General features: G+C 53.9%; 343 protein-coding genes, 3 tRNA genes, 1 rRNA gene, 1 pseudogene and 1 riboswitch (1 of these 349 running past the window's edge). Of the genes and pseudogenes, 136 read left to right on the forward strand and 212 right to left on the reverse strand.

Annotated elements, in window-relative coordinates; genetic code table 11:
- The 5 genes from C7433_RS08065 to C7433_RS08085 form a co-directional block, all read right to left on the reverse strand.
- A protein-coding gene (locus C7433_RS08065; RefSeq protein WP_110267938.1) for a methyl-accepting chemotaxis protein crosses the window boundary here: on the reverse strand, positions 1 to 1,489 show its 5' portion. 161 nt of this gene lie to the left of the window's left edge; 1,489 of the gene's 1,650 nt are visible here — the first part of the coding sequence; it begins with the start codon at positions 1,487 to 1,489; its stop codon lies beyond the left edge, outside the window.
- A 307-nt stretch (positions 1,490 to 1,796) separates the two neighbouring features.
- Entirely contained in the window at positions 1,797 to 2,990 is a 1,194-nt protein-coding gene (gene lplT / locus C7433_RS08070; protein ID WP_110267939.1) for a lysophospholipid transporter LplT, read from the reverse strand.
- Complete coding sequence (gene aas, locus C7433_RS08075; RefSeq protein WP_110267940.1) at positions 2,987 to 5,137, reverse strand: bifunctional acyl-ACP--phospholipid O-acyltransferase/long-chain-fatty-acid--ACP ligase; 2,151 nt, start codon at positions 5,135 to 5,137, stop codon at positions 2,987 to 2,989. The genes lplT and aas overlap by 4 nt, the downstream gene beginning before the upstream one ends.
- 334 nt (positions 5,138 to 5,471) lie before the next feature.
- Positions 5,472 to 7,211 carry a penicillin-binding transpeptidase domain-containing protein gene (locus C7433_RS08080; RefSeq protein ID WP_039338881.1) on the reverse strand — a complete coding sequence of 580 codons (1,740 nt, stop codon included), beginning with the start codon at positions 7,209 to 7,211 and terminating at the stop codon, positions 5,472 to 5,474.
- 274 nt (positions 7,212 to 7,485) lie between these two features.
- Positions 7,486 to 9,759 (reverse strand): molybdopterin guanine dinucleotide-containing S/N-oxide reductase, encoded by a 2,274-nt coding sequence (locus tag C7433_RS08085; protein ID WP_039339105.1) that lies wholly within the window; start codon positions 9,757 to 9,759, stop codon positions 7,486 to 7,488.
- 187 nt (positions 9,760 to 9,946) lie between these two features.
- Between C7433_RS08085 and galR the strand changes: the two genes are divergently transcribed.
- Together galR and C7433_RS08095 are read left to right on the forward strand one after the other, a co-directional pair.
- Positions 9,947 to 10,957, forward strand: a complete 1,011-nt coding sequence (galR, locus tag C7433_RS08090) for an HTH-type transcriptional regulator GalR (protein ID WP_033739212.1) — start codon at positions 9,947 to 9,949, stop codon at positions 10,955 to 10,957.
- A gap of 21 nt (positions 10,958 to 10,978) precedes the next feature.
- Positions 10,979 to 11,173: a hypothetical protein gene (locus C7433_RS08095; RefSeq protein WP_146212555.1), complete on the forward strand. Its 195-nt coding sequence runs from the start codon at positions 10,979 to 10,981 to the stop codon at positions 11,171 to 11,173.
- Here C7433_RS08095 and C7433_RS08100 read toward each other — a convergent pair.
- Entirely contained in the window at positions 11,166 to 13,541 is a 2,376-nt protein-coding gene (locus C7433_RS08100) for a beta-N-acetylhexosaminidase (RefSeq protein ID WP_110267942.1), read from the reverse strand. The genes C7433_RS08095 and C7433_RS08100 overlap by 8 nt on opposite strands.
- 247 nt (positions 13,542 to 13,788) lie before the next feature.
- Here C7433_RS08100 and nrdD point away from each other — a divergent pair, with 247 nt between their 5' ends.
- On the forward strand, positions 13,789 to 15,927 hold the full coding sequence (gene nrdD, locus C7433_RS08105) for an anaerobic ribonucleoside-triphosphate reductase (RefSeq protein ID WP_110267943.1): 2,139 nt from the start codon (positions 13,789 to 13,791) through the stop codon (positions 15,925 to 15,927).
- Positions 15,924 to 16,391, forward strand: a complete 468-nt coding sequence (nrdG, locus tag C7433_RS08110; protein ID WP_033739209.1) for an anaerobic ribonucleoside-triphosphate reductase-activating protein — start codon at positions 15,924 to 15,926, stop codon at positions 16,389 to 16,391. Before nrdD ends, nrdG begins: the two co-directional genes overlap by 4 nt.
- Here nrdG and C7433_RS08115 read toward each other — a convergent pair.
- A complete protein-coding gene (locus tag C7433_RS08115; protein ID WP_110267944.1) occupies positions 16,383 to 17,015 on the reverse strand; it encodes an NAD-dependent epimerase/dehydratase family protein in 633 nt (210 codons plus the stop codon). The genes nrdG and C7433_RS08115 overlap by 9 nt on opposite strands.
- Before the next feature lie 145 nt (positions 17,016 to 17,160).
- On the opposite strand from C7433_RS08115, the gene C7433_RS08120 reads away from it, so the two are divergent.
- A complete protein-coding gene (locus C7433_RS08120) occupies positions 17,161 to 17,682 on the forward strand; it encodes a type 1 glutamine amidotransferase domain-containing protein (protein ID WP_006121777.1) in 522 nt (173 codons plus the stop codon).
- A gap of 37 nt (positions 17,683 to 17,719) precedes the next feature.
- On the opposite strand, the gene C7433_RS08125 is transcribed toward C7433_RS08120, so the two are convergent.
- Positions 17,720 to 18,148: a YhbP family protein gene (locus C7433_RS08125; RefSeq protein WP_110267945.1), complete on the reverse strand. Its 429-nt coding sequence runs from the start codon at positions 18,146 to 18,148 to the stop codon at positions 17,720 to 17,722.
- An 82-nt stretch (positions 18,149 to 18,230) separates the two neighbouring features.
- Here C7433_RS08125 and C7433_RS08130 point away from each other — a divergent pair, with 82 nt between their 5' ends.
- Positions 18,231 to 18,518 (forward strand): GIY-YIG nuclease family protein, encoded by a 288-nt coding sequence (locus tag C7433_RS08130; protein WP_006121775.1) that lies wholly within the window; start codon positions 18,231 to 18,233, stop codon positions 18,516 to 18,518.
- Here C7433_RS08130 and C7433_RS08135 read toward each other — a convergent pair.
- Positions 18,502 to 19,008, reverse strand: a complete 507-nt coding sequence (locus tag C7433_RS08135; RefSeq protein WP_058702611.1) for a GNAT family N-acetyltransferase — start codon at positions 19,006 to 19,008, stop codon at positions 18,502 to 18,504. The genes C7433_RS08130 and C7433_RS08135 overlap by 17 nt on opposite strands.
- Positions 19,002 to 19,526 carry an SCP2 domain-containing protein gene (locus C7433_RS08140; RefSeq protein ID WP_006121773.1) on the reverse strand — a complete coding sequence of 175 codons (525 nt, stop codon included), beginning with the start codon at positions 19,524 to 19,526 and terminating at the stop codon, positions 19,002 to 19,004. The genes C7433_RS08135 and C7433_RS08140 overlap by 7 nt, the downstream gene beginning before the upstream one ends.
- A gap of 206 nt (positions 19,527 to 19,732) precedes the next feature.
- Here C7433_RS08140 and C7433_RS08145 point away from each other — a divergent pair, with 206 nt between their 5' ends.
- From C7433_RS08145 to C7433_RS08155, 3 genes are all read left to right on the forward strand, one after another.
- Positions 19,733 to 20,728: a peptidase U32 family protein gene (locus C7433_RS08145; protein ID WP_110267946.1), complete on the forward strand. Its 996-nt coding sequence runs from the start codon at positions 19,733 to 19,735 to the stop codon at positions 20,726 to 20,728.
- A 9-nt stretch (positions 20,729 to 20,737) separates the two neighbouring features.
- Entirely contained in the window at positions 20,738 to 21,622 is an 885-nt protein-coding gene (locus tag C7433_RS08150; protein WP_110267947.1) for a U32 family peptidase, read from the forward strand.
- A 112-nt stretch (positions 21,623 to 21,734) separates the two neighbouring features.
- Complete coding sequence (locus C7433_RS08155; protein WP_006121770.1) at positions 21,735 to 22,745, forward strand: luciferase-like monooxygenase; 1,011 nt, start codon at positions 21,735 to 21,737, stop codon at positions 22,743 to 22,745.
- A 181-nt stretch (positions 22,746 to 22,926) separates the two neighbouring features.
- Here C7433_RS08155 and C7433_RS08160 read toward each other — a convergent pair whose 3' ends face one another.
- The 17 genes from C7433_RS08160 to rlmE all read right to left on the reverse strand — a co-directional run bounded on the left by C7433_RS08160 (position 22,927) and on the right by rlmE (position 40,858).
- Positions 22,927 to 24,795 carry a DEAD/DEAH family ATP-dependent RNA helicase gene (locus tag C7433_RS08160; RefSeq protein WP_058702613.1) on the reverse strand — a complete coding sequence of 623 codons (1,869 nt, stop codon included), beginning with the start codon at positions 24,793 to 24,795 and terminating at the stop codon, positions 22,927 to 22,929.
- Positions 24,788 to 24,868, reverse strand: a complete 81-nt coding sequence (gene yrbN / locus C7433_RS24110) for a protein YrbN (RefSeq protein ID WP_100208641.1) — start codon at positions 24,866 to 24,868, stop codon at positions 24,788 to 24,790. The genes C7433_RS08160 and yrbN overlap by 8 nt, the downstream gene beginning before the upstream one ends.
- Before the next feature lie 103 nt (positions 24,869 to 24,971).
- The gene (gene nlpI, locus C7433_RS08170) at positions 24,972 to 25,856 is read right to left on the reverse strand and encodes a lipoprotein NlpI (RefSeq protein ID WP_033739194.1); all 885 of its coding nucleotides are present in this window, start codon (positions 25,854 to 25,856) and stop codon (positions 24,972 to 24,974) included.
- A gap of 129 nt (positions 25,857 to 25,985) precedes the next feature.
- Positions 25,986 to 28,115, reverse strand: a complete 2,130-nt coding sequence (gene pnp, locus C7433_RS08175; RefSeq protein ID WP_006121767.1) for a polyribonucleotide nucleotidyltransferase — start codon at positions 28,113 to 28,115, stop codon at positions 25,986 to 25,988.
- Between the two features lie 304 nt (positions 28,116 to 28,419).
- The gene (rpsO, locus tag C7433_RS08180; RefSeq protein WP_006121766.1) at positions 28,420 to 28,689 is read right to left on the reverse strand and encodes a 30S ribosomal protein S15; all 270 of its coding nucleotides are present in this window, start codon (positions 28,687 to 28,689) and stop codon (positions 28,420 to 28,422) included.
- 123 nt (positions 28,690 to 28,812) lie between these two features.
- Positions 28,813 to 29,757: a tRNA pseudouridine(55) synthase TruB gene (gene truB, locus C7433_RS08185; protein WP_006121765.1), complete on the reverse strand. Its 945-nt coding sequence runs from the start codon at positions 29,755 to 29,757 to the stop codon at positions 28,813 to 28,815.
- Complete coding sequence (rbfA, locus tag C7433_RS08190) at positions 29,757 to 30,164, reverse strand: 30S ribosome-binding factor RbfA (protein WP_006121764.1); 408 nt, start codon at positions 30,162 to 30,164, stop codon at positions 29,757 to 29,759. The genes truB and rbfA overlap by 1 nt, the downstream gene beginning before the upstream one ends.
- Before the next feature lie 65 nt (positions 30,165 to 30,229).
- Complete coding sequence (gene infB, locus C7433_RS08195) at positions 30,230 to 32,914, reverse strand: translation initiation factor IF-2 (RefSeq protein ID WP_028723648.1); 2,685 nt, start codon at positions 32,912 to 32,914, stop codon at positions 30,230 to 30,232.
- Between the two features lie 17 nt (positions 32,915 to 32,931).
- Positions 32,932 to 34,419, reverse strand: coding sequence for a transcription termination factor NusA (nusA, locus tag C7433_RS08200; RefSeq protein ID WP_006121762.1), 1,488 nt, complete (start codon positions 34,417 to 34,419; stop codon positions 32,932 to 32,934).
- Positions 34,420 to 34,443: 24 nt separating this feature from the next.
- Positions 34,444 to 34,896, reverse strand: a complete 453-nt coding sequence (rimP, locus tag C7433_RS08205; protein WP_006121761.1) for a ribosome maturation factor RimP — start codon at positions 34,894 to 34,896, stop codon at positions 34,444 to 34,446.
- A gap of 211 nt (positions 34,897 to 35,107) precedes the next feature.
- Positions 35,108 to 35,184: transfer RNA gene (locus tag C7433_RS08210), tRNA-Met, on the reverse strand.
- Positions 35,185 to 35,243: 59 nt separating this feature from the next.
- Positions 35,244 to 35,330: transfer RNA gene (locus C7433_RS08215), tRNA-Leu, on the reverse strand.
- Between the two features lie 48 nt (positions 35,331 to 35,378).
- Positions 35,379 to 35,714, reverse strand: a complete 336-nt coding sequence (secG, locus tag C7433_RS08220) for a preprotein translocase subunit SecG (protein ID WP_006121760.1) — start codon at positions 35,712 to 35,714, stop codon at positions 35,379 to 35,381.
- A gap of 218 nt (positions 35,715 to 35,932) precedes the next feature.
- Positions 35,933 to 37,267, reverse strand: coding sequence for a phosphoglucosamine mutase (gene glmM, locus C7433_RS08225; RefSeq protein WP_033739188.1), 1,335 nt, complete (start codon positions 37,265 to 37,267; stop codon positions 35,933 to 35,935).
- Positions 37,268 to 37,272: 5 nt separating this feature from the next.
- A complete protein-coding gene (folP, locus tag C7433_RS08230; protein WP_006121758.1) occupies positions 37,273 to 38,106 on the reverse strand; it encodes a dihydropteroate synthase in 834 nt (277 codons plus the stop codon).
- 80 nt (positions 38,107 to 38,186) lie between these two features.
- Positions 38,187 to 40,115 (reverse strand): ATP-dependent zinc metalloprotease FtsH, encoded by a 1,929-nt coding sequence (gene ftsH, locus C7433_RS08235; RefSeq protein ID WP_033739186.1) that lies wholly within the window; start codon positions 40,113 to 40,115, stop codon positions 38,187 to 38,189.
- A 113-nt stretch (positions 40,116 to 40,228) separates the two neighbouring features.
- On the reverse strand, positions 40,229 to 40,858 hold the full coding sequence (gene rlmE, locus C7433_RS08240) for a 23S rRNA (uridine(2552)-2'-O)-methyltransferase RlmE (protein ID WP_006121756.1): 630 nt from the start codon (positions 40,856 to 40,858) through the stop codon (positions 40,229 to 40,231).
- Between the two features lie 126 nt (positions 40,859 to 40,984).
- On the opposite strand from rlmE, the gene yhbY reads away from it, so the two are divergent.
- Complete coding sequence (yhbY, locus tag C7433_RS08245; RefSeq protein ID WP_006121755.1) at positions 40,985 to 41,278, forward strand: ribosome assembly RNA-binding protein YhbY; 294 nt, start codon at positions 40,985 to 40,987, stop codon at positions 41,276 to 41,278.
- Positions 41,279 to 41,384: 106 nt separating this feature from the next.
- On the opposite strand, the gene greA is transcribed toward yhbY, so the two are convergent.
- Complete coding sequence (greA, locus tag C7433_RS08250; protein WP_006121754.1) at positions 41,385 to 41,861, reverse strand: transcription elongation factor GreA; 477 nt, start codon at positions 41,859 to 41,861, stop codon at positions 41,385 to 41,387.
- A 245-nt stretch (positions 41,862 to 42,106) separates the two neighbouring features.
- Here greA and dacB point away from each other — a divergent pair, with 245 nt between their 5' ends.
- Positions 42,107 to 43,540 (forward strand): serine-type D-Ala-D-Ala carboxypeptidase, encoded by a 1,434-nt coding sequence (dacB, locus tag C7433_RS08260; protein WP_033739262.1) that lies wholly within the window; start codon positions 42,107 to 42,109, stop codon positions 43,538 to 43,540.
- 444 nt (positions 43,541 to 43,984) lie between these two features.
- Here the strand turns inward: dacB and cgtA are convergent, their stop codons facing one another.
- The 3 genes from cgtA to rplU form a co-directional block, all read right to left on the reverse strand.
- On the reverse strand, positions 43,985 to 45,157 hold the full coding sequence (gene cgtA / locus C7433_RS08270) for an Obg family GTPase CgtA (protein ID WP_110267948.1): 1,173 nt from the start codon (positions 45,155 to 45,157) through the stop codon (positions 43,985 to 43,987).
- 243 nt (positions 45,158 to 45,400) lie between these two features.
- Entirely contained in the window at positions 45,401 to 45,658 is a 258-nt protein-coding gene (rpmA, locus tag C7433_RS08275; protein WP_006121751.1) for a 50S ribosomal protein L27, read from the reverse strand.
- Between the two features lie 15 nt (positions 45,659 to 45,673).
- Entirely contained in the window at positions 45,674 to 45,985 is a 312-nt protein-coding gene (rplU, locus tag C7433_RS08280) for a 50S ribosomal protein L21 (protein WP_006121750.1), read from the reverse strand.
- A gap of 255 nt (positions 45,986 to 46,240) precedes the next feature.
- Between rplU and ispB the strand changes: the two genes are divergently transcribed.
- Positions 46,241 to 47,212: an octaprenyl diphosphate synthase gene (gene ispB / locus C7433_RS08285; RefSeq protein WP_006121749.1), complete on the forward strand. Its 972-nt coding sequence runs from the start codon at positions 46,241 to 46,243 to the stop codon at positions 47,210 to 47,212.
- A gap of 221 nt (positions 47,213 to 47,433) precedes the next feature.
- On the forward strand, positions 47,434 to 47,715 hold the full coding sequence (locus C7433_RS08290; RefSeq protein ID WP_006121748.1) for a helix-turn-helix transcriptional regulator: 282 nt from the start codon (positions 47,434 to 47,436) through the stop codon (positions 47,713 to 47,715).
- Between the two features lie 73 nt (positions 47,716 to 47,788).
- Here the strand turns inward: C7433_RS08290 and murA are convergent, their stop codons facing one another.
- The 7 genes from murA to mlaF form a co-directional block, all read right to left on the reverse strand.
- Positions 47,789 to 49,048 (reverse strand): UDP-N-acetylglucosamine 1-carboxyvinyltransferase, encoded by a 1,260-nt coding sequence (gene murA / locus C7433_RS08295; protein WP_006121747.1) that lies wholly within the window; start codon positions 49,046 to 49,048, stop codon positions 47,789 to 47,791.
- Positions 49,049 to 49,111: 63 nt separating this feature from the next.
- The gene (gene ibaG, locus C7433_RS08300) at positions 49,112 to 49,369 is read right to left on the reverse strand and encodes a BolA family iron metabolism protein IbaG (RefSeq protein ID WP_006121746.1); all 258 of its coding nucleotides are present in this window, start codon (positions 49,367 to 49,369) and stop codon (positions 49,112 to 49,114) included.
- 122 nt (positions 49,370 to 49,491) lie between these two features.
- Positions 49,492 to 49,788, reverse strand: coding sequence for a lipid asymmetry maintenance protein MlaB (mlaB, locus tag C7433_RS08305; protein WP_006121745.1), 297 nt, complete (start codon positions 49,786 to 49,788; stop codon positions 49,492 to 49,494).
- Entirely contained in the window at positions 49,788 to 50,420 is a 633-nt protein-coding gene (gene mlaC, locus C7433_RS08310) for a phospholipid-binding protein MlaC (RefSeq protein ID WP_006121744.1), read from the reverse strand. Before mlaC ends, mlaB begins: the two co-directional genes overlap by 1 nt.
- Before the next feature lie 15 nt (positions 50,421 to 50,435).
- On the reverse strand, positions 50,436 to 50,987 hold the full coding sequence (mlaD, locus tag C7433_RS08315) for an outer membrane lipid asymmetry maintenance protein MlaD (protein ID WP_006121743.1): 552 nt from the start codon (positions 50,985 to 50,987) through the stop codon (positions 50,436 to 50,438).
- 4 nt (positions 50,988 to 50,991) lie between these two features.
- Entirely contained in the window at positions 50,992 to 51,774 is a 783-nt protein-coding gene (gene mlaE / locus C7433_RS08320) for a lipid asymmetry maintenance ABC transporter permease subunit MlaE (protein WP_006121742.1), read from the reverse strand.
- Between the two features lie 4 nt (positions 51,775 to 51,778).
- Positions 51,779 to 52,594 (reverse strand): phospholipid ABC transporter ATP-binding protein MlaF, encoded by an 816-nt coding sequence (mlaF, locus tag C7433_RS08325; RefSeq protein WP_006121741.1) that lies wholly within the window; start codon positions 52,592 to 52,594, stop codon positions 51,779 to 51,781.
- 212 nt (positions 52,595 to 52,806) lie between these two features.
- Between mlaF and C7433_RS08330 the strand changes: the two genes are divergently transcribed.
- The 11 genes from C7433_RS08330 to npr all read left to right on the forward strand — a co-directional run bounded on the left by C7433_RS08330 (position 52,807) and on the right by npr (position 60,798).
- Positions 52,807 to 53,787: a calcium/sodium antiporter gene (locus tag C7433_RS08330; RefSeq protein WP_006121740.1), complete on the forward strand. Its 981-nt coding sequence runs from the start codon at positions 52,807 to 52,809 to the stop codon at positions 53,785 to 53,787.
- A gap of 16 nt (positions 53,788 to 53,803) precedes the next feature.
- The gene (kdsD, locus tag C7433_RS08335; protein WP_006121739.1) at positions 53,804 to 54,790 is read left to right on the forward strand and encodes an arabinose-5-phosphate isomerase KdsD; all 987 of its coding nucleotides are present in this window, start codon (positions 53,804 to 53,806) and stop codon (positions 54,788 to 54,790) included.
- A gap of 13 nt (positions 54,791 to 54,803) precedes the next feature.
- On the forward strand, positions 54,804 to 55,370 hold the full coding sequence (kdsC, locus tag C7433_RS08340; RefSeq protein WP_039338895.1) for a 3-deoxy-manno-octulosonate-8-phosphatase KdsC: 567 nt from the start codon (positions 54,804 to 54,806) through the stop codon (positions 55,368 to 55,370).
- Positions 55,367 to 55,948, forward strand: coding sequence for an LPS export ABC transporter periplasmic protein LptC (gene lptC / locus C7433_RS08345; protein WP_006121737.1), 582 nt, complete (start codon positions 55,367 to 55,369; stop codon positions 55,946 to 55,948). The genes kdsC and lptC overlap by 4 nt, the downstream gene beginning before the upstream one ends.
- A complete protein-coding gene (gene lptA / locus C7433_RS08350; RefSeq protein ID WP_033739170.1) occupies positions 55,917 to 56,471 on the forward strand; it encodes a lipopolysaccharide ABC transporter substrate-binding protein LptA in 555 nt (184 codons plus the stop codon). Before lptC ends, lptA begins: the two co-directional genes overlap by 32 nt.
- A gap of 5 nt (positions 56,472 to 56,476) precedes the next feature.
- The gene (lptB, locus tag C7433_RS08355; RefSeq protein ID WP_006121735.1) at positions 56,477 to 57,202 is read left to right on the forward strand and encodes an LPS export ABC transporter ATP-binding protein; all 726 of its coding nucleotides are present in this window, start codon (positions 56,477 to 56,479) and stop codon (positions 57,200 to 57,202) included.
- Positions 57,203 to 57,250: 48 nt separating this feature from the next.
- Positions 57,251 to 58,687 (forward strand): RNA polymerase factor sigma-54, encoded by a 1,437-nt coding sequence (gene rpoN, locus C7433_RS08360; RefSeq protein WP_033739167.1) that lies wholly within the window; start codon positions 57,251 to 57,253, stop codon positions 58,685 to 58,687.
- Positions 58,688 to 58,705: 18 nt separating this feature from the next.
- Positions 58,706 to 58,993, forward strand: coding sequence for a ribosome hibernation promoting factor (gene hpf, locus C7433_RS08365; protein WP_006121733.1), 288 nt, complete (start codon positions 58,706 to 58,708; stop codon positions 58,991 to 58,993).
- 152 nt (positions 58,994 to 59,145) lie between these two features.
- On the forward strand, positions 59,146 to 59,625 hold the full coding sequence (gene ptsN / locus C7433_RS08370; RefSeq protein WP_033739256.1) for a PTS IIA-like nitrogen regulatory protein PtsN: 480 nt from the start codon (positions 59,146 to 59,148) through the stop codon (positions 59,623 to 59,625).
- Between the two features lie 49 nt (positions 59,626 to 59,674).
- Positions 59,675 to 60,529: an RNase adapter RapZ gene (gene rapZ / locus C7433_RS08375; RefSeq protein WP_006121731.1), complete on the forward strand. Its 855-nt coding sequence runs from the start codon at positions 59,675 to 59,677 to the stop codon at positions 60,527 to 60,529.
- On the forward strand, positions 60,526 to 60,798 hold the full coding sequence (npr, locus tag C7433_RS08380) for a PTS phosphocarrier protein NPr (RefSeq protein WP_006121730.1): 273 nt from the start codon (positions 60,526 to 60,528) through the stop codon (positions 60,796 to 60,798). Before rapZ ends, npr begins: the two co-directional genes overlap by 4 nt.
- Positions 60,799 to 60,800: 2 nt before the next feature.
- Here the strand turns inward: npr and mtgA are convergent, their stop codons facing one another.
- Positions 60,801 to 61,520 (reverse strand): monofunctional biosynthetic peptidoglycan transglycosylase, encoded by a 720-nt coding sequence (mtgA, locus tag C7433_RS08385; RefSeq protein ID WP_058707934.1) that lies wholly within the window; start codon positions 61,518 to 61,520, stop codon positions 60,801 to 60,803.
- 873 nt (positions 61,521 to 62,393) lie between these two features.
- Positions 62,394 to 64,730 (reverse strand): aerobic respiration two-component sensor histidine kinase ArcB, encoded by a 2,337-nt coding sequence (gene arcB / locus C7433_RS08390; protein WP_039338901.1) that lies wholly within the window; start codon positions 64,728 to 64,730, stop codon positions 62,394 to 62,396.
- An 892-nt stretch (positions 64,731 to 65,622) separates the two neighbouring features.
- On the opposite strand from arcB, the gene C7433_RS08395 reads away from it, so the two are divergent.
- Both C7433_RS08395 and C7433_RS08400 read left to right on the forward strand, forming a co-directional pair.
- The gene (locus C7433_RS08395; RefSeq protein ID WP_039338902.1) at positions 65,623 to 71,154 is read left to right on the forward strand and encodes a glutamate synthase-related protein; all 5,532 of its coding nucleotides are present in this window, start codon (positions 65,623 to 65,625) and stop codon (positions 71,152 to 71,154) included.
- Between the two features lie 178 nt (positions 71,155 to 71,332).
- A complete protein-coding gene (locus C7433_RS08400; RefSeq protein ID WP_110267949.1) occupies positions 71,333 to 73,090 on the forward strand; it encodes a sulfite reductase subunit alpha in 1,758 nt (585 codons plus the stop codon).
- 107 nt (positions 73,091 to 73,197) lie between these two features.
- Here the strand turns inward: C7433_RS08400 and sspB are convergent, their stop codons facing one another.
- The 5 genes from sspB to zapE all read right to left on the reverse strand — a co-directional run bounded on the left by sspB (position 73,198) and on the right by zapE (position 76,834).
- A complete protein-coding gene (sspB, locus tag C7433_RS08405) occupies positions 73,198 to 73,683 on the reverse strand; it encodes a ClpXP protease specificity-enhancing factor (protein ID WP_006121725.1) in 486 nt (161 codons plus the stop codon).
- Positions 73,684 to 73,686: 3 nt separating this feature from the next.
- The gene (gene sspA, locus C7433_RS08410; protein ID WP_033739161.1) at positions 73,687 to 74,328 is read right to left on the reverse strand and encodes a stringent starvation protein SspA; all 642 of its coding nucleotides are present in this window, start codon (positions 74,326 to 74,328) and stop codon (positions 73,687 to 73,689) included.
- A 316-nt stretch (positions 74,329 to 74,644) separates the two neighbouring features.
- Positions 74,645 to 75,037 carry a 30S ribosomal protein S9 gene (gene rpsI, locus C7433_RS08415; RefSeq protein WP_006121723.1) on the reverse strand — a complete coding sequence of 131 codons (393 nt, stop codon included), beginning with the start codon at positions 75,035 to 75,037 and terminating at the stop codon, positions 74,645 to 74,647.
- 15 nt (positions 75,038 to 75,052) lie between these two features.
- Positions 75,053 to 75,481 carry a 50S ribosomal protein L13 gene (rplM, locus tag C7433_RS08420; RefSeq protein ID WP_006121722.1) on the reverse strand — a complete coding sequence of 143 codons (429 nt, stop codon included), beginning with the start codon at positions 75,479 to 75,481 and terminating at the stop codon, positions 75,053 to 75,055.
- A 225-nt stretch (positions 75,482 to 75,706) separates the two neighbouring features.
- The gene (gene zapE / locus C7433_RS08425; RefSeq protein WP_033739160.1) at positions 75,707 to 76,834 is read right to left on the reverse strand and encodes a cell division protein ZapE; all 1,128 of its coding nucleotides are present in this window, start codon (positions 76,832 to 76,834) and stop codon (positions 75,707 to 75,709) included.
- Positions 76,835 to 77,011: 177 nt separating this feature from the next.
- Here zapE and zapG point away from each other — a divergent pair, with 177 nt between their 5' ends.
- From zapG to degS, 3 genes are all read left to right on the forward strand, one after another.
- Positions 77,012 to 77,413 carry a Z-ring associated protein ZapG gene (gene zapG / locus C7433_RS08430; protein WP_006121720.1) on the forward strand — a complete coding sequence of 134 codons (402 nt, stop codon included), beginning with the start codon at positions 77,012 to 77,014 and terminating at the stop codon, positions 77,411 to 77,413.
- Between the two features lie 109 nt (positions 77,414 to 77,522).
- Positions 77,523 to 78,899, forward strand: coding sequence for a serine endoprotease DegQ (gene degQ, locus C7433_RS08435; RefSeq protein WP_006121719.1), 1,377 nt, complete (start codon positions 77,523 to 77,525; stop codon positions 78,897 to 78,899).
- Positions 78,900 to 78,988: 89 nt separating this feature from the next.
- Positions 78,989 to 80,050: an outer membrane-stress sensor serine endopeptidase DegS gene (degS, locus tag C7433_RS08440; RefSeq protein WP_033739158.1), complete on the forward strand. Its 1,062-nt coding sequence runs from the start codon at positions 78,989 to 78,991 to the stop codon at positions 80,048 to 80,050.
- A gap of 120 nt (positions 80,051 to 80,170) precedes the next feature.
- Here the strand turns inward: degS and epmA are convergent, their stop codons facing one another.
- Positions 80,171 to 81,148, reverse strand: coding sequence for an elongation factor P--(R)-beta-lysine ligase (epmA, locus tag C7433_RS08445; protein WP_033739156.1), 978 nt, complete (start codon positions 81,146 to 81,148; stop codon positions 80,171 to 80,173).
- 134 nt (positions 81,149 to 81,282) lie between these two features.
- Between epmA and C7433_RS08450 the strand changes: the two genes are divergently transcribed.
- A complete protein-coding gene (locus tag C7433_RS08450) occupies positions 81,283 to 81,807 on the forward strand; it encodes a lipocalin family protein (RefSeq protein ID WP_054634606.1) in 525 nt (174 codons plus the stop codon).
- A 49-nt stretch (positions 81,808 to 81,856) separates the two neighbouring features.
- On the opposite strand, the gene C7433_RS08455 is transcribed toward C7433_RS08450, so the two are convergent.
- The 3 genes from C7433_RS08455 to efp all read right to left on the reverse strand — a co-directional run bounded on the left by C7433_RS08455 (position 81,857) and on the right by efp (position 82,845).
- Positions 81,857 to 81,991, reverse strand: coding sequence for an entericidin A/B family lipoprotein (locus tag C7433_RS08455; protein ID WP_006121715.1), 135 nt, complete (start codon positions 81,989 to 81,991; stop codon positions 81,857 to 81,859).
- Between the two features lie 106 nt (positions 81,992 to 82,097).
- A complete protein-coding gene (locus C7433_RS08460) occupies positions 82,098 to 82,229 on the reverse strand; it encodes an entericidin A/B family lipoprotein (protein WP_110267950.1) in 132 nt (43 codons plus the stop codon).
- Between the two features lie 49 nt (positions 82,230 to 82,278).
- Positions 82,279 to 82,845, reverse strand: a complete 567-nt coding sequence (gene efp, locus C7433_RS08465; protein WP_006121713.1) for an elongation factor P — start codon at positions 82,843 to 82,845, stop codon at positions 82,279 to 82,281.
- Between the two features lie 40 nt (positions 82,846 to 82,885).
- Between efp and epmB the strand changes: the two genes are divergently transcribed.
- On the forward strand, positions 82,886 to 83,914 hold the full coding sequence (epmB, locus tag C7433_RS08470; protein WP_033739151.1) for an EF-P beta-lysylation protein EpmB: 1,029 nt from the start codon (positions 82,886 to 82,888) through the stop codon (positions 83,912 to 83,914).
- A gap of 155 nt (positions 83,915 to 84,069) precedes the next feature.
- On the opposite strand, the gene C7433_RS08475 is transcribed toward epmB, so the two are convergent.
- The 4 genes from C7433_RS08475 to C7433_RS08490 form a co-directional block, all read right to left on the reverse strand.
- Positions 84,070 to 84,420 (reverse strand): DUF4156 domain-containing protein, encoded by a 351-nt coding sequence (locus C7433_RS08475; RefSeq protein ID WP_110267951.1) that lies wholly within the window; start codon positions 84,418 to 84,420, stop codon positions 84,070 to 84,072.
- A 193-nt stretch (positions 84,421 to 84,613) separates the two neighbouring features.
- The gene (gene groL, locus C7433_RS08480) at positions 84,614 to 86,263 is read right to left on the reverse strand and encodes a chaperonin GroEL (protein ID WP_006121710.1); all 1,650 of its coding nucleotides are present in this window, start codon (positions 86,261 to 86,263) and stop codon (positions 84,614 to 84,616) included.
- Positions 86,264 to 86,311: 48 nt separating this feature from the next.
- On the reverse strand, positions 86,312 to 86,605 hold the full coding sequence (locus tag C7433_RS08485) for a co-chaperone GroES (RefSeq protein ID WP_006121709.1): 294 nt from the start codon (positions 86,603 to 86,605) through the stop codon (positions 86,312 to 86,314).
- Positions 86,606 to 86,834: 229 nt separating this feature from the next.
- On the reverse strand, positions 86,835 to 87,296 hold the full coding sequence (locus C7433_RS08490; RefSeq protein ID WP_006121708.1) for an FxsA family protein: 462 nt from the start codon (positions 87,294 to 87,296) through the stop codon (positions 86,835 to 86,837).
- Positions 87,297 to 87,624: 328 nt separating this feature from the next.
- Here C7433_RS08490 and aspA point away from each other — a divergent pair, with 328 nt between their 5' ends.
- The 6 genes from aspA to C7433_RS08520 all read left to right on the forward strand — a co-directional run bounded on the left by aspA (position 87,625) and on the right by C7433_RS08520 (position 93,350).
- Positions 87,625 to 89,061: an aspartate ammonia-lyase gene (gene aspA / locus C7433_RS08495; RefSeq protein WP_033739147.1), complete on the forward strand. Its 1,437-nt coding sequence runs from the start codon at positions 87,625 to 87,627 to the stop codon at positions 89,059 to 89,061.
- Between the two features lie 114 nt (positions 89,062 to 89,175).
- Positions 89,176 to 90,477 (forward strand): anaerobic C4-dicarboxylate transporter, encoded by a 1,302-nt coding sequence (locus C7433_RS08500; RefSeq protein WP_110267952.1) that lies wholly within the window; start codon positions 89,176 to 89,178, stop codon positions 90,475 to 90,477.
- Between the two features lie 57 nt (positions 90,478 to 90,534).
- Positions 90,535 to 90,849: a divalent cation tolerance protein CutA gene (gene cutA, locus C7433_RS08505; RefSeq protein ID WP_006121705.1), complete on the forward strand. Its 315-nt coding sequence runs from the start codon at positions 90,535 to 90,537 to the stop codon at positions 90,847 to 90,849.
- Entirely contained in the window at positions 90,825 to 92,525 is a 1,701-nt protein-coding gene (locus C7433_RS08510; protein ID WP_110267953.1) for a protein-disulfide reductase DsbD, read from the forward strand. The genes cutA and C7433_RS08510 overlap by 25 nt, the downstream gene beginning before the upstream one ends.
- 64 nt (positions 92,526 to 92,589) lie before the next feature.
- The gene (locus tag C7433_RS08515; RefSeq protein WP_006121703.1) at positions 92,590 to 93,168 is read left to right on the forward strand and encodes a transcriptional regulator; all 579 of its coding nucleotides are present in this window, start codon (positions 92,590 to 92,592) and stop codon (positions 93,166 to 93,168) included.
- A gap of 106 nt (positions 93,169 to 93,274) precedes the next feature.
- Positions 93,275 to 93,350, forward strand: a tRNA-Phe gene (locus tag C7433_RS08520).
- Positions 93,351 to 93,631: 281 nt separating this feature from the next.
- Here the strand turns inward: C7433_RS08520 and C7433_RS08525 are convergent.
- Positions 93,632 to 94,597: a site-specific integrase gene (locus tag C7433_RS08525; RefSeq protein WP_110267954.1), complete on the reverse strand. Its 966-nt coding sequence runs from the start codon at positions 94,595 to 94,597 to the stop codon at positions 93,632 to 93,634.
- A gap of 29 nt (positions 94,598 to 94,626) precedes the next feature.
- The gene (locus C7433_RS08530; RefSeq protein WP_233255766.1) at positions 94,627 to 96,168 is read right to left on the reverse strand and encodes a TraI domain-containing protein; all 1,542 of its coding nucleotides are present in this window, start codon (positions 96,166 to 96,168) and stop codon (positions 94,627 to 94,629) included.
- Positions 96,169 to 96,375: 207 nt separating this feature from the next.
- Between C7433_RS08530 and C7433_RS08535 the strand changes: the two genes are divergently transcribed.
- The 16 genes from C7433_RS08535 to C7433_RS08610 all read left to right on the forward strand — a co-directional run bounded on the left by C7433_RS08535 (position 96,376) and on the right by C7433_RS08610 (position 112,132).
- Complete coding sequence (locus C7433_RS08535) at positions 96,376 to 96,924, forward strand: pili assembly chaperone (protein WP_199227850.1); 549 nt, start codon at positions 96,376 to 96,378, stop codon at positions 96,922 to 96,924.
- A 173-nt stretch (positions 96,925 to 97,097) separates the two neighbouring features.
- A complete protein-coding gene (locus C7433_RS08540; protein ID WP_110267957.1) occupies positions 97,098 to 98,087 on the forward strand; it encodes a conjugal transfer protein TraE in 990 nt (329 codons plus the stop codon).
- A 95-nt stretch (positions 98,088 to 98,182) separates the two neighbouring features.
- The gene (locus tag C7433_RS08545; RefSeq protein WP_369974376.1) at positions 98,183 to 99,388 is read left to right on the forward strand and encodes a conjugal transfer protein TraF; all 1,206 of its coding nucleotides are present in this window, start codon (positions 98,183 to 98,185) and stop codon (positions 99,386 to 99,388) included.
- Positions 99,389 to 99,511: 123 nt separating this feature from the next.
- Positions 99,512 to 99,994: a hypothetical protein gene (locus C7433_RS08550; protein WP_233255767.1), complete on the forward strand. Its 483-nt coding sequence runs from the start codon at positions 99,512 to 99,514 to the stop codon at positions 99,992 to 99,994.
- A gap of 1,331 nt (positions 99,995 to 101,325) precedes the next feature.
- Positions 101,326 to 102,180, forward strand: coding sequence for a phosphoenolpyruvate mutase (gene aepX, locus C7433_RS08555; protein WP_110267959.1), 855 nt, complete (start codon positions 101,326 to 101,328; stop codon positions 102,178 to 102,180).
- 11 nt (positions 102,181 to 102,191) lie between these two features.
- The gene (locus C7433_RS08560; protein WP_110268097.1) at positions 102,192 to 103,520 is read left to right on the forward strand and encodes an LLM class flavin-dependent oxidoreductase; all 1,329 of its coding nucleotides are present in this window, start codon (positions 102,192 to 102,194) and stop codon (positions 103,518 to 103,520) included.
- Between the two features lie 21 nt (positions 103,521 to 103,541).
- Positions 103,542 to 104,663 (forward strand): hypothetical protein, encoded by a 1,122-nt coding sequence (locus C7433_RS08565; protein WP_110267960.1) that lies wholly within the window; start codon positions 103,542 to 103,544, stop codon positions 104,661 to 104,663.
- Between the two features lie 6 nt (positions 104,664 to 104,669).
- Entirely contained in the window at positions 104,670 to 105,917 is a 1,248-nt protein-coding gene (locus tag C7433_RS08570; protein WP_110267961.1) for an aconitase/3-isopropylmalate dehydratase large subunit family protein, read from the forward strand.
- A complete protein-coding gene (locus C7433_RS08575) occupies positions 105,901 to 106,434 on the forward strand; it encodes a hypothetical protein (protein ID WP_110267962.1) in 534 nt (177 codons plus the stop codon). The genes C7433_RS08570 and C7433_RS08575 overlap by 17 nt, the downstream gene beginning before the upstream one ends.
- A complete protein-coding gene (locus tag C7433_RS08580) occupies positions 106,424 to 107,191 on the forward strand; it encodes a trans-aconitate 2-methyltransferase (RefSeq protein WP_110267963.1) in 768 nt (255 codons plus the stop codon). The genes C7433_RS08575 and C7433_RS08580 overlap by 11 nt, the downstream gene beginning before the upstream one ends.
- A 1-nt stretch (position 107,192) precedes the next feature.
- Positions 107,193 to 107,654, forward strand: a complete 462-nt coding sequence (locus tag C7433_RS08585) for a GNAT family N-acetyltransferase (RefSeq protein WP_233255768.1) — start codon at positions 107,193 to 107,195, stop codon at positions 107,652 to 107,654.
- Positions 107,654 to 108,751 carry an acetyl-CoA carboxylase biotin carboxylase subunit family protein gene (locus C7433_RS08590; RefSeq protein WP_110267965.1) on the forward strand — a complete coding sequence of 366 codons (1,098 nt, stop codon included), beginning with the start codon at positions 107,654 to 107,656 and terminating at the stop codon, positions 108,749 to 108,751. The genes C7433_RS08585 and C7433_RS08590 overlap by 1 nt, the downstream gene beginning before the upstream one ends.
- Before the next feature lie 14 nt (positions 108,752 to 108,765).
- Positions 108,766 to 110,004: an MFS transporter gene (locus tag C7433_RS08595; RefSeq protein WP_110267966.1), complete on the forward strand. Its 1,239-nt coding sequence runs from the start codon at positions 108,766 to 108,768 to the stop codon at positions 110,002 to 110,004.
- Positions 109,985 to 110,992 carry a hypothetical protein gene (locus tag C7433_RS08600; protein ID WP_233255769.1) on the forward strand — a complete coding sequence of 336 codons (1,008 nt, stop codon included), beginning with the start codon at positions 109,985 to 109,987 and terminating at the stop codon, positions 110,990 to 110,992. The genes C7433_RS08595 and C7433_RS08600 overlap by 20 nt, the downstream gene beginning before the upstream one ends.
- 189 nt (positions 110,993 to 111,181) lie before the next feature.
- Complete coding sequence (locus tag C7433_RS08605) at positions 111,182 to 111,631, forward strand: flavin reductase family protein (RefSeq protein WP_233255771.1); 450 nt, start codon at positions 111,182 to 111,184, stop codon at positions 111,629 to 111,631.
- Between the two features lie 258 nt (positions 111,632 to 111,889).
- Complete coding sequence (locus C7433_RS08610; RefSeq protein ID WP_110267968.1) at positions 111,890 to 112,132, forward strand: DNA polymerase III subunit theta; 243 nt, start codon at positions 111,890 to 111,892, stop codon at positions 112,130 to 112,132.
- 178 nt (positions 112,133 to 112,310) lie between these two features.
- Here C7433_RS08610 and umuC read toward each other — a convergent pair whose 3' ends face one another.
- A complete protein-coding gene (umuC, locus tag C7433_RS08615; RefSeq protein ID WP_110267969.1) occupies positions 112,311 to 113,573 on the reverse strand; it encodes a translesion error-prone DNA polymerase V subunit UmuC in 1,263 nt (420 codons plus the stop codon).
- Positions 113,573 to 113,998 carry a translesion error-prone DNA polymerase V autoproteolytic subunit gene (gene umuD / locus C7433_RS08620; RefSeq protein ID WP_022622231.1) on the reverse strand — a complete coding sequence of 142 codons (426 nt, stop codon included), beginning with the start codon at positions 113,996 to 113,998 and terminating at the stop codon, positions 113,573 to 113,575. The genes umuC and umuD overlap by 1 nt, the downstream gene beginning before the upstream one ends.
- A 201-nt stretch (positions 113,999 to 114,199) precedes the next feature.
- Between umuD and C7433_RS08625 the strand changes: the two genes are divergently transcribed.
- A complete protein-coding gene (locus tag C7433_RS08625) occupies positions 114,200 to 114,952 on the forward strand; it encodes a hypothetical protein (protein WP_110267970.1) in 753 nt (250 codons plus the stop codon).
- A gap of 80 nt (positions 114,953 to 115,032) precedes the next feature.
- On the opposite strand, the gene C7433_RS08630 is transcribed toward C7433_RS08625, so the two are convergent.
- The 11 genes from C7433_RS08630 to C7433_RS08680 all read right to left on the reverse strand — a co-directional run bounded on the left by C7433_RS08630 (position 115,033) and on the right by C7433_RS08680 (position 123,947).
- Positions 115,033 to 115,740 (reverse strand): type I restriction-modification system subunit M, encoded by a 708-nt coding sequence (locus tag C7433_RS08630; RefSeq protein ID WP_110267971.1) that lies wholly within the window; start codon positions 115,738 to 115,740, stop codon positions 115,033 to 115,035.
- Positions 115,741 to 115,874: 134 nt separating this feature from the next.
- The gene (locus C7433_RS08635; RefSeq protein ID WP_110267972.1) at positions 115,875 to 116,819 is read right to left on the reverse strand and encodes a DUF1281 domain-containing protein; all 945 of its coding nucleotides are present in this window, start codon (positions 116,817 to 116,819) and stop codon (positions 115,875 to 115,877) included.
- Between the two features lie 93 nt (positions 116,820 to 116,912).
- On the reverse strand, positions 116,913 to 117,893 hold the full coding sequence (locus C7433_RS08640; RefSeq protein ID WP_110267973.1) for an ArdC family protein: 981 nt from the start codon (positions 117,891 to 117,893) through the stop codon (positions 116,913 to 116,915).
- Positions 117,894 to 117,966: 73 nt separating this feature from the next.
- On the reverse strand, positions 117,967 to 118,578 hold the full coding sequence (locus C7433_RS08645; RefSeq protein WP_110267974.1) for a hypothetical protein: 612 nt from the start codon (positions 118,576 to 118,578) through the stop codon (positions 117,967 to 117,969).
- Between the two features lie 72 nt (positions 118,579 to 118,650).
- Positions 118,651 to 118,959, reverse strand: a complete 309-nt coding sequence (locus C7433_RS08650) for a hypothetical protein (RefSeq protein WP_110267975.1) — start codon at positions 118,957 to 118,959, stop codon at positions 118,651 to 118,653.
- A gap of 110 nt (positions 118,960 to 119,069) precedes the next feature.
- Positions 119,070 to 119,387: a hypothetical protein gene (locus tag C7433_RS08655; protein WP_110267976.1), complete on the reverse strand. Its 318-nt coding sequence runs from the start codon at positions 119,385 to 119,387 to the stop codon at positions 119,070 to 119,072.
- A 117-nt stretch (positions 119,388 to 119,504) separates the two neighbouring features.
- Positions 119,505 to 119,939, reverse strand: a complete 435-nt coding sequence (locus C7433_RS08660) for a hypothetical protein (protein ID WP_233255770.1) — start codon at positions 119,937 to 119,939, stop codon at positions 119,505 to 119,507.
- Positions 119,940 to 120,027: 88 nt separating this feature from the next.
- Positions 120,028 to 120,444, reverse strand: a complete 417-nt coding sequence (locus tag C7433_RS08665) for a hypothetical protein (protein ID WP_110267977.1) — start codon at positions 120,442 to 120,444, stop codon at positions 120,028 to 120,030.
- A 300-nt stretch (positions 120,445 to 120,744) separates the two neighbouring features.
- Positions 120,745 to 121,233, reverse strand: a complete 489-nt coding sequence (locus C7433_RS08670) for a hypothetical protein (protein WP_110267978.1) — start codon at positions 121,231 to 121,233, stop codon at positions 120,745 to 120,747.
- Complete coding sequence (locus C7433_RS08675; protein WP_110267979.1) at positions 121,230 to 122,150, reverse strand: integrase domain-containing protein; 921 nt, start codon at positions 122,148 to 122,150, stop codon at positions 121,230 to 121,232. Before C7433_RS08675 ends, C7433_RS08670 begins: the two co-directional genes overlap by 4 nt.
- Positions 122,151 to 123,116: 966 nt before the next feature.
- On the reverse strand, positions 123,117 to 123,947 hold the full coding sequence (locus C7433_RS08680; protein WP_110267980.1) for a hypothetical protein: 831 nt from the start codon (positions 123,945 to 123,947) through the stop codon (positions 123,117 to 123,119).
- 236 nt (positions 123,948 to 124,183) lie between these two features.
- Between C7433_RS08680 and C7433_RS08685 the strand changes: the two genes are divergently transcribed.
- Positions 124,184 to 124,402 carry a hypothetical protein gene (locus tag C7433_RS08685; RefSeq protein ID WP_110267981.1) on the forward strand — a complete coding sequence of 73 codons (219 nt, stop codon included), beginning with the start codon at positions 124,184 to 124,186 and terminating at the stop codon, positions 124,400 to 124,402.
- Between the two features lie 25 nt (positions 124,403 to 124,427).
- Here C7433_RS08685 and C7433_RS08690 read toward each other — a convergent pair whose 3' ends face one another.
- From C7433_RS08690 to C7433_RS08710, 5 genes are all read right to left on the reverse strand, one after another.
- Positions 124,428 to 125,951, reverse strand: a complete 1,524-nt coding sequence (locus C7433_RS08690; protein ID WP_110267982.1) for a conjugal transfer protein TraG N-terminal domain-containing protein — start codon at positions 125,949 to 125,951, stop codon at positions 124,428 to 124,430.
- Position 125,952: 1 nt separating this feature from the next.
- Complete coding sequence (locus C7433_RS08695) at positions 125,953 to 126,300, reverse strand: hypothetical protein (protein WP_110267983.1); 348 nt, start codon at positions 126,298 to 126,300, stop codon at positions 125,953 to 125,955.
- A gap of 1 nt (position 126,301) precedes the next feature.
- The gene (locus tag C7433_RS08700) at positions 126,302 to 127,654 is read right to left on the reverse strand and encodes an integrating conjugative element protein (protein ID WP_369974377.1); all 1,353 of its coding nucleotides are present in this window, start codon (positions 127,652 to 127,654) and stop codon (positions 126,302 to 126,304) included.
- A 74-nt stretch (positions 127,655 to 127,728) separates the two neighbouring features.
- Positions 127,729 to 128,694, reverse strand: a complete 966-nt coding sequence (locus tag C7433_RS08705; protein ID WP_110267985.1) for a TIGR03756 family integrating conjugative element protein — start codon at positions 128,692 to 128,694, stop codon at positions 127,729 to 127,731.
- Between the two features lie 2 nt (positions 128,695 to 128,696).
- Positions 128,697 to 129,104 carry a TIGR03757 family integrating conjugative element protein gene (locus C7433_RS08710; protein ID WP_110267986.1) on the reverse strand — a complete coding sequence of 136 codons (408 nt, stop codon included), beginning with the start codon at positions 129,102 to 129,104 and terminating at the stop codon, positions 128,697 to 128,699.
- A gap of 220 nt (positions 129,105 to 129,324) precedes the next feature.
- Here C7433_RS08710 and C7433_RS08715 point away from each other — a divergent pair, with 220 nt between their 5' ends.
- Complete coding sequence (locus C7433_RS08715) at positions 129,325 to 129,744, forward strand: hypothetical protein (protein WP_110267987.1); 420 nt, start codon at positions 129,325 to 129,327, stop codon at positions 129,742 to 129,744.
- Between the two features lie 206 nt (positions 129,745 to 129,950).
- On the opposite strand, the gene C7433_RS08720 is transcribed toward C7433_RS08715, so the two are convergent.
- Together C7433_RS08720 and C7433_RS08725 are read right to left on the reverse strand one after the other, a co-directional pair.
- Positions 129,951 to 131,936, reverse strand: a complete 1,986-nt coding sequence (locus C7433_RS08720; RefSeq protein ID WP_110267988.1) for an acyltransferase family protein — start codon at positions 131,934 to 131,936, stop codon at positions 129,951 to 129,953.
- A 301-nt stretch (positions 131,937 to 132,237) separates the two neighbouring features.
- Complete coding sequence (locus tag C7433_RS08725; protein WP_110267989.1) at positions 132,238 to 134,673, reverse strand: ATP-binding protein; 2,436 nt, start codon at positions 134,671 to 134,673, stop codon at positions 132,238 to 132,240.
- 128 nt (positions 134,674 to 134,801) lie between these two features.
- On the opposite strand from C7433_RS08725, the gene C7433_RS08730 reads away from it, so the two are divergent.
- Positions 134,802 to 135,035, forward strand: coding sequence for a PerC family transcriptional regulator (locus tag C7433_RS08730; RefSeq protein WP_110267990.1), 234 nt, complete (start codon positions 134,802 to 134,804; stop codon positions 135,033 to 135,035).
- Between the two features lie 95 nt (positions 135,036 to 135,130).
- Here C7433_RS08730 and C7433_RS08735 read toward each other — a convergent pair whose 3' ends face one another.
- From C7433_RS08735 to C7433_RS08785, 11 genes are read right to left on the reverse strand one after another with little or no spacing between them, the layout of a single operon-like run.
- The gene (locus C7433_RS08735) at positions 135,131 to 135,535 is read right to left on the reverse strand and encodes a hypothetical protein (RefSeq protein ID WP_110267991.1); all 405 of its coding nucleotides are present in this window, start codon (positions 135,533 to 135,535) and stop codon (positions 135,131 to 135,133) included.
- A gap of 11 nt (positions 135,536 to 135,546) precedes the next feature.
- Positions 135,547 to 138,351 carry a conjugative transfer ATPase gene (locus C7433_RS08740; RefSeq protein ID WP_110267992.1) on the reverse strand — a complete coding sequence of 935 codons (2,805 nt, stop codon included), beginning with the start codon at positions 138,349 to 138,351 and terminating at the stop codon, positions 135,547 to 135,549.
- The gene (locus C7433_RS08745; protein ID WP_110267993.1) at positions 138,352 to 138,768 is read right to left on the reverse strand and encodes a TIGR03751 family conjugal transfer lipoprotein; all 417 of its coding nucleotides are present in this window, start codon (positions 138,766 to 138,768) and stop codon (positions 138,352 to 138,354) included. It lies immediately after the preceding gene.
- A complete protein-coding gene (locus tag C7433_RS08750) occupies positions 138,755 to 138,982 on the reverse strand; it encodes a hypothetical protein (protein ID WP_110267994.1) in 228 nt (75 codons plus the stop codon). Before C7433_RS08750 ends, C7433_RS08745 begins: the two co-directional genes overlap by 14 nt.
- Complete coding sequence (locus tag C7433_RS08755; RefSeq protein WP_110267995.1) at positions 138,982 to 140,505, reverse strand: TIGR03752 family integrating conjugative element protein; 1,524 nt, start codon at positions 140,503 to 140,505, stop codon at positions 138,982 to 138,984. The genes C7433_RS08750 and C7433_RS08755 overlap by 1 nt, the downstream gene beginning before the upstream one ends.
- Positions 140,502 to 141,389 (reverse strand): TIGR03749 family integrating conjugative element protein, encoded by an 888-nt coding sequence (locus C7433_RS08760; RefSeq protein ID WP_110267996.1) that lies wholly within the window; start codon positions 141,387 to 141,389, stop codon positions 140,502 to 140,504. Before C7433_RS08760 ends, C7433_RS08755 begins: the two co-directional genes overlap by 4 nt.
- Entirely contained in the window at positions 141,389 to 142,048 is a 660-nt protein-coding gene (locus tag C7433_RS08765; protein ID WP_110267997.1) for a PFL_4703 family integrating conjugative element protein, read from the reverse strand. The genes C7433_RS08760 and C7433_RS08765 overlap by 1 nt, the downstream gene beginning before the upstream one ends.
- Positions 142,045 to 142,419: a TIGR03750 family conjugal transfer protein gene (locus tag C7433_RS08770; protein WP_110267998.1), complete on the reverse strand. Its 375-nt coding sequence runs from the start codon at positions 142,417 to 142,419 to the stop codon at positions 142,045 to 142,047. Before C7433_RS08770 ends, C7433_RS08765 begins: the two co-directional genes overlap by 4 nt.
- Before the next feature lie 9 nt (positions 142,420 to 142,428).
- Positions 142,429 to 142,794 (reverse strand): TIGR03745 family integrating conjugative element membrane protein, encoded by a 366-nt coding sequence (locus C7433_RS08775; protein WP_110267999.1) that lies wholly within the window; start codon positions 142,792 to 142,794, stop codon positions 142,429 to 142,431.
- Positions 142,795 to 142,806: 12 nt separating this feature from the next.
- Positions 142,807 to 143,046, reverse strand: coding sequence for a TIGR03758 family integrating conjugative element protein (locus tag C7433_RS08780; RefSeq protein ID WP_105091853.1), 240 nt, complete (start codon positions 143,044 to 143,046; stop codon positions 142,807 to 142,809).
- Positions 143,043 to 143,360 (reverse strand): RAQPRD family integrative conjugative element protein, encoded by a 318-nt coding sequence (locus C7433_RS08785; protein WP_110268000.1) that lies wholly within the window; start codon positions 143,358 to 143,360, stop codon positions 143,043 to 143,045. Before C7433_RS08785 ends, C7433_RS08780 begins: the two co-directional genes overlap by 4 nt.
- Positions 143,361 to 143,533: 173 nt before the next feature.
- Here C7433_RS08785 and C7433_RS08790 point away from each other — a divergent pair, with 173 nt between their 5' ends.
- The 3 genes from C7433_RS08790 to C7433_RS08800 are packed head-to-tail and all read left to right on the forward strand — an operon-like array spanning position 143,534 to position 144,859.
- The gene (locus tag C7433_RS08790; RefSeq protein WP_110268001.1) at positions 143,534 to 143,995 is read left to right on the forward strand and encodes an STM2901 family protein; all 462 of its coding nucleotides are present in this window, start codon (positions 143,534 to 143,536) and stop codon (positions 143,993 to 143,995) included.
- Positions 143,980 to 144,312: a DUF1493 family protein gene (locus C7433_RS08795; RefSeq protein ID WP_226374780.1), complete on the forward strand. Its 333-nt coding sequence runs from the start codon at positions 143,980 to 143,982 to the stop codon at positions 144,310 to 144,312. The genes C7433_RS08790 and C7433_RS08795 overlap by 16 nt, the downstream gene beginning before the upstream one ends.
- A 34-nt stretch (positions 144,313 to 144,346) precedes the next feature.
- Entirely contained in the window at positions 144,347 to 144,859 is a 513-nt protein-coding gene (locus C7433_RS08800) for a GNAT family N-acetyltransferase (protein ID WP_110268003.1), read from the forward strand.
- Between the two features lie 73 nt (positions 144,860 to 144,932).
- On the opposite strand, the gene C7433_RS08805 is transcribed toward C7433_RS08800, so the two are convergent.
- Genes C7433_RS08805 through C7433_RS08845 form a run of 9 tightly spaced genes read right to left on the reverse strand, consistent with a single transcriptional unit; the run spans position 144,933 to position 152,387 of the window.
- Positions 144,933 to 145,694, reverse strand: a complete 762-nt coding sequence (locus C7433_RS08805) for a TIGR03747 family integrating conjugative element membrane protein (protein WP_110268004.1) — start codon at positions 145,692 to 145,694, stop codon at positions 144,933 to 144,935.
- Positions 145,681 to 147,795, reverse strand: a complete 2,115-nt coding sequence (gene traD, locus C7433_RS08810; RefSeq protein WP_110268005.1) for a type IV conjugative transfer system coupling protein TraD — start codon at positions 147,793 to 147,795, stop codon at positions 145,681 to 145,683. Before traD ends, C7433_RS08805 begins: the two co-directional genes overlap by 14 nt.
- Positions 147,796 to 147,814: 19 nt before the next feature.
- The gene (locus C7433_RS08815; protein WP_110268006.1) at positions 147,815 to 148,582 is read right to left on the reverse strand and encodes a hypothetical protein; all 768 of its coding nucleotides are present in this window, start codon (positions 148,580 to 148,582) and stop codon (positions 147,815 to 147,817) included.
- 3 nt (positions 148,583 to 148,585) lie between these two features.
- Positions 148,586 to 149,056, reverse strand: a complete 471-nt coding sequence (locus C7433_RS08820) for a hypothetical protein (RefSeq protein WP_110268007.1) — start codon at positions 149,054 to 149,056, stop codon at positions 148,586 to 148,588.
- An 11-nt stretch (positions 149,057 to 149,067) separates the two neighbouring features.
- Entirely contained in the window at positions 149,068 to 149,700 is a 633-nt protein-coding gene (locus C7433_RS08825) for a restriction endonuclease (RefSeq protein ID WP_110268008.1), read from the reverse strand.
- The gene (locus C7433_RS08830; RefSeq protein ID WP_110268009.1) at positions 149,700 to 150,230 is read right to left on the reverse strand and encodes an integrating conjugative element protein; all 531 of its coding nucleotides are present in this window, start codon (positions 150,228 to 150,230) and stop codon (positions 149,700 to 149,702) included. Before C7433_RS08830 ends, C7433_RS08825 begins: the two co-directional genes overlap by 1 nt.
- Complete coding sequence (locus C7433_RS08835) at positions 150,227 to 150,844, reverse strand: transglycosylase SLT domain-containing protein (RefSeq protein WP_058707886.1); 618 nt, start codon at positions 150,842 to 150,844, stop codon at positions 150,227 to 150,229. The genes C7433_RS08830 and C7433_RS08835 overlap by 4 nt, the downstream gene beginning before the upstream one ends.
- Positions 150,823 to 151,536, reverse strand: a complete 714-nt coding sequence (locus C7433_RS08840) for a TIGR03759 family integrating conjugative element protein (RefSeq protein ID WP_110268010.1) — start codon at positions 151,534 to 151,536, stop codon at positions 150,823 to 150,825. Before C7433_RS08840 ends, C7433_RS08835 begins: the two co-directional genes overlap by 22 nt.
- An 11-nt stretch (positions 151,537 to 151,547) precedes the next feature.
- Positions 151,548 to 152,387, reverse strand: coding sequence for a plasmid transfer protein (locus C7433_RS08845; RefSeq protein WP_199227851.1), 840 nt, complete (start codon positions 152,385 to 152,387; stop codon positions 151,548 to 151,550).
- A gap of 202 nt (positions 152,388 to 152,589) precedes the next feature.
- Between C7433_RS08845 and C7433_RS08850 the strand changes: the two genes are divergently transcribed.
- The gene (locus C7433_RS08850; protein ID WP_110268011.1) at positions 152,590 to 152,787 is read left to right on the forward strand and encodes a hypothetical protein; all 198 of its coding nucleotides are present in this window, start codon (positions 152,590 to 152,592) and stop codon (positions 152,785 to 152,787) included.
- 55 nt (positions 152,788 to 152,842) lie between these two features.
- On the opposite strand, the gene pilV is transcribed toward C7433_RS08850, so the two are convergent.
- From pilV to C7433_RS08905, 11 genes are read right to left on the reverse strand one after another with little or no spacing between them, the layout of a single operon-like run.
- Positions 152,843 to 154,273 (reverse strand): shufflon system plasmid conjugative transfer pilus tip adhesin PilV, encoded by a 1,431-nt coding sequence (gene pilV, locus C7433_RS08855; RefSeq protein ID WP_110268012.1) that lies wholly within the window; start codon positions 154,271 to 154,273, stop codon positions 152,843 to 152,845.
- A 5-nt stretch (positions 154,274 to 154,278) separates the two neighbouring features.
- A complete protein-coding gene (locus C7433_RS08860) occupies positions 154,279 to 154,965 on the reverse strand; it encodes a potassium transporter TrkH (RefSeq protein WP_110268013.1) in 687 nt (228 codons plus the stop codon).
- On the reverse strand, positions 154,962 to 155,447 hold the full coding sequence (locus tag C7433_RS08865) for a lytic transglycosylase domain-containing protein (protein WP_110268014.1): 486 nt from the start codon (positions 155,445 to 155,447) through the stop codon (positions 154,962 to 154,964). The genes C7433_RS08860 and C7433_RS08865 overlap by 4 nt, the downstream gene beginning before the upstream one ends.
- Positions 155,448 to 155,451: 4 nt before the next feature.
- The gene (locus tag C7433_RS08870; RefSeq protein WP_028724175.1) at positions 155,452 to 156,036 is read right to left on the reverse strand and encodes a type 4 pilus major pilin; all 585 of its coding nucleotides are present in this window, start codon (positions 156,034 to 156,036) and stop codon (positions 155,452 to 155,454) included.
- Between the two features lie 9 nt (positions 156,037 to 156,045).
- The gene (locus C7433_RS08875; protein ID WP_110268015.1) at positions 156,046 to 157,161 is read right to left on the reverse strand and encodes a type II secretion system F family protein; all 1,116 of its coding nucleotides are present in this window, start codon (positions 157,159 to 157,161) and stop codon (positions 156,046 to 156,048) included.
- Positions 157,151 to 158,713: a GspE/PulE family protein gene (locus C7433_RS08880; RefSeq protein ID WP_110268016.1), complete on the reverse strand. Its 1,563-nt coding sequence runs from the start codon at positions 158,711 to 158,713 to the stop codon at positions 157,151 to 157,153. Before C7433_RS08880 ends, C7433_RS08875 begins: the two co-directional genes overlap by 11 nt.
- 7 nt (positions 158,714 to 158,720) lie before the next feature.
- A complete protein-coding gene (gene pilP / locus C7433_RS08885; RefSeq protein ID WP_110268017.1) occupies positions 158,721 to 159,224 on the reverse strand; it encodes a type IV pilus biogenesis protein PilP in 504 nt (167 codons plus the stop codon).
- Complete coding sequence (gene pilO2 / locus C7433_RS08890) at positions 159,211 to 160,500, reverse strand: type 4b pilus protein PilO2 (protein ID WP_110268018.1); 1,290 nt, start codon at positions 160,498 to 160,500, stop codon at positions 159,211 to 159,213. The genes pilP and pilO2 overlap by 14 nt, the downstream gene beginning before the upstream one ends.
- 2 nt (positions 160,501 to 160,502) lie before the next feature.
- Positions 160,503 to 162,176, reverse strand: a complete 1,674-nt coding sequence (locus C7433_RS08895; RefSeq protein WP_110268019.1) for a PilN family type IVB pilus formation outer membrane protein — start codon at positions 162,174 to 162,176, stop codon at positions 160,503 to 160,505.
- Positions 162,177 to 162,186: 10 nt separating this feature from the next.
- On the reverse strand, positions 162,187 to 162,630 hold the full coding sequence (pilM, locus tag C7433_RS08900) for a type IV pilus biogenesis protein PilM (RefSeq protein ID WP_110268020.1): 444 nt from the start codon (positions 162,628 to 162,630) through the stop codon (positions 162,187 to 162,189).
- A gap of 1 nt (position 162,631) precedes the next feature.
- Positions 162,632 to 163,927, reverse strand: coding sequence for a TcpQ domain-containing protein (locus tag C7433_RS08905; RefSeq protein WP_110268021.1), 1,296 nt, complete (start codon positions 163,925 to 163,927; stop codon positions 162,632 to 162,634).
- 563 nt (positions 163,928 to 164,490) lie between these two features.
- Here C7433_RS08905 and C7433_RS08910 point away from each other — a divergent pair.
- On the forward strand, positions 164,491 to 164,766 hold the full coding sequence (locus tag C7433_RS08910; protein ID WP_110268022.1) for a hypothetical protein: 276 nt from the start codon (positions 164,491 to 164,493) through the stop codon (positions 164,764 to 164,766).
- Between the two features lie 702 nt (positions 164,767 to 165,468).
- Here C7433_RS08910 and C7433_RS08920 read toward each other — a convergent pair.
- Positions 165,469 to 167,013 carry a methyl-accepting chemotaxis protein gene (locus C7433_RS08920; RefSeq protein WP_110268024.1) on the reverse strand — a complete coding sequence of 515 codons (1,545 nt, stop codon included), beginning with the start codon at positions 167,011 to 167,013 and terminating at the stop codon, positions 165,469 to 165,471.
- Between the two features lie 216 nt (positions 167,014 to 167,229).
- On the opposite strand from C7433_RS08920, the gene C7433_RS08925 reads away from it, so the two are divergent.
- Both C7433_RS08925 and iraP read left to right on the forward strand, forming a co-directional pair.
- Positions 167,230 to 167,724 carry a MarR family winged helix-turn-helix transcriptional regulator gene (locus C7433_RS08925; protein ID WP_110268101.1) on the forward strand — a complete coding sequence of 165 codons (495 nt, stop codon included), beginning with the start codon at positions 167,230 to 167,232 and terminating at the stop codon, positions 167,722 to 167,724.
- 189 nt (positions 167,725 to 167,913) lie between these two features.
- Positions 167,914 to 168,264, forward strand: a complete 351-nt coding sequence (gene iraP / locus C7433_RS08930; RefSeq protein WP_110268025.1) for an anti-adapter protein IraP — start codon at positions 167,914 to 167,916, stop codon at positions 168,262 to 168,264.
- Positions 168,265 to 168,319: 55 nt separating this feature from the next.
- Here iraP and C7433_RS08935 read toward each other — a convergent pair whose 3' ends face one another.
- From C7433_RS08935 to C7433_RS08950, 4 genes and pseudogenes are all read right to left on the reverse strand, one after another.
- Positions 168,320 to 169,981 carry a methyl-accepting chemotaxis protein gene (locus tag C7433_RS08935; protein WP_110268026.1) on the reverse strand — a complete coding sequence of 554 codons (1,662 nt, stop codon included), beginning with the start codon at positions 169,979 to 169,981 and terminating at the stop codon, positions 168,320 to 168,322.
- A 779-nt stretch (positions 169,982 to 170,760) separates the two neighbouring features.
- Positions 170,761 to 171,063 carry a biofilm development regulator YmgB/AriR family protein gene (locus tag C7433_RS08940; RefSeq protein WP_110268027.1) on the reverse strand — a complete coding sequence of 101 codons (303 nt, stop codon included), beginning with the start codon at positions 171,061 to 171,063 and terminating at the stop codon, positions 170,761 to 170,763.
- Positions 171,064 to 171,460: 397 nt separating this feature from the next.
- Positions 171,461 to 171,702 (reverse strand): annotated as a pseudogene (ycgZ, locus tag C7433_RS23845) (regulatory protein YcgZ).
- A 294-nt stretch (positions 171,703 to 171,996) separates the two neighbouring features.
- Complete coding sequence (locus C7433_RS08950) at positions 171,997 to 172,251, reverse strand: hypothetical protein (RefSeq protein ID WP_110268028.1); 255 nt, start codon at positions 172,249 to 172,251, stop codon at positions 171,997 to 171,999.
- 712 nt (positions 172,252 to 172,963) lie between these two features.
- Between C7433_RS08950 and C7433_RS08955 the strand changes: the two genes are divergently transcribed.
- On the forward strand, positions 172,964 to 174,211 hold the full coding sequence (locus C7433_RS08955; protein ID WP_110268029.1) for a DUF2254 domain-containing protein: 1,248 nt from the start codon (positions 172,964 to 172,966) through the stop codon (positions 174,209 to 174,211).
- A 142-nt stretch (positions 174,212 to 174,353) separates the two neighbouring features.
- Positions 174,354 to 176,348, forward strand: coding sequence for a choline BCCT transporter BetT (locus tag C7433_RS08960; protein ID WP_110268030.1), 1,995 nt, complete (start codon positions 174,354 to 174,356; stop codon positions 176,346 to 176,348).
- A gap of 405 nt (positions 176,349 to 176,753) precedes the next feature.
- On the opposite strand, the gene C7433_RS08965 is transcribed toward C7433_RS08960, so the two are convergent.
- The 12 genes from C7433_RS08965 to C7433_RS09020 form a co-directional block, all read right to left on the reverse strand.
- Complete coding sequence (locus C7433_RS08965; protein ID WP_014606856.1) at positions 176,754 to 177,191, reverse strand: DUF29 domain-containing protein; 438 nt, start codon at positions 177,189 to 177,191, stop codon at positions 176,754 to 176,756.
- A 99-nt stretch (positions 177,192 to 177,290) separates the two neighbouring features.
- Positions 177,291 to 177,845, reverse strand: a complete 555-nt coding sequence (locus tag C7433_RS08970; protein ID WP_110268031.1) for a single-stranded DNA-binding protein — start codon at positions 177,843 to 177,845, stop codon at positions 177,291 to 177,293.
- A gap of 75 nt (positions 177,846 to 177,920) precedes the next feature.
- Positions 177,921 to 178,430: an STY4534 family ICE replication protein gene (locus C7433_RS08975; RefSeq protein WP_110268032.1), complete on the reverse strand. Its 510-nt coding sequence runs from the start codon at positions 178,428 to 178,430 to the stop codon at positions 177,921 to 177,923.
- Between the two features lie 630 nt (positions 178,431 to 179,060).
- Entirely contained in the window at positions 179,061 to 181,079 is a 2,019-nt protein-coding gene (locus C7433_RS08980) for a DNA topoisomerase III (protein ID WP_110268033.1), read from the reverse strand.
- Between the two features lie 12 nt (positions 181,080 to 181,091).
- On the reverse strand, positions 181,092 to 181,814 hold the full coding sequence (locus C7433_RS08985; protein ID WP_110268034.1) for a PFL_4669 family integrating conjugative element protein: 723 nt from the start codon (positions 181,812 to 181,814) through the stop codon (positions 181,092 to 181,094).
- A gap of 373 nt (positions 181,815 to 182,187) precedes the next feature.
- Complete coding sequence (locus tag C7433_RS08990; protein WP_110268035.1) at positions 182,188 to 182,628, reverse strand: bifunctional diaminohydroxyphosphoribosylaminopyrimidine deaminase/5-amino-6-(5-phosphoribosylamino)uracil reductase RibD; 441 nt, start codon at positions 182,626 to 182,628, stop codon at positions 182,188 to 182,190.
- Positions 182,629 to 182,896: 268 nt separating this feature from the next.
- On the reverse strand, positions 182,897 to 183,484 hold the full coding sequence (locus C7433_RS08995; RefSeq protein ID WP_110268036.1) for a non-canonical purine NTP pyrophosphatase: 588 nt from the start codon (positions 183,482 to 183,484) through the stop codon (positions 182,897 to 182,899).
- Entirely contained in the window at positions 183,481 to 184,374 is an 894-nt protein-coding gene (locus C7433_RS09000; protein ID WP_110268037.1) for a DMT family transporter, read from the reverse strand. Before C7433_RS09000 ends, C7433_RS08995 begins: the two co-directional genes overlap by 4 nt.
- Positions 184,349 to 184,879 (reverse strand): TIGR00730 family Rossman fold protein, encoded by a 531-nt coding sequence (locus C7433_RS09005; protein WP_110268038.1) that lies wholly within the window; start codon positions 184,877 to 184,879, stop codon positions 184,349 to 184,351. Before C7433_RS09005 ends, C7433_RS09000 begins: the two co-directional genes overlap by 26 nt.
- Position 184,880: 1 nt before the next feature.
- A complete protein-coding gene (locus C7433_RS09010) occupies positions 184,881 to 185,957 on the reverse strand; it encodes a hypothetical protein (protein WP_146212556.1) in 1,077 nt (358 codons plus the stop codon).
- Entirely contained in the window at positions 185,954 to 186,676 is a 723-nt protein-coding gene (locus C7433_RS09015) for a hypothetical protein (RefSeq protein ID WP_110268040.1), read from the reverse strand. Before C7433_RS09015 ends, C7433_RS09010 begins: the two co-directional genes overlap by 4 nt.
- Before the next feature lie 378 nt (positions 186,677 to 187,054).
- On the reverse strand, positions 187,055 to 188,512 hold the full coding sequence (locus C7433_RS09020) for an efflux transporter outer membrane subunit (protein WP_110268041.1): 1,458 nt from the start codon (positions 188,510 to 188,512) through the stop codon (positions 187,055 to 187,057).
- An 89-nt stretch (positions 188,513 to 188,601) separates the two neighbouring features.
- Between C7433_RS09020 and C7433_RS09025 the strand changes: the two genes are divergently transcribed.
- The 4 genes from C7433_RS09025 (at position 188,602) to fabF (ending at position 194,857) form a co-directional block, all read left to right on the forward strand.
- Positions 188,602 to 189,216, forward strand: a complete 615-nt coding sequence (locus C7433_RS09025) for a TetR/AcrR family transcriptional regulator (RefSeq protein WP_110268042.1) — start codon at positions 188,602 to 188,604, stop codon at positions 189,214 to 189,216.
- A 74-nt stretch (positions 189,217 to 189,290) separates the two neighbouring features.
- The gene (locus C7433_RS09030; RefSeq protein WP_110268043.1) at positions 189,291 to 190,406 is read left to right on the forward strand and encodes an efflux RND transporter periplasmic adaptor subunit; all 1,116 of its coding nucleotides are present in this window, start codon (positions 189,291 to 189,293) and stop codon (positions 190,404 to 190,406) included.
- Positions 190,399 to 193,485, forward strand: a complete 3,087-nt coding sequence (locus C7433_RS09035) for an efflux RND transporter permease subunit (RefSeq protein WP_110268044.1) — start codon at positions 190,399 to 190,401, stop codon at positions 193,483 to 193,485. Before C7433_RS09030 ends, C7433_RS09035 begins: the two co-directional genes overlap by 8 nt.
- A gap of 85 nt (positions 193,486 to 193,570) precedes the next feature.
- Positions 193,571 to 194,857, forward strand: a complete 1,287-nt coding sequence (gene fabF / locus C7433_RS09040; protein WP_110268102.1) for a beta-ketoacyl-ACP synthase II — start codon at positions 193,571 to 193,573, stop codon at positions 194,855 to 194,857.
- A gap of 675 nt (positions 194,858 to 195,532) precedes the next feature.
- Here the strand turns inward: fabF and C7433_RS09045 are convergent.
- The 13 genes from C7433_RS09045 to C7433_RS09110 all read right to left on the reverse strand — a co-directional run bounded on the left by C7433_RS09045 (position 195,533) and on the right by C7433_RS09110 (position 211,034).
- Positions 195,533 to 196,762, reverse strand: coding sequence for an STY4528 family pathogenicity island replication protein (locus C7433_RS09045; RefSeq protein WP_110268045.1), 1,230 nt, complete (start codon positions 196,760 to 196,762; stop codon positions 195,533 to 195,535).
- A 78-nt stretch (positions 196,763 to 196,840) separates the two neighbouring features.
- Entirely contained in the window at positions 196,841 to 197,071 is a 231-nt protein-coding gene (locus tag C7433_RS09050) for a hypothetical protein (RefSeq protein WP_110268046.1), read from the reverse strand.
- Positions 197,071 to 197,667, reverse strand: a complete 597-nt coding sequence (locus C7433_RS09055; RefSeq protein WP_110268047.1) for a DUF2857 domain-containing protein — start codon at positions 197,665 to 197,667, stop codon at positions 197,071 to 197,073. Before C7433_RS09055 ends, C7433_RS09050 begins: the two co-directional genes overlap by 1 nt.
- Before the next feature lie 84 nt (positions 197,668 to 197,751).
- Positions 197,752 to 198,495, reverse strand: coding sequence for a DUF2786 domain-containing protein (locus C7433_RS09060; RefSeq protein ID WP_110268048.1), 744 nt, complete (start codon positions 198,493 to 198,495; stop codon positions 197,752 to 197,754).
- Positions 198,485 to 198,742 (reverse strand): TraR/DksA C4-type zinc finger protein, encoded by a 258-nt coding sequence (locus C7433_RS09065; RefSeq protein ID WP_110268049.1) that lies wholly within the window; start codon positions 198,740 to 198,742, stop codon positions 198,485 to 198,487. The genes C7433_RS09060 and C7433_RS09065 overlap by 11 nt, the downstream gene beginning before the upstream one ends.
- A complete protein-coding gene (locus tag C7433_RS09070) occupies positions 198,735 to 200,447 on the reverse strand; it encodes a ParB family protein (RefSeq protein ID WP_110268050.1) in 1,713 nt (570 codons plus the stop codon). The genes C7433_RS09065 and C7433_RS09070 overlap by 8 nt, the downstream gene beginning before the upstream one ends.
- Positions 200,444 to 201,808: an SPI-7-type island replicative DNA helicase gene (gene dnaB-PI / locus C7433_RS09075; protein WP_110268051.1), complete on the reverse strand. Its 1,365-nt coding sequence runs from the start codon at positions 201,806 to 201,808 to the stop codon at positions 200,444 to 200,446. Before dnaB-PI ends, C7433_RS09070 begins: the two co-directional genes overlap by 4 nt.
- A complete protein-coding gene (locus C7433_RS09080; protein ID WP_110268052.1) occupies positions 201,801 to 202,715 on the reverse strand; it encodes a ParA family protein in 915 nt (304 codons plus the stop codon). Before C7433_RS09080 ends, dnaB-PI begins: the two co-directional genes overlap by 8 nt.
- A gap of 1,321 nt (positions 202,716 to 204,036) precedes the next feature.
- Positions 204,037 to 205,032, reverse strand: a complete 996-nt coding sequence (locus C7433_RS09085) for a glycosyltransferase (RefSeq protein ID WP_110268053.1) — start codon at positions 205,030 to 205,032, stop codon at positions 204,037 to 204,039.
- 371 nt (positions 205,033 to 205,403) lie between these two features.
- Positions 205,404 to 206,708, reverse strand: a complete 1,305-nt coding sequence (locus C7433_RS09090; protein ID WP_039338998.1) for an oligosaccharide flippase family protein — start codon at positions 206,706 to 206,708, stop codon at positions 205,404 to 205,406.
- Positions 206,705 to 207,703: a glycosyltransferase gene (locus C7433_RS09095; protein WP_039338999.1), complete on the reverse strand. Its 999-nt coding sequence runs from the start codon at positions 207,701 to 207,703 to the stop codon at positions 206,705 to 206,707. Before C7433_RS09095 ends, C7433_RS09090 begins: the two co-directional genes overlap by 4 nt.
- A gap of 773 nt (positions 207,704 to 208,476) precedes the next feature.
- The gene (feoB, locus tag C7433_RS09105; RefSeq protein WP_110268054.1) at positions 208,477 to 210,810 is read right to left on the reverse strand and encodes a Fe(2+) transporter permease subunit FeoB; all 2,334 of its coding nucleotides are present in this window, start codon (positions 210,808 to 210,810) and stop codon (positions 208,477 to 208,479) included.
- Positions 210,810 to 211,034 carry a FeoA domain-containing protein gene (locus C7433_RS09110; RefSeq protein WP_110268055.1) on the reverse strand — a complete coding sequence of 75 codons (225 nt, stop codon included), beginning with the start codon at positions 211,032 to 211,034 and terminating at the stop codon, positions 210,810 to 210,812. The genes feoB and C7433_RS09110 overlap by 1 nt, the downstream gene beginning before the upstream one ends.
- A 607-nt stretch (positions 211,035 to 211,641) precedes the next feature.
- On the opposite strand from C7433_RS09110, the gene C7433_RS09115 reads away from it, so the two are divergent.
- Entirely contained in the window at positions 211,642 to 213,303 is a 1,662-nt protein-coding gene (locus tag C7433_RS09115) for a methyl-accepting chemotaxis protein (RefSeq protein ID WP_033739125.1), read from the forward strand.
- A 43-nt stretch (positions 213,304 to 213,346) separates the two neighbouring features.
- On the opposite strand, the gene C7433_RS09120 is transcribed toward C7433_RS09115, so the two are convergent.
- From C7433_RS09120 to C7433_RS09130, 3 genes are read right to left on the reverse strand one after another with little or no spacing between them, the layout of a single operon-like run.
- Positions 213,347 to 213,673, reverse strand: a complete 327-nt coding sequence (locus tag C7433_RS09120; RefSeq protein ID WP_058702368.1) for a YciI family protein — start codon at positions 213,671 to 213,673, stop codon at positions 213,347 to 213,349.
- 16 nt (positions 213,674 to 213,689) lie between these two features.
- On the reverse strand, positions 213,690 to 214,316 hold the full coding sequence (locus tag C7433_RS09125; RefSeq protein ID WP_033739123.1) for an FMN-dependent NADH-azoreductase: 627 nt from the start codon (positions 214,314 to 214,316) through the stop codon (positions 213,690 to 213,692).
- Between the two features lie 24 nt (positions 214,317 to 214,340).
- Positions 214,341 to 215,117, reverse strand: coding sequence for an alpha/beta fold hydrolase (locus tag C7433_RS09130; protein WP_110268056.1), 777 nt, complete (start codon positions 215,115 to 215,117; stop codon positions 214,341 to 214,343).
- Between the two features lie 116 nt (positions 215,118 to 215,233).
- Between C7433_RS09130 and C7433_RS09135 the strand changes: the two genes are divergently transcribed.
- Positions 215,234 to 216,238 carry a GlxA family transcriptional regulator gene (locus C7433_RS09135; RefSeq protein ID WP_054634619.1) on the forward strand — a complete coding sequence of 335 codons (1,005 nt, stop codon included), beginning with the start codon at positions 215,234 to 215,236 and terminating at the stop codon, positions 216,236 to 216,238.
- Here the strand turns inward: C7433_RS09135 and C7433_RS09140 are convergent, their stop codons facing one another.
- Entirely contained in the window at positions 216,239 to 217,345 is a 1,107-nt protein-coding gene (locus C7433_RS09140; RefSeq protein ID WP_058707853.1) for an endo-1,4-beta-xylanase, read from the reverse strand. It lies immediately after the preceding gene.
- 348 nt (positions 217,346 to 217,693) lie between these two features.
- Between C7433_RS09140 and C7433_RS09145 the strand changes: the two genes are divergently transcribed.
- The 5 genes from C7433_RS09145 to C7433_RS09165 all read left to right on the forward strand — a co-directional run bounded on the left by C7433_RS09145 (position 217,694) and on the right by C7433_RS09165 (position 221,940).
- Positions 217,694 to 218,656, forward strand: a complete 963-nt coding sequence (locus C7433_RS09145) for an aldo/keto reductase (RefSeq protein WP_054688372.1) — start codon at positions 217,694 to 217,696, stop codon at positions 218,654 to 218,656.
- Between the two features lie 211 nt (positions 218,657 to 218,867).
- The gene (locus tag C7433_RS09150) at positions 218,868 to 220,202 is read left to right on the forward strand and encodes a carbohydrate porin (protein WP_110268057.1); all 1,335 of its coding nucleotides are present in this window, start codon (positions 218,868 to 218,870) and stop codon (positions 220,200 to 220,202) included.
- 175 nt (positions 220,203 to 220,377) lie between these two features.
- Complete coding sequence (locus C7433_RS09155; protein ID WP_006121617.1) at positions 220,378 to 220,689, forward strand: cupin; 312 nt, start codon at positions 220,378 to 220,380, stop codon at positions 220,687 to 220,689.
- Between the two features lie 87 nt (positions 220,690 to 220,776).
- Entirely contained in the window at positions 220,777 to 221,355 is a 579-nt protein-coding gene (locus C7433_RS09160; protein ID WP_033739110.1) for an ATPase AAA, read from the forward strand.
- A gap of 60 nt (positions 221,356 to 221,415) precedes the next feature.
- Complete coding sequence (locus tag C7433_RS09165) at positions 221,416 to 221,940, forward strand: GNAT family N-acetyltransferase (RefSeq protein ID WP_033739108.1); 525 nt, start codon at positions 221,416 to 221,418, stop codon at positions 221,938 to 221,940.
- Between the two features lie 36 nt (positions 221,941 to 221,976).
- Here C7433_RS09165 and C7433_RS09170 read toward each other — a convergent pair whose 3' ends face one another.
- Positions 221,977 to 222,789 carry an IclR family transcriptional regulator gene (locus tag C7433_RS09170; protein ID WP_006121620.1) on the reverse strand — a complete coding sequence of 271 codons (813 nt, stop codon included), beginning with the start codon at positions 222,787 to 222,789 and terminating at the stop codon, positions 221,977 to 221,979.
- Between the two features lie 319 nt (positions 222,790 to 223,108).
- On the opposite strand from C7433_RS09170, the gene C7433_RS09175 reads away from it, so the two are divergent.
- The 13 genes from C7433_RS09175 to C7433_RS09235 all read left to right on the forward strand — a co-directional run bounded on the left by C7433_RS09175 (position 223,109) and on the right by C7433_RS09235 (position 236,306).
- A complete protein-coding gene (locus tag C7433_RS09175; protein ID WP_039339008.1) occupies positions 223,109 to 224,635 on the forward strand; it encodes a sugar ABC transporter ATP-binding protein in 1,527 nt (508 codons plus the stop codon).
- A gap of 22 nt (positions 224,636 to 224,657) precedes the next feature.
- A complete protein-coding gene (locus C7433_RS09180; RefSeq protein ID WP_006121622.1) occupies positions 224,658 to 225,758 on the forward strand; it encodes an ABC transporter permease in 1,101 nt (366 codons plus the stop codon).
- Complete coding sequence (locus C7433_RS09185; protein WP_033739103.1) at positions 225,755 to 226,855, forward strand: substrate-binding domain-containing protein; 1,101 nt, start codon at positions 225,755 to 225,757, stop codon at positions 226,853 to 226,855. Before C7433_RS09180 ends, C7433_RS09185 begins: the two co-directional genes overlap by 4 nt.
- A 14-nt stretch (positions 226,856 to 226,869) precedes the next feature.
- Entirely contained in the window at positions 226,870 to 227,700 is an 831-nt protein-coding gene (locus C7433_RS09190) for an SMP-30/gluconolactonase/LRE family protein (RefSeq protein WP_006121624.1), read from the forward strand.
- A 246-nt stretch (positions 227,701 to 227,946) separates the two neighbouring features.
- Positions 227,947 to 228,960, forward strand: coding sequence for a 3-dehydro-L-gulonate 2-dehydrogenase (gene yiaK / locus C7433_RS09195; RefSeq protein WP_006121625.1), 1,014 nt, complete (start codon positions 227,947 to 227,949; stop codon positions 228,958 to 228,960).
- Complete coding sequence (locus C7433_RS09200; RefSeq protein WP_006121626.1) at positions 228,957 to 229,424, forward strand: YhcH/YjgK/YiaL family protein; 468 nt, start codon at positions 228,957 to 228,959, stop codon at positions 229,422 to 229,424. The genes yiaK and C7433_RS09200 overlap by 4 nt, the downstream gene beginning before the upstream one ends.
- Positions 229,425 to 229,438: 14 nt before the next feature.
- Positions 229,439 to 230,734, forward strand: a complete 1,296-nt coding sequence (locus C7433_RS09205; protein ID WP_006121627.1) for an MFS transporter — start codon at positions 229,439 to 229,441, stop codon at positions 230,732 to 230,734.
- Positions 230,731 to 232,212 carry an FGGY-family carbohydrate kinase gene (locus C7433_RS09210; protein ID WP_110268058.1) on the forward strand — a complete coding sequence of 494 codons (1,482 nt, stop codon included), beginning with the start codon at positions 230,731 to 230,733 and terminating at the stop codon, positions 232,210 to 232,212. Before C7433_RS09205 ends, C7433_RS09210 begins: the two co-directional genes overlap by 4 nt.
- The gene (gene ulaD / locus C7433_RS09215; RefSeq protein WP_110268059.1) at positions 232,209 to 232,865 is read left to right on the forward strand and encodes a 3-keto-L-gulonate-6-phosphate decarboxylase UlaD; all 657 of its coding nucleotides are present in this window, start codon (positions 232,209 to 232,211) and stop codon (positions 232,863 to 232,865) included. The genes C7433_RS09210 and ulaD overlap by 4 nt, the downstream gene beginning before the upstream one ends.
- The gene (locus C7433_RS09220; protein ID WP_006121631.1) at positions 232,862 to 233,722 is read left to right on the forward strand and encodes an L-ribulose-5-phosphate 3-epimerase; all 861 of its coding nucleotides are present in this window, start codon (positions 232,862 to 232,864) and stop codon (positions 233,720 to 233,722) included. Before ulaD ends, C7433_RS09220 begins: the two co-directional genes overlap by 4 nt.
- Positions 233,719 to 234,417, forward strand: a complete 699-nt coding sequence (gene araD, locus C7433_RS09225; protein WP_110268060.1) for an L-ribulose-5-phosphate 4-epimerase — start codon at positions 233,719 to 233,721, stop codon at positions 234,415 to 234,417. The genes C7433_RS09220 and araD overlap by 4 nt, the downstream gene beginning before the upstream one ends.
- 34 nt (positions 234,418 to 234,451) lie before the next feature.
- Positions 234,452 to 234,970, forward strand: coding sequence for a DUF1440 domain-containing protein (locus C7433_RS09230; protein WP_110268061.1), 519 nt, complete (start codon positions 234,452 to 234,454; stop codon positions 234,968 to 234,970).
- A 262-nt stretch (positions 234,971 to 235,232) separates the two neighbouring features.
- On the forward strand, positions 235,233 to 236,306 hold the full coding sequence (locus C7433_RS09235; protein WP_033739089.1) for an acyltransferase: 1,074 nt from the start codon (positions 235,233 to 235,235) through the stop codon (positions 236,304 to 236,306).
- A 110-nt stretch (positions 236,307 to 236,416) separates the two neighbouring features.
- Here the strand turns inward: C7433_RS09235 and iutA are convergent, their stop codons facing one another.
- From iutA to iucA, 5 genes are read right to left on the reverse strand one after another with little or no spacing between them, the layout of a single operon-like run.
- A complete protein-coding gene (gene iutA, locus C7433_RS09240; protein ID WP_039339017.1) occupies positions 236,417 to 238,612 on the reverse strand; it encodes a ferric aerobactin receptor IutA in 2,196 nt (731 codons plus the stop codon).
- A gap of 27 nt (positions 238,613 to 238,639) precedes the next feature.
- Positions 238,640 to 239,974, reverse strand: coding sequence for an NADPH-dependent L-lysine N(6)-monooxygenase (iucD, locus tag C7433_RS09245; protein ID WP_039339019.1), 1,335 nt, complete (start codon positions 239,972 to 239,974; stop codon positions 238,640 to 238,642).
- 3 nt (positions 239,975 to 239,977) lie between these two features.
- Positions 239,978 to 241,711: an aerobactin synthase IucC gene (iucC, locus tag C7433_RS09250; protein WP_033739082.1), complete on the reverse strand. Its 1,734-nt coding sequence runs from the start codon at positions 241,709 to 241,711 to the stop codon at positions 239,978 to 239,980.
- Positions 241,711 to 242,658, reverse strand: coding sequence for a GNAT family N-acetyltransferase (iucB, locus tag C7433_RS09255; protein WP_110268062.1), 948 nt, complete (start codon positions 242,656 to 242,658; stop codon positions 241,711 to 241,713). Before iucB ends, iucC begins: the two co-directional genes overlap by 1 nt.
- Entirely contained in the window at positions 242,659 to 244,383 is a 1,725-nt protein-coding gene (gene iucA / locus C7433_RS09260; protein WP_146212557.1) for an aerobactin synthase IucA, read from the reverse strand. It abuts the gene before it with no gap.
- Positions 244,384 to 244,515: 132 nt separating this feature from the next.
- Between iucA and C7433_RS09265 the strand changes: the two genes are divergently transcribed.
- Genes C7433_RS09265 through C7433_RS09275 form a run of 3 tightly spaced genes read left to right on the forward strand, consistent with a single transcriptional unit; the run spans position 244,516 to position 247,096 of the window.
- Positions 244,516 to 245,721, forward strand: a complete 1,206-nt coding sequence (locus tag C7433_RS09265; protein WP_110268063.1) for an MFS transporter — start codon at positions 244,516 to 244,518, stop codon at positions 245,719 to 245,721.
- Between the two features lie 15 nt (positions 245,722 to 245,736).
- Positions 245,737 to 246,627 carry a siderophore-interacting protein gene (locus tag C7433_RS09270; RefSeq protein WP_110268064.1) on the forward strand — a complete coding sequence of 297 codons (891 nt, stop codon included), beginning with the start codon at positions 245,737 to 245,739 and terminating at the stop codon, positions 246,625 to 246,627.
- A gap of 37 nt (positions 246,628 to 246,664) precedes the next feature.
- Complete coding sequence (locus C7433_RS09275) at positions 246,665 to 247,096, forward strand: GFA family protein (RefSeq protein ID WP_039339024.1); 432 nt, start codon at positions 246,665 to 246,667, stop codon at positions 247,094 to 247,096.
- A gap of 72 nt (positions 247,097 to 247,168) precedes the next feature.
- Here the strand turns inward: C7433_RS09275 and C7433_RS09280 are convergent, their stop codons facing one another.
- Positions 247,169 to 248,047, reverse strand: a complete 879-nt coding sequence (locus tag C7433_RS09280) for a LysR family transcriptional regulator (protein WP_033739074.1) — start codon at positions 248,045 to 248,047, stop codon at positions 247,169 to 247,171.
- 98 nt (positions 248,048 to 248,145) lie between these two features.
- Here C7433_RS09280 and C7433_RS09285 point away from each other — a divergent pair, with 98 nt between their 5' ends.
- From C7433_RS09285 to C7433_RS09295, 3 genes are all read left to right on the forward strand, one after another.
- Positions 248,146 to 248,652: a phenolic acid decarboxylase gene (locus C7433_RS09285; RefSeq protein ID WP_033739073.1), complete on the forward strand. Its 507-nt coding sequence runs from the start codon at positions 248,146 to 248,148 to the stop codon at positions 248,650 to 248,652.
- Between the two features lie 502 nt (positions 248,653 to 249,154).
- Positions 249,155 to 249,580 (forward strand): YeeE/YedE family protein, encoded by a 426-nt coding sequence (locus C7433_RS09290; protein ID WP_110268065.1) that lies wholly within the window; start codon positions 249,155 to 249,157, stop codon positions 249,578 to 249,580.
- Positions 249,581 to 249,595: 15 nt separating this feature from the next.
- Positions 249,596 to 250,024, forward strand: coding sequence for a DUF6691 family protein (locus C7433_RS09295; protein WP_054634639.1), 429 nt, complete (start codon positions 249,596 to 249,598; stop codon positions 250,022 to 250,024).
- Positions 250,025 to 250,194: 170 nt separating this feature from the next.
- Here C7433_RS09295 and C7433_RS09300 read toward each other — a convergent pair whose 3' ends face one another.
- The 7 genes from C7433_RS09300 to C7433_RS09330 all read right to left on the reverse strand — a co-directional run bounded on the left by C7433_RS09300 (position 250,195) and on the right by C7433_RS09330 (position 261,562).
- A complete protein-coding gene (locus C7433_RS09300) occupies positions 250,195 to 251,211 on the reverse strand; it encodes a substrate-binding domain-containing protein (RefSeq protein ID WP_033739070.1) in 1,017 nt (338 codons plus the stop codon).
- A 29-nt stretch (positions 251,212 to 251,240) separates the two neighbouring features.
- Positions 251,241 to 252,650: a sucrose-6-phosphate hydrolase gene (locus C7433_RS09305; protein ID WP_110268104.1), complete on the reverse strand. Its 1,410-nt coding sequence runs from the start codon at positions 252,648 to 252,650 to the stop codon at positions 251,241 to 251,243.
- The gene (locus C7433_RS09310; RefSeq protein WP_110268066.1) at positions 252,650 to 254,020 is read right to left on the reverse strand and encodes a sucrose-specific PTS transporter subunit IIBC; all 1,371 of its coding nucleotides are present in this window, start codon (positions 254,018 to 254,020) and stop codon (positions 252,650 to 252,652) included. The genes C7433_RS09305 and C7433_RS09310 overlap by 1 nt, the downstream gene beginning before the upstream one ends.
- 66 nt (positions 254,021 to 254,086) lie before the next feature.
- On the reverse strand, positions 254,087 to 255,625 hold the full coding sequence (locus C7433_RS09315) for a carbohydrate porin (protein ID WP_033739066.1): 1,539 nt from the start codon (positions 255,623 to 255,625) through the stop codon (positions 254,087 to 254,089).
- 238 nt (positions 255,626 to 255,863) lie between these two features.
- Positions 255,864 to 257,108 carry an MFS transporter gene (locus tag C7433_RS09320; RefSeq protein WP_110268067.1) on the reverse strand — a complete coding sequence of 415 codons (1,245 nt, stop codon included), beginning with the start codon at positions 257,106 to 257,108 and terminating at the stop codon, positions 255,864 to 255,866.
- Between the two features lie 50 nt (positions 257,109 to 257,158).
- Complete coding sequence (locus C7433_RS09325) at positions 257,159 to 260,245, reverse strand: beta-galactosidase (RefSeq protein ID WP_110268068.1); 3,087 nt, start codon at positions 260,243 to 260,245, stop codon at positions 257,159 to 257,161.
- Between the two features lie 399 nt (positions 260,246 to 260,644).
- Entirely contained in the window at positions 260,645 to 261,562 is a 918-nt protein-coding gene (locus C7433_RS09330) for an aminoimidazole riboside kinase (RefSeq protein ID WP_033739058.1), read from the reverse strand.
- Positions 261,563 to 261,789: 227 nt separating this feature from the next.
- On the opposite strand from C7433_RS09330, the gene yghU reads away from it, so the two are divergent.
- Both yghU and C7433_RS09340 read left to right on the forward strand, forming a co-directional pair.
- On the forward strand, positions 261,790 to 262,653 hold the full coding sequence (gene yghU, locus C7433_RS09335) for a glutathione-dependent disulfide-bond oxidoreductase (protein ID WP_006121666.1): 864 nt from the start codon (positions 261,790 to 261,792) through the stop codon (positions 262,651 to 262,653).
- Between the two features lie 11 nt (positions 262,654 to 262,664).
- Positions 262,665 to 262,958, forward strand: a complete 294-nt coding sequence (locus C7433_RS09340) for a DUF1330 domain-containing protein (RefSeq protein WP_006121667.1) — start codon at positions 262,665 to 262,667, stop codon at positions 262,956 to 262,958.
- 136 nt (positions 262,959 to 263,094) lie between these two features.
- On the opposite strand, the gene C7433_RS09345 is transcribed toward C7433_RS09340, so the two are convergent.
- Together C7433_RS09345 and C7433_RS09350 are read right to left on the reverse strand one after the other, a co-directional pair.
- Positions 263,095 to 264,531, reverse strand: a complete 1,437-nt coding sequence (locus tag C7433_RS09345; RefSeq protein WP_033739053.1) for a methyl-accepting chemotaxis protein — start codon at positions 264,529 to 264,531, stop codon at positions 263,095 to 263,097.
- Between the two features lie 156 nt (positions 264,532 to 264,687).
- Complete coding sequence (locus C7433_RS09350; RefSeq protein ID WP_054634645.1) at positions 264,688 to 265,620, reverse strand: LysR family transcriptional regulator; 933 nt, start codon at positions 265,618 to 265,620, stop codon at positions 264,688 to 264,690.
- 136 nt (positions 265,621 to 265,756) lie between these two features.
- Between C7433_RS09350 and C7433_RS09355 the strand changes: the two genes are divergently transcribed.
- Positions 265,757 to 266,827, forward strand: coding sequence for a tartrate dehydrogenase (locus C7433_RS09355; RefSeq protein ID WP_033739048.1), 1,071 nt, complete (start codon positions 265,757 to 265,759; stop codon positions 266,825 to 266,827).
- A gap of 1 nt (position 266,828) precedes the next feature.
- On the opposite strand, the gene C7433_RS09360 is transcribed toward C7433_RS09355, so the two are convergent.
- The 4 genes from C7433_RS09360 to C7433_RS09375 form a co-directional block, all read right to left on the reverse strand.
- Positions 266,829 to 268,160: a glycoside hydrolase family 28 protein gene (locus C7433_RS09360; RefSeq protein WP_110268069.1), complete on the reverse strand. Its 1,332-nt coding sequence runs from the start codon at positions 268,158 to 268,160 to the stop codon at positions 266,829 to 266,831.
- A 36-nt stretch (positions 268,161 to 268,196) separates the two neighbouring features.
- Positions 268,197 to 269,012 (reverse strand): carbohydrate ABC transporter permease, encoded by an 816-nt coding sequence (locus C7433_RS09365; protein WP_039339038.1) that lies wholly within the window; start codon positions 269,010 to 269,012, stop codon positions 268,197 to 268,199.
- Entirely contained in the window at positions 269,012 to 269,884 is an 873-nt protein-coding gene (locus C7433_RS09370; protein WP_033739042.1) for a carbohydrate ABC transporter permease, read from the reverse strand. The genes C7433_RS09365 and C7433_RS09370 overlap by 1 nt, the downstream gene beginning before the upstream one ends.
- A 63-nt stretch (positions 269,885 to 269,947) precedes the next feature.
- Positions 269,948 to 271,279 (reverse strand): ABC transporter substrate-binding protein, encoded by a 1,332-nt coding sequence (locus tag C7433_RS09375; RefSeq protein ID WP_054688500.1) that lies wholly within the window; start codon positions 271,277 to 271,279, stop codon positions 269,948 to 269,950.
- Positions 271,280 to 271,805: 526 nt separating this feature from the next.
- On the opposite strand from C7433_RS09375, the gene C7433_RS09385 reads away from it, so the two are divergent.
- The gene (locus tag C7433_RS09385; RefSeq protein WP_110268070.1) at positions 271,806 to 272,405 is read left to right on the forward strand and encodes a GNAT family N-acetyltransferase; all 600 of its coding nucleotides are present in this window, start codon (positions 271,806 to 271,808) and stop codon (positions 272,403 to 272,405) included.
- A gap of 13 nt (positions 272,406 to 272,418) precedes the next feature.
- The gene (locus C7433_RS09390) at positions 272,419 to 273,510 is read left to right on the forward strand and encodes an ABC transporter ATP-binding protein (protein ID WP_033739035.1); all 1,092 of its coding nucleotides are present in this window, start codon (positions 272,419 to 272,421) and stop codon (positions 273,508 to 273,510) included.
- Between the two features lie 89 nt (positions 273,511 to 273,599).
- Here C7433_RS09390 and C7433_RS09395 read toward each other — a convergent pair whose 3' ends face one another.
- Complete coding sequence (locus C7433_RS09395; protein ID WP_033739033.1) at positions 273,600 to 274,718, reverse strand: ROK family transcriptional regulator; 1,119 nt, start codon at positions 274,716 to 274,718, stop codon at positions 273,600 to 273,602.
- A complete protein-coding gene (locus C7433_RS09400) occupies positions 274,715 to 275,590 on the reverse strand; it encodes a BadF/BadG/BcrA/BcrD ATPase family protein (RefSeq protein ID WP_039339041.1) in 876 nt (291 codons plus the stop codon). The genes C7433_RS09395 and C7433_RS09400 overlap by 4 nt, the downstream gene beginning before the upstream one ends.
- A 273-nt stretch (positions 275,591 to 275,863) precedes the next feature.
- Here C7433_RS09400 and C7433_RS09405 point away from each other — a divergent pair, with 273 nt between their 5' ends.
- From C7433_RS09405 to C7433_RS09420, 3 genes are all read left to right on the forward strand, one after another.
- A complete protein-coding gene (locus C7433_RS09405) occupies positions 275,864 to 277,024 on the forward strand; it encodes a Gfo/Idh/MocA family protein (protein WP_006121682.1) in 1,161 nt (386 codons plus the stop codon).
- Positions 277,025 to 277,851: 827 nt separating this feature from the next.
- Positions 277,852 to 278,457 (forward strand): hypothetical protein, encoded by a 606-nt coding sequence (locus C7433_RS09415; RefSeq protein ID WP_033739027.1) that lies wholly within the window; start codon positions 277,852 to 277,854, stop codon positions 278,455 to 278,457.
- A gap of 266 nt (positions 278,458 to 278,723) precedes the next feature.
- Positions 278,724 to 281,114: a glucose/quinate/shikimate family membrane-bound PQQ-dependent dehydrogenase gene (locus C7433_RS09420; protein WP_039339042.1), complete on the forward strand. Its 2,391-nt coding sequence runs from the start codon at positions 278,724 to 278,726 to the stop codon at positions 281,112 to 281,114.
- 41 nt (positions 281,115 to 281,155) lie between these two features.
- Here C7433_RS09420 and C7433_RS09425 read toward each other — a convergent pair whose 3' ends face one another.
- From C7433_RS09425 to C7433_RS09435, 3 genes are all read right to left on the reverse strand, one after another.
- Positions 281,156 to 282,376 carry an MFS transporter gene (locus tag C7433_RS09425; RefSeq protein ID WP_058707830.1) on the reverse strand — a complete coding sequence of 407 codons (1,221 nt, stop codon included), beginning with the start codon at positions 282,374 to 282,376 and terminating at the stop codon, positions 281,156 to 281,158.
- Between the two features lie 109 nt (positions 282,377 to 282,485).
- Positions 282,486 to 283,382: a LysR family transcriptional regulator gene (locus tag C7433_RS09430; protein ID WP_110268072.1), complete on the reverse strand. Its 897-nt coding sequence runs from the start codon at positions 283,380 to 283,382 to the stop codon at positions 282,486 to 282,488.
- Positions 283,383 to 283,571: 189 nt separating this feature from the next.
- Entirely contained in the window at positions 283,572 to 283,940 is a 369-nt protein-coding gene (locus C7433_RS09435; protein WP_006121688.1) for a helix-turn-helix domain-containing protein, read from the reverse strand.
- A 233-nt stretch (positions 283,941 to 284,173) separates the two neighbouring features.
- On the opposite strand from C7433_RS09435, the gene C7433_RS09440 reads away from it, so the two are divergent.
- The 3 genes from C7433_RS09440 to C7433_RS09450 all read left to right on the forward strand — a co-directional run bounded on the left by C7433_RS09440 (position 284,174) and on the right by C7433_RS09450 (position 287,320).
- Positions 284,174 to 284,833, forward strand: a complete 660-nt coding sequence (locus tag C7433_RS09440; RefSeq protein WP_033739018.1) for a response regulator — start codon at positions 284,174 to 284,176, stop codon at positions 284,831 to 284,833.
- Positions 284,830 to 286,179, forward strand: coding sequence for a HAMP domain-containing sensor histidine kinase (locus tag C7433_RS09445; RefSeq protein WP_110268073.1), 1,350 nt, complete (start codon positions 284,830 to 284,832; stop codon positions 286,177 to 286,179). The genes C7433_RS09440 and C7433_RS09445 overlap by 4 nt, the downstream gene beginning before the upstream one ends.
- Positions 286,180 to 286,453: 274 nt before the next feature.
- A complete protein-coding gene (locus C7433_RS09450) occupies positions 286,454 to 287,320 on the forward strand; it encodes a nucleoside-specific channel-forming protein Tsx (RefSeq protein WP_006121691.1) in 867 nt (288 codons plus the stop codon).
- 104 nt (positions 287,321 to 287,424) lie between these two features.
- Here C7433_RS09450 and yjdN read toward each other — a convergent pair whose 3' ends face one another.
- Entirely contained in the window at positions 287,425 to 287,862 is a 438-nt protein-coding gene (yjdN, locus tag C7433_RS09455; RefSeq protein ID WP_039339045.1) for a VOC family metalloprotein YjdN, read from the reverse strand.
- A 572-nt stretch (positions 287,863 to 288,434) separates the two neighbouring features.
- Here yjdN and C7433_RS09460 point away from each other — a divergent pair.
- Together C7433_RS09460 and C7433_RS09465 are read left to right on the forward strand one after the other, a co-directional pair.
- Positions 288,435 to 289,979 (forward strand): methyl-accepting chemotaxis protein, encoded by a 1,545-nt coding sequence (locus tag C7433_RS09460; RefSeq protein WP_033739011.1) that lies wholly within the window; start codon positions 288,435 to 288,437, stop codon positions 289,977 to 289,979.
- A gap of 307 nt (positions 289,980 to 290,286) precedes the next feature.
- Entirely contained in the window at positions 290,287 to 291,699 is a 1,413-nt protein-coding gene (locus C7433_RS09465) for an MFS transporter (RefSeq protein ID WP_033739010.1), read from the forward strand.
- A 42-nt stretch (positions 291,700 to 291,741) separates the two neighbouring features.
- On the opposite strand, the gene C7433_RS09470 is transcribed toward C7433_RS09465, so the two are convergent.
- From C7433_RS09470 to C7433_RS09480, 3 genes are read right to left on the reverse strand one after another with little or no spacing between them, the layout of a single operon-like run.
- Positions 291,742 to 293,052 carry a cytochrome c gene (locus C7433_RS09470; protein WP_110268105.1) on the reverse strand — a complete coding sequence of 437 codons (1,311 nt, stop codon included), beginning with the start codon at positions 293,050 to 293,052 and terminating at the stop codon, positions 291,742 to 291,744.
- Between the two features lie 11 nt (positions 293,053 to 293,063).
- Positions 293,064 to 294,848: a GMC family oxidoreductase gene (locus tag C7433_RS09475; protein WP_006121596.1), complete on the reverse strand. Its 1,785-nt coding sequence runs from the start codon at positions 294,846 to 294,848 to the stop codon at positions 293,064 to 293,066.
- A gap of 2 nt (positions 294,849 to 294,850) precedes the next feature.
- Entirely contained in the window at positions 294,851 to 295,582 is a 732-nt protein-coding gene (locus C7433_RS09480; protein WP_058707829.1) for a gluconate 2-dehydrogenase subunit 3 family protein, read from the reverse strand.
- A gap of 275 nt (positions 295,583 to 295,857) precedes the next feature.
- Here C7433_RS09480 and sbmA point away from each other — a divergent pair, with 275 nt between their 5' ends.
- A complete protein-coding gene (gene sbmA / locus C7433_RS09485; protein ID WP_110268075.1) occupies positions 295,858 to 297,105 on the forward strand; it encodes a peptide antibiotic transporter SbmA in 1,248 nt (415 codons plus the stop codon).
- A 368-nt stretch (positions 297,106 to 297,473) separates the two neighbouring features.
- Here the strand turns inward: sbmA and C7433_RS09490 are convergent, their stop codons facing one another.
- From C7433_RS09490 to gltP, 5 genes are all read right to left on the reverse strand, one after another.
- Positions 297,474 to 297,683, reverse strand: a complete 210-nt coding sequence (locus C7433_RS09490) for a DUF1471 domain-containing protein (RefSeq protein ID WP_110268076.1) — start codon at positions 297,681 to 297,683, stop codon at positions 297,474 to 297,476.
- A 476-nt stretch (positions 297,684 to 298,159) separates the two neighbouring features.
- Positions 298,160 to 299,704 (reverse strand): PAS domain-containing methyl-accepting chemotaxis protein, encoded by a 1,545-nt coding sequence (locus C7433_RS09495; protein ID WP_039339049.1) that lies wholly within the window; start codon positions 299,702 to 299,704, stop codon positions 298,160 to 298,162.
- A 324-nt stretch (positions 299,705 to 300,028) separates the two neighbouring features.
- The gene (gene murP / locus C7433_RS09500) at positions 300,029 to 301,453 is read right to left on the reverse strand and encodes a PTS N-acetylmuramic acid transporter subunit IIBC (RefSeq protein ID WP_039339050.1); all 1,425 of its coding nucleotides are present in this window, start codon (positions 301,451 to 301,453) and stop codon (positions 300,029 to 300,031) included.
- Positions 301,453 to 302,364, reverse strand: a complete 912-nt coding sequence (gene murQ / locus C7433_RS09505; RefSeq protein ID WP_110268106.1) for an N-acetylmuramic acid 6-phosphate etherase — start codon at positions 302,362 to 302,364, stop codon at positions 301,453 to 301,455. Before murQ ends, murP begins: the two co-directional genes overlap by 1 nt.
- A gap of 160 nt (positions 302,365 to 302,524) precedes the next feature.
- Entirely contained in the window at positions 302,525 to 303,826 is a 1,302-nt protein-coding gene (gene gltP / locus C7433_RS09510; protein ID WP_006121589.1) for a glutamate/aspartate:proton symporter GltP, read from the reverse strand.
- Between the two features lie 583 nt (positions 303,827 to 304,409).
- On the opposite strand from gltP, the gene acs reads away from it, so the two are divergent.
- From acs to actP, 3 genes are all read left to right on the forward strand, one after another.
- Entirely contained in the window at positions 304,410 to 306,365 is a 1,956-nt protein-coding gene (gene acs / locus C7433_RS09515; RefSeq protein ID WP_110268077.1) for an acetate--CoA ligase, read from the forward strand.
- Between the two features lie 133 nt (positions 306,366 to 306,498).
- Complete coding sequence (locus C7433_RS09520; RefSeq protein WP_054688417.1) at positions 306,499 to 306,828, forward strand: DUF485 domain-containing protein; 330 nt, start codon at positions 306,499 to 306,501, stop codon at positions 306,826 to 306,828.
- The gene (actP, locus tag C7433_RS09525) at positions 306,825 to 308,480 is read left to right on the forward strand and encodes a cation/acetate symporter ActP (RefSeq protein ID WP_369974375.1); all 1,656 of its coding nucleotides are present in this window, start codon (positions 306,825 to 306,827) and stop codon (positions 308,478 to 308,480) included. Before C7433_RS09520 ends, actP begins: the two co-directional genes overlap by 4 nt.
- A 67-nt stretch (positions 308,481 to 308,547) precedes the next feature.
- Here the strand turns inward: actP and C7433_RS09530 are convergent, their stop codons facing one another.
- The 3 genes from C7433_RS09530 to C7433_RS09540 all read right to left on the reverse strand — a co-directional run bounded on the left by C7433_RS09530 (position 308,548) and on the right by C7433_RS09540 (position 310,371).
- Positions 308,548 to 309,093, reverse strand: a complete 546-nt coding sequence (locus C7433_RS09530) for a YfaZ family outer membrane protein (protein WP_006121584.1) — start codon at positions 309,091 to 309,093, stop codon at positions 308,548 to 308,550.
- Between the two features lie 164 nt (positions 309,094 to 309,257).
- Complete coding sequence (locus C7433_RS09535; protein ID WP_033738999.1) at positions 309,258 to 309,953, reverse strand: LrgB family protein; 696 nt, start codon at positions 309,951 to 309,953, stop codon at positions 309,258 to 309,260.
- Positions 309,946 to 310,371 (reverse strand): CidA/LrgA family protein, encoded by a 426-nt coding sequence (locus C7433_RS09540; RefSeq protein WP_039339056.1) that lies wholly within the window; start codon positions 310,369 to 310,371, stop codon positions 309,946 to 309,948. The genes C7433_RS09535 and C7433_RS09540 overlap by 8 nt, the downstream gene beginning before the upstream one ends.
- A 101-nt stretch (positions 310,372 to 310,472) precedes the next feature.
- On the opposite strand from C7433_RS09540, the gene C7433_RS09545 reads away from it, so the two are divergent.
- Positions 310,473 to 311,375: a LysR family transcriptional regulator gene (locus C7433_RS09545; protein ID WP_039339057.1), complete on the forward strand. Its 903-nt coding sequence runs from the start codon at positions 310,473 to 310,475 to the stop codon at positions 311,373 to 311,375.
- Positions 311,376 to 311,433: 58 nt separating this feature from the next.
- Here C7433_RS09545 and C7433_RS09550 read toward each other — a convergent pair whose 3' ends face one another.
- The 4 genes from C7433_RS09550 to soxR all read right to left on the reverse strand — a co-directional run bounded on the left by C7433_RS09550 (position 311,434) and on the right by soxR (position 316,116).
- A complete protein-coding gene (locus C7433_RS09550; RefSeq protein WP_033738994.1) occupies positions 311,434 to 313,086 on the reverse strand; it encodes a Na+/H+ antiporter in 1,653 nt (550 codons plus the stop codon).
- A gap of 144 nt (positions 313,087 to 313,230) precedes the next feature.
- Entirely contained in the window at positions 313,231 to 314,580 is a 1,350-nt protein-coding gene (locus C7433_RS09555) for an NCS2 family permease (RefSeq protein WP_033738992.1), read from the reverse strand.
- 345 nt (positions 314,581 to 314,925) lie between these two features.
- Positions 314,926 to 315,591 (reverse strand): glutathione S-transferase family protein, encoded by a 666-nt coding sequence (locus C7433_RS09560; RefSeq protein ID WP_033738991.1) that lies wholly within the window; start codon positions 315,589 to 315,591, stop codon positions 314,926 to 314,928.
- A gap of 39 nt (positions 315,592 to 315,630) precedes the next feature.
- Positions 315,631 to 316,116: a redox-sensitive transcriptional activator SoxR gene (soxR, locus tag C7433_RS09565; RefSeq protein ID WP_006121571.1), complete on the reverse strand. Its 486-nt coding sequence runs from the start codon at positions 316,114 to 316,116 to the stop codon at positions 315,631 to 315,633.
- A gap of 155 nt (positions 316,117 to 316,271) precedes the next feature.
- Between soxR and soxS the strand changes: the two genes are divergently transcribed.
- Both soxS and C7433_RS09575 read left to right on the forward strand, forming a co-directional pair.
- Complete coding sequence (gene soxS / locus C7433_RS09570; protein ID WP_006121570.1) at positions 316,272 to 316,697, forward strand: superoxide response transcriptional regulator SoxS; 426 nt, start codon at positions 316,272 to 316,274, stop codon at positions 316,695 to 316,697.
- Positions 316,698 to 316,941: 244 nt separating this feature from the next.
- A complete protein-coding gene (locus tag C7433_RS09575; RefSeq protein ID WP_006121568.1) occupies positions 316,942 to 317,223 on the forward strand; it encodes a YjcB family protein in 282 nt (93 codons plus the stop codon).
- A gap of 52 nt (positions 317,224 to 317,275) precedes the next feature.
- On the opposite strand, the gene C7433_RS09580 is transcribed toward C7433_RS09575, so the two are convergent.
- Positions 317,276 to 318,226: an ATP-grasp fold amidoligase family protein gene (locus tag C7433_RS09580; protein ID WP_110268078.1), complete on the reverse strand. Its 951-nt coding sequence runs from the start codon at positions 318,224 to 318,226 to the stop codon at positions 317,276 to 317,278.
- An 8-nt stretch (positions 318,227 to 318,234) separates the two neighbouring features.
- Positions 318,235 to 319,491: an oligosaccharide flippase family protein gene (locus C7433_RS09585; protein WP_033738990.1), complete on the reverse strand. Its 1,257-nt coding sequence runs from the start codon at positions 319,489 to 319,491 to the stop codon at positions 318,235 to 318,237.
- Between the two features lie 523 nt (positions 319,492 to 320,014).
- Between C7433_RS09585 and C7433_RS09590 the strand changes: the two genes are divergently transcribed.
- The gene (locus tag C7433_RS09590) at positions 320,015 to 320,410 is read left to right on the forward strand and encodes a transposase (RefSeq protein ID WP_033738988.1); all 396 of its coding nucleotides are present in this window, start codon (positions 320,015 to 320,017) and stop codon (positions 320,408 to 320,410) included.
- Between the two features lie 902 nt (positions 320,411 to 321,312).
- Here the strand turns inward: C7433_RS09590 and C7433_RS09595 are convergent.
- Positions 321,313 to 322,293, reverse strand: a complete 981-nt coding sequence (locus C7433_RS09595; RefSeq protein ID WP_039339063.1) for a DMT family transporter — start codon at positions 322,291 to 322,293, stop codon at positions 321,313 to 321,315.
- 71 nt (positions 322,294 to 322,364) lie between these two features.
- On the reverse strand, positions 322,365 to 323,198 hold the full coding sequence (locus C7433_RS09600; protein ID WP_054634663.1) for an AraC family transcriptional regulator: 834 nt from the start codon (positions 323,196 to 323,198) through the stop codon (positions 322,365 to 322,367).
- A 126-nt stretch (positions 323,199 to 323,324) separates the two neighbouring features.
- On the opposite strand from C7433_RS09600, the gene C7433_RS09605 reads away from it, so the two are divergent.
- Positions 323,325 to 323,843, forward strand: a complete 519-nt coding sequence (locus C7433_RS09605; RefSeq protein WP_110268079.1) for an isochorismatase family protein — start codon at positions 323,325 to 323,327, stop codon at positions 323,841 to 323,843.
- A 93-nt stretch (positions 323,844 to 323,936) separates the two neighbouring features.
- Complete coding sequence (locus C7433_RS09610) at positions 323,937 to 324,509, forward strand: DUF1349 domain-containing protein (protein ID WP_110268107.1); 573 nt, start codon at positions 323,937 to 323,939, stop codon at positions 324,507 to 324,509.
- A gap of 257 nt (positions 324,510 to 324,766) precedes the next feature.
- Here the strand turns inward: C7433_RS09610 and ssb1 are convergent, their stop codons facing one another.
- Entirely contained in the window at positions 324,767 to 325,309 is a 543-nt protein-coding gene (gene ssb1 / locus C7433_RS09615) for a single-stranded DNA-binding protein SSB1 (protein WP_110268080.1), read from the reverse strand.
- 224 nt (positions 325,310 to 325,533) lie between these two features.
- Here ssb1 and uvrA point away from each other — a divergent pair, with 224 nt between their 5' ends.
- On the forward strand, positions 325,534 to 328,362 hold the full coding sequence (gene uvrA / locus C7433_RS09620; protein ID WP_033738980.1) for an excinuclease ABC subunit UvrA: 2,829 nt from the start codon (positions 325,534 to 325,536) through the stop codon (positions 328,360 to 328,362).
- A gap of 227 nt (positions 328,363 to 328,589) precedes the next feature.
- Positions 328,590 to 329,654, forward strand: a complete 1,065-nt coding sequence (locus C7433_RS09625) for an NAD(P)-dependent alcohol dehydrogenase (RefSeq protein WP_033738979.1) — start codon at positions 328,590 to 328,592, stop codon at positions 329,652 to 329,654.
- 38 nt (positions 329,655 to 329,692) lie between these two features.
- Here C7433_RS09625 and C7433_RS09630 read toward each other — a convergent pair whose 3' ends face one another.
- The 6 genes from C7433_RS09630 to dnaB form a co-directional block, all read right to left on the reverse strand.
- Complete coding sequence (locus tag C7433_RS09630) at positions 329,693 to 330,016, reverse strand: MmcQ/YjbR family DNA-binding protein (RefSeq protein ID WP_006121520.1); 324 nt, start codon at positions 330,014 to 330,016, stop codon at positions 329,693 to 329,695.
- 2 nt (positions 330,017 to 330,018) lie between these two features.
- The gene (locus C7433_RS09635; RefSeq protein WP_033738976.1) at positions 330,019 to 330,435 is read right to left on the reverse strand and encodes a secondary thiamine-phosphate synthase enzyme YjbQ; all 417 of its coding nucleotides are present in this window, start codon (positions 330,433 to 330,435) and stop codon (positions 330,019 to 330,021) included.
- A 124-nt stretch (positions 330,436 to 330,559) separates the two neighbouring features.
- The gene (locus C7433_RS09640; RefSeq protein ID WP_110268108.1) at positions 330,560 to 331,753 is read right to left on the reverse strand and encodes an amino acid aminotransferase; all 1,194 of its coding nucleotides are present in this window, start codon (positions 331,751 to 331,753) and stop codon (positions 330,560 to 330,562) included.
- A 42-nt stretch (positions 331,754 to 331,795) separates the two neighbouring features.
- Positions 331,796 to 332,410: a YitT family protein gene (locus C7433_RS09645; protein ID WP_033738971.1), complete on the reverse strand. Its 615-nt coding sequence runs from the start codon at positions 332,408 to 332,410 to the stop codon at positions 331,796 to 331,798.
- A 182-nt stretch (positions 332,411 to 332,592) separates the two neighbouring features.
- A complete protein-coding gene (locus C7433_RS09650; protein ID WP_039339069.1) occupies positions 332,593 to 333,084 on the reverse strand; it encodes an Lrp/AsnC family transcriptional regulator in 492 nt (163 codons plus the stop codon).
- Between the two features lie 126 nt (positions 333,085 to 333,210).
- Positions 333,211 to 334,617 (reverse strand): replicative DNA helicase, encoded by a 1,407-nt coding sequence (gene dnaB / locus C7433_RS09655; protein WP_006121562.1) that lies wholly within the window; start codon positions 334,615 to 334,617, stop codon positions 333,211 to 333,213.
- Positions 334,618 to 334,713: 96 nt separating this feature from the next.
- Between dnaB and C7433_RS09660 the strand changes: the two genes are divergently transcribed.
- Positions 334,714 to 335,697: a quinone oxidoreductase gene (locus tag C7433_RS09660; protein ID WP_110268081.1), complete on the forward strand. Its 984-nt coding sequence runs from the start codon at positions 334,714 to 334,716 to the stop codon at positions 335,695 to 335,697.
- 181 nt (positions 335,698 to 335,878) lie between these two features.
- Here C7433_RS09660 and pspG read toward each other — a convergent pair whose 3' ends face one another.
- The 3 genes from pspG to C7433_RS09675 all read right to left on the reverse strand — a co-directional run bounded on the left by pspG (position 335,879) and on the right by C7433_RS09675 (position 338,673).
- Positions 335,879 to 336,145, reverse strand: a complete 267-nt coding sequence (pspG, locus tag C7433_RS09665) for an envelope stress response protein PspG (protein WP_110268082.1) — start codon at positions 336,143 to 336,145, stop codon at positions 335,879 to 335,881.
- 161 nt (positions 336,146 to 336,306) lie between these two features.
- Entirely contained in the window at positions 336,307 to 337,302 is a 996-nt protein-coding gene (gene dusA, locus C7433_RS09670; protein WP_058702334.1) for a tRNA dihydrouridine(20/20a) synthase DusA, read from the reverse strand.
- Positions 337,303 to 337,401: 99 nt separating this feature from the next.
- The gene (locus tag C7433_RS09675; protein ID WP_033738961.1) at positions 337,402 to 338,673 is read right to left on the reverse strand and encodes a conjugal transfer protein TraF; all 1,272 of its coding nucleotides are present in this window, start codon (positions 338,671 to 338,673) and stop codon (positions 337,402 to 337,404) included.
- A 423-nt stretch (positions 338,674 to 339,096) separates the two neighbouring features.
- Between C7433_RS09675 and zur the strand changes: the two genes are divergently transcribed.
- Positions 339,097 to 339,618, forward strand: a complete 522-nt coding sequence (gene zur, locus C7433_RS09680) for a zinc uptake transcriptional repressor Zur (RefSeq protein WP_033738958.1) — start codon at positions 339,097 to 339,099, stop codon at positions 339,616 to 339,618.
- A gap of 71 nt (positions 339,619 to 339,689) precedes the next feature.
- Here zur and C7433_RS09685 read toward each other — a convergent pair whose 3' ends face one another.
- From C7433_RS09685 to C7433_RS09700, 4 genes are all read right to left on the reverse strand, one after another.
- Positions 339,690 to 339,902 carry a CsbD family protein gene (locus C7433_RS09685; protein WP_006121556.1) on the reverse strand — a complete coding sequence of 71 codons (213 nt, stop codon included), beginning with the start codon at positions 339,900 to 339,902 and terminating at the stop codon, positions 339,690 to 339,692.
- 171 nt (positions 339,903 to 340,073) lie between these two features.
- Positions 340,074 to 341,396, reverse strand: a complete 1,323-nt coding sequence (gene dinF, locus C7433_RS09690) for an MATE family efflux transporter DinF (RefSeq protein ID WP_054688437.1) — start codon at positions 341,394 to 341,396, stop codon at positions 340,074 to 340,076.
- Between the two features lie 109 nt (positions 341,397 to 341,505).
- Positions 341,506 to 342,120: a transcriptional repressor LexA gene (gene lexA / locus C7433_RS09695; RefSeq protein ID WP_006121554.1), complete on the reverse strand. Its 615-nt coding sequence runs from the start codon at positions 342,118 to 342,120 to the stop codon at positions 341,506 to 341,508.
- Between the two features lie 106 nt (positions 342,121 to 342,226).
- A complete protein-coding gene (locus C7433_RS09700; RefSeq protein ID WP_006121553.1) occupies positions 342,227 to 342,595 on the reverse strand; it encodes a diacylglycerol kinase in 369 nt (122 codons plus the stop codon).
- 128 nt (positions 342,596 to 342,723) lie between these two features.
- On the opposite strand from C7433_RS09700, the gene plsB reads away from it, so the two are divergent.
- Positions 342,724 to 345,150 (forward strand): glycerol-3-phosphate 1-O-acyltransferase PlsB, encoded by a 2,427-nt coding sequence (gene plsB / locus C7433_RS09705; RefSeq protein ID WP_039339074.1) that lies wholly within the window; start codon positions 342,724 to 342,726, stop codon positions 345,148 to 345,150.
- Between the two features lie 101 nt (positions 345,151 to 345,251).
- Here the strand turns inward: plsB and ubiA are convergent, their stop codons facing one another.
- From ubiA to psiE, 3 genes are all read right to left on the reverse strand, one after another.
- Entirely contained in the window at positions 345,252 to 346,118 is an 867-nt protein-coding gene (gene ubiA, locus C7433_RS09710; RefSeq protein WP_369974378.1) for a 4-hydroxybenzoate octaprenyltransferase, read from the reverse strand.
- A 29-nt stretch (positions 346,119 to 346,147) separates the two neighbouring features.
- Positions 346,148 to 346,660: a chorismate lyase gene (ubiC, locus tag C7433_RS09715; protein WP_006121550.1), complete on the reverse strand. Its 513-nt coding sequence runs from the start codon at positions 346,658 to 346,660 to the stop codon at positions 346,148 to 346,150.
- Between the two features lie 83 nt (positions 346,661 to 346,743).
- A complete protein-coding gene (gene psiE, locus C7433_RS09720; RefSeq protein WP_006121549.1) occupies positions 346,744 to 347,154 on the reverse strand; it encodes a phosphate-starvation-inducible protein PsiE in 411 nt (136 codons plus the stop codon).
- A gap of 574 nt (positions 347,155 to 347,728) precedes the next feature.
- On the opposite strand from psiE, the gene C7433_RS09725 reads away from it, so the two are divergent.
- Positions 347,729 to 348,541 carry an alkaline phosphatase family protein gene (locus C7433_RS09725; RefSeq protein WP_054688506.1) on the forward strand — a complete coding sequence of 271 codons (813 nt, stop codon included), beginning with the start codon at positions 347,729 to 347,731 and terminating at the stop codon, positions 348,539 to 348,541.
- Between the two features lie 380 nt (positions 348,542 to 348,921).
- Positions 348,922 to 350,547 carry a Na/Pi cotransporter family protein gene (locus C7433_RS09730; protein WP_110268109.1) on the forward strand — a complete coding sequence of 542 codons (1,626 nt, stop codon included), beginning with the start codon at positions 348,922 to 348,924 and terminating at the stop codon, positions 350,545 to 350,547.
- A 39-nt stretch (positions 350,548 to 350,586) separates the two neighbouring features.
- On the opposite strand, the gene panS is transcribed toward C7433_RS09730, so the two are convergent.
- Both panS and lysC read right to left on the reverse strand, forming a co-directional pair.
- Entirely contained in the window at positions 350,587 to 351,519 is a 933-nt protein-coding gene (gene panS, locus C7433_RS09735; RefSeq protein ID WP_033738950.1) for a ketopantoate/pantoate/pantothenate transporter PanS, read from the reverse strand.
- Between the two features lie 115 nt (positions 351,520 to 351,634).
- Positions 351,635 to 352,987 carry a lysine-sensitive aspartokinase 3 gene (gene lysC / locus C7433_RS09740; protein ID WP_006121545.1) on the reverse strand — a complete coding sequence of 451 codons (1,353 nt, stop codon included), beginning with the start codon at positions 352,985 to 352,987 and terminating at the stop codon, positions 351,635 to 351,637.
- A 110-nt stretch (positions 352,988 to 353,097) separates the two neighbouring features.
- A riboswitch (Lysine riboswitch) is annotated at positions 353,098 to 353,291 on the reverse strand.
- Positions 353,292 to 353,690: 399 nt separating this feature from the next.
- On the opposite strand from lysC, the gene pgi reads away from it, so the two are divergent.
- From pgi to iclR, 6 genes are all read left to right on the forward strand, one after another.
- A complete protein-coding gene (pgi, locus tag C7433_RS09745; protein WP_006121544.1) occupies positions 353,691 to 355,337 on the forward strand; it encodes a glucose-6-phosphate isomerase in 1,647 nt (548 codons plus the stop codon).
- A 558-nt stretch (positions 355,338 to 355,895) separates the two neighbouring features.
- Complete coding sequence (gene yjbE / locus C7433_RS09750) at positions 355,896 to 356,141, forward strand: exopolysaccharide production protein YjbE (RefSeq protein ID WP_006121543.1); 246 nt, start codon at positions 355,896 to 355,898, stop codon at positions 356,139 to 356,141.
- A 192-nt stretch (positions 356,142 to 356,333) separates the two neighbouring features.
- The gene (locus C7433_RS09755; RefSeq protein ID WP_006121542.1) at positions 356,334 to 356,981 is read left to right on the forward strand and encodes a YjbF family lipoprotein; all 648 of its coding nucleotides are present in this window, start codon (positions 356,334 to 356,336) and stop codon (positions 356,979 to 356,981) included.
- On the forward strand, positions 356,978 to 357,721 hold the full coding sequence (locus C7433_RS09760; protein ID WP_110268084.1) for a capsule biosynthesis GfcC family protein: 744 nt from the start codon (positions 356,978 to 356,980) through the stop codon (positions 357,719 to 357,721). Before C7433_RS09755 ends, C7433_RS09760 begins: the two co-directional genes overlap by 4 nt.
- Positions 357,721 to 359,811 carry a YjbH domain-containing protein gene (locus C7433_RS09765; RefSeq protein WP_110268085.1) on the forward strand — a complete coding sequence of 697 codons (2,091 nt, stop codon included), beginning with the start codon at positions 357,721 to 357,723 and terminating at the stop codon, positions 359,809 to 359,811. The genes C7433_RS09760 and C7433_RS09765 overlap by 1 nt, the downstream gene beginning before the upstream one ends.
- Positions 359,812 to 360,170: 359 nt before the next feature.
- Positions 360,171 to 361,001, forward strand: a complete 831-nt coding sequence (iclR, locus tag C7433_RS09775; protein ID WP_039339083.1) for a glyoxylate bypass operon transcriptional repressor IclR — start codon at positions 360,171 to 360,173, stop codon at positions 360,999 to 361,001.
- A 90-nt stretch (positions 361,002 to 361,091) separates the two neighbouring features.
- On the opposite strand, the gene C7433_RS09780 is transcribed toward iclR, so the two are convergent.
- Positions 361,092 to 362,270, reverse strand: a complete 1,179-nt coding sequence (locus tag C7433_RS09780; protein WP_033738936.1) for a serine hydrolase — start codon at positions 362,268 to 362,270, stop codon at positions 361,092 to 361,094.
- Between the two features lie 586 nt (positions 362,271 to 362,856).
- On the opposite strand from C7433_RS09780, the gene C7433_RS09785 reads away from it, so the two are divergent.
- From C7433_RS09785 to uxuR, 3 genes are all read left to right on the forward strand, one after another.
- Complete coding sequence (locus tag C7433_RS09785; RefSeq protein WP_054634679.1) at positions 362,857 to 364,386, forward strand: MFS transporter; 1,530 nt, start codon at positions 362,857 to 362,859, stop codon at positions 364,384 to 364,386.
- Positions 364,387 to 364,490: 104 nt separating this feature from the next.
- Positions 364,491 to 365,753, forward strand: a complete 1,263-nt coding sequence (gene uidC, locus C7433_RS09790) for a glucuronide uptake porin UidC (RefSeq protein ID WP_110268086.1) — start codon at positions 364,491 to 364,493, stop codon at positions 365,751 to 365,753.
- Positions 365,754 to 365,960: 207 nt separating this feature from the next.
- A complete protein-coding gene (gene uxuR, locus C7433_RS09795; protein ID WP_033738931.1) occupies positions 365,961 to 366,731 on the forward strand; it encodes a Uxu operon transcriptional regulator in 771 nt (256 codons plus the stop codon).
- Here the strand turns inward: uxuR and aceK are convergent.
- The 6 genes from aceK to C7433_RS09825 form a co-directional block, all read right to left on the reverse strand.
- Complete coding sequence (gene aceK, locus C7433_RS09800; protein WP_110268087.1) at positions 366,689 to 368,509, reverse strand: bifunctional isocitrate dehydrogenase kinase/phosphatase; 1,821 nt, start codon at positions 368,507 to 368,509, stop codon at positions 366,689 to 366,691. The genes uxuR and aceK overlap by 43 nt on opposite strands.
- Before the next feature lie 58 nt (positions 368,510 to 368,567).
- A complete protein-coding gene (gene aceA / locus C7433_RS09805) occupies positions 368,568 to 369,869 on the reverse strand; it encodes an isocitrate lyase (protein WP_058702324.1) in 1,302 nt (433 codons plus the stop codon).
- A 17-nt stretch (positions 369,870 to 369,886) separates the two neighbouring features.
- Positions 369,887 to 371,485, reverse strand: coding sequence for a malate synthase A (aceB, locus tag C7433_RS09810; RefSeq protein WP_039339090.1), 1,599 nt, complete (start codon positions 371,483 to 371,485; stop codon positions 369,887 to 369,889).
- Between the two features lie 262 nt (positions 371,486 to 371,747).
- The gene (gene metA / locus C7433_RS09815; protein WP_033738928.1) at positions 371,748 to 372,677 is read right to left on the reverse strand and encodes a homoserine O-succinyltransferase; all 930 of its coding nucleotides are present in this window, start codon (positions 372,675 to 372,677) and stop codon (positions 371,748 to 371,750) included.
- A gap of 107 nt (positions 372,678 to 372,784) precedes the next feature.
- A complete protein-coding gene (locus C7433_RS09820) occupies positions 372,785 to 373,564 on the reverse strand; it encodes a substrate-binding domain-containing protein (protein ID WP_110268088.1) in 780 nt (259 codons plus the stop codon).
- Entirely contained in the window at positions 373,533 to 374,603 is a 1,071-nt protein-coding gene (locus tag C7433_RS09825; RefSeq protein WP_110268089.1) for an ABC transporter substrate-binding protein, read from the reverse strand. The genes C7433_RS09820 and C7433_RS09825 overlap by 32 nt, the downstream gene beginning before the upstream one ends.
- A gap of 584 nt (positions 374,604 to 375,187) precedes the next feature.
- Between C7433_RS09825 and C7433_RS09830 the strand changes: the two genes are divergently transcribed.
- On the forward strand, positions 375,188 to 375,406 hold the full coding sequence (locus C7433_RS09830; RefSeq protein ID WP_006122329.1) for a YdgH/BhsA/McbA-like domain containing protein: 219 nt from the start codon (positions 375,188 to 375,190) through the stop codon (positions 375,404 to 375,406).
- Positions 375,407 to 375,976: 570 nt separating this feature from the next.
- Here C7433_RS09830 and rrf read toward each other — a convergent pair.
- Positions 375,977 to 376,092, reverse strand: a 5S ribosomal RNA gene (gene rrf, locus C7433_RS09835).
- Positions 376,093 to 376,228 lie beyond the last annotated feature (136 nt).

The raw sequence follows: 376,228 nt of genomic DNA on the forward strand, positions 1-376,228 counted from the left end.
GTAGTGAGAGCGATGCGGCCGAGGCTTCTTCCACCAGGGCTGCATTCTGCTGGGTCATATCGTCCATCTGATTGACCGCCTGATGCACCTGCGCGATCCCCTGGCTCTGCTCTGTGGCCGCAGCGGCGATTTCGTTAACCAGATCGGTAACCTGACTGACCGCACCGCGCATCGTCTCCATATTCTGATTCACGTTATCCGCCTGCGACGTTCCCGATTCAATCAATGCATTCGACGACTGAATCAGCGTTTTGATTTCACGGGCGGCGGTGGTGGAACGCTGCGACAAATTGCGCACTTCCCCTGCCACGACCGCAAAGCCGCGCCCGTGTTCGCCGGCTCGCGCCGCTTCAACCGCCGCGTTCAACGCCAGAATATTGGTCTGAAACGCAATGCCTTCAATCAGGGTGATAATGTCGCCCACCTTGCCCGCGCTGTCACGGATCGACGTCATGGTATCCAGCATGGTAGTGAGTGCCGCAGAGCTGGTTTCGGAGAGGTTACGCGTATTTTCGGCCAGATTGCTCGCCTGACGCGTGTTGTCGGCGGTCTGTCTGACGGTTTCGCTGATTTGCGTCATGCTGGCAGCCGTTTGCTCCAGCGAGGCAGCCTGCTCTTCTGTACGGGCAGACAAATCCTCATTCCCTGCCGCAATCTGTGCCGACGCACTGCTGACGGACTGTGAGGCACTGCTGACCGCATGCATAGCGGACGAAATGCTTGTCATCAGACGATTATAAGAGCGTGCCATGATACCGACTTCATCACGGCGGCTGTCATCGGCCTTCAGGGAAAGATCAAGCGTATTGCTGGCGCGTTCCATCAGCCCACCCATGGCATTCAGGCTGCGGCGGACGCGCATGATGGTCAGTATCGTCAGCATCCCCAGGCCAGTAATCGCCAGGGCAATACCGGCGGCCATGCCCCATTTGGTCAGCCGATAAATATGTTGGTTTTGCAGGCGTAACGCTTCACCCATTTTGCTGTTAAATTCAAACTGATCGCGGTAACTGTTTTTTAGCTGGGTGATGGCACCGCCAATGCCTTCATCATCACTTAACAATGCCAGGCTGCGTTCATTCTGATGTGCCCGGGAAGCCGTGAGAAATGCCGGAAGATTTTGTTTAACGGCATCGATTAGCCGGAATGACTTTTCTGTCATCACCCGATCGTCGTCGTTGGTAATATCGTTATCGAAATAATATTTCGTCAGTGTCGAAATGTCCTCAATGCGTTTTTGAATAACCGCTTCGAGACTGGCCAGCTTGCCGCTCTCATCCTCTGTCTGATGACGATATAACGCCACAGAGAGGCGATTACTTTCATCCACCAACCGGTTTAATACCTTAAGCGAATCAATCGTGTTTACCTGCACATATTCAAATCTCGCCTGAAAACCGGCGAGAAGTGAAAGCGTTACGATCCCCAGAATAATCAACGAACCTGCTAAAAGCGAAAAAGCCAGAGAAAGTCTTTGCGTCATATTCATTAAACCGAGCTCCTTTCTTTCCTCCGAGCCTATTCCCGAAGGAAGCCATAAATTAATCGGCAATAATAAATAAAAATTTATTTCAATTTTTTTAAACCTGAATTCGATTTCAAGTTTAAATTAATTATTCATTGCAAAAACTTATCGAAATTAAATAAATAACCGGAAAAAAACAATAACAAAACAAACTATATTTTTTTGAATAATAAATTTCTGGTGATACGTCAAAAAAAGGCGTAATACCCTCGGGGCCAGCATAAAGGAGAAAAGCGGAACCGCGGGGACAGCGCGCCCCGCGGTTGTTGCATCAGGCTCGGGAGGACGGACGCCACAGCCACAGGAAGGTAATCGCCAGCGCGAACAATGCACCAAAGCCAATGCCGGTCGCCACGGCGGGCGCACCGGCGCGAATGGCCAGCGTATACAGCCCCAACATGATGAGCATGGCGGTGTTTTCAATCAGGTTCTGCACTGCAATCGCATTGCCCGCGCCGACGCTCTGTTGACCGCGTTCCTGAAGCAGCGCGTTGAGGGGTACAACAAAGAAACCGCCCAGTACGCCGATGATCATCAGCAGCAGGTAAGCATTCAGCAGGGTATGTTGCAGGGCGAAAATCACCACCATCACGCCGATCAGAACGCCCGCGGGCATACAGCGGCGCACGGTTTCCAGCGTCACCAGCTTTGCCGCCAGTGCCGCGCCCACCACAATCCCTACCGCGACCATAGCATTCAGCATGGTCGGCGTTTTGTTATCGCTGATGCCCAGCGCCACGGGTACCCACAGCACCAGCAGAAAACGCAGCGTTACACCTGCGCCCCAAAACAGACTGGTACCGAGCAGAGAAAATCGGGTTTCGGCATTGTTCCACAGCAGGCGCGTCGCGCGGAGAAAACGGCCCAGCATGGCCGCCACATTCCAGCTCTGCCCCGGACGCGCGGCGCGCAGTCTGGGAATAAACAGGTTCGCCACCACCGCCACCGCATAGGTCAGAGCACAGGCGGCCAGTGCGGCAACCAGATTCCAGTCCGACAGGATGCCGCCCGCCACCGAGCCCAGCAGAATAGCTGCAATGGTGGAGGCTTCCATCAGCCCGTTGGCTTTAACCAGCTTTTCGCCATGCGCAATTTCAACCAGAATGCCGTACTTCGCCGGGGAGTACGCGGCAGCCCCGATTCCCACCAGGGTGTAACCCAGGAAAGGATTAAAACCGAAGCAGATCACCATCGCACCGAGCAACTTCAGGCTGTTGGCAAACATCATGGCCCGGCCTTTGGCAATGCTGTCTGCCATCTGGCCGACAAAGGGCGCAAGCAGAATATAAGTGGCAACAAACAGCATCTGCAGTACCGGCTGGCTCCAGTCGGGATAGAACTGGTTTTTCAGCAACGCCAGCGTGGCAAACAGCAGGGCGTTATCGCCGAACGCGGAGAAAAACTGCGCCACGATTACCGCTATCATGCCGCGCGACAGTAACGGCGCATCACGTTCTGGGATCATGCCTGGTCCTCTTCCGCCATTTTCTTAAGGGTGACATAGTCAGGTTTGCCACTGCCCAGCAGCGGCAGCTGTTTGACCACGCGGATATCGCGCGGTACGGCCAGATCCGCGGCACCCAGCGACCGGGCCGCCTTTTGCAAATCCTCACGCGCTAAGGCGCTGTCGGTAGTAAACAGCACTAATGCTTCACCCCGATTACCGTCGGGCCGCAGCGAGGCCGCGTGCTGTTTCTCCGGCGACGCGCTCAGGGCGATCTGCTCGACCACTTCCAGCGAGACCATTTCCCCGGCAATTTTGGCAAAGCGCTTCGCCCGGCCCTGGATCTGGCAGAAACCGCCGTCATCAAAGCTGACGATATCGCCGGTATCGTACCAGCCCGCTTCCATCTGCCCTTCCCCGTTGTCCGCAGCCGGGGTTTCCAGTACGCCGGGATTCTCCACCCGCAGGTAGCCTTTCATGATATTTGGACCACGCAGTTGCAGCCGCCCGCCCTGTTCAATGCCCGGCACGGACATCAGGCGCGAATCCATTCCCGGCAGAATACGACCTACCGTGTGCGCTTTGGCGGCCATGGGCACGTTGATGGCGACAACAGGCGCGCATTCGGTGACGCCATAGCCTTCCAGAATCCGGATGCCGTATTTTTCCATGTAAAGCTGGCGCGTGTTCTCCTGCAGTTTTTCTGCCCCCGCGACCACATAGCGCAGACGGGCAAAGTCATAAGGTTGCGCAAAACGGGCGTAATTCCCCAGGAAGGTTGAAGTGCCAAACAGCACGGTACAGTTGCGGTCGTACACCAACTCAGGCACCACGCGGTAGTGCAGCGGACTGGGATACAGAAAGACCTGCGCCCCGGTCATCAGCGGCGTAAACAGCCCCACAGTCAAGCCGAAGGCATGGAACAGCGGCAACGCTGACATAAAGCGATCGCGTGGCGTAAAGTCGGCCACCGTGCGAATCTGCTCAACGTTCGCCAGCAGGCTTTTATGAGAATGCACCACGCCTTTCGGATGCCCTTCGGAGCCAGAGGTAAACAGCACCATCGCGGCATCTTCCGGCTGTTGCGTCACCTGCGCCTGACGCGGCGCCAGCAAATGCGCCAGTATCCAGAGCTTATCCTGCAACGTGACGGTATCTTTCAGATCTTCCAGATAGATCCACCGCACCTCGGTCAGCGCCTGCGGCAGATGCCACAGGTTGCCTTTATCCAGGAACTGCCGCGACGTGAACACGGTCTTTACCTGTGACGCAGTCAGCGCCGCACGCAGGCCCGTTACGCCCGCAGAGTAGTTCAGCATGGCGGGCACGCGCCCACGTAATGATGCGCCCAGGATCGCCGCCGCCGTGACCGTGGCGTTGGGCAGCAGCAACCCGACGTAATCGCCAGGCTGGCTGTACCGTTCCAGAATGCGTCCAACGCCCAGCGCTTTTTTCAGCAGGCCGGTATAGCTGTCGGGTTTGAAATTCACGTCTTCGATGCATCGCTTAAACGCGCCATAGCGCTGACGGGCACTCAGGAAAGCCTCATACAGGGTTTCCCTGGGTCGCACCGCCATGCGTGCTTCCATCATAATATGGTGCAGGTGCTCACCGGCCAGCACGCGACGGTCGCGGGCGCGCTTCGCCTCGGGCATCGGAATGTGTGTGCCGGGTAAAATGCTCAGGGTAATACGGGGAAACAGGCGACGCTTGAAAACGCCCGCCAGGCGACCGAACGGCGTAAATTCTGCCCCTTCAATGCGCATCGGCACCACGGTCGCGCCAGATTTTGCTGCGACAAAGCCCGCGCCGCTGTAAATCTTCATCAGCGATCCGGTCACGGTAATGCGGCCTTCGGGGAAAATAACCACCGGGCGGCCGCTGTCGATGAGCCGCACCAGCTGCTTCAGCGCCATCGGCTTCATAGGATCGAGCGGCACGAAATCCGCATAGGGTTTTATCAGGCGTAAAAACCAGTGTTCGCTAATAGACGAGTAGATTGCAAATACTGGCTTAACGGGCAGAAACAGCGCCAGTAGCGCGCCATCCAGGAATGAGGTGTGATTGGGCGTAATCAACACTTTCTGCTTGCGCAGCTCAGCGGTATCGCCCCGCAGTTCAACCCGCCACAGCAGGCGAAAAAGCAGACGGAAAAAAGTGAATAACATGCCGGCTCCTTAGCATGGTGAAAACAGCCACTCACGATGCAGGATTTAGCGGTAATCGACAACTGATTATTGGCGGATGCGCGGGAGAAAGCTGATGCAGATCATGACAAGACCAGGCCAGATTTCAGGCAAAAAAAACCCACGCATCTGCGTGGGTCGGTGTAATAACGACTGGCCTTGCCGGAGCAGTGCCCGTTTTCACACCCATCAATACCTCTGGGATTTCTATCCTCTCACCCTTTAGTCGGTCAGAGACAGGTGAAAAAAGAAAATGAATTCGCCGAAATGAAACGAGGTGTAAAAACATCCACACCTCGCTTACAGTTTGATTTGATTAGGATTTATCTGAACCGTTATCCACAGGCTTACTGTAGATAGCATCGGGGGCGATATTCATGTGCTTCAGCACCGGCCCCATGATGTTGCCGAATACCGGCGCGGCCACGGAGCCACCAAAGTGATCGCCAGCGGTCGGGTGGTTAATCATGACGACCAGCGCCACTTCAGGATGGCTGGCGGGAGCAATGCCAGCGGTGTAGTTCACATAGCCGCCGTCATATTTACCGCTGCTGCCCATTTTCTCCGCTGTCCCGGTTTTGGTAGCCAGACGATAGCCGGGTACCGCCGCCTTCACCCCGGTCCCGCCCGGTAAGACGTCACTTTCCAGCATATGCACCACTTCTTTCACCGTTTCAGGATTGGCCACCTGCTTGCCCAGCACGGGTGGCGTGACCTTGGTGATCGACAGCGGACGATAAACCCCATAGGAACCCAGCGTGGCATATTCCCGGGCAATCTGTAGCGGCGTCACGCGTAAACCATAGCCGAAGGAGAAGGTCGCGCGTTCGATATCGGCCCAGCGCGTGCGGTGCAGCGGGAAGTAGCCGACGCTTTCGCCGGTTAAGCCCAGTCCGGTGGGTTTACCGAGGCCAAAGGCATAGTAGGTGTTCACCAGGGCTTCCGCAGGCATTGCCAGGGCAATATGCGAGACGCCGATATCGCTCGATTTTTGCAGGATGCCGGTCATCGTCAGACGCGGCCAGTGCCCGACGTCACGGATCAGGTGGCCGTTCACGCGATAAGGCGTGGTATCCAGTACAGAATCCGGTCGCACCAGGTGGCGCTCCAGCCCTTCCATCACTACCAGCGGTTTCACTGTCGAACCCGGTTCATAACTGTCGTTGATGGCGGTATTGCGCATCTGTGCCGGTGTGGCACCCTGATAGTTGTTGGGGTTGAACGACGGATAAGAGGCCATCGCCAGAATCTCGCCGGTATCAATTTTGACCAGCACCGCCGCACCGGAGTCGGCCTTGTTGAGCAACACGCCGTCACGCAGTTTGCTGTACAGTGTGTACTGGCTGAATTTATCAATGCTGAGCTGTACCGTCGGCGGCTGCGTCGGCGGCTGATAGCTAATCATCGAAATGATATTGCCGGCCGCATCCTGGCGATACACTTCTTTGCCCGGCTGACCCTGCAGCACTTTATCGAAGCCTTTTTCCAGGCCATTCAGTCCGGTATTGTCAGCACCGACGATGCCGATAAGCGGTGCCGAGGCTTCACTCATCGGATAGAAGCGGCTGTCGTCATAGACCTCACTGATGCCCTTCAGCTTGAGATCTTTGATGTCTTTGGCGATCCCCAGCTCCACTTTACGTCCCAGATAGAGAAAACGACGTTTAGGATTGGCGGTGATCTGTGACGCGACCTCTTCGGGCCGCATACCCAGCGCCGCCGCCAGATAGGCCCATTTGGCGCTGGTAAAGTCGGGGTTACTTTCCAGTACGCGCTGCGGATCGGCGATCACGTCACGCGAGGGCACACTGAGTGCCAGTGCCTCACCATTGCGATCCAGTAAGGTGCCCCGGCTGGTGGGCAGCGTCACGGTACGCAGAGAGCGCTGATCCGCCTCATGCTCCAGCATCGGCTGATTCAGGAACTGCAAATCGGCCACGCGCGCCAGTAAAACGACCATGCAGGCCAATACGCCCAGACAAATCAGGCGAAAACGAAACGGGTTAAACGGGGCTTTTATCTGGTCTTTACCCAGTAATTTTTTTATCCGGGGCATAGCAATCCGCTGCGCTTAAAAAAAAGAGGTCAATCCAGCAGTTATAATCAAAGCGCGGGTGAAAACACAGGAAAACTGTGTATCAGTTCGTTATTGATCGTTTTCCTCGGGGCAAAAAAAACCTGCGTATCTACGCAGGTTGGTGTAATCAAAAAAATCAGTTGATGTTCACCCATCAATACCTCTGGGATCCTGACTGTAGCAAGCGGCGATCCCGTTCTGCCACGACAGAAACGCAACAGTTACCTGCAAAATGTAACCAGCCGTGTGATCCTTACGTATTTGTGCAAACGACATGTTTTTTGATGTCCACGAGGCAACTCATGGCGTTCGGCCCCTGGGTCAGTGACGAGGTGCCGATATCCAGCGTTAAGACATTGGGATTGCCCGCCCGATCAAACGGCTGCCAGGCGTTGCCAAAGCCGGGATCAAACCAGGCACCGGTAGAGATGATCACCACGCCCTGCTTCAGGCCGTCGGTTAAACGCACCCCAGCCAGAATCCTGCCGCGCGCATTGCTGACTTCAATCTCGTCACCATCGACAATGCCGCGCGCGTTCGCATCCTCAGGATGCATGTACAGCGTTTCGTGGCCGGCGGTTTTATTGCCCTGCACGGTGGCGGTGGCATCCAGCTGACTGTGCAAGCGATCCGAGGGCTGAATGGAGATCATATGCAGTGGATAGTCCTGACTTGCCGGCGCTCCCAGCCATTCCCGCGGCTCACGCCATTCCGGGTGACCGGCCATATCCTCCAGCTGATAATCCGCAATGGTCTGGCAGAACAGCTCAATTTTGCCGCTGGCGGTCTGGATCGGATGCGCGAGGGGATCGGCGCGGAAGTCCGCCATAAAGACGTAGGGTTTACCGCCTTCGGGGATTTCAACGAAGCCGCGCTGCCAGAACGCCTCAAATTCGGGGAAAGCAATGCCGCGACGACCATGGGCGACGGCGCATTGTTGGTAAAGATGCGCGATCCACTGCATCTCGTTGCGCCCTTCCGTGAAGGTATCCCGATAGCCCAGTCGCTCGGCCAGATCCGCAAAGATATCAAAGTCGTTACGTGCCTGATGCTGGGGTTTAATCGCCTGATGCATCGCCAGCACAAAGCGATCGCGCGACGAGCCCCCGATATCATTGCGCTCCAGCGTGGTGGTTGCCGGCAGTACGATATCGGCCATCTGTGCGGCCGGTGTCCAGACGATATCCTGCACCACGACGGTATCCGGCTTTTGCCAGCCTTCCACCAGCCGGTTCAACTGCTGATGATGGTGGAACGGGTTGCCGCCCGCCCAGTGCACCATGTGAATGTCCGGGTAGTGCAGGGTTTCGCCCTGGAAGCTATAGGGCTGGCCGGGGTTAAGCAACATGTCACTGATGCGCGCCACGGGAATAGAGAGGCCCGACGGATTGGGTCCGGTACTCATCATCGGCGCGGGCCCTTCCTGGCGCGGATTGCCCACGCTGTTCATGGAGCCGTGACCAAATGAGAAGCCCGCGCCCGGCAGGCCTGGCTGTCCGAGCATGGAGGACAGCGCGATCATCATCCAGTAGGGCTGTTCGCCGCGATGAGCACGCTGGACAGAGTAGGAGCAGGTGATAAAACTGCGTTTGCCGATCAGCTGCTGCGCCAGTTGCACAATGCGCTCCGCCGGGACCGCGGTGATCCGGCTCGCCCAACCCGCCGTTTTGGCGATGCCATCGCTTTCGCCCAGCAGATAAGCACGCAGCTGCGGCCAGCCGGTGCAGTGACGGGCAAGGAAATCCTCGTCGGTCGCACCGCGCTGATAAATTTCATAACCGAGCGCCAGCATCAGCGCCACATCGGTATTCGGCCGGATCGGGATCCAGTCGGCGCGAACAAATTCAGGGCAGTCGTCGCGCATGGGGCTGATGTTGATGACGGGCGTGCCTTTCGCGGCCAGCTGTTCCAGCGCCGGTTTCAGGCTGTGCTGACCTGCGCCGCCGGAAGCCACCTGGGCATTTTTTAGCGCCAGTCCGCCAAAGGCGACAAAAATCTCGGCGTGTTCCACCACCTGCGGCCAGTCGGTGACGCGCCCGGTGAGCGGCATGTAGGTGCCCATAACATAAGGGAGGAAAAACTGCGCTGCGCCCCAGCTGTAGTTGCCTTGCTGATCGACCCCGCCGCCGCCCTGAAAATAGAAACGCCGTACCAGCGTGCGCGCATGGTTGACGCGCCCTGCCGATGACCAGCCGTAAGAGCCATTAAAAATGCCGGAGGCACCGTAGCGTTCACGAATGCGGCGATTTTCCTCAGCCACCAGATCCAGCGCCGTATCCCAGTCAACGGCGACAAAATCTTCGCGTCCACGCAAGGTGCGATCGCTGTTCTCGCGGGAGGTTAACCACGAACGCCGCACCATAGGCTGGCGGATGCGTTTATCCGAGTAGACCAGTTCAGGAATGGTGTTGAGCATGGGCGACGGATCGGCGTCGGCAAAAAAAGGTTCGCAACCGATGAGACGGTCGTTTTCGCTTACCGCGGTAAAGGCGCCCCAGTGCGCCAGATGTGGCACTTTTATTTTCATGGTCATCGCTTCGGCAGGTGTTGGGATAAGCAGCATACCATGGGCTGTGACCGTAGCAGAAGGCATCACCCATCGTCTGATTTTGCCCTGTTTGCGACCGCACTGGCATTCTGTTGGCTTGATGTACGTGCGCTTTTCCGTAACACTGGAGCGATGTGTAAACGTTTCCCCAAAATCAGGTAAACCCATGGCTACCATTAAGGATGTTGCCCGGCTGGCGGGTGTTTCTGTCGCCACGGTTTCCCGCGTGATCAACAATTCGCCTAAGGCCAGTGACAGTTCGCGCCAGGCGGTGAATCAGGCCATGGAATCGCTCCAGTACCATCCAAACGCCAATGCACGGGCGCTGGCACAGCAGTCAACCGAAACCCTGGGGCTGGTGGTGGGCGATGTATCCGACCCGTTCTTTGGCGCGATGGTGAAAGCGGTAGATGAAGTGGCAGGCCAGACAGGCAACTTTTTGCTGATTGGTAACGGTTACCATAATGAGCAAAAAGAGCGCCAGGCTATCGAACAACTGATGCGTCATCGCTGCGCGGCGCTGGTGGTTCACGCCAAGAAAATCCCCGACAGCGAGCTGGAAGTGTTGATGAAGCAGATGCCCGGCATGGTATTAGTAAATCGCCTGCTAAAGGGGTTTGAACAACGCTGTATTGCGCTTGATGACCGCTACGGTGCCTGGCTGGCCACGCGCCATCTGATTCAACTGGGCCATCAAAATATCGCGTTTATCTGTTCCACTCACACCATTTCGGATGCGGAAGACCGCCTGCAGGGCTATTACGATGCCCTGGAAGAGCACGGCCTGCCCTGCAATGACAGGCTGGTCGCCTGGGGCGAACCGGATGAAGTCGGCGGCGAGCAGGCGATGACGGAATTACTGGGACGCGGCAGAAACTTTACTGCCGTAGCCTGCTATAACGACTCCATGGCCGCCGGGGCACTGGCGGTCTTAAGCGATAATGGCGTACAGGTTCCCGAAGCGATGTCCCTGATCGGTTTTGATGACGTGCTGGTTTCCCGCTACGTTCGCCCGCGCCTGACGACGGTGCGTTATCCCATCGTCACTATGGCGCAGCAAGCCGCCGAACTGGCGCTGGCGCTGGCTCACCACCAGCCCGTTCCTGAAGTGACCAATATGTTCAGCCCGACGTTAGTCCGCCGCCACTCGGTCAGCGGCCCGGCCCCCTCATCCTGAGTTCCTGCTTTGGCGCGGCATATGTTGATGGTGCAGGATGATACCCACCATTTTTTGCATCTTTTCTCTCTCTGTCTGTTCTGCGAAATAAGCCGGGCATTCGCGCTGCAGGAAGGCGGCAAGATGAGCCATCCCCGGGAACTTACTGTTGTCAGTGACCGTGATGGCGAACCGCAGACAATGCGCCTGCTGCGCGCAGGACGCCAGCTTATTTGAAAGCATGAAGGAGGCGTTCAAGCGGCCGTACGAGTGCAATGACCGTCTCATCCTGCACCTGTGCCGCGGCATCCAGCTTCGCCTGCATCTGCGCCACCTCGCCCGCCCCAAAGGCCTGGTTACGTACATAGGCATCCACCATCGCCATGCCCATCACGCTTAGTGCATCAACCTGCCTGGCGCTGCCCGCCAGCGCATGGAGCGGCTGGGTGGCATTCAGTAGCGGCTGAACCTGCGAATAATTTTCGTGCCAGCGTTGTAACTGTGCACGAATCGCCGTCGCGGCGGCAGGATCGGTCCGGTCTTCAATCAGCAGGGCAACCTGCTTCTCCAGCGCCCGGACGGTATCACTTTCAGCCGGTAAGACGTCCGCCAGGCGATTCAGCGGTTCAAAGTAGTTGTAATGCCCGGCCTGAAACTTGAGATGCTGACGCGTATAGTACTGTGCCGGTTCCAGCGCCTGGGCCAGCACGCGCAGCGGCTCGATATGGGTACTGTTGGCCAGCCGCATCATCTGTCGTTCCGTCTGATCGTGCTGTTGCAGGCCGACGGAGATCGTTGTCCAGCGATCCATCGCCGCCAGCCGTTGATACATGCTGTCTGGATCGGTCACGTTCTGCGCTGACCATAACCGTTCGGCCACCACAAAAGCGCGCGGCCAGAGTTTGGTATCAATGATCGTGCTGTTGACGTTTTCAGCCCACAGCGCGGCCTCGCCGCCCAGCAGGTTTTGCTGCTTCTGCCGCGCATCGGGCAGCACCGGCTGAATACCGGCTGGCACGGCATCAAGGCGTCGGCCTTCGGTGGCATAGCGTACGTTCCCCACCCGCATATACCCGCTGAGCTGGTTACCGGTCAGCGTCACCACGGGCTGGAACGGTCCCATCCACGTATCGACCTCGAACGTCAGACGATCGGGTGCCAGCCACGCAATCCCTTTCACCAGACGGCGCGACTTACCCGCGAAATCAATAAACCCGCGCCAGCCGTCACGACCTTTAATCAGCGTAAAGCTGCCCGTCACCGGACTGCCTTTTAACCGCGGCATAGAGAACGACCAGCTCTGCGCCTGGTCACCCGGCTGAATGACATCTTTGCCCTCAAGCCCCTGGGGATAGATTTCATTGCGATAGTGATAGCTGGCCGGTTGCGGCTGATCCAGATAGAAACCGGTGGAGAGAATGCCGCGATAGCCATTTTTGGCGACGGTACCCAGCGCATCCTGGCCCTGCCAGGACTGGATCAGGATGCTGTGGGGCAGATCCGGATGGGCGATCTCATCCCAGCCCACCATGTGTCGTTGATGTTTTTCGAGAATTTTTTCAAGGCGCTGATTAAAGTACGCCTGAAGCGCGTGACTGTCGGCAAGACCACGATCGTGCATAAATTGCTGAATGCGGGATGATGCCTGCCACTGGCTGGGATCGACCTCATCGCCGCCAATATGCACATACGGATCGGGAAAAATGGCGGCGACCTCCCCGATTAGCGCATCAATGACCTGGTAAACCTGCTCATTACTGGGATCCAGCAGCGGCTTAAAGACGCCCCAGCCGCGCTCCATCCGATAAGGACCGGGGGCGCTGATCAGTTCCGGCATCGCCACTGCCAGCGCAGAGGCATGTCCGGGAAAATCGAGTTCCGGCACTACGCGCACGCCACGTTCCGCCGCATACTGCACCACGTCGCGCATCTCTTCCTGGGTATAGAAAAGGCCGTCGCTGGCGTTTTGTTGTAGCTGAGGATAGCGGCTGGAGGCGAAACGCCAGCCCTGATCGTCCGTCAGATGCCAGTGCAGCACGTTCATCCGTGCCGCCGCAATGCCATCAATCTGCCGCTTAATCGTTCTGATCGGCATGAAATGACGGGCACTGTCGATCAGGATGCCGCGCCACGCAAAGCGCGGTTTATCCTGGATCGTCACCCAGGGAATGCGGGTGCCTTCGGGCGTGTTTTCAATCAGTTGCAGCAGTGTTTCCATGCCGCGCATCGCGCCAAAACGGGTAGTAGCCCGTAGCAGAACGCCATCACTGTTGACGTTAAGCTGGTAGCTTTCATCGCTGTCTGGCTGCGGAATGGGATCGGTGGCTCTGGCAATCTGAACGCGAATCGTAGGCGGGGTCACGGCCTGATCGATGGGCAGTAAAGGCCAGCCGGTTTGTCGGGCAATGCGTGACAACCAGCGCGTTTCGGCACCGGGTAACCTGTCCCCCTCGATGCGCAAGGTGAGCTGTGGCGTCAACGTCAGCCAGCCTGCGTTGGCAGGTTGCTCTACCTGCTGTGGCCATGGCATTAACGGCAACGTGTCCGCTACGGCAGAAAAGGACAAAGCACAACAACAGATAAGCACATTTCGGCGTAGCGACATTGGCACGGTACCCTGCAAGTCGATGGCAAAAAAGGTCGGTCACCAGAGTAATGTCATTTTGCGTGGCTGATCAAATCAGTCCGTCCGAAAAGGCGACCCCGGGGCGATTTTTTTGTCGTGCTGATTTTCTGCGCGTGTTTACGGCTTCTTTGTTTCAGGTCAAAACGAGACGAATTAATTCGCTGCAGTCACTACATGTTGAGCCTAAAATCCGAAACAACACCTATATGTAGTTAACGGAGAGAGCATGGCAACGGTGGTGATAAAGCGCGACGGATGCCGCGTAAGCTTTGATGCACAACGTATCGCAGCGGCCGTTATGGCGGCTGCGCGGGCAGCGAACGTCGACGATGCCGCATGGTGCGACGCGGTGGCCGGACAGGTTAGCGCACAACTGGTTGATCGTCAGGACGTCGACATTCAGGATATTCAGTGTGCGGTGGAAGAGACGCTGATGGCCGGACCTTATCCACAACTGGCACGGGCTTATATTGCCTATCGTCACGATCGTGACGTCGAGCGCGAACGCCGCAGCCAGCTGCATCATGCCATCCGTGGCCTGGTCGATCAGACCAATGCCGCCCTGCTTCATGAAAATGCCAATAAAGACAGCAAAGTGATCCCGACCCAGCGCGATTTGCTGGCCGGGATTGTGGCGAAACATTACGCCCAGCAGCAAATCCTGCCTCGTGATGTGGTTCAGGCGCATGAGCGCGGCGAGATCCATTATCACGATCTCGATTACTCGCCTTTCTTCCCCATGTTTAACTGCATGCTGATCGATTTGAAAGGCATGCTGACCAACGGTTTTAAAATGGGTAACGCGGAGATCGAGCCGCCCAGGTCGATTGCTACCGCCACTGCGGTGACCGCGCAAATCATTGCCCAGGTTGCCAGCCATATCTATGGCGGAACCACGCTGAATCGAATTGACGAGGTGCTGGCACCCTATGTTGAAAAAAGTTTTGCCCGGCATAAAGAGGTAGCGCAGCACTGGGATATCCCGCAGGCGGAAGCCTATGCCCGCCAGCGTACCGAAAAAGAGTGTTATGACGCCTTTCAGTCGCTGGAATATGAGGTGAACACGCTGCATACGGCAAATGGCCAGACACCGTTTGTCACGTTTGGGTTCGGGTTGGGGACAAGCTGGGCCGCCCGTATGGTGCAGACATCCATCTTGCGTAACCGTCTGGCAGGACTGGGTAAAAATCGCAAAACGGCCGTCTTCCCGAAGCTGGTGTTTGCGATTCGGGAAGGCGTTAACCGTCGTCCCGGCGATGTGAACTATGACATTAAGCAACTGGCGCTGGCCTGTGCCAGCAAACGAATGTATCCCGATATTCTCAATTATGATCAGGTCGTTAAGGTTACCGGCTCCTTTAAAACGCCGATGGGCTGTCGCAGTTTTCTGGGCGTTTACGAAGAAAATGGCGAGCAGATTCATGAAGGGCGCAACAATATCGGCGTCATCAGTCTGAATCTGCCACGTATCGCGCTGGAAGCACGGGGTGATGAGGCGCGTTTCTGGGCGTTACTGGATGACAGGCTGATGCTGGCGAAACGGGCATTGATGACGCGTGTTGCCCGGCTGGAAAAAACCAAAGCCCGGGTTGCGCCCATTCTTTATATGGAAGGTGCCTGCGGCGTGCGTTTGCAGGCAGACGATGAGGTGGGGTCGATTTTCCGCAATGGCCGCGCCTCCTTGTCTCTCGGTTTCATCGGCTTGCACGAAACACTGAATGCACTGAGCGGCGCCTCAGTCCATCCTTTTGATGATGCAACCCTGCGCGCCAAAGGCGTGGCCATCGTGGCACGTCTGCGCGCGGCGACCGACGCCTGGAAAGCGGAAACGGGCTATGGCTTTAGCCTCTACAGTACCCCCAGCGAAAACTTATGTGACCGTTTCTGCCGTCTGGATGCGGCTGAATTTGGTGTGATAAAAGGCGTGACCGACAAAGGTTATTACACCAACAGCTTCCATCTGGACGTTGAGAAGAAGGTGAATCCTTACGAAAAAATCGATTTTGAAGCCCCCTATCCGCCACTCTCCAATGGCGGTTTTATCTGTTACGGCGAATATCCCAATGTGCAGCACAACCTTAAGGCGCTGGAAGACGTCTGGGATTACAGCTACGACCGCGTGCCTTACTACGGCACCAACACGCCAATTGACGAATGTTACGACTGTGGCTTCAACGGTGAATTCACCTGTACCAGCCGCGGATTTACCTGCCCGAACTGCGGCAATCACGATCCTGCACGGGTTTCGGTCACACGGCGGGTTTGTGGCTATCTGGGCAGTCCGGACGCGCGCCCGTTTAATGCGGGAAAACAACAGGAAGTGCAGCGTCGGGTGAAACATCTTACTAGCGGCCAGCTGGAATGATGCGCATCCATCGTTACTACGATGTCGATATCGTGAACGGCCCCGGCACCCGCTGTACCCTGTTTGTCTCTGGCTGCGAGCACCAGTGCCGCGGCTGTTACAATCAACGTACCTGGCGGCTGGATTCCGGGGTGCCGTTTACCCTGGCGATGGAAGAACAACTGCTGGCCGATCTGAACGACACGCGCATCCCACGACAGGGCTTATCGTTAAGCGGCGGCGATCCCCTGCATCCACAGAATGTGCCGCATATTCGTCGTCTGGTGAAACGCGTCAAACAGACCTGCCCGGGCAAAGATATCTGGCTATGGACCGGCTATGAAATGGCGTCACTGACGTCCGCGCAGCGTGAAGTGCTGCCCTGGATTGACGTTCTGATCGACGGGCGCTTTGAAGAGGCCGAAAAAGACGCCACCCTCTTATGGCGCGGCAGTCGTAATCAGCACATCTGGTATTTACGCTGAAGAGCGGGGAATCGCCCCGGATTCAATGAGGGTTACGCCGGCTTTATCCATGAAGGCCTGCTGATGCAGACAGCGGGCCACATCCTGTGCTGACACTGCACGCCAGTTGCCGGGCAACCAGGAAAACAACGGTGCCATCAGGCTTTCTCCGCGGCGTTTCTCTTTTCTTTCACCGAGCAATAAAGATGGCCGGACGAAAACCAGGCGTGCCCAGTTCTGGTGGCGCAGCGTATTCTCCATCTCACCTTTTACGCGGCTGTATAAAAAGGGCGAATGGCGATGCGCGCCGTGCGCACTCACCACCAGCATCTGCGTGGCACCCAGTCGTAAGCCATTCAAGGCGGTGTCCACCACCAGCGTGTAATCCACATGAATAAAGGCCGCTTTACTGCCTGCCTGTTTGCGCGTGGTGCCCAGACAGCAAAATACTGTGGTCAGTGGCCCATCCAGGGGTTGAAGCACATCGGTCAGATCGTCCTCAACCGGATTGATCACCTTGTTCATAACAGGCAACGCGCGGCGCGTCGGGGCGATAATCTCATCGATGCGAGGATCATCAACCAGTAAACGCAGCAGATATGACCCGACTAATCCGGTTGCGCCGGTCACTAATACGCGATTCATCTCAGAATTGTCCCTGTTTCATCACCAGCCGTGCAAAATCTGGTCAATGTGCGCCGTCTGGCTTGCTTTCCTGATGTCGGCAGCCAGGCTTAATGCGTATCAGGATAGCGCATTAAGCGCCTAACATGCCTACAGGAGGGTAAAGATGAGCACCAAAATTGCGGTATTGATCACCGATGAATTTGAAGACTCTGAGTTTACCTCGCCAGCGGAAGTGTATAAACGTGCTGGCTACGAGGTGGTGACCATTGAGGAGCAGGCGGGTAAAACCGTTAAAGGCAAACAGGGTGATGCGGAAGTGAAGATTGACCGCAGTATCGACGATGTCAGTGCGGCTGAGTTTGACGCGCTGCTGCTGCCTGGCGGCCATTCACCTGACGCCCTGCGCGGCGACGACCGCTTCGTCGCTTTCACCAAAGACTTCGTGGCAAGCGGCAAACCGGTGTTTGCGATCTGCCACGGACCACAGTTGCTGATCAGTGCCAATGGCGTCCGCGGCCGAAAAATGACCAGCGTAAAAGCCATTGCGGTCGACCTGATTAATGCCGGGGCTGATTTCCGCGATGAAGAAGTGGTGGTGGACAGTGACAAGCTGGTAACCAGCCGCACCCCGGCTGACCTGCCTGCTTTTAACCGTGAGTCCCTGCGCATTCTGGAAGCGCTGTAACGCGTTGGCGCCCTTTTCCGTCAGGGATCAGGGCGCACTACTCTTCCCGCAGCCAGGCAATCTTTTTGCCAAATCCCAGCGCGTTATCGGTCATTTTCAGCTCATCGAGCGTGATTTCCCACAGCGGTGCAGACACGCTGCGTGACATCGGGAAACGGCGCTGATAGGCATGGCGAGCTTCAACCGCCACCTCCTCACGCAGTTGCCTGATGTGACCACGATACTGCACCCCTTTTATCAGTAAGACCGTTTTCGGCTGACCATTGATCGTTCCGGCCACGTGAGGATTTTTGCTGGCCAGAAGGCCATGACGTGTATCCGGTTCCGTCATCAACCAGAATGCCATACGTGCCTCATCAAACACGTAGTAACAGTTTGCACACCACAGTTCATTTCCGGCACTGCAGCACAGTGACAGGACATGTTGCTTCTTCAGGTAGCGAATAAGATGGGAAAGATCAGACACAATCAACTCCGGATAAGGGCAACGGATAGCGCACGATAGGGAAGCGCGTTACACTGCCGGGCAGGCATTTCTGGGACAGATTATGAGTCAGCACTGGCAACTTTACCTGATAAAAACGGCCGCCGGTCTGTTATATACCGGCATCACGACCGACGTCACGCGCCGCCTTGCGCAACATGAGTGTGGTCGTGGAGCCCGGGCCCTGCGCGGAAAAGGCCCACTGGCGCTGGTTTATGCCTGCGCGGCAGGTGACCGCGCGCAGGCATCCAGGCTGGAATATCAGGTCAAGCAACTTCCCCGGCAACGCAAACTGCAACTGGTTGCCGAGCAACCGCAGAGTCTCGAAACCTGGCTTAGCGCAGTGCGTTAAAGGGGGCTGAATACTCAATGCGCCCTTCCGCGTCGTCGAAGGCATTATCGGCCAGACGGTAAACCTGGAAAGCGGCTTCACTGTCCGGCCAGCGACAGTGCAATCCCCGGCGCGCCGCAGGTTCAAATCCCAGCGGATGAAACAGCGCTGGCTCGCCAAGTACGACTACCGCGCTGTAACCAAACTCATTGAGCGTATCCAGACCTTCGTAAATGAGGCGTTTCGCAATGCCCTGTCCCCGTAAAGGTTCATCAACGGCCAGCGGCGCAAGGCCGACCCAGCCGCGATCCTCGCCCTGCATCGTGACCGGACTAAAGGCAGCATAACCCAGCACTTGTCCTTCATCATCGGTTGCCACGACGCCAAGCGTTAACAGGCCATCTTCGCGCAGTGCCTGTGTCAGTTCCGCCTCGGCCGATGTAGGGAAACAACGTCGGAGCAGTGCATCGATTCCGGCGGCGTCAACGCCAATTTCCGTTCGTATTAACATGAAACACCTGCGCGTGCCTGTGCGGCGTTCGCGTCCTGTTGCATCGTTGTTTCCACAATCGCAGCCATGTGCTGAATGGCGGTACGTAACCCTACGGGCATGGTGTCGAGTTCTATTGCATCCATTACGTTCTTAACCTCCAGTCCCAGTTCAGTATCCCCTTCAATCAGCAATCGACGCTGAAAGAAAAGCATATCAGGATCCGCTTTACGCGCGGCTACCAGCAACAAATCATTGGCATTGCCCCGGAACCAGACATCTGCTTCGGCATGCTGCAACACCTTCAGTCGGCCATCCTCTAGCGTGGTCATCCAGGTGAGATGCATATCAAGGATCTCAATGCCTAAAAAGCGTCCCTGAAGGAAGTCTAACTCACCTTCAGCCAAAACATGACGAAATTGCCAGTTTAAGAGTTGCTGCAAGAGGGGCTTCTTCAAGGTAAACGGGGCAATCTTCGCCGGTAAACCAATAATTTTAGGGCCATTTTTCACTAAACTGGCTGAAAACCGCTGAAGCACGCTCGTCACTCCTGTTAAAAAAAATTTTAGCTATATTGCCACAGACACCGGTTATCGCTGTCGGTGAGATCAATAAAACCAACAGCTGACCGATTAAAAATACGCCAGCCTCACGCATCAAAATGGCTTTCACTGCCCCAAATCAAGATTTGCGCAACGCGGCATGACTAGACTCGGGCTCCATCTGTATGTCGAGAGGATTGTGTATGGAGTTGCTGTGTCCGGCCGGGAGCCTGCCAGCCCTGCGCGCCGCCGTTGAGAATGGGGCCGATGCGGTCTATGTCGGGCTAAAAGACGATACCAATGCGCGTCATTTTGCCGGGCTAAACTTTACGGATAAGAAATTACGTGAAGCAGCCTGTTACTTACATCAGCATCGTCGCAAACTGCACGTTGCCATTAATACCTTTGCACACCCTGATAGCGTGCATCGCTGGCAGCGGGCCATTGATGTGGCGGTGGACTGTGGAGCGGATGCGCTGATACTGGCCGATATCGCCACGCTGGCCTATGCCCGCGAACGCTATCCACACATAGCGCGACATTTGTCCGTTCAGGCCTCGGCCACCAATCTGGAAGCCATCCGTTTTTATCACCGTCATTTCACTTTGCATCGCGTAGTGCTGCCCCGTGTTTTATCCCTCCATCAGGTAAAACAACTGGCGCGCAGTACGCCAGTCCCGCTGGAAGTATTTGCCTTTGGCAGCCTGTGTATTATGGCCGAAGGTCGCTGCTATCTGTCCTCCTGGCTCACAGGGGAATCGCCAAACAGCAAAGGCGCCTGCTCGCCGGCGAAGTTTGTGCGCTGGCAGCAAACGCCTGCCGGGATGGAGGTGCGCCTGAATGACGTATTGGTTGACCGTTACGGTGCGGATGAAAGCGCGGGTTATCCCACCTTGTGTAAAGGGCGTTACGAGATTGACGAACAGCGCTACCACGTGCTGGAAGAGCCCACCAGCCTGAATACCCTGGAACTGCTGCCTGAGCTGCTGCAGGCGGGCATTGCCTCTGTGAAGATTGAAGGCCGTCAGCGCAGCCCCGCCTATATTTCTGAGGTGGCGCGCGTCTGGCGTCAGGCGATCAATCGCTGTCAGGCCGCGCCGGATAGCTTTGATGTCAGCGAGAAATGGATGCAGACATTAGGGGCGCTGTCTGAAGGAACGCAAACCACGTTAGGTGCTTACCATCGTGACTGGCAATAAGGAGGCAGCATGAAATATTCCCTTGGCCCGGTGCTGTGGTACTGGCCTGGCGACACACTGCAACGCTTTTACCACCTCGCCGCCCAAAGCAGTGCCGACATCATTTACCTGGGCGAAACCGTATGCAGCAAGCGCCGCGCAACCTCGTTTGCCGCCTGGATGGATTTAGCGCGTGAGCTGGCTGCCAGCGGCAAGCAGGTTGTGGTGAGCACGCTGGCGCTGCTGCAATCCCCATCCGAACTGAAAGAGTTACAGCGTTATGTCGAAAATGGCGAGTTTCTTATCGAGGCCAACGACATGGGGACGGTCAACATGGCGGCGGAGCGCAAGCTGCCCTTTGTCGCCGGTCCTACCCTGAACGTTTATAACGCTGACACCTTACATCTGCTGGTGAAAGAAGGTATGACGCGCTGGTGCCTGCCCGTTGAAATGCCACGAGACTGGTTGTTAACTCTGCTGGCGCAGTGCGAAACGCGCGGTATTCGCGAACAGTTTGAAGTGGAGGTGCTGGGCTATGGGCATTTACCGCTAGCCCTGTCAGCGCGATGCTTTACGGCCCGCTCGGAGAATCGTGCTAAAGATGACTGCGAAACCTGCTGCCGTCATTATCCGAACGGACGCAGGGTGCTTTCGCAGGAGCAACAACAGGTTTTCGTTCTGAACGGTATTCAGACGCTGAGTGGCTACTGTTACAACCTGGGCAACGATCTGGTAAGCATGCACAACTGTGTCGATATTGTGCGACTTTCACCACAAAGCGTGGAAACCTTAAGCCTTGTTGACCGTTTTCGCGACAACGAAGCGGGCCAGGCCCCGTTAGCGATCGAGAAAAACCGGGACTGCAATGGCTACTGGCGTAAACTGCCGGGGATGGTTTTACAGACCACCGACTGAAACGCACATACAGGCAACAGAGAGTGGGCGTAAAGCGTTTTAATATAGCGAATGTTGCGCAATACTTAATAGTGCAGGGTATGAAACCTGCGCTATAACCTCTGGAGTACCCATGTCTGAGAAAAAAAACGTTCGCCTCTCTGTACTCGATCTTGCCCCTGTTCCTCAGGGCGCTACGCCACGTGATGCGTTTCAGAATTCACTTGCGCTGGCACGTCAGGCCGAAGCCCTGGGATTTGAACGTTACTGGTTAGCTGAGCACCATAATATGACCGGCATCGCCAGCGCCGCCACAGCCGTGTTAATCGGCTATCTGGCCGCAAACACCACGACGCTGCGTCTGGGCTCTGGCGGCATTATGTTGCCCAATCACGCGCCGCTGGTGATCGCAGAACAGTTCGGCACCCTGGCATCGCTGTATCCCGATCGCATCGATCTGGGATTAGGCCGTGCGCCAGGATCGGATCAGCGCACGATGCTGGCTTTACGTCGCAACCTGTCAGGCATGCAGGCCGATACGTTTCCGGATGATGTGGCCGAGCTGATTCACTGGTTTGATGCAGAAGCTGGCGCACAGCCGCCTGTTCAGCCGGTACCTGGTTTAGGGATGAAAATTCCCGTCTGGTTACTGGGTTCCAGCCTGTACAGCGCCCAGCTCTCGGCCAAAATGGGGCTGCCGTTTGCGTTTGCCTCGCATTTCGCACCGGACCAGCTGTTCCAGGCTCTGCATGTTTATCGTGAAAACTTTACACCGTCAGCCCGCCTTGCTGAACCTTATGCTACCGTCTGCATTAACATCGTGGCGGCGGACACGGAAAGCGACGCCCGTTTTCTGTTTACCTCGATGCAGCAGCAGTTTATTAATTTGCGTCGCGGCAAGCCTGGTCCGTTACCTGCCCCGGTGCAGAACATGGACAGTCTCTGGTCGCCGTCAGAACAGTATGGCGTCCAGCAGGCTCTGAGCATGTCGCTGGTCGGGGACGTGGATAAAGTGCGTCACGGTCTGGCCTCGCTGCTGCGTGAAACGCAGGCCGATGAGATCATGGTTAACGGTCAGATTTACGATACCGATGCACGTCTGCACTCCTTTAAGCTGGCGATGGAGGCGGCACGCGGGCTGTAAACGCCTCGTTCTGTTTCGCGCCAGGTAAAAGACAAAGACAAAAAGGGAAGCCTGCTGGCTTCCCTTTACTTATCTTGCTTCCCCGCTGTCTCAGCCGGTCTGCCCTGACATGGATTTACCGCAAGGGCAAAAAAAAGGGAAGCCCGCAGGCTTCCCTTTTTATCATGCGAAATCGTCTCGCTTATGCGTCACGACGACGAGGTGCAGCAGCACCGTCTTCACGACGTGGACCACGACCGCCTTCACGGTTAAAGCTGCGTCCACCTTCACGACCACCTTCACGGCGCTCAGAAGAGAAACGACGGCCCTGACCTTCAGGACGAGGACCACGACGCTCGCCAGAACCTGAACGACGCTCACCACGGCCACCTTCATGCGGCTGTGCATCACCCAGCAGTTGCATATTCATCGGCTTGTTGAGAATACGCGTACGGGTAAAGTGCTGCAGGACATCGCCCGGCATGCCTTTCGGCAGTTCGATCGTCGAGTGCGTACCAAACAGTTTGATGTTACCGATGTAACGGCTGCTGATGTCGCCTTCGTTAGCAATCGCGCCAACGATGTGACGAACTTCAACACCGTCATCACGGCCCACTTCAATGCGATACAGCTGCATGTCGCCAACATCGCGACGCTCACGACGTGGACGATCGCCATCACGGCTGTCACGTGGACCACGGCTGTCGCGACGATCATCACGCTCACGGAATTCGCGGCGCGGAGGACGCGGTGCGTCAGCAGGTACGATCAGCGGACGCTCACCCTGTGCCATTTTCAGCAGGGCGGCCGCCAGCGTTTCGATATCCAGCTCTTCTTCAGGCTGCATTTTGGTCAGCAGTGCACGGTACTGTTCCAGATCGCTGCTTTCCAGCTGCTGCTGAACTTTCGCGGCAAACTTAGCCAGACGACGCTGACCCAGCAGCTCTGCGTTTGGCAGCTCAACTTCCGGAATAGTCAGCTTCATGGTGCGTTCGATGTTGCGCAGCAGACGACGCTCGCGGTTCTCAACGAACAGCAGTGCGCGACCCGCACGACCCGCACGACCCGTACGGCCAATGCGGTGAACGTAAGATTCGGCGTCCATCGGGATATCGTAGTTAACAACCAGGCTGATACGCTCAACGTCCAGGCCACGAGCCGCAACGTCAGTCGCGATCAGGATGTCCAGACGACCATCTTTCAAACGCTCCAGCGTCTGCTCACGCAGGGCCTGGTTCATATCACCGTTCAGGGCCGCGCTGTTGTAACCGCTACGCTCCAGCGCTTCAGCGACTTCCAGAGTGGCATTTTTGGTACGAACGAAGATGATCGCCGCATCAAAATCTTCTGCTTCCAGGAAGCGAACCAGTGCATCGGTTTTACGGCCGTAAGCCGTCCAGTAGCTCTGGCTGATGTCAGGACGCGTTGTCAGGCTCGACTGAATACGCACTTCCTGCGGATCTTTCATGAAACGCTTGGTGATGCGACGAATCGCTTCTGGCATGGTGGCAGAGAACAGCGCGGTCTGATGACCTTCGGGGATCTGCGCCATGATGGTTTCAACGTCTTCGATGAAGCCCATACGTAACATTTCATCTGCTTCGTCCAGCACCAGACCACGCAGATTAGACAGATCTAACGTGCCACGCTTCAGGTGATCCAGCAGACGACCTGGGGTTCCCACAACAACCTGGGGTCCCTGGCGCAGAGCACGCAGCTGCACGTCATAACGCTGGCCGCCGTAAAGGGCAACTACGTTCAGACCGCGCATGTGCTTAGAGAATTCGGTCATCGCTTCAGCAACCTGAACCGCCAGTTCGCGGGTCGGAGCCAGCACCAAAATTTGCGGTGCTTTAATAGTCGGATCAATGTTGTTTAACAGCGGCAGAGAGAACGCTGCCGTTTTACCACTCCCGGTCTGCGCCATGCCTAACACGTCACGGCCCGCCAACAAGTGAGGAATACACTCAGCCTGGATTGGGGATGGCTTTACGTAGCCCATGCCGTTCAGTGATTCAAGGATGTCGGCGTTCAGGCCAAGGTCTGCAAAAGTGGTTTGAATATCAGTCATGTAGTACACGTGCCTCGTTGATTGCGGCGGCCAGTCTACATAACTCGTCGTGAAAACTTTCAGTCATTTTCATCAAAAAGTGTGAACCGGCTCAAATTAGAAGTTTTGACGAACAGAAAAGCCCTCATCCCTGAAGATGATGACTTGACAGGTTTACAGGCAAAAAAGTTCGTCAGCTATTGCTGGTCAGATTCTGATAAATCGTCTTGTGCCTGGCCGAGTAGCGCCAGTTCCAACAATGCGTATCGGTGTTCAACAAAGTTATTCACGTTGTTGGCGACCGCCAGTTTGAACAACGCTTCTGCGTTGTCCTTCTCCCCCAGACTTAGGTAATACTTACCTAAATAGAAGTTGGTTTCACTGAGATGTTCAGCGAGCGAGGTGTTATCCGTTGCATCCGCCTTGAGACGTTCCATCAGTGTTGCTTCGCTGATGTCGCCCAGGTAGAACTCGACAATATTCCATCCCCATTGGTCCTTAACCGCTTTGTCGTAACGCTGTTTAAGCGCCACTTTTGCTTTGGCTGCGTCCATCTTGCTTTCAACAAGATAGAGCCACAAGCTACGGAAAGGATCGTTAGGATCGTCTTGATAAAACGCCAGCAGATCATCTTGCGCTAACTTGTATCGACCACCGTAATAGAGGGCGATACCACGATTTAAATGCGCATAGTTGTAAGTTGGATCAAGCTCAAGTACAGAATCAAACGCTTCATAGGCGGCATCATAGTTGCCCGCCTGCGTTAAGTATATACCAAGATAGTTAAACACTTCTGGCATATCAGGTCTTATAGACAGCGCTTGCGAAAAATCGTTCCGCGCTAATGCCCTCAGACCCAGACTATCATACAACACTCCGCGCTCATATAACAGCTGTGCGCGTTCATCATCGGTAAGGGCTCGACTGGCAAGAATTTGTTCCATGCGAGCCAGAATCACTTCCTGCTGCAGTGTGGGCTGTAAAGGTACTGCAAGAACTTCGTTCTTACGCCAATTGGAGTTGCTGCATCCTGCCAGCGTCAAAGCTGTCGCAACAAAACACCAGCGCAAAAAAGGCTTCATTTCCCACTCCCGAATACAAACATTGGGACAACCGTCCTGTCATCCGCCTGCTGTGCACAAGGATTCCTGCCCTCGCGATGACACAAAAGCCTCCCCCTGCCAGGCAAGGAGAGGCAAATCAGGAAAGACTTATTCAGCGTCAGGTGCGCTCTCAGCTGCAACAGCCTCAGGCTTGGTTTCTGTCGCTTCTTTGATGCTCAGACGGACACGGCCCTGGCGATCCACTTCCATCACCTTCACCGGTACTTCCTGACCCATCTGCAGATAATCCGTCACTTTCTCAACGCGCTTATCAGCGATTTGTGAAATGTGCACCAGACCTTCTTTACCGCCGCCGATAGCAACGAAAGCACCGAAATCGACAATGCGCGTGACTTTACCGCTGTAAATGCGGCCCACTTCGATTTCAGCGGTGATCTCTTCGATGCGACGAATCGCTTCTTTCGCTTTCAGGCCATCAGTTGCCGCGATTTTCACCGTACCGTCATCTTCGATTTCGATGGTGGTGCCGGTTTCTTCGGTCAGCGCACGGATAACAGAACCGCCTTTACCGATCACATCTTTGATCTTATCTGAACTGATCTTGATGGTGTAAATGCGCGGTGCGAACTCAGAGATTTCCTGACGCGGCGTGCTGATAGCCTGCTCCATCACGCCCAGAATGTGCAGACGTGCACCTTTGGCCTGATTCAGCGCTACCTGCATGATCTCGCGGGTGATGCCTTCAATTTTGATGTCCATCTGCAGCGCGGTGATACCGTCACGGCTACCCGCCACTTTGAAGTCCATATCACCCAGGTGATCTTCATCACCCAGAATGTCAGACAGAACAACAAATTTGTCGTCTTCTTTTACCAGGCCCATCGCGATACCGGCAACAGACGCTTTAATAGGTACGCCCGCGTCCATCAGCGCCAGAGAAGCACCACAGACGGAAGCCATAGAAGATGAACCGTTTGATTCAGTGATTTCAGACACGACACGAACGGTGTAAGGGAAATCTTCCACTTTTGGCATTACGGCCAACACGCCGCGCTTCGCCAGACGACCGTGACCAATTTCACGACGCTTAGGCGAGCCCACCATACCGGTTTCACCTACTGAGTAGGGAGGGAAGTTGTAGTGGAACAGGAAGCTGTCGGTACGCTCACCCATCAGTTCATCCAGGTTCTGCGCATCGCGGGTGGTACCCAGCGTTGCGGTCACCAGCGCCTGTGTTTCACCACGGGTGAACAGGGCTGAACCATGGGTACGCGGCAGTACGCCGGTCCGCACGTCCAGACCACGAATCATGTCTTTTTCACGGCCATCGATACGCGGCTCGCCGTTCAGAATACGGGTACGAACAACCGTCTTCTCCAGGCTGTGCACGATATCACCGATTTCAGCCGCATCCAGGGATTCGTCTTCCGCCAGCAGCGCCGCGATGGTTTCGTCTTTGATGGCATCAACCTGGGCATAACGCGCTTGCTTGTCAGTGATACGGTACGCATCGCTGATACGCGCTTCAGCCAGGGCCGCGACACGTGAAATCAGTGCAGTATTGGCCGCTTCTGGCTGCCAGTCCCAACGCGGCTTGCCCGCTTCAGCGACCAGTGCATTAATGTTTTCAATCACCACCTGCTGCTGATCGTGGCCGAACACCACAGCACCCAGCATTTGTTCTTCAGACAGGATTTCTGCTTCAGATTCCACCATCAGAACGGCGTTCTGCGTACCTGCAACCACCAGATCCAGACGTGACGTTTTCAGTTCGTCAGCCGTTGGGTTCAGTACGTACTGGTCATTGATATAACCCACACGCGCCGCACCGATTGGGCCATTGAAAGGCAGACCCGACAGCGCCAGCGCGGCAGAGGCACCGATCATCGCAACGATGTCTGGGTGAACCTGTGGGTTGACCGAAACAACGGTCGCAATCACCTGAACTTCGTTAACGAACCCTTCCGGGAACAGAGGACGCACCGGACGGTCAATCAGACGTGAAATCAGCGTTTCACCTTCGCTTGGACGACCTTCGCGACGGAAGAAGCTGCCCGGGATACGACCAGCAGCGTAAGTACGCTCCTGATAGTTAACGGTCAGTGGGAAGAAGTCCTGGCCTGGTTTGGTTTTTTTCTGGCCAACAACGGTGACAAAAACAGCGGTGTCATCCATGCTCACCATAACGGCGGCAGTCGCCTGGCGAGCCATCATGCCGGTTTCCAGCGTGACGGTATGTTGACCATATTGGAATTTGCGTACGATCGGATTAAGCAAAATCAAAGTCCTTAACATCGGGGCAGTGCTATCTTGGCCTGCCATTAATTACCGATCTCCGTTGCATCCTCGCGACTAATGACAACCCTTAACCGCCCCTGCGGTAAAGCCTCTCATTAGCCGCGCGAACCTCTGCAAACAAAGATCACACCCAACAACAATACATGAGTTTGCTCAGGATTGCTGCGCATTGCTCGAAAAAAGGGGCCATAAAGGCCCCCTTTTCATGAAACTCGCACAAATCTGATCGCCAAAGGGGTTTTAGCACACATTTGTGGCATCCCAGACGATCCGATTTTAAGACTTAGCGACGCAGACCGAGGCTTTCGATCAGGCTGCTGTAGCGTGCAACGTCTTTACGCTTCAGGTAGTCCAGCAGCTTACGACGCTGAGATACCATGCGCAGCAGACCGCGGCGGCTGTGGTGGTCTTTTTTGTGCTCAGAGAAGTGGCCCTGCAGATGGCTGATCTGCGCGGTCAACAGTGCAACCTGAACTTCAGTTGAACCGCTGTCGTTAGCACCACGACCATATTTAGCAACGATCTCTGCTTTAGCTTCTACGCTTAGAGACATAATAAACTCCAGTTAAATGAATGTATGGGCGCCGATCTCTAATTCAGCATCCCGCTTTAAAGCCGCGCTATTCTACTCTTCGCCAGAAGGCAACGCAAATGCCCTTAATGAAAAGCGCACAACTTAATTCTGATACTCAACCACTAAACGGCGTGGAGCAATCCGGCCATCGTCGGCCACTTCTGCCATACCGATAAACTTGCGTGTTTCACCTTCGGTGACCCGAACCAGCCCCTGGTCAGGTGCCTGACTTGCATGCACCGGCTGGCCCTGTTTAAAGTAGGCCGCCACATCCGCTGAGAGGTTGACCGCAGGAAAATCCGCAGCCGGACTGTCCATGGGCAGCAGCAGAGGATCGAGCTGTAACGCCAGATCGTCGCCTGAGGCGTTCGCCTCTGCCTGCAACGCCTGAAGCTGCTCCAGCGTGACCATTCTTTCGAAGGGATAACGTGCTACCTGCAAACGACGCAGCATGATGACATGCGCACCGCAGCCCAGCTTTTCACCCAAATCGTCAATAATGGTACGGATGTAGGTACCTTTAGAGCAGTGAATTTCCAGCTCAAGCTCACTGCCCTGCCAGCGAATAAACTGCAAGTCATACACGGTGATCGGCCGGGGCTCACGTTCGATAGTGATGCCTTCGCGGGCATATTCATACAGTTTCCGGCCCTGATGTTTCAATGCTGAAAACATCGACGGCACCTGCATAATGTCACCACGAAAACTGTCCAGTGCGGTATCCAGATCGGCCTGGGTAAAGGTCACGGGACGGGTTTGTACCCGGTTCCCGTCCGCATCGGAGGTATCGGTACGTTCACCTAACCGGGCAATCACGCGATAACGCTTATCGGAATCCAGCAGATACTGCGAGAACTTGGTGGCTTCACCCAGACAGATCGGCAACATGCCGGTTGCCAGCGGATCAAGTGCACCGGTGTGTCCTGCACGGTTAGCGTTAAAAATGCGCTTCACCTTCTGCAGAACATCGTTAGACGACATGCCTTGTGGCTTATCCAGCAACAAAACGCCATGGACGTCGCGACCGCGACGACGAGGACGACTCATTACGCCTCCTCGTCATCATCCGTGGTTTCTGGACCACGACGCTCAACGTCTTTTTTCACCACGTTAGTCACGAGGTTGGACATGCGCATCCCTTCAATCAACGAGTTATCGTAGAAGAAGGTCAGTTCAGGCACGATACGCAGGCGCATGGCTTTACCCAGCAGCGTACGGATATAACCCGAGGCTTCTTTCAACGCTTTCAGGCCATTTTTTACGGCTTCTTCATCTTGATCGTTGAGGAATGTCACAAACACTTTGGCGTAAGCGAGGTCACGTGATACCTCAACACCCGAAACGGTCACCATCATGCCAAGGCGTGGATCTTTAATCTCACGCTGCAGAATCATCGCAATCTCTTTTTGCAGCTCCTGTGATACACGCTGCGGACGGCCAAATTCTTTCGCCATTTTTATTTCTCCCAAATAATTCGGGAGGCCAGCGGCCTCCCAAATTGCATCATCAACGCCAGGACTTAAGCGATGGTGCGTTTAACTTCAATCACTTCGAAGACTTCGATCATATCGCCGACACGAACGTCATTATAGTTCTTCACGCCGATACCGCACTCCATGCCGTTACGCACTTCGTTAACGTCATCTTTAAAGCGACGCAGTGATTCAAGCTCACCTTCGTAGATCACCACGTTATCGCGCAGGACGCGGATTGGGTTGTGACGCTTGATGTTACCTTCCGTCACCATACAACCTGCGATAGCACCAAATTTCGGTGATTTGAACACGTCACGCACTTCAGCCAGACCGATGATCTGCTGTTTGTACTCTGGTGCCAGCATACCGCTCATTGCGGCTTTCACTTCGTCAATCAGGTTATAGATGACGGAGTAGTAACGCAGATCCAGGCTTTCAGCGTCGATGACGCGACGCGCAGATGCGTCAGCACGGACGTTAAAGCCAAGGATAATCGCGTTAGATGCGGCTGCCAGCGTCGCGTCGGTTTCGGTGATACCACCTACGCCTGAACCCACAATCTTCACCTTCACTTCGTCGGTGGAGAGTTTGAGCAGGGAGTCGGAGATCGCTTCCACAGAGCCCTGAACGTCGGCTTTCAGCACGATGTTCAGTTCAGATACTTCGCCTTCGGTCATGTTAGCAAACATGTTTTCCAGCTTAGATTTCTGCTGACGTGCCAGTTTCACTTCGCGGAATTTGCCCTGACGATACAGTGCCACTTCACGGGCTTTCTTCTCGTCACGCACCACGGTCGCTTCATCACCTGCCGCCGGAACACCGGACAAGCCGAGGATCTCAACCGGGATAGACGGGCCCGCTTCCATGACTTCACGTCCCAGTTCGTCACGCATTGCACGAACACGGCCGTATTCAAAGCCACACAGAACGATATCGCCTTTGTTCAGCGTACCTTCGCGTACCAGAACGGTCGCAACCGGACCACGACCTTTGTCGAGGAACGATTCGATCACAACGCCGCTGGCCATACCGGCACGAATGGCCGTCAGCTCAAGCACTTCTGCCTGCAGCAGAATCGCGTTCAGCAGATCGTCAATACCGGTACCCGCTTTCGCAGAGACGTTGACGAACATGTTTTCGCCGCCCCACTCTTCCGGAATGATGCCGTACTGTGTCAGTTCATTTTTAACACGATCCGGATCGGCTTCTGGCTTATCGCACTTGTTGACAGCTACCACAACCGGCACTTTCGCGGCTTTGGCGTGCTGAATCGCTTCGATGGTTTGTGGCATCACACCATCATCTGCCGCCACCACGAGGATAACGATATCCGTTGCCTGCGCACCACGTGCACGCATCGCGGTAAACGCGGCGTGGCCCGGGGTATCCAGGAAGGTGATCATACCGTTGTCGGTTTCGACGTGGTATGCACCGATGTGCTGTGTAATCCCGCCCGCTTCGCCAGAGGCGATTTTGGTCGAGCGGATGTAATCCAGCAGTGAGGTTTTACCGTGGTCAACGTGGCCCATAATGGTCACAACCGGCGCACGCGCTTCCTGCGCTGCATCGGTATCACGATCGTCCATTACCGCTTCTTCCAGCTCGTTTTCACGACGAAGGGTCACCTTGTGGCCCATTTCTTCGGCAACCAGCTGTGCGGTTTCCTGGTCGATAACCTGGTTGATGGTCGCCATAGCGCCCATTTTCATCATCGCTTTGATGACCAGTGAACCTTTAACGGCCATTTTGTTAGCCAATTCAGCAACGGTGATGGTTTCGCCAATCACCACATCGCGGTTAACCGCCTGTGCTGGCTTGTTGAAGCCCTGCTGCAGAGCGCTTGGCTTACGATGCTTACCACCTTTACCACCACGAACCTGCGCACGGGCTTCTTCGCGGTCGGTTTTGGCTTCTGAATGCTTGTTGCCTTTTTTCACCGGACGCGCGGCTTTAGCACTGCGCGTGCGGGCACGACCCGCTTCGACCTGACGATCGTTCTCGTCTTCGGCCTGACGGGCATGTGTTGAGGTGGTGACGTGATAGTCGCCCTTATCCTCTTCTTCAGGCTTTTCCCATTCAGCCGCTTTTTCTTCGGCTAAACGGCGGGCTTCTTCCGCGGCGAGGCGGGCAGCCTCTTCCAGCTTACGACGCGCTTCTTCTTCCGCTTTACGCTTCAGTTCAGCGGCTTCAGCTTCACGACGTGCTTTATCGGACTGGGCGGCCTTGGTCACTTCGTCGGTAGGTTGATTAGTCACTTTCTCATTTTCCGCTGCTGCACGCTTAGCCTTTTCAGCGGCTTCGCGCCTGGCTTTCTCTTCGGCTTCACGTTGCGCTTTTTGTTCCGCTTCACGACGCGCCTGTTCAGCGGCCTCGCGTTGCGCCTGCTCTTCCGCTTCACGCTGCGCCTCGGCTTCTGCTTCTGCCTGAGCTTGCTCAGACTCTGCATCACCTTTTACATACGTGCGCTTTTTGCGGACTTCGATTTGCACCGATTTACTTTTACCCCCGGTGCCAGGAATATTCAAGGTACTACGCGTTTTGCGCTGCAGGGTCAGTTTGCCTGAACCGGCCTGACCATGCTTCAGGTGAGACAGTAAGGTTTCTTTCTCATGCTGGGTCACCGCATCATTTTCAGACTTTGGGATCCCCGCATCAGCAAACTGCTGTACCAGGCGATCGACCGAAGTCTGAATTTCTGCTGCCAGCGATTTTACGGTTACATCTGTCATGCTGTTCCTTCCTGTTATTACGCGTCATCGCCGAACCAGCAGATATTGCGTGCGGCCATAATCAGCGCGCCAGCTTGCTCATCAGTCAGCCCTTCAATATCAGTCAGATCGTCAACACCTTGCTCAGCAAGGTCTTCCAGCGTGCAAACGCCTTTGGATGCCAGGCGGAAAGCCAGTGCACGATCCAGACCCTCAAGATTCAAGAGGTCTTCTGCAGGTTCCTGATTCCCCAGGCTCTCTTCTTTAGCCAGTGCCAGGGTGGTTAACGCATTTTTTGCTCGTTCACGCAGGGCTTCAATGGTCTCTTCGTCGAGGCCGTCGATTTCCAACAGCTCGTTAATTGGCACATAGGCCAGTTCTTCCAACGATGAGAAGCCCTCTTCCACCAGAATGGTGGCGAACTCTTCGTCGATGTCGAGATGTTTAGTGAACATATCGATCGCTGCATGGGCTTCAGCCTGATGCTTCGCCTGCAGATCATCGACGGTCATCACGTTCAGCTCCCAGCCACTCAGCTGTGAAGCCAGACGCACGTTTTGGCCATTACGGCCGATCGCCTGGGCCAGATTGCCAGCCTCAACGGCGATATCCATCGTGTGGTTGTCTTCATCAACCACGATTGACGCCACATCAGCCGGAGCCATGGCGTTAATAACAAACTGTGCCGGGTTGTCGTCCCACAGCACGATATCGATACGCTCGCCGCCCAGTTCACTGGACACGGCCTGAACACGCGCACCGCGCATACCGACGCAGGCACCCACCGGATCAATACGTTTGTCGTTCGTTTTTACTGCAATTTTAGCGCGTGAACCCGGATCGCGGGCTGCGGCTTTAATTTCAAGCACTTCTTCGCCAATTTCTGGTACTTCAATGCGGAACAGTTCGATCAGCATTTCTGGCTTTGAGCGGGTCACAAACAGCTGTGCACCACGCGCTTCCGGGCGAACGGCATACAGAACACCACGAATACGGTCACCAGGGCGGAAGTTTTCGCGCGGCAGCATATCCTCACGCAGGATTACCGCTTCAGCATTGTTGCCCAGATCCAGTGAAATATTGTCACGATTAACTTTTTTCACCACGCCGGTGATGATTTCGCCTTCCTGCTCACGGAACTGATCCACGACCATTGCGCGCTCGGCTTCACGTACTTTTTGCACGATAACCTGTTTTGCGGTCTGGGTAGTAATGCGGTCAAAGGTGACAGATTCAATCTGATCTTCAACGTAGTCGCCCAGATTGAGGGACTCATCTTCGTAGCGAGCCGCATCCAGCGTGATCTCACGCGTTGGCTGAGTGACCTGCTCTACGATTTCCCAACGGCGGAACGTATCAAAGTCGCCACTTCTGCGGTCGATGCTGACGCGGACGTCAATTTCCTGCTCGTACTTTTTCTTGGTCGCAGTCGCCAGCGCGCTCTCCAGCGCTTCGAAGATTTTCTCACGCGGCAGGGCTTTTTCGTTAGAAACGGCTTCTACAACAGCTAAGATCTCTTTGTTCATCCTGGTTAGCCTCAATCCGGACTTTTAAAAGTGGGGGACCAGGTTCGCTTTCTGAATATTACTCAGCGCGAACACCTCGTCATTACCCTCAACGTTTACCGTTATCATCTCGCCTTCTACAGACTTGATGATTCCCTGCCATTTACGGCGGTTTTGAACGGCCATACGCAGCACCAGGCTCACCTCATCGCCGGTAAAGCGTGCATAATGTTCTGCAGTGAACAGAGGACGGTCGAGCCCCGGTGAGGACACTTCAAGGTGGTAAGGGACGGTGATGGGATCTTCCACATCCATCACGGCACTCACCTGGTGGCTGACGTCCGCGCAATCGTCAACATTGATGCCATCTTCACTGTCAATATAGATGCGCAGGGTTGATGTGCGACCACGAACGAATTCAATTCCGACCAGTTCGTAGCCGAGCGCTTCTACCGGAGCAGATACCAACTCTGTCAATTTTTGCTCTAATGTGGACAAGCCCACCCCCAAGACATAAAAAAAGGGCCTATAGCCCAGTATTACGATTCGCTAATAACAAAAAACCCCGAATAGTCGGGGCTTTTTATCACTGGACCCTGTATGCCGCATTGCGGCCCGGACGCCCATCCAAAAGAATTTTTTTCAAAATTCGCTGCTAATGCGCCCGTCGATGCATACAGTATATTTGAAAAAGAACTCTAAGGGAAAGTGGTTGCGGGGGCCGGATTTGAACCGACGACCTTCGGGTTATGAGCCCGACGAGCTACCAGGCTGCTCCACCCCGCGTCCGAAAACGTGGCGAATGTTACGCCGATCATGCATAAAATGCAAGTCTAACTAAGATTTGGTACCGAGGACGGGACTTGAACCCGTAAGCCCTTTCGAGCACTACCACCTCAAGGTAGCGTGTCTACCAATTTCACCACCTCGGTACTGCACTGACTGCGACGCTGAACTGCCGCTTATGACGCTTAACGCTATTAATGCGGGATATCGTTGCCCGGCGTAGCCGGTTTAGCTGGCTGAGTCTGCTGTTGAGACTGAGCTGGCGCAGTGAGGTTATCCCACTCACTTCCTTTGGCTGTTTTATTACTGTTCAGGTTACCCAGAATCAAGCTGATGACGAAAAACAGCGTAGCCAGTACGGCGGTCATGCGAGTCATGAAATTACCTGACCCGGTTGAACCGAACAGCGTACCTGACGCGCCTGCACCGAATGATGCACCCATATCAGCGCCTTTGCCTTGCTGCAGCATGATAAGACCCACAAGGCCAATTGCTACAATAAGGAAAACAACTAACAGAGCTTCGTACATAATCAACCTGTTTCCTTGCGCGTAATCCGCACAGTTAAAGCTTCAACCAATTTGACGGGGAGTTTCTTCATCACCCATCAGAAGCGGGTGTGAATACTAACCAATGGCGCATACCTCTGCAAGTGCAATTTACATGCGGCACGCTGATTGCAGAAAAAAGCGCCAGTGCGATGATTTTGCAGGCAGGTTCACTGCGATGTCCCCGCCTGCCAGCTGCCTCAGACGGCTTTAACCGCATCGGCAATTCGATTCGCCAGCGCCGTCACCTGGGTTTCATCCTCACCCTCTACCATTACGCGGATTAGCGGTTCCGTGCCCGATTTACGCAGCAGCACGCGTCCTTTTCCGGCCAGGGCTTTTTCCACGTCCTCGGCTACCGCTTTAACGGCATCGCTTTCCAGCGGATCGTGCTCGCCGGCGAAGCGGACATTTACCAGCACCTGAGGCAGCATTTTCATGCCGGTGCAGAGATCGTGCAGGCTCATATGGTTACGAACCATAGCTGTAAGTACTTGCAAACTTGCAACGATGCCGTCACCCGTAGCGATCTTATCCAGCAGGATCACATGACCGGAGTTTTCCGCTCCCAGGCGCCAGCCTTTTTCCTGCATTTTTTCCAGTACATAGCGGTCGCCCACTTTTGCACGAACAAACGGAATACCCAGCTGTTTCAGCGCCAGCTCCAGCCCCATGTTGCTCATCAGCGTGCCGACCACACCACCGCGCAACTGTCCCTGACGCAGACCTTCGCGGGCGATGATATACAGAATCTGGTCCCCATCCACTTTCTTGCCAAGGTGGTCGACCATCATGATGCGATCGCCGTCACCGTCATAGGCCAGACCGATGTCCGCTTTTTCAGCCAGTACGCGTTCCTGCAGCATCCTGAGATCGGTCGCGCCGCATGCTTTATTAATGTTCATGCCATCAGGCTGGACGCCAACTGCAATCACCGTCGCACCGAGTTCACGCAGGACATTAGGCGCAATGTGATAAGTGGCACCGTTTGCACAGTCGACGACAATTTTCAGGCCACTGAGGCTGAGTTCGCTGGGGAACGTACCTTTACAAAATTCAATGTAACGCCCGGCCGCGTCAACAATACGGCTGGCACGCCCCAGCTGGGCGGATTCCACGCAGGTAAGCGGTTTTTCCATTTCCAGTTCGATCGCCTCTTCCACGTCATCGGGCAGTTTCGTCCCTTCGGCGGAGAAAAACTTAATGCCGTTATCATCAAACGGATTGTGCGACGCGGAAATCACGATGCCGGCTTCGGCACGGAACGTGCGGGTCAGATAGGCAATAGCGGGCGTGGGCATTGGGCCGGTAAACGCCGCAGACAGCCCTGCGGCTGCGAGACCGGCTTCCAGCGCGGATTCCAGCATATAGCCTGAAATGCGCGTGTCTTTACCAATGATAATTTTTTTGGAGCCGTGACGGGCCAGCACTTTACCCGCCGCCCAGCCGAGCTTTAATACAAAGTCAGGGGTAATCGGTGACTCACCGACTTTGCCGCGAATCCCATCGGTACCGAAATATTTACGTTCGCTCATGCTCTTCATCCTTTCGCTCTTTGTGTCGCTTCAACCACCCGCATCGCTTCGACGGTTTCTTTTACATCGTGGGCGCGAATAATGTGCGCGCCCTGCATGGCGGCAATAACCGCACAGGCCAGGCTGCCCGTCAGGCGCTGGGAAGGTCCCACATTCAGCAGTTGTCCAATCATTGATTTGCGTGACATGCCAACCAACAGCGGCAGCGCAAAACGGTGAAATTTACTGAGGTGGGCCAGCAGTTCATAATTGTGGCTGAGATTCTTACCGAAACCGAAGCCCGGGTCGAGTAACAGATTCTCTTTTTTTATGCCTGCGGCTTCGCAGCGGGCCAGTTGTTCAACGAAGTAAGTGTCCACTTCGCTTACAATATCCTTATAGGCTGGTGCCTGCTGCATCGTACGCGGTTCGCCCTGCATATGCATCAGACAAACCGGTAAGCCCGTTGCCGCTGCCGCTGCCAACGCGCCAGGCTCAGACAGCGAGCGCACATCATTGATAATGTGAGCCCCTGCGCTGGCGGCTTCACGAATCACGTCGGCTTTGGACGTATCGACTGATATCCATACCTCAAAGCGTTGAGCGATAGCTTCGACCACCGGAATCACCCGTTCAAGCTCCTCCTCAACGCTCACTTCATCAGCGCCCGGACGCGTGGACTCGCCCCCCACGTCAATGATTGTTGCGCCAGCGTTCACCATCTCGTTAGTGTGCGTTAACGCATCGACCAGCGCATTGTGTTTACCACCATCGGAAAAAGAGTCCGGCGTGACGTTGAGAATGCCCATCACATGTGGAAATGACAAATCGAGATGGGAATCACGGGCGAACAGTTTCATGGTGAAAAACTCCTTGTGGCTCAATGTATAAATGTAAAAAACCCCGGACCAGCCGGGGTTTTATTAAAAGACCTGACGTCTTATTTGTCGAACTGTTCTGACATGGTATTGCCTGGATTCGGCGTACGCGGTTCATCGACCGGACGCGGGGCCTTTGGCGTACCATTACTGTCTGAATTGCTGCTGCCCGGATCTTCCCAGCCTGCTGGCGGACGCACTTCACGGCGTGCCATCAGGTCGTCAATCTGCGGTGCATCAATGGTTTCATACTTCATCAGCGCATCTTTCATCGCGTGAAGAATGTCCATGTTTTCGCCCAGAATCTGGCGAGCGCGCTGATAGTTCGTATCGATCAGGTGTTTAACTTCCTGGTCGATAATACGGGCAGTTTCATCTGACATATGCTTGGCTTTTGCCACTGAACGGCCCAGGAACACTTCACCGTCTTCTTCAGCATACAGCAGCGGGCCCAGTTTCTCAGAGAAGCCCCACTGGGTAACCATGTTACGGGCCAGGTTGGTTGCCACTTTGATATCGTTAGAGGCACCGGTAGAGACATGTTCTGCACCGTAGATGATCTCTTCCGCCAGACGACCGCCGTACAGGGTCGAAATCTGACTTTCCAGCTTCTGACGGCTTGCGCTAATCGCATCACCTTCAGGCAGGAAGAAGGTCACACCTAATGCACGACCGCGCGGAATAATGGTCACTTTGTGCACCGGATCGTGTTCCGGCACCAGACGACCAATAATCGCGTGGCCGGCCTCATGGTAAGCCGTAGACTCTTTCTGTGCTTCGGTCATCACCATGGAACGGCGCTCTGCACCCATCATGATTTTGTCTTTGGCTTTTTCGAATTCCACCATCGACACAACGCGTTTATTGCTGCGTGCAGCAAACAGCGCCGCTTCGTTCACCAGGTTCGCCAGATCGGCACCGGAGAAGCCTGGCGTACCGCGCGCAATGATGGCCGCATCAATGTCGGTTGCCAGGGGTACACGACGCATATGCACTTTCAGAATCTGCTCACGACCACGTACGTCTGGCAAGCCCACGACAACCTGTCGGTCAAAGCGGCCAGGGCGCAGCAGCGCAGGGTCAAGTACGTCTGGACGGTTGGTCGCGGCAATCACGATGATGCCTTCGTTACCTTCAAAGCCATCCATTTCAACCAGCATCTGGTTCAGAGTTTGTTCACGCTCATCGTGCCCTCCCCCTAAACCGGCACCACGCTGGCGACCAACGGCATCGATCTCATCGATGAAGATAATGCACGGTGCCGCTTTCTTAGCCTGTTCAAACATGTCACGGACGCGAGACGCACCCACACCGACGAACATTTCAACAAAGTCAGAACCTGAAATGGTAAAGAACGGTACTTTCGCCTCACCGGCAATGGCTTTCGCCAGCAGGGTTTTACCGGTACCCGGCGGGCCGACCATCAGAACGCCTTTCGGGATTTTACCCCCCAGCTTCTGGAAACGGCTCGGTTCACGCAGGTATTCGACCAGCTCACCGACTTCCTCTTTCGCTTCGTCACAGCCTGCTACGTCAGCAAAAGTGGTTTTAATCTGATCTTCCGTTAGCATGCGGGCTTTGCTCTTACCAAAGGACATTGCGCCTTTGCCGCCACCGCCCTGCATTTGCCGCATGAAGAAAATCCACACACCAATCAGCAGTAACATTGGGAACCAGGAAATGAAGATCGACGCCAGCAGGCTCGGCTCTTCAGGCGGCTCACCAACCACTTTAACGTTCTTGGTCAACAGGTTATCGAGTAACTTGGGATCATTGACAGGAATGTAGGTGGTGTATTTATTACTGTCTTTTTTGGTTACGTTAATTTCACGCCCGTTAATACGTGCCTCGCGGACCTGATCCTGGTTCACTTCCGACAGGAAGGTTGAATAATCAACCCTACGGCCATTTGACTCGCTGGGCCCAAAGCTCTGGAAGACTGACATCAGTACAACCGCGATGACTAGCCAGAGAATCAGGTTTTTCGCCATGTCACTCAAGGGATTAACCTCATATTACAACGGTGTTAACAGATAGCGTAGGGTACTATAGATCCTTCGTACATGGAATCGCAGCGGGAAGGCTGGATGATCCACCACGTTGGCTACAGCTTGCGCCCAGTCGCCACAATATAAACTTCACGTGAACGTGAACGTGAAGCATCAGGCTTACGTATTTTCACTTTCGTGAACAGGGATCGAATTTCCCGCAGGTATTCATCAAAGCCATCCCCCTGAAACACTTTCACTACAAAACTCCCGCCGGGAGCCAAAATGTCACGACACATCTCTAACGCCAGCTCAACCAAATACATCGACCGGGGAATATCTACGGCAGGTGTACCACTCATATTCGGTGCCATATCAGACATGACGACCTGGACTTTCTGATCGCCCACACGCTCAAGCAACGCGTTAATCACCGATTCTTCACGAAAATCGCCTTGAAGAAAATCGACACCAACAATAGGATCCATAGGCAGGATATCACATGCAATGACACGCCCTTTGGACCCAATTTGCTGTACCACATATTGCGACCAGCCACCGGGTGCAGCACCCAGATCTACCACGGTCATACCGGGTTTGAAAAGCTTGTCACCCTGTTGTATTTCATCAAGTTTAAACCAGGCGCGCGAACGCAACCCTTTTTTCTGTGCCTGGAGCACGTATTTATCGCTAAAGTGTTCCTGTAGCCAGCGGCTGGAGCTGGCTGAACGCTTTTTACCGGTCATAAAATTTCCAACTAAATCGTCATCGTAGCGATAAATCTGCACGCAGTAGGTTGCGTCGATTTGGCGATATACCCGAGATGGCGGTAGAATGAACCGTTTTCAATCCCCGAGTAAGTAAATAATACGATGAATCTAAGTACCAAACAAAAACAGCACCTGAAAAGCCTCGCCCATCCGCTCAAGCCAGTCGTCATGCTCGGAGGCAATGGCCTGACCGAAGGTGTGCTGGCAGAGATCGAACACGCGCTGGGACACCACGAGTTAATCAAGGTGAAAGTCGCCTCTGAAGATCGTGAGACCCGGCAGCTGATCGTCGACGCTATCGTACGTGAAACTGGCGCCGTCAACGTTCAGTTGATAGGTAAAACGCTGGTGCTGTATCGCCCCGCTAAAGAGAGCAAGATTTCTCTGCCACGTTAAGTGGGCAAAGAAAGTGCCATGCTCTTACATGGGATAAAAGGCCGCAGCGCGGCCTTTTTCCTTTCTTTACATTGTACTGCAACCCGTTACAAAAGGTTGCCACCTGTCAGATGTATTCCACCTTCAGGATTTCGTACTCCACATCGCCGCCCGGCGTTTTGATAATCGCCACGTCATCGGCTTCTTTACCCACCAGGCCACGCGCCATTGGCGAGTTAACAGAAATCAGATTTTGCTTAAAGTCTGCTTCATCGTCACCTACGATGCGGTACGTAAACTCTTCATCCGTATCCACATTCAGGACCGTCACCGTCGCGCCAAAAATGACGCGGCCGGTTTTAGGCATTTGGGTGACGTCGATAACCTGCGCATTTGAGAGTTTGGCCTCAATCTCCTGAATGCGTCCCTCACAGAACCCCTGTTCTTCACGCGCAGCGTGGTATTCGGCATTCTCTTTCAAATCGCCGTGCTCGCGGGCCTCCGCGATGGAGGCAATAATGCGCGGGCGTTTCACCGTTTTCAGCTCATGCAGCTCTTCGCGCAGCCTTTCAGCGCCTCTTAACGTCATCGGAATCTGGTTCATTTTAGCTCCTCGTCATCAATCCTGTTTCACGGTGCATCCTGACCGGTGACTGCAGAAAAAAGCGTTCTGCGGCGCCATGCCTCATTTTGCAAATAAAAGAAGACTGACCCGGAAATGTTCCAGGCCAGAAAAGGTTTTGCAATTTGATACGTATTTTACCCCAGAGTTCCCTGCGGGTCATCGTTTACTTTGCACCGTCCAGGGACGTAGTATTGTCGCCTTCACCTGTCAGTTGCCGCGAGATTATGCGATTTTCACGACTTGTTACCGGATTAACCTGTGCGTTTATGCTGCAGGCACAAGCAGCACCCGTTGATGAATACATGCAGTATCTGCCAGATGGTGCCAACCTGGCTTTACTGGTGCAAAAAGTGGGCGCAACTACGCCGATCATTGATTACCACGGGAAACAGATGGCGCTTCCCGCCAGTACCATGAAAGTTATCACCGCGCTGGCGGCATTACTGGAACTGGGCGGTGATTATCGTTTTCAAACGACCTTTGAGACCAAAGGTGCGCTGATCGATGGCACACTGAATGGCGATCTTGTTGCCCGTTTCGCTGGCGATCCCACGCTGGGCCGCCAGGATCTGCGTAATATGGTCGCAGCCTTAAAAAAACAAGGCATCACGCATATCAAAGGCAATCTGGTCATTGATACCTCGGTGTTTGCCAGCCATGATGCGGCGCCGGGTTGGCCGTGGAACGATATGACGCAGTGCTTTAGCGCACCGCCCGCTGCGGCTATCGTCGATAAAAACTGTTTCTCCGTGTCGCTCTACAGTGCGGATAAGCCCGGCGAAAACGCCTTCGTGCGCATCGCCTCTTATTATCCGGCGCACATGCTGAGCCAGGTGCGCACCATTGGGCGCAACAGTGGCGAGGGTCAGTATTGCGAACTGGATGTGGTGCCAGGTGAGCTGAACCGCTATACCCTGACCGGCTGTCTGCGTCAGCGTAGCGATCCCCTTCCGCTGGCCTTTGCCGTTCAGGATGGTGCCGCCTGGGCCGGCGAGATTCTGAAATCTGAACTGCGTTCCGCCGGTATTGATTACAGCGGACATCTGCTGCGCCAGACACAGGTCACTGAGCCGGGCACCGTGCTGGCCTCAACCCAGTCTGCGCCGCTGCATACGCTGCTGCATATGATGCTGAAGAAGTCCGACAATATGATCGCCGACACGGTGTTCCGCACCATTGGCCATCATTACTTTAATGTGCCGGGCACCTTCCGCGCCGGGTCAGACGCGGTGCGCCGTATCCTGCGTGAAAAAGCGAATATCGATTTGGGTAACAGTATCCAGGTTGATGGTTCCGGCTTGTCGCGCCACGATCTCATCTCTCCTGCCACCATGATGCAGGTGCTGCAGTACATTGCGCAAAATGACAGCAAGTTGGATTATATTTCCATGCTGCCCCTGGCGGGTCATGACGGCACGCTGCAATATCGCGGCGGCCTCCATGAAGCCGGTCTGGATGGCAAAGTCTCTGCCAAAACGGGTTCACTGCAGGGCGTTTACAACCTTGCCGGTTTTATCACCACGTCCAGCGGGGCGCGCGTTGCGTTTGTGCAGTTCCTGTCCGGCTATGCGGTACCGCCGGAAGATCAGCGCACGCGCCGTATTCCACTGGTGCGGTTCGAAAGTCGGCTCTATCGCGATATCAACAAGAACTACTAACTGATGTCGATAAAAGCGCAGTGGGATTAACGCCGCTGCGCTTTTTTATTGGCCTGACAGGCGTTCGCCCTTCCCCTTTGCCTCACTGTTTTATTCTTACTGCCATCGCGTTAGTGACGTTCCTCTGACTGACGCCACGGGCCATTAAACACGCCGTGAGCCGCGATACGTTAGCCACGTAAGCGAACCTCAGGCTTTTATGCGAAGGAGGGAAAGCATAGTGAGATACAGGCTGTATGAAGAAACTGGCAGACATACGCCAGGGCTGCGCGGGTGAACCCAGCGCCTGCCCGCTGGATTTCGGCGTATACGTCGAAGCGGGTAGCAGGAGGTTTGTCCACTGCCTGCGGCATTTGAGTTATCAACGGCAAGGCGTGATAGCGGGCAAAGACAGGCCGGAAAGAAAACTGCCCCCATTCCGGCAGAAGGGGGCAGCAAAGTGTGTTAACGCTGATAAATGATTTCGACGCCTTCGTCGTCATCTTCATCCCAGTCGTCATCCCACTCTTCATCGTCTTCAACAGCCGCGTTCTCGAGGGCTTCTTTGTGGTAGTCGTCCCACATGAATTCCACTTTCTCAGGCTGTTTTTCTTCAACGTCCGCTTCTTTCGGATTGGCGTTGATAAAGCTCATCACATCCCAGCACAGGTCGGTCACGCCCTGACGGCTGGCCGCCGAGATAAGATAGTACTTCTCTTCCCAGCCCAGCGCCTCAGCAATGGCTTTTGCGCGCGCCTGTGCTTCTTCTTCATCAATCAGATCGACTTTGTTAAACACCAGCCAGCGCGGCTTGTTGAACAACTTATTGCTGTATTTTTCCAGCTCACCCAGAATAATACGGGCGTTCTCAACCGGATCGCTCTCGTCAATCGGGGCGATGTCAATCAGGTGCAACAGAACACGGCAGCGTTCCAGATGTTTCAGGAAGCGAATCCCCAGACCGGCGCCTTCTGCAGCACCTTCAATCAGCCCCGGAATATCGGCGACGACGAAGCTCTGCTCGCTGTCCATACGTACAACGCCCAGGCTGGGTACCAGGGTGGTAAAAGGATAATCAGCCACTTTCGGCTTGGCAGCGGAAACCGCACGGATAAAGGTGGATTTACCGGCATTCGGTAAGCCCAGCATGCCCACGTCAGCCAGCAGCATCAGCTCCAGTTGCAGGTCACGTTTCTCGCCTGCGGTGCCCATGGTTTTCTGCCGTGGGGTACGGTTGACCGAGGATTTAAAACGGGTGTTACCCAGACCGTGCCAGCCGCCTTTTGCCACCATCAGCGTCTGCTGGTGACGCGTCATATCGCCCAGTGTCTCGCCCGTTCCCTGGTCAATAACGCGGGTTCCGACGGGGACTTTAATCGTAATATCTTTGCCGCGTTTACCCGTACAGTCGCGACTCTGACCATTCTGACCACGCTCAGCGCGGAAAGATTTTTCGAAACGATAATCGATCAGGGTGTTAAGGTTTTCGTCAGCGACTAAATATACGTCACCGCCGTCACCACCATCACCGCCGTCCGGGCCGCCTTTTGGGATATATTTTTCACGGCGGAAACTGACACAGCCATTACCGCCATCACCTGCGACGACCAAAATTGTCGCTTCATCAACAAACTTCATTTTCTTTCTCCGTCACACAATCGTCTGCAACAGGCTGCAAACGGGTCCGCCAGGGTCGTTCTGCGCTGACCAGCGGCGGATAAATCAAAACTGGCTCTCGCCAGCATGTACATAAAGTGTACAACACGCAGCCAGGCTATGTCGCCTGTCTGGCGACAGGTCGCAGAATGTAAAAAGCCCCGCAAGAGTTGCGGGGCCTTCAATTCGTGCGTTCAGACGGTAGCCGTCTGCGTCACGACAACCTTACTCAGCAACGATGCTGATGTATTTACGGTTGTTCGGACCTTTAACTTCGAATTTTACTTTGCCGTCTGCGGTAGCAAACAGAGTGTGGTCACGACCACAACCTACGTTGTTACCGGCGTGGAATTTGGTACCACGCTGACGAACGATGATGCTACCTGCCAGAACAGATTCACCACCGAAACGTTTTACACCCAGACGTTTTGCATTGGAGTCACGACCATTTCGAGTCGAACCACCAGCCTTTTTATGTGCCATTTGTCAGATCTCCTCTTACGCCGTGATACCAGTGATTTTCACATCAGTGAACCACTGGCGATGGCCAGCTTGCTTACGGTAGTGCTTACGACGACGAAACTTAACGATTTTAACTTTCTCGCCACGACCATGAGCAACAACTTCTGCCTTGATCACACCGCCTGAAACCAGTGGCGCGCCGATTTTCACGTCTTCGCCATTTGCAATCATCAGAACCTGGTCAAACTCGATGGTTTCACCGGTTGCGATGTCCAGCTTTTCCAGGCGAACGGTCTGACCTTCGCTTACTCGGTGTTGTTTACCACCACTTTGGAAAACCGCGTACATATAAAACTCCGCTTCTGCGCTTGCCTTTTAGTTCATCAGGCGGCGCGCTAAATATTCACAATAGGGCGCGAATTCTACGCAAAACTCAAACAGAAGACAAGAGTACTTTGCACACTCTTGCAGAAAAAAAACACAGGCTCAATGCAAACGTTTCTCAACCTGAAAATTCAAGTACAATCAGTAACAGATTACTGAACGCTGGCTGGGTAAAACCGCTTACCATGGCAGAGAAACGAGTCATAGCTGAAAAGACGAATGAACTTAGAACAGATTAACGAATTAACCGCACAGGACATGGCTGCCGTTAACCAGACCATACTCGACCAGCTGAATTCAGATGTCTCGCTCATCAACCAGCTGGGTTATTACATCATCAGTGGCGGCGGTAAACGCATCCGGCCCATGATTGCCGTGCTGTCTGCTCGCGCCATGGGTTACCAGGGCGATTTACACGTGACCAACGCGGCGCTAATCGAATTTATCCACACCGCCACGCTGTTGCATGACGATGTCGTGGATGAATCCGATATGCGCCGTGGAAAAGCCACCGCGAACGCCGCATTTGGTAACGCGGCCAGCGTACTGGTCGGTGATTTTATTTATACCCGCGCTTTCCAGATGATGACCAGCATGGGCTCGTTGCGCATTCTGGCGCTGATGTCCGAGGCGGTGAACGTGATCGCTGAAGGAGAAGTGCTCCAGCTGATGAACGTCAACGATCCCGACATCACCGAAGAGAGCTATATGCGGGTGATATACAGCAAAACCGCGCGCTTATTTGAAGCCGCCTCTCAGGCCTCGGCGATCCTGGCGGAAGCGACGCCAGCGCAGGAAAAAGCGCTGCAGGATTACGGACGTTATTTGGGAACGGCTTTCCAGTTAATCGATGACTTACTGGACTACAGTGCCGATGGTGAAACCCTGGGCAAAAATACCGGTGACGATCTCAGCGAAGGTAAACCCACGCTGCCTCTGCTTCATGCTATGAACAACGGATCGCCTGAACAGGCTAAAATGATCCGTGAGGCGATTGAACAGGGGAACGGCCGCCATTTACTGGCTCCCGTTCTGGAAGCGATGAACCAGTGCGGCTCTCTGGAATGGACGCGCAAGCGTGCTGAGCAGGAAGCGGATAAGGCCATCGCGGCATTACAAATCCTGCCTGAAACCCCATGGCGCACAGCGCTGGAATCTCTGGCTCACATGTCGGTTCAACGCGATTTCTAATCGCTGACGGGGCCTGACGGCCTCGTCTTCTTTCTTTCCCCCGCCGCTGTTGCAGTCATTACCATCCTTTTGCGTCAGGCCGCGCAGTTCTGTCTGCTTACGGAAATATTACTGGAACCTTATGGAAACTTTCTGATATAAACCACCATAAGTTTCCAGATGTATTTTAAAGCACGTCAGAATCCCCCCGCGCGCTTCGCACTGACAAGGAGAAAACAGTAATGCAAAAAAGGACAGAGGACTGGCATCCTGCCGATATTATTGCCGCACTGCGCAAACGTGGTACAACGCTGGCGGCATTGTCCCGCCAGGCAGGATTAAGCTCATCAACACTGGCTAACGCCCTTTCACGGCCATGGCCAAAAGGGGAATGGCTGATTGCTGATGCGATCAATGTCCACCCATCAGAGATATGGCCAAGCCGCTATTACGATCCTGAAACGAACAGCCTACTGGATCGAAAAAAACGTGTGCGATCGTCCGATCAGACGACCAAAAACTAACATCGGGTTAGTGCCAGACGAAAAAAAACCAGCCCGTATGCCAGGCTGGTTTTTTACAGGCTTGTCCGAAACACTATTCGCCGCTGACGCGCTCGATGTTTGCGCCCATCGCTTTTAGCTTATCTTCGATATGCTCGTAACCCCGATCGATGTGGTAAATGCGATCGACCAGCGTTGTGCCTTCCGCAATACACCCTGCCAGCACCAGGCTTGCCGATGCACGGAGATCCGTCGCCATCACCTGCGCGCCCGACAAGGTTTCCACACCGTGACAGATTGCGGTATTGCTCTCAATTTCTGCGTGAGCACCCATACGAATCAGTTCAGGGATGTGCATAAAACGGTTTTCAAAAATGGTTTCGGTGATTAGCCCCGTGCCTTCCGCGACCAAATTCAGCAGGGTGAACTGCGCCTGCATATCGGTCGGGAAACCCGGATGAGGAGCGGTACGCACGTTGACCGCTTTAGGGCGCTTACCGTGCATATCCAGGCTGATCCAGTCTTCACCGGTTTCAATGTCTGCACCGGCATCACGCAGTTTCGCCAGCACCGCGTCCAGGGTGTCAGGCTGCGCATTGCGGCACAGCACTTTCCCCCCCGAAATAGCAGCCGCCACCAGGAAGGTGCCGGTCTCAATACGGTCTGGCAGGACGCGATAAACCCCACCGCCCAGACGCTCAACGCCTTCAATGGTGATTTTATCCGTGCCTGCGCCCGAAATTTTTGCACCCAGCGTATTAAGGAAATTGGCGGTATCCACGATTTCAGGTTCACGCGCCGCGTTCTCAATCACCGTGGTCCCGGTTGCCAGCGTCGCGGCACTCATAATGGTCACCGTCGCGCCTACGCTGACTTTATCCATCACGATCAGCGCCCCTTTCAGGCGACCGTTAACTGAGGCTTTTACATAGCCTTCTTCCAGCTTAATCTCCGCACCCAACTGCTCAAGACCCGAGATATGCAGGTCTACCGGGCGCGCACCGATGGCGCAACCACCAGGCAGTGAGACTTCGCCCTGACCGAAACGGGCCACTAACGGACCAAGCGCCCAAATAGAGGCACGCATAGTTTTCACAAGGTCATAGGGTGCACAAAAAACGTCTACGCCGCTGGCATCGACGTGAACGGAACCGTTGCGCTCAACCTTCGCACCTAACTGGGTTAACAGCTTCATAGTGGTGTCGATGTCACGCAGCTTCGGCACATTCGTAATCTCAACCGGCTCTTCGGCCAGTAAAGCTGCAAACAGAATTGGCAGTGCGGCGTTCTTCGCCCCGGAAATGGTGACTTCACCACTTAAACGGGTGGGGCCTTGCACACGAAATTTATCCATTAACACGGTTCTCAATTAACTGGCTATTAAACGGTCGCGCAGGTGGCGCAGCCCTTGCGGGGATCAGAAACCGTTCAGTTTACGGTCACGCGCCCACTCTGCAGGCGTGTAGGTTTTGATGGATACCGCATGAATGCGGTTATCCGCAATGAATTCCATCAGCGGCGCATAAACAGCCTGCTGTTTCTTAACGCGGCTTAACTCACCAAACAGTTCGCCCACGGCGATCACCTGGAAATGGCTGCCATCGTTGCTCATGACATGAACTTCTTCTAAAGGCAGTGCTGCCATCAGCACAGCCTGAATTTCACTGTTTTCCATTGCTCTTAACTTCACTTAATAATAATAAGGCTGACATAGTAGAGGAAAGTGCCTGATTCTTAAATACGCAAAAGCCCCTGTCGGCGACCGGGGCTAAGGCTGAGAAGGCGAATACAGGCGCTTTAATCCGCAGAAACAATAATTTGTTGCAGGTTGTAAAGGGTGATCAACGACTGCAGTTTGTCACCGATACCAACAAACTGCAGCGCGCCGCCCTGCTGCGAGACGATTTCCCGCAGGTGGACCAACAGCGCCAGGCCTGAGGTATCCACCCGTTCCAGAGCTGAAACGTCGATCAGCGTCGCCCCGCTAATCAACGTTTCACGCTGCTCCCAGAGATCCAGCAGCGTGTCACGATCCAGCTCACCTTCCAGCCGTAGCGTGTTCGCCTCGCGGCTCCAGTGCAGTGAGGGCTGCATTATTTGTTTTGATCCAGTGTGATTGGCTGTTTCGCTGACGCTTCAAGTTGCGCAGTCAGTGCATCAATCCCTTTCGTACGTAACAGATCGCCCCACTCATTTTGTTTCGTGGTGATCATGCTAACCCCTTCTGCGATCATATCGAACGCCTGCCAGTTACCGGTCTGGCTGTTTTTACGCCACTGGAAATCCAGGCGCACTGGCGGACGGCCCTGAGGATCGATAATCGTCACACGGATGGCGACAATATTGGCATTGCCCAGCGGTTTCGCAGGTTCGATCTGGTAAGTCTGACCGTGATAAAGCGCTAACGCCTGGCCATAGGCCTGAGCCAGATAATCACCAAAAGCCTTAAAATAGGCTTCGCGCTGTGCCGGTGTGGCTTCCCGATAGAAACGGCCCAGGACTAACGCCCCCGCATATTTAATCTGCACATATGGCAGCAGCTCCTGGCGGACGATATCACGCAGGTAGTTGGGATCCTGCTTGATTTTCGCCTGCTCGCTTTTCAGGCGGGTAAAAGTTTTATTAGCCGCTTCATTCATCAACGTATAAGGATTGCTTTGATCGGCTGCTGTCGCCGCCAATGGCGCGATCGCCAGCATGGCAATCATCAGAAAACGTTTAAACATCATGTTATCCCTCTGTTAAGGTTGAGCGGCTGCGGGAGCGGCAGTATCGCCACCCTGCGCATCCTTACTGTCACCGGTTTGCTTGTTACCTTTGTTGTCGCCGCTTTTATACAGGAACTGGCCTATCAGGTCCTCCAGTACCATCGCCGACTTGGTATCGCGTATCGTGCCACCATCGTTTAACATCGCCGAGCCCAGCTCAGGATCGTCAAAGCCAACGTTTAACGACAGAAACTGCTCGCCCAGCAAGCCCTGAGTACGGATGGCCAGCGAACTGGTGTCCGGAATCTGGTTGGCATACTTGTCGCTGATATCCATCGTGACGCGTGGCAGTAATGTTTTCGGTTCAAGTGAAATATCTGTCACCCGACCAATCACGACACCACCAATTTTAACAGGCGAACTGACTTTCAGGCCGCCGATATTATCGAAGGTGGCATACAGCTTCCAGGTGGGTTCTGTCCCCAGCGATTTAAGATCCGCCACGCGCAGGCAAAGGAACAGCACCGCTAACAGTGCCATGATCATAAAAACGCCAACCCAAATTTCGCTTTTTTTGCTTTGCATCGCATCAATTCCCAAACATCAGTGCTGTCAGCACAAAATCTAAACCGAGGACCGCCAGTGATGCATGCACCACGGTGCGCGTCGTGGCGCGACTAATACCTTCAGAGGTCGGAATCGCATCGTAACCATTAAACAGCGCGATCCAGGTAACCGTGACGGCAAAAACGGCGCTTTTAATAATGCAGTTAACCACATCGCTACGAAAATCGACGGCATTTTGCATCGCCGACCAGAAGAAGCCAGGGTCAATACCTTTCCAGCTCACGCCCACCAGCGCGCCGCCGGTAATCCCTACGGCGGTGAAGATGAGTGCCAGCAGCGGCATGCTGATAAAACCTGCCCAAAAACGTGGTGAGACAACACGGCGCAGAGGATCGACCGCCATCATCTCCATGCTGGACAGCTGTTCCGTGGCCTTCATCAGCCCAATCTCAGCCGTTAACGCCGACCCTGCCCGACCTGCAAACAGCAGGGCTGTGACAACCGGCCCCAGTTCACGTAGCAATGACAGTGCCACCAACATGCCCAGGCTGGTTTCTGCACCATAGGTGTTTAATACCAGATAGCCCTGCAACCCCAGCACCATGCCGATAAATAACCCGGAGACCACAATGATCACCAAAGACAGGACGCCAATGCTGTAGAGTTGTTTGACTAACAGCGGGAAGTGTTTGCGAAACGCGGGTTTACCGACCAGCGCATGAAAAAGCATCAATCCGGCACGCCCAAAGCTGGCGCAGGTTCCAATCCCCCGACGTCCTAATGACGCCAGTGCTTTTAACAACATCAGCTTAGCTTCTCCCTGACCCGGTTAAATCGGCCAAATAATCGCCCGCCGGAAAACGAAACGGTACGGGCCCGTCCGCAATGCCGTCGATAAACTGGCGCACGCGTGGGTCATTGTTGGCACGCAAATCGGGCGTGGTCCCGTGCGCGATAATTTTTTGTCCCGCCACGATATAAGCATAATCGGCAATACTTAACACTTCAGGCACGTCATGCGACACCACAATGCATGTCAGTCCCAGTGCATGGTTAAGCTCATCAATCAGTTTAACCAGTACGCCCATCGTAATAGGATCCTGACCTACAAACGGCTCATCGAACATAATTAATTCAGGCTCCAGAGCAATAGCCCGAGCCAGGGCCACCCTGCGCGCCATTCCGCCCGAAAGCTCCGCAGGTTTCAACTGCGCGGCACCCCGTAACCCCACGGCTTCCAGCTTCATCATGACGGTGCTGTGCAGAAGCGCCGCCGGCAACCGTGTGTGTTCACGAAGCGGCCAGGCCACATTTTCGTAGACGGTTAAATCGGTAAAAAGTGCACCGGACTGAAACAGCATGCTCATCTTTTTACGCGCTTCATACAATCGGGTGCGCGACAATGTCGGAATGTTCTCGTCCCGGAACCAGATCTCGCCGCTGTCAGGCTGAAGTTGCCCGCCAATCAAGCGCAGCAGCGTTGTTTTCCCGATCCCTGACGGCCCCATGATCGCCGTCACTTTGCCTTTGGGTACCGTAAGGGAAATATCGTCGAAAATTTTGCGATCGCCACGTGAGAAACTCACGCCACGAACCTCAACCAGGTTCGTTTTTTGTTGGATCATTATCACCTCTATTACGGATCGGGCGTAAACATAGGGTACGATGGTAGCCTGTTAAGGTTAAACGCACGATAGCTTTACAGAAACTTAATGCAAAGATTTGGCGAAAACGGTCATAAAATTTACTTTTGTCGCTCGGACGGTCAAAATCAGCGCCTGTTTTGTCACATCGAACCTGAAGGCAAGCCAACAGGGGTTTTAAGCAAGGATTTTTCATGTTCGTCGCAACCGCACTGCTGATTATCGGACTGCTTTTACTGGCTTATGGTGCCGATCGTCTGGTGTTTAGTGCTGCAATACTTTGCCGATCGTTCGGGATCCCGCCGTTAATCATCGGCATGACCGTCGTCAGTATCGGTACCTCGCTTCCGGAGATCATCCTTTCCTTCTCCGCTGCGCAGTATGGCCAAATGGATCTGGCGGTGGGCACCGCGCTTGGTTCGAACATCACCAATATACTTTTGATTCTCGGCGGCGCGGCGCTGTTGCATCCGCTCAGCATCCATTCCAACTTAATTCGCCGTGAACTGCCGCTGATGGTGCTGGTCTCATTACTGAGCGGTATTACGCTATTTGATAACTATCTTAGTCGACTGGACGGTATCGCCCTGATTGCCATCGCCGCGATTTATCTGATTGTGACTATTCGCATCGCGCGTAAAGCAGAAAATGACAATAACGATACGCTGACGCGTGAACAACTGGCTGAGCTGCCACGCGAAGAGACGGGTAACACCGTGGCCTTTCTCTGGCTGGCTGTCGCCCTGATTATCCTGCCCATGTCGACACACATGGTGATTGATAATGCGACGGTCTTTGCCGACTACTTTGGCGTGAGTGAACTGGTTATGGGGCTGACGCTTATCGCCGTCGGCACCAGTCTGCCGGAGCTGGCCACGGTCATCGCCGGTGCGTTGAAAGGCGAAGATGATATTGCGATTGGCAACCTGATTGGGGCCAATATTTATAACCTCGCTATCGTGTTGGGCCTGCCGGCACTGATTCACCCCGGCAGCGTCGATTATCACGCTTTTGCACGCGATTACTGGATAATGCTTGGCGTAAGCGTACTGTTCGCCATGCTTTGTCTGTTGCGTCACCGCCGCATTGGCCGTACGGCGGGGACGCTTTTACTCTGTGGTTTCTTCGTCTGGGTAACGTTGCTGTGGCTACAGCCAGCGTTTATGGGCGGCTAAAAAGGACAGATTTGCCATGTCACATCAGCAACCAACGGTAGAGTTTGATTTTCAGCGAGCCGGTAAAACGGTTCTGCGCATTGAGCGCGAAGGCCTTGAGCAGCTTGACCAGTATATCAACGAGGCCTTTTCCGACGCCTGCGCCATGATTTATGCCTGTAAGGGCAAAGTGGTGGTTATGGGCATGGGCAAGTCAGGTCATATTGGTAAAAAAATGGCGGCGACCTTTGCCAGCACCGGCACGCCGGCTTTCTTTGTGCATCCAGCGGAAGCCAGCCACGGCGACCTGGGAATGGTGGGTAAAGACGACGTGGTGCTTGCCATTTCGAATAGCGGTGAATCCAGCGAGATTCTGGCGCTGATTCCGGTGGTGAAACGCCAGCAGATTAAACTGATCTGCCTGACCAGTCGACCTGAAAGCGCCATGGCCCGGGCGGCCGATATTCATCTTTGCGTCAAGGTGCCGCAGGAAGCCTGTCCGATGGGACTGGCCCCCACGACCAGTACCACCGCAGCCCTGGTGATGGGCGATGCACTGGCGGTCTCCCTGCTGGAGGCACGCGGCTTCACGCCTGAAGATTTCGCGCTGTCGCATCCGGGCGGTGCGCTGGGCCGTAAACTGCTGCTGCACGTGAGCGACATCATGCACAGCGGTGATGAGTTACCGCACGTCACGCGGGATGCATCATTGCGGGATGCGTTGCTGGAGATAACCCGTAAAAATCTGGGCCTGACCGTGATTGTTGACGATTTGATGAAGATTGAAGGCGTTTTTACCGATGGTGACCTGCGCCGCATCTTTGACATGGGCATCGATTTTCAAAAAGCGACCATTGCAGAAGTCATGACGCGTGGCGGCATCCGCGTACGTCCGAACGTGCTGGCCGTCGATGCACTGAATTTAATGCAAACCAAAAACATTACCTCCCTGCTGGTAGCCGATGACGACCATCTGCTGGGTGTGGTACATATGCATGACATGCTGCGCGCAGGCGTAGTGTAAACAGGAAGACACAATGCAGTCTGAGATTGCCGCTATAGAAACATGTTACGGCCCGGTCAGTGCCGACATTATGGCCCGTGCCGGGCACATTCGCCTGCTGATTTGCGATGTGGACGGCGTGATGTCTGATGGCCTGATCTACATGGGTAACAGTGGAGAAGAACTGAAAACCTTTAATGTGCGCGATGGTTACGGCATTCGTTGCCTGCTGACCTCGGACATTGAAGTGGCTATTATTACCGGCCGCACGGCCCGGTTACTGGAAGACCGCTGCAAAACGCTGGGGATTCGCCATCTTTATCAGGGGCAATCAGATAAGCTTTTGGCCTATCGCGAACTTCTGGATACACTGTCGCTCTCTGACGAGCAGGTGGCTTATATTGGTGACGATCTGATCGACTGGCCAGTTATGGCAAAAGTAGGGCTCAGCGTAGCGGTGGCCGACGCGCACCCGCTGCTGTTAGCGCGAGCGCGTTACGTCACACGTATCGCTGGTGGGCGCGGCGCAGTGCGTGAACTGTGCGATCTCATTTTGATGGCGCAAAATAAATTTGAGGATGCCAAAGGGCAATCAGTATGAGTAAAAGCAGGCGTTGGATAACGTTGGGGCTGGCCTTGATTGCGCTGGTGCTCATTGGCTGGAATTTCACTAACCGGGACAGCGACGATGGCGCACCGGTAATGAATAATGATCAAACGCCAACCTACACCAGTGCCAATTCGCATACCGTAGTTTACAACCCTCAGGGTGGCCTGGCTTATAAGCTGATCTCGGACAAAGTTACGTATTTCGAAAATACGGGAACCAGCTGGTTTGATAATCCGGTCATGACAACCTACGACGAGAATAAAATGCCGACCTGGACGGTACGTTCAGATAAAGCAAAGCTCACTAAAGATCGTATGCTGTATTTATATGGTCATGTTGAGCTGAATGCGCTGGCGCCAGATTCTGAACTGGAGCGCATCAAAACGGATAACGCTCAGGTCAATCTTGTCACTCAGGACGTCGCCTCGGACGATCAGGTGACGTTATATGGCCGCAGTTTTAACTCTACCGGCATGAAAATGCGTGGAAATTTACGGACAAAGCAAGCCGAGTTACTCGAAAAGGTCAAAACCTCTTATGAAATTCAAAATGAACAAAAACAGCATTAAGTTTTTACTGGCCAGCCTGCTGCTTGCAGCCAGCCTGCCGGCGCTGGCGCTGACCGGTGACTCGGACAAACCCGTTAATATCGACTCTGAAAATCAGTCGCTGGATCTGCAAGGCAACGTCGCGACCTTTACCGGTAATGTGGTCGTAACTCAAGGGTCGATCAAGATTACGGCAGATAAAGTCGTGGTGACCCGTCCGGGCGGCGACAGCAAAAAAACTATCGTTGATGCTTACGGCAATCCGGCGACCTTCTATCAGATGCAGGACAACGGTAAACCGGTACAGGGACACGCGTCCAAACTGCATTACGAGCTTGCTAATGACTTTGTTGAGCTGACGGGCAATGCGTACATTGAGCAGTTGGACAGCAATATTAAAGGCGACCGCATTACTTACCTGGTCAAAGAGCAAAAAATGCAGGCTTACAGCCAGGGCCAGAGCAAGCGCGTGACCACAGTTCTGGTGCCGTCGCAGTTACAGGACAAGCCCGCGTCAACCAATAGCGAAAAAAAGAGTAACTGATCACTATGGCCACATTAATCGCAGAGAACCTGGCGAAGGCGTACAAAGGCCGTCGCGTGGTTGAAGACGTCAGTCTGCAGGTAAAATCCGGTGAAATCGTCGGCCTGCTCGGCCCAAACGGTGCCGGTAAAACCACCACCTTCTATATGGTGGTCGGGATTGTTCCGCGCGATGCGGGCCGCATTGTCATCGACGATGAAGACATCAGTATTCTGCCGCTCCACGCGCGTGCGCGCCGCGGTATCGGCTACCTGCCCCAGGAAGCGTCAATCTTCCGGCGTCTGAGCGTTTACGACAACCTGATGGCCGTGCTGCAAATTCGTGATGATTTAACCGAAGAACAGCGACAGGATCGGGCGAATGAGCTCATGGATGAGTTCCATATTGCACATCTGCGCGACAATATGGGACAGTCACTGTCGGGCGGTGAACGTCGCCGTGTGGAAATTGCCCGTGCGCTGGCCGCAAATCCCAAATTCATTCTGCTGGATGAGCCTTTTGCCGGTGTTGACCCGATTTCCGTTATTGATATCAAAAAGATTATTGAACATCTGCGCGACAGTGGGCTTGGCGTGTTAATCACTGACCACAACGTGCGTGAAACGCTGGCGGTCTGTGAACGGGCCTATATTGTCAGCCAGGGCAACCTGATTGCTCACGGTACGCCGAATGAAGTCCTTGCAGATGAGCAGGTTAAACGTGTTTATTTGGGTGAAGAGTTCAGACTCTGATAAGGTGTCGTTAATACTGATGGTTACCCGGGAATATTCATCCTGTCTATGAAGCAAGGTTTACAACTCCGGCTCAGCCAGCAACTGGCGATGACCCCACAACTGCAACAGGCGATACGTCTGTTGCAGCTTTCTACGCTTGAACTTCAGCAAGAGCTACAGCTGGCCCTGGAAAGTAATCCCCTGCTTGAACAGACTGAACAGCATGAAGAAATAGACGCAAAAGAGTATCAGGAAGGCGAAGCGGGACTTGATACGCGTGAAGCGCTGGAACAAAAGGATATGCCCGAAGAGCTGCCGCTCGATGCGACCTGGGATGAAATCTATACCGCGGGAACGCCATCAGGAACCGGTACGGACTATCAGGATGATGAACTGCCCATCTACCAGGGCGAAACCACCCAGTCGCTGCAAGATTATCTGATGTGGCAGGTTGAGCTGACGCCGTTTAGCGATACCGATCGGGCGATCGCGACGTCTATCGTCGATGCCATTGACGATACGGGTTATCTTACCGTTTCGCTTGAAGACATTCTCGACAGTATCGGCGACGATGAGCTGGAAATGGACGAAGTTGAGGCCGTTTTAAAGCGCATTCAACATTTTGATCCGATCGGCGTAGGTGCACGTGATTTGCGTGATTGTCTGCTGGTACAGTTGTCGCAGTATGCGCCTGAAACGCCAACGCTCTCTGAAGCCCGCCTGATCGTCAGCCATCATCTTGATCTGCTGGCTAACCATGATTTCCGCAGCCTGATGCGCGTCACGCGTTTAAAGGAAGACGTACTGAAAGAGGCAATGCTGCTGATTCAGTCGCTCGATCCACGTCCGGGCCAGTCGATCAATACTGGCGAGCCTGAATACGTTATTCCTGATGTGCTGGTTCGTAAAGTTGCGACGCGCTGGACGGTAGAACTCAATACCGACAGTCTGCCGCGGCTTAAAATCAACCAGCACTATGCCGCCATGGGCGGTGCTGCGCGTAATGACAGTGACAGTCAGTTTATCCGCAGTAATTTGCAGGAGGCGCGCTGGCTGATCAAAAGTCTGGAAAGTCGCAATGAGACGCTGTTAAAAGTCTCACGCTGCATTGTTGAACAGCAACAGGCCTTTTTTGAGCAGGGCGAAGAGTTTATGCGTCCGATGGTGCTGGCCGATATTGCCCAGGCGGTGGATATGCATGAATCCACGATTTCCCGCGTCACCACGCAAAAATATCTTCACAGCCCGCGTGGCATTTTTGAACTGAAGTATTTTTTCTCCAGTCATGTTAATACTGAAGGAGGAGGCGAAGCCTCATCTACTGCGATACGGGCACTGGTAAAAAAATTAATCTCGGCGGAAAATCCCGCTAAGCCCTTGAGTGACAGTAAACTGACCTCCATGTTATCTGATCAAGGGATTATAGTGGCACGTCGTACCGTTGCAAAATATCGAGAGTCTTTGTCCATACCGCCTTCAAACCAACGTAAGCAGTTGGTTTAACAGAGAGAAGGAAGACCTATGCAGCTGAACCTTACCGGGCAAAATGTTGAAATCACCGAGCCACTGCGTGAATTCGTCACGGCGAAATTTGCCAAACTGGAACACTACTTTGATCATATCAACCAGGTATATGTTGTCCTGAACGTTGAGAAGGTGACACAGGTTGCTGATGCCACATTGCACGTTAACGGGGGCGAGCTGCACGCCACATCGGAAGCGGAAGATATGTATGCGGCAATTGACGGGCTGATTGACAAGCTGGCCCGTCAACTGACCAAATATAAAGACAAGTTAAAAAAACACTAACCTTCACGCTGGCAGGCGCGCCGGGCGCGCAGAGCTGAAAGGATGGGGCGGATTAACCGCCCCGTTTTGTCATCTGTGCCAGCGCCATGATTCCGCTACGTGATTACCGCGTACCGGTTTACTGGCTAAGTGAACTCGCAAGTGAAACGAAAATGAACAATGATTTAACACTGGAACTGAGCACAGTGCTTTCGCCAGACTGCACCCGCAGCAGCGTACACTGCCAAAGCAAAAAACGGGCGCTGGAAATTATCAGTGAACTGGCCGCTAAGCAGCTCAACCTGCCGCATCAAACGCTGTTTGAAGCGATACTGACCCGCGAGCGCATGGGAAGTACCGGTATTGGCAACGGTATTGCCATCCCGCATGGCAAGCTGGAGGAGGATACGTTACGTGCCGTCGGCGTCTTTATCAGCCTTGAGCAACCCATCGCATTTGATGCCGTGGATAATCAGCCTGTCGATCTCCTTTTTGCGCTCCTCGTGCCCGCGGACCAGTGTAAAACTCACTTACATACACTGTCGTTAGTCGCCAAACGGCTGGCGGATAAAACGGTTTGCCGCCGTCTGCGTGCTGCGCAGAGCGATGAAGAGCTGTATGCCATCATTACCGAAGAACAAACAGAGCAATAAAGCGCGTGATTTACCGGCGTGAGCCGGCTTTAAAACGGGAGAGAAGGTCATGGTGCTGATGATCGTCAGCGGTCGGTCAGGCTCAGGAAAATCAGTGGCGCTGCGCGCGCTGGAAGACATGGGTTTTTACTGCGTGGATAACCTGCCGGTCGTGTTGTTGCCTCAGCTGGCAGAATCACTGGTTGAGCGCAATATCTCAGCGGCGGTGAGTATCGATGTGCGTAACATGCCTGAGTCGCCTGAAATTTTTGAAACCGCGCTCAATAATTTGCCTTCCGGATTCTCGCCCCAGTTGCTGTTTCTTGATGCCGACCGCAATACGCTGATCCGCCGTTACAGTGATACGCGTCGCCTCCATCCCCTGTCCAGCAAAAATCTGTCGCTGGAAAGCGCGATTGATGAAGAGAGTGACCTGCTCGAGCCGCTGCGCTCGCGTGCCGATTTGATCATTGATACGTCAGAGATGTCGGTGCATGAACTGGCTGAGATGTTGCGTACCCGCTTACTGGGTAAACGCGAGCGGGAGCTGACTATGGTGTTTGAGTCGTTTGGCTTCAAACATGGTATTCCCATTGATGCGGACTACGTCTTTGACGTGCGTTTCCTGCCCAATCCACACTGGGATCCCAAACTGCGCCCGATGACGGGGCTGGATCGTCCCGTCGCGGCTTTTCTGGATCGTCATACCGAAGTCCATAACTTCATTTATCAGACACGCAGTTATCTGGAACTCTGGCTGCCCATGCTGGAAACGAACAACCGCAGCTATCTCACCGTGGCGATTGGTTGCACCGGTGGCAAACACCGCTCGGTGTATATTGCAGAACAGCTCGCTGATTATTTCCGCTCCCGGGGTAAAAATGTACAGTCCCGTCATCGCACACTGGAAAAACGTAAATCATGACCGTTAAGCAAACCGTGGAAATCAGAAACAAGCTGGGCATGCATGCACGCCCCGCCATGAAGCTGTTTGAACTGGTGCAAAGTTTCGATGCCGAAGTGCTGTTACGCAACGAGGCCGGCACAGAAGCCGAAGCCAGCAGCGTTATCGCGTTGCTGATGCTGGATTCCGCCAAGGGCGGCCATATTGAGATCGAAGCCAGCGGCCCCCAGGAAACTGACGCGCTGGCCGCCGTCATTGAACTCTTCGAAGCCGGTTTCGACGAAGAGTAACGTCAGTCCAGATGATTGCGCTGCAGGAAGCCCTCTCCTCCCAGTTGGCGCATCTGTCGGAGTATCCATTGCTGGCGCTGGCGCACATAGCCTGACGGCGCGTCGGCACGAAAGCGCAGCGGGTTAGGTAAAACGGCCGCCAGTAACGCCGCTTCTGACATGGTTAAGCGACTGGCAGGCTTGTTGAAAAAACGCCGGGACGCTGCCTCAACACCAAAGGTCCCTTTACCAAACTCCGCGATATTCAGATAAACCGTTAAGATACGGCGTTTAGTCCAAACGGTTTCCAGGCCGACCGTCAGACCCGCTTCCAGTCCTTTACGCATCCAGCTACGTCCATCCCACAAAAACAGATTTTTAGCCGTTTGCTGTGACAGCGTTGACGCACCGCGCATCCGGTTATCACCGCTGTCCAGTACAGACTGAATGGCTGCCACATCAAAGCCCCAGTGGTGAGGAAAGTTTTGATCTTCCGACGCGATAACGGCCAGCCTTATCCAGGGCGACATCGCCTGTGTCCCTACCCAATCCGAATGTGAGACATAGCTGAAATCGCCACGCAGCCAGGCACCGATCTGGCGTTCAGCCATCACGGCAGAGAAAGGCACCGGGAGAAAGGAAAAAAGTAAAATACCTGCCAGCCACAGCCCTGCCCAAATCAGCAGAATGCGCAGCACAATGCGCTTTACACCCTGCCAAAGCTTCCCTTTATGCTTACTCATACAATCGTCTCATCATTATGTCGTTTTTTAATTAATTTCAGGTGTAATCACCCCTGATGATAAAAAGCGTTCCTGAAAAATTCGCCGTCCGGGCCTGTCACCTTTATGATATGGCAAAGAAAATGCATCTGCGATGCAACAATAGTATGAATGAGTTCAATAAGTTCCCTTAAAAAGGAATCGGTTCCATTTACGAAGTCTCACACCATTCCTTGCAGGGCGATGAGACTAATTCGTGATAATTGCAGCCATCAATGTTTCATAAAACTTATATTTTATTTCGGGCGCGCCTGAACACAGGTTGCAGCAATGCGGCAGGCATTAACGTACTTATGGCATTTCTTCACCGCAATACATGTTTTTTTATTAATACATTTCCCCAAACATTACAAACTTTTCTATTGGTAAAACCTTTTAAGCGCCAGGGCGGATGACGTTTTCCGAAACGTTTTGGACCTTCCTGACCCGATCCTTTCATTATTCTTTATTATCATAAGCTTATAGCCAATTTAGTTCGCATCAGTGACGAATCATTTGTGTTAAGAGGCTTAACACAGGCTTTGTTAACAAATTTGGGTTAAACCCGTACAAAAAATAGAACTTTTGTTCAAAAAACAACCAATGTAACGGTAAAATTGATTCCTTTCTTGACTATGTTGGCAAATTAATGTTTCCTGTATTTAAACGCTGTTCAGCATCACAAATTTTAATGAATCTTGTCACAAGCTAATTCGAATTTGATAAGGTGTTGCATGTGTTAACCAATACCCGTTGTTGCCTTGAAAAACACTAAGCATAGCAGCAGCGACTTTTTCCCTGGTGTTGGCGCAGTATTAGCGCACCCCGGCCTCGGCTGGGGTCATTTTTTTTGGATCACCGCTGTTTCTCAGCCACCCACTCGCGCAATATCTGCACATCGTGCCGCCATTCACGCTTCAGCTCTTCCACCCATTCGCCCACGTTATCCCACCAGGCCGGTAATTCTGGGCTTTGAATTTGTTTCGCGATCTGTTGCAGATGCTGTAAGCCAACGGACCCTGCGGCACCTTTGATTTTATGGCCCTCTTCAGCAATGCCTTTTTCGTCGCGTGCCATCAGGTTGGAGTCCAGTACATCGAGGTAGCCCGGCATCATCTGTTCGAAGATGGTCAGGCTTTGCGTAATCAGACCGGGTCCCACCAGCTCCAGATACTGTTCAAGCATTGGAATGTCCAGCAAGGTATCGGACTGACGACTGCCCGGCGTCATAACGGCCTGATCATCGTTTCCGGGTTGGTCATCCCAAAACTTTTTGATGATGGCCGTTAACGCAGGTACGGCAAGCGGTTTACTGAGCACATCGTCCATGCCCGCATCAAAATACTCTTTTTTATCTTTCAATACGTTGGCGGTTAAGGCAACCAGCGGCGGCAAATGCGCATCAGGATACCGTTGACGAATGGCACGCGACACGTCCATGCCGGTCATATCCGGTAACTGAATATCCAGTAGCACCAAATCGAACTCCAGCGGGTCAAACATCTCAAGCGCTGCTTGCCCCGTCATGGCAACGTCAACGCTGCATCCCAGTTTTTCCAGAACCGAGCGTGCCACAATGACGTTCAGCTCAATGTCTTCCACCAACAGCACGTGCAGGGCCGGAAGCGGCAGCGTATCGTCAACGCCTTCATCTTCTACTTCCTCGGCAATACGCGGCGCTTTAATCACCACGGTAAAACAGGAGCCCTGGCCCGGTGCACTACTGACGCTGATATCCCCGCCCATCGCCTGCGCCAGACGGCGGGAGACCGCCAGGCCGATACCGGTTCCGGTTGCCGGTTTGCCGCCATGCTGATCGGTAACCTGATAATACATGGCAAAAATTTTGTCCTGCTCTTCCTCGCGAATGCCCTGCCCGGAATCCTGTACCTCAAAGCGCAGCGTTTCATCCTGTTCATAGGCGATACGCACGATGATTTCACCCTGCTGAGTAAACTTCACGGCATTGCCGATCAGGTTCCACAGGATCTGCCGTAGTCGTGTACCATCCGTTGAGATTTTATGAGGCAGCGGTAACTGCGGGGCCATGACAAACTTCAGGCCTTTTGGCTGCGCCAGCAAGCCAGAGAGATTCTCCAGATCGGCCAGGAAACTGGTGAAATCCAGCGGCTGGTTGTCCAGCTGTACCTTGCGTCGCTCGATTTTGTCCACTTCGATGACGTCGTTAAAGATATTGCCCAGGGTGATGGCAGAGACATGGATGGTTTTCAGGTACTTGAGCTGCTCCTGATTCAGATCGGTATCCAGCAAAATGCGGCTCAGACCGACAATGCCGTTAAGCGGCGTACGAAGCTCGTGGCTGATCGTAGAGATAAAGGTGGTCTTTTCCCGGCTCGCGTTCTCCAGCGCGTCCTGATAGCGTTTACGTTCGGTTATATCGCGGCCAAAGCCCATCAGGCCGCTGCGCTTACCGACCCGGTCGTAATAGGGCACTTTACGAATTTCAAAGCAGGCTTTCCGCCCATCGGGATACTGCAGCCACTGCTCATAGGTGAGCGAGACGTTATGACGAAAGACTTTTTCATCGGTTTCCAACACTTTAGTCGCCGTGTCATTGTCATAAATATCATGTGGCGTGAGCCCGATAAGCTGTTTTTCACTTTTACCGGTCAGCAGCTCCATGGCGCGGTTACAGCCTGAGAACTGCTTGTCGATATTGCGATAAAAGACCAGATCTGGCGATGCATCCAGAAAAGAGCGCAGGAAAGACGACTGTTGTTCCAGCTCTATTTGCGCCTGCTCGCGCCGCGCCACCTCTTCGCGTAGCTTAGCCATGACCTGCTCACGTGCCTGCTCCGCTTTTTTACGATCGGCAATTTCCTGATTGAGTCGGGAAATGGTCTCTTTCATCTGCTGATTCAGCTCAAGATCGCGCGTACGCATTTCTTCCAGCTTATCCACCAGCCTGGCAAGACGCTGGCGTGACTCTTCCAGCTGATCGACCACCACGGAAAGAAAATAAACCGCCCAGGGCGTGATCAACAGACCGAAAAAGACCGATCGCACCATATCAATACTTTCGACATGGCCACGCAGTACCATGGTCACCGCCATCTGCACAATCATGGCCAGTACGACCAGTGCAGACGCCAGCAGCAGCGAAAAACGGATCAGGCCAAGCTTGACCATTAAATCAACATAATATTGCGCCAGCAGGCGAATCTGTTTCATAAACACTCCCTGGGTGAGAACAGCCACATGATAGCGTATTTACGTCACCGTCGTCTTAGTGCATACGGCGAGATCGCGACCGTCATGCACTTATATGGTGCAAAACGCCGTTGCTTCGCCGACGTTTGCCCCATTATTGCTAAAACCCTTGACTAATTGTGCTAACTCAATGAATCTGTAGGGCCGTCTGCTAAACAGGCGCGCGTATCCAACCTCTTCTTTTCCGTCTGACAAGGCTTTATTGTCACGACGCCCTGTTTTTCATGCATAGCCATTCACATTATTCGAAGTTTTAAGCAACGCGACCTGATTAATTTTACTAATCACATGCCCCTTATTGATTCAAATTTGCTGCTATAAGAAAAACAGATACATCCTGCGCTTCCACTGCCTGTAGCAGCATTTGATGCTGTTTAGTACCCTGTCGCCAGCATACTTCAGCGATTTCACGCCACTGGCACAGTGATAGAGTTCACATTTCCCTCTCTGTCGCTTAATGAAAAACTGACACAATTTAGACACAAAAGCATAATAAATTCATTTGGTTATCGACATAAAGACGTGATTAAACTGTGTCAGGCTCGCTATTTGACCTTGATTCGCTTTCCCGATAAGTTGGAATTCCGCTGAAAGCTTTCATGATGGGCAAGCGTCACGGCATATCTATGCAACATGACGCCCGCATGGTTTGAGTCATCTCCTTTCGAGAACGGAAACACCACGCGCTACACATCCACGGACTTATCCTCCTGCCGATGAAAAGTGCGTAAAACGAAATCGCGCAGGCTGTCAGGCGCGGGAATAAAAGAATGCGCGCTGGGAAGAGTGTTTAACAAAGCTCAGTGCCTGAAACAATGCAGGTAATGTCAAAAGCAGTTTAAGGAGACCCTCAATGTCCACTAAAAAACCTGAATCCTATGGCTTATATAACCCAGCAGCAGGAAGTGACAGCTGTGGTGTAGGTTTCATTACCCGTAAGGACGGCGAGCAGACCCACGACATTCTGCGTATGGCGCACAGTGCACTCTGCACGGTTCCGCACCGTGGTGGCATGTCCGCTGAAGGCGTGGGTGATGGCGCGGGTGTCAACGTCGATCTTTCACTGCACTTTTTCCGTAAAATTACCGGTCAGGCGCTGGAAGCCGGTCGCTTTGGCGTGGGTAACTTCTTCGTTCCTAAAGATGCTGAACTGCGTGCCAATGCGGAGCGCCTGGTAGAAGAGACGCTGCGTCATTTTAATCTGCCGGTGATCATGAAACGCGAAATGCCGCTGGATAACAGCGTGACGCGTCCAGCCGCTGTCCAGTTTCAGTTGCCCATCGTGCAATGGATTTTTGCTGCGCCTCAGGATGTCAGCCACCAGAACGATTTTGAAAAACGGATTTATCGCGCCCTGCTGGCGATTGAGGCAGAGGCCTTTACGAAAAGTGAGTTTGGCGGTTTGTATCCGCTGTCGCTTTCGTCCCGTACCCAGGTATTCAAAGCCCGTCTGAATTCCAATGAGGTCATTCCTTATTTCAAAGATCTGACCGATCCCGATCATCAGGTCCGTGGGCTGTTTTTCCATACCCGCTTCTCAACCAATACCGATCCGCACACCACTATGGCGCAACCTTTCCGGTTAATGGCCCATAACGGTGAGCTGAATACCGATCGTAAAAACCGGATTGCTGAATCCGCGCTGGCCTCTGCGCGTGGAAAAACTATCGTTCGCCCGAAAGGTCAGTCAGACAGTTCCCGTCTTGACCAGAGCATTCACAGCCGCCTGATGGAAGACGATCTCGACTTAATCACCGCCGTAGTGTCGATGATGCCACCTGCATGGGAAAATGACACCGCGCTCTCTCCGGCGGTGCGTGACATGCTGGAATATTTCTCACTCTATGAAGAGAAGAACGACGGCCCTGCGGCGTTGATCTTTGGTAATGGGGAAGTGATTGGCGCACGTCTTGACCGTCTGGGTCTTCGTCCACTGCGTTCGGTTGAAACCGCCGAGTATATTGGTGCCATGTCGGAAGCCGGCCAGATTGCCTTTCCCCCGGAAAGCGTACTGCGCCGTGGTCGTATCGAAGCCGGCGGCATGCTCTATTTTGATCATCGCGAAAAACGCAGCTATACCACGCATGAAGCGCTGGAAAAGCTGGCTGCGGAAAAAGATTACGCTGCACTGCTCGGCAAATCTCGCGTCGATCTCAATGAGTTGCCTGTCATCCCTGCTGAGAAACAAGGGTCGCCTCTGCGCTATCGCGGCGATCTGAAAACCTATCAGCGCTTTGTGGCTTACTACTATAACCAGGAAAGCTTCAAATTCATGATGGACCCGATGCTGAACACCGGGGCCGAGAAAATCTCTGCTATGGGTTACGGCAACGCGATCAATGGTCTGTCCGATCATGAAGGCGGCATGGCGCACTACTTTTCGCAGCGTTTTGCACAGGTCACTAACCCACCGCTGGACTCCATCCGTGAAGCAGACGGTATGACGCTGCGCGTGGCACTGGGAGCCAAACCGCACCTGGGGCGCAGTAAAGGCCGTCAGATTATTGTGCCGACGCCTATTCTGACGCACCTGGACATGCTACAGCTGCGCGAACAGAACGTCGCACCTTATGCCCGTTTTGACATGTTGTACGAACCTGTCACCGGCAAAGACCTGCTCAGCCGTACGGCCAACGCCACTGCGCTGGAGAAGGCGATTGACGATCTGGCTCAGCAGGTCGTGGATTTCGCGCGTTCCCAGGGCGGGATCGCCGTCCTGACCGACCGCCACATCTCGTCCACCCATGCCGCCCTGCCCATGCTGTTGGTGGTTTCTGCGGTGAACCAGCGCCTGGTCCAGGAAGGATTACGTCTTGACGTGTCCCTGGTGGTGGAGAGTGGGCAGATTATCTCGTCGCATCACATTGCCGCGACGCTGGGCTTTGGTGCCTCTGCTGTCTATCCGCTCGGCGTACAGATGCGTGCCGAAGAGAAATTCGGTGAAGGTGAAGAAGGCAATAAAGCCTTTAAACGCTATGCCAAAGCCGCCGAAAAGGCCCTGATGAAGACCATGGGTAAAGTAGGCCTGTGTACCGTTGAAAGCTACAGTAGCGGTGAGTTCTTTGAACCTAACTTCCTTAACACTGACGATCCGGTACTGAAGAAGTATTTCCCGAATATCAAAACGCCTGTTGGTGGCGCGGGCTTTGCCACCATCGCGCAAATGGCAGTGGACTGGCATCAAAGCGCGCTGAAAATTCAGGGCGAATCAGAAGTGCCATTACTGGGGCTGTTTAAAGAGCGCGCAGAGGGCGCAGGCCACTCCTACGGCACCATTGCCGTGCGTACCTTTATTGATATGACGGAAGAGCCGATTCGCTTTGCGGACAAAGCGCGCGAAGAGGACAATTTCATTCGTCTGATGACGCTGGCCCGTCTGGATAATGCGTTTGGCATCAAGCCTGACACGTTCAAGGACAGCAGCTTTGAGCGCATTCCTGATGACGTGATGAATAACTTTGCCATCACAGCCGATTACCGTCAGTTCTCCAGCCTGATGTATGAAGAGCGTAAACGCCGCCCTGCTGCGCTGCGTGACATTCTGGCCTTCCCGGCCGATCTGACGCATATCGACAGCGAAGCGGAATTCCGCCGTAAACTGGGCCGTTATTCGCTGACCAACAACGGATTTGCTACTCGCGGCCTGGAATGCGAGGCCATCGAAGGCAGCCCGAACACCTTTATGCTGCGGCTGACCGATGCCATCGCCGGGCTGAAGCCGGAAAGCGAACGTCTGCTGAATCTGTCACGGGCTCTGAAAGCCCGCTTCAGTGACGAAATCGAATCGGCGGACGTGGTCGCAGGCGGCCTGAAAATCACCGCCGTAGGTAAAGCTGCCGACTATCTGTCGCGCATTTTTACTGCGCTGCCCTCACTGCCGTTAAGCGAAATTCAGCCTGCCTGTGAAATCACTCGCACTTTCGCCTCCGGGGCGATGAGTCACGGCGCGCTGGTGGCACCGGCACATGAAGCTGTCGCACATGGCACCAACATGGTCGGCGGCATGAGCAACTGCGGGGAAGGCGGCGAGCACTATTCCCGTCATGGCACTATCCGTGCGTCCCGTATCAAGCAGCTGGCGTCAGGTCGTTTCGGCGTCTGGGCGGCGTACCTGGCCGATCCGATGCTGGAAGAGCTGGAGATCAAAATTGGTCAGGGTGCAAAACCTGGTGAAGGTGGCCAGTTGCCTGCGGCGAAAGTCACCGTCGAAATCGCGGCGGCACGTGGCGGCACACCGGGCGTTGAGCTGGTCTCGCCACCACCGCACCACGACACCTACTCTATCGAAGATTTGGCCCAGCTGATTCACGACTGCAAAGCGGCGCGTGTTCGCGTCATTGTGAAGCTGGTGTCCTCTGAAGGGATTGGCACCATTGCTGTGGGCGTAGCGAAAGCCGGTGCTGACGTTATTAACGTCGCCGGTAACACGGGCGGTACGGGCGCCGCCTCGGTGACCAGTCTGAAATATACCGGTCGCGTCGCGGAAATCGGCATTGCCGAAGTCCATCAGGCGCTGTGTGCGAACGGCCTGCGCGACAAAGTCCTGCTGCGCTGTTCAGGTGCACAGCAGACGGGCAGCGACGTGGTGAAATCCGCGCTGCTGGGCGGTGACAGCTTTGAATTCGGTACGACTGCGCTGATGATGCTGAAATGCGTGATGGCAAAGAACTGTAACGTCAAATGCCCCGCAGGGTTAACCACGAACGCTGAAGCCTTTGATGGCGATCCGCGTCAGCTCGCACAGTATTTCCTGAATGTGGCACACGAAGTCCGCGAAATCCTGGCGCGTATGGGCCTGCGCTCGCTGCGTGAAGCCCGTGGGCGCGCTGACCTGCTCCATTTGATGGATCACCCGCTGGAAGTCGGCAAGCTGGATCTGCGCGCCATGCTCACCGTGGTGCCAGAGCTGAAAATCGACAAGCCGGTTTATCTGGAAAAAGATTTTGAGCTGGATGATGGCTGGGTGGAAGAACTCAACCAGCAACTGGTGACAGCGGGCAAGACATCGCTGCAGTTAGGTCACGACGTCGTCCTGAACAACCGCAATAAAAGCGTGGGCGGTCAGTTGGCGATCGATATCGAGCGCATGCTGAATCATACCCTGACAGCAGAGCAACTGCAGGCGATGCCCTCTGTGCTGCAGGACGATCGCGGTCGTCGCTATCTGGCGCCGGCCACGGTGCATATTACGACCACCGGCTCAGCCGGTCAGTCCTTCGGTGCCTTCTGCAATGACGGCATGCTGATGCAACATCGTGGCACCTGCAACGATGGGGTGGGCAAAGGCCAGTGCGGCGGCGAGTTGGTGGTGTTATCACCGGGCGGCGGCGCACAGGACAGCGATGGCAACGTCCTGATCGGTAACTTTGCTCTGTTTGGCGCAACGGGCGGCCGCCTGTTCGTGCAGGGCCAGGCCGGTGACCGCTTCGCAGTGCGTAACTCTGGTGCCACTGCGGTAGTGGAAGGCGTCGGTGACTTCTGTTGCGAATACATGACCAACGGTGCCGTGTTGAACCTGGGCACCTTTGGTAAAGGCTTCGGTAACGGCATGAGCGGCGGCTTTGCTTACCAGTACGATCCGTACGGCTCCCTGGCTAACCATGCAGCGGGCGATTCCGTTCTGTTTGGTTCCATTGCCGATGCCGATGAGCTGGCACAGATTCATAAGCAGGCCGTGCTGACCATGCTGAACTGGCATCTGGACGCCACGCAGTCACCACGTGCGGCCTGGCTGCTGGAGCACTGGGAAACCGAATGTCAGCACTTCGTGTATGTAATGCCGCGCTCTCTGCTGCTGTATCAGGATGGCGGTGAAATCCTGAAGGCGAAATCCCGTAAGGATTTGCTGGAAGAACTCTCAACCGCGCTGGCAGCGCATCAGGTCGCAAAATTCAAAGCCGCGTGGCGTGAGGGCAAAACCATTGCAGACGGTGCCGTACCGGCTTATGGCGCGACAGATACGGTCGAGATGTTTGTATTGCTCAATAACTACACCGTATTGAGCTTCGCGCAGCAGCTGGCTCTCGGCAAGTTACCGAAAGGCACCCACGTTGAGGATCCGGCGGTCGAGAAAGCGGTTCGTAATTTACTGATGACAGAGGACTTTTCGCTGGTCAGTAAACTGCAGCGCCATGCGCGGGCAGCCATTGAGAACTACAGCGACAGCGAATTAGCCAGCCTGATCGGTTCAAAACGCATGTCCGATTACAAAGCGGCACTGACGCAACGCAACATCCGTTCCATGGACAGCCTGGCCACCTATGGCTGGATCATGTATCAGGATGCCTGCAACCGTGAAATCCTTGGTCGTCTGCCTGATTTTGAAGAGTTGTTTGCACGTGCGGCATTACCTGAAATTGCGGCGGCGGTAGGGAAACTGGCCTGACAGCCGCGTCTGTAAACTGAACTGTGTTTAATCATGATTACCCGGAGGGTTTCGCGGTACCGGGCGGAGGTCAATCCCGAGCCTCTCTGTGGCAGACGGCCGCTGAGAGGACGGGTTTCGCCACACTCACGGCGGTGCGAAACATGATGGTTAAGAGCGGGATTGAGTAAAGGTATCCATGAAAATTCCATACATTCCTGAAGATGCACCTTTCAATGGTGATCAGAAATACTGGCTGGCGGGCTTTCTGGCTGGCCTGCACTCCCGTTTGCTGGTGTTAGAAGACAAACAGCAACCTGCCGCGGGCAACGCCGCCGCTGCAACGACCCAACTGCACATTCTTTATGGTTCGCAGACCGGTAACGCTGAAGCTCTGGCCCAGTCTGCGGCCAAATCGGCCCGTGCTAAAGGCCTGGTGCCTGTCGTTCAGGCGCTGGGCGATGTGGATCTCGACGTGTTTGCCACAATGCGCCACGTGCTGATCGTCACCTCGACCTACGGTGAAGGTGAAATGCCGGACAATGCCCAGTTATTCTGGGACGCCATCTCCGCCAGTACCGCACCGCGTCTGGAGCAGATGCACTTTGCCGTTCTGGCTATCGGCGACACCGGCTATGACGGTTTCTGCCAGGCCGGTAAATTCCTGGATATGCGCCTGGAACAGCTGGGTGCCAAACGTGTTGTTGATCGTATTGACTGCGATATTGATTATGAAGAGCCTTCGCATGCGTGGCTGAACAGCACGATGCCACAGTTCGCCAGCAGCGCAGGCAGCAGCGGCACGGTTCTGGAGAGCGCACCGGAAGCTCCGGTCATCCCCGGCAGCAACAAATCCAATCCCTATGCCGCAGCCCTCATCACCAACAAGCGCCTGTCGAGTGAGCAGTCTGCGAAAGACATTCGCCATTTCGAATTTGATCTGACTGACAGCGGTCTGAAGTACGAAGCGGGCGATGCGCTGGGTGTGATCCCGGTGAACGAACCGTCGCTGGTCAGCCTGCTGCTGACACAGCTGAACGCCGATTATCAGACGCCCGTCCCCGGCTTCGACAGAAGTCTTGGCGATCTGCTGACCTACCAGTTTGAAATTTCTGAGCCTTCACGCAAGCTGATTGAGTGGGTTGGACAGAACACCACGAACCAGGAACTGCGTCACGTACTTCAGCACGATGATAAAGATGCCCTGGGTGTCTGGCTGTGGGGCAAAGATACGCTGGACCTGCTGCAACTTGAGCTGACCCGCAGCCTGAGCGTGCCTGAGTTCGTCGCCCTGCTGCGTCCGCTGCAGCACCGTGCCTACTCCATTTCGTCCAGTTCCAAAGCGCATCCTAACCAGGTTCACCTGACGATTGCGGCTGTGCGCTATCACAGTGGCGGCCGCAACCGTAGCGGAGTCTGTTCAACCTACCTGGCCGAGCGCGTGCGACGTGGCGAAAAGCCGGCGATCTTTATCTCGCCGAATAAATCTTTCCGGGTCCCGGCCAACGGCAATGCGCCCATGATCATGGTCGGCCCGGGTACCGGCATCGCCCCTTTCCGTGCGTTCCTGCAGGAACGTCAGGTGACCGGTGCGCAAGGCAAAAACTGGCTGTTCTTTGGCGATCAGCATCAGGAGCATGACTTCATTTACCGTGAAGAACTGACGGCCTGGCATGAGAGCGGTTTGCTGACGCGTCTCGATCTGGCGTTCTCACGCGACCAAGACAAAAAAATCTACGTGCAAAACCGTATGCTGGAACAGGGCGCAGAACTGTACGCCTGGTTGCAGGAAGGTGGGTATTTCTACGTCTGTGGTGATGCCTCACGCATGGCGAAAGACGTGGATAATGCGCTGTATGAAATCGTACGCCAGTTTGGTGGTCTGTCCAGCGAGCGCGCGGCGGACTACATCGATCAGTTGAAGAAAGAAAAACGCTACCTGCGCGACGTGTACTAATCTCAGCCGCAGAAAGCAAAAATCCGGGTACGCTGTGCGCCCGGATTTTTTTCGCTCATCATTCTGACGATCAAAAAAAATGCCTGTCGGCTGACAGGCATTCTGAGTTATTTCACCACACGCAGTGCGGGACGACCGCCGCGCGGTGGCGGATCGTCATCAGGTGAGTTGTCGTCATCGCTGGCATCGTCAGGGCGATCGCCATCAATCACTGACATGACCGTCTCTTCCTGATTTTCCGGGAACGCCTGGGATGCCCCTTCATAAGCCGGTTCAGGCTCAAACATGGTCCCCGCACCGTTTTCACGCGCATAGATGGCCAGAATAGCCGCCATCGGCACGTTCACCTGGCGCGGCACGCCGCCAAAGCGGGCATTAAACGAGACTTCCTCGTTACCCAGCTCAAGATTGCCTACAGCGCGCGGCGCAATGTTGAGGACGATCTGACCGTCCCGTGCATATTCCAGCGGAACCTGAACGCCCGGCAGGTTGATATCGACCACCAGATGCGGCGTCAGCTGGTTATCCAGGAGCCAGTCATAAAAAGCCCGCAGCAAATAGGGGCGACGGGCCGTAAGTTGCGACATTTCCATAAATCAGCCCCGGGCTTGCAGGCGCATTTCACGTTCAGCTTCAGTCAGTGAAGCAAGGAAGGAGTCACGTTCAAATACGCGGTTCATATAGCCTTTCAGCTCTTTTGAGCCCGATCCCAGCAGATCGATGCCCATTGACGGTAAGCGCCACAGCAGCGGTGCCAGGTAGCAGTCAACCAGGCTGAACTCGTCGCTCATAAAGAAAGGTGAACGTCCAAACAGGGGGGCAATCGCCAGTAACTCTTCACGCAGCTGCTTACGCGCCGCTTCGGCTTCCTGACCGCTGCTGTTCTCGACCTTTCTCATCAGGCTGTACCAGTCTTGCTCGATACGGTGCATCATCAAACGGCTTTCGCCACGCGCAACCGGATAAACCGGCATCAAAGGCGGGTGTGGGAAACGCTCATCAAGGTATTCCATGATGATGCGTGATTCATACAGTGTCAGTTCGCGATCAACCAGCGTCGGCACAGTACGGTACGGATTGAGGTCAATCAGATCCTGCGGCAGGTTATCCATTTCGACCTGCTCGATCTCTACGCTGACACCTTTCTCGGCCAGCACAATACGCACCTGATGGCTAAAAATGTCAGTAGGACCAGAAAACAGCGTCATTACCGAACGTTTGTTGGCAGCGACAGCCATGAAAACCTCCCAGTTTGTTCACAAAAAGTTACTGCGAATGGCCAACCACACGGCGACTCACCTGCTCATAGAACTCGCTCGCAATCCGCGCTAACCACTCCCGACTGATGCCAGGCGCATAACGCGCCAGCTTGCGGGCGCAAAGTGACAGGGAGTTTACCAGATTTTAGGCAGCTTGTGGGCGGGGGAATGCATTTTTGCGGGTAAAATGCGAACAGCATTGTTGTTTTCTGTGACTGCGCCGCCTGGCATGAAAAGCAAAAAACCCGCCGAAGCGGGTTTTTTGTGCCAACTGTGACTGCCGAAGCAGCAACAATTAACGTTTGGAGAACTGAGGACGACGACGTGCTTTACGCAGGCCGACTTTCTTACGTTCAACCTGACGAGCATCGCGAGTAACGAAGCCTGCTTTACGCAGTTCGCCACGCAGTGACTCATCATACTCCATCAGAGCGCGGGTGATACCGTGACGGATCGCGCCTGCCTGACCAGAGATACCACCACCTTTAACGGTGATGTACAGGTCCAGTTTGCCAACCATATCAACCAGTTCCAGAGGCTGACGCACGACCATGCGTGCAGTCTCACGACCGAAATACTGCTCCAGAGAGCGTTGGTTGATGACGATGTTACCGCTACCCGGCTTGATGAAGACGCGTGCGGATGAGCTTTTGCGGCGACCAGTGCCGTAGTTTTGAGTTTCAGCCATTGCCTTTAATCCCGATTAAATGTCAAGAACTTGCGGTTGCTGTGCCGCATGGTTGTGCTCGTTACCTGCGTAAACTTTCAGTTTACGGTACATAGCACGACCCAGCGGGCCCTTCGGCAGCATGCCTTTAACCGCGATCTCAATCACGCGCTCAGGACGGCGAGCAATCATCTCTTCAAAGGTCGCCTGTTTGATACCACCGATGTGACCAGTGTGGTGATAGTAAATCTTGTCAGAACGCTTGTTGCCGGTGACAGCAACTTTCTCAGCGTTCAGAACGATGATGTAATCACCTGTATCAACGTGCGGAGTGTATTCCGCTTTATGCTTACCACGCAGACGGCGTGCCAGTTCAGTCGCCAGGCGACCCAAGGTTTTGCCAGTTGCGTCAACAACATACCAGTCACGTTGGACGGTTTCTGGTTTAGCTGTAAAAGTTTTCATCGAAAAGCTTACCCAAATTAAGTTACACGTTGGTGAAATCCCAAACGCTTAAGTAAACGAATGAGGCTCACACGACCATTTTGACCAGCAAGCCACCCCTTCGGATAGCGTTACCGGCGCGCAGAGGATTTGGGAAAAAAATCCAGTGCCGTAACGTGGGGTCGCAAGATTATAGAGAAGTCGATTACAAAAATCGAACTCTATTTTCATTTATTACCCGGAATCTCAGGGTAAATGCGCCAGCCGCAGATACTCTTCGCTCTGCATTTCCTGCAAACGCGACAGGCAGCGCTGGTATTCAAATTTCAGGCGCGTGCCCTGATAAATTTCGAACAACGAGGTTTCCGCGGCGACGACCAGTTTGACATGGCGCTCGTAAAACTCATCCACCAGCGCCAGAAAACGCCGCGCCTGATCTTCCGTTTTATAAATCATGACCGGCACATCAAACAGCAGCACGCTGTGAAAGCGGCGCGACAGTTCGATGTAATCGTGCTGGCTGCGCCCTTCCCCACACAGGGTTTTGAAGTCGATTGCCACCACGCCTTCACTGACACCCAGCGTGGGCATTTTGCGATGGTTGATCTCCAGCACCGGTGCGCTGTCGCGTTTTTCCCCTGACAGCGCCTGGAACATGCGGTCCATATCGGCGTAGGTTTCTGGCCCTAAAGGAAACTTCCACAGATGCGCCGACGTCAGCGTGCGCAGACGGTAATCAATGCCCGCATCAACGTTCATGACGTCACAATGTTGCTTGATCTGCTCAATGGCCGGCAGGAAACGCGCGCGCTGTAAACCGTTTTTATAGAGGTTATCGGGCGGAATATTCGAGGTGGCGACCAGGCTGATGCCCCGTTCGAACAACGCTTCCATTAACGTGCCCAGCAACATGGCATCCGTAATATCGGACACAAAGAATTCGTCAAAACACAGAATATCGGTTTCGGCTTTGAAGCGATCGGCGATGATCAGCAGCGGATCGCTGTGCCCCTGCAGTTCGGTCAGCTCTTCGTGCACGCGCAGCATAAAGCGGTGAAAGTGTAAGCGCAGCTTGCGGTTGCCAGGAATAGACTGAAAAAACAGATCCATGACCCAGGTTTTCCCGCGCCCCACGCCGCCCCACATATACAAGCCACGTACCGGCGTTTTGACCTGGGATTTCTCTTTACCCATCAGCTTCGACAGACGACCAAACAACCCCTGCGAGGCAGGTTCAGTCGTCTGCTGGCGGGCGATGAGCCCTTGCTGGATAGCATCTAAGCGGGTGATCGCTTCACGTTGTACATCGTCGGGCTTAAAATCGCCCTGCGATAGCGCCTGCTCATAGCGGGCAAGCGGAGATGAGGTTTGCATGGTTCGCTCAGTGTCCCTGAATGTTGTCTTATTCACACATCGTTTGTCGAAAAAAAGGCCGCTCTACACTAAGGCATGGCGCTCCAGAGTTCCACATCCATAAGATTAACGGGTATAGTGACTATTATTAAGTGGTGCAACGCCCTACGGAACAACGGAAATAACACGGGAGTCATTATGACCTGGGAATACGGGCTAATTGGTTTAGTGGTAGGTATCATTGTCGGCGCAGTAGCCATGCGTTTTGGCAACAGGAAACTGCGCGAGCAGCGCAGCATGCAGTATGAGCTGGATAAAACGAAAGCCGAACTGGCTGATTATCGTGAAGAGCTGACCAACCACTTTGCGCAAAGCGCCGAGCTGCTTGACAACATGGCACGCGATTACCGTCAGCTTTACCAGCATATGGCGAAAGGATCTAATGACCTGCTGCCAAACATGCCTGGCGACAAAAATCCCTTTGCCTGGCAACTAACCGAAGCGGAAGCCGATAACGATCAGGCACCGGTTCAGATGCCACGCGATTACTCAGAAGGCGCTTCCGGTTTACTGCGCGGTGAACGCGCCGTGCGCGACTAAGCGCATCGGGCACAGCCACGCTGTGCCCGCTGTTTTTGCGAACCCCGGCCGCAAACGGCTGTCTCACTGATTTATTCCCCCCACTTTTTGCAGCGAGAGCGTTGTAGCAATGAAAAAACAAGCACGACTGTTAAGCGCGTTAGCCTTGAGTATTGGAATGAGTCTTGCCGCTGCGCCCGTCGCAATGGCGACGCTACCTGCACAGATTCAGGGGCAGCCACTGCCCAGCCTGGCACCGATGCTGGAAAAAGTGTTACCTGCCGTGGTCAGTGTGCATGTTGAAGGCACGCAGTCGGATTCACAGGCCCAGGATATTCCTGAACCCTTAAAGCGTTTCTTTGGCCAACTGCCTGGCGGCGGTCAGTCTCAGCCACAACCGTTTGAAGGCCTGGGTTCCGGCGTCATTATCGACGCCGCGAAGGGCTACGTGTTAACGAACAACCACGTGGTCAACGGCGCCGATAAAATCAATGTCCAGTTGGGCGACGGCAGTGAATATGACGCCAAACTCATCGGTCACGATGAACAAACGGATATTGCCCTGATTCAGATCCAGGGCGCTAAGAACCTGACGCAGATTAAAGTCGCGGATTCCGACCAACTTAAGGTGGGCGATTTTGCCGTCGCTATTGGTAATCCCTTTGGGCTGGGCCAGACGGCTACCTCCGGGATTATTTCGGCACTGGGCCGCAGCGGACTGAATCTTGAGGGGCTGGAGAACTTTATCCAGACGGATGCCGCCATCAACCGCGGTAACTCCGGCGGTGCGCTGGTGAATTTAAACGGCGAACTGATTGGTATTAACACCGCCATCCTCGCCTCCAGCGGCGGTAATATCGGCATTGGCTTTGCGATTCCAAGCGATATGGCAATCAACCTGGCCGATCAGTTGATTAAGTATGGCGAAGTGAAACGCGGTCAGCTTGGTATTAAAGGCACGGAAATGACTGCGGATATGGCCAAGGCGTTTAACGTCGATGCCCAGCGCGGTGCTTTCGTGTCTGAAGTTCTGCCGCAGTCGGCGGCACAGAAAGCCGGTATTAAGTCGGGAGATATCATTGTTTCTGTGAATGATAAACCCATCACCAGTTTTGCTGAGTTGCGCGTAAAAATCGGCACCACGGCACCCGGCGAGAAAGTGAAGCTGGGCCTGCTGCGTGAAGGCAAACCCGTCAGCGTTGAGGTCACTCTTGAGCAGAGTGCTCAGACAACCGCCAGCGCACAACTGCTGTCACCGGCTCTTCAGGGGGCCACGCTGAGCGATGGTCAGACGAAAACCGGTGATAAAGGTGTGAAGATTGACGGCATCGAAAAAGGCACGCCGGCTGAACAAGTGGGCCTGCAAAAAGATGATGTCATCATTGGCGTTAACCGCACGCGCGTCCAGAATATTGCCGAAATGCGCAAAGTGCTGGAAGCCAAACCACCTGTGCTGGCGCTGAATGTCGTGCGCGGTCAGGAAAGCATCTATCTGTTATTGAGATAAACCACGCATAATGGCGGACACAAGCACGTGTGTGTCCGCCCCGCGCATGGTATTCTCCCCAACGTTCTCCCCTGACGTGATTTAACACCATGTTTCTTAAACTTTTGCGTTCAGTGGTGTTGGGACTGATTGTTGCGGGCATCTTGCTCGCAGCGTTGCCCGCACTGCGTTTGGGCGGTGCTGCCCTCTATAGTCAAAATGACAGTAACGATGAAACGCCCTTTGGCTTCAATCAAGGGGTGCGCCGCGCTGTGCCTGCCGTGGTCAACGTTTATAACCGCAGTACGCAAGGGAACAATAACCGTGGTATCACCACGCTGGGTTCCGGCGTGATCATGAATGCCAAAGGCTATATTCTGACCAACAAGCACGTCATTAATAATGCCGATCAAATCATCGTCGCTCTGCAGGATGGCCGCTTCTTCGAGGCGACGCTGGTTGGGTCGGATGCGATGACCGATTTAGCGGTGCTGAAAATCACCGCGCCGAATCTGCCGGTGATCCCCATTAATCCCAAACGTGTCGCACACATTGGCGATGTCGTGATGGCTATTGGTAACCCCTATAACCTTGGGCAAACGGTCACGCAGGGCATTATCAGCGCAACGGGTCGGGTCGGGCTGAGCTCGTCAGGCCGCCAGAATTTCCTGCAGACCGATGCCTCCATTAACCAGGGCAACTCCGGTGGCGCGTTAATCAATTCGCTGGGCGAGCTGATGGGAATTAACACCCTGACCTTCGACAAAAGCAGCGACGGTGAAACGCCCGAGGGAATCGGTTTTGCCATTCCCACCGCACTCGCGTCGAAAATCATGGATAAGCTGATTCGCGATGGCCGGGTTATACGTGGCTACATCGGTATCACAGGGCGCGAAGTGCCCCCGCTGCACGGTCAGGGAAACAGTCTGGACAGAGTTCAGGGGATTATCGTCAGCGTCGTTACGCCCGGCGGTCCGGCGGATAAAGCCGGTATTGAGCCTAACGATGTGTTGCTGAGTGTGAACGGAAAACCGGCTATATCGGCACAGGAAACCATGGACCAGGTTGCCGAAATCCGTCCCGGCTCAGTGATTGATGTCCAGGTGCTGCGTAATGATAAGAAGCTGACCCTGCCGGTGACGATTCAGGAGTTTCCGGACAACAGTCAGTAGGCAAAACATTTTGACGGGAACGCCCGCGGAAAAAACAGACAAGGCCGCGCAATGCGCGGCCTTGTCTGTTTCTGGCTCAGGTCAGTAGGCTTCTCAGCGTAAGCTGGCGCGAAGCCTTGACTAGCAGCGGTCTACCGGAAAGGCGATAACCTCACTCAGCGAGTCGGCCTTCAGTGCCAGCATAATCAACCGATCTATGCCCAGCGCTACGCCTGAACAGGCTGGCATGCCATGTTCCAGCGCCGCCAGCAGGTAATGATCAATCGGGTGCTGCGGCAGCCCGCGTGCTGCACGGCGGCGATTATCCTGTTCAAAACGCTGACGCTGTTCACGGCTGTCCGTCAGTTCACGGAAGCCGTTCGCCAGTTCAATGCCCTTGTAATAAACCTCAAAGCGTTCGGCAACGCGATGGTCTTCTGTGCTGATCTCCGCCAGTGCCGCCTGGCTGGCCGGAAAGTGATAGACAAAACAGGGCTTATCCTGACCAATTTTGGGTTCCACGCCCAACATAAACAGCAGCATCAGCAAGGTATCGCGATCCTCTTCCCGATTCGCCAGCTCGCCCTCGCCCAGCTTTTCTGCGGCCTCCCGCAATTGCGTTTTATCTGCAGAAAGCGGGTCCAGATCAAGATGACGAATAAACGCCTGCTGATATGAGAGGGATTCCGCGCTGTCGCACTCCAGCACCTGCTGAAGCAAATCGTCCACTTCGTTCATCAGCCGGTACATATCATAATGGGGGCGATACCACTCCAGCATGGTGAATTCAGGATTGTGGTGCCGTCCGGCCTCTTCATTGCGGAAACAACGTCCCATCTGATAAATCGGCCCGCTACCGGCTGCCAGCAGGCGTTTCATATGGTATTCCGGGCTGGTCATCAGCCAGAGGTCGCATCCGTCGGACATGCCGGGGCCGACAAACCGCGTCTGGAAAGGCACCAGATGGATATCGGTGACGGTCGCCTGACTCATGGCTGGCGTATCCACTTCCAGTACGCCACGATCGGCAAAGAAACGACGCACTTCAGCCACAATGCCTGCGCGTTTAATTAAATTGGCAATGGACGCGCCCGGTTGCCAGCTTGCCGTTTCACTCATGGTGATGACTCCTGATACAAATAAGGGTGGGAAGTCTACTCGCAATGGCGGTGCCAGACAATCATGGCGCAAAACTGTCCAATAAACTGGCCGGGTTCTATAATTAACAGGTTAAATAACAAAGGAATCTTTTTATGTCTCCATGGAAAACACTGGTCGCCAGCCTGAGTACCTTCTTGTCCGTTGCCTGCTCAACCACACCGCCGAAGAATGTTACCGTCGTTGAACACTTCGACAGTGAGCGTTATCTCGGTCAATGGTATGAGATTGCCCGGCTGAATCACGGCTTTGAACGCGGTCTTGAACAGGTGACGGCAAACTACAGTCCTCGGGAAGACGGCGGCCTCAAGGTGGTTAACCGCGGCTATAACCCGAAAAAGCAGCGCTGGCAGGAGAGCGTGGGCAAAGCTTACTTTACCGGCGACAAACAACGCGCCGCGCTCAAAGTTTCTTTCTTTGGCCCCTTTTATGGTGGCTATAACGTTATTGCGCTGGATCCCGACTACCGCTATGCGCTGGTCTGCGGACCTAACCGCCACTATTTATGGATTCTGTCCCGCACGCCGCAGCTGGACAACGACGTGAAGCAAAAGCTGGTACAGCAGGCACGTCAGGCCGGTTTCCCGGTGGACGAGTTGATTTGGGTAAAACAGGGATAGAAGAGAAAATAAAGCCGGTACGAAAGACGTTCGTACCGGTTTTTGGAGCTTACTGCGCGCTACGTTGAATCGCCTGACCGCCTGCTTCAACGTCTTCGCCAACGCCACGCGTGGTATTACAGCCTGACAACAATGCTGATAACATCACCACAGAAAAAATCGCAACAATACTTTTCTTTAACATAAGCCAGTTCCTTTTTTACGTTGCATTAAAAGTACAGCTTTTAAAGCATAGACCGATTACGCCACGCTGCGAGCCTAACCCGCTGAAAAAAGGAAATTCTGCCGTGTTACTTCGCGGCGCGAGAAATAGCCCCACCCAGGTGAGAGACATCCTCGCCAAAACCGTGAAAGGTATTACAGGCGCTCAGTCCAGAAGAGACCAGCAACGCCATCGCGATAAGTTTTGCCAGTTTTTTCATTGTTGAAACTCACATAAAAAAGGCGCATCACAGGATGCGCCTCTCAGGATTATTTTACGCGTGAAACGTATTCGCCAGAGCGGGTGTCCACTTTCACCACCTCGCCAATCTGAACGAATAAAGGCACTTTAATGACGGCGCCGGTAGACAGCGTGGCAGGCTTGCCGCCTGTACCCGCGGTATCGCCTTTCAGGCCTGGGTCAGTTTCAATCACTTCCGCTTCGATAAAGTTCGGTGGCTGAACTGCAATCGGTTTATCGTTCCACAAGGTTACGATACACTCCGCATTGTCCTGCAACCACTTCTGTACTTCATCCAGCACTTTAGCTTCAACCTGGTACTGCTCAAAGCTTTCCGGGTGCATGAAGTAGTAGAAATCGCCGTCGTTGTAAGAGTACTGCAGCGTCATATCCTTCACGTCTGCGCCTTCGGCAGAATCGGTTGATTTGAAGGTTTTCTCAACGCGTGAACCGGTCAGCAGACGACGCATTTTTACACGTGCAAACGCCTGACCTTTACCCGGCTTAACAAACTCGCTTGATTCGATGGCATAAGGCTCGCCTTCGAACATGATTTTAAGACCGGTACGGAAATCGTTGCTAAGATAAGTCGCCATAAAGGCCCTCTGTAGATATTAACTGGTAATAGCCAAAAAAATGGCACACATTGTAACCCTAAATTCCCCTTCCAGAGAAGATTGGTTGCAGCAACTTGCTGATGTTGTCACTGATCCTCATGAATTACTGCAACTTTTAGCGCTCGATCATCTTCCGGATCTGGCTGCTGGCAGCGATGCACGTCGGCTTTTTGCCCTGCGCGTGCCGCGCGCATTTATCCAGCGGATGAAAAAAGGCGATGCGCAGGATCCCCTTTTGCTTCAGGTATTGACCAGCCGCCAGGAATTCATTGAAGCGCCAGGTTATAGCACCGATCCGTTAGATGAGCAAAACAGCGTGGTGCCGGGATTACTGCACAAATACCAAAACCGGGCCCTGCTGCTGGTCAAAGGTGGCTGCGCCGTGAATTGCCGTTACTGCTTCCGCCGTCATTTTCCTTATCAGGATAATCAGGGCAATAAGCGTAACTGGCAGGCAGCGCTTGATTATATTGCCGATCACCCTGAACTGGATGAGATCATCTTTTCTGGCGGCGATCCGTTAATGGCGAAAGATCATGAACTCGCCTGGCTGATTGAGGCGCTGGCTGCCATTCCCCATCTGAAACGGTTACGCATTCACAGCCGACTGCCGGTGGTGATCCCTGCGCGCATTACGCAGGCGCTCTGTCAGACGCTGGCGGAAACGCGCCTGCAGGTTCTGATGGTCACCCACATCAATCATGCCAACGAGATCGATGACGCCCTCTGCGACGCCATGACGCGCCTTAAGCGCGCTGGCGTAACGTTACTCAATCAGAGCGTGTTGCTGCGCGGCGTGAACGATCGGGCGCAATGCCTTGCGGCATTGAGCAACGCACTGTTTGATGCGGGCATTCTGCCCTACTACCTGCACGTACTGGATAAAGTGCAGGGCGCGGCGCATTTTTATGTTTCGGATCAGGACGCGCGTGCCCTGATGCGCGATCTGCTGCCTTTGGTCTCCGGTTATCTGGTACCGAAGCTGGCGCGCGAAATCGGGGGGGAGCCCAGTAAAACTCCCCTGGATCTGCAACTTAGGCAGGAATAATCCGGCCCTGACAAGCCCTGTTCCGGCACTGAAGCAAAGCCTCGCGGAACGGTTGCACTTCAAACCAATACAGCCTCTTACATTTCATCCACGCATAAAAAAACGACCGGCACGCGGGCCGGTCGTCTCAGAAATCTTGCCAGTTCATTGCCCGATCAGTTAGGGCACTTATAAACCTGGCCGGTCATTTTACTGTCGAGTGGTGCAAACGCTGAAAGCAGGTTTTGTGTCGGGCTGGTCGCACCGTAAATCACGTTACCGTCCATTTCTGCTGCACGGTTACGCAGATCGTTAGCCGCACCACGCAGTGCGCTGGTTTCACCACCGGCTCCGCTTAACCAGTTACTTTGTGAGCCGGTCAGGGTGCCCAGAAGCTGACACTGTTTGCCAGGCTGCTGATCGGTAAAGGTGACGCGCTGACCTGCAGAAGAGAGTTCGGTTGAGCTGCTGCAGCCCGCAAGCAATAACGCGCCAGCCGTCAGACCGAGCAAGAGGTTAATCCGCATTATAATCCCCATTTATTATCATCAGAGTCGGATGGCAGCGTAGCAGAAAAACACGCATTTTTTCTGCACATTCATTGCCCTAATCCGTGCCAACGTAACCGTTGCGCCACTACTTATACCTTTTCCTCAGCAAAAGAAAAACCCCCGACCGTTTCCGATCGGGGGTTCCTGTGACGCAAGGGTCAGGGGGCAATTACATCATGCCGCCCATTCCGCCCATGCCACCCATACCGCCAGCGCCTGCACCTAAATCTGGCGCATCGCTTTTCGGCAGGTCAGTGACCATACATTCGGTGGTGATCATCAGGCCAGCAACCGACGCCGCGTACTGCAGTGCAGAACGGGTCACTTTGGTTGGGTCCAGAATACCGAAGTCGATCATGTTGCCGTATTCTTCAGTCTGCGCGTTGTAACCGTAGTTACCGTCACCCGCTTTCACGTTGTTGGCAACAACAGAAGGCTCTTCACCGGCGTTAGAAACGATTTGACGCAGCGGAGCTTCCATTGCGCGCAGCGCAACTTTGATACCCACGTTCTGGTCTTCGTTCTGGCCACGCAGTTCTGACAGCTGTGCTGCCACACGAACCAGCGCCACACCACCACCTGCAACCACGCCTTCCTCAACCGCAGCACGGGTTGCGTGCAGGGCATCTTCAACGCGCGCTTTCTTCTCTTTCATTTCAACTTCAGTCGCTGCGCCTACTTTCAGTACGGCTACGCCGCCTGCCAGTTTAGCCACACGCTCCTGCAGTTTTTCTTTGTCGTAGTCAGAGGTCGCTTCTTCGATCTGCTGACGAATCTGGGTAACGCGGCCCTGGATGGTGCTTTCTTCACCCACGCCATCGATGATAGTGGTGGTGTCTTTATTGATAACCACACGCTTCGCCTGACCCAGATCTTCCAGCGCAGCTTTTTCCAGCTCCATACCGATCTCTTCAGAGATAACGGTACCGCCAGTCAGGATAGCGATATCCTGCAGCATCGCTTTACGACGATCGCCGAAGCCAGGTGCTTTAACCGCAGCCACTTTCACGATACCACGCATGGTGTTCACCACCAGGGTAGCCAGCGCTTCGCCTTCTACGTCTTCCGCGATGATCAGCAGCGGTTTGCCTGCTTTCGCAACGGCTTCCAGCACTGGCAGCATTTCGCGAATGTTAGAAATTTTCTTGTCAGCCAGCAGGATGAACGGGGATTCCAGTTCTACTGCGCCTGTTTCTGGCTTGTTGATGAAGTACGGAGACAGGTAACCGCGGTCGAACTGCATACCTTCAACCACGTCCAGCTCGTCTTGCAGACCGGTGCCTTCTTCAACGGTGATAACACCTTCTTTACCCACTTTTTCCATCGCCTGCGCGATCAGGGTACCGACGGTTTCATCAGAGTTTGCAGAGATGGTACCCACCTGCGCAATCGCTTTAGAGTCTGAGCAAGGCACAGACAGTTTTTTCAGTTCTTCAACTGCAGCAACAACCGCCTGGTCGATACCGCGCTTCAGATCCATCGGGTTCATGCCCGCCGCAACGGCCTTCAGGCCTTCGGTGATGATGGACTGCGCCAGTACGGTTGCCGTGGTGGTACCGTCGCCCGCCGCATCGTTGGCTTTAGAGGCAACTTCTTTCACCATCTGCGCACCCATGTTTTCGAACTTATCTTCCAGCTCGATTTCACGCGCCACAGAAACGCCATCTTTCGTGATGGTCGGTGCACCAAAAGATTTATCCAGAACTACGTTACGGCCTTTAGGACCCAGGGTAACTTTTACTGCATCTGCCAGTACGTTTACGCCACGCAACATTTTTACGCGTGCGTCATTACCGAATTTTACGTCTTTAGCTGCCATTTCAAATTTCCCTTAAATTCGTTTCGTTCAGTGAATTACGCGTAAAACTTACGCTTCAACAATCGCCAGAATGTCGCTTTCAGAGATGATCAGGACTTCTTCATTGTCGATTTTCTCCGTTTTGGCACCGTAGCCTTCGCTGAAAATCACAACGTCACCCACTTTCACATCCAGCGGCTTCACTTCGCCACTTTCAAGAATACGGCCTTTACCCACAGCCAGCACTTCACCGCGCGTGGATTTGCCTGCAGCAGAACCGGTCAGCACGATGCCACCCGCTGACTTAGCTTCCACTTCTTTACGCTTCACGATTACGCGATCGTGTAATGGACGAATTTTCATTTGATAGCTCTCCTTTGAGAAGTCCAATCATTCATTTTTGGGTTGAATACCGGGCTGTGTGGCTTCCGGCCTCGTGACCAGAGAGATAGGGCCGCGCTTTCCCTCTTTCAAGGGGGGAACCTACAAATTTTTTTTGCCTGATGATGCGACTGATGACTTTTTGAACAAAGGTGGCAAACGGGCGGGCGAACAAACAAAAAGCGCGACCCGACGTCGCGCAGGGTGGGAATTAACGATCCTTAGGATCGTCATGGTGTTCAAGACGATCGGTATCTTTACGTTCGTACTCGCCATCCATGGTATAGCCACTGTCCGGGCCCGCTCCCGGCCCGCGCCAGACGCGCAAATGCGGCATCAGCTTCAGCGTGAGGTGCTTTTGCACCGGTGGCAGCAGCAGAAGCAGCCCCAGCATATCGGTAAAGAAACCAGGCAGCAGCAGCAGGAAACCGGCAATGATCAGCGAAACGCTTTTGATCATCTCCTGTGCCGGGCTTTCATTACGTGCCAGCTTCTCCTGCATCAGCATAAAGTTTTTCATGCCCTGATTTTTGACTAAAGACACGCCAATGCAGGAGGTGAAAACCACCAGCAGCATGGTGAGCAGCACGCCCAGGACGTGTGCAACCTGAATGAAAAGTGAGATCTCAATCCAGGCCAGTACGAAAAAGATCACTAACGGTAACCAGCGCACCGGATTCTCCTGTGAGTCAGGCTGCCCGGTCGTTAACCCGACAGCGTGGAATATGAATGTGAAAAAGGTAAAAAGCAGAGATGGTTATTCTGATCGTCAATTTCAACCGCACCCGGCAAATTTTTGCTTACGGGTTATTTTTGTGAGCGATTTCACATATTGTTAACGTAACGCGGCCAGACAGGTGATCTCTGTTCGCGCTTTGCGTCTCTGTCAGAATAGGATCGTGCTCACCTGCCTGAATACGGATAAAATAGCGGTTCTGGCGCTTCCCCACAAAACAAACACATCATCTGCGATGGTTAGCAGTGACAACAAGAAGGTTATCATGGCGAACAACATTCGTATCGAAGAAGACCTGTTAGGCATGCGTGAAGTTCCGGCGGATGCTTACTATGGCGTTCATACTTTGCGTGCGATTGAAAACTTTTACATCAGCAACAGCAAAATCAGTGACATTCCTGAGTTTGTTCGCGGCATGGTGATGGTGAAAAAAGCCGCGGCGATGGCAAACAAAGAGCTACAAACCTTACCGCGTGATATCGCCAACACCATTATTCAGGCCTGCGATGAAGTGCTGAACAACGGTCGCTGCATGGATCAGTTTCCGGTTGATGTTTATCAGGGCGGCGCAGGCACCTCGGTGAATATGAATACCAATGAGGTACTGGCGAATATTGGTCTGGAACTGATGGGGCATCAAAAAGGCGAATATCAGTATCTGAACCCGAACGACCACGTGAATAAATGCCAGTCCACTAACGATGCCTATCCGACGGGTTTTCGTATTGCCGTGTACAGCTCACTGCTGAAACTGCTCGACGGTATCAGTCAGTTAGCGGACGGGTTTCAGCGTAAAGCGGATGAATTCCAGACCATTTTAAAAATGGGTCGTACCCAGCTACAGGATGCGGTGCCGATGACGCTGGGCCAGGAGTTCCATGCCTACAGCGTTCTGCTGAATGAAGAGACGAAAAGCATTTTGCGCACTGGCGAACTGCTGCTGGAAGTGAACCTGGGCGCAACCGCTATCGGTACGCGCCTGAACACGCCGGACGGTTACCAGCAGCTGGCGGTGCAGAAACTGGCGGAAGTCAGCAACCTCGCGGTAGTGCCCGCCGAAGACCTGATCGAAGCCACTTCAGACTGCGGTGCCTATGTCATGGTGCATTCATCGCTCAAACGCCTGGCTGTCAAACTGTCGAAGATCTGTAATGACCTGCGCCTGCTTTCTTCCGGCCCACGCGCGGGCCTGAACGAGATTAACCTGCCGGAGCTGCAAGCCGGTTCCTCCATCATGCCTGCTAAAGTGAATCCGGTGGTGCCTGAAGTCGTCAATCAGGTGTGCTTCAAGGTGATTGGTAACGATACGACGGTCACGATGGCGTCGGAAGCCGGCCAGCTTCAGCTCAACGTCATGGAGCCGGTCATCGGTCAGGCGCTGTTTGAATCGATCAGCATTCTGACCAACGCCTGCTATAACCTGCTGGAAAAATGCGTCAACGGTATCACGGCGAACAAAGCGGTCTGCGAAGCCTACGTGTTTAACTCCATTGGGATTGTGACCTATCTGAACCCCTATATCGGCCACCACAATGGTGACATCGTCGGTAAAATTTGCGCCGAAACCGGCAAAAGCGTGCGCGAGGTGGTGCTGGAGCGCGGCCTGCTGACCGAAAGCGAGCTGGATGATATTTTCTCTGTGCAAAACCTGATGTATCCGGTTTACAAGGCGAAACGCTATACCGATGAAAACGAACAGTAAGGCGTAATTGCGCTTACTGGTGTAAAAGGCACATCGTAATCAAAACGATGTGCCTTTTTGTTTGTTAAAAGGATGGGTTTGCTTTTCGGCTCATCATCATTTCGGGAGTGGCACATGTTCCTGGTTGAACTGTTTATCGTGGTACTGGCGATCTGGCTGGGCGCGCGTCTTGGCGGGATCGGGATTGGCTTTGCGGGCGGCATGGGCGTGCTCATCCTGACGCTTGGCTTTGGTATGAAGCCAGGCGCCATTCCGTTTGATGTGATTGAAATCATCATGGCGGTCATCGCGGCGATTGCGGCCATGCAGGTTGCTGGCGGCATGGACTACCTGGTCAGCCTTGCCGAACGCCTGCTGCGTCGTCATCCCCGTTATGTCACCTTTCTTGCCCCTCTGGTCACCTATGTAATGACGCTGCTGGCGGGCACCGGTCATACCGCCTTCTCTACCCTGCCGGTCATCGCCGAGGTGGCGAAGGAGCAAGGCGTGCGTCCTTCTCGTCCGCTGTCGATGGCGGTTGTCGCATCTCAGGTTGCCATTACCGCCTCGCCAATCTCGGCGGCGGTCGTCTTCTTTGCCACGCTGCTCGAACCGCGCGGCGTCAGCTATATCATGCTGCTGGCCATCGCCATTCCGGCTACCATGGTTGGGCTGTTTCTTGCCGCGCTGGTCACTAACTTCCTGGGAAAAGAGCTGAAAGATGACGCCGTTTATCAGGCTCGCCTGGCGAAAGGCGACGTGGCCCTGCGTGGGGAAACCGTCTATCACGCCAGACCTGGCGCCAGAAAGTCTGTCCTGCTGTTCCTGGTCGGGATTGCTGCCGTGGTGATCTATGCGACCATTACCAGCGAAAGCGTAAACCTGATCGTCAATCCGCCCCTGCCGCGCAACGAAGCGATTGTGGTGTTTATGCTCACTATTGCCACGTTGATTAGTCTGACCTGTAATATTGACAGCGGCGCGATTCTGAGCGCCAGTACGTTTAAATCCGGTATGAGTGCCTGCGTCTGCGTCATGGGCGTAGCCTGGCTCGGCGATACCTTCGTCAAAGCCCATCTGGCTGATATCCAGATGCTGGCGGGGGATACCTTAAAAACCTATCCGTGGATGCTGGCGCTGGTATTGTTCTTTTCTTCGATGCTGCTCTATTCTCAGGCAGCAACCGCGAAAGCCCTGCTGCCTGCGGCGTTAGCCCTTGGCGTCACCCCTTTGACAGCTATCGCTTCTTTTGCCGCCGTGTCAGCGCTGTTTGTGTTACCGACCTATCCCACACTGTTAGCCGCCGTTGAGATGGATGACACTGGCTCGACCCGAATCGGTAAGTTCGTGTTCAACCATGCCTTTATCATTCCCGGCGTGCTGGCCATCACCCTGTCTGTCGTGTTCGGCTTTATTTTTGGTGGGCTGCTGCTGTAGTCCCGGCCGCACAGTGAACGTGCTATCATCGACGCGATTTTCAACAGGAGCCTCATGATGAATGCCGTTGTCATCCTCTGCACCGCCCCTGACCAGGCGTGCGCGCAGCAGCTTGCCACCCAGGCGCTGAAGGCCAGACTGGCCGCCTGTGTCACCCTTTTACCGGGTGCCACCTCGTACTACGTCTGGCAGGGCCAGCTGGAGCAGGCCAGCGAAGTTCAGATGTTACTCAAATGCGATACAGCTCATCAGCAGGCATTGCTCGATCTGCTTAAGCGCTCACATCCTTATGACGTACCAGAACTGCTGGTGCTTCCGGTTCAACATGGAGACAGTGAATACTTGTCATGGCTGCACGCATCGCTCGCTTAATTACCCTGATACTGGCCCTGTTTATCTGCCTGCAGGCGCAGGCAGACCTGTTTGCCCCCAAAACCACCAGCCGCTTTTTGCCCGTCGACCAGGCTTTTGCTTTTGATTTCGACCAACAGGGCGCACAGCTCAATCTGCACTGGAAGGTTAAAGACGGCTACTATCTCTACCGCCAGCAAATCAGGGTCGTCGCCAACAATGCGCGTATCGCGCCTGTGGCCTTGCCAGCGGGTCAGCCACACGAAGATGAATTTTTTGGTAAGAGCGAGATTTATCCGCAGAACCTGAACGTGCCCGTCACGCTGCAACAGGCCGCCAGGGGCAGTACGCTGAGCGTAACGTATCAGGGCTGTGCTGCCGCCGGCTTCTGTTATCCACCTGAAACGCGCAGCATTCCACTCACGCCCGTTGTCGCCAGCGCGGATGCAGACTCAGGGGAGCGCCCGCCCGCCACCGCCAGCCCGCTCCCCTTTTCGCCATTGTGGGCGCTGCTGATTGGTATCGGTGTGGCATTTACGCCCTGCGTCTTACCGATGTATCCCCTGATTTCGGGCATTATCCTTGGCGGTAAGCGTAACAACTCGCTGGGTCGCCTGTTCGCGCTGGCCCTGGTTTATGTGCAAGGAATGGCGCTTACCTATACCTTGCTCGGCGTGACAGTCGCCGCGGCTGGCCTGCGTTTTCAGGCGGCCTTACAGCATCCCTATGTCCTGATCGGTTTATCCGTGCTGTTTGTAGTGCTGGCCATGTCGATGTTTGGCCTGTTTTCGCTACAGTTACCCGCCAGCGTACAAACCCGTCTGACGCTGTGGAGCAACCGTCAGCAGGGCGGCTCATTGCCCGGCGTTTTCCTGATGGGCGCGCTGGCAGGTTTAATTTGTTCCCCCTGCACCACCGCGCCGCTCAGTGCCATCCTGCTCTATATCGCACAGAGCGGTAACCTGCTGGTGGGCGCCGGTACATTGTGGCTGTATGCCATCGGTATGGGCTTACCGCTGATTGCCGTGACGCTGTTCGGTAGCCGCTTCCTGCCTAAAAGCGGCCCCTGGATGCAGACCGTTAAGGAAGGGTTTGGGTTCGTTATTCTCGCGCTGCCGGTTTTCCTGCTGGAACGGGTGCTGGGTGAGCTGTGGGGCGTGCGCTTATGGAGCCTGCTGGGCGTCGCCTTTTTTGCGTGGGCCTTCAGTGCCAGCCTGCGCGCCAGCGGCGGCAAATGGCGCATCGTGCAAATGCTCATGCTGATCGCCGCCCTGATCAGCGCCCGCCCTTTGCAGGACTGGGCGTTTGGCAATGACGCGCCACAACAAACTATCGCGCACCTTCCCTTTCAGTCTGTTCAAACGGTTAGCCAGTTAGATCAGGCACTGCAACAGACACAGGGCCGCATGACGATGATAGATTTGTACGCGGACTGGTGCGTGGCCTGTAAAGAGTTTGAGAAGTACACCTTTAGCGACAGTGCGGTACGTGCCAGTCTTAAAGATGTCCAGCTGTTACAGGCTAACGTCACGGCGAACACGGCTACCGACAATGCGCTGTTGCAGCATCTTCACGTGCTGGGGCTGCCCACGATTTTATTCTTTGATGCTCAGGGAAAAGAAATTCCCGGTTCACGTATCACCGGTTTCCTGAAGCCAAAGGATTTTGACGAACATTTGCAGAAACTGCGTGAGTAAACAACACTGGAACCTGGACACAGCCCGTTGACCTGAACGGGCCTGCATCGCAGAGGAGAACGGTTTGCAACGTGAACAGATACTTGACCATGCATTAAACGTGCTTGAACAAAATGGCTTAGCGTCCACCTCGTCGCTGAAAATCCTGGCCGAAGAGATGCGACTCAGCGAGCAGCAACTTGAGCAGTTCTGGGCTGACCGCGACGCACTGCTCTATGACGCATTGCAGTTTCATGCCCAGCAAATCGACAGCTGGCGACAAGAGGTATTACAAAACAGCGCACTGCGACCCGAACAGAAGTTAATGGCGCGCTACGAAGGGTTAAATGAGCATGTCACCAAGGGACGCTTTCCCGGCTGCCTGTTTATCGCCGCCTGCAGCTTCTATCCGCATCCCGATCAACCCATTCATCAACTGGCAGAAAAACAGAAGCGCGCCTCCTGGGAATTTACCCACACTATTTTAAATGCGCTGGGTCTGGATAACCCGAGTATGGTGGCCGATCAAATGGAGCTGGTGCTGGAAGGCTGCTTAAGCAAGCTGCTGATCAAGCGCAATGTGCAGGATGTGGATGTCGCCAAACGTCTGGCGGAAGATATATTAAGCATTGCCCTGTGCCGTAAAAATGGTGCACTGGCGTGAGTTTCAACGCCTTTGACTGAAATTCAGGCAATCAGTCACGTTTTGCAGGGTTTTTTCATGAAAGCCGTTGACGGCCTGCGGCCTTTACGGTTTAATGCGCCCCGTTGCCCGAATAGCTCAGTCGGTAGAGCAGGGGATTGAAAATCCCCGTGTCCCTGGTTCGATTCCGGGTTCGGGCACCACTCTTCAGAGCCTGTTCGTTAAGGGATGAGATCCTTAACGGGCAAGACAGAGATCCCTTTTCGTCATCGTGCAGGATGAGTTGCATTCGTTCTACACTTGAAGATTATGGGATTAAGAATCCGGATGATGTTGGCGCATCATCCGGATTTCTCACATCCCGAGTATTTCAATTACAGGTTTTTACCTTTTCATAAGGTTTGTGTCAACGATCTGTAAATGAAACCGCGCTAATTTTCCTCCACTTATATCAATCCGTTAGAAATTTGACTTAGGAATAGTCCTAGAGCATAAATGCGCTTTCAAGATTCCTTCGAAGATGATCCATATTCGCTTCAACATACTCCAGAGTGACCGCAACACTTGAATGCCCCAGCAACATTTTCACGTCATTCAGGCTTCGTTCCGGTGTTTTCATCAGGTCTGTAGCGATGGTATGCCTGAAACGGTGCGGGCTGATATCACACTGACACTCGCGTGAAAGCCGCCTGAAAAACGCCCGCATTGGGGGATGATCCATGTTACCGCCTGTGACGGTTTTCTTTTTTAAGCGACTGAAACGGTTGATATTAAACAGTTGATCCTTCGGCCTTGCGCCCATCTGTTTAGCCTGACGGTACAGATCTTCAAGGCGAGGCCTCAGCTTGTCCGTGACAGGCACCCGGTGTTCACGATGATTTTTTGAGCCTTCAGGTCTCAGCTCAATAACACCCTGTTTAAGATCCACATCGCACAGCCTTATATGCAGCAGCTGGTTTTGACGCATGCCCGTAAACTTTAGCGTTTCAATCACTGTCATCCAGAACCATGCGGGTTCAAGCGCGTTCGGCCGGGGATCATGAATACCGATCTGCTCCTGTTCAATTTTTCGATGCATTACGAGATCAATTTTCTTCATTTGTTCCCGGGTAAGCGTTTTCTTTCGTTTACGGTCTGGCTTAACGACCACGCCATTGAACGGATTGTCCCGGGCAGTAACGAGAGAGTGCGCTATAGCGTGGTTAAACAGCGCTCTCATATGTGCAACTTTATTATTCCATGTCCGTTTACTGCAGTTTTGTTCGTTCAAAACGTGACGTCGCCATTTAAGAACATCAAGGCGACATATACTTTCAGGCAATATTTTACCTTCACTGAATTCTGTGAAAGTTTTTACAACCTTTCTGTAGCTCCATTCACTGGCTGGACGGAGAACCTTACTGAAAAAATAGTCGTTCAGAATGTCATCGAAGGTCGTTTTTTCAGACATGGTAACCTCGTATTTTATTAACCCGGTAATTACTCTTTTTTGGGAAAGAGCCATTTGCTGTCTGAAAGACAGCGTCCTTTCTTTAAAATAATGTCAGACTTAATCATGTAGCCCGACAGTTTGGTGAACTGACCGCGTTTATCCGGCGAGTCATATTTATGGTAAGAGTAAAGACCCTTACCATTTCGTGAGTGATGAAGGCCCAGTGATTCAAAGTTTTTCTGCAGCTTGTTTTTTTCGTATTTATTTTCTGGCTGCGAGGAAATAAACCGGAAAAACACATCGGGCGATATCATAAAAATAAAACCGGACAGCATATGCAGAAGACTGTCGGACTCATTGACGGTAACTTTTCCGGCCTCCACGCTCTCCCGCAGCCAGTCCAGAAAAACACTGCCCTCAGAGGGTTCACTGTCGCCCGCCGGCTTCCCGTCTTCCGTTTGCTCCTGCTTCGCTGACTCAGCAGTTTGTCCGGCTGATAAAACGGGTGCCTCGCCTTTAGCCATCAGGTCCAGTACCGAAAGTAAATCCACTTCCTGTTTAATTTCTGAATCTTCCTTTTCATTTTCACCATCTGAACCATACTCAGTCGCTTCGCTCCCGCTGAGGGCAGACTGCAGCGCGGAGCTCAGTACCGGTAATTCAGGTTTTTCTGTTCCGGGACTGGCCTCCTCTCCGGCTGTATGTGTGGAAGTATACGCAGCCGCTTCGCTTTCAATTGGCTCTGAAACATTTGCTGAAATGATGTGACTCGACAAAAGGACAGGTGCGTTATCTGCTAATTTTGGGGGATTATCAGCATGTTGCACTTCCGGCATTGGGTTTACAGAAGGCGTGCCAGTAATATCTGAAAGACCACCTGTTTCCAGACCCGCCCCCTCCCGCGCCTGCATGATGATGCTGTAAAGCACACCGGCACCGGCACGCTCACCCGACAGAAACTGAAGAAGACAGCGTGACGCTTCCGGCCACTGGTGAAGCCACAGCATGCCGGTCTCAGGCAGCAGCTTTGCCGCCATGTACTGACCTGTCAGGGCCGGAGCCCGGGCATTCTTAGCGGGCCGGACCCGCCACGAACTGTCCGGCTTGTGCAGCCCCGGATACCAGATTTTTCCGGACTGCGTCGCGCCTTCCACCTGCGTCAGCCAGGGCAGATGATGGAACAGGCCTGCCCAGAACACCGCGCAGACCCAGCCCGGGGCCTGTGCCGACTGCTCTTCAGGTGTGGCGCCGGGCGGCAGCATCATTCCCCTGACGAGCCTGACCGCCCGGACGGCCACGCCGAGGCTCAGGTCACCAAATCCCCCCGGTGACGAATAGGCACCTCTCCATGCGGCCGGGCAGTCCTGCACACGCTCAAGCATGGCCTGCGCAGGCATCAGCCACCATGCCCCGGTAACGGACTGTGAAAGCGGGCTGTTATCCGCCAGCATTCTGACAAGCCTGCGGCGCTCCTCCGTCTGCATAAGCGTGCTGCCCTCCTGAACCGGGCGAAACGCCACCTCCCTGACGACCGTACCCGCCAGTTGATCTGCAGGCCTGTTGTTTCCCCGCCCCGTCAGCCACTTCATCACCCGTTCCATCGACACCCGCTCTTTATCTGAAATGACGTAACGCTAAGAGACGGGGTGTCATTTGCAACGTTAAACCTGGATTCAGCGCAGAGAGATATTCTGCTTGCGTTAATTTTCAGGAACGGATTCAGGATTAACGGCGGACGGCTTTAACGTCCCGTGCTTTTCTTGCGCAACCTTCCTTTAATTAAACTGAACACACTCATGCAGCAACGTCTGGTAGCGCTGTACCTTCTTCTGTGGCTAACTCTGTCTGGCAGCATCAGCCTTTTTATTTCATCCGGCTGTAACGCATTCTGTTTTATATGGCTGCTCACGGCACTCTCTCCGTTTCTGCTCAGACCGCTCGACTGGCTGACCCGTCAGCTGCTCAGGAAGCCCTGCATACTGAGCCGCAGAAAACGTATCACCGTTCATCTGTCACCCTGGCAGCCAACCGTCGGACTCACGCCTGAGCGCGTGAGCTGGTTCTGGTCTGGGGTGTTTGAGTCAGCTGAAGCCGCCTTAGCCGGGGGAAAAACCGTTGTGGTTGCTTCGCACCTTCTGACGCCTGCCCGTGCGGCCAGGCTCAGGACATACCTGAAGGTGCGGGGCTGGTCTTACCGCAGCAGGCTGACCAGCGTCCCTTTCCGGGATTCAGCCCGCGCCCTGATGCAGCTGGAAATCCTCTTCCGGCAGTGGCACTGGCGCTGTCCGTCCCGGACCCGGTGGCCGGTGATGCTGCTGAAAAAAACTTCTGAACCGGAAAAATAATTTCGGGTGTTAAGTCACGAAGGCAATGTTCACACTGATTACACACATGTATTCGATCTGAACGATCGAAATATCGCGTTATACAACACGCGGTTTCGCCAGGTACTGTATTCACACCGAATACAGAAAAGATTAACAAAATATTTTCTCATTCAGCCAACACCAGGGCCTTTATGAAACGCATAAACCTGACAGAAATCCTGTCCCGCGTCGCCTTAGAGCAAACCGATGAGCAGAGGCAGCTGCTTGAGCAGTTTGCGGAAGGGAAGAAAACCGTAAGTCCGCCAGTGACCATTCGTTTCCGGCCGGCATCACGGGAATTTGTGAATCAGGTATCACACAAGCTCGGCATCTCCGTTTCAGAGCTGGTCAATGTGATTGTTGAGGGCGTCATGACAGAGACCACAGCACCCCGCAAAGCCTCGGTAAACCGCGTTTATGAGCGCTTCTGGCACCTGATGGACCGCCACGGCCTTGATGTGGTGCAGGTGGCCACAATACTCTCTGAGCTGAACATCGGCATGAGTGTGCTTGAAAACCGCGAGCGCACTCTTGATCACCTTACCCTGCCTGTGCTGGAACAGCTTGCGTCATGGTTCTGTGTTCAGTCCGGCTGGCTCGCCGGAGAAGATATTCTTCCGGTTCCGACCGTGATACTGCGTGACTTCTGGAAGGCAGCTGAATGCCTTCAGCCGCATAAAGATACAGTGATTAAGTCCTTACGTTTTTACAGACGTCAGCATGACACAGGTGAGCCAGCACTGAATTTCAGCCACGAGATGGTAATCACAGCGACCCGGGATAAATATATTAATGGCGTGTCCTTTGAAAGTAATTATTTAACCGGCGTGGTTCCTCTTACGCTCAGCAATGAATCAGAGACAAACGCCTTTCTTTCTTTCTGTGAATTACTGCGGTTAAAAGGAAGGGTTGCTCAAATTTCTTTTCGAAAATTACCGGTCAGGTTATTTGACAGGCTGAGAGAGGGATCTGAGTTGCCGTTTTCGATCTCATCCGTCACTGATGAAAGTATTATGGGTAAGCTCAGACCAGGGCAAAATTTCATGTGGAGTGAGGAGGAACGGATTCCTTTCATAAACCCGGCTTTTCATATTACGCCTGAATGGGAAGATTATCTGAAAGAAGTCATAAGTTTCGGTTAACCGTATTTAAATAACAAAAAACCGGGCTGTTTATTTTATTGGTGCGTCAGCACCAGGGAAACCCCTTTGTCAAAAACAAGAAAAGGAAATAAATGATGAAAGCAAAACTGTTAACCCGCAGCATCATTCTGGCATTACTGGCTTCAGCCGTACCGCCAGTGAATGCTGCAACAACCTGGACCGAAGCGCGTAACGACGCCATGGGGGGAACCGGCGTGGCCTCTTCCGGTTATCTTGCCGCTGCACTGGCCAACCCCGCGCTGATGACCCGCCACGATGCCAGTGACGACGTCGGGCTCATACTGCCGGGCGTTGGGGCACAAATCAGCGATCCGGATAACCTGCGTGACGGACTGGACAGGGTAAAAAGCACCTTTGACGACTTCCGCGATTCAGCGGGCACCGGCAACAGCTCACGACAGGCGGCAGCGCTGAAACAGGCCCTGCAGGACGTCGACGGCGACAGCGGGCATGCCAGTGCCGGGCTTTCTGCGGTGATTGCCATTCCCAATGACACCCTCCCTTTCGCCTTTGTGGCCAAAGGCTGGGGACAGGCGAAGGTCCGCACCGATATCACACAGCGTGACCTGGCGTATCTCGATGCGGCACAGAGCGGCATTTTCTCGCCGACTCAGACGGATATTGACCAGATGACCTCCCGGGCGCAGGGCGTTGCCGCACTGGTCACCGAATACGGCATCGCCGCAGCGCATCAGTTTACCCTGGGCGACACGCCGGTTTCTGTCGGTATCACGCCAAAAGTCCAGCGCGTGGATACCTGGAACTACAACGTTTCCGTCGGTAACTACAGCGCGTCAGATTTTCGCAGCGGTGACTGGAAGCGTTCCGAAAGCGGCGCAAACGTCGACGTCGGCTTTGCAGCTCAGCTGACGCCAGAGTGGACCGTCGGACTGACCGGACAGAACCTTATGGCGCGTAACATCAGTACGCGTGAAATCAACGGCATCACGGACACGTTCCAGATCCGCCCCCAGGCGACTGCCGGCACGGCGTGGAGCAACGGTTTTGTCACGCTGGCCACAGACCTTGACCTGACACCGGCCAGCGGTTTTGCGTCGGATGAAAAAGCACAGTATGCCGGCGTGGGCGCCGAGCTGAATGCCTGGAACTGGGCGCAACTGCGTGCCGGTTACCGCGCAGACATGCGTAACAGCGATCGCAGCATGTTTACCGCCGGTGTGGGGATTTCACCCTTCAACGTCGTGCATCTCGACCTGACCGGCATGGCCGGCACAGACCGCAGCTATGGCGCTGCCGCGCAGCTTTCTTTCACTTTCTGATTATGAACAACGCGGGCTGCCGGGTGCAGCCCGCCTGTTAACCGGAGAATAGTATGTCTAAAAAAGCCCTCAAACTGTCTGCCATTATGCTGTCGACCACGGCTTACAGGCTGCAGCAGCTTTATGAGCGGTATCGGCCAGTTTGGTTCGCTGAATGACGGCAATCAGATGCCTTCAGACGTAAAAGACCAGACCACAGTGGAAAAACGCAATCAGGTCAGTGATGCCTACGGCCCCATTGCCATGCCGGCCGATACGGTGGCCATGCGCCTGAAAGAAAAGTTTGGCTTCGTATCAGACGGGGATGTGGCTGCCGCGCGTAACAGCGGCCAGGGGAATGCGGGCTGGTCAGCCTCGGCCATTTCAGAGGGCACCAGCTGGTCGGCAGAGCCCGGCAATTATTATCACATGTCCAGAAACTGGGCGGGAAATGACAGGCTGACGATTGAGGTTCGCCGGACGTTCAAAGGCACGGGTGCCACCGGCAACAGAGCGGGGATCTTTGTTGTATCAAAGTATATCTCATCCGATCCGAAGCACGTCACTGATGCCTGGACAAAACGTCTTTTCAGCAAGATTCACGCAGCAGCGCGTGGTGAAGAGTAGTAACGCTGGCAGCTGGCAGCTGGCAGCTGGCACCGGATTATCCGGTGCCTAAGAACCATGAAAGAGCATGCTGACTATGAGGTGTTCTGCGCTGAGCATGCACACAGTCATTAGGGGGATTCCTTTACTGTACGTGACCATATCTATTACTGACTACGGTGAGTGTCAGGAGGATTTATGGAAAATTTGCAGAATAAAATTAACTCACTGGATTCAGAGATCGAAGCGGCCAAAGAAACAGTAAAACGTCGATAGCATTCTGTAAAGCATGCTGAGCGCAATCTGGAGCAGACTAAGTGCCAGTGCATGAACTTTATAATCAGAGAGACATACAGGTGATTAAGTCCTTGGAGAGATAAACCTGACTGGTAGGCATTTTTTTATATATCGGCCCCAACACCTGTAAAGAAGAACGCCAGAAAGGAAATTTATACTGAACGAAGAAAAAAGCACGGGAAACGAATCACTGTGCTGAATGGAAGGACCGTACTCACTCGGCTGCCTTCTAAGGTTATGTCGTGAGCAAATAATGTCACTAACTTTAGCTGTCCCAAGATGCGGGTCTTATTACCCAAGAAGAAAGTAGGGAGTCAGTAACAGTCAAATTGAGTCATGTGAGGTCAATTTACCTCCCCTGCCTAAAGCAATATTCCAAAAGATATTATTGTAGGAGCTTGGGAGAAGGTAATTATCCTCTAATATAAGATAAATCTTATTTGTTAAAAAGTGGCGACTCGGGGAAAAGTGCTTAAATACAAACAAATTAATACAAAGATCATTAACAAAAGAAACAAATTATTTCCTAATGAAAGTTACACCAATAAAAACATATAGTTAAAAACTTGAATAAATTTCAAGTGTTACATGTTTTCTAAAGTTACTATACCACTTGAGAAAGATTGGTTTTTTTTAATGATTACAGCCAAATCCATTCTGTTTATTTTAATTTTAACGCAAATGAAACAAAATAAATTATTGATTTAATTATTTTTTAATCAAAATTGACACAACTTTACACCTATATTAACAATTAGAAATATAAATCTAGTTGATAAGATTATTGCGCGATGACTATAAAATACTCCACAAGACAAGCGTGGCGGCAGTTGTAAACAACATAAATTGTTTAAATATACTAATGTTTATAAGCATTTTCAGTGTCGAAATGCGCTAAACCAGGCTGCCAGACTTTAAATGGCGCATATTTAATAAACTAACGACTTTTTCAAATTTTGATTGTTCATTTTTTTCACCTCGGAAAGTAAAGCGTTTAGGCAGGCACTCTCTATGAGCGTCTTAATTTCTCATCTTTACGCATCAAAGGTGTTTATATGATCAAAAATCTTATTGCAGAAAAGGGTACTCTGATTTTTATTGAGGCCCATAATCCTCTCTCCGCATTAATTGCGTCTAAAGCAGAACAAACTAATTCAGAAGGGCGTATTGTCAAATTTGACGGTATATGGTCCAGCTCGTTAACGGACTCAGCATCTCGCGGTATTCCCGATAACGAAACACTGGCATTAAGTAGCAGGTTAGAAAACATTGCTGATATCCGAAATGTCACAGACATGCCCATCATCATGGACGCTGATACAGGAGGACAACCAGAACATTTTAGTTACTATGTAAAAAGAATGATTAACAACGGTGTCAATGGCGTCATCATCGAAGATAAAACAGGGTTAAAGAAAAATTCCTTGTTCGGCACTGAAGTAGAACAGACTCTCGCAGATATTAATGATTTTTCAGAGAAGATTAAAAGAGGAAAATCTGCAGTTTATATTGATGATTTTATGATCATAGCCAGACTTGAAAGTCTTATTGCAGGGTTCGACGTAGATCATGCACTCGAACGTGCCGACGCATACGTTGAAGCCGGTGCAGACGGAATTATGATTCATAGCTGTAAGAAGACGCCGGATGAGGTTTTCTTGTTCAGTACGAAATTTCGGAAAAAATATCCATCAGTGCCATTAATTTGTGTTCCTACTACCTATTCTGCAACCAGCAACAAAGAACTCAGTGAAGCGGGTTTTAATGTGATCATTTATGCAAACCATATGCTCAGGGCTGCCTATAAAGCAATGGAAAATGTTTCAAAAGAAATATTGAGATATGGCAGAACGGCAGAAGTAGAGAACTCTTGCATGAGTGTAAAGGAAATTATTTCACTAATTCCTTAAAGAGAATGACCATGAAAAGAAAAGAGATGAGAATAGGTGCTTATATATCGTATGGGACAGGACACCATCCTGCTTCTTGGCGCGAAAGTGGCGTAAATGCAGCGGCAGCGCTTGATATTGATGCGTATGCCAATCTTGCAAGAGTATGTGAGAAAGGATTAGCTGACTTACTTTTTCTTGCAGATACCCCTTCTGTCTTTCAGGACAATATGGACGGTTATGGCAGCAGGGTATCCGTACTTGAACCATTATCATTATTATCTTATTTAGCATCTCAAACACAAAATATTGGGCTGATTGCGACGGCTTCAACGACGTACAAACACCCTTACAACATTGCAAGGGAATTTGCTTCGCTGGATTACATTAGTAAAGGACGGGCTGGGTGGAACCTGGTGACATCCTCAAAGTCGGATGCGGCTAAAAACTTTGGCCTTGCCTCTCATCCAGAACATTCGAAGCGTTACGATATGGCCCAGGAAGCATGGCAGGTTGTCAGTGGTTTGTGGGACAGTTGGGAAGACAATGCTTTAGTCAGGAATAAAACCAGTGGACAGTTCTTCGTTAAAGATAAATACCGAGAAATAAATTTTGTGGGCGAATATTTCAATGTAAAAGGCCCATTAAACATAGCTCGCCCTCCTCAGGGTTATCCCGTCATCGTCCAGGCGGGTTCCTCTGAGGAAGGAAAAGAGTTAGCTGCAAAAACAGCAGATGTTGTTTTTACTGCACAAAACAATATTGAAGATGCAAAAAAATTCTATGATGATCTTAAAGGGCGAATGGAAAAATACGGAAGATCAAAAAGTGAACTTCTTATTCTTCCCGGGTTAAGCTTTTATATTGCCAGTGATGAATCTAAAGCACGTAAAAAGCTCAAAGATCTTAACGCGCTGATTCCTGAACCATTTGGCTTAAGTATGTTGTCAGATTTACTGGGTGGGGTTGATTTAAAAAATTATGATCCTGAAGGACCATTACCAGATTTACCAAAATCTAATGGTAATCAGAGTAGACAAAAAATCATTATCGATTTGGCTCGAAAAGAAAATTTATCAATCAAACAACTTTATGAAAAAATAATCATTTCAAGAGGACATTATACATTCACAGGTTCCTATCAAGATTTAGCGGATGAAATGATTAAGTGGGTTGAAAATGAAGCATGTGATGGTTTCAACATTATGCCTCCTCTGATGCCTGAATCTCTAATCGACCTGTTCGATCATGTTATTCCACTTATTCAGGAAAGGGGGTGGTATAAAAAATCATATTCTACTGGAACATTAAGAGAAAAACTGGGACTTAAAAGACCTACTAATAAATTGTTCAATCAATAATGTGATGCGAGGAAATATAAAATGCTAAATAAAAATCTGATTCTTGAAGATACCACTTTACGTGATGGTGAGCAGGCGCCAGGTATTGCATTTACACCAGAACAAAAGGTAGAAATTTTCCATCTACTAGCAAATATGGGCGTTAAATGGATCGAAGCCGGAATACCTGCAATGAAGGGTGATGAAGTAAAGGCTCTGTCGGAAATGTTAGAGAGAAAAAATGAAATTAACATCATCGCGTGGAACCGAGGTGTGCTTGAAGACATTGAGTACAGTATCTCACTTGGGTTTAAAGCAGTGCATATCGGGCTACCGACTTCAGCTATCCATTTAGAGAAGAGCGTTAAGAAAGATAAGTCATGGCTTGTAAAAACGGCTGCAGATTTAGTTAAGTATGCCAAAGACAAAGGGATGTTTGTTTCTATCAGCGCAGAAGATATAGGCCGAACAGATATTGGCTTCTTACAGGAGTATGCACAGGTAGTTGCAGAGGCTGGCGCCGATCGTCTTCGCCTCTCTGACACAATTGGTATTCTTTCTCCAGCACAATATAAAGAAAAAGTCGCTTTGTTAAACAAGAACGTTAACATCGATTTACAGTGCCATTGCCACAATGATTTTGGTTTTGCAGTTGCTAACACGTTGGCAGGCATTGAAGCTGGAGCACGCTACTTTCATGTCTGCGTCAATGGCATTGGTGAAAGGGCTGGAATGCCAGACCTGGCACAAGTCGCTATGGCATTGCACTTTTTCCACGGAGTTGATTTAGGGCTCGATTTAACAAAATTAATCGCGTTGAGTGAAACGGTAGCCAGGTACAGCCATCAAAAAATCACTCCATGGCAGCCGATCGTAGGCGATAACGTTTTTGCACATGAATCGGGCATTCACGCAAATGGTATGCTTAAAGACAGCAGTACTTTTGAACCCTTCGACCCAGCTACGGTGGGAGGAGAACGACGTCTGGTCGTGGGTAAACATTCCGGTCGTGCCATTATCAAACATTTTCTCGAAGAGTCAGGCGTGAAAGCTGCTGATGATAAGGCTCTTGATCGCTGTTTAGAACGCGTCAGAAGTCATGCCGTGCGCCACCCCGGTGGGATCCCTCCACATGTATTAGTTGATCTGTATACCGCGGGGTAAACAGGTATGAATAGTAATCAGCCGATTGTTAACCAGATCATTGCGTCACACAGTGGCAGAGGTCAGGTTTCAGCAGGTGAACTGATCACGGTGGATGTTGACTACGTCTATGTCCAGGATGGAAATTCACCAACCGTGGCAAAATTGTTTCAGGATTATCATCTGTCTGAGGTACTGAAACCCGATAAAATCGGGTTCTTCTTCGACCATTCAGTTCTGGTACCTGATAAAACCATGGCTAAACGTGTCAACGAGGCCATGGAATTTGCAAAAAAACTTGGAATAAACATCTATTCACGAGGTGAGGGAATTAGTCACGTCATTGCCCTAGAGAGTGAAATATTTAAGCCCGGAAATATTGTGCTGGGCGCAGATTCCCATACTTGTACAGGAGGGGCCGTACAGTCTTTAGCACTGGGAATGGGGGCTTCGGATATTTTAGTTGCTATGCTAACAGGACAAACGTGGTTGAAAGTCCCTCAAACAGTCCATTTGTGCATCAAGGGTAAAACGGGAAAAGATGTGCGGGCAAAAGATGTCATGTTGGCACTTTTAAATAAATACGGACAAACACCATTTCTTTATAAATCTGTCGAAGTTTCAGGGGAATGGGCAGAAGAGCTAACGCTTGACGAAGCTGCAAGTTTTGCAAGTATGGCTGTTGAGTTAGGAGCCAAATGCATATTTATGCCAGATGGGGAAGGCAGACCTGAGGGGTTATTGAAGGCGGATGCCTCAGCGGCAGACAGTGTCATTAATTTTTCTGTATCAGAATTAATGCCCCATATCGCACCACCTCACAGTCCTTTGTATGCCAAACCTGCAAATGACTTTGAGGGTCTGAAATTCGATTATATTTTTATTGGAAGCTGTACTAACAGCAGACTTGAAGATATCAGAGAGGTGGCCGAAATTGTTGCTGGTAAAACAATACATCCCGATGTTCACTGCCTTCTAACTCCGGGGTCGAAAAGTGTTTATCTAAAAGCTCTTCAGGCGGGATATATCGATACGCTTATCCGCTCGGGCATTATTGTCACCCCACCGGGTTGTGGAGCTTGTGTGGGTACACAAGGAACCATTCCTGCGGATGGGGAGAAGGTATTAAGTACGATGAACCGCAATTTTAAGGGAAGAATGGGAAATGCTGATGCAGACATCTTTTTATGTTCTCCACGAACTGCAGCGATGGTTGCATTGAACGGCACTGTTCCACATTTTGAGGGAGAGCCTGCATATGAGCAAAACTGCTGAAAATTATCGCGTCAGACGCGTGGAAGGGAACATCTCGACCGACGATATTATTCCTGCGCGCTATAAACATATGTATACCGAGCCGGCCCAGCTGGCACCGCATCTTTTTGAGAACCGTTTTCCTGGATTCAGGGAAACGCTCAGTATCAATGATGTGCTTGTATGCGATCAAATATTCGGTATAGGGAGTTCACGGGAGCAGGCAGTAACAACTCTGTTGGCATGTGGTATAAAATATGTTTTTTCCCCTTCTTTCGGGAGGATTTTTTTTAGGAACTCTTGGAACCTGGGTTTACATGCGATTGAGGTCGATACAAGTGAACTTACAGATTTAAGTAAAATTAAAATAGATCTAACTGGAGGGGTGATTTATACGGAAAATAATCAAATAAATTTTTTTCCTCCCAGCGCGCAGATGACGGCAATTGTAAGCGCAGGTGGCATAATACCCTACACCATAAATAAAATTATGGAAAATAAAGGTGATATTTTAAGAGGTTATTATAATGAAAAATGAAAAGTTTGATGGTTTGGCTGATAACTATGATAAATATCGCCCCCGTTATCCTGCAATCCTTTTCAACGAAATACATGACTGGATGCAGCCCACTGCCAAAAATATCTACGATATTGGCGCAGGTACAGGTATTGCTATTGAAGGTATGACTCGTGTCGCTGGAAAACACTATGATTTCACGGCGATAGATATCTCTGAAGATATGATAAACAAAGGAAGGGAAAAACTGCCCGGAGTGACCTGGGTTAAAGGAAAAGCGGAAGATATTCTATCTGATAAAAGCCGTATTGACGTCATTATGGCGGCACAGTCCTTCCAATGGATGGATAGAGCAAAAACATTAGAAGTTTCGATAAAATCTTTAAATAAGGGCGGGGTTTTTGCAATTTTGCAAAACAATCGAGATTACAGAAATAATGAACTGCTTAACAAATATGAAGGTTTGCTAGAAAAATTTAGTCCGGGTTACAGCAGACATTATCGCGACTATGATTATGAAAATGAAATCACCAATGTTTTTAAATTGCCTATTGCGAACTTTAAGAAAGTCGTCACAGGGTGGACTATGGAAATGATTTCAGAAGATTTTTTTGGATTCATTTCTTCCTCAACCCAGGTACAAAGAGCTATTGAGAACGATCGTAATGGATTCTGGAAGGAAATCGAAATCTTGATTGACCAATACTCAGTTGGCGGAAAAATTAGCATAGATTATATAAGTGAGTTATTTATGGCTAAGAAGCGTGATGATTCATAGCATGACGATTCAGGACATCAGTATTGAACAAGCTTCGCATGAAGATGCGAAGCTGTTAAGAAAGGTTTTAGAGAAGGTTTACGAACCTTACACGCTGAATTTCTCACCTACCGCTTTGCAGTTTACTGAAAATATCATTGCTCAGGAATCCTCGAAGTGGCTAGTCGCGAAATACAAGTCAGACATTGTGGGAGCAGTGAGATATGAACTTTATGATATTTATCTGGATTTTCATTTTCTCTGCGTCACACCGCAATTTAGGAAAATGGGAGTAGGGAATGAATTATTCCAGAAACTGAAAAAAATAGCGTATGAAAACAGAAAGGATTTTATGAAAATCGTTTTGCGAGATTCGCTAAATTATAACCGTCGCTATTTTGAAACCAAAGGATTTTACTTTTATCATAAATACCAGACAAATATGCATAGTGTATTTGTCTTAAAATTAAACGGTGAAAAGTAATGAAGAAAAAAGCATTGGTTCTTGGGTTAAAAAGTAATATGGAAAGAGTCATCAAAGGGCTCAATGAGATAGAATTCATTATTATTGACAGAAGAACACTGGATGAAGAAAGTATTGATTATATTATTAATATTTCAGATGGTTTTATGCATAATAAATTATTCGATTATGTTATAGCCAGCTCTGAGGATTTTATCGCTTTGGCTGGGTTATTGCGTAGTCGTTATTCACTTTATGGTGAGAAATATTATAAAAGTACAATTGCAACCAATAAATTCCTGATGCGTAATTTCTGCTCAAATTTTGTACCCTGTCCAAAGTTCTGGCTATCAGGTAAGATCATCAGTTCAGAGAATATTTTACCGTCATCCCAGAAAGATTACATCGTAAAACCCCTTACAGGCAGTTCTGCAAAATATGTCGAAACAGTCACAAAAGAAGAGTTAAATCATTATCTGAATGAAAATAACAAATTGATGTTAATTGAAGAGAAGGTTTCAATGAGAGATGAATATCATCTTGATTGTATAATCAAAGACGGTAATATCCTCTTTTCAACATTATCAATTTACGACAGGCCTATACTTCAGGCAAAAAGTAAAAACAGAGCCAGTATCAACTTACCCGATGGCACACAGCTTCATGAAGATGCCTTAGTGCTTGCCAATAATTTGCAAAGCCATTTTGAAATGACTAATGGCGTTTTTCATATTGAAATGTATCACACTCAGGATGGATTTGTACTCGGTGAATTTGGTATCCGTCCTCCTGGAGCTGGTGTGACCGATCTGTATTTTATGTATAGAGGCGTCGATTTCTGGAAGGCATTTATTTATTCCCAGATTGATAAAGAATTTACTTTACCCCTAAATCATAGATCCGATAAATATTGTGCGGCTATTGGGATTTGTTCTTCTTTCTCTGTCGATGATATAAGAAGCACATCAAAAGTATTCGTAGATAAATATGTAAATTTGCGTGAGGATGCGGCTAAATTTGCAGTTCCCAGCTCAACGTCTTTTAATCATATGATTTATGTTTCTTCATCATCCTTAGAAGAAATAAGGACTTTTTTACAGGATATTTCTGACAGATAAGAGTAATATTCGACATGCTAAAATATGAAACCAAAAAAAACGCTTTCTTCCAGATATACAACTTTCTTTCATGCTCGGCTGAAGGGATTCAGACAGTTGTATTTTTGTGGCTTATATATCATGAAACTCATAGTCCGATGCTTGTCAGTCTGACTATAGTTTCTTCATATCTTCCATCAGCCGTATTGGGATTCTTTTTCCTCAAAAATGCTGATGTGAGCAGTCCTAAAAAACAGTTATTTATCAGTAATGTTTCTCTTAGTGCCATATCGCTAATTGTCTATTTTATTTTAATGAGAAATGAGGGTTTTGAGCCAGTCACGCTCAGTATTTTTTATTTGGCACAGGCCGTGTTATCTGTTGTAAAAATGTTTAATAAAACATCCCAAAATCGCATTATCAGAACAGCATTCAGTAAAAATGTTGCAATAAAAGCACTTCAGCTAGCCTCCTCTGGCATGCAGGCCGCTCAGGTTTTTGGCGCGGCCATAGGAGGATGGGCTATCGGTACGGGTTACTACATGCAAGCGCTTATGCTGACCTGCTGCATCTACCTTTTGAATATTTATATTTCAACCCTTTTTGAGAAAGGGCATCCTGATAATAAAGACGCTGAGGTTATTGTGCAGATTCATTCTGTCACTAAGAAAAATGAATCCTTTACATATCTTTTTCGCAGCAAGGACTTTTTATTACCCTTGATTTTTACTGTTCCATCAAGTGGAGCTTTACAATTTTTAAACACATCCCTTCCTTCATTATCTTCTCTATATGGTAATAGTGAGCAAGTCTATCCAGTGCTGAATATGACTTTTCAATCTGCTGTCATTATCTCGGGGATAGCGGCAACCCTCAATATGCTTTCTCTAAAGTCTTCGTTACGGTTTTCTCTGTGTATTTCTGCCATCTGTCTGATTTTGATGTGCTTATTAGCGAAAAATTATTATGCCGTATACTTATTTTTATTCCTCACTTCTTTTTTTGTCTCATGGCATATGATTTCTATTAAGGTACTCTCGAATCAAATGCCTGATATAGAGCATATTGGTAAATTCACAATCATGAGAAACTCGGTCGCTTCTGGTGTGAAAATCGTCTTTTCTCTTTCATCTGGTGCTTTTTTGACATTTTACAGCATAACTACAACTTATCTAATACTTGCGATGCTGCTTATTTTTTTCAACGTATTATGGGTTTATCAGAGTCGCAATTTTAACTATGAGGATTTAGGTGATGTTAAATTTCAAAAGTAATTTTTGTGAATTTATTACTGATTTTTATCTTGAACAGTTTTCTCATTTAAATAAGCAGGAAAGAGAACATGTGCTTGAAACGCTTGGCGTCACACCCAGCGCAATCAATGAGTTTATAAAATCAGAAGATATTTACATTACCTTACCTCATGCAAGTATGAATGTTTTTTTTCCAAGGGCGGGTGTCTCACGTTATGTCTACGACCTACAAAACAGTAACAAAAATGCGTTCCATTTAAGGTTTTTCTTGACCCACACCAACTTTAGCGATCTGAACTGGCGCCCTTATGCATGGTGGTTTAATAACGGCGGGAAAATCGAAAAACTTACCTTTTTCACGCGAAATAAGAAAAAGAAACATAATATCGTTTACTCGCTCAAACCAAATGAAATAAACTCTGCCTCTGTAGATCGGCGTTTGCGTCATGACTTTGATACAAGTATGAAGTTTAAACATATTTCTCTTAGTTTCATCTATATGACAGCCGTTCAAGAGGTCAACAGCGCTTTTGCACATAAAGGTCGTACCCTTTATCTCCCACTTGACGCATTTATAACGTTTATTATTCATCAGGCAAAAAATGATGTTATATCTTTCAATTTTTTAGAAGGTTTTTTAAGCCAGGCACAATGCAGAAAACTGAATGGCGAAGTATTGAGTTTTACCAGTGAATGGCGCGATGCGTTTATCTTTGATAATTTTACAAACATTGCCCTGTTAAATTTTTTTCAGCCTGCTGCATTTGTGGGAGGCACAAAAATGGATAACTACTGGCATCAGGTGATTGAAAAATGGAAAATGGCATTACCAAATCAATCTGAATTTGAGTTTTCGTTACCCGCTAATCTTGTCATGCCTGCCGTTGAAGAGTATATTTCCCCTTATAAACCATCAAGCGACATAGCAGAACAGCTTATTAAAAATAATATTCCATACAGTCTCACTATGGCTATTCAGGAACATGATCTTTTCTCAAATCATAAATGATAAAGTATAAACTAAAAATAAACTATCATCTTGAAAAGGCGACATGGTTACATGATTGAGGGTTGTATATAAGAATCAGTTTTAAAATATTTTAAAGTAACATGTCATTATCCATTTAACATCATACGATAACACATCATCACTTATTGGAGTTCTATTATGCTGGATAAAAATGCTTTTCGCCACGCAATGTCGCACCTTCCAACTGCCGTCACTATTGTAACTTCAAACGGATCCTGCGGTGCTGCAGCATGCACAGTTTCATCCGTGTGTTCTGTCACCGACGACCCACCAACTTTACTCGTATGTATAAATCGTGCTTCCAATACCAACAGTGTAATAAGAAATAATGGCTCTTTGTGTGTCAGCATCCTTTCAGGAGAGCAAAGCAACATTGCAATGAAATGTGCTAATCATCAGGCTTCAGTTGAGGAGCGCTTAGCGTCATTCGACGCAGACGTTCTGGTCACGGGTTCTCCTGCTATAGTTGATTCCGTTTGCTGTTTAGATTGTCGTGTAGATAACATTGTGGAATCAGGAACCCACTCTGTCTTCTTTTGTCAGGTTCTTTCTTATAAAGCTTTTGCGGGGAAAGATGCGCTGGTTTATTACTGCCGTAATTATTATCGTGTCCCATAGCGTACTATGCCTAACACCCTGTAATTCTATCTTTATCTCATATCGAAAATATTCTGAGGAAACAAAGGGAACATTGTATTCATCTGACCTGCTCCCCGTTGATTAACACACCGTAATGTTAGTAATGTCTTCATAAGCCACATGAGGACATTCCCATGAAGAAGCGATTTTCCGATGAACAGATCATCAGTATTCTTTCAGCGATGGATGCGGAACTTAACACGGTAGCTGATATACTTCTGTCAGGGAGGACTTTATATGTCATACAACATAGCAGCAAAAAGTAAAGAAGAGCGGGATAAGGTCAACGTTGATCTGGCCACATCAGGGGTTTCTTATAAAGAGCGTATGAATCTGCCGGTGATTCCTTCGGAAGTCGAGAGACAACAACTGGAAGAGCTTCAGGAATACTTCAGACAAAGACTGCAGCACTACAGAAATGAAGCTTTAAAGTTTCCGCGTGGCACTGACCCTGTTTACCAGAAAGAGGATGGAAAATAGTGTATAAACCAAAAACATGTCCCTTTTGCAATTTCTATGGCATCAGGAAAAATCCAAACGGAAAATGGTCCTGCGATAAATGCGGACTCGAATGGGCTCCTGAGCAGGACAAACGCGAAACCCCATAAGTATGGGGCATTATTTCTGTTCTGATTTAAAACTGGCCCACATAGATCTTCTAAAGTCTGGCGACAGGAATATCGCTCCAGCGTGTTGTATAGGCTGGTGAAAGCATCTCACGCTTCATCTGCCATGCGGGCGCTATTCCTCGGCCGGCAAACCAGATACTCCCCAGACCAGTCTGATTAATATGGTCAATCACCTGCATCAGAGGCTTACTATTCGCTCTTGGTTGAACTTCGTCAAAGAGATTGAGCTGCGCAACACCTGAAGGAGTGAAATCGTTCAGCATAACGCCTGCTTTCGCATAGCGATGGCCACTTATCCACACCCGACCAAGTGCTCTCATCGCAGCTTCAATGATGTCTCTGGAATCCTGACTGGGCGACATCAGTGTCTCTGAAGCCACGTTACCGTAGTAGGTCTCCCCGGGCGAAAAAGGAGAGGTTTTTATGAATGCACAAACCTGTTTGCAGTATTGCTTTTCCCCTCTCAATTTAACGGCCGCCCGTTCGGCATGCTGACAGATTGCCTGCCTCATGTGTTCATACTCGGTGACCCTTTCGCCAAACGAACGGGAGCACACGATCTGCTGCTTCGCCGGCGGTGCCTCTTCCAGACTGATACAGCTCTCGCCGTTCAGCTCGCGCACCGTTCGCTCCAGTACCACGCTGAAGTGTTTACGGATCATTGCAGGATTGGCGCGGGAGAGCTCCAGTGCGGTTGTAATTCCCATAGTGTTCAGTTTTTTGGCAATGCGTCTGCCGACTCCCCAGACCTCCTCAACGGGCTGGCGGGCCAGCATCTTCTCAGCCCGGACGTGCGATGTGACGGCCAGCACGCCGCCAAACTGGGGCCATTCCTTGCTGCTCCACTGGGCTGATTTTGCAAGCGTTTTGGTTTTACCTATGCCGACCCCAACCGTAAGGCCGGTATGTTCACGCACACTGCGCCGGACTTCGCGGCCAAACGTCTCGAAGTCCGTGCAAAAATCGATTCCGCGTACATCCAGAAACATCTCATCAATCGAATACTGTTCCACGCGAGGTGACAGAGCCTCTAAAACGCTCATTACTCTGTTAGACATCGAGGCATATAACGCATAGTTAGAGCTAAATGCATGAATTTTAACAGGGAAATTCTCGTTTTTAATCTTAAACCAGGGTTCGCCCATTCGTACAAATTTTTTACTTTCAGCACTACGGGCGATGACGCAACCATCGTTGTTACTCAGGACGACGACAGCCTGGTTACGCAAATCAGGTCTGAAGACTTTTTCACAGCTAGCATAAAAGCTGTTCACGTCCACAATGGCGAACATTATTCACCCCGGGTTTTATGGATAAACGAGGTGACCACGCCGAAAATCTGGAGCGTTTCCGGATCGGGATATATGGGAGGAAAGGAAGGATTCATGGGCTGAAGCGTCAGCCTGGGGCGGAGCAGCAGGCGTTTTACCGTAAACTCGCCCTCAATCTCAGCAATGACAATGTCGCCGTGCCGGGGAGATTCGGCCTTGTCGACCACCATCAAATCACCGCTGTTGAGACCAATGTCTGTCATAGACTGCCCGGAGGCGCGGACAAAAAACGTGGCTGCAGGACGCATGACACAATATTCGTTGAGGTCTAACTCGCGCTCAACATAATCCTGAGCAGGGCTGGGAAAACCTGCCTGACAGGTTTCGAGGAAAAGTGGTGCAGCTATCGAGATCGGGGATAGCGGGTATTTGTATAAAGTGAGCATGTCATGGCACCTCCTGTTTTACTGTTTATATGTACAGTATTATCCAGGGGTTCCAGGGCAGTCAACAGCCCTCAATCTTCTTCGGTGTAACTCAATGAATATTAGTAAAAAGTAACCTCAGCGAGGCTTAATGCTTCTTCTTACGGGTTCTGTGCCTAAATTTACGTCGGCAATTAACAGATTTGCCTTGCCGGAAATGGCATGGAAGTCAACAGTAATGGCTTTCGCATGATGTACCAGAAGGACAGTATTATGCAAAAGCCATCATACGATTTTTTGCTCGATTGCGCGGATACTTCTCTCCCGGTATCTGTCTGTGTGTACCTTTCAGTCTCTGACAACGGTGTATCTGAACCCATTTCGCTTCCGTTTGAGGTCAGTGGCCACCTCAGGTACGACGTTACTCTGCTGCTGAAAAAAATGGCTCCTGACCTGATCTTAAATGGGTATGTGGATACAGTGGCAGGCGCGGACCTCGTCAAGACGGCTGATTTCTCTATCAGTGGAAAAGCGTTGCTGCTAAATCTTGAAGCGTTGATACGCTCCCGGGCGAATGAACGGTTTTCCACGCCAGGTGAGATCAGGCCGTTTGCGGAGTGGCTGGAAACGACGGGGTGGCCAGAATTAAATGAGGAGAAATATGAAGTCTGTTTTTTTATTCCCCTGAGAAGGGATGAGCGAAAAAATGAGTATGTCATCCACTTCAGAAAGCTCTCCGGCACCGACGAGCGCATTTACGATACAGAACTTACTGATGTCGCTTCATATTTAAAAAATTTAAGGAAATATCCTGTCAGGATGTTGTGCGTTGAAGAAAACGACAATCGAATCCTACGCTGGGACAGGGATCTCTCCATTAATTCACCCCGGTGGAGGGCCTGCTGTGTTGACGACGTTGAAATCATTGGCCCTTTACCCGTAATCAAGCGTATCAATACCCGCAATAAAAGATAGAAAAAGGCCGGTTACCCGGCCTTTGATGTTGATTTATAAGTCACGCCTTCTTTTCAGTTAGCCTGACAGAAATCAGGGCTTTATGCTGCGGCGTCAGTCCTGATGTCAGAATGTGCACGCAGACGTGCTGACCATCCCTCCCAGTAATGCACAGGCGTCAGCAGAACCCGACGTCGTTCGTCACATAAAGCATTCCCGATAACAACTTCACCGGGTATGCCGCAGAGTGACAGCTGGATATAGGCCATGCCCGCCGCCAGAGGGTCAATGTCGGTTACCGACACCCACAGATACCTGTGAGGTGAATAACCTGCCTGCCGGAGCGTGCTGGCAAATGCCAGCGTCATGGCACCGGCGCCGCAGGCCGGTTCAGCAAACGTGATAAACGGCTTGTCTCTGAACACCTCTTCAGGCTTGCTGAGTTGCGCGCCGAACTGCAGCTGCGCCATCATCAGCGCCACGCTCCACGGAGTAAAATACTGCTCTTTGTCTTTGTCACCGAGCTCCAGCAGCATGTAAATGCGCCCGAGAAAGTCACAAATCTTTTCTTCCAGGCCGTTCACTACACAGGCCAGCAGTCTGGCCATTGATGAAACGTCCTCTTTTTTGTATCTGGCCACGATGGCCATGTACTTCTGTTCACGTTTCTCACAGAACTGCAGGCCATTCTGAATCGCAATGACGCTGCAGCTGATGAAGTCGGTAAATACCTGAAGACGCCGGGTGCCCCGGGCGATGGAGTTGAACAGGGAGATAAATTCTTTCTCATGGTCGGTGCGGATACTCATGCGTGTTTCCTCATAAAAAAGGGAACACGCCCGTAAGGGAAACGATGTTCCCCCTTCGGGTGAAAAAGCGGCCACAGCAGATGCTGTGGCCATTGTCTGAAAGACCTGAGATGCCGGTCTGTCGGTTGGTAACGTCATGCGCGAACGCCGGCGTAGTGTGCAACGGCCGGAGTGGAAGGTGCGCCTGCTTCACTGAACTGATACAGACGGGCCCCTTCACTCACCGGATACTGCACGTCCTCCTCCGGGTAAGAACCGCTGTCGACGTGATCACCGCGGTCAAAACAGTTGTAACCCGACGTGCCGGCATCCGGAGACAGCCAGTAGTGACGAATTTCACAGTCAAACTTCTGCGACATCTGCCCCATGACTTCCGCCGACGGCGGATACCACGGAGAAGAAAATGTCAGCTTCAGTGACCCGATATCGTCACGGCTCCACTCCAGCCGGTGCCCCGCCGGAAACTCTGTCCCGTAAAGCTGGGCATAGAGTTCTGACGTGGTACTGAGGCCACTGAACAGACCGCTGTCCCCGTTAAGTTCGGTGGCCAGACGTGACGGCATCACCATCAGCATGTCACACGGACAGGTTGTGTCCGGTTTTATACTGAGCCACTCCCAGCGCTCCTGCGGGTCAAACTGGCCGCCCGCAGAGGCGACGCCGAACCAGTCGGCGTAATGAACAGACATAAGCCGGGTGATGGTCTGGCGGGCTGCGTGAGGGATACCTTCCCACTTAATGTCGCCTATGCCGGACTGAACCCAGATTTTGTCCATTCGCGAGAGCGTTTTGCCGTCAAGCCAGGCATCCTTCTCAAGCAGCTCCAGGAAATGCTGAAACGCCTGGTTGGGTGATGTGCCAACGCCGGTGCCTGATGAAACCAGCTCCGGATACGCACGGTATTCCGTTGTCTTGACGGGTTTGAGCATACCGGCACAGCCGGCGAGAAACAGCTTTATGGCCTGCCGTATGGCGTGGCGGTAAAGCGGTATTTCTGTCCCGGTTATCCACGACTGCATGACATTGATGCAGTCAGACTTACCGGTGATTTCCAGACGGTTTTTGCACCATGAAAACATAGTTGTACTCCTCTTTTACGTTTAAAAAAGAGGGCATCTCCCTGAGGAGAGTGCCCTCAGGGGGATGATGGCGACTGACGTCGCCGGGGTTAACTACGCTGCTTCGCTCCGGCTTTCACCCAGCGGCTTAAGCAGATATTCCGATGCTTCCCGGGCAAACCGGCAGGCACGGAAAAACGCCTTTTTGTCATTACGTAAAACGCTGAGCCAGCCGTTCAGGTAGCTCTCGTGCTGTACCTCACCAAAAATGCCGAGATGTGCACAGAGAAACGCACTGCCGGTTTCCGCTATCAGCTCCTCAAAAGCGTAAACGGGATCGCCAAACTCTCCTGATGAGGAGGTTATCCCCTCACGATCGAGGCGGCTGCGGTGGCCGGTCGCGTGCACCAGTTCGTGCAGCAGCGTGGACCAGTAGTCTTCAGGTGAACGAAACTGTGAAGCTGTAGGCAATACAATCCGATCTGCCCCCGGGCTGTAATACGCCCGGTTCTGCCGGTGAGAAGAGCACTTCACGCCGGTTGCGTTGAGTATCTCCAGAACCTGTTGCTGCTGTCCGGTTGAGAACCCCTCAGGGGGAGTATCCGGATGTATCATCGTGGGTGCATACACCTTATCGGGTAGCCCTTCACACTGCGCAACGTTGAACAGCTGCAGGGGTTTCATCATGGCCAGCTTTTCCATCACCGGCACGCCGTCCCTGAACACCGGACTGTCATTGCCGTCGCGGAGCTGCTTTTCAAACGGTTTGAAGATGATGGCCATTGAGCTGCGCTCGCCTTTTCTGACCTGTCCGCCGGCAGCCTTTGCCTGCTGAAACGTGAGCCAGTGATCGACGCTGTAACCCGCCTCCTCTGCAGCCATCCACAGCAGCGGCACGTTGACGCCGCTGTAGTGCCTGCCCGTGACCGCGTTGACCGGCAATCCGCTGCCGTAGACCTTCTGCGCAGAGCGCCATGGCCGGCGCCAGGGTGGCACGCCGTTTTCCAGCGCGATAATGATTTTGTCGGTGACCTGCTGATAAAGGTCAGTCTGTTGTTCCGTTGTGGCCTTACGGCCGGCAGTTTTTTTCTTCATGGGATGCGCCTCTAAAAAAAACGGCGCATCTGTCCCGGTGGCGGACAGTGCGCCACCGGTGAGTGGAAAAACGTTATGAGTAAAAACGTAACGATCCGTCTGATGAAATCTGGCTGATACGCTTGCGAACATCCTGCACAGCGCTGGCCAGCATCTGACGGTCAGAGGGTTTAGCCCGCTTTGAATCGAGCCGGATAACCCTGTCGAGCACGTTCAGTGCCTGTGAGCGCCAGCTGAGGCGTTCCGCATTACCGACACAGGAATGAAAGTGACGTAATGACTGGTCGTAAAGCCATGAGATCCTCTCACGGTAGATGCCTACAGGAAGATAAACCTTCTCAGGCTCACCAGTTTCGGCAAAGACTCTGACGGCACCCGGGGTCTGGCAAATGAAGGTGATCAACAGGTCCTGATGCTCATTCAGGACTGCGTCACAGGCGCTCTGACTCAGGTCAAACTGATGAGAAAAGGTCTCATCGGCTATCAGACTGTCGGAAAGTTTACGACAGCCGTTATCTGAGAAGGGATTACATCCTTCAGCCCAGGCCAGCGGTAGCGTTACAAGCTTTCTGAAGTCTGGGCGGTGGAGACAGATACCGTTGTTTTTTTCGAGTATCACCGGGCCTCTGAAGCTCCGGTTGAGAGACAGAACCGGACGAAGCTGAGTAGAGGTGAAACGTATCATAGTGGCTCCTTAAAAAAAGAGGTGACCTCCCCGGGAGGGAAGGTCCCTCCGGGAAGTGTCATTCAGTTAACATCAGTCAAAGCGGTAGCGAAGTTCCGCCATCTGCTGCGCCATCAGCCGCCCGGCCCTGAGGGCCTTGCGGGCTGTTGCGTACGTACCGACTCCAGGGAGCTGGTCTATACGCCAGTCACGCTGAGTGAAGCCGGTGCGACGGGAGATGACGGGCGTAAACCCGTCCTCTGTCGGCACGACGTCTGCCTTAAAGCTGCAGCGGCCGCTGTGGTTGGTAAACCACTCTGCCTGCTGTTGCTGCAGAGTGCCGGCAAGCCGGTTGAGTACGCCTGAAAGGCGGGTGACAAGTAAAAGCATTATACTGCTCATGGTTTTCTCCTGATTAAGCGCGGAGAAAACCACCGCCGCTGTTGCGGGGAGGTTGTCCCCGCGCGGGTTAAAGCCTTTGTCAGAAACTGACTCAGGCCGGTGGTTAACAGTTAACCGAAATGACGGTAATAGACTTTATCTGCATCGTCCGGATTAAAACCCCAGCTCGCAGCAACGGTTATATATGTGCGCCCGCAACGAGGGTGCGCACGATGTCTGAAATGGTGCTCAAAGCGTTTACCGGGCAACAGCCCTGACGTGGTTTCCCAGGTCGACATGTACTGCCAGATTTCGCCGTCATTATCAGCAACGGTCGGCTCTGACAGTGAGCTGTTCAGCTTATGGCGCGCCAGTTTTTTCCACATGCGGTGCCATTCACTGCTGTCACGTTTAACGTATAAACAGTATTCAGATTCCAGTGTGTTCATCGACAAATCCTCTTAAGAAGAAAGGAGGATTTGTCTCCGCAGGGAGATAAATCCCCGCAAGGGTAAAACAGACAGCTGTGATGCTGACAGGTTGCTGGTTGCTTTGAGATATCCCCCTCAGTCATACCAGCTATCTTCTTGAATCAAAGCCTCTTCGTCCTTCACGGCACAGCCGAAAAAAAACGTCCAGGCGGCTTCATCAATGTCTCTGGCCATGTGGCACAGGCTTTCAAAGAAAGACTGCCAGGATGCCGGCACGAGTTTGCGAACAGACAGCTCGGCAAGGTCCCGTGCGACTTGAGCCATTTCCCAGACATAGTATTGAAAACCGTCTTCATCGGTATCGGTGTTAAGACCAAGACGACGATGCGCTGCAATAATCAGCAGGTCTCCTTCAGCTTTGGCCAGTGCAACTTTATAAGCGGTCAGTTCCGCAGCGTGGGTGTTAAAATCAACTGTAAACCTTTCTTCTGCGTCTTCTGCATAAGCTTCAGCTGCATAATCGATGGTAAAATCAAGGGCAAAATCATGTGCTAACGTTAATGCGTTCATAAAGGATTCCTTAAAGAATTGAGGAACCCTGCCCCTGACGGGGACAGAAGTCCCGTTAGGGTGAGAAACGGTTCGGTTAATAAGGCGGTCAGACGATGACAGAAGCATCAGCGCTCTGATAAAACATTGCACACAGTTGCTCTGTAGCGTTGTCCAGCGCTTTGTCCTCTCGGGACCGGGTAGCGCCCTCATGAAAAGCCGTATTCCAGTGAAGGCTGTGAACACTTGTACCCAGGAGAGTAAGCTCGTTCACTGCCTCTTCGGTAAAGGCATGTCTGATGTAGCCATGCTCAGTCGCAAAACCAACGGTATAAGCGACATGTCTCAGAAACGTAAGGTAGTCAGGAAGGCCGTCAGCAGGAACCTGTGGGTCTGCGTCGACCGTGAGTCTGTAATCCAGACGAACGTGAAGCTGAGTTTTGACGTAATCCACCAGGATTTTTGCTGAAGCTGGCGAATCACAATTCAGTAACGTGAGAGGGTTGATCATTCTGGTGTAATGCATGGGTACGATCCCTTAATGAAAAGGGAACCGTCCCGGAGGGAAAGTATCCCTCAGGCGTGAAAATCAGGCACAAAATGCCAGATGAGTAAAACAGGTGTATGGGAGTGTGAAGCGAAGTAGAAAAGGACCTTAACCGCAGGGGTCTCTGTTTTCAAAGGTTAAACAGATTTGTTACCGCCCGAAAGCGTCATCTCTCAGGTAATGATGACATTGGCATGTGATTACCCGAAGGCGTTCCTCTCAAATCACCGGAACATTGGCAGTTGTCGTGATGACAACGGTTAGCAAAATCATCGTACTTCAGGTTAAAAACTTGTACAAGAGGTAAACCCTGGGAATTCCTGAATGCCTGAGGTAAGACTTGATAAAGAAAAAATCTTCACTCTGGTAGAACCATTCTAACAGGCCGCATTCAGGATGAGTTTCACAGTAAGTTTTGTATTCAGACAAATCATTTTTTGCAAAGTTAGAGCCGTTACGCCAGGCTGAAGCCCACTGCTTATCATTTAAAATTTTTCTGCAAAGCATTAACAGGTTGTCAAGATATGTTTTCCTCTCATCGGGAATAAGACCAAGTTCAGATGCATTTGAAATCATCCTGATAATCAGGTAAGCCCGCCAGTCAATAAGCTCCTTGTAATAAAAAGCATTATCAAATATCGGTAATTTCGCGACTGCCGCCTGGAGTTCGCCTTCTAAGTTGGAAATATAGTGAATGAAAAAATATAAATCAGGAAATTGCGCCAGATAAACAAGCACCCCAAGGTCACACTTAACAGAGTTGTTCATTCTGCCTCCTGACTGTTCCGGTAATAAACCTGTTTTATATAACGCCCCCGACCATCGCCATGCCCTAAATCCATGGAAATCATTGCCATTACTTCATTTTCATTAAATCCCTGTTTTTTGTGAAAAGCCGAAAGTTCCCGAGCAAAGTTATAGCGCATGCTGTGTGGTGCTTTTTCACCGACTAATCCTGCCTTACGGACAAAATAACGATAACGGTTTATTGCCTGATGAATTCCAGGTTTATCAATAAACTTACCGTTTCTTTCGGCCGCTTCTTTTTCAGCATATAAAATCGCACGACGGGCCTCATCACGATCAATAATGGTTGTGTCCCTCGGACGTCCGCCTTTAGTCCCGAAGATCACCCGTACTGATTTATCACCATTTTCCACCGCACGTTTCCAGGTGGATAAAGACTTACATGCCTCGACAGCCTCTTTTGTTCTTAGTCCAAAAACATAGGCCAGTTGCATCGTCGCGGCCACTCCTCTGTCCTGTTTTTCTATTTCACTGAATGCCTTTGAAAATTCTTCACGGCTCAGCGCTGTTTTTGTACCATCCCGGTTAACACCCGAAATGCCGAGTGCTTTATTACTGAGACGTTCGTTATCAGGATCTGCAAGGCGGTGTTTTCCGGCAGCAGAAAATATTCCTCTGAGAACAGACATTTCATTCTGTAGTGTTCTGTTGCTGATGTTTTGAGCTTTCCTCTGCGAGATATAAGTCTCGACGTAACGTACTTTCAGACTCTCCATGCTGCGAAGTTTTATACCCGTACTCCTGAGATGTTCGAGAAAATACCGGCTTACCCGCTCACGATCAGCAATAGTGGCATAGCCTCCCGCGCCTTTTCTGGCCAGAGATATGAATTCTTTTCTGAACTCTTCAATTTTCGAACGCGCACTTTTCTGCTTCATGAAATCTCCCCGACATGAAATTCCGGATCATTCCGCTGCGAGCAACCCTCAGGCAGCTCCTGACTGAATAACCTTACAGAGACCAGTTCGTTGGTCAGACGTCCATGCGTGCCGGTTAATGTGCCATCCTGGCCGTCAGGTACTGTGTAGCATGGCGAGACTGAGTTGAGTTGTTGCAGGAGCCCGCTTGGCACTCTGTGCGGCGGTTTGATGCTCCCCGTTCACCCGGTCAGGGTGAACGCCTCAGTACTCTGACGATTTTCTCCTTATTTCATATAGTTAAGGCTTCAAGAAGCCATTGGTTACGATTTACGTTTTGCGGCCGTCCGTGTGAACGGACGCAAAACAAAGACGTGTTAAGCAATACGATTTGGTGATTCCCGTGAAAACACCTTTAAAATCGTTCGTGAAGCCACGTATTACGTGGTGTTGACGTATGCCGCTTTGCGGCGTCACTTGGTACTCGTTTCACTCGTACACAAGTGACGCCGCGCTCCTCTGCTTTCAATGCAAACGTGGAAGATGCCCAAATGTTCCAAATGGTCATACCCGCGTTGCAAAGTTCGCAGCAGCCCTTCAGCGTCAGTGCGTAAAGAAAAGTGAAAGCGATACGGCCGAAACCGTTATCAGAAAATGCCAGAAATGGTTTAGTAAAAGAAAGGACCTTTATCGCATCGCGATCTTCGTTCTCAAAGGTTAAACGAAGTTACCGCCCGAAGGCTCCGTCTCTCAGGTCATGACGGTTTTGGCAGTGCAATCACCCGAAGGCGTCCCTCTCAGATTGCCGGGACATTGGCGTGTTGCGTAAGCAACGGTACAACAGCAGGAATGTTAGATCGTTATGAGATCCATTTACAAGCTAAATATCATAGCGACATATGGAGCTATGTTTAGTTAAGCAGGGGGCTTCGAATAGCCCCAGGGAAAAGGATTATGCTCAGTGCTTATTGTCAGGAATTTGAATAACTAGCGCCCCCATGTTTTTGAATATGCCTGAGATAAAATTTGGTATGCCGAATCAATGTCAATATTGCTATAACAATTTTTGTAAAAGCTTTCGACCTCCTTATCAATAATAACAATACTGGAAACTGGCAATTCAACCATACCTGTGGGGGAACGGTTAAGTATCACCCACTCTTCTCCTTCCATCTCATCGGTGCGAAAATTAAGATGCGAATACAGAACGTCTTCTGTAGGGATGCTTAACTCTAATGAAATAGAACCATACCCGCCCTTGTCATTAGTGTCTGTAAAGGAATTAATAACATCCATATATACGGGTATTGTTTTTCTACCTATAACTTCAGCAGAAGCCTTGCAAAGCATGAGCACACCACTGTAATCCATTTCGGAAATCCCAAAGGGTGATATTTTAGCTGAACTCACTCCCATTAAGCGTATCTGCCCAGGCGCAATTTCACGCCTCAAATTTATATGACTTACGCCAGCCTCCTTTAGTGCTTTCTGAGTACCATTGTAGATTTCCTTCAACTCGCTCACAACCTCGTTCAACTGCAGTTCATTAAGCGACTTTATCGTTTTATCAACATCCTCTTTGTGTCTAAAATAATTTTTGTCATTATTAATAGGTAACTTTAGATCACCAAATAGCTTTGAATAAAACCATAATAAAATGGCGTAACCATTACCTTTCTCTTCGCTAAATCCCCTGATGTATTCATATTCCTCAGATTTACTTCTATACCCAATGCAAGCAGCAAGAATGTCGTTTTTCATGCAGTGTTTTGATTTAATAAAACTCTCATCCATTTCAAAGGTTTTGAATGATTTCATTTTTACTCCTGAGCGAGTTACAAGATGAATTTGCTGTTATGTATCCTGTTCTATTTGCTCGGTAAAAGATGAATTTTGTAATTAATTGAAAACGGCTGCCGCACTCAGTGAGTACTGTTTTGCCAACTTAAGCTTGTAAACGTAAACCCGAGATGCTGTACAAAAATTTGCCAACTTAGCTGTCTTTGAAGTAATCTTGAGGTTAGGCGTTTACCATAGTATCGGAGGCAAATTACATGGCCAGCGACTGGAATGAAGAGCTTGATAAGTACGAGAATGGTCGTAGCTTTGGTGAGGATTTGAAGGATTCGTTGCGTGCCACTTTAAATGCTGCTTCCTTAGTTGCATCAAACCTGCCCAAATCAGCCTCAAGAAAAGGTACTGAATCTAATCCGTTAGATGGAGTGATAGGTGGAGAGCGCTATATCGAAGGCATTCATGTCGGAAATGAATAAAGGCCGACCAGTCGGCCTTTTTGAATTATTTAAGCCCTTTCGTAATTATTCCTTTACCTAAGTTTGTAGCTGCAGCACCACCTTGTTCTCCAGCTTTTTGTGGCATGTCTCCACCTTTGACAAAGCTTGATGCTATATCTCCAACTTTAATCCCAATCCACCCAAGCATTCCTACCCAGAACATTGGAAACACCACGTACATCATTCCCAGCACCATATTCATAATCCAGCCGTCACGCGGTGAACTGAGGAAGTCTGCAATAGGTTGCCCCGAAGCCAGTCCGCCTTGAGCCAGGTTTGAGTACAGGATGGTGATCAGTCTGTCATCCAGCCAGCCCGCCAGTGCCCACCAGAACGTGATGAACTGCAGCGCAAAGAGCGCAAATGAAATCGTTACTACTGTCTTTGGCTCATAAGCACTGAACATCATCAGCACGGGGATGACGATGATGATCATCATCTGAAGCAGCGCCTGTATCATCGGCAGTGCCTGCTTGAGCGCATCAAAGCCCGGCAACGCCTCAACCTGCTTCATGCCCAGCCCGACAGTAGACGCAAACCGCGACAGGCTCCCTCCGATACCACTCGTTGTGTCCGCACTGCCGGACATGTAGGTGACGCCGCTCCCTGAAATTTCTGCGTTGCTGGGGCTGACCAGCCAGCGCAGCGCCGGCTCTTCCCACTGTGTGCCCGGGAACTGGCGCTGAAGCTCTTTTCGGGTAGATTCGCTGAAGCTGGCCAGTACACGCTTGCGCAGTCCGTTGCTCCCGTCTGACCACCATGTTTTGCACGTCGGATATCCCCCCTGGCCCGTATCCGGATAGCCGCTGTCACGACTGCTGCTGTATGGCCACTGGCTTCGTGGCGTCATGGCCGTGTAATAGTCGTAATAGCCCGATGTATTAAGGAAATAGTCGCTGCCAATCCAGCCGACTGAGTTGATGGTGGCGTCGCTCAGCTGGCTGTTGCTGTTCTTCAGCTTAAAATAGGCCCGGGAGTAACACTGATTTGCAAAGTCCTGGACCTCCTGCAGCACCACCGGGTCGCGCAGTTTTGTGTTCTGCACGTCAAAGCGCAGCTGCCGCAGCTGCGTGCCGCAGGGAATGGACGCAATCATCGCCTGTGTAGTGCCTTTCGACATCGCATGCAGCAGATACCACCACACCGGCACTTCAGCCGTACGGCCGTCGAAGTCGTTAACCAGCCCTTTATAGCCGGAGTTCTGTGGCGTGGGTACGCTGAAGCCGCACTGTTTGGCCCGCGCGTCGTCAAACTTGATCGTGCTGATATCTACCGGCAGCAGCGGAATGCAGCAGACCAGCATGACCAGAAACGAGACATAGATGGCGTGCTCGATGCGCGGCAGCGCCAGAACGCCTTTGTTGCCCTCGTCGGCACCTTCCTCCCGCACCTTCAGCCACACGCCGAGGACCTTAAAAACCAGCGGCAGCGCGAACAGACCGGTGCTGCTGAGGATGCCCCACATCGAGTTATTGAGCACCCAGCCAAACAGGATGAGGAAGTATTCCAGGTAACTGTTCGCCGTCATGTCAGCCTCCCTGAACCGCATTTGACCAGGCCACGTACTCCGTGGCCAGAAGATAAATGATGGCAAGGCGCTCCAGGCGCGGCAGGCCTCCGGCAGCGTCCGGCCAGCGCTTTAGCAGGCGCGGCCGCAGCTTCATAATCCAGATGCACCCGATGAAGACGTACATGCACAGTCGCCAGGCAAACATGGCCCAGCGGCTGTCATAGAGCCACTTCTGAATAAGGTGGCCATCGGGGTCGTACGCCATGAACACCGAAGCCAGGCCAAAAATCGCTGCCATGGCCACGACGGTGCTGAGGAATATCAGCAAAATGCGGCCGGTGAGGCCGCTCAGGAATCTGCGCTTCATGTCAGTTGCCTCCCGGCTGAGGCTGGCTCATCTGGCTGAAGCCCTGGTCCTGATTGCCGGCTTTCTGCTGCAGCTGGTTATCCTGATTACGTTCGCCCTGACGCTCAAGCGTGGTCAGCAGGCTGTTACTGCTGATGGATTTGCGCAACTCCATCTCGTTACGCAGCGCGTTCAGCTCGCGGTCGAGCGCATCCACGCGACGGTCACCCTCGGCGATAGCCTCAGGCTGTTCGGCCGCGTTCGGCTCAGACTCACCGGTCGTCAGCATGCGGCGCATGGTGAGTGCCGCCTCAACCGTGTCAGCCATGGCCAGCTCACCCGCCAGTCTCTGCACCAGTGCGGCCCTGTCCGGGTCATCACGCAGCGCCTGAATCACGCCGCGCGTGACAACGAGGCTGCCGGTTTTGAGCGCGGCCAGATTATCGGCCGTGGGCTGTAGCTGACCGTTAACCAGCTTGCTGAGCTGCTCCAGGTTGGTTTTGGTGGCGTCTTCCAGTACCGGCGAGAAGCCGGTGCCGGCAACGGTGCTGCCCGGCTGGTTATCCGCGCCGCCGCTGGTGCATTCGCTGGTTTCACGGCAGGTCCGTATAGAGCGGTCGCCGAGGACTTTAACAACGGCCGCAGCGGCTTCATCGGAGGATTTGTAGCGCTGGCAGACCGTACCGTTGCAACTGGATGAGCCTACGCTTCTGTTGCTGGTCACCGGCAGGCTGTTCATCATGTTGTAGCCGGCTTTTGCCAGGTCACGCGTGGGCTGAATCGCCGGCTGTCCCTTGCCGCCGCGTTTCTGGCCACCGACCCAGGTCACACCTTCTTCGCCGGTGGCCTTCTGCAGTTTCTGGTCGCTCGATACCGCATCACCGCCGCTTGATGCCACGATGTCTTTATACTCTTCAGACACGGCCGCCTGCTGCCACTTACTGCCCAGAGTGTAGTCGGCCAGCTTTTTTGACATGTTCTGGCAGTTGAGCTGGGCCTTGTCGAAGTTCAGGCCCGCCTGCAGCACGCCGTTGGTCAGCATTTCATACAGGCCCGGATTGGCACGCTGAATGGCCATCGCCGGCATGCTCATCACCGCGCCGGTCGCGCCCTGAATGACGTTGCCCATGAGGTCCTTAAATCCGCTGGTGATGCCGTTGAGCTGGTTACCGACGGTGGTTTTCAGGTCGAAGTTGCCGCACATCAAATCGCTGCTCCAGCCGCCGTCCAGGCCGAGGCGCGACATATTGCTGCGCGTTGAGGGCGGCGAAATGACCGAGCCGCCACCTATGGAGTAGAACAGGCCGTCGTTGATGGCGCCGCTGACGCCCGCACCCTGCGAGGAAAGCGTGGTATCGATGGCCAGTGCCGGCATCGCCAGGGAAAGCAATAATGTGCCCGTGGCCACGCGCAGTTTCTGCGTGAATAAAATCATCATGCTGTGTGTCCTCATGAAAAGTCGGTGCTGTAAAGGAAGGTCTGGCCACGTCGCTTACAGCAGCTGTATGGCTGCCAGAGTGCCCAGGCATAATCGCCGCTTTCCGCCGTCTGGCCCCCCGTATCCGGAAAGACCGCGCAGCTCTGCGACAGCTGAGGCGAAAGCCGCTGCCACTTGTGGTTTTTTGTGCCGGTGTTTTCGGTAACGGGGTCAGGTGGCCAGTAACCCGGAGACCGCTGGCCAACAAGTGGGTTGTAGACGTGCAGCTGTCCCTCGCGGGTGATGATGTCGGCCACGCGCTGAACCACGACGGCCGCCGATTTGTAGCTGTCGGTCTGCGTCACGAAGCCGCTGCGGGGATAAACGTTGCCCCACATCTCGCCGGCAAACGTATTTCCGATTTCACGCTTACCGGGAATCAGCGCTTCCGGATAGAACGATTCAGGAATGCCCGTTCGCCAGGCCAGTGCGTCCATGGCGCTTACAAAATAAGGCACGAACGGCGCGGCGGCTGAGCGGCAGGAATAGCCCGGCACCATGCCGCCGATGAGCGACGTCGCCGGGTGGCCATATGCATCGCCGTAGTAGAAATGCAGGTTCTGTTTGCGCATGCCCGGGGCCTTCATCTCCTGACGGCCTCCGCCAGTTGGCACGCCGGCAAGACCGCCGGATACCAGGCTTTCAGCGCCGCCTGCCGTGGCGCTCATGGCTGACATTTCGGTCCAGGGGTTGTCGCCCGGGTTAAGGTAGGCAGAGACCACGGCCTCCGGAATAAAGTGGGTAACTTTGACCGAGGTTTTCACCGTGCAGCCAAAGGGCGTGCAGAGCAGCCAGTAGCAGATGCCGCTGATGCGCCAGCTGATACAGTCCGGGCTCATGGCGCTGGAGACCAGGCTAGCGGTGTTCACGCTGGCAAGCGTGCCGGTGCAGGTAAACAGCGTGGCCAGCATCAGCCGGCGCGGACGGGGAAGGCGCATGTTCACGGCTGCTTCTCCCGCCAGGCATCCAGTTTCGCCCGGGCTGCGGCGACGTCGGTTGTGCCGTACACCACCCATTTATCGTCAAACACCACGGCAGGGTACTTTTCCAGCCCGAGTGACCAGGCATGTGCGACGCCGGCATAGCTCGCCGCTAACGCCTGCTGATTCTGACGGAATGCCGGGGAGGCGATGAACGCTCGGGCCTGATGCTCTGCCTGCATCGGGTTAGCGGAGAGCGGGCCGAATAGTTGGGCCTGGAGACGGTCGGGCGCGTCCAGCTCGGTGACGGTGACGTCGGGACTCAGTTCGCCGTTAACGGGGTGCGCATGGTCGGTATAAATCACGGTGCCTGCACGGGCACCTGCGGTGAGAAACAGGGTGGCAAGGCAGCAGAGGGGGATTTTCATGAATAACACTCCCTGAGTGGATAATGCAGTCAGGGTGCTTTCAAAAGATTAGGCAGTCATCAGTAAACTCAAAACCGTGTATGCATAATTAATTTTTAGAAGTTCACAGCAATTTCCAACATTGACAGGTGCTGGATCTGAAAGCTTGTTGACTTATTGAAGAGTGAAAGATAAAAAAGTCTTTTTAAAAGTTTAATTTAGTTTATATAAAGGGAGTTTTATGTCGTTAATAAAATCAAAAATGATCACCGATGCAATGCCTTCAGATGAGACTTACAAAAAATTGTTAGAGCATGTTGGGCTACCTGAAGGAACCTCAGTGGGGTTGATGGTATTAGAGGTAGACTATGACCGGAAAAAAATCTATTGCTGCCTTTCCGGTGGCGAGATGATTGACGGTAGTCCTCACATGACATTAGTTGGTCAGGCTGCATTTGAAGCACTGTGCAATTTGGATGTACCCAATGAAACACTTACAATTCAGGAGGTGAAGTTGGGTGAGACGCCTTTGAAAACGAAGGTCAAGAGAACCTTAGATAAAGCACCTCGCAATTCGAAAATTTGTTTTATAGGCGATATGCAGGGTGAGTTGGATGGCGTACTAAGTTCAGTTTTCAATATAGAACAAACAATTCACTAATCATCAGGTAACAATCCATCAAGAAGGAGTCGCTGCTGTCGATAAACAGTAAGCAAGCCCGTCGGAGATGCGAGCATGTTACATATAATGATTAGCAAATTCAGTTTGGGGCCCATGGGCCCCTTATTTTATCCGGTGACCAATCTTAAAAATTTTTAGCCCAAAGCGGACCTGAAATTCAGGGAAAAGCGCCTGAGCGATGTCTATTATGGATGATTATCTTTAAAAGGGTTACCGTCCATTTTCAGATACTCCTCTCCAAAAATATGTGCGGCATAATCATTCAGATGCCCGACATCACGGTAAATGGGCGAGCCCTGAACTTCAGTCACGCATAAGTTATCAGCGCACTGTGCATCCTTGATATCGATGATGATCAAAGAGGGGTAATCTTTCTTCAGCGCGGTAAACTCCCCGTCGAACCATGAACGCGGCGGACTGGTGACTTTGGGAATATCACAGGAGCCATCCAGAATACTTTCCCTACGGATCAGATGGTCTTTAATGCAGGCTTCATAACCCTCAGGTCTTGTATAAATTTCCTTCATGATGACTGGGCGCGCACCGGACTTAACGATAATGTCGAAGGCCTCTCTCAGTGCTTTATACAGTCTCGCCTTTGAAAGTTCAATGCTGCGGGGATCGCCCGGATGGTTCAGGATTTTATCGCTGACGTACATTGGCCATAACTCACCAATGATGACGTATTTGTATTTTCCTGACTCAATATCCTGGTAATACTTTTGCGTATTGATGTGACACTGATCGTAGGTAGTATTGCGGCTCTTAAACCACCAGTCGTACTGGTACAGGCCCGGTAATGTCAGACATGTGGCCGTGCTGCGCGCGGTTATCCTGAGTCCGGCATTTTTGGCCAGAACATCGAGGAACATCCAGTAGTGGTTGGCATTGGAGTCACCGATAAAGAACGCTCTTTTTTTTGCGTCAGCCGGTCCGAATGTACAGTAGTCATCCGGATACTTCCCTTCAACATCATCTGTAAGGCAGTCAGAACGGTGGCCGGAAAGATTTTTGTATTCCAGCTGAAGCGCTGTTGTGTGCGCATACGCACTGCCAAACCGCCAGGGGAAAAACTCACCCTTTCTGGCAGCAGCATAGAGACCCAGGCTTATCAGGAGGGGGAAAATCATCAGCCAGCCAAACGTTGCCCGCAGCGGTTTCTGATTGCGTCTGAACGGCATTTCAATGAAACGGTATGAAAGGCAGGCGAGCAAAAGTGACGTACCCAGTACGCCGGTAATCAGCATTTTATTACCGAAGAGCTTCATATAGTGCAGAACGGCAATGCCGGGCCAGTGCCACAGATAAAACGAATACGAACGTTTACCCGCCCACACCATAACCCGCGACGAAAGTAATCGTGAAGATGCAGTCAACGTGGTTTCGCCGGACAGGATAACTGCGCCCGTGGCCAGAACAACAAACACAGTGAATACATTAGGGTAAGCAGGAAGCACGTTACCTTTTAAGGCGATCGCTATTAATACAGCCAGAGACCCGATACCGGTTATGTCTGCCGCTTTCGCCCTGAGCTTTAGTCTGCCAAACGCCAGGCAACTGCCCGCCTGCAGTTCAAAACACCGTGTCAGCAAATCATAGTAGTGGTCTGTATGTGAGGTTGCTGAAACATAAAGCGCGTATGACGTCAGAAACAGGGTTGCCGCACAGTTAATATAAAAGGCACCAGAATTGCCGGCATACTTCAGCGCTATCAGTAAGAGAACTGGGAAGCACAGATACCACTGCCATTCGACGGACAGCGACCACGTATGAAGAAGAATAAGGTAGTTTGCGTCTTCGGATGCATAGGTCGTGGTGACATCTGAGAAGTAACGGTTTGACGAAAAATACAGCAGGTTCTTAATGCTGTGTAAAAACGTATTGTAGTCATCGGGCAGGTAGAAAACACTGCCAAGTATCGCTGCGAAAAATACCACTACTAACAGAGAGGGCTGTAGCCTCCATATCCTGCGATTATAAAACGCACTTAAGCTAAATTTACCTTCTGAATAACTGTCGAGTATTATTTTTGTTATTAAAAATCCTGAAATAACGAAGAAGATATCTACACCGATAAAACCTGAAGCTATTACACTGAGTCCTGCATGGAAAAGTATAACAAGAGTGACGGCCACAGCACGCAGGCCGTCAATGTCGCTACGGTACTTCATTTTTACCTCGGAAATCGAAGAAGGCGTTTTGGTAAGTTTATGATTATACAGCGTTGATTAAGCTGGAAGTTAAACAGAACATTAACATAACATTCCCGTGTTAATGTTTTTATTCAAAGTTGTAATTGTTCGGAAATACGAAAGTAAATATTGATTTTCATTCATATCATCAACGTAATCAGCTAAAGATAACGTTGGCAGTGTCGATAACAGAGTGGCAAGTTGGGATAACCCATTAATTAAAAATTCGATGACTGAGACATACGCGTTTAGGGGCCTTACTGGCCCCTTTTTTTATTTATTAATTCAGTCTGTCAGTCTCATTTGAATGTCGCCATTCAAGATAATCAAGTTCCCAGTAAAATCCTGCAGCGGCAGCATTGCGCTCAATCGTTTCGCGTGTCTCACCCTCATTAACGTACTGCAGCCATGATTCCGGGAGGCTTTCTTTTGGTCGGGTCTCGGACTTTTGAACAGCTGAAGCAGTGTCGTCTGCTGTGGGCAGAGGTCGGTATCCACCGGGCTGTTCCCATGTTTTTCGCTGCCAGGCATCCAGCTCCTCTTCATCTGTATTTGTGATGTAGACAAGATATTCTAAAATTTCCTGCGTGAGGTTTTCGGGGGTTGCGCCGGGAAGGGACTCAAGTAAACGAAGACGACTGGACTCCAGGTGCTCACGCTCTTCCTGCTCAGAGGCAGCAAAATACTCGGTCTGGTCTTTTATAAGCTGCAGGTATTCAGGCGACGCTTTGTAAGCTTCCCACTCTTCCTCCTGAATTCTTCTCTCCTCAGCCCTGCGCTCGCGGGCGACTCTGGCCTCCTCGATCCCCTCAGCCACAACGTCAGCCCAGTTGACGGATTCGGGTGTAAGTATGCCGGCTACCCCGAGCTGCTGATTAAGGAATGCCAGACGGTCCCCGTCCTCCGGTTCGACAACTGCCCCGACGTCATCAGCCAGGCTGTCAGCACTGATAATCCCGGGCAGGCCGTTCCTTTCACGACCAGTACTGGCACGCTCAGCCAGGTAACGCTCACTCCACGCCTGGCCTTTAGCGCGTTTACCGGCCCCTTCAAGGCTGGTCGTGTATTTCATCAGCCAGACGTGCATAAAATGCTGACGTTCAGCCGCACACTCTGTACTGATATCGTGAAACCGCTGATAAAACCCCTCATCGTGGCCGCAGTCCATGCTGTCACCTTCGTGTGCCACCTCGTGTTCTGTCAGGCTGAAGAGTCGACTGGCCGTCCTGAGCGCGTCGGTTTTAAGCTGGCGCACGATATCAATGTTATACGCGATGTAAGTCTCACCGTCCGTCCAGGCTTCGGCCGATGTCGACTCGCCCAGCAGAATCTGGAATCGCACACCGCCGTGAGCCCGGGAGGTGCTATGGCGTTCGCCGCCCGAGCACACCCGTGCATACTGGGCCAGGCAGTAGCGCAGCGCGGTCCAGGCCCTGCGGGTTTCCTTATCAAGCGTCGTTTCACTCACCATCTGCGTGCGGTCGACAAAGTTTGCGCTGAGCGTGTCAAAATCGATGAGCTGCAGCTCTGAGCTGAACGGCATTCCCCAGCGGCCGGAAGACGAAAGCTGTTCGCGGAACGCGATGAGGTTGTCACGCACCCGACTCATGCATTCCAGAAAATCATCCGCGCTGTCGCAGTTAAAGCGCGTCAGCGTCATTGGGTGAATGACCGGGGCGATGCCGGCACGCGCTATGAGCTCCCCGTGGGGGACGTTGCGAGCATACTCAGCCACAGTAAAACAGTTTTTATCGATGGCAGAGGGATAGTAGCGGCATTTACGCAGGAAGTGCTCCAGGGTGACGTGATGTTTGCCCGGGAGCAGCGTAATCACTTCTTCGCCGTTAACCAGCGTCTGCAGGTCTCCCTCACCGGCAAGCAGCGCCCGGGCGGTTTTCTCGCGCCGGGCCTCGGTTTTGCGGTGGCTTCCTGTGTTGTCAGAAAAGGCCTGCGCCAGCCCGCTGAATTTTGCTGCTATCTGCTTCCAGACCATGCAGCTCTTGCGCAGAATCTCAGTGCGCGACACGTTTAGCGCTATGGCTTTTTTACTCACGATAAGACCGCCAACGCCCCAGTTGTGGCCCGGGTCGTGCCTGACAAGTACGCCCTGGTTATAAATGGATACAGCGCCGTCTTCCCGCAACCGATACCAGGCTGCGTCATCCTCAGCGTCCCATTTTTCCAGTTCCGGTTTACGCGTAATCACGTTGCCGTTGAGGCAGACCGAGACGGGCGTGTAGCGCACCAGGTCACGAATTTCCTGCATGCATGACATACGCTCCTGAGTGGACATCGGCTCATACCAGTCACCGCTGATGACACACCCCTCCTGAATCTCACCAGGCTCTGTCAGTTCATATTCATAACCCATTACCCGCGTGTCGACCTCCATCTGCCAGCGCTGCGAGCGCCAGACGGTCCGGGCATGAGCCATAATCTGGCCACGGCCGAGGCGAAAACGGCCATAGGTGGCATCGCCTTCACGGTGTGGCGTACCGAACCGGCCAAAATAGCGTTTCACATCGTCATGTGAAGCAAAACCATGACCGTCGTCACGGCAGGTAAAGCCCTCCGGGGTAATCTCCAGAATGACCGCACCCGCGCCAGCATCGACGCTATTCATGATGAGTTCGATAAGGGCTTTGGCCACTGTTCCGGCCTGGCTGTAAATGATGTGGTGAATGATTTCGGGGTCGAGTTCGAAGGGATGTCGCATCAGACTGCTCCTGTAGTGGTTTCAGAGCCATTTTCCTGATGCTGATTAAGGGTTAAATGAAGAAGTCATAACGGGAGCCTGAAAGAATAGCGGGTACGATCAGGCTGATTAATACGAGCAAAAAATCAATGAAACTGGAAGACAGCATTGCTGAATCACTTGAAAAACGCGGCCTCTGGCACCGTGCCGCACGACGCTGGCTGGCAGTAATGGATGGCTCCAGTGACGATGCAGAAAGAGAATTGATTGCCAGGCGGCGTGAGCATTGCCTTAACATGGCGGCAGATATACCGCCTGACGGTCGTCGTGCCGAGACGAGACGATTGTATAAGGCGCGACAGCGTTACAATGAAGGATACTAAATCGTAGTATTAGCGGGCTCTATGCCGCCCGCACCCGCAGCCTCCGTTCCCGCCCGACACCACACACCGGTGCCGGGCGATAACGGAGGGTCTGTTTAATGACAGATATCAGCTTCAGTCGCGCGGTCAATCTCCTTTAGCACCCAGAGCATATCTGTCGCATCTGGCACACAGATATTCCAGCGGATGCCGGTCCTGTAATCCACCTCGGTTGGCCATAGCGTATTGCCTGTCACGGTGATGAGAATATCCAGAGCCCTGTTGTTGGCACCGGAGAGATGCACGGCCGTGCAGCTGCGTCGCCCGACGCGATGCGGATAGACCGATACCAGCAAGGGATGCTCAAGGCGCTGACCTATCTCCTCACGGAGCTTCACGATGGCACGGTTATCCGTCTCACCCACCGATGCCTGCCCCTGCGGCGGAACGGTAAAAATGACAGTGGCAATTAAAGCCTTGTCCCCGACAACCAGTGGCGGCGCCATGGTCAGTTTTTTCATAAAATCCCCTGTCAGTGAATAAGACCACGGCTCTCGTCAAGGCGACGTGCAACATGGTAAACGGCCTCAAGTTCCGTGCATTTAAATTCATTCATGATGGCCCGGCGTTCTGCTTTCTCTTCTTTTTCCGTCATGCCCAGCGCCAGGTAGAGGCTCGGCGGTACGGCCCGAAACAGCGCCTGCACCTTTCGCGACAGAATCACTCCCTCGGTATATTTGCGCGGCAGTTTTGTGGCAGAGAGCAGCATTGCTTTTTGCTCGTCATTAAGCGTCTTGAAGCGGGCAATCTGCTCAACCTCTTCAGGCGGCATAACCAGACATATCCACCACTCGGCCATGTTCAGCATCTTTTTCGACGTATCAGGGAAGTCGGCAAGGTTCTGGGTAAAAATCCAGAGCCAGGTGCCTAACTTACGCCACATTTTGGCGATTTTGGTGGCATAGGGTCCCAGCAGTGGGTTGGTGGTGACAATATGTCCCTCATCAATGGGCACGATGATGTCACGGTCAAGATACTGATCGCGTTCGGCGATGTTGTTGATGGTATTCAGGAGGGAGATAACCGCCACGGCCATCTGAGCCTCGTACCCTTCGCGGGCCAGCTGCCCCAGGTCCACGATCGTGACGTCGGCCTCAGGCCAGGGGGTGCCTGGGCGGTTGAACAGTTCGCCCTCAAAACCTTCCGTGAACATGCGCAGCGCCTCTGACATCTCCTCGGCGCGTGCGCGGCGGGCCGGCGTGCGTTTCTCGCGGCCGTCGTCGCCCTGGCTGATGTCATGAGCAATGTCTTGCAGCGCAAACATCAGGTCCTCGGGCAGCATCTGGCGGGACTCAGCATAAGCTTTACGGGCGGCATCCATGATGGCTTCGCGGATCATGCCACGGTCGGCACGCGTCATTCTGGACTCTTCAGAGGCTTCTCCACCGGTAATCATCAGGCGGGCAGCAATCTCCATTTCCCCCAGAACGTCACGCTCACCGTCTTCATCATCCTCATCGTCTGCGTCAGTATCCGGCAGGTCTTCCTCACTGATGATCAACGCTTCGGGCTTCACATCCAGCAAAAGGTGCGAGTCACCAAAGGGTGCCAGCGACACGACCTTGCCGGGCTTGATGCTGACGCGATGAACGCTGAGGCCCAGCGACGCACAGTAGTCACCGTAGAGGCCAAAGCTGTTCCCCGCCTCAATCAGGAAAATACGCGATCGATAGATGGCCACCATCTGAGAAAGCTTGTCGACCGCCGTGGCTGACTTGCCGGCACCGGTCGGGCCAAACAGCAACAGGTGCGCGTTCTGGGTGCGATCCTCTTTATTCAGCGGGTCGACAGACAGCGGACCGCCGCCCCGGTTAAAAAAGGTGAGACCGTGATGGCCGGTGCCGGTGTCACGCCCGTAAACCGGTGACAGGCAGGCAAAGTGCTGAACAAACATCAGGCGAGTGTACCAGTTGTGGCGGTCAAGCTGCGGGTTAAAGCACATCGGCAGCGCCCGCATGTAGGTGCTGAGCGGACCGATATCGTGTTCCGGATTAACCGGCTCCAGCCCGCAGTTCAGCAGCTTGCTGCTGAGGTCAAGGTAGCGTTTGCTCAGGGCGTCCTCGTCCTGACCCTTTATGAGCAGGGTAATGGCCGCCCGGTAAAGCTTGTGCTTGTTACCCAGGAACGTGCGGGCCGTGGCGGCATCTTCACGCGCACGCAGCGAATCGACGTTCTCTCCCATCGAGTTGCGGCTCAGGCTGGCAAAATTCGCCTCCAGTTTGTCCTGAGGCTGCACAACCAGCGTCATGGCCAGCACGGTGCCTTCCGGCAGCAGATCCATAATGGCGTTGATGTTGTCACCGCGCTTTACCTCGCCGGTGAGGTGTCCTGTCTGCGGGCGGGTACGAAGTCGGGCGACCGGCACCGCTTTGTGCGCGACGTTATCAAACCACCATATGCCCTTGTCCGCATCGCTGCGGGGGCGGGTGAACCACAGGCTTTCGCTGAAGTCATTGAGCAGAGGAAGGTCCCCGGGTGCGTCATCGCGGTGACGGGCACAGCGGTAAAGCGTGGCCTTTTCCGTCCACTGGGGCGCAGGGTTGAACCAGCGCAGCAGCCAGCTGTGTATCTGTTCGCCATTCTGGCGCACGGAACGAATGCCGGCACCGCTCATTGCCGAGGTCAGACGGCCGCAGACCTGATTCAGTAAAACTTCCGGCGCCATCGGGTCGCGGTAAGGCTTTTCCACCCAGCGGTAAACCACCATGCGCGTGCGACGGATCTGCCCGCGCCAGGGTGCACCTGTCACGGTTTCATCCATAAACAGGCCTTTTTCAGCGGCCACGTTCTTCAGATGCCGCTCCTGTTCGTTCAGCCAGGCCTCGGTGAAAGCCGTGCCCTGTGCCCGGGGTCTGACGTAGCCCCGGATGGAATCCATATACGCCGACAGATCTGAATCGTCCTGACAGAAGAACTGCACCACCCACTGATGTGAGTCCAGCTCGGGAATGCTGTCCTGCAACGCATTTTCAACCACGTCACGGATTTCCTCCAGGCGCGATTCTGGACGGCCTTCAGTGCCGACCGGATTGATCTCATAAACTGCTCCCACAGAAACGCCGTCGTCGAGCAGGATGCACTGGTGTTCGGGAAGGTATTCCCCCCAGGGAACGTGGTCAATAATTGAGGGACCGGTGGCATACAGGCCTGATTCATCGGCATGCGTCAGCCGGCCGTCACGGGTGATCGGCTCATGGCCCTCAACCGAGAACGGCCCGTGACCGTGCTGATGTTCAGTCTGGGCTTCACGGCTGCGGCGAAAAAGACGAAAGGCCATTTACAGCGCCTCCGTGCGTTCGCCGGGCAGCGCGTACTGCACCTGGCTGTAAAACGGGAAAACGGTACTGTAGCCCGGCACCGGCGTGTTGCCGTTGGCCAAATGCGGAAACACATACATCACCATATCCGGATTGGGCAGGCGCGGAAACGTCTGCTGAATTTCATTTTCCTGAGTGCGGCTGTAGCTGTCCCGGGTCTGTTGTCCGATCGTACGTTCGCTGTCGGAGACCGGCCGGCGCAGCGTGGTGCGGCTTTCAGCGGTGGCGTGCGTAGTAGATGCGCCGTTGTTCCAGAGCTCCAGCATGGTGCTGTCACCGGGGGGCAGCATTTCATCTTTGGAGGTGCTGCAGCCGCTGAGGATCAGCGCGGTCAAACCAGCCAGTGCCAGCGCCGCCAGAGTTTTACACTGACGCATCCGGCACCTCCGGGGCTGGGTGTTCAATATAAAGGGAGGCAAGACGCAGGAATTTACCGTCTGCAGCTCGCACGACTGTTTCACACTCAAGCCTCATCAGCCTTTGCATCACCGCAGCCGGATTGCCCACGGGACCAGCACTTTCAGCCAGATGCCCGGCCTCACAGGCCCGTACATAATCATTTAAATTACTGGTTGTTAGTTCATTTTTCATCAGTCCATCCCCGAGCCTGAGCCTGCCAGGCTGAAGTCATACTTCACCCTGCGGCCTTTTTCTTCATAGTCGATCGCCAGCTGGCGGGTAATGTGCAGCGCCACGGTCTGACCCGGCGGCACGTATATCGCGTCAAACGTCTGGCCATAACGCTGTTTTACCCAGTCCACGGTTTCTTTCATGCTCCCGGACAGCGATTTACCCAGCACGGCCTGTCCCGCATCACCGGTCAGCGTCTGCGTCACGCCGCCCATGGCGTTGGTCTGGCCCGTCATCTGGTTCTGTGAAAGGGCATCGCCGGCAGCGGCTGCGCCGGCCAGCAGGCTGATAGTCGGCAGATAGGTAGAGGCGTTGCTTTTACGGGTGCCGGAGATGCAGGGAATGCCGTTGTCATCCGACAGCCAGCCGATACTGTTATTGCCGTTTCCGCTGCTGTTCTGTGAATTCTGGTTATTACTGCCGCCGTTCTGGCTGTCCGGCGACGGCAGCGTACGCACCGTGCCGTCCGCGAACACAAACGTGATGCTGGTAATAGACCCGCGCACGCAGGACAGCGTCCAGTCACCGGTCGCCGTACCGGACACGATGGCTCCCTGAACGTCCGGCAGCTCGATGCCGTTGGCCGTCAGGTTGTCTTTGCCTAACATAACCTTGAACGGGTACGGATCGGTCACTTTGCCGTCTATGGGAACGCGGCCAAGCAGTGCCGTCATGGCGCGACTGCCGACCAGCGTGGAGTTCTCCGGCAGCGTAAACACCGGATCGACGGGTTTCACCGCATCCGGCACAGTCTGACTGACGGCTGTGGAAACCGCTGCGCCGGCCTGCTTACCGGCGTCACCCGCTTCACCGAACGACGAGGCAAACGAGAAGCCGGTCGCGCTGTTTTTATTGCTGTCAGTAACGGGTTTGCCGCTGGCATCCACCGGGATACCGTCTTTGGGTTCGACCCACTGCAGACCGTCTGAGGCAGGGGATGACATTGCAACGCTGCCACTGGTGCCGTTGTCATAGCCCAGCCCAATCGGGATGTCGCTGCCCGGTGAAGTGGGTTTAGCCGGCGAGGCCGAATTTCCGTTTTTAAGCTGCTCAAGCATCTGTCCAACCTGCGAACTGAGGTCGGAGACCTGTGCGCTGAGTTTTGCCCGCTTCTCGGCCTCGTCAGCACGGGCGTTTGCCACCGCTTCGTTGATTTGTGCATCCACGTTGCTGTTGGTCTTTTTCAGATCAGTGTTTTCTTCGTTCAGCTTTTTGTTGTCACTGGCGAGCGTATCGAGGCGGTCCTGAACGCGGCGAAAATTGCCCACTATCGTGCGCAGGGTGTCCTGCGGCGTGTCGCCTTCTACGCCCAGCGCCTTAAGCTCATCAGGTGTCAGGTCTTTCAGCGCTGCATTGGTGGTTTTTTGCGTCGACGCCGTTTTTTCCTTTGAATCCGAGCAGGATTTGACGCCCACGACGATGGCGACGGTCAGCACCACCGGCACCGCAATTTTCACTATCAGGTTTGTGCCGGGCTGGCTCATTTCTTCGCCCTCCGTGCCGTTTTAGGCATGACCGTGACGGGTTCAGCGATAAACGCGCCTTCAGGGCGTCCCTGAATGACCAGGTACACAACCGTTGTGTCTTCCGGCGTGCCTGCACGACCCAGCCAGCGGTGCTGAAAGGTCGCCGTCTCGAACTGGCCCTGCAGCTCTCGCGGGTCTAGGACCACCTTGTCGGCCGAGCGGTTACGCACCTGCAGCGCCACCACGCTGTCGCCCATCAGGCTCCAGGCCGCCATCGGCGTGACCGACACGGGCTCGCCAGGCATCAGCGTGGTAATGGACGATGGCAGTTTCAGTGACACTGGGCTGATGCCCGGCACCGGCTCCACGGTTCGGACCGGCCCGTAGAGGCTCTGCGCGGCATAGCGGGTCAGTACCACCGGCAGCGGCGCGCTGAGTTTTGGTGCTTTGCGTGCCGGCGCAGTGTCAGTACCCGACACCGAAGAAGTGTTTTTACTGCTGCTGCCTGCATCACTACTCACCGACTGTCTGTCACTGGCCGTTGCAGTGGCCACTTCACCGTCATAGACCAGCTTCACCGGTTCGCGCGTCCCCTTGCCGGGCACGGCGCTGACGTCAAGCAGGATGACTTCGCCGTTTTCCTTGCTCTGCAGCTCAATGCGCGTCACCGGAAAGGCCTCTTTGGCATCGAAGTACACCGCGCCGCCGGTGCTCTGAATACGCACTTTGCCGTTGAGAGAGGGCGGGAACCCCACACGCACGTTTTTATTCACAAACACGATGCGCTCCTGGCCGACGGTGAGCGGTATCTGCAGCGGAATACGCTCCCACTTCATGAGCTCAACCGCCTGCGTCAGGCCTGAGACCAGAAGCAGGCAAAGCAGTATCAGAGGACGTTTCATCACTGGAATACTCCTGATTTTTTCTCCGGCTCCGGCTGCGGCATGGCTTCGAGCTGCTGCGGCGTGGAGTCATAGCAGTCAAGAGCCAGACCAAAAGGATTGCGGGCCGGATCACCTTCCCAGCGCACAACTTTGAGTGGGTAGCGAACAAGCGCCCGCTTGACCTTCTCGGCGTGGTAATACTCGTCAGCCACCAGGTCGAGCCGCACCACCCAGCGATCGTCGCTAAGGATGTCGACGCTGCTGTCGCTGTAGCCGCGACGGGGAATTTCATACACCACGCGCACGCGGTCCTTGAGTTCGCCACTGTTTTTACGAAACTCATAGTCCCTGTTCAGAAAATCCTGGCAGGACGGCGTCAGGTAAGGGCTGAGCTGGGCAATCTTCGCCGAATAGTCCACCTCACCGTTGGTCGGCCAGGCGTTGAGCTGCTGGAAGATGTAGAACGCAAAGGCGTAAACCGTATAGGGCGGAATAACCCACCATTTCTGCGTGCTGCCGGAGCGCAGGTCGGGCGGGATGTGGATAGTCATATCCGAGGGCGCCCGCATCCAGCCGACTGAGGTGACCAGCATGCCGGCGAAAAAGAGCACGCAGAAAATCCGCAGGGAAAAGATGTGGTTATCACGCGCCGTGATACCGTTACGAAACCGGCTCATGCGGACCTCCTCATTGCCCGTGCGGAAGTGCGCTGCAGCTCCCAGGCGCGGCTGGCCAGAATCATCGAACGCGACAGGCCCAGGCGGCAGCGGATTTGTTCCAGCCGCTGCCAGATGTAGTTCTCAGGCTTGCCGCGCTTGTAGGCAGCAATCCAGTTCCCGCCGAAAAACACAGTAAGAATCGGCATCAGCAACATGCATGTCGGGAACGCCAGCCAGCCGACGTGAGGCACCAGGCAAAGCGGTACGCCCAGTGGAATGCCCACCAGGCTGCCCGTACCTGCCGCAAGCAGAAACTCGCCGGCGGTAAATCCCCGGTACACCACGGGCGGGTAATTGAGCCGGTCGGGGAGAAAGTCGATAACGGCCATCACTGCTCCTCAGAGAATGTCTGCTGCCTGTGTCGCAAGGAAAATCACCACCAGGATGAGGATGATGCCGACGACGCTGTAAAGAATAAGTTCGGTCCATGTGCCTTTTCCCTTACGCACGTCATGGAAGGCGGTGATGACGGCGTGTGCAACAGCGAGAAAGGCGCCAACGCACACCAGTAGACCTATGCCCAGCCCGCCCATCTTTATGTACCCCATCCCGGCGTTCCAGAGTCCGCCACCGCCGCCCCCGGGTGGCGGCTGTACGGTAGGGAGCCCGGCCCGGGCCTGACCGGCAGCCAGAAGCAGTGGCAGAATCAGCAGCGTGGCGCGAAGTCGTGCGGCACGGCAGAGCCTGATAAAACGGGATTTCATAATGGTGTCCTTTCAGTTAAAGAAGAAAAACAGGGTCAGCAGGTACAGGAGAACCAGACGGATAACCAGCTCATTGAACTGCCTGAGTGTGATGGCTCTTGACGCCCATCCCCGGTAACCCTGCACGATGGCCCAGGCAGAGAAGAGCAGGATGACGATGGCGAGCGCGCTCAGGATGAGAATGTTCAGCTGGGAAGGCGTGAGGCCGCCGCCGGTGCCTGCCGCCCAGCCGGAGGTCTGTGCGCCGTTCATCGCCAAGCCGGCTCCTGCGCCCGGTACTGTCCGGTAACCGACGCTGAGCCGCTGTCAGGCTGTGCCCGGGACGGTTCGAGGTAGGTGGAAATACCCTGTTTCATGGTGGCGATATCGCGGGTGGCCTGCTGATAGTCAAAGTAAAAGCGGGCATCCTGATTCTGGTTCGCCACCACGCGGGCGTGGTCAAGGCCCGCCTGAACCTGATCCAGCTGGCGCATAACCAGCGCGAGCTCATCCTTTTCGGAGGCATGGCACACAATTGCCGGCATGACGCAGGCAAGGAGTGCAATGAAAGGGGGTAAACGGCGCATGTAAGGCTCTCCCGGGTAACAGATGAAGGTGAGAGTGACGCAACCGCGCCCGCCTGACAGCAGTAAAATCTTTATGGATTTCTGAAAATAAAAGCAGATTGTTTCTGGCGAAAACCGCACCGGCTGGGCGATGATTAATTAAACAAAGCATTCATATCCGGAGCTAAAGGCACATGGACACGACCGAAGAGCTTAATGGCACGTATTTTTATGGCGGATACAGCAATGTTACCCACGTCCAGCTGTTCTGGCTTGTAGGCGTACAGGTGGTGAGTGAGCATCTCGGACTCGCGGCGACCGACGCGGCACTGGTTCTGGCAGGACAACCTCTTATTCCCACCCGCGCAAAACCCGGTAGCGCCACAAAAGGCACTTCAGTTGCCTCTCTGGCTTCCCGATATCTGCTGAATTACCGTTTTCCAAAAGGCATGTTACTGCCGACACTCAACGGCAAAACCATCAGTCAGTTGCACGTTAGCTGGACCAACCATCTGGGGGCGTTTGTTGGCCGGAATGTCCCGTGGCTGGGCTGGATAATGACGTTTACCACTGTCTACAACATCTTTAACGATATACGCAGCATTTACAACCGGATTGCCCGGCCGGAACACCGCATCCAATGGACATATTTTTAATGGACACCCTGAGCGAAGAAATCATTACCTTTGTGAGAGAAAACTATGCCCGCCGTCGCTTTATCTTCTGGGGCGAACGTCTGCCTGTTACGGCAGAAACCCGCATTCGGGATGACCTGAAGCTGACTATAGAAACGGCAGAAGCGATGATGAAGGAGTATTTTGAGCGCTGGAGTATTCACAGTCAGGGCTTCAACATCAGAAATTATTTTCACCCCGAGTTGCCAGGAACGAGAGACGTACCTGACCCTCACAAGCCACTGACCGTCAGCATGCTGATTGAGTCGGCCCGGGTTGGCCACTGGCTTTTCCAGTAAGGCGAAACAGTCATCCTTTGTCAGGAATAAATGAATGACTTTAATTCTGCGCGAAGCAAGACAGTCTGATGTTTCGCTCCTGAGTGAGCTGGGTGTCAGTACATACACCCATCATTTTAAACAATACTGGACCCACAGAGAGGAACTGGACGAATTCCTTAAGCAGGAATATTCGTTACAGGTCATCGAAAGCAGCCTTACTGACCCTTCCGCAGGCTGGTATGTAGTCGAAACGTCGTTTCCGATCGGATTTGTGAAAGTCATATGGCGGTGCAGCATTCCGGGAACTCCTTTACAGGGAACTCTTCTTAAAAAACTTTATCTTTCAGAAGGCTCAACCGGGAAAAACTACGGTCAACTCATATTTGATGAAGTTGCTGAGATGGCCAAAGAAAGAGGTAGTGACTTTCTGTGGCTTGAGGTTCTTAAAGAAAATACCCGTGCGCGTAGATTTTATGAAAGACAGGGTATGACGTTTATCAGGGATAATTTCTATAACACTGCCACCCAAAATGTCACGGTGCATGTTCTGGGCATGAACCTCTGAATCCTCTTTTTAGTCATAAAAAAGGCCTGCAGCAGCGCAGGCCCTCCGGGCACATCCCCCGCAAGCACACACATCACAGATACTTTTTGAACGACGCCGTCACAACAGCCAGTACGCCACCAACCAGCAGCGCAGAGGGCAGCAAAAACAGATTTGGCCAGACTGCTGTTGGCCATGCCAGATAAAGCATGCAGGGGCCGTAAAGCGCAGGCTTAACGAAGCGTTTGGCGTGGTGATAGACAAAACTTGATTCGTAGCCTGCCCCGTAGCGACGCAGGTCACGCCTGACCAGTCCCTCAACGATGCCGGTGATGATGACCAGCCCGAACAGCGGGATGCTGAGAAACAGGATCATCACGCGGATAAAGAAAATCAGCGTCACCCAGAGCGTGGCCTGCAGGTATTCTCCCAGCCTGCTGATGAGGGATGCGCCGAAGCCGTTCAGGGCCGGAATGAGACCGCTCCCTTTTCGGCTCGTTTCCCTGAAAGAGGCCAGCCAGTGACTGAATCCGCTGTCCACAAACAGCCAGTGCCAGGCGGCCTGAACCCAGCGGGTGATGGTTTCCACCGGCGTGGCCATCAGCAGGCTTCGGGTATACCCCGAAGACAGCCAGTGGCTTTCGTCCAGCATCACCTGATAGCTGTGCGCCGCGCCCTCGTCCGGCCAGAGGAACGTCATGCACGCATATTCAACACCCAGGCTGACGAACAGTGAACCAATCAGGATGCCGATGAGGCTCAGCGGCATGTCCCACAGAAGCAGCGTAAAAGGGCCCGGGTGTCTGTGTTTCGCGGGAGCGCTCTGCCGGGTATTTCCGCCGTCATTCTGGGACATGAAGGCCTCCCGGAATACCGACATCACCACCTGTCCACCAGGATTCGCCGCTGCGGTAATTCTTCTCCATGGTGTCAGCCAGCTGTTTCAGGCTCGCCGGCATAAAGCGATCACTGTCATCGCTGACCGGCAGCGGCATACGGATTTTCCACAGCCTTCCGCCTTCCAGCAGGGCAAAGGCCTGACCTTTCGGCAGATTGATGATGTCAGAGGGACTAATCATCGGCACCTTAACCAGCGTCACCTGATCGCTGACGTTACTGTTGAAGTCCGTGCCTTCGCCCGGGCGGGAGACGTCGGTCACGCCTGACGTCAGGGTTTTCTGGTACACCCCCACCTCAGGCAACTGATCGGTCAGCAGCATGGCCGTGTTTTTCTCTTTAACACGGAGCATGACCAGGGAGTTAAAGTTACCGATGACCTGACTGGCTTTAGCCGAATTTCCGATGCGGGCCTCAATGTCGGACAGCGTCTGGGTGTAGGCCGTGACCTGAAACCCGGCACCGCCGCCCTTGTTAATGAGCGGAATAAACTCATCGCCCATCAGCTCGTTAAACTCGTCACAGTGCAGATTGATGACGGCCTTGCCAGCTTTTTTGTCGCCCTCATCGCCCAGACCAAACTTATAGATGTGCCCGCCTTCAGAGACCAGGTCAGCAAACATGCTGTTCCCCACGGCGGCGGCCACCACCGGGTCAGACAGGGCATCCAGGCCGACGTAGACCACGCCCCGGGATTTGATGATGTTGTGCCAGTCGAGTATCGGGCGCGGATCGTTAAGGTCGGTGTAGTCAGGGGCAAGCAGCGCCGCCGTCTTTCCGGTGGTGAGCTTTTCCAGCAGCGGCAGCAGCGAGGCCACGATTTTGTCAAAGTAAGTCCGGTCATACTGCACCGCACTGCGCAGGCCATCCAGGACAGGGTCCCAGAGCTTTTTACCCTCAGGACTGCCTAGCACCTGCTCTGAGACCCATATTTTCTTACCGTTCTCCCGTCCCTGGAGGTGTCGGGGCAGATCCCTGTCTGCTAACGGAAGCGCTATCTTAGCCTGCATCGAAGCGACCAGCTCTGGAGCCTTTTCGCTCAGCAGGTTATCGACATAGGTCTCATACAACTCGCCGATGTTGGTTACGTAACGCAGGATCAGGCTGTAATCCGGACGCTGGCCAAGGGCGACCAGCGCACGGGTAATAATGTTAACGAACCGCCAGGCAAACTCACGGAAGGCGGCAGAGTTACCCTCGTCGGAAAGCTGACCCGCGACGCGCGACGCCACCTCAGAGATACGGCTGAAGCGACCCACGGCGTTATAGCGGGCGCTGATGTCCGGCCAGCCAAGATGGAAGACCCAGAAATTGTCCTGACGCCCGGCGCGGTGCGATTCGGCATACATGCGTCGCAGAAGGTCTGCATCGCCTTTGGGGTCAAAGACGATGACCACCTCAAATTCACCAGCGGCGTTACGGCGTCGGATATCCTGGGTAATCATCAGCTCTGCCAGGCGGGTTTTGCCGACGCGGGTGGTGCCCATGACCAGCATATGTCCCACGCGCTCGCCCAGGTCAGACATGACGTTAACCTCATCAGGCTCAACACCGTGATAAACGGAACTGCCGCCGACCGGGGGGAGCGGCCGGAACGGGTTTAAGGCAGAGTCTGCCGACGTCATCCGGCACAGCCACGGCAGGCTGTACTCCATCTTTTTTTCCAGCTCGCGGGCCATGCGGTACATGACCGAAGGCTGAACGTAGATTTCGCATTCAGGACGGCGGGCCTCCATCAGCCGCTGCGTGTGCCGGGGCGACCACTGAAAACCTTTGCCGAGGAACAAATGCCGGCGGCTGACCGGTATCTGGTCACTGGTCAGCGCATAGCGGGAAAGGCGACGTATATTGCGGCGGTAGCGAAGGATTTTTAATCCCTGAGAAGTGCGCTTCAGCGCCAGCACGCCGAATCCGGCAGCGGTCACCCAACTGACCGAGGGCGCCAGCGCGACTGACCAGGGCGCCGTCAGGCAGATGAAGGTGGCACTACCGGCCACGGTTGCCGAATACAGCTCGACGGCGGGACGGAGCAGCGACTCCATTACGTAACGATCGCTCATGCTAAAGACCCCTGTCGGTTTATCTGAACAGCCTGCTGAAAAGTCCCTGACGCCTGCCTTTGACAGCGGGCGCGTTTCGCCAGGTACGGAGTTCATGCAGGAGTTGCCAGCCTTCAGCAGGTTGTTTTATCTCCCCTGAGGCTTTAAGCCAGTGAACCAGAGGATGACTGAGCAGCTCCCCGCTCACGTCCAGTGAGGGGAAATAAAGTGATGAGGAGTAGATATCCGTTTTCCAGCCGGGATTATCCGCCCTGCTGAGGTGGACATGACTGACGCCGGTTTCAGCATACAGCCCCAGCGGCCTGTGCAGGGCCAGCTCATCACGCAGCGCGAGGTAAACTGCCAGCAATGGCTCATCAAATTCGTAATGATTCAGATGCACACCATGGAGATACGCTTTTTCCTGATCATGGAAAAAGAATCGTGCCAGACCGCTGCGATGATTACCGTCGGCACCGATATACCAGTCAATACCGTCATAGCTGTTGTAATACATGGACGGCTTCTTAGCTGACGTCTCAGAGTAATAGCCCGGATTTCGCTCAAGCATAGGGATATTACGGTCCATGCGTTTGCCCCGGTGCAGGAACTCATGCCAGCTAAGCCCCTGGTAATCCGGATGCGCCGTACCTTTGATGCAGAACACGTTAATACTGCCGGCATCAGCCCAGTAATGACGTTTGAGGAATCCCCCGTGCAGCCGCAGCCGGCTGTCGTCCCAGGTGCCAATCGTCTCACCTGCCCAGTGTGGCGGATTTGCATCAATTTTCGACAGAAATTCGCTCATCGTTCAGCCTCTCTGCTTGTCTGTTAAATCACCACCGCGAACCGATCCCTGCCTAGCTTGTCCTTCACAGATATCCCTTATAAATATACGGTCGCGCATCTTCTTAAATTCGCGATTATATTCGCGACGCAAAAACATCAACATGTCGATCTGGAGGCTCAGCAGGATTAACACCGGCCACATTGCAGGAAACTGATCGATTATCTTTAACAGCCCGCTGAAGGCGTTACCCAGGGTAAACGCCGGACTGGCAAACAAAAGAACCGGAACCGCCATCGTGAGGAGGGTCAGGACTGCGGAGAGGAACATCAATGGCCAGAGGAACACGGGCTTCAGCAGGTACATAAACAGCAGGAGCACATACGTCAGCACTTTAAGTAAAGGTTTGAATACGGCGTTAAATGCACCGCCTGCGTTCAGTGACTGCAGAAGGTTAATGGCAGCGACCGGCACGGTTCTGAAGAAAATATGCATAACAGACTACCTCAATGGCGGGATGAAGGGGCGCTGAAACCGGACTGCAGCTTCAGGTGATGGACATTGTCCGGGAAATCCAGCCAGCGCCGGTCGCCGGCAAGCAGCTGAAGAAGACGCTGACCGCTGATGAGCGTGACATCCGGACAACATCTGAAGGCTTCACGACTGACTTCACCCGTGCGCCCGGTATGGATGAAGAGCCCACCGCACGCTTCCTTACGGACCAGCTCTCCGAATGCAACAACGTGCTGTGCGTTGATAGTGGCGCCGTAGCGCTTCGCCTGAATCAGCCAGCGCTGTCCGGCTATCCAGACCTGACCGTCCATACCGCCGTCACCGCTGTAGCTGGCATTACGTTTGATACGAAACCCCTGACGGGACAGCGCCGTGAGCAACATCTCCTCAAATACATAGGGATTCATTTTGCGCAGCCACACCATCCTGGCAGCATCATCGTACAGCTGCGGCAGGCGCGCTAATGCAGACGCTGCACGCTTCTGATACTGCCCGTGACGACGCTGGCTCGCGTTTCTGAAACATAAAGGGAAGGAAAGGCAGACAAAACCCAGTGCAAAAATAACTACAGCTGCTGTCTGATAAGGGTGAGTAAGTAGCAGCTCCACAATAACAGTAACGGGCATCACTGTGACAGCCCCTTATCAGTAATAAGCACGGGGTAATGGACGATGTGCAGGCGACGGGCAAGATCACCGCCGCTCACCGGCACCATTTCAGTGGACGGCGCCAGCGCACGAAGCGCGCTCAGCGCAGCCGCGTCCTTCACGCTCACGACCATGCCTGTAGCACTCATCTGACTGAGCGCTGCCGCATGCTGTGAAAGCCACTGTTTTGACAGGTTGTCGTCGCCCACCACAAACACCGGCGGCATGCCTGAAAGCTCAAGAGGCTGAGGTGACACAGGGCCCGGGCTCATTTCCGGCGTGCTGACGGGCAGCATGTCGGAAATGGACAGCGATTCAGGCGGCGCAGCCGGCACAGAGGGTGCACCGGCAACAGCATCTTTGTCAGCGTTAATGGCATCAAAGTACGGCGCTGTGGACTCACCGCCCAGGTCACCGACCACAACCAGCGCCGCGCTGGCCCCCGTGACGACGGAGAGCAGGCACGCGCTGAACAGAGCATTCCGGATAAAGCAGTTGCGTTTCATCATTTCGGTTCGATCCAGGTAAGGGTGTTACTGGCGAGCTCGACCGGCGTGACAGACTGTGCACCGGATGACACCGGGGCAATCTGGCCAAGCTTGCGGCGAACGATGGCGATGTAGGTCTGCGCCTCTTTACCGCCGGCCGGATGGTGATAACAGCCAGCCGCGTTTAACCAGCTGCCGGGGCGTGCTTCGTAACAGGCGCGAAGTATGCGGGCGGCGGCACGAAGGTTGAGATAAGGGTCAAAGGCGTCGCGGTAGGTCGGAAAAAAATGCCCGTTCCAGCCCAGGTTAACCTGAGCCACGCCGACATCGATATTCTTCAGTGGCCAGCGCTGCATGAACCCCAGCAGCGCGGTGAAGGCCGCTTCACGCGTTTCATAGTGATAACCCCGGCCGGCTACGTTGATGGTCCACGGCCAGGGTTTTGCACCCCATGCGGTTTTGCGGGTGCTCTCTGCCATGGCCAGTGAATAAAGCGACTCCGCCGGCACCCGCTCTGCTGCCGCTATCTGCCGGTAGGCATCCGGAATGACCTGGCGGCTGTCAGTCGCACTGCAGGCGCAGCTGACAAGGCAGACCACTACGGCCGCCTTTTTCAGTACGCCGCGACCTGCCATCCGGTCTCCCCCTGCTGCAGAATGACCGGCATCTGCCCCATGCCGTACCTGAACCACAGGCCATTGTCGTGATTCAGCGTTATCTGCCGGCTGCGGACTTTTTCCACCGGAATGTTGTGCTTAACGGCCCAGGCACGCAGGCCGTCATCGCTGTCGATGCCGACCAGATACAGATCGACAGGGCGGTTGTCAGCCAGAACGGCGGCCAGACGCGCATCACAGCGTGAGCAGTTCTCCTTCAGGAACAGCGCCAGGCGCCCCTGCGTGTCGTGCGCAATGCCGGCCGCGTTGGCGCCCATGTTTACCGCCAGCGTTTCCGGATAGAGGCGAAGCCAGGCGGCGTTGACTTCCCGCTGGAAAGCCAGCTCCTTCTCGGTTCGCTGATATTCGTGTTTGACCCATAACTCAGCCAGCCGGCGACGTTCCGCGCTGTTATCGGTTTCCACACCGAGCGCCGTGAGCGGGTCCAGCCCCGGTGACATGATCCCGCGCTCGCCTTTCATCAGGGTCTGATAACGACTCCAGTCACTGGCAGAAAGGCCCCACTGCTGGGCCTGCTGCTGTGTATTCTGCTGTGATGAACTGTTTTCCTGAATTGGCGCAACAGTGCTGTGCATTTCATAATTCGGCGGCAAAGCGGCCAGCGCCCATAAAGGCAGTAATATGAGTGTTACAGTCAGTGTTTTTTTCATGATTTGTCCTTTTACTGAACCTGAAGACGAACGGCACTGCCGTTAACGCTGAACAGCGCCGCGTTGCCCTCGAGCGCACGCAGGGTCCAGCCCATAAAGCCGTCCCCGGGTGAGAGCAGGCGCATTGAGGAAATCACGGTGACGCCACGGGGAATGACGACGGCGAAGGTCTGCCCGCCGCGACGTTCGATGCCGGTCAGCTCAAACGGTGCAGCCAGCATCACCGCGTGCCGGACTGACCGTTTAGCCTTTTTTGGCGAGGTAACCGCCCTCTGAGACGGCTGCGGCTTAGCCTTTTCCGGCTCAGGGGCTTTTGGCGTGGCCACCGCCTGCTGTTTCAGCGTCTCGATGGCTGAGGCCGACGTCTGAACCTCCTGACGAAGCTGTCCTAACTGTTGCTGCAGTTGTTCAACAGACTGCTGATCGGAAAGGCTGGCATCGCTGAGCTGATTCACACGGGTGCTGAGTTTGAGCTGTTCAGTCGACAGCGAGGTGACTTTGTCCTGCACCGGCGCAAGCGCTGACAGCTGTTTTTCCAGCGTTTTCAGCTTTTCCTGCATGATGGTAACGTTCGAAGACAGCTGGCCAATCTCGCCGCTGCGGAAAGCGGCATCCAGGGTGTTAACTCGGATAGTCAGGTTCGACACGCGTACAAGCAGGACCGCAGAAGCCGTCAGGGTGCCGAGAAGAGCGATAACCACAAAGGCCGCACCACCCTGACGCAACAGTCGCCGTATGTCGGGCGGCCGTTTTTCAGGGGCTGGCGAAGAAACAACGGGCTCATCTGTTGTGATGCTGGCCCCCGAAACGGGCGCAACCAGTTCATCAGGTGAGGCATGGGAAAGTGACATCGGTGAATTCCTTATGGCTGCACAGCAGAACGGCCATAAGGTGCAAAATTAACGCAGCACTGGCGATGATTAACTCATCAGCCGCTTTCAAAGATTTATGAATCCGTTACAGGCTCCTCGGCAGCTTTAAATCTGACTGACGCAGCTTTACGGAATTTTTTGCAGGATAGCTCCGGTTGTTCAACAGCGAGGAGGAAAGCACATGAAAGCGGGATTCCGTTTTGCAGCTCTGTGTATGTTCGTCACCTTTACCGCAATGGCCAGAGACATTCCCCATGTCAAACCGCTGCCCTGGCACCGCAGCGGCTATACCGGCCATTCGGGTATAGCCGATACGGCTGAAACACCCGACGAACACATCCGAGAAAAGCAACCCCGGGTATCCCGGTCAGCAGTATGAAACTCAGACCGCCAGAGGGCGGTCTTTTATTGCACGCCCGTTCTGTATAAAGACATCACTGGTAAATGAAGCCGTTGAAGGCGCCCGGTGAACACCCGTATTCGGGCAGGGGATTGGAAACGATGCTGTAGCTCGTATTTGCCGGCACCTGAAAGCTGATAAATCCCGCCTTTGCCCAGCCCGTATTGTTGTCGTGCGCCTGCGCCACAAACTTTCCTCCCGCGTAACCGACAAGGTCATAAGTGTTAGAGCAGTCACCATCGCCAATTTGTCTGTGGACAGTTGACGCGCCGCCCGTAGCATAAACGGTAATGGTATAAGGCTGACCGTTATAACCATTATACTGCCCCGTGATGTATCCCAGGTCACCGTACTGACCGCTTGATTTCATCCCCACCCATTTACCATCTTTGCAGGAGAGTATCCCGCCACTCCAGTCGCGGCTGACCAGACCGTTTGGCCCGCAATCCGCACCGGGATTGTTTACCCCGTCAAGCTGAAGGACATCTCCCGTGGAGAGCCGGCCGTTTGATCTGACCGTTCCGCCCTGTAGCTGGCCGCCGGTGTAAATGCTCTTGTCGTTGACGGCGCGAACCCAGTCGTTATCCGACATGTAAAAACCGCCGCCGTGCGCTTCATCCAGCCAGCCTTTACCGTCGCGGGTGATGAGCCAGCCACTGTTACTGCGAATATCGCCGTTCGCCGTGATGTTGCTGCCGGCAGACATGTTGCCGCGTGCGTTAACGTCCTGACCCGTTACGGTGCCGTTCGCCGTGACATTGCTGCTGAAATTGCCGTTTGCCGCGTTCACATTGCCCGTATTGTTCAGGTCATTTCCGCCCATATCGATACTGGTATGCATGGTGTTGAGGTCCGGTTTGCCGTTTACCGCAAACCGGTATAACCGATCGCTTTTGGCACGGGATGCGCCCAGGTCGTCCGTAGTCAGAAGGGCCGCAATATGGCCGGGCGTGGTGCTGGCGTTAAACGTCTGAAGAGGTGCCGACCAGCCGCCCCGGGCACCGGTGACGGTGCCCGCTGTATCGATGTAGCCGCCCATCCCCGCGTTAATACTGACGGCAATCTGATCCATGGCCATAAAGGGCAGCGGATTCCCGTTCTGCGTGTAAACCAGCGCCTGCAGCTGGTTATTCTGGGACGGATTACGCACCACCGTGGCCAGATACTGCTGACCATAATCGTTGTTTTCGGTGAATCCCGGCTCCAGAAAACCCGTATTTTTCAGCATGGCCGGCGTCACCGTAACGGGCGCGGTCGACAACAGCGTATCGTAGTAACGACCCGTGTAGCTTTTCACGGCCTGCGTGAACCGGGATGTCTGGGTGGCGCTCCTGAGCCAGTTTTGTCTCTCATTCCAGTCGCGTACCAGCGAACCGCCCCAGACGGACATATAAAGCAAAACCATGAGTGCAATCCCGGTGCTGACTATGGCCCAGCCACGATCATGAGATTTTTGAGCAGGCATGTTATTCACCAGATCACAATGGGTTGATAGAGCTGAATCAGGGTCACTGTCACGGCGCCCGCTGACAGCCATGGCCCCAGCGGACCGCCTTCGCCCGTATGGCGTTTCGGCGCCTGCCAGAGTGTAAACATGACAACGCCTGTTCCGATCGCCCAGCAGCCGTCCGAAAAGCCGAGCCAGGCTGTGACTGCGCCAGCCAGCCACACGTCGCCCAGCGCCGGGTTTTCTCTGCCGTCGCGCAGAATACTGAACTGCCGTAAGGCACCGACCATGACGAGAACCACCAGGCAGGCAGCTGTGTGACCCGCCAGGACAGACAACGCGGCGCCTGAACCTTCACTGACGGGCTTCCAGAGTGAAGCCGCCAGACCAGCCAGCAGACAACTTACGGTCATGTGTCGCGGCAGCAACCCCGTCAGGGCATCGGTCAGCGTCAGCCTGAAAAGAAACAGGATGAAAAAAAACGCCGGCAGTCGCTGCGAAAGCGGAGAGAGCATGACCACCGTGGCGGCAGCAGCAAACAGCCAGCTGACAGCAGTGGCGGTGAACTCCTGTTCCCCCCGGTTACGGGGAAGGTAATACAGGCCGATGCTTTTACGGACGTGTGTGGCGATAAAGCTCAGCAATAAAAGAAACACAGGAAACAGCGCGGCAGTAAACTGCCAGGGCATACTCAGGGTCAGCATTGTCACAGTTTTATTCCCCGCTCTTTTAAAAGCAGTTTTTTATAAATGGCATAAACGCGGTTAGCGTAGGACTCGCGGGTTTCGTGCCGGTCTTTTCGAAATCCGGCGTTGTACGACCCCAGGCAGTTCCAGCTGATGCCACAGACCTGAAAATGCGAGGCCAGTATCCAGGTGCCTATCTGTACGTTGAGGCAGGGTTTCGTCAGCAGATCCTGCGGGCTGCTGATAAAGCCCTGCGCCACAAGCGACGGAATATGCGAAGAGTTCACCTGCATCAGTCCGTAATCCGTGCTGACAGCCCGCCCGGTTTTCGGGTCGTGATTGATGTGGGTCACGCCCGGACGGAGGCTGCTCTCACCCGTCGCGATCGCCTTAATCAGAAGCGGATCGATATGGTATTTAGCGCCCGCTGCGTCAAAGCAGAATGCCTGAACGCGGGCACAAAACAGCGTCATAAACATCATCACAACCAGCACCGGGCGGGACATCACATCAGCCGTTATGGGTCACGACAATCGTGTTGTTACCGGTGCGACCGCTGTCTGCCGTGCAGGCCTGTGCGATTGCCTCAGAGCTGGCACCATTACTGAGATCCGTGCTGTTGATGGTCAGCGTGTTGGAGGTGCCGGATGAGTTCATAGCGGTTGCAACATCAATACAGGCTGACTGCGGGAGGCTCTGGGTTGTTACTGAAAACGCATTGTTGTAGCCATTGACCGCAACCGGGGCGATGACGACCTGACCACCGTAACTGTTTGTCAGGGTGGCAGTACCAGACGATGGCGTGCCGTGAACGGTATAACCGGACGGTGCGCCATCTCTCTGAATAAGAATGCCTGTCATGGAGGCACCGCTGGAATAATCGTATCCGTTACGTCCTTTAAGGGCCACGCCGTTGCTCAGCATGGTTTGCAGGCTGGTGACCTCAACGGCGGTGTCTTTTCTGTGCATAAGTTTCCAGCCGGCTACGACCACAATGGCAAGAACGAGGAGAGTCCCCATTACGATATAACCCTGTTCACCGAACCCCCAGCCCCGGTCCGGGTGAACTTTTACGGTATTGTTTGAAACAGACATGGCATGTCCTCAGCGAAGGTTGAATGAGCCTGTATCCTGAAGTTGCATAATCATCAGAATGATGAGTGCAAAGAACCCCAGAATCATGAGCATGGATAAAAATTTGATGGTGTTGGCCCTGCGGGCGACACGTTTCAGTGTCTGTTCAAGCCAGCGGTCGGCATAGTTGCTGATCATTTCGGCCGAACCCTTGCCGTCATCAAGCAGTGACAGGTAGTTAACAGCTTCACGACTCGGGAAGTCATAGCCGCACTCACGCAGCGCCATGCCGAGAGAATTCCCCTCGCTCATGGCGTCCATGGCGGCCTCAATGCGCTCCTGCAGCCAGGGGTGAGCAAAACCGTTGAGAAGCTCCAGTGCCTCAAGCTCAGGTACGCCGGCACCCAGAAGCGCACCGGTATTCATCATAAACACCGCACCCTGCAGGTCCTTGTATAAAGACCAGGGCAGAAAGTTATCGGCGATGCGGCGCAGGCTGCCGCGCCACCGGGGAAGGGACCACAGGCTGGCCACAAGCAAAGCGGCAGTGGAAAATGCCGCTGCAGGTCCCCACTGGGCCGTCCAGTCCGAAAGGTCTTTCATAAAGCCGAGAGCCCCCGTCCAGCCTGCCGGGTCGCTAATGTTACCCAGCATCGGAACAAGCGCGAGGTTATTGACACCCAGCAGACTGCCACCCAGTACAACCAGTACCAGCGGATAGACAGAAGCAAAAACCACCTGGTTAAGGATGCGCTGGCGGGCTCTGATGAGTTTGTCTGCCTGTACCAGGGAGACAGGAATTCGCCCTGTCCGCATTCCCGCACTGATGAGCGCGGCTTCTTCGTAAGGCACCCATATAGCTAGCACGTCGCTGAGCGTCCGCCCCGGCGTGTTATCTCTTAGCCCTTCAAGGCAGTCTTCGGTCAGTTCCCGATAGGGATGCCATTTCTCACCAAAACTGGTGTGCACATCGCCAATCATTTTCAGGGAAATTTCCAGAGGCTTTTTGTTTTCCAGCAGAAAACGCATGTTCTCGTAAAACATCTGACGGTGTGCGCCGGTAAAGGTCAGTCTCACCGCGTGATAACGGCATCGTTCAAAAAGGGACATGTCCCGCTCTGTCCTGAAACGCAGATTACGCGACATGAGATGCCTCGCTGTGAAGGTGTTCGTCTTCATCGAGGGGGCAAATCAGGTCAGCTTCCAGCGGATCGACCCTGCCTTCGGAAAGGTAGCGCATCAGGTGCATCAGGCGTGAGATACCGCCCCGTTTGATCCAGTCCAGACGCGCGGCATCAGGCCCGTCTGACAGCCAGATTCTCATCATTCGGGCATCAGTGCGCATGACCTCTGCCACTGCGGCACGCCCTGTAACACCTTTACTGACTATCCGGCCATTGAACGGAACGACCTTTCTGCAGCATTCACAACCTTCAGGGTTTCGGAAGAAAAGCTGCTGTGGCGTGCAGACGCCTTCAACGTTGCAGTATTTCTCCAGTCGCTCACGGGTCTCCGTGTCGAACTCATACAATTTATCGGACCAGGATATTTTGCAGCTATCGCAGAGCAGGGGCACCAGTCGCTGACCTATCAGCCCGACGATGAGGGAATGGTCAGCCAGAAGGCGGCGATCGATGCCGAAGAGCTCCATACGCCGGAGGGCACCGATTGGAGTTTTGGTATGCAGCGTTGAGAAAAAAGGGTGGCCTGTTTCGCAGGCATAAATTGCCGCGAGAATGGAATAGAGGTCACGCATTTCACCCGTTCCCAGCGCATCCGGATCGAGTCGCAGAGAGGAGGCATTGCCGTTATTCCACGCCCGGCTGATGGCTTCGGGACTATTGTCATCCGGCATAACCTGAGTCTGAATGGCGCCGGGCATCAGGCCTTCGGTTGGGTTCTCCAGGGTCAGCAGCAGCTTTTTGCCGCCCGTCAGTTTCATCCACAACTCGCAGAACGAGCGCATGCTGGCACTCTTGCCTGAGCCGGTTGGCCCCGTCAGAAGCACCATACCCGAGGGCAGCCGAAGCAGTTGCATCACAAGCCCGATTTGCTCGGGCAGGAAGCCCAGCTGAGCCAGTGTTGGCATATTTTTGCTGTCATCAGGGATCATACGCATAACGACAAACAGCCCGTCAGGCGTGGCGCGATGCTCGTAACGCGCCCCGTATAATCCGGCCTGACGTGCAAACTTCGCGTCAACACGGCCCGACTGCTCACGCCCCATGTAAAAAGACTGTTCGCGGACATCGCACATCGAGATGTAAACCGTTGAGACGAGGGTAATGCCTTCCTCATCGGTGAGCTCATCAATCACCTCAAGCTCACCGTGGATGCGCATCCTGATAATGGTGAGTTTGCGGTCGGCGCTAATCTCAAAATGAATATCTGAGGAATGAAGCTCATACGCGAGGCTGAAATAACTCAGCACCTTATCCTGGGAGCGGCTGACGTCTTTTTTGTCGAGGTCGTTTTCCGTGACAATCAGCCCCTGGGCAACAGCGCTTTCACGGCGCTGGCTGAGTTCACTGAGCGTAACGAATTCCGTTTTTGCCCCGGCGTGCTGTTTCGCCATATCCACGGCCCAGCGCTGTATGGCCGGGTCCTGACGGCGGTTTTTATCAATCAGCAGTGTGACGCCCTGGGTTGGGTGCTGTTCTGCAAACACAAAGTCAGCAATTTCTTTAGCCGGTTTCATGGTCACCTCAGAATGAAAGTTCGGTGTCGTTACTGAGACGCACAAGCGTTTCGGTCACGGCCGTCACACGTTTTGCCGTGCCGGGGATCTGGTCGCCTTTCACCACCTCGGCGATACCGCCACTCGGTAAAAGCAGGCGGGCGCGGAGCTGGCCGGGCTTACCGTAAATCTCGACCAGCCGGATGCCGGCAGACTTAGGCGCTGCTGAGCTGCTCTCTTTTACCTGTGAGGAGGATGACGGCATCTGGCCCGCCTGCGGGTAAGAGGAGAGCGGCGGAACGACGGCTGACAGCGCTGGCGCAGATGTGACAGGCGCCAGGCTCTCACGCAACTGCTGCTGCAGTCGCGCCGTCTGTACCCTCTGCTCAAGCAGCAGGTTTTGTGCCTGAGCAGATTCCAGCTCGCCCAGGGTGACGTTGGGCGGAAGAGAGCCGCTGTCTGCTGCCTGAGCGCGATGCATCAGCGTCCATGACAGCAGCAGACAGATAACTGCAGGGCTATTTCTGCGCATAAACGCTCCCCTTAATGGTGTAATTGAACTTCGCCTGCTCGTTCATGGTGATGGCCACGCTCGTCAGACGAATCCCCGTCGAATCCAGCCCCTGAAACAGCATCTCGGGCTGCAGGCGGGAGTTGATGATGAAGGTGAATTCCCGCCAGTCCTGCGGTGCTGTTTTCATTTCCTGCCCGGGGGCGAGAACAGGCGGCTTAACCTCGTCAAACTTCACATCAATGTTTCGCCGCTGCAGATGAGAGATAAAGCGCATCAGAAGCGCATCAGTACCGGGCAGCTTTTCGTCTTCAAACTGCGCAGGGCTAACCCTGGCAGGGATAAACACATCCCCGTTTTTGCCGCCTTCCTGGAGGTTGAAAACCGCATCGAGGCCAAACAACTCTTTGACGCGCTTAGCAAAATCGCTCACCGTCGCGCCCGGCGTGGCGGTGTAGCGCAGGCGGATGCCCTTCGGAATGCATTCCGCATCTGAAACGCGCCAGCCGGCAACAGAGGCGTACAGCGGTTCACGCGTCAGCCAGCAGAAGCTGAGCATCACAGGCACCGGCAGCTGATGCGCCCAGGGATGCGGCGCTGAGGCAGGCAGTACAGGTTTTGCCGGCGTCATGGCCATCCTTGCGCGGAACGCGGCTTCATCGGCGGCCAGTCTCGCCCGTTCGCTGAGGGTGTCTTTGGCATACCAGCCGGCATACAGCAATACCATCAGCACCAGTGAAGGGAGTGCGACTTCCGAGGGGCTCAGGCGACGGCGGAGACGGCAGCGTTTGAGCTGAGCGCCTGTGAGGCCTGAGGTAACAGACAGAACATCAGTATCCTCATCAGCTGCTGCAACACAGCGGAATTCACCCGATTCGGAATCGTTAAAATGCAGGAAATTTCTGGCGGCGGACTCTGCATCAGTCCGGGTGCCGGTGAAGTCGCCCATGACCGAGAGGTGCCCGTTGCTTATGGCAAGAAACACCCAACTGTCATGCTCACGGCTCAGCCGGTATATGCCCCAGGCATTGCCGCTTTCTTTGAGCTGAAAGGCCAGAGCCAGTGAATACAGGCCGCTGCGGGTCCGGCCCGGGGAAACATTCCCCACCAGAGCATGCGGACGAGCCCCCTGAATCCGGTAATGCGTGTCCGCTGCCCGTGTGCCGTGGCGAAGCCACTGAATACCGGACTGAGCCTCCTCCCACTCCATGCCGGCCACCCATTCGCGGCGGTTTTTTCTGTCCCTGACCGTTACGCCGGCGCTGAGCAGGCGTGACGCTTTTTTTGAGATTTTCATCGTTATTGCCCCAGTAAAACCGGTGTAACCATGATGACGAGCGTTGAACGGCTCTTCGCGCCGCTCTGACCGCCGCCCAGAAGGAAGTTCTCAGGCGTAAACGTCCCCTGCTTGTTGGAGGAGGCGTTCTGCTGTTCTGAGCCGGTGAGCACCAGCGTCTGCCCCGCGCGCAGGTTGACCTTGCGGGCAAGGCCTTCGGTCGCGGTGTTAGCCACGTCGTTACGGGTATTCCCGTCTTTGCTGATAAAGCTCTGAATGTCCGGCGGCGTGGTGTAGCTGAAGGCGAACTGAAGCTGGATATCGCCATTCTCCTGCACAAAAGGCAGCATGGTAATGAACAGGCCGGTGGTAATGCTTGTTACGGTCTGGCTGGATGTCACCCCCACGTTGGCCACCGCCGTGGAGCTTGAGCTGTTGAGCATCCCTGTATTGTTGGACAGCTGGTAGGCTATTGGCGTCAGGTTGGCCGTCGGGTCAGTCTGGTTCAGCGCCATCGTGACCGTACCCTGCTGCTCAAGCGCCCTGAGCATGAGTTGTGAGCCGGAAAACTTCTCAGCCCCGCCGGTTGCACTGTTCAGGATGGACAGACCAAAACTCCCCGCATTGGCCGGGGCCCCGGTAAAGGTGCTGCCGACGCTCGCACCCAGCCCTGATACCGTTTTGGCAATCAGGCCCCAGTCCAGACCCCGGTCGACGTTTTTGGTCTGGGTGACGCGAACAATCTGCAGTGTCAGCTGTACCTGACGTTTCAGTACTTTATTCTGGTAATCGATATACCGGCCGACCCTGTCCAGCACGTCAGGCGTGTCGGTCACGCTGAGCGTGCCGGTTGCGTCAGACAGCCAGTAGCGGCCGCTTTTTGGCGTCAGTATCTGCTCGACCGTTTTGCGGATATCGTTATAGAGGTCGCTGTTCATGCCGTAGTTGGTTTTCTGATTCGAACTGACGTCGCCTTTGGTGCCGCCTGTTCCGCTCTGGTTGCCCAGCTGAGCACCCGCCCCGGAGGTAATGGACGCGGAGCTGTCGACTTTGGTATTGAGGATGGCGAGCTGAAAGGTGCGCGTGTCCTGAATAAAGAAATCCACACGCCCCGTTGTGCGGCGGACTGAGAGACCCAGCGTACTGGCGGCAATGTTCAGGGCTTCCTGCGCATCGCCCTGAAACCGCGTTCCCTGGAACAGGACGGGTTCAGACGTCGACATGACAGCGGGCTGCGCCTGCATACCCATCTGTGCCAGCGGCACCCGACCGTTGTCGTCCGGTGCCGGAAGGCGGCCGCTCATCTGTGACGTGACAACGCTGCCACCTGCGGACTGCAGAAGTGCTGCTGAAACCTCCGGCGAGATGTAAACCCGGAAGCCACAGAGGGCATTAATGCGGCTGGCTATCTGCGGCAGCGTCAGCCCCTCGGGACTGTTAAAAAACACCGGACAGGGCGGCATTCTGACGTCGTCCGGCGCCGCAATGGCCGACTGAATGGGTTTCAGGTTAACCCAGGGCTTGTCCGCCCACACGACAGCCGGCTGCGTCATATCCAGGCGACTTTGCAGTATCCGCTGTGCCGTATCGCCCTGCGTATTGTTGTCTTTTTCAATGGTGGCCACGTCTCTGACCGAGCACGCAGAAAGCAGCACGGCCATGGCCAGCAGCGTCAGTTTTAGTGGGGTGCGCGACATCCGCTGCTCCTCAGTTAAGGTAAACAATGCTTCCCTCCGTCACGCCGGACGGAAGGGAAAGATTCATGTCTGTGCCGTCGAACATGCGCAGCCGGCCCCCGGCAACGGTCAGCGCCAGCGCAGAGGATGTCGACTGATTACGGAGTGCGGCATAAACACCCGGCGTGTCCGCGACCCAGACCCACAGCCTGCCGTTCTGAATCACGCTCTGAATCCGCTCATCAGGGGGCGGCATCATGCCGGTCGCCGCCGGCGAAACGGGTCCGTCACCCACTGAGCGGCCATGCCGCCAGTCGTTCACCGCATCTGCCGTTCGCAGCATGTCGGTGGCAAGCCGCGAGGGCGCGGCTACGGTCACTGACTGCGTGACAACGTCTGAGTTACGGCGCTGGGCGTCACTGGCCATCAGCCAGAAGAACATGGCCAGCGCGATAACCGGCAGGGCAAAACCCATCTCACCGCCCTCCGGGCGTGGGTGTGTCGCTGACGGACACCAGGCACTGAATGCGGTTTGCTTCGGCAAACAGCGGCTTTTCAGCGTGGCGGTACAGGTCAAACACCTGAACCAGAACCGACTCGAAATTGCCGTGAAACACCAGAGGGGCATCGATGCGGTAATCCAGCGTGACGGGCCAGATCAGGACCCAGTTGCCGCCATTGGCGCAGGGCGCTTTTGCCGCCCAGGCGGTGAGCGCTTCTTTGAGAGTGGTGCCCGGCTCAGCCCGCCAGGTCTGCCCCGTGGCAGGCGGCGTTACCAGCGTACCCGTCGAATAAGTGGGTACGATACGGCTGTCCGCAGCGGGTGCCGGTGTGACAGCCGTGGACGGCTGCTGATGCACGACTGAAGCCGCTTTCGGCGTGGCATTCACTGTAGTCAGGGGGGCAGTTTTGGTTTTGACGGCTGCCGGAGTAATGACGACGTGATTCTGCTGCGCCGTGGTGTGCGCAGCAGCTGCGGTTCCCGCTGAAGCTAAAGGGGCTGGCTTTTGTGAAGAGGCCGTTATATTTCCGGAAGATACTGACGGCTGACTCTGCTGCAGTACCGGCGAGGGAACGCTGAGGCTCTGCGGTTTGAGTCCTGAGGGCGTGACCACATCGCCGGTGAAAGGTTTTCTGGCAAGCCCGGATGCAGGTGTCTGTACTGATACTGCTTTAGTCTGCACAACCGGAGTTGCGTATGGCCTGGGGACCGGGGCGCTGACCGCAGGGCGAATGGCCGGAAGGCTGGCAGCCGGCGCTGAAAAGCTGCGGTACTGGTCGCGGAGCTCGAAGCAGACTTCGCGGTTTACTTCGTCCACCTTCAGACGCCAGGCGGGACCCGCGACAACCTGAAGCGCTTCGCTGAGCTTCAGCGGGCCGATGGTGCGCTGAACGGCGGGCAGCGGACGGCTGAGCAGCTCAGAAAACGCAGCGGTCGTTGCTGAACACAGTGAATAGCCTGACTCCAGCAGCAGATAGCGGAATCCTTCTCCGACCGTGCTGACCAGCTGCGCCGGCATAGTGATATCGACAACCTGATTCAGCGGGTCCAGTTGCGCATCTGCAGGGCGGGTGCTGACAAGGGTATAGCGATCGTAGCGCACCACCTCAGGCGAGCGGTTGCGGTAGATATCATCAAACCGGGCCGGTGTGCGGCTGCGTGAATACACCGACGCGTTATCTGTCGCGGCTGCATTCACACAGCCTGCCAGCATCACAGTGCAGGCAATGATGCCGACACGTTTAGCGGCCTGTCCGGAAGGTACTGCCATCAGGTTCCACCCCAAGAATAGTCTTAATCAGGACTGCTATTCTGGCTGCGGCGTAAAACCGGACAATTCAAAACTCTGACCGGGAAATTAACAAAAAAACCGAGGCTCAGTGATGTTATGAAATGAAGCAAGATTTGCCGCTTACGCTTGCATACCGTCACGAGAAAAACCAGGCTTAGAGTGTTCTCCGCAAAGAACACTCCATCCTTAGCGATGGAGATTCAGCCGCCTACGGGCGGTTTTTTTCCATTTAAATGACTGGACAGGCACTTAGCTCATTACCTCCTGAAGGCAATTCAGATGAAGCCATGGTGTAGGTTTAAGGCCGTATGAGTTGCTATAAATCAGAGAAACGCTGTTTTGCTGATTACCGCCAGGGCATACAGAAGCCTGGGCGACTTAGCGTTTTGATAATTTTACGAATAAAGACAGTGCCATTTAAAGTTATAAGTTTCGGGGATTAGGGTGTAGATTAAAAATCAAACAAAAAGAAATGCCGCTCCAGAGCAATACCGCTTGTCCGCCGAAATGGACTTTTACTGCCAGGAAACAGGAAGGTTTATATGTTCAGAAGTGAAGAAGAAATGATCAACATTGTTATTGGAGAAGCCCTGTTATCACTGCTGGATGATGACGCTGAAGTTTGTAATGAAACGCTCTCGGCTCGGCTGAAACGGATGCTTAAGACCGAGACCTGCGATAAGCGTCGTCAGGCTATAAAGGATGCCATACGAGAGACCGGGGGGTATTTAAACAGTGCCGTAAACGCGGAGTTTAACATCGCCAGAGTAAATCCTGCTAATGGCAAGAACTTCACAGGACAGCTCAGCTCACAATGACAGCGGTCGACCGTTTGCTCGTTTACAGAGCAGGTGATGATTAACATAAGTCAGTTCATCCTGTGCCTCATCATCTTCACAGCCTTTTCACAACTGACCCGCACCGCCCAGTCGCTGGTTTCATGACTGAGGCGGTTTAAAGCGGAAATAATGTCTTCTTGCTTTACGCTGTCTTTTCCGCTGAGCAACTGCCTGGTAACAAAACCTGTCAACTCAAGCGCTTTTTCGTCGGTATCCTCTCTGGAACCCATGAAGCCTCCGTAAAGCGAATAGCCTTACACTATAGCATCCTGAGCGGTCCGGCAGCACCTGCCGGACTGTGTCTGGGATGAAGAGTATGTAGTACGTAAGGCTGGTCAGCTTAAACCAGTATTTTTGTTTTCTCTGGTATTCAATCAGCCTCCTGACCAGTGACGCAGACCAGGAAATTATTCATCATCGCAATCGCCCGGCAAGTGGCAATAAGATCGGCGGGGAGAAGAAAGTCCTCCCGAAGGAGTACCGCCATTACGCCAGGCACTGCCATGCGGGTCTGCACGGGCTCAAAGGCCCGGTTCAGGTGAATCAGGTTACTGGCAAAGGGGGATGCCTAAAGGTAATTCCCCTGAATCAGCTGGCTTACCATGAAGTCCACGCGTTCCTTCAGGGCGCTAGGGCTTTTGTAAATCTGCACGGCTTACTGTTCGTTATAAGTGTCGGGATTCATACCTTAAATGTCTCTACCATGGTGCGCAGGGCGTGGGCCTGCTCAGAGAGCGACTGTGAGGCGGAGGAGGACTCCTCGACCAGCGCAGCGTTGTTCTGCGTCACGCCGTCCATCTGACTGACGGCAATGCTCACCTGCGAGATGCCCTGCATCTGTTCAGAGGACGCCAGGGAAAGCTCGTCCATGGACTCGGCCAGTTCCCCGACCATGCCGACAATTTTCAGGATGCTCTGCCCGGTCGACGAGGCCACCGTGACGCCGCTTTCCACCTGCGTGACGGCCTGCTCAATAAGGACCTTGATATCACGTGCAGCCGTAGCACTGCGCTGCGCCAGCGTTCTGACTTCGCCGGCCACCACGGCAAAACCACGGCCGTCTTCACCTGCGCGGGCGGCCTCGACGGCGGCGTTCAGCGCCAGAATGTTGGTCTGAAAGGCGATGCTCTCAATGACCGAGGTGATGTCGCGCACCTTCGTGGCGCTGACGGAGATGTCGTGCATGGTGTCCGACATTCGCTGTACGTCCGCCTCGCCGTTACGTGCGAGCTGCGCCGTTTCACGTGCAGACCCGGCAGTCTGCTGCGCACCGGCCGCGTTGCTTTTCACCGTCGCGGTGAGCTGTTCCATGCTGGCGGCCGTTTCCTGCAGCGCGGCGGCCTGCTGCTCGGTGCGTGAAGAAAGCTCAGTGTTGCCCTGTGAAATCTCGTCGGCAGCCAGCGCCACAGAGGCAGACGCGTCCTTAATCTGCGACACCAGGCCGCGCAGCCTGGCCTGCATACCATCCAGCGAGGCCAGCAGGCTGGTTGTGTCATTGCGGCGAAGTGCCACCGGGGAGGTCAGGTCACCAGCGGCGATGGTGGCGGCCAGCACCTGCGCCTGCGCCGGCTCTCCGCCCAGCTGGCGCAGCAGGCTACGGCTGACAATCAGACAGCCCGCCACTGCGGTGAGCACGGACAGCAGCACAAGCACAGTCAGCACCGTCTTTGTGCGTGCAACGGTTTCGCCGGTATCGTTAACGGTATCCACGGTCTGCTGCTTCTGAATGTCGGTGAGCTGACTCAGGGCGTTAAGCAGTTTTCGCTGTACCGGACGAACGGTTTTCATCAGGTAGACTGTCGCTTCCTGCTGACGGTTATCCATACCCATTCTTCCTGCCTCCATCAGTGCCTGCAGCGCTTCGTTTTCGGTGGCCAGAATGTCGTCCAGCACATCCTTGCCCTTTGCACTGACGCTGTGGGACATGCTGTCGACCAGCTGCTCGCGCTCGCCGGTGTATTTCTGACGTCCTGTATTAAGCCGCTCCCATTCGGGCTGCATGTCTTTAGGGTCACTCAGCAGAGCAAGGTTGCGTGCGGCAATCGCCATATCACGGATATCACCCCGCATATCCAGCACGAGCGCAAACCGTTTCATTTTGTTGTTCACGGCGTCATTCATGCCGCGCTGCGCCTCAGTCAGGGCATTGAGGGCCGTTCCCGTGCAGATAATCAGAAGCAGAACCAGTAATCCAAAGCCTGTGGCAAGACGTGTTGAAACCTTCATTATTTTTTTTCCGGATGCAGGGAGAGTTACAGGCTCTATCGGCTGCGCGCGCAGCGTTCTCCAGACTCTTTACAAAATAAATTGAGCACAATTTAATTGCCGTCGGTATTATTGCGCGCCATGCCGCCCCGCGGCGCTTCAGGTCATCCGGGTCTGTACGTGATATTCTGTATTTCCGGCGGCCTGTCGGCTGTAAACCACAACGGGAATACCGGCATGAATAACAGCAGTGACGTCAGCGAGAGCAAAAGCACAGATCCACAGAGCCTGGAGCACTTTCTCTGCTTTGCGCTTTACTCAGCCTCACTGGCAATGACAAAGCTTTACCGGCCGCACCTTAAGCCGCTCGGACTGACCTATCCGCAGTATCTGGCCCTGCTGGTGCTGTGGGAAAAAGACGGCATGACGGTGTCAGAGGTAGGGCAGCGCGTGCAGCTTGACTCCGGTACGCTCAGTCACCTGCTGAAGCGCCTTGAACAGGCAGGCTTTATCAGCCGTACGCGTGATACCGCTCATGACGAGCGCAGGGTCATCATCCGTCTCACTGCAGAAGGTCATGCGCTCAGGCTCCGTGCCGCCGCCATTCCGGCGGAAGTGACTGGCGATACGGGCATGTCTTTTGAAGAGCTGTCCGCGGTTCGCGACGGTGTAAATAACGTTCAGGCGAAAATCATTCAGACCCTGCAACGGCACGGGAAAATAAAGAACTGAAGCACCGGCCCTATCCCTGACGGCGAGTCGTGGTGACGGTTCATCACCGGTAAGCCTGAAGAGAGGCATCATGAATGGTGATGCCTGCCCGCACGACACCCTGTTCAGTCCGGACCCGTTTTCAGCGTGAAGGTAATATCCTGACGCGGCAGGAAAGTTAATATTCTTTTTATTCAGGGGGTACAGGTAATGAAAAATGTTGTGCTGAGCATGCTGGCTAAAATTTCGAAAATTGACGCAGGCATGAAACAGCTGACCGCACGCGTTGAGGCACAGTCACTGCTCATCAGCGCGCTTGTTCTGGCGGTGAGTAAAGAGGGAGGTGTGACGCAGATGATTGAGAGCGCAAACAAGGCGATCAATACCGTCATTGACTCTGCCGAATGTGATGAACTGCTCAGGTCAGACGCCGCTATCCTGCTCAGTGAGCTTCAGAATCTGCTGTCCATCTCGCGTGCCGTTGACGGTGCAGATGAGGAAATAAACCATGAGGCGATTGCTGGTCTCAGGGGATTATCAGTATCTCAGGATGAAACGTGATGCGTAAAAGGGGCTGCAGAGCCCCTTTTTAATCATGACATCATTAAGCGCAGCATCAGAAACTCTGCCAGTTATCATCACCGGCACCCGCAACGGCAGGTCCTGTTCGCAGAACTGCATGCGCCTGCACAGGTCGGTTAACCTGACTGCGTACAGGCTGAGTCGCGCCCGTCGGGGCCGTGAGCGTAAAGGTGTTTACCAGCTGGTTAAGCGCGGCAGCCTGCTCCATCAGAGAGCGTGAGGCTGCTGAGGCCTCTTCAACGAGCGCGGCGTTCTGCTGCGTCACGTCATCCATCTGATTGACGGCCTGATGCACCTGTCCTATTCCCTGAGACTGCTCACTGGCCGCCACGGAGATTTCATCCACCAGGTCGGTGACCTGGCGCACGGCATCGTTCATTCTGGACATGTTTTCACCCACACCTTCTGCCTGAGCGGAGCCGGCTTCGACGAAGCCCATTGACGACTCGATGAGCTCCTTGATTTCGCGGGCCGAAGACGACGAGCGCTGTGCAAGATTGCGGACTTCACCGGCCACGACGGCAAAACCACGCCCCTGCTCGCCGGCACGGGCCGCTTCAACGGCCGCGTTCAGGGCCAGAATGTTGGTCTGGAATGCAATCCCTTCAATCAGTGCGATGATGTCAGTAATTTTCGCTGAGCTTCCTCTGATATCGCCCATTGTAGACAGCAGCGTGCGGACACGACTGGCACTGTCTTCTGAGATTTCATGTGCATTCTTCGCCAGCTGGCTGGCCAGGCGGGTGTTTTCAGCGGTCTGGCGAACGGTTTCACTCAGCTCAGACATGCTTGCTGCGGTCTGCTCCAGTGAGGCTGCCTGCTCCTCGGTGCGCGATGAGAGATCTTCGTTACCTGCGGATATCTGTGCCGACGCAGAGCTGACCGACTGGGCTGACGCCTCTACTTTTGACAGCGACAGGGAGACGTTTTCAACCAGATGGTTGAATGCCCGGGCCGTCATGCCGATTTCATCCCGGCGGGACGCGTCAACCCGGAGTGTGAGGTCAAGCTTTTCGCTGGCACTTTCCATCGTTTCACGCATGCCGTTCAGCTGGCGCCGGATGCCAAATATAGTTCTGAGTGTGAAGAAAGCCAGAATGATGATGGCAAGCGCCGAACCGCCTGTCAGACTCCATACTGTCGTTTTATAGGTTCTGTCATTTTCTTTACGCAGGCTTTTGCCGATGTCCACATTGAGCTTCAGCTGCTTCTGATAACCTGCAATCAGCTGGCGCGCGGCCTCGCCAATGCCGTCGCTTCCCTGAAGCGCACCCAGGGCAACCGCATCATTCTGAGCCCGTGAGCCTGCCAGGAACGCCGGAAGCGTGGATTCAATCCGTTTTATAGTGGTGAAGGCCGCTTCCGTAAGCTGGCGGTCCTCTTCATTGGAAATGTCGTTTTTTAGATAGTATTCATTCAGAGAAGTAATGTTGCTGATAACCGTGTTGATTTGCTTCTCAATTTCGGCCTGACGTCGGGGGTCTGTTGCACTCTGGTGACGGTAGAGCCAGATAATCAGGGAGTTGCTTCCGTCGACCATTTTGCCGATGTCCAGCAGTGAGGGAACGGTGTTCTCCTGCACGTACTGAAAGCGCGACTGAAATCCTCCGGCAACGACGACGGCCACGATGACCATCGTGACCAGCGCTGCAGAAAGGAGCGAAAAGGTGAGCAGTAACCGCTGTGTAATCGTCATCTTTATTTCCTGCCATTATAAGTAATTGATATGCTGAAAAAGGTGCCTGTAAACCAAACTTCCAGCATATTTATCGGCAGAAAAAGGAATTTAATTATAAAAAAAAGCAGACTGTCATCCTGCTGACATGTATACGCCTGACGACTCAGGAATTCCCACTCTCTGACTGATAACGAATCATCTGAAACGCTGCTGACCGGGTTACTGAAAGCGCAATTCAAAAAAATGCCCGCGAAGCGGGCAAAGGAAAGCTAAACCATCTCACAGCCGACGCAGCAGTCAGCAGTTAACGGAGTATAGTTGAGTATAAAAAAACAACAGCACCGGTCTGCCAATTGCTCTGAAAGATACAAACACAAAACCCGCATTCAGAAAGTGGGAAGAAGTGCCGATAAATCTCAGCGATAACAGCCAGATATTGAAGCTGTCAGTAATAATCAGTCTGTATTCCACCTGAGTATTTGGGGCTCCGGCCCCCTTTTTTTTATTTACAAAGCCCTTACTACCTTCCTCTGATTGAATTATTCCCGGCGTCAGGAATGTGCGCTTCCGACCTTTAGCGTACTGAGGGGCAGACCGGCGTCCGCTATGCCCGAAGAGAGGAAATGCTGTAAACCTGAAAGAGATTTCTGTCTGACTGTGAAGAATGGGGCACCCGGCGATGTGCCGGGGAGGGTAACCAGCAGCAGAGAAGCGATCCTCACTCTGTGACTTACGCGAAAATCTTAAAGCAGCTGGCTTTAGAGCGGACCGGAAAGCGCATATGCACCGCGCAATCTTTACTGCACTCTGAAGTCGTCAACATCGCACGAGTAATAAACGACAATTTCCAGAGCACAACGCAGAACATCAAGTCTGACGATGTCAGATGAGCTTTCCATCTCAGTTATAAGGCTGAGTATCACATCTTTTCTCAGCACGCGTCCGTTACGTGCTTTCAGGCGCTGAACGATGTCCATGACAATTTCAGCCTCAGCAGCAAACTGTTCGCTGTGCTCATTCATTACCTGCAGTATGTTTTGTTCAGTTATATTTGGTTGCATACTCTGTCCTCCAGAGGTTAACAGGAAAGAGGTGGCCATAAGTCTCCCGGCGCTGCGGGTCCTTTCCCGCCTCCAGACTGGTACGGAGATATCACATGTAAATGTTGACGCATATCGGGCGGCGGCAAGTCATCCTTGTTGAGCGGGAGCACGGGGCACAGGGACGCGCAAAAGACGGAAGGAATTTAACTGACTCCATTAAGCCCCACAGTTTAAGCCCGTTCATGCTCATTCTCTTATCCGGCTATCCCATCAGCCCTGCCTTGAGAATGACACCCGATACCGGTAAACACTCATTCAGCAGTCCTGCAAGTTCGCCGGCATTAACTTCGCCTGCAATTTTTTATTTTGTTTCTGTGCACAACGCTTCAGACCGCCTCCTGTAAAAAAGTCATAGGCTTTTCCTGTACATAAGGCAGCTTCTGTTTCTGAGGGCTTACCTGCGACCAAGCAGCAGGCCAATAAGTGAGTGATAGTGCCGCTCCTCTTCCATATTGCCTGCCAGCTCCAGGCGACGCACGAGCCTGGAACAGATTGCAGTACGGTTGAGAGCACTGCCGCTACGCAGAATTTCAGCGACTATCTGCCCAGCGTTTCCTGCTGTGAAAATTGATGCGTATTATTAAAATAGTGGGCGAAATCTCCCGCAGTATCGGTCTTCAGGCTGCTCTGTGACATACTATATCTCTCTGAAAAGCGGTGGTTAAAATGTCATCGGCTGACGGCGCGGCGAAAGTTATACAAAACATAAAATTCTGTACAGTATTTTTTTAGTCTGGATGCTAAATTTCTTTTGCAAAAAGAGCTAAGCACTATGAATCAGAGTGATACAGGGAGGGTGTCTGACGTTCAGAATTAAACCGGAAGTGTCGTCCCTGACAGTTTCTCCGGCCGGCACGTCAGAGTGTGCCGAATGAGGCTGGCTATTCTTCGTCGTGTCACGGCCGGAGCCGGTCTACGTTCCCGGTGGTATTATCCGTCGTTTTCCTGGCCTGTCATCATGCAGTGCAGTTCAGCCTGTTCGCGACTGCCGTACCTGCTGTATCCCTGAAGCCAGCGTTTGGCGTCAAAGATTTCAGCAAGTTTTGAGTCGCTTACTTCACCATCAGCCATAACGGCGAGTTCCTGAAGCAGGGACTCTGTCGTAATGTCATGGCCTCTCAGCGACAGACTGATCGCTGCTTCACCGATAATGATATGGCCTTTTTCATCGTCGTGATAAAACACAGCAAATCCTCCATTTCGAGTGAATACAGCCTCAGGATGTACTGTAGTTGTGCAAAAAATTATCGCCAGGATATTTATCTGAAAATCAGGTTTGAAAAAATTTTATGATTAAAAGATGTGAAATATTAAAAAATGAACCAGAATAAAATTTCGCGATAAGAATGCTGCGTTCAGTATCAGGGATTTATTGAGTCAAAATAACAAGGGTGCTTGCTGCGGCAAACCTGCCGCAGCACTTTCCCAGATTCCTTTATCAGTCAGCCTCTCACTTACATTCCAGCCTAAGGGTAGTTTCTGTAGCCTTTGTCCTTCAATGCAAGATCAAAGAATCTCGCCATATACCAGCATAAACATATCCTCAAAAAAATAGGTACGTCTCTGGTCGTTTTTTCGATATCCGCTTCTGGCACAAGGCGGACTGTCGGCGCTGAAGATCGGCTTTAGGCGAAAAACTAACATGGCTGGCATTACGGCATATTTATCAGAAGGGAGCAGGTCAACTTACCTGAACATAAAAAATTCTTTCGGGATAGACGTTCGTGAAATGGCCGTAAGTCAGAACGGTTAAATAAAGCGAATGTACTTCACAAGGAGAGGTTCAAAACAGAAATTCATAAAAATTATGATGTTGCCTCAATGAAGAAAAAGAGAACTTATACTTTCAGATCAATGCACATTTTTTCTGTTACTTATCTACTTCCAGGAGCCGGGGATGTCAAAAACACAATGGATTTTTCGTCAACTGACTAGGCAGCTCTGGTTCAGGAGTACACTCTTTGCTGTACTGGCTGTGGTAACCGCTTTAGTCGCAATCGCTGTCAAAGCTTTTATTCCCGTATCCATATCCGGCCTTATTGGTACCGATGCCGTGGATAAAATACTGGGCATTCTGGCCTCAAGTATGCTTGCTGTGACGACCTTCTCACTTAACATCATGGTCTCGGCTTATAACACTGCAGGCAGCAGCGTCACGCCACGCGCCACTAAACTTCTACTTGAAGATCGCACAACACAGAATGTTCTGGCCACATTCATAGGCTCGTTTCTATTCAGTCTTGTCGGTATCGTCGCGCTCGGTATGGGAGCCTATGGTTCTCAGGGACGTGCAGTGCTCTTTTTTGTCACGCTGATTGTTATTGTGATGATTGTCATCACCCTGTTGCGCTGGATACAGCATCTTTCACAGTTCGGACGAATGGCGGAAACGTCTCAGCGCGTAGAAGATGCGACTGCATCAGCACTCTCACCGTGGCTGCAGGACTCCTGTCTCGGTTGTTCACCCTGGCATGGTAAAGGGCCTGAAACGACGGACATGCTGCCGTTAATGCCCGACAGGGTCGGTTATATCCAGCATATCGATCTGGCAAAATTATCTGAATTTGCAGATAAAAATGATCAGAGTCTGTATCTGAACGTTCGTTCCGGTGCTTTTTTGCATTTATCTTTTCCGATTTTATATACGCTGAAGGTCTTATCCGAAGAGCAGAAACAGGAATTACGGGAAGCCTTTACGGTTGCAGAACAGCGATCATTTGATCAGGACCCTCGCTTCGGGCTGTGTGTTCTTTCGGAGATTGCCTCGCGTGCTCTCTCACCTGCCGTGAACGATCCGGGAACCGCCATTGATATCATCGGCCGCGCTGTGCGTCTTTTCTGCTCCCCGGCAAAAACCGGTGAAGGCTCTGCCCCTTATCCCCGACTGTTCATACACCCGGCCAACATCAGTGACCTTTTTGACGATATATTCACGCCAATAGCACGCGATGGTGCTGCGCTGCTTGAAGTGCATATCCGTCTGCAAAAAGCTTTACTGGCGCTGGCGCAGTATAAACCTGCCGTTTACGCAGCTGATGCCAGGAGACACTCCCGTCTGGCACTGGATCGGGCAAGAAAGGCGCTGGTTCTCAGGGAGGATATTCTCCGACTGGAGGAACTGGCTGTCGGTATTGTTAAATGCTGATGTCAACAGTGACTGACATTCCGCTTTTAATCAGAGGAACGTGTAAAGAAGCGGTGAAAATCTGCGCAGTCGTGGGGACTTCGCTTTTACTGCTTTATACAGATTGTTACATTCGGAGTTCATTCAACAGAACAGGAACGATATGACTTCTCAAGAATCGAACATAAAAACTAAACGCAGCCACATAAACCCGCCGGTTTTCTTCACGTCTGCAGCACTGATATTTGTACTGGTTGTTTTTGCCGCCCTGTTTCCGGAGCAGGCAGAAATCCGGCTTGGAACCCTTCAGAATGCCCTTTTTGCCAATGCCAGCTGGTTTTACATTCTTGCTGTTGCAGTCATTCTTCTCACAGTTGCTTACCTGGGGCTGTCACGCTACGGTGACATTAAACTGGGGCCGGACCATGCTGAACCGGATTTCAGTTATCACTCATGGTTTGCCATGCTTTTTTCTGCAGGGATGGGCATCGGGCTGATGTTCTTCGGCGTGGCGGAGCCTGTAATGCATTATATGTCGCCACCGACAGGCACGCCGGAAACGGTGCAGGCAGCGAAGGAAGCATTGCGCATTACTTTTTTCCACTGGGGGCTTCACGCGTGGGCCATCTATGCCATTGTTGCACTTATCCTGGCATTCTTCAGCTACCGTCACGGCCTGCCGCTTACGCTTCGTTCCGCACTTTATCCGATCATAGGAAATCGCATTTATGGCTGGATGGGGCATGCCGTGGACATTTTTGCAGTAATCGGTACCGTGCTGGGTGTGGCCACATCTCTGGGTTATGGTGTGCTGCAGGTAAATGCAGGACTGAACCATTTGTTTGGCGTGCCTGTTAACGCAACCATGCAGGTCATTCTGATAGCGGTCATTACGGGGCTGGCAACACTTTCAGTGGTATCCGGTCTGGATAAGGGGATTCGTATCCTCTCTGAGGTGAACCTCTCCCTCGCTGTCCTGCTGTTGATCCTTGTCGGTGCGCTCGGGCCTACGGTTTTGCTGCTGAAATCCTTTGTTGAAAACACCGGCGGCTATCTTTCTGAACTGGTGACCAAAACGTTCAACCTGTACGCATACGAACCGAAATCCAGTAAATGGCTTGGAGGCTGGACGCTCTTCTACTGGGGATGGTGGCTGGCATGGTCACCCTTCGTGGGAATGTTCATTGCGCGCGTATCCCGGGGGCGAACGATTCGTGAGTTTGTCACGGGTGTGCTGTTCGTGCCAGCTGGCTTCACTCTGCTGTGGATGACGTTTTTTGGTAACAGCGCTATCTGGCTGATTATGCAGAAAGGTGCAGGCGATCTGGCGCAGACCGTGCAGTCTGATCAGACGCTGGCGCTTTTTAATTTCCTCGAACACTTTCCGTTCAGCTCTGTGCTGTCATTCATCGCTATGGCAATGGTCGTGGTTTTCTTTGTCACTTCAGCGGATTCCGGCGCGATGGTCGTGGATACGCTGGCATCAGGTGGTACAGACAAAACGCCTGTCTGGCAACGCATTTTCTGGGCAGCTCTGATGGGCGTTGTGGCCGTAACGTTGCTGCTCGCCGGTGGCATGAAAGCGCTTCAGACTGTCACCATAGCCAGCGCACTGCCGTTTGCCATCATTCTCATGATGTCGATTTACGGCCTGATTAAAGCATTACGTGTTGATGCGTGGAAGCGTGAAAGTAAGCAGATAGCGACCATTGCGCCCACGGCGGCACGTAATCCTATTACCTGGCAGCGTCGACTGCGCAACATAGCCTACTTTCCGAAACGTTCACACGTGAAGCGTTTTATGACCGAGGTTATCTATCCTGCGATGGAAATGGTGGAACAGGAGCTGGCAAAACAGAATACCGTTTCTCACACGAATGATGACGCAGACGACAGGATCCATTTCGAAGTAGATCTTGGTAATGAGCTTAACTTTGTTTATGAGATACGTCTGCGGTCATATATGCAGCCGGCCTTTGCCCTCGCTGGTATGTCGGATAACGACAGGGATGAGAAACATCGTTATTACCGCGCCGAAGTGTACCTTAAAGAAGGTGGACAGGATTATGACATTATGGGATGGACCCAGGAGCAGATCATACACGATATCCTTGACCAGTATGAAAAGCACCTGCACTTCCTGCATATTGTACGCTAGCTTTCATTAAGCAATGAACGCCTGAAAGAGGCTCACAACACCTCTTTCAGGCGTGCCTCCATCCTCACTATCGTGACAAACACAAGATATCCATTCCCCCGAAGTAAAAATTTTTCTATTCGCTATAACTGCTGTATTGGGTTGGTCATCAAACTGCCACATTAAAACGCCCATCAGTTACTTCCTTCTTTGCAACAGTTAAGCATTTTTTTGTAAAACATGACCATAAATTCTGTCCTGATCCCTTTGATTAATACACCGATATGTTAGCAATGTCCGCTTCTGGCACAGAGCAGACTGTCAGATTAAATTCAGCTCTGCGGCATAACCGAGTCAGGCCAGATCAGCGAAGCCGGTATAAAAAAGCCAGCATAAGCTGGCTGTGTTAATCAGTTACGGTGAGTGTCAGTCCTGTTCTGGGTAGAATTCCAGGGAAAGGATTTGCCCCATATCCCAGATACAGTCTTCAGGAAACACATCGAGTTGCGTTTCCTGAGCGGCAGAAGAAACAGCATCGGCCCAGACGGTCGCAATCCAGTCTGGATCGGCCAGGGCCACTTTCAGACTCGGCGTACCTTTTATATGCAACGCCAGAGCTTTACGCTGCTCTTTAATGGTACGTTGCCAGCTTGATCCACGGCGTCCAGGCTGGAACTTCCATTTGAGAAGATGTGCAAGCAGAACCGCCATACGACTGGCTAATTCACGCTTTTCGCTTTTGCCCACGTCTTCGATCTCCTCGGCGATATTAGCAATATCAATCTCAGAGAAGCGACCCGCACGCAGTAAAGCCGCCTGCTCCTGTGCCCAGGCAACAACATCGGCTTCATATCGTGTATTCATGGTTGATCTCCAGTGACATTCCTGATTTATGAATATCATTATAGAATAAAAAAGCGCCAGAAAAAACTGGCGCCGCGAGGGTGTAAATTAATGAATCCTTTACGAAATTGCGTAAATGGCCTTACGACAAACGCCATAACCATGTCCGAGGAACGGTATGTCATCATCAAAGTCCATTGGAGGCTCGTTCGCCGGATTACTTGGTGCCGACTGTTGTGCCTGAGAGGGCTGAGGCTGTTGTGGCTGGCCCCATGCGCTCTGCTGGCCTGACGGCTTATTGTTTCCACTGGTGTTGGTGCTGTTTTTAGCCCCGCCCAGCATCTGCATCGTTCCGTTTACATCAACCACGATTTCGGTCGTATAACGCTCAGTACCTTCGTTATCCTGCCATTTTCGTGTTCTGAGTTTGCCTTCGATATAGACCTGTGAACCCTTACGCAGGTATTCACCGGCTATTTCAGCCAGCTTTCCAAACAGAACGACGCGATGCCATTCGGTTTTTTCCCGGTTTTCACCGGTCTGTTTGTCACGCCAGGTTTCTGAAGTGGCAACGGAAAGACCGGTCACTGCAGTACTGTTTGGCATGTAACGAACTTCGGGGTCCTGACCGAGATTGCCGACCAGGATAACTTTGTTGACGCCGCGTGCGGACATAATGAATTCCTCTTAGAAATGGGGTTGAGAGGAACACACCCGCCGGGATGTGTTCCGGCGGTGTGTCCGTGACGCTTAGAAAGATTCCGGATCGTAAGCCTTTTGAGCGGCCGGACCGGTTTCGGGCGTCTGGGAAGCGTTAGGAGCCTTGTAAACAACGTCCTGCCCCTTTTTGATGAACTCGACCTTTATCAGGCGGGCCTTCAGTGAGGGGCGGGATTCACCGGCATGCTCACCGCTTTGCAGGGTAAACACGTCGGCTTTCAGGCCACTGAGTACAAAGCCAATCAGGACTTTTTCCTCTTCATCAACGGCTTTCTGGCAGCGGTTGATGAGCGAGGTCTGTTCTTTACCTGCAACGGTAATGTCGAAGCGGGTATAGGAAGCATTGTCAGTCGGACCTGTCAGGGCATTGATTACGGCACAGGTAAACTCACCATTAGCGCCCTGCAGCCGACGAATCGAACTGAGGTAGCCGATGCCACTGACGTTAAGGTTGAAATACTCTTTCTGGTTGTTGCCGGTAGTGGCAGAGCCAGCAGAAGCAGTGTTGTTTGAAGCAGGGGTATTTGCAGTTGCAGTCATGATGTTATCTCCGGAGTAAAACGAAATAGGGCGCGGAGAAACATCAGTCCCGTGCGGGAGAGAGTTTCCCGCAGGGGTCAGCAGATAACTGCCGACAGGCTGAATTGGTGAAGAGGACCTTAACCTGGTATTCAGGTCCCTGTTTGCAAAGGTTAACAGGTTTGAACCGCCCGAAAGCGCCATCTCTCAGGTTGTGATGGCATTGGCATGTGATTACCCGAAGGCGTCCCTCTCAAATCACCGGAACATTGGCAGTTGTCGGAAGGACAACGTTTAGCCTCTTTATCTTTCACGTACACGCGGCGCTTGTCAATCTGACCGCGTATAAAAATTCATCAGTGCGCGGATAATAAAAAGCGGCACCTCACGGCACCGCCACTGGGGTCTGCACCATCGACCTTTTGTTAACCTGCATGAGGCAGTTGCTCCGCTGGTGTGTTCAGCTCCCGGCACGGATTTCACGGAGTTTTCGTGCCTTGACGCCTCCCGCACAGGTAGTAGGGGGCGACCAGACTGTACTCCAACAGCACATGCATTAGATGCTGAAGGAGCCCGCAGTCACGGGGGGCGGCTTCAGAGCCGGCGTCACAATAACAAAGGCGCTACCCGCCCGCAATCGGATAAGACGGGTTAATTCTTTTTTGTTTTTGGCGACTTAGCGCGGGCGGGGCTTTTACGCCTGCCAGTATCCAGACTGATGATGCCTTTGCATTCCGGGTAGCGCGTACAGCTGCGGAATTCCCCTTTAGGGCTCCTGCGCAGGGCGGTTTGGCTGCCGCAGAGCGGGCAAGGAGGCGAAGGCGGCACCCGGATGCTGATGCGCTGCTGCATTCCCTGGCTGACTAACGTCGCGGTCCAGGCGGTCTGACGCTGCAGAAAGTCGTTCAGGTTCATACGGCCGGCAGCCACTTCGTCAAGCGCCTGCTCCCAGAGCGCAGTCATACCCGGGTCGGTCAACTGCGGCGGCAGGGCATCGATGACGTCCGCACCCAGGTCTGTTGCCAGCAGTTTGCTGCCTTTGAGCGTGATGAATCGGCGGCTTAGCAGCTGCTCGATGATGCCGGCACGCGTTGCTTCAGTACCGAGCCCGGCGTTTTCTTTGAGGATTTTACGCAGCTGAAGGTCAGTGACATAAGCAGCGGCGTTCATCATGGCACCAATCAGCGTGTCAAAGCTGTAATGCGCAGGCGGCTGGGTCATCAGCTGCTTAACCTCTGCGCCGGTAACGCCGCACTGTGCCCCTTTGCTGAGCGGTGGCAGGGCTCCTGCGTTTTCGTCCTCAGCAGTGTCCTTATCTTCTTCGTCCATCGTAAACAGCACTTTCCAGCCCTTCAAAACTTCAGTTCGGCCAGTCGTGCGGAACAGCTGGCCACCGATATCAAAGGAAATACGCGTTGCGTCCGATTCACTGAATGGAAGGAACTGGGCCAGGTAGTTGCGACGGATAAGCAGGTAGACCTGTCGCTCTGTCTCAGTCAGGCCGGACAGCTGAACGGCGTTGCGCGTGGGGATAATGCCGTGATGCGCCGTGATTTTTTTATCGTTCCAGATGCGGGAAACAAACCCTCTGTCCAGTTGTGAAAGCAGGGATGCGAACTCAGGTGAGGGGTCAGTCCGTGCCATGGCATCAAACACGGCCGGGATTTCTTCCCGCATCGACTCCGGCAGCCAGCCGCAGTCTGTGCGGGGATAGGTCGTGGCCTTGTGCTTTTCATACAGGCTCTGAGCAGTGTCCAGCACCTGCTGTGGCGACATATTCCACATCCTGCCGCAGGCCCGCTGAAGCATTCCCAGTGAAAAAGCCAGCGGGGCGGCCTCTTTCTCGCGTTTTGTTTCGTGCTCCGTCACGGTTGCAACACCCGCCTGACGGCAGAGCTGCGCCACCTGCTGAGCGATATTCTGGTGAATACAGCGCTTTTCCTCATCCGCATAGACAGCGGCTGGCACCCAGGAGGCAGCGAATGTCATACCGGCGGTACTGAGCGTGGCCTTAACCTGCCAGTAGGGCTTCGGCACGAAAGCGGCAATCTCGCGGTCGCGACGAACAACCAGTGCCAGCGTGGGCGTCTGTACCCGCCCGACTGAGACCACGCCCTCAAAACCTGCTTCGGCCGCCCTGAGGGTATACAGCCGGGACAGGTTCATGCCGACCAGCCAGTCCGCGCGTGAACGACCGAGCCCGGCATGGTACATCCCGACCGAAGCCTGTCCCGGACGCAGGTCGCTCAGAGCAGCCCGGACGCTGAGCTCGTCCAGGGCCGAGAACCACAGGCGCAGAATTTTCCCCTCCCAACCGCAGTAGTCCAGCAGTTCGCGGGCGATGACTTCACCTTCGCGATCGGCGTCGGTGGCAATCACCACCTCATCTGCCTGCCTGAGCAGTTTCTCAATGACCCTGAACTGATCCTGCGTGTCCTTTTTAACGACAACCTGCCACCTTGAAGGGATAATTGGCAGCACGGACAGTGACCAGGGCTTGCCGTACTGCTGGCCATAGACCTCAGGGGGCGCGGTCTCCAGCAGATGGCCTACCGCCCAGGTGACAGTTACGCCGTTTCCCGTTATAAAACCGTCACCGCGTCGGGTCGCGCTCAGCACGGCGGCGAGGTCACGCCCCTGAGAAGGCTTTTCGCACAAGAATAACCGCATCACCGGCCCCCGCTACTGACCGGCTTTATAACGCAGGCGCAGAAGATTCACGCTGGCCTCGTTAATCGGCGGAGAAAACGCCGAGCGTTTGTCACCGAGCAGAACGGCGCGATCAGGTTCACCGGCAGCCTCGCACGCAGTGCGCCACCTCTCATTATCTTCAAGTGCGTCAAGACGGGTTGCGCCTACTTTGCGATAGCGTAAAACAGAGCCATAAATCTCTCTCAGCAGACGGCTTCCGCTGCCCAGCATGTCATAACGTTGACTGCGGGAGATGACACCATAATGGGCGGCCTGCAAAACCCTTTTTGCATACTGATCAAAACCCATCAGTAAAAATACGCACCGGTAACCGAGGGGGGTGCCACTGAATACCGTCAGATCCAGCGTTTCAGCTGCCTGTGCATCCGTAATACTGACACCCGCAGGCACGAAACTCATCTGCTTATCCAGCGAGGCGATAAGTTCATTCATCTGCTGACTGGCATGCTCAATCTTTTCTTCAAGGGTCAGCATGGCCATATCAGCCCATGGTTCGTTTTGCTGAGAATCGCGGTTGATCTGTGTGGAGCGATGAAGGAACTGGGGCATACCCATAATCGGCTGCTTTCCCTTTTTACCGTCTTCACGCTTCTCCGCTTTGCGGCCTTCCCATAAACCAATCGCATAATTAGTGTGCAGTTCAATTCGTAGTTCAGACTGAAGCGCACCGGCCCTGTTTTTCTTCTCTGCCATCGTTAATACCTGCATTCAGTTAAGATGAACCGGCATCATCCTGAAAGCACAGGTTTTACAACAGTCTGAAACTCATAATCCCGGTTATCTAATTACAGGTTGTTCAATTTTTGACCTTGCTGCGCCCCGCAGCAAGAGTGTTTTTTGACCAGTTACGCGGAGCGACTTAGCCAGACCGCTACTGCAAGCGGAAGGTGTTGCGTCAGGATGAAAATCCTCTGGCCCTGAAACGGAGCCGGGCAGAGACGGCGCGCCGGCTCTGTGCGAAACATGACAGTCGACAGGACGCCCAGCGGACAGGCTGACTGAGCTGGAGGTCCGCTATGAGCGAAAAGCGGACGTAAATTTTATGGCCAGAACAGTTTTGTTGTATTCACACTGCCTGGGATTTCACCAGATAAGGCGATAGAAACTTCTCTACTTCTCGTTTTCCAATTCCTAGCGTAAAGCTGACCCCTGCATTTTTTAAAATTCTGAGTCCTTCACCACTGTTTCTAGGATGCGGGTCTTCAATGGCTACATAAACATGGCGTGGTTTTAGCTCAGCAAGTGTCAAAGCACATGAGGGGGTTCTTCCTTGAAAGGAGCAGGGTTCCAGTGTGACAAAGATTTCACATTCACCTATTGGAACCGCTAGTTTTGAAATGGCGTCTATCTCTGCGTGATGATGACCTGGATGTTGAGTGAAGCCGTAGGAAACCACCTGTCCTTTATGGACAATCACGCACCCTACGGGTGGATTTGGTCTGCAGCCTGGGAGCGCTTGACGTGATTTTTCAAGCGCTAACAGCATGAATTCTAAATTTTGGCTCATCTGCTTTTATGTCCCAATAAGTTAATCATAGACTTAAGATTTGTAATCATCCGGCATAAATGTCCATTATTTAGATTAATCACTAAAAAGCGATGACCAATCTTTCGTTGATTGACTTGTACTGATCCTTCGTCACTTCCGCTTCTGGCACAAAGCGGACAGGCTGACTGAGCTGAAGGTCCGCTATGAGCGAGAAGCGGACGTTTGCTTCAGCTAACGTAAGTGATAACTGAAAATTGTAAATATATTGGCTTATATATACTTTTGATTATACGTCATCTTGATTAACTTCTCGTATAAAATCAGTAAGCTGGGTGAAAGGATTTTCTTTTCTCCACTTATCTTCCAGTGCTGAAACCTGCAATGGATTGAGTTCACTAAAATGTTTACCATAATCGCTTAAGCCGATTATATTCCAAAGCTGTGACCAGCCATGTATGCTTCTATATGGTTTTTCAGTGAGATAAAGATTATCTCTGATAAACGTAAACTCATGCTTTTCTTTTTTTTCATTGTAATAGCAAATGCAACTTCTGAAATAGCATTCGCGATTCTTTATTCCACTCATTACTTTGAGCAAGCCTTCCGTGCCAAGAGTTTCTAAAACATATTTTACATAAACTCCAGGAAACTCTTTTAGGGCAGGAATATGAAAACTACTGTCTTCCACAAAAAAGGGGTGATTAATTTCCTCTGATACATACTCTGCTTTTTTTTTGCAAACTTCATTTGCATGTTCAGCCTGTATCTCAGGAACAAACATGATGGTCTGTTTTAAGTTAATTCCACAGGAATAAAAATGTCGCCGTGCATCTTTGAATTTTTCTGAATTGCCTGTAATAAAATGAATCATCATCTTTTTACCTGTGTTAGGACGGAACTAAAAACTATAAGGATAACTGATAAGAATATAGCGAAGTTCATTTCTTGGTTAAAAAATAAAGCAGAGAAAATAAAAGAAAAAACAAGTGTTGCGTGATTTGAAAAACTTAATGAAAACGGTGTGCTTCGGCCCGTTATAAAAAGCATTAGTGCTATTGCCGCAATATTAAATACAACACCTGTTAAATAAATACCTGTGCTACTAATCTGTATATTGCTAGGAAATCCGTCATTTAAAATTAAAAACAAGCATCCAGAAACAAGATTTGTAGCAAGAAGGAGTTGGTTATAAGTTATCCCGGCGCGAAAAGAAGCTTTCAGGAAATAGCCGCTAGCCGCGTATGAAAGTGGCACTAAAAGCATGATAACATAATAGAATGAAGAAGCATTGCCAGAGCTACTATCTAACTGAGGCACTATCAATAGAGAAGCCCCAAAAACACCAGAGGCTAGTGCCACTATAGATAAAGCACTAAGCCTCATCTGTCCAAGCGTAAGGCCTAGTATCATTGAAAATACTGGCGTTAAGCTTGTTATAAGAGAGGTTTCGGCAGGACTCATTTGCTGCAAAGAAAAGTAAAGAATGCAGTATGGAAAGAATACTAAAGTCAATGCTGTACTAAGCAACCAAATGCAGGACTTAATGTTCACATCTGTCAAAACCCTCACATTTCTCTTTAAACATGCCAATATAAGAATAGCGATGACAGTTCCAAAGTTCAGAACTATGGGAAAATCAAAAATACCTGCCCCATTTGTTAACAGTAACTTGCCAAGGACTGATTCAGATGCCCATAAAAGGCCTAATAGCAGTATTAGTGTACCATTAAGGAGATAATTAATCATGATTTGTGAAGTACTCATCAAGCGAGGCGTATTTTCTGAATGTATCTCTTCCTTCAGTAAGGATCATCTCTTCACGCTCAGCTATTTTAATAAATTCAAAAAACTTATCCCAATAGTTATTGATATTTATAAAGCTTATAGTTTGCTTAATCAGTCCTAACTGTTTTTGTGTGATGACTTCGCACGTCTCATCTAATGTCCCAAAACCACCTGGAAGAATGAGAAACTCATCAGCTATATTTATCATCGCCATTTTTCTCAAGCTAAGTGAGTCGGTTTCTATTATTTCAAGTGAACTCTCTGGTAAAGGTTCAGAGGGGCGAACCTGTGGACACGTTACGCCTATCACTTTACCTCCGGCAGCTTCTGCTCCTTCGGTAAGCTTTCCCATTAATCCGCTTCGAGAACCTCCATGTATGATTGTATCACCTCGCTTTGCCAGACGGTTACCTGTCTCGTAGGCTGCATAACTCAAAAGTGGATTGATACCATTCCCTGAACTGCAAAATACACATATATTCATATTAGTGGCCCAGTAATTCCTCGAAATATTTCACGGTGTAATTCCTGAAAACTTTACGCGGATGTTCTAACCAACCCGAGACTTCTTTCCATAGCTGATAGTAGATATCACTTCCAAATGTGTGCTCAAGACAGGTGGAGTCAACGTTATATTTGGGAAGGTGTGCATAACGGTCACTACCTATCTGAGCAGATTTTGCCAATTTTGCGCCAAACTCATCTAATATTACAGGCGAAAAAAAACGGAGCGGGTGATCTTCTACTGGAATACCATAACGTATTAATGCCTCCATGTTTAGGGTGGCGTACTGGACCCAGTCAGCACCATCACTCATCATGTTTTGTCCATCAGCCTTTTTCATCTTGTATATATAATAAATTTCGCGAGCCAGTGCTCTAACAGGAGTGTTTATATCGAAAAGATCAGTATTGTTTACAGACAAAAGACCTTCATAACTACCATGTAAAGGGCAAGAGCATTCATAAATACGGCCACCATCTGTACTTTTACCTGCATACTTTCCACCTGTCTTTTCGGCGAAATCGCATACTGGACAGGCGAATCTTACTTTAAATTTCTGTTCTGAAGGGCAGAGAAGAGTAGCTAATTCATCTTCCCTCTCAATCAAGTTAATAATTATTTCTCTTACTTCAGGGGTAGACTGGAAGTCGTTATAACTCCAAGAGTTATATGGAATGCCTGAAATATCAGAAAAAATATTTAGAAGCTTGCGAAATTCTTTCAAATGTTTTTCGGACTTAGAGTCATAGTCATTACAAGGAGATTTACCCAGCATTCTGTAGAAAATAGAACCATCAATTTCGCACGTGTCGCCCGGTGCGTTCTCAAGCTCCCAAAAAAGAACCTTGGACTCTGTACCACAATTTTCTTTAAGCTTTTTAGCAAGTGCGAAAGTGCTAATTAACGAAGTAACTGTCCCAAAGTGAGGGTAACTATTTGGCTGAGCTGCCGGATGAAATACAAGCTGACTTTTCCCTTTGAGTTTTTCATTGTATAAATCTTCTATCCTATGAGTAGTATGACTAATTCCAATAGGGGGCAGTGTTTTTTTCATCATCTTTTACCATATGCATTAATTTGAAAAACGGACAATGCGTTATGACTCTTATTCATATATTCAGGATTGTGAATTTTTAAATTTTCAAAGTATGAATCACGTTCATGATTTGACGCAAAATTTCGCATAGGAAAAACTTCAGGATGGATTTCTACGCGATCAAATTCTTTTTCAAGAAAAGACAATAGTTCTTTCTTATCGAAGCTACATGTTGGCCAACCAATAAAATCAGCTTTATTTTCAGGGTGGGAGTAAATTTTAGAAAAAGTTTTAACACCAACATAACTAAATGCACCGGAAGCAACAACTAGATCCGTGTTTGACAGAAGATTAAAATTCTCTTCTTCAAGTTCTTCCTCTTCGAGATTCTGGCATATGAGATAATCTATATAATTCTCTTTTAGCGCATATGCCAGGGCCTTGTCTGAGACATCAATACCGATTACATTACATATAGTGTTAGCAAAAGGAGATGATTTTTCATCCCAATTACCGTATGGAATTCTATATTTAGCTATCCTACCATTGAATCCATAACTACAAGCTACATCAATGATTTTGCACTCTCCACGCTGCTTCGTATAGATTTCAATTTGCTTTAAAAGCGGACCATAAACAAAATCATCATTTCGATAATTCAGTCTTCCAAGCTGTGAGATGTAACTGTCAGGTGTAGGCTGGTTATATATTTCATTAAAGTCATTTTTTTTGAAATCCAAACTAGTGCCCTCGTCAAGTAACCCTGAGTTATATTAACCATCCTTAAACAGTATTCAACAGTATGTGAACACAAATATGCATCATTTTTATTCTTTTAAATATAAAACAATGAGTTGTATGATAATAAATGGTTTAACATGATGTTAATTTTCATGCTGCATTATGTTGGCTAAAATCTGACCAATAAGCCGTCACTTCCCTTCTATAGAAGAATATTTTTCAAAAAAAAACGAAAGTTAATTTTAGCAGTTAATTAAGTTGGTGGCATTGTTATTGCTCTTCCCCTTAATTTAGTACAGGACGTTTTAGCGGGGTCCGCTTCTGCACAAAGCGGGCAGGAGGTCCGCTATGAGCGAAAAACGGACATTTCCCGTAACTTATCGAGCATCAGCGCTAACCGCAGGTGACTGCCAGCCGCCGCCCAGTGCCCGAAAAGCAGCGACAGCTGCGCGCGCGCTCTCGATCTGAGCTTGTGCTCTGGCGTCTGAAGCCTGCAGAAGATTTTGATCATCATGTAAGACATCGATCAGGCTTGCGGTACCCTGTTTCCATGCGATAAAAGAAGACTGGCGCGCCCCGGACAGTGCGGTTACTCCTCTGGTCAGCGTTACGGTCTGCATTTCACTGTTAATCAGTAACGAGAACGCATTTTCAACGTCCTCACTGGCACGCAGTACTGTCAACCGATAAGCCGCAAGAGCCTCGGCTTCCTGGCCTTTAGCCTGAGCTATCTGTGCATTAATTCGCCCGAAATCGAAGAGCCGCCAGCGCAGACCCAGTACGCCGGCAGCCTGGCTGGCCCCGCCTGAGAAAAGATTCCCTCCGGATACCGACGTTGCGCTGCCAAGTAAGGCACCGAGGGAAAACTTCGGATAATACTCGCTTACAGCGACACCGATACGCGCATTTGAGGCCGCGAGATTACGCTCTGCAACAATAATGTCCGGTCTGCGACGTAACAGATCAGCCGGCGTTCCTGTAGAGGTTATCTGCGGGGCCTGCGGGATGACTCCCGGCAACGCTAACTGCTTACGATGAGTACCCGGAGGAGTACCAAGCATAACGTCCAATGCATTCATTGCGACATCAAGCCCTGTGCGGAGAACCGGCACGGTTGCCTGCACCTGCGTCAGGGCCCCTTCGGTCTGTCGAACCTGATACCCGGGGGCCAGTCCTTTTGTCTGAAGGAGTTTGACCTTTTCCAGCAGCGCCTGCTCCGTCCGGACCTGTTTTTCAGCGATGTCCAGCCGGGTCTGTAACCCGCGCAGGGTGATATAGAGATCAGCAGTCCGGGCGGCAACAGCAAGGCGGGTGACAATCACCCCCGCTTCAGAAGCCTGATAATCAGCCAGAGCAGCCTCGCGACCGCGACGCAGTCCACCAAAAAGATCAATTTCCCAGCCTGCGTTAAGATCGGTTTCATAGCTGCTGCCGTAACGATTAAAATCCGGTGTTGAGCTGAGAACCTGACCCAGCGGGGTTTCGGTTGACTGATATGTCCGGCCCGCCTGCACACTGACGTTTGCTGATGGCAACAGTGCGGCTGTGGCCGTGCTTAGTCCGGCATCTGATTGTGCCATCCGGGCGGTTGCCTGTGCGAGGTCCAGATTCTGCGCCAGCGCATCTGCAATGAGACTGCTTAGCAAAGGGTCATTAAATCCTTCCCACCACCGCGCAAAGCTGGCAGGCCGGGAAGCGTTTCTCTTCAGTACAGCAGACTCAGTAATATAATGTTCAGCAAGCGGTACATCCGGCCTGTGATAATCCGGTCCGACTGCGCAACCGGTCAGTAAACCGGCGCTCAGCATCAGTACGAAGGGATGTAAAGGGAACATAAATATTCCTTGAGACACTCTTAATTTGTGACTAAATTACCAAATGGTCACTCGTTGTCAACCGACAATTGTTACGTTAAGCTGGAAAAATGAATAAGCAAACAACGACTCACCCCGGCAGGGGGCCCTCAGAACATACTATCCGTGACCAGGTGGTCGCAGCCGCGACTGAACACTTCGCCCATTTTGGTTATGAGAAAACCACCGTATCCGATCTGGCAAAGTCGATAGGCTTCTCGAAGGCATACATATACAAGTTTTTCGATTCTAAACAGGCAATTGGCGAACAGATTTGCTCTAACCGCCTGAGTATGATCATGGACATTGTTAATGCAGCCATTGCCGACGCCCCGACGGGATCTGAAAAGATGAGGCAGATGCTGAAGGCCCTGACGCAGGCCGGAAGCGACCTGTTTTTTCACGATCGAAAGCTTTATGACATTGCTGCCGTTGCCGCCCGGGATAAATGGCCATCGGCAGCGCTGCATGAAGAACGTATCCGGCAAGCCATTGAAAATATTATTCTTGAAGGGAGAGTTGCCGGAGAGTTCGAGCGGAAAACCCCTCTGGATGAAGCATCGCAGGCTGTTTTTCTGGTCATGAGGCCCTATATCAGCCCGGTTCAGCTGCAGTACAACCTCGATACGGCTGAGTCTGCTGCAGTGCTCCTTTCGTCGCTTATCTTAAGAAGCCTCTCTCCCTGATTTGTGACCATTGACATTTATGGTCACAAGAATAAGAATGCGGTTACCATCTTTTCACTGTATTCAGGTAACCCATGCTCAGGATTAAACCTGTCAATTTAGCTGTCTGCCTGTTGCCGCTGGCCTTGGTGGCCTGTGGTGACAAATCCGGCACCGATGACCCACGTACTCAGCCGCCCCTGGTAAGGGCTGTAAACGTGGCTGATGCTGATAATAATGTCCGTTCATTTACCGGTGTGGTGGTTGCGCGAACACAAAGCGACCTTGGCTTCAGGGTACAGGGTAAAATCCTGGAGCGCCTCGTAGATACGGGCCAGACGGTTAAACGCGGACAGCCGCTGATGCGCCTCGATCCTGCCGATCTCGGCCTCCAGGCACAGGCTCAGCAGCAGGCAGTCAGTGCTGCACGCGTACGCGTCAGGCAAACCTCTCTGGACGAAGCGCGTTACCGTGGCCTGGTTGCAGCAGGTGCTGTTTCAGCATCAGCTTACGATCAGGTCAGGGCCGCCGCAGATACAGCAAAAGCAGACCTCAGCGCTGCGCAGGCACAGGCTGACGTTGCGCAGAATGCAAAAAGCTATGCTGTTCTGCTGGCTGATGCTGATGGCGTGGTTATGGAGACGCTTGCTGAACCGGGTCAGGTTGTCAGTGCAGGGCAGCCGGTAATCAGGCTGGCCCGGGCGGGGCAACGCGAAGCCCTTGTACAGCTGCCTGAAACGCTAAGACCGGTCCCCGGAAGTAAGGCTGAAGCGACGCTGTACGGCGATAAGAATCAGTCAGTCAGTGCCCGGCTTCGCGTGCTTTCCGATGCTGCCGATCCCTTAGCCCGCACCTTTGAAGCACGATATGTGCTAGAGGGCGCGCTGGCCAACGCACCGCTGGGTGCTACCGTTACACTGCATATCGCTGACGGGAAGGTTTCCCGCGAGATAATGCAGGTACCCATAGCCGCACTCTTTGACCCGGGCAAAGGCCCGGGAGTGTGGGTGATCACCGGTGAGCCTGCCCGTGTATCGTGGCGGGCTGTGCAGTTAGAAGGCATTAGTGACGACACGGCCAGAGTTATCAGCGGGCTCAGTGCCGGCGAGGAAGTGGTAGCGCTTGGCGCTCACCTGCTGCATGACGGTGAAACTGTTCGCGTGGCGCGTCAGGGTGATGGGAGCATTGCCGGAGGCCAGCCACATGAGTAACTCGCGTTTCAATCTCTCCGCGCTCGCCGTCCGTGAACGCTCGATTACGTTATTCCTGATCATTCTGATCACAGTCGCGGGCATCATGTCTTTTTTTGAACTGGGCCGGGCAGAAGATCCGCCGTTTACCGTCAAACAGATGACAGTCATTACAGTGTGGCCGGGTGCAACGGCGCAGGTAATGCAGGATCAGGTCGCAGAACCACTTGAAAAGCGGTTGCAGGAGCTTAAATGGTACGACCGGACGGAGACCTATACCCGCGCGGGGATGGCGTTCACCATGCTGTCGCTGCAGGACAGTACCCCACCCTCACAGGTGCAGGAAGAGTTTTATCAGGCGCGAAAAAAACTGGGGGATGAAGCTAAAAACCTGCCTGCAGGCGTCATTGGTCCCATGGTCAACGACGAATTTTCAGATGTCACCTTTTCCCTGTTTGCTCTGAAAGCAAAAGGTGAGCCTCAGCGTTTACTGGTGCGCGATGCAGAATCACTGCGCCAGCGGCTTCTTCACGTGCCGGGCGTAAAAAAGGTCAACATCATTGGTGAGCAGACTGAACGCATCTTTGTCTCTTTTTCCCATGACAGGCTGGCCACATTGGGCGTTTCGCCCCAGGACATATTTTCAGCGCTGAATAACCAGAATGTCCTGACGCCCGCGGGCTCAATTGATACCAAGGGCCCTCAGGTATTTATCCGACTTGACGGTGCTTTTAACAAACTGGAGCAGATTCGTAAAACGCCCGTTGTTGTTAATGGCAGAACGCTACTGCTGTCGGACATTGCCACCGTTGAACGCGGATATGAGGATCCCGCCACGTTTCTGATACGCAATCAGGGTGAACCTGCTCTTCTGCTTGGCATTATAATGCGGGAGGGGTGGAATGGCCTTGAACTGGGCAAGTCACTGGATGCGGAAGCGGCCAGCATCAACGCATCCATGCCGCTCGGCATGACGCTGACGAAAGTCACCGATCAGTCAGTCAACATCAGCTCTGCCGTCAATGAATTTATGATCAAATTCTTCGTTGCGCTGCTTGTGGTCATGGTGGTCTGCTTTGTCAGCATGGGCTGGCGTGTGGGGGTGGTGGTGGCCGCTGCCGTTCCTCTGACGCTTGCGGTCGTTTTCATGGTCATGGAAGCATCAGGTAAGAACTTCGACCGCATCACGCTGGGGTCACTCATCCTGGCGCTGGGACTTCTGGTGGACGATGCCATTATAGCGATTGAGATGATGGTCGTAAAAATGGAGGAGGGCTATGACCGGATTAAGGCCTCAGCCTATGCATGGAGTCATACTGCGGCCCCGATGCTGGCAGGAACACTGGTCACGGTCGTGGGCTTTATGCCTAACGGCTTCGCGCAGTCAACTGCGGGTGAATACACCAGTAACATGTTCTGGATAGTGGGTATTGCGTTGATAGCCTCCTGGGTCGTGGCCGTGGTTTTCACGCCTTACTTAGGCGTCAAAATGCTGCCGGAAATTAAAACGGTATCAGGTGGTCACGCCGCAATCTACGATACGCCGCGCTACAACCGTTTTCGCCGGTTACTGGCCCGCGTTGTCGCACGAAAATGGATAGTCGCCGGAACGGTCATCATTGTTTTTACTATAGCGATTCTCGGCATGGGACTGGTTAAGAAGCAGTTCTTCCCCACATCAGACCGTCCCGAGGTATTGATTGAGGTTCAGATGCCTTACGGCACCTCAATTGAGCAGACGAGTGCGACCACGGCGAAAATTGAGAACTGGCTGAAAAAGCAGAAAGAGGCAAAAATTGTCACCTCTTACATCGGGCAGGGCTCACCGCGCTTCTATCTGGCGATGGCACCGGAGCTTCCCGATCCGTCGTTTGCGAAGATTGTGGTTCTGACCGACAGCCAGGATGCCCGCGATATTCTCAAGGAACGGCTACGCGAAGCCGCAGCCAGCGGACTCGCTCCTGAAGCGCGTATCCGCGCAACGCAACTGGTCTTCGGTCCTTACTCTCCTTATCCGGTGGCTTACCGAGTGATGGGACCTGATCCCGACAAACTGCGTGAGATTGCAGCCGAAGTTGAGGCGGTCATGTTGGCCAGTCCCGTTATGAGGACCGTAAATACGGACTGGGGACAGCGCGTGCCTACGCTACACTTCTCGCTGAATCAGGATCGTCTTCAGGCAGTCGGACTGACTTCAAATGCCGTGGCGCAGCAACTCCAGTTCCTGCTCTCCGGCGTGCCCATTACGTCCGTTCGCGAAGACATCCGCTCCGTACAGGTAATGGGACGTGCAGCAGGTGATATCAGACTCGATCCTGCAAAAATAGCTGGATTTACCCTGGTGGGGTTGTCAGGCCAGCGCATTCCACTGTCACAGATTGGCGATGTTGAAGTAAGAATGGAAGATCCCGTACTGCGACGTCGCGACCGTACCCCGACGATTACCGTACGTGGTGATATTGCTGACAGTATGCAGCCGCCCGATGTTTCCACGGCAATCCTGAAACAATTACAGCCTGTCATTGACAAGCTTCCGGCCGGATACCGCATTGAGCAGGGTGGGCCGATTGAGGAGTCGGGTAAAGCCACTAAAGCAATGGCCCCGCTGTTCCCAATCATGATTGCCATTACGCTTCTGATTATCATTCTGCAGGTGCGGTCAATGTCAGCGATGGTGATGGTTTTTCTGACTGCACCACTGGGGCTGATTGGCGTTGTTCCGACGCTGCTGTTGTTTAGTCAGCCGTTCGGGATAAATGCGCTTGTCGGACTGATCGCACTGTCGGGGATTCTGATGCGCAACACATTAATCCTGATAGGGCAGATCCATCAAAATGAGCATGAAGGGCTGACACCCTTTGAGTCCGTCGTTGAAGCAACAATTCAGCGTGCCCGACCGGTATTGCTGACAGCAATGGCCGCCATTCTGGCCTTTATTCCTCTTACGCATTCTGTTTTCTGGGGGACACTGGCTTATACGCTGATAGGTGGAACATTTGCCGGCACCATCGTTACCCTGGTTTTCCTGCCTGCAATGTATGCCATATGGTTCAGGATACGCCCTGAAAACCAGAAATATGTGGAAGGTAAAGCCGAATAATAACCATTAACCGCAGGGGTAAACGTTCGCCTGCGTACTGGTTTATGTCATGACGCTATGCAAAAAAGAACATGAGGTTTCGACAATGAATAAGAATAATTCCGTACGAATAGTTATAACCGGCTGCGGTATTGTGAGCCCTTTAGGATGTGGTACGGAAACCGTCTGGCGAAGGCTTATTGAGGGTCGATCGGGAATAACAGTGCTTCCACCTGAAATCAGCGAGGGTACTGGCGTAACCGTTGCCGGACAGGTCCCTTCACTCGCAGAGGACCCTGACGCAGGTTATGAGCCAGAGCGGTATATTACTGCCAAAGAGCGAAAAAAAATGGATCGCTTCATTGAGTTTGCTCTCATTGCGGCTCAGGAAGCCCTGACACAGGCGGACTGGCAGCCAGATAATGAACACAAGAAAGAACGGACTGCAACAGTGATTGCATCCGGAGTAGGGGGATTCGGCGCGATTGCTGACGCAGTCAGAACGACCGACACACGCGGGCCACGCCGCTTATCCCCCTTCACTGCGCCCTCTTTTCTTGCAAATATGGCTGCAGGTCATGTCTCAATAAAGCATGGTTTCAGAGGGCCTATCGGTGCACCAATAACGGCATGTGCTGCGGGCGTGCAGGCCATCGGTGATGCGGCCAGGCTGATTAAAACGGGCGAAGCCGATATTGCGGTTTGTGGAGGTACAGAAGCTGCAATAGATCGCGTTACTCTGGGATGTTTTGCGGCAGCACGCGCGCTCTCCACAAATAATGGTGATAAGCCTGGCGAAGCGTCAAGACCGTTTGACACCGAACGAGACGGATTTGTGATGGCAGAAGGTGCCGGCATACTGGTTATCGAGTCTTTAGAGCATGCTCTCAGCCGGGGCGCAACGCCTCTGGCTGAACTGGTGGGATATGGCACCAGCGCTGATGCATGGCATCTCACTGCCGGCCCTGAAGACGGCAGCGGAGCCCGAAGAGCCATTGAGCTTGCCCTGTCTCAGGCAGATGTGAGTGCGGGTGATGTACAGCACATTAATGCTCATGCCACCTCAACAGTGGTTGGTGATAAAGGTGAGCTCTCGGCCATCCGGTCCGTATTTGGCAAATTCAGCAAAGTTGCCATTAGTTCGACCAAGTCGGCTACCGGGCATCTGCTGGGCGCGGCTGGCGGTATTGAGGCAATCTTTACCGTGCTTGCTCTACGGGACCAGGTTATACCGCCGACGCTGAATTTACATCATCCGGATGAGTCCGCGGAGGGTCTGGACCTGGTTGCATTAAAATCGCGTTATTCAGCCATCCGGCATGCGTTATCGAACGGATTTGGGTTTGGCGGTGTGAATGCCTGCCTTCTCTTTCGCCGGTGGGAAGCGGTTTAATCTGATTATCGTAATCGACAGGCGAAAAGCCAGCTAAAAGCCTGAGTACATGTTCTTAAATAGTATTCCTGGACGTTAAACTCATAACGTAACAGTCAGGAGCCTCGGGTAAGAAAGCCTGTTGAGACAACGATTTATAAAGGGATCAGTGAAGCAATCGCGTTATCAGTTGGCCCGTAAAATGCAGTTGCCGGTAATCAGTTTAAGGCATCAGAAAGCTGAGCCAGTAAAATGACCGGCAAATTTTCTGTCTTCAGATAATAAATGGTCAGGAGCTGAATTTACCTGCCCCTCCGGGTATGCTTTTTTTGCTCTGAAGACCCGTTATTTATCCTCAAGATTTAAACCTCAGTAATGAGTAACTCACGCCATCATTAATGTCCGCTTCTGGCACAGAGCGGACATGCTGACTGAGCTGGAGGTACGTTATGAGCGAGAAGCGGACGTTCGAAGTTATCCAACAGTAAATGAAGAATTGCTAATGAAGCAGCGTGTTAATTTAAAGGGAGCAGGTCACTGCTGCATCACCCGCCCATTAGCACCGTAGTGTATTTTCTTCAGTGGCATTCTCCACCGGCATAACGATAATCACGGGTATGCAGTCTTAACTGGCAAGCTGGTACTGAGCTTAAATCTGCTGCTTATTTTTTGATCTTGCTGCGCCCCGCAGCAAGATTACTTTTCAACCAGTTGATTACAGTTTTTTTTTACGAACTGTTGCCTTATGGCGGCAATAGCCGCGCTGATTTGCTCAGCAGACGCTCGGTTCTCAGGCAGGACGGGAGCAGTATTCTTTGAAACGGCGACCGATCTAGGCCGATCTGCGACATTGTTGGTATGAGATGTAGTCCCTTGTGCAGAGGGTTTCACAGGGGCTTCAGAAGCCCGGAATTCGCCATTCCTAGCACGTTTCAGCATGGCAAACATCCAGCCCGCCGGGTTTGCCAGGCGACCACTGCGCAGTTGGTTCTGCAGCAAGCCGCTCAGTCCTTCAGCCACCGGCACCGGCAGCGCTCCGAACTGCTGGCTCACCATCTGGCGGTCTTCGCTGCTCAGCACGGCCAGAAAACTGTCAGGCAGAACCGGCTTGTCAGCAACGTACGTTTCTTTAATCACACTCTGTGTGAAAGAACGTACGTTACGGTTCGAATTTCGAACTCTGGTATAAGTAGCTGATTTCAGGCTAAGTTCGGATCCCGAACTCAGTGTTTCTGGGCATTTTTCAGCAGATCCCTGACTGAGTTCGTTTTTCGAACCCGGTCGTGCCGTGCCGCTTTTACGCTTCATGGCCAGCGGCGTTGACGGAGCATTCAGGCGGCTTTCAATCAACGCAAGGCGGCTGTGGCGATGGCGCATTCCCGTGTCCTGCAGAATGTCGTTAACAATGGTCAGCGCCGTCATGCGCACGGATTTGTTCTTACTCTGGCAGCTCTGCTCAACCAGCGTCAGCCAGCCCGGGTCGAAGGTCTCCGCATCACGGTAGCCCAGAGGTTCATCGTGCTGGGCATAGATGTTGCCACGCACCCGGCCGCCCTCGTCGCGCACCTTTTTGCACAGGCTTATCCAGCCCGTAAGCCTTAGCATCAGCAGTGTACGGCTCACGGTTTCACGCGAGGCTTTGTCCGAATGTGCTGAGGCAAGCTGTGCCTGCAGTTCGTCATAGGTCGGAAACACCGCTCCCTCATTCTGCTGAGCGTAAAGGCGTACCATCACCCAGGCGGTTTTATCGAGCGGCGACAGGCGCGTGTCGAGAAATAAACGGCGGGGAAACGCGTCGTGGACGTTGCCCATAAACAGCAGGCCGCTCCGTTCCTGGCCAGCGTCGCCGCTCACTGCCCTGCGCTCGAGGCTTCTTTCCATGCGTGACAGCGTGTGCGCCACGATGCTGTCGGCGGGTATGTTCATTTTTTGTTCTCCTTTTTTACCTGAGACAGCACAGTGCCGGGATAAACCCGGCACTGTCTGGTCATCGCTGGTCGTCCGTTACCGGCGTATTTCACGGTTATATGTCTCATGGTCCATCAGCCACCACTGCCGGCCTCCGTCCTTGCTGAGCATCCGCCAGCAGGGGCCGACGTCAATTTTGAGGTAGCCGTTGAGGGTAAGCCGCCGGAACACCTTTTTGCCGCTGCAGAGCGCAAGGAACAGTTGCTGAGACCGGCGGCGAACCGACGGGGAAACCTGCTGACGCCGTGTAAAGTCGCTTAACCGCATCAGGCTTCCTTACGCAGCGTAGGTACTGAGGGAACCCGTTTTGATACCTCACGGCACCACTGGCAGACCTTCGTCCACACGGCGGTCAGCGACAGGCTGTGAAGCTCAGCCGCCAGCATCATCGCCTCCAGCGCCTTGTGTGATTCCGGCGACTCAATACCGGCGTTTTTCCACTCGTTCCACAGAAGCGCATCCTGCTCATCGGTCAGAGACTGCGTCCGGCCCTGACGGCTCTCAATGCCCATCAGCCGGCGACGGCTGCTCACATCAGAGGGTGACATGCCAAAGTATTTTTCCATCAGCTCCATAGAGCCGCCCAGCTCAAGGGCGCGGTCGATCATCAGCATACGGGCCTGCTCGTTGCGGGCCTGGTTGAGTATCAGCCAGAAGTTCTCATGGTTTAATTTGACGTCCAGGACGGACACCTTCGACTGACCTATGTAGTGAAGCTCGTCGAGGCTGAGGCCGCTGAGCGCACGAATTTCCTCAACGGACAGGCCCATCGATTCACAGCGACGTATGTTGCCGCTTTTGATGTCCATCAGCAGCGAGTTCAGAATGCTGGTTGTCGCGCCGGAAAGGGTGTTTTGATTCACAGACCACCTCCCGGGCACACCTGGCTGGTCAGTTGTATTGCATCAAAAAGCCAGCCTGACAGGCAGGCTCCCAGTAAGAGTGTGTTAATCATTGTGTGTGTCTCCCGCCGTAAGCTGCTTATTAGCCTGCGCCCCTGCTAGGCCGTGACTGAGTTCGGCCTGACGGCCTGCGAACCATCCTGCGTTTCTTGCCAGTAAGTCGCCGCGACAGCGTTTCGCCTCGCGCGTGACAAGCGCAGAGAAAGCCTGTCCCGAATGCCGCTGCGCCAGCCAGCGCTGCAGCAGCAGACTCTCATTGTCAGGCGTACTGAGAGACTGCAGAACCTGCCACACGCCGGAGACCCAGCCTTCACGGAACTGGTCGGCGCGACCGCGAAGCGTACTCTTCTTAATGCGCTGCCTGCGGTATGTCGACATGTGCGAATCAGTTGCCGCCCGCACTTTGCGCTGCAGGACGGTATAGATATAGAGGGCCAGCTCAGGACGTTCGCCGAAACCGTAGAAGTGGAGTGAACGACGGACCAGGTGCAACCCACCCGTGCTCACGTAAACGTACCAGCCGAACCAGCACCGGCAGCCTGTGGCCATGCACACCACAGTGGCCAGCGAGTGCATCCAGGCGGGCACTTTCTCGGCGTTACTGGTGAGTTGTTCGCAGACCGATTCACCTATCTCACTCAGCGTAATCTGGTCGTCAGTCAGGCCGTGACGGCGCATAAGCCGCTGGGCCAGCGCAACTGCCCGGGCGGCTTCATGGTCGTTGCTGTTCTGCGTCCCAAGCGACATCAGGCGACGGATGCGCCGGGTGAGTTTGGACTTATCTGCCATGACGACCCCTCCCGTTACCGCCCGCCATGTGGCGGCTCTTTTTCTCCTCGACGTACTGACAGTCGGCGCAGAGTTCAGCCCCCGGCATCGCACGCTGACGGGCCAGAGGAATGGCAGCACCGCAGCAGTCACAGAACTCGTTTGAGGGCCTGTCAGAACGGAGCCGGGACCGGACGGCGTCAATACCACGCTGAATGAATAAAGCCGTACTGGCCTGTGCCATTTCGTCATTCAGGTCATCAGACATTTTCTCCCCCTTTAGCGGCAAGGCGCTGCAGCTCACGCAGACGGCGAATGATGCGGATAAGGCGCATCATTTTGACCACCATGACATCGTTAAATACCGGTGTGTCAGCAGGTTCCTGTGAGCCAAAAAAATTCAGACAGAACATAAACATGTTGCACTGCTTATCAGGCAGACGACCAGAAAGGCCTGCAAGGAACAGGCTGAACTCACCACTGCTTCCGGATACGGAAAAACCGGCAGACTCAGCGCTTTTGTCCTCATTGATGTCGCTTACACAGCCCATCCCCTCAGCAATTTCGTAGACCAGCCGGTAAGCCATGTCCTGAAGATGTTCAACATCATCCTGCATAGCCGGGATCAGCCAGATGTCGCTGACCGGCTCCAGGCCGGTTTCGGCAAAGCTCACGGACCCGGCGGCTACCTGCACAGTGTCGTCCTGATCACTGAACGCAGAAACAAGAGAATGGCTGCCCGCAGAAACCAGATCAGCGCCGTGCTCACTGTTTGTGCTTACGGCATCACCGGTAATTACGGGGTGGCCTCCAAACAGGTCATTCTGGATTTCATTTCGCGGAAGCCTGACGGCGCTGATGCCGTTACTGTAGGGTAGCACGGTATGACCAGCTGGCTCAGGAGCCGGCTCTGGGCGGGTTGAACCCGTGAGGGTGCCTGAGCACAGACCTATGACGGGCATGATTGAAGTCGTGTCATCAGGCAGAACGGTAAGGGGAGCACTGTGCCCGCCGGAACGTTCCGGGAACGGGCTGAGGGTCAGTGATGGCATGGCCGGCGGCTCCCCAAACTGCTCGCGGCGTTTCTGCTCTTTCGGGTCGAGCTCAATCAGCCAGCGGTCATAGTTGAGGCTTTGGTGTGGAAGAGCTTTTAACAACTGGCCGATGAACTCATCTCTGAAAACTTCCAGGGAATAGCTGTCCGGTTCATCGAATACACGGCAGGTTTCGCCAAAAACGTCATCGAGAGTAACGCTGGGTTTGACGTCGCCACTGAAAGATTTCCAGACCTTCAGTGCGGAGGAACGCAGGCTTAGCAGCGGCATAACCTGTCCGCGACTCATTCCGCTTTCCAACATGCGGGGCATATAAGGGTAAATATAATTTAGCGTGTCTTCCATTCTACTGACACTTGAATTATCAATTGGATAACCTTCTTTACCCAACAATTCCGAAAGTTCCCTTAAGGTAACACTACGTCCTAACTGCTCTTCATAGATAACCCGGGCCTTATGAACACCAAAAGCTTTATCGATGAAGATGAGATCTCCCCTGACCTCATTTTCAGCCAGATGACCAATGAGGCATTTGAGGCGACCCGGCCAGGGTTTAAATATGGTGTGAACACGATAAAAGCGTTCATCGCCCGTTTCCTGCCAGAGCTCACACAGTATCTGATAGCGGGTATTCCCCCCATCGCTGAATATATAGACTCCATCACCGTCCGGATCTAATGTGACTTTAGGTACAGAGTCCAAACCGCGTGCGCGTACAGAAGCCTTGATATCTTCGTAACGGGGATTTTTTGCATTTCGGGGGTTGTCCGGATTGGGCCTGAGCTGATCAAGTGTCAGCACCATGGCCATTTCACTGACCGGTACGTGAGGCGAGACTGCATCGTCACTCTGCTGTACAGGCAATTTTCCCCGCTGCAGCATCGCAGTGCCCAGGTTCAGGTTGCGCACGTTACTCATGCGGACCTCCTGACATTGGTCTGGAGATTCTCAAAACGGGTGTAGCGCCCCTCAAAGCGCAGCCGCAGGGTGCCGGTTGGTCCCTGACGTTGTTTGCCGATAATAAGTTCAGCCAGGCCTTTGTCAGGGGAGTTTTCTTTGTAAACCTCGTCACGGTAAACAAAAATGATGACGTCAGCATCCTGCTCAAGCGCACCCGAGTCACGCAGGTCGCCATTGTTGGGCCTCTTATCAGCCCGGCTTTCCAGTGCACGATTGAGCTGAGAAAGTGCCACCACAGGACAGCCCATCTCTTTGGCCAGCGCCTTCAGCGAACGGGATATCTCTGCGATTTCCTGGGTGCGGTTTTCCTGATCCGGACAGCGCATGAGCTGAAGGTAGTCGAGACCTATGATGTCAGGGTTACCGTAGCGGCGGGCATTACGTCGTGCACGAACGCGAAGCATTGCCGGAGTCAGATCACTGGTGTCATCGATGAGCAGACGCTCTTTAATATCTTCTGTGAGTAATTTAAAGACATTCGATACGCGGGCCCAGTCCTCTTCGTCCATCATTCCGCTTTTCATACGGGTCAGGTCAACATTGCCAAGCGACGAGACCATGCGCATCAGAATTTGCTCTTTAGGCTGCTCTAGGCTGTAAAACTGGCCGTTGGATTCAGTATTTTTCATCAGAGAATTCATGATGATATTAATAAGGAACGCAGTCTTTCCCATGGAGGGGCGTGCGGCTACAAGAACAAGGTCACCAGGCTGAAGACCGCTTGTGAAAGCGTCCAACTCGTCGAAACCCGTCGGCGTGCCGGTGATGCCGTCAGGAGTCTGGCAGCGTCGTTCAAGCTCGGCCGCCAGTTTTTCCAGTCCGTCTATGATGGTCACGCCCTGCTGCGGTTCGGCCCGCTCTGCCAGCTGCGTGATTTTCCGCTCGGCCATTTCCATCGCGGCGGCGATGTCAGCGCCCGGCGCGGAGGCTGACGCATGTATCTCACTACCGATGGCTGCCAGCTGGCGCCCGCGACTGTACCGGGCCACAATGTCGCAGTAGTGTGAGATGTTGGCCAAGCTCGGGGTGTTTTTGGCAAGCTCAGCCAGGTAAGCAAAACCGCCCAGTTGCTCAAGCGAGTCCTTGCCCCGACTTTCAATGCTCTCGGTCAGCGTCAACAAGTCAATCGGCCTGCCTGCCGCCACGAGGCGTGACATCGCCCCGAAGATTTCCCTGTGAGCCTTATGAAAGAAATCATCGGAACCGAGACGCATGACAACCTCATCCCAACAGTCATTGTCCAGCATCAGGCCGCCAATGACGCTCTGTTCCGCGTCCAAAGCATACAGGCCCGGAATATTTCGGCGGTTATCAGACATGACACCCTCCGCTGACAGCAAAAGCGTCAAACCGCTCTTTAAACTCGGGAAACAGTTCGCAGGCAAGTTTATGCATGGAATCTAAAGCAGAATCACTCTTGCGGGATGTTTTCTTTTCAAGCCGGTGAACCGGTAATCCGGATGCATGGCCCTGCTTGTAAACATCCAGGTCATAAATGCGAGTCTGTAGCATCTCTATACGGATTTTGTCTGAATGCTGACTGTACCCCCCGCTGAGAATGATGCTTTCAGCCTGTACGACCGTGGTTTTAGCCAGAAGCGTATAATCCATGCAGTTCACGAGCATACGTATAGACGGAAGGTTAATACCAAAGGTCCGGTAAGGGAGAAGCTCCTCCATCAGTGCAACCGTACCTCGAAGGAACTCACGGACATCTGGCAGTACAGGTTTGACCATTCCTATCATTTCACCGCTGGCAGCCAGAATTATCAGCTCGGACATCACTGAGCGCGATCCCTGAGAATCAATCAGGATGACGTCATACTGGGTAAATACTGAATTTGACAGTGCATTGCGGAGACGAACGCGTCCGTCAGCAACATTAAGCATGTAGGTCGGAAGAAGGTTGCGGGGATCATTTGAAATGATGACATCCAGGTTGTTGATAGACGTGCGGGAAATAATGTTATCGCTGCTGGAAAGGTCGACAGTCTGCATGAGCAGTTCGTAGAGACCGCAGGGCGCTTCGTAAGTTAGAGGGTAGATACTGCTGGCGGTAGGCTGGGCATGGTCACCATCGATGATGAGAACTTTCAGACCTGCATCGGCCAGAAATCCACCAAGATTAGCTGTTTGAGTGGACTTACCTTCACCACCCTTTGTCGAGACGACAGGGATCACTTTAACCCTTGAAGGGTTTGCGCAAATTATTGATTTTGAATGCATTTAATCTTACCTGTTATTGAACAGGCTCGATTTAACATATTGATAACTTATGGCCGCGAAATTTAACATTGCGACACGGGGATTGAAAATCCCCGTGTCCCTGGTTCGATTCCGGGTTCGGGCACCACAAATTTGAAACCCTCGCTTCGGCGGGGGTTTTTGCGTTTTAGCACTCATAATGCGCCTTAGCACCGCCAGAAAGTGAATTTTCTACGTTCATCATGACCAGTCGCCCTTTCTGCATGACAGCCTGCCTGTAATAGCGGTTGCATTCGCCATCTCCTCCTCTGTAGTCATGCGCCCTTTCCTGTATTGGATTCAGAGGCGTTGCCTTTTAACAAGAAAAGCGATGATACATTTTTCACTGTTCAGGATTCGCCATGAACGCTTCGACCAGCATCAACATCGGCCTGCTGCTGTTCCCCGCAAAGACGCCTGGCGACACAAAAAGCGGCGGCCTGGCTGGGTGATAACCGATTGGCGTAAGCGATGGCTTTCAACTGTGCGACAACAAACGCTGTCACTGCCGCAACCAGAAAGCCACCAGTCATCTGACCCGCATGTCGTTGATTTCCCCCCTGCTCACCGCTTCGTGACGCACGGGCATCGGTAAGAATGAAAAAGACATTCCATGTTACTTACACTCTGAGAAGCATGTCGGGCTGACATCGTGCTGCTCAGCACGTTGAAGGCGCGTCTCTACGTCGAGCATTTCGGATCCCTCTGGCAATTCAGAGCTGAACTAAATGCGTTTTTTCATGGCGAACATGCAAAGACACCTGGGTGTGATCTTCAGTATGCTGACGTTATCTGATACGTGGCAGAAACGGAGCGGCCGACGAGACGGATAAGCGTTATGGACAGCAGATATTTTCTGAGGTCGTCAGCACGATTCGGGCGCGTGGCCATAACTTCCACTCAGACGTGCTGAGAAGTCACACCCGGGCCTGCCAGTGCTGTGACGCGTCGGGAATAGTGCACCTTAAAGGAAACGCTTTCACGCAGCGACTCAGCAGGTTGCGTCGGCTATTCCGGGCCTGAAGGTCAATGCATAACGCCATCTCCAGCCTCGCCTTGCGTTTGCGCGCGGTCATCTTCGTTATGACGTTCACGATCAGGCTGCGGAATGAATGCAATGCCTGCCCTGCATCGGGGACCGGCGCGACAGTGAAAACGCGGCCCCTTTTCAGCATTGCGAAATTTGACCCAACGTGGAATAGCAAAATACTGACGCGATGACAGAGCCCCCTACGGAAATTCACCTCGCCAAAATATGCGCCATTTCCGTCGAGGGCCCGACACTGAATGACAAAGCCGGAAGTTAAAAAAACCGTAATCTGAATAGCATATACAACACCAGATAAGCCACTCTGGCATTCACATTCATGACGTGGTACTTCACTTTCTCGCTTCTGTTTAATAATGCCAGTACGTTTGCCGGATAGCGTTTCTCTTTGATGCGTTTAATGCTTTTCCGGATTTCATTAATGTTAAGCGTGGTGTAATACATGGCGGTAACGATTTGCATATCGAGGGTGAGCTTACGTTTGGTGACACCAGTAGAGAAAAGCGACAAATCCTCGTTTTTATACTTAACAAATAACCTTTCATACAGATCAGTCAGGTAACGCTTACGATCCAGCAATTCTTCATACGGGACGCGTCTTTTCGACAGCGAGTTTTCCACATCATCATAGTGATAAGATGCACTGTCAAAAATAAACAGATTATCGACATAGTAAAGACAGTTGAGATTAAACAGCAGGTCTTCACTCATCGATATCCCTTTAGTGAAGCGGAGCTGGTGATCCTCAAGCAACTTTCTTCTGTAGCACTTGTTATGGAGATAGCCAATGTTATCACTTAACTCAAGCTCATCCAGCACAGCAGGAATAGACTGATGGCCGAAATGGCCGTAGGTGGAAAGGCTACCCACGCGCGAGCACCTGAGGTTCCCCACCAGTAAATCAACAGGTTGTGAAACGCTCTGAGAAAGGTGCTGATGAAACATAGCCAGAAAGTCATCATCAACCCAGTCATCAGCATCAACAAAAATAACGTATTCTCCCGTAGCCACTTCCAGGCCTGCATTTCGCGCTGCGCTGACGCCGGCATTACTCTGCGAGATAACATTAAAATTTTTATAGTGTTTAAATTCATCAAGAACAGAGGCGCAGTTATCTTTACTGCCATCATTCACCAGGATAACTTCATAATCTTTGCATGTCTGAAGGAGAAGACTTTGCAGGGTACGCATAATCGTCTTTTCAGCATTATAAACAGGTATTATTATACTGAATAAATATTTATCATTCATTTCAAAACCTCGTAACCAGCCCTAATGCCTGCCGCCCTTAAAAAGGCGAAAAAGATAATGAAAATAAAAGCCTTTCCTTTTCCTGATAACCGAAAAGAAAATAAGCATCTAATTATTTATTAACCCACTCTAAGATTATAAAAGCGCGAAATTAAACTGACCGTAAACGGGCATTATTCGGATCATGAAGATACGCTTTCATTTTTATTAAGCGATAATTAAAAAAACGAACAGGCAGGGTACATCCTCCCGCCACATGGCAGGATATTAACGTTACTCACGCGCAGATAAAAAACGCGTTATATTAAAGATGCCGTTCAAGACGTTTTATTTAAACGTCTTACAACGCATATCTTTAAGAAATATCTGCATCACCGCCCAGAAAAGAGCGAGCGATTAATAAGAAACCACAGTTTTCCGGGTTGAATGAATATTTTGTGAATCTTCATCATCGGCTGCCCACGGAAAAAATAGTTTAACAGCGTAAAGGCCATAAACTCAGTAATCACCACACTTATGGCACCGCCAGTAATGCCGAAGGCTGGCACCAGTGTCACCGTCGTGATCAGACATACCGCCAGCACACAGAACGTTTTTTTGATCAGGTAGCGATAGCCATTGTATTTAATAATGAAGCGATCCATGACGCTACTTAGTACACCAAACATGGCGCCGATGCTTAATAACACCATCGGGGCAATCGCTTCGGTGTAAGCTGCGCCGTAGAAATGCCGGATAAACCAGGGGCCGATCAGGGCAATACCGCCGATAACGGCCCCCGACACGGCAATGACCATTAGCTGTAACTTCTGCGCGCGGACAATCGCCACATCAGGATCACGTTCGGCAAACAACGCAGGATAAAACGAGGCAAGTAAAGCGTTGGGTAAAAAGACCCAGGCCACCGACAGCGTCATCGCGACAGAAAAGATGCCCGCCTCTTTTAACCCTAAGAACCATGAAACGCTGAGCTGGTTAAGCCGGGTATAAATCGTAATCGCAATCACCGACAGCACCAGGGATCGTCCGGCCTGCAAAATATAACCGCTGTAACGTCGGATATGAGTGAGTCGGGGAAGCGGCGGCTTCTCATGCGTACGTCGTTGGTGCCAGCTAAACACACACAGTTTGATCAGAAAAGGAATGAAGGTAGCCAGCACAATGGGAATGGCCAGCAATTCCGGTTTGAGCTGGAACCAGGAAATCCCATAACGGATAGCCAGACTGATCAGGAGACCGGTAAGGTTAGCCATCACGTTCAGCTTCGCATTTAACACCGCTTCATTGTAGATGTTAACCAGATCGATAGCTGAGAACAGACAAGCCAGTGCCGCCGCGCAGATAAAGACAAACGCTTGCGAGTTCATCTCTTCCCGCATCACCACAATGCCAATGGTAGAGAGCACACAGTAAAGGCTAAATACCAAAATGACAGCCGGCACCATAAGGCGGATGCCAGAACGGTGATTCTGGGCAATGCGCTTGAGCAGGATGACGTCGCAGCCCATCATCGCCACAGACTGGATAAACTGAAATATCAGCATGGAAATGGCGATCACACCAAACGTGACAGGCCCGACGTACTTAGCGACGAAGGACGTTACAAACATCAGGCCAAATACCGCAACCAGCTTCTCAATGATCATCCATAACGAGTTTTGCAGCTTTTGTTTCACGAACGCGCCCTCAACAGAGTCTGTACGGCATGACGCAGCCCGGACACCAGGCGTGGAGACAGGTAGAAAAGCGTAAAATAAAGGCTCCAGGCGTCTGGGAGCACGCCCGCGGCAATATAGGCACGATAGTTTTGCCGGTAAAGTTCAATATACTGCCTGACGAATGCCGCGCTGAACGTCCCACTATACAGGGCTTTATAGATGTGCGAGGCCGTAACCTTCAGAAATAAGAAGTAGTAATAGCGTTCCTGCGGCCGTAGCAAGACGCGTTTAATCCCTGTAAAAGCCCGGACGTAAGTGAAGTGTTTTTCTTTGAGCGCCGAGCGCGTTGCGGAATCGTGTGACTCAACATAGTGGTAGACGACCCGAGGGCTGAACACGACCTGTCCCTGCGGGGCACCGGACAGGTAGCTGATCACAAACAGCAGATCTTCAAAGTTGAAGATATCTTCCCGAAAGCGTAACTGCTGCTGTTGCACGATCGTCCGGCGGAAAAACTTGTCACAGATACCGTGTTTCGGCGTGTGGTAGAGCAGTTCACCGATCGCCTTATCAGCGCGCAGACTGCGCAGTGCGGTCTCTTCAGGCTCCCCGGACAGCGGCTCGCCGTCATGAGAAAAGGTGCGGGATTCGCCTACGGCCAGAATGACGTCTTCATTCATCAGCCCCAGCCAGGTATCCAGCACACCTGAAGGCAGAAAGTCGTCGGCATCGATGAAAGAGAGGAATGTGCCACGCGCAGCATCCAGACCGCAGTTACGTGCCGATGAAACGCCGCCATTGGGCTTATCTATAATCTCTACGCCAGGATAATTCTGGTATTTTCTCATTAGCTCAAGTGAATTATCACTTGAACCATCATTGACTAAAATAAGCTGGCAATGCTCAGCATGAGGTTGCTGAAGAATACTCTCGACGCAACGTTCAATAAACATCGCGCCGTTATAAACAGGCACGATAAATGACACTAAAGGGGCGTGTTGATCATTAAACATATAACCTCTGGTGTGACATATTTATTAAAGTGTAGCGCAGGGAAAGTGTCGGTTAGTTCCAGCTATTTTTATTCGTAAAAATTTTTCGCTACTCTAAATCAGTCATCTGTATGCACATCGCCAATTTTTGTATCAAAATATGTATAGCATGAAACCAGAAAATAAAAGACAGCATAAACATGAAGATGACATCAAAACTAAGAGTATTCTGTAATTTAAAATGGCGTTACTGAACCCTGCGGAAATACAGAGATCCTGCCTGTGATACTCTACTCAGGCGCGGACCGTTTCCGCAATAAGCCACCTTCGCAATGTAAAGCGTAAAGAGAACATTCAGACAATAGCCAGTGAAGTGAAAAATGGAAGACACTTTTCCCGGAAAAAATTAATAAGAACTTCCTTATAAAAATCGACATATTTCAGATGACACATTAATAAAAAACAACGCGTGTCCAGTAAAAATAAATAAATACGCCAGAAGAAACAGAAGTGTTTAATTAACGTTTAACTTTTTGGGGCATATAAAAAATCTCAGCGCCTGAAAATATGCGTGGACTGGCACACCCCGGGGCTGCATGGACTGGCTTTCTGCGGTGAGATTGATTCCGCCCGGGTCGCGGAGAGAATCGCTAAATATGCTTCCGGCATTGCCTCTTCGTTCAACGGCGACCGAGGAAGCCGTGCGATCAGGCTGGTAACCTTATCGTCATTGCTTTCCGGCGGCTCCGTCTGCCCACGGTTATCATGGGCAGCCGCACGCATCCCCGTCGTCCTCAGTCGCTGGCGTGCCGGTGCTCAGCACATCCCGCACAGCCGCCACATCCTGTCTTACGCGATGAGGTGAGCGGTGCGGAAACCGGCTTCGTGCGCGCACGTCCACCTGCGTGGCGCAGCAGGCTAATAACCAGACCGTTAAGCACGACCACACTCATCAGGCACAGCGCGCTAAACCCCGGATGCAGGCGAAAACTGACACTCTGATAAAACAGCGTAGCAACGGAGTACGCAACGTTCAGGCCCCAGAAAAAGGAAAACAGCATCCAGTTTTTCCCGGCTTCCCGGGCTATTGCGCCCATCACCGATACGCAGGGAACGTAGAGCAACACAAACAGCAAATAGCTGTACGCTGCGAAGCCGTTGCCGAATTTCGCACTCATCACGCCCATTTGCGTCGCATTGATTGTGCTGTCACCTTTACTCGCTTCAATAGGGTTGGCCAGCGCACGCAGGCTGAATGCGCTCTTCAGGCTGTCACCGGTTTCTTTCAGCGCGTCACCTAACTCACCCGACAGCGAAAAGTCCTGCGGGCGAAACGCGCCGCTTTGAACATCTTCGCCGACATAAAGACTGTTCAGCGTACCGACCACGACTTCTTTCGCCATGATGCCTGTCACCAGCCCGACCGTGGCCTGCCAGTTGTCTGATGTCACGCCGACTGGTCGCAGGGCTGGCGTGACGACTTTACTCACAGTAGCCAGCGCAGAATCATTGATATGGTCTACGGTTGCCCCACTAAACGAAAAGTTGCTGAGTAATCCGATCACCATGCTGACCACAATAATGACGCGACCTGCGCGCACGATAAACATCTTTAAACGTTGCCAGGTCTGGATCAGCAGGCTTTTCACATGGGGGCGATGGTAGACCGGCAGCTCCATAAGAAAAGGTGACGCTTCGCCGCGCAGCAGCGTATTTTTCAGGATAAGCCCAGTGACGATGGCCACGATAATGCCCAGCACGTACAGAGAGAAAACCAGGCTGGCGCGCCAGGCGCCAAAAAAGGTGGCGGCGAAAACCGCAAAAATCGCCAGCCGCGCACCGCAGGACATAAAGGGCGCAATTAGCACGGTAAGTAAGCGCTCACGGGGTGTATCCAGCGTGCGCGTGCCCATTACTGAAGGCACGTTGCAGCCAAACCCGACGATAAGCGGTATAAAGGATTTCCCCGGCAAACCCAGCGACTGCATCAGGCGATCAATTACGAACGCTGCACGCGCCATATACCCCGAGTCTTCAAGAAAAGACAGAAACAGGTACATCAGGCCGATCTGGGGCAGAATCGGCAACACCGTGTTAATCCCGGCCCCTATGCCCTGCGCAAGGAAGACCGTTACCCAGTCGGGAAAGTGGCAGGTATAGCCCAGCCACTGCGCGCCATGAATAAACAGCGCCACCGATCCGCTGTCGAACAAAGGCTGGAAGGCTGCACCGATGTTAATTGACAGCACAAACATCAGATACATCGCGCCCAGAAAAACCGGTATTCCCAGGAACCGGTTCAGCACAAGGTTGTCCAGCCACTCAGTCAGCGCAGCGGGTGCGGCTTTATTGAGGTTACAGACCGCGGCGCAGAGCGCGTTGATAGCCTGATAACGACAGTTCACCACATGCATTGCCGGATCGCCGCCCGCCGCCTGCCTGATCGCCGGCAGTTGGGGGACGACTGTGGGACAGATGCGCTGACTGTTAATGTCACCTGCCAGCAACTGTAGCGCCAGCCAGCGCTGCTTTTGCCTGGCGATGTTCGCAGGCATCATCGTTTGCAGGCGCGCGATGGCCGTCTCAATTTCACGAGGATAAACCAGAGGTTGTGGCGGTCTTTCTCCCTGCCAGTCGTCAATGGCGCGTTTAAGCGAGGCGATGCCTTCGCCACGTGTTGACGTCAGCGCCACGACCGGGCACCCCAGCCGGGCTGACAGCGCTGCCCTGTCGATGATGATATTCTGGCTGAGCGCGATATCCTGCATGTTTAACGCCACGATACAGGGCATGCCCAGCTCCAGTAGCTGAAAAGTCAGGAAAAGATGACTCTCCAGGTTTGAGCTGTCTACCACATTAATCACCAGATCGGCGTGATCCTCAAACAGATACCCACAGGCGATACTTTCATCGATGGCGCTGTCCGCCGAAAGCGTTGTAAGCGAGCGCGTGCCTGGCAGATCAACCAGCCGTACATCCGTTTCAGCCGTAAAGAACTGCCCTTCCTTGCGTTCTACCGTCACGCCCGCCCAGTTCCCTACGCGCTGGCGGGCCCCGGTAAGCTGATTAAATAACGTGGTTTTACCTGTATTCGGGTTGCCGATCAGACCCAGGGTTAATGTTCTCATCAGCGGACTTCTTCCAGCAGAACCGAAGCCAGATCGCGTTGCCGCACCGCCAGACTGAGGCGACGCGTACGGATATGAACGGGATCGCCCAGTGGTGCAGTACGGATAACGTCAATCAGCGTGCCGGGCAGCACGCCCATGGTTAGTAATTTTTGCCGCCAGGCGGGATCAACAGAAGGCTGGTAGCCTCTGACACGATAGGTGGTGTGTGTTTTGATTTTCACAGATATATCCCAACCGTTAACAACTAAGGCAGGAATTATACAAATGATAACTATTCTTGTTTCTTGATCTGGATGGGGATGATGCGCAGGATAACGACAAAAACACGCTGATATGCCATTTCACCCTGACGGCCCGCTCGGGTTAAGGGCCATCCGGAAAGAAGCATTGCGGAAGATTGTCAGAAACGCCCCTCAGCGGCAAACAGGCTGAGCGGCCTCAGCGGTGGGCAAATAACAGATGGTGTTGCCATACCTATTTTCAGCCCCCTGTCTGTGAAGCACGGCTTATACAGCGAAGACGGACACAACGTCAGATTGCGGTCACGTATGAGGGCAGCGAAAAATAATAACGCGCAAATGTCTCACCCAGGCCTTCATCTTATTATTGCGCGAAAAAACGTAACTCCCGGTACATTTCTGCATAAACGGACCCTTAATCACCCCGTTTTTGTGACTATGCCAACCCCTTAAAAAAACACGCTTTTCCTGAAAGCGTCATTTTATTTTTAAACTAATCGTTATAGATCACATTATTTATGGCGTCACTATTAAGGTAATCCGTTAAATACCGATATACCTGTATCCACGTTTATCAGGTATCGCCGCCATGTTTAAAAACCTTAAAATTACAACGGGCATTATTGCCGTATTGTTTTTGTTCAGTGCGCTGTTAATGCTTACCGGGTCGCTTTTTTATTCGTCTGTCAGCCAGGCGGGACGCAACTTTTCTCACACTGAACAACTGACGCTACAACAACAGCAACTGAGCGACAGTGTGCAGACGCTGATAAAGACGCGTGTCACCGTCAGCCGGGTGGCTATTCGTTTTCTGAAAAACCAGAAGGATCCGGCATCTCTGGCCTCGATTGCCACACTGCTGGACACAGCGAAACAATCTGCTGAAAAAGCCGATGAGTATTTTTCAGCCTACAAAGCCGCCCCGCCCTTACCCGGACAGCATGCGGAACTGACCCAAAACGTGCAGACGGCTTACAGCAAAATGCACGATACCATGCTCGCGTCGGTCGAGTTCCTGCGAAATAACAACTATCAGGCTTACGGCAATCTTGATGCACAGGAAGCGCAGGATCAGCTGGATAAGGCTTATCAGGCCTGGCGGAGCGCTAACTATCAGCTGATGAAGGAAATCGCCGCAGAAAACGATCACAACTACACCAATATGCTGTGGACCTTGCTGATTATCGCAGTTATTGCTCTGGTGACCGTTGCCAGCGTATGGGCTGGCCTGCGGACACTGTTGCTGAAACCTCTGACTCTGGCAACCGACTACATGCGCGCGATCTCTGCCGGGGATCTGACCCGTGAGATCGCCAGCGACAGTCACAATGAAACCGGACGGCTCCTCAGCCAACTGGAAGAGATGCGCAGCGCGCTGGTGGTGACGATTCGTTCTGTCGATGATGCAACGCAGTCCATTTTCACCGGCGCAGCAGAAGTATCGGCCGGCAGCATCGACCTCTCTGCCCGCACAGAGCAACAGGCAGCCGCACTGGAAGAGACGGCAGCCAGCATGGAGCAACTGACCTCGACAGTAAAACTGAACGCGGAAAATGCACAGCAGGCCACCGCGATGGCGAACGATGCCGCGGTGATGGCGTCGCAGGGTGGCCAGATTGTGGCGAAGGTGATTTCCAATATTGAGCAGATCAGTGAAAGTTCTAAACAGATTGCCAGCATCATCGGCATTATCGACAGCATTGCGTTCCAGACGAATATCCTGGCGCTTAACGCTGCGGTCGAAGCCGCACGCGCAGGCGAACAGGGGCGCGGTTTTGCTGTAGTCGCCGGTGAGGTGCGTTCACTGGCGGGACGCAGTGCAAGCGCGGCGCAGGAGATCCGCACGCTGATTGAACAATCGACGCAGCGTGTCAACAGCGGTTCGACTCATGCCTCCGAAGCGGGTGATGTCATGGGAAGCATTGTGCATTCCGTTAACAGCGTGACCCAGTTGATGGCTGAGATTGCCTCGGCCTCGGCCGAGCAGACACGCGGTATTGAACAGGTGACGAAAGCGGTATCGGAAATGGACGGCGTCACGCAACAAAACGCGGCGCTGGTAGAGGAATCGGCCAGTGCGGCAGCCTCACTGGAAGATCAGGCTACGCAGTTACGTCAGTCGGTCTCCGTGTTTAACACGGGCAGAAAGCCGACCACAGGTCTGGCGACGTCCCGCAGCACAGCTTTGAAAAAACCCGTTATGACGCCTGTGTCTACCGCACCGTCAGCGGATAACTGGCAGTCATTCTGATCGACCTGCCGCGGAGCGATGCCCTGCTCCGCGGCAAACGGCTTCAGGCGTGGTGGGCCATATCAACGACCTTCGTTTCACTGCCCCAGTCGGCGTCAAACACAGAAGAAACCAGGGCTGGATGAACGCCCGTAACAGCCACATCAACCAGTCCCAACGCCACAAAGGGATCCTCGGTCAACCTGTCGCGAACAGCCTGCTCATCAGAGGCGAGAAACAGCACAACGCCGCCCTGCTGATTTTCCAGCGGTCCGGCCAAAACCACCTCGCCCGTCTTGATGTGCTCCACCAGCCAGCTTTTATGACCCGCGCTGTGTTTTTCACGTTCGGCGGCGGCACCACGATAACTCAGCGTAACAATGTAAAGCATAAGGTTCTCCTGTGGATTACAACGCAAGTGACTGGATGAGCGTGCTGGCGGCATTAAACGCGTTGCCAATTTCACGCTGTTGAATGGCTTCCCCTTTTGAAGCCCCTTCTGCACGGATAACATGAATATGCTCAACGCCTAAAAACCGAAAAAAAGCGGCCAGATACCGTTCCTGAAAATCCCACTCTTCAAGGGAACCGCCGTGGTAAAAGCCGCCCCGCGCCGAGGCCACGATCACGGTTCGCCCACCTGACAATCCCACCGGGCCTTGTGCCGTATAACTGAATGTTTTGCCTGCCTGCGCGATCCGGTCCAGCCAGGATTTTAGTTGGGCAGGCACCGAAAAGTTGTACATCGGCGCGCCGATGACTATCACATCACTGGCAAGAAACTCCGCCACCAGCAGGTCAGATAAGCGATGCTGTTCTGCTATGTACTCACTGACGTTATCGTCGTTTCCCGCCCTGAAACCTGCCGCGATGGCCGCGTTAAGAGGACGGATTTCCTCGGCCACGACATCACGGTAAGTCGCCTGAGCAGCGGGGTACTTTGCCAACAGTTTTCTGACGATGTCCGCGGTAAGCTGCCGGGTAACCGACGGCGTCTGGAAAATACTGGCGTCAATATGAAGTAATCTGTTCATGGGATTCCCCTGAGAGTGATGGTGCTATGACGATGGAAGGGTTCTGGCCGCGCGATCGATAAACGCAGCCACCTGTTCAGGATGTGAAACCAGCGATAAATGACTAGATGCGAGACGCTGAACGCGTGCGCCAATATGCGCAGCAATGTCAGACTGGACACGGGGCGGCAGCGCCCGGTCTTGCGTGGTCAACAAATACCAGGTGGGTTTGATTTTCCATGCGGCTCGCATCACCTTGTCAGTGAAAGCGCTCGCCGCAACAGGTTGTTGTACCGCAGCCAGTTCGCGCACCCGCGCATCAGGCACGTCGCCGGCCAGCATTTCACCAAACTGTTGGGCATTATCCAGCCAGATCATCCCGTGTTTATCCGGCCTCATTGCCGTCATCGGGGCATGAAGTCGTTGCAACAGCCCGGCAGCAGATTCATTACTGTCGGGCACCAGCGCAGAGAGAAAAACCATGCCCCTTACGCGCGAATCGTTGCCAGCATCAGCCACCACCACACCGCCCCAGGAATGCCCAACCAGCAGCACCGGGCCTTGCTGACGCGCAATGACCGCCTCCGTCGCCTTTACGTCATCCTGCAATGAGGTCAATGGATTCTGAACGGCGGTGACGTGATAACCTTTGTGCTGAAGGCGTGAAATCACCGCCCGCCAGCCTGAGCCGTCAGTAAACGCCCCGTGGACTAAGACGATGTTTTTCACCGTCGCCTGGGCAGCGAGCGGCACATTCAATAACGTCAGCCCCAGCAGCACCGCATGCTTTAATCTTTTCGCCTTACTGCTCTTTCGCCGCATCTCGCCTGTTCCTGTGGTCGTTTTCATGCGGACCATGGTAGATCGGGCGAAAAGAGCGTGTAAGATGGCGAATAAGACAACTAACAGGCAAAACTCGCCATAAGGAGTGACTGGCTATGCGCATAGCGATTGTGGCGCTGGAAGGCAGCCTGCCTTCTGCCGTCAACGGCTTTTGTGACACCTTATGGATTGCGCGCCAGGTGATTGCGTCTCGCCCCGATACTGCGGCGCAACTGACCCGCGCGCCGCTGGAGGTCCAAATCGTAAGTGCTGATGGCCAGCCCGTGCGCGATGCGCAGGGGCGATGGCTACATGTCGATGCTGATTTCAGCCAGGCAGAGGCGTCAGATATCGTCCTGGTCGGGGGAATGGCGTTGGGCCGCGATCGGTTTCCGCACCATCCGGAGGCGGTCATACAGGCGGGGAACTGGATAAAAAAAATGTACCATCAGGGTGCCATCGTCGGTGCCGCCTGCGCGGGCTGTCTGGTGCTGGGCGAAGCGGGGCTGCTCAGTCGTCGGCGTTGTACCACCACCTGGTGGCTGTTTCCAACCCTGCGGGAGCGCTATCCGGATGCGCGTCCGGTATGGGGAAAAACGCTCGAACAACAGGAAAATATCATTACTACGGGTGGCCCACTCTCGTGGAGCGCGCTCACGTTGCATTTGCTGCACAGGATACTGGGAGCGGACGTGTCCAGACAGGTTGCTGATATGGCCGTTGCCGATGCCCAGCCCGTGTCGCAACGTTTGTATGCGCCGCCCGGGTTTATTAACACTCAGCACCCGTTGCTGATGCGGGCGGAAGAGATTATTCGCTATCAACAGCCAGGCATCACGGCAGAACGGCTGGCCTCTGCGTTACATACCAGCGAACGTACGTTGCACCGTAAAATGAAAATGCTGACCGGCGAAAGTCCTAAGGCGTTTATTACCCGGGTCCGCATTGAAGGTGCCTGTCTTCTCCTGGAGAACCCCACCGTAAGCATCCGTAAGGTGGCCGCCGATTGTGGCTATTCTGACGAAAGCAGCTTTCGCAAAGCGTTTAATCAGGTGATGGCGATGACACCCGCGCGTTATCGACAGTGGATTGCCGCCAGAGCGGCGCCCGCAACGCGTTAATCAGCGTAGCGCATGCAGCGCTGCCCAACTGGCGTCTTTGATTTGGCCGTCTTTAGCAAACAGCAACGGTCCGGTGGCCAGCTCATCGCTTGCCTTCGGCGTCGCCGCCGTCCGGTGGGGCGTGTCCCAGACACCCCACGTGAGCACTGCGTCGACACCGGCTTCCAGCACAAGCGAAAGATAGCGCTTATAGGTGCTGGCGACCGCCATGGCGCGGCGCGCCATCGGCAGGCGGCTGTCATCAACATCCAGTTCGGTGATATACACGGCCAGGCCCAGCGCTTTCACTTCACGAATAAATGTCGCCAGTCCCGGACCAGACGCGTACTGCGGACCGGCCTTGAGATGAGACTGAATCCCCAGCGCACCGATGGGGATCTGTCTGTCCTGCAAATTGCGTAGCAGCGCCAGCACAGCGTCGCGTTTTCGTTGCGCGTTGTCATGGTCGCTTTCCAGCCCGTAATCGTTATAGCAAATGACGGCGTGAGGATCGGTCTGATGCAGCGCGTCACAGGCGATATCCAGATAACGCGTCCCCAGACGTTGATACCAGAAACTGTTGCGCCATCCGCCAGGCAAACCGTCAGACAGGTTGATAATCTCGTTCGCCACGTCCCAGCTCTGTATCTGTCCCCGATAGCGCCCCGCGACGGTATGAATATGGTCTCTCAACACTTTTTCCAGCAGCGTGGCATCGCGAATCGCCAGCAGCCAGTCCGGCACCGCGCGGTGCCAGCAAAAGGTATGCCCGCGTAGCAGCAGGCCCTGCGCTCTGGCAAAGGCGGCAAGCGTATCCGGGCCAGAAAAATCGTAGCGATTCTGCTCAGGCTGAACGACCACCCACTTCAGCGCGTTTTCCGGAACAATAATATTGGCCTGGCTGGCCACAAACTGCCGGTAATGCGCATCGGACCGCAAACGCTCGGGCCGGACCGCGAACCCAAACAGAAGATGACGCTGCGCAGCTATGCGCTTTAAGGGGGGGAAAGCCGGTTCGGCCGCGAAGGCCGGTATCGGCAATGCGGAACCCAGCAACAGTGCCGCGCTGCGTTTTAAGAACCGACGTCGCGGCGTGGATGTGAAGCCAGAGAGATTATGAGGTTTCATCAGTGCCACGTCTCCTGTGACGTTTTTGCCCGATCATCGTGAAGGTCGCATCACACCAGCCCGGTATTCTTATAACCCTAAGCCCTAAGGCCCGTCAGCAACGATTTTGTCCACGTCGGTAAAGCCAGATTTCTGAATGTAAAATCCCTCGCTTTACGGTATCGGGTTTTCTGGCATTCGCGGGGCTGTGTGCCTGCACGTTTCAGGACGGGCGCTGCCGTGCCAGCGGTAAAAGTGACCTTTGCTACCTTGTTATGCCGCACTGGCTGACAAACCGAATGAAAAGCTGTCGATTTACCTTTGCTAAGCTGATAAGTACACCTGATACGTTTAATAAAGGAGAATGCTATGACGCAGCCTAAAACCCGCCCCCTCGGCAACAGCGGCCTCTCTGTGCCGCTTCTGACCTTTGGCGGCAATGTCTTTGGCTGGACGGTAGACGAGAAAACCTCGTTTTCTCTGCTCGACGCGCTGGTGGAAAAAGGCCTGTTCTTTATCGATACCGCCGATGTCTATTCACGCTGGGCGCCCGGCAATCAGGGGGGCGAATCCGAAACCATCATCGGCAAATGGCTGAAGAAAAGCGGTAAACGCGACAGGATAGTGCTGGCGACCAAAGTCGGCATCGAAATGTCACCGGAGAAGCAGGGACTGAAACCTGGGTATATTCGCCAGGCCGTCGAGGACTCGCTGCGCCGTCTGCAAACCGACGTGATCGACCTCTATCAGGCGCATCGCGATGATGAAACCACGTCACTGGCCGACACATTAACCGCCTTTGACGCCCTGATCAAAGCCGGCAAAGTCCGGGCTATTGGGGCCTCCAACTACAGCGCCGCGCGACTGCAGGAGGCGCTGGACATCAGCAAACAGCATGGGCTGGCGCGTTACGAAACCCTGCAGCCGCTCTACAACCTTTACGACCGTGAAGAATATGAAAGCGAACTGGAGCAGGTAGCGCGTGAGAATCAGCTTGGCGTGATCAACTACTACGCGCTGGCCAGCGGCTTTCTCAGCGGCAAATATAAAAAACCGCAGGATGCCAGCAAGAGCGCGCGCGGTCAGGGTATTGTAGATAAGTACCTGAATGAACGCGGTAAACGCATTGTTGAAGCGCTGGAAGACGTGGCGGCGTCACATGATGCGTCAGCCACGCAGGTGGCGCTGGCCTGGCTCATCGCGCGCCCGAGTATTACCTCCCCTATCGTCAGCGCGACCTCCTTGTCGCAGCTTGATGAACTGGTCAAAGCCACTGAGTTGACGCTGAGCAAGCAAGAAATTGAAGAGCTGTCTCAGGCCAGCAAGCCATAAATCCCCCAGGGATGCCGCGGCATCCCTTTTACTTTGCCTCGCAATAAATGCCTTTTTAGTTATAAAAATATTCATTCAGCGATAACTGTCACAATTGCGTTAATTCCTTACCACTTTGCAGTTACATACGCACAGATTTGCAAAAATTGACATTTAGTCAGCATTATTCTCTGCCCTGTCTTTTCCTGTCATTTCATAAAGAATAACGCTGATGAATACAAAAAAAGCAGTGCAGTTTATGCCTCGCCTGGCCGCGGGCAGCCTGATGTTTGCGATGCTGAGCGCCTCCGCGCTGGCCGCCGATGCCTTTAGCTATGACTCACCTTACCTGTTTGGCGACTGGGGCGGTAACCGAACGCAGTTAGAAAACGACGGCATTAAGTTAGATGTTAACTACACCATGGAAAGTGCCGCCAATCTGGGTGGCGGAGCTGACAGCCATACCTCGATGCGCTACAGCGACCAGTGGGCGTTTGGTGCCAATTTCGATCTGCAAAAACTCCTCGACTGGCAGGATACGCAGTTCCAGGTCACCATTACCGATCGCAATGGCCGCAACATCTCCGATCAGGTGGCCGATCGCCGCACCGGGATGCTCTCTTCTACCCAGGAGGTGTACGGTCGTGGCCAGACGTGGCGCCTGACGCAGTTCTGGTTAAGCAAAGGCCTGTTCGATAACACGGTCAATCTGAAAGCCGGACGCGTTACCGTCGGCGAAGATTTCGATAACTTCGACAGCAAGTTCCAGAACCTGGCGTTTGGCAGCGGCCAGGCCGGTAACTGGCGCGGCGATCGCTGGTTTAACTGGCCGGTTTCGCAGTGGGGCGGCAGGCTAAAAGTCAACGTTACGCCAGAGGTGTTTTTCCAGGTCGGTTTCTACAATCAAAACCGTGCGAATTACGACCGTGGCGATGGTTTCCGGCTGGATACCAGCAACTCAGAGGGGAATCTGGTGCCGGTCGAGTTAGGCTGGAAACCGACGTTAGGCCCCGACAAGTTGCCGGGTAACTATCGTATCGGCTATTACTACTCGTCCGCAAATGGCGACAACTATGGCAGCTGGCGTGACGGCGCTTACCAGCGCAAAAATCATGCTTACGGCGGCTATATCCTGTTGCAGCAGCAGTTGACGGCGCAGGGCGGCGATGCCAGCCGGGGTCTGGGCGTGACGGTTCAGGCGGTGATGAACGACCATAAAACCTCGAAAACCGATAACTATCAGTCCGTCAGCTTCACCTGGAAAGGACCGTTCGATGCCCGTCCGCAGGATGAGATTGGCATCGGCGCGGCGCGTATTCACGTCAACAGCGCCTACACGCGTTCGCTGCGTGAACAGAACGACGCCAGCGGGCAGACCGATTTTAACAGCCCGACCTATCTGCCTGTTCAGGACGGTTCGGAGTACAACTACGAAATCTATTACAACGCGCAGCTGACCAAATGGCTGCAACTGCGTCCTAACCTGCAATACGTTGTTGCGCCGGGTGCCGTTAGCGACGTGAAAGATGCCTTTGTCGGCGGAATCAGCGCTAACGTGAATTTCTGATCCGCCCTTCAGACCTGCCCGCAGGGCAGGTCTGCTTTCCCGCCTGCTCTGACGCTTTCATCCCGTACCTGCTCTGTTGATTCGCCTCAGTTTTCCGCAATTTTTTGCAAGCCCTGCCCCACTTCACGCGGTATAACCTCATCCATGTCTTACCACTGCGCATAACGGAAAAACCATGAAAACCTATATCAGCAAAGCGTTCTCAGCCGACCGGGCCTGGGGTGCACTCGACATCGCTAACTTTGATGGCACAACCGTACGGCTTCACTGGACGGATCAACCCTACAAGTGGCACATCAATGACGGTCAGGAAGTCTTTGCGGTGATGGATGGCTGTGTAGAGATGCACTACAAGGAAAACGGAGACATCAGGACAGTGCGCTTGCAGACAGGGGATATTTTTTATGCCAGCGTGGGCACGGAACATGTTGCCCATCCACAGGGCGAAGCGCGCGTACTGGTGATCGAGAAAGCGGGATCGGTCTGACCCCAACCGGCCCTGAGGCACGATGGCTGGCGCACATTTTCCGCGTATACTGAGGCGCAAACACAGCCTTGACGGAGGTTTCGCCTGATGACACCGTTGCCGCCGCTTGCACATCTGGGTCCGCGCATTTGTATCATGGGCCCCTCAAACAGCGGTAAATCTACCCTGGCCGTGGCGATTGCGGAAAAGCAGTCGCTGCCCGTTATTCATCTCGATCAGCTTTATCACCAGCCCAATACCGACTGGCAGCCCAGAGAGCACGCCGTGTTTTTACAGCTTCACCGCGAGGCAATCAGTGCAGAACGCTGGGTTATCGAAGGCAATTATACGCGCTGCCTGCCCGAAAGACTGGCGCGCGCAACGGGCTATATCCTGCTGGATCTCGCGATGCCTGTCAGTTTACTGCGTTATATCCGGCGCTGCTGTGCCACCACGCCGCGTGCCGGGGCGCTGCAAGGCAGCACCGATCACATCAATCTCGCCATGCTCAGGCATATCACCTGGGTGACGCCGGGCAATCGCCGTCGCTATCACCTCCTGTATCAGGGACTTAGCCTGCCCAGGTGCCGTCTGGTAGGTGCAAAAGCGATAAACCGCGCCTGGCAGGAGTGGTGCCTGACGCCCCGTCCTGCGACAGGGATCTTACCCGGCAAAACAGGCCGGTAGCCTTTCCTGCCTGTCTTTTGTATTGTCATGATCCTTACTGGCTCACTCCGGAATCGCAGAATGCACATCACGCTCGCGCAGGATGACCACATTCCCGCCCTGCAACAGATTTATGCTCACCATGTTATGCATGGCACGGGCAGTTTTGAACTGGATCCGCCTGATGAAGCCGAACTCGCCAGCCGGTTAGAAAAAATCCGTGCCGCCGGGCTGCCCTGGTTTGTGGCCATCGAAGACGGCCAGGTTTGCGGTTACTGTTATCTGGGCTTTTATCGTCCGCGCCCGGCTTATCGTTTTACTCTGGAAGATTCCCTTTACATCCATCCGGCTTTTCAGGGGAAAGGTGTGGGTAAACGTCTGCTGGCGCACGCGATTGACTGGGCAGAAAGCCGGGGCTTTCGCCAGATGGTCGGGAATGTGGGCGACAGCGCCAACGTGGCCTCCATCGCTCTGCACCGATCGGCGGGCTTCACCGTGGCCGGTACGTTAACCTCCGTAGGCTACAAACACGGGCGCTGGCTGGACACGGTATTGATGCAGCGGACACTTGGCGCGGGCGACAGTATCCCGCCTGAAAACGGATAACGCAGGATGCGTCCCAGGCGGGCCGCTGCCCAGGGCTCAGGCGGAAGCGCCCAGCTCGTGTGAGATCGCCTGGGCGGTCGCTACCACCTTCGCCATCAGGTTTTTTGCCCCAATCTGTTGCAGCTTGGCCGTCGGCAGCGAGACCGACACCGCATAGGGAACGCGCTGCTGAATATCAAATACCGGCGCGGCGATACAGGTCACGCCCAGCTCGTTCTCTTCGCGATCCATCGCGGTGCGCTGCTGCAGAATATCTCTCAGTTCCTGCTGCATCTCAGGCAAGGTAGTGATGGTGTTTTTTGTCAGTTGCTCAATGCTGTCCTGATGGCTTTGCCAGTAGTGCAGCAGGTACTCTTCACTGCCCCAGGCCAGAAAAATTTTGCCCATCGCCGAGCAATAGAGCGGCATATGCTGCCCGATGTAGGCGCGTGTGCGCATCATGCCGGTGGTGGGTTCCAGTTTATTGATCAATACAACATGATCGTCTTCACGGCTGGAAAAGTTAACCGTTTCGCCCACGTCCAGGTTGAGCTTTTCCAGATGCGGTCCGGCTACGTGGATGATATTGAGCGATGACAGCGCTTTCTGACCGACCGAAATAAATTTGGTCGTCAGGCGATAGCTGCCAGGCGACGGGGCCTGGGTGACATAGCCACTGCTGTGCAGCCCCTGTAACAGGCGATGGACGGTGCTTTTATTCATGCCGGACAGCTCAGCGAGATGGGCCAGCGGGCAACCGTTCGGGAAATTGCTCAGTAACTCAATTAACTGAAGGCCACGAAACAGACTCTGTGTTCCCAACGGCTTATCGTTTTTATTTTCCTTCGCTTTATCCACTTTACCCACCATCCGCCGATCCTCTCCGTTTCTGACTTCCTGAGCGCACTATCGCATGATGTTAACTCATGGCATAACAACTGGGAATCTTTCGCTTTTTTAGTGTGGCCTGGCGATCGCATTCCGCCTGGCAGGAATTGCGCTGTTCATCACAATTTCAAAACAATATTTTAACCCTATGTTTCTACTGAGGAAATAGTCGCCTCGCTTCTTTGCTTTTCCGCATTTTCAGGGATAGTATTTTTTGGAATAGTATTTCACATGTTGAAATCAGCAAGAGCGCGTCACCACGCTTGCTGCCACTACTCACCAGGCGTCACGGGAGGCTGGAATGCAAACTAACCCGGATAAACCGGTCCTGACACTAAGCCATATCACCAAACGTTTCGGGGGGAACCCTGCCGTCAATGACGTAAGCCTGGATGTCTTTCCGGGCGAAGTGGTCGCGCTGTTAGGTGAAAACGGTGCGGGTAAATCGACTCTGATTAAGGTACTGGCCGGCGTTTATACCAGCGACGAAGGCCAGATAACCTTTAATGGCAACCCCATCCCCTCAGCGGCCGCGCTAAAAACCGCCACCAGCCAGCCTGTCGCCTTTATTCATCAGGATCTGGGGCTGATCGAGTGGATGACGGTGGCGGAAAATATGGCGCTGATCATGGGCTTCAACCGTCGCCTGGGCCTGATTAACTGGCGGGCCGTGCGTGAACGGGCACGTTTAGCGCTGGAAGACGTCGGTATTCAGCTCGATCCCGATGCCCGCGTATTTGAACTGTCACGCACGGAGAAATCGCTGCTGGCCATTGCCCGCGCGGTGGCCGTCAACGCGCAAGTACTGGTACTGGACGAACCGACCGCCTCGTTACCCGCCAATGACGTACGGCATCTGTTTAGCGTGATAGAACGCCTGAAAAGTCGCAACGTCGGCATGATTTACGTGACTCACCGTCTGGATGAGGTAATTGAAATTGCCGATCGCATTTGTGTGATGCGGGACGGTAAACGCGTCGCAGAGGGCAACACGGCAGACTACAGGTTGCACGATCTGGTTGAAATGATTGTCGGCGAAGCGCTGGAAAGCAATCAGCGCCTTGTGTTGCCTGAGGGGCGCCCGCCCGTGCTGTCACTGGATCAGCTCTGCATCGATGAAGTGGGCCCGGTCTCGTTCAGTCTGCAACCCGGCGAAATGCTGGCGCTGGCCGGCCTGCGTGGTGCCGGTCAGGAAGAGATTGGCCGGATGCTGTTTGGACTGAAACAGGCTACCCAGGGCCAGGTCATTTTTCGCGACAAGCCCTGCCATTCCCGATCGCCTCGCGAGGCTATGGCGGCAGGCATCTCGTTTGTGGCAGGCGATCGCACCGGTGAAAGTCTGGTTATGTCGATGAGCGTGCGTGAAAACCTGTTTCTCAACCCCTGCGCGAGCGGGCACCGGGTGATGTCCCATTATGGTCGCCGCGCGGAGGTGGGTGCCAGCTGGTGGAAAGTGCAGCTTTTCGACGTGCGCCCTAAAAACGTGGATCTGGATATCAGCGCCCTGTCCGGTGGCAACCAGCAAAAAGTGGTGATGGCCCGCTGGATGCACCTCAATGCCCCGTTGCTGATTCTTGAAGATCCCACTGCGGGCGTCGACGTGGGCGCGCGCGAAGAAATTTATCACCTGCTCAACAAAGCGCTGGCAGACGGCGTGGCAGTGCTGGTGATCTCGAATGACCTGGAGGAAATCGCGCATATCTGTAACCGCGCGCTGGTGTTTAACCGGGGCCAGGTAGTGGGTGAACTGAAAAACGAACAGGTCACTTTTGCTAATTTACTGGAGCTGGCCTCAGCCAGCTCTGCTGCCCCCTTCGCTACCGTCTGAAAAGGCAGTCAGGAGAAACGCTATGTCTAAAACCTCGGTGAAATCTACTGCACTTGAACAACGGGTCAGCCTTGCTCAGCATGGTTTTGCGCCGTGGTCGATGCAGGTCGTCACCCGCTACGGATTACTGTTGTTATGTGTGCTGCTGGCGTTACTGTTTTCGGTACTGTCCCCGACTTTCGCATCCCTGCTCACCGTGCAGGCCATTCTGTCCAGTAAGGCCAAAATCGCCCTGCTGGCGCTGGCCGCCACCTTGCCGATGATTGTGGGCAAAATCGACCTGAACGTCGGTTTCGGGATCGTGCTGTGGCACATCCTGGCCATTACGCTTCAGGTGGAATACGGCTTTTCCTGGCAGATGGCGGTGCTGACAGTGCTGGTCTTGTCGGCGCTGTATGGCCTGCTGAACGGCATTCTGGTGGCGCTGGCGGATATCGACAGCTTCGTCGCCACGCTCGGTTCCGGCACGGTGCTGTATGCCATTGCGTTGTGGCACTCCGGCGGTCGCCAAATTGTTGGTGACTTACCGGATGCCTTTAGTGCGCTGCACAGTACCGAAGTGTTTGGCATTCCGATTGGTGCCTTCTATGTGCTGGGCCTGGCGCTGGTATTGTGGCTGATCACTGAGCACACGCCACTGGGAAGGTGCATGTATGCCGTGGGCGGTAACCCCGTCGCCGCGCGCCTCAACGGTATTGCCGTGAATAAATACGTGATCGGCGCGTTTATCGCCTCCAGTGTGATCACCGGCTTCAGTGGGGTGCTGATTGCGGCGGAACAGGGCGTCGGCCAGGCCAGCGTCGGGATGGATTACCTGCTGCCTGCGCTGGTCGGGGCTTTTCTGGGCAGTACCACCATTCGTCCGGGACGGGTAAACGTCTGGGGCACCGTGGTCGGCATCGCTATCCTGGCTATCGGGATTGCCGGTATTCAGCAGTTTGGCGGCGCGTTCTGGGTGGAACCGCTGTTTAACGGTGCCACGTTGCTGCTGTCGATTACGCTGGCCGGCTACGCTCAGCGCCGCCGTATGTTGAATCAAAAAGCCGTCGTGCGTAGTCAGAGCACGCCGGCGACCACACCTGACTCACAGCAAAAAACCATCACACCAGGGAACTCATTATGAAAAATCCGGTATTTGGTCTTTCTCTCATCGCCATGCTGGTCGCCACCTTACCAGCCCATGCAGACAGCTATCTCGATCAGGCGACAGCGGCCGTGGCCAAAGCGACGGCCAGCGCCACGACCTGGGACGGTCCGACGACCGGGCCAACGCTACAGCCTAAAAAGAAACTGATCTTTATCGCCTCGGATATGAAAAACGGCGGTGTGCAGGGCGTTCAGCAAGGCCTGAGCGAAGCGGCGAAAGTGGCTGGCTGGACGCTGGATACGCTGGACGGCGCAGGCTCTGTCAAAGATCAACTGGCGGCGCTGAATCAGGCGATTGCCCAGCGCCCTGACGGTATCGTTATCGGCGGCTGGAACCCGAACGTCGCCAAAATGCCGCTGAAAAAAGCCCTGCAGCAAAAAATCGTGCTGATGGCCTGGCACGCAGAGCCTCAGCCGGGCCCGATTAAGCAGTACGGGATCACCGATAACATTACGTCCGATTCTAATGAGGTTGCCCGTCTGGCGGCGCAGTACGCCATTGTGAAGTCAGGCGGCAAAGCGCAGGTGATTATCTTCACCGACTCGCTGTACAAAATCGCGCTGGATAAAGCCAATGCGATGAAGCAGGAAATTGAGAAGTGCAGCGAGTGTAAAGTCATCGACTTTATTGACACGCCGCTGGCCGATACCTCTAACCGTATGCCGTCGCTGACCTTTAGCCTGTTACAGAAGTACGGTGACCGCTGGCAGTACTCGCTGGCGATTAATGACCTTTATTTTGACTTTATGGCACCCGCGCTGAAAACCGCAGGGAAAGGCGGCAAAAACGCACCGTATAACATCTCGGCAGGCGATGGCTCGGTGTCGGCCTTCCAGCGCATTCGCAATGGTGAAAGCCAGGTCGCGACCGTCGCTGAACCGCTAAAACTGCATGGCTGGCAACTGCTGGATGAGTTCAACCGCGCCTTCGCCGGACAGCCCCCGTCAGGCTATGTCACGCCTGCGCACCTGATTACACCGGAAAATATCAGCCGGGATGGCGGACCGCAGAACCACTACGATCCGGAAAACGGCTATCAGGACCATTACAAAGCTATCTGGGGCGTGAAGTAACGGAGGCCAGCATCATGCAGGTAGAAAAACTGTGCTCCCCTGCCACCTGGGCCGAAGGCCCAGTCTGGTTACCGGCGCTGGATGGGGTGGTATTTAGCGATGTCAAAGGCAACCGTATGTACTGCTGGCAGCGCAATGGCGAGCTGAGTATCTGGCGTCATCATTCTCACTATGCCAATGGCAATGCCCGCGACCATCAGGGACGCGTGGTCAGTTGCGAACACGGTCGCCGGGCTATCAGCCGGACAGAAACAGACGGTACGGTGAACGTGCTGGTGGATAAAGTCGAGGGCAAGCGGTTTAACTCGCCCAACGATCTGGCGATCCGCTCCGACGGCACCATCTGGTTTACCGATCCGCCTTACGGGATCGTCAGCGATCATGAGGGTTACCTGGCTCCCAGCCAGGTGATCGGCTGCTATCTCTACTGTTTTGATCCGGAAAGCGGGCAGCTCAGCATTGCCGCCAGCGATCTGCAGCGGCCAAACGGGCTGGCGTTCTCGCCTGATGAAAGCGTGCTGTACGTGGCGGACATGTCGGTGGTGGATTTCCCGACGCTCGGCCGCCATGAGCTGCGCACCTATAAAGTGGACGGTCGCACGTTGTCTGCAGGGCAATTTTTTGCCGATGTCTCACCCGGTTTCCCGGACGGATTTTGTGTGGATGCCAACGGCGATATTTACTGTAGCTGCGCTGACGGCGTGATTATTTTCGACAGCAGCGGAAACCGTAAAGGCAAAATCCCGATTCCTGAAACGGTATCCAACTGCACCTTTGGCGGACCGAATAATGATGAACTTTATATCACAGCCAACACTTCACTCTACCGGGTAACGCTACGCTAACGCCCCTGCACAGGCAGGGCGAAAAGCAGAACAAATCAGGTCAGCTGTCTCTCAGCTGACCGGCCTGACTGTGGCCGGAATCGGGCAAAAAAGCTCAAGATCACAGAAGTCAGAATTAATTACATCCTGTTGATTTAAATGAAATAATTTTTGAGTCATTTTTTTGACTCGCTGCATTTTTCCCCATAGCATTTAGTTGAAATGACATTCCACATTATGAAATAAGACGCGGGGAGTATCAGTCAGATGAGAATCAGCTATCAGCAGTTGTATCAGGAGTTTCTTCGCGTACTCCTCAGCCGCAACGTGCCGCAGGCCAAAGCCGAGGCCTGCGCGCACATGTTTACTGAAACCAGTCTTAACGGCGTCTATTCCCATGGCGTTAACCGCTTCCCGCGTTTTATTCAGCAACTGGATGCCGGCCACATTATTCCCGATGCGGATGCGCAAAAAGTCCTGTCGCTGGGTGCGATTGAGCAGTGGGATGCGCAACGCGCCATTGGCAATATCACCGCCCATAGCATGATGGAGCGCGCGATGGCGCTGGCCACGGAACACGGCATTGGGCTGGTGGCCTTACGCAATGCCAATCACTGGATGCGCGGTGGCAGCTATGGCTGGCAGGCGGCGGAAAAGGGCTTTGTCGGCATCTGCTGGACCAACTCCATTGCCGTAATGCCGCCCTGGGGCGCAAAAAGCTGCGCGATCGGCACCAATCCGCTGATTATCGCGGTACCGGGCGAGCCGGTTACGATGGTGGATATGTCCATGTCGATGTTCTCCTACGGCATGCTGGAAGTGAATCGCCTGGCGGGGAAAAGCCTGCCGGTCGATGGCGGCTTTGATGATGAGGGCAACTACACCCGCGATCCGGCCACGCTGGAAAAAAACCGCCGCATTTTACCAATGGGTTACTGGAAAGGCTCAGCGCTGTCTGTGGTGCTGGATATGCTGGCCACCCTGCTCTCTAACGGCGCCTCCGTGACTGAAGTCACTCACGACAACGGCGATGAATTTGGCATTTCTCAGGTGTTTATCGCCATCGACGTCGATCGGCTCATTCCGGGCGAAACCCGCCAGCAAAAACTCGATCGTATTCGCGCATCCATCACCGGTGCGGAACCGGCTGACAGCACACAGGCGATTCGCCTGCCGGGTGACAAATTCCCGCCACTGCGTGAAGAAAACGAACGCCTGGGTATTCCGGTTGATGAGCGCGTCTGGGCGCGCATTCAGGCGCTACAGGAGAAGGCATCATGATTACCGGACACCTTGCTAATACCGATCCCCGTCACTATCCCGCCGCGATTGCTCATGCCCTGGCCTACCTCGCCGGTCATGATCTGGCAAACATGGCCGCCGGCCGTTATCAGGACGAAGAAACCGGCTGGGTCGTACAGGTGTTAGATCTGCACACGGTTCCCGCCGCAGAGAATTACCCGGAGGCGCACCGCTATCACATCGACGTGCAGTATCTGGTGGCAGGCGAAGAAGTGATCGGCGTCGCCACACAACCGCTGGATCTGGCGGTGCATCAGCCTTACGACAGCGAACGCGACATCGTTTTTTATCAACATGCCCCCGATGAAACCCAGGTACGGATGCTACCCGGCACGTTCGCCGTATTTTTTCCTCAGGATATTCATCGTCCTAACTGCGCGGTCAGTCAGCCCGGTCCGATCCGCAAAGTCGTGGTGAAGATCCCCACGCGCGATCTGGTGTAAGGCAGGGAGGCACGATGAGCATCACCACAAGCGCTGTCAATCATGAAAAGGTCCCTGCACTGCGCTGGCTGCGGATCATTCCGCCGATTCTGATTACCTGCATCATTTCGTATATGGATCGGGTCAACATCGCCTTTGCGATGCCGGGCGGCATGGATGCTGAACTGGGCATCAGCGCCTCGATGGCCGGACTGGCAGGCGGCATTTTCTTCATTGGCTACCTGTTCCTGCAGGTGCCCGGCGGCAGGCTGGCCGTTTACGGCAACGGTAAACGCTTTATTGGCTGGTCGCTGCTGGCCTGGGCGGTGATTTCCATACTGACCGGCATGGCCACCAGTCAGTATCAACTGCTGGCGCTGCGCTTTGCGCTGGGGATCGCCGAAGGCGGCATGTTACCGGTGGTGCTGACGATGATCGGCAACTGGTTCCCGGATGCGGAGCGCGGTCGTGCAAATGCCATCGTGATCATGTTTGTGCCGATCGCCGGGATCATCACGGCTCCGCTCTCAGGCTGGATCATTACCGGCTGGGACTGGCGCATGCTGTTCTACGTGGAAGGCGCGTTATCTCTGGTCGTGATGGCCCTGTGGCATTTCACGATCAGTAACCGCCCGCAGGAAGCGAGATGGATTTCGCCAGCCGAAAAACACTATCTCATCACCACGCTGCATAACGAACAGCTGATGATCAAAGGGCAGAACGTGCGCAACGCCTCGCTGATGCGCGTGATGCGCGAACCGGTTATGTGGCGGCTGATTCTGGTCAATTTCTTCTATCAGACCGGCATTTACGGCTACACGCTGTGGCTGCCCACCATCCTGAAAGGACTGACGCACGGTAATGTGGAGCAGGTGGGCTTTCTGGCCATTCTGCCCTACGTCGGGGCGATCGTCGGCATGTTTCTGTTTTCTGTTCTGTCGGACGCGACCGGACGGCGCAGGCTGTTTGTGGCGCTGCCGCTGGCCGGCTTTGCGCTGTGCATGGCGCTGTCGGTGTTACTGAAAGCGCATATCTGGTGGTCCTACGCGGCGCTGGTGGGCTGTGGCGTCTTTATCCAGTCTGCGGCGGGCGTGTTCTGGAGTATTCCGCCGCGCCTGTTTAATGCCGAGGTGGCTGGCGGCGCGCGCGGCCTGATCAACGCGCTGGGCAACCTGGGCGGCTTCTGCGGTCCCTACATGGTGGGCATTCTGATGGCGTTTTACAGCCGGGATGCCGGGGTTTACAGCCTTGCCATTTCACTGGCGATTGCCGCCCTGCTGGCGATGACGTTGCCCGCACGCTGCGATTCCCCTCAACAGGAGGCATTATGAAACGCTGGCTGGGACTGGACTGTGGCGGCACCTTTATTAAAGCCGGGCTGTACGATATACAGGGCCGCGAGCTGGCCGTCGCCCGGCAAAACCTGCCGGTTGTTGTACCGGAACCGGGTTATGCCGAACGCGATATGACGCTGCTGTGGCAACAGGCGGCAGCCGTCATCCGTGAGGTGCTGACCACCAGCGGCGAGGATGCGGCGTCGGTCGCCGGTATGGGCATTTCCGCACAGGGTAAGGGGCTGTTTCTGCTGGACAAACAGCACCGCCCGCTGGGCAACGGCATCCTCTCCTCCGACCGCCGCGCCCTGAGCCTTGTGCAACAGTGGCAACGGGAAGGCTTGCCGCAGAAACTCTATCCGCTGACCCGACAAACGCTGTGGACCGGCCACCCGGTGTCGCTGCTGCGCTGGATCAAGCTGCATCAGCCACAGCGCTATGCGGCGATTGGCAGCGTCATGATGGCCCATGACTATCTGCGTTTCTGTCTGACCGGCGAGCGGGCATGCGAAGAAACCAATATCTCTGAGTCCAATCTGTATGACATGCAGGCAGCCGACTGGTCGCCTGCACTGGCAGAGATGTCAGGTATCCCGGAGATAATATCGGCACTGCCGCCGATTATCGGCCCGACGCAGATTGCGGGCTATGTCACCGACGGGGCCGCTGCCGAATGCGGTCTGCTGCCCGGTACGCCCGTCGTGGGCGGCCTGTTCGATGTGATGTCAACAGCGCTGTGCGCGGGCCTGAATGATGCGACGCGCCTGAACGCGGTGATGGGAACCTGGTCAGTGACCAGCGGCATTACCGACCGCATCAGCGATGAAGCAGACTATCCCTACGTTTATGGTCGTTATGCCATTGAGGGTCAGTACCTTATCCATGAGGCCAGCCCGACGTCGGCGGCCAATCTGGAATGGTTTTGTGACCAGTGGGGCATTAAGGACTACAGCCAGCTTAATGCGTGGGTAGCAGCGCTGGCCCCCGCCAGCAGCAGTGTGCTGTTTCTGCCTTTCCTGTATGGCACCAATGCCGGCGCCGATCTGCACGGCAGCTTTTTTGGCCTGCAGGCAGGTCACACGCGCGCCCATCTGGTTCAGGCCATCTACGAAGGCGTGGTGTTCTCACATCTGACGCACCTCAACCGTATTCTGCAACGTTTTCCTCAGGTTACCGCCCTGCGTCTGAGCGGTGGGCCTACGCGTTCTGCGCCCTGGATGCAGATGTTCGCCGATGCCAGCGGCCTGACGGTTGAGGTTCCGCAGATCAGTGAGAGCGGCTGCCTGGGCGCGGCGCTGGTGGCGTTAACCGGCACCGGGGCTTATGCCTCACTGCAGGCGGCCCAGCAGGCCCTGGCCCCTGACATCGTGTGCTGGCAACCGGACAGCACGTGCTATGACCGCTACCAGCAAAAGTATCAGCGTTATCAACATCTGATTCGCGTCCTGCGTGACGCCCAGGGAGACCTGCCATGAGCCTGCCCTTACTCCAGCTGGCGCTGGATCACACCACGCTGGATGCCGCGCTCAGTACCGCCCGGCAACTGCATTCGCATGTCGACATTATCGAAGCCGGTACGCTTTTGTGCCTGAGCTGCGGTGTTGAGGCCGTACGTCATCTGCGCCAGCAGCACCCGGAAAAAACGCTGGTCGCGGATTACAAAGTGGCGGATGCCGGCGGCACCCTGGCGGAGATGGCTTTTGCGGCAGGGGCTAACTGGATGACGGTGATCTGTGCCGCGCCGCTGGCAACCTTTGCCAGCGCGCTGGCGGTGGCGCAGCAGTACCAGGGGGATATTCAGATCGAACTGTTTGGCAACTGGACGCTGGATGATGCCCGGCAGTGGCGAAAGCTGGGTCTGACCCAGGCTATTTATCACCGTGGACGGGACGCACAGGCCAGCGGGCAACAGTGGAATCAGCACGATCTGGATACCATGAAAGCCTTATCAGACCTGGGTTTTGCCCTGTCCGTCACGGGCGGTATCACCCCGGATGACCTTTCTCAGTTTCGCGATATCGATGTGAAGGCGTTTATTGCCGGCCGCGCCCTGAGCGATGGCGAGAACGGCATTGCATGCGCCACCGCATTTCACCGGGCCATTGGCCGCCATTGGGGGACAGTATGAAACGCCTGCACCCGTTAGGGATTTACGAAAAAGCCCTGCCTGCGAATCTCACCTGGCCAGAACGTCTCGCGCTGGCCAAAGCCTGCGGGTTTGATTTTGTGGAAATGTCGGTTGATGAAACCGATGAACGGCTGGACCGGCTGAACTGGAGCAAAGAGCAGCGCCTGTCGCTGGTCAACGCGACCATCGAAACCGGCGTCACCATTCCTTCCCTGTGCCTGTCCGGCCATCGCCGCTTTCCCTTTGGCAGCCACGATCCGGCGATCCGCCAGCGCGCAGACGATCTGATCGATCAGGCCATCCAGCTGGCGAAAGATGTGGGGATCCGCACGATTCAGCTGGCGGGCTATGACGTCTACTACGAACCGCATGATGCAGGCACGGTCGCGCGGTTTGCCGAGGGCTTGTCACGCGCAGTGCAGCGCGCAGCAGCGGCGCAGGTGATGCTGGCGGTGGAGATCATGGATACCGAATTCATGAACGCCATCAGCAAGTGGAAAGCCTGGGAACAGCAGCAGGCTTCTCCGTGGTTTTCCGTTTATCCGGATGTGGGCAATCTCAGCGCCTGGGGCAATGACGTGACTGCCGAACTGACGCTGGGCATTGATCGCATCGCCGCCATTCATTTGAAAGATACCCAACCGGTCACCGCCCATTCACCGGGGCAGTTCCGCGATGTGCCCTTTGGTGAAGGCTGCGTGGATTTCGTTGGCGTGTTTCGCACGCTCAAAGCGCTGAATTATCGCGGATCGTTTCTGATTGAGATGTGGACCGAGAAAGCCGAGGAGCCGGTTGCCGAGATCGTACAGGCACGGCGCTGGATTGAACAGAAAATGCAGGAAGGAGGCTTACTATGAGCATTGCCATGATGAAAAAGCAGGTGCTGGCGGCAAACCTGGCGCTGCCGCGCCACCATCTGGTGACGTTTACCTGGGGCAACGTCAGCGCCGTCGATCGTGCGCAAGGGCTGATGGCGATTAAGCCCTCCGGCGTGGAATACGACGGCATGACGGTAGACGATATTGTGGTACTGGAACTGGCAAGCGGCCGCGTAGTGGAGGGCACGAAAAAGCCTTCATCGGACACGGCCACCCATCTGGCGCTCTATCGGGCCTTTGAGGACATCGGCGGCATTGTGCACACGCATTCGCGTCATGCCACCATCTGGGCGCAGGCGGGCCAGGATCTGCCAGCCTGGGGCACCACGCACGCTGACTACTTCTATGGAGCCATTCCCTGCACCCGACTGATGACGGAGGCCGAAATTATTCACGATTACGAGCACAATACCGGCGAAGTGATTATCGAAACCTTCCGCTCACGCGGCATCAGCCCGACGGCCATTCCCGCCGTGCTGGTTAATGCTCACGGGCCGTTTGCCTGGGGGAAAGACGCAGATAATGCCGTGCATAACGCAGTCGTGCTGGAGGAAATCGCCTATATGGGGATTTTTTCCCGCCAGCTGACGCCTGATATCACCCGAATGCAGCAGCCGTTACTGGATAAACACTTTCTCAGAAAGCATGGAGCAAACGCCTATTACGGCCAGTAATTCTCTTCTTTTTACTCAGCGGGAGCGGTGAAAAATGAAAACAGGGTTTTATCTGACGTCCCCGGTCGATCGGCATTATGGTGCGGCGCTGTGGGCAGGGTTTTGGGGCGGTAACGTCGCCAGTTTTGTCAAATGGGGCACGGAGAATCCGTTTCCGCCCAGAACGCCGGACAGGGCAATTCCCCCCGCGGAGATGCTCCAGGATATGGGAATCAATGTCAGCAACCTGGTCTATCACTATTCCGGTCATGTGGTGAACTGGGGCGTGGCCGGTGTTCATCACCTGTTCTCGATTTTCTTCGCCCTGCTCTACTGCGCCCTGGCCGAGATTATCCCGATCATTACGCTGGGTCAGGGCGTGGCGTTCGCCCTGATCATTACCGTGGCCTTTCACGCCGTGATCCTGCCCATAAACGGCTGGGCACCGCCCTTATGGCACCTGCCGCTGGCGGAAATTGCCTCGGAAACGCTGGGACATATTCTGTGGATGTGGACGATAGAAATCTTTCGGCGCGCCCTGGGTGGACACGTATCGCCGCGCCGCGCTGCATGAGTCTGCTGCGCATGTAAGTTATCAATTTTGGTTAAGAACCCTCTGAAATCCTGATGGCGCACTTTTCTCCTTGTGCGCCTAACAGCCTCGATCGCCGCGTTTTATTCAGCAAAAATACGCTATCGTTTTGAAATGTATTTTTCTGCCCGATAAACGGCGGTTGACCATTGTTAAGTCATTTTTACAATACGGCCTACGCTTAACCGTATCGGCTCGCCCGCGCGACTGCCGCTAATGAGTCAACCGACAGGCTGTAACATTCATGAAAATCGTCTCAATCCAGTATCTGCGCGGCCTTGCTGCGTTACTTGTGGTACTGGCGCACAACTCATCGCTGTTAGAGGGTCACTGGACCCGACACATTCCAGGCGCGCTGGGCGTGGACGTGTTCTTTATTATCAGCGGCTTCATCATGACCTTCATTACCCATCAGTTTAACGAAGCCCCGACCTCATTCATGGTGAAACGCTTTTTCCGCATTTGGCCGGTCTTCTTTGTCGTCTGGCTGTTGTCTTTCGCGGTGGTGTATCACGATCGCTCTCTTCACGATATGTCCTGTGCGCTCTATTTCTGTCTGCAGGATTACAGCAGCGCCGGACCGACGTTTGGATTCAGCGCGTTAGGGCCGCCCTGGACGCTGTCTTACGAGATCCTGTTTTACGCCGTTTTCACCGTAGCGATGTGCATCAACTACCGCTATCGCAGCTACCTTTGTGCACTGATTTTCATCGTCTCCAGTGTGGGATTTCAGCTTTACTACAACGGCAGTTTTGACTTTTCCTCACAGGTTTCGCCGCATCTGACGGTGACGCACTGGTGGCAGGCGTGGATTAAGTTAATCAGTAACACTATCTGTATGGAGTTCATCCTGGGGATGCTGCTGGCAGAATTGCTGGTGAAGCGTAAGCTACCGGAACTGGATAACAGAATGCGCCGACTGCTTCAGGCAGGGCTGGTGCTGGCGGTCATTACCGCCCTGATTACAGGACCTCAGCCCTTTGGCCTGCACGGCGGTTTCTGGCTGGCCGCCGCCATCATGATCATGACGGTGATGCTGAGCTACCGTGCCGACACCGGTCACAACCGTACGCTGATTTTCCTGGGGGATATCTCATATTCGCTGTATCTCATCCACTATCCGCTCATGGTACTGCTGATGAACAGCCTGGCAGATAAAGCCTGGACAGATAACCTTATGATTTTTGTACTGTCGGTCAGCGCCAGCGTGGCGCTGGCGTCGGTAATGTTTTTCTACATTGAAAAGCCCGCCATCAAAGCAGGTAAGCGCGTCGCCCGCTGGTTGTCTGCCCCGCTGACGCTGCATCGCAGTTCGTAATCCGGTAAACACAGTGGCCTGAACCGGTCACTGTGTTTGTTGTACTCAACACGCTGCCAGGATAACGGGCGTGAGGCTTGCCCGGCGCAACACCGGGCAAGAATACCGACTCAGAACAGCACGGAGTAGTTCAGACCAAACGTCCGTCCCCGGCCTTTGTACTGATACAGCGACGGTGAACCATAGGTCGGGCTGTAGTACAGCGGCGCGCGCTGGCCCCATACCGTGGTGTAATCACGATCCAGCAGGTTTTCCACGCTGAAGCTCAGCTTGCCGACAGGCAGTTCATAGCTGCCAATGAAATCAACAGTGGTGTAGCCGTTGATGTTGTAGCCCGCGTCGTCGCTGAGATTAAACGAGGTAGTGCTCTGCACCTTCAGGCTCCACGGATCCGGCGACCAGCCAACATAGGCGGTCGCTTTCGACGGGCTGGCCACTTTCACGTCATATTTTCGCCAGCTGCCATCCACTTTGGACTCGGTTTTGAGCACGTTGAAGTTTGCTCCGGTGCTCCAGTCGGTGTCCGGGATAAAGTAATCCACGGCACCTTCCACCCCGTAAATGCGGCGCTTATCGTCAACCACGCTGATCGTCAGGTCCTGATTCTGCTGCACATTCTTGTCTGACAGCGAGTAATAGGCGCTGAGTTGCGTACGCAGATTATCGCCGGTATAGCGCCAGCCCAGTTCCCATGAATCGACTTTGATGCCCTGCAACTTGCTGGCATCCACATTAACGCTGTTGGTCAGCGGGAGATTGCCGTTAACCGCCCGGCCATAGGTGCCGCGCCCGTAATATTTGCCTGGATCGGGTAGCTCAACGCCCTGCGAGAAGTTAAACCAGGCCTGCTGCCGCGCCGTGATATGCATCAGGATACCGGCGTTATACAGGAAGTTATCGTAATCGGTAGAGCCGCCTGGAATCGCATCGGCCGAGCGCGCGGTACCGTTGGCAATCGCCTGCTGCTGAGCGTAACCGACGAAATCATCCACCTTGTTTTCGGTGTACTGATAGCGCACACCGCCACTCAGCGTAAACGTCTCATTGATGTCGTAGCTGGACTGCAGGAAGGTCGCCAGATTAGTAATGTCATAACCCGGATAACGGCCCGTGGTGTAGATGCTCTGGTTGTTCAGCCCGCCCGAGGCTGCAGACTGGCCCAGATCAAAGAACATCTGGTTGGAACTGAAACGCTCATGATCGGCGTCTACGCCGTAGGTCAGCTGCAGCCCATCGACCGGCTTACTGGTGATCGCCAGCTTACCGCCGTACTGATCGGTGTTCTGCTCTGAGGAGGACAAACTGGTGACGCGTCCGCCGGACACCGTGGGGAACGGATAAAACGCCAGTGACTCGTCCCGGTAGTAAACCTGCCCCACCAGCTCCTGACCAAGAAAATCAGTATTGGAGTACTGCAGGCTGACCAGATGGCGTTCGGTGCCGGGAAGGCGGTCGGAGTTCAGCCCTTTGCGGGTGTACGCGGTGCCTCCGCCCGTTACTGCGGAGAAGTTACGCCCAAGATAGAGGCCATAATCGTCATCGCCCTGACTTTTGTAGTACTGCGTGACCAGCTGCAGTTGCTGGTGGTCATCAATCTCCAGCGTGCCGGTGCCCATAATATCCAGACGATCGGAATACTGCAGGCCCGTCTGGGTATTGTCCATCAGCAGTGAGTCGCCCTTGCCATCATACCAGCCGCCAAACTTTTGGTAGGCAACGGACAGGCGTCCGGAGGCACGATCGGTGCCGCCGGAGAGGGCAGCCGCCACGCGTTCATCATGGTCTTTGCTACTGTTGAATCCGGTTTTGGTGCCGGTTTCAAACTCAAACTGGGTCCCTGGCTGGCCTTTTTTGGTCACGATATTGATCAGGCCACCGGTACTGCCGCCGCCGTATAGCGAGGTGGAACCGGAGATCACTTCAATATGATCGATATTAAACGGATCGATGGAATCCAGCTGACGGCTGTCGGTACGCGAGGAGTTAAGGCGTACGCCATCTACCAGCACCACAATAGCGCGACCACGCATGTTCATACCGTAGTTGGTGCGGCCCTGGCTACTGACGTCCAGGCCCGGTACCAGTTGTGCCAGCGCATCTTTAAACTCTTTTCCGCCCTGGACCTGTTGCTCCAGTTCGGCCCCTTCAATCACCCAGGTGGTCTGTGCCATTTCCGCCACGGTGCGGTGCGTACGGCTGGCGGAGACAACCATTTCATTCTCACTGGTTTGCTGTGCCACCGCCGGTGCCATCATGGCTAATAACAGCGGATTAAGCAGCCAGATATTTTTGTTTTTAGTCTTCATCGTCGTTCCTGCATGCGAGGTTAAGGTTTACCCCAAGGACTCGGTATAGTTTTGAGTGGATGCAGCACCCTGCTGCGGTTTTTCCCGGCTCGCGCTGCGCCACTGAATCAGGGCAGGCGGCGTGCTGAGATCGAACAAATCACGCCCCAGCGCGCGATTCAGAATACGGGCGGAACGCCAGGCCATCAGGCTGAGTTGCGGTTCAGCGATGCCGTGCGTTTGCATACTGGCGTTGACCGCAAAGATGTTAGTGTCCCTGGGTCCGTTCCACTCCAGCGTGAAATCTTCGCGCACGCTGAACGTGCACTCGTCTTTCATGGTCAGGCGGCTCATCAGCGGTGACAGTAGCTCGGGCAACGCCGGGCGATAACCGGTGGCAAAAATCACCACGTCGCACTCAATCAGGTCATAACCCTGATCGAGCTGATGCTGTAACTGTAGCTGCCAGCATTGCTGATGGCGGGTCAGTTCCACCACCGAGCGGCTGGGAAGCAGATGCGCATTGCGCGGCTGCCCCAGCACCTCAAAGCGATGATACAGCTCGCGATAAATCGTCAGCAGCGACGCTGCCGTAATGCCATCCGAAGTCATCTTTTGCTCATCCAGCATGGTCTGGCGCGCCTTCTCACTCAGGCCGACAAAGCTGGATACGTACTCAGGGGTGAAATATTCATTGGCAAAGGCCGCTTCGTCCAGCGCGTTAAAGTTATTGCGGCGCGACACCCAACTGACATTCGCCGGCTCACCCCACTCTCCCCGGAAGGCGTTCAGGAACAGATCGGCACCGCTCTGCCCTCCGCCGATTACGGCAACGCGTTTGCCGCGCAGATCCGGCTTGCGCAGGCTCATCTCACTGGCGTGGAAACAGGTCGCACTGATGCGGTTGACGCACGGCGGCAGATAGGGTTGTTTACCAATACCAAGACAAATATTGCGTGCGTAGCGCTCACCGTCATGGCTGTGAATCACGAAACGCTGTTTCGTGTCGTCAAACTCGATGCGCTCCACCGTGTGATTAAAGTGCAGGTTATCCATGCCCTCGGCGGCCCAGCGCAGATAGTCAGAAAACTCATCCCGCGATACGGTTCGCAGCTCTGCCGTCATAAAGCGGTAGAATTTCTTACGCTTCACAAGGTAGTTCACAAAGCTGAACGGGCTGGTGGGCGCAACTGCCGAGACCAGATCTTTTAAGAACGAGGTCTGCATATGGCAGTCCGGCACCAGCATGCCGGGATGCCAGGCAAAATCCGGCCGACTGTCTAAAAACGCACTGGTAAAACCCTCGGCTTCGTGTGCCAGCGCCGCGATACTCAGGTTGAACGGGCCAATACCGATGCCAATAAAATCAACAGTGTTTGTCATGATTCAGTCCTTGGTGACCAGCCACAGCGGGTTTTGCAGATTTTCCAGGTAAGTGGGCAACATACGGCTCCCGCCATCCTGATCGGGCCAGGTGAGCTTTACCGGGTTCAGCACGACGCGAATGATTTGTGGCTTGAAGAGGGAGAAAAGCGCAAAGCGCGCCGACAGCTGCGGGTGCGCCTGCATGTAATCGCTCAACACTGCGGCAAGCAGTTGGTAAAAGCGCCGCTCGGGTACGCCAAGGCGCGCCATCAACGGCGAAATAAAACGCAGAACCGTAACAAAATGTCCGGTTTGCAGGTCATGAATCAAATAGTCCGCGCTCAGGCGGGCCGTGACATCACGGACCGCCTGAGGCAGAGAGGCCATCTCGGGAAAATCGTCCTTCACCAGCCGCATGTCGCCCTGAAAATCCTTCAGCAGGACGCGCTGCGGAATACTGTCTTTCATCGCCAGAGTAATATTTTGTCCGTGCGCGATCAGCGCCACGCCGTAACGGCACAGCAGGTGATACAGCGGCACGACGACCACGCGAAACATCTGACTGAGCCAGGCCTCGGCGCTCAGGCCCGAGCGGGCAATGTAGGCACCGATAAGCGGCTGTCCCTGCTCATCGCACTCCATCAACGTCGCCATCAGAATCGGCGTTTCGTCCTGATGCAGCCAGCGCGCAGGATTTTCGCGCCAGATCACGCCCAGCATTTCCTGGTAGCGATAGGGGGCTTCGGCCAGCGCGGCGTAACCTTGATGAGCGACATAGCCTGCGGCCGGTTCGCCCAAAATCACCGCCCCGCTTTGCTGCAACGTTGCATCAGTGGCAAAGACATGTTGTAACCAGCGCGAGGCCAGCGGGCCCGCCGCGATGTATTTGCCAGGAATGCCGCGATAGCAGGAGGTGTTGTAGATCGTCAGCGGCAGTTTGATATCCAGTCCGCCCTGACGGCTGGCGTTGGTCAGCGTGCGCAGTGACTGCTGTGCCAGCCACCGATCGCCAAACTCGCCCAGCGAGACCATTTTGCCAGTGGCCAGATCCGCGACAAAATCGAGTGCGATTTTTTGCTGCCATTGCCAGGGATGAACCGGTAACGGCAGCCAGCTGTCGTCCAGTCCCTGCGCCTGCCAGGCCTCGGTGAACCGGGCGTATTCGCCGTCATCCATCGCGGCATGCAGTAGTTGCTGGATGTCCAGCGCGCTGTCGCAGCGCCAGACCAGATGCTCACGCTGAACCGCCAGCCAGTGCAGGCGGAACGTGTTCAGGTATTCCGGGGCGTAGCGCGCCAGTGCCGCCAGTCCCCAGCCGCGTCGGCCTTTGTTGAAGACAAATTTGGGATGGCCGCTGAGCAGGCACTGCAGGCGGTCGGCATCCAGATCGATAAGCGCGTCCGCGCTCATTCCCTGACGCGCCTGCATAAGCTGAAGATCGCCGCGCAAGGTGGCGTAGAGATCCTGCATATGCTCCGCTACCGTGGCATCGCTCATCGACAGCACCGGCTGTAACTGGCAGAGCAGGGTCTGGGCCAGTACCGGCGTATCCGCACAACGCAGGCTTTGCGCATCGATCCATAGCCAGCCCCAGATGCCGCGCTCGGCGGTGAAGTGCCACTCAGCGCCCGGCAGGCTGATGCAGTAACGGTTATCGCCCTGCGCCTGGGCCTGAAAGACCTGCTCGTACTCCAGCTCGGCCAGCATTTTCGCCACCAGCTGACGGTTCACGGTTTCCCATGCGTGCGGATTCATCACAGGCCCACCTCGCTGAAGAAGCGGGCACGCCGGGTCATCACCAGGCGAGAGCGCTTGTGAGGGAAGTCGAACTCTTTAACGGTGGCATAGCCCGCAGGTGCCAGATGACGGAACAGGCGCTGATTATCAGCGCGTGGCTCCAGCACCAGGCGCTGGGTGTGCGGGTTATCTAGGAACAGGTAGTGGCTGATACCGCGCAGCCAGCTCTGCACATAGTGCGGTCCGCGCCGCTGCGATTCGCCCACCAGCAGGTGCAGGCCGCGGTCATACGGCTGCCAGCTGTAGTGGCGTCCGATACGGTCTTCGGCGGCCCAGTAGATTTCAAAGTAGCTGAAAGGCGCATCATCAAAACAGCCAATCAGCGGAAAGGCATAGCTGCTGGTGAGCTGGCGTTGCAGGTAGGCGGTCTGCACTGCCAGCGATCCGCTCTGCTCCCAAAAATAATCCACGCGCGGATCGTTCATCCAGCGGGTGAACATTTCGGCATCCTGCGCAGGATCGGCCACGCGGAAACTCAGCGTCCGGCGCACGCGCGGATCGTAACGGCGATAGACTTCGCCTTGAGGACGCGGCGGACGCTGGGGGAAGTAAATCTCACGTTCGGCATCAAAGACCATCTCGCCGGACGCCTGCTGAGGCGGCGTGGACAGCCACAGCGGCAGTTGCCAGAAGGCCTCGCGGTGCACGATATCGCTTCTCAGCGCGGCAAACAGGGCCAGCGCCTGCCGCTCTTCCCGCCATTCGGCATAGGGCAACACAATGGCGGAAAGCGACGGAGCCGCGATAAACATCTGATCCAGCGCATCACGCAACCAGCTTTCGGCAAGCGGGCCGGTATAATGCAGGACCGCACTGTTGTCCTGTCCCCAGCCCAGATTCAGGGCCTTACCAGACTTCTCGCAGCGCAAACCGTGGCCGCTGTGAACAATCGTTGCCTGAGACATTTAGCGCTCCTGAGACAGAAGGGGATTAGTGAAGTTGAAGTAGATTACCGACGGATCGACGATGGTGTTTTCATTGTGATCGTGCAGGTAACAGAAGAAGTTGCCTTTCACATTCCAGTGCGGACTTTCCAGCACGTAATCGAGACAGTCCGTGTGCGTGACCTCGCAACGCAGCGCAGACAGCGCATCACGTACGCGCGCCATCAGGTGCATTTCGCTGTCCATGCCCGCCGCGCCCAGTGCCGCCGTGACCGCGAACGTGGAATTCACTAACAGGTAATAGGGGAAATAGCGCAGCAGCTGTTCGCGGCTAAAGACGTTTTCTGCCTGCGCTTCGCTAATCTCATCCAGCCAGCCTGCGGCGTGCGGCATAAAGGCGCTGCCCTGGCAATCGCGATAGATCAGGCCAACCGGCAGGTCTTGTGCCATTTCCACCAGGATATTTTGCTGATGCGCTAACAGCACCAGTCCGTAATCGGCTTCGGCCGTAAACAGCGGTTTCAGCACCTGCTGGCAGTATGCGTCCACCCAGGCATGGGCGGCCTGTTGTTCGCTGATACGCAGGCGCTGGCTCAGGCGCTTAACCGCCGCCGTCAGCAGTGCGTCGCCGCCGTCCGGCGCGGACTGCGTCAGGGAAACCAGCACGTTGGTCTGACTCTGCGGCTGGTCGACAATCAGGTTTTCACGCAGGGCGAACAGGCTCTCTTCCCTGATCGTGCCCTGCATATCACGCAGCCCGACCCAGCCGTCTTCCTGCATCACACGAAACGTCGGGAAACGCGCCTGCATCGCCTGCCAGCGCGCGGTCTGCGCCAGCCGCGCCAGCCGCATGCCGCGTTTGACTTCTTTCACCGATAAAGTGCGGACGGAGTTAGTGAGTCGCACGCTCAGCGAGAACTTGATCATGTCACGACTGGTCGCGCAATAGAGCGAGCGTGATGACGTGGTGGGCAGCCAGGATGTTCCCGCCTCACCCAGATCCTGTAGCACTCCTTTCTCCATCAGTTGCTGACACCAGCTCTGCTGCAGCAAATAGTCCGCCTGCCAGGGATGCAGCGGGAATAACCACCGCTGGTCCGTCAGCGCATGCAGCAGCTGCGGTGCGTTCTCGGCCGCAAAACGCGTCAGGCGCTGCTGTAAGTTCAGTTTCAGGCTGTCGCCCGCCAGGTAGTCTTTATCCACCGCGAACCAGCGCAGCGGAAAATGCGGGGCAAAATCGGGCAGGTAGCGTCTGGCCTGCTGCGGCGTGAAAGGTTCGTGCGATTTGGGGGCAGGATGGAAAGCGTGCCCGACCAGCAGCGCCTGTTCGGCCTCGGCAAAATTGAGTGCGTTTTCGCGCAGGCCGCACCAGTCATGACGGGACGCCGCCGCTTCGCGGGTGTGAGCATGACTTTGCATTACGCGCTGGTAAAACGCCTCGCAGCCTGCGACGGGCAGCGCGTGCTGGTGTTGTAACTTATCGACAATCAGCCTGGCGACGGTTTCAAACGTCACCGGCTGGCTGCCACGCTGCGTCACCAGCCGGGCCGGAAAGACAAAACGGTGGTGCTGCGTCGGAGAAAAGTAAGCCACCTTAAAGTGTAAGGTCTGCTGTTCATCCAACGGGATCGTCAGTTCGGCGGGGTCACTCTGGCTCAACTGCCAGTCCCTGGTTTCACGGATCAGGGCGTTCAGGAAGCATTGTGCCGCCACATCCCTGGCCCCATCATGCGTTGATTGTATCATTATCAAACAATTTCCAGTCGTTATGATAATGCGAATTCTGCCGATAACAGTTCTCATTATCAACGACAATTGTTAGAATTGGCAGAATAAATTTTACAAATACATACAACAAAGATACGGGTTAGCAACATCGTGACATCTCCTGAACTGGCCATGACGCAAAAAAAAGCGTTAGCAAACTGGCCTTTAGCCATCAGCGCCGGGTTGCTGGGTGTGGGACAAAATGGCCTGCTGGTCGCGATTCCGGTGCTGGTTGCTCAGACCAGCCTGAGCCTGTCGGTGTGGGCAGGACTGTTAACGCTCGGCTCCATGTTGTTTTTGCCCGCGTCGCCGTGGTGGGGAAAGCAGATTGCCCGTCAGGGAAGTAAACCGGTGGTCCTGTGGTCGCTGGCCGGTTACGGCACCAGCTTTTTGCTGCTCGGTCTGGGCTGTGCGCTGCTGTCTGTGCAGGCCGTCAGCGCACCGATTGGATTAGGCATATTAATTATTGCCCGGGTTTTTTATGGTTTGATGGTATCGGCCATGGTGCCCGCCTGTCAGGTATGGGCGCTGCACCGGGCGGGCGAAGAGAAGCGCATGACGGCGCTGGCGACCATCAGCTCCGGCCTGAGCTGTGGCCGACTTTTTGGCCCCCTCTGCGCAGCCGGAATGCTGGTGATTCATCCGCTGGCCCCGCTGGCGCTGTTGGTGGTGGCGCCGCTGCTGGCGCTGGCCCTGTTGCTGCCGTTACAACGTTCGGCCCCGCAGCCAGCGGTGACGCGTAAAAACGCCCGCCTGCGCCCTCATTGCCTGCCCTACCTGCTATGCGCCCTGCTGCTGGCTGCCACCGTCAGCCTGATGCAACTGGGGCTGTCTCCGGCGCTGGCCCGACAATTTGCCGGGCAGACGGCGGCGATAAGCCATCAGGTTGCCTGGCTGCTGAGCGTTGCCGCCATCGCGTCACTGGGTGCGCAGTTTCTGGTGTTGCGTCCGCAGTTACTGACGCCGCTTTCACTGTTAATCAGCGCCGGGATCCTGATGGCGCTGGGCCTGGGCATGATGCTGACCACGCCGCTCTGGCTGTTTTATGTCGGCTGTGCCGTGATGTCGTTCGGTGCGGCGCTCGGCACACCCGCCTATCAGTTGCTGCTCAACGACACGCTGGCAGACGGCGCCGGAGCAGGCTGGATCGCCACCAGTCATACGCTGGGCTATGGCTTGTGTGCCCTTCTGGTGCCAGTGATCACGCACTCGCACGGCGAAGCCGCGCTGATTGCCGCCGCACTCACTGCCGCCATGCTCTTTATTGCCCTGTCGGGGCTGATCTGGCGTTCACGATCAGCCTTATCGGCTCATTAACCACAAGGAACGACGATGGCTGACGTCCCTGCTTACCGCCTTTTTGAGGTCAAACTGGCCCGCAAACATCACCTTTCACCTTCGATGCTGAGCCTGGTGTTTAACGGGCCCGACGTGGCACAGATGAAATCGGATGCGCCCGACCAGCGGATTAAGATTTTGCTGCCTGCCGAAGATGGCAGCCTGCCCGACCTGCCCAATAACGATGAGTGGTACCAGACGATTCTGTCGCTGCCCAAAGCGCAGCGGCCGCTGCTGCGCACCTATACGCTGCGCAATCTGGATGTCCAACGTGAGGAGCTGACCATTGAGTTTGTCAGCCACGGTACAGAAGGGCCGGCCTCGGCCTGGGCTATTAACGCGAAACCAGGCGACAGCCTGGTGATCGTTGCGCCTAATGCGGCTTTTGAGGCCGACAGCGGTGGCTATGAATGGACGCCGCCAGACGGCCTGCGCAATGCGCTGCTGATTGCCGATGAAACCGCCTTGCCTGCCGCGAAAGGCATTCTGGAATCGCTGGCCCGCCAGCCCCATCCGCCCCGGGTTCAGGCTTTTTTTGAGGTGCCGGATGCTGAGGATTGCGTCGATTTACAGGCGTACGCGTTTGCTGACATTGTGTGGTTGCCCCGCAAACCTGCGTTTGCTTCACATGGTGAATGCCTGATCGCGGCAATTCAGTCCCAGGTCAGCGTACCCGATGGCGGCCAGCAGCAGGCCGTGCAGGAAGAGGAAGACGGTGAGTTACTGTGGGATCGTGCGCAGGCGCGCAACAATGAATTTTACGGCTGGGTGGCCGCCGAATCGACCGTCGTGAAACTGCTGCGTCGCCATCTGATTGGCGAGCGCGGCGTTGATCGCGAAGCGATTAACTTTATGGCGTACTGGGCCAAAAAGCGGGCACACTAATCGTCTTCTTAAGCGCATTTTCTTCAGGGAAGCCAGCATGATTTCAGGACGTTGTTTATGCGGAACGGTGGTATTCAGGCTGACACAAAAGCCCAGTCATTTTTACCGCTGCCACTGTTCGCTGTGTCGTCGCCAGACCGGCACGGGCCATAATCTGGCGACGATCGTTAATGCAGACCACTTTCGCTGGTTGGCCGGTGAAACCTTCATCGCCAGTTGGCGTCGCCCGCAGGGATACCGCAATGACTTCTGCAGGAACTGTGGATCCACCGTGCCGAACGACTTACGTGACCGGCCGCTGATCTGGCTGCCGATTGGCCTGCTGGATGACGATCTTGATCTGCATTGCGCCGGCGACTATTGCCTGGACGATGCCCTGTCGTGGAGCGGTCATCCGGTTGAAAACCGCCATCAGCAGGCTCCTGACTCGCTGGATGCCCTGCTTCACGCCCTGCACGTCACACCGTAAATCCAGTCCGCCGCGTAACTGGCTCACGAAAGCTGTGCCGTGGCGGATCGTCTGCCCGGCCCGTGGCGCCCGTTACGGTACGTCCGTTTGCGGTGCCGTTTTCAGCAGGTCAAGTAAGGTCGCGATGGGCGGATCCAGCATGATAATGTCTTTTTTAATCAGCAGATGCAGCGTGGTGGCGCGGCGCACCCCATGCCGAAGCGGCAATATCTTCAGGATGCCCTGTGCCAGTTCGTGACGGATGCGCTCCTGCGGAATCCAGCCATAGCCCACCTGATGCATTACCGCTTCTACCGCCGCGTCAATGGTTGAGAAAGACCAGTAATCGCCACTGCTGCTTTCATTCTGCACTGTAAAATGTTCGCGATCCGCAATGCGAATCAGCGGATACCGCGCCAGTTGTTCCTCATCCAGGTCTACGCCGCATTGATGCAAGGGGTGATCGCGGTGCGCCACCGCGACAAAATCCACGTTCATCAACCACTCGCCCCGCCCGGCCATATCCTGACGCTGGGTTACCACCATCACATCGGCCTCAGCATAATCGGTATCGGTTTCGAGCACTTCGGTGAGATTAATTTGCGTGTGTGGGTGGCGTTGCTGAAAGGTTTTCAGGACAGCGAACAGGCGGCGGCGCGGAAAGATGCTGTCCACCACCAGATCCAGTTTGGTTCTGACGCCGCTGCGTATGGCGCCCGCATACGCCTCCAGCGAATGAAACGCCTTAAGAAGCGGCCGCACCTGCGCCAGCAGCAATTCACCGGCGGGCGTAAGTACCGCTTTGCGCCCCTCAATGTGCAGTAAGGTGATGCCAATACGCTGTTGCAGCATGGCAAGATTGTAACTGACTGAGGACTGGCTGCGGTTGGTCAGGTCGGCGGCTTTTGCAAAGCTGCCTTCTTTCATAACCTTATCCAGCAGGCTCCATTGTTCCAGCGTGGTTTTATGCATCATCAATCCATTTTTTGAATGGTTTTCATCATAAATTAGCGTTTTTAATTCATAAAGTGAATGACTAAGCTGGACTCACCAACAGAGGAGAACGAAAGATGAGCAGCTTCGACAAACACAATCTTGACGGTTTCACAGGTAAACATCTGGTTTATACCTACGACAACGGCTGGAATTATGAGCTGTACATTAAAAACGAAGACACCATTGATTATCGTATCCACAGCGGGATGGTGGGTAATCGTTGGGTCAAAGACCAACACGTTTATATCGTCAGAGTCGCGGAAAATAGCTATAAAGTGTCCTGGACCGAACCTACCGGCACCAGCGTCAGCCTGATTGCCAACATGAGCGACAAGCTGTTCCACGGCACCATTTTCTTCCCACGCTGGGTCATCAATAATCCTGAACGTACCGTCTGTTTCCAGAACGACCATCTGGACGAAATGGCGAAATACCGCGATGCGGGCCCAACCTACCCAATCGAAGTGATCGATGAGTTTGCCACGATTACCTTTGTACGGGATGCCGGAAAAAATAACGAAGACGTGATTGCCTGCGCGGCAAGCGAGCTGCCGGCGAATTTCCCTGAAAACTTAAAATAATCACCAGGCAGGAAAGGGGCTAAGCCCCTTTTTGTTCACCAAGACGCACACAGCAATACGATTCCGCCAATGCAATATGGCCCGGTTGATCTTTACTGGCGGTTATCCCTGACCGGTTCCTTTCCCTTATCACGCCTCTTTTATCCTGTCCGGACATCCACCTCTGTCCGTACCCTCTCCCCGTACACCTGGCGCAAAACAGATCTGTGCACAGAACTTTTATGTGCCTCACACGAAGCCGATTGATAAAGACGGCAGATGCCGTCATCCTGCTTTAAAAGCCGGTAAGCACAGTTCGTCAACTGTGTGAAAATAGCCTGTGACAGTCGTCAGCAGAAGATATTGCCCGGCCACCGCAGCGCGACCACGTTATTTGCGCTGAGGCGCATGGCGTTGCAGGTAAAGCGCAATCGCGGTCGTTCACCTGAGAGCGACGGTGAACGCTAGCTGGAACAGGGCGTGTTTAAAGCACGCATTGGCAGATCACAAGGAGTCAACGGTAATGCATATCGATCTGGACCATTTTACGCCGATTCAGAGTCTGGCAGGTGGCCTGCTGATTGGCGCAGCGGCGGGTCTGTTAGTGCTATTTTGTGGCCGCATCGCCGGTATCAGCGGCATTCTGGGCGGCCTGCTGAAACGTCAGTCGGCTGACAAGCCGTGGCGGTTCGCGTTCATTGCGGGCCTGGTGTTGTCACCGCTGGTGTTTCAGTTATTCAGCGCGCTGCCCGCTATCGACATTGACGCCTCATGGAGACGCCTGGTGCTGGCCGGCTTACTGGTGGGCCTGGGCGCGCGCCTGGGCTCGGGCTGTACCAGCGGTCACGGCGTCTGTGGTTTATCGCGACTGTCGCCGCGCTCACTGGTGGCGACACTGGTCTTTATGTTAACCGCCATGCTGACCGTCGGCATGATGGGTCACGGGTAAACATCAGGAGGCACGATGGTCGTTTTATTTTCTCTGCTTAGTGGACTGTTGTTTGGCACGGGCTTGCTCGTCAGCGGCATGGCGAATCCGGCGAAGGTTTTGGGTTTTCTGGACATTACCCGCGCCTGGGATCCCTCTCTGGCGCTGGTGATGGGCGGCGCGATTATCGCCGGGCTGGTAACGTTCTGGCTGGCTTCCCGACGCAAGCGGCCCGTCTTTGAGGAAACGTTTTATCTGCCTGGCAACCGCACACTGGATAAACGGCTCATCAGCGGTGCGGCCCTGTTTGGCATCGGCTGGGGACTGGCGGGCATCTGCCCCGGGCCGGCGCTGGTCCTGCTCGGCGGCGGCGTGCTCAAAGGCATTGTCTTTGTCCTGGCGATGCTGGCAGGCATGCTGCTTTTTGAGTGGCTCGACAGCCGCACGTTATCGCGTGGTAAGTAATCCCGACCGGCCATAATAAAAACGTTCAGATGGCCACATGGCGAAGCACGGCCTGATGCCGTCCCCGTTTCGTGAGCCCTGTCCGTAATCTGGTCCTGATGCAGAAACGGAGTGGCAGCAGCACGGGATCGGTTACCTGAACCACGCTTGTGGCCTGCCGCTGAACCGGATCACCCCGCCAGCGAGGAGCGGTAGCGCAGCCTGGCGGGCAAAACGATCTGCCGCTCCGCCAGGTCCTGCCCCTGAATCATTTGCGTGATGACCGAAAAGCACTCCTGCGCCAGGCGCGGCACATCCTGCTCTACGGTATCGATATGCAGTGACAGCGAGTCATATAAATAGTGATCGTCGAAACTGGCGATATGGATATCACTCTCCAGCAAATGGTGCTGGCTCATGTAGCGCAGAACCCCTTCCAGTAAGCCACAGGCGGCGGTAAACACGGCTTTCGGCGGCCTGCCTAACCGCGCACAGAGCGCGGCAAACATCTCATAGCCGCTGCTGGGGTGGTAGTTGCCCTGGATAATCCATTCCGGTCGCGGCGTGACGCCCGCCCGCGCCAGGCCCTGCATAAAGCCAGCCAGCCGATCTTTCGTCGGTGACAGGCGCGGCTGCCCACCCAGAAAATAAACCTCATCAGGATGCGCGCGCGCCAGACGTTCTACCAGCTCGGCAGTTGGCGTTAGTGAATCCGTTATCACCAGCGGCAAACTGCTGTTATTTACGTGGCGGTCAAACAGCACGACCGGCAGTTGCTCGCTCAGCTTCAGGTAGTCGCTGTCGCTCTGCTGACTGGAGGCGACGATCAAACCATCCACCTGACGCGAGACCAGATTGTTGACCACCAGGGTTTCCTGACTGGCATTTTCATCGGTGCAGGAGATCAGCAGTTGCAGACCCGCTTCACGGCACAGGTTTTCCAGCGCGTGAGAAAACACGGCGAAACCATAGTTGGTGATTTCAGGCACCACCAGCCCCAACGTATGGCTGCGATTTTCACGCAGCAGACGCGCGTGGATGCTGGGCTGATAGTGATGTTGCTGAGCAAGGGCCATGACGCGTTCACGCGTTTCCTGCGCCACGCGCAGTTCTTTACCGCGTCCGTTAAGCACCAGGCTGGCCGTGGCTTTTGACACCCCGGCCAGCGCAGCGATATCACTGATGGTAACGCGCTTTGTTTTTTTCACGACGGTGCTTCGGTTAAGGAAATAAGGGCTTATTCTACCATGCAGGATCGTAACGACCAGTAGCAGGCCGTGACTTCTGCGCTACCGCGCAAGCGTAACTCCGCCGGATGCGTGGGAAAGTAACGGCTACTCATCACGCCTTCTCCGTCATTGATAAAAATCTCTACGCTGGAGTGGTCACACAAAATATGCAGTTTGTGCGCCCGCCCGTTCCAGTGGCGGTAAAGCCATTCGCCGGTTTCCAGACTGCGGCGCGCCAGGCACAATGCATCCGCATGCCAGGTCAGCAGCAGTGAACCGGCGAAATCCAGCGTGATCCCGCCGCCTGATTCCAGCATCAGCTCAAGCCGTTGTGCAGCGAGTAACGGAGCCTGACTGGCGTTGCCGTGATAGCGCTGCGTCTCGCCGCGCAACGCCCGCAGTTCCGCCACCGGTTGCTGGTACAGTTTACCGTCGCGCGCGCTCAGTTCCCGGATACAGGTCATTTGATGAATCCAGCCGAATTTCACGGTAGGCTGATGCATCTCCTCCCCGTCCGGGACGCCCATCCAGCCCACCAGCAGCCGACGGCCATCCTCGGTCAGCGTGGTCTGCGGCGCATAGAATTCAAACCCCGCATCCAGCTCAGTGAACCCCCCGTGCGTATAGCGGGCGTTTTCATAATCCAGCGTGCCGCTGAGACAGGCGCAGGGATGGCTGTTCAGAAAGCGTTTCTCTTCCCGTTCAATGCCCTGAGGACAGCAGATCAAAAACGTCGATTCTCCCAGGGTGAACATGTCCGGGCATTCCCACATATAACCGGCTTCGCCCAGTCCACCCAGACCGCTACCGGCAATTTCGCCGAGGTTTTCCCAGTGGTGCAGATCGCTTCCGCGCAGTAGCAGAACTTTGCCCTTGAGCTGCTTGTCCTGCGCGCCCAGCACCATGTACCAGTGTGCGCCATGACGCCAGACTTTCGGATCACGAACATGGCCGGTGTAGCCCGCCGGCAGGGGAAGCACCGGCCCCAGCTTATCGAATCCCCCGTCAGGGTTCTGCACCGCCAGGCACTGCCAGGCGGTACGGGAGCCGTCGGCAAACTTAACGTTGCCGGTATAACACAGGGTTAAGGTGCCATTATCGTCTACCGCGCTGCCTGAATAGCAGCCGCTCCGGTCGTACTCTTCGTCTGGCAGCAAGGCGACAGGTTCATGCGACCAGTGCAGCAAATCCGCAGAGCGCCAGTGGCCCCAGCATTTATGCTTATGCTCACAGCCCAGGGCGTTCCACTGGTAGAACAGGTGATAGTGCCCGTCGAAATGGATAAACCCATTGGGATCGTTAAGCAGCCCGGTGACCGGTGCCAGGTGCCAGCCCGGATAGTGGCTGTCCTCGCGTGCTTTAGGCTGGCCTTTCATTACCGCCTTCAGCATGGCGGGCAGCAGAGTGTTGTTAGCCATCATTCAGAGTCCGTTTTGTATTTCAGCAGGAAGGCGATCACAAAGGCGACGCTAAAGGCGATAACCATACCAATAATATAATTTAGCAGCGAACTGGCCTGAACGATCGCCATACCGGGCAAGCCCGTCAGGCCCACCGCCGTCATATACACTTTCATCGACACCACCCAGGCACCGCCGATGGCTCCCCCGATCAGGCCGGCGATGAAGGGCTTCATGAAGCGCAGGTTAATACCAAAGATGGCCGCTTCGGTAATGCCCAGCAAGGCAGAAAACGCAGAGGGCAAAGTAATCGCCTTGATTTTGGCATCCTGCGTTTTGAACCACACGGCCAGACATGCGCCGCCCTGTGCCACGTTAGCCATCGCCCATATCGGCAACAGGAAATTGACGCCGATAGATGGGTTACCCAGCAAGCCAGCTTCAATCGCGTGGAAACTGTGATGCACACCAGTAATCACGATAATGGAATACAGCCCGCCAAACAGCAATCCGGCCAGCCAGCCTGCATGGGCAATCAGGGTGCTGAGCACAAAGGAGATACCATCCCCCAATGCGCGCCCGGCCGGGCCAATGATGAGCAGTGCCACAAAGCCAGAGATGATCACCGTCAGGAAGGGCGTCAGGATCAGATCGAGCGCATCCGGGATGATGCGGCGCAGCTGTTTTTCCAGCAGACTCATAAACCACACGGCCAGCAGGACCGGAAAGACCGTGCCCTGGTAGCCAATCATCGCCACTTCGATACCAAAGAAGTTCATGGTATGGAAACCGGCCGCCACGCCCCAGGCATTAGTCAGCGCAGGATGCGTCAGAATACCGCCCAGCGTAGCGCCTAAGAACGGGTTACCACCAAACTCACGGGCCGCCGTAAAGCCAATCAGAATCGGCAGAATGATAAACGCCGCCGAACTGCACATATCCAGCATGATATACAGGGCGTTTTCCGGGTTAACCCAGCCATAGGTTTTGACCATGCCCAGCAGGCCCATCAGCAGGCCGGAGGCAACGATCGCCGGAATAATCGGGACAAAAATATTCGACAGCAACCGGGCGATACGCTGGAAGGGATTGAGCTTACGGGCCGCAATGTCGGCCGCTTCCGATTTACTGGACTCGCTGATGCCCGCTTCCGCCACAAAAGCCGCATAGACTTTGTTGACCACGCCAGTCCCAAAAATGACCTGCAGCTGGCCCGCGTTGCGGAAACAGCCCTTCACACCGTCGATTTTACCAATCGCGGCGGTATCCGCTTTGGCATCCTCGACCAGCACCAGCCGGAGCCGGGTTGCGCAGTGGGCTGCGCTGGCAATATTTTCTTTGCCTCCCAGCAGCGGCAGTAATGCGCGGGAGATTTGTACAAAATCCATAAAAAACCTCTGTGTTGTCGTGTAATGTTGTCAACCCGGTTGAAACGGCCCTACAGGGCCGCCCGGTCAGAACCAGGTTTCCATTTGTACGCCGAAGTTCCATTCACCGCCGGCTTCAAAGCCGCTGCTGCCAAACGCATCGCCGCGCGCATAGTTGTCCAGTCGGTGATCCCAGTCCATCCAGGTGGCGAAAAGGCGAATTTCCGGACGTTTCAGGAATTCCCCTACGTTGCTGGCTTTCAACGTAGGCGCAACGGTCAGTTTGTAGAAGTTACCACTCACTGCGCTACGCTGATTGAAGCCCTCCGGACGCAGATCCATATATTGATAGGTGGCTTCGTACTGCATTTCGAAATTCTCCGTCAGCCCCTGAATCAGGCGCATGTTGGCGGTCGCCCACTGATAGCTGTCGCCTTTGACGTAACGATCTTTACTGCTCTGCGCCAGCACCGCCGGAGCGATATGCCAGCCGCCGCCCAGTGGGGTGATCCCGTAGCTGGCCAGACGCCAGGTATCCGCATCCGGCAGCAATGCGCCGTCGGACCCAATGGCTTTGACCTCTGCACCTAAGCCGTGACCATACAAGAGCGCGGTTTTCGCCGTTCCTTCACGCAGACCATAAAAGCTGTCGTTGTGCAGCCCCACCAGGGCATGCAGACCGGTATTCGCAGCATCGCCTTTCACTTTCAGGCCATTCACGTCCAGCCGATCGTCATTGTCTTTGGCGCGCATACCGCTGAGCATCAGCTGGAACGGGCCGTAATAGTTGTTGGCTGTCAGAATGTAGTTCTGTGCGGTGTTATCGTTGTTTTCGATATCACCAAAGGTGCGCCCGTAGAGCGACAGGTTGCTGTGAGCCTGATCGCTCCACTTCATGTCGTAAATACCGGCACCGGTCCCGGCGAGGAACACGACGTCGGAGTCGATCCAGTGAATATCGAAATTGTCGCGGTCAAAGCGTTTCCCCGCCCAGACGGTGGTGTCTTTGAACGCGCCCGTAAAGGTGGGCAGTTGACCGAGTTCCACAAACGCCTGCCGCAGATTGAGATCGCTACTGGCGGCCGTCCAGTCGTTATAGGTCCGCTGACCGTCGGCCAGCATGGCTTTAAAGCGGGTGGTCGCCCCGTTTTCCAGCGTTTGCTTATGTTCCAGATTCAGTTCGACATAGGTATCCGGTTCGTTGCCTAAGCGCCCGACATGCCCACCGGTTTCCCCTGCCGGCGTCACGGTCGGGCCGCCCTGCGTTTTGGCCGCCGAGCTGTTCATTAATAAGCCAGAACGCGCATAGCCGTGAAATTCAAAGCCCCCGTCATCACTCGCCTTCTGTTCCAGTTTCGCCGTGCGCTGTTCCACCTGGGTGGCAGTGGCCTGGGTTTGCTGTTGTGCGCTGGCAAGCTGCTGGGCCTGTTTTTCTGCTGAAGCGGCCTGTTTTTCTGCGGCGTTTGCGCGACGTTCGGCGGCGTCAGCACGCTGCTCAGCCGCCTGCAGGCGCTTTTCCAGCGCGGCCAGCCGGGCTTCGATACTGCTCATGCTCGGTTCCGCAGCCAGAGCCGGGCCTGCGCAGAGCAACAATCCAACGGTTGCAGCAAGTCTCTTTTTTCTCATCGTTTTGCCATTCCAGAAAGGTTCAGGTCGTGGTGTTGTCATTTTGCTAAACCGGTTTAGGTTTTGGATAATATTGATCGCCGGATTTCCAGGCAAAGCAATTTGCTAAACCGTTTTTATGATTGTGAGTCAGTTCGCAAAACGACACGATGTGGTGGGAAAGGAAGCGGCAAAAAGCGGGGAGCGCGGACAAAGCAATGGGCAGTCTCCTGCCCAGTGTTAAGGGGATAATTGTGCGTCAGACAGGCTGCCGACGTAACGCTGTCAGCGGCCCTGGCCCGCTGAGCGTGAAGACGGAAAGCAGCGTGAAGGCCAGTGCAATACAGCCCAGCACCAGATACGCGCCCTGGAAGCCAATGCTTTCGTACATATTGCCCGCCAGTACCGACATAAAAATCATCGCTAACTGCTTAAAGAAGCAGAAGCACACCAGATAAATCGTGGCGGAGAAGCGCACCTCAAACTGGCTGGTGATGTATTTAAAACAGCCGACGATCAGGAAAGGGATCTCAAACATATGTAATGTTTTCAGGATCACCACCTCCACCGCCGTGGTGGCAAAAGAGGAGCCCATAATGCGCACAGACATGATCATGCCCGCCAGCAACAAGGCATTTTTGCCGCCGATACGGTTAACGATGAGCGGCGCAAAAAACATGATGCAGGCGTTCAGCAATTCGCCCAGCGTGGTGACGTAACCAAAAACGCGCGTGCCCTGCTCACCCGACATAAAGAACGAGGTAAAGAAGTTGGCGAACTGCTGATCAAATACATCGTACGTACAGGAAACGCCCACAACATATAGCGACAAAAACCACAGTTTGGGTTGCTTAAACAGCTCCAGTGCCAGCTTCAGACTGAATGCGGACTGGTTCGCCCCCACGGCCTGCGCCACCGTGGCAGATGAGGAATTGCTGGTGCGTGAAAAGAACAGCAGCAGCGCCAGGATCACGGCACAGCCAGAGCCTAACCAGAAAACAAACTGGTTATTAATGGTGAACATGATGCCGACGATAGAGGCGCACAGTGCCCAGCCAACGCAGCCAAACATTCGGGCCCGGCCAAATTCAAAATGGCTGCGGCGACTGACTTTCTCAATATAAGCTTCAATTGCAGGTGCCCCCGCATTGTAGATAAAGCCCAGATAAATACCGCCCACAACCGAACCCGCCAGAATATTCACCTGCAGGAGCGGGCCAAATACATAAATAAAGAAAGGGGCGAACATCACCAGCATGCCGGTGATCACCCATAACAGGTGTTTGCGCAGCCCGAGCTTGTCGGACAGCAGCCCAAACAGCGGCTGGAACAGTAACGAAAACAACGAAATACTGGCGAAGATAATGCCGGTGTCCCCTTTGCTGATGTGATTAATATCATGCAGCCAGATGGGGAAGAACGGGAAATAGGCACCCATGATGAAAAAGTAAAAGAAGAAGAAAAGGCCAAACAACCAAAAGTTAGTATTTTTTAAATAGTACATAGCGGACTTCCTTATGCGAGAGTCAGGCAGGCCGGAGCCTGCCCGCTAAGTTACTTTTGTTGCCCCCAGGTAAACTGGTAGCCATAACGTCCGGCACTAAGCAGGAATTCAGGGGAAACCGACGGACTCCAGGAGTCATCGCCGCCGACGCCCATATGGAAGCCATCAATGTTGAGCCAGGTGCCTGCTTCAGGCTGCAAAAGGTGACGGTGGCGGGTGTCCATCAGCTGTTTCTGGCTGTAGCGGCTGATGTTGAACTGAAAATCACCGCGCCACTGATGGACACCGTACCGCAGTTCACGCGTGCCACAGCGCAGGCCGTTCTCGGTGGGGAAGACATACGGCGTGTACATGTCGTCCAGCGATAAATCCCAGCGATCAAAACAGGCCGCGGTCAGGCGATCCGGGTAGTTTTCATGGGGACCCAGACCTAACCAATTCACCCGATCAGCCACCTCCGCTAACTGGCAACACATCCCGATGCGGGCCGGATACGGCGTATCGCGGGCGACCTCGACATTGACCGTCACCTGCATCTCACCAAAGCCATCGATACGGTATGTTTTGCGGCTGACAAACAGGGTCTTGCCCTGGAACTGCCAGGCATGCGCGGTGGTAATCAGTACGGCATCGGTGAGCGTTTCCGCGCTGCACTGCAGGGTGATAACGTCCGCCTGGTAATGCCCCGCCGCTTTCCAGCGCTCAACCCAGGCGTTGGGATCGATACGGGTGGCCTCGCTGACACCGATATCGTTATCCAGTGGCGCGCGGGTGAACTGGTCCGTCAGCGGCGACAGTAACTGTGCTTTTTCATCAATCCAGTACTGCGTCAGGACGCCCTGCTCCCGACTGAACGCCCAGCACTGGTTATTCACCACCACGCTAAAGCGGTCTTCGCTGCGCTCAAGCACCGGGGCGCTGGCGGCCACAGGCGCAGGCGCGATATCAAGAATCGTCTCCAGCGGCCACTGCTGCCAGGCACTGATGTGTCCGGCTTCGGACCAGGCGGTAGGTTGCGGCTGCTCTACGCGCACCGTTAACCACAATTGCCCTGCGGATTCTGGCAGTGGCATGGCGGGCAGGGTAATACGCTGACGGCCCTGCGGTGCGATGTCGAGCGTGACCTCACCTGTCGCCAGCAGATTACCGTCCTGGGCCACGGACCAGTGCAGAATTTCATTGTCACTATGGCGGAACAGGTATTCGCTGGTGACCTCCAGCGTGCGCTCACTGCCGGGCAGCAGGCTGAACTGGAAGAACTGCTGTGCGTGGCGCGCTTCATACAGCGACGGATGCGGCGTCCGGTCGGCAAAAACCAGCCCGTTCATGCAGAACTGACGGTCGTTGGGCGTATCGCCAAAGTCACCGCCATAAGCGGACCAGGCTTCGCCGTTCTCATCGTACCGAATTAAAGACTGATCGACCCAGTCCCAGACAAAACCGCCCTGCAGGCGGGGATACTGACGGAAGGCCTGCCAGTACTTCGCATAGCCGCCCAGGCTGTTGCCCATCGCATGGGCGTATTCACACAGAATCAGCGGCCGCTGCTCGCCCGGCATCGACAGCCATTTCTTAATCGACCATTTTGGCACCGCCGGGAACGGCTGGTCCTGATCGACGCGCGCATACATCGGGCAAATAATGTCAGTGGCCGCCGTGTTGGCGCCGCCGCCCTCATACTGCACCGGACGGGACGGATCTTCGCTTTTCAGCCAGCGATAGAGCGCATCATGGTTGGCCCCATGGCCTGATTCATTGCCCAGAGACCAGATAATAATGCAGGGGTGATTGCGGTCACGCTGCACCATGCGCGTAACGCGCTGGCTCATCGCGGGCAGCCAGGCCGGATCGTCACTCAGGCGATTCATCGGCACCATGCCGTGGGTTTCGATATTGGCTTCATCCACCACATACAGCCCGTAATAATCACACAGGCTGTACCACAGAGGATGATTGGGATAATGGGAGCAGCGCACGGCGTTAAAGTTATTCTGCTTCATCAGCAGAATGTCCTGCACCATCGTATCGCGATCCATCACCTGGCCGTGGACAGGATGGTGCTCATGACGGTTGGTGCCGCGGATAAGCAGTGGCTGGCCATTGAGTAACAACAGGCCGTTCTCAATACTGACGTGACGGAATCCCACATCGCAGGCTTCCGCTTCAATCAGCGTGCCATCCGCCCGGTGCAACTGCACCACCGCCCGATAGAGATGCGGCGTTTCCGCGCTCCAGAGCGCAGGATTGTTCACGCGGAGGGACAGCGTTGTCCGATCGTTCCAGGCGCCGCGCTCGTCAACGATCGCACTGCCCAGTGGCGATGTCGCTTCCCCCACCAATTCACTGCCTGCAAAGAGCTGTATGCTCACCTGTAAGTCGTCATCCAGCATGCCGGCGACGCGCACCTCGGCGTCCAGCCGGGCACGACTGAAATCGTCATTGAAATGCGTGCGGATACGCAGATCGCGGATATGGGTGGCCGGTTTGTGCAGCAGGGTGACATCGCGGAAAATGCCGCTCATGCGCCACATGTCCTGATCTTCCAGGTAGCTGCCATCGCTCCAGCGTAACACCATGACGGCAAGACGGTTTTCACCCCTGACCAGGTACTCCGTCAGATCATACTCCGAGGGCAGACGACTGTCCTGACCATAGCCAACCCAGCGGCCGTTGCACCACACATTAAACGCTGAATTCACACCGTCGAATACCACTCGGGTTTGTCCTGACACCAGCCACCCGGCATCCACATTAAATGTGAGCGAATAACATCCTGTGGGGTTTTCAGCGGGAACGAAGGGGGGATTTACCGGGATGGGATAGGTGACATTGGTATAGATGGGAACATCATAACCCTGCATCTGCCATACCGACGGCACGGCTATCGGCGCGGCCTCGGCCAGATCCTGCGTCCGCCAGCTCTCCGGTACGGCCTCGGGCGCGGTGAAATAAGCAAATTGCCACTCGCCATTCAGACACTGGACGTGCGCTGACTGATGCTTCTCACGCGCTGCTTCTGCACTGCGCCAGCTGCAAAAAGGGGGATGGGCTTCAAGCCGGTTACGTTCGCTGATGCCAGGGTTTTCCCAGTCGCGCCGGGCCAGTACGGCAGCCAGTGAATCTCTCTCCAGGGCCATGTTACTCTCCTGCGTAAAATTGTTATCCGCTCACATAAAATGACATTACGAGCCAGGTCAGCGGTTGTAAAGCAGGGAAAGGCGAATGAGTGAACTGCCTCACAGCAAAGCGCATTCGGGCATAACGTAGCGTCGGGGGCCTGGCGAAGCAGGACAAAGCGGGCGCGGTCAGGCAACGTCGAAGCCGTCACAGGTCAGTGAAATCAGCCGGGAAACTGATAAGGCCAGCGCAACGCGGTGAAATGATACGGCAGGAGAAGGGGGGCAGGTTCGGGTGCGTAATCCGTCGTGGTCGCCAGGGTGACGGAACGCGCGCATCTGGGCGTTCCGCCAACGGTCACCTGCCCCGTATGGGTTCTGCTGCCCGCCGGGCGGGCCTGCGCGCGGCGACAGTGGGCATTAGCCCGCAATCTGATGACGATAGGGCAGCGCCGTCATCGCGCCTTTGGCGGTCGTCGCCAGTGCGCCACATTGCTGAGCGCTGGTTAAGCATGCCGCCAGCTCCGTTTCATTGGTGGGCAGGCCTTTTTCTGCCAGTCCCCACAATAACCCCGCGACAAAAGCGTCACCGGCACCGGTGGTGTCCACGCTCACCACGGGCAACGTGGGATAGTGATAATGCTGACCCTGGTGCCAGACTTTTACGCCGGCTTTGCCCTGGGTGACCATCAGCAGACTGATCGCATAGCGTTCTGCCAGCATCTGCAGGCTGTCACCGCCCTGCGTCTCTTCGGTCAGAAAGGCCAGCTCTTCCTCCGACAGCTTGACCACATCTGCCCGTTGCAGCGCGCGGTTCACACAGTCACGTAACTGCGCGTCATCGCGCCACAGGTCGTGACGAATGTTGGGATCAAAGCTGACATATCCCCCGGCTTCGCTTATCCGCTGCATCGCCGTAAAGGTCGTGGAACGGGACGGTTCGGCGGCCAGCGCAATGGAACAGCAGTGAAGCCACTCGCCCGGCTGAAACGGCGGCAGATCGCCTTGTTCAAGAAACAGGTCTGCGCTGGGCCGGACCATGAAGGTAAAAGAGCGTTCGCCCTCATGGTCGAGCGCGACCACGACCGTTGACGTGCGATGCGCGCTGTCCAGCGTCATATACGCCGTCTCAACCTGCTCACTGGCCAGCGTTTGCTGCATAAAATGGCCAAAGGGATCGTCCCCGACCCGGCCGATAAATCCGCTCTTGCCCTGCAAGCGGGCAATGCCGACGGCCACATTGGCGGGCGCGCCGCCTGCACACTGAATTAAATGCCCCGGTCCGTCCGGAAGCAGGTCCACCACGGCGTCACCCAGACACCAGACTCGCGCTGTCATCGTTATCTCCTGCTCAGCTATAGCTAAATTTTACTAAACCGTTTTAGCATAGCAATGCTCAGCCGTCATCAATGTGATTTAGGCAGAGAAAACAGACACAGGGCTGACGGTCAATTGCCTTAAGCATTGTAGTAAAGCGATACAAAGTCACCGCCACCAGGGTTAAACCGGCGTGCTGGCAACTGCTACACTCGTGACACTCCAAACACAAAAAGGCGAACCTCATCATGTCTGAACAACACTATCAGCCCGCTAAAGTCTGGAAGTGGGACCCGGAAGCCAAAGGTAACGGCGCCAAAACAAATCGCCCAACCGCAGGCCCAACGCATGAAAAAGCCCTGCCGGTCGGTAAACATCCTTTGCAGCTTTACTCCCTTGGTACGCCAAACGGCCAGAAAGTCACCATTCTGCTGGAGGAGCTGCTGGCGCTGAACGTAAATGATGCGGAGTACGATGCCTGGCTGATTAATATTGGCGAAGGCGACCAGTTCACCAGCGGCTTTGTTGATATCAACCCGAATTCCAAAATCCCGGCCCTGAGTGACCACTCTGCCACGCCGCCGATTCGGGTGTTTGAATCCGGTAATATCCTGCTCTATCTGGCAGAGAAATACGGTTATTTTCTGCCAAAAGACATTGCGAAGCGCACCGAGACGCTGAACTGGCTGTTCTGGCTGCAAGGCTCTGCGCCTTATCTGGGCGGCGGTTTTGGTCACTTCTATCACTACGCGCCAGAGAAAATTGAGTACGCCATTAACCGCTTCTCACTGGAAGCCAAACGTCAGTTTGACGTTCTGGATCGTCAGCTGGCCAATAACCGCTATCTGGCCGGTGATGACTACACCATAGCTGATATCGCCACCTGGCCGTGGTACGGCAGCATGGTGCTGTACAACCAGTACAACGCGGCCGAATTCCTGGATCTTCAGTCCTATAAAAATGTGGTGCGCTGGGCCAAAGAGATCGCCCAACGTCCGGCTGTGATGCGTGGTCGCAAAGTTAACCGCGTGATGGGCGATCCCGCCGACCAGTTGCGTGAACGCCATGATGCATCGGACTTTGATACCCAAACCCAAGACAAGCAGGCCTGAGGAGAAAGACAGTGAGTGCATATGTCGTATTTATTCGTGATAACACCCTGAATCAGGATGAAATGGCTGCCTACGCGGAAAAAGCGGGCAAAGCACGGGGTGACCATCCCATCAAACCGCTGGCGTTCTATGGCGAACTGGAAACGCTGGAAGGGCCTGAAGCTGAGGGCGTTGTGATTATTGAGTTCCCGACGACTGAGGCGGCGCATGCCTGGTATGACAGTCCGGAATACCAGGCGGCGAAACAGCATCGCCTGAAAGGCGCCAACTACCGTGTACTGTTAGTGAAAGGCGTGGACAGCTAACGGCCTGGGGCCGCTGTCGTCCTGCGGATCACGACGTCATCCTGACGGACCCGCAGGCCGGCGGCTGCCCACTTAGCCAGCCAACGTAACCCCTGCCCTTGTGAACCTCATCCCGGGGTGGCTCTCCTGTCTTTGATCAGCTAAAACGAAACAGCGAAATCGCCTGCTGCAACGCGCCTGCCTGCTGCCGTTGCTGCTGCGCAACCTGAAGCGTTTCGGTCACATGTTTGACGTTATGCTGCACGCTGTGATCGATACTGCTAATACTTTGCTGAATCTGCGCAATGCTCTGATTCTGCTGGACGCTCATCTCAGAGAGTTCACTCACCAGCTGTGACAGGCTGTCGATACTCACGTGAATGGCCTGCATGGTTTGCGCGGCCTGGTCAACCTGAACGGTGCCCTGACCGGCGCTGGAGCTGGAGGCATCCATTAGTTGCCGGATTTCCCGTGCCGCATTCTCACAGCGTAACGCCAGGGTACGCACCTCACTGGCAACGACTGCGAATCCGCGCCCTTCCTGACCGGCTCGTGCGGCTTCCACCGAGGCGTTCAGCGACAGGATGTTGGTCTGGAAGGCAATGCCGTCAATCAGTTCAAGAATGGTTTTTACCCGCCCCGACTCGACATTAATCTGGGCCATTGAGTGCATGGCCTGCTGAATATTCTCCTGGCCTTTACTGGCGACCTGGCGGGTTTCCCGGGCCAGATCGCAGGCCGTTTGCGCTTTGTCCCGCGCAAGACTTGCCGCCACGCTGATTTGTGACATTGCACTGGTCGCAACATCCAGCGCCTGCGCCTGCTCGTCAGTGCGCTGTGACAGCGCGGCATTACGAGACAGCATACTGTCTGATTCCTGCAGCAGTTCCGCAACGCCGTGGCTGACCTGATTTAACGTACCGCGCATCGTCCCCAGCGTCTGACTAAAGGTGCGGGCAAAGGGCGTTTCGCTCTGCTGACTGTCCGCAAACAGCGTCAGGCAACCAGGCTCGCGGTTAATGCGGGCAGCCAGTTGCGCCACTTCGCTGGAGGCGCGCAAATCCGCAGCCATCTGCCGGGCAATAAGCACCAGCATCGCGGTTTGCGCCACCACAAACAGTGAATGAAACAGCACCATCTCCAGACCTGGATGGTGAAAGACCACGATGCCAAACCGATCGTGCTCCTGCAGATAGTTGAATACCAGGTGATGCACCGCGCCCGTCGCGGCTGCCATCAGAAGCGGTCGGCTGTCGCGGTAAACCAGCAAGACCGACAGTAAAACAAACACCGAAAAGTGAAACTCGGTTTCGCCCCGGCCCAACTGAATCAGCAGCCCCGCAAACCCAATCAGCGTGAAGGCCAGCCAGAGTCGGGAAAACAGCGTTCCGTTTGCCAGCCATCCCACCAGCGTGGCGACCAGCGCCAGCGCGGTACCCACGGTTATGGCCAGCCACGTTGACTGATACAGACTGCCGACGATAGCGGAAATCACTACCAGGGCCCAGCACAGCATAACAATCAGCCTGTCGGCCTGCTTCGCAATACGCTGAGGGGAAACCCCCTCCCCGACGCGGGTTAAATCTGTATTCATAGGTACGCATCCACCAGAGGTTGCACCGCGCCTCAGACCTGAGGCGTGCCCAGAGTTGGTCGGCGCAACGGGCGCAGACACATAAGATTGGTATCGACGCGTTCCGTAAATACTTTATGGCGGGTAATGCATAACTGAGGGCGATTTTTCAAAACCTCACAGATTCGTTAACGATGCATCCATCTGCAAATTTTCCTGCAGAAAAGTCACAAACGCCGAGATGCGTGCTGGCGGCTGCCGCTGCGCCTGCCAGACGGCAAAAATATCGCCATCGGGCGCATGCCAGGCAGGCAGAACATGCAGCAATTCCCCCGCCGCAATGCTGTGTTTTGCGTCCCACCATGAGCGCAGCAAAATACCATGACCATCCAGCGCCATGCGCATCGCCACTTCCCCGTCGTTGGTCACCAGATTACCGCGCACCTTCTGGCTCAGGCTCTCAGCGCCGCTGACTAAGCGCCACAGAGCGAAGTCGCTGTCATGTTGCCTGAGTAAAATGCAGTTATGTTGCGCCAGCGCACGGATACTGTCTGGCAGGCCGTGCTTCGCCGCATAGCCTGGCGAGCAGCACAGCACACGCGGATTCTGGACCAGCTTACGGGCGATCAGCCGCGAATCCGGCGGCTCACCTACGCGAATATCAATATCCACATGCGCATCAAGAAAATTCAGCGGCTGGCTGCTGAGCTGCAGGGAGAGGGCCAGATGAGGATGGCGGGCGGCAAAAGCTGACACGCAGGGGGCAATATGGCGACGGCCAAAGCCGAAGGAGGCGTTGATGTTCAGCGTGCCGCGTAACTGCGTCGTTTCACCACTGACCGCCTCTTCCAGTGCCGCCAGTTGCTCCAGCAGCGGACGGGCACCGTCCAGATAGCGCCGCCCTTCCGGCGTCAGCTCCAGCCTGCGCGTGGTGCGGCGCAGTAACTGTACGCCCAGCCGCTGCTCCAGCTGGCTTAATCGTTTGCTGACGGCCGCCAGCGATAATCCCAGCTCGCGCGCCGCCGCCGTTAAGCTGTCCAGAGAAGCGACGCGCAGAAAGAACACTAAGTCATCACTGGATGTGCGTGATTCTCTACTTTGATTCAACATGGGATTAACTTCCAGGCTAATTATTTACCTCAGGTGGAGAGTTATACTGCGCCGATGCCCGAACATTAATCAAGCTGCATATCGACAGCCTTCACCCACTGACGGGCCCCTACAACATCAACCTCAGAGGTACCCTGTGACAGAGAAAATTCATCGTATCGCCGTGATTCCCGGCGACGGCATTGGTAAGGAAGTAATGCCAGAAGGTATTCGCGTGATGAATGCCGCAGCAGAAAAATTTAATATTCCGCTGCAGTGGACGTGGTTCGATTATGCCAGCGCGGAATACTGGCAGCAGCATGGCAAAATGCTGCCTGATGACTGGTTTGCTGAGCTGAAAACCTTTGATGCGATCTATTTTGGCGCGGTCGGCTGGCCCGATATCGTGCCGGATCACGTTTCTCTGTGGGGGTCTTTACTGCAGTTCCGTCGTGAGTTCGATCAGTACGTTAACCTGCGTCCGGTCCGCCTGATGCCCGGCGTGAAAGCGCCGTTAGCCAACCGGCATCCCGGTGATATCGACTTTTACGTCGTGCGCGAAAACACGGAAGGTGAGTACTCCAGCGTTGGCGGCACGATGTTCCCCGGCACAGAACGAGAAGTGGTCATTCAGGAAACCGTGATGACCCGGGTGGGCGTTGACCGCATCCTGAAGTTTGCCTTTGACCTGGCGCAGCGTCGGCCTAAAAAACACCTGACCTCTGCCACCAAATCAAACGGCATCGCCATCACCATGCCTTACTGGGACAACCGCGTTCAGGCAATGCAGGCGCATTATCCTGACGTTAAGGTCGACAAGTATCATATTGATATTCTGACCGCGAATTTTGTTTTGCATCCCGACTGGTTTGATGTCGTGGTGGCCAGCAATCTGTTCGGCGATATTTTGTCAGATCTGGGCCCTGCCTGTACCGGCACCATCGGCATCGCGCCGTCCGCCAATATTAACCCGGAAGGCAACTTCCCCAGCCTGTTTGAACCGGTACACGGTTCCGCGCCCGATATCGCCGGTAAAAACATCGCGAACCCGATTGGTCAGATTTGGTGTGGTGCGATGATGCTGGAGCATCTGGGCTACAAGGCGGCAGGAGATGCCGTGCTGGATGCCATCGAACGCACGCTGGCCGCAGGCGAGCACTTAACCCGCGACCTGGGCGGCAGCGCCAATACACAGCAACTGGGCGACGCTATCGCAGCGGCGCTGTAAGTTACTCTGCCAGCAGCACCACGCTGTCCGGATGCCAGCCTGGCGGCAGTGGCTCAGGCCGCTGAATCGCCAGGTGGTGCAGGTGCAAATGTTCAACGCCGCGCGCGAACAGGCCCGGCAGCCCGCCCGGATAGCGCTCCACGCCGTACGCATCGCCCGTGGCCACATCGACCCGGTACGCGTTGTCCAGCCCCATCCCGGTCGGTGAGTCCGGATTACAGGGCGGGCGAACATCGAACTGACCCTGTACGCCCTGCGCGACTGTCTGACGCAGCTGTAGCTGGCTGATGACGATGTCGCGGATCCAACCCGGCTGCGCCGCATGCAGGTTGATCGCTCCTTCTGCCACACCGCTGAGATGGCTGAACTGAACCTGTTCAACGATCCCCGGTAGCACCTGCGGATCGCGCGTGCGCACAGAAATAAACAGGGGATCGGCTTTGCCCCAGTGGCAGGCGGCAACATGGTGACAGTGAAAGGTGATGTGACTGAACAGGACGCGCCGTATCGCACCGCCGTCCCGCGAGACGATGCCAATGCCGCGGTTGGAATCAAATATGCTGCAGCCGGTCACGGTAATATCTTCGACGTCATCCCAGGTTTCCGTGCCGATTTTAATCGCGCAGCTGTCGCTGCGCAGCAGGCAGTTGCTGATCGCGATGCGCCGGGCCGGACGGCTCAGACTGCCAGGCTTAAAGGTTGTTTTAATGCAAATCGCATCGTCAGCGGCGCTGAAGTAGCTGTTGCTAATCAACACGGCCTCGCAGCTGTCGATATCCAGCGCGTCCGTGTTGGGCAGCGTCATGGCGTTATCAATGGTCAGATGGTCAATGTGTACATGGCGGCAGCTGACAAGGTGCACCGTCCACATTGGGGCCTGGAACAGGGTAAAGTCCTTGAGCGTCACCTGCTCGCAGTCCTCAAAGACGATCATGCGCGGTCTGTCTGCCCTGGGCATGCGATAGCCCTGTTCGTCGGCCTCTGCCGCAAACCAGGCTTCGGCGTCGCCTTCTATACGGCCTTTGCCACTGATCGTCAGATTGCGCTGCCCCAACGCATACAGCAGGACGTTATGCGATTTCTCAGCACTGCTCAGCGTCTTCCATTGCTGATAATCTGCCAAGTGCCGGCTGGCAATCAGCACCGCCCCGGCGGCCAGATGCAGCTCAAAATTGGAAGGCAGATTCAGGCTGCCACTGCGATAACGCCCCGGTGGCAACGTCAGCCGACCGCCGCCCGCTTCAGCAATCTGATCGATCGCGCGTTGCAGTGCCTGCGTGTCCGGCGTTTCACCGTCCGCTGCCGGATGAAAATCAGCAAGAGAAAGATCCATTTTTCGGCCTCCGTCGTGAAGTGTGACCTGGTGGGGTTATTTCACCGCGCCTTCGGTCACGCCACTGATGAATTTGCGCTGGAAGAACAGGAACACCAGAATGAGCGGCATAATGACGATCATCGCCCCTGCCATCAGTACCGGGATATCGATGGTGTTTTTATTCTGAAAAAACATCATGCCAATCGGCAGGGTACGCAGTTCGTCTTTATTCACCAGAATTAACGGGATAAGAAATTCGTTCCACGTCCAGATAAATAGCAGCAAGGCCAGCGTGGAGATCGTCGGCCAGATAGCCGGGACTAAAATGCCCCACAGGATTTTGACGCGCGACGCACCATCCATCACGGCCGCTTCAACCAGCTCTTTCGGAACCTGCTGGAAGGCGCTGGCAATCATCAGCGTCGTAAAGGGCAACGAGAGCGCAATCTGCGGCAGGATCAGGGCCAGAGTGGTATTAGTTAATCCCATCCAGTGCAGTTCGTGATACAGCGGAATGATAAAGGCTTCACTTGGTAATACCATGCCCAGCGCCAGCATCGCCGCCACCAGCTTTTTACCGGGAATTTTCAGCATGGCAAAGCCAAATCCGGCCAGAATACCCAGCAAAATACTGCACAGCACCACCGGAATCACGACCAGCACGGAGTTCATAAAGTAAACGTTAAAATGCCCCTGTTGCCAGGCGGTCACGTAATTTTTGATATTCAGTGACGCAGGCAGCGTAAACACGCCCTGAAACAGCTCTGTCTGAGTCTTAAATGAGGTCATAAACGCCATCAGAAACGGCATGATGGTCAGCAACGCCACGACCCAGATGAGCGCACGAGAAATAACCGGAGTGCTTTTCATCAGTAACGCTCCTTCAGGGCCAGATGAATCAGGTAGTTAATCCCTAGCACAATCACCATGCTGAATACGGCAACCGATGAGGCATAGCCGAAGTAGTGCAGATCAAAACCCTGCTTATACATAAAGATATTGGTGACCATCGTGGAAGTGCCCGGCCCGCCCTGGGTCATCACATAAACCAGATCAAAGGCTTTTAAGCTGGCAATCACCGTCAGGAGCAGCGCGATACGCAACTCCGGGCGCAGGCCCGGCAGCGTGATGCGCATAAACTTACGCCGCCGCGACGAGCCATCCAGATCGGCCGCTTCCAGCAGGGACGGGTCCATACGCTGCAGGCCCGCCATAAACAGCACCAGACAGAAGCCAAAGAAGTACCAGGTGGCCACCATGCCCACGGCAGGCAGTGCCCAGGTAAAATCCCCCAGCCACGACATTGCCAGCTGCGGTAAACCGACAGCACGCAGGAACTGATCGATCGGGCCAAATGCCGGGTTATAAAGCCAGCGCCAGACCACGCCCAGCACCGCCATCGGCATGATATAGGGCAGGAAGAACAGAATCCGCAGCACGCTGCGCTCGGTATTGTTGCGGGTTTCATACAAAAAGCTGCACAGCAGGAGTCCGACGCTGATCGGCAGCAGCGTATAAAACAGCATCAGGATGGCGTTGTTGCCCAGCGCAATCCAGAACACCGGATCGCTGAACATGCGCAGGTAGTTAGCGACGCCGGCGAAAACCGGCATGGATATGCCATCCCATTCGGTAAAACTGATTCCCAGTGACGCCAGCAGCGGCAATAACAGAAACAGTCCATAAACCAGCACGGCTGGAAGAAGATAGAGAAAATTGCGCCAACTGCTTTGATTCAACATAACCGTACTCGTCGTAGTGAGATCGACATTCAGGCCCGGCAGATATGCTGCCGGGCACCCGGCTTAGTGTTTCAGGGTTTTTATATAACGCTGATAGTTGTTATCGAAGTTAGTGACCATCTGGTTCGCCGTGAGTCGTCCCGCCAGCAGCAGCTGTACGTTTTGATTGAGTTCGGCGTTCATCGTCGGGGTGGCCCAGTCCACATAGTGACCCAGTCCGTCATAGGCATTGAGCGTCAGCCAGACCTGATAGGCCTCGCCTAAGAGCGGATTGTCGGCCGGGATTTTTGCGTCTTTACTGGTGCTGGCGGGCAGGAAGCCCACACTCAGCCAGCGGTTTGCCATGCTGTCTGACACCATATAGTTGATAAATTTGGCTGAGGCATCCTGCTGCGCTTTGGTTTTTGCCATGCTGGTCATCGAGAAGGCCAGGTCAGTCCCGCCGACCATCAACGGCTGCTTCACACCCTCACCCGCCGGCATCGCGGCAAAGTGAATATCTTTATTGTCTTTAAACTGGCCCAGATACCAGGTGCCGCTGACCAGAAAAGCCGACTGACCGTTCTGGAACAGCGTGGCGGCATCATCGTGGCCAATGCCCTGATAGCCAGGGAACAGGTAACCTTTATCGGCCCAGCCTTTCATCATCGTGGCGGCCTTAATCAGCTTTTCATCTTTGAACGTGCCGCCCACGTCATAAATCAGGTCATCCAGCGCTTTACGATCGTGACTTTCAATCTGCGCTTCCCACAAGGTGCTGAGCAGTTGCTGACCCATATTGCCGTCCAGCAGACCTAACATCATTGGCGGCGTGCCCTGCTGCTTCAGTTTTGCCATGGCGGCTTCCAGCTCGCTCAGGGTTTTCGGCACCGCAATACCGGCTTTATCCAGTAGCGCTTTGTTGTAATACAGGCCGACCATTTCACCGAGGCTGGCAACACCGTACAGCTTACCGCTGCCAAACTGACCACTGTCAGACCAGCGGTTACGCTTCAGAATGGAGTCCGGGAAGCGTTTGGTCCAGCCGTACTCGGCCGCATAGCTGTCCAGCGGCAGCAGCAGTTTGTCTTTTACCAGCGATCCCATATCGCCGCCGCCCTGGTTCACCTGTGCGATCTGCGGCCCTTCGCCTGCGGTTAACGCCAGCTTCAGGGGAATTCGGGTATCTTCGAAAGAGTGCACGGAGCGATTAATGACGATGCCGGGGTTTTGTTGAGTGAATTCTTTAATGCCTTCATCGACTGCCGCCGTTTGCTGAGGATACGTATAGATATCCCACTCATTCAGCGTGACTTTGCTGTCGGCATGCGCAACGCTGCCCATCAGCAAGCCCGCCGCCAGGAGGCTACGAACCGACGTGCGAAAACGGAACGAACGAACTGAGGAATCAGACATCATGCTCACTTTCTCCAATAGAGGACGGGCATCCTTTCTTCACACGGTCTGCACTCCCGCAGACTGAAGCCGCATAACTCACCTTCTCATCCATAGTTACTTTAATAAAAAAATAAAGTCAAACACCGGGCCGGCGGAATTGCCAGGTTGTGAGCCTGCGCAAAAAATCAACCTGGCAGACCGCTTATCCGAATAAGCGCGGGGTGATAAAAAGAAATGTAGCGTAATATTCATGCTGATCTTTTCCGCAGCAGCACAATAATCCACCGCCAAAATGACGTAATAACCTGCTGATAAAAAATATGAAAATCCTATGACGCTCACATTTTTAACTTTTAATTTAAACGGGTAATCCGCGCAGGCCTTGCGGTAGCACGCCACAAGGGCGCACGGAGACTGGTCTGGTCAGGCAGAGCGCGGGCATAACGGGAAGCCCACTGACAGCACGGTAATTATTCCATCTTGAAAACTAAGTCAGCTTTCATTAACGTGAGATTGTTCAATGACTGACCTGTGAGAAATGACGATGGTGAATCAAGGTGTCATTCGTCCGGCGACCGAGTCGGATTATCCCGCGCTCTACCGTATTTGTCTGGAAACGGCCAATGCTGGAAAAGATGCCAGTCACTGCTATTCCGACCCTGAGTATCCCGGGCAGCGCTTTGCCGTGCCCTATGCACGCTTTGCCCCGGATTTTGCCTTTGTGCTGGAGGTTGAGGGTGAGGTGATGGGATATGTCGTTGCCACACCGGATACCGTCGCCTTTGAAGTGCAGCTTGCACGCGACTGGTGGCCCCGGCTGCAGGAGAAATACCGCGATCGCACACCTGTCGCCCCTTACGACAGCAAGATTCTTGACAGTATCCGTCAGCCTGAGCCTGCCGCACAGGCGCTGGTGACGCAGTGGCCTGCCCATCTGCATATCAATCTTCTGCCGCCCGTTCAGGCGGGCGGCTGGGGACGCAGGATGATCGAACATGAACTGGCAGCCCTGCGCAACGCGGGTGTGCGCGGTGTCCATCTGGGCGTCAGCCTGCAAAATGAGCAGGTTTGCGCGTTTTATCAACGCCTGGGATTCAGCCATATCCTGCGCAGCAACGCCATCTATATGGGCCAGTTACTTTGATCAGGGGAAGCTTATGACCAGCCTGCGCTTACAGAACGTTAAGAAGTCCTATGACAACATCGGGGTGATTCACGGGGTCGATCTCACCATAAACAGCGGCGAGTTTGTTGTGTTTGTCGGGCCTTCCGGCTGTGGCAAATCCACCCTGCTACGCATGATCGCCGGACTGGAAGAGATTACGGACGGAAAGCTGCTCATCGACGACAAAGACATGACCCGCCAGCCTGCCACCGAACGCGGCATTGCCATGGTCTTTCAGTCTTACGCGCTCTATCCCAATATGACCGTGCGCGGCAATCTGGCGTATCCGTTAGAGGTCATGAAGAAATCAAAAGCGGAGATTGCCCAGGCCATTGAACAGACCGCCGCGCGCTTACACCTGACAGAACTGTTAGACCGCCTGCCGCGCGCACTGTCCGGTGGTCAGCGCCAGCGCGTCGCCATTGGCCGGGCCATCATTCGTCATCCCCGCATTTTCCTGTTTGATGAGCCGCTGTCCAACCTGGATGCCGAACTGCGTCTGCAGATGCGCATTGAAATCGCCCGTCTGCATGCCTCACTGGGCAATACCATGATCTATGTTACTCACGATCAGTCTGAGGCGATGACGCTGGCCGATCGCATCGTCGTGCTGCGTAAAGGCAAGATTGAGCAGGTGGGCGCGCCGCTGAGCCTGTACAGCGATCCCGACAACCTGTTTGTGGCCGGATTTATTGGCTCACCGAAGATGAATTTCCTGCGGGCTGAGATTACGGCGACGCGTCAGGGCGAAGTGCAGTTAACCGTCCCTGATCTCGCCATCACGCAGCTGGTACTGAAGATTGAGGCGCCCTGCCATGAAGGTCAGCGCGTAACGCTGGGCATTCGCCCTGAACATATTCAGCCCGCTGCCGCCACACCATCTGCACAGCAATTTAGCGGAACGCTGTCCTTTGCCGAAATGCTGGGCCATACCAGCTACCTTTATCTGGATGTGGGCATTGAACAGATGCTGGTGGTAGAAGAACGTGAGGCTCAGCCACGTGAGTTGGGGACGGCGGTCAGGCTGGGACTGTCAACCGATCACTGCCTGCTGTTTGATGAGCAGGGGCAGCGTCTGCGCTAAACCGGATGGCGCCCCGGCGCCGTCAGATGACTTTTCCAGCTTCACCAGTGCAGGCCGCATCATCATACCAGCGGCCTGCGCGCCCCTCGTCAGGTCACCGGTTCTTCGTCTGCCTGTGCAGCCAGCAGGTCGAGCAGCATGTTCACGGCGAAACCCGCCGCGCCCAGGGCCCACATCCGGTTGGATTCAGTGAGAAACTGCAGCGGTGTCATATGAGGCGTAAGCTTCAGACGATAGGCCTGAAAGCTTTGGGTGATATGGTCTAAAAGAATACGCGAGGCCATATGCGGCTCCATAGCCAGATAAACGATATCCGGATCGTAGGCGACCGACAGGTTTGCCAGTGAAATTCCCAGCTCACGACCGGCCTCTTCCAGCGCCGCCAGCACATCGGCCGTCGGACGCTGATCAAGCGCCTGCAGCGTTAACGGACCGCCCTCCTCATCCTGCGCCACACGTTGCAGAATGGCGCGGGACGAGGCCACATCCTCCAGCAGGCGCATCGAGCCATCACCGACCAGGCCATTGCCAATTTCGCCCGCTTTGCCGTGCCGTCCACGGTACAGTCGCCGGTTGAGAATGATGCCCGCACCGATGCCTTTGCCGTACGTGGCGATAACGGCAGACTGTGCATGACCCAGTTGCCCAAAGACCATCGTTGCCATCGCCATCGCGTTGGCATCGTTTTCGATAAAGACCGGCAGAGAAAAGCGCGTTTCCAGTAGCTGCGCAATGGGGACATTTTCCCAGTCGAGAACTTTAGACCGGATGCAGTAGCCGTTTTCGGCATCGACTAAACCGGACAGGGCCAGGCCAATCGCACCGACGTGTTTTTCTTCAACACCGCGTAAAAACCTGGCCAGTGCGTCGCCTAACTGACGCGGCGTGATCGCGCCCGCAGGCATCTGCTGTTCCCCCAGCAAATTGCCGCTGAGATCCGTCATGACGATCAGGTTACGTTCGGCATTAAGCTGGATTCCGATGACGCTGGCGCGATCGGGATTCAACCCCAGCAGCGTTTTAGGCCGCCCCATTGAGACCCGCCGCAGGCCAAGCTCCTGCACAATGCCCTGGGCGAGCAGGCGGTTGGTCGCCTGAGAAACGGTCGACATACTGAGTCCACTGCGAACCTTCAGGTCAGACTGACTGATGGGCGCATGTTCCACAATCAGTCGCAGAATGCGCGCGGTGACGTTGGGAGCGATCATAAAGTCCTCAGATTTGATCGTGCCATCATTAATGCGCCGTCCAGCGCATCGTATTGCGCAGCGACCAGGCGAGCCTGCACATCGCTTGCCAGCCAGGGCAAAATCGGGGTTGCCAGCCCGCCCATTAACGCAACCTGCCCCTGACTGATGGCGGAAAGACGATTCACCATCAAACCAATATCGTGAGCGGTTTGCCGCAGTAAGACGGTCGCATGAGGATCGTCTGCATGTGCCGCGGCGAAAACCTCGGGCACCACGCGCGCCCAGTCGGCCGGCATGGCATCGCGCGTCCACAGCAGCATGGATTCCGGGCTGTGATCAAAACGCGCCATCAGGCTGTGCGTCAATGCGGTACGTTCAACAATGGCTTCATGCGCCAGCAGCGCCAGTCGCAGTGCCCGTCGACCAAGCTCAGCGCCCGATCCCTGGTCGGAAAGCGCAAATCCCCAGCCGCCCAGCAGCGTAAAGCGTTCGCCATCCCATGCCGCGCCCTGGCTCCCGGTGCCGGTAATAAAGACCGCGCCCGGTGCCGCCGCATGCGCACCGGCGCAGGCGATTTCCACATCACTGACGACCTGCAGGGCCGCGCAGTCGGGCTGCCATTGTGCCAGACGTGCCTGAACGGAGGCCACATTGGCCCCCGCTAAACCGGCTACCAGCGACGTGTGAGACAGCGCCTCGGGGGCCAGACCGGCCTGAGACAGCACCGCCGCGATTAACTGTTCAACGCTGTTCAGTGCGGCATCGAACTGGGACCAGACGTTAGCGGGACCGCCCACAGCCTGGGCCAGGAGCGTGCCCTCGCTGTCGGTTAACCGTGCGCGACACTGGGTGCCGCCGCCATCAATACCAAGGAGATAGTGTGATTGCACGCGCTTCCTCCCGCCTTAACTCATCTCGATTCTGTAATCTGCGAACGATAGGTGAAAAAAACTTAAATCGCAATAACAAATAAATATAGGGAAAAAACAATAACTATTTTTTATTTAAAATCAGTTAAATAACAAAAAATACGTACGCAAATCACACAACCCGTTATTGACATTACTTTTTCCATCGTAATAAGTTGGTGGGCAGCATCTCAACCATAACGTCCGGTCAGCGGCGTGATTACCGTTGTCAGAACTCAGGATCAGGGGTTTCCCATGAAAGTAGGCATTATTGGTCTCGGCTTTCGTCTTTCTCACGTGGTTAAAGAGTTTCACAAAGCCGATCCCGCATTTTCGCTGGTAGGCTATTGCGATCCCGCACCTGCCGGGCTGCCGAATCTGCACAGTTTTGGTATCGATCCCGGCAAGGCGTTTGACTCCATTGACGCGCTGCTGCAGCACGGCGGCTTTGATTTGTTGCTGGTGGGCTCGCCAAACTTTATGCATCTTGAGCATGTCACGCAGGCGCTGGCAGCAGGTTATACCGTATTTACGGAAAAGCCTGTCGTGATCAATGAAGAACAGACGATGGCGATGGCAAGACTGGTGCGCCAGTACGGTGAGGACCGAATCCTGGTTGGGCTGGTGCTGCGTTACTCACCGCTGTACCACGATCTGTTGGCCGCACGGGACGATCGTCGACTGGGTGAAATTACCTCAATTGAAGCCACTGAGCATATCAAGCCTTACCATGGCGCGTTCTTTCAGCGCGACTGGCGCAGGCTGGAAAAATATGCCGGCCCCTATATTCTGGAAAAATGCTGTCACGACATCGATCTCTATCAGGGATTAATGCAGGAACGTCCTGTGCGGGTTGCCAGCTTTGGTGGACGCAAATCCTTTACACCGCAACATGCGCCGCAGGGCGCAGTGAATGCGCAGTCTGAGATTTACCATACTAAACCGAGTGGCTGGGCGAGTACCGACGCGGTCTTTGACAGCGATGCGGACATCGTCGATTACCAGACGGCCCTGATTGAATATGCCAGTGGCGCGACGCTCGCCTTTCACGCCAACCTGAATGTCCCGGACGAGTTCCGTCGCTTCTGCGTGATCGGGACTGACGGCATGGCCGAGGGCGATTTTGTCCGTAACTATTTTCGCGTGCACAACGCACGTACCGGCGAAAAAGAGGTTGAAACCATCTATAACGGTAATGCCTACGATGGCCACTACGGGGCCGATGCCTTGATGGCTGAAGAGATCGTGAAACATATTAAGCAGGGCACGCCGCTAAAAGTTTCTGTGATCGATGCACTGGAAGCGGGCCTGACGGCCATTAAGATTGACGAAGCGCGCAAAACCCGCAGCGTCATCGATCTGACCGAAAGCTGGAAAAATTTTGACGCCAACCTGGGAAAAACGGGAACGCCTTAGTTCCCTCCTGATCTTTTCTCCCCCGAGAGCATCAGGTTGATCGCTAGCATCACTGACTGGTACCTCACTCAAACCGGCCCTCTGGGCCGGTTTTTTTTTAGGGCAAAGGGAAACGTACCGTTTCTTACCAGCCTGCCCGCCGATACGAAAGGTTGCTGACAGCCTGCGCGTGAACGACGCTCCGCACCTGCGACGCCTTCATCAGGTTCACGCTGAGGCGCGCCAGTGTGGCTGCCTGCTTACAGGAGCCACATTCAGAGTGGCTCCTGTAAGCAGGCCATTCGGCGCTGCACGCGCCTTGCGGCGTCAGGGACCAGTCAGCCACAGCCCGGTTTCTTCGGGCGTTGAGGACAATGCCTGTACCCGCCCTGTCCGGCGTGCCATACCGTTTCGTACGCCCCTCAATTCGTCCCGCTATTTAGCAATCTGGTCGCGTTTTCTGTCACGATTATCACAATCATAATTACGTGCGAACGATAAAAAAAACCGATAACTCTGCTGCTAACTTTAGCCAGGAGAAAATAAAGCCATAACCGAAGCGGTAAGTCAGGCAAAAACACGACAGTTTATTCTGTGAATCTTAACTGCGGACTTTCCCGATTTCGTAAAGTTATCGCGTGTTGCTAAATTAACATGCGTGCAGTAATCACGTCTGGAAAAACCATTCAACGTTATAATTAGATGTCATATAAAGTTAAATGAATGCCTAATAAGAAGAGTGAGATAATGTGTTTGCCAACAGAATAGCGTATATTCATTGCCGTACTTCACTTTGTTAATGAAAAAATATAACGCACAGCAAACATAAAAAACGTTTCGAAGAGATAATGAAAAATAGCTTATATAACCCTTATATTACTGAGCCTATTCATCACGTCACGAGCCAGGTGGCCGGTATTTGCTATCATCTTCCCAATGCGGACTTTGCACGTCCTGAGAAAATGATACTTAATGACGACAACATTATTTCATTACACAATCACCTTGCAACTGAAGCAGCATTAATGATTATTCCGCTGTGCGATCGCCAGTTAAAGGAATGGATGAATCAGCCTGCGCGTTATTTACCTTTGCAGGATTCACGGGTGCGTATTGGTATTAATTATCACAGTCTTTTGCTTTACCGGGAAAGATTACTGGAATTAATTAACACCTATGCTTTCTGGCTTTTTGATTTCGCACCGCCTGGCGCAGAGTGGCATTTAGTCGAATCTTTTCCCTTTTCTGCAATTGTCCTGAGTGAAACCTTCTTTAATGACAACTATCGGAAATTTAGTTTTCCTTTCTTAATTGAATCGTTAAGGGAAAAAGGCGCCGAGATATTCGTCCGCGGTTATGATCCAACGTTAAGCGCAGAACAACTCGCAGCCGTGAACATCAGCGGCTGGCAATTACAGCGTTTATCGGGCGATCTCATTCCTTTTACGCTTTAACCTTTCCTGCGTTCGATTAGTAATGGATCATATCGAGATGAACCATTAACCCCTTCTAAAGTGTTGCCTTAGGTGCGTTGTTAAGAGTTTTAAGCCAAAAAAATCAAAACTCATACCAATTTTGCTATAACATTTAACACATCTGGATCATCGAGCTTAACGGAAGAGCCTAATTAAGAATGCCTTTAACTTTTGTACTTTATGACTGAAAACAATCTATCTGATTGTTTTCTTGTGTTTTATGGCAACGAAACGAGGTCAACATTATGGGGAAAAACTCCTCATCCTTTAGCGTGGTCCGTTTTTTAACGGTGCTGTTCGCCGTGCTAACGGGTGCGTTCATGTTAATTGGTGGTATCTGGTTAGCCACGATTGGTGGTTCCTGGTACTACATCATTGGTGGTGCAGCTATGCTGCTTACCGCTTTTCTGCTCTGGCGTCGAAACAGTGCTGCGCTGCTGGTCTATGCATTACTGCTGCTGGCGACCCTGGCATGGGGCGTTTGGGAAGTCGGTACTGACTTCTGGGCGCTGGCACCTCGCACCGATGTCCTGGTCATTTTTGGCGTCTGGCTGGTGTTGCCTTTTGTTTACCGGGTCTTTTATCGTCCAGGCAAAGGCCCATTGAGTGCGATGGCGGTTGCCCTGGTGGCCAGTGCAGTCGTATTAGCCTATGCCGTCTTTAACGATCCGCAGGTTGTTAACGGCGCCGTGCCTGCCACAGCAGATACGGCGACGCAGGCTCAGCCGTTGAGCAATGTTGCCGATGCTGACTGGCCAGCTTATGCACGCGATCAGCAAGGTACACGCTATTCACCGCTGAAGCAGATCAATCACGATAACGTGAAAGAGCTGCAGGTTGCCTGGCAGTTCCAGACCGGCGATATGAAAAAGCCGAGCGATCCCGGTGAAATCACCGATGAAGTGACGCCGATTAAAATCCGCGACACGCTGTATCTCTGCTCACCTCACCAGATTTTGTTCGCCCTGGATGCGGCAACGGGTAAGCAGAAATGGAAATTTGATCCCGGTTTGAAAACTGACCCAACCTTCCAGCATGTTACCTGCCGTGGTGTGTCCTACCACGAGTTCCCGGCAGCTAAAGATGCCGCGAATACGCAGCCTGCGCTGTGCTCGCGTCGTATCTACCTGCCTGTGAACGATGGTCGCCTGTTTGCACTGGATGCGGAAACCGGTGAACGTTGCCCGGCCTTTGGTAATAACGGTGAGCTGGATCTTCAGCACAAACAGCCGGTCACTACGCCTGGCATGTATGAGCCGACCTCTCCGCCAGTGATTACCGACACCACCATCGTGATGGCGGGTGCGGTGACCGATAACTTCTCAACCCGTGAGCCATCCGGCGTTATCCGTGGTTTTGACGTTAATACCGGCAAACTGCTGTGGGTATTTGATCCGGGTGCGAAAGATCCTAACGCGATACCGGCGGATGAACACACGTTCACCATGAACTCGCCGAACTCCTGGGCACCTGCGGTCTACGATCCGAAACTGGATATCGTTTATCTGCCTATGGGCGTGACAACGCCTGATATCTGGGGCGGTAACCGCACCCCAGAGCAGGAGCGTTATGCGAGCAGCGTCCTGGCCCTGAATGCCACCACCGGTAAGCTGGTGTGGTCTTATCAGACCGTGCATCACGATCTGTGGGACATGGATCTGCCGTCGCAGCCGACGCTGGCCGATATTACCGATAAAGACGGTAACACCGTGCCGGTGATTTATGCGCCAGCGAAAACCGGGAACATTTTCGTCCTGGACCGCCGTACCGGTAAAACCGTTGTACCGGCCCCCGAAACCCCGGTTCCGCAGGGTGCCGCAAAAGGCGACCACGTCTCTCCGACTCAGCCTTACTCTGAACTGACCTTCCGTCCAAAACAGAATCTGACGGACAAGGACATGTGGGGCGCCACGATGTACGACCAACTGGTGTGCCGCGTGATCTTCAAACGCCTGCGCTATGAAGGTCCGTTCACCCCGCCTTCTGAGCAAGGTACGCTGGTGTTCCCGGGTAACCTGGGCATGTTTGAGTGGGGCGGGATTTCGGTCGATCCGCATCGTCAGATTGCGATTGCCAACCCAATGGCACTGCCGTTTGTGTCCAAGCTGATTCCGCGCGGACCGGGTAACCCGGAAGAGCCACCAGCCGGCGCAACAGGCGGTTCGGGTACCGAAACCGGTATTCAGCCGCAGTACGGCGTGCCGTATGGCGTGGAACTGAATCCGTTCCTGTCACCGTTTGGTCTGCCCTGTAAACAGCCTGCATGGGGTTATGTATCGGCGGTTGACCTGAAAACCAACAAGGTCGTCTGGAAGCAACGTATTGGTACCGTTCGTGACAGTGCGCCAGTGCCGCTGCCATTCAAAATGGGTATGCCAATGCTGGGTGGCCCGGTCGCCACAGCCGGTAAAGTGTTCTTTATTGGCGCAACGGCCGATAACTACCTGCGTGCTTACAGCACCGATACCGGTGAGCTGCTGTGGCAGGCGCGTCTGCCCGCAGGCGGTCAGGCGACACCAATGACTTATGAAGTTAACGGTAAGCAGTACGTCGTGATTGCTGCCGGTGGTCATGGTTCATTTGGTACCAAACTGGGCGATTATGTCATTGCCTATGCACTGCCGGACCAGAAATAACCTGAACCTGTAAAAACAAGGCGGACTCCGGTCCGCCTTTTTTATGCCGACCTTCCGCCCTTTCTGCCCTGCCGCCAGTTTAGCCAGGCGCACACGCCCACCACGAGGCTGGTCGCCAGAAAGACGGGCCGCATGCCCCATGCGCCGCCAATAAACCCGCCGAACACCGGCCCCGTTACCTGCCCGATATACTGCGCCGAGGTGGAATAGCCCAGCATCCGCCCCACCTGCGTGGCCGGAACAGTGTGACGAATAATGGCGGTAATACAGGGCATCAATCCGCCCAGCGCCAGCCCCATCAAAAAGCGCAGAGGCAGAAGTTGCCACGCGTCGGTAATAAACGCCTGCGGAATGAGTAACAGCGCACAGCTCAGCAATCCGCCACTCAGTACGCGCCAGTGGCCGATACGGTCGGCCAGCCTGCCGGCATAAGGCGCGGAAAGAATGCTGCCCAGCGCGGCTGCCGCCATGACCACACCCGACATCAGCGTTATGGCATGCTGCTCATGTAAAAACTGGCCGATATACAGGGTAATGATCGGCTCAATCGACATGTTGGCAAAAATCAGCAGCATGCCTGAGAGCCACATCAGCCTGACGTTAACAAGCTTGTGCGGCGACGGGTCGTCAACCGGCTGAGACAGCTCCTGGTCGGTTTTTCGCACCGGCGGCCGCGCTTTCAGTAAAAAGGTCGTCGCCAGAAAGGCCACAAAGATGATCGCCCCCATCAGCCAGAAGGTCGCTCTGATCCCTATCAGCGGCGGCAGGACGCCACCCAGCAGCGGACCAACAATGTTACCGGCCATCATGCCGGATGCCAGCACACCCAGAGCCCATCCGGTGTGCGCTTTGGGCGTTTGTGCCGCAATCAAAATGGTCGAACCGGAGGCATAACCGCCCAGTAATCCCGCCAGTAAACGCAGCGCCACCAGTTGCCAGGCCGCCGTCGCCATGCCCGTCAGCGCCATGGCTACTGCCATACCCAGACTGGCGCGGATGAGCATCAGCTTACGTCCGTAGCGATCGGCCAGTTTCCCCCACAGCGGCGCGGTTAAGGCCGCACTGAAGAAGGTGGCACCATAGGCGATGCCCGACCAGCGCGCAATTGCAGCAGGCGCGTTGACGCCAAGCTGCTGCACATACAACGGCAAAAACGGCAGCAGAAGCGTCATCGCTACCAGTGTGGTAAAGGAGCCGAATACGCAAACCCACAAGTTGCGTTGCCAGTGTTCAGAGTCAGGTGCTTCCGACGCGGTTGCCATGCGATATCCCCCTTATGTTCAGGGATTCAGGCTACCAATGGTCACGAGACAACAACAGTGAGGGCGGGATATTTGTCTGCTGGCATAGTTTGTTGCTGTATTGCAACAATCAGCGACCACTGAGCTGGCTGATAAGCACATCACAGAGCAGATTGACCGCGGAAACCGTCAGACTGTCCTGATGCACCAGCAGGTAACTCTGCAAGCGATCCATCTGCCACTCTGACAGCACCTGCACAATCGTGCCCTGCACCAAGGCTTCCTGCACCATGTACGAAGGCAAATAGGCAATACCCGTGCCTGCCAGCGCGGCATTCAGCAAAGCCATACTGTTGTTAGCGCGAAAGCGGCTGCGGACATCCACCGCCAGGCGCTGTTTATCACGGCGAAAAGGCAGCGCAGCCGTATGTGCCGGGCCGTGGAACATCAATAAATCATGGCGCGGTAACAGGCGAGGATGCGAGATAGCAGGATGCTGCGCCAGATAAGCCGGGGCGGCATACAGCCCCCAGTGGATATCGTTCAGTACCCGGAAATTGCCCTGACGTGGCGCATGAGCGCGGATGATAACCGCGACATCCACGCCTTCGCCCATCGTCTCGTCGTTGTTATCCGTCAGGCTGAGGTCGACGTTGATGTGCAGATGACCGCGCAGAAAGCGATTGAGGATGGGAACGATGCACTGACAGCCGAAGGTAACGGGAGCCTGCAGGCGCACATGTCCAACGGGATGTTGATGCGTCTCCTGAACAAACGCCTCTGCCCGCTGCATTTCATCCAGCATGCGCACGCAGTAGGGATAGTAAGCCTGGCCTAGTTCGGTCAGGGTCATCCTGCGGGTGGTGCGCTGCAGTAAACGGATCCCCAACCGTTGTTCCAGTCCGGCGATCTCCCGACTGATGTGGGATTTTGACACGCCGAGTACGCGCGCGGCTTCTGTGAAGCTTTTTAGTTCAACCACGCGTGCAAACACCATCATGGCGATGAGGTTATCGCTGTTATTCATGGGCTTCCTGCGGACATCGCGGCACGCTGCCGCCGGGTGCAACATGGCAGGCGCGCCATGTATCAGGCGTTAAGCATAAAGGAACGTCAGGAAAGCTGACAACATCACGGCGGAAAGGAGGCAGAACATCGCGCGGGCGATGTATGGACATTGCCACAAGCGATCAGGATGGCAATGTCCATACAGAGACTAACTGGCCATGGCGAGAGGAAACAACAAGCGATCCGGTTCAACACGGCGCTGGCGTCGTAACTGGCCGGGCGTCATCATAAAATAGTTTTTAAAGGTGCGCGTGTAGGCCTGTTGCGTATCAAAGCCGTAGTTCATCGCCACCTGCAGGATCGCTTCATTGCTGTTGAGCAGCGTCAGGGCCGATTCGGTCAGGCGGCGCTGGCGGATGTACTCGGCAAGTGAGAAACCGGTGTGCTGGCGAAACAAACGCTGTAAGTGCCAACGGGAATAGCCCGCCCGGCGGGCGACTTCGTCCAGATGCAGATCGTGTCCTAAATTGCTTTCTATCCATTCCAGCAAACTACGAATAAACTCGCGCTGATTCATGGTGTTCTCCTGGTTAAAGCAGATGTGCAGGAACACACTTTAGCGCGCTAAATTTATCCCTTAATTAGCGGAAAATTAGCGCAGAATTAGCAAAGCGCTCCATGCCTGCACCGACGCCAGGTTTTGTCGCCTTCCCGGCCAGTGCGGTAAGAGTGCTGAGGCTGGTAACAGCAATAATTCTGCGCTAATAATCCAGCGCTACACTGGGGTCATTTTTCTGGGGGACGTCATCCATGCGCGTGTTGCTGGTTGAAGATGATGAAATGATCGGTGCCAATTTACAGCAGGCGCTGGAAGCCGCGGGCTGGTCTGTCGACTGGGTACGCGATGGCGTGTATGCGCACAATGCCTGGAGCGAAGGCGGTTACAGTTGCGTGCTGCTTGACCTCGGTCTGCCTCGCGACGACGGGTTGCAGGTACTCAGACGCGCACGTGGGCGCGGTGATGCCACACCGGTATTAATTCTGACCGCACGCGACACGGTCGCTCAGCGGGTACAGGGCCTGGATTACGGGGCAGATGACTATTTGCTCAAACCCTTTGATCTGCAGGAAGTCATGGCCCGTATGCGCGCGATCACCCGACGCCACCATGGTTCTGCCGATTCGGTGCTGGGCAGCGGCGATGTTCAACTGGATATGTTGACCCGCGAAGTCCTGTACAAAGGGCAGCGTGAACAGCTCACCGCCCGGGAATATGCCCTGCTTTATGCTCTGCTGGAGCGGCCCGGTGCCATTCTGTCACGTGAACAGCTGGAAAACCGTATCTACGGCTGGGGCGAAGAAGTCAGCAGCAATGCCGTGGACGTTCTTATCCACGGGATGCGGCGCAAGCTGGATAATGATGTGATTCGCAACGTGCGTGGGCTGGGCTGGCGAGTACCGGCAATATGAAAATCTTTATGCGTTCATTACGAAATAAATTACTCAGTACCCTGCTGTTGATTCATTTACTGATGATTGGCGGTGTCGCCTGGTATTTTTTTAACTGCTACGGCGAAATGGTTGGCGTCATTAAGGACGAACAGCTCGCCAAGCTGGCCGATGCGTGGTCCGTTAACCGTGAAATCCCCCCGTTGATGCCGGTGATTGCGCCTGCGCATAAGATCAAAAGTGCCTTTGTCATTCAGCTGTGGGATGCGCAGGGCCGGTTACGATCCAGCTCATGGCCAGAGCTGCATGCGCCCTTACAGTCGGAAAATGGCTACAAAGACGTGCAGATCGGTGACTGCCGCGACTGTGAATGGCGCATTTACACCCGTTCCGGTCAGCCAGGCAGTGAGATTAAAACCATTCAGGTCATGCTGAACCTGAGCTACATGAAAGAGATGATGGTGCGACGGGCGCTGTCGGCGATTATTCCGCTGATTTTGATGATGCCGCTGTCGCTGCTGGTCATCTGGCTGGTCGTGCGCAAGATCACCCGGGATTTGCGCGTTGCCTCGCGAGAAATCGCCGCCCAGGATGCGCACCATCCCCACAGCGTATCGCCGGAACGGCTGCCCGACGAAATTCAGCCCCTGGTTGAGGCCTACAACTCCTTACTGGATAAACTGCGTGCCGCCTGGTCTTCACAACGTCAGTTTATGGAAGATGCCGCTCATGAACTGCGGACGCCGGTCACCGCCGTCACGCTGCAACTGGAAAATCTGCGTCAGCACATTCAACCCGGCGAGGCCAGCCGTCAGTTCGCTCAACTGGAATCAGGTGTGACCCGCACGCGCCATCTGGTCACTCAACTGCTGAATATGTCGCGCTGGGAAGATCAGTCAGTCGTCGCGCACCTCGAAAATATCGATCTGGAAGATGTGCTGAAAGAGAGTATTGAACAGCTCATGGTTGTGGCGGATAAACGCGGTATCGACATTGGCTTTAGCGGCACCACGCACTATCGACTGCAGGCCGGGCGTTCCGAACTTCGCAGCCTGTTTGATAATCTGATTGGCAACGCGATGTTACATACGCCTGAAGGCAGCATGGTCGATGTGCTGCTGCATCGTGTGGCAGGACAAACCGTTGTCGACATCGTTGATAACGGTCCGGGTGTACCGGAATCCTTTCTTGAACGCGCATTCGATCGCTTTGCCCGTTCACCCGACGTTAAAGCGCAGGGCAGCGGTTTAGGTCTGTCTATCGTGCGCAGCGTCGCCCAGAAACACCATATCGACGTTGCCCTTGCCAACTGTCGGGACGCACAAGGCCTGCGCTGCGGTTTTCAGGTGCGCGTCACCTTTCCCTGATTCCTGCCGATCGATTCGGAACCTGACAACGTAAACGGTTGCCTGGTTCCGTTCGCCACAACCCTATGTTGTGACAATCATCACAATTATGATGAATTGTTATGCAACACATTTTGACAAATGTGATCAAAAGCTATTTTCTATCTCTCTGTTACAGGCACGCTACGCTAACTAAAACAGGCGGCCTGAGTACATTACTGCCCAACCTTTGGGATTGATTTCCAAACAGCACGCAAACGATTGTCTTGCGTATGAAAACCAGTGGTCAAATATAATGAAATTTAAAACGTTAGTTGCAGGTGCCCTGCTGGCAGGCTCCCTGAACGGTGCAGTGCAGGCTGCAGAAAACGATCCCCAGTACCTTTCCGACTGGTGGCATCAGAGCGTCAACGTGGTGGGCAGTTACCACACCCGCTTCGGGCCCCAGTTCAATAACGATGTCTATCTGGAATACGAAGCGTTCGCCAAAAAAGACTGGTTTGATTTTTACGGCTACGTTGACCTGCCAAACTTCTTTGGCGTAGGTAACAACAACGCCAACGGTATTTTCGACCACGGTTCACCGCTGTTCATGGAAATCGAACCGCGTTTCTCTATTGATAAACTGACCGGCACCAGCCTGGCTTTCGGTCCGTTTAAAGAGTGGTATTTTGCCAACAACTATATCTACGATATGGGCCGTAACAGCGCAAACCGCCAGAACACCTGGTACATGGGCCTGGGCACCGACATCGATACGCACAGCGATATCGGTCTGTCACTGAACGTCTATGCCAAGTACCAGTGGGAAAACTACGGTGCTGCGAACGAAGACAGCTGGGACGGCTATCGCTTTAAGGTGAAGTATTTCGTGCCAATCACCACACTGTGGGGTGGTAACCTAGGCTATGTAGGCTTTACCAACTTCGACTGGGGCTCAGATTTGCGTGATAAGACCGGGCCGATCCGTACCAGTAATTCCATCGCCTCCAGTCATATCCTGTCACTGGGTTACGAGCACTGGCACTTCTCTGCTGTGGCGCGTTACTTCCATAACGGCGGTCAGTGGGGAGACGGTCAGGAGTTAGGTTTTGGCAGCAGCGCGTCTGAAATTAAATCAACGGGCTGGGGTTACTATCTGGTGGCTGGCTATAACTTCTGATCAGTTTGTTGCAAGACAGGCACGGTAATTGACGGTGGCCTTCCCCCTGGGAAGGCCGCTGTTGTATGCGCCATCCAACGTCGTTGAACGGCATCACCGACAAATTACTCGTCTGATTTAACAACGTTAATGCGCCACGGAATATTGAATTTATCAATAAACATGGCGAAGCCATCAGACCAGAAAGTTTTTTGCCACGGTGTGGTGACTTTCCCGCCTGCCGACAGCTTTTCAAACCAGGCTTTACCCTGTTCTGCATCCGTGGTCGCCAGACTGACGGCATAGCCTGCGTGCTCTGACGCCGGTGGCTGGTCAGGATTGCCGTCACTCATCATCAGTTCGCCCTGCCCGATACGCAGATGCGCATGCATAATTTTTTCAGGTGGCAACGGGGGTGCAGACTGGTCGCCAATCTGTTCACCCTGCTCCGGCATATCACCAAACGTCATTTTTTGCAGCAGCTGTCCACCTGTTGCCTGCAAATAGAATTCCATCGCCTCTTCACAGCGACCATAGAGAAACAAATAAGGACATACTTGCATTATTACCTCGATACAGGTGAGTAGAAACTTCCTTATAAAGAAGTAATAAGTGTAGACGACAGCGCAGAGAAGAGGATTCATAACGGCGCAAAGAATCTCCTTTCAGAGGATTTACCCAATCGCCTGAGACGTCGCCCCCGTTTTTTTTCAATTAAATCAATGCCTGGTACGCTAATAATGTTTTACGTGTTAATAACCATATTATCTCACAGGCAATAGTCACTTTTATTTACTACTGCAAGGATTAGAATTAACCCTTAAATTACAATGCCTTAAAATAAATAATAAATGAACTGTTCAGACAAATGCTGACAACCGCACTTTCCTGCTTTGCACTTCCTCGTTGACTCAACCTATTAGTGGATCTGAAAACCATACCGCCGGCGTTAACGCATGAAATAACCGAAGCGGCAAGCGAAACGTCAACCTGATAATAGTGAATCAGTTGGTTCATTATTTCGCTTATGTTTTATGCACTTAATTCTGTGCTTATTTCGGTGCGTTCCAGCTAAATATTTAGCCCCAGGATGCCGATATATCTGTCCATAATCCCCCCTGTTCAGGACTGTGTTATGTCGTTAAAAAAATCATCACTGTTGGTGTTGTCTTTTCTGTTAATTCTTTTTCTTATCAGTATTTCCGTCAGCATCTGGTTACTGGCCCGCAGCAACGCGTCACTTAATGCCGTGAATAAAGAAATTCGTGTGGTGCTGTCGGTGATTGACCCGATCAACCACAGTCGTACCTTACGCGTCCGTCTGATGGAGTACATGAAAGAGACGGAGAATGGTGGCCCGCAGGGCGCCGCTTCACTGGACAGCGTAAAAAGCGTTGCCGCTAAAGCCGATGCCGCTTTCCAGGCTTATCTGAACGCGCCACGTATTCCGGGAGAAGAAGCGGAAGCAGAACGCTATCGTCAGGCTTACCTGGCCTACCGCGATCAGGGCATTCAGCCTTTAATCGCAGCGGCCGAGGCCGGGGACCAGCAGCGCTTTAAAAACCAGATCGCAAACGTCGTGCGCCTGGATCGCCAGTATGAAATTGTCCTGGACAAGGTGCTGGCACAACATGAAGCCTTTGCGAAGAAGCTCAATACGGATGCCCAGAGCAACTTTTCCTCTGGGATCCTGTTGTTAGTCGTATTTGGTGTGCTGTTTCTTGCCATTATCGTGGCCATACTGGTCTTTGTCAGACGCTATATTTTATCGCCGCTTGATCACGCCAAAGCCCACTGCAGCCAGATTGCCGCAGGAATTCTGGACAAACCGGTGCCGGTCAACACCGGTTCAAAGAGCGAGATTCAGCAGTTAATGACCTCTATGGAAAGCATGCGTACCGCGCTGACCGGCATTATTACCCGCGTCCGCCAGGCAACCCAGGCGGTCTCTTTCGCCTCGCAGGAAATTGCCAGCGGCAACGTTGACCTGGCCTCGCGCACGGAACAGCAGGCCGCAGCCCTGACCGAAACGGCCGCCAGTATGGAGCAGCTGGGCGCGACCGTGAAACAGAATACGGACAATGTCTTTGAAGCCTGCCGTCTGGCCAGCGAAGCCGTGAAGAATGCGGAGAGCGGCGAACACGTGTCCCAGCAGGTCATCGTTTCCATGTCAAAAATTAACGAGAGTTCGAAAAAAATCGAAGACATCACCAACGTCATTAACGGCATAGCGTTCCAGACCAATATTCTGGCGTTGAACGCGGCCGTTGAAGCCGCGCGAGCCGGTGAGCAAGGTCGCGGATTTGCCGTGGTAGCGGGCGAAGTACGCAATCTCGCCCAGCGCAGTGCGGTGGCGGCAAAAGAAATTGAAGGACTGATTGCGGAATCGGTGGCGACAATCCGGGTCGGCTCCGATCAGGTCAGCCAGACCGGTGAAGCGATGAATGCGATTATTGCCTCGGTCGGCCGGGTCAACGTTCTGATGGATCACATTTCGACGGCCTCCAATGAGCAGCATCATGGTATCAGCCAGATTGAAAAGGCGGTGACCGAAATGGACAGCGTGACCCAGCAAAACGCCGCACTGGTGCAGGAATCGGCCGCCGCGGCCGCGTCGCTGGAGGAGCAGGCGCAGTACCTGACGCATTCCGTGTCGGCGTTCCGTCTGGCTGACGCCTAATCGCCTGCCCGCCCCGGAAAAAAAGCGGGGCGGGCAGGGAAGTCTGTCAGGTGGTATCGACACCTGACTGGCTGTTATCGCATCTGACTTGACCTTATTTCTCTCTGCACCGCGTCAGAACGCTGACCGCCCATCCGATCCAGCCATAACTGGACTCTGCCCTGTTAAAAATTCACCACTATTCCTATCGGCAAGAATCAGAGAATTGATTATTCTGCTGCTTCCTGCTCGCGAACGGGCACCTGTTTCAAAGCGATTATTGCCTGTAGTGAGAATGGCCATCATCCTTACATGAGGTTTACTCTAAATGACACCAGCCTTGACTTCAGGGATGGCACCGACGTCTGCCTCGTCGACTGCCCATACCAGCTTAGCCGGGCGCATTGACGCGCTGCCCTCTTCTGGCGGTTTGTGGCGATTCATCTCGCTACTGGCGTTAGGCGGCTTTTTTGAACTCTACGATCTGTTTGAAACCGGCTATATCAGCACAGGGTTACTGGCCGCCGGCATTTTCCATGCGGGCAGCGCCGGTATTCTGGGCATTACCGATCAGGCCGCATTTGCGTCGGCGACCTTTCTGGGCTTATTTGTGGGGGCCAGTTTGCTTACGCCTTTTGCCGATCGGTTTGGCCGTCGGCTGACCTTTATCTGTGCGTTAGCCTGGTACGGATTTTTCTCGTTACTGATGGCGTTTCAGCACAGCGCAGAGATGGTGATTCTGTGTCGCTTTTTGGTCGGTATTGGGTTGGGCGTGGAGCTGGTAACCATCGACACCTACCTGAGCGAATGGGTGCCCACGCATCTGCGTAACCGGGCGTTTGCCTTCTCCTTTTTTATTCAGTTTTTATCGGTGCCAACAGTGGCGCTCATGTCATGGTGGCTGATGCCGCAACATATTCTGGGCCTGGAGGGCTGGCGTTGGGTGGTCATCGCGGGCGCTGTCTGCTCGCTGATTATCTGGCTGGTGCGTAAAAACCTGCCGGAATCCGCCCGCTGGCTGGCCCAGCAGGGACGGCATGAAGACGCCCATGCCGTGATGTCGGCCATGGAAAAACGCTGCGGCATCGTGCCCGGCCAACACCTGACGCACTCACAGCCTGCGGCAGCCTCTGACACGAAAAGCCGCTTCCGCGACATCTGGGCTCCGCGCTACCGTAACCGCACCCTGATGCTGGTGATAATGAACTTCTTCCAGGCGATTGGCTTCTACGGCTTTGGTAACTGGCTGCCTGCGCTGCTGTCCGGGCAGGGTACGTCCATTACCCATAGCCTGCTGTATGCCTTTTTTATCACGCTGGCCTATCCCATCGGCTCGTTGATTTGTGGCAGCTTTACCAGCCAGCTTGAGAATAAATGGCAAATCGTCCTTTCTTCGCTGATGACAGTGGTGTTTGGTACGCTGTTTGCCCTGCAGACGAACCCGGTGTTGCTGGTGATATGCGGATTTTTGATCACCTTCTCTAATGCCTGGCTGACCTGCAGTTATCATGCTTACCAGACCGAGATTTTCCCGACCGCTATCCGCGCCCGAGCAGTAGGTTTTTGCTACTCCTTTAGTCGGTTATCGACCGCCTTTAGCAGTCTTCTGATCGGCGTGATTTTGCAGCACACCGGTACGCATGGCGTCATCGCCTTTATTGTATTGAGCATGCTGATGGTGATGCTGTCGGTGGGCGTTTTTGGTCCTAAGACGCGCGGTGTGACGCTGGAAAATATTTGATCGTGCAGCCTTCCCCGGTGGGGGAAGGCTGCAACGTACGTGTTACTTGCCTTCTAACACCTTGATATCTGAGCTGCCCTGACGATCTTTCACATCCTTGCGCAGGTCAGCCACCTGCTTCGCGGTGACCGTTCCCGGTACGTTATTGCCCCAGCTGTGACGGATGAAGTTCACCACGTCCGCGACCTGTTGATCGTTCAGACGCCAGCCAAAGGCAGGCATGGTAATCGTTGACGGCGCGCCCTTCACCCCACGCAGCTCGCCTCCGACCAGCACAATGTGAATCAGCGAGGTCGGATCGTCCGCCATCACCACCGGGTTGCCGCGCAGCGCGGGATAAAAGCGTGTATAACCGCTGCCGTCCGTTTTATGGCAGGCCGCACAGCTGTCGACATAGGCCGCAGCGCCTGTCTGGCTGTCATCGCCTTTCCATAAGGCCTTCGCGGTCGCGTCAACCACGCTAAAAGCCACCTGATGCGGATCTTTCGCACCCAGCGACTTCAGGTAACGGGCAATCGCCGTGATGTCGTCATCCGTCAGGTGCTGCAGGCTGTGATCAACCACATCCACCATGCCGCCAAAGGCTGAGGTGTGATCGTTACGGCCATAGCGCAGGAACTGGCGCAGGTCATCCTCACTCCAGCGGCCCAGGCCGTCACGGTTGTCCCCGCGCAGGTTGCTGGCGGTCCAGCCATCAATCGGCGCACTGCTGCCCGCCAGATAATCGTTACTGTCGGCGTTGGTTAACGCTTTCTCCTGCATGGTCACGCTACGCGGCGTATGGCAGGCACCGCAGTGACCCAGCCCTTCTACCAGATAACGGCCTCGCGCCAGCGTCGGATCCTCCTGCGCGGCAGGCTGGAACGCTTTTACATCCGGTGCGAACAGGTTGCGCCAGATCGCCAGCGGCCAGCGCATCGACAGAGGCCAGGGGATATCGCTCGCTTTGTTGGCCTGACTGACAGGGGCGACGCCATGCATGAAGTAGGCATACAGCGCCTTCATGTCCTCATCGCTGACCACCGCATAAGAGGGATAAGGCATGGCGGGATAGAGCGTATCGCCATTTTTCGCAATACCGTGCCGCACGGCTTTCTGAAAGTCATCGTAGCTGTAATCACCAATCCCGGTCGATTTATCCGGCGTGATGTTCGTTGAGTAGATCGTGCCAATCGGCGTGGCCATCGGCAAGCCACCTGCGAAGGGCTTGCCGCCTTCACTGCTGTGGCAGGCGACACAGTCGCCCGCGCGGGCCAGATACTCGCCGCGTTTTATCAGATCGCTAGTGCTCTCATCGGCCAGGGCAACAAAGGAAATACCGCCCAGAATCAGGGCTAAAATGCCGTTTTTCATCGCCATCATCCTTATGCCTGCACCAGAGGGCCTGGGTTTTTCAGATACTGCTCGCGAATCGCTTTCGCTGACCAGTAAGTCAATGCCGCCACCATGCCGGTGGGGTTATAGCCGAGTCCCTGAGGAAACGCCGATGCGCCAGGCACAAAGACGTTAGGCACATCCCAGCTTTGCAGATAGCGGTTAACCGCGCTGGTTTTAGGATCCTCACCCATAATCGCCCCGCCGCTGATGTGGGTGGTCTGGTAGACGGTGGTGTCGAAATGTGTGCCGGGTTTTTTAGCCCCGCCAATGATCATTTTCGGGTTCATGGCTTCGGCGATTTTATGCATTTTCCCCACCATAAACTGCGCCATCTTGATGTCATTTTCCTGCCAGTCAAACGTCATACGCAGCAGTGGCTGACCGTAGGCGTCTTTATAATTCGGGTCCAGATCCAGATAGTTCACGCGGTAAGACTGGTGCGCACCATGGGCATCCATAGAAAGGTGATGCGTGTACGTATCGGCAACGGCGGCCTTCCACTGGCTACCCCAGTTAGGTGTTCCCGGCGGGGTGGGCAGACCCGAGATGGGTTTGGTGCCCGCCTGATTGACCCAGAATGGCGATCCACCGACAAAACCGTGCGGCCCGTGGTCAAAGTTATCGGCGTTGAAATCATCCACGCCGACACCGGCACCGCCTGCCCCAATAAACGGGTTGGTGGTGGTGTTTTTGTCGAACAGCGCTTTCAGCGTCGACAGGTTCTGGTAGGCAAAGTTGCGTCCGACCGTGCCTTCGTTAGTGATCGGGTTGTAAGGCTGGCCAATGCCAGACAGCAGCATTAAGTGGACATTGTGGAACTGGAAGGCTGACAGGATGACCAGATCTGCCGGTTGCACATGTTCACGCCCCTGCGCGTCTACATAGGTGACGCCGGTAGCGCGTTTCTTATCGTCCGTGAGGTTGACGCGCAGCACATAAGCATTATTGCGCAGCTCAAACTTTGGCTCCTGACGCAGCGCAGGCAGGATATTCACATTGGGTGAGGCCTTGGAATACATATAGCAGGCGTAACCGCTGCAGTAGCCGCAGAAGTTGCATGGTCCCATCTGCGCGCCATAGGTGTTGGTATAAGGACCTGAGGTATTCGCCGAGGGCAGATCGTAAGGATGATAGCCTACTGACTCGGCGGCCTGGGCAAACAGCTGTGCTGACCAGGTGCGCTTTTGCGCGGGCAACGGAAAGTTGTCAGAGCGATCGGGCGCAAACGGGTTACCGCCTTTGTCTTTGCCGACAACCTTACCCTGAATACTCCAGGCACTACCGGAGGTGCCAAACACTTTTTCTGCTTTATCAAAAAATGGCTCCAGCTCCTGATAGTCCACGCCGAAATCCTGAATGGTCATCCCTTCAGGAATAAACTTTTTACCGTAGCGCGCCTCATAGTGGCTGCGAAGTTTTAGCTCAACCGGATCGACCCGAAAATGTACACCTGACCAGTGCAGTCCTGCGCCACCGGTGCCGGTGCCCGGCAGGAAAGCTGCTAACTGGCGATACGGCACGGCAGTCTGTGACGCATCATGACGGATAGTGACGGTGCTTTTGGACAGATCCTGGAACAGCTTTTTTCGGATGTTATAGGTCAGTTCATCAATCGACTGTGGATAGGATCCATCGGGATAGGTATCACGATGCGGACCGCGTTCCAGTGCCAGCACATTCAGACCGGCCTCGGTCAGCTCTTTGGCCATAATGGCACCTGCCCAGCCAAAGCCGACAATCACGGCATCCACTTTCTTTAATTCATTTGCCATGCTCAGCTTCTCTCTCCACGAATCGACACTGACGGGAACGGATACCGTTCACCGCGCTCTACCCAGTCCATAAAATCGGCGCGGGCGCCAGGGAAGTTGATGAGCTTCCAGCCCACCATGCCCTGATTGCCACCGTGGATCGGATCGCTAAAGAAGCCTTCACGGGTGTTTTGCAGGAGATAAGAGAAAAACACGTTGGCGGGGAGCTGGCTGAAATGGGCCTTGCCGCTCTCCATCGCCTGAAGCGCCGCATCCTGCTGTTCAGCGTTCAGTTGGGCAAAGACCTTACCGTACTGCTGCCGGCTATACTGGTCGGCGTCGGCCAGGCCGAGACGGTAAATCTGCTGCGGTACCAGCGGCAGCTGATAGCCCATTTCTTTGGGGAGATCCGGGTTAAAGGGGCCCTGCATATACCAGTTGGCCCCGGTGGCATAAGGCGTATTCATCTGGCGATCGATAAACTCCGGCACGCCCGCTTCCAGCGCGCCCGGACCGCGTTCATCGGCGGGGATCAGCCGCGCCACGGCAGCGTTGATAAACGCAAATTCCTCGGCAGTAAACCAACTGGGTTGATAGTCTCGGGCGACCTGGCTTTCGGCAGGCGTTGCGGCCTGTGCCTGAGCGGGTGCAGAAAAGGCACCCAATGCGCTGCTGCCTACCGCCACTGCGGGCGCCAGGGTGATGGTCTTCAGCAAAAAATCCCTGCGTGAATGACCCTTTTTCTGGTCTGACATGACATTGCCTCATCACCGCATCAACTGCGGTACGAAAAAGAGAAGTGAATGCGCGTTGTAGTGGTTTTTATTTGCGGATTTCGGGTACAACAAGCTGTTACCGGTAACAGTGGCGCTAAGTGTAACACCATTACCGACAAATACTTAGTTTAAGGAAACAAAAAAGCACAATTTCATTAACATATAAGTTGTCAATGTCATGTTCAGAAACAACAGGCTACAGACAGATGGCCGTTAAGACGTTATAAAAGCGATTACACAACAGCGGAGTACCTATGTTTAAGTCTTTCTTTCCACGACCTGGGCCGTTTTTCAGTTCGGCGGCCATCTGGAGTTTACTGGCGATTTTTGCCTGGTTTGGCTTTGCCAGCGATTTACCGGCCCATTTCTGGCCTGCGTTTCAGGCCGCCATCAGTCAGCCCCTGCCCACGACGGTGATGCGCTTTATTGCGCCGGGTGAGTTATGGTTCTATGGCTATTACTGGCTGATGGTTGCCCTGTTCGCTCTTGCGTGGCGCATCATTGATAACCATCCCTGGCAGCGCTGGTCGGTCTGGGGTTCCGCGCTGATTATTTTTGTGACCTGGTTTGGCGTCCAGGTTGGCGTGGCCGTCAATGCCTGGTATGGCCCGTTCTACGATTTAATTCAAAAAGCGCTGACGAAAGCCGGTTCGGTACAGATTGCCGAATTTTATGCTCAGGTTATCGCCTTCCTGGGTATCGCGTTGATTGCGGTGGTCATTGGCGTGATGAATGCTTTTTTCATCAGCCACTGGGTATTCCGCTGGCGCACTGCGATGAATAATTACTATATGCATCACTGGCAGCGCCTGCGCCACGTTGAAGGCGCGGCACAGCGTGTGCAGGAAGATACCATGCGCTTTGCTACCACGCTGGAAGGCTGGGGCGTGAGCTTCATTCAGGCCATTATGACCCTGGTGGCGTTTTTACCCGTTCTGGTGGCGCTTTCACATCATGTAAAAAGTATCCCGATTCTGGGCAGCATCCCCTATGCGCTGGTGATCGCGGCGGTGTTGTGGTCACTCTTTGGTACGGCGCTGCTGGCGCTGGTGGGCATTAAGCTTCCCGGCCTGGAGTTCCGTAACCAGCGCGTCGAAGCGGCTTATCGTAAAGAGCTGGTTTACGGCGAAGATCACGCCGATCGCGCCACGCCGCCGACCGTAAAAGTGCTGTTCCACAATGTGCGGATTAACTATTTCCGTCTCTATTTTCACTATCTTTACTTTAATATCAGCCGCATCCTTTATCTGCAGGTGGATAACGTGTTCGGGCTGTTCCTGTTGTTCCCGTCTATTGTGGCCGGTGCCATTACGCTGGGCCTGCTGAACCAGATCACCAACGTGTTTGACCAGGTTCGGGGATCGTTCCAGTACCTCATTACCTCGTGGTCCACCCTGGTCGAGTTAATGTCGATCTATAAACGTCTGCGCAGTTTTGAACAGATTCTGGACGATGTGCCGCACGATGAAATGATGCACGACGCTTCAGAAGAGGTGTCATAACCTTTCTGGTCGCCTGGGGTAGTTGCCGCAGGCGACCCGCGGTCGATTCCGCATTGTCTCCCCCACTTTCCTTTTCCTTCTCCTGCCATTCATTGCGCATGATGCCGCAGTGTTGTCCGTTCAGGACGACATCCGCGCCCGGGTTATCGCCGGTACGCGCAGCATTGAGGGATGATGGCGCGCATACAAGGGGCTTTTCTGGCAAAGGCTGAACGGTTAAGCGAACGATCTGTTGGTCAAAGAGACAGGCCGGATGGGGCAGAATGATGCCGGAAAGCGGAGTAGAGGCAGTAAAGTGACAGGTTCTGTTGCGCTAAAAACGGAGCCAGGACGCCATCAGGCGTCCTGTCAGCACAGACGTTCAAGGCTTATTTATACAGCTCAGCCGTCATGTGCACACCGTTGTTGGTGTTCGCTTCGGTGATCTTATAGGAAGCACCAGCATCCTGCGCCTGAGCAGCAATTTTCGCTTCTGCGCTGTCCAGTGTTGAGCCGGTCGCCGTCACAGTTTGTGCAAAAACCGCAGCAGGCAGAATAGTCAGGGCGATTAAAGCAGCAAAAGTTTTGATAGTTTTCATGGTCAATTCCTCGGTCTTTTTCGTTTAGATAAGGCTACATACCTTGTGTGAAAGCATAATAGGACGAATATCGCACAAGAAAAAGCAGAGGGTTTTGCTCATATCATTCAATAAAACTGAAAATGAAAAGCACGTTTAGCGCTGTTTAAACACGAAAGGTTAAATGACTACACCTTGCATAGCAGGCAGTATTAATGACTACCTGTGCGCCTGACGACTTTCGCCCAGCGCTATGCTGTTATGTCACAAGACGGCAAAGACAGGCGTTACGCCGTGATGCTCTGAGACGAGTCAGGCCGTGATGGGATGTTGGCTGAGGGTACGCAATTGGGCAGCAGAAGAGACGATTAGGACGGGAAAGCCTCTTAGCGATCATGCCGTACCAGACGGCATGATCACGGTTCGCACCCTGCGCGCGCGAAGAGCGTGATCACGCCGAATGGCACAACACCATCCGGTGGCAGGCCGGTCAAAACTTAGCGGAACACGCTGATCGCTTCCACCAGACGGTTAGCCTGATGGGTCATACGGCCCGACGCTTCTGCGCTTTCCTGAACGCGGGCGGCGTTTTGATGGGTAATATCGTCCAGATCTTCTACTGCCGTGCTGACTTCACTGAGCGCGGTCGCCTGTTCCGCCGTGGCCGCGCTGATTTGGGCAACGAGCGAAGTGACGTTCTGCACCTGCTGCACAATATCCTGCATGGTATGTCCCGCAGCACCGGCGTGCTCGTTGCCTGAACTGACCCGGCTGGCGCTGGTTTCCACCAGTGCTTTAATCTCGCTGGCGGCTTTTGCGCTGCGCTGTGCAAGGCTGCGTACTTCGCCAGCCACAACGGCGAAGCCTTTACCCTGCTCACCCGCGCGTGCCGCCTCAACGGCGGCGTTCAGCGCCAGAATATTGGTCTGGAACGCGATGCTGTCGATTACGCTGGTGATGCTGGCAATGCGTTCTGAGCTGTCGGCGATATCCGCCATCATACTCATCATCTCTTTCATCACCTCGCCACCTTTGCTTGCCGCATCGCTGGTATTGACGGAGAGCGAATTCACCTCTTGGGCCGTTTGCGTATTACTCTTCACGGTGGCGGTCATTTCGTTCATGGTCGCGGCCGTTTGCTGCACGTTCGCTGCGGCCTGTTCGGTCCGGCGGCTCAGTTCATTGTTACTGCGGGCGATGGCGTCACTGGCGCTCAGCACGTTAATCGCCTGGCCACTCACATCGTCCACCAGCCAGCGGAACATCAGCCCTAGCTGTCCAATGGCGCGCAACGTCAGCCCCACCTCGTCAATGCGGTCCATCTGCTCCACCTGGTGACTGGCCCCGGTGGCCACGCGCAGTGCCTGTTTGCACATGCGCTCAACAGGACGGGAAATTTGCTGCTCCAGCCACAGGCTGGCAAGCAGCAACAGAACGGCCATGCCGCCCGCAAATCCGCTCAACGCCAGCGGTGCCATTCCCAGCGCCCAGACGCCTGCGACGGACAGCGGCAGTAAAGCCAGCAGCGCCGTACGGATGCGCCAGCGCAGTGGCAGCGTTTTTAAGATCGAGCCGAGGCGGCGCCAGCCGCTGCGGACAATTAATCCTTTGTGAAAACGGCGGCCTTGCGCGCGACCTTCACGAAAATCACGGTAGAGTGCTTCACTGGCTTGCACGTCCTGGGCGGATGGCTTCGTCCGCACCGACATATAACCCTGCACCTGACCATTACGCACCACCGGAATCGCGTTCGCCCGCACCCAGTAGTGATCCCCGTTTTTGCGGCGGTTTTTCACCAGCGCTGTCCAGGGTTCGCCCTGTTTTAACGTCGCCCACATATCGGCAAAAGCTTCGGGTGGCATATCCGGGTGACGCACCATATTGTGCGGCTGCCCTTTGACCTCATCAGATGAAAAGCCACTGGCTTCAACGAATGCATCATTGGCATAGGTGATATAGCTGTTGAGATCGGTCGTTGTCATCAGTGTGGCATGATCGTCATACACATATTCTCGCTGAGAAACAGGTTGGTTGTTGCGCATAGGAGTCCTTGATAGTACCAGTCAGACTTGCACCAGAAGCATGGATGAAAGCACGTGAAAGGTAAGCTTTACCTTTTTTTATGTTTTCGGCAGTGGCGTATTTACACTTTAGTGCTACGCGTTAATTTATTGCATTAAAAAAGCCGCTCAGTAGCGGCTTCGTTTACTCACGGGAATTTTTAACCCATTACATTTTAACGATTTACTTTAACGCAACTGAATAGCGCGCAACACCATCCCACCCGCGCCCGGCGCGTGACATCCGCAGTGAGACTAACGTCTTACCGTACCGCTTGATGGGTTAATAGCGCATTCCTTATGGATTCAGCTTAAATCGACATCCCGTAAGCCAAACCACCACGTCAGTACAAAGCCACTGACCCAGGCCACGATCAAACCGCCCAGGTACACGGCCATGCCAGCAAAAATGCCCTGATGCGAGGTCATTAACGGAAGCGTGACCAGACCCGAAGGACCAAATACCGTATTCATGCCGACCGGCAGCCCCAGCCAGGCTACCAGACCGATAAAAAATCCGCCCACTGCCCCGCCGCCGCAGGCCGTGATAAAGGGTTTGAGCCGCGGTAGCGTGACGCCATAAATCAGCGGTTCACCCACGCCCAGCAAGCCGGGCACGATGGCGCCTTTTATCTGGGTGCGCAACAACGCGCCTTTTTCCGCTTTACACCAGAGCGCCAGCGCGGCCCCCACCTGACCGGCACCGGCCATAGCCAGAACAGGGAACAGTGAATTAAATCCCTGGGTTTCCATCAGCGCAAAATAGACCGGAATAAACCCCTGATGAATGCCAAACATCACGGCGATCAAAAACAGCCCAGCCAGCAGGGCGCAGCCGAAGGGGTTGTTATTGAGGTGGATAAACAACCACGACATTCCCTTAAACAGCTCGCCGCCGAGCGGCATGATGAGCAGATAAGTCAGCGCGCCCGTGATTAATAAGGTTAACAGGGCGGTAAGAATCATATCCAGGTTATCCGGGATGACCTTGCGCAACTGCCTTTCCAGCCAGCCACCAAACATCGCGGCCAGCAGCACACCGATAATGTTGCCACGCGGATCGATAGCCAGACCAAAAAAGCTGTCCATGCCGCTGTAATAGCCGACCTTCGCATCGGGCACATAGCCCAGAAGAAACAGCGAGGCGATAATGGCCCCGTTTACGCCGGTGCCGCCAAAGGCTTTTTGCGCGTTATAGCCAATCAGGATGCTGAGAAAGGTGAATAACCCTTTACTGAACACTTTCATATAGGCCACGGTCTGCAGTAAGCCTGCAGGATGTGCGCCCGGCGTGCTGAGGTGCAGGCTTTGCTCAATCAGCGTGGCGAATCCCAGCAGTAAACCTGCGGCGATAAAGCCGGGGATGAGCGGTGTGAAAAGGGTGGCGAAACGTGCCAGAAACTGATGCACTGCGCGGGTCTGTCTGGCCTTTATCTGCTGTTTTTGTTGCGCAGCCACCTGTTGCAGATTCGGTGCCCCCTGTGAAAGCAGCAAATGCATCCGTTCCGCCGCCGTTTGCGCCTTGCCGGGACCGAGCACGATCTGCAGTTGATCGTCACCCTTGATGACACCCAGCACGCCAGGCAAACCTTTCAGCCGGGCGATGTCAGCCTGATTCTGCTTCAGCGTCAGGCGTAAACGGGTCATACAATGGCCGCAAACGGCAATATTGTCTGCGCCGCCTGCTGCCTGCACGATAGCGTGCAGAAGTGCATCGGTCACGTCCGCCATCAGCGTGCTCCCGCAGCCTGTAGCGCCCGACGAATAAAGCCCTGATGTTGGGTCAGCAACGTTTTTGCCTCATCAGCACTCAGTTCCGCCAGCACCATGAGAATGGCGGTTTTGCAGTGCCCGCCGCAGGCCGCCAGGGCGGCACTGGCGCAGGCTTCATCACAATCAGTAGCCTGCATCACAATATTGACCTGGCGCTGTACCAGCTTCTGGTTCGTGGCTTCAACGTCCACCATCAGATTGCCGAAGACTTTGCCTGTACGAATCATCGCGCCGGTCGTCAGCATATTCAGGACCAGCTTCTGTGCGGTCCCCGCCTTCATGCGTGATGACCCCGTCACCACTTCAGGCCCGACCACGGGCGTCAGGGCAATATCGGCGAAGTCGGCCATTTCGCTGTGCGGATTACAGGTCAGCGCAACCGTCGTCGCCCCACATTGCCGGGCGTAATCGAGCGCGCCCAGAACATAAGGCGTGCGTCCACTGGCGGCGATGCCCACCAGCACGTCCTGCTGGCTGAAGTGGATGTCTTTCAGATCCTGCGCGCCTTGCGCCACATTATCTTCAGCGTTTTCCACCGCCTGCAAAATGGCCTGATGGCCCCCGGCAATCAGGCCAGTTACCTGCTCACGCGGTGTGCCAAAAGTTGGTGGGCATTCACTTGCATCCAGGATCCCCAGGCGGCCGGAGGTGCCCGCGCCCACGTATATCAGTCGCCCACCGGCCTGAAAGGCGGCGCAGATAATATCCACAGCGCGGGCGATAGCCGGCACAATAGCCTCAACGGCCAGCGCAACTTTTTTATCTTCATCATTAATGACGCGAAGCATCGCTTCCGTGCTCATTTCGTCAATATTCAGGCTGGCCGGATTGCGCCCTTCCGTGACCATCTGACTGAGATCAATTTTCACGCTTGTTCTCCACAGGAATAATTTATTCTGGATATTTTTAACACAGCGAATGAAAAATTCATCCTTTCCAGCTGCTTTTTTGTGGCGCCGTGAGCGGTGCAGCCAGACAGAATAAAAAAAAGGCCCAACCATCGTTGAGCCTTTGATTTGCTAATCCGCATTAAGGCGCGGTTTGCGTCCGTAACTGCAATTCATACGCTTTCGCCTGCTCTGCATCGAACTGGTTTTCCCAGCGGGCAATCACCAGCACCGCCAGGGCGTTACCCACGACATTCAGCGCGGTACGGGCCATATCCATGATGCGGTCAACGCCAGCAATAAACGCCAGTCCTTCCAGCGGAATACCGACGCTGCCAAGCGTCGCCAGCAGGACGACAAACGAAACGCCTGGCACGCCTGCAATCCCTTTAGAGGTCACCATCAGCGTCAGCACCAGGATGATTTCATCAGTCAGTGACAGGTCGATACCGTACAGCTGCGCGATGAAAATCGCGGCGATACTTTGGTATAACGTTGAACCATCCAGGTTAAACGAGTAGCCGGTGGGCACGACGAAGCTGGTGATGGCTTTTGGTGCACCGTAAGCTTCCATCTTCTCCATGATGCGTGGCAGCACGGTTTCAGAACTGGAGGTCGAGTAGGACAGGATCAGCTCGTCTTTTAAAATGCGCATCAGCGTAGTAATGCGCAGTTTGCAGAAGCGTGCTACCGCCCCCAGCACCACAAACGCAAAGAACAGGATAGCGACATAGACCAGCAACACCAGCTTCGCGAGTGGCCACAGCGAGGCAAAACCAAAGTTAGCAATCGTCACGGCGATCAAAGCAAACACGCCCACTGGCGCGTAGCGCATGATCATATGCGTCACTTTAAACATGGTTTCAGACACGCCGCGGAACAGGTTGACCAGCGGATCGCGCTGTTCGGAGGGCAGGGCCGACAGCCCCAGACCAAACAGGACCGAGAAGAAAATAATCGGCAGCATTTCACCCTTCGCCATCGCGGCAAAGATGTTCTGCGGGATCAAAGAAAGGATGGTCGCAACCAGACTGTGCGTCCCTTCCTGTACCTGCGCCGTCGTGGCTTCATATTTAGAGATGTCCACCGTTGCCAGCGTAGACATATCAATGCCAGTGCCGGGCTTAAACACATTTGCCAGGGTAATCCCGACCACAATGGCAACGGTGGTAATCACTTCAAAGTACACAATGGTTTTGAGACCAATACGACCCAGCTTTTTCGCATCACCAACACCGGCTATACCGACAATCAGGGATGAAATCACGATAGGCACGACAATCATCTTTATCAGGTGAATAAAGATATCGCCCGCCGGGCTGAGAATATTATTGACTAACCATTCACGATCATCTGGCTGATTATGCAATACGGCACCCACGATGATGCCGAGCACCAGTGCTATCAGAATCTGCCACGCAAGGCTGATTTTAAAACCTTTCATAACGCGTAATTTCCTCAGTCAAAACCCGTTTCTCTCTACTGCGAAGGTGCAGAAGACAATACACACAGGGAAGTGAGCAAAAAGCCCGGTAAAGTAGAGGGTGTTTTAGACAGCGTCCCGCATTGCGATGCGATGATTTCTAAACCCATTTCAGACGCGGTCTGAGTTGATACCTGATTATCAGGGGCGAGATAAGTACCATTTTCGCTGCAGTAAATGCAACCCTTGGTGGCTTCGATTAAAACTTAACCATCTCTTAAGCATAAAATGCTGATGCGGTTATTTATTCCTAACCTGCTGTTATGAAAAGTAAACTTTCGATAAGTTTTCGCATAGCTATTCAGATTGTGGGCAAACACTACGCGGTTCGTTCGCTGCTTTTTTAAACAGCGCAAGACACAAAATGTTGCAATCTAAATCCCTATCCTTTGCATGGCGTTAGCGCATTTTTCATTCTTTTGCGACGTTTTTATGTCAACAAGGTTAACGCGTGATCTATGGCGCAAAAAAGAAACAAATCTTGTTGCTCTGCTTCACTTAACTATTGATTGACATATGATTAACATCTTCAAGGAGAATCGCCATGAGCCAAAATCATAACTATCCTGTTCCAGAAAATATCGCAGCAACCGCGCTGATTACGGCCGAACAGTATCAGGCGATGTACCAGCAGTCTGTTACCGATCCAGAAACCTTCTGGGGGGAACAAGGTAAAATCCTCGACTGGATAAAACCTTACAGCAAAGTCAAAAACACCTCATTTGCGCCAGGCAATATTTCAATTCGTTGGTATGAAGACGGCACGCTCAATCTGGCCGCCAACTGCCTGGATCGCCATCTGGCTACCCGGGGCGATCATCCCGCCATTATCTGGGAAGGCGACGATGCCAGTGAAAGCAAAACCCTGACCTTCCGTCAGCTTCATGCTGATGTATGCCGCTTTGCCAATGTGCTGGAACTGCTTGGCGTCAAAAAAGGCGACGTCGTGGCGATTTATATGCCCATGGTGCCCGAGGCCGCCGTCGCGATGCTGGCCTGTGCTCGCATCGGGGCGGTGCACTCCGTCATTTTCGGCGGCTTCTCACCGGAAGCCGTCGCGGGCCGGGTGATCGACTCCAGCGCATCATTGATTGTGACAGCCGACGAAGGCGTACGTGCGGGCCGCACGATTCCACTGAAGAAAAATGTGGATGATGCATTAAAAAATCCCAATGTGAACAGCGTGAAAAACGTGGTGGTCTTTCAACGTACCGGCAAAGATGTCGGCTGGGTTGAAGGACGCGATCGGCACTGGCATGAGCTGATGCAGAACGCCAGCACCAACCACTCTGCCGCCGAAATGCAGGCCGAAGATCCACTGTTTATTCTCTACACCTCCGGTTCAACCGGTAAGCCTAAAGGCGTACTGCATACCACGGGTGGCTATCTGGTTTACGCCGCCACGACCTTTAAATTTGTCTTTGATTATCATCAGGATGATGTTTACTGGTGTACGGCGGACGTGGGCTGGGTCACCGGCCACAGCTATCTGCTCTATGGTCCCCTGGCCTGTGGGGCCACAACGCTGATGTTTGAAGGCGTGCCAAACTGGCCGACGCCAGCCCGCATGGGCCAGGTGATTGATAAGCACAAGGTGACCCTGTTGTATACCGCGCCTACCGCTATCCGCGCGCTGATGGCGGAAGGGGATAAAGCGATTGAGGGCACCGACCGTAGCAGCCTGCGTATCATGGGTTCAGTGGGCGAGCCCATTAACCCGGAAGCCTGGGAGTGGTATCACAAAAAAATCGGCAACAGCCGGTGTCCGATTGTCGATACCTGGTGGCAGACAGAGACCGGCGGTTTCATGATTACGCCGTTGCCGGGTGCCACCGTGCTGAAACCCGGCTCGGCGACCACGCCGTTCTTCGGCGTCCAGCCTGCCCTGGTGGATAACGAAGGCAATCCTCAGGACGGCGCCTGTGAAGGTAATCTGGTAATCACGGATTCCTGGCCAGGTCAGGCGCGTACGCTGTTTGGCGATCATGAACGTTTCGAGCAGACCTACTTTTCGACCTTTAAAAATGCCTATTTCAGCGGCGATGGCGCGCGACGTGATGAGGACGGCTACTACTGGATTACCGGCCGTGTGGATGACGTATTGAACGTGTCTGGGCACCGCCTGGGCACAGCCGAGATCGAATCCGCGCTGGTGTCGCATCCGAAAATTGCCGAAGCGGCCGTGGTAGGTATTCCGCACAGCATTAAGGGCCAGGCTATTTATGCCTATATCACCCTGAATCACGGGGAAGAGCCCTCACCGGAGCTTTATACCGAGGTCCGTAACTGGGTGCGTAAAGAGATTGGCCCGATTGCCACGCCTGATGTACTGCACTGGACGGATTCGCTGCCAAAAACCCGTTCCGGCAAAATCATGCGCCGTATTCTGCGCAAGATTGCCGCAGGCGATACCAGTAATTTAGGCGATACCTCCACGCTGGCCGATCCTGGCGTCGTTGAGAAACTGCTTGAAGAGAAACAATCCATCACCCTGCCGTAATACCACGCCGGCGGAAAGCATCAGGCTTTCCGCCACCGCTTCCCTACGTAGTGTGTTTCTGTAGTCACAAAAAATATAACGCATTCACGCCGTTGCGTGAGGTCCACGCCTGCAAGCTTCTGGAGATAATGTGATGAACGATGCCCTGCCCGAACAGGAAAGAATCTACCAACAAATTGAAAAGAATCCGCGCTTTCAGGAGTTGGTCCATAAGCGCCAGTCCTTTGCCCTGCTGCTGTCGCTAATCATGCTGGTGCTCTATGTCGGCTTTATTCTGCTGATTGCGTTTGCTCCCGGCTGGTTAGGTACGCCGCTGCATGCCGGTACCAACGTGACGCGCGGTATTCCGATTGGCGTGGGCCTGATCGTTATCTCCTTTTTACTGACCGGCGTGTATGTCTGGCGCGCCAATGGCGAGTTTGATCGCCTGACAAAAGCTATCCTCAGCGAGGTAAAACCATGATGCGTCTTATGCTGTGGATGCTGGCCGCCCTCCTGCCCTTTTCCGCCCTGGCCGCCGATGCGATTACCGGGGCGGTGCAGAAGCAGGCCGTTAATTATCAGGCCATTGTGATGTTTGTCATTTTTGTCGGTGCGACGCTGAGTATTACTTACTGGGCGTCAAAGCGAACCCGCTCGCGTAGCGATTATTATACGGCGGGCGGCAATATTACCGGCTTCCAGAATGGGCTGGCGATGGCCGGTGACTTTATGTCTGCCGCCTCCTTTCTGGGGATTTCTGCGCTGGTTTATACCTCGGGTTATGACGGCTTAATCTATTCGCTCGGTTTTCTGGTCGGCTGGCCGATGATCCTGTTCCTGATTGCTGAACGTCTGCGTAACCTGGGCCGGTATACCTTTGCCGATGTTGCCTCTTACCGCCTCAAACAAAAGCCCATTCGCACCCTGTCCGCCTGCGGCTCACTGGTGGTGGTTGCGCTTTACCTGATTGCGCAGATGGTCGGTGCCGGTAAGCTGATTCAGTTACTGTTTGGTCTGAACTATCATATCGCCGTCATTCTGGTGGGCATTTTGATGGTGCTGTACGTGCTGTTTGGCGGGATGCTGGCGACGACCTGGGTCCAGATCATCAAAGCCGTTCTGCTGCTGTTCGGTGCCTCATTTATGGCGATTATGGTGATGAAAAGTACCGGCTTCAGCTTTAATACGTTGTTCACTGAGGCGATGGCAGTGCATCCGAAAGGGGCGGCCATTATGCAGCCTGGCGGGCTGGTTAAAGACCCGATCTCTGCCCTGTCGCTGGGGCTGGGGCTGATGTTTGGAACGGCGGGCTTACCGCATATCCTGATGCGTTTCTTTACCGTCGCCGATGCGAAAGAGGCGCGTAAAAGCGTTTTCTGGGCCACCGGCTTTATGGGTTACTTCTATTTCCTGACCTTTATCATCGGATTCGGTGCCATTTTACTGGTCGGAGCTAACCCGGCCTTTAAAGATGCTTCGGGTGCGCTGATTGGCGGCACCAATATGGCGGCAGTGCATCTGGCTAACGCCGTGGGCGGCAGCACCTTCCTGGGCTTCATTTCCGCCGTCGCTTTCGCCACGATTCTGGCAGTGGTGGCAGGCCTGACCCTGGCTGGCGCGTCGGCGGTGTCGCATGATTTGTACGCCAGCGTTTACCGTAAAGGCCAGGCCAGCGAGCGCGACGAACTGCGGGTATCGAAAATTACGGTGCTGGTGCTGGGCGCAGTAGCCATCGCGCTGGGCATTCTGTTTGAGAAGCAGAACATCGCGTTTATGGTGGGACTGGCCTTCTCGATCGCGGCCAGCTGTAACTTCCCGATTATCCTGCTGTCCATGTACTGGTCAAAGCTCACCACACGAGGTGCGATGGTGGGCGGCTGGCTGGGGCTGATCACGGCAGTGGTGCTGATGATCCTGGGCCCCACGGTCTGGGTACAGGTGCTGGGACATGCTTCCCCCATTTACCCTTATGAATATCCGGCGCTGTTCTCCATTGCCATCGCCTTTATTGGCACCTGGCTGTTTTCCATTACCGACCATTCACCGCAGGGTGCTGAAGAACGCTCCCGTTTCCGGGCACAGTTTATTCGTTCCCAGACGGGTTCAGGTATTGAGCAGGGTAAAGCACACTAATCTGTAGTGCCTGCAATAAAAAAAGGGCAGCCACCGCCAGGTCGCTGCCCTTTTTCTCAGACCGCTGTCAGAAACGCAGTGACGCGCCGACGTACGGACCGTCGACCAGTACGTTATCTTTACGGCCACCTTTGTTATTCAGCTCGATATACTGATAACCGACGCGCAGGTTAAGCAGAGAAACAGGCGTGAAGCTCACACCACCGCTTGCCTCCTGATAGCTGTCCAGGTGGTCAGTCAGGCCTTCTGGTGCGTAATAGTACTGACCGAATAAGCCCCACATGCTGTTGATGTTGTACTGCGCGCTGCCGCCCAGCGCCACCGCAAATCCGTCTTTCCCGTCTTCAGGATGGGTAAAAATCGCCTTTGCGGTTGGCGCCAGGCGCAAATCGCCAACATCAACGTTGTAACCCAGTCCTGCACCGTAGGTGCTTCCGTCATGATCGCTACGTAACCAGTTGCCATTCAGGAACAGGCCCGGTGACGTGGTGCCCAGTCCGAGATTGAGATTCGTACTGTGCTCGCCCACATCCACGCTGCCTTCGATAGCCTGCGCAGCGCCGCTCAGCAACATAACGCTCAGCGCGCTTCCTGTGACAAGTTGTTTAAACATGATTCTACTCCATGAGGGGTCCAATAATTCCGCCTCAAGGGTAGCAGTCTGAAACGAGGTGACAACTTTATTTGGAAAGCTTTACGTAAAAAGTGATGTCATTCATGACAATCATGTCTGTCAGCTGGCCAGTGACGGCGGGCACCGTTGTGCCGTCTGCCGCCTTACTGTGCCCACATAATGTGCCCGATTAACGGTGCCAGAATCACCGTAACCACGCCGGATAACATCATCACCAGGCTGGACACGACGCCTTCCTGTTGGCCCAGCTGGTAAGCCCGCGCGGTGCCCGCACCGTGGGAGGCGGCCCCAAATCCAGCCCCTTTCGCCACGCTTTGCTGGATAGCAATGCGTAAAAACAGGACGTCGCCGACCGCCATGCCAAATACGCCAGTAATGACCACAAACAGCGCCACCAGATCGGGCTGTGCGCCCATGGGTTTGGCGGCCGCCAGGGCAAAAGGCGTGGTAATGGAGCGCACCGCCAGGCTGCGTTGCAGGCTTTCGGGCAAACTCAGCAAACGCGCCAGCCACACCGAGCTGCACACCGATACCGTGGTGGCGGTCAGCACACCGGCGCTGAGCGATAACCAGTGGCGTTTTATCACGTCCATGTTTTCGTACACGGGCACTGCAAACGCCAGCGTGGCGGGCCCCAACAGCCACAGCAACCAGTGACTTTCGGCAATGTAGTTTTGCCAGCTGATATGGGTGACCAGCAACAGCAGCACCAGAATCATGGGCGTCATGATCAACGGCATCAGCAGCAGCGTTGGCCAGCGGCGATACAGCCGTTTATTTACGTAGTAGATCACTAACGTGGCGGCCGCGCACAGGAGGCTGATCGGCAAATCAGGCATCGTTGTTCTTCTTACGCGCCGCGCGCGCCACTTCAAACCGATAAAGCCGGTCCACAACCAGCGCCGTTGCCGCCAGCACCAGCGTGGTACTGACCGCAATCACCAGAAAAATTCGCCAGCCGTCCACCTGCAGCAGGTCCGCGTAGTTGATGACCGCAACCACCGCCGGGATAAAAAACAGTAGCATCTCTGCCAGCAACCAGCTTGCCCCGGCCTTTACCCAGCGCAGGGGTAAAATACGCAGCGCGATAAGCAACAGCAGCAGGAGCATGCCTACCACGTTGGCTGGCAGCGGCAAGTGCAGCCAGTTCACCAACTGTTCGCTGGCGATAAACAGCGAGATGTAGAGCGCCAGTTGTACCGGCACGCTCAGCCGGTTTATGTGGCTGACGTTCAGGCGACGCAAGGCCAGTGCCATTTGTCTTTCCCCTCTGGAATGAATGCGTCCAGTATAGATTTGCTGCATGGGGTGAAAGAAATGAATTAAAATTATCCAAATCATGCCAAAAGGGAATAGTTATGGACGTTCGCGCCCTGCGTTACTTTACCGAGGTCGTCCGCCAACAAAGCTTTACCCGGGCTGCACAGGCGTTGTTCGTGACGCAGCCGACAATCAGCAAAATGGTGCGCCAGTTAGAAGAGGAACTGGGCTGTGCCTTACTTCTGCGTGATGGTCGCCGCCTGCATCTGACGGATAGCGGTCAGGCGGTCTACCAACGCGGTCTGGCGATTCTGCAAGAGTTTCATCAGCTTGAGGCAGAGATAGGCGATATTAACGATCTGAAAACCGGCCAGTTGCGCCTCGGTATTCCCCCAATGGTGGGCATGCAGATTGCCGGTTCCGTCTCCGCGTTTCGCCGCCGCTATCCGGGCGTGGAACTCAACATTGCTGAATTTGGCGGACTGACGGTGCAGGAAGCCGTGCTGGCCGGAACACTGGATATCGCCCTGACGGCGCTCCCGGTCGATCCCGAACTGCCCCTCGCCACCTTATCCCTTATGCGCCATCCGCTCTGTGTGTTGCTGCCGCGTAAGGCGCCCTGGCTACGTCGCACCCGGCTTTCACTCTCTGAGCTGGCGGCGCATCCGCTGCTTATCTTTAACGAAGAATTTTCACTGAACCGGCAGTTGATGCAGGCGTTTCAGCGTCAGGGAATAACGCCCACGATTGCCGTCCGAAGCGGGCAGTGGGATTTTCTGGCCGCCATGGTTCAGGCAGAGATGGGCCTGGCCATTCTGCCGGAACCCATTTGTCAGCGTTTAGATAAGCAGTCGTTACTGTGGCTGCCGCTGGCGTCTGAACTTCAGTGGCATCTGGGGCTGATTTGGCGGGAAGGAAGTTATCTGTCGCGCAGTGCGCAGGCGTGGATCGCCTGTTGCCGGGCCCACTGGCCCGATGATGCACCCCGCCTGTCTGTCTGATGCCCCGCCTGCTCACCGCCGCACGGCGAAGCAGGCTGGGCCCGAAAGCGGCGGCGAGTTACGCCTCTTTCTCGATTAACAGCGCTTCCAGCAGATCCAGATCGTGCAGCAATTTTTGCATGGTCTCGTTCGAAATCGCCTTGGTGGCACGCAGGTGATAGACCTCCGCGCGCTCGGCACGGAGCGCGGTCAGACGGAAACGGCGCTCCAGATTTTCGGCAAACAGGGCATGTTCAAGGTCATTTTTGCCCTCGGCGCGACGGCGCAGATTCCCGGTCACGCGCAGGCTTACCTCTTTTAACAGCTCTGGATCGATGTTTTCATCGGTTTCTTTTTCGAGCCTGGCTTCCATTTTTTGCAGACTCTCAATCGCCGCCCCCGCCATTACCGCCTTCGCATGCTGTATTTCATGGCGATGCGCATTTTTATCCAGTGTTTCGACGCCGCGCAGCAGGACGGGCAGAATAATGACGCCGACCAGCAGGGAGAACAGAATCACCCCGGTCGCGATAAACACCAGTTCGTAACGGGCCGGGAAAGGATTGCCGTTGCTCAGAAACAGCGGGATCGACAGCACACCGGCCAGCGTAATCGCACCGCGCACGCCCGCAAAGGAGGCGATTAACAGTTCACGCAGTGAGTACGAGGAGAACACTAACGGCTTGTTTTTCAGCAACCGTTTACTGAAGCGCTGCATGATCCACAACCAGCCGAAGCGCACCACCATTAACGCCGCATAGACCAGCACGATATCGGCAAAAATCATCCAGATATCCACATTGGGATCCGCATTGGCTTCGGCGATGGATTTTTGCAGGATAGAGGGCAGTTGCAGACCCAGCATCAGGAACACCATGCCGTTAAACACAAATTCCAGCATATGCCAGACGCTGTTGGCGCGCAGGCGCATCGTCAGCGGTGCCTGACGAATAATGCCAGAGCGCGTAATCGTCATCCCGGCCGCGACGGCGGCTAAGATCCCGGATACGCCGAGGTGCTCAGCAATCAGATAAGAGGCGAAAGGCAGCAGTAACAGCAGAACAATTTGTGTGGCTGCGTCATCACTGCCGCTCCAGCGGTTCAGCACACGTAGCGACTTCCCGTAAAGCCAGCAGACCGCAACCCCAGCCACCAGGCCGCCCAGCGCCACCTTGAGGAACTCTACGCTGGCACCGCCCCAGCTAAATACCATGGTGCCCATCGCGACCGCGACGGCGAACTTCAGTGAAACCAGGCCAGAGGCATCGTTCATCAAGGCTTCGCCCTGCAGAATCGCCATGATTTTCTTAGGAATGCGGCCTTCACCGACGATACCAGAAAGGGCCACGGCATCGGTGGGTGAGAGCACGGCGGCCAGCGCAAACGCAGGGATAAGCGGAATGCCCGGCACGGTCCAGTAAATCAGGTAGCCGATACCGACGACGGTGATCAACACCAGTACCAGCGCCAGGCCAAGGATTTCCCGGCCATAGTGCAGAAACTCGCTGACCGGTGTTTTCCAGCCGTCGGCAAAGAGCAGCGGCGGAATAAACAGGACGAGGAATAATTCCGGGTCAAAATCCACATGCAGCCCAAACGTGGGCCAGGCCAGCAGCGCACCAACGGCAATTTGCACCAGCGGCAGCGGGATTTGAAAAGGCAAGATACGCGCGGCGACCCCAGAGAGCGACACCACCAGCGTCATGATCAAAATAGTAAAAAAGATTTCCATGCTTTCCTTAGGCGGGTTGTTATCTTTGAATCAACGTGAAGATAAAGTGTAAAACAAACTGGCAAGCGCGGAAAAAGCTACGTGTGCTTCGGTGAGGAAAAAGCGGAAAATTCCGGACGCGCGGCTGCACGTCCGGTCAGACAGTCAGATCGCCCAGCCTCCGGCATAAAAAGCCACCAGCGCAACGGCAATCACGACCGTGCCAATATTTAACTTACGCCATTCACCGGCAAACAGTCGGCCAACCACAAGGGTGGCAAAACCGATCATGATGCCGGTAACAATGTTACAGGTCAGGACAATAATGACTGCGGTGAGCAGGCCCGACATCGCATCGACAAAGTCGGCGAAGTCGATTTTAGCGACGTTGCTCAGCATCAGCAGGCCGACATACATCAGGGCGGGTGCCGTCGCATAAGTTGGTACCAGATAAGCCAGCGGAGACATAAACAGAATCACCAGAAACAGCAGACCCACGACGATTGCCGTCAGGCCGGTTTTACCGCCTGCCGCCGTACCGGCCGCCGATTCAATATATACCGCGGCGGGCGATGCGCCCACCAGTCCGGCAAACAGGCTGCTCAGCGAATCCGTGGTCAGTGCCCGTCCGCCGTTAATAATCTGCCCGTCTTTATCGAGTAAATTGGCCTGCCCGGCCACGGCGCGAATCGTGCCGGTCGCATCAAATACCGCCGTCATCACTAACGCCAGTACGGTGGGCAAGACGGCAGGCTGCAACGCGCCCATAATGTCGAGGCTGAAAAACAGCGATGTCCCCTGCGCATCACGCAGGCTCGGCAGCGCAAACAGCCCTTGCCAGCGGACGGCGGGATCGAAGGCCAGGCCGAGAGCAGAGATCACGATGACCGTCAGCAAAATACCGCCAGGCACCCGGCGCTTCTCCAGACCAAAAATCGCCGCCAGCCCCAGCAAAGACATGAGGACGGGGAAGGAGGTAAAGTGCCCCAACGCCACCGGTAAACCTGAGCCAGGGTTTCTGACCACCAGCCCCACGTTGTCAGCGGCAATCAGCAGTAAAAACAGGCCAATCCCGATGCCCGTACCGTGTGCGACGCCCATGGGCAAATTACGTAAGATCCAGGCCCGAATCCCGGTGGTGGAAATCAGCGTAAACAGCAGCCCCATGAGGAACACAGCGCCAAGCGCGACCGGCACGCTGATGTGCTGACCCAGTACAAGACTGAACGCTGTAAAGGCCGTCAACGAGATTGCACAGCCAATCGCCATGGGTAAATTGGCCCACAGCCCTATCAGGATTGACCCGAAGCTTGCCACCAGGCAGGTGGCAACAAACACCGCCGTAGGAGAGAACCCCGCTTTACCCAGCATACCGGGGACCACGATCACCGAATAGACCATGGCAAGAAAGGTCGTCAGCCCGGCCAGGATTTCCTGTCGCACGCTGCTGCCACGGGCCGAAATGGCGAACCAGGCATCCAGTCTTCCACTGGTCGGGCGTGATTCAATTGACATAGTTAAGCCTCAAAAATTTTTATTGTGTAATTCACGCGGTCACCGTTCTGCATTCCCTGAATATGTCTTTACCCACGGGCAACCGACAAAAGGCAAACGTTTACTTCGCCACGCAGAACGGGTGTAACAAACACCACCAGACTGAAGGGGGCAGATTATCCGGTCTTTAACCGCCGCTTTTCAACCGTTCAGAGGGAATTACTGCGTATAAAGATCAGGTTAGTAACATCAGGAACGTGCTGGAAACCTGCCAGTAACATTCTTGCAGGCAGCGTGGCCGGTCGATGAAAGAGGATGTTGGTGGAAGAGAGATGACGCCGGACGGCGTCATCAGAGCGCATCGCCTCAGCCCGGCAGAGTGAGTTCACCGCCCTGCTGAATGGCCCGTTGCCATGCGGCGCGCTGCTGAACGGTGGTTAACCATTTTTGCGTGGCGGGCGCATTGTGCAAGCCGGCGCGCTGGCTCAGCGCCAGAACAGGAAAGCTCATTTGCACATCGGCGATGCTGAATCGTTGACCGGCAAACCAGGGATTGGCCGAGAGATGATCTTCAATCATTTGCCTGTGGACGTGGAGCTGTTTGTCCAGCCAGGCTTTTTGTACGCCTTTCCCCAGCGCGGCACCCACGGGACGCAGCAACCAGGGCACGGGCGCGCTGCCCAGCCGGCCAAACACCAGCTTCATGACCAGCAGCGGCATCAGGGAACCTTCAGCGTAATGTAACCAGTAACGCGCCTGGAGGCGCGCCTCTTCGTCGGTAAGCTGTAATCGCTTCTCGCTGTCGTACTTTTCTTCCAGGTATTCCAGTATGGCCCCGGACTCCGCCACCACCCGATTGCCATCTGTGATAACCGGCGATTTGCCTAAGGGATGCACTTTTTTCAGTGCTTCCGGTGCCAGCATGGAGGCTTCACGCTGGTAACGTTTAACCTGATAAGGCACTTCCAGCTCTTCCAGCATCCACAGCACGCGGTGCGAACGAGATTGTTCCAGATGGTGAACAGTAATCATCATGATTCCCTGCGAGTGAATATGCAGACAGTATAGACGTCACTTCACCTTGTGCAGAGAACCATCCTGCTCGGGATCCAGCAGGACCGCACCTGATCCCTGCTGTCCCAGCCGATCACCGGGGTTACGGAGCGGACAGTCACGCATGGATAAACAGCCGCAGCCAATGCAGCCATCCAGGTCGTTACGCAGGCGCGTCAGGGTTTCGATGCGCTTATCCAGTTCATCCCGCCAGTGCTGCGTCAGATTGCCCCAGTCCTGCGCAGACATGCGTTTATCCGCAGGCATGTTTTCCAGACTGTCGCTGACGCTGGCGAGCGGAATGCCGATGCGCTGGGCAATTTTAATGATCGCCACACGGCGCAGGACATCACGGCTGTAGCGCCGCTGATTGCCGGGATTGCGCGTGCTGGAAATCAGCCCTTTGCTTTCATAAAAATGCAGCGCTGATACGGCCACGCCGCTTCGCCGCGCGACTTCCCCCGGTGTCAGCACCGGTTTTGGATAATTGCGATCTTTTTTCATCTGGCACTTTACCTCAAGTTAACTTGAGGAATTATACTCCTTTCCCATCAGAACAACACCCGCCCTGACGACGTCACGCCCCCTGCAGGCTGATTATCAGCCTCACAAACTGCGGCATGCACGGTGACGGGGACATTCACCAGAAGGATGAGGCCATGATACAAGAAGAGATCATTCATTCACTGACCCACTGGATTGACCAGAATCTGGATAAAAGCCTGTCAATCGATGAGGTGGCCGCGAAGTCCGGTTATTCGAAATGGCACCTGCAACGTATGTTCCGTAGCGTAACGAAACAGACGTTGGGTGGTTATATCCGCGAACGCCGGCTGACGCTGGCCGCAGAAGCGCTGCGTCAGACGCAGCGTCCGGTATTCGATATTGCGATGCAGTATGGCTACGATTCGCAGCAGACCTTCTCACGGGTTTTTCGCCGCCAGTTTTCCCAGACGCCTACGGCGTATCGTCACTATATGCGTCGCCAGGCGGTTCAGCGTCCACGCCTGCTGAGCTTTGACTGTGGGGAAACGATGAGCAGCTTTACGCAGCGTACAACGGGTGAATGTTGTCCGCTTAATTAACAGCCCGCGTGCGCCCGATCGGGCGCACGGCTTTATCCCCTCTTTTTTACCCTTCCGCTGGCTTGACACTGCGCTGACAAATCAAACAAATTCTGTACAAAAATTGAGAACCAGATGATATAATGTGACCCACATCACATTATGACGTTTGTTGCCGACGAAAGAGCCCCACCTGACAGACTTTTCCGCCGACGTGATGTTCGCAGACAGTCAGGCGTCCTTTCCGATTTTGAGGTCAAAATTGATGGCTACCCTAACCACCAGTTTTCTTGTTATGCGCTGGGAATTGCTGAGCGCTGTAATGATGTTTTTCGCCAGTACACTGAAAACCCGCCTTCGTCAGGACAGCCATCATGTCATGGCCTTTCTCTGTGGCGGCGTGGGCGTTGGTCTGTCGTGCTGGTTTGTGACCGGTTTAATGGGCATCACGCTAAGCATGGAAAACGTGCACCATTTTTTGAGCGTCTCTAAAGAAGTGTTCATTGACATGATGAGCCGTGCGCCTGCGAACTGGCCAATGCCCTGAATGACCAATAAAAAACCCCGCAAAGCGGGGTTTTTTATATTGCTGTGTAAAGTCAAATTTTCTTCAACATGACAGGAATGGCGACATCCTGTACGTCAACGTCCGGTCTCTGCGTTCCGCGACGTTCCTGAATCCACATTTCACCCATCATCTTGTCTAAGCCACGATCCAGTCCGGTTACCATGCCTGCGCCAGGCGTAAACGTCAGTTCACCAAAATAGATGTGCTGGTCGTAGATATACCAGTCGACTCGCACGTAGTCAAAGTCACTGGCCAGCGTTTTGCTCAGGGCAAGTGCCCGCTCCAGTGAGGGCATGATCGGGGAAACATCCAGGCCGGTATCGCGAATTTTATGGTAAGCCTCGGAGAGGTTATTAACGTAAAAATTCATCGAAAGCTGAGGCTGACAGCGGTTGTAGATGACCTGAAGAACATACTCAAAATTGCCATCGCGCTTATTGAACATATGAAACTTGTAATCAACCGGCGCGCTTTTACCGTCACCAATATACTGCTCAACCAGAATACGTGGCTTGATATAGCGATAGTGGATCTCACGCGCTTCGTTGGCGAAATCGGTTTTTAACCACGAATAGCAGTTATGAATGATTTGCTGCTTACGAAGCGCATCCGGTTCTTCCAGCACGATCTCTACCATGTTTGAAGCATGATTCGGTTTGATAACCGTGCCCTGCCAGCGCGTAAGATCATTCAACGTGGTGGGATCGGTGGTGTCGTGGAGCAACGGAATCAAATAGTCATTACCAATCTTTTCCGCAATATAGTCGCGCACCGAATACTTATCGGACAGGCGAGCATACAGCTGGTAATCACCATGGATAAACTTGCGATACAGCACTTTTTCGTTGAAGACCTTGGGCTCACGCAGATTCGGGAGCTTTCTGAACTTGCGGAAGTAATAAATACGATCCTGATAAGTCCAGGGCATCTTCTTAATAAAGTACTGCAAACTTCTTCTGAGCTCTTGCTTCAACCTGAGCATATTTGACCTCATTTGTAGGTTTTGTAGTTAAGTGAGGAAACCTGAATTTTTTGAATCACGCCGCGTTTAAAGAAGTAATTCATGACGGTGAGGGACAGGAGCTCAGACAGAAAAACGCTCCAGGCGGCCCCCATGATGCCGTAGCCCTGAATTAGCCACCAGGAAAGCGGGATGCTGATGAGCACCAGACAAATGATTTTCTTCAGTAAATAATCAAAGCCCCCTTCTTTCACCATAAAACGGTACGCGACGGTTCCCATTGCCGAAAAACTGGTCGCCAGGGATAACAGCGTGATGAGGTTGCCTGACTGCCTGTAGGCCGGGCCATATAACGCCACAATAATGTGCTCACCCCACAACGCGACGATAAACAACATCAACAGCGACACGGCCATCACGTAGCCATTGAGCCGGGCCGTCAGCCTGACGGCTTCGTCTCCACGCGCACGAAAAATCTCGCTGAAACAGGAGGTAATCAGCGCCACGGGAATAAAAATCCAGGACGCGGCAATCGTATTGGCAGCAGCGAATAAACCCAGCTCGCGCGCCGAGGCGATGCCGGCCAAAAACATCTGCGCGGTTTTGACCTGGACAGAAATAAAAATGCTGGAAATGGCCAATGGCAAGCCCGCATAGAGCAGATAACGCAAATACAGGGTGCGTGTTTCCCGCGGGGGAAATTGCTCCTGATGCTGTTGGTAAAAGCAGTAGCGTTTAATGACATACGGCACCAGCGTTACCGTGATAACTGACAATGTCAGCCACAGCGGATTCAGGCGTAGCCAGGCAATAGTGAAACTCAACGCAAAACTCACCAGCATGCCGACGGCATTCGCCACGGTATTCAGCTTTGATGCCAGACGTGCATTGTTATAAACGCTAAACGTATCCTGCGTGACAAAAACAGATGCAACAAATGAAGCCAGCGCAAATGCCAGGAAATTTTCCTGCATGTTGTACCAGACCCAAATTAACACTGGTGCCGAGGTAATAAGTAATAAAACCATACGCAAAGTACGTGCAATACGCATTAAGCGCAAACCTTTGGTGGCATTTTTGCTGACACGTTTAAACAAAATAGTTTCAGTGCCAAATAGGGCTATGGTTTGCACCATGGCAAATAACGATGTTGAAAACGCCATCTGCCCAAATAGGGTTGGGCCAAAGGATTTAGCCACGTAAGACGTCACGAAAATGACGCCAAAGACGGAGATAATCTTTTCAGACATCATCCAGGCGGCATTAGACATTACGCTAAATTTCATCGACTGTTCCTTAGTAATACTCAACATCTACCGCTTCGGCACGCCCATCCGTGGGCGAATTAATAAGCGCTTAAATTTCAAAGCGAAATGATAATCATCAAGCCAACCCGGCTCGAAAATGAGAATCCGATTATATTTTAATGAAAGAATTCAGGAGAATTCTGATTATATCTGGCACGAATGCCGACTACTGGAAACGATTTCAAAATGAAATCATTAATGTTAACAAAAACCGTCATTCCTGAATAAAACGGATGCGGAGGCGTCAACCAGCCAAATTACAGTCATTTTTTATCTTTGGGGTGCGATGAATTTATATCAAAAAACCCATACCAGGAAGGCGCGGCATCCCGATCAGAATAAAATAAGATTTATCCCATGATGATATTTATTCTAAATATCTTAATTTAACCCACGTAATTTAACGTCCGTATTTAAACACGGCATTCCACACACTTTTACAGTACCAAAGGTTAATAAAGTAATCCTCATCCATTAATTGATAAGAAAGGTAAGAGCATTTATGAGAAAGTCACGATATAGCGAAGATCAAATCACAAATGCCATTAAAGCTTCTGAATCGGGCGTTAAGGTTAAAGAGATTTGTGAAGAGCTTGGCATCTCTGAGGCAACCTTCTATAGCTGGAAGAAGAAGTTTTCTGGGTTAGCCTCGGAAGAAGGCAGAAAAATCAAGGAGCTGGAAGAAAAGGTTCAGTTACTGACGCGCGAACTGCACGCACTTCATTCCGACAAGGAGATGCTGCAAAGCGTTCTGAAGAACTTCTTTACTACGCACGAGAAGCGTCAGGCCGTCAACTTTCTGCAGGACACATTCGATGTCGGCACCCGCCGCAGCTGCCGTTTGCTGGATATTAGCCGTAGTGTTTACCATTACCCAACGGGATCAGAAAACCGTTAATACTGAGAGCATTGCTTTTGATAGCTACCTCGCTGAGATTTGTTCTTACCAGAAGAGATGAAGAGCATTTAACAGGACATTAGGATGGCGCGCCTCGCCCAGTCCGTAATTAATGAATGGATTTGCGGTTACGCTTCCTTTTTTGCGGTAAAATTGATTTACAACAGCAAAAGTCTCTCAATCCACACCACTTTTATCCCCCCAGTCTCATTTCGGTGAGACTGGACCTTCCTTTTTTTTCATTAGCTCGTCTAAAAGAAACTGCCGCTGTTCCACTTTTTCGTTTAATCCCAGTAATCATATTTTGATTTCTCCGTACATTTCCTTAGCACCGACTGGTCCTGAGAAATGTTTTGCCGATCGTCGGATTATGCGTAATCGCATAAAAAGATAAAAATGGCCCAGAATAATCTCAGATTAACAGTTTATTGATACTTAACACTTTCATCCGGTAGCACACAATTGATAACTATTTCTGCCTGCTATTGATGTCTGCTGTTAAACAGTAAATATAAGCGAAGCGCAGTCTGATTCTGCTGAAATTAAGGCTGCCTGAAGTAAAAGGTGGTTTCTGATAAGGATTTCTCTTAGCCAAACGGTATGTTTTCACCGTTTTTTAAACATAAAAGCTGGGTGCGGGTTAGCGCTTTACCTTCATCTGTCCGCTTTTTGAGGAATAAACGCGCTTTACCCAGCCGTTTTCTGGCTATTTATTGAACAATATGTGCGATTATTTTGCTGTTAAGGGGGCGGAAGCCGCCTGCGTGGATAAATACGGCATGGCTGAGTGGCGGTTTTGAGGAAGATTTAAACCCGGCAGATTACCGAGGCGGCTTTATTTCGCCGTTTTACACCTCGGTATAATCCGAAAAAGCGTGAATATCACTCCCAGTAATTATTCATTATCCGGGACGTTCAGATGATTTCCTGTTCAGGGCGGTCACGCGGGGTTGTGGCTTGATGCGCATCGCCCAAATCACGCCAACGATCAGGCAAACAATACCGATCATTGTCAGAACAGGTGGCCAGTGTTGATACCAGATAAACGTCCATAGCAAGCCAAAGAGAATCTCAAAGACGATGAGTGGCCCCATCAATACGGTAGGCAGTCGCTGGCTGGCCGCATTCCAGCATAACGTTCCGGCCCATGAGCACAGCAGGCCAATCGTCAGCATTAATGCAATAAACACCAAAGGCCGGGGGCCGAAAGGCAGCGCAAAATCAGGCTGTTGCCACGCCAGCTGTATGCTGACCAGCGCATACATGATAAGTGCCAGCGGTAAGGTCACAATGCCCTGCGCGGTGGCCCAGGTCGCGGCCTTAAGCTGAGGATGGTTGCGTAACCAGCGCGCATTGCGCAACGGATACCAGGTCCAGCACACCACCGCCATCACCGCCAGGGCAATGCCGGTCAGATAACGCTGGCCGTTGAGCGTTGCCCCCTGGAGTTGCCATTCCGCCGCATTAACGCAAACCAGGCCTGCGCCCGTCACCAGCAGTGCCGGGATAAGCCGTCGCCATGAGAGCCGTCCTTCAAGATGGCCATAACAGAGGTTTGCAGTGACGGCGATGACGATCGGTAAGGTACCAATGATCATCGTGGAGACCGGAGCCCCCGTTCGCTGAATCGCATTGGCGAGAAAAGCGTAATAGAAGAGATTGCCAACCAGCGACAGCTTTAATGCTTCCCGCCAGTGGGCGGCGCTCAGTTGGCGCAGTCGGAAACGATCGTGCCAGGCAAGCGGCAACGCAACCAGGCCAAACGCGACATAGCGCCCGGCTGACTGCAACGCGCCCGGATAATCCGGGACGATGACCGGTCCAACAAAAATCAGCCCCCACATCATGCCTGCGGCAAGGGCAAACATTATTCCTGTCAACATGGCTTTTTCCTGTCTGTCTTTTTGCTTCAGTGTGAACCAAACAGGTAAGCATGCCTTGTAGCAAATTGCGGTCAGGACCTGTGTGGCGCGATCTGCTTTTGATAGCGGCCCGGTGTAATGCCGTAACGTTGGGTAAACGCACGGGTCAGATGCGCCTGATCGGTCAAGCCTACCGCTGCCGCGACGCTGGCTATGGCCTCACCCCTGGCAAGCATCTGTTTGGCTTCATAAAGCCGGTAAGCCATTAACATTTGCTGGGGCGTGACATGGAAATGATCGCGGAAGGCGCGTAAAAAATGCCACGGTGATAACGACGCTAATGCCGCCAGCGTGTCCAGCCTGACCGGCTCTCCAAGATGGGCGCGCAGGTAGTCGCGCACATCATCAAAACGGTGTCTGGCATCGACTTTACGCGCTGAGGCCATACGGGCCTGTGGACGGATGCGCACCAGCAGGTCTGACAGCAGACTATAACGCGCCAGGGCCGTATCGGCCTGCCACAGCGCCGCCAGACACTGCGACACAGGCTGCGCAAGTCGCACGTCCGTTCGCAGCGCATCCCCAAACCACCAGCCACGGTCGCCACTCAGCTCATCCATACAGTCAGGCTGGATGTAGATCATTTGATAACGCCAGCCCGTTTCGCAGGCCGACTCCCCGGTGTGCAGCTCATCAGGATTCATCATGACCAGAGAATGGACAGGGGCAGTGTAGTGCGTACCGCGGTAACGGAAGCGCTGTGCCCCGGCCTCGATGGTGCCGATGCCAAAGGCTTCGTGCGTATGCGGAGCAAAGGCATAACGGGAAATATGCGCCTGGTAAAGTTCCACGCCCGGCAGTTCAGGCAACTGCCTAAACAGCGCACGATCTTTTTCACAGGGAAAAACAGCTGGAACGCCTTCCACGTTATCGCTCCTTATCCGGTTGGCAGAATCTGCAAGCATGCCGTTAAAAGGGGATGAAATGCAAAGATTGTCATCCCCGGTTGAATACATGACACTGCTTAACAGGTGTACTGACGAGGAAACATCATGCAGCGTGTTGTAATGGTAGTTGATATGCAAAATGGCGTATTCACCACGCCGCGTTTCGATCGGGCTGGCCGGGTCAGGCAGATTAACCGCCTCATCGAACAGGCTGATCTTACGCTGTTTATTCAGCACAGCGAAGGCGACATGGTGCCAGGCAGCCAGGCCTTTGCGCTATTACCCGAGATTGCTCAATCCCGGAATGCGCACTTTATTACCAAGACAGCCTGCGACAGTTTCTGGCGGACGTCCCTGGCCTCACTGCTGAGTGAGCTGGCTATTCATGAGTTTGTTATTTGTGGGTGTGCCACTGATTACTGCGTCGACACCACCATCAAGGTCGGCGCAGGACTGGGCTATCGCATCACCGTCGCCGCTGACGCCCATACCACCGCCGACCGGACCTGTGCCAGTGCGGAACAGTTAATTGGCCAGCATAATGAAGTCTGGGCGGGCTTAAGTCTTCCGGGTAACGTACCACGCGTGATCGATACCGATACCGTGCTGGCCGGGTGGCGTTAAGCGATCACGCTTTCATCCGTATCAGACCATCTGACTCTTTCTTCATCCTGAGTCGCATCAGCCCGGCCAGTTATGGCCGATTTTGGAGGCGCTATGTTTGAGTCGTTTGCCTGGATCAATGAGCCTGCAACGTGGCAGTGCCAGAACGGTACGCTACAGGTCACCACCGATGATAAGACCGATTTCTGGCACAAAACCTGGTACGGGTTTGAGCGCTTTTCCGGCCATGTCTTTGCCACGGAGGTGGACGGCGACATGACTTTTCAGCTCAAAATCTGCGCAGACTTTACCACGCTGTACGATCAGGCCGGACTGATGCTGATACGCGACGCACAGCACTGGCTAAAAGCAGGAATTGAATATAACGATGGTGCGCCCGCCATTGGCAGCGTGCTGACGCTCGGCCATTCCGACTGGGCAACGGGGATATTTCCTGGCGATCCGCGAGCGTTCTGGCTCCGGCTGACGCGCAAAGGTGACAGCCTGAGACTGCAGTATTCGGCAGACGGACAAACGTGGCCTTTATTACGTCTGAGCTATTTTCCACCCGGTCCGCTCAGGATAGGTGCTATGTGTTGCACGCCGGAGCGTGCCGGCCTGGCGGTCACCTTCCGCGACCTGCTTCTGACGCCGCCGCTGGATAAAGCACTGCATGATTTAAGTTAACGGCGGGCGCGTCGTCCAGAGATGTGATGACATGTTTTTTGTCGCCCGTGCCCGATCTTGCCCGGGCTTTCAGGATACAGGCCATCTATTTCGGCCAGGTCATGCCGGGTCATCGCGCCTCCAGTGCCGGCGCTGGATAAACCACGCCAGGGTGTGCGTGAAAGGCGGGATAGTGGTGCAGAGTTAAACCAGACATCCCCAACAAAACAAAAAAGCCCCGGTAATGGGGCTTTCTGCAACAGAGACTGACAGACGGCTTAGAACGGAATGTCGTCGTCAAAATCCATCGGCGGTTCGTTATTGTTGCTGGCCGGAGCGCTGGGCTGCTGCTGCGGACGAGGCTGTGCGCCGCCGCTGAACTGGTTGTTATTGCCCTGCTGCGGTTGCTGAGGCTGGCCCCAACCGTTGTTGTTGCCCTGACCGCCGCCTGCTGGCGCGTTACCGCCCTGCTGACGTCCACCCAGCATCTGCATGGTGCCGCCCACGTTGACAACCACCTCCGTGGTGTAACGTTCCTGACCGCCCTGATCCTGCCATTTACGGGTGCGCAGCTGGCCTTCAATATACACCTGAGAACCTTTACGCAGGTATTCGCCCGCCACTTCCGCCAGTTTGCCAAACAGCACGACACGGTGCCATTCGGTGATCTCTTTGTTTTCACCGGTCTGCTTGTCGCGCCAGCTCTCAGAGGTAGCCAGCGTAATGTTGGCGACAGCGCCACCATTTGGCATGTAACGTACTTCCGGATCCTGACCCAGATTCCCGACAAGAATCACTTTGTTAACGCCACGACTGGCCATGTTGCTGTCTCCCGATGAATGATTACGTCAACTCTAAACGATCAATTCTAACACGTCCCGCGCCTGGTTTCCCAGTTTCGAGCGGTGTTCCATTTTTAATCATTCGCCGGAAAAAAGCAAAAAACTACTGGATATTTATTCAGTCTATTTTTTGTGCCATAATGATGCGTTTATTCTGGCCGTGTCACAGGGCGCGGTGAGTGCAGCTAATCCGGGAAAGGTGAATGGATAAGATCGAAGTTCGTGGTGCCCGCACCCATAATTTGAAAAACATCAACCTGACCATCCCTCGCGACAAACTCATTGTGGTTACTGGCCTTTCCGGGTCCGGTAAATCCTCTTTGGCGTTTGATACGCTGTATGCGGAAGGTCAACGCCGCTATGTGGAGTCGCTCTCTGCCTATGCGCGCCAGTTTCTGTCTTTAATGGAGAAGCCGGACGTCGATCATATTGAGGGTTTGTCGCCGGCCATCTCCATTGAGCAAAAGTCGACCTCGCATAACCCGCGATCGACGGTAGGCACGATTACGGAGATTCACGATTATCTGCGCCTGCTGTTTGCCCGCGTGGGTGAACCGCGCTGCCCGGACCATGATGTCCCGCTGGCTGCTCAGACAGTGAGCCAGATGGTCGATCAGGTGCTTGAACAGCCCGAAGGTCGCCGTCTGATGCTGCTGGCACCGGTCGTGAAAGATCGCAAAGGTGAACATACCAAAACGCTGGAAAACCTGGCGACGCAGGGCTACATCCGCGCCCGGATCGACGGCGAAGTGTGCGATCTTTCCGATCCCCCTAAGCTGGAACTGCAGAAAAAACACACCATTGAAGTGGTTATCGATCGCTTTAAAGTCCGCGATGATCTGGCGACACGCCTGGCGGAATCCTTTGAAACGGCGCTGGAACTCTCTGGCGGTACCGCGATTGTGGCCGATATGGACGACAGCGCGGCAGAAGAGTTGCTCTTCTCCGCGAACTTTGCCTGTCCGGTTTGCGGATACAGCATGAGTGAGCTGGAACCGCGCCTCTTTTCGTTTAACAACCCCGCCGGTGCCTGCCCGACCTGTGACGGTCTGGGTGTGCAGCAATATTTCGATCCCGATCGCGTAGTGCAAAATGCAGAGCTGTCGCTGGCAGGCGGCGCCATCCGTGGCTGGGACCGTCGTAACTTCTATTACTTCCAGATGCTGCGCTCACTCGCCGATCATCTCGACTTCGATATAGAAGCGCCGTTTAACAGCCTCAAGGACAGCGTGCAGAAAGTCATTCTGTACGGTTCCGGCAAAGAAACGATTGAATTTAAATATATTAATGACCGTGGCGACACGTCTGTGCGCCGCCATCCGTTCGAAGGCGTGCTGAACAATATGGAGCGCCGTTATAAAGAGACGGAATCCTCAGCGGTACGCGAAGAACTGGCGAAATTTATCAGCAATCGCGCCTGCGCCAGCTGTGAAGGCACGCGTCTGCGTCGTGAAGCGCGCCACGTCTATGTCGAAAACACCACGCTGCCGACCATTTCAGACATGAGCATCGGTCATGCCATGGCGTTTTTTGAAAATCTGAAACTCAGTGGTCAGCGGGCTAAGATCGCGGAAAAAGTGCTGAAAGAGATCGGCGATCGCCTGAGTTTTCTGGTCAATGTCGGCCTGAACTACCTGTCGATGTCGCGTTCTGCAGAAACATTGTCGGGCGGTGAAGCCCAGCGCATCCGTCTGGCAAGCCAGATTGGCGCCGGTCTGGTCGGCGTGATGTACGTACTGGATGAACCGTCAATCGGCCTGCACCAGCGCGATAACGAGCGCCTGCTGGGCACGCTGATTCACCTGCGCGATCTGGGTAATACCGTGATTGTGGTCGAGCACGATGAAGACGCGATTCGCGCCGCCGACCACGTGATCGATATCGGTCCCGGCGCGGGCGTGCACGGCGGCGCTATCGTCGCGGAAGGTACGGTTGAGCAGATTATGGCGGAAGAAGCTTCGCTGACCGGCCAGTTCCTCAGCGGCAAACGCGCAATCGCCGTGCCTGAAACGCGCGTTAAGGGCGATCCCTCGAAGGTCCTGAAAATTACGGGCGCGCGCGGTAACAACCTGAAGGACGTCACCTTAACGCTGCCTGTTGGCCTGTTTACCTGTATCACCGGCGTCTCCGGGTCAGGGAAGTCGACGCTGATCAACGATACGCTGTTCCCGATTGCCCAGCGCGCGCTGAACGGGGCCACCATTGCTGAGCCAGCACCGTATCGCGATGTCGCCGGTCTGGAGCACTTCGATAAAGTCATCGATATCGACCAGAGCCCCATCGGCCGCACGCCGCGCTCTAACCCGGCCACCTACACCGGTATTTTTACGCCGGTTCGTGAGCTGTTTGCCGGCGTGCCTGAATCACGTTCACGTGGTTATAACCCAGGCCGTTTCAGCTTTAACGTGCGTGGCGGACGTTGTGAGGCCTGTCAGGGCGACGGCGTGCTGAAAGTGGAAATGCACTTCCTGCCGGATATTTATGTGCCGTGCGATCAGTGCAAAGGCAAACGCTATAACCGTGAAACGCTGGAGATTAAATACAAAGGCAAAAGCATTCACGAAGTGCTGGAAATGACGATTGAGGAAGCGCGTGAGTTCTTTGATGCCGTTCCTGCTCTGGCGCGTAAGCTGCAAACGCTGATGGACGTTGGATTGTCCTATATCCGCCTGGGTCAGTCGGCCACCACCCTGTCCGGTGGTGAAGCGCAGCGCGTCAAGCTGGCGCGTGAGCTGTCGAAGCGCGGCACGGGACAGACGTTGTATATTCTGGATGAGCCCACCACCGGGTTACATTTTGCCGATATCCAGCAACTGCTCGAAGTGCTGCATCAACTGCGCGATCAGGGCAACACCATCGTGGTCATTGAGCACAACCTCGACGTCGTGAAAACGGCGGACTGGATTGTCGACCTGGGGCCGGAAGGCGGCAGTGGCGGCGGTGAAATTCTGGTGGCAGGCACGCCAGAAACCGTGTCCGAATGTGAAAAATCACATACGGCCCGCTTCCTTAAGCCCTTGTTGAAAAAATAAAATTGCAGGCCCGCATCACGCGGGCCTTCTTACAGGGATTGCACAATTTACCCTGAAAAATGCAGGATCAGGCAAGATTCAGACACATATAGGCATATACGCTTTTCCCTCCCCTGACTATCCTTAATTCGTTCCCCTTTGGTACGCCCCTGGCGTCACCTTCTTGCTGCGCGCGTTATGCTGCGGCGTTGATCGAAAAATCACGACACACTTTAACTGGAGACACCATGAACATTACCCATGCGTATGCTGCTCAGGATGCAAAGTCCAAACTGGCACCGTTTGATTTCAAACCGCGTGAGCTTCGTGCTCATGACGTACAGCTTGACGTGCTGTTTTGTGGCGTTTGTCATTCTGACTTGCATCAGGCGCGCAATGAGTGGAAAAACACCATTTTTCCTGTGGTTCCGGGACACGAGATTGTTGGCCGCGTGACCGCAGTCGGCCCCGAGACGCAGAAGTACAAAGTCGGCGACCTGGTCGGCGTTGGCTGTATGGTTGATTCCTGCCGCAGCTGCCCAAGTTGTCAGGAAGGTCTGGAGCAGTACTGTGAAAATGGCTTTGTCGGCACGTATAACGGTCAGGATCGCCAGACAGGGGCTATCACCTACGGTGGATACTCCACCTCTATGGTAGTGGATGAAAGCTTTGTGCTGCGCGTTCCAGAAAACCTGGAGCTGGCCGGTGTGGCACCGCTGCTGTGTGCCGGTATCACCACCTATTCACCGCTGCGTCACTGGAATGTCGGCCCGGGTAAAAAAGTCGGGATCGTGGGGCTGGGTGGACTGGGGCACATGGGCGTAAAAATTGCTCACGCGATGGGCGCGCATGTCGTGTTATTCACCACCTCACCGTCAAAAATCGAAGACGGAAAACGTCTGGGCGCAGACGAAGTGGTCATTTCGAAAGATGCCGACCAGATGGCGCAACATGCCAACAGTTTTGACTTCATTCTTAACACAGTGGCGGCGCAACACGACCTTAATCCTTTTATCACCTTGCTGAAGCGTGACGGCAATATGACTCTGGTCGGCGCGCCTGAACACGATCATCCCGCGCCACAGGTTTTCAATTTGATCTTTAAACGCCGCAGCATCGCTGGCTCGCTGATTGGCGGTATCGCTGAAACCCAGGAGATGCTGGATTTCTGTGGCAAACACGGCATCACGTCAGATATTGAGCTGATCGCCATGGATCAGATCAACGAGGCTTACGAACGTATGCTGAAGAGCGATGTAAAATATCGCTTTGTCATTGATATCGATACGCTGCGTAAAAACGCGGCGGCGTAATCCTGTCCTGTGCCCTTTCCCACGCCGGGAAAGGGCCGTTACCGCCCGGTATCTGCCTGCTGAAAAGAGGCATCCACCAGATAGTAAATTTGCGAATCTTTCAGCGTGCCGTCTAAAAACAGCGTGTTCCAGTGTGATTTATTCAGATGTTCACTGGGAAACACATCGCTGTGCTCATCCCGCATCAGTTCAGCCAGCGCGGGCGAGGATTTGAGTGACACCGCCGGACGCCCTTTGACTTCATGCACCATGGCAAACAGCACGCCGTTGCTCTTGATCTGCGTAGCTTTCCAGTCGCTGTGAACGCTCTGCTCTGCGCCGGGTTTGCTCATGCAGTACGTCAGTAAGTCCGAATTATTCATACTCATTCCCCTTGTAAAGTCGCCACAATACGTCGGGCTCCGCCATGAATACGATGTTCCCCCAGCCAAATGCCCTGCCAGGTGCCCAGTACCAGCTGTCCACGCTGCACCGGTAGCATCAGTGAAACGCCCAGCGTGGACGACTTAATGTGGGCGGGCATGTCGTCACGGCCTTCGTAATCGTGTTGATAAGGAGCCGCTTCCGGGACATGGCGCATAAAGTGTTGTTCCATGTCGCTCCGCACTGTCGGATCGCAGTTTTCATTCAGCGTCAGTGAGGCCGACGTATGCTGCAACAGCAAATGGAGTAATCCGGTGTGGATATCACGGAGTGCGGGCAACTGTTGCACAATCTCTTCCGTGACGAGGTGAAAACCTCGCGATTTTGCGCTTAAGGTCAACGTTTGTTGATACCACATACTTTTTTCCTGAATCTGTGAGACACAGTTAAGTGTGCAGAATGTGGCGCAAAGGTAAACCCGATCCGTAAAAATAAAAAAGCCGCCAACAAGGTTGGCGGCCCGGGGAAGATTGTGTGCGGAATTACATTACTGCCGCAAAGGCTTCCGCGACCTGATGCACGTTTTTGCTGTTCAGACCTGCCACACACATACGGCCGCTGCCGACGAGGTAGATCCCAAACTCTTCACGCAGGCGGTCCACCTGCTGCGCACTCAGGCCGGTGTAGCTGAACATCCCGCGCTGCTTCAACAGGTAGTCGACGTTCTTACCGGGTAGCGCCGTACTCATCACCTGTACCAGCGCCTGGCGCATGTCGATAATGCGCAACCGCATGGCTTCGACCTCGGCCAGCCAGTTAGCTTTCAGCGTAGCGTCGTTTAACACGCGGGCCACAACCTGTGCGCCGAAGTTTGGCGGGCTGGAATAGTTACGGCGGACGGTCGCTTTGAGCTGACCTAATACGCGGCTGGCCTCTTCAGCGCTGTCACATACCACAGACAGGCCGCCGACGCGCTCGCCATACAGCGAGAAAATTTTTGAAAAGGAGTTGCTGACCAGCGCAGGCAGACCTGCCGCAGCAACCGCACGCATCGCGTACGCATCCTCTTCCATGCCAGCACCAAAGCCCTGATAAGCGATATCCAGGAACGGGATCAGCTCCTGTGCTTTCAGCACGGCAACGGTTTCGTCCCACTGCGCATTGGTCAGGTCGGCCCCGGTTGGGTTATGACAGCACGGATGCAGCAGCACGATGCTTTGCTTTGGCAGGGTTTTAAGCGTGCTCAGGAACGCATCAAAACGTACACCGTTGGTTTCCGGGTCAAACCACGGATAGGTCTTCACCTCGAAACCGGCACCGTTAAAGATGGCGATATGGTTTTCCCAGGTCGGATCGCTGACCCAGACGTTGGACTGCGGGAAATAACGCTTCAGGAAATCCGCACCGACTTTCAACGCACCTGAGCCGCCCAGGGTCTGAATCGAGGCGATCTGGCCCGCTTTTAATACGGGATGATCGGCTCCGAACAGCAGTGGCGCTATCGCGTTGCGGTAGGTATTTAATCCTTCCATAGGCAGATAGAGCGAAGCCTGCTGCGGTTCGGCACGTAACTGCTCTTCAGCATCAGCCACCGCCTGCAGCTGAGGGATGATGCCTTGCTCGTTGTAATAAAGCCCAATACTCAGGTTCACTTTATGCTCGCGCGGATCCTGTTTAAAGGCTTCCATTAGCGACAAAATCGGGTCGCCAGCATAGGCATCAACGTTCTGGAACACGGTGCAGATCTCCATGATTGTTCTTGAAATAAAAAAGGGCGATTAAACCCTGTACCGCCCGGGACGATGGTTCATTGCGATGATCATATTCAGTACCACCGCGCCCGCAATGGACGCAAGCAACATCGGCAGGCTGACGACAAACAGCGAGGCCAGCACCACGCAGGTATCGACCGCCATTTGCAGTTTACCGGCGCGAATGCCGAAACGGTCTTGCAGCCAGAGCGCCAGGATATTGATCCCGCCCAGGCTGGCTTTATGGCGAAACAACACTATAAACCCAATCCCCATGATGACGTTACCGAACAATGCCGCATAAAAAGGATTCAGTGTGGAAAAATGCATAAACAGGGGATGAAGATGGGTAAAAAGCGACACCAGCCCCACGGCACAAAAGGTTTTTAGCGTAAATTCCCAGCCCATTCGCTTCACGGCCAGCCAGTAGAACGGCAGGTTGATTACAAAGAAAACGCTGCCAAATGACAGGGGCGACAGATAGCTGATGAGGAATGCCAGTCCAGCCGTGCTGCCGGTCAATGCGCCTGCCTGCTTCAGCATGAGCACACCAAACGAGACCATTAAGGTGCCGAGCAGGATAGCCAGCGCATCTTCAAGGCGAGAGTGAGGAATATCGGCGGGTTGTACAATGTTGTCCATAAAGCAGTCTCAGTGCGGATGATGCAGCACCAATGCAATAACTGCGCCAGCCTGTGCAGGCGTTCAGGCATAAGCGTCTTACCGGATTTTACTGCCCCGCGGGGAGGTCGATTGTGCATTGTCAGACTCAAATACGCATAAAAAACGCATCATTCCGCCACATCATGCACCACCTGCGCGCATTATGCTCTTTTTTGGCGCACAGCCTGCTGCTCGCCCATCATTAATCCGTTCTCTTTGAGTCTGCCCAGTACCACCGATGTTTTGACATGGGAAACGCTCTGGTGACCGGCTAACAGCTGGCTGATTACCGCGCTCAGTGAGGCCAAATCGGCCACGGCGACTTTCAGCAGGTAGTCGGCATCACCGGTGGTTTTATAGGCATCAATAATTGCGTCTTCCTGTTCAACCATGCGATGGAAGCTGTCGACATAGTCGGCGGTATGGTTAATGAGCCGCACTTCAATGAGTCCGACAATGCCCAGCCCCACCGCGTCCGGCGACAGCCGTGCGTGATAGCCAAGAATCAGGTTGGCCTGTTCAAGATTGATACGCCGACGTGAACATTGTGAAGCAGAAAGACCGACCAAATCGCTGAGTTCCTGATTGGTCAAACGGCCATTAGACTGGAGCAGAGTAAGGATTTTTAGATCGTAATCGTCTACGTGCGTCATGCTGTTTCCGTCGCGTGTCAGTGTCGCTTTGCTACAGATAACCCGATTCACTGCGACGTTGTCCAACACTATTTTGCACGGTCCTGCCTGCCATGCACAGATCGTGCATGGCAGGCCAGTGACGGATTATTCGTCGTCGTACTGCGGGCCTGCATAGTTATCAAAGCGTGACCACTGACCGTTAAATGTCAGGCGTACGGTACCGATCGGGCCGTTACGCTGCTTACCCAGAATGATCTCTGCGATCCCTTTCAGGTCGCTGTTTTCGTGATAAACCTCGTCACGATAAATAAACATGATCAGGTCAGCATCCTGCTCGATCGAACCCGATTCACGCAGATCCGAGTTTACGGGACGTTTATCGGCACGTTGCTCCAGTGAGCGGTTCAGCTGAGATAACGCCACCACGGGCACGTTAAGCTCTTTTGCCAGCGCTTTTAATGAACGGGAAATCTCGGCGATTTCCAGCGTACGGTTATCTGACAATGCGGGCACGCGCATCAACTGCAGGTAGTCGATCATGATCAGACTGAGGCCACCGTTTTCACGATAGATGCGACGCGCGCGGGAACGGACCTCGGTCGGCGTCAGGCCAGAAGAATCATCGATATACATATTCTTCTTTTCCAGCAAAATGCCCATCGTGCCGGAAATGCGCGCCCAGTCTTCATCGTCAAGTTGACCGGTACGAATACGGGTTTGGTCAACCCGCGACAAGGAGGCCAGCATACGCATCATGATCTGTTCGCTGGGCATCTCCAGACTGAAAATCAGTACCGGTTTGTCCTGCAGCATCGCCGCATTTTCACACAGGTTCATGGCGAACGTGGTTTTACCCATTGAGGGACGTGCGGCCACGATAATTAAGTCTGAGCGTTGCAGCCCGGCCGTTTTCTTATTCAGATCCTGATAACCGGTATCGATGCCCGTGACGCCATCGTGCGGCGTCTGAAACAGCGACTCAATCCGTGAAACCGTCGCTTCCAGAATTTGTTCGATGTTTTTGGGGCCATCGTCTTTGTTAGCCCGCGCCTCAGCGATTTTAAATACGTTCGACTCGGCAAAATCCAGCAGGTCTTCACTGCTGCGCCCCTGGGGATCATAACCGGCATCGGCTATCTGATTCGCCACGGCGATCATTTCGCGCACGACCGCACGTTCACGCACAATATCCGCGTAAGCGCCGATGTTCGCCGCACTGGGCGTGTTTTTCGCCAGCTCAGCCAGGTAAGCAAATCCGCCGGCCATCTCCAGTTCGCCGCGCGTTTCCAGCGATTCTGACAGCGTAATCAGGTCGATAGGTTTGCTGTTTTCCAGCAGGCGCTGCATCTCAGAGAAAATAAGACGGTGCGAGCGATTGAAAAAATCATTTGCCACGACGCGTTCGGACACGTTGTCCCAGCGCTCGTTATCCAGCATTAACCCACCCAGCACCGACTGCTCCGCTTCCAGCGAATGCGGGGGCATTTTCACGCCTTCTAACTGGCGATCCTGCGTTTCGTTCGATTTGTTGGTGGGTTTATTTCCTGCCATAGTGAATGCATTACCGATCTTCTGTGGGGACGCGCAAGTATACCTCAGTTAAGGGGCGTGCCTCACCTTCATGATGAAACAATCACAGGAGTAAGCATGGCAAAGCGTATTCAGTTCAACGCACACGGCGGCCCGGATGTCCTGACCTGGATTGATTTTGAGCCTGCCGATCCCGCCGATAATGAAATCCAGGTCGAAAACCGCGCGATTGGCATTAACTATATTGATACTTACGTGCGCAGCGGGCTGTATCCGACAGGTCATTTTCCCTCTGGTCTGGGCACCGAGGCGGCGGGTGTGGTCACCCGCGTGGGATCGGCGGTCACGCGTTTCAAACCCGGCCATCGCGTCGTGTACTGCCAGGCCGCACTCGGGGCTTACAGCGAGCTGCATAACGTGGCGGAAGACCGTCTGATGCTGTTACCCGACGCCATCAGTTTCGAGCAGGCTGCCGCCAGTTTTTTGAAAGGCCTGACGACGCAGTACCTGTTACGACAGACCTATAAGCTCAAAGCCGACGAAATTTTTCTGTTTCATGCCGCGGCGGGTGGCGTGGGGTTGATTGCCTGCCAGTGGGCAAAAGCGCTCGGCGCCCATCTGATCGGCACCGTCGGCTCCGCCGAAAAGGCGACACTGGCCAAAAACGCGGGAGCCTGGGCCACCATTAATTATCAGCAAGAGGACATTGCACAACGGGTCAGTGAGCTGACCGGCGACAAGAAGGTTGGCGTGGTGTACGACTCTGTGGGGAAAGCGACCTGGGAAGCCTCGCTGGACTGCCTGCGTCGTCAGGGACTGATGGTGAGCTTCGGGAATGCTTCAGGGCCGGTGACCAATGTTGATCTCAGCATTTTAAATAAGAAAGGCTCACTGTTTGTTACCCGTCCTTCCCTGTTCGGCTACATCACCAATCGTCAGGAGCTGGAAACGGCCAGTGCAGAATTATTCTCTTTACTGGCAAGTGGCGCCATTAAGGTCGATGTGCCCGAGCAGCAAAAATTTGCACTGAAAGAGGCCAGCCGCGCTCACCAGTTACTGGAGAGCCGCGCGACGCAGGGATCGAGCCTGCTGATTCCCTGATGTAAAAAGGGCTTCCCGCAGGAAGCCCTTCTTTTATTTTTCATTCGCACTGATGTAGGGGCAGAAGCGATGAATATGTTATGAATCAACGACAGCTATCCTGACAGAAAACATAAGTAAAAAGTATGATTGTTGTTAATATTCTGAGCACCAATTTTTCACTGTGTGATCACGCACACATTTATCCCCTGCCATTCCGCTCCAGCCTGCGGATTCTGCGCCTGTACAGGACGCGCTGGCGAGTGTCTTCGTCAGTGAAAAAGCGCCGATAGAGCCATACTACGGCCACGGCCAGCAGTAGCCAGGGCAGCACCTTCACAATCAGCATCACCATACCGCCGACAAACATCACGATCGTGGCCACGACCAGGGCAGCAATGACGCCGATTAAGGACACGCCAGTCAGCAACAGCATCAGGAAGAAACCGAATACAAAAATAATGTCCATTTGTTCACTCCTCACGATGAATACGTTACGTATTACAAGAACCATGCCAACAAGTAACCTGTTGATAGTGATGAGTTAAGTATGAAGTATGCAAAATCAACCTGGCGAGATTCACCAGATTATGGTGAAAAAAAACCAGCCGGCTGGCTGGTTTAACTGTATCAGGCTTCCTGAGGGATCTTATCGGCGACCAGTGCTAATGCAGCCTCCAGTACCCGCACATCGGCACCGGGCTTATGGGCATTCTCGCTAAGGTGACGACGCCACTGGCGCGCGCCAGGGATCCCCTGGAACAGCCCCAGCATATGGCGCGTCACATGGCCAAGGTACGTGCCTTTTGCCAGCTCGGCTTCAATATAAGGGTACATGGCGCGCACCACCGCCACCGGATCAGCGGCAGGCTGTTCCCGGCCAAACACTTCTCGATCGACATGCGCCAGGATGCCGGGGTTTTGATAGGCCTCGCGGCCCATCATGACACCATCCAGGTGCTGAAGATGTGTTTTAGCCTCTTCCAGCGTTTTCACGCCGCCGTTAATGGCAATCGTCAGTTGTGGAAAATCACGCTTTAACTGATAAACCCGGGGGTAATCAAGCGGTGGAATCTCGCGGTTTTCTTTCGGACTCAGACCCGAAAGCCATGCCTTGCGCGCATGAATGATAAAGGTGTCGCAGCCACCGCGCTCTGCCACAGTGCCGATAAAATCGGTCAGGAAGGCATAGCTGTCCTGTTCATCGATACCGATACGGGTTTTGACCGTGACCGGAATATCCACCACATCACGCATCGCTTTAATGCCGTCAGCGACCAGCCCGGCTTCCGCCATCAGGCAGGCACCAAAGCGGCCATTCTGAACACGATCTGACGGGCAACCCACATTGAGGTTAACTTCATCGTAACCGCGCTGTTCAGCCAGCGCCGCACACTGCGCCAGTGCAGCCGGATCGCTGCCGCCCAGTTGTAACGCGACCGGGTGCTCCTCTTCATTAAAGGCCAGATAATCGCCTTTACCGTGAATAATGGCTCCCGTGGTGACCATTTCGGTATACAGAAGCGTATCGCCGGTCAGCAGACGATGGAAATAGCGACAGTGACGATCCGTCCAGTCGAGCATGGGGGCAACAGAGAAGCGTTGGGAGGAAAAAGTGTCGGTCATGAAGCGCAGTCGATCCGGTGGTTAACAGTGATGATATTCTGCACAAGGATAGCATAAGGGCGGGCGACAAGGTATCGCCCGCCCGTTAATGGCACGGAATCAGAAGTTAAATCCGAGTTGCGCCATGGCACCCCAGGTATTGTTTTGCCCCACCGAGCCTGCCAGATCCAGATGCACAGAATTGTTGAACGGTGACAGCCCAAAGCCTGCGGTCGCCACATTTTCGTCGTTGGAACGCATATCTGCGCGATAACCGGCGCGTAACTGTAACCAGTCCAGTACGCGATATTCCGCGCCCACGCCTGCATACTGACTGTTTTCCTGAGATTTGAAACGGTGCGTTTCGGTCAGGTCAACATCGCCTGTCAGCGTTACTGGCCCTTTATCCCAGGCTAAACCCGCCGTCACTAATGGACGGATTTCATAGGTATCCTGATAGCCATTCACCTCTTTGGTTTGCAGGTCACGTGATACCAGGTTCTGTCCGGTCACGCCTAATGTCCAGTTTTCTGCGAATACCGTCGCCAGGCCGGCGTCAACGTTGAACCCGCTTTCGGTGCTGCGGTAGCGGCCATCCCGTAAATCGTTTTTATCGTAGTTATAAACGCTGGCGGAATAGTTATACAGCCAGGTCTTTTGCAGCTTAGGCGTCACACCAATCGACACCGGATGGCCGGCAATCGTGAACTCATGGGCAACGGCGATACCATAATCGGTATTCAGCGCAGCCAGCCCGTTCGCGCTGGAGCCCAGCAAGTTTTGTACATTAGGCAGACCAAATACACCGCCAGGAATACCGGCAAACGTTCCGTCAGCCACGCCTTGTAAAATAACGATATCGCCTTCTTTTACATTCGCGCGGACATGCGCCGTACCATAGGCTTTGGTGACAAAGGCAAAAGGCAGCGTTTCATTCGGAACGGTGACTGCAATCGCGACACCTGCTGTCGCGTTGGCTTTGTTACCGCGTAAATCTCTGAGCGTATTAGCCAGATCCCCTGACGCAGCCTGTATTTCAGGAATACGGCGCAGCAGCTCTAACGTCGAGGCATTATCAAACAGATCCTGATAGCGATTTACCGTGTCAGTAATGTTATCGATCTTATCGACCATCTTGTCTTTATCAGTAATTTGCGCGCCCGCACTGGGAAAAATGATGCTGACGTTGTCATCGGGCTTCGCTTTGGTCATTAACGCCGGGTTAGCTAAAACGGCAGACCCGTAGGTAGAGGACGCCACGCCCGTTCCCCCCATTGCATCGTTACGGGCATCGTACCAGGTTCCCGCGGCCAGCGCGGATGATGAAAAAACCAGAGCATTAAACACTGCAGGGAAAACCAGAACGGAACGTGGGACGGTTAATTTTGCCATTTGCTTATCATCACCTGAAAAATTGCCGTTAAAACATTAACGACCGAATAGTTTGTTAGCCCCATTGTGGAGGATGGCTAACGCTTTATTGCTGTGAATTCAGAGTAAATAGTGGCGCAATTCCATTGATTGATTATTTTTCGATCCGTTATGTCTGGTTACCGTCCAAAAAGCGTTAACAGAAGGAGGTCGGGACCAGCACTTTATTAAGAACTTTTAAACATTAGTTCTTAACTCAGTGAGATGTAAAGCAAAAGGAAAAAATATTTACAAACATTCTGACATATATTGGCATCGCAGACGGGCGCAAAGTCGTAAGGAACAGATAAGCACGGGTAAAGGGAGGAGGTGCAGACAGGCAAGGTGCATCGTACGTATCATTAATGTGATAAGATAACATCACCTGTCAAACGGAGAAATTCCATGTCAACCATGACGCCAGAGCAAATCATGACCCAGGCTGAGAAACTGTGTTTACAGCGCGGTGTACGCCTGACGACCCAGCGCGCAGAGGTCCTGCGGTTGATGGCCGGACAGCCAGGATCGATCAGTGCTTATGACCTGCTTGATCAGTTGCGTGTCAGTGAGCCCCAGGCCAAGCCTCCTACCGTCTACCGTGCGCTGGATTTTCTTCTTGAGCAGGGTTTTATCCACCGCGTCGAGTCCAATAACAGCTATGTGATGTGTCACCATTTCGACGCACCCGCCCATACCTCGGTGATGCTGGTCTGCGATCGCTGTGCAGTGGTCACGGAAAAGCAGGCGCAGGGCGCAGAAAAAATCATCGCATCGCTGGCGCAAGAGGCAAGCTTTGTCCTACGGCATAGCGTGATAGAGGCGCACGGGTTATGTGAAAACTGTGCGGAAGTTGAAGCCTGTGAACAGCATGAACATTGTGATCATGACCATCAGGCTGACGGGAAGAAACGCAGTAAACGAAGCTAATTGCACATCCTTGTGCGGTCTGGCCGGCATGAGCGTACCGGCCCGGGTAGGAGCATCCCTGAATAACGTGATTACCAGCGGTAATCCTTGTTGTGACCTTCCCAGTCCGTTACTTCTTTCTCCGCCTGATCTTTCGCGTAGCCGTAACGTTCCTGAATTTTGCCGACCAGCTGATCGCGTTTACCTTCAATGACTTGCATGTCATCATCGGTCAGCTTGCCCCATTTCTCTTTCATTTTTCCTTTGAACTGTTTCCAGTTACCACTCGCTTCGTCTTTATTCATTGCAGACCTCCACGTCATCCTTCGGTTTCGTTTTATTTTACCATCAGGCAAAATTACGATATAAAGCGCTATTTAATAGCGCCATTCAAAGATAATTGTAGTAGCTAATTTCAGTTTTGCCGGAAAAAATGAAAATTTTATGTAGCCTGCGTCATATTTCAGGCAAGTTGCTCAGGCGCTAAACCAGGTGCCACTGCGCCAGTGCCTGCGCCAGACCAGCCAAAGTGACAGGCCGCGAAGCGCCAGAAAAACGGCTATCGCCAGCCATAGACCGTGATTACCGATAAAAGGCACGGTTAACAGCGTCAGGAAATAGCCCAGTGCGGCAATCGCCATACTGTTGCGCATTTCTCTTCCGCGGGTCGCACCAATAAACATGCCATCCAGCAGATAGCACCAGACGCCAACCAGCGGCATGACAACCTGCCACGGCAGAAAGCGGTCAGCCGCCTGTTGAAGTGCGGGAATCGATGTCAGGAGAGCCACGATCTGATAGCCACAAACAGCATAGACCAGTGAGAAAAACAGCGCGACTGACAGGGCCTGACGGCAGGCAGCAATCCATACCAGTTGCAACCTGCTGCCGTCTTTTGCGCCGTGTGCCTCACCAGCAAAGGCTTCGACGGCGTAAGCAAAGCCATCCAGCGCATAGGCGGTAAACGTCATGAACATCAGCAGGATGGCATTTACCGCCACCACATCAGGTCCGATACGCGTTCCCAGCACGGTCAGAGAGGCAAAGCAAAGCTGTAACAGTAAGGTACGCAGCAAGATATCGCGATTCAGGCGCAGCAGGCGGTGGATATCGCCACGCCAGCTATGGACCAGACTGTGCAGCGTGATACCACGCAGCGCCAGCACGCGCCAGACCATAAGTGCCCCGACCAGCAACGTCGCATATTCCGCGATAGCCGTCGCGGCTGCAGCCCCGGCGACGCCCCAGTGCAGCCCCAGCACCAGCCAGAGGTCCAGCAGAATATTGATAACGTTGCCCACCACCAGCAGGATGACCGGCGCTCTGGCATACTGTACGCCCAGCAGCCAGCCCAGAATCACCAGGTTAGCCAGCATGGCGGGCGCACTGAGCCAGCGAATATGGATAAACAGCGCAGCCTGCTCAAGCACGGCGGCCTCTCCGCCGATAAAGCGGGTTGCTAATGCCGTCACGGGATGACGCAGGGCAATAAACAGGCTGCCGGCCAGTAAGGCAATGATCAGGGGCTGTGCCAATGCGCGCGCCAGCGCCGTTTTATCGCCCGCGCCAAACGCCTGAGCCGTCAGGCCTGTCGTACTCATCCGCAGAAAAAGCAGCAGCATGAAGATGAAACTGGTAACGGTCGTCCCGACCGCAACGCCGCCCAGATAAACCGGGCTGTCGAGATGGCCAATAACGGCTGTATCGACTAAGCCGAGCAGAGGAACGGTGATATTTGACAGGATCATGGGCAGCGCCAGCCGCCACAGTTTTTTATCGGTAGCTGTCAGGAAGCGCATGTAACGTCCGTGCAATGCGCCGCTGGTGTTACAGATGAACCCACAGCGGCAAAACAGGGGCAGACTGGGTAACGTCAAGGTTGACGTAAAGAGCCAACCTTAAGAAGAGTTACAACCACTCACCGTTACGTACGATGCCAACCGCCAGACCTTCAACCGTCAGCGACTGCGCACGTGTATCGACAATGATAGGCTCAAAATCCGTATTTTCAGGTAACAGATGCACCACTGATCCCTGTTTTTTCCAGCGCTTCACAGTGACTTCGTCGTCAATGCGCGCTACCACCACCTGACCATTACGCACTTCCTGCGTTTTATGCACGGCCAGCAAATCACCATCCATGATGCCAATGTCTTTCATTGACATGCCGCTAACGCGCAGCAGGAAATCGGCAGAGGGCTTGAACATGTCTGGATCCACTTTGTAGTGGGTTTCGATATGTTCCTGGGCCAGCAACGGCTCACCCGCCGCAACGCGCCCAATGAGTGGCAGGCCATCTGAAGGTTCTTCTTCCATTAACAAACGGATACCGCGGGACGCACCAGAGACGATTTCAATCACGCCTTTACGCGACAGCGCTTTCAGATGCTCTTCTGCCGCGTTAGGTGAGCGGAAGCCCAGTTGCGCAGCAATTTCTGCACGCGTAGGCGGCATGCCCGTTTGATTAATGTGGTCGCGAATCAAGTCGTAGACCTGTTGCTGCCTGCTGGTTAATGCTTTCATCCCGCCCCCTGGTTGTTTATACAGTCGCTGTGAGTATATACAGGTATTGGTGAAATGGAAACCAAAAGTCAGGCCAAAATCAGTAATTTGACGGGAGATGGAATGCTTATCGCAAATGCGACCAAAGTAGCGTTCCCCAAACGAACAGGGCCAGTACTATTGCCAGCAAAACAGCGGCCGATCCCATATCTTTGGCTCGGCCGGCAAGAGGATGACGTTCCTGCCCTGTGCGGTCCACCACCGCTTCGATGGCGCTGTTCAGAACTTCAACAATCATCACCAGCATGACCGCGCCAATCATCAGGATGCGCGAAATAGTATCGACATCCAGCCAGCAGGCCAGGATAATTGCCGCCAGTGAAATTACGGCTTCCTGGCGGAAGGCAGCTTCATGCTGCCAGGCGGCGCGAAGACCTTGCCATGAGTAGCCAGCCGCTTTCACAATCCGGGTAATGCCGGTGACATTATTTGTCATGATAAAGGAACTCTTTTCAAAGGATTGACGTCAATACCGGGCAGCGCACAATTGTCGCTGTCACAGATTTTTGCTGCGCGTTCTGATATGCTTGCGCCGCTTTGCTAACAAGAGGCTTCATGTTGTCTATGTCAGGTTGGCGTAAAATTTTCTATAAATTGCTGAACTTACCCCTTTCATTTCTGGTAAAGAGTAAGGCCATTCCGGCTGATCCCGTCTCCGAACATGGGCTGGATCCTACCCGGCCTATTATGTATGTCCTGCCTTATGATTCAAAGGCCGATCTCCTGACTTTACGCGCGCAGTGCATCCGGCACGATCTGCCTGATCCGCTTATTCCGCTGGAGATAGACGGCGCCCTGTTGCCGCGTCATGTCTTTATTAATGACGGTCCGCGTGTGTTCCCCTATTTCGTGCCCAGCCTTGAATCGGTCAAAATCTTCCACGAGTATCTTGATCTGCACCGCAGCAATCCTGAACTTGATGTTCAGATGTTACCGGTTTCAGTCATGTTTGGCCGTGCGCCAGGTCGGGAAGTCCAGGGCGACGATCATCCGCCTCATTTGCGGCTCCTTAACGGCATTCAAAAATTCTTTGCCGTTCTCTGGCATGGCCGCGACAGTTTTGTGCGTTTTTCGCCCACGGTCTCCCTGCGTCGTATGGCGACCGAACACGGTACCGACAAGTCGATTGCGCAGAAGCTGGCTCGCGTAGCGCGCATCCATTTTGCCCGTCAGCGCCTGGCCGCGGTGGGACCGCGTCTGCCGGCTCGCCAGGATTTATTCAATCGCCTGTTGCAGTCGAAGGCGATTGAAAAAGCTGTGGAAGACGAGGCGCGTAGCAAGAAAATCTCCCATGAGAAAGCGCAGCAAAACGCCATTGAAATGATGGAAGAAATTGCGGCCAACTTTTCCTACGAAGCGATTCGTATCACCGACCGCGTGATGGGCTGGCTCTGGAGCCGACTCTATCAGGGGATCAACGTTAACGGCGGTGAGCGGGTACGTCAGCTGGCGCAGGACGGCCATGAAATTGTTTATGTGCCTTGCCACCGCAGCCATATGGACTACCTGCTACTGTCTTATGTGCTGTATCACCAGGGTCTGGTTCCGCCGCATATTGCCGCAGGGATTAACCTGAACTTCTGGCCTGCCGGGCCGATTTTCCGTCGTCTGGGTGCCTTCTTTATTCGTCGTACCTTTAAAGGCAACAAGCTCTATTCAACCGTGTTCCGTGAATACCTTGGCGAGCTCTTTACCCGCGGCTATTCCGTCGAGTATTTCGTGGAAGGTGGACGCTCACGTACCGGCCGACTGCTGGATCCGAAAACCGGCACCCTCTCTATGACGCTGCAGGCCATGCTGCGCGGCGGCACGCGACCTATTACGTTAGTGCCCATTTACATCGGTTATGAACATGTAATGGAAGTGGGTACTTACGCTAAAGAGCTACGCGGTGCGGCAAAAGAGAAAGAAGGCTTTATGCAGATGGTGCGCGGCCTGCGTAAGCTGCGCAACCTGGGCCAGGGTTATGTGAACTTTGGTGAGCCGTTGCCGCTGATCAACTATCTGAACAAGCGCGTACCGGAATGGCGTGAGTCTATCGATCCCATTGAAGCGCAACGTCCGGGCTGGTTAACGCCAACGGCCAATGATATCGCCGCCACCATCATGGTACGTATTAATGAAGCCGGTGCCGCGAACGCCATGAACCTGTGCGTAACGGCACTGCTCGCTTCCCGCCAGCGTTCGCTGACCCGTGAACAGCTGATTGAGCAGCTGGAGTGCTATACCCAGTTATTACGTAATGTGCCCTACTCGCCGGATGCCACTTTGCCTGACATGTCTGCGGAAGCGTTGCTGGATCACGCGCTGAGTATGAACAAGTTTGAGAGTGAGAAGGACAGCATTGGCGACATCATTATTCTGCCGCGCGAGCAGGCGGTACTGATGACCTATTACCGGAATAACATCCACCATATGTTGGTGATGCCCTCTCTGATTGCGGCCATCATCCAGCAGCACCGTAACCTGAGCGAAGCCGAACTGCTGCGCCAGGTCAGCCTGATTTACCCCATGCTGAAGAGCGAGCTGTTCCTGCGCTGGGGCAACGACCAGCTGCCGCAGCTGCTGGCTGACTTATGCCAGGAGCTGGCGCGCCAGGGACTGATTACCGTTGAGGCAGGTCTGCTGTCGTTCAATACGGCACGTTACCGTACGCTGCAGCTGCTGGCTGCCGGTGTACGTGAAACGCTGCAACGTTACGCCATCACCTTCTCGATTCTCAGCGCCAAGCCCACCATCAACCGCGGCACGCTGGAAAAAGAGAGCCGCACGCTGGCCCAGCGCCTGAGCGTACTGCATGGCATCAATGCGCCTGAGTTTTTCGATAAAGCGGTGTTCTCTACACTGGTACTGACCCTGCGCGATGAAGGCTATATCAGCGACAGTGGCGATGCGGATGTGGCGCAGACGCTGGCGACCTGGCACATTCTGGCAGAACTGGTCACCAGCGACGTCCGTATGACCATCGAGAGCGCCGTTGCACACAGCTAACGTGCTGGCATGACAAAAAAGGCGACCTGACTGGTCGCCTTTTTTATTGCTTACTGAACCTCACACTGTGCATCGCACTGGCGCTACGTTCGGTGCCTGCCCTATAACAGGTTTGAGAACGGCGGAGTATTCATTAACACGCCGAGAAACAGCACCAGCCCTACATAATTGTTATTCAGAAACGCCTGGAAACAGGCCTGACGCGCGCGCTTTGCGATCAGTTTTTGCTGATAAACAAATAAACCGCCCGCCAGTAACAGCATCCAGTAAAACGCCCCATTCAGATGCAGCCGTGTCCCTACCAGCGCCATCAGCCCCAGCGTCGCCAGTTGCAGCAGGCCGATAATCAATTTGTCGTACTGGCCAAACAGAATGGCTGTGGACTTCACGCCAATCTTCAGGTCGTCCTCGCGATCCACCATGGCATATTGCGTATCGTAGGCCACCGTCCAGCAAATGTTGGCGAGAAATACCAGCCAGCAAACCAGAGGTAAGGACTCACTAACAGCAGCCCAGGCCATGGGAATTGCCCAGCCAAATGCGGCGCCCAGGACCACCTGCGGCAAATGCGTATAGCGCTTCATAAAAGGATAAACCCAGGCAAGCGCCAGCCCGACAACAGAAAGCATAATCGTCATCAGGTTCATGCTTAGTACCAGGCCAAACGCGATCAGCCCCAGTACCACAAACAGCATTTTAGCCTCTTTCGCCGTGACAGCACCGCTGGCCAGTGGCCGGAGCTTTGTGCGTTCCACATGGCCGTCGACTTTACGGTCAGCATAATCGTTGATCACACAGCCGGCTGCACGCATGACAAATACGCCCGCGACAAACACGATCAGTACCGGTAACGGCGGCATCGCCCTGTTAGCCAGCCACAGCGCCCACAACGTCGGCCACAGCAGCAGCAGCGTGCCAATAGGTTTATCAATTCGCATGAGGCGGCTGTAAGCCTGCCATTTGGTCATTTGTTGTCTGTTTTGCACAGGTCAAATCCTTAACCCTGGTAACGGTAAACCGGCGACGCCGGTAAAAATAATTCGGTTAGTAGCAGGGGCTTCCCCGATAAACGCAGGCGCGACCGACGTCCCCACAGCGATTCAACGTTACCGGGCTCGATAAAATCGCGGGTCAGGGTTGAAGAGGAGAACAGGTAACGTCCCAGCGGTCGCGTTCCGAGCTGCTGCAACATCGCTTCGGGACCGTTCAGGGTGCTTTCAGGCACCAACGTGCGTCCCGCCAGCCAGGGTTGTTCGTCGCCATACAGGATCACTTCACGCAGCCAGAAGCGCTGATCAGCGGGTAACAGCGCACCTTCGTCACCTAATTCGTCAGCGTGGATAAACCCTTCACGAACGGGCTCCACCCTGACCTTCTGGCAATGCTGTTCGAAGCGCCTGGTCATAGAGTCCTCCTCCATCAGCCAGTCACGAAGTGATGGCGACAGAGCAGCACCGTCCAGCGCCAGCCAGTTGAGTGAACGTAATAAACGGAGCGGGTCTTGCGTCATGACACTTTCCCCCAAAAATTTTCAGGCAGGTAGTTTAGCGCAGAGCGATTCACGGCACACCCGTCCGTCATGCAAACGCGAGGTTATTCGCGCTTAAGCCGGTTACTGTTTGCCAGCCACAGGGTGATAACCAGCAGCAGAATAGCTGCCGAGTAGCACAGCGTATCAAAGGGATTTTTGTGGTCGACGATAATCAGCCTGATGATAGCCGTGATGCCGATATAGACGAAGTAGCGTAACGGGAAATGGTAACCCGACTGGAAGTACTTCACGATGAGGGCAATAAACTCAAAGTAAAGGAAGTAAATCACAATGCCTTCAATCAGAAGATAGGAGGACGCCTGCTCGCCCGTGCTGAACAGGACGTTGGCTAAATGGACCGTCTCTTTGCCCAGGAAGACCATTAAAATGAACGCCAGAATCAGCAATCCTGCATTCAGCACCCATTGCATCAGGCGCGCTATCTTTTGTGCTATCGGGTTTTTATCACTCATTTCACGCCTCGAAAATAAAGGGATGTTTTCTGGCGTTATCATGCTTTAGTGTGACGTAAATCACAATATAGCCGTCAGGCTTACTTAACAGCGTCTTTCAAACCGTCAGGCTGCGCGATGGAATGCCAGCCCCGGCATCCTCGGTATACCGCCGGGACCGTACGAACCTGTCTTTTGATGAAAGCCAACCGGACAGACCGATCACGTCGGCTGGCAGACCCACTCCGTCGCGCCGTCCTGTCATACGTTTTTCACATCCGACATTTACATTGGCTCGGTTTTTTTAACCCCGGCAGTCAGCTAGCGCCCGCTTTCATACCCGACCCAATGGATAGGCGTCCTGAGGCGGCACGTTGCGTTGGCCTCCGCGCAGCCAACAGCGGCGTTCAGGCCCGGCCAGGCTTAATCTGTCCCGCATTAACGGTTACGGGATTACGCCAAGTTAGTGTGCACTTACTCAAATATTAAGATGCGGCCGGACGGCGTTGCGCTGGCGGCGTTAAAACAGCCCGACGTCAGAGACGCAGACAAACGCCCCCTGTGGCGTGAAGACGCCGCAGCAAGAGAGGACAACATGAAAACAATTCTGGTGATTCTGGACGGCCTGAGCCATCACGTTGCCCATCATGCGATGGGTTATCTGCACGCAGAATGTGCGCAAGGTAAAGGGCATTATTATCATCTCACCTGTGCACTGCCTTCTCTGTCGCGTCCGCTGTATGAATGCATTCTGACCGGGGTTGCGCCTGTGCAAAGTGGAATCATCCACAACGGGGTAAACCGCCTGAGTCACGAACAGAGCGTATTTCACTATGCGCGTAATGCGGGCCTGACCACTGCCGCAGCGGCTTATCACTGGATCAGTGAACTTTACAACCGCAGTCCTTTCGAGCCCGCGCGCGATCGTCATACCGAAGCGCCGGCCCTGCCTGTCCAGTTCGGGCACTTTTACGTTGACGACAGTTACCCCGATTCGCACCTGTTTGAAGATGCCGAGAGCCTGAGGTTGCGGCACAACCCGGACTTCCTCCTCATCCATCCGATGAATATCGATTATGCCGGTCATCAACATGGCCTGTCCTCGCCCCAGTATCGTAACCGGGCACGCATGGCGGATGGTTACCTGTCGCAATGGATGCCTGGCTGGCTGGCAGAAGGCTATCAGGTGATGGTGACCGCTGACCATGGCATGAACGACGACCGCTCACATGGTGGCATGCTGCCGGAAGAAACGACCGTTCCCCTGTTTGTCTTTGGTGACGGGTTCTCGCTAAAGCCTGGGCTGGAACTGCAACAAACCGATCTCTGCGGCACGCTGTGTACACTGCTCGGCGTTCCTCATGACAAGCCGGTGCATCACGATCTGCTGGCACAGGTTTCGCTCTGACCCTCTTCCCGCTTCTGGCGGCAGGAATACAGTAAACTGCCGCCCCGGGTCTGGCGGGTTGGGCAAACGGCACAACCCGTCCTTCTGTTGCCGTTATTCCGCTGATCCCCTGCCGTACTGACTTTGTCGCCATGCCCTTCACTGACCACAGAAAAAAGCGCACCGGCCGCGCGCGGCGGGAAAGGTCCGCCTGAGGCCAGCCGGATTTGTCGTGAGGTATCCGCAGAGTGGTCTACATTTAAAGGGGCCGACGCTGCGCAGGTCATTTAAAACACTGGAAAAAAGTTCGCAACGTCCGGCAGCCATGTTCGCAGATTGCGCTCTCCATCAGGCTGGCAATCTGTCATGCCGTAAGCCTGATGGTTGAGGAGCAACGTTACGTGTTAACCCTGCTTAACTTACTGTCTGCCGTTGCGCTTCTGGTCTGGGGCACGCACATTACGCGCTCCGGCATTATGCGCGTTTACGGGGCCGATTTGCGCCGGGTGCTCAGTCGCAGCGTGGAAAAGAAGCCGATGGCGTTTCTTGCCGGTATCGGCGTAACGATGCTGGTGCAAAGCAGTAATGCCACCACGCTGCTGGTTACCTCGTTTGTGGCTCAAAATCTTGTCAGCCTGACACCCGCTCTGGTAGTGATACTGGGCGCTGACGTCGGTACGGCCATTATGGCGCGCGTCCTGACATTCGATCTCTCCTGGCTTTCCCCGCTGTTTATCTTTTTTGGCGTGGTTTTCTTCCTGAGTCGCAAACAAAGCCGGGCAGGTCAGCTTGGCCGGACCAGCATAGGTCTGGGGTTAATTCTGCTGGCGCTACAGCTGATTGTTGAAGCCGCCCGACCGATTACCCAGGCGGCTGGCGTGCAGGTTCTGTTTTCCAGTTTAACCGGTGACGTAATGCTGGACGCTCTGCTCGGAGCGGTCTTTGCCATTATCAGCTACTCCAGTCTCGCCGCTGTGCTGATTACCGCCACACTGACCGCCACAGGCGTGATCGCCTTCAAGGTGGCCCTGTGCCTGGTGATCGGCGCGAACCTGGGCAGCGGCTTACTGGCGGTTATTAACGGCAGCGGATCCAATGCGGCCGGGAAACGCGTTGCAATGGGCAGCTTTCTGTTTAAGCTGACGGGCTGTGTAATAATTCTGCCCTTTGTTGAAACCGTAGCGGGCTGGCTGGATAAACTGCCCGTTAATGACGAAGAGCTGGTGATCTTCTTTCACGTTTTCTACAACCTGTTTCGCTGCATTATCATGGTGCCCTTTGCCGATGCGATGGCACGCCTGTGCCATCGACTGATTGCGGACGATGCCGAAAGTGACGTCACGCTAAAACCCAGACACCTTGACAGCAGCGCGCTGGATACGCCCGCTCTGGCGCTGGTGAATGCTGCGCGCGAAGCGTTGCGTATGGGCGACGTGCTGGAGCAGATGCTGGATACGTTTCTGCAGGTGGTGCGCGGCGAGTCGCGGGCAGAACGCACGGTACGGCGGCTGGATGATGATGTGGATGTCCTGTATACCGCCATCAAACTCTATCTGGCGCGCATGCCGAAAGAGGATTTATCAGAGGAGGATTCCCGCCGCTGGGGGCAAATCATAGAAATGTCGCTGAATCTGGAGCAGGCCGGTGACATTATCGAGCGCATGAGCGGGGACGTCGCCGATAAATCTCTGGCTGCCCGGCGAACCTTTTCGCCCGAGGGCCTGAAAGAGCTGGAAGCCTTGCATGAGCAGCTTATCGCGAATCTACGGCTGAGCCTGTCGGTATTTTTATCTCACGATGTTACCAGCGCTAAGCGGCTACGCCGCGCCAAACACCGCTTCCGCCTGAAAATACGCCGCTATTCACACTCGCATGTTGATCGGTTACATCAGCAGAACATTCAGAGCATTGAAACCAGTTCGCTGCACCTGGGCTTGCTGGGCGATATGAAGCGTCTGAACTCGCTGTTTTGCGCGGTCGCTTACACGGTTCTGGAGCAGCCTGACGATGAGCGGGATTATGACTAAAGGAAGTGCGAAGGCCGTTTGGCCTGCGCACTGTGTCTCTCAGGGACGGGATGACGGCTTTTTATCTGTGGGCTTACCGGACCAGTAGCCCGCCAGCAGGGAACCGGAAAGGTTGTGCCAGACGGAAAACAACGCCCCCGGCAGTGCAGCCAGTGGCGAGAAATACAGTTTACCCAGCGTCGCCGCCAGCCCTGAATTCTGCATGCCCACTTCCAGCGCCAGCGTGCGGCAGGTGGATTCATCAAAGCCAAACAGCTTGCCGCCCCAGTAACCGCCGAGCAGACCAATGGCGTTATGTAACATGACGGCGGCGATCACCATCACGCCAACCGAGGCAATAAAGCTCTGGCTACCGGCGACCACAGCACTGATGATCAGCAGAATACACACCATTGAAAAAGCGGGAAGATAAGGCTCTACCCGACGAACCAGACCGTTAAACGTGTGGTGAATGATCAACCCTAACCCGATAGGGATCACGACGATCCTGATGATGCTCAGCAGCATACCGGCAACATCAACCTGAATATGCGTATCCACATAAAAACGGGTCAGCAGCGGCGTGGCAAACACACCAACCAGCGCGGACACCGAGGAGATGGTCACCGAGAGCGCCACATCGCCTTTTGCCAGATAAATCATTACGTTCGAGGCGGTTCCACTGGCAACGCTGCCCACCAGAATCATCCCGGCAGCCAGATCGGGCGGCATGTTAAACAGTTTTGCCAGCGCCCATGCCGCCAGGGGCATCACCAGATAGTGCAGGAATGTACCTGCAAGCACCGGCGCCGGACGGGTTAAGACGCGTTTGAAATCATTGATATTCAGCGTGACGCCCATACCGAACATAATCAGCATCAGCAGATACGCGACCCACGGGCCAATGCCCAGAAAGGTGGTGGGCGAGTAATAAGCCGCGACAGACAACAGGACGGCCCACAGGGGGAACAGACGGGTTAAGTTGGCAAGCATCAACAAACATCCTTTTAGCAAAATCAGCGACGTGCGTGGAATGATGTCCGGCGGCATCACAGTCGGTCAGTAAAAAGCCGGACAGGGTCCGGCTTTCTTTTGATGTCAGCGGCGCTTATTCAAACAAGTTGTGGTGCAGCGTACGCACCACACTTTCCGCATCGTCACCTGGCACCAGGAAGCAGAGGTTATAGCTGCTGGCTCCGTAGCAAATCATGCGCAGGTTAAAGGGCTCAAGTACGCCAAACACCTCTTTACCTACCCCACAGGCTTTCGACAGTTCATTGCCGATTATGGCCACCAGCGCCAGGTTTTCCTCTACTTCCACCCGACACAGGGATGAGAGCTCGGTTAACAACGCCTGGCTCAGCAGATGGTCGCCGGTTGAAGTCGAGCCGGTCGTATCCAGCGTCAACGCGACGCTGACTTCCGAGGTGGTAATCAGATCCACCGACACGTTGTGACGCACCAGGATATTGAACACTTCAGACAGGAAGCCCGGCGTATGCAACATATTCAGGCTGTGCAACGTGACCAGGGTTTGCTTGCGGCGCAACGCCAGCGCTCTGAACAGCGGCGGATTCGCCGTCTCATTGCACACGCGCGTACCGCCTGCTGCAGGATCTTTACTGGAGCCGACGAACACCGGAATGTCGCTACGGACAGCGGGCAGCAGCGTGGCAGGATGCAGAACTTTGGCACCAAAAGTGGCCATTTCAGCCGCTTCTTCAAAAGTGATTTCATCAATACGTTTAGCCGCAGGGACTACACGCGGATCGGTGGTGTAAATGCCCGGCACGTCTGTCCAGATATCCACGCGCGCAGCGTTTAATGCTTCACCCAGCAGGGCGGCCGTATAATCACTGCCGCCGCGGCCCAGCGTGGTGGTGCGTCCTTTTTCTTCGCTGCCGATAAAGCCCTGCGTGACCACCAGAGCGGCGGCAATGCGCGGCTGCAACTGCACACTGACCTGCTCGGCCAGTACGGCGACATCAGGCTCCGCACGGCCAAAGCGATCGTTCGTGCGCATGACTTTACGCACGTCAAACCATTCCGCATTGACCCCGCGCTCACGCAGGATCTCGACAAACAGCAGAGTCGACATGAGTTCGCCGTGGCTGACCAGTTCGTCGGTTAAGGCGCTGGAGGTGGCGAGAGCGGCGGCGTCAGACAGCATGCCGATATTGTCGATAATGCGGTCGATTTCATCGCGGATAACGTCTGGATTGTTCAGGCGATCGATGATGGCATATTGAATGCGGCGGATATCATCGAGCTGCGCCGCGCGTTGCGATGTCTCCTGACCTTCGGCAAGGGAGACCAGCAGATTGGTGATGCCTGCAGAGGCAGAAAGCACCACCAGCCGGGTATTGCTGTCCTGCAATACCACATCGGCGCTACGGTTCATGGCATCGAAATCGGCAACGCTGGTACCGCCAAATTTCGCTACATTCAGATTCAGAGACATTGTATGACCTCGTGTCAGGATACGTTGCCCTCACCCGTTAAGAGATGAGAAACAGTAATTCAGCCTAAGCACAAGGAAAGAGCAGAAACGGGTAAAATCGAATAGACGAGTCACCCAGAAGCGCTCCACCTTGCGAAACGTCCGACTGTGGACGTTTCTGGTGACAACCCAGGGGATTCAGCCCCTGTAGCCGACAGCCAACACACCGTGATGTTGACCACCTCGGCGTCGCTCCCCCTGATGTGTTATCTCTGGATACGGTTCCTCCAACACACTGCCTGGTCGACGCGCCTCTTCTGGCTTGCGCACAGGTGCGCAAGTAGCGCGCATAGATTTAGCGATTTCTGGCCCTGCTGTCAATGACCGTCACGGGACAATTTTTCATGCAGAGCGCACCGGATAACAAATTTTGCCTAATCTCTGCGACTACAGTGCTAAATGGCTTCAGCAACGTCGTCACATTCTGATGCGGCACAATGTTCGTGGGCTGCCGTTGCGCCATACTTTTCAGCCTTTCGCCCATGGAAACAGTCCGAATGATTGCCGCATCATCCACTGCGAAACGGGCTGTATTCGTGCGCTGACACCATCGCACTGACAAAGTTTTTCCTTTCAGTTGCAACTGTGGTCATACTGAAATGCTAACCGGGTACGATGCGACCCCGATGGAATGACGGTTCTTAATATCAACAAGAGTGTTGCCATGAAAAATATCAATCCGACCCAAACCGCAGCCTGGAAAGCGCTGCAAGAGCATTATGAACAGATGAAAACGGCGAAAATCGCCGACCTGTTTGCCCAGGATGCCGATCGTTTTGCTAAATTCTCAGCCACCTTTGACGACCAGATGCTGGTAGATTTCTCGAAAAACCGCATCACGCAGGAGACGCTCGATAAACTGCTGGCCCTGGCAAAAGAAACCGATTTAAGCGGCGCGATTGCGTCCATGTTCTCGGGCGAAAAAATTAACCGGACGGAGGATCGCGCCGTCCTGCACGTCGCCCTGCGCAACCGCAGCAATACGCCAATCAAGGTGGATGGCAAAGATGTGATGCCTGAAGTCAACGCGGTGCTGGCGAAAATGAAAAGCTTCTCCGAGCGCATTATTGGCGGTGACTGGAAAGGTTACACCGGCAAACCGATCACCGATGTGGTGAACATTGGTATCGGCGGTTCCGATCTGGGGCCGTTTATGGTGACTGAGGCACTGCGCCCGTACAAAAACCACCTGAACATGCATTTTGTGTCCAACGTTGACGGCACGCACATCGCCGAAACGCTGAAAGACCTCAGCCCCGAAACCACGCTGTTTCTGGTGGCGTCAAAAACCTTTACCACCCAGGAAACCATGACCAATGCGCACAGCGCACGTGACTGGTTCCTGAAAACGGCCGGCGATCAACAACACGTTGCGAAGCACTTTGCTGCGCTCTCCACCAATGCTAAAGCCGTGGGCGAATTTGGTATCGATACCGACAATATGTTCGAGTTCTGGGACTGGGTCGGCGGCCGCTATTCGCTGTGGTCGGCCATTGGCCTGTCCATTATTCTGTCGATTGGTTTTGAGAACTTTGAGCAGTTGCTGAGTGGCGCGCATGCCATGGATAAGCACTTCTCTACCACGCCAGCCGAAAAGAATATCCCCGTTCTGCTGGCGCTGATTGGTATCTGGTACAACAACTTCTTTGGCGCGGAAACCGAAGCAATCCTGCCTTACGATCAGTACATGCACCGTTTTGCAGCCTATTTCCAACAGGGAAATATGGAGTCGAACGGGAAGTACGTTGATCGCGCAGGCCAGCCGGTGACCTATCAGACGGGCCCGATTATCTGGGGTGAACCCGGCACCAACGGCCAGCATGCGTTCTATCAGTTGATTCACCAGGGCACCAAACTGGTACCTTGCGATTTTATTGCACCTGCCATCAGCCACAATGCCCTGGCCGATCACCATCCTAAGCTGCTGTCGAATTTCTTTGCTCAGACCGAAGCGCTGGCATTTGGTAAGTCACGCGAAGTGGTGCAGAAAGAATTTACTGATGCGGGTAAATCGGCGGAATCTGTCGCGCACATCGTGCCGTTTAAAGTGTTTGAAGGGAACCGCCCGACCAACTCAATTCTGTTGCGCGAAATCACGCCATTCAGCCTGGGCGCGCTGATTGCGCTCTACGAGCATAAGATCTTCACCCAGGGGGCAATTCTGAATATCTTCACTTTTGACCAGTGGGGCGTGGAATTAGGCAAACAGCTGGCTAACCGTATTCTGCCGGAGCTGGAAGATGACAGTAATATTACTAGTCATGACAGTTCGACTAACGCCTTAATTAACTGCTACAAGAAATGGCGCTAATCGTATAGTGACAGAGGCGGCCTGCCGGCCGCCTTTTTTTTGTCATCATGATCGGGCACGCTGCTTTTTATCTGAAAAGCCTGCTGGCAGACTGGATAATTCTTAAAATGCACTGCGGCAATTCTGAACCTCGCGCTGCGCAGAGCGCATCACCCTACTAAAAACCGGATCTAAAACGGTAAGCCAATGCTTCTTACCTCTTGTTTTATAAGGTGATTGGATTTCACGCTTATTCAGGTAATTCCGATTATTCTCATTCCGTACCAAAAGATACTAAATAAGTAGAAACCGCTTTGCTTTCCTCTTACTCACAGACAAATATCCGGCCTTTCACGGTAAATCCACCAATTTAAAATAAGTTAACGCTGAATCCGCTTAATTTGCCCCGTTTTTTTACGCGTCATTTACCAGGTTTTAAGACTACTCAACTCTGGTATTTTGTTGCCCTATACTGGACGCGCCCATAATGGGTCTGTCCTTCGGTTTGCGATAACCGTTTATTCTGTTTCGCGAATGTGTTGGATAGCAATCCTTCATTCAACCAATGTAGGTGTTGTTATGAAAAAACGCATGATTGCCGGTCTGGCATTACTCGTCGCCGTCTCTTCCAGCGCTTATGCGGCACCGGAAGAAGCTGGTGCCGCAGCAGGCGCACAGGCGGGGACAATCTCCGCAGGTACGACTACCGCTGTAGGTATCGGCGTGCTCGGCGCGTTAGTAGGACTCGGCGTTGCCGCTTCTGGCGGTGGTGACGGGGCAAATACGGGTACAACTACCACGACCACAACGGGCACCACACGTTGATGGGTACCCTGATTCTTTAGGCTGCAGCAAGGCCGCGAACGTGTGAGTCGTGATGCATTTACGCAGGTGAGTGTGTTGCGACGAGGACGCCAGCGTGTCGGCAGCTGAAAGAACAGAGGTATGGGAGCATTAATCATAACCACACATTCGTGTGGTTATTTTTACTTTGGCATCATTTATCAGGGACACATTGTGCGCCAACTTCCGCTGCTGCTCGTTTGCCTGCTGCTGCAGGCCTGTACACAAACGCAAAAAGGACTCGAACAGACGGTGATAATGGCCATCGAAGGGCCAAAAGATGTCACTGTCACGCCTCAGGAAATTGATGCGCTGCCCTACGCCAGCCTGTATGCACGCATTAATGACGGCCCACGCATTTTTGTCGTGCTGGGTTACAACGAAAACGGCCAACAAAAATGGATTACGCGCGACCAGTCGATGCTGGTAACGGCCCACGGCAGGCTGATTAAAACGCTGGGCCTGCCCGACAACCTGATGAACGTCAGTAACCTGCAACAGGATCCGCTGGCGAAAGGCCTGTCGCTGACCAACGGCCAGCACTGGACGCGGATTGTGCAGTGGACCGGGCAGGGCAAATTCCAGAGCGCCACCGTCAGTTCCACTTTCGAGCGTGGCGATGATGAAGTTCTGACGATTGCCGGAAATCGCATCCCCTGCCGCGTCTGGCATGAGGCGTTACGTATCGACAGCCTTGGCCGTGAGTGGCAAAACACGTTCTGGATCGATAACAGCAGCGGTCAGGTCGTGCAATCCCGACAGATGCTTGCTGCCGATACCTTCCCTGTTGAAATCACCATTCTGAAGCCGGCGAAATCATGAAAAAAATAACGCTATTGTTGGCAGGCGTGAGCCTGCTTACCAGTCTGGGTGCCCGTGCCGCAGGTCAGGTTACCGTCCATGCCCCGCAGGACACCGCCAGCGTGCAGCTCAATCAGGTCGAAAATCTGGCGCAGTTGGTGACGCAGCCCGCATTAATGGCCCAAACCGACTGGCGACGGGCCGTGATTGCTGAGCAGGGAGCGACAGCCCAGGCCCGGCAGCAGTATCAGCAGGCCCTGGCCGCGCTGCGTACCTGGCGGGCCGACAGCAGTGGTGAACAAGCCGCCGCCATTAACGCGGTGATTCGGCAGTTCAGCAACATGAAGGTGACGGGCCGTCAGTTCGTCACGCTGGATCCTGATCGCATCCGGCTGCATTCAGCAGACAACCGCCGCCTGGACGGGCGTTATGATCTCTATCTCACTCAGCCCAGTCATCATGTGCTGCTGCTGGGCGCGATTGCCGGAGCCGGACGCGAAGCCTGGCAACCGGGCAAGTCCGTGCGGGAATACCTGCGTGACCATCCACGGCTGGCCGGCGCAGAACGCAATTTCGCGGTTGTGATTGCGCCAGACGGAACGACGCAGAACGTCCCGATTGCTTACTGGAACCATCGCCATGTCGAACCTGAACCTGGCAGCATTATTTTTGTGGGCTTTTCCTCATGGAGCCTGCCAGACGCCTTTGACGATCTGAATAGCCGCCTTGTTTCTGTTCTGACTCACCGGATACCAGACTGATGAAAAAACGTTATCTTCTCAGCCTGTTGGCTGTTTCAGTAGCAAGCGCCTGCCAGGCGCAGGCGGAAATGTATGAGGCGCCCGTCACGCCGTCGCAGTCTGATTTCGGCGGCGTAGGGCTGATGCAGGTACCGACTGCGCGAATGGCAAGAGAAGGCGAATTCAGCCTTAACTTCCGCGATAATGACCAGTATCGCTACTATTCCGCCTCATTACAGCTTTTCCCCTGGCTGGAAACGACTGTGCGCTACACGGATGTGCGGACACGACGTTACAGTGCGGTAGAGAGTTTCAGTGGTAATCAAAGCTATAAAGATAAAGCCTTCGATCTGAAACTGCGGTTGTGGCAGGAAGGATACTGGTTACCTGAAGTCTCGTTCGGTACGCGCGATCTTGGCGGTACCGGCTTATTTGACAGTGAATATCTGGTCGCCACCAAAGCCTGGGGGCCCTTTGACTTTACGCTGGGCTTTGGCTGGGGCTATCTGGGTAACAGCGGAACCGTTTCCAACCCCTTCTGCTCTTACAGCGACAGCTTCTGTCAGCGCCCGGGCGTGGGACAGGCTGGCTCGATTAACGGTTCTCAGATGTTTCACGGCCCTTCTGCCGTGTTCGGCGGTATTGAATACCAAACGCCGTGGCAGCCGCTGCGCCTGAAAGTGGAATATGAAGGCAATGATTATAAAGATGATTTTGCCGGACGCCTGCCGCAGCGCAGTAAAGTTAACGTCGGTGCGATCTACCGCGTAACTGACTGGGCGGATATCAATGCCAGCTATGAGCGCGGCAATACCTTTATGTTCGGCTTTACCATCCGGACTAACTTTAACGATATGCATCAGGATCATATCGACAGCCCTAAACCGGCCTATGATCCGCATCCGCAGCCGAAATTGCTGGAGACCACGGTGACAGGCAATCAGCTGTCTGCGCTGAAGTACGACGCAGGCCTGACGGGCCCGAAAATCCAGACCAAAGGCAATACGCTGTATGTATCGGGCGAGCAGACCAAATATCGCGATACCCGAGAAGGGGTCGACCGCGCCAATCGTATCATCATGAACAACCTGCCGGACGGCATCGATACGATTAACGTCACAGAGTCGCGCTTCAATATGCCGCAGGTGACGACAGAAACGTCCGTTGCCAGCCTGCGTAATGATCTGACTGGCTACCCGTTAGGACATGAGCAGTCTCTGCAGCAGGTACGCAAAAATCCGGTCGATCCGGGTCAGACCGAGCAGGGGATGTTTATTCGCAAAGATCGCCTGGATTACGGTCTGTCTCCGGTACTCAATCAGTCTGTCGGCGGCCCGGAGAGCTTTTATCTGTATCAGGTCGGCGTCATGGGCAACGTCGATTACTGGCTGACCAATCATCTGCTGGTCAGTGGCAGCCTGTTTGCTAACGTGGCAAATAACTATAACAAATTCAACTACAACGGTGCCCCCGCCGATTCCACCCTGCCCCGCGTGCGTACGCATATTCGTGACTACGTTGAGAACAACGTTTACGTCAACGATCTGCAGGCTAACTACATGGACTATCTGGGCAATGGTTTCTACGGCCAGGTCTATGGCGGCTATCTGGAAACCATGTACGGTGGTGTCGGGGGCGAAGTGCTTTATCGTCCGGTGGACAGCAACTGGGCGGTGGGCGTAGACGCCAACTATGTGCGCCAGCGTGACTGGAACGACATGATGCGGTTTACGCATTACGAAGCCCCGACCGGCAACCTGACAGGTTACTGGCGGCCGTGGTTTGCGGAAGATGTGTTGGTTAAGGCCAGTATCGGCCAGTATCTGGCGAAGGATAAAGGCGTCACGCTGGATGTCTCTAAACGCTTCGACAGCGGCGTCATGGTCGGCGTCTATGCGACCAAAACCAATGTCTCCTCTCAGCAGTACGGCGAAGGCGACTTTACGAAAGGTTTCTACATTTCCATCCCAATGGATCTGTTTACCGTGACGCCAACGCGTGGCCGTGCGCAGATTAACTGGGTTCCGCTCACCCGCGATGGCGGTCAGATGCTGGGACGCAAGTACCAGCTGTATGACATGACCTCGGATCGCGATGCGCGGTTCAACTGATAAAGAGGGCAGCCTGCGGGCTGCCTTCTTTTTTGTCTGCGTCGTCCTCAGCTGAAAGGCCCGCGCGCCACGCCGCTCACCAATGTGTTTTTACAGCCGCATAATCTTCCACCCGATCGCGCTGGCTTTGCGCCACCGCAACATAGCGGCTGGCAGGATGACTAAAATATCTGCCTCACCTTGACGCGCCTGACCACATCGCAAATTACCCCCACAGGTTTCATTCCAGCGTGTGCCTTCACATCCGGCCAGGCCCGGCGGATTGCGGAGACGGAGAGCAGGTCTGACCAGCGCACCAGCGTTTGCATTTACGGTGATTAAAACGAAAATGGTTTCCACTATGTGAAAGGAGAAACTCTATGGCTACGCCTGTTGCCGCCAAACGCGGTAAAAAACCTCGCAGCACGTCGGCACCTCCCGCTCCGGCTGGCGGTCAGGTTCAGTCACTGACACGGGGGCTGACGTTGCTGGAGTTGATCGCCAGTTCACAGGGTAGCGTGGCACTTACCGAACTGGCACAACAGGCGGGTTTACCAAACTCGACCACCCATCGTCTGCTGACCACAATGCAGCAGCAGGGCTTTGTACGCCAGGTGGGCGATCTGGGTTTCTGGACAATCGGCGCGCATGCGTTTGTGGTTGGAAGCAGTTTTTTGCAGAGCCGCAACCTGCTGGCGCTGGTGCATCCGGTGTTACGTTCACTGATGGAGAGTTCGGGCGAAACGGTCAATCTGGCGGTGCTGGACCTGAGCGACTTCCAGGCGGTCATTATTGACCAGGTACAGTGCACGCAGCTCATGCGCATGTCCGCACCGATAGGCGGCAAGCTGCCCATGCATGCTTCCGGAGCGGGCAAAGCCTTTCTTGCCCATCTCAGCGACGACAAAGTGACCGCGCTGCTGCACCAGAAGGGCCTGCATTACTACACACCCAATACGCTGATGTCTCCGCAGAGCCTGAAAACTAACCTGGCACAAATACGTACCCGTGGATTTTCTTTCGATGACGAAGAGCATGCGCTCGGCTTGCGTTGCGTGGCGGCACCCATTTATGACGAACACGGCGAGCCTTTTGCCGCGCTGTCGATTTCGGGTCCAATTGCCCGCATGACTGACGATCGCATTACCGAACTGGGCGCGCTGGTCATTCGGGAAGCGCGCCAGGTTACCCAGGCTTACAGCGGTCGTTAAGGAACGGGCTTCGCACCGTGCGCGAGTCCGGAAATCGACGCGTAGATCACTGGCGCGATCCAGCGCGCCAGTGGCTGATGGACTGTCATATCAGGCGCTTAGTAAACCTTTATAGACGGCATCACGCACCATCACAGGAAACTGCCCATTCACCCCCTCCGGTGTGGTATTGGTCATGGCGACCACGCACAGCGCGTTTTGACGATCCACGAACCAGGTGTGTCCATACGCTCCACTCCACGACAGCGTACCGGCTGACTGAGGCGACAGGGCAGCATCCGGATCCACCAGCAGTGCCCAGCCCACACCAAATCCCCATCCCGGCCCCTGCGTAGCCCAGTTTGCCGTCACGTGTTCCTGCGTCATGTAGTCAAAACTTTCACGCGTGATTAGCGGCGCGCCTTCACGCCGGACGGTTTCCAGCACTTGCATAAAATCGAGGGCCGTTCCTGCCATACCTCCGCCGCCGCACGGCCAGGCATCGGGTTTGAGAATACGGCCGGGGCTAAAAATCGCGGTGCCTTCACCGAAAGGGATCTGCTGATTATCACGCATGACTGAAGGCACCGGGTTGTCGTCCGTGTAGACCGTGGTTAATCGCGACGCGTCTCTGACGCTAAACAGCGTGTCTGCCATCCCCAGTGGGCTCGTTATATGGTGATTCACCAGTTCTGGCAGGCTTTTACCGGTCGCCCGTACCATGATTTCACCGAGAACATCGATGCCCAGGGAATAACGCCAGCCGGTGCCGGGACGGAACTGTAACCGGGTGCCCGCAAGGCGCTGCAGATTCTCTTCCAGGGTGAGTCCGGGCTGATAGTCGATGCCGTCTGACACATTGCGTGAGTGATAAAGCGAATCCGCCGGGGCGGAATAACGATAGCGTAAACCTGACATATGGCTCAGCAAATGCCGCACCCGGATAGTGGCTGGCTCACCGTTCTCAAGGCAGGGACGGAAATCCGGAAGCCAGCGGGTGATATCGTCGTCCAGTGTGATATCCCCTTGCTCGATCAGGCGCATGGCGGTCAGGCTGACAATGGGTTTGGTGAGTGACGCAAGACGGTATATCGCATCCACAGACATGGCTTTATTTTGCTCTCTGTCCGCCCACCCCGCCGCCCGTTGATAAATCAGTTTTCCCGCCTGAGCCACCATCACTGTGGTACCCACAACACGCTGGCTATTAATCGCATGATCAATAACCGCATCCATTGCGGCTTCGAACTTTGCCGGGGCAGGAGAGAGTCCAGAGGTAAAATAAAACATAATGAAGTCCTTTTTTAATCAGAAGTAGTGAGAAAGATAAAACATCCAATCTCAGGCAATATTTAATCTTTAAAGAATGTATTCACTTAGATAATTTAATAATGAAAAATAAAAACCAAACCACAATGGTTAAACTAGATAACATCTCATCATTAAATAACACACGCCCTACATAATAACTCTCTCCCCTTTTCAACTGGTCAACCAATAGGGAATTTGAGTCTACCTTATCGGCATCCCTAGTATTTGTGACCGACCTCTTTTTTTTAAAAGGGCAGAATGATTACCATGCTCTACGCCGAAAATACGCGTATTAACGCATCAGTACAAATAACAGCGCGCCTTTTAGAGAACACAGAGCGGGGCATTATTCTGGTCAACCAAAATTTACCATGCTAAATAACGGCGTTAAAAATCACTATTTATTTAACAAAAAATACTCACCTGCATTAAAGACTGACAACGCAAACACACACCCGCGTTGTTTATTCTTTAGGGCTTTATTTAAAAGTTCGCATTACTTTTTCACGCTTATACGACACCTGAATGCGTCTGAGCGCCACTCCGATTTTATTAAGGGAATATTATGACAACGTTAGCACAGCCCGTGCGCAGAAAAGTGGGGACAGGCACCGCCATTGGCTATGGCATTACCGATATTTTTGGCGGTGGGTCCATGGCTTTAATCGGTACATGGTTACTGTTTTTTTATACGACGTTCTGTGGGCTTTCAATGTTGGAAGCCAGCTCAATTTTTGCTATTGCCCGTATTATTGATGCCATTCTGAGTCCGGTGATGGGATATATCACCGATAAATTCGGCAGTACCCGGCTCGGTAAGCGCTTTGGTCGCCGTCGCTTCTTCCTGCTCATCAGCGCGCCAATGATGTTTGTTTACGCGCTGGTCTGGGTCAGCGACATGAACTACTGGTACTACCTTGGCACCTACCTGGCGGTAGAACTGCTGGTTGCCATGGTGCTGGTACCGTGGGAAACCCTGGCGGCAGAAATGACCAATGATTTTGGTGAAAGAACACGGATGGCCGCCATCCGCCTGACATTTTCTCAGGTAGGAACCTTCCTGACCGCTTCGGTGCCGGGCATTGTGATTCAGTATTTTGGCCAGGATTCGGCGCTGACCTATACCTACACCGGTATTATGTTTTCCTGCCTGTTCTTTATTGTGGTGTTGATTACCTGGTATTGTACCTGGGAGTCAAAAGATATGAACCCGGAAGAGTTTGAACGGCGCAATACGGGTCCCAGCCTCGGATTATTGAGCCACCTGAAAAATATGTTTGTCGAGTTAATGACAACCTTCAAAATAAAAATATTCAGACAACATTTAATTATCTATATCTCTTCATTTACTGCACTGGATATTTTTATTGCTGTCTTCGTTTACTTTGTTGTCTACGGTTTAAATCTGGATGCGGCCAACGCGTCGGCCTATCTTTCCATTGCGACGTCCGTCTCCATTCCTTCCACGCTGCTTTTCATGTTTATGCTGGATAAACTGAATGTCAGGCCCGCCTACGCCATGCGTATTTCCTACCTGTGTATTTTAGGTGTGCTGGGTTATCTGATTTTAATGTTTATCGGCCATTCGGCAGTGTCGTCATGGTGGTTGACCACGCTCATTTTTGTCCTGCTGGGTTTTGGCCGTGCGGGGCTTTACTTTATCCCCTGGAATATTTACAGCTTTATTCCCGATGTGGATGAAATGGTCACGCGTCAGCGGCGCGAAGGCGTTTTTGCTGGCGTCATGACGTTGATGCGAAAAAGTACCGTGGCCGTCGCCATTATGGTGGTGGGTGCGGTACTGGAACACAATCATTTTGTTAAAGGCCAGTTAATTCAACCGGAAAGTGCGCTCAATGCGATTACCGGGCTCCTGGTCTTCGGCACCGGCGGTCTGTTACTGATCAGTTTATATATGACCTTCAAATTTAAACTGACACGCGAAACGCATCGGGTATTGGTGAATGAAATTGATCGCCTCAAGGCAGGCGGCGATAAAGCCGACTGCACACCCGAAACCAAAGAGGTCGTGAAAGCCCTGACGGGCTACGACTACGAGCAGGTCTGGCAACAGGATAAATGCACCCGGCCTTAATCTGGTCGGGTTGACGCGGGTCAGGAAAGGTAAAACGCAAGGCATGCGGATAACCGCCCGGCCCGACGTCATCCGGCTCTGTTCACATACGGTATGGATACGTGATGAAAATTGCCCTATTTTGCATTCTGCTTGTCAGCCTGTTTTTCCCGTCCTCTCCGCTTTATGCTGCCGCGATTAATGACGATGAGGACAGCCTGCGCATTCGTCTGAAAAACGATTTTCGGCGGGCCGACAAACCCAGCGCGGGTTCAGATCGTCATATTTACGCCTGGGTACAGGGTGGGCTGATTGATGTGAATACGCGCTATTACAATGACGTCATCGGCGTGAGCGCGGGAGCGTATTATGTGTACAAGCTGGGTGCAAACGCCGGCTGGAGCACCCGCTATTATCTGGACGGTCACGACAGCTTTGGTGTGGCCATTGGCGCGGTCAAACTTAAACCGGCAGAGAATCTTCGCCTGACGCTCGGGCGGTTTGGGACGGATTATGGTTACGGCAGCCTGCCCTGGCGCATCCCGTTGATCGCCGATAATTCGTCACGCACGATACAGACGATTTCTGAAGGTGCACTGGCCCACTTTGAGGCGACGGAGAATCTGGAATTCTGGTCAATGTGGCGTAAGCGCGCGTTCTATTATGTCGACTCTGCCACGGGCGTGCGTGATGAAGGCGTGATCAATAGCACAACAGGGAAATACCATCCCCATCGGAGCCGCGGCTATCTGGTGGGATCCTGGCACGATGCTTCTTCGCGGTATTCACTGGGTGCCTCTTATCAACAAGATGTATCGACTCAGGTGCAAAGCATCGTCGAAAAAACCTATGCCTTTGCTGACGATCGCGCACTCAAATGGGAGCTGATGGGTTTTTATGGTCAGGTTGAGGGGATGAGTAAGCCTCTCAGTTATCACCACGAGACGGCGTTGATTTCCGGGCGATTAACCTATTCGTTTGCGAATGCCCGGTTATTTGGTGCCGTGGGTAAGCTTACCCATGATATTGATGGTCGCATTATCTATACGGATATTGGCTATCCCGACTCGCTGAGTATTGATCGCAATAAAGAAGGCATGCTGTCTGTTCAGCTTGGCGGGCAATATTTCTTCACCCCGAACGTCGGCGTTATGCTGGGCCCGATTCTTACCCACGGTTATGAAGACAAACAGCGCCACACCAGAATCAACGGAGTGGGCCTGATGGGCGCGATCCTGTACAACGTCGCAGAGGGCCCGTTTAAAGGCCTGAACATGTATATTGCCGCCGACAGAGCCAGGGAGAAGCGCCCCGGTAGCGCACTGGGTGACCGGCTCAATTACTGGGATGTGAAAGCCGGTATGCAATATGACTTCATGCTGAAGTAACAAATCATCAGATGAAGTAGTCTGTATGTTTCCAAAGTGGCATCTCTTGATGCCGCTTTTAATTATTCTCGCAATTTATTGTTAAATAAAGAATAAAACAGCGTGCCAACGCGTCAGCCTGCTTATCTTAACGTGCGCTGAACCCTGTTATCCCGATCGTGAGGTGGTAAAATTTTTGCCGCAACGGTATCTGACGGGAGCATCACTATGAGATCTGTCTCTCAGCAACGTCCTTATCAGCAAGTCGCCGCAAAAATCCGGCAGCGCATTGTGGAAACGCCCTATCGCCCGGGCGGGCGCCTGCCACCCGAGCGTGAAATGGCTGGCATGCTTAACGTCAGCCGCACCGTCGTTCGCGAGGCGCTCATTATGCTGGAAATCGAAGGGCTGATCGAAGTCAGACGGGGAGCCGGTATTTACGTCACAGCGCACAACTCTCCATGCCGTATTAGTGAGGCAAATCCCTCCTTTCACAACGATGCCGGCCCGTTTGAGCAGCTTCAGGCGCGACAGTTGCTGGAAAGCAATATCGCGGAGTTTGCCGCCCTGCAGGCGACACGGGCGGACATCATCAAAATGCGTCAGGCTTTGCTGCTGGAAGAACGCGAGCTGACCTCGTGTTCGCTGGGAAACCCAGAAAAAGGTGATATGCACTTTCATCTGGCCATCGCTGAAGCCACGCATAACAGTATGCTGGTCGACGTATTTCGCCAGTCATGGCAGTGGCGCGAAAACAACCCTATGTGGATTCAGCTGCACAGCCATCTTGGCGATACCCAATATCGTAAAGCGTGGCTGGTCGATCACCGGCAAATTCTTGCCGCGCTGATCAAAAAAGATGCCCGCGCCGCTAAGCTGGCTATGTGGCAGCATCTGGAAAATGTGAAGCAGCGTTTACTGGAATTTTCCAACGTGGACGATCTCGACTTTGATGGTTATCTGTTTGACTCCTGGCCGCTGGCAAAGAGTGACGGCTGAAGCGGTTCCCGTTCCTGGTCGGGGTGCTCTGGGATTTTATGCCGCGATGCAAGCCTGCTGCCATAGCGCACACAGAAGCGCTGGGCGGGCTGCCAGGCAATAACATCCTCAATATGCCCCTGCGCAATGCGCCGCTGCTGGGCGCGCCACCAGCCCGCGTCAAAAAGTTCCGGATGCCGTTGCTGGAGCAGCGCACCGACTTTCGGCTCACTGCACAGGGCATAACGAAAGGTTTCAGGAAAAACATCATCTGGCCCAACGCTGTACCAGGGCTCGGCGCTTAACTCGTCCTCCTCGTAACGCGCCGTAGGCACGTCACGGAAATGGAGTTCCTGCATCGGGCGAATCTCATCGTAGTCATAAAACACCACGCGTCCATGACGGGTGATGCCAAAATTTTTAAACAGCATATCACCGGGAAAGATATTAGCGGCAGCCAGTTGTTTGATCGCGTTGCCATATTCTTCAATGGCCTGAGCACGTTGGCTGTCGCTGGCCTCAGCCAGAAAAAGGTTAAGCGGCTGCATACGACGTTCCAGCCACAGATGACTGATGATCAGGCGGTCGCCTTCAATACGCATTTTTCCGGCAATCGTATTCTGGAATGCCACCAGCAGTGCCGGCGTAATACGTGCGAGCGGCAGCGCAAACTGTTCAAAGGCCTGCGTGTCAGCCATGCGTCCCACACGGTCATGTTCTTTAACCTGCTGATAACAGGCCCTTACCTGCTCTTCCGTGACCTCTTTTTGCGGAGCAAAGCGATCTTTGATGACTTTGAACACCCGATCAAAGCCCGGCAGCGTAAAGACCAGCATCACCATGCCAGGGATGCCTGGCGCAATCTCAAAGGCGGCATCCGTTTGCTCCAGCGCCTGCAGATATTCCCGGTAGCTTTCCGTTTTGCCATGTTTCTGGCAGCCGATGGCCATATAACGTTCTGCCAGCGTTTTACCCGGTAAGACAGGCTTCAGCCATGCGACCAGCGCGCCGGGTAATGGGGCATAAACCATGAAGTACGCGCGGGCAAAGCCGAACACGATGCTGGCCTCGTTCACATCCGTCAGGCAGGTATCGATCCACAATTCACCTTGCTCGCTGCGCTGAACCGGCAACAGGCATGGCAGGATAGCGTCGGGCAGATGCAGGCGAGCCACGATCCAGGCGGTTTTGTTGCGGTAAAACAGCTCACAACAGACGTCCAGCCAGCCCTGTGCCAGTTGCGCGGAAGAGAACGCCTCATGCAAATGGCGCACGATCCAGGCTTCATCGCGCGCCTGATCCTGCCAGGGCAGCGTCAAAGGCACATCGCGTAGCACCTCATGCAGCAGTGTTTGCCAGCCCCGATCGGGCCGATAGGTTCGCGCTAGTGGACGCGAAACCTGACGTTGTGGCGCAGGCGGTTGCGAGCTGAAGATAAATAACCGTTCCGGCTGTAATGCATGGTGACCATGCAGCCGGCAGTAAACGGAATTGAAAAAGCTTTCAGCAATTTCATAACGCGGATAACCGGGTAACAGGGTTTCATAGTGGTTTTTGATCTTCAGCCAAAAAGCATCGTCCCAGTGTGCCGCCCCGTTCAGTGCGCGCAGTTGATCGGCAACCAGCGCCACATGGTGGTCATAAAGATGAATTCGTGCCTTCATAGCCCGCTGTACGGCCAGCCACTCAGCCTGTTCAAAACGCTGCTGAGCACCCGCCGTAATATCAAGAAAGCGGCCATACTGCGCATCGAAGCCCTGCAGAATGGTGTGCGCGATTAGGGATTCACGTGGCGGCATAATCCACTCCTGAAAAAGCCCGCCCACCGTTACCGGGCGGGAAAGACACAGACTTCACTCAAAACTGATGCTCTTCGGTCGATCCGGTCAGCGCCGTAACGGAGGACTGACCGCCCTGAATAATCGTGGTGACCTGATCGAAATAGCCGGTGCCCACTTCCTGCTGATGCGAGGAAAAACTGTACCCCCGCTCCCGGGCAGCGAACTCTGGTTGCTGGACTTTTTCAACATAGTGACGCATGCCTTCGCCCTGAGCATAAGCCTGTGCCAGGTCGAACATGTTGAACCACATGCTGTGAATACCGGCCAGGGTAATGAACTGGAAGCGATAGCCCATCTCACTGAGCGCCTGCTGAAAGGCCGCGATGGTGCTGTCGTCGAGGTTCTTTTTCCAGTTAAACGAAGGCGAACAGTTGTAAGCCAGCAGTTTACCGGGAAAGCGGGCATGGATGGCTTCGGCGAAGCGCTGCGCCATCGCCAGGTCGGGCGTCGACGTTTCACACCACAGCACGTCAGCATAAGGCGCATAAGCCAGACCGCGGCTGATAGCCTGCTCGATGCCGGCATGAGTGCGGTAGAAGCCTTCCGCGGTACGATCGCCACGGATAAACGGACGGTCATAGTCATCGCAGTCAGAGGTGATCAGGTCAGCGGCATCGGCATCCGTTCGCGCCAGCAGAATGGTGGGAACACCCATCACATCGGCGGCCAGGCGTGCAGCAACCAGTTTCTGTACGGCCTCCTGGGTAGGCACAAGTACCTTGCCTCCCATGTGGCCGCATTTCTTCACGGCCGCAAGTTGATCTTCAAAGTGGACCGCTGCTGCCCCTGCGCTGATCATCGCCTTCATCAGTTCAAAGGCATTCAGCACGCCACCAAAACCCGCTTCGGCATCCGCCACGATGGGCAGAAAATAGTCGATAAAGCGGCTGTCGCCCGGTTCAATGCCGTTGGCCCATTGAATCTGATCGGCACGTTGAAAGGTCTGATTAATCCGGGTGACAACCTCAGGCACCGAGTTCACCGGATACAGCGACTGATCGGGATACATTTGCCCCGCCAGATTGGCATCGGCGGCTACCTGCCAGCCAGAGAGGTATATGGCTTCTATTCCGGCTTTGGCCTGCTGCAATGCCTGACCGCCGGTTAAAGCGCCGAGGCTATTGACGTAACCTTTGCGCGCGCTGCCATTAAGTAATGACCAGAGTTTACCGGCACCCCGCTCGGCCAGCGTACAGGCTGGCAGAACTGAACCGCGCAGCGAGATAACATCTTGTGCGCTGTAAGGGCGGGTAATTCCCTGCCAGCGTGCTTCCTGCCAGTCTTGTTCGAGTTGCTGAATCTGTTGTGTACGTGTCATGGCAACCACTCCTTATGTCAGGGAAGCAGGCGATAGCCCGGCAGAGTAAGAAAAGGAACCAGTTCGTTTTCGGTAGTGATTTGCGCCATTAATCGCGCTGCTTCCTCATAACGACCTGAACTGAACGTCTTATCACCCAGATTCATCTGCAGCGTGTGCAACTCATCGTTGAGCAACTGCTGAAACAGCGACGCCGTGACCTGCTGCCCATCGCGCAGGGTTTTCTTGTGATGGATCCATTGCCAGATAGAGGTACGGGCGATTTCGGCGGTGGCGGCATCTTCCATCAGGCCGTCAATAGGAACGCAGCCGTTGCCGCTAATCCAGGCTTCGAGGTATTGCAATGCCACACGGATATTGGCGCGCATCCCTGCTTCCGTTCGATCGCCTTCGCAGGGCGCCAGAAGCTGTTCGGCCTGCACCGGAGCGTCTTCGTGGCGCAGAACATGAAGCTGATTGGGGTGATCGCCCAGCGCCTGGTTAAACACCGCCATTGCGGTATCGGCCAGGCCTGGATGTGCGATCCAGGTGCCATCATGTCCGTTACTGGCTTCGCGCTGCTTGTCTTCCCTGACGCGCTGCAACACCCACTGATTACGTGCGCTGTCTTTACTGGGAATAAGCGCTGACATACCGCCCATAGCAAAGGCACCGCGGCGATGACACGTTTTAACCAGCAACCGCGAGTAAGCATCCAGAAAAGGCTGAGCCATGGTTACGGACTGACGATCAGGGAGAACCCGATCTTCATGTTCCCGTAATGTTTTGATGTAGCTGAAAATGTAATCCCAGCGCCCGCAGTTCAGGCCTACGATATGATCGCGCAGATTCCACAGAATCTCGTCCATCTGAAACACGGCGGGCAGCGTTTCAATTAAGACTGTGGCTTTAATTGTGCCTCGCGCCAGATCAAAACGATCCTCAGCGAAGCTAAAGATCTCTCGCCACCAAGCCGCTTCCTGCCAGCTTTCCGTTTTAGGCAGATAAAAATAGGGACCGCTACCTTTCGCCAGGAGATTCGTGACGTTATGAAAAAAGTAGAGTGCAAAATCAAACAGTCCGCCAGGAATGGCATTGCCCTGCCAGCTGACATGTTTCTCTGACAGATGCAGTCCGCGTACCCGACACATCAGGACAGCCGGATCGGCGCGAAGCTGGTAGATCTTGCCTGTCTCGCTGGTATGAGACAATGTGCCAGCCACGGCTTCACGCAGGGTTTGCTGCCCTTCCATCAGCTTTTCCCAGGTCGGTGCCAGGGAGTCCTCAAAGTCAGCCATAAATACTTTTACGTTCGCATTCAGGGCATTAATTACCATTTTGCGATCCGGCGGTCCGGTAATCTCCACGCGACGATCCCGTAAATCCGAGGGAATACCGCGAATCGTCCATTCTCGCTCTCTAATGGAAGCCGTTTCCATTTCGAAATCAGGTAACGACCCGGCATCGTACTTTTCTTGTCGTGCCTGTCGCGCCGCTAATAACGTATCGCGTTGGGGGGCAAAACGGATAACCAGATCCTGTAAAAACGCGACGGCCTCTTCAGTAAGTAGCTGTTTTTCAAGATGATAAAAGGGCTTCTGGAAGTGTAATTCGTGGGTAATAACTGAGTCTGTCATGCTTGCTCTCTCCTGTTTACAGGCAGATCAACATGGTCGATCCACAAATAGGGTGATTAGTGAGCTACAGGATCAGAGCATATGTATTTTAAATTTAAAATCAAAAACTATTTCCATTTTAATTGAATATTATATTTATATCATTGAAATTTATGGTTTTATTTTTACTTTCCTTTAGGTAATGCCTTTCAAAGCTTTTTAAGGACGAAAAAAAACCGTGTTGCCAGCCAGCTAACACGGTTCAGTTGTAATGAAAGTGCGCTTATTCCAGCGTCGGATTCATATGGCGCAGATCAAACGGCGTAATTTGATAGACGTAATAGTTCAGCCAGTTTGAAAACAACAGGTTTCCATGGCTACGCCATGTGGCGCGTGGATGACGCTGCGGATCATCGTGGGGGAAGTAATTGTACGGCACGTCAGGGTTCAGCCCTGCGTCATAGTCGCGCTGAAACTCTCCCGCCAGTGTTAACGCATCATATTCCGGGTGACCCGTAACGAACACCAGCCTCTTGTCCTTGCTTGCCATCAGGTAGGCACCGGTTTGTTCCGATTCAGCAAATAATTCCAGATCGGTGTAATCGGTGATCAGCTGAGTGGGGAAATCCGCATAACGCGAATGCGGAGCGAGAAAATTATCATCGAATCCCCGCGTCAGTAAGGCATGGGGATGAAGAATCTGATGTTCAAATACGCCTGCAAGTTTCGTCTGTCGGGTTTGTTTAGGAATACCATACAAAATATTCAGTGCTGCCTGTACAGCCCAACAGACAAACAGGGTCGAGGTAACATGATCTTTCGCCCACGCCAGCACCTGCTGTATCTGGGGCCAGTAGGCGACATCGTTAAATTCAACCAGGCCCAGCGGCGCACCTGTAACGATTAAGCCATCATAGTTATCGTGCTGGATGTCCTCAAAGTTACGGTAGAAATTATTAAGGTGATCGCTGGGTGTGTTACGCGATTCACGGCTGTCGATACGCAGCAACTGGACATCAATCTGCAAAGGTGAGTTAGAGAGCAAGCGCAGGAACTGGTTTTCGGTCTCAATCTTTTTAGGCATCAGATTAAGTACCAGAACTTTAAGTGGGCGGATCTCCTGAACACTGGCGCGCGAAGACGTCATCACGAAGACATTTTCGTTACGTAAAAAATTCACTGCCGGTAATTCATCGGGAACCCTGATTGGCATGACTTAATCACCTCTTGTAACCATATATACGTTTAGACATCCAGACAGCCAAAGATAACGACTCTTTTGCTAAATGTCGAGTCTGCATATCGACAGGTGAAAAAGTTTCAAGGCACTGTTACAGCCCGCACTGGTGGGTCAGAGCCTTGTACGGGCTTTCTGGAACCATACGGCGGCAAAAAACCGTAACGCCGCAAAATACGCTGTGCCTCATCAGTATGGAGGAAGGTGGCAAGCGGCATGGCGGAGGGTGAAAGAGTGGCCCAGCCGTATTGCGCCCGTACGTTGTAAGCAGGAGGAATATTAAGCACCAGAAGGGACTGATGATGCCTCAGGCGGGGCGCATAACTGGCATAGCCAATAAAGAGTTCAGCGTAGCCTTCATCAATGAGCCACTGGGCTGCCAGTCTGCCAACAGGAACAGGCAGACTGTCCGGGCCACCAACCAGGGCGTTTGCTTTGTTCCGGATTCGGCTGCCCTGACCGGGATATCGCTGCTCAATGTTTTCGAATAACTGCCACGTGTAATCCCCTGAGGGATCGTACAGGGGCGTTGAGGTTGCCAGCCGTAAATCATCACGTTGCAGTAATGACAGCCAGTCGTCTTCTGCAGAGACATCCTCCCGCCTGGCAGTCAGACACAGCCTGTTATCGATGAAATGACCGGTGTCCTCTGCCAGACCTTGTCGCGACAGGCTTGTGGGATGCTGCAGGTTGGCCGAAACAAACATGTCACCGACTTCACCCTGTTCGATGCGCTGACGCAGTAAACCAGCCGGGCCATAGTGTGTTTGTGTCGTTATGCCGTATTCCGCGCTGAACGCGGCAACCAGCACCGGCCACACATCGCGCAGACTACCGGCCGCCAGAATCTGGAGAGGTTTCATGATAGGCGGTCCGGTAAAAGCGGCGATACCAGCGGTCGGCCCGCTGCTGCATATCCACATCGCGGAATTTGTCAGGATAGAGTTTTTTCGCCATCCACAGTTCACCTAACCCTATGGCTTCTGGCATCGGATAGCCCCATGCCTTGGCATAGTCAGGCATCAACCAGACACGGTGATGTTTGACAGCATCAATGGTCTGCCAGAGCGGATCGTGCTGAATCGCCTGAACAACCTGCGGATAGCGGTTCTGCACAAAAATTACCTGCGGATTCCAGACCACCACCTGTTCCATGCTGACCTGCCTGAAACCCTGAATAGTCGATGCTGCCACGTTCAGTGCGCCAGCATGGGCCATCATCAGCCCCGTATATTTCCCGGCACCGTATGTTGTCAGACTGGGATTGGCCATATAGGCGCGTACACGCTGCTGTTCAGGGAGATCGTGGAGACGATCAGTCACCTCTTTACGCCCCGCAAAGGCTGCTGAGATGAGAGCTTTGGCCTGCTGCTGCCTGTTCACCACCTCACCTATCAGGGTGATGCCTTCCTTTATCCCGAGATCGTAGGCCTTATCTTCATTTTGCATACTGGGATTAATTTCGCCCTGCTGCCCGGCGTCATCGTGACGCAGTGAAATCGCCAGTACAGGAATGCCCAGTGCGGAGATCTGGTCAATCATCTCTTTCGGCGCATAGTTGGTGACGAATACCACCTGTGGATGCAGTGCAATTAGCTTTTCCAGATCAACATGGGTCAAATCACCCAGCATTGCTTTATGCGTCAGCTCAGGCACCAGCGTTGCGTAATTGTCCCCTAACTGCTGTTTCCAGTTAGCCAGTATCCCTACAATTTTATCTGTCGCATTTAACTGCACCAGAAGATTCAGCGTCTGGTGCTGAAGCACAACCACGCGATCAACCCGATCCGGGATTGTAACGTTACGACCAAGCTGATCGGTCACGATGCGGCTGGCGTAGCTGTTCCATGCGGTAAAGATAAGTAAGCCTGTAAAGACGAGGTGATTCGGTCTGATTTTCAATGAAGGTCCCCTGTAGCGTAATGTATTTGATTATATAGCGATGCACCGCGACAAGGTAAACAGCGGATGCGCCTGTCGTTGTCACGGGTCTGCGTGGCAGGGATGACTGTCGGTGTCGTGGCATTTTCGATGCAGGACGCGCCTGACAGACAGCGCCAGCCCATTGGTTCGGTTTGCTGACCCTGAAATGCGCGTATGCCCTGACATCGCTCTGCATGCTGATATCCACTTAAGAGGGCATGTTTTTAGCTGAGACAAACTACAAAAGATGAGAATAAATCGGCAGGATTAGTGCGTACTCAGCAAATACGCTTTATCCTGGTGCATTTAACCTGTTTACTTATGATTAGGGCCTGAAAATGTCAGTTCAAAATAACGTCCCCATTGTTGAAATATGTTATTTCCGTATTAAATCCCTACACAGTTAACCTGATGATATTCACTTTTACACACTGCAATTAATCTTATCAGCTTGATATTAATTAGAGCACACGACGTTAATTTTAGATCGCGTTCCTTTTGCTAATTTGATTTTAACGGAGCCAGACAGACTCCTTCATCAACCGGAATCAAGGGGTAATGTTATGAAAATCAATAAAGTATCATCGGCCGCTGCGGCTGTAGCATTGACACTGATGTCTTTTGGTTGTTTCGCCGCAGAAACGGTCTCTGCCACCTCGTTAACGCTGGATGGCGCGGTTTCTAAAATCGCCAGACAGGCTAAACAGCAGGGCGAGCATTTTAAAGTGATTAGTGCTGACACGAATAACTACGCACACGTCACCGCTGAATTATATAAATAATGTGAGTAAGTGAAATAAAAAGCCGGTTTTAAAACGCCTCCCGGCGCTTTAATTACCGGCTTTTCAAACTTTTTTATTCATATCTTACCGTGCCGACGTATATTTCCCTGCATTAACACGTAATTAAATCACCAGTATTTAGCCCCTGTACGTCCCATCTTTTCTTCCAGTAAAACGAATGCGCCCAAAGTCACGTTAAGCACAGACATAACCGTTTCTTGGATCACGGCAGGGGTGACGCGTTCGTTTGATTTACTGGTTTTGATATTGAAAGAGATCGGATGTCATAACGTCGGGATGATGGCAGGCTTACCCTGTTTCACGACATTATTTATATTCAGGAAAGGAGGCGGAAATACGTCATAAGCCATCGTCTCATCGCGTTGCTATAAACGGGATGAGAATGGGCTGACAGTCGACGGAGGGTTCCGGCATGATGGTTTCGCGCGCCCGGTCAGGCAGCAACAGAGATCTGTGAAGCCCGCCGAGGTCCGGCAGCCCCCGCCCTCCCCGGACGACGGACGTAAAAAAGCCCCGTACTTCCGTACGGGGCTTCTTCACCTGATTGATGCCTGGCAGTTCCCTACTCTCGCATGGGGAGACCCCACACTACCATCGGCGCTACGGCGTTTCACTTCTGAGTTCGGCATGGGGTCAGGTGGGACCACCGCGCTACAGCCGCCAGGCAGATTCTGTCTGCCGCACCGCCCTCTCGGGCCGCACGGCGTTATCCGGTAAACAAGGCTGAAAATTCTTCTGTCTCTCAACCCAAAACGCCTCTGGCGTTGTAAGGTTAAGCCTCACGGGTCATTAGTACCGGTA

Origin of the sequence: Pantoea sp. PNA 03-3 (assembly GCF_003201175.1) — a bacterium.
GTDB lineage: Bacteria > Pseudomonadota > Gammaproteobacteria > Enterobacterales > Enterobacteriaceae > Pantoea > Pantoea stewartii.

Bases quoted from the DNA above. Each gene is read 5' to 3' on its own strand.
- lplT (WP_110267939.1), bottom strand. From the start codon at position 2,990: ATGATCCCAGAACGTGATGCGCCGTTACTGTCGCGCGGCATGATAGCG.
- aas (WP_110267940.1), bottom strand. From the start codon at position 5,137: ATGTTATTCACTTTTTTCCGTCTGCTTTTTCGCCTGCTGTGGCGGGTT.
- C7433_RS08080 (WP_039338881.1), bottom strand. From the start codon at position 7,211: ATGCCCCGGATAAAAAAATTACTGGGTAAAGACCAGATAAAAGCCCCG.
- C7433_RS08085 (WP_039339105.1), bottom strand. From the start codon at position 9,759: ATGAAAATAAAAGTGCCACATCTGGCGCACTGGGGCGCCTTTACCGCG.
- galR (WP_033739212.1), top strand. From the start codon at position 9,947: ATGGCTACCATTAAGGATGTTGCCCGGCTGGCGGGTGTTTCTGTCGCC.
- C7433_RS08095 (WP_146212555.1), top strand. From the start codon at position 10,979: ATGTTGATGGTGCAGGATGATACCCACCATTTTTTGCATCTTTTCTCT.
- C7433_RS08100 (WP_110267942.1), bottom strand. From the start codon at position 13,541: ATGTCGCTACGCCGAAATGTGCTTATCTGTTGTTGTGCTTTGTCCTTT.
- nrdD (WP_110267943.1), top strand. From the start codon at position 13,789: ATGGCAACGGTGGTGATAAAGCGCGACGGATGCCGCGTAAGCTTTGAT.
- nrdG (WP_033739209.1), top strand. From the start codon at position 15,924: ATGATGCGCATCCATCGTTACTACGATGTCGATATCGTGAACGGCCCC.
- C7433_RS08115 (WP_110267944.1), bottom strand. From the start codon at position 17,015: ATGAATCGCGTATTAGTGACCGGCGCAACCGGATTAGTCGGGTCATAT.
- C7433_RS08120 (WP_006121777.1), top strand. From the start codon at position 17,161: ATGAGCACCAAAATTGCGGTATTGATCACCGATGAATTTGAAGACTCT.
- C7433_RS08130 (WP_006121775.1), top strand. From the start codon at position 18,231: ATGAGTCAGCACTGGCAACTTTACCTGATAAAAACGGCCGCCGGTCTG.
- C7433_RS08135 (WP_058702611.1), bottom strand. From the start codon at position 19,008: ATGTTAATACGAACGGAAATTGGCGTTGACGCCGCCGGAATCGATGCA.
- C7433_RS08145 (WP_110267946.1), top strand. From the start codon at position 19,733: ATGGAGTTGCTGTGTCCGGCCGGGAGCCTGCCAGCCCTGCGCGCCGCC.
- C7433_RS08150 (WP_110267947.1), top strand. From the start codon at position 20,738: ATGAAATATTCCCTTGGCCCGGTGCTGTGGTACTGGCCTGGCGACACA.
- C7433_RS08155 (WP_006121770.1), top strand. From the start codon at position 21,735: ATGTCTGAGAAAAAAAACGTTCGCCTCTCTGTACTCGATCTTGCCCCT.
- C7433_RS08160 (WP_058702613.1), bottom strand. From the start codon at position 24,795: ATGACTGATATTCAAACCACTTTTGCAGACCTTGGCCTGAACGCCGAC.
- yrbN (WP_100208641.1), bottom strand. From the start codon at position 24,868: ATGAAAATGACTGAAAGTTTTCACGACGAGTTATGTAGACTGGCCGCC.
- nlpI (WP_033739194.1), bottom strand. From the start codon at position 25,856: ATGAAGCCTTTTTTGCGCTGGTGTTTTGTTGCGACAGCTTTGACGCTG.
- rpsO (WP_006121766.1), bottom strand. From the start codon at position 28,689: ATGTCTCTAAGCGTAGAAGCTAAAGCAGAGATCGTTGCTAAATATGGT.
- truB (WP_006121765.1), bottom strand. From the start codon at position 29,757: ATGAGTCGTCCTCGTCGTCGCGGTCGCGACGTCCATGGCGTTTTGTTG.
- rbfA (WP_006121764.1), bottom strand. From the start codon at position 30,164: ATGGCGAAAGAATTTGGCCGTCCGCAGCGTGTATCACAGGAGCTGCAA.
- infB (WP_028723648.1), bottom strand. From the start codon at position 32,914: ATGACAGATGTAACCGTAAAATCGCTGGCAGCAGAAATTCAGACTTCG.
- nusA (WP_006121762.1), bottom strand. From the start codon at position 34,419: ATGAACAAAGAGATCTTAGCTGTTGTAGAAGCCGTTTCTAACGAAAAA.
- secG (WP_006121760.1), bottom strand. From the start codon at position 35,714: ATGTACGAAGCTCTGTTAGTTGTTTTCCTTATTGTAGCAATTGGCCTT.
- glmM (WP_033739188.1), bottom strand. From the start codon at position 37,267: ATGAGCGAACGTAAATATTTCGGTACCGATGGGATTCGCGGCAAAGTC.
- folP (WP_006121758.1), bottom strand. From the start codon at position 38,106: ATGAAACTGTTCGCCCGTGATTCCCATCTCGATTTGTCATTTCCACAT.
- ftsH (WP_033739186.1), bottom strand. From the start codon at position 40,115: ATGGCGAAAAACCTGATTCTCTGGCTAGTCATCGCGGTTGTACTGATG.
- rlmE (WP_006121756.1), bottom strand. From the start codon at position 40,858: ATGACCGGTAAAAAGCGTTCAGCCAGCTCCAGCCGCTGGCTACAGGAA.
- yhbY (WP_006121755.1), top strand. From the start codon at position 40,985: ATGAATCTAAGTACCAAACAAAAACAGCACCTGAAAAGCCTCGCCCAT.
- greA (WP_006121754.1), bottom strand. From the start codon at position 41,861: ATGAACCAGATTCCGATGACGTTAAGAGGCGCTGAAAGGCTGCGCGAA.
- dacB (WP_033739262.1), top strand. From the start codon at position 42,107: ATGCGATTTTCACGACTTGTTACCGGATTAACCTGTGCGTTTATGCTG.
- cgtA (WP_110267948.1), bottom strand. From the start codon at position 45,157: ATGAAGTTTGTTGATGAAGCGACAATTTTGGTCGTCGCAGGTGATGGC.
- rpmA (WP_006121751.1), bottom strand. From the start codon at position 45,658: ATGGCACATAAAAAGGCTGGTGGTTCGACTCGAAATGGTCGTGACTCC.
- rplU (WP_006121750.1), bottom strand. From the start codon at position 45,985: ATGTACGCGGTTTTCCAAAGTGGTGGTAAACAACACCGAGTAAGCGAA.
- ispB (WP_006121749.1), top strand. From the start codon at position 46,241: ATGAACTTAGAACAGATTAACGAATTAACCGCACAGGACATGGCTGCC.
- C7433_RS08290 (WP_006121748.1), top strand. From the start codon at position 47,434: ATGCAAAAAAGGACAGAGGACTGGCATCCTGCCGATATTATTGCCGCA.
- murA (WP_006121747.1), bottom strand. From the start codon at position 49,048: ATGGATAAATTTCGTGTGCAAGGCCCCACCCGTTTAAGTGGTGAAGTC.
- ibaG (WP_006121746.1), bottom strand. From the start codon at position 49,369: ATGGAAAACAGTGAAATTCAGGCTGTGCTGATGGCAGCACTGCCTTTA.
- mlaB (WP_006121745.1), bottom strand. From the start codon at position 49,788: ATGCAGCCCTCACTGCACTGGAGCCGCGAGGCGAACACGCTACGGCTG.
- mlaC (WP_006121744.1), bottom strand. From the start codon at position 50,420: ATGTTTAAACGTTTTCTGATGATTGCCATGCTGGCGATCGCGCCATTG.
- mlaD (WP_006121743.1), bottom strand. From the start codon at position 50,987: ATGCAAAGCAAAAAAAGCGAAATTTGGGTTGGCGTTTTTATGATCATG.
- mlaE (WP_006121742.1), bottom strand. From the start codon at position 51,774: ATGTTGTTAAAAGCACTGGCGTCATTAGGACGTCGGGGGATTGGAACC.
- mlaF (WP_006121741.1), bottom strand. From the start codon at position 52,594: ATGATCCAACAAAAAACGAACCTGGTTGAGGTTCGTGGCGTGAGTTTC.
- C7433_RS08330 (WP_006121740.1), top strand. From the start codon at position 52,807: ATGTTCGTCGCAACCGCACTGCTGATTATCGGACTGCTTTTACTGGCT.
- kdsD (WP_006121739.1), top strand. From the start codon at position 53,804: ATGTCACATCAGCAACCAACGGTAGAGTTTGATTTTCAGCGAGCCGGT.
- kdsC (WP_039338895.1), top strand. From the start codon at position 54,804: ATGCAGTCTGAGATTGCCGCTATAGAAACATGTTACGGCCCGGTCAGT.
- lptC (WP_006121737.1), top strand. From the start codon at position 55,367: ATGAGTAAAAGCAGGCGTTGGATAACGTTGGGGCTGGCCTTGATTGCG.
- lptA (WP_033739170.1), top strand. From the start codon at position 55,917: ATGAAATTCAAAATGAACAAAAACAGCATTAAGTTTTTACTGGCCAGC.
- lptB (WP_006121735.1), top strand. From the start codon at position 56,477: ATGGCCACATTAATCGCAGAGAACCTGGCGAAGGCGTACAAAGGCCGT.
- rpoN (WP_033739167.1), top strand. From the start codon at position 57,251: ATGAAGCAAGGTTTACAACTCCGGCTCAGCCAGCAACTGGCGATGACC.
- hpf (WP_006121733.1), top strand. From the start codon at position 58,706: ATGCAGCTGAACCTTACCGGGCAAAATGTTGAAATCACCGAGCCACTG.
- ptsN (WP_033739256.1), top strand. From the start codon at position 59,146: ATGAACAATGATTTAACACTGGAACTGAGCACAGTGCTTTCGCCAGAC.
- rapZ (WP_006121731.1), top strand. From the start codon at position 59,675: ATGGTGCTGATGATCGTCAGCGGTCGGTCAGGCTCAGGAAAATCAGTG.
- npr (WP_006121730.1), top strand. From the start codon at position 60,526: ATGACCGTTAAGCAAACCGTGGAAATCAGAAACAAGCTGGGCATGCAT.
- mtgA (WP_058707934.1), bottom strand. From the start codon at position 61,520: ATGAGTAAGCATAAAGGGAAGCTTTGGCAGGGTGTAAAGCGCATTGTG.
- arcB (WP_039338901.1), bottom strand. From the start codon at position 64,730: ATGAAACAGATTCGCCTGCTGGCGCAATATTATGTTGATTTAATGGTC.
- C7433_RS08395 (WP_039338902.1), top strand. From the start codon at position 65,623: ATGTCCACTAAAAAACCTGAATCCTATGGCTTATATAACCCAGCAGCA.
- C7433_RS08400 (WP_110267949.1), top strand. From the start codon at position 71,333: ATGAAAATTCCATACATTCCTGAAGATGCACCTTTCAATGGTGATCAG.
- sspB (WP_006121725.1), bottom strand. From the start codon at position 73,683: ATGGAAATGTCGCAACTTACGGCCCGTCGCCCCTATTTGCTGCGGGCT.
- sspA (WP_033739161.1), bottom strand. From the start codon at position 74,328: ATGGCTGTCGCTGCCAACAAACGTTCGGTAATGACGCTGTTTTCTGGT.
- rpsI (WP_006121723.1), bottom strand. From the start codon at position 75,037: ATGGCTGAAACTCAAAACTACGGCACTGGTCGCCGCAAAAGCTCATCC.
- rplM (WP_006121722.1), bottom strand. From the start codon at position 75,481: ATGAAAACTTTTACAGCTAAACCAGAAACCGTCCAACGTGACTGGTAT.
- zapE (WP_033739160.1), bottom strand. From the start codon at position 76,834: ATGCAAACCTCATCTCCGCTTGCCCGCTATGAGCAGGCGCTATCGCAG.
- zapG (WP_006121720.1), top strand. From the start codon at position 77,012: ATGACCTGGGAATACGGGCTAATTGGTTTAGTGGTAGGTATCATTGTC.
- degQ (WP_006121719.1), top strand. From the start codon at position 77,523: ATGAAAAAACAAGCACGACTGTTAAGCGCGTTAGCCTTGAGTATTGGA.
- degS (WP_033739158.1), top strand. From the start codon at position 78,989: ATGTTTCTTAAACTTTTGCGTTCAGTGGTGTTGGGACTGATTGTTGCG.
- epmA (WP_033739156.1), bottom strand. From the start codon at position 81,148: ATGAGTGAAACGGCAAGCTGGCAACCGGGCGCGTCCATTGCCAATTTA.
- C7433_RS08450 (WP_054634606.1), top strand. From the start codon at position 81,283: ATGTCTCCATGGAAAACACTGGTCGCCAGCCTGAGTACCTTCTTGTCC.
- C7433_RS08455 (WP_006121715.1), bottom strand. From the start codon at position 81,991: ATGTTAAAGAAAAGTATTGTTGCGATTTTTTCTGTGGTGATGTTATCA.
- C7433_RS08460 (WP_110267950.1), bottom strand. From the start codon at position 82,229: ATGAAAAAACTGGCAAAACTTATCGCGATGGCGTTGCTGGTCTCTTCT.
- efp (WP_006121713.1), bottom strand. From the start codon at position 82,845: ATGGCGACTTATCTTAGCAACGATTTCCGTACCGGTCTTAAAATCATG.
- epmB (WP_033739151.1), top strand. From the start codon at position 82,886: ATGGCACACATTGTAACCCTAAATTCCCCTTCCAGAGAAGATTGGTTG.
- C7433_RS08475 (WP_110267951.1), bottom strand. From the start codon at position 84,420: ATGCGGATTAACCTCTTGCTCGGTCTGACGGCTGGCGCGTTATTGCTT.
- groL (WP_006121710.1), bottom strand. From the start codon at position 86,263: ATGGCAGCTAAAGACGTAAAATTCGGTAATGACGCACGCGTAAAAATG.
- C7433_RS08485 (WP_006121709.1), bottom strand. From the start codon at position 86,605: ATGAAAATTCGTCCATTACACGATCGCGTAATCGTGAAGCGTAAAGAA.
- aspA (WP_033739147.1), top strand. From the start codon at position 87,625: ATGGCGAACAACATTCGTATCGAAGAAGACCTGTTAGGCATGCGTGAA.
- C7433_RS08500 (WP_110267952.1), top strand. From the start codon at position 89,176: ATGTTCCTGGTTGAACTGTTTATCGTGGTACTGGCGATCTGGCTGGGC.
- cutA (WP_006121705.1), top strand. From the start codon at position 90,535: ATGAATGCCGTTGTCATCCTCTGCACCGCCCCTGACCAGGCGTGCGCG.
- C7433_RS08510 (WP_110267953.1), top strand. From the start codon at position 90,825: ATGGCTGCACGCATCGCTCGCTTAATTACCCTGATACTGGCCCTGTTT.
- C7433_RS08525 (WP_110267954.1), bottom strand. From the start codon at position 94,597: ATGTCTGAAAAAACGACCTTCGATGACATTCTGAACGACTATTTTTTC.
- C7433_RS08530 (WP_233255766.1), bottom strand. From the start codon at position 96,168: ATGAAGTGGCTGACGGGGCGGGGAAACAACAGGCCTGCAGATCAACTG.
- C7433_RS08535 (WP_199227850.1), top strand. From the start codon at position 96,376: ATGCAGCAACGTCTGGTAGCGCTGTACCTTCTTCTGTGGCTAACTCTG.
- C7433_RS08540 (WP_110267957.1), top strand. From the start codon at position 97,098: ATGAAACGCATAAACCTGACAGAAATCCTGTCCCGCGTCGCCTTAGAG.
- C7433_RS08545 (WP_369974376.1), top strand. From the start codon at position 98,183: ATGAAAGCAAAACTGTTAACCCGCAGCATCATTCTGGCATTACTGGCT.
- C7433_RS08550 (WP_233255767.1), top strand. From the start codon at position 99,512: ATGAGCGGTATCGGCCAGTTTGGTTCGCTGAATGACGGCAATCAGATG.
- aepX (WP_110267959.1), top strand. From the start codon at position 101,326: ATGATCAAAAATCTTATTGCAGAAAAGGGTACTCTGATTTTTATTGAG.
- C7433_RS08560 (WP_110268097.1), top strand. From the start codon at position 102,192: ATGAAAAGAAAAGAGATGAGAATAGGTGCTTATATATCGTATGGGACA.
- C7433_RS08565 (WP_110267960.1), top strand. From the start codon at position 103,542: ATGCTAAATAAAAATCTGATTCTTGAAGATACCACTTTACGTGATGGT.
- C7433_RS08570 (WP_110267961.1), top strand. From the start codon at position 104,670: ATGAATAGTAATCAGCCGATTGTTAACCAGATCATTGCGTCACACAGT.
- C7433_RS08575 (WP_110267962.1), top strand. From the start codon at position 105,901: ATGAGCAAAACTGCTGAAAATTATCGCGTCAGACGCGTGGAAGGGAAC.
- C7433_RS08580 (WP_110267963.1), top strand. From the start codon at position 106,424: ATGAAAAATGAAAAGTTTGATGGTTTGGCTGATAACTATGATAAATAT.
- C7433_RS08585 (WP_233255768.1), top strand. From the start codon at position 107,193: ATGACGATTCAGGACATCAGTATTGAACAAGCTTCGCATGAAGATGCG.
- C7433_RS08590 (WP_110267965.1), top strand. From the start codon at position 107,654: ATGAAGAAAAAAGCATTGGTTCTTGGGTTAAAAAGTAATATGGAAAGA.
- C7433_RS08595 (WP_110267966.1), top strand. From the start codon at position 108,766: ATGCTAAAATATGAAACCAAAAAAAACGCTTTCTTCCAGATATACAAC.
- C7433_RS08600 (WP_233255769.1), top strand. From the start codon at position 109,985: ATGTTAAATTTCAAAAGTAATTTTTGTGAATTTATTACTGATTTTTAT.
- C7433_RS08605 (WP_233255771.1), top strand. From the start codon at position 111,182: ATGTCGCACCTTCCAACTGCCGTCACTATTGTAACTTCAAACGGATCC.
- C7433_RS08610 (WP_110267968.1), top strand. From the start codon at position 111,890: ATGTCATACAACATAGCAGCAAAAAGTAAAGAAGAGCGGGATAAGGTC.
- umuC (WP_110267969.1), bottom strand. From the start codon at position 113,573: ATGTTCGCCATTGTGGACGTGAACAGCTTTTATGCTAGCTGTGAAAAA.
- umuD (WP_022622231.1), bottom strand. From the start codon at position 113,998: ATGCTCACTTTATACAAATACCCGCTATCCCCGATCTCGATAGCTGCA.
- C7433_RS08625 (WP_110267970.1), top strand. From the start codon at position 114,200: ATGGAAGTCAACAGTAATGGCTTTCGCATGATGTACCAGAAGGACAGT.
- C7433_RS08630 (WP_110267971.1), bottom strand. From the start codon at position 115,740: ATGAGTATCCGCACCGACCATGAGAAAGAATTTATCTCCCTGTTCAAC.
- C7433_RS08635 (WP_110267972.1), bottom strand. From the start codon at position 116,819: ATGTTTTCATGGTGCAAAAACCGTCTGGAAATCACCGGTAAGTCTGAC.
- C7433_RS08640 (WP_110267973.1), bottom strand. From the start codon at position 117,893: ATGAAGAAAAAAACTGCCGGCCGTAAGGCCACAACGGAACAACAGACT.
- C7433_RS08645 (WP_110267974.1), bottom strand. From the start codon at position 118,578: ATGATACGTTTCACCTCTACTCAGCTTCGTCCGGTTCTGTCTCTCAAC.
- C7433_RS08650 (WP_110267975.1), bottom strand. From the start codon at position 118,959: ATGAGCAGTATAATGCTTTTACTTGTCACCCGCCTTTCAGGCGTACTC.
- C7433_RS08655 (WP_110267976.1), bottom strand. From the start codon at position 119,387: ATGAACACACTGGAATCTGAATACTGTTTATACGTTAAACGTGACAGC.
- C7433_RS08660 (WP_233255770.1), bottom strand. From the start codon at position 119,939: ATGAACGCATTAACGTTAGCACATGATTTTGCCCTTGATTTTACCATC.
- C7433_RS08665 (WP_110267977.1), bottom strand. From the start codon at position 120,444: ATGCATTACACCAGAATGATCAACCCTCTCACGTTACTGAATTGTGAT.
- C7433_RS08670 (WP_110267978.1), bottom strand. From the start codon at position 121,233: ATGAACAACTCTGTTAAGTGTGACCTTGGGGTGCTTGTTTATCTGGCG.
- C7433_RS08675 (WP_110267979.1), bottom strand. From the start codon at position 122,150: ATGAAGCAGAAAAGTGCGCGTTCGAAAATTGAAGAGTTCAGAAAAGAA.
- C7433_RS08680 (WP_110267980.1), bottom strand. From the start codon at position 123,947: ATGAAATCATTCAAAACCTTTGAAATGGATGAGAGTTTTATTAAATCA.
- C7433_RS08685 (WP_110267981.1), top strand. From the start codon at position 124,184: ATGGCCAGCGACTGGAATGAAGAGCTTGATAAGTACGAGAATGGTCGT.
- C7433_RS08690 (WP_110267982.1), bottom strand. From the start codon at position 125,951: ATGACGGCGAACAGTTACCTGGAATACTTCCTCATCCTGTTTGGCTGG.
- C7433_RS08695 (WP_110267983.1), bottom strand. From the start codon at position 126,300: ATGAAGCGCAGATTCCTGAGCGGCCTCACCGGCCGCATTTTGCTGATA.
- C7433_RS08700 (WP_369974377.1), bottom strand. From the start codon at position 127,654: ATGCCGGCACTGGCCATCGATACCACGCTTTCCTCGCAGGGTGCGGGC.
- C7433_RS08705 (WP_110267985.1), bottom strand. From the start codon at position 128,694: ATGCGCCTTCCCCGTCCGCGCCGGCTGATGCTGGCCACGCTGTTTACC.
- C7433_RS08710 (WP_110267986.1), bottom strand. From the start codon at position 129,104: ATGAAAATCCCCCTCTGCTGCCTTGCCACCCTGTTTCTCACCGCAGGT.
- C7433_RS08715 (WP_110267987.1), top strand. From the start codon at position 129,325: ATGTCGTTAATAAAATCAAAAATGATCACCGATGCAATGCCTTCAGAT.
- C7433_RS08720 (WP_110267988.1), bottom strand. From the start codon at position 131,936: ATGAAGTACCGTAGCGACATTGACGGCCTGCGTGCTGTGGCCGTCACT.
- C7433_RS08725 (WP_110267989.1), bottom strand. From the start codon at position 134,673: ATGCGACATCCCTTCGAACTCGACCCCGAAATCATTCACCACATCATT.
- C7433_RS08730 (WP_110267990.1), top strand. From the start codon at position 134,802: ATGAAACTGGAAGACAGCATTGCTGAATCACTTGAAAAACGCGGCCTC.
- C7433_RS08735 (WP_110267991.1), bottom strand. From the start codon at position 135,535: ATGAAAAAACTGACCATGGCGCCGCCACTGGTTGTCGGGGACAAGGCT.
- C7433_RS08740 (WP_110267992.1), bottom strand. From the start codon at position 138,351: ATGGCCTTTCGTCTTTTTCGCCGCAGCCGTGAAGCCCAGACTGAACAT.
- C7433_RS08745 (WP_110267993.1), bottom strand. From the start codon at position 138,768: ATGCGTCAGTGTAAAACTCTGGCGGCGCTGGCACTGGCTGGTTTGACC.
- C7433_RS08750 (WP_110267994.1), bottom strand. From the start codon at position 138,982: ATGAAAAATGAACTAACAACCAGTAATTTAAATGATTATGTACGGGCC.
- C7433_RS08755 (WP_110267995.1), bottom strand. From the start codon at position 140,505: ATGAGCCAGCCCGGCACAAACCTGATAGTGAAAATTGCGGTGCCGGTG.
- C7433_RS08760 (WP_110267996.1), bottom strand. From the start codon at position 141,389: ATGAAACGTCCTCTGATACTGCTTTGCCTGCTTCTGGTCTCAGGCCTG.
- C7433_RS08765 (WP_110267997.1), bottom strand. From the start codon at position 142,048: ATGAGCCGGTTTCGTAACGGTATCACGGCGCGTGATAACCACATCTTT.
- C7433_RS08770 (WP_110267998.1), bottom strand. From the start codon at position 142,419: ATGGCCGTTATCGACTTTCTCCCCGACCGGCTCAATTACCCGCCCGTG.
- C7433_RS08775 (WP_110267999.1), bottom strand. From the start codon at position 142,794: ATGAAATCCCGTTTTATCAGGCTCTGCCGTGCCGCACGACTTCGCGCC.
- C7433_RS08780 (WP_105091853.1), bottom strand. From the start codon at position 143,046: ATGAACGGCGCACAGACCTCCGGCTGGGCGGCAGGCACCGGCGGCGGC.
- C7433_RS08785 (WP_110268000.1), bottom strand. From the start codon at position 143,360: ATGCGCCGTTTACCCCCTTTCATTGCACTCCTTGCCTGCGTCATGCCG.
- C7433_RS08790 (WP_110268001.1), top strand. From the start codon at position 143,534: ATGGACACGACCGAAGAGCTTAATGGCACGTATTTTTATGGCGGATAC.
- C7433_RS08795 (WP_226374780.1), top strand. From the start codon at position 143,980: ATGGACATATTTTTAATGGACACCCTGAGCGAAGAAATCATTACCTTT.
- C7433_RS08800 (WP_110268003.1), top strand. From the start codon at position 144,347: ATGACTTTAATTCTGCGCGAAGCAAGACAGTCTGATGTTTCGCTCCTG.
- C7433_RS08805 (WP_110268004.1), bottom strand. From the start codon at position 145,694: ATGTCCCAGAATGACGGCGGAAATACCCGGCAGAGCGCTCCCGCGAAA.
- traD (WP_110268005.1), bottom strand. From the start codon at position 147,795: ATGAGCGATCGTTACGTAATGGAGTCGCTGCTCCGTCCCGCCGTCGAG.
- C7433_RS08815 (WP_110268006.1), bottom strand. From the start codon at position 148,582: ATGAGCGAATTTCTGTCGAAAATTGATGCAAATCCGCCACACTGGGCA.
- C7433_RS08820 (WP_110268007.1), bottom strand. From the start codon at position 149,056: ATGCATATTTTCTTCAGAACCGTGCCGGTCGCTGCCATTAACCTTCTG.
- C7433_RS08825 (WP_110268008.1), bottom strand. From the start codon at position 149,700: ATGCCCGTTACTGTTATTGTGGAGCTGCTACTTACTCACCCTTATCAG.
- C7433_RS08830 (WP_110268009.1), bottom strand. From the start codon at position 150,230: ATGATGAAACGCAACTGCTTTATCCGGAATGCTCTGTTCAGCGCGTGC.
- C7433_RS08835 (WP_058707886.1), bottom strand. From the start codon at position 150,844: ATGGCAGGTCGCGGCGTACTGAAAAAGGCGGCCGTAGTGGTCTGCCTT.
- C7433_RS08840 (WP_110268010.1), bottom strand. From the start codon at position 151,536: ATGAAAAAAACACTGACTGTAACACTCATATTACTGCCTTTATGGGCG.
- C7433_RS08845 (WP_199227851.1), bottom strand. From the start codon at position 152,387: ATGTCACTTTCCCATGCCTCACCTGATGAACTGGTTGCGCCCGTTTCG.
- C7433_RS08850 (WP_110268011.1), top strand. From the start codon at position 152,590: ATGAAAGCGGGATTCCGTTTTGCAGCTCTGTGTATGTTCGTCACCTTT.
- pilV (WP_110268012.1), bottom strand. From the start codon at position 154,273: ATGCCTGCTCAAAAATCTCATGATCGTGGCTGGGCCATAGTCAGCACC.
- C7433_RS08865 (WP_110268014.1), bottom strand. From the start codon at position 155,447: ATGTCCCGCCCGGTGCTGGTTGTGATGATGTTTATGACGCTGTTTTGT.
- C7433_RS08870 (WP_028724175.1), bottom strand. From the start codon at position 156,036: ATGTCTGTTTCAAACAATACCGTAAAAGTTCACCCGGACCGGGGCTGG.
- C7433_RS08875 (WP_110268015.1), bottom strand. From the start codon at position 157,161: ATGTCGCGTAATCTGCGTTTCAGGACAGAGCGGGACATGTCCCTTTTT.
- C7433_RS08880 (WP_110268016.1), bottom strand. From the start codon at position 158,713: ATGAAACCGGCTAAAGAAATTGCTGACTTTGTGTTTGCAGAACAGCAC.
- pilP (WP_110268017.1), bottom strand. From the start codon at position 159,224: ATGCGCAGAAATAGCCCTGCAGTTATCTGTCTGCTGCTGTCATGGACG.
- pilO2 (WP_110268018.1), bottom strand. From the start codon at position 160,500: ATGAAAATCTCAAAAAAAGCGTCACGCCTGCTCAGCGCCGGCGTAACG.
- C7433_RS08895 (WP_110268019.1), bottom strand. From the start codon at position 162,176: ATGTCGCGCACCCCACTAAAACTGACGCTGCTGGCCATGGCCGTGCTG.
- pilM (WP_110268020.1), bottom strand. From the start codon at position 162,630: ATGGGTTTTGCCCTGCCGGTTATCGCGCTGGCCATGTTCTTCTGGCTG.
- C7433_RS08905 (WP_110268021.1), bottom strand. From the start codon at position 163,927: ATGGCAGTACCTTCCGGACAGGCCGCTAAACGTGTCGGCATCATTGCC.
- C7433_RS08910 (WP_110268022.1), top strand. From the start codon at position 164,491: ATGTTCAGAAGTGAAGAAGAAATGATCAACATTGTTATTGGAGAAGCC.
- C7433_RS08920 (WP_110268024.1), bottom strand. From the start codon at position 167,013: ATGAAGGTTTCAACACGTCTTGCCACAGGCTTTGGATTACTGGTTCTG.
- C7433_RS08925 (WP_110268101.1), top strand. From the start codon at position 167,230: ATGAATAACAGCAGTGACGTCAGCGAGAGCAAAAGCACAGATCCACAG.
- iraP (WP_110268025.1), top strand. From the start codon at position 167,914: ATGAAAAATGTTGTGCTGAGCATGCTGGCTAAAATTTCGAAAATTGAC.
- C7433_RS08935 (WP_110268026.1), bottom strand. From the start codon at position 169,981: ATGACGATTACACAGCGGTTACTGCTCACCTTTTCGCTCCTTTCTGCA.
- C7433_RS08940 (WP_110268027.1), bottom strand. From the start codon at position 171,063: ATGGCCACCTCTTTCCTGTTAACCTCTGGAGGACAGAGTATGCAACCA.
- C7433_RS08955 (WP_110268029.1), top strand. From the start codon at position 172,964: ATGTCAAAAACACAATGGATTTTTCGTCAACTGACTAGGCAGCTCTGG.
- C7433_RS08960 (WP_110268030.1), top strand. From the start codon at position 174,354: ATGACTTCTCAAGAATCGAACATAAAAACTAAACGCAGCCACATAAAC.
- C7433_RS08965 (WP_014606856.1), bottom strand. From the start codon at position 177,191: ATGAATACACGATATGAAGCCGATGTTGTTGCCTGGGCACAGGAGCAG.
- C7433_RS08970 (WP_110268031.1), bottom strand. From the start codon at position 177,845: ATGTCCGCACGCGGCGTCAACAAAGTTATCCTGGTCGGCAATCTCGGT.
- C7433_RS08975 (WP_110268032.1), bottom strand. From the start codon at position 178,430: ATGACTGCAACTGCAAATACCCCTGCTTCAAACAACACTGCTTCTGCT.
- C7433_RS08980 (WP_110268033.1), bottom strand. From the start codon at position 181,079: ATGCGGTTATTCTTGTGCGAAAAGCCTTCTCAGGGGCGTGACCTCGCC.
- C7433_RS08985 (WP_110268034.1), bottom strand. From the start codon at position 181,814: ATGGCAGAGAAGAAAAACAGGGCCGGTGCGCTTCAGTCTGAACTACGA.
- C7433_RS08990 (WP_110268035.1), bottom strand. From the start codon at position 182,628: ATGAGCCAAAATTTAGAATTCATGCTGTTAGCGCTTGAAAAATCACGT.
- C7433_RS08995 (WP_110268036.1), bottom strand. From the start codon at position 183,484: ATGATGATTCATTTTATTACAGGCAATTCAGAAAAATTCAAAGATGCA.
- C7433_RS09000 (WP_110268037.1), bottom strand. From the start codon at position 184,374: ATGAGTACTTCACAAATCATGATTAATTATCTCCTTAATGGTACACTA.
- C7433_RS09005 (WP_110268038.1), bottom strand. From the start codon at position 184,879: ATGAATATATGTGTATTTTGCAGTTCAGGGAATGGTATCAATCCACTT.
- C7433_RS09010 (WP_146212556.1), bottom strand. From the start codon at position 185,957: ATGATGAAAAAAACACTGCCCCCTATTGGAATTAGTCATACTACTCAT.
- C7433_RS09020 (WP_110268041.1), bottom strand. From the start codon at position 188,512: ATGTTCCCTTTACATCCCTTCGTACTGATGCTGAGCGCCGGTTTACTG.
- C7433_RS09025 (WP_110268042.1), top strand. From the start codon at position 188,602: ATGAATAAGCAAACAACGACTCACCCCGGCAGGGGGCCCTCAGAACAT.
- C7433_RS09030 (WP_110268043.1), top strand. From the start codon at position 189,291: ATGCTCAGGATTAAACCTGTCAATTTAGCTGTCTGCCTGTTGCCGCTG.
- C7433_RS09035 (WP_110268044.1), top strand. From the start codon at position 190,399: ATGAGTAACTCGCGTTTCAATCTCTCCGCGCTCGCCGTCCGTGAACGC.
- fabF (WP_110268102.1), top strand. From the start codon at position 193,571: ATGAATAAGAATAATTCCGTACGAATAGTTATAACCGGCTGCGGTATT.
- C7433_RS09045 (WP_110268045.1), bottom strand. From the start codon at position 196,762: ATGAACATACCCGCCGACAGCATCGTGGCGCACACGCTGTCACGCATG.
- C7433_RS09050 (WP_110268046.1), bottom strand. From the start codon at position 197,071: ATGCGGTTAAGCGACTTTACACGGCGTCAGCAGGTTTCCCCGTCGGTT.
- C7433_RS09060 (WP_110268048.1), bottom strand. From the start codon at position 198,495: ATGGCAGATAAGTCCAAACTCACCCGGCGCATCCGTCGCCTGATGTCG.
- C7433_RS09065 (WP_110268049.1), bottom strand. From the start codon at position 198,742: ATGTCTGATGACCTGAATGACGAAATGGCACAGGCCAGTACGGCTTTA.
- C7433_RS09070 (WP_110268050.1), bottom strand. From the start codon at position 200,447: ATGAGTAACGTGCGCAACCTGAACCTGGGCACTGCGATGCTGCAGCGG.
- dnaB-PI (WP_110268051.1), bottom strand. From the start codon at position 201,808: ATGTCTGATAACCGCCGAAATATTCCGGGCCTGTATGCTTTGGACGCG.
- C7433_RS09080 (WP_110268052.1), bottom strand. From the start codon at position 202,715: ATGCATTCAAAATCAATAATTTGCGCAAACCCTTCAAGGGTTAAAGTG.
- C7433_RS09085 (WP_110268053.1), bottom strand. From the start codon at position 205,032: ATGAATGATAAATATTTATTCAGTATAATAATACCTGTTTATAATGCT.
- C7433_RS09095 (WP_039338999.1), bottom strand. From the start codon at position 207,703: ATGTTTAATGATCAACACGCCCCTTTAGTGTCATTTATCGTGCCTGTT.
- feoB (WP_110268054.1), bottom strand. From the start codon at position 210,810: ATGAGAACATTAACCCTGGGTCTGATCGGCAACCCGAATACAGGTAAA.
- C7433_RS09115 (WP_033739125.1), top strand. From the start codon at position 211,642: ATGTTTAAAAACCTTAAAATTACAACGGGCATTATTGCCGTATTGTTT.
- C7433_RS09120 (WP_058702368.1), bottom strand. From the start codon at position 213,673: ATGCTTTACATTGTTACGCTGAGTTATCGTGGTGCCGCCGCCGAACGT.
- C7433_RS09125 (WP_033739123.1), bottom strand. From the start codon at position 214,316: ATGAACAGATTACTTCATATTGACGCCAGTATTTTCCAGACGCCGTCG.
- C7433_RS09130 (WP_110268056.1), bottom strand. From the start codon at position 215,117: ATGCGGCGAAAGAGCAGTAAGGCGAAAAGATTAAAGCATGCGGTGCTG.
- C7433_RS09135 (WP_054634619.1), top strand. From the start codon at position 215,234: ATGCGCATAGCGATTGTGGCGCTGGAAGGCAGCCTGCCTTCTGCCGTC.
- C7433_RS09140 (WP_058707853.1), bottom strand. From the start codon at position 217,345: ATGAAACCTCATAATCTCTCTGGCTTCACATCCACGCCGCGACGTCGG.
- C7433_RS09145 (WP_054688372.1), top strand. From the start codon at position 217,694: ATGACGCAGCCTAAAACCCGCCCCCTCGGCAACAGCGGCCTCTCTGTG.
- C7433_RS09150 (WP_110268057.1), top strand. From the start codon at position 218,868: ATGAATACAAAAAAAGCAGTGCAGTTTATGCCTCGCCTGGCCGCGGGC.
- C7433_RS09155 (WP_006121617.1), top strand. From the start codon at position 220,378: ATGAAAACCTATATCAGCAAAGCGTTCTCAGCCGACCGGGCCTGGGGT.
- C7433_RS09160 (WP_033739110.1), top strand. From the start codon at position 220,777: ATGACACCGTTGCCGCCGCTTGCACATCTGGGTCCGCGCATTTGTATC.
- C7433_RS09165 (WP_033739108.1), top strand. From the start codon at position 221,416: ATGCACATCACGCTCGCGCAGGATGACCACATTCCCGCCCTGCAACAG.
- C7433_RS09170 (WP_006121620.1), bottom strand. From the start codon at position 222,789: ATGGTGGGTAAAGTGGATAAAGCGAAGGAAAATAAAAACGATAAGCCG.
- C7433_RS09175 (WP_039339008.1), top strand. From the start codon at position 223,109: ATGCAAACTAACCCGGATAAACCGGTCCTGACACTAAGCCATATCACC.
- C7433_RS09180 (WP_006121622.1), top strand. From the start codon at position 224,658: ATGTCTAAAACCTCGGTGAAATCTACTGCACTTGAACAACGGGTCAGC.
- C7433_RS09185 (WP_033739103.1), top strand. From the start codon at position 225,755: ATGAAAAATCCGGTATTTGGTCTTTCTCTCATCGCCATGCTGGTCGCC.
- C7433_RS09190 (WP_006121624.1), top strand. From the start codon at position 226,870: ATGCAGGTAGAAAAACTGTGCTCCCCTGCCACCTGGGCCGAAGGCCCA.
- yiaK (WP_006121625.1), top strand. From the start codon at position 227,947: ATGAGAATCAGCTATCAGCAGTTGTATCAGGAGTTTCTTCGCGTACTC.
- C7433_RS09200 (WP_006121626.1), top strand. From the start codon at position 228,957: ATGATTACCGGACACCTTGCTAATACCGATCCCCGTCACTATCCCGCC.
- C7433_RS09205 (WP_006121627.1), top strand. From the start codon at position 229,439: ATGAGCATCACCACAAGCGCTGTCAATCATGAAAAGGTCCCTGCACTG.
- C7433_RS09210 (WP_110268058.1), top strand. From the start codon at position 230,731: ATGAAACGCTGGCTGGGACTGGACTGTGGCGGCACCTTTATTAAAGCC.
- ulaD (WP_110268059.1), top strand. From the start codon at position 232,209: ATGAGCCTGCCCTTACTCCAGCTGGCGCTGGATCACACCACGCTGGAT.
- C7433_RS09220 (WP_006121631.1), top strand. From the start codon at position 232,862: ATGAAACGCCTGCACCCGTTAGGGATTTACGAAAAAGCCCTGCCTGCG.
- araD (WP_110268060.1), top strand. From the start codon at position 233,719: ATGAGCATTGCCATGATGAAAAAGCAGGTGCTGGCGGCAAACCTGGCG.
- C7433_RS09230 (WP_110268061.1), top strand. From the start codon at position 234,452: ATGAAAACAGGGTTTTATCTGACGTCCCCGGTCGATCGGCATTATGGT.
- C7433_RS09235 (WP_033739089.1), top strand. From the start codon at position 235,233: ATGAAAATCGTCTCAATCCAGTATCTGCGCGGCCTTGCTGCGTTACTT.
- iutA (WP_039339017.1), bottom strand. From the start codon at position 238,612: ATGAAGACTAAAAACAAAAATATCTGGCTGCTTAATCCGCTGTTATTA.
- iucD (WP_039339019.1), bottom strand. From the start codon at position 239,974: ATGACAAACACTGTTGATTTTATTGGCATCGGTATTGGCCCGTTCAAC.
- iucC (WP_033739082.1), bottom strand. From the start codon at position 241,711: ATGAATCCGCACGCATGGGAAACCGTGAACCGTCAGCTGGTGGCGAAA.
- iucB (WP_110268062.1), bottom strand. From the start codon at position 242,658: ATGTCTCAGGCAACGATTGTTCACAGCGGCCACGGTTTGCGCTGCGAG.
- iucA (WP_146212557.1), bottom strand. From the start codon at position 244,383: ATGATACAATCAACGCATGATGGGGCCAGGGATGTGGCGGCACAATGC.
- C7433_RS09270 (WP_110268064.1), top strand. From the start codon at position 245,737: ATGGCTGACGTCCCTGCTTACCGCCTTTTTGAGGTCAAACTGGCCCGC.
- C7433_RS09275 (WP_039339024.1), top strand. From the start codon at position 246,665: ATGATTTCAGGACGTTGTTTATGCGGAACGGTGGTATTCAGGCTGACA.
- C7433_RS09280 (WP_033739074.1), bottom strand. From the start codon at position 248,047: ATGCATAAAACCACGCTGGAACAATGGAGCCTGCTGGATAAGGTTATG.
- C7433_RS09285 (WP_033739073.1), top strand. From the start codon at position 248,146: ATGAGCAGCTTCGACAAACACAATCTTGACGGTTTCACAGGTAAACAT.
- C7433_RS09290 (WP_110268065.1), top strand. From the start codon at position 249,155: ATGCATATCGATCTGGACCATTTTACGCCGATTCAGAGTCTGGCAGGT.
- C7433_RS09295 (WP_054634639.1), top strand. From the start codon at position 249,596: ATGGTCGTTTTATTTTCTCTGCTTAGTGGACTGTTGTTTGGCACGGGC.
- C7433_RS09305 (WP_110268104.1), bottom strand. From the start codon at position 252,650: ATGGCTAACAACACTCTGCTGCCCGCCATGCTGAAGGCGGTAATGAAA.
- C7433_RS09310 (WP_110268066.1), bottom strand. From the start codon at position 254,020: ATGGATTTTGTACAAATCTCCCGCGCATTACTGCCGCTGCTGGGAGGC.
- C7433_RS09315 (WP_033739066.1), bottom strand. From the start codon at position 255,625: ATGAGAAAAAAGAGACTTGCTGCAACCGTTGGATTGTTGCTCTGCGCA.
- C7433_RS09320 (WP_110268067.1), bottom strand. From the start codon at position 257,108: ATGTACTATTTAAAAAATACTAACTTTTGGTTGTTTGGCCTTTTCTTC.
- C7433_RS09325 (WP_110268068.1), bottom strand. From the start codon at position 260,245: ATGGCCCTGGAGAGAGATTCACTGGCTGCCGTACTGGCCCGGCGCGAC.
- C7433_RS09330 (WP_033739058.1), bottom strand. From the start codon at position 261,562: ATGACAGCGCGAGTCTGGTGTCTGGGTGACGCCGTGGTGGACCTGCTT.
- yghU (WP_006121666.1), top strand. From the start codon at position 261,790: ATGTCTGAACAACACTATCAGCCCGCTAAAGTCTGGAAGTGGGACCCG.
- C7433_RS09345 (WP_033739053.1), bottom strand. From the start codon at position 264,531: ATGAATACAGATTTAACCCGCGTCGGGGAGGGGGTTTCCCCTCAGCGT.
- C7433_RS09350 (WP_054634645.1), bottom strand. From the start codon at position 265,620: ATGTTGAATCAAAGTAGAGAATCACGCACATCCAGTGATGACTTAGTG.
- C7433_RS09360 (WP_110268069.1), bottom strand. From the start codon at position 268,160: ATGGATCTTTCTCTTGCTGATTTTCATCCGGCAGCGGACGGTGAAACG.
- C7433_RS09365 (WP_039339038.1), bottom strand. From the start codon at position 269,012: ATGAAAAGCACTCCGGTTATTTCTCGTGCGCTCATCTGGGTCGTGGCG.
- C7433_RS09370 (WP_033739042.1), bottom strand. From the start codon at position 269,884: ATGTTGAATCAAAGCAGTTGGCGCAATTTTCTCTATCTTCTTCCAGCC.
- C7433_RS09375 (WP_054688500.1), bottom strand. From the start codon at position 271,279: ATGTCTGATTCCTCAGTTCGTTCGTTCCGTTTTCGCACGTCGGTTCGT.
- C7433_RS09385 (WP_110268070.1), top strand. From the start codon at position 271,806: ATGGTGAATCAAGGTGTCATTCGTCCGGCGACCGAGTCGGATTATCCC.
- C7433_RS09390 (WP_033739035.1), top strand. From the start codon at position 272,419: ATGACCAGCCTGCGCTTACAGAACGTTAAGAAGTCCTATGACAACATC.
- C7433_RS09395 (WP_033739033.1), bottom strand. From the start codon at position 274,718: ATGATCGCTCCCAACGTCACCGCGCGCATTCTGCGACTGATTGTGGAA.
- C7433_RS09405 (WP_006121682.1), top strand. From the start codon at position 275,864: ATGAAAGTAGGCATTATTGGTCTCGGCTTTCGTCTTTCTCACGTGGTT.
- C7433_RS09415 (WP_033739027.1), top strand. From the start codon at position 277,852: ATGAAAAATAGCTTATATAACCCTTATATTACTGAGCCTATTCATCAC.
- C7433_RS09420 (WP_039339042.1), top strand. From the start codon at position 278,724: ATGGGGAAAAACTCCTCATCCTTTAGCGTGGTCCGTTTTTTAACGGTG.
- C7433_RS09425 (WP_058707830.1), bottom strand. From the start codon at position 282,376: ATGGCAACCGCGTCGGAAGCACCTGACTCTGAACACTGGCAACGCAAC.
- C7433_RS09430 (WP_110268072.1), bottom strand. From the start codon at position 283,382: ATGAATAACAGCGATAACCTCATCGCCATGATGGTGTTTGCACGCGTG.
- C7433_RS09435 (WP_006121688.1), bottom strand. From the start codon at position 283,940: ATGAATCAGCGCGAGTTTATTCGTAGTTTGCTGGAATGGATAGAAAGC.
- C7433_RS09440 (WP_033739018.1), top strand. From the start codon at position 284,174: ATGCGCGTGTTGCTGGTTGAAGATGATGAAATGATCGGTGCCAATTTA.
- C7433_RS09445 (WP_110268073.1), top strand. From the start codon at position 284,830: ATGAAAATCTTTATGCGTTCATTACGAAATAAATTACTCAGTACCCTG.
- C7433_RS09450 (WP_006121691.1), top strand. From the start codon at position 286,454: ATGAAATTTAAAACGTTAGTTGCAGGTGCCCTGCTGGCAGGCTCCCTG.
- yjdN (WP_039339045.1), bottom strand. From the start codon at position 287,862: ATGCAAGTATGTCCTTATTTGTTTCTCTATGGTCGCTGTGAAGAGGCG.
- C7433_RS09460 (WP_033739011.1), top strand. From the start codon at position 288,435: ATGTCGTTAAAAAAATCATCACTGTTGGTGTTGTCTTTTCTGTTAATT.
- C7433_RS09465 (WP_033739010.1), top strand. From the start codon at position 290,287: ATGACACCAGCCTTGACTTCAGGGATGGCACCGACGTCTGCCTCGTCG.
- C7433_RS09470 (WP_110268105.1), bottom strand. From the start codon at position 293,052: ATGAAAAACGGCATTTTAGCCCTGATTCTGGGCGGTATTTCCTTTGTT.
- C7433_RS09475 (WP_006121596.1), bottom strand. From the start codon at position 294,848: ATGGCAAATGAATTAAAGAAAGTGGATGCCGTGATTGTCGGCTTTGGC.
- C7433_RS09480 (WP_058707829.1), bottom strand. From the start codon at position 295,582: ATGTCAGACCAGAAAAAGGGTCATTCACGCAGGGATTTTTTGCTGAAG.
- sbmA (WP_110268075.1), top strand. From the start codon at position 295,858: ATGTTTAAGTCTTTCTTTCCACGACCTGGGCCGTTTTTCAGTTCGGCG.
- C7433_RS09490 (WP_110268076.1), bottom strand. From the start codon at position 297,683: ATGAAAACTATCAAAACTTTTGCTGCTTTAATCGCCCTGACTATTCTG.
- C7433_RS09495 (WP_039339049.1), bottom strand. From the start codon at position 299,704: ATGCGCAACAACCAACCTGTTTCTCAGCGAGAATATGTGTATGACGAT.
- murP (WP_039339050.1), bottom strand. From the start codon at position 301,453: ATGGCGGACGTGACCGATGCACTTCTGCACGCTATCGTGCAGGCAGCA.
- gltP (WP_006121589.1), bottom strand. From the start codon at position 303,826: ATGAAAGGTTTTAAAATCAGCCTTGCGTGGCAGATTCTGATAGCACTG.
- acs (WP_110268077.1), top strand. From the start codon at position 304,410: ATGAGCCAAAATCATAACTATCCTGTTCCAGAAAATATCGCAGCAACC.
- C7433_RS09520 (WP_054688417.1), top strand. From the start codon at position 306,499: ATGAACGATGCCCTGCCCGAACAGGAAAGAATCTACCAACAAATTGAA.
- actP (WP_369974375.1), top strand. From the start codon at position 306,825: ATGATGCGTCTTATGCTGTGGATGCTGGCCGCCCTCCTGCCCTTTTCC.
- C7433_RS09530 (WP_006121584.1), bottom strand. From the start codon at position 309,093: ATGTTTAAACAACTTGTCACAGGAAGCGCGCTGAGCGTTATGTTGCTG.
- C7433_RS09535 (WP_033738999.1), bottom strand. From the start codon at position 309,953: ATGCCTGATTTGCCGATCAGCCTCCTGTGCGCGGCCGCCACGTTAGTG.
- C7433_RS09540 (WP_039339056.1), bottom strand. From the start codon at position 310,371: ATGGCACTGGCCTTGCGTCGCCTGAACGTCAGCCACATAAACCGGCTG.
- C7433_RS09545 (WP_039339057.1), top strand. From the start codon at position 310,473: ATGGACGTTCGCGCCCTGCGTTACTTTACCGAGGTCGTCCGCCAACAA.
- C7433_RS09550 (WP_033738994.1), bottom strand. From the start codon at position 313,086: ATGGAAATCTTTTTTACTATTTTGATCATGACGCTGGTGGTGTCGCTC.
- C7433_RS09555 (WP_033738992.1), bottom strand. From the start codon at position 314,580: ATGTCAATTGAATCACGCCCGACCAGTGGAAGACTGGATGCCTGGTTC.
- C7433_RS09560 (WP_033738991.1), bottom strand. From the start codon at position 315,591: ATGATTACTGTTCACCATCTGGAACAATCTCGTTCGCACCGCGTGCTG.
- soxR (WP_006121571.1), bottom strand. From the start codon at position 316,116: ATGAAAAAAGATCGCAATTATCCAAAACCGGTGCTGACACCGGGGGAA.
- soxS (WP_006121570.1), top strand. From the start codon at position 316,272: ATGATACAAGAAGAGATCATTCATTCACTGACCCACTGGATTGACCAG.
- C7433_RS09575 (WP_006121568.1), top strand. From the start codon at position 316,942: ATGGCTACCCTAACCACCAGTTTTCTTGTTATGCGCTGGGAATTGCTG.
- C7433_RS09580 (WP_110268078.1), bottom strand. From the start codon at position 318,226: ATGCTCAGGTTGAAGCAAGAGCTCAGAAGAAGTTTGCAGTACTTTATT.
- C7433_RS09585 (WP_033738990.1), bottom strand. From the start codon at position 319,491: ATGAAATTTAGCGTAATGTCTAATGCCGCCTGGATGATGTCTGAAAAG.
- C7433_RS09590 (WP_033738988.1), top strand. From the start codon at position 320,015: ATGAGAAAGTCACGATATAGCGAAGATCAAATCACAAATGCCATTAAA.
- C7433_RS09595 (WP_039339063.1), bottom strand. From the start codon at position 322,293: ATGTTGACAGGAATAATGTTTGCCCTTGCCGCAGGCATGATGTGGGGG.
- C7433_RS09605 (WP_110268079.1), top strand. From the start codon at position 323,325: ATGCAGCGTGTTGTAATGGTAGTTGATATGCAAAATGGCGTATTCACC.
- C7433_RS09610 (WP_110268107.1), top strand. From the start codon at position 323,937: ATGTTTGAGTCGTTTGCCTGGATCAATGAGCCTGCAACGTGGCAGTGC.
- ssb1 (WP_110268080.1), bottom strand. From the start codon at position 325,309: ATGGCCAGTCGTGGCGTTAACAAAGTGATTCTTGTCGGGAATCTGGGT.
- uvrA (WP_033738980.1), top strand. From the start codon at position 325,534: ATGGATAAGATCGAAGTTCGTGGTGCCCGCACCCATAATTTGAAAAAC.
- C7433_RS09625 (WP_033738979.1), top strand. From the start codon at position 328,590: ATGAACATTACCCATGCGTATGCTGCTCAGGATGCAAAGTCCAAACTG.
- C7433_RS09630 (WP_006121520.1), bottom strand. From the start codon at position 330,016: ATGAATAATTCGGACTTACTGACGTACTGCATGAGCAAACCCGGCGCA.
- C7433_RS09635 (WP_033738976.1), bottom strand. From the start codon at position 330,435: ATGTGGTATCAACAAACGTTGACCTTAAGCGCAAAATCGCGAGGTTTT.
- C7433_RS09645 (WP_033738971.1), bottom strand. From the start codon at position 332,410: ATGGACAACATTGTACAACCCGCCGATATTCCTCACTCTCGCCTTGAA.
- C7433_RS09650 (WP_039339069.1), bottom strand. From the start codon at position 333,084: ATGACGCACGTAGACGATTACGATCTAAAAATCCTTACTCTGCTCCAG.
- dnaB (WP_006121562.1), bottom strand. From the start codon at position 334,617: ATGGCAGGAAATAAACCCACCAACAAATCGAACGAAACGCAGGATCGC.
- C7433_RS09660 (WP_110268081.1), top strand. From the start codon at position 334,714: ATGGCAAAGCGTATTCAGTTCAACGCACACGGCGGCCCGGATGTCCTG.
- pspG (WP_110268082.1), bottom strand. From the start codon at position 336,145: ATGGACATTATTTTTGTATTCGGTTTCTTCCTGATGCTGTTGCTGACT.
- dusA (WP_058702334.1), bottom strand. From the start codon at position 337,302: ATGACCGACACTTTTTCCTCCCAACGCTTCTCTGTTGCCCCCATGCTC.
- C7433_RS09675 (WP_033738961.1), bottom strand. From the start codon at position 338,673: ATGGCAAAATTAACCGTCCCACGTTCCGTTCTGGTTTTCCCTGCAGTG.
- zur (WP_033738958.1), top strand. From the start codon at position 339,097: ATGTCAACCATGACGCCAGAGCAAATCATGACCCAGGCTGAGAAACTG.
- C7433_RS09685 (WP_006121556.1), bottom strand. From the start codon at position 339,902: ATGAATAAAGACGAAGCGAGTGGTAACTGGAAACAGTTCAAAGGAAAA.
- dinF (WP_054688437.1), bottom strand. From the start codon at position 341,396: ATGCGCTTCCTGACAGCTACCGATAAAAAACTGTGGCGGCTGGCGCTG.
- lexA (WP_006121554.1), bottom strand. From the start codon at position 342,120: ATGAAAGCATTAACCAGCAGGCAGCAACAGGTCTACGACTTGATTCGC.
- C7433_RS09700 (WP_006121553.1), bottom strand. From the start codon at position 342,595: ATGACAAATAATGTCACCGGCATTACCCGGATTGTGAAAGCGGCTGGC.
- plsB (WP_039339074.1), top strand. From the start codon at position 342,724: ATGTCAGGTTGGCGTAAAATTTTCTATAAATTGCTGAACTTACCCCTT.
- ubiA (WP_369974378.1), bottom strand. From the start codon at position 346,118: ATGACCAAATGGCAGGCTTACAGCCGCCTCATGCGAATTGATAAACCT.
- ubiC (WP_006121550.1), bottom strand. From the start codon at position 346,660: ATGACGCAAGACCCGCTCCGTTTATTACGTTCACTCAACTGGCTGGCG.
- psiE (WP_006121549.1), bottom strand. From the start codon at position 347,154: ATGAGTGATAAAAACCCGATAGCACAAAAGATAGCGCGCCTGATGCAA.
- C7433_RS09725 (WP_054688506.1), top strand. From the start codon at position 347,729: ATGAAAACAATTCTGGTGATTCTGGACGGCCTGAGCCATCACGTTGCC.
- panS (WP_033738950.1), bottom strand. From the start codon at position 351,519: ATGCTTGCCAACTTAACCCGTCTGTTCCCCCTGTGGGCCGTCCTGTTG.
- lysC (WP_006121545.1), bottom strand. From the start codon at position 352,987: ATGTCTCTGAATCTGAATGTAGCGAAATTTGGCGGTACCAGCGTTGCC.
- pgi (WP_006121544.1), top strand. From the start codon at position 353,691: ATGAAAAATATCAATCCGACCCAAACCGCAGCCTGGAAAGCGCTGCAA.
- yjbE (WP_006121543.1), top strand. From the start codon at position 355,896: ATGAAAAAACGCATGATTGCCGGTCTGGCATTACTCGTCGCCGTCTCT.
- C7433_RS09760 (WP_110268084.1), top strand. From the start codon at position 356,978: ATGAAAAAAATAACGCTATTGTTGGCAGGCGTGAGCCTGCTTACCAGT.
- C7433_RS09765 (WP_110268085.1), top strand. From the start codon at position 357,721: ATGAAAAAACGTTATCTTCTCAGCCTGTTGGCTGTTTCAGTAGCAAGC.
- iclR (WP_039339083.1), top strand. From the start codon at position 360,171: ATGGCTACGCCTGTTGCCGCCAAACGCGGTAAAAAACCTCGCAGCACG.
- C7433_RS09780 (WP_033738936.1), bottom strand. From the start codon at position 362,270: ATGTTTTATTTTACCTCTGGACTCTCTCCTGCCCCGGCAAAGTTCGAA.
- C7433_RS09785 (WP_054634679.1), top strand. From the start codon at position 362,857: ATGACAACGTTAGCACAGCCCGTGCGCAGAAAAGTGGGGACAGGCACC.
- uidC (WP_110268086.1), top strand. From the start codon at position 364,491: ATGAAAATTGCCCTATTTTGCATTCTGCTTGTCAGCCTGTTTTTCCCG.
- uxuR (WP_033738931.1), top strand. From the start codon at position 365,961: ATGAGATCTGTCTCTCAGCAACGTCCTTATCAGCAAGTCGCCGCAAAA.
- aceK (WP_110268087.1), bottom strand. From the start codon at position 368,509: ATGCCGCCACGTGAATCCCTAATCGCGCACACCATTCTGCAGGGCTTC.
- aceA (WP_058702324.1), bottom strand. From the start codon at position 369,869: ATGACACGTACACAACAGATTCAGCAACTCGAACAAGACTGGCAGGAA.
- aceB (WP_039339090.1), bottom strand. From the start codon at position 371,485: ATGACAGACTCAGTTATTACCCACGAATTACACTTCCAGAAGCCCTTT.
- metA (WP_033738928.1), bottom strand. From the start codon at position 372,677: ATGCCAATCAGGGTTCCCGATGAATTACCGGCAGTGAATTTTTTACGT.
- C7433_RS09820 (WP_110268088.1), bottom strand. From the start codon at position 373,564: ATGAAACCTCTCCAGATTCTGGCGGCCGGTAGTCTGCGCGATGTGTGG.
- C7433_RS09830 (WP_006122329.1), top strand. From the start codon at position 375,188: ATGAAAATCAATAAAGTATCATCGGCCGCTGCGGCTGTAGCATTGACA.